At 49.3% G+C, this 461,373-nt stretch carries 393 protein-coding genes, 5 tRNA genes and 2 pseudogenes (2 of these 400 running past the window's edge); 181 read left to right on the forward strand and 219 right to left on the reverse strand.

Annotated features, from left to right (window positions below; all coding sequences use genetic code 11):
- The 4 genes in view from SAR116_RS04470 to SAR116_RS04485 are tightly spaced (at most 44 nt apart) and all read right to left on the reverse strand, a layout consistent with a single transcriptional unit that may run on beyond the window.
- Nucleotides 1-915 carry the 5' portion of a CaiB/BaiF CoA transferase family protein gene (locus SAR116_RS04470; protein ID WP_013045746.1) on the reverse strand. 225 nt of this gene lie to the left of the window's left edge, so 915 of the gene's 1,140 nt are visible here — the first part of the coding sequence; it begins with the start codon at nucleotides 913-915; its stop codon lies off the left edge, out of view.
- A 22-nt stretch (nucleotides 916-937) separates the two neighbouring features.
- Nucleotides 938-1,759 (reverse strand): HpcH/HpaI aldolase/citrate lyase family protein, encoded by an 822-nt coding sequence (locus SAR116_RS04475; protein WP_013045747.1) that lies wholly within the window; start codon nucleotides 1,757-1,759, stop codon nucleotides 938-940.
- Nucleotides 1,756-2,574 carry an HTD2 family dehydratase gene (locus tag SAR116_RS04480; protein ID WP_013045748.1) on the reverse strand — a complete coding sequence of 273 codons (819 nt, stop codon included), beginning with the start codon at nucleotides 2,572-2,574 and terminating at the stop codon, nucleotides 1,756-1,758. The genes SAR116_RS04475 and SAR116_RS04480 overlap by 4 nt, the downstream gene beginning before the upstream one ends.
- Before the next feature lie 44 nt (nucleotides 2,575-2,618).
- Entirely contained in the window at nucleotides 2,619-3,809 is a 1,191-nt protein-coding gene (locus tag SAR116_RS04485) for an acyl-CoA dehydrogenase family protein (protein WP_013045749.1), read from the reverse strand.
- A 277-nt stretch (nucleotides 3,810-4,086) separates the two neighbouring features.
- Between SAR116_RS04485 and SAR116_RS04490 the strand changes: the two genes are divergently transcribed.
- Complete coding sequence (locus SAR116_RS04490; protein ID WP_238531192.1) at nucleotides 4,087-5,619, forward strand: SulP family inorganic anion transporter; 1,533 nt, start codon at nucleotides 4,087-4,089, stop codon at nucleotides 5,617-5,619.
- 136 nt (nucleotides 5,620-5,755) lie between these two features.
- Entirely contained in the window at nucleotides 5,756-6,226 is a 471-nt protein-coding gene (locus tag SAR116_RS13215; protein ID WP_049757484.1) for a phosphatase domain-containing protein, read from the forward strand.
- A gap of 17 nt (nucleotides 6,227-6,243) precedes the next feature.
- Here SAR116_RS13215 and SAR116_RS04500 read toward each other — a convergent pair whose 3' ends face one another.
- The 11 genes from SAR116_RS04500 to SAR116_RS04550 all read right to left on the reverse strand — a co-directional run bounded on the left by SAR116_RS04500 (nucleotide 6,244) and on the right by SAR116_RS04550 (nucleotide 17,450).
- Nucleotides 6,244-6,990: a GNAT family N-acetyltransferase gene (locus tag SAR116_RS04500; RefSeq protein ID WP_013045752.1), complete on the reverse strand. Its 747-nt coding sequence runs from the start codon at nucleotides 6,988-6,990 to the stop codon at nucleotides 6,244-6,246.
- A 180-nt stretch (nucleotides 6,991-7,170) separates the two neighbouring features.
- Nucleotides 7,171-8,316 (reverse strand): M56 family metallopeptidase, encoded by a 1,146-nt coding sequence (locus tag SAR116_RS04505; RefSeq protein ID WP_013045753.1) that lies wholly within the window; start codon nucleotides 8,314-8,316, stop codon nucleotides 7,171-7,173.
- Nucleotides 8,306-8,701, reverse strand: coding sequence for a BlaI/MecI/CopY family transcriptional regulator (locus SAR116_RS04510; RefSeq protein ID WP_013045754.1), 396 nt, complete (start codon nucleotides 8,699-8,701; stop codon nucleotides 8,306-8,308). Before SAR116_RS04510 ends, SAR116_RS04505 begins: the two co-directional genes overlap by 11 nt.
- A 75-nt stretch (nucleotides 8,702-8,776) precedes the next feature.
- Nucleotides 8,777-9,778, reverse strand: a complete 1,002-nt coding sequence (gene gap, locus SAR116_RS04515) for a type I glyceraldehyde-3-phosphate dehydrogenase (RefSeq protein WP_013045755.1) — start codon at nucleotides 9,776-9,778, stop codon at nucleotides 8,777-8,779.
- Between the two features lie 36 nt (nucleotides 9,779-9,814).
- Nucleotides 9,815-11,317 (reverse strand): glycerol kinase GlpK, encoded by a 1,503-nt coding sequence (gene glpK / locus SAR116_RS04520; protein ID WP_013045756.1) that lies wholly within the window; start codon nucleotides 11,315-11,317, stop codon nucleotides 9,815-9,817.
- 24 nt (nucleotides 11,318-11,341) lie between these two features.
- Nucleotides 11,342-11,620, reverse strand: a complete 279-nt coding sequence (locus tag SAR116_RS04525) for a DUF2160 domain-containing protein (RefSeq protein ID WP_013045757.1) — start codon at nucleotides 11,618-11,620, stop codon at nucleotides 11,342-11,344.
- On the reverse strand, nucleotides 11,620-12,417 hold the full coding sequence (locus SAR116_RS04530) for a carbohydrate ABC transporter permease (RefSeq protein ID WP_013045758.1): 798 nt from the start codon (nucleotides 12,415-12,417) through the stop codon (nucleotides 11,620-11,622). The genes SAR116_RS04525 and SAR116_RS04530 overlap by 1 nt, the downstream gene beginning before the upstream one ends.
- 10 nt (nucleotides 12,418-12,427) lie before the next feature.
- Complete coding sequence (locus SAR116_RS04535; protein WP_013045759.1) at nucleotides 12,428-13,291, reverse strand: carbohydrate ABC transporter permease; 864 nt, start codon at nucleotides 13,289-13,291, stop codon at nucleotides 12,428-12,430.
- 9 nt (nucleotides 13,292-13,300) lie between these two features.
- Nucleotides 13,301-14,371, reverse strand: coding sequence for an ABC transporter ATP-binding protein (locus SAR116_RS04540; protein ID WP_013045760.1), 1,071 nt, complete (start codon nucleotides 14,369-14,371; stop codon nucleotides 13,301-13,303).
- A gap of 8 nt (nucleotides 14,372-14,379) precedes the next feature.
- Nucleotides 14,380-15,447 carry an ABC transporter ATP-binding protein gene (locus SAR116_RS04545; RefSeq protein WP_013045761.1) on the reverse strand — a complete coding sequence of 356 codons (1,068 nt, stop codon included), beginning with the start codon at nucleotides 15,445-15,447 and terminating at the stop codon, nucleotides 14,380-14,382.
- A gap of 266 nt (nucleotides 15,448-15,713) precedes the next feature.
- Nucleotides 15,714-17,450 (reverse strand): ABC transporter substrate-binding protein, encoded by a 1,737-nt coding sequence (locus SAR116_RS04550; RefSeq protein WP_013045762.1) that lies wholly within the window; start codon nucleotides 17,448-17,450, stop codon nucleotides 15,714-15,716.
- 243 nt (nucleotides 17,451-17,693) lie between these two features.
- Between SAR116_RS04550 and SAR116_RS04555 the strand changes: the two genes are divergently transcribed.
- The 5 genes from SAR116_RS04555 to SAR116_RS04575 all read left to right on the forward strand — a co-directional run bounded on the left by SAR116_RS04555 (nucleotide 17,694) and on the right by SAR116_RS04575 (nucleotide 22,878).
- Nucleotides 17,694-18,464, forward strand: a complete 771-nt coding sequence (locus SAR116_RS04555; RefSeq protein ID WP_041861151.1) for a DeoR/GlpR family DNA-binding transcription regulator — start codon at nucleotides 17,694-17,696, stop codon at nucleotides 18,462-18,464.
- Between the two features lie 29 nt (nucleotides 18,465-18,493).
- Nucleotides 18,494-20,134 carry a glycerol-3-phosphate dehydrogenase gene (gene glpD, locus SAR116_RS04560; protein WP_013045764.1) on the forward strand — a complete coding sequence of 547 codons (1,641 nt, stop codon included), beginning with the start codon at nucleotides 18,494-18,496 and terminating at the stop codon, nucleotides 20,132-20,134.
- Between the two features lie 92 nt (nucleotides 20,135-20,226).
- Nucleotides 20,227-21,132 carry a TauD/TfdA dioxygenase family protein gene (locus SAR116_RS04565; RefSeq protein WP_013045765.1) on the forward strand — a complete coding sequence of 302 codons (906 nt, stop codon included), beginning with the start codon at nucleotides 20,227-20,229 and terminating at the stop codon, nucleotides 21,130-21,132.
- A gap of 59 nt (nucleotides 21,133-21,191) precedes the next feature.
- A complete protein-coding gene (locus SAR116_RS04570) occupies nucleotides 21,192-22,112 on the forward strand; it encodes an ABC transporter ATP-binding protein (RefSeq protein WP_238531193.1) in 921 nt (306 codons plus the stop codon).
- Nucleotides 22,113-22,116: 4 nt separating this feature from the next.
- The gene (locus SAR116_RS04575; RefSeq protein ID WP_013045767.1) at nucleotides 22,117-22,878 is read left to right on the forward strand and encodes an ABC transporter permease; all 762 of its coding nucleotides are present in this window, start codon (nucleotides 22,117-22,119) and stop codon (nucleotides 22,876-22,878) included.
- A 24-nt stretch (nucleotides 22,879-22,902) separates the two neighbouring features.
- Here SAR116_RS04575 and SAR116_RS04580 read toward each other — a convergent pair whose 3' ends face one another.
- The gene (locus SAR116_RS04580) at nucleotides 22,903-23,349 is read right to left on the reverse strand and encodes a hypothetical protein (protein ID WP_013045768.1); all 447 of its coding nucleotides are present in this window, start codon (nucleotides 23,347-23,349) and stop codon (nucleotides 22,903-22,905) included.
- Nucleotides 23,350-23,509: 160 nt separating this feature from the next.
- Between SAR116_RS04580 and SAR116_RS04585 the strand changes: the two genes are divergently transcribed.
- Nucleotides 23,510-23,959, forward strand: a complete 450-nt coding sequence (locus tag SAR116_RS04585; protein ID WP_013045769.1) for an RrF2 family transcriptional regulator — start codon at nucleotides 23,510-23,512, stop codon at nucleotides 23,957-23,959.
- Between the two features lie 76 nt (nucleotides 23,960-24,035).
- Here the strand turns inward: SAR116_RS04585 and SAR116_RS04590 are convergent, their stop codons facing one another.
- The 4 genes and pseudogenes from SAR116_RS04590 to SAR116_RS04605 form a co-directional block, all read right to left on the reverse strand.
- Nucleotides 24,036-24,875: a ferredoxin--NADP reductase gene (locus SAR116_RS04590; RefSeq protein ID WP_013045770.1), complete on the reverse strand. Its 840-nt coding sequence runs from the start codon at nucleotides 24,873-24,875 to the stop codon at nucleotides 24,036-24,038.
- A 149-nt stretch (nucleotides 24,876-25,024) separates the two neighbouring features.
- A complete protein-coding gene (locus SAR116_RS04595) occupies nucleotides 25,025-25,786 on the reverse strand; it encodes a hydroxypyruvate isomerase family protein (protein WP_013045771.1) in 762 nt (253 codons plus the stop codon).
- An 86-nt stretch (nucleotides 25,787-25,872) separates the two neighbouring features.
- Nucleotides 25,873-25,956: pseudogene (locus SAR116_RS13955) on the reverse strand (aldolase); the annotation flags it as partial.
- Nucleotides 25,957-26,098: 142 nt separating this feature from the next.
- The gene (locus tag SAR116_RS04605) at nucleotides 26,099-26,701 is read right to left on the reverse strand and encodes a LysE family translocator (RefSeq protein ID WP_013045773.1); all 603 of its coding nucleotides are present in this window, start codon (nucleotides 26,699-26,701) and stop codon (nucleotides 26,099-26,101) included.
- A gap of 148 nt (nucleotides 26,702-26,849) precedes the next feature.
- Here SAR116_RS04605 and uxaC point away from each other — a divergent pair, with 148 nt between their 5' ends.
- From uxaC to SAR116_RS04635, 6 genes are all read left to right on the forward strand, one after another.
- A complete protein-coding gene (gene uxaC / locus SAR116_RS04610) occupies nucleotides 26,850-28,277 on the forward strand; it encodes a glucuronate isomerase (RefSeq protein ID WP_013045774.1) in 1,428 nt (475 codons plus the stop codon).
- Entirely contained in the window at nucleotides 28,274-29,713 is a 1,440-nt protein-coding gene (locus SAR116_RS04615) for a mannitol dehydrogenase family protein (RefSeq protein WP_013045775.1), read from the forward strand. Before uxaC ends, SAR116_RS04615 begins: the two co-directional genes overlap by 4 nt.
- The gene (uxuA, locus tag SAR116_RS04620; RefSeq protein ID WP_013045776.1) at nucleotides 29,710-30,894 is read left to right on the forward strand and encodes a mannonate dehydratase; all 1,185 of its coding nucleotides are present in this window, start codon (nucleotides 29,710-29,712) and stop codon (nucleotides 30,892-30,894) included. The genes SAR116_RS04615 and uxuA overlap by 4 nt, the downstream gene beginning before the upstream one ends.
- Nucleotides 30,895-30,900: 6 nt before the next feature.
- Nucleotides 30,901-31,821 carry a sugar kinase gene (locus tag SAR116_RS04625; protein WP_013045777.1) on the forward strand — a complete coding sequence of 307 codons (921 nt, stop codon included), beginning with the start codon at nucleotides 30,901-30,903 and terminating at the stop codon, nucleotides 31,819-31,821.
- 89 nt (nucleotides 31,822-31,910) lie between these two features.
- On the forward strand, nucleotides 31,911-32,759 hold the full coding sequence (locus SAR116_RS04630; RefSeq protein ID WP_013045778.1) for a fumarylacetoacetate hydrolase family protein: 849 nt from the start codon (nucleotides 31,911-31,913) through the stop codon (nucleotides 32,757-32,759).
- 37 nt (nucleotides 32,760-32,796) lie between these two features.
- Nucleotides 32,797-33,774 (forward strand): 2-hydroxyacid dehydrogenase, encoded by a 978-nt coding sequence (locus SAR116_RS04635; protein WP_041860761.1) that lies wholly within the window; start codon nucleotides 32,797-32,799, stop codon nucleotides 33,772-33,774.
- An 80-nt stretch (nucleotides 33,775-33,854) separates the two neighbouring features.
- Here the strand turns inward: SAR116_RS04635 and SAR116_RS04640 are convergent, their stop codons facing one another.
- From SAR116_RS04640 to SAR116_RS04650, 3 genes are read right to left on the reverse strand one after another with little or no spacing between them, the layout of a single operon-like run.
- A complete protein-coding gene (locus SAR116_RS04640; RefSeq protein WP_013045780.1) occupies nucleotides 33,855-34,367 on the reverse strand; it encodes a gluconokinase in 513 nt (170 codons plus the stop codon).
- A 41-nt stretch (nucleotides 34,368-34,408) separates the two neighbouring features.
- Nucleotides 34,409-36,085, reverse strand: a complete 1,677-nt coding sequence (locus SAR116_RS04645; RefSeq protein WP_041860762.1) for an ABC transporter permease — start codon at nucleotides 36,083-36,085, stop codon at nucleotides 34,409-34,411.
- A 42-nt stretch (nucleotides 36,086-36,127) separates the two neighbouring features.
- Complete coding sequence (locus SAR116_RS04650; RefSeq protein ID WP_041861156.1) at nucleotides 36,128-37,336, reverse strand: ABC transporter substrate-binding protein; 1,209 nt, start codon at nucleotides 37,334-37,336, stop codon at nucleotides 36,128-36,130.
- 143 nt (nucleotides 37,337-37,479) lie between these two features.
- Here SAR116_RS04650 and SAR116_RS04655 point away from each other — a divergent pair, with 143 nt between their 5' ends.
- A complete protein-coding gene (locus tag SAR116_RS04655) occupies nucleotides 37,480-38,112 on the forward strand; it encodes an ABC transporter ATP-binding protein (RefSeq protein ID WP_013045783.1) in 633 nt (210 codons plus the stop codon).
- A 190-nt stretch (nucleotides 38,113-38,302) separates the two neighbouring features.
- Nucleotides 38,303-41,071, forward strand: a complete 2,769-nt coding sequence (locus SAR116_RS04660; protein ID WP_013045784.1) for a phosphoenolpyruvate carboxylase — start codon at nucleotides 38,303-38,305, stop codon at nucleotides 41,069-41,071.
- Here the strand turns inward: SAR116_RS04660 and SAR116_RS04665 are convergent, their stop codons facing one another.
- Nucleotides 41,072-42,409 carry an aspartate aminotransferase family protein gene (locus tag SAR116_RS04665; protein ID WP_013045785.1) on the reverse strand — a complete coding sequence of 446 codons (1,338 nt, stop codon included), beginning with the start codon at nucleotides 42,407-42,409 and terminating at the stop codon, nucleotides 41,072-41,074.
- Nucleotides 42,410-42,571: 162 nt separating this feature from the next.
- On the opposite strand from SAR116_RS04665, the gene SAR116_RS04670 reads away from it, so the two are divergent.
- Nucleotides 42,572-43,369: a MurR/RpiR family transcriptional regulator gene (locus tag SAR116_RS04670; protein ID WP_013045786.1), complete on the forward strand. Its 798-nt coding sequence runs from the start codon at nucleotides 42,572-42,574 to the stop codon at nucleotides 43,367-43,369.
- Between the two features lie 26 nt (nucleotides 43,370-43,395).
- Here the strand turns inward: SAR116_RS04670 and SAR116_RS04675 are convergent, their stop codons facing one another.
- Together SAR116_RS04675 and SAR116_RS04680 are read right to left on the reverse strand one after the other, a co-directional pair.
- The gene (locus SAR116_RS04675) at nucleotides 43,396-44,205 is read right to left on the reverse strand and encodes an enoyl-CoA hydratase (RefSeq protein WP_013045787.1); all 810 of its coding nucleotides are present in this window, start codon (nucleotides 44,203-44,205) and stop codon (nucleotides 43,396-43,398) included.
- Between the two features lie 66 nt (nucleotides 44,206-44,271).
- Nucleotides 44,272-45,426: a glycine cleavage T C-terminal barrel domain-containing protein gene (locus SAR116_RS04680; protein WP_013045788.1), complete on the reverse strand. Its 1,155-nt coding sequence runs from the start codon at nucleotides 45,424-45,426 to the stop codon at nucleotides 44,272-44,274.
- A 199-nt stretch (nucleotides 45,427-45,625) separates the two neighbouring features.
- On the opposite strand from SAR116_RS04680, the gene SAR116_RS13220 reads away from it, so the two are divergent.
- From SAR116_RS13220 to SAR116_RS04765, 17 genes are all read left to right on the forward strand, one after another.
- Complete coding sequence (locus tag SAR116_RS13220; protein ID WP_190275470.1) at nucleotides 45,626-46,696, forward strand: LacI family DNA-binding transcriptional regulator; 1,071 nt, start codon at nucleotides 45,626-45,628, stop codon at nucleotides 46,694-46,696.
- Between the two features lie 400 nt (nucleotides 46,697-47,096).
- Nucleotides 47,097-47,891, forward strand: coding sequence for a 2-keto-4-pentenoate hydratase (locus tag SAR116_RS04690; RefSeq protein WP_013045790.1), 795 nt, complete (start codon nucleotides 47,097-47,099; stop codon nucleotides 47,889-47,891).
- Nucleotides 47,892-47,918: 27 nt separating this feature from the next.
- Nucleotides 47,919-48,368, forward strand: coding sequence for a type II 3-dehydroquinate dehydratase (aroQ, locus tag SAR116_RS04695; RefSeq protein WP_013045791.1), 450 nt, complete (start codon nucleotides 47,919-47,921; stop codon nucleotides 48,366-48,368).
- Nucleotides 48,369-48,370: 2 nt separating this feature from the next.
- Nucleotides 48,371-49,315, forward strand: a complete 945-nt coding sequence (locus SAR116_RS04700) for a ketopantoate reductase family protein (protein WP_013045792.1) — start codon at nucleotides 48,371-48,373, stop codon at nucleotides 49,313-49,315.
- Nucleotides 49,316-49,321: 6 nt separating this feature from the next.
- Nucleotides 49,322-50,125: an SDR family oxidoreductase gene (locus SAR116_RS04705; protein ID WP_013045793.1), complete on the forward strand. Its 804-nt coding sequence runs from the start codon at nucleotides 49,322-49,324 to the stop codon at nucleotides 50,123-50,125.
- Nucleotides 50,125-51,294: an acyl-CoA dehydrogenase family protein gene (locus SAR116_RS04710; protein ID WP_013045794.1), complete on the forward strand. Its 1,170-nt coding sequence runs from the start codon at nucleotides 50,125-50,127 to the stop codon at nucleotides 51,292-51,294. Before SAR116_RS04705 ends, SAR116_RS04710 begins: the two co-directional genes overlap by 1 nt.
- Nucleotides 51,295-51,336: 42 nt before the next feature.
- Nucleotides 51,337-52,872, forward strand: coding sequence for an acyl CoA:acetate/3-ketoacid CoA transferase (locus SAR116_RS04715; RefSeq protein ID WP_013045795.1), 1,536 nt, complete (start codon nucleotides 51,337-51,339; stop codon nucleotides 52,870-52,872).
- Entirely contained in the window at nucleotides 52,872-53,912 is a 1,041-nt protein-coding gene (locus SAR116_RS04720) for a Gfo/Idh/MocA family protein (RefSeq protein ID WP_013045796.1), read from the forward strand. Before SAR116_RS04715 ends, SAR116_RS04720 begins: the two co-directional genes overlap by 1 nt.
- Before the next feature lie 42 nt (nucleotides 53,913-53,954).
- The gene (locus SAR116_RS04725; protein ID WP_013045797.1) at nucleotides 53,955-54,386 is read left to right on the forward strand and encodes a MaoC family dehydratase; all 432 of its coding nucleotides are present in this window, start codon (nucleotides 53,955-53,957) and stop codon (nucleotides 54,384-54,386) included.
- Between the two features lie 22 nt (nucleotides 54,387-54,408).
- Nucleotides 54,409-55,146 (forward strand): SDR family oxidoreductase, encoded by a 738-nt coding sequence (locus tag SAR116_RS04730; protein ID WP_013045798.1) that lies wholly within the window; start codon nucleotides 54,409-54,411, stop codon nucleotides 55,144-55,146.
- Between the two features lie 4 nt (nucleotides 55,147-55,150).
- Entirely contained in the window at nucleotides 55,151-55,957 is an 807-nt protein-coding gene (locus SAR116_RS04735; protein WP_041860764.1) for a sugar phosphate isomerase/epimerase family protein, read from the forward strand.
- 129 nt (nucleotides 55,958-56,086) lie between these two features.
- A complete protein-coding gene (locus SAR116_RS04740; RefSeq protein ID WP_013045800.1) occupies nucleotides 56,087-56,824 on the forward strand; it encodes an ABC transporter ATP-binding protein in 738 nt (245 codons plus the stop codon).
- A 20-nt stretch (nucleotides 56,825-56,844) separates the two neighbouring features.
- Nucleotides 56,845-57,756 (forward strand): branched-chain amino acid ABC transporter permease, encoded by a 912-nt coding sequence (locus SAR116_RS04745; protein ID WP_013045801.1) that lies wholly within the window; start codon nucleotides 56,845-56,847, stop codon nucleotides 57,754-57,756.
- Nucleotides 57,757-57,827: 71 nt separating this feature from the next.
- Complete coding sequence (locus SAR116_RS04750; RefSeq protein WP_013045802.1) at nucleotides 57,828-59,033, forward strand: ABC transporter substrate-binding protein; 1,206 nt, start codon at nucleotides 57,828-57,830, stop codon at nucleotides 59,031-59,033.
- A gap of 80 nt (nucleotides 59,034-59,113) precedes the next feature.
- Nucleotides 59,114-60,202: a branched-chain amino acid ABC transporter permease gene (locus tag SAR116_RS04755; protein ID WP_013045803.1), complete on the forward strand. Its 1,089-nt coding sequence runs from the start codon at nucleotides 59,114-59,116 to the stop codon at nucleotides 60,200-60,202.
- Nucleotides 60,189-60,986: an ABC transporter ATP-binding protein gene (locus tag SAR116_RS04760; protein WP_013045804.1), complete on the forward strand. Its 798-nt coding sequence runs from the start codon at nucleotides 60,189-60,191 to the stop codon at nucleotides 60,984-60,986. Before SAR116_RS04755 ends, SAR116_RS04760 begins: the two co-directional genes overlap by 14 nt.
- A 349-nt stretch (nucleotides 60,987-61,335) precedes the next feature.
- The gene (locus SAR116_RS04765) at nucleotides 61,336-62,562 is read left to right on the forward strand and encodes an MFS transporter (protein WP_013045805.1); all 1,227 of its coding nucleotides are present in this window, start codon (nucleotides 61,336-61,338) and stop codon (nucleotides 62,560-62,562) included.
- 3 nt (nucleotides 62,563-62,565) lie between these two features.
- On the opposite strand, the gene SAR116_RS04770 is transcribed toward SAR116_RS04765, so the two are convergent.
- Nucleotides 62,566-63,471: a LysR family transcriptional regulator gene (locus tag SAR116_RS04770; protein ID WP_013045806.1), complete on the reverse strand. Its 906-nt coding sequence runs from the start codon at nucleotides 63,469-63,471 to the stop codon at nucleotides 62,566-62,568.
- An 84-nt stretch (nucleotides 63,472-63,555) separates the two neighbouring features.
- Here SAR116_RS04770 and ligA point away from each other — a divergent pair, with 84 nt between their 5' ends.
- The 8 genes from ligA (at nucleotide 63,556) to ppk2 (ending at nucleotide 70,315) form a co-directional block, all read left to right on the forward strand.
- Nucleotides 63,556-63,969, forward strand: a complete 414-nt coding sequence (ligA, locus tag SAR116_RS04775) for a protocatechuate 4,5-dioxygenase subunit alpha (RefSeq protein WP_013045807.1) — start codon at nucleotides 63,556-63,558, stop codon at nucleotides 63,967-63,969.
- Nucleotides 63,962-64,804: a class III extradiol dioxygenase subunit beta gene (locus tag SAR116_RS04780; protein WP_013045808.1), complete on the forward strand. Its 843-nt coding sequence runs from the start codon at nucleotides 63,962-63,964 to the stop codon at nucleotides 64,802-64,804. The genes ligA and SAR116_RS04780 overlap by 8 nt, the downstream gene beginning before the upstream one ends.
- 24 nt (nucleotides 64,805-64,828) lie before the next feature.
- A complete protein-coding gene (locus SAR116_RS04785) occupies nucleotides 64,829-65,785 on the forward strand; it encodes a Gfo/Idh/MocA family oxidoreductase (RefSeq protein ID WP_013045809.1) in 957 nt (318 codons plus the stop codon).
- Nucleotides 65,731-66,909, forward strand: coding sequence for a PrpF domain-containing protein (locus tag SAR116_RS04790; protein WP_013045810.1), 1,179 nt, complete (start codon nucleotides 65,731-65,733; stop codon nucleotides 66,907-66,909). Before SAR116_RS04785 ends, SAR116_RS04790 begins: the two co-directional genes overlap by 55 nt.
- Before the next feature lies 1 nt (nucleotide 66,910).
- On the forward strand, nucleotides 66,911-67,816 hold the full coding sequence (locus SAR116_RS13465; protein WP_238531175.1) for an amidohydrolase family protein: 906 nt from the start codon (nucleotides 66,911-66,913) through the stop codon (nucleotides 67,814-67,816).
- A gap of 26 nt (nucleotides 67,817-67,842) precedes the next feature.
- A complete protein-coding gene (locus SAR116_RS04800) occupies nucleotides 67,843-68,853 on the forward strand; it encodes an amidohydrolase family protein (protein WP_013045812.1) in 1,011 nt (336 codons plus the stop codon).
- Between the two features lie 73 nt (nucleotides 68,854-68,926).
- Nucleotides 68,927-69,310 (forward strand): hypothetical protein, encoded by a 384-nt coding sequence (locus tag SAR116_RS04805; protein ID WP_013045813.1) that lies wholly within the window; start codon nucleotides 68,927-68,929, stop codon nucleotides 69,308-69,310.
- Nucleotides 69,311-69,400: 90 nt separating this feature from the next.
- The gene (gene ppk2, locus SAR116_RS04810; protein ID WP_013045814.1) at nucleotides 69,401-70,315 is read left to right on the forward strand and encodes a polyphosphate kinase 2; all 915 of its coding nucleotides are present in this window, start codon (nucleotides 69,401-69,403) and stop codon (nucleotides 70,313-70,315) included.
- Between the two features lie 5 nt (nucleotides 70,316-70,320).
- Here the strand turns inward: ppk2 and SAR116_RS04815 are convergent, their stop codons facing one another.
- From SAR116_RS04815 to SAR116_RS04855, 10 genes are all read right to left on the reverse strand, one after another.
- Nucleotides 70,321-70,824 carry a succinate-semialdehyde dehydrogenase gene (locus tag SAR116_RS04815; protein ID WP_013045815.1) on the reverse strand — a complete coding sequence of 168 codons (504 nt, stop codon included), beginning with the start codon at nucleotides 70,822-70,824 and terminating at the stop codon, nucleotides 70,321-70,323.
- 186 nt (nucleotides 70,825-71,010) lie between these two features.
- Nucleotides 71,011-72,552, reverse strand: a complete 1,542-nt coding sequence (locus SAR116_RS04820; protein ID WP_013045816.1) for a trimethylamine methyltransferase family protein — start codon at nucleotides 72,550-72,552, stop codon at nucleotides 71,011-71,013.
- 108 nt (nucleotides 72,553-72,660) lie between these two features.
- Nucleotides 72,661-74,205, reverse strand: a complete 1,545-nt coding sequence (locus tag SAR116_RS04825) for a trimethylamine methyltransferase family protein (RefSeq protein ID WP_013045817.1) — start codon at nucleotides 74,203-74,205, stop codon at nucleotides 72,661-72,663.
- Between the two features lie 310 nt (nucleotides 74,206-74,515).
- Complete coding sequence (locus SAR116_RS13695) at nucleotides 74,516-74,692, reverse strand: hypothetical protein (RefSeq protein WP_013045818.1); 177 nt, start codon at nucleotides 74,690-74,692, stop codon at nucleotides 74,516-74,518.
- Nucleotides 74,693-74,696: 4 nt separating this feature from the next.
- Entirely contained in the window at nucleotides 74,697-75,566 is an 870-nt protein-coding gene (locus SAR116_RS04830; protein ID WP_013045819.1) for an SDH family Clp fold serine proteinase, read from the reverse strand.
- A gap of 218 nt (nucleotides 75,567-75,784) precedes the next feature.
- Nucleotides 75,785-76,600: an ATP-binding cassette domain-containing protein gene (locus tag SAR116_RS04835; protein WP_013045820.1), complete on the reverse strand. Its 816-nt coding sequence runs from the start codon at nucleotides 76,598-76,600 to the stop codon at nucleotides 75,785-75,787.
- Nucleotides 76,597-77,544, reverse strand: a complete 948-nt coding sequence (locus tag SAR116_RS04840) for an ABC transporter ATP-binding protein (RefSeq protein WP_013045821.1) — start codon at nucleotides 77,542-77,544, stop codon at nucleotides 76,597-76,599. Before SAR116_RS04840 ends, SAR116_RS04835 begins: the two co-directional genes overlap by 4 nt.
- Nucleotides 77,544-78,521 carry an ABC transporter permease gene (locus tag SAR116_RS04845; protein ID WP_013045822.1) on the reverse strand — a complete coding sequence of 326 codons (978 nt, stop codon included), beginning with the start codon at nucleotides 78,519-78,521 and terminating at the stop codon, nucleotides 77,544-77,546. Before SAR116_RS04845 ends, SAR116_RS04840 begins: the two co-directional genes overlap by 1 nt.
- Entirely contained in the window at nucleotides 78,518-79,504 is a 987-nt protein-coding gene (locus SAR116_RS04850) for an ABC transporter permease (RefSeq protein ID WP_013045823.1), read from the reverse strand. Before SAR116_RS04850 ends, SAR116_RS04845 begins: the two co-directional genes overlap by 4 nt.
- A 52-nt stretch (nucleotides 79,505-79,556) precedes the next feature.
- A complete protein-coding gene (locus SAR116_RS04855; RefSeq protein WP_013045824.1) occupies nucleotides 79,557-81,140 on the reverse strand; it encodes an ABC transporter substrate-binding protein in 1,584 nt (527 codons plus the stop codon).
- Between the two features lie 377 nt (nucleotides 81,141-81,517).
- Here SAR116_RS04855 and SAR116_RS04860 point away from each other — a divergent pair, with 377 nt between their 5' ends.
- A complete protein-coding gene (locus SAR116_RS04860) occupies nucleotides 81,518-82,060 on the forward strand; it encodes a 2OG-Fe(II) oxygenase (RefSeq protein WP_013045826.1) in 543 nt (180 codons plus the stop codon).
- A 27-nt stretch (nucleotides 82,061-82,087) separates the two neighbouring features.
- On the opposite strand, the gene SAR116_RS04865 is transcribed toward SAR116_RS04860, so the two are convergent.
- The gene (locus tag SAR116_RS04865; protein ID WP_013045827.1) at nucleotides 82,088-82,486 is read right to left on the reverse strand and encodes a phosphate-starvation-inducible protein PsiE; all 399 of its coding nucleotides are present in this window, start codon (nucleotides 82,484-82,486) and stop codon (nucleotides 82,088-82,090) included.
- A gap of 276 nt (nucleotides 82,487-82,762) precedes the next feature.
- On the opposite strand from SAR116_RS04865, the gene SAR116_RS04870 reads away from it, so the two are divergent.
- Nucleotides 82,763-83,893, forward strand: a complete 1,131-nt coding sequence (locus SAR116_RS04870) for an acyltransferase family protein (RefSeq protein WP_013045828.1) — start codon at nucleotides 82,763-82,765, stop codon at nucleotides 83,891-83,893.
- A 73-nt stretch (nucleotides 83,894-83,966) separates the two neighbouring features.
- Here the strand turns inward: SAR116_RS04870 and SAR116_RS04875 are convergent, their stop codons facing one another.
- The 7 genes from SAR116_RS04875 to SAR116_RS04905 form a co-directional block, all read right to left on the reverse strand.
- Nucleotides 83,967-84,650 (reverse strand): GntR family transcriptional regulator, encoded by a 684-nt coding sequence (locus SAR116_RS04875; RefSeq protein WP_013045829.1) that lies wholly within the window; start codon nucleotides 84,648-84,650, stop codon nucleotides 83,967-83,969.
- A 3-nt stretch (nucleotides 84,651-84,653) separates the two neighbouring features.
- Nucleotides 84,654-85,577, reverse strand: a complete 924-nt coding sequence (locus SAR116_RS04880; protein ID WP_013045830.1) for an aminotransferase class IV — start codon at nucleotides 85,575-85,577, stop codon at nucleotides 84,654-84,656.
- An 11-nt stretch (nucleotides 85,578-85,588) separates the two neighbouring features.
- Nucleotides 85,589-86,359, reverse strand: a complete 771-nt coding sequence (locus SAR116_RS04885) for an amino acid ABC transporter ATP-binding protein (protein ID WP_013045831.1) — start codon at nucleotides 86,357-86,359, stop codon at nucleotides 85,589-85,591.
- A gap of 2 nt (nucleotides 86,360-86,361) precedes the next feature.
- Nucleotides 86,362-87,027 (reverse strand): amino acid ABC transporter permease, encoded by a 666-nt coding sequence (locus tag SAR116_RS04890; RefSeq protein ID WP_013045832.1) that lies wholly within the window; start codon nucleotides 87,025-87,027, stop codon nucleotides 86,362-86,364.
- Complete coding sequence (locus tag SAR116_RS04895; RefSeq protein WP_013045833.1) at nucleotides 87,024-87,698, reverse strand: amino acid ABC transporter permease; 675 nt, start codon at nucleotides 87,696-87,698, stop codon at nucleotides 87,024-87,026. The genes SAR116_RS04890 and SAR116_RS04895 overlap by 4 nt, the downstream gene beginning before the upstream one ends.
- A gap of 15 nt (nucleotides 87,699-87,713) precedes the next feature.
- The gene (locus SAR116_RS04900; protein WP_013045834.1) at nucleotides 87,714-88,550 is read right to left on the reverse strand and encodes a transporter substrate-binding domain-containing protein; all 837 of its coding nucleotides are present in this window, start codon (nucleotides 88,548-88,550) and stop codon (nucleotides 87,714-87,716) included.
- Nucleotides 88,551-88,746: 196 nt separating this feature from the next.
- Complete coding sequence (locus SAR116_RS04905; RefSeq protein ID WP_013045835.1) at nucleotides 88,747-92,028, reverse strand: L-glutamate gamma-semialdehyde dehydrogenase; 3,282 nt, start codon at nucleotides 92,026-92,028, stop codon at nucleotides 88,747-88,749.
- 154 nt (nucleotides 92,029-92,182) lie between these two features.
- Here SAR116_RS04905 and SAR116_RS04910 point away from each other — a divergent pair, with 154 nt between their 5' ends.
- A complete protein-coding gene (locus tag SAR116_RS04910) occupies nucleotides 92,183-92,617 on the forward strand; it encodes an Lrp/AsnC family transcriptional regulator (protein WP_013045836.1) in 435 nt (144 codons plus the stop codon).
- A gap of 24 nt (nucleotides 92,618-92,641) precedes the next feature.
- On the opposite strand, the gene SAR116_RS04915 is transcribed toward SAR116_RS04910, so the two are convergent.
- From SAR116_RS04915 to SAR116_RS04945, 7 genes are all read right to left on the reverse strand, one after another.
- The gene (locus tag SAR116_RS04915) at nucleotides 92,642-94,156 is read right to left on the reverse strand and encodes a mannitol dehydrogenase family protein (protein ID WP_013045837.1); all 1,515 of its coding nucleotides are present in this window, start codon (nucleotides 94,154-94,156) and stop codon (nucleotides 92,642-92,644) included.
- Nucleotides 94,144-94,917, reverse strand: coding sequence for an L-iditol 2-dehydrogenase (locus SAR116_RS04920; RefSeq protein WP_013045838.1), 774 nt, complete (start codon nucleotides 94,915-94,917; stop codon nucleotides 94,144-94,146). Before SAR116_RS04920 ends, SAR116_RS04915 begins: the two co-directional genes overlap by 13 nt.
- Nucleotides 94,914-95,918 carry an ABC transporter ATP-binding protein gene (locus tag SAR116_RS04925; RefSeq protein ID WP_013045839.1) on the reverse strand — a complete coding sequence of 335 codons (1,005 nt, stop codon included), beginning with the start codon at nucleotides 95,916-95,918 and terminating at the stop codon, nucleotides 94,914-94,916. Before SAR116_RS04925 ends, SAR116_RS04920 begins: the two co-directional genes overlap by 4 nt.
- 9 nt (nucleotides 95,919-95,927) lie before the next feature.
- Nucleotides 95,928-96,758, reverse strand: coding sequence for a carbohydrate ABC transporter permease (locus SAR116_RS04930; protein ID WP_013045840.1), 831 nt, complete (start codon nucleotides 96,756-96,758; stop codon nucleotides 95,928-95,930).
- Nucleotides 96,759-96,768: 10 nt separating this feature from the next.
- Nucleotides 96,769-97,635: a carbohydrate ABC transporter permease gene (locus SAR116_RS04935; protein WP_041860769.1), complete on the reverse strand. Its 867-nt coding sequence runs from the start codon at nucleotides 97,633-97,635 to the stop codon at nucleotides 96,769-96,771.
- Between the two features lie 110 nt (nucleotides 97,636-97,745).
- Entirely contained in the window at nucleotides 97,746-99,050 is a 1,305-nt protein-coding gene (locus SAR116_RS04940) for an ABC transporter substrate-binding protein (protein ID WP_013045842.1), read from the reverse strand.
- Between the two features lie 121 nt (nucleotides 99,051-99,171).
- Nucleotides 99,172-100,203, reverse strand: coding sequence for a LacI family DNA-binding transcriptional regulator (locus SAR116_RS04945; protein WP_013045843.1), 1,032 nt, complete (start codon nucleotides 100,201-100,203; stop codon nucleotides 99,172-99,174).
- Nucleotides 100,204-100,375: 172 nt separating this feature from the next.
- Between SAR116_RS04945 and SAR116_RS04950 the strand changes: the two genes are divergently transcribed.
- The 6 genes from SAR116_RS04950 (at nucleotide 100,376) to SAR116_RS04965 (ending at nucleotide 105,463) form a co-directional block, all read left to right on the forward strand.
- A complete protein-coding gene (locus SAR116_RS04950; RefSeq protein WP_013045844.1) occupies nucleotides 100,376-101,008 on the forward strand; it encodes a nucleoside/nucleotide kinase family protein in 633 nt (210 codons plus the stop codon).
- A gap of 105 nt (nucleotides 101,009-101,113) precedes the next feature.
- Nucleotides 101,114-102,055, forward strand: coding sequence for a carbohydrate kinase family protein (locus tag SAR116_RS04955; protein WP_013045845.1), 942 nt, complete (start codon nucleotides 101,114-101,116; stop codon nucleotides 102,053-102,055).
- Nucleotides 102,056-102,476: 421 nt separating this feature from the next.
- Nucleotides 102,477-102,713: a DDE-type integrase/transposase/recombinase gene (locus SAR116_RS13935; protein ID WP_148212363.1), complete on the forward strand. Its 237-nt coding sequence runs from the start codon at nucleotides 102,477-102,479 to the stop codon at nucleotides 102,711-102,713.
- Nucleotides 102,668-102,841 carry an integrase core domain-containing protein gene (locus SAR116_RS13940; RefSeq protein WP_407921262.1) on the forward strand — a complete coding sequence of 58 codons (174 nt, stop codon included), beginning with the start codon at nucleotides 102,668-102,670 and terminating at the stop codon, nucleotides 102,839-102,841. The genes SAR116_RS13935 and SAR116_RS13940 overlap by 46 nt, the downstream gene beginning before the upstream one ends.
- Nucleotides 102,842-103,641: 800 nt before the next feature.
- On the forward strand, nucleotides 103,642-104,811 hold the full coding sequence (locus SAR116_RS04960; RefSeq protein ID WP_013045846.1) for a pyridoxal phosphate-dependent aminotransferase: 1,170 nt from the start codon (nucleotides 103,642-103,644) through the stop codon (nucleotides 104,809-104,811).
- Between the two features lie 472 nt (nucleotides 104,812-105,283).
- Complete coding sequence (locus SAR116_RS04965) at nucleotides 105,284-105,463, forward strand: hypothetical protein (protein ID WP_041860770.1); 180 nt, start codon at nucleotides 105,284-105,286, stop codon at nucleotides 105,461-105,463.
- Nucleotides 105,464-105,467: 4 nt separating this feature from the next.
- Here the strand turns inward: SAR116_RS04965 and SAR116_RS04970 are convergent, their stop codons facing one another.
- Complete coding sequence (locus tag SAR116_RS04970) at nucleotides 105,468-106,193, reverse strand: NTP transferase domain-containing protein (protein WP_013045847.1); 726 nt, start codon at nucleotides 106,191-106,193, stop codon at nucleotides 105,468-105,470.
- A 142-nt stretch (nucleotides 106,194-106,335) separates the two neighbouring features.
- Between SAR116_RS04970 and SAR116_RS04975 the strand changes: the two genes are divergently transcribed.
- The gene (locus tag SAR116_RS04975; protein WP_049757485.1) at nucleotides 106,336-107,469 is read left to right on the forward strand and encodes a glycosyltransferase; all 1,134 of its coding nucleotides are present in this window, start codon (nucleotides 106,336-106,338) and stop codon (nucleotides 107,467-107,469) included.
- A 54-nt stretch (nucleotides 107,470-107,523) separates the two neighbouring features.
- Here the strand turns inward: SAR116_RS04975 and SAR116_RS04980 are convergent, their stop codons facing one another.
- Genes SAR116_RS04980 through SAR116_RS05080 form a run of 21 tightly spaced genes read right to left on the reverse strand, consistent with a single transcriptional unit; the run spans nucleotide 107,524 to nucleotide 132,089 of the window.
- Nucleotides 107,524-108,735: a lipopolysaccharide biosynthesis protein gene (locus SAR116_RS04980; RefSeq protein WP_013045849.1), complete on the reverse strand. Its 1,212-nt coding sequence runs from the start codon at nucleotides 108,733-108,735 to the stop codon at nucleotides 107,524-107,526.
- Nucleotides 108,735-109,847 carry a glycosyltransferase family 4 protein gene (locus SAR116_RS04985; protein WP_013045850.1) on the reverse strand — a complete coding sequence of 371 codons (1,113 nt, stop codon included), beginning with the start codon at nucleotides 109,845-109,847 and terminating at the stop codon, nucleotides 108,735-108,737. The genes SAR116_RS04980 and SAR116_RS04985 overlap by 1 nt, the downstream gene beginning before the upstream one ends.
- A 53-nt stretch (nucleotides 109,848-109,900) precedes the next feature.
- Entirely contained in the window at nucleotides 109,901-110,941 is a 1,041-nt protein-coding gene (locus SAR116_RS04990; protein WP_013045851.1) for an NAD-dependent epimerase/dehydratase family protein, read from the reverse strand.
- A gap of 4 nt (nucleotides 110,942-110,945) precedes the next feature.
- Nucleotides 110,946-112,259, reverse strand: coding sequence for a lipopolysaccharide biosynthesis protein RfbH (gene rfbH, locus SAR116_RS04995; RefSeq protein WP_013045852.1), 1,314 nt, complete (start codon nucleotides 112,257-112,259; stop codon nucleotides 110,946-110,948).
- Between the two features lie 13 nt (nucleotides 112,260-112,272).
- Nucleotides 112,273-113,340: a CDP-glucose 4,6-dehydratase gene (gene rfbG / locus SAR116_RS05000; RefSeq protein WP_013045853.1), complete on the reverse strand. Its 1,068-nt coding sequence runs from the start codon at nucleotides 113,338-113,340 to the stop codon at nucleotides 112,273-112,275.
- Nucleotides 113,325-114,095, reverse strand: a complete 771-nt coding sequence (gene rfbF / locus SAR116_RS05005) for a glucose-1-phosphate cytidylyltransferase (protein ID WP_013045854.1) — start codon at nucleotides 114,093-114,095, stop codon at nucleotides 113,325-113,327. The genes rfbG and rfbF overlap by 16 nt, the downstream gene beginning before the upstream one ends.
- Before the next feature lie 19 nt (nucleotides 114,096-114,114).
- Nucleotides 114,115-115,749, reverse strand: a complete 1,635-nt coding sequence (locus SAR116_RS05010) for a DUF2079 domain-containing protein (RefSeq protein WP_013045855.1) — start codon at nucleotides 115,747-115,749, stop codon at nucleotides 114,115-114,117.
- Nucleotides 115,749-116,957: a hypothetical protein gene (locus tag SAR116_RS05015; RefSeq protein ID WP_013045856.1), complete on the reverse strand. Its 1,209-nt coding sequence runs from the start codon at nucleotides 116,955-116,957 to the stop codon at nucleotides 115,749-115,751. The genes SAR116_RS05010 and SAR116_RS05015 overlap by 1 nt, the downstream gene beginning before the upstream one ends.
- A gap of 15 nt (nucleotides 116,958-116,972) precedes the next feature.
- A complete protein-coding gene (locus SAR116_RS05020; protein ID WP_013045857.1) occupies nucleotides 116,973-117,959 on the reverse strand; it encodes a GHMP family kinase ATP-binding protein in 987 nt (328 codons plus the stop codon).
- A gap of 14 nt (nucleotides 117,960-117,973) precedes the next feature.
- Nucleotides 117,974-118,909: an NAD-dependent epimerase/dehydratase family protein gene (locus SAR116_RS05025; protein WP_148212256.1), complete on the reverse strand. Its 936-nt coding sequence runs from the start codon at nucleotides 118,907-118,909 to the stop codon at nucleotides 117,974-117,976.
- A 1-nt stretch (nucleotide 118,910) separates the two neighbouring features.
- Nucleotides 118,911-120,686 carry a carbamoyltransferase C-terminal domain-containing protein gene (locus SAR116_RS05030; RefSeq protein ID WP_013045859.1) on the reverse strand — a complete coding sequence of 592 codons (1,776 nt, stop codon included), beginning with the start codon at nucleotides 120,684-120,686 and terminating at the stop codon, nucleotides 118,911-118,913.
- The gene (locus tag SAR116_RS05035) at nucleotides 120,683-121,447 is read right to left on the reverse strand and encodes an NAD-dependent epimerase/dehydratase family protein (protein ID WP_013045860.1); all 765 of its coding nucleotides are present in this window, start codon (nucleotides 121,445-121,447) and stop codon (nucleotides 120,683-120,685) included. The genes SAR116_RS05030 and SAR116_RS05035 overlap by 4 nt, the downstream gene beginning before the upstream one ends.
- Entirely contained in the window at nucleotides 121,444-122,388 is a 945-nt protein-coding gene (locus SAR116_RS05040; RefSeq protein WP_013045861.1) for an NAD-dependent epimerase/dehydratase family protein, read from the reverse strand. Before SAR116_RS05040 ends, SAR116_RS05035 begins: the two co-directional genes overlap by 4 nt.
- Before the next feature lie 5 nt (nucleotides 122,389-122,393).
- A complete protein-coding gene (locus SAR116_RS05045) occupies nucleotides 122,394-123,413 on the reverse strand; it encodes a glycosyltransferase family 2 protein (RefSeq protein ID WP_013045862.1) in 1,020 nt (339 codons plus the stop codon).
- On the reverse strand, nucleotides 123,406-124,545 hold the full coding sequence (locus SAR116_RS05050; protein ID WP_013045863.1) for a glycosyltransferase family 4 protein: 1,140 nt from the start codon (nucleotides 124,543-124,545) through the stop codon (nucleotides 123,406-123,408). The genes SAR116_RS05045 and SAR116_RS05050 overlap by 8 nt, the downstream gene beginning before the upstream one ends.
- Complete coding sequence (locus SAR116_RS05055) at nucleotides 124,520-125,671, reverse strand: MATE family efflux transporter (RefSeq protein WP_041860772.1); 1,152 nt, start codon at nucleotides 125,669-125,671, stop codon at nucleotides 124,520-124,522. The genes SAR116_RS05050 and SAR116_RS05055 overlap by 26 nt, the downstream gene beginning before the upstream one ends.
- 57 nt (nucleotides 125,672-125,728) lie before the next feature.
- Nucleotides 125,729-126,673, reverse strand: coding sequence for a glycosyltransferase family 2 protein (locus tag SAR116_RS05060; RefSeq protein ID WP_013045865.1), 945 nt, complete (start codon nucleotides 126,671-126,673; stop codon nucleotides 125,729-125,731).
- Nucleotides 126,674-126,718: 45 nt separating this feature from the next.
- Complete coding sequence (locus SAR116_RS05065; protein ID WP_013045866.1) at nucleotides 126,719-128,326, reverse strand: hypothetical protein; 1,608 nt, start codon at nucleotides 128,324-128,326, stop codon at nucleotides 126,719-126,721.
- Nucleotides 128,310-129,404 carry an MFS transporter gene (locus SAR116_RS05070; RefSeq protein WP_013045867.1) on the reverse strand — a complete coding sequence of 365 codons (1,095 nt, stop codon included), beginning with the start codon at nucleotides 129,402-129,404 and terminating at the stop codon, nucleotides 128,310-128,312. Before SAR116_RS05070 ends, SAR116_RS05065 begins: the two co-directional genes overlap by 17 nt.
- Nucleotides 129,401-130,204 carry a class I SAM-dependent methyltransferase gene (locus tag SAR116_RS05075; RefSeq protein ID WP_013045868.1) on the reverse strand — a complete coding sequence of 268 codons (804 nt, stop codon included), beginning with the start codon at nucleotides 130,202-130,204 and terminating at the stop codon, nucleotides 129,401-129,403. The genes SAR116_RS05070 and SAR116_RS05075 overlap by 4 nt, the downstream gene beginning before the upstream one ends.
- 28 nt (nucleotides 130,205-130,232) lie before the next feature.
- Nucleotides 130,233-132,089: a thiamine pyrophosphate-binding protein gene (locus SAR116_RS05080; protein WP_013045869.1), complete on the reverse strand. Its 1,857-nt coding sequence runs from the start codon at nucleotides 132,087-132,089 to the stop codon at nucleotides 130,233-130,235.
- Between the two features lie 1,023 nt (nucleotides 132,090-133,112).
- Between SAR116_RS05080 and SAR116_RS05085 the strand changes: the two genes are divergently transcribed.
- Nucleotides 133,113-134,525 carry a tyrosine-type recombinase/integrase gene (locus tag SAR116_RS05085; RefSeq protein ID WP_013045870.1) on the forward strand — a complete coding sequence of 471 codons (1,413 nt, stop codon included), beginning with the start codon at nucleotides 133,113-133,115 and terminating at the stop codon, nucleotides 134,523-134,525.
- A gap of 133 nt (nucleotides 134,526-134,658) precedes the next feature.
- Here the strand turns inward: SAR116_RS05085 and SAR116_RS05090 are convergent, their stop codons facing one another.
- Nucleotides 134,659-135,114: a MerR family transcriptional regulator gene (locus SAR116_RS05090; protein ID WP_041860775.1), complete on the reverse strand. Its 456-nt coding sequence runs from the start codon at nucleotides 135,112-135,114 to the stop codon at nucleotides 134,659-134,661.
- Nucleotides 135,115-135,230: 116 nt separating this feature from the next.
- On the opposite strand from SAR116_RS05090, the gene SAR116_RS05095 reads away from it, so the two are divergent.
- From SAR116_RS05095 to lnt, 11 genes are all read left to right on the forward strand, one after another.
- The gene (locus SAR116_RS05095; protein ID WP_013045871.1) at nucleotides 135,231-135,866 is read left to right on the forward strand and encodes a cation efflux transmembrane domain-containing protein; all 636 of its coding nucleotides are present in this window, start codon (nucleotides 135,231-135,233) and stop codon (nucleotides 135,864-135,866) included.
- A gap of 14 nt (nucleotides 135,867-135,880) precedes the next feature.
- Nucleotides 135,881-136,306, forward strand: a complete 426-nt coding sequence (locus SAR116_RS05100; RefSeq protein ID WP_041860776.1) for a disulfide bond formation protein B — start codon at nucleotides 135,881-135,883, stop codon at nucleotides 136,304-136,306.
- Entirely contained in the window at nucleotides 136,306-136,980 is a 675-nt protein-coding gene (locus SAR116_RS05105; RefSeq protein WP_041860777.1) for a DsbA family protein, read from the forward strand. The genes SAR116_RS05100 and SAR116_RS05105 overlap by 1 nt, the downstream gene beginning before the upstream one ends.
- 78 nt (nucleotides 136,981-137,058) lie before the next feature.
- Nucleotides 137,059-137,751 (forward strand): SCO family protein, encoded by a 693-nt coding sequence (locus tag SAR116_RS05110; protein ID WP_013045873.1) that lies wholly within the window; start codon nucleotides 137,059-137,061, stop codon nucleotides 137,749-137,751.
- A complete protein-coding gene (locus tag SAR116_RS05115) occupies nucleotides 137,729-138,229 on the forward strand; it encodes a copper chaperone PCu(A)C (RefSeq protein ID WP_013045874.1) in 501 nt (166 codons plus the stop codon). The genes SAR116_RS05110 and SAR116_RS05115 overlap by 23 nt, the downstream gene beginning before the upstream one ends.
- On the forward strand, nucleotides 138,226-138,876 hold the full coding sequence (locus tag SAR116_RS05120) for an SCO family protein (protein ID WP_013045875.1): 651 nt from the start codon (nucleotides 138,226-138,228) through the stop codon (nucleotides 138,874-138,876). The genes SAR116_RS05115 and SAR116_RS05120 overlap by 4 nt, the downstream gene beginning before the upstream one ends.
- Complete coding sequence (locus tag SAR116_RS05125) at nucleotides 138,873-140,246, forward strand: M23 family metallopeptidase (RefSeq protein WP_013045876.1); 1,374 nt, start codon at nucleotides 138,873-138,875, stop codon at nucleotides 140,244-140,246. Before SAR116_RS05120 ends, SAR116_RS05125 begins: the two co-directional genes overlap by 4 nt.
- Nucleotides 140,247-140,249: 3 nt before the next feature.
- Nucleotides 140,250-140,705: a DUF411 domain-containing protein gene (locus SAR116_RS05130; RefSeq protein WP_013045877.1), complete on the forward strand. Its 456-nt coding sequence runs from the start codon at nucleotides 140,250-140,252 to the stop codon at nucleotides 140,703-140,705.
- A gap of 12 nt (nucleotides 140,706-140,717) precedes the next feature.
- Entirely contained in the window at nucleotides 140,718-141,500 is a 783-nt protein-coding gene (locus SAR116_RS05135) for a ZIP family metal transporter (protein ID WP_041860778.1), read from the forward strand.
- A 28-nt stretch (nucleotides 141,501-141,528) separates the two neighbouring features.
- Complete coding sequence (lspA, locus tag SAR116_RS05140; RefSeq protein ID WP_041860779.1) at nucleotides 141,529-141,987, forward strand: signal peptidase II; 459 nt, start codon at nucleotides 141,529-141,531, stop codon at nucleotides 141,985-141,987.
- On the forward strand, nucleotides 141,954-143,561 hold the full coding sequence (gene lnt, locus SAR116_RS05145; protein WP_013045881.1) for an apolipoprotein N-acyltransferase: 1,608 nt from the start codon (nucleotides 141,954-141,956) through the stop codon (nucleotides 143,559-143,561). Before lspA (SAR116_RS05140) ends, lnt begins: the two co-directional genes overlap by 34 nt.
- On the opposite strand, the pseudogene SAR116_RS13475 reads toward lnt, so the two are convergent.
- Nucleotides 143,542-143,766, reverse strand: a pseudogene (locus SAR116_RS13475) (L,D-transpeptidase family protein); the annotation flags it as partial. The gene lnt and the pseudogene SAR116_RS13475 overlap by 20 nt on opposite strands.
- Between SAR116_RS13475 and SAR116_RS05150 the strand changes: the two are divergent.
- The gene (locus tag SAR116_RS05150; protein ID WP_013045882.1) at nucleotides 143,753-144,742 is read left to right on the forward strand and encodes an autotransporter outer membrane beta-barrel domain-containing protein; all 990 of its coding nucleotides are present in this window, start codon (nucleotides 143,753-143,755) and stop codon (nucleotides 144,740-144,742) included. The pseudogene SAR116_RS13475 and the gene SAR116_RS05150 overlap by 14 nt on opposite strands.
- Before the next feature lie 11 nt (nucleotides 144,743-144,753).
- Here SAR116_RS05150 and SAR116_RS05155 read toward each other — a convergent pair whose 3' ends face one another.
- Both SAR116_RS05155 and SAR116_RS05160 read right to left on the reverse strand, forming a co-directional pair.
- Nucleotides 144,754-145,008 carry a hypothetical protein gene (locus SAR116_RS05155; protein ID WP_013045883.1) on the reverse strand — a complete coding sequence of 85 codons (255 nt, stop codon included), beginning with the start codon at nucleotides 145,006-145,008 and terminating at the stop codon, nucleotides 144,754-144,756.
- Nucleotides 145,009-145,057: 49 nt separating this feature from the next.
- Complete coding sequence (locus tag SAR116_RS05160; RefSeq protein WP_041860780.1) at nucleotides 145,058-145,519, reverse strand: hypothetical protein; 462 nt, start codon at nucleotides 145,517-145,519, stop codon at nucleotides 145,058-145,060.
- A 118-nt stretch (nucleotides 145,520-145,637) separates the two neighbouring features.
- Here SAR116_RS05160 and SAR116_RS05165 point away from each other — a divergent pair, with 118 nt between their 5' ends.
- Entirely contained in the window at nucleotides 145,638-146,108 is a 471-nt protein-coding gene (locus tag SAR116_RS05165; protein WP_041860781.1) for a hypothetical protein, read from the forward strand.
- 3 nt (nucleotides 146,109-146,111) lie between these two features.
- The gene (locus SAR116_RS05170) at nucleotides 146,112-146,441 is read left to right on the forward strand and encodes a hypothetical protein (protein ID WP_041860782.1); all 330 of its coding nucleotides are present in this window, start codon (nucleotides 146,112-146,114) and stop codon (nucleotides 146,439-146,441) included.
- Between the two features lie 123 nt (nucleotides 146,442-146,564).
- Here SAR116_RS05170 and SAR116_RS05175 read toward each other — a convergent pair whose 3' ends face one another.
- The 3 genes from SAR116_RS05175 to SAR116_RS05185 form a co-directional block, all read right to left on the reverse strand.
- Nucleotides 146,565-146,954: a hypothetical protein gene (locus SAR116_RS05175; RefSeq protein WP_041860783.1), complete on the reverse strand. Its 390-nt coding sequence runs from the start codon at nucleotides 146,952-146,954 to the stop codon at nucleotides 146,565-146,567.
- A 4-nt stretch (nucleotides 146,955-146,958) separates the two neighbouring features.
- Nucleotides 146,959-147,279, reverse strand: coding sequence for a DUF6626 family protein (locus SAR116_RS05180; protein ID WP_013045885.1), 321 nt, complete (start codon nucleotides 147,277-147,279; stop codon nucleotides 146,959-146,961).
- Nucleotides 147,280-147,903: 624 nt separating this feature from the next.
- The gene (locus SAR116_RS05185) at nucleotides 147,904-148,941 is read right to left on the reverse strand and encodes a hypothetical protein (RefSeq protein WP_013045886.1); all 1,038 of its coding nucleotides are present in this window, start codon (nucleotides 148,939-148,941) and stop codon (nucleotides 147,904-147,906) included.
- Between the two features lie 77 nt (nucleotides 148,942-149,018).
- Here SAR116_RS05185 and SAR116_RS05190 point away from each other — a divergent pair, with 77 nt between their 5' ends.
- Together SAR116_RS05190 and SAR116_RS05195 are read left to right on the forward strand one after the other, a co-directional pair.
- Nucleotides 149,019-149,375 (forward strand): hypothetical protein, encoded by a 357-nt coding sequence (locus tag SAR116_RS05190; RefSeq protein ID WP_013045887.1) that lies wholly within the window; start codon nucleotides 149,019-149,021, stop codon nucleotides 149,373-149,375.
- Between the two features lie 155 nt (nucleotides 149,376-149,530).
- The gene (locus SAR116_RS05195; RefSeq protein WP_013045888.1) at nucleotides 149,531-150,097 is read left to right on the forward strand and encodes a tyrosine-type recombinase/integrase; all 567 of its coding nucleotides are present in this window, start codon (nucleotides 149,531-149,533) and stop codon (nucleotides 150,095-150,097) included.
- Nucleotides 150,098-150,624: 527 nt separating this feature from the next.
- Here the strand turns inward: SAR116_RS05195 and SAR116_RS05200 are convergent.
- The 3 genes from SAR116_RS05200 to SAR116_RS05210 all read right to left on the reverse strand — a co-directional run bounded on the left by SAR116_RS05200 (nucleotide 150,625) and on the right by SAR116_RS05210 (nucleotide 152,841).
- Nucleotides 150,625-151,362 carry a hypothetical protein gene (locus tag SAR116_RS05200; protein ID WP_013045889.1) on the reverse strand — a complete coding sequence of 246 codons (738 nt, stop codon included), beginning with the start codon at nucleotides 151,360-151,362 and terminating at the stop codon, nucleotides 150,625-150,627.
- Between the two features lie 24 nt (nucleotides 151,363-151,386).
- The gene (locus SAR116_RS05205; RefSeq protein ID WP_041860784.1) at nucleotides 151,387-152,622 is read right to left on the reverse strand and encodes a tyrosine-type recombinase/integrase; all 1,236 of its coding nucleotides are present in this window, start codon (nucleotides 152,620-152,622) and stop codon (nucleotides 151,387-151,389) included.
- A 142-nt stretch (nucleotides 152,623-152,764) separates the two neighbouring features.
- Nucleotides 152,765-152,841: transfer RNA gene (locus tag SAR116_RS05210), tRNA-Met, on the reverse strand.
- A gap of 174 nt (nucleotides 152,842-153,015) precedes the next feature.
- Between SAR116_RS05210 and SAR116_RS05215 the strand changes: the two genes are divergently transcribed.
- Complete coding sequence (locus SAR116_RS05215) at nucleotides 153,016-153,648, forward strand: MarC family protein (protein ID WP_013045891.1); 633 nt, start codon at nucleotides 153,016-153,018, stop codon at nucleotides 153,646-153,648.
- A 91-nt stretch (nucleotides 153,649-153,739) separates the two neighbouring features.
- Complete coding sequence (locus tag SAR116_RS05220) at nucleotides 153,740-154,258, forward strand: DUF2721 domain-containing protein (protein WP_013045892.1); 519 nt, start codon at nucleotides 153,740-153,742, stop codon at nucleotides 154,256-154,258.
- Between the two features lie 63 nt (nucleotides 154,259-154,321).
- Here SAR116_RS05220 and mnmA read toward each other — a convergent pair whose 3' ends face one another.
- The 4 genes from mnmA to cysE all read right to left on the reverse strand — a co-directional run bounded on the left by mnmA (nucleotide 154,322) and on the right by cysE (nucleotide 157,856).
- Complete coding sequence (gene mnmA, locus SAR116_RS05225) at nucleotides 154,322-155,581, reverse strand: tRNA 2-thiouridine(34) synthase MnmA (protein WP_013045893.1); 1,260 nt, start codon at nucleotides 155,579-155,581, stop codon at nucleotides 154,322-154,324.
- A 10-nt stretch (nucleotides 155,582-155,591) separates the two neighbouring features.
- Nucleotides 155,592-155,906, reverse strand: a complete 315-nt coding sequence (locus SAR116_RS05230; RefSeq protein WP_013045894.1) for a 2Fe-2S iron-sulfur cluster-binding protein — start codon at nucleotides 155,904-155,906, stop codon at nucleotides 155,592-155,594.
- A 65-nt stretch (nucleotides 155,907-155,971) separates the two neighbouring features.
- Nucleotides 155,972-157,072, reverse strand: a complete 1,101-nt coding sequence (locus SAR116_RS05235; RefSeq protein WP_148212365.1) for a cysteine desulfurase family protein — start codon at nucleotides 157,070-157,072, stop codon at nucleotides 155,972-155,974.
- Between the two features lie 34 nt (nucleotides 157,073-157,106).
- Nucleotides 157,107-157,856, reverse strand: a complete 750-nt coding sequence (gene cysE, locus SAR116_RS05240) for a serine O-acetyltransferase (protein ID WP_148212257.1) — start codon at nucleotides 157,854-157,856, stop codon at nucleotides 157,107-157,109.
- A 110-nt stretch (nucleotides 157,857-157,966) separates the two neighbouring features.
- Here cysE and SAR116_RS05245 point away from each other — a divergent pair, with 110 nt between their 5' ends.
- Both SAR116_RS05245 and tyrS read left to right on the forward strand, forming a co-directional pair.
- Nucleotides 157,967-158,629 (forward strand): alpha/beta hydrolase, encoded by a 663-nt coding sequence (locus SAR116_RS05245; protein WP_013045897.1) that lies wholly within the window; start codon nucleotides 157,967-157,969, stop codon nucleotides 158,627-158,629.
- A gap of 52 nt (nucleotides 158,630-158,681) precedes the next feature.
- Nucleotides 158,682-159,926, forward strand: a complete 1,245-nt coding sequence (tyrS, locus tag SAR116_RS05250) for a tyrosine--tRNA ligase (RefSeq protein ID WP_013045898.1) — start codon at nucleotides 158,682-158,684, stop codon at nucleotides 159,924-159,926.
- Here tyrS and SAR116_RS05255 read toward each other — a convergent pair.
- Nucleotides 159,923-163,606 (reverse strand): YhdP family protein, encoded by a 3,684-nt coding sequence (locus SAR116_RS05255; RefSeq protein WP_013045899.1) that lies wholly within the window; start codon nucleotides 163,604-163,606, stop codon nucleotides 159,923-159,925. The genes tyrS and SAR116_RS05255 overlap by 4 nt on opposite strands.
- Before the next feature lie 155 nt (nucleotides 163,607-163,761).
- Here SAR116_RS05255 and SAR116_RS05260 point away from each other — a divergent pair, with 155 nt between their 5' ends.
- Both SAR116_RS05260 and SAR116_RS05265 read left to right on the forward strand, forming a co-directional pair.
- Nucleotides 163,762-164,220, forward strand: a complete 459-nt coding sequence (locus SAR116_RS05260; RefSeq protein WP_013045900.1) for a peroxiredoxin — start codon at nucleotides 163,762-163,764, stop codon at nucleotides 164,218-164,220.
- A 36-nt stretch (nucleotides 164,221-164,256) separates the two neighbouring features.
- The gene (locus SAR116_RS05265) at nucleotides 164,257-165,093 is read left to right on the forward strand and encodes a ferritin-like domain-containing protein (RefSeq protein WP_013045901.1); all 837 of its coding nucleotides are present in this window, start codon (nucleotides 164,257-164,259) and stop codon (nucleotides 165,091-165,093) included.
- Nucleotides 165,094-165,122: 29 nt separating this feature from the next.
- Here SAR116_RS05265 and prfB read toward each other — a convergent pair whose 3' ends face one another.
- The 3 genes from prfB to SAR116_RS05280 form a co-directional block, all read right to left on the reverse strand.
- Complete coding sequence (prfB, locus tag SAR116_RS05270; RefSeq protein ID WP_013045902.1) at nucleotides 165,123-166,232, reverse strand: peptide chain release factor 2; 1,110 nt, start codon at nucleotides 166,230-166,232, stop codon at nucleotides 165,123-165,125.
- Between the two features lie 69 nt (nucleotides 166,233-166,301).
- Complete coding sequence (locus tag SAR116_RS05275) at nucleotides 166,302-168,848, reverse strand: penicillin-binding protein 1A (RefSeq protein ID WP_013045903.1); 2,547 nt, start codon at nucleotides 168,846-168,848, stop codon at nucleotides 166,302-166,304.
- A 115-nt stretch (nucleotides 168,849-168,963) separates the two neighbouring features.
- Nucleotides 168,964-170,304, reverse strand: coding sequence for an N-acetylmuramoyl-L-alanine amidase (locus SAR116_RS05280; RefSeq protein WP_238531176.1), 1,341 nt, complete (start codon nucleotides 170,302-170,304; stop codon nucleotides 168,964-168,966).
- Between the two features lie 590 nt (nucleotides 170,305-170,894).
- Here SAR116_RS05280 and SAR116_RS05285 point away from each other — a divergent pair.
- Nucleotides 170,895-173,435 (forward strand): Rne/Rng family ribonuclease, encoded by a 2,541-nt coding sequence (locus tag SAR116_RS05285; protein WP_013045906.1) that lies wholly within the window; start codon nucleotides 170,895-170,897, stop codon nucleotides 173,433-173,435.
- Between the two features lie 64 nt (nucleotides 173,436-173,499).
- Here SAR116_RS05285 and SAR116_RS05290 read toward each other — a convergent pair whose 3' ends face one another.
- Nucleotides 173,500-174,669, reverse strand: coding sequence for a pyridoxal phosphate-dependent aminotransferase (locus SAR116_RS05290; protein WP_041860785.1), 1,170 nt, complete (start codon nucleotides 174,667-174,669; stop codon nucleotides 173,500-173,502).
- A 248-nt stretch (nucleotides 174,670-174,917) separates the two neighbouring features.
- Here SAR116_RS05290 and SAR116_RS05295 point away from each other — a divergent pair, with 248 nt between their 5' ends.
- The 6 genes from SAR116_RS05295 to aat all read left to right on the forward strand — a co-directional run bounded on the left by SAR116_RS05295 (nucleotide 174,918) and on the right by aat (nucleotide 180,319).
- The gene (locus SAR116_RS05295) at nucleotides 174,918-176,312 is read left to right on the forward strand and encodes a M48 family metalloprotease (protein WP_013045908.1); all 1,395 of its coding nucleotides are present in this window, start codon (nucleotides 174,918-174,920) and stop codon (nucleotides 176,310-176,312) included.
- A gap of 81 nt (nucleotides 176,313-176,393) precedes the next feature.
- Complete coding sequence (locus SAR116_RS05300; RefSeq protein WP_013045909.1) at nucleotides 176,394-177,134, forward strand: DsbA family protein; 741 nt, start codon at nucleotides 176,394-176,396, stop codon at nucleotides 177,132-177,134.
- 181 nt (nucleotides 177,135-177,315) lie between these two features.
- A complete protein-coding gene (aroQ, locus tag SAR116_RS05305; RefSeq protein WP_013045910.1) occupies nucleotides 177,316-177,765 on the forward strand; it encodes a type II 3-dehydroquinate dehydratase in 450 nt (149 codons plus the stop codon).
- Nucleotide 177,766: 1 nt separating this feature from the next.
- Nucleotides 177,767-178,252 (forward strand): acetyl-CoA carboxylase biotin carboxyl carrier protein, encoded by a 486-nt coding sequence (gene accB, locus SAR116_RS05310; RefSeq protein WP_013045911.1) that lies wholly within the window; start codon nucleotides 177,767-177,769, stop codon nucleotides 178,250-178,252.
- A 5-nt stretch (nucleotides 178,253-178,257) separates the two neighbouring features.
- A complete protein-coding gene (gene accC, locus SAR116_RS05315) occupies nucleotides 178,258-179,598 on the forward strand; it encodes an acetyl-CoA carboxylase biotin carboxylase subunit (RefSeq protein WP_013045912.1) in 1,341 nt (446 codons plus the stop codon).
- A gap of 37 nt (nucleotides 179,599-179,635) precedes the next feature.
- Entirely contained in the window at nucleotides 179,636-180,319 is a 684-nt protein-coding gene (gene aat / locus SAR116_RS05320) for a leucyl/phenylalanyl-tRNA--protein transferase (protein ID WP_013045913.1), read from the forward strand.
- A gap of 1 nt (nucleotide 180,320) precedes the next feature.
- Here the strand turns inward: aat and SAR116_RS05325 are convergent, their stop codons facing one another.
- The 3 genes from SAR116_RS05325 to SAR116_RS05335 form a co-directional block, all read right to left on the reverse strand.
- Complete coding sequence (locus tag SAR116_RS05325; protein WP_041860786.1) at nucleotides 180,321-180,704, reverse strand: DUF2155 domain-containing protein; 384 nt, start codon at nucleotides 180,702-180,704, stop codon at nucleotides 180,321-180,323.
- A 22-nt stretch (nucleotides 180,705-180,726) separates the two neighbouring features.
- Nucleotides 180,727-181,182: an outer membrane lipid asymmetry maintenance protein MlaD gene (mlaD, locus tag SAR116_RS05330; protein ID WP_013045915.1), complete on the reverse strand. Its 456-nt coding sequence runs from the start codon at nucleotides 181,180-181,182 to the stop codon at nucleotides 180,727-180,729.
- An 80-nt stretch (nucleotides 181,183-181,262) separates the two neighbouring features.
- Nucleotides 181,263-181,619, reverse strand: a complete 357-nt coding sequence (locus tag SAR116_RS05335; protein ID WP_013045916.1) for an NADH:ubiquinone oxidoreductase subunit NDUFA12 — start codon at nucleotides 181,617-181,619, stop codon at nucleotides 181,263-181,265.
- Between the two features lie 487 nt (nucleotides 181,620-182,106).
- Here SAR116_RS05335 and SAR116_RS05340 point away from each other — a divergent pair, with 487 nt between their 5' ends.
- From SAR116_RS05340 to SAR116_RS05350, 3 genes are all read left to right on the forward strand, one after another.
- Entirely contained in the window at nucleotides 182,107-185,754 is a 3,648-nt protein-coding gene (locus SAR116_RS05340; protein WP_013045917.1) for a vitamin B12-dependent ribonucleotide reductase, read from the forward strand.
- A 171-nt stretch (nucleotides 185,755-185,925) separates the two neighbouring features.
- Nucleotides 185,926-186,393 carry a RidA family protein gene (locus SAR116_RS05345; RefSeq protein WP_013045918.1) on the forward strand — a complete coding sequence of 156 codons (468 nt, stop codon included), beginning with the start codon at nucleotides 185,926-185,928 and terminating at the stop codon, nucleotides 186,391-186,393.
- A gap of 131 nt (nucleotides 186,394-186,524) precedes the next feature.
- Nucleotides 186,525-187,673 (forward strand): GNAT family N-acetyltransferase, encoded by a 1,149-nt coding sequence (locus tag SAR116_RS05350; protein ID WP_013045919.1) that lies wholly within the window; start codon nucleotides 186,525-186,527, stop codon nucleotides 187,671-187,673.
- 12 nt (nucleotides 187,674-187,685) lie between these two features.
- On the opposite strand, the gene clpA is transcribed toward SAR116_RS05350, so the two are convergent.
- Both clpA and clpS read right to left on the reverse strand, forming a co-directional pair.
- On the reverse strand, nucleotides 187,686-189,980 hold the full coding sequence (gene clpA, locus SAR116_RS05355) for an ATP-dependent Clp protease ATP-binding subunit ClpA (protein WP_013045920.1): 2,295 nt from the start codon (nucleotides 189,978-189,980) through the stop codon (nucleotides 187,686-187,688).
- Nucleotides 189,981-189,985: 5 nt separating this feature from the next.
- Nucleotides 189,986-190,309: an ATP-dependent Clp protease adapter ClpS gene (gene clpS, locus SAR116_RS05360; protein ID WP_041860787.1), complete on the reverse strand. Its 324-nt coding sequence runs from the start codon at nucleotides 190,307-190,309 to the stop codon at nucleotides 189,986-189,988.
- A gap of 299 nt (nucleotides 190,310-190,608) precedes the next feature.
- Between clpS and SAR116_RS05365 the strand changes: the two genes are divergently transcribed.
- The gene (locus SAR116_RS05365; RefSeq protein WP_013045922.1) at nucleotides 190,609-191,922 is read left to right on the forward strand and encodes a D-alanyl-D-alanine carboxypeptidase family protein; all 1,314 of its coding nucleotides are present in this window, start codon (nucleotides 190,609-190,611) and stop codon (nucleotides 191,920-191,922) included.
- A gap of 46 nt (nucleotides 191,923-191,968) precedes the next feature.
- On the opposite strand, the gene SAR116_RS05370 is transcribed toward SAR116_RS05365, so the two are convergent.
- The 3 genes from SAR116_RS05370 to SAR116_RS05380 form a co-directional block, all read right to left on the reverse strand.
- Complete coding sequence (locus SAR116_RS05370; protein ID WP_013045923.1) at nucleotides 191,969-192,397, reverse strand: GFA family protein; 429 nt, start codon at nucleotides 192,395-192,397, stop codon at nucleotides 191,969-191,971.
- 225 nt (nucleotides 192,398-192,622) lie between these two features.
- Entirely contained in the window at nucleotides 192,623-200,878 is an 8,256-nt protein-coding gene (locus tag SAR116_RS05375; RefSeq protein WP_013045924.1) for a triple tyrosine motif-containing protein, read from the reverse strand.
- 136 nt (nucleotides 200,879-201,014) lie between these two features.
- Nucleotides 201,015-202,184, reverse strand: a complete 1,170-nt coding sequence (locus SAR116_RS05380) for a M20 aminoacylase family protein (protein WP_013045925.1) — start codon at nucleotides 202,182-202,184, stop codon at nucleotides 201,015-201,017.
- Between the two features lie 412 nt (nucleotides 202,185-202,596).
- Between SAR116_RS05380 and SAR116_RS05385 the strand changes: the two genes are divergently transcribed.
- From SAR116_RS05385 to SAR116_RS05400, 4 genes are read left to right on the forward strand one after another with little or no spacing between them, the layout of a single operon-like run.
- The gene (locus tag SAR116_RS05385) at nucleotides 202,597-203,895 is read left to right on the forward strand and encodes a sarcosine oxidase subunit beta family protein (protein WP_013045926.1); all 1,299 of its coding nucleotides are present in this window, start codon (nucleotides 202,597-202,599) and stop codon (nucleotides 203,893-203,895) included.
- 17 nt (nucleotides 203,896-203,912) lie between these two features.
- A complete protein-coding gene (locus SAR116_RS05390; protein WP_013045927.1) occupies nucleotides 203,913-204,299 on the forward strand; it encodes a sarcosine oxidase subunit delta in 387 nt (128 codons plus the stop codon).
- The gene (locus SAR116_RS05395) at nucleotides 204,299-207,340 is read left to right on the forward strand and encodes a sarcosine oxidase subunit alpha (RefSeq protein ID WP_013045928.1); all 3,042 of its coding nucleotides are present in this window, start codon (nucleotides 204,299-204,301) and stop codon (nucleotides 207,338-207,340) included. Before SAR116_RS05390 ends, SAR116_RS05395 begins: the two co-directional genes overlap by 1 nt.
- Nucleotides 207,333-207,941, forward strand: a complete 609-nt coding sequence (locus tag SAR116_RS05400; RefSeq protein WP_013045929.1) for a sarcosine oxidase subunit gamma — start codon at nucleotides 207,333-207,335, stop codon at nucleotides 207,939-207,941. The genes SAR116_RS05395 and SAR116_RS05400 overlap by 8 nt, the downstream gene beginning before the upstream one ends.
- Nucleotides 207,942-207,950: 9 nt before the next feature.
- Here the strand turns inward: SAR116_RS05400 and SAR116_RS05405 are convergent, their stop codons facing one another.
- From SAR116_RS05405 to pdxH, 3 genes are all read right to left on the reverse strand, one after another.
- On the reverse strand, nucleotides 207,951-209,504 hold the full coding sequence (locus SAR116_RS05405) for a trimethylamine methyltransferase family protein (protein ID WP_013045930.1): 1,554 nt from the start codon (nucleotides 209,502-209,504) through the stop codon (nucleotides 207,951-207,953).
- A 39-nt stretch (nucleotides 209,505-209,543) separates the two neighbouring features.
- Complete coding sequence (locus SAR116_RS05410) at nucleotides 209,544-211,982, reverse strand: GcvT family protein (RefSeq protein ID WP_013045931.1); 2,439 nt, start codon at nucleotides 211,980-211,982, stop codon at nucleotides 209,544-209,546.
- A 226-nt stretch (nucleotides 211,983-212,208) separates the two neighbouring features.
- Complete coding sequence (gene pdxH / locus SAR116_RS05415; RefSeq protein ID WP_013045932.1) at nucleotides 212,209-212,799, reverse strand: pyridoxamine 5'-phosphate oxidase; 591 nt, start codon at nucleotides 212,797-212,799, stop codon at nucleotides 212,209-212,211.
- A 223-nt stretch (nucleotides 212,800-213,022) separates the two neighbouring features.
- Here pdxH and SAR116_RS05420 point away from each other — a divergent pair, with 223 nt between their 5' ends.
- From SAR116_RS05420 to aroC, 3 genes are all read left to right on the forward strand, one after another.
- The gene (locus tag SAR116_RS05420; RefSeq protein ID WP_013045933.1) at nucleotides 213,023-213,610 is read left to right on the forward strand and encodes a hypothetical protein; all 588 of its coding nucleotides are present in this window, start codon (nucleotides 213,023-213,025) and stop codon (nucleotides 213,608-213,610) included.
- Between the two features lie 280 nt (nucleotides 213,611-213,890).
- Entirely contained in the window at nucleotides 213,891-214,709 is an 819-nt protein-coding gene (fabI, locus tag SAR116_RS05425) for an enoyl-ACP reductase FabI (protein WP_013045934.1), read from the forward strand.
- Between the two features lies 1 nt (nucleotide 214,710).
- Entirely contained in the window at nucleotides 214,711-215,805 is a 1,095-nt protein-coding gene (gene aroC, locus SAR116_RS05430; RefSeq protein ID WP_013045935.1) for a chorismate synthase, read from the forward strand.
- Here aroC and SAR116_RS05435 read toward each other — a convergent pair.
- The 12 genes from SAR116_RS05435 to acnA form a co-directional block, all read right to left on the reverse strand.
- On the reverse strand, nucleotides 215,802-216,599 hold the full coding sequence (locus tag SAR116_RS05435) for a TlyA family RNA methyltransferase (protein ID WP_238531177.1): 798 nt from the start codon (nucleotides 216,597-216,599) through the stop codon (nucleotides 215,802-215,804). The two genes, aroC and SAR116_RS05435, sit on opposite strands and share 4 nt — an antisense overlap.
- A 71-nt stretch (nucleotides 216,600-216,670) precedes the next feature.
- Complete coding sequence (gene dxs / locus SAR116_RS05440) at nucleotides 216,671-218,593, reverse strand: 1-deoxy-D-xylulose-5-phosphate synthase (RefSeq protein ID WP_013045937.1); 1,923 nt, start codon at nucleotides 218,591-218,593, stop codon at nucleotides 216,671-216,673.
- A gap of 152 nt (nucleotides 218,594-218,745) precedes the next feature.
- Nucleotides 218,746-219,654 (reverse strand): polyprenyl synthetase family protein, encoded by a 909-nt coding sequence (locus SAR116_RS05445; protein WP_013045938.1) that lies wholly within the window; start codon nucleotides 219,652-219,654, stop codon nucleotides 218,746-218,748.
- 8 nt (nucleotides 219,655-219,662) lie between these two features.
- Nucleotides 219,663-219,929 carry an exodeoxyribonuclease VII small subunit gene (locus tag SAR116_RS05450; protein WP_013045939.1) on the reverse strand — a complete coding sequence of 89 codons (267 nt, stop codon included), beginning with the start codon at nucleotides 219,927-219,929 and terminating at the stop codon, nucleotides 219,663-219,665.
- A gap of 27 nt (nucleotides 219,930-219,956) precedes the next feature.
- Nucleotides 219,957-220,424: a helix-turn-helix domain-containing protein gene (locus SAR116_RS05455; protein WP_013045940.1), complete on the reverse strand. Its 468-nt coding sequence runs from the start codon at nucleotides 220,422-220,424 to the stop codon at nucleotides 219,957-219,959.
- A 142-nt stretch (nucleotides 220,425-220,566) separates the two neighbouring features.
- Nucleotides 220,567-221,511 carry a prolyl aminopeptidase gene (gene pip, locus SAR116_RS05460; RefSeq protein ID WP_013045941.1) on the reverse strand — a complete coding sequence of 315 codons (945 nt, stop codon included), beginning with the start codon at nucleotides 221,509-221,511 and terminating at the stop codon, nucleotides 220,567-220,569.
- Between the two features lie 74 nt (nucleotides 221,512-221,585).
- Nucleotides 221,586-222,092: a CarD family transcriptional regulator gene (locus tag SAR116_RS05465; protein WP_013045942.1), complete on the reverse strand. Its 507-nt coding sequence runs from the start codon at nucleotides 222,090-222,092 to the stop codon at nucleotides 221,586-221,588.
- Nucleotides 222,093-222,417: 325 nt separating this feature from the next.
- Nucleotides 222,418-222,756, reverse strand: coding sequence for a ferredoxin FdxA (gene fdxA, locus SAR116_RS05470; RefSeq protein WP_013045943.1), 339 nt, complete (start codon nucleotides 222,754-222,756; stop codon nucleotides 222,418-222,420).
- A 74-nt stretch (nucleotides 222,757-222,830) separates the two neighbouring features.
- Nucleotides 222,831-223,292 carry a tellurite resistance TerB family protein gene (locus SAR116_RS13225; protein WP_013045944.1) on the reverse strand — a complete coding sequence of 154 codons (462 nt, stop codon included), beginning with the start codon at nucleotides 223,290-223,292 and terminating at the stop codon, nucleotides 222,831-222,833.
- A complete protein-coding gene (locus SAR116_RS05480; protein ID WP_013045945.1) occupies nucleotides 223,293-223,715 on the reverse strand; it encodes an Hsp15 family ribosome-associated heat shock protein in 423 nt (140 codons plus the stop codon).
- Nucleotides 223,716-223,722: 7 nt separating this feature from the next.
- Nucleotides 223,723-226,698, reverse strand: coding sequence for a helicase-related protein (locus SAR116_RS05485; RefSeq protein WP_013045946.1), 2,976 nt, complete (start codon nucleotides 226,696-226,698; stop codon nucleotides 223,723-223,725).
- 181 nt (nucleotides 226,699-226,879) lie between these two features.
- Nucleotides 226,880-229,555, reverse strand: a complete 2,676-nt coding sequence (acnA, locus tag SAR116_RS05490; protein WP_013045947.1) for an aconitate hydratase AcnA — start codon at nucleotides 229,553-229,555, stop codon at nucleotides 226,880-226,882.
- Between the two features lie 165 nt (nucleotides 229,556-229,720).
- Here acnA and ccmA point away from each other — a divergent pair, with 165 nt between their 5' ends.
- From ccmA to ccmD, 4 genes are read left to right on the forward strand one after another with little or no spacing between them, the layout of a single operon-like run.
- On the forward strand, nucleotides 229,721-230,404 hold the full coding sequence (ccmA, locus tag SAR116_RS05495) for a heme ABC exporter ATP-binding protein CcmA (RefSeq protein WP_013045948.1): 684 nt from the start codon (nucleotides 229,721-229,723) through the stop codon (nucleotides 230,402-230,404).
- Nucleotides 230,397-231,125 carry a heme exporter protein CcmB gene (ccmB, locus tag SAR116_RS05500; RefSeq protein WP_013045949.1) on the forward strand — a complete coding sequence of 243 codons (729 nt, stop codon included), beginning with the start codon at nucleotides 230,397-230,399 and terminating at the stop codon, nucleotides 231,123-231,125. The genes ccmA and ccmB overlap by 8 nt, the downstream gene beginning before the upstream one ends.
- 45 nt (nucleotides 231,126-231,170) lie before the next feature.
- A complete protein-coding gene (locus SAR116_RS05505) occupies nucleotides 231,171-231,908 on the forward strand; it encodes a heme ABC transporter permease (protein ID WP_013045950.1) in 738 nt (245 codons plus the stop codon).
- Entirely contained in the window at nucleotides 231,905-232,090 is a 186-nt protein-coding gene (ccmD, locus tag SAR116_RS05510) for a heme exporter protein CcmD (protein WP_013045951.1), read from the forward strand. Before SAR116_RS05505 ends, ccmD begins: the two co-directional genes overlap by 4 nt.
- An 18-nt stretch (nucleotides 232,091-232,108) precedes the next feature.
- Here ccmD and SAR116_RS05515 read toward each other — a convergent pair whose 3' ends face one another.
- The 3 genes from SAR116_RS05515 to SAR116_RS05525 form a co-directional block, all read right to left on the reverse strand.
- Nucleotides 232,109-234,178, reverse strand: coding sequence for an ASKHA domain-containing protein (locus SAR116_RS05515; protein ID WP_013045952.1), 2,070 nt, complete (start codon nucleotides 234,176-234,178; stop codon nucleotides 232,109-232,111).
- A 30-nt stretch (nucleotides 234,179-234,208) separates the two neighbouring features.
- Nucleotides 234,209-235,111 (reverse strand): methyltetrahydrofolate cobalamin methyltransferase, encoded by a 903-nt coding sequence (locus tag SAR116_RS05520; protein ID WP_013045953.1) that lies wholly within the window; start codon nucleotides 235,109-235,111, stop codon nucleotides 234,209-234,211.
- Between the two features lie 203 nt (nucleotides 235,112-235,314).
- The gene (locus SAR116_RS05525) at nucleotides 235,315-236,235 is read right to left on the reverse strand and encodes a methylenetetrahydrofolate reductase (protein WP_013045954.1); all 921 of its coding nucleotides are present in this window, start codon (nucleotides 236,233-236,235) and stop codon (nucleotides 235,315-235,317) included.
- 102 nt (nucleotides 236,236-236,337) lie between these two features.
- On the opposite strand from SAR116_RS05525, the gene SAR116_RS05530 reads away from it, so the two are divergent.
- Entirely contained in the window at nucleotides 236,338-237,276 is a 939-nt protein-coding gene (locus SAR116_RS05530) for a LysR family transcriptional regulator (protein ID WP_013045955.1), read from the forward strand.
- Nucleotides 237,277-237,278: 2 nt separating this feature from the next.
- Here the strand turns inward: SAR116_RS05530 and SAR116_RS05535 are convergent, their stop codons facing one another.
- From SAR116_RS05535 to SAR116_RS13480, 8 genes are all read right to left on the reverse strand, one after another.
- Nucleotides 237,279-238,178, reverse strand: a complete 900-nt coding sequence (locus SAR116_RS05535; RefSeq protein WP_013045956.1) for a methylenetetrahydrofolate reductase — start codon at nucleotides 238,176-238,178, stop codon at nucleotides 237,279-237,281.
- 197 nt (nucleotides 238,179-238,375) lie between these two features.
- The gene (locus tag SAR116_RS05540; RefSeq protein ID WP_013045957.1) at nucleotides 238,376-238,693 is read right to left on the reverse strand and encodes a virulence factor; all 318 of its coding nucleotides are present in this window, start codon (nucleotides 238,691-238,693) and stop codon (nucleotides 238,376-238,378) included.
- 16 nt (nucleotides 238,694-238,709) lie between these two features.
- Nucleotides 238,710-239,366: a DUF1638 domain-containing protein gene (locus tag SAR116_RS05545; protein ID WP_013045958.1), complete on the reverse strand. Its 657-nt coding sequence runs from the start codon at nucleotides 239,364-239,366 to the stop codon at nucleotides 238,710-238,712.
- The gene (locus tag SAR116_RS05550) at nucleotides 239,341-240,045 is read right to left on the reverse strand and encodes a cobalamin B12-binding domain-containing protein (protein ID WP_013045959.1); all 705 of its coding nucleotides are present in this window, start codon (nucleotides 240,043-240,045) and stop codon (nucleotides 239,341-239,343) included. Before SAR116_RS05550 ends, SAR116_RS05545 begins: the two co-directional genes overlap by 26 nt.
- Nucleotides 240,046-240,262: 217 nt before the next feature.
- Nucleotides 240,263-240,850 (reverse strand): inner membrane-spanning protein YciB, encoded by a 588-nt coding sequence (locus SAR116_RS05555; RefSeq protein ID WP_013045960.1) that lies wholly within the window; start codon nucleotides 240,848-240,850, stop codon nucleotides 240,263-240,265.
- Nucleotides 240,851-240,891: 41 nt separating this feature from the next.
- Complete coding sequence (gene dusA, locus SAR116_RS05560; protein WP_013045961.1) at nucleotides 240,892-241,905, reverse strand: tRNA dihydrouridine(20/20a) synthase DusA; 1,014 nt, start codon at nucleotides 241,903-241,905, stop codon at nucleotides 240,892-240,894.
- Nucleotides 241,906-241,967: 62 nt separating this feature from the next.
- Nucleotides 241,968-242,294 carry a DUF1491 family protein gene (locus SAR116_RS05565; protein WP_013045962.1) on the reverse strand — a complete coding sequence of 109 codons (327 nt, stop codon included), beginning with the start codon at nucleotides 242,292-242,294 and terminating at the stop codon, nucleotides 241,968-241,970.
- Nucleotides 242,295-242,338: 44 nt separating this feature from the next.
- The gene (locus tag SAR116_RS13480; RefSeq protein ID WP_083775261.1) at nucleotides 242,339-242,512 is read right to left on the reverse strand and encodes a DUF1674 domain-containing protein; all 174 of its coding nucleotides are present in this window, start codon (nucleotides 242,510-242,512) and stop codon (nucleotides 242,339-242,341) included.
- 134 nt (nucleotides 242,513-242,646) lie between these two features.
- Between SAR116_RS13480 and SAR116_RS05570 the strand changes: the two genes are divergently transcribed.
- The 5 genes from SAR116_RS05570 to purH all read left to right on the forward strand — a co-directional run bounded on the left by SAR116_RS05570 (nucleotide 242,647) and on the right by purH (nucleotide 249,821).
- Nucleotides 242,647-244,110 carry an RsmB/NOP family class I SAM-dependent RNA methyltransferase gene (locus tag SAR116_RS05570; RefSeq protein ID WP_049757487.1) on the forward strand — a complete coding sequence of 488 codons (1,464 nt, stop codon included), beginning with the start codon at nucleotides 242,647-242,649 and terminating at the stop codon, nucleotides 244,108-244,110.
- 160 nt (nucleotides 244,111-244,270) lie between these two features.
- Entirely contained in the window at nucleotides 244,271-245,872 is a 1,602-nt protein-coding gene (locus tag SAR116_RS05575; protein WP_013045964.1) for a heparinase II/III family protein, read from the forward strand.
- Between the two features lie 136 nt (nucleotides 245,873-246,008).
- A complete protein-coding gene (locus SAR116_RS05580; RefSeq protein ID WP_013045965.1) occupies nucleotides 246,009-246,818 on the forward strand; it encodes a chromate resistance protein ChrB domain-containing protein in 810 nt (269 codons plus the stop codon).
- Complete coding sequence (gene chrA / locus SAR116_RS05585; RefSeq protein WP_013045966.1) at nucleotides 246,784-248,112, forward strand: chromate efflux transporter; 1,329 nt, start codon at nucleotides 246,784-246,786, stop codon at nucleotides 248,110-248,112. The genes SAR116_RS05580 and chrA overlap by 35 nt, the downstream gene beginning before the upstream one ends.
- A gap of 134 nt (nucleotides 248,113-248,246) precedes the next feature.
- Nucleotides 248,247-249,821, forward strand: coding sequence for a bifunctional phosphoribosylaminoimidazolecarboxamide formyltransferase/IMP cyclohydrolase (gene purH, locus SAR116_RS05590; protein ID WP_041860790.1), 1,575 nt, complete (start codon nucleotides 248,247-248,249; stop codon nucleotides 249,819-249,821).
- Here the strand turns inward: purH and mutY are convergent.
- Nucleotides 249,818-250,936, reverse strand: coding sequence for an A/G-specific adenine glycosylase (gene mutY, locus SAR116_RS05595; RefSeq protein WP_013045968.1), 1,119 nt, complete (start codon nucleotides 250,934-250,936; stop codon nucleotides 249,818-249,820). The genes purH and mutY overlap by 4 nt on opposite strands.
- Before the next feature lie 170 nt (nucleotides 250,937-251,106).
- Between mutY and SAR116_RS05600 the strand changes: the two genes are divergently transcribed.
- From SAR116_RS05600 to atpF, 8 genes are all read left to right on the forward strand, one after another.
- Nucleotides 251,107-251,598: a DUF721 domain-containing protein gene (locus SAR116_RS05600; RefSeq protein WP_041860791.1), complete on the forward strand. Its 492-nt coding sequence runs from the start codon at nucleotides 251,107-251,109 to the stop codon at nucleotides 251,596-251,598.
- A gap of 108 nt (nucleotides 251,599-251,706) precedes the next feature.
- The gene (locus SAR116_RS05605) at nucleotides 251,707-252,378 is read left to right on the forward strand and encodes a DsbA family protein (RefSeq protein ID WP_013045970.1); all 672 of its coding nucleotides are present in this window, start codon (nucleotides 251,707-251,709) and stop codon (nucleotides 252,376-252,378) included.
- A 52-nt stretch (nucleotides 252,379-252,430) separates the two neighbouring features.
- On the forward strand, nucleotides 252,431-255,829 hold the full coding sequence (locus SAR116_RS05610) for an AAA family ATPase (protein WP_013045971.1): 3,399 nt from the start codon (nucleotides 252,431-252,433) through the stop codon (nucleotides 255,827-255,829).
- 294 nt (nucleotides 255,830-256,123) lie between these two features.
- Nucleotides 256,124-256,498: an AtpZ/AtpI family protein gene (locus SAR116_RS05615; RefSeq protein ID WP_013045972.1), complete on the forward strand. Its 375-nt coding sequence runs from the start codon at nucleotides 256,124-256,126 to the stop codon at nucleotides 256,496-256,498.
- Entirely contained in the window at nucleotides 256,491-257,252 is a 762-nt protein-coding gene (locus SAR116_RS05620) for a F0F1 ATP synthase subunit A (RefSeq protein WP_013045973.1), read from the forward strand. The genes SAR116_RS05615 and SAR116_RS05620 overlap by 8 nt, the downstream gene beginning before the upstream one ends.
- Before the next feature lie 84 nt (nucleotides 257,253-257,336).
- Nucleotides 257,337-257,564 carry a F0F1 ATP synthase subunit C gene (locus SAR116_RS05625; protein WP_013045974.1) on the forward strand — a complete coding sequence of 76 codons (228 nt, stop codon included), beginning with the start codon at nucleotides 257,337-257,339 and terminating at the stop codon, nucleotides 257,562-257,564.
- A gap of 64 nt (nucleotides 257,565-257,628) precedes the next feature.
- Nucleotides 257,629-258,234 (forward strand): F0F1 ATP synthase subunit B family protein, encoded by a 606-nt coding sequence (locus SAR116_RS05630; protein ID WP_013045975.1) that lies wholly within the window; start codon nucleotides 257,629-257,631, stop codon nucleotides 258,232-258,234.
- A complete protein-coding gene (atpF, locus tag SAR116_RS05635) occupies nucleotides 258,234-258,722 on the forward strand; it encodes a F0F1 ATP synthase subunit B (RefSeq protein WP_013045976.1) in 489 nt (162 codons plus the stop codon). The genes SAR116_RS05630 and atpF overlap by 1 nt, the downstream gene beginning before the upstream one ends.
- A gap of 66 nt (nucleotides 258,723-258,788) precedes the next feature.
- Here the strand turns inward: atpF and SAR116_RS05640 are convergent, their stop codons facing one another.
- A complete protein-coding gene (locus tag SAR116_RS05640; RefSeq protein WP_013045977.1) occupies nucleotides 258,789-259,274 on the reverse strand; it encodes a hypothetical protein in 486 nt (161 codons plus the stop codon).
- Between the two features lie 70 nt (nucleotides 259,275-259,344).
- Here SAR116_RS05640 and ispH point away from each other — a divergent pair, with 70 nt between their 5' ends.
- Genes ispH through rnhA form a run of 3 tightly spaced genes read left to right on the forward strand, consistent with a single transcriptional unit; the run spans nucleotide 259,345 to nucleotide 261,724 of the window.
- Nucleotides 259,345-260,301, forward strand: a complete 957-nt coding sequence (gene ispH, locus SAR116_RS05645) for a 4-hydroxy-3-methylbut-2-enyl diphosphate reductase (protein ID WP_013045978.1) — start codon at nucleotides 259,345-259,347, stop codon at nucleotides 260,299-260,301.
- Nucleotides 260,302-260,324: 23 nt separating this feature from the next.
- Complete coding sequence (locus tag SAR116_RS05650; protein ID WP_013045979.1) at nucleotides 260,325-261,290, forward strand: homoserine kinase; 966 nt, start codon at nucleotides 260,325-260,327, stop codon at nucleotides 261,288-261,290.
- The gene (rnhA, locus tag SAR116_RS05655; RefSeq protein WP_013045980.1) at nucleotides 261,287-261,724 is read left to right on the forward strand and encodes a ribonuclease HI; all 438 of its coding nucleotides are present in this window, start codon (nucleotides 261,287-261,289) and stop codon (nucleotides 261,722-261,724) included. The genes SAR116_RS05650 and rnhA overlap by 4 nt, the downstream gene beginning before the upstream one ends.
- 8 nt (nucleotides 261,725-261,732) lie before the next feature.
- Here rnhA and SAR116_RS05660 read toward each other — a convergent pair whose 3' ends face one another.
- Nucleotides 261,733-262,218, reverse strand: a complete 486-nt coding sequence (locus SAR116_RS05660; RefSeq protein ID WP_013045981.1) for a peroxiredoxin — start codon at nucleotides 262,216-262,218, stop codon at nucleotides 261,733-261,735.
- 72 nt (nucleotides 262,219-262,290) lie between these two features.
- The gene (locus SAR116_RS05665; protein WP_013045982.1) at nucleotides 262,291-264,471 is read right to left on the reverse strand and encodes a protein-disulfide reductase DsbD family protein; all 2,181 of its coding nucleotides are present in this window, start codon (nucleotides 264,469-264,471) and stop codon (nucleotides 262,291-262,293) included.
- Between the two features lie 112 nt (nucleotides 264,472-264,583).
- Here SAR116_RS05665 and SAR116_RS05670 point away from each other — a divergent pair, with 112 nt between their 5' ends.
- Nucleotides 264,584-265,180 (forward strand): YqgE/AlgH family protein, encoded by a 597-nt coding sequence (locus SAR116_RS05670; protein WP_013045983.1) that lies wholly within the window; start codon nucleotides 264,584-264,586, stop codon nucleotides 265,178-265,180.
- A 22-nt stretch (nucleotides 265,181-265,202) separates the two neighbouring features.
- Here the strand turns inward: SAR116_RS05670 and SAR116_RS05675 are convergent, their stop codons facing one another.
- The 9 genes from SAR116_RS05675 to coxB form a co-directional block, all read right to left on the reverse strand.
- A complete protein-coding gene (locus SAR116_RS05675; protein WP_013045984.1) occupies nucleotides 265,203-266,468 on the reverse strand; it encodes a M16 family metallopeptidase in 1,266 nt (421 codons plus the stop codon).
- On the reverse strand, nucleotides 266,465-267,874 hold the full coding sequence (thrC, locus tag SAR116_RS05680; protein WP_013045985.1) for a threonine synthase: 1,410 nt from the start codon (nucleotides 267,872-267,874) through the stop codon (nucleotides 266,465-266,467). The genes SAR116_RS05675 and thrC overlap by 4 nt, the downstream gene beginning before the upstream one ends.
- Nucleotides 267,874-268,626, reverse strand: coding sequence for an SURF1 family protein (locus SAR116_RS05685; protein WP_013045986.1), 753 nt, complete (start codon nucleotides 268,624-268,626; stop codon nucleotides 267,874-267,876). Before SAR116_RS05685 ends, thrC begins: the two co-directional genes overlap by 1 nt.
- Nucleotides 268,627-268,757: 131 nt before the next feature.
- Nucleotides 268,758-269,543 (reverse strand): cytochrome c oxidase subunit 3, encoded by a 786-nt coding sequence (locus tag SAR116_RS05690; RefSeq protein WP_013045987.1) that lies wholly within the window; start codon nucleotides 269,541-269,543, stop codon nucleotides 268,758-268,760.
- 76 nt (nucleotides 269,544-269,619) lie between these two features.
- Nucleotides 269,620-270,180 carry a cytochrome c oxidase assembly protein gene (locus SAR116_RS05695; RefSeq protein ID WP_049757489.1) on the reverse strand — a complete coding sequence of 187 codons (561 nt, stop codon included), beginning with the start codon at nucleotides 270,178-270,180 and terminating at the stop codon, nucleotides 269,620-269,622.
- On the reverse strand, nucleotides 270,177-270,332 hold the full coding sequence (locus SAR116_RS13705; protein WP_013045989.1) for a cytochrome c oxidase system small membrane protein: 156 nt from the start codon (nucleotides 270,330-270,332) through the stop codon (nucleotides 270,177-270,179). The genes SAR116_RS05695 and SAR116_RS13705 overlap by 4 nt, the downstream gene beginning before the upstream one ends.
- Complete coding sequence (locus SAR116_RS05700; protein WP_013045990.1) at nucleotides 270,329-271,249, reverse strand: heme o synthase; 921 nt, start codon at nucleotides 271,247-271,249, stop codon at nucleotides 270,329-270,331. Before SAR116_RS05700 ends, SAR116_RS13705 begins: the two co-directional genes overlap by 4 nt.
- Nucleotides 271,250-271,298: 49 nt before the next feature.
- The gene (ctaD, locus tag SAR116_RS05705) at nucleotides 271,299-272,888 is read right to left on the reverse strand and encodes a cytochrome c oxidase subunit I (RefSeq protein ID WP_013045991.1); all 1,590 of its coding nucleotides are present in this window, start codon (nucleotides 272,886-272,888) and stop codon (nucleotides 271,299-271,301) included.
- Between the two features lie 22 nt (nucleotides 272,889-272,910).
- Nucleotides 272,911-273,819, reverse strand: a complete 909-nt coding sequence (gene coxB, locus SAR116_RS05710; RefSeq protein ID WP_013045992.1) for a cytochrome c oxidase subunit II — start codon at nucleotides 273,817-273,819, stop codon at nucleotides 272,911-272,913.
- Nucleotides 273,820-274,121: 302 nt separating this feature from the next.
- Between coxB and tldD the strand changes: the two genes are divergently transcribed.
- On the forward strand, nucleotides 274,122-275,561 hold the full coding sequence (gene tldD / locus SAR116_RS05715; RefSeq protein WP_041860795.1) for a metalloprotease TldD: 1,440 nt from the start codon (nucleotides 274,122-274,124) through the stop codon (nucleotides 275,559-275,561).
- On the opposite strand, the gene SAR116_RS05720 is transcribed toward tldD, so the two are convergent.
- The 3 genes from SAR116_RS05720 to SAR116_RS05730 all read right to left on the reverse strand — a co-directional run bounded on the left by SAR116_RS05720 (nucleotide 275,558) and on the right by SAR116_RS05730 (nucleotide 279,009).
- Nucleotides 275,558-276,757 carry an MFS transporter gene (locus tag SAR116_RS05720; protein WP_013045994.1) on the reverse strand — a complete coding sequence of 400 codons (1,200 nt, stop codon included), beginning with the start codon at nucleotides 276,755-276,757 and terminating at the stop codon, nucleotides 275,558-275,560. The two genes, tldD and SAR116_RS05720, sit on opposite strands and share 4 nt — an antisense overlap.
- Before the next feature lie 79 nt (nucleotides 276,758-276,836).
- Nucleotides 276,837-278,201, reverse strand: coding sequence for a glutamate--cysteine ligase (locus SAR116_RS05725; protein ID WP_013045995.1), 1,365 nt, complete (start codon nucleotides 278,199-278,201; stop codon nucleotides 276,837-276,839).
- A gap of 46 nt (nucleotides 278,202-278,247) precedes the next feature.
- Nucleotides 278,248-279,009 (reverse strand): 16S rRNA (uracil(1498)-N(3))-methyltransferase, encoded by a 762-nt coding sequence (locus SAR116_RS05730; protein ID WP_013045996.1) that lies wholly within the window; start codon nucleotides 279,007-279,009, stop codon nucleotides 278,248-278,250.
- A gap of 104 nt (nucleotides 279,010-279,113) precedes the next feature.
- Between SAR116_RS05730 and ubiA the strand changes: the two genes are divergently transcribed.
- The gene (ubiA, locus tag SAR116_RS05735; protein ID WP_013045997.1) at nucleotides 279,114-280,055 is read left to right on the forward strand and encodes a 4-hydroxybenzoate octaprenyltransferase; all 942 of its coding nucleotides are present in this window, start codon (nucleotides 279,114-279,116) and stop codon (nucleotides 280,053-280,055) included.
- Here the strand turns inward: ubiA and SAR116_RS13230 are convergent.
- Nucleotides 280,050-280,892 carry a hypothetical protein gene (locus SAR116_RS13230; protein WP_049757490.1) on the reverse strand — a complete coding sequence of 281 codons (843 nt, stop codon included), beginning with the start codon at nucleotides 280,890-280,892 and terminating at the stop codon, nucleotides 280,050-280,052. The genes ubiA and SAR116_RS13230 overlap by 6 nt on opposite strands.
- Entirely contained in the window at nucleotides 280,885-281,841 is a 957-nt protein-coding gene (gene argC, locus SAR116_RS05745) for an N-acetyl-gamma-glutamyl-phosphate reductase (RefSeq protein WP_013045999.1), read from the reverse strand. The genes SAR116_RS13230 and argC overlap by 8 nt, the downstream gene beginning before the upstream one ends.
- A gap of 108 nt (nucleotides 281,842-281,949) precedes the next feature.
- Here argC and SAR116_RS05750 point away from each other — a divergent pair, with 108 nt between their 5' ends.
- Together SAR116_RS05750 and SAR116_RS05755 are read left to right on the forward strand one after the other, a co-directional pair.
- Nucleotides 281,950-283,287, forward strand: a complete 1,338-nt coding sequence (locus SAR116_RS05750) for a TldD/PmbA family protein (protein ID WP_013046000.1) — start codon at nucleotides 281,950-281,952, stop codon at nucleotides 283,285-283,287.
- Nucleotides 283,284-283,943, forward strand: a complete 660-nt coding sequence (locus SAR116_RS05755; protein ID WP_013046001.1) for a fused DSP-PTPase phosphatase/NAD kinase-like protein — start codon at nucleotides 283,284-283,286, stop codon at nucleotides 283,941-283,943. The genes SAR116_RS05750 and SAR116_RS05755 overlap by 4 nt, the downstream gene beginning before the upstream one ends.
- A gap of 15 nt (nucleotides 283,944-283,958) precedes the next feature.
- On the opposite strand, the gene SAR116_RS05760 is transcribed toward SAR116_RS05755, so the two are convergent.
- Together SAR116_RS05760 and SAR116_RS05765 are read right to left on the reverse strand one after the other, a co-directional pair.
- A complete protein-coding gene (locus tag SAR116_RS05760; protein ID WP_013046002.1) occupies nucleotides 283,959-285,728 on the reverse strand; it encodes an ABC transporter ATP-binding protein in 1,770 nt (589 codons plus the stop codon).
- Nucleotides 285,729-285,733: 5 nt separating this feature from the next.
- Nucleotides 285,734-286,804, reverse strand: a complete 1,071-nt coding sequence (locus SAR116_RS05765; RefSeq protein WP_013046003.1) for a glycosyltransferase family 9 protein — start codon at nucleotides 286,802-286,804, stop codon at nucleotides 285,734-285,736.
- 179 nt (nucleotides 286,805-286,983) lie between these two features.
- Between SAR116_RS05765 and SAR116_RS05770 the strand changes: the two genes are divergently transcribed.
- From SAR116_RS05770 to SAR116_RS05785, 4 genes are read left to right on the forward strand one after another with little or no spacing between them, the layout of a single operon-like run.
- A complete protein-coding gene (locus SAR116_RS05770; RefSeq protein WP_013046004.1) occupies nucleotides 286,984-287,664 on the forward strand; it encodes a lysophospholipid acyltransferase family protein in 681 nt (226 codons plus the stop codon).
- Nucleotides 287,661-288,947 carry a 3-deoxy-D-manno-octulosonic acid transferase gene (locus tag SAR116_RS05775; RefSeq protein ID WP_013046005.1) on the forward strand — a complete coding sequence of 429 codons (1,287 nt, stop codon included), beginning with the start codon at nucleotides 287,661-287,663 and terminating at the stop codon, nucleotides 288,945-288,947. The genes SAR116_RS05770 and SAR116_RS05775 overlap by 4 nt, the downstream gene beginning before the upstream one ends.
- Nucleotides 288,944-289,948: a tetraacyldisaccharide 4'-kinase gene (gene lpxK / locus SAR116_RS05780; RefSeq protein WP_013046006.1), complete on the forward strand. Its 1,005-nt coding sequence runs from the start codon at nucleotides 288,944-288,946 to the stop codon at nucleotides 289,946-289,948. The genes SAR116_RS05775 and lpxK overlap by 4 nt, the downstream gene beginning before the upstream one ends.
- On the forward strand, nucleotides 289,941-290,837 hold the full coding sequence (locus tag SAR116_RS05785) for a lysophospholipid acyltransferase family protein (RefSeq protein WP_013046007.1): 897 nt from the start codon (nucleotides 289,941-289,943) through the stop codon (nucleotides 290,835-290,837). The genes lpxK and SAR116_RS05785 overlap by 8 nt, the downstream gene beginning before the upstream one ends.
- An 11-nt stretch (nucleotides 290,838-290,848) precedes the next feature.
- Here SAR116_RS05785 and xseA read toward each other — a convergent pair whose 3' ends face one another.
- Nucleotides 290,849-292,327, reverse strand: a complete 1,479-nt coding sequence (xseA, locus tag SAR116_RS05790) for an exodeoxyribonuclease VII large subunit (RefSeq protein ID WP_148212260.1) — start codon at nucleotides 292,325-292,327, stop codon at nucleotides 290,849-290,851.
- A 73-nt stretch (nucleotides 292,328-292,400) separates the two neighbouring features.
- Here xseA and purD point away from each other — a divergent pair, with 73 nt between their 5' ends.
- Nucleotides 292,401-293,657 carry a phosphoribosylamine--glycine ligase gene (gene purD, locus SAR116_RS05795; RefSeq protein ID WP_013046009.1) on the forward strand — a complete coding sequence of 419 codons (1,257 nt, stop codon included), beginning with the start codon at nucleotides 292,401-292,403 and terminating at the stop codon, nucleotides 293,655-293,657.
- Here purD and SAR116_RS05800 read toward each other — a convergent pair.
- Nucleotides 293,654-294,103, reverse strand: coding sequence for a nucleoside deaminase (locus SAR116_RS05800; RefSeq protein WP_013046010.1), 450 nt, complete (start codon nucleotides 294,101-294,103; stop codon nucleotides 293,654-293,656). The two genes, purD and SAR116_RS05800, sit on opposite strands and share 4 nt — an antisense overlap.
- Nucleotides 294,104-294,166: 63 nt before the next feature.
- Between SAR116_RS05800 and SAR116_RS05805 the strand changes: the two genes are divergently transcribed.
- Nucleotides 294,167-295,105 (forward strand): pseudouridine synthase, encoded by a 939-nt coding sequence (locus SAR116_RS05805; protein WP_013046011.1) that lies wholly within the window; start codon nucleotides 294,167-294,169, stop codon nucleotides 295,103-295,105.
- Nucleotides 295,047-295,616: a 16S rRNA (guanine(966)-N(2))-methyltransferase RsmD gene (gene rsmD, locus SAR116_RS05810; RefSeq protein ID WP_013046012.1), complete on the forward strand. Its 570-nt coding sequence runs from the start codon at nucleotides 295,047-295,049 to the stop codon at nucleotides 295,614-295,616. Before SAR116_RS05805 ends, rsmD begins: the two co-directional genes overlap by 59 nt.
- A 1-nt stretch (nucleotide 295,617) precedes the next feature.
- On the opposite strand, the gene mutL is transcribed toward rsmD, so the two are convergent.
- The 5 genes from mutL to ribF are packed head-to-tail and all read right to left on the reverse strand — an operon-like array spanning nucleotide 295,618 to nucleotide 302,401.
- Nucleotides 295,618-297,459, reverse strand: coding sequence for a DNA mismatch repair endonuclease MutL (gene mutL / locus SAR116_RS05815; protein ID WP_013046013.1), 1,842 nt, complete (start codon nucleotides 297,457-297,459; stop codon nucleotides 295,618-295,620).
- Nucleotides 297,460-297,466: 7 nt separating this feature from the next.
- Nucleotides 297,467-298,009, reverse strand: a complete 543-nt coding sequence (locus tag SAR116_RS13235; RefSeq protein WP_013046014.1) for a DUF3035 domain-containing protein — start codon at nucleotides 298,007-298,009, stop codon at nucleotides 297,467-297,469.
- Complete coding sequence (gene lspA / locus SAR116_RS05825) at nucleotides 298,006-298,509, reverse strand: signal peptidase II (RefSeq protein WP_013046015.1); 504 nt, start codon at nucleotides 298,507-298,509, stop codon at nucleotides 298,006-298,008. The genes SAR116_RS13235 and lspA (SAR116_RS05825) overlap by 4 nt, the downstream gene beginning before the upstream one ends.
- Before the next feature lie 46 nt (nucleotides 298,510-298,555).
- On the reverse strand, nucleotides 298,556-301,357 hold the full coding sequence (gene ileS / locus SAR116_RS05830; protein ID WP_013046016.1) for an isoleucine--tRNA ligase: 2,802 nt from the start codon (nucleotides 301,355-301,357) through the stop codon (nucleotides 298,556-298,558).
- A 60-nt stretch (nucleotides 301,358-301,417) separates the two neighbouring features.
- Nucleotides 301,418-302,401 (reverse strand): riboflavin biosynthesis protein RibF, encoded by a 984-nt coding sequence (ribF, locus tag SAR116_RS05835; protein WP_013046017.1) that lies wholly within the window; start codon nucleotides 302,399-302,401, stop codon nucleotides 301,418-301,420.
- Between the two features lie 211 nt (nucleotides 302,402-302,612).
- Here ribF and SAR116_RS05840 point away from each other — a divergent pair, with 211 nt between their 5' ends.
- The 6 genes from SAR116_RS05840 to SAR116_RS05865 all read left to right on the forward strand — a co-directional run bounded on the left by SAR116_RS05840 (nucleotide 302,613) and on the right by SAR116_RS05865 (nucleotide 305,990).
- On the forward strand, nucleotides 302,613-303,515 hold the full coding sequence (locus tag SAR116_RS05840; RefSeq protein WP_013046018.1) for a mechanosensitive ion channel family protein: 903 nt from the start codon (nucleotides 302,613-302,615) through the stop codon (nucleotides 303,513-303,515).
- A complete protein-coding gene (locus tag SAR116_RS05845) occupies nucleotides 303,496-304,209 on the forward strand; it encodes a gamma-glutamylcyclotransferase (protein WP_013046019.1) in 714 nt (237 codons plus the stop codon). The genes SAR116_RS05840 and SAR116_RS05845 overlap by 20 nt, the downstream gene beginning before the upstream one ends.
- A gap of 20 nt (nucleotides 304,210-304,229) precedes the next feature.
- A tRNA-Leu gene (locus SAR116_RS05850) sits at nucleotides 304,230-304,315 on the forward strand.
- Nucleotides 304,316-304,335: 20 nt separating this feature from the next.
- On the forward strand, nucleotides 304,336-304,935 hold the full coding sequence (locus SAR116_RS05855) for a YqaA family protein (protein ID WP_013046020.1): 600 nt from the start codon (nucleotides 304,336-304,338) through the stop codon (nucleotides 304,933-304,935).
- A gap of 29 nt (nucleotides 304,936-304,964) precedes the next feature.
- On the forward strand, nucleotides 304,965-305,459 hold the full coding sequence (locus SAR116_RS05860) for a disulfide bond formation protein B (protein WP_049757491.1): 495 nt from the start codon (nucleotides 304,965-304,967) through the stop codon (nucleotides 305,457-305,459).
- Between the two features lie 3 nt (nucleotides 305,460-305,462).
- Nucleotides 305,463-305,990 carry a demethoxyubiquinone hydroxylase family protein gene (locus SAR116_RS05865; RefSeq protein ID WP_013046022.1) on the forward strand — a complete coding sequence of 176 codons (528 nt, stop codon included), beginning with the start codon at nucleotides 305,463-305,465 and terminating at the stop codon, nucleotides 305,988-305,990.
- On the opposite strand, the gene SAR116_RS05870 is transcribed toward SAR116_RS05865, so the two are convergent.
- On the reverse strand, nucleotides 305,987-306,553 hold the full coding sequence (locus SAR116_RS05870; protein WP_013046023.1) for an HNH endonuclease: 567 nt from the start codon (nucleotides 306,551-306,553) through the stop codon (nucleotides 305,987-305,989). The genes SAR116_RS05865 and SAR116_RS05870 overlap by 4 nt on opposite strands.
- 148 nt (nucleotides 306,554-306,701) lie before the next feature.
- Nucleotides 306,702-307,367, reverse strand: coding sequence for an alpha/beta hydrolase (locus tag SAR116_RS05875; protein ID WP_013046024.1), 666 nt, complete (start codon nucleotides 307,365-307,367; stop codon nucleotides 306,702-306,704).
- Nucleotides 307,368-307,458: 91 nt separating this feature from the next.
- Between SAR116_RS05875 and gluQRS the strand changes: the two genes are divergently transcribed.
- A complete protein-coding gene (gene gluQRS / locus SAR116_RS05880; RefSeq protein ID WP_013046025.1) occupies nucleotides 307,459-308,349 on the forward strand; it encodes a tRNA glutamyl-Q(34) synthetase GluQRS in 891 nt (296 codons plus the stop codon).
- Between the two features lie 328 nt (nucleotides 308,350-308,677).
- Here the strand turns inward: gluQRS and SAR116_RS05885 are convergent, their stop codons facing one another.
- The 5 genes from SAR116_RS05885 to SAR116_RS05905 all read right to left on the reverse strand — a co-directional run bounded on the left by SAR116_RS05885 (nucleotide 308,678) and on the right by SAR116_RS05905 (nucleotide 313,296).
- Entirely contained in the window at nucleotides 308,678-309,802 is a 1,125-nt protein-coding gene (locus SAR116_RS05885) for an MFS transporter (RefSeq protein WP_238531179.1), read from the reverse strand.
- 137 nt (nucleotides 309,803-309,939) lie between these two features.
- Entirely contained in the window at nucleotides 309,940-310,302 is a 363-nt protein-coding gene (locus tag SAR116_RS05890) for a Fur family transcriptional regulator (RefSeq protein ID WP_013046027.1), read from the reverse strand.
- Between the two features lie 123 nt (nucleotides 310,303-310,425).
- A complete protein-coding gene (locus tag SAR116_RS05895) occupies nucleotides 310,426-311,232 on the reverse strand; it encodes a CDP-alcohol phosphatidyltransferase family protein (RefSeq protein WP_013046028.1) in 807 nt (268 codons plus the stop codon).
- A complete protein-coding gene (locus SAR116_RS05900) occupies nucleotides 311,229-311,936 on the reverse strand; it encodes a phosphatidylserine decarboxylase (protein ID WP_013046029.1) in 708 nt (235 codons plus the stop codon). The genes SAR116_RS05895 and SAR116_RS05900 overlap by 4 nt, the downstream gene beginning before the upstream one ends.
- Before the next feature lie 169 nt (nucleotides 311,937-312,105).
- Nucleotides 312,106-313,296: a hypothetical protein gene (locus SAR116_RS05905; RefSeq protein ID WP_013046030.1), complete on the reverse strand. Its 1,191-nt coding sequence runs from the start codon at nucleotides 313,294-313,296 to the stop codon at nucleotides 312,106-312,108.
- Between the two features lie 301 nt (nucleotides 313,297-313,597).
- Here SAR116_RS05905 and SAR116_RS05910 point away from each other — a divergent pair, with 301 nt between their 5' ends.
- From SAR116_RS05910 to SAR116_RS05920, 3 genes are all read left to right on the forward strand, one after another.
- Nucleotides 313,598-313,981, forward strand: a complete 384-nt coding sequence (locus SAR116_RS05910; RefSeq protein ID WP_013046031.1) for a carboxymuconolactone decarboxylase family protein — start codon at nucleotides 313,598-313,600, stop codon at nucleotides 313,979-313,981.
- A gap of 236 nt (nucleotides 313,982-314,217) precedes the next feature.
- Entirely contained in the window at nucleotides 314,218-315,414 is a 1,197-nt protein-coding gene (locus SAR116_RS05915; protein ID WP_013046032.1) for a hypothetical protein, read from the forward strand.
- 304 nt (nucleotides 315,415-315,718) lie between these two features.
- On the forward strand, nucleotides 315,719-316,003 hold the full coding sequence (locus tag SAR116_RS05920; protein ID WP_013046033.1) for a hypothetical protein: 285 nt from the start codon (nucleotides 315,719-315,721) through the stop codon (nucleotides 316,001-316,003).
- A gap of 43 nt (nucleotides 316,004-316,046) precedes the next feature.
- On the opposite strand, the gene SAR116_RS05925 is transcribed toward SAR116_RS05920, so the two are convergent.
- Both SAR116_RS05925 and SAR116_RS05930 read right to left on the reverse strand, forming a co-directional pair.
- The gene (locus SAR116_RS05925; protein ID WP_041860797.1) at nucleotides 316,047-316,976 is read right to left on the reverse strand and encodes an AEC family transporter; all 930 of its coding nucleotides are present in this window, start codon (nucleotides 316,974-316,976) and stop codon (nucleotides 316,047-316,049) included.
- A gap of 26 nt (nucleotides 316,977-317,002) precedes the next feature.
- A complete protein-coding gene (locus SAR116_RS05930) occupies nucleotides 317,003-317,635 on the reverse strand; it encodes a biotin transporter BioY (protein ID WP_013046035.1) in 633 nt (210 codons plus the stop codon).
- Nucleotides 317,636-317,849: 214 nt separating this feature from the next.
- Between SAR116_RS05930 and SAR116_RS05935 the strand changes: the two genes are divergently transcribed.
- Entirely contained in the window at nucleotides 317,850-319,139 is a 1,290-nt protein-coding gene (locus tag SAR116_RS05935; RefSeq protein WP_013046036.1) for an NCS2 family permease, read from the forward strand.
- Here SAR116_RS05935 and SAR116_RS05940 read toward each other — a convergent pair.
- Nucleotides 319,136-319,807, reverse strand: coding sequence for a thiamine diphosphokinase (locus SAR116_RS05940; protein ID WP_013046037.1), 672 nt, complete (start codon nucleotides 319,805-319,807; stop codon nucleotides 319,136-319,138). The genes SAR116_RS05935 and SAR116_RS05940 overlap by 4 nt on opposite strands.
- Before the next feature lie 149 nt (nucleotides 319,808-319,956).
- On the opposite strand from SAR116_RS05940, the gene SAR116_RS05945 reads away from it, so the two are divergent.
- A complete protein-coding gene (locus SAR116_RS05945) occupies nucleotides 319,957-321,153 on the forward strand; it encodes a putative manganese transporter (protein WP_013046038.1) in 1,197 nt (398 codons plus the stop codon).
- Between the two features lie 35 nt (nucleotides 321,154-321,188).
- On the opposite strand, the gene SAR116_RS05950 is transcribed toward SAR116_RS05945, so the two are convergent.
- Genes SAR116_RS05950 through SAR116_RS05960 form a run of 3 tightly spaced genes read right to left on the reverse strand, consistent with a single transcriptional unit; the run spans nucleotide 321,189 to nucleotide 325,856 of the window.
- The gene (locus tag SAR116_RS05950) at nucleotides 321,189-322,643 is read right to left on the reverse strand and encodes an HlyD family type I secretion periplasmic adaptor subunit (RefSeq protein ID WP_013046039.1); all 1,455 of its coding nucleotides are present in this window, start codon (nucleotides 322,641-322,643) and stop codon (nucleotides 321,189-321,191) included.
- A gap of 1 nt (nucleotide 322,644) precedes the next feature.
- Nucleotides 322,645-324,354: an ATP-binding cassette domain-containing protein gene (locus SAR116_RS05955; protein WP_013046040.1), complete on the reverse strand. Its 1,710-nt coding sequence runs from the start codon at nucleotides 324,352-324,354 to the stop codon at nucleotides 322,645-322,647.
- A complete protein-coding gene (locus tag SAR116_RS05960; RefSeq protein ID WP_013046041.1) occupies nucleotides 324,348-325,856 on the reverse strand; it encodes a TolC family protein in 1,509 nt (502 codons plus the stop codon). Before SAR116_RS05960 ends, SAR116_RS05955 begins: the two co-directional genes overlap by 7 nt.
- Before the next feature lie 374 nt (nucleotides 325,857-326,230).
- Here SAR116_RS05960 and hmgA point away from each other — a divergent pair, with 374 nt between their 5' ends.
- The 10 genes from hmgA (at nucleotide 326,231) to SAR116_RS06010 (ending at nucleotide 337,509) form a co-directional block, all read left to right on the forward strand.
- Nucleotides 326,231-327,529, forward strand: coding sequence for a homogentisate 1,2-dioxygenase (gene hmgA, locus SAR116_RS05965; RefSeq protein WP_013046042.1), 1,299 nt, complete (start codon nucleotides 326,231-326,233; stop codon nucleotides 327,527-327,529).
- A gap of 25 nt (nucleotides 327,530-327,554) precedes the next feature.
- On the forward strand, nucleotides 327,555-328,571 hold the full coding sequence (locus SAR116_RS05970; protein ID WP_013046043.1) for a fumarylacetoacetate hydrolase family protein: 1,017 nt from the start codon (nucleotides 327,555-327,557) through the stop codon (nucleotides 328,569-328,571).
- Nucleotides 328,564-329,514, forward strand: a complete 951-nt coding sequence (locus SAR116_RS05975; RefSeq protein WP_013046044.1) for an MBL fold metallo-hydrolase — start codon at nucleotides 328,564-328,566, stop codon at nucleotides 329,512-329,514. Before SAR116_RS05970 ends, SAR116_RS05975 begins: the two co-directional genes overlap by 8 nt.
- A gap of 28 nt (nucleotides 329,515-329,542) precedes the next feature.
- A complete protein-coding gene (locus SAR116_RS05980) occupies nucleotides 329,543-331,150 on the forward strand; it encodes an FAD-dependent oxidoreductase (protein ID WP_041861219.1) in 1,608 nt (535 codons plus the stop codon).
- Between the two features lie 9 nt (nucleotides 331,151-331,159).
- The gene (locus tag SAR116_RS05985) at nucleotides 331,160-331,360 is read left to right on the forward strand and encodes a DUF2783 domain-containing protein (RefSeq protein ID WP_013046046.1); all 201 of its coding nucleotides are present in this window, start codon (nucleotides 331,160-331,162) and stop codon (nucleotides 331,358-331,360) included.
- 28 nt (nucleotides 331,361-331,388) lie between these two features.
- Nucleotides 331,389-331,880 carry a tRNA (cytidine(34)-2'-O)-methyltransferase gene (locus SAR116_RS05990; protein ID WP_013046047.1) on the forward strand — a complete coding sequence of 164 codons (492 nt, stop codon included), beginning with the start codon at nucleotides 331,389-331,391 and terminating at the stop codon, nucleotides 331,878-331,880.
- The gene (locus SAR116_RS05995) at nucleotides 331,877-332,911 is read left to right on the forward strand and encodes an MBL fold metallo-hydrolase (RefSeq protein ID WP_041860799.1); all 1,035 of its coding nucleotides are present in this window, start codon (nucleotides 331,877-331,879) and stop codon (nucleotides 332,909-332,911) included. Before SAR116_RS05990 ends, SAR116_RS05995 begins: the two co-directional genes overlap by 4 nt.
- A gap of 90 nt (nucleotides 332,912-333,001) precedes the next feature.
- A complete protein-coding gene (locus SAR116_RS06000) occupies nucleotides 333,002-334,300 on the forward strand; it encodes an O-acetylhomoserine aminocarboxypropyltransferase (RefSeq protein WP_013046049.1) in 1,299 nt (432 codons plus the stop codon).
- Nucleotides 334,301-334,324: 24 nt separating this feature from the next.
- Entirely contained in the window at nucleotides 334,325-335,122 is a 798-nt protein-coding gene (locus SAR116_RS06005; protein WP_013046050.1) for an alpha/beta fold hydrolase, read from the forward strand.
- Nucleotides 335,123-335,166: 44 nt separating this feature from the next.
- Nucleotides 335,167-337,509: a 3-hydroxyacyl-CoA dehydrogenase/enoyl-CoA hydratase family protein gene (locus SAR116_RS06010; protein WP_013046051.1), complete on the forward strand. Its 2,343-nt coding sequence runs from the start codon at nucleotides 335,167-335,169 to the stop codon at nucleotides 337,507-337,509.
- On the opposite strand, the gene SAR116_RS06015 is transcribed toward SAR116_RS06010, so the two are convergent.
- The 9 genes from SAR116_RS06015 to SAR116_RS06055 form a co-directional block, all read right to left on the reverse strand.
- Complete coding sequence (locus SAR116_RS06015) at nucleotides 337,506-339,278, reverse strand: acyl-CoA dehydrogenase (RefSeq protein WP_013046052.1); 1,773 nt, start codon at nucleotides 339,276-339,278, stop codon at nucleotides 337,506-337,508. The genes SAR116_RS06010 and SAR116_RS06015 overlap by 4 nt on opposite strands.
- 109 nt (nucleotides 339,279-339,387) lie before the next feature.
- Nucleotides 339,388-339,999 carry a LysE family translocator gene (locus SAR116_RS06020; protein ID WP_013046053.1) on the reverse strand — a complete coding sequence of 204 codons (612 nt, stop codon included), beginning with the start codon at nucleotides 339,997-339,999 and terminating at the stop codon, nucleotides 339,388-339,390.
- 46 nt (nucleotides 340,000-340,045) lie between these two features.
- Entirely contained in the window at nucleotides 340,046-341,593 is a 1,548-nt protein-coding gene (locus SAR116_RS06025; RefSeq protein ID WP_013046054.1) for a trimethylamine methyltransferase family protein, read from the reverse strand.
- Between the two features lie 36 nt (nucleotides 341,594-341,629).
- Nucleotides 341,630-344,101, reverse strand: coding sequence for a GcvT family protein (locus SAR116_RS06030; protein WP_013046055.1), 2,472 nt, complete (start codon nucleotides 344,099-344,101; stop codon nucleotides 341,630-341,632).
- A gap of 2 nt (nucleotides 344,102-344,103) precedes the next feature.
- Nucleotides 344,104-346,596: a GcvT family protein gene (locus SAR116_RS06035; RefSeq protein ID WP_013046056.1), complete on the reverse strand. Its 2,493-nt coding sequence runs from the start codon at nucleotides 346,594-346,596 to the stop codon at nucleotides 344,104-344,106.
- A gap of 38 nt (nucleotides 346,597-346,634) precedes the next feature.
- Entirely contained in the window at nucleotides 346,635-347,261 is a 627-nt protein-coding gene (locus tag SAR116_RS06040; protein ID WP_320410303.1) for a helix-turn-helix domain-containing protein, read from the reverse strand.
- Nucleotides 347,262-347,397: 136 nt separating this feature from the next.
- Nucleotides 347,398-347,817, reverse strand: coding sequence for a DUF983 domain-containing protein (locus SAR116_RS06045; protein ID WP_013046058.1), 420 nt, complete (start codon nucleotides 347,815-347,817; stop codon nucleotides 347,398-347,400).
- A gap of 213 nt (nucleotides 347,818-348,030) precedes the next feature.
- On the reverse strand, nucleotides 348,031-350,706 hold the full coding sequence (locus SAR116_RS06050) for a S8 family peptidase (RefSeq protein ID WP_013046059.1): 2,676 nt from the start codon (nucleotides 350,704-350,706) through the stop codon (nucleotides 348,031-348,033).
- Between the two features lie 177 nt (nucleotides 350,707-350,883).
- On the reverse strand, nucleotides 350,884-351,210 hold the full coding sequence (locus SAR116_RS06055; RefSeq protein ID WP_013046060.1) for a TraR/DksA family transcriptional regulator: 327 nt from the start codon (nucleotides 351,208-351,210) through the stop codon (nucleotides 350,884-350,886).
- Between the two features lie 176 nt (nucleotides 351,211-351,386).
- Here SAR116_RS06055 and SAR116_RS06060 point away from each other — a divergent pair, with 176 nt between their 5' ends.
- Nucleotides 351,387-352,280, forward strand: coding sequence for a DMT family transporter (locus SAR116_RS06060; protein ID WP_013046061.1), 894 nt, complete (start codon nucleotides 351,387-351,389; stop codon nucleotides 352,278-352,280).
- 27 nt (nucleotides 352,281-352,307) lie between these two features.
- Here the strand turns inward: SAR116_RS06060 and SAR116_RS06065 are convergent, their stop codons facing one another.
- Both SAR116_RS06065 and SAR116_RS06070 read right to left on the reverse strand, forming a co-directional pair.
- Complete coding sequence (locus SAR116_RS06065; RefSeq protein ID WP_013046062.1) at nucleotides 352,308-352,517, reverse strand: hypothetical protein; 210 nt, start codon at nucleotides 352,515-352,517, stop codon at nucleotides 352,308-352,310.
- A 33-nt stretch (nucleotides 352,518-352,550) separates the two neighbouring features.
- A complete protein-coding gene (locus SAR116_RS06070; RefSeq protein WP_013046063.1) occupies nucleotides 352,551-353,606 on the reverse strand; it encodes a dipeptidase in 1,056 nt (351 codons plus the stop codon).
- Between the two features lie 200 nt (nucleotides 353,607-353,806).
- Here SAR116_RS06070 and SAR116_RS06075 point away from each other — a divergent pair, with 200 nt between their 5' ends.
- Entirely contained in the window at nucleotides 353,807-354,841 is a 1,035-nt protein-coding gene (locus tag SAR116_RS06075) for an ABC transporter ATP-binding protein (protein WP_041860800.1), read from the forward strand.
- Nucleotides 354,841-356,835, forward strand: a complete 1,995-nt coding sequence (locus tag SAR116_RS06080) for a beta-galactosidase (protein ID WP_013046065.1) — start codon at nucleotides 354,841-354,843, stop codon at nucleotides 356,833-356,835. The genes SAR116_RS06075 and SAR116_RS06080 overlap by 1 nt, the downstream gene beginning before the upstream one ends.
- Here the strand turns inward: SAR116_RS06080 and galK are convergent.
- From galK to SAR116_RS06110, 6 genes are all read right to left on the reverse strand, one after another.
- The gene (gene galK / locus SAR116_RS06085) at nucleotides 356,830-357,924 is read right to left on the reverse strand and encodes a galactokinase (RefSeq protein ID WP_013046066.1); all 1,095 of its coding nucleotides are present in this window, start codon (nucleotides 357,922-357,924) and stop codon (nucleotides 356,830-356,832) included. The genes SAR116_RS06080 and galK overlap by 6 nt on opposite strands.
- A complete protein-coding gene (galT, locus tag SAR116_RS06090) occupies nucleotides 357,917-358,975 on the reverse strand; it encodes a galactose-1-phosphate uridylyltransferase (protein WP_013046067.1) in 1,059 nt (352 codons plus the stop codon). Before galT ends, galK begins: the two co-directional genes overlap by 8 nt.
- Nucleotides 358,975-360,303, reverse strand: a complete 1,329-nt coding sequence (gene melA / locus SAR116_RS06095) for an alpha-glucosidase/alpha-galactosidase (protein WP_013046068.1) — start codon at nucleotides 360,301-360,303, stop codon at nucleotides 358,975-358,977. Before melA ends, galT begins: the two co-directional genes overlap by 1 nt.
- Nucleotides 360,304-360,321: 18 nt before the next feature.
- The gene (locus SAR116_RS06100) at nucleotides 360,322-361,173 is read right to left on the reverse strand and encodes a carbohydrate ABC transporter permease (protein WP_013046069.1); all 852 of its coding nucleotides are present in this window, start codon (nucleotides 361,171-361,173) and stop codon (nucleotides 360,322-360,324) included.
- 2 nt (nucleotides 361,174-361,175) lie between these two features.
- Nucleotides 361,176-362,108, reverse strand: coding sequence for a carbohydrate ABC transporter permease (locus SAR116_RS06105; RefSeq protein WP_013046070.1), 933 nt, complete (start codon nucleotides 362,106-362,108; stop codon nucleotides 361,176-361,178).
- A gap of 94 nt (nucleotides 362,109-362,202) precedes the next feature.
- Nucleotides 362,203-363,444, reverse strand: a complete 1,242-nt coding sequence (locus tag SAR116_RS06110; protein ID WP_013046071.1) for an ABC transporter substrate-binding protein — start codon at nucleotides 363,442-363,444, stop codon at nucleotides 362,203-362,205.
- Between the two features lie 210 nt (nucleotides 363,445-363,654).
- Here SAR116_RS06110 and SAR116_RS06115 point away from each other — a divergent pair, with 210 nt between their 5' ends.
- Nucleotides 363,655-364,512 (forward strand): helix-turn-helix domain-containing protein, encoded by an 858-nt coding sequence (locus SAR116_RS06115; RefSeq protein ID WP_190275472.1) that lies wholly within the window; start codon nucleotides 363,655-363,657, stop codon nucleotides 364,510-364,512.
- Between the two features lie 21 nt (nucleotides 364,513-364,533).
- Here SAR116_RS06115 and SAR116_RS06120 read toward each other — a convergent pair whose 3' ends face one another.
- The 7 genes from SAR116_RS06120 to SAR116_RS06150 all read right to left on the reverse strand — a co-directional run bounded on the left by SAR116_RS06120 (nucleotide 364,534) and on the right by SAR116_RS06150 (nucleotide 371,851).
- Entirely contained in the window at nucleotides 364,534-365,238 is a 705-nt protein-coding gene (locus SAR116_RS06120; protein WP_041861225.1) for a response regulator, read from the reverse strand.
- A gap of 26 nt (nucleotides 365,239-365,264) precedes the next feature.
- On the reverse strand, nucleotides 365,265-365,969 hold the full coding sequence (phoU, locus tag SAR116_RS06125) for a phosphate signaling complex protein PhoU (protein WP_013046074.1): 705 nt from the start codon (nucleotides 365,967-365,969) through the stop codon (nucleotides 365,265-365,267).
- Between the two features lie 7 nt (nucleotides 365,970-365,976).
- Nucleotides 365,977-366,783, reverse strand: coding sequence for a phosphate ABC transporter ATP-binding protein PstB (gene pstB / locus SAR116_RS06130; RefSeq protein WP_148212382.1), 807 nt, complete (start codon nucleotides 366,781-366,783; stop codon nucleotides 365,977-365,979).
- 67 nt (nucleotides 366,784-366,850) lie between these two features.
- Nucleotides 366,851-368,155: a phosphate ABC transporter permease PstA gene (gene pstA, locus SAR116_RS06135; RefSeq protein ID WP_013046076.1), complete on the reverse strand. Its 1,305-nt coding sequence runs from the start codon at nucleotides 368,153-368,155 to the stop codon at nucleotides 366,851-366,853.
- Nucleotides 368,148-369,533: a phosphate ABC transporter permease subunit PstC gene (pstC, locus tag SAR116_RS06140; protein ID WP_013046077.1), complete on the reverse strand. Its 1,386-nt coding sequence runs from the start codon at nucleotides 369,531-369,533 to the stop codon at nucleotides 368,148-368,150. Before pstC ends, pstA begins: the two co-directional genes overlap by 8 nt.
- Before the next feature lie 65 nt (nucleotides 369,534-369,598).
- Nucleotides 369,599-370,651, reverse strand: a complete 1,053-nt coding sequence (locus SAR116_RS06145; RefSeq protein WP_013046078.1) for a substrate-binding domain-containing protein — start codon at nucleotides 370,649-370,651, stop codon at nucleotides 369,599-369,601.
- A gap of 159 nt (nucleotides 370,652-370,810) precedes the next feature.
- Entirely contained in the window at nucleotides 370,811-371,851 is a 1,041-nt protein-coding gene (locus tag SAR116_RS06150; protein ID WP_013046079.1) for an ATP-binding protein, read from the reverse strand.
- 427 nt (nucleotides 371,852-372,278) lie between these two features.
- Between SAR116_RS06150 and SAR116_RS06155 the strand changes: the two genes are divergently transcribed.
- The 5 genes from SAR116_RS06155 (at nucleotide 372,279) to SAR116_RS06175 (ending at nucleotide 377,928) form a co-directional block, all read left to right on the forward strand.
- Nucleotides 372,279-373,247 (forward strand): Bug family tripartite tricarboxylate transporter substrate binding protein, encoded by a 969-nt coding sequence (locus SAR116_RS06155; protein ID WP_013046080.1) that lies wholly within the window; start codon nucleotides 372,279-372,281, stop codon nucleotides 373,245-373,247.
- Between the two features lie 87 nt (nucleotides 373,248-373,334).
- Complete coding sequence (locus tag SAR116_RS06160; RefSeq protein WP_013046081.1) at nucleotides 373,335-373,835, forward strand: tripartite tricarboxylate transporter TctB family protein; 501 nt, start codon at nucleotides 373,335-373,337, stop codon at nucleotides 373,833-373,835.
- An 11-nt stretch (nucleotides 373,836-373,846) separates the two neighbouring features.
- On the forward strand, nucleotides 373,847-375,367 hold the full coding sequence (locus SAR116_RS06165) for a tripartite tricarboxylate transporter permease (RefSeq protein WP_013046082.1): 1,521 nt from the start codon (nucleotides 373,847-373,849) through the stop codon (nucleotides 375,365-375,367).
- 12 nt (nucleotides 375,368-375,379) lie between these two features.
- Nucleotides 375,380-376,930 (forward strand): acyl--CoA ligase, encoded by a 1,551-nt coding sequence (locus SAR116_RS06170; protein ID WP_013046083.1) that lies wholly within the window; start codon nucleotides 375,380-375,382, stop codon nucleotides 376,928-376,930.
- 23 nt (nucleotides 376,931-376,953) lie between these two features.
- Entirely contained in the window at nucleotides 376,954-377,928 is a 975-nt protein-coding gene (locus SAR116_RS06175; RefSeq protein ID WP_013046084.1) for a 2-dehydropantoate 2-reductase, read from the forward strand.
- Between the two features lie 135 nt (nucleotides 377,929-378,063).
- Here the strand turns inward: SAR116_RS06175 and SAR116_RS06180 are convergent, their stop codons facing one another.
- Nucleotides 378,064-379,281, reverse strand: a complete 1,218-nt coding sequence (locus tag SAR116_RS06180) for an aminotransferase class V-fold PLP-dependent enzyme (protein ID WP_013046086.1) — start codon at nucleotides 379,279-379,281, stop codon at nucleotides 378,064-378,066.
- Nucleotides 379,282-379,428: 147 nt separating this feature from the next.
- Here SAR116_RS06180 and SAR116_RS06185 point away from each other — a divergent pair, with 147 nt between their 5' ends.
- Entirely contained in the window at nucleotides 379,429-380,835 is a 1,407-nt protein-coding gene (locus SAR116_RS06185) for a helix-turn-helix domain-containing protein (protein ID WP_013046087.1), read from the forward strand.
- A gap of 403 nt (nucleotides 380,836-381,238) precedes the next feature.
- On the opposite strand, the gene SAR116_RS06190 is transcribed toward SAR116_RS06185, so the two are convergent.
- From SAR116_RS06190 to nfsA, 4 genes are all read right to left on the reverse strand, one after another.
- Nucleotides 381,239-382,300 carry a D-alanine--D-alanine ligase family protein gene (locus SAR116_RS06190; RefSeq protein WP_049757494.1) on the reverse strand — a complete coding sequence of 354 codons (1,062 nt, stop codon included), beginning with the start codon at nucleotides 382,298-382,300 and terminating at the stop codon, nucleotides 381,239-381,241.
- A 102-nt stretch (nucleotides 382,301-382,402) separates the two neighbouring features.
- Complete coding sequence (locus tag SAR116_RS13710; protein ID WP_190275473.1) at nucleotides 382,403-382,573, reverse strand: hypothetical protein; 171 nt, start codon at nucleotides 382,571-382,573, stop codon at nucleotides 382,403-382,405.
- Nucleotides 382,574-382,880: 307 nt separating this feature from the next.
- On the reverse strand, nucleotides 382,881-383,015 hold the full coding sequence (locus SAR116_RS13860; protein WP_013046089.1) for a hypothetical protein: 135 nt from the start codon (nucleotides 383,013-383,015) through the stop codon (nucleotides 382,881-382,883).
- A gap of 638 nt (nucleotides 383,016-383,653) precedes the next feature.
- Nucleotides 383,654-384,391 (reverse strand): oxygen-insensitive NADPH nitroreductase, encoded by a 738-nt coding sequence (gene nfsA, locus SAR116_RS06200; protein WP_013046090.1) that lies wholly within the window; start codon nucleotides 384,389-384,391, stop codon nucleotides 383,654-383,656.
- A 164-nt stretch (nucleotides 384,392-384,555) separates the two neighbouring features.
- Between nfsA and SAR116_RS13240 the strand changes: the two genes are divergently transcribed.
- Nucleotides 384,556-385,434 (forward strand): DUF3108 domain-containing protein, encoded by an 879-nt coding sequence (locus SAR116_RS13240; RefSeq protein WP_190275474.1) that lies wholly within the window; start codon nucleotides 384,556-384,558, stop codon nucleotides 385,432-385,434.
- A 204-nt stretch (nucleotides 385,435-385,638) separates the two neighbouring features.
- Here SAR116_RS13240 and SAR116_RS06210 read toward each other — a convergent pair whose 3' ends face one another.
- Together SAR116_RS06210 and SAR116_RS06215 are read right to left on the reverse strand one after the other, a co-directional pair.
- On the reverse strand, nucleotides 385,639-386,523 hold the full coding sequence (locus tag SAR116_RS06210; RefSeq protein ID WP_013046092.1) for an NAD-dependent epimerase/dehydratase family protein: 885 nt from the start codon (nucleotides 386,521-386,523) through the stop codon (nucleotides 385,639-385,641).
- 261 nt (nucleotides 386,524-386,784) lie between these two features.
- Nucleotides 386,785-386,874: transfer RNA gene (locus SAR116_RS06215), tRNA-Ser, on the reverse strand.
- Nucleotides 386,875-387,026: 152 nt separating this feature from the next.
- Between SAR116_RS06215 and SAR116_RS06220 the strand changes: the two genes are divergently transcribed.
- Nucleotides 387,027-387,398 carry a hypothetical protein gene (locus SAR116_RS06220; RefSeq protein ID WP_013046093.1) on the forward strand — a complete coding sequence of 124 codons (372 nt, stop codon included), beginning with the start codon at nucleotides 387,027-387,029 and terminating at the stop codon, nucleotides 387,396-387,398.
- Between the two features lie 52 nt (nucleotides 387,399-387,450).
- Here the strand turns inward: SAR116_RS06220 and lepA are convergent, their stop codons facing one another.
- Nucleotides 387,451-389,253, reverse strand: coding sequence for a translation elongation factor 4 (lepA, locus tag SAR116_RS06225; RefSeq protein ID WP_013046094.1), 1,803 nt, complete (start codon nucleotides 389,251-389,253; stop codon nucleotides 387,451-387,453).
- 271 nt (nucleotides 389,254-389,524) lie between these two features.
- On the opposite strand from lepA, the gene leuA reads away from it, so the two are divergent.
- Together leuA and SAR116_RS06240 are read left to right on the forward strand one after the other, a co-directional pair.
- The gene (leuA, locus tag SAR116_RS06235; RefSeq protein ID WP_013046095.1) at nucleotides 389,525-391,198 is read left to right on the forward strand and encodes a 2-isopropylmalate synthase; all 1,674 of its coding nucleotides are present in this window, start codon (nucleotides 389,525-389,527) and stop codon (nucleotides 391,196-391,198) included.
- 20 nt (nucleotides 391,199-391,218) lie between these two features.
- Complete coding sequence (locus tag SAR116_RS06240) at nucleotides 391,219-392,322, forward strand: PQQ-dependent sugar dehydrogenase (RefSeq protein ID WP_190275475.1); 1,104 nt, start codon at nucleotides 391,219-391,221, stop codon at nucleotides 392,320-392,322.
- Nucleotides 392,323-392,378: 56 nt separating this feature from the next.
- Here SAR116_RS06240 and SAR116_RS06245 read toward each other — a convergent pair whose 3' ends face one another.
- From SAR116_RS06245 to rpmI, 6 genes are all read right to left on the reverse strand, one after another.
- Complete coding sequence (locus tag SAR116_RS06245) at nucleotides 392,379-396,659, reverse strand: VCBS domain-containing protein (RefSeq protein ID WP_013046097.1); 4,281 nt, start codon at nucleotides 396,657-396,659, stop codon at nucleotides 392,379-392,381.
- Nucleotides 396,660-397,315: 656 nt separating this feature from the next.
- Nucleotides 397,316-422,056, reverse strand: coding sequence for a VCBS domain-containing protein (locus SAR116_RS06250; protein WP_041860804.1), 24,741 nt, complete (start codon nucleotides 422,054-422,056; stop codon nucleotides 397,316-397,318).
- 377 nt (nucleotides 422,057-422,433) lie between these two features.
- Nucleotides 422,434-424,833: a phenylalanine--tRNA ligase subunit beta gene (gene pheT / locus SAR116_RS06255; protein WP_013046099.1), complete on the reverse strand. Its 2,400-nt coding sequence runs from the start codon at nucleotides 424,831-424,833 to the stop codon at nucleotides 422,434-422,436.
- On the reverse strand, nucleotides 424,833-425,918 hold the full coding sequence (pheS, locus tag SAR116_RS06260) for a phenylalanine--tRNA ligase subunit alpha (protein WP_013046100.1): 1,086 nt from the start codon (nucleotides 425,916-425,918) through the stop codon (nucleotides 424,833-424,835). The genes pheT and pheS overlap by 1 nt, the downstream gene beginning before the upstream one ends.
- Before the next feature lie 145 nt (nucleotides 425,919-426,063).
- Nucleotides 426,064-426,417 (reverse strand): 50S ribosomal protein L20, encoded by a 354-nt coding sequence (gene rplT / locus SAR116_RS06265; protein WP_013046101.1) that lies wholly within the window; start codon nucleotides 426,415-426,417, stop codon nucleotides 426,064-426,066.
- A 12-nt stretch (nucleotides 426,418-426,429) separates the two neighbouring features.
- Complete coding sequence (rpmI, locus tag SAR116_RS06270) at nucleotides 426,430-426,627, reverse strand: 50S ribosomal protein L35 (protein ID WP_013046102.1); 198 nt, start codon at nucleotides 426,625-426,627, stop codon at nucleotides 426,430-426,432.
- Nucleotides 426,628-426,940: 313 nt separating this feature from the next.
- Here rpmI and SAR116_RS13485 point away from each other — a divergent pair, with 313 nt between their 5' ends.
- Nucleotides 426,941-427,078: a superinfection immunity protein gene (locus SAR116_RS13485; protein ID WP_238531194.1), complete on the forward strand. Its 138-nt coding sequence runs from the start codon at nucleotides 426,941-426,943 to the stop codon at nucleotides 427,076-427,078.
- A gap of 32 nt (nucleotides 427,079-427,110) precedes the next feature.
- Here the strand turns inward: SAR116_RS13485 and SAR116_RS06280 are convergent, their stop codons facing one another.
- The 4 genes from SAR116_RS06280 to SAR116_RS06295 all read right to left on the reverse strand — a co-directional run bounded on the left by SAR116_RS06280 (nucleotide 427,111) and on the right by SAR116_RS06295 (nucleotide 432,046).
- Complete coding sequence (locus tag SAR116_RS06280; protein ID WP_013046103.1) at nucleotides 427,111-427,914, reverse strand: NYN domain-containing protein; 804 nt, start codon at nucleotides 427,912-427,914, stop codon at nucleotides 427,111-427,113.
- A gap of 163 nt (nucleotides 427,915-428,077) precedes the next feature.
- Complete coding sequence (gene infC / locus SAR116_RS06285; RefSeq protein WP_013046104.1) at nucleotides 428,078-428,593, reverse strand: translation initiation factor IF-3; 516 nt, start codon at nucleotides 428,591-428,593, stop codon at nucleotides 428,078-428,080.
- A gap of 203 nt (nucleotides 428,594-428,796) precedes the next feature.
- The gene (thrS, locus tag SAR116_RS06290) at nucleotides 428,797-430,722 is read right to left on the reverse strand and encodes a threonine--tRNA ligase (RefSeq protein WP_013046105.1); all 1,926 of its coding nucleotides are present in this window, start codon (nucleotides 430,720-430,722) and stop codon (nucleotides 428,797-428,799) included.
- A 127-nt stretch (nucleotides 430,723-430,849) separates the two neighbouring features.
- On the reverse strand, nucleotides 430,850-432,046 hold the full coding sequence (locus tag SAR116_RS06295; protein ID WP_013046106.1) for a glycosyltransferase family 4 protein: 1,197 nt from the start codon (nucleotides 432,044-432,046) through the stop codon (nucleotides 430,850-430,852).
- A gap of 66 nt (nucleotides 432,047-432,112) precedes the next feature.
- Between SAR116_RS06295 and SAR116_RS06300 the strand changes: the two genes are divergently transcribed.
- Nucleotides 432,113-432,883 carry an alpha/beta fold hydrolase gene (locus SAR116_RS06300; protein WP_013046107.1) on the forward strand — a complete coding sequence of 257 codons (771 nt, stop codon included), beginning with the start codon at nucleotides 432,113-432,115 and terminating at the stop codon, nucleotides 432,881-432,883.
- A 37-nt stretch (nucleotides 432,884-432,920) separates the two neighbouring features.
- Here the strand turns inward: SAR116_RS06300 and SAR116_RS06305 are convergent, their stop codons facing one another.
- The 4 genes from SAR116_RS06305 to SAR116_RS06320 form a co-directional block, all read right to left on the reverse strand.
- A complete protein-coding gene (locus SAR116_RS06305; protein WP_013046108.1) occupies nucleotides 432,921-433,586 on the reverse strand; it encodes a glutathione S-transferase family protein in 666 nt (221 codons plus the stop codon).
- Between the two features lie 139 nt (nucleotides 433,587-433,725).
- Complete coding sequence (locus SAR116_RS06310) at nucleotides 433,726-434,220, reverse strand: GNAT family N-acetyltransferase (protein WP_013046109.1); 495 nt, start codon at nucleotides 434,218-434,220, stop codon at nucleotides 433,726-433,728.
- A 71-nt stretch (nucleotides 434,221-434,291) separates the two neighbouring features.
- Nucleotides 434,292-438,839, reverse strand: a complete 4,548-nt coding sequence (gene gltB / locus SAR116_RS06315) for a glutamate synthase large subunit (protein ID WP_013046110.1) — start codon at nucleotides 438,837-438,839, stop codon at nucleotides 434,292-434,294.
- A gap of 2 nt (nucleotides 438,840-438,841) precedes the next feature.
- The gene (locus SAR116_RS06320; protein ID WP_013046111.1) at nucleotides 438,842-440,293 is read right to left on the reverse strand and encodes an NAD(P)-dependent oxidoreductase; all 1,452 of its coding nucleotides are present in this window, start codon (nucleotides 440,291-440,293) and stop codon (nucleotides 438,842-438,844) included.
- Between the two features lie 320 nt (nucleotides 440,294-440,613).
- Between SAR116_RS06320 and SAR116_RS06325 the strand changes: the two genes are divergently transcribed.
- Nucleotides 440,614-441,420, forward strand: coding sequence for an undecaprenyl-diphosphate phosphatase (locus SAR116_RS06325; RefSeq protein WP_013046112.1), 807 nt, complete (start codon nucleotides 440,614-440,616; stop codon nucleotides 441,418-441,420).
- Nucleotides 441,421-441,453: 33 nt separating this feature from the next.
- On the opposite strand, the gene SAR116_RS06330 is transcribed toward SAR116_RS06325, so the two are convergent.
- A complete protein-coding gene (locus tag SAR116_RS06330) occupies nucleotides 441,454-442,434 on the reverse strand; it encodes a complex I NDUFA9 subunit family protein (protein ID WP_013046113.1) in 981 nt (326 codons plus the stop codon).
- A 242-nt stretch (nucleotides 442,435-442,676) separates the two neighbouring features.
- Here SAR116_RS06330 and SAR116_RS06335 point away from each other — a divergent pair.
- The 6 genes from SAR116_RS06335 to SAR116_RS06360 all read left to right on the forward strand — a co-directional run bounded on the left by SAR116_RS06335 (nucleotide 442,677) and on the right by SAR116_RS06360 (nucleotide 446,474).
- Nucleotides 442,677-442,763 (forward strand) — tRNA-Leu (locus SAR116_RS06335).
- 83 nt (nucleotides 442,764-442,846) lie between these two features.
- Nucleotides 442,847-443,458 (forward strand): ribonuclease D, encoded by a 612-nt coding sequence (locus tag SAR116_RS06340; RefSeq protein ID WP_013046114.1) that lies wholly within the window; start codon nucleotides 442,847-442,849, stop codon nucleotides 443,456-443,458.
- A gap of 51 nt (nucleotides 443,459-443,509) precedes the next feature.
- Nucleotides 443,510-444,172, forward strand: coding sequence for an LPS export ABC transporter periplasmic protein LptC (gene lptC, locus SAR116_RS06345; protein ID WP_013046115.1), 663 nt, complete (start codon nucleotides 443,510-443,512; stop codon nucleotides 444,170-444,172).
- Between the two features lie 39 nt (nucleotides 444,173-444,211).
- On the forward strand, nucleotides 444,212-445,018 hold the full coding sequence (locus SAR116_RS13245) for an LptA/OstA family protein (RefSeq protein ID WP_013046116.1): 807 nt from the start codon (nucleotides 444,212-444,214) through the stop codon (nucleotides 445,016-445,018).
- A 38-nt stretch (nucleotides 445,019-445,056) separates the two neighbouring features.
- On the forward strand, nucleotides 445,057-445,839 hold the full coding sequence (lptB, locus tag SAR116_RS06355; protein ID WP_013046117.1) for an LPS export ABC transporter ATP-binding protein: 783 nt from the start codon (nucleotides 445,057-445,059) through the stop codon (nucleotides 445,837-445,839).
- A gap of 170 nt (nucleotides 445,840-446,009) precedes the next feature.
- A complete protein-coding gene (locus SAR116_RS06360; protein ID WP_013046118.1) occupies nucleotides 446,010-446,474 on the forward strand; it encodes a PTS sugar transporter subunit IIA in 465 nt (154 codons plus the stop codon).
- An 87-nt stretch (nucleotides 446,475-446,561) separates the two neighbouring features.
- On the opposite strand, the gene SAR116_RS06365 is transcribed toward SAR116_RS06360, so the two are convergent.
- Nucleotides 446,562-446,637: transfer RNA gene (locus SAR116_RS06365), tRNA-Ala, on the reverse strand.
- A 123-nt stretch (nucleotides 446,638-446,760) separates the two neighbouring features.
- On the reverse strand, nucleotides 446,761-447,171 hold the full coding sequence (locus tag SAR116_RS06370) for a TIGR02300 family protein (RefSeq protein WP_013046119.1): 411 nt from the start codon (nucleotides 447,169-447,171) through the stop codon (nucleotides 446,761-446,763).
- Between the two features lie 330 nt (nucleotides 447,172-447,501).
- Here SAR116_RS06370 and aroA point away from each other — a divergent pair, with 330 nt between their 5' ends.
- The 10 genes from aroA to SAR116_RS06420 all read left to right on the forward strand — a co-directional run bounded on the left by aroA (nucleotide 447,502) and on the right by SAR116_RS06420 (nucleotide 457,297).
- The gene (gene aroA / locus SAR116_RS06375; RefSeq protein ID WP_013046120.1) at nucleotides 447,502-448,842 is read left to right on the forward strand and encodes a 3-phosphoshikimate 1-carboxyvinyltransferase; all 1,341 of its coding nucleotides are present in this window, start codon (nucleotides 447,502-447,504) and stop codon (nucleotides 448,840-448,842) included.
- A complete protein-coding gene (cmk, locus tag SAR116_RS06380; protein WP_013046121.1) occupies nucleotides 448,839-449,468 on the forward strand; it encodes a (d)CMP kinase in 630 nt (209 codons plus the stop codon). The genes aroA and cmk overlap by 4 nt, the downstream gene beginning before the upstream one ends.
- 268 nt (nucleotides 449,469-449,736) lie before the next feature.
- Nucleotides 449,737-451,434, forward strand: a complete 1,698-nt coding sequence (rpsA, locus tag SAR116_RS06385) for a 30S ribosomal protein S1 (protein WP_013046122.1) — start codon at nucleotides 449,737-449,739, stop codon at nucleotides 451,432-451,434.
- A 147-nt stretch (nucleotides 451,435-451,581) separates the two neighbouring features.
- A complete protein-coding gene (locus SAR116_RS06390) occupies nucleotides 451,582-451,860 on the forward strand; it encodes an integration host factor subunit beta (RefSeq protein ID WP_013046123.1) in 279 nt (92 codons plus the stop codon).
- 13 nt (nucleotides 451,861-451,873) lie between these two features.
- Nucleotides 451,874-452,224: a LapA family protein gene (locus SAR116_RS06395; protein ID WP_013046124.1), complete on the forward strand. Its 351-nt coding sequence runs from the start codon at nucleotides 451,874-451,876 to the stop codon at nucleotides 452,222-452,224.
- A 24-nt stretch (nucleotides 452,225-452,248) separates the two neighbouring features.
- Nucleotides 452,249-452,902 carry a phosphoribosylanthranilate isomerase gene (locus SAR116_RS06400; RefSeq protein ID WP_013046125.1) on the forward strand — a complete coding sequence of 218 codons (654 nt, stop codon included), beginning with the start codon at nucleotides 452,249-452,251 and terminating at the stop codon, nucleotides 452,900-452,902.
- A gap of 46 nt (nucleotides 452,903-452,948) precedes the next feature.
- Nucleotides 452,949-454,172 carry a tryptophan synthase subunit beta gene (trpB, locus tag SAR116_RS06405; protein ID WP_041860805.1) on the forward strand — a complete coding sequence of 408 codons (1,224 nt, stop codon included), beginning with the start codon at nucleotides 452,949-452,951 and terminating at the stop codon, nucleotides 454,170-454,172.
- A 51-nt stretch (nucleotides 454,173-454,223) separates the two neighbouring features.
- The gene (gene trpA / locus SAR116_RS06410; protein ID WP_013046127.1) at nucleotides 454,224-455,045 is read left to right on the forward strand and encodes a tryptophan synthase subunit alpha; all 822 of its coding nucleotides are present in this window, start codon (nucleotides 454,224-454,226) and stop codon (nucleotides 455,043-455,045) included.
- Nucleotides 455,046-455,069: 24 nt separating this feature from the next.
- Entirely contained in the window at nucleotides 455,070-455,930 is an 861-nt protein-coding gene (gene accD / locus SAR116_RS06415; protein WP_013046128.1) for an acetyl-CoA carboxylase, carboxyltransferase subunit beta, read from the forward strand.
- On the forward strand, nucleotides 455,930-457,297 hold the full coding sequence (locus SAR116_RS06420; protein ID WP_013046129.1) for a bifunctional folylpolyglutamate synthase/dihydrofolate synthase: 1,368 nt from the start codon (nucleotides 455,930-455,932) through the stop codon (nucleotides 457,295-457,297). The genes accD and SAR116_RS06420 overlap by 1 nt, the downstream gene beginning before the upstream one ends.
- A gap of 65 nt (nucleotides 457,298-457,362) precedes the next feature.
- Here the strand turns inward: SAR116_RS06420 and trxA are convergent, their stop codons facing one another.
- The 3 genes in view from trxA to addB are tightly spaced (at most 25 nt apart) and all read right to left on the reverse strand, a layout consistent with a single transcriptional unit that may run on beyond the window.
- Nucleotides 457,363-457,683, reverse strand: a complete 321-nt coding sequence (gene trxA / locus SAR116_RS06425; protein WP_013046130.1) for a thioredoxin — start codon at nucleotides 457,681-457,683, stop codon at nucleotides 457,363-457,365.
- Nucleotides 457,684-457,708: 25 nt separating this feature from the next.
- A complete protein-coding gene (gene addA, locus SAR116_RS06430) occupies nucleotides 457,709-461,200 on the reverse strand; it encodes a double-strand break repair helicase AddA (protein ID WP_083775267.1) in 3,492 nt (1,163 codons plus the stop codon).
- Nucleotides 461,190-461,373, reverse strand: the final stretch of a protein-coding gene (addB, locus tag SAR116_RS06435) for a double-strand break repair protein AddB (RefSeq protein ID WP_013046132.1). 2,825 nt of this gene lie beyond the right edge of the window; only the last 184 of its 3,009 coding nucleotides appear in the window; its start codon lies beyond the right edge, outside the window — the gene reads right to left on this strand; its stop codon occupies nucleotides 461,190-461,192. The genes addA and addB overlap by 11 nt, the downstream gene beginning before the upstream one ends.

The raw sequence follows: 461,373 nt of genomic DNA on the forward strand, positions 1-461,373 counted from the left end.
CAAATCAATCACCGCATCACTGTCATGACGGGCGAACACCGACAGGATCATCGCATCAAGCGCTGGCCTGTTTTCAACACGGGCGATATTGCTGTGAAAGCGAGGGTCGCTGGCGATGGCTGTATCACCCAGTACACCAGTACATAAATGTTTCCATTCGCGTTCATTCTGGATCGAGATCAGAATGACCTGCCCGTCACCACATTGATAAGCACCATAAGGGGCGATAGACGGATGATGCAGCCCCGGTCGTGCAATGGTCTTGCCGCCATAATGATGCTGGAGATAAGGCACATTCATCCAGTCAGCCAAGGCCCCGAACAATGAAACCTCAATGCCACGCCCAAGGCCCGTTTTATAGCGTGCTATGATGGCCTGTAGTATAGCCTGATAGGCTGTCATGCCGGCGGCAATGTCACATATAGACACGCCCACCCGGCCAGGTGCTTGCGGGGCACCGGTAATCTGTGCCAGCCCGACTTCGGCCTGTACCAGAAAATCATAGGCTTTCATCTGGCTCAATTCACCTGTCGATCCATAACCGCTGATGTCACAGGTGATAAGACGCGGATATGTATCGCGCAGGCTTTGTGAGGAAAAACCAAGTCGTTCAATTGCACCTGGCATCAAGTTCTGGATAAAGATATCCGCCTTGGCAATCATCCGATGGAGCATGGCCAGATCATTGGCATCTTTCAAATCAAGACGCAATGATTCCTTGCCCCGATTGAGCCAGACAAAATACGAGCTATTGCCACGGGCATCAGCATCATATTTACGCGCAAAATCACCCTCGGCGCGTTCTATCTTTACGACGCGCGCGCCCGCATCGGCAAGTTTACATGACGCATAGGGGGCAGCAACCGCCTGTTCGATACTGACAACAAACAACCCATCAAGTTCTTTTTCCGACATTGGTCACTCTCCATCAAACAGGCTATGAATTTGTTTTATTATGGTTTTCATAGTCCCGGATTATCTGTTTTGCCTTTTTTATGACGGGCAAATCAAGCATCTGGCCATCCATCTTGACGGCGGCACCAGATTGCGACTGTTCAAGTGCAGCGCATGCCCATTCATAGGCCTGCTGATCCGGCACAAAGGCCGCCATAGCGGGAGCCACATGGTTTGGATGAATAAGAAGCTTGCCACCAAAGCCCATGGCACGGGCTCGCTTTGCCGCGTGGCTGACCGCATCGATATCATCAATTTCGACACTGACGCCATCAAGCGGCTTTGGCTTATTGGCCAGACGTGATTGCAAGACAAGCTGATGACGCGCATATAATAGCGGTTCCCAATCCGGACTGGTGCCAAGATCAAGCGCAAAATCCAGATGACCAAAGGCACATACCGCCACCCCCGGATGTGCCAGAATATCAGCAAGATTGGCTATGCCACGCGCTGTTTCGACAAGCGCAATGATAAAGGCATCGGGGCCAAGAACAGCCTGTACCGCCTCTATCTGATCGGGGGTTTCTGATTTTGGGACAATCACACCCGCGGCGACCGAGTCACGTATGGCACGCAGATCATCGGCACACCATTGACTGTCAGTAGCATTACAACGCACGAATAGCGGCACATCAAAAGCAGATAGCGTTGCAAGGACTTTGCGCGCGCTGGCCTTATTATCGGGGATAACGGCATCTTCAAGATCCATAACAATGGCGTCGGCACCTGATGCCGCGGCCTTTGCCAGCCGGTCAGACCGATCTCCCGGCACAAATAGCATCGCTGTGGGAATGATATATGTCATGTGATCTTTGCCTTTGTCGTTACGGTACCGTCTGCAGCTCTGACAGATCCGGCGAGATGATCGTTAGCATCGCGGGTCAATGTAACATCGATTGTTCCACCCAGCACAAGCGGTGCCACACCGCGATAGGAAAAGGTTGCTGGCGACTGGCCTAAATGGGTGGCGGCAAGATTGAGCAGCAACGTGGCCTGCATCGGCCCATGCACAAGCAAGCCATCATAACCTTCAACACCGGTGGCATAGGGCTGGTCGTAATGAATCCGGTGGCCGTTAAAGGTCAAGGCCGAATAGCGAAACATCATCAGCGTGGTGGGGGTGACCTGCCATCTGGCAAGCGTGGTATCAGCATCGGGTGTGACAGGCGGCAGCATGGCAGCATTGTCGGTGGTTTCGCGATAGACAACATCCTGACGCTCGGACAGGATCAGATCATCAGCAACATGATAATCATGCCCGATAGTGACAAAGCAGAGATTGCCGCTTTGGCCGCGTTTGAACTGAACATCGCGGATGGTCGTGGTTTTGGTGACATTGTCGCCGGTTTTGAAACTGCCAGAAAAGGTCAGGCTGCCGCCTGCCCACATGCGCCGTTCATAGCCGATCTCGGGCAAAAAGATGCCAAGGCGGGGATGACCATCAGCACCAGCATCCGAAGCTGGCACCGTATCCGGACATAAGCACCAGAACACACCCAGCGGCACATCAGAATGAGCATAAATATGCGGCGTGAAGGTGTCGGTAAAATGCGCCACAAGACGCGGGGTGATAATATCGGTGCGGCTAAAGCTATGGCCAATCCAGTCATCAACATTCATCTTAGCCCCCTTTCATATGATGGCACGGCGTGATGTGGCCGTGGCTAGTAGGATTTTGGCAGACCCAGCACGCGCTCGGCAATATAGGACAGAATCAAATTGGTCGAAATCGGCGCAATCTGGTACAGCCGCGTTTCGCGGAATTTGCGCTCGATGTCATATTCCTCGGCAAAGGCAAAGCCGCCATGCGTCTGCATACAGGCCTCGGCTGCTTCCCAAGACGCATCAGCCGCCAGCAATTTCGCCATATTCGCATCTGCCCCGGGATCCTCGCCAGCGTCATAACAGGCAGCGGCGCGATAGACGATGGCCTCGGCCGCGATCATATGCGCATAGGCTTTGGCAAGCGGAAACTGGACGCCCTGATTCTTGCCGATCGGCTGGCCAAAGACCGAACGTTCACTGGCATAGGCGCTGGCCTTGTCGATGAACCATTTGGCATCGCCAATACATTCAGCCGCGATCAAGATGCGCTCGGCATTCATGCCTGAGAGAATATAGCGAAAGCCCTTGCCTTCGTCGCCAATCAGCGCGTCTGCCGGAATTGACACATTGTCAAAAAACACCTCGGTGGTGGCGTGATTGATCATCGTGCGGATCGGCCGGATCGTGACCCCCTTATCCAGCAGGCTGTTCAAATCGAGCAGAAAAACCGAGAGGCCATCGGTGCGTTTGGTCACCGCATCGCGCGGCGTGGTGCGGGCCAGCAACAGCATCAAATCGGAATGTTCAGCGCGTGAGGTCCAGATTTTCTGGCCATTGATAATATAGCGATCACCTTCACGGCGGGCGGTGGTTTGCAAAGCCAGCGTATCGGTGCCCGACGTCGGCTCGGTAACGCCAAAGGCCTGTAGCCGCAAAGAACCATCGGCAATGCGTGGCAGATAGGCACGTTTCTGCGCATCGCTACCATGGCGTAATACTGTTCCCATCGTATAGATCTGCGCATGACAGGCCGCCGCATTGGCACCCTGTTTGTGGATTTCTTCAAGAATAACCGCCGCCGCCGTTAGATCAAGTCCCGAACCACCATAGGCTTCGGGGATCAGACATCCCAGATATCCCGCCTTGGTCAAGGCCGCGACAAACGCCTCGGGATAGGCCCGGTCAGCATCAAGCGCGCGCCAGTAGCTACCCGGAAAGTCTGCGCATATCTTGGCAATGCCAGCGCGTATATCGGCATAAAGCCCCGCATTCAATCCAGCTGGCCTATTGGCATTTTGTGTGGGCGTCATTGGCTTCATTCCTCTAACAATAGACTGCACCCGTCGTGACAATCTCAGTCATAGCATATTTTGTCAGCGACGGCATCTAGTTCGCGGTGACGGGTTGTCAAAGCGCGTGATACAGGGCATATCTCTGGAATATTCTAGTCACTGCAACATTCTAGCCCCACCAACCCGAAATCGAGATATTATGCCCAACCCCTTTTTCCATGGCATCGCCAAAATGATCGGCATGCCATCGTCGCCTGCATCCGACAGCAATACAGCCAAGACAGCTATCACCCCGATGCAGGCCAAGACCGAAATATTATCGGGTCTGACCGTCGCTCTGGCGCTGGTTCCCGAAGCGATCGCCTTTGCCTTTGTTGCTGGCGTGGCACCGCTTGTAGGGCTATATGCGGCCTTTATCGTCGGTTTGATCACCGCCGTATTTGGTGGCCGCCCGGGGATGATTTCAGGTGCGACTGGCGCGCTGGCCGTGGTGATGGTCGCATTGGTCATGGATCATGGGGCGGAATATCTGTTTGCTACGGTCGTGCTGATGGGCATTTTGCAGTTGCTGGCAGGTGTTTTCCGGCTGGGTAAATTCATCCGTATGGTGCCGCATCCGGTAATGCTGGGCTTTGTCAACGGGCTGGCGATTGTGATCGGGCTGGCGCAGCTGCAACAATTCCAGATCGTCAATGCCGATGGTACATCAAGCTGGATGGCTGGACCCATGCTCTATATGACGCTGGCGCTGGTAGCGGTGACCATGGTGATGATCTGGGTCACACCGAAGATTACAAAAGCCATTCCAGCACCGCTGGTAGCGATTGCATCGGTCACATTGATCGTGATTGTTGGCGATCTGAATGTGTTTCGGGTTGGCGATATGGCCAGCGTCGCAGGCGGCTTGCCACAATTTGCCTTGCCAGATGTGCCGATGAATATGGAGACGCTGAAGATTATTTTCCCCTATGCCTTTATTCTGGCGGCGATTGGCCTGATTGAAAGTCTGCTGACGCTGAATCTGGTTGGTGATCTGACTAATCAGCGTGGTGGGGCATCGCGCGAATGCGTCGCCCAGGGCGCGGCCAATTTTGTTACCGGTTTTTTTGGTGGCATGGGCGGTTGTGCGATGATCGGCCAGTCAATGATCAATGTGAAATCAGGCGGGCGGACGCGTCTGGCTGGCATTGCCGCCGCGCTGTTCCTGCTTGCCTTTATTCTGTTTACGTCGGATCTGATTGAAATGATTCCGCTTGCCGCCTTGGTCGGGGTGATGTTCATGGTGGTAATCGGCACCTTTGCGTGGAATTCACTGATGATAATGCGGCGGGTACCGCGCGCAGATGCCTTTGTTATTATTCTGGTGACAGCGGTGACTGTGTATAAGGATCTGGCGATCGCGGTGATTGTCGGGGTTATCATTTCGGCGCTGGTCTATGCGTGGAATGCGGCCAAGCGGATTCAGGCCTCGACACGCCCTTCGGTGCGTGAAACAGGCGCGCTGGTCTATGATATCAGGGGCCCGCTTTTCTTTGGTTCAACCGCCAGTTTCATCGAATTGTTCGATATTGCTAATGACCCGAAGCTGGTGATCCTCGATTTTGCCGAGTCCCGCATTGTCGATCAATCAGGCTTGCAGGCAATTGAAGATATTGCCGGTAAATATGCCGCCGCCAATAAGCAGATCATGCTACGGCATCTGTCGCGTGACTGTCATAAGTTGCTGTCACGCGCGGGGCAGATCATTATCGATAGTGATGATGATCCGGACTATGGTGTTGCGGTCGATTATTCGGTTAAGATCGGTGCTATGGGCGGCGGGCATTAAGCTGAGTCAGGTTGATTGCCCATCATAGTCACCTTTAAAGTGTCTTTGGGAGGATAGGCATATCGACAACGCATTCTGGAATCAGCTGGATATAGGCGCGCTGACGCCTTCTGACAGGCATGCCAAAACTGGTCATTTGGGTGCCATTTTGCTGGCGTCCTGTCCGGGGTTGCGGGGGCATGGCATCGCCAATGATGATGATATTAAAACCGATATTGAAACACTGGCGGCGGCAGGTGCGGGCGTTATTCTGACATTGCTGGAAGCGGGTGACCGCGTGCGGCTGGGGGTGACAGCGCTTGACGAGATTATTGCCAAGGCCGGACTTGAAGGAGCCAGCTTTCCGATCCGCGATCATGACATTCCGCATAGTGACCAGAGCGCAGCACTTGGCCAGTTGCTTGATGATCTGGAAGCGCGTATCCGCACCGGCCAGAACATAGCGATTCATTGTCAGGCCGGACTGGGTCGCACCGGCATGATGGCAGCTATTTTGCTGGGGCGTTTTGGCATTGATACGGCGGCGGCGATCACGGCGATCAGGCAGGTGCGACCGGGCAGTATCGAAACAGAAGCACAGGAAGATTTTGTCAGGGGATGGGGTTAGACCTATAACAAGCCTAGTTAGTCCAAAGCCGGATCGCGCGCCACAAGGATGGGTGCGGTCAGGGTGGATAGGGATTTATACTGGCATCCTTCGGCGTCAAAATTAGTCATATCAAGCCACGTCGTAAACGCCAGTTTCAGCGCTGGCCATTCGGCGTCAATGGCTGCAAACCATGCGGTATCGCGATTATGCCCTTTGGCAACTAATGCCTGACGGAACACGCCTTCATAGGAAAAGCCTAGCCGCTGCGCCGCGCGGCGCGAGCGCAGATTACGCGCATTACATTTCCATTCATAACGGCGATAGCCAGCCTCAAACGCCCATTGCATCATCATGAACATCGCTTCGGTCGCACCAATGGTCGATTGCAAGGCCGGTGCAAAACAAAGATGCCCAACCTCAATCGATCCGGCAGTTGGATTGATACGCAAATAGGATGCAACACCAACAAAACGGCCTGTTGCATTATCCTGAATGGCGAAAAAGAACACATCCTTTGATGCTGTCATGACCCGCACATAATCGCTGTAATCGGCCAGCGTTGCAAAGGGACCATAGGGCAAATAGTGCCAGATGGCGCCTTTTTCATCTTCGGCAAAGCTGGCAAAAAGTCCGTCAGCGTGAAGATCGGCATCAAGCGGCACAAGCGTAACGTGATCACCTATCAGACCGGTATTTTCAAATCCTGCGTCAAAGGGCGATGGCGGCGGTTGCCAATTAGGTACTTTTGGCCCCAAGATAGATGTAAGATCAATGTCGGACATGATGCCCCCTGTTACTCTGGCTAGATGAACCGAAATCATCCTGTTACAGCCATAACACATTTATAGCATAAGCAGAATTAACCACTGTGATATACCAGCCAGCCATAGACGTATGGTCTGATGAGTTTCTGTCTGCTGTTATTACCGACAGCTGTTAAATTGCCACGTTCGAGGCATGATTTATTGTTGTGGCCTGACCATCATAAGATTATTGCTGTTACGTGTTTCAAGACGTTCCAGATTCACAATGGTCGAGAGCATGAGACGATCATGACTCCAGTCAGCCGGACTGCGCATCATCACCGCGCTCATCATGGTAAATGTAACCAAAGGCACCAAGATCAGCATATATATCAGGCGCGAGCCATGCTTGCGGCCATCATAGCCAGTGAGCGCCAGAATCCGCTGGCGTAACATGCTGTTGCTAATCGCCGGACGCAAGGCATCGATATCAACAAAAGCGACTGACATGCGCATTGTTGACACCGGATTACCCACCATCATTGAACGACGACCCGCGCGCAACAAACATTCGCAATAAGCACGAATATCATAGCGCCGACGCGTGATAAGGGACTGGTCACAAGCCATTTCCCGGAGCCGCCCTACATTTTTTCTGAGCAGATAAAAGGCCGGATTCCAGAAGAATAACGGTTGTAAAAAGGCCAGTGCCATATCCCATTCAACATCACGCTGGCGGAAATGCTGAAGCTCGTGGCTGATCGCCATTCTGACATCAGCCATATCTTCAAGCATGACCTCAGGCAACACAATATAACGCCGCCGCAGACCGCGTGTTGAAAACGGCACCAGAACCGTATCACTAATCAGAAAGGTGACCGAGCCTATGGTACGTAGCGGATGACATGCCTGCAACACCCGGCGCAATGCCAGCAGATTGATAATGGCTTTGAGCAGAAAACCGACTGTGCCAGCAGTGATAAGCATGGCAAGAGTCACCATGAAGGTACCCGATTGACCAACAAAATCACGGACAAAATGGCTAGGCGCATCAATCAGCAACTGCATTGTCGATGGTTTGATTTCATAATCACCGTCAAGATAATGCGCAACGATGAGATCAAAGACATTCAACGAATATTGGGAAATGATACCATCAGCAAGATAGATCACCACAGGACATAAAGCCCCTGCCAGCATGACGCCATTGAGTAAGCGCAATTGCGCATCATAAGCCCCCGCAAGCCCGGTTCTGGACAAGATACGCACGGCAAGCCACCATAAGGCAAAAATCACAAATAGTAGCAAATTTGCATCAATATAGGCGTTCACCACCAGTTCATTTAACAACAGATCATTTAGCATTTTTTTCAAGCCTCCGATCCAACAGTTCACGCATTTCAGAAAGCATGTCTTCGGTCAGGTTCTCATCATCGACAAGACGCGCCACCATAGCTGATGGTGTATTGTCAAAAAGCTTTTGCGACACATTCATTAAATAGGTTGATTGATAGTCCTCTTTTTCAATAAGCGGTTTATAGATGAAAGACTTTTCCGAGCGTTCACTCACTAAAAAATTCTTTTGTTCAAGGATACGCAAAATCGTTGATGCCGAAGTATAGGCAAGATCACGGTCAGCATCCAGCTGTGCCATAACCTGGCGTACAGTACCCCCATTGATCTGCCAAACAGCACTCATAAATTCCAACTCGACTTCGGTTAAAATCATGCTGTTTTTCTTCTGCCGCATCAAACATTCCTCATATACCCATTAACATATTCGCTTAGTAAACACGAAAAATCCGGCTTTGCAAAGCCTTGGGCATCAGGCCAATTTGCCAAGCCATGCTGCCGTATCAAGCATCCGGTTTGAAAAACCCCATTCATTGTCATACCACGTCAGGATACGAACAAAATTGCCATCCATCACCCGGGTCTGTTCACCGGCAAAGATCGATGAATGCGGGTCATGGTTCATGTCCATCGAGACAACCTTATCCATGGTGAAATCAAGCACATTTGCCATAGCGCCTTTTGCCGCCGCCGCAATGGCATCATTGATTTCTTCACTGGTGGTATCGCGGCCAGCCTCGAAGGTCAGATCGACAACCGATACATTCGGTGTTGGCACGCGCACGGCAACACCATCAAGCTTGCCCGACAATTCAGGCAGAACCAGACCAACCGCCTTGGCCGCCCCGGTTGAGGTCGGGATCATATTGACCGCCGCCGCCCGCGCCCGATAAAGATCATTATGGAACGCATCCAAGGTCGGCTGGTCGCCCGTATAGCTGTGAATTGTGGTCATGAAACCACGTTTGATACCAACCGTGTCATGCAACACTTTGGCTACAGGTGCCAGACAGTTTGTCGTGCAAGACGCGTTGGAGATAATACGATCATCGGCGGTCAATGTATGATGATTGACGCCATAGACGATGGTTTTATCCGCATCAGCGCCCGGTGCCGAAATAAGCACGCGCGATGCCCCACTTTGCAGATGAATTGCAGCCTTGTCACGCGCGGTAAAGACACCTGTGCATTCCAGCACAACATCAACATCGCCCCACGGCAAGGCGGCGGGATCACGCTCAGCCGAAACAGCAATTTTGCCCAGACCAAAATCAAGGCTATTGCCATCTACGGTGATGTCGCCTTTGAAACGACCATGAGCGCTATCATAACGTAGCAAATGCGCGCCCGTTTCGATAGGGCCCAGATCATTGATGGCAACAAGTTGAATGTCATCTCGTCCAGATTCGACAAGCGCACGCACGATGTTCCGGCCAATGCGACCGAAACCGTTAATAGCAACCTTGGTAGTCAATTTAAAGTCTCCTGAGATAGGGGTGGGGGATTTGCTTTAGGATTCCGGATCGTGCAACAAGCGGGCAACCGCCTGTTTCCATCCAGCATATAGGGTATCAGAATAGTCACGATCAAGGTTTGGTTCAAACCGTTTTTCCAGTTTCCAGCTGGCGGCAAATTCATCTGGTGGCGCGCAGATACCGGCTGCCAGTCCAGCCAGATAGGCCGCACCAAGCGCCGTGGTTTCGGTTATAACCGGACGATCCACCGGCGCGCCAAGCTGGTTCGATAGCATCTGCATCGCCCAGTTATTGGCAACCATACCGCCATCGATACGCAAAACCGTTTCGCCTGTATTATGCCAGTCGGCGCTCATCGCTTCGGTTAGATCGCGGGTCTGATAGGCAACGCTTTCCAGCGCGGCCTTGGCAATTTCGGCAGGCCCTGTATTGCGGGTCAGGCCAAATATGGCACCGCGGCAATCGGCATTCCAGTATGGCGCGCCCAGACCGGTAAAGGCCGGCACCAGATAGACCTGTTCGGTATCGCTGGCACTTTCGGCCAGGGCTTGGGTTTCGGAGGCAGAGGAAATGATCTTCAGACCATCGCGCAGCCATTGCACAACAGCACCAGCGATGAAGATCGAACCTTCAAGCGCATAGGTTGGTTTGCCATCAAGCTGATAGGCGATTGTGGTCAAAAGACGGTTTGAGGAATAGACGATTTTATCGCCTGTGTTCATCAAGGCAAAGCAACCCGTGCCATAGGTCGATTTAATCATGCCTGGCTGAAAACAGGCCTGACCAACGGTGGCTGCCTGTTGATCACCCGCGACGCCAAGAATGGGAATGGCCGCGCCGTCAAACAAATCATCATGTGTGGTGCCAAAATGGCCTGAACTGTCTTTGACCTCGGGCAGCATATGCGCGGGGATCTCAAATAAATCCAGCAACTCCTGATCCCAGCAGCCTTCGGCGATATTATACAGCATCGTGCGTGCCGCATTGGTGGCATCGGTGACATGCGCCGCCTGCCCGGTAAGACGCCAGATGATATAGCTATCGACCGTGCCAAACAGCAAATCGCCTGCCTTGGCGCGCGCCATCGCCCCATCAACATGGGTCAAAATCCAGTGTAGCTTGGTCGCCGAAAAATACGGATCAAGCAATAAGCCAGTTTTGCCCGCGACCATATCTTCATGGCCGGCGGCCTTGAGATCGCGGCAATAATCGGCGGTGCGGCGGTCCTGCCAGACAATCGCCGGATAGATCGCCTTGCCAGTATGTTTATCCCATACAAGGGTGGTCTCGCGCTGGTTGGTGATGCCGATGGCGGCAATAGCGCCGGCGTTGATATCCAGAGCTTTGAGCGCCTGCTGGCACATATCAATGGTTGTTGACCAAAGGTCTTCGGGGTCATGCTCGACCCAGCCAGATTGCGGAAAATGCTGGGTGAATTCAGCCTGGGCGGTGGTAAGCGGCTTTAGATCACGATCAAAGATAATCGCACGGCTTGAAGTCGTGCCCTGATCAATGGCAAGGATATAATCCTTTTGCATCTATTTCCCCCTTATACATGTCGCCTAGACTTTCCAGAAACACAGAATACTGGCAACAATCGATATGGCAAGTGGCCACCATAGAGGTGTACCAACAAATCCAAGCCATGCCAAAAAGATATATGAACTACCCAGTAAAGAAATGAATAGCCGATCCCCGCGGGTGGTGGTCAGACCCAGCACGCCTTTGCGTTCCTGTCCGCCAGGATATTTGATTTCCAGCACAATCAGCACTGCCATCGCCGAGAAAATGCCAACAAAGACCAATGCGGTCGGTAATGTCCATGCCATCCAGCTCAGCATTATACCCTCCCCATCGCAAAACCCTTGGCGATATAATTGCGGACAAAATAAATCACAATCGCCCCCGGAATGATGGTCAAGGTGCCAGCCGCCGCCAGCAAGCCAAGTTCATATCCAGCACTTGACGCGGTCTTGGTCATGGTCGCGGCAATCGGCTTGGCCGCCACCGCCGTCAGGGTTTTGGCCAGCAACAGTTCAACCCATGAAAACATGAAACAGAAAAATGCCGCCACACCAACGCCCGCCTTGATCGTCGGAATGAAGACGGTGACAAAAAAGCGCGGAAAGGAATAGCCGTCAACATAGGCGGTTTCATCAAGCTCTTTGGGAATGGATTGCATAAAGCCTTCGAGAATCCAAACCGCCAGAGGAATGTTGAACAGGCAATGCGCCAACGCCACCGCCAGATGCGTATCAAACAAGCCAACCGCCGAATATAGCTGGAAAAACGGCAAGGCAAACACCGCCGCCGGTGCCATACGGTTGGTCAAGAGCCAGAAAAACAGATGCTTGTCACCAAGGAAGCTAAACCGCGAGAAAGCATAAGCCGCCGGTAACGCCACAATCACCGAAATGACCGTATTGATCGATACATAGGTGATCGAATTGATATAACCCCAATACCAGGTCGGATCAGTAAAGATCACCCGGTAATTATCCAGCGTCCAGGTCTGGGGGAATAGCGAAAATCCCGATAGGATTTCGCCTGTTGTCTTGAAGCTCATCGCCACCAACCAATAGATTGGCAACATCAGAAACAGGATGTAGAGCAGTGGAACGATATGGCGTTTTTGCATCTTGATCCCCCTAGTTCGGATTGTCTTTGGTCATCAGCGTGTAGAACAGCCAGCTGACCAGCAAGGTAATAGCAAAATAGATCAACGACATCGCCGCCGCAGGCCCCAGATCGAACTGACCAAGCGCAATCTTGACCAGATCAATCGATAATAAGGTGGTCGAATTACCCGGCCCGCCACCTGTCAGAACGAAAGGTTCGGTATAGATATTAAAGCTGTCCATAAAGCGCAGAAGAATAGCGATGGTCAGAACCGTCTTCATTTTAGGCAACTGAATGAACCGGAAAATAGCCCAGTTACTGGCGCCATCAATCTTGGCAGCCTGATAATAAGCCTCGGGGATCGATACCAGCCCCGCATAAGCCAGCAACACAACCAGCGACGTCCAGTGCCACGCATCCATAACGATGATGGTAATCCAGGCGGCAAGCGGGTCTTGCGTCATATTGTAATTGATCCCCAGCACGTCATTCATGAAATAGCCAACCAGACCTATGTCAGGCAAGGTGAAGATATTCCACATAGCACCAACGACATTCCACGGAATCAACATCGGCAAGGCCATCGTCACCAGACAGACCGAAACCCAGATGCCCTTGCGCGGCATTGATAAGGCAATGGCGACCCCAAGTGGCACCTCAATCACCAGAATAAGACCGGTGAACAGAAACTGGCGTCCCAAGGCCGCATGAAAACGTTCAGACCGCAGAATATTTTCAAACCAGTCCAGCCCCTGCCAGAAAAACAGATTATTGCCAAAAGTTTCCTGCACCGAATAATTGACCACCGTCATCATCGGTATCAAGGCATTGAAAGCCACCAGAAGCAGAACCGGCAGAACAAAAAACCACGCTTTTTGATTTTGTGTTTTCATAAGCTATTCCTAGACCTCGCTTGCCAGCCAGCCGTCACAATAAAGGCGTGTCTGATCCTGTTGGAAGGCAAGCTTTACGACATCACCCTGATTGGGAGTATCGCTTTCAATGATCGCCGATAATCTCGTGTCGCCAACCATCGCCTGAATAACGCTGTGACGCCCGACATCGGACACTTTGACAACGGTCGCTTCAAGACCCTTTTTGCCTATGGAGACAAATTCGGGACGAATGCCAATTTCAGTGCGACCCGATATGCCAGCGCGTACCTTGCCTTCAAGCGGCAAAGAATGCCCCTCAAAAAAAGCACCTTTGTCACGGATTTCACAAGGCAAGACATTCATGCCCGGAGAGCCAATGAAATGCCCGACAAAGGTGTGCGCCGGACGGGAAAACAATTCAACAGGGGTGCCAATCTGGACAATTTCGCCTTCATCCATAACCACAACCTGATCAGCAAAGGTCAAGGCCTCGGTCTGGTCATGGGTGACATAAATCATGGTGAGTTTGACACGCTGATGCAGTTCTTTGAGCTTGGACCGTAATTTCCATTTCAGATGCGGATCAATCACCGTCAATGGTTCGTCAAACATCACAACATTTACATTGTCGCGCACCAAACCACGCCCCATCGACAGCTTTTGCTTATTATCAGGTGACAAGCCTGACGCGCGACGGCCAAGCAAGTCCTGTACCTCAAGCAGAGTGGCGATTTCCTGAACACGCTGGTCGATTTTTGCCGCATCAACACCGCGGTTGCGCAACGGAAAGGCCAGATTATCATATACTGACATGGTGTCGTAGATTACCGGAAACTGGAAAACCTGGGCGATATTACGCTGATCAGGTGACAGGTCGGTAACATCCACGCCATCAAACAGAATACGCCCTTCAGACGGTGTCAGAAGACCCGAGATAATATTCAGCAAGGTTGATTTACCACAACCAGATGGCCCAAGCAGGGCGTAAGCACCCCCATCGTTCCAATCAAGATCGATATGTTTGAGCGCATAATCATCGCGCGAGGCCGGATCAGGTGAATAGCTATGCCGAAGATTTGAGAGGGTTATCTTTGCCATACTATCTCCTATGCCACCAGCTGGCCATCGGGTGAAAAGAAAAAGCAATGTGCCGGATCCATGTAAAAGGTCCGATCCGCGCCAATTTCATAAGGGTGGATGCCATGCGCCAGCGAGACCCAGTTCTGACCTGCGAAACTGAAATGCGCACTGCTTTCAGACCCACTGAGTTCGGTCACCGTAATCATGCCTGTCACCGCGACAGTCGCCGCCTTGGTTTTAACAGGTAAAACATTATTAGGACGGATCGCCATAATATAGCTGCCATCAGACAGTGATGCGGTGGTGCCGTTGGCCGTCCATTCAACAGATGCCGCATCAAGCTTAAATGTGGCGCCCTTTTTGGTAACAGTGATCTGGTTGATAGGCGGGTCAGAAAAGACGCTGGCCGATACAATATCCATCGGCTGGCGATAAATATCCGCCGTATTGCCAAACTGCGTCACATGGCCATCATGCACCAAACCGGTTTTACCACCAAGCAAAAGGGCTTCTTCAGGCTCGGAGGTCGCATAGACAACAACGGTACCCCGACCAGCAAATAATTCAGGTAATTGTTCGCGTAATTCTTCGCGCAATTTATAATCCAGATTGGCTAGCGGCTCATCAAGAAACACTGCATTGCTTTGCTTGGCAATCGCCCGGGCTAGCGCGGTACGCTGTTGCTGACCGCCAGAGAGTTCATGCGGATAACGTGACAGCATCGGGCGCAGTTGCAGAATATCTGCCGCATCCTCGACACGTCCTTGGATTTCGGATTTAGCCATGCCAGCCACCTTGAGTGGTGAGGCAATATTATCAAACACAGTCATATGCGGATAATTCACAAAGAACTGATGTACCAAGCTGATATTACGTTTTTGCGTGCTGAGACGCGTTACATCCTGTCCGTCCATGATAATCGAACCAGACGCACAGCGATCCAAACCTGCCATCAATTTGATAAGCGATGTCTTACCTGCACCCGTTTTGCCAAGCAAAACATTAAAATAGCCAGTCTCAAGAACCAGACTGGTATCTTTTATATGTATCTGCCCACCCACCTTTTTGGTGATATTTTTTAATTCGAGGGCCATAGACCTACCTTTAAAACAACATGATCCGGCAAACAACCTGATCCGGCAACAAACCATCCGAAACTGGCGCCATTTCACTATGATCAGCATTCTAGCACTTTAAATCTATCAGGAATAAGCACCGAATATGCGCGTCATATAAGCTTGAAAAGCTGGGGCTACGCGAGCCCCAGCCCAGTTATGGTTCATGCTCGCTAGAACATGATTTTGCTACAAGTCAGACTAGCCTAGTTACTGGCTTAGTTACTGGCTTAGTTACTGGCCCCCTAATTACTGGCCCAGCGTGCAACAAGCTGATCGTAATTGACAGTCTTACCTGCTGGCTTTTCATTCGCAAGCGGTGGCTTAGCACCACCATTCTTATACCAATAGGCCGCGTCTTTTTCTTCGTTCAGACGAGGACCACAACCACCATATACATTGGCGGCTTCGTCAGCTGCCTGCATACGTGCCATTGTGATGTCCATTTCTTCGGCCAGACGATCCATAGCTTGCTGTGGAGTAAAGGCACCAGAGTTCACGTCACCGATCTGTTGCCACCAGATTTGAGCCAGCTTTGGATAATCAGGAACGTTAATACCTGTTGGTGACCAGCGTACACGGTCAGGTGAACGATAGAATTCTACCAGACCACCAAGATTTTCTGCACGCTCTGAGAATGACTGGTGATTAACAGTACTGTCACGAATGAAGGTCAGACCAACATGTGACTTCTTCACGTCAACTGTCTTTGAGACAACAAACTGAGCGTATAGCCATGCCGCCTTGGCACGATCCAAAGGTGTTGACTTGAGGATAGTCCAAGAACCTACGTCCTGATAACCAACCTTCTGGCCTTCTTCCCAATATGGACCGTGCGGGCTAGGTGCCATGCGCCATAGTGGCTTGCCGTCACCGTCAACAGTGTTATTGCCTTCTGACTTTGGCTTTACCATATCGGCGGTAAAGGCTGTGTACCAGAAGATCTGCTGGGCAACGTTACCCTGGCTCAGAGCTGGCAATGACTGATAGAAGTCAAATGATGCTGCACCTGGAGGGGCATAGTTGCGAAGCCATTCGTCCCATTTACGGATCGCGTAAACAGCGGCGGGGCCGTTCGCAGCACCACCACGGGCAACAGATGCACCTGATGGGTTACATGAACCAGCTTCCATACGGATACCCCATTCATCAATCGGAATGCCGTTTGGCTCACCTTTTGAACCGGTACCTGCCATTGATAGCCACGCATCAGTCATACGCCAGCCCAAGTCAGGCGCACGCTTGCCGTAATCCATGTGTCCAAAGATTTCAACGCCATCGATATTCTTGACGTCCTTTGAGAAAAACTCAGCAATGTCTTCGTAAGCAGACCAGTTTACCGGTACGCCTAGATCATAGCCATATTTTGCCTTAAACGCCTTTTGCAGATCAGGACGATCAAACCAGTCTTTACGGAACCAGTACAGATTCGCGAATTGCTGATCAGGAAGCTGATACAGATCGCCATCAGGACCCGTGGTAAACTGGGTACCCATGAAATCGCCTAGATCAAGATCAGGATTGGTTACGTCTTTACCGTCACCTGCCATGAAGTCAGTCAGGTTATAGGCCAGCTGCAAACGTGAATGCGTACCGATCAAATCGGAGTCATTAACATAGGCATCATAAAGATTACGCTTTGTTTGCATCTGTGTCTGCACAGCCTGCACAACTTCACCCTCACCAAGAATCTGGTGATTCACCTTAATACCGGTGATGTCTTCAAATGCCTTTGTCAGCACTTCAGATTCATATGAGTGCGTTGGAATGCCTTCAGACAGAACATTGATTTCCATGCCATTAAATGGCGAAGCGGCGTCAATGAACCACTGCATCTCGGCAGCCTGTTCGGCTTTTGATAGGGTCGATGGCTGAAATTCATCATCGATCCATTTTTTCGCTGCGGCCATGTCGGCCATAGCTGAAGATGCCCCGGCTATTGCAACAGCTGCAGCAACCGCGGACAAAAGATATGTACGCATTTTATATCCTCCCTAACATTTTTAGCGCCATCAATTCGGCTTATTCCAATCTTCATACGAACATGAAGCGAATGTCAAACTAAAAATTTAGTCGTTAAAATACTAAATTTTGGCATTTTACCGGTAAAATTGAGTGATTTGATGCGCGTTATATGTTCGCTATCGATTAAACGCGCACAAAACGAAAATATTTCGTGCGTTTTTAATATAGGTGCGCTACATGATTATTGTCTGGAGATTTTGATGACGCTTAACATAAGACAAAATGAAATTATCGACTTACTCCGCGATAATAGCAAAGTTGACGTTGATGAATTAGTGGCGCGTTTTGATGTAACGGCGCAAACAGTCCGGCGTGATCTGGGCGATTTATGCGACCGTGGATTAGCGATGCGTACACATGGTGGTGCCCGCCGTGTGGTATCAACATCAAGCCGGGGTTATGAAGAAAGACGGTTGTCCTATGCTGTCGAGAAAGCCGCGATCGGCAAACAAGCGGCGCATTTGATCCCCGATAATTGTTCGGTATTTCTGAATATCGGCACCACAACCGAACAGGTGGCCAAGGCATTGACCACGCATAATGATCTAACGGTCATTTCAAATAATATTAACGTGATCCAAATTTTCCTGACTGCGCAGCTTCGCGAACTGGTTCTGGTCGGGGGCGCAGTGCGCAAGAGCGATGGCGCCATCGTTGGTAATCAGGCGGTTGAGTTCATCGGCCGTTATAAAGCCGATTTTGCCGTTATCGGCGCGTCATCGCTGGATAGTGACGGATCAGTGCTGGATTTTGATGATCGTGAGGTGGCGGTGGCGCGCGCCATTATCCGTAATGCCCGTATCAAAGTGCTGGTGGCTGATATTTCGAAATTCGAAAGTGACGCACCGGTGCGAATCTGTGATGTGTCGGAACTTGATTATGTCATTACCGATGCGCGGCCACCAGACGCATTCTGTGCTGCTGCCGAGGCCGCCAATACATCGATAATTATCGTCAATGACACAAACTAGGCAGAGCGCTTTACCCGTAATGGATCCCTATGATGACTGACATGCCAGAACAGCACCGCACCGATAAAACAGTGGATTTCGACCTATTTGTCATAGGTGGCGGAATCAATGGATGCGGCATTGCCCGGGATGCCGCAGGACGCGGCATGGCGGTCGGTCTGGCCGAAATGAACGATCTGGCCTCGGCGACATCTTCGGCATCGACGAAATTGTTTCATGGCGGGCTTCGCTATCTGGAATTTTTCGAATTCAGGCTGGTGCGCGAAGCCTTGATCGAACGCGAAGTGCTGTTGGCGGCGATGCCACATATCAGCTGGCCGATGCGCTTTGTACTGCCCTATCACGCCGAAATGCGCTTTGAAGGAAATACGCCACTATCAACGCTATTGGGTGGGATCATGCCCTGGATGAAAGGACGCCGGCCAGCCTGGCTGATCCGGCTGGGACTGTTCATCTATGATCATCTTGGCGGGCGCAAGATTCTGCCGCCGACAAGAACTGTTAATCTGACCCAAGATCCGGCGGGAGCACCGCTGGATGATAAATTTTCCAAAGCCTTTGAATATTCGGATTGCTGGGTCGAGGATTCGCGGCTGGTGGTGCTGAATGCCCGTGATGCCGAACAACGTGGCGCACAGATCATGACACGTACCAAGGTCACGCTGGCCGAACGCGGCATTGATGGCTGGATCATCCATACCGAAGATCGCGATAGTGGTACCCGTCAGCGCTTTACCGCGAAAGCGCTGGTCAATGCGGGGGGGGCGTGGGTGGAACATATCATCAATAATACCGCACGGATCAATTCAACCGACGGGTTGCGGCTGGTTCGTGGTAGCCATATTGTCACCCGCAAGCTGTATGATCATGACCGCTGCTATTTCTTTCAAGGCACCGATGGGCGCATCTGTTTTGCGATTCCCTATGAAGATGATTTCACGCTGATCGGCACAACCGATGTCGATCATGACGATCCTGACGAACTGCCCGTTTGCACCCCCGCAGAACAAACCTATCTGCTGGACTTTGTCAGTGGCTTTTTCAACCGAACAATCAGCGATGATGACGTTGTCTGGAGCTATGCTGGCGTGCGCCCGCTTTATAATGATGGCGCGGCCTCGGCAACAGCGGCAACGCGGGATTATGTTTTGCGGATCGATGCCGCAGATAAGATACCGCTGTTGAATGTATTTGGCGGCAAGATCACCACCTATCGCAAGCTGGCGGAATCGGCGATGGCCGAACTGACCGCATATCTGCCCGGGTTGAACGGGACAGCGGGCAACTGGACCGCGCGGGTGACTTTGCCTGGTGGCGATTTTCCAGTTGATGGGTTTGATGATCTATGCGCCATGATCGGGACAAAATATGGCTTTCTGGGTGATAAGCATGTGCGGCGGCTGGCGCGAGCCTATGGCACCGACGTATTTGATATGCTGGCTAGCTGTGGCACTCGCGCCGATCTGGGGACACATTTCGGGGCGGATATATATGCTGTCGAACTGGCCTGGAGCGTCGCGCATGAATGGGTTCGATCAGCCGAGGATTTTGTCTGGCGGCGCACAAGGCTGGGTCTCAAACTCGATGATGCACAGATCAAAGCGATAGATCGCTTTATCACCAAGACATGCAAGAATGCCCGCAGGCCTAAAATCTATGCTGACAGCTAATATAATCACTGGCTGATAGCTAAAACGCTGCCAAAGGGCTTCCATGCAACCCGTTACCCTGCTAGCCTTGATTATAGATAGAGGATCATGCCATGCCAGATAGCAATCACCCAACTAGCAATCACCCAACTAGCAATCACCCAGACAGCGATCAATCAAACAGCGATCAACGTTACAGCCATATTGACGTAACGCCCTTTGCCCCGAATCTGGGCGCAGAGATCCGCGGCATCCAGATCGCCGATGGGGTGAATGACGAAGAATTTGCCGAAATTCACCACGCCTTTCTGGCGCATCAGGTGCTGTTTTTCAAAGACCAGAGGGAAATCACCCCTGAAGCGCATATCGATTTTGGCAAACGCTTTGGCCCCTTGCATGCGCATCCAGCCGCCCCGACCATGGCAGGCTATCCCGAAATTTTCGAAATTCATGCGCATAAAGATTCTAAAGTTGCCAATGGAGAACATTGGCATTCGGACGTATCATGCGATACCGAGCCACCGCTTGGCACCTTGTTGCAATTGCATATCCTGCCACCTTGTGGTGGCGACACGATGTTCAGCGATATGTATGCGGCCTTTGACGATCTGTCGCCGACGCTGCGAGCGATGCTGGACGGGTTAACCGCAACGCATGAATCCGAGCATTTCTATCGTGGGCGTTATGCTGATCGCGGGCGCAAGGATGCGGATATATCCTATCCAGTCGCCACGCATCCAGTTGTACGCACCCATCCCGAGACCGGACGCAAGGCGCTTTATATCAACCGTACCTTTACCACAGGGATCAATGAACTGAGCGCCGCAGAAAGCGATGCTATGCTGGGCTTTCTGTTTTCCCATATCGAGCATGTCAATTACCAGATCCGATTCCGCTGGGCGCTAAATGATATGGCATTCTGGGATAATCGTTGCTGTATGCATAGGGCGATCTGGGACTACTGGCCAGAAGAAAGAAAAGGCCGACGGGTGACTGTAAAAGGTGATATACCAGCCTAGTTAACAGGCATAATTATAGCCATATACGTCTTAGATTATATCATTAAAGGAGATCGATGTTGGATCCTATCATTTCGGTAGCCCAGCTTAACAAGACCTATGATTCAGGCACAATCGCGCTTGATTCAGTTGATCTTGATATCAAGGCCGGCGAGATTTTGGCCCTGTTGGGGCCAAATGGTGCCGGAAAAACAACACTGATTTCAATGATTTGTGGCTTGCTATCGCATACAAGCGGTCATGTGAAGGTTGGTGGATATGACGTCGTGGCCGACTATCGCAAGGCGCGGACTCTGATCGGGCTGGTGCCACAAGAAGTCATGCTTGAGCCGTTTGAAACTGTCGATAGTACGGTGCGTTTTTCACGTGGCCTGTTTGGCTATCCGCCCGATGCCGGGTTCGTAGAAACGGTATTGCGGCAATTATCACTTTGGGATAAGCGCGATACGCAGATAAAGGAGCTATCCGGCGGCATGAAACGCCGTGTGTTGATTGCCAAGGCACTGAGCCATCATCCAAAGGTGCTGTTTCTGGATGAACCCACCGCCGGCGTCGATGTCGAATTGCGCAAAGATATGTGGAATGTCGTTGCCGATCTGAAAGCGCAAGGCGTCACAATTCTGCTGACAACGCATTATATCGAGGAAGCCGAGGCGATTGCCGATCGTGTGGCGGTGATTGCCAAAGGCCAGATTTTGCTGGTTGAAGATAAAGATGCCCTGATGAAGCGGATGGGCACCAAGGAACTTCACATTCAGCTTCAGGACACGATCACCGCGATACCTGATAGCCTGCATGCCTATGATCTTAGCATCAATGACGATAAAACCGGTTTGATCTATAGTTATGACACCAAGGCAGAACGCACCGGTATCACCAGCCTGCTCTCGGATATTTCAGCCGCTGGCCTTGTTTTGCGCGACTTGCAAACAGCACAAAGCTCGCTTGAAGATATCTTCGTTGATCTGGTAAAGGATTAGAGGCATGAATTTCCAAGCTGTAAAAGCCATCTATTTTTTCGAAATGGCGCGCACATTCAGGACATTGGTGCAAAGCATCATCTCGCCAGTGATTTCGACGGTGTTATATTTTGTCGTGTTTGGCACGGCGATAGGCACACGGATGGAATCGATCGACGGTGTCGAATATGGGGCTTTTATTGTACCCGGTCTGATCATGCTGTCCGTATTGATGCAAAGCATATCGAATGCGTCATTCGGCATCTATTTTCCCAAATTCATCGGCACCATTTACGAACCGCTATCGGCGCCTGTATCATTTTTGGAAATCACCACCGGCTTTGTCGGGGCGGCGGCGACTAAATCCCTGATGATCGGTATCATCATTCTGGGCACTTCATTTCTGTTTGTGCCGGTAAAAATTCTGCATCCAGTATGGATGATGAGTTTTCTGGTGATCACCTGTATTTCATTCAGCCTGCTGGGTTTTATTCTGGGCATATGGGCACGCAGTTTTGAACAATTGAATCTGGTGCCGATGCTGATCATCACGCCTTTGGTGTTTCTGGGCGGTAGCTTCTATTCAATCGATATGCTGCCTGTGTTCTGGCAAAAAGTGACGCTGTTCAATCCGGTTGTTTATCTGGTATCGGGGTTCCGCTGGTCATTCTTTGGCGTTGCGGATGTACCTGTGGCACAAAGCCTGATTGCCATCGGGCTATTCAGCGTGCTGTGTATCGGTATTATTTCATGGATGTTCCGCACCGGATACCGGCTGAAGAACTAGCCTGTATCCGCATTTATCTAGTATCTAGGGGCGCAACATCACCAGCGTCACACAGATCAAGATGGTACATAGGCATAACATAAACGGGATTAAGCAGACCTGAAGCACCATATCCATGCCCGTGACATCGCCATAACATATTTTGATCCGGCGGCGTAGAAATGCCCTTATGGTCTGACTTTTTTCATGTTCAAACCGCAACATCAAAAGTGGCAAGGCTATGTAAATCAGTAGAAAGCCTATTGCGATCACCAGCATGAATCGCACTTCTGTATTCGCCCAAAATGTCATGACATAGGTCAGCATCATAACGATTAAACAAGCCGCAAATGACTGGATGATGATGGCGTGAAAGCTGTGTTTCATAGCCGTAGCACGGGCACCTGCTTTTCTGGCAATATCATTGCCGTCATCATCATACTGGCTGGTCAAGAATGCCGCAGCACGGCGGCGCGCCTTTTGTTCTGCCATCGCTACCTCCTTTAGCAATGTTTGATACGCCCTTGGTCTTAAGGCTAGGGGGTTCGGTTTCTTATAGCGTTATTGACATTAACCATTTTTACCAAATAAAATGTATTTAAAATACATTAAATAATGACAACCCTATCCGAAAACGGCCAGAGGTGAAAAGATGCGACTCAGGTTACAAACAGATTATGCCTTGCGTGCCTTAATGTGCCTTGCCGTCAATACAGAACGGCGGGTCATGATTTCCGAAATCGCAGAACAGCAATCAATTTCTAAAAACCACCTGATAAAGGTCATTCACCGGTTAACTGGACTTGGCTTTATCAATAGCCAACCTGGGCGGTCTGGTGGTTTATGGCTCAGCCGTCCAGCCGCGCAGATCAATATTGGTGATCTGATACGGCAACTCGAAGCCGATAGCGTTTTTCTGGATTGTTTTGAGGGTGGTGCGGGTAGATGCCGTCTGATCCCGCAATGCCAGCTCAAAGCCGTGCTGGCGGATGCGCTGGATGCCTTTTACGCTGTTCTTGACCGCTTTACATTGGCACAGGTTACATCGAGGCCAGACGAATTACGCGCATTATTGGCATTTGCCGGAACCGATAAGCGCTAGCTATCAGCCATCGCCAAAGCCGGATATGCGTGTTTCACCGGATGTCAAACCAGAAGCCTGTGGCATTATCAGAATGCTAGCCAACAAAGGCACGTTCGACGACAAAGCTGCCTGGTTTATTGTTTGCGCCTTCGACAAAACCTGCGGCCTCAACCAATTTGCGCACATCCTTTAGCATCGCCATGGATCCACAAATCATCACGCGGTCATGTTCGGGATCAAGCGCGGTAATATCAAGATGCCGGTAAAGCGAACCATCTTGTAAAAGTGTAGTGATACGTCCAGTCAAAGGATGATCATCACGTGTCGTGCTGGTTATCAGATGTAATCTGTTAGCTGCCAGTTCGCCCACAAGCGGATCATCCAATGTTGCGGCCACGGTGTCCTGACTGTAACGGAGTTCGTCATTATAACGACAGGTATGCGTGGCGAATAATGTATCAAATTTTTCATAGGCTTCGGGATCGCGGATCAGTGATGCAAAGGGCGCGAACCCCGTACCAGTTGAAATCATCCATAAGCGTTGGCCCGGAAGCAAGGCATCTAGCACCAATGTGCCGGTAGATTTCTTGCGCATCAGGATGGTATCACCAGGCACGATATTCTGCAGATGTTCGGTCAATGGGCCACCAGGCACCTTGATCGAAAAGAATTCAATCGTTTCATCCCAAGATGGGCTGGCTATCGAATAGGCACGAAACACGGACTTTGCACCAGTTACTGCCTCGGGCAAGCCAATCATGACAAATTCGCCAGACCGGAAACGGAAACTGGCAGGCCGTGTGATGCGGAAACGAAACAGATGATCAGTATAATGTTCGACTTCGGTAACGGTCTCGGCAAACATATTATCGGGTATCGGCGTCGGTGCCTGCACATCTGACTTCACATCTGCCGAAAAGCTGTTCTCTGTCATAAGTTCATCTCGTATATTGGGCTGTCAATCTGGCTTATGTATAGGGCTAGCTTATCACGTGCAATGTAATATCAAAACTTTGCAAAAATTTTGTCATATCCAGATATAAACAAAAAAATCACGCGCCATGAGCCAGCTAAAGAAAATGACTAGGCGTTATGCAGCCATGCAAGCGAGGTGTCTGTCGCCCCATCCGGCTTATATTCAGCACCTAGCGGTGCCGTATAACCAATCGAGGCCAGATGCGCATAGATATGCGGGTAATGTATCTCACCATGATCAGGGGCACCACGATCCGGAACAGCGGCAAACTGGATATGGCCAATAATCGGCAACAGATCGCTGAGTTTAGTGGTGAGATTCCCTTCAAGACGCTGAATATGATAGCAATCAAACATCAGTTTGAGATTAGGCGCGCCAACCTCGGCAATGATGGATGCGGCCTGCGTCGTTGAGTCCAGAAAATAACCTGGCGCGTCATAGTGATTAAGCGGTTCTATCAAAATGGTGATGTCATGTGGGGCGGCGGCTGTGCACGCATAATTAAGATTGGCAATGAAGCAGTCATGCGCGGCCTGACCGGTGGCAAAACCAGCCATGACATGAATGTTCGCGGCCTTGATCGCAACCGCATAGGTGATTGCCTCGTCGATGAAAGCGCGTGCATCATGTTCGCGGTTGGGGAGTGCCGCAACGCCATTTTCACCAGCATCCAGATCACCACGCCGCGTGTTCAGCCCCAGCATCGATAGTCCGGTTTCAGCCAAGGCGGCGGCAACATCTTTGGCAGGCACATCATAGGGCCAGTGACATTCAACAGCATCAAATCCAGCCGCGGCGGCAGCGCGGATCGCGTCGGGCAAGGGCACATCATGCCATAGAAACCCAAGATTGGCGGAAAACCGCGCCATCAATCCCACGCAACATCAGAATGTGTGACGATATCAGTGATCTGGGCAGGGTTCAGCATACGGACATTTACCCCGCGCATAAGACAGGCAAGACGCGCCGGATCAAGACGGCAAAAGCTGGTGCCGGTCGGGGATAAACGCAAACCACCATCACTGGTGCGTGCCGAAATATACTTAGAGTCAGCCATATGCCTACCCATGTGGTCATTTATCAAAGCAATCGTAACAAGCCTGTTTTAGCCTAGCCCGCGGCAAATGACGATCCCAAAACGCCAGCCTTTGGACATTAGGGCTTTAGGTGCGCCGCCATCATTATATCGAATACCCCAAAATCGATATCAGCGACAAGCCAACCACACCAATCAAACATACGGCCATAAACAGATTGATCCGGCGCTGGGCTGTGCCGGTGATATCAAGACTGCGCAGACGATGGCCTGCATAAAGCCAGCCAATATGAACCGGAATCCAGATCGCATTCAAAATCAGCAATTTGATAATGGTCTCGGTCAGAAAGGAATCCGGATAAAAAGCAAACCCCGAGAAAAAGGTCGTGTTCACCGCATAGGCTTTGGGGTTTATCAACTGTAACATGATGCCGGCAAAAATTGCTGGCGGTTTGGTCGGATTGATGATCGCAATGCGGGCACCGGAAAAAGCGATCTTGGCCGCCAGATAGGATAAATACCCCGCCGAAAGAACTGCCAAAGCGATGCGGATAACCGGAATATCCAGCATGATTGCCGCCAGTCCCGAAATGACAAGAAGGCCAACCAGATTGCTGCCCAGAAACAGCCCTGTCACATAACTTATGCCAGCACGCATACCATAGGCGGTGCCAACACCTGCTGTACTCAACACACCGGGCCCGGGCGTAATCAAAAGCAGAAAGACAGCGATCACAAAGCTAAGCACAGGGTTTCCAATTCAGGCAATTCATTCACACTGTGAACATCAGAGGATCGAAGAGAGATATTTAGCCAATATACCTATTCAAAAGTAGTAATAATTGAAAGCTTGGTTACATTAGATTATCGGCAAAAGTTAAGTCAGGATAGTTATTATGACGCTTTTAGATGAAAATCGGTTGCTGCCGCATGACCCTGCGGGGCGGAGCATAGCCAGACGGTTATATGACAGCGTCAAAGATACACCCATCATCAGCCCGCATGGGCATGTCGAACCGGCATGGTTTGCCACGAATGAGTGCTTTTCAAACCCTACCGCGTTGTTCATCACGCCAGATCATTACATTGTCCGGATGCTGGTTTCGCAAGGTATAACCCTTGATCAACTGGACATTCCCCGCAAAGACGATACAGGCAATACCGAACAGGCTGACCCTCGCGCGGTCTGGCGTATTTTTGCTGCGCATTATCACTGTTTTCGGGCAACGCCCAGCCGCATGTGGCTGGATCATGTTTTTGAGACATTATTCGGTCTTGATGAGGTTTTAAGCACGGATAATGCCGATGCTTATTATGACCAGATTGCCGCCTGTCTGAGCCAAGACGCATTCCGCCCGCGCGCGCTGTTTGACCAGTTCAATATCGAGGTGATCGCCACCACAGAAAGCCCGCTTGACCCGCTGGAATCGCATCAGGTGATAGCCGCGTCAGACTGGAACGGACGGGTTATCACAACCTATCGGCCCGATGCCATTATCAACCCGCATGCTTCGGGCGTGAATGACGGTAGCTTTGCCGCCGCCATTGAAGCGCTTGGCGAACTTTCCGGCCTGCCCGCAACCACATGGGATGGCTATCTGGGTGCGCATCGTGACCGGCGTGCCTATTTCCGTAGCTTTGGCGCGACCGCAACCGATCATGGACATCCAACCGCCTATAGCACGGTGCTGGATCAAGCCACGGCGGCAGCGCTGTTCGACAAGGCATTACAAAGCAAGATCAGCGCAGACGAAGCCGAAACATTCCGTGGGCATATGCTGGTTGAAATGGCGCGAATGAGCTGTGATGATGGCATGGTCATGCAGCTTCATGCCGGATCGCATCGCAATCACGCGCAGCAGATATTTGATGATTTCGGCGCTGACAAAGGCTTTGATATCCCGATGCGTACAGATTATGTGAACGGGCTGAAACCGCTATTGAACGAGATGGGACATAATCCAGCCTTCAAGATGATCCTGTTCACGCTTGATGAAACAACCTTGTCACGCGAGTTGGCCCCGCTTGCTGGTGCCTATCCAGCTTTATTACTGGGGCCCGCATGGTGGTTCTATGACAGTCCGGACGGCATGCGGCGCTATCGCGAATTAACCACCGAGACTGCCGGTTTCTATAACACTGCCGGTTTCAATGACGATACGCGTGCCTTCTGTTCGATTCCGGCACGCCATGATGTTTCACGGCGGGTTGATTGCGCCTATCTGGCCGATCTGGTGATGCGCGGACGGCTAGGCGAAGATGAAGCCGCCATTGTGGCGCATGATCTGGCCTATGGGCTGGCGAAAAAGGCCTATAAATTATGAGCCAAACAGCAAAAGATTCACGCATAAAGCCACCTATTCGTATTGTGCATCTTGGCATTGGCGCGTTTTTTCGTGCCTTTGGTCTTGCCTATCTTGAAAGGCTGAATGCAACGATAGCGTCACCAGAACAGCGTTATGGCGTGATGGGTGTCAGCTTTCGATCGGCGGCTGTGCGCGACGCCCTTGCGGCGCAGGATTTTACCTATACAGCACTGGAACGCGGCAAGGATGGTGATATAGCGCGGTACATTACCAGCCTATGTGATGTGGCGCTCAGCACCGAAGAACAGGCGCGTATTCTGGCGCAAATGGCCGATGAGGCGGTGAGCATTGTGTCACTGACCATAACCGAAAAAGGCTATTGCCATCATAATGGTGCGCTTGATCTGACGCATCCGGCGATCGCGCATGATATCGCCAATCCGGAAGACCCAATATCGGCACCAGGCTATATCGTTGCGGCATTAATGATGCGGCGTGATGCAGGCATTGCGCCCTTTACATGCCTGTCATGTGATAACCTTTCGGATAATGGGCGGTTACTGGCGCATGTGGTGATCGAACTAGCCGAACGGATTGATCCCGAACTGGCGGCATGGATCAAGGCTGAAGTGCGCTTTCCAGTCACCATGATCGACCGGATTGTGCCCGCAACGACAGATGCTGACCGGGCGCATGTCGCCACAATCATCGGGCATGAAGATCACGCCCCCGTTATCCATGAAGCGTTCAGCCAATGGGTTATCGAGGATGATTTCGGGGTTCTTGGGCGACCCGATTTTGGTGCCGTCGGGGCGCAGATGGTTGCTGATGTCGCCCCGTTTGAAAGTATGAAGCTACGCTGTCTGAATGGCAGCCATACGGCATTGGCCATTCTTGGCAGCCTGCATGGCAAGGCAACAGTAAGCGACGCGATCAGTGATCCGGCGTTGTCTGATTTCATCGATAGTTTATGGCATCATGAAATATGCCCCTCGGTTGATGTGCCAGACGGGGTTGAAATTGCCGACTATTGTCAGGCTCTGCGTGATCGTTACCGTAATTCAGCTATCGTGCATCATACGGCGCAAATCGCAAATGATACGTCCAAGAAATTGCCGCCGCGCATTCTGGCACCGATAACGGATAATCTGCGGGCAGACCGGCCTATCTCAAGCCTGTGCCTGATACTTGCTGGCTGGATGTTTTTTGTAGAATCTGAATATTTGTCAGGGCATATAATCAATGACCCGATGGCTGATAGGTTTATTGCGATCATTGAGGCGGCGATAGATGACGATGCCTATGTGACAGCAATGCTAAAAATAGACAGTATTTTCAACGCGGATTTAATCCGCCATGATGTAGTTGTTAAGACCATCAAGAGCTGGTACCGGCAAATTGAGGCAGATGGCATTGACGCATGTCTGCGCATTGCGGCAAAGGAGGCACAATGATCGAGTCATGGCGCTGGTTCGGCCCGTTGGATAAAATCAGCCTACCTGAAATCACGCAAACAGGCGCATCGGGAATTGTGACAGCGTTACATGATATTCCCTATGGTGAAGTCTGGCCGGTTGAGGCGATTGCCGCACGCCAGAAGATGATTGCCGATATTGGCTTGCTGGACTGGATGGTTGTGGAAAGCTTGCCTATTCATGAACGCATCAAGCGTGGTGAAGGTGATCTGAGCCCGCTATTTGCCACTTACCGACAATCGATGGCCAATCTGGCTACCTGCGGTATCACTACGATCTGCTATAATTTCATGCCGCTACTTGATTGGACGCGCACAACATTGAATGCGCCCGTACAAGGGGGTGGCACCGCCTTGCGTTTTGACCGTCAAGACATGGCCGTATTCGAGATATTCATGCTAGAACGCATTGATGCCGAAGCCGATTATACGCCAGATATCATTGATGCGGCCAAGCGTCATTTTGACCAGATGCAACCGCATGATAAAGACCATTTGCTGGCCAGTATCATGGCCGGATTGCCCGGTGCCTATGATCGGTATTCAATCAGCCAGCTTCGCGATGAGCTAGTCAAATATAAAGATATCGACCATGCCAGCTTGCGGGCAAATTATAGCCGCTTTCTGCATGAAGTCATTCCCACAGCCGCCGAGCTGGGCATGCGGCTATGCGTGCATCCCGATGATCCGCCGCGCGATATTCTGGGGCTGCCACGCATCGTATCCACCCATGCCGATATTGCATGGATACTCGATGAGGTCGATGACATGGCAAACGGGCTGACCCTATGCAGTGGATCACTGGGGGCTAATCCCGATAATGACGTGCCACAGATTGCCGCCGCATTTGCCGAACGGATACATTTTGCGCATCTGCGGAATGTCAGCATTGATGATGACGGATCATTCCAGGAAGCCGCCCATCTGGATGGTGATGTCGATATGGTGGCACTGGTCAAAATATTAATGGCAGAAGAACAACGTCGCTGGCAAAATGGACGCGCCGATCACGAGATTGTTTTTCGCCCCGATCATGGACATGAATTGCTGTCAGATATCGGACGCGGCACGCATCCCGGCTACCCCTTGATCGGGCGTATGCGCGGGCTGGCCGAATTACGCGGCATTGTGCGTGCATTGGCGCATGGGCAAAAGGATTAGGCCATAATGAAATTATGTCTTGGCATTGGTGAATTAATGGTCGAAATGGCACCCACCCAGACGCCGGATTTATGGCAACGTGGTTATGCCGGTGATGTGTTTAACAGCCTGTATTATGCACGCATGATGATGCCCAATGACTGGCAGGTGGCGTTTCATACCGGCCTTGGCACCGACCAGCTTTCAGATGACATGATCGACTTCATGGTCAGCCATAATATCATCTGTGATAATATCCCCCGGATTGAACACCGAACCGCCGGACTCTATATGATCCAGCTACAAGATGGTGAAAGACATTTCAGCTATTGGCGCAATGACTCTGCCGCCCGCCTGATGATGCGTGATCCCAAACAACTCGCCGATAAGCTGGCAAAGGCACAATATATCTATCTGTCAGGAATTAGTCTGGCGATCCTGACAGCCGATGAGCGCACTGACTTGCTGGATTTGATCAGATCCACCAAAAACGCCGATAGGACAGTGTTTTTCGACAGTAATATCCGGCCAAAATTATGGGCAAGCCCAGATGAAATGCGCGCGGCTATCACCGAGGCCGGACGGATTGCCGATATTGTTCTGCCAAGTCTGGAGGACGAGCAAGCCACCTTTGGCGATACTGATGATACCGAGGTGGCCGCCCGCTATCTGGCATGGGGAGCACAAGTGGTGATTGTCAAAAATGGCACCGCGCCAGCCTTGTTTGCCACCACATCAGGACATAAGCATATTGCACCCATGCCTGTTGACAATATGCGTGACAGTACCGCCGCAGGCGATGCCTTTAACGGCGCCTTCATGGCGCGGCTGGCAGCAGGCGACAAAATGGATGATGCGATCGTGGCCGCGCATAAATGCGCCGCCATCGTGGTTACACATATCGGCGCTCTGGCACCAAAAGATTTATTTACTAATGCAGATGGCTAGTTCAGGCTATGTGTAGTCAGTGATCAGCAAACTCTAAGCAAAATCAGTCATTCAACATTGGATATTCTTTACAGGTAGTGAGGCGAAACATGAAACTTGTACGTTATGGCGAGATCGGTAGCGAAAAACCCGGGCTGATTGATGATGAAGGCAAGATCCGCGATCTGTCAGCGCATATAGACGATATTAATGGTCATATGCTGTCGGATGCCAGCCTTGCTAGATTGCGTTCACTTGATCCGGCATCCCTGCCACTGATCGAGGACGATCAGCGCTTTGGTGCCTGTGTAAATGGAGTTGGAAAATTCATGTGTATCGGGCTGAATTATTCGGATCATGCCGCCGAAACCGGCGCCGAGATTCCAGCGCATCCGATATTATTCATGAAAGCAACATCTGCCATCACCGGCCCCGATGACAAGGTGATGATTCCGCGTAATTCACAAGCTACCGACTGGGAAGTCGAACTGGGCGTGGTGATCGGCACGGCGTGTAAATATGTCACGCCAGATCAGGCGCTCGATTATGTTGCTGGCTATTGTGTGGTTAATGATGTTTCGGAACGTGATTTTCAGGCCAAGCTGACTGGTCAGTGGACCAAGGGCAAGTCATGCGACACGTTTGGCCCGATTGGCCCCTGGCTGGTAACACGTGATGAAATAGACGATCCGCAAAATCTTGATATGACGCTGGATGTGAATGGCGAACGCCGCCAGACTGGCAATACCAAAACCATGATTTTCAGCATTGCCGAATGTATTTCGCATCTTTCGCAGTTGATGACCCTGCATCCGGGTGATGTAATTTCAACAGGCACCCCGCCAGGCGTCGGGCTGGGCATGAAGCCTGAGCCTGTTTATCTGAAAGAAGGGGATGTTATGGATGTCTGGATTGATGGGCTAGGCCAGCAACGCCAAACCGTTGGACAGGATGCCTGATAATCTGACCTTTGATGCAAATGATTGAAAGACGACAATGACCGCTATGCTGCTGATCGGTGGGGCAACCCCCATCATGATGGATGAATTTCATCGCCATTTCACCGTGCATGTCTGGGATGACATTGCCGATAAGGACGGTTTTCTGGCCAGTCATGGCGCCGATATTGCCGCTGTGGCTACGAATGGCCATGATGGTGTCGCGCCAGATATCATGGCCGGGCTTGGCAATCTGAAGATCATATCCTGCTATGGTGTCGGCTATGACGCGATTGATACCAGCGTCGCCACTGCGCGCGGGATCATGGTCACGCATACGCCCATTGTGCTGAATAATGATGTCGCCAATACAGCGATCATGCTGATGCTGGCGGTCAGCCGCCGCTTGGTTCATGACCATGATTGGGTCTGTTCGGGACGCTGGCAAGAGCAAGGCAACGCGCCGCTAACCCGATCAATCGAAGGCGCAAAGGTCGGTATCTTCGGGCTTGGCCGGATTGGCCAGACGATTGCCCGCAAGCTGGGCGCATTTGCATGCGACATTGCCTATCATACGCGCACCGAAAAACCCGATTTGCCCTATCGCTTTTATGATGATCTGACAGCCATGGCAAAAGATGTCGATTATCTGATTGCAATCACGCCGGGAGATGCCTCTACCTATCAGAAAATCAACCGTGAGGTCATTGACGCGCTGGGGCCTGACGGCACTTTGATTAATGTCGGGCGCGGTTCGGTTGTCGATGAGGACGCGCTGGTGGCAGCCCTCGAAGACGGGCGGCTTGGCGGTGCCGGTCTTGATGTGTTTGCCAATGAACCGCATGTGCCGCCTGCCCTATGCAAGATGGATAACGTAACGTTGACGCCGCATGTGGCTAGTGCCACGGTTGAAACGCGGCGCGCGATGGGCGATCTGACAATCGAAAATCTGCTACGTTTTTTCAATGATGGTAGCGTCACAACGCCCGTACCCGAATGTGCGCATATGAAAGTGGCACCCCTTAGGCCACAATAGCCCTAGGCCGCACAAGCCCCAGGTTTCAATAGCTTCATAAGCCGCAAGCCCCATACCCAAAGCCCGCATGATAACCACATCTAAATGAGCGGGGTGATCGCGGCAAGTATCCGGTCAATGACAGCGTGTTTGCTGGCATTTATGTCGATATGACTGGCAGCTTCGTGACCATCCGGCACCTCAAGAGCGGCGAACTGGCTATCGATCAAATGCAGTGGCATGAAATGACCATCGCGGGCGGCCATACGCGCAGCGATCAACAAGCGGTCAGCATCAAGATAGATGAAATGTAACGGCATCCCTGCCCGGCTGGTCAGATATTCCCGATAGCATCTGCGCAAAGCCGAACAGCTGATAAAGACAAGACCCGAAGGGATAATCATCTGCGTCGCCAGCGCATCCAGCCATGGCCAGCGATCTGCATCGGTTAAGGGGATGCCTGCGGCCATTTTGCCGATATTGGCAGGAGGATGATAATCATCGGCATCGATATAGGTCGCATCCATGCGATCAGCCAGCATGGCGGCATAGGTTGACTTGCCACTAGCCGTGACACCCATCAAGATGAAAAGCCGAACCGGAATTTGTAGCATCGCTAGGCTTTCGTCCTTTCCAACAGCAGGTCACAAAATAGTCAAGCCATCATATCTTGCATCGCTGAAAACTTGCGAAATCGAATATATAGCCAGACTTGAACGGTTATATAAACAATCATCGGGATAAGCATTTGTAAAATCGCGGCAATGCCAGCCTGTGATCGACTGCCACCTGTAGCGCGAATCACCGCCTCTAGCGTCACCGTGTTCACCCGGCCAGCCCCAATAAGTAGGGTTGGTACATAAAGCGCAATAGAAACAGAAACACCTATAAAAATTGAAATTGCCAAAGGATAAGCCAGAAGTGGCAATTTTATATGAAAGAAACGATAGTACGCATTTTTTCCAAGGGTCGCCGCCACCTGATCAAATCGTGGATCACAAAAATCAAAGGCAGGTCGTAGAATCAACCATATATAAGGCAAAATAAACAAGGCATGAACCCAGATCAGCGCTACCCATGTCCCATCAAGGCGTTGCCAGCTAAATAAAATCTGCAAGCCAAATAGAAAGCTGATCTGCGGTACCAACAAAGGTAGGTAAAGGGGTAAATGAAGCCAGCCTGAAAGACGATTTTTGTGATGAAATTGTCGAGGTGTAAGTTCGCACACCGCCATGACAACAATCAATGCAAGACCAGTTGCCGAAAAGGCCAGTAGCACACTGTTTCCCAGCAGTGGAATCATGTCAACAGCGCTAACCCAATGTTGCATTGTAAAAGAATTCGGCATAGCCGCGGGAAAAAACCACGAACCAGCAATCGACCAAAGAAGAATTGCTAAAAACCCAAGAACCGCAAGTACCATTGGCAATAATCCAATAGCAGCCAAAATCGGCAGCAAGCGGTCTGCAATCAACAATCGATAGCCGCTATTTCGAAAATGCCGGAACAAGTGGCTTATAATAATTTCACCCATTTGCCACAGTAAAATGGCCAAAATCACCACAGCTAGTTGAAGACAGGCACCAAATGACACCGACAAACGTGTTAATAAGTCACTATGGTCAATAGTCTGGAAAATTAGAACGGCCAGCGGTGGAGGCAAGGTTGGTGCCAATAACAGCGCCATGTCAACAACCGATAAGCCGTAAACCAGAACCGCTGCCAAAGGTAATCGAATATGTCGATAGACGAGTGGTAAAATTAAAAATAGCCAGCATGCTGCTCGTCCATATCCAAGGCTGACACCTGCCCGAATTAATCGCGTTGTCGGCAAGGTAGCCAAAGTCGTCATCCCAACAATAATCAAAAATGGAATTTCCTTGGCAAGCAAACCTAATATTAAGCTCATCCCATAGGGATCGGGGAACCACGCAAAAAGGGGCGGTCTATCAAAGCCTGTTAGATTTGGCGAAACAAGCCGCATCAACCAGCCTGATGGCGTAAGTAAAAAAAGCATGCCAATAGCGACGGTGCTGTGTGGAACAGATATGAGGGGGCCAAGTAGGCGACGAAGATATCGCATCAACCGATTTTCGGCACAGGTCGCTAACACAACAAAGCTGAAAAAAAGCGCCAGAACAGTCGCCGTAATACCTGTAAAAAAAGATAGTAAAATGGCAGACGATAGGCCAGGCGTTGAAATAAAACGTCTTGCTGGAGCCCATGAAAACCCACCCTCACCAAAGGCTGGAAAAAATCCAACACTCGGCAGGATAACACCAATTAGGCCAACTAAAACCGGGCTGCAAAACAGAAAAAGACACCCAGCCATCAAATAAGGCCTATTATGCGTTATAGTAGAAACGGCCATGGGCTAAAACCCAGAAGCGTAACGGCTTTTCCATGCCTCCTCTAGTCGAGACACCCAAGAGGGATGAGGCTCGGCAAGAGTATTTGCAAGATCCGACTCACTCAATGTCGCCACCCCTCGCGGCACTGCAGCTAAGGCTGTCATATCTGCAGTTGATAATTTATTAGGGGATAATACCATTGGATCACCCCATATACGGGGGTCTGATTTACGGATTTGTGCCTCAGGTGATAACATAAAATCGGCAACAACACGCGCCGCCTGAGGTGCCGAAGCGTTAAACGGAATAGCCAGGAAATGCACGTTTGCTAGCGTGCCGACATCATGAATATATGTGCTCACTGTTGCTGGCAACTCACCCTTTTCAATTGCGGCAGATGCATCTGCTGGATTAAAAGACAGGGCAATGTCAATTTCACCATCACCAAGGAGTTGGCGCAAAGCTGTATAATTTGCCGGATATGTAGAGCCTGAGCGCCATAAATGCGGCACGGCATTATCAAGCCAATCCCATAACGGTGCGGTGACGCTTTCAAAATTAGCTGTATCAACTGGAGCATATAGCGGTGTTTTATCGACTGTCAGTTCAAGTAAAATTTGCTTTAAAAAGGACATCCCAACAAAATCGGTTGGGTTAGGAAACGTAAAACGTCCAGGGTTGGCTCGAATATAAGCCAATAGCTCTTGTGCCGACCGGGGTGGCGTTAATAAACGTGCTGTATCATAAGCAAAAACCAACTGAGCCCGCCCCCAAGGAGACTCCTTGCCTTCGGTCGGTTCGGCAAAATCATATTTAATGGCGGGTAACGATTCTGCATCGGTAAACTTCCAGCTTGGCAGCGTTTCCACCCACGGCATAGGTTGCAAAAGTCCAGAACGTTTCATGACAGCAAAATTGGCACCATTAATCCAGATGATATCAATGGTGCCATCATTGACTCTGCCAGCGGCCTTTTCAGCTAGGATGCGTGAAACAGCAGTCGCAGTATCGGCAAGTTTCACATGCTTTAGAGTAATATCATATCGGCTCTTCACCTGTTGTCCGGCCCACGCGATATAGGCATTAATCTTATCATCACCACCCCACGCGTTGAAATAAACTGTTTGTCCTTTTGCCGCGCGAATGGTTGTAGTAAAATCTTCACCCAATACAGGTATAGTGGTCGATACAAGTAGAATGAAAAGTCCAGCAAGAGAAATAATCAAACGCATGAAAAGTTGCTGAAAACGGCATATTAATGTCATAAATTTCTGTATCATTCCTATGTTTTCTCTTGAAAGGGTATGGATTACTATATTGACAAAAGCCCCATCTAATTAACAGCGTAGTCTTTAGACACTGCCCAGACGCCAAGGTGATCACAATACTCAAACTAGCAGATATTTCAATAAGCTATAGCGTTGATGTACCCTTGATCACTGGTTTTTCATGTGTAATCAAACCTGGTCAGTTACGGCTATTGCGGGGGGCAAGTGGAAGTGGCAAATCCAGCCTTTTGTCATTGATATGCGGAACGCCTGACCCAGCTTTAATCTGGTCGGGAGATATGTATCTAAATGATATATCGCTATATCCTATACCTGCTGAGCAACGTAATATTGGCTTGCTATTCCAGGATCCATTATTATTTCCACATATGACAGTAGCCGAAAACCTAGCTTTTGGTCTTGCCGAAACAAGCCGCAAGAACCGACATGAGGCCGTACTTACAGCGTTGAACCAAGCTGGGCTAGATGGCTTTGGCGACCGTGATCCTGCAAGCTTGTCAGGTGGACAAGCCGCACGAATTGGCCTGATGCGGTCATTACTAGCCAAGCCAGATGCCTTATTGATGGATGAAGCTTTTTCTTCACTTGACCCAGATTTACGAGAGCAATTCGGCGGTTTCGTCCTATCACAAATCAAGCAAAGGCATATTCCAGCCTTACTAGTCAGTCATGATGCTGGTGACGCTCTTTTCGCAAGCGACGAGATCATCCAACTCTAACATCGCAATTTTCATTTACTTCGCCATTGTTTAAAATAGACATGCCATTGCCCTATTCATAACTTTTGAATGAATAGGCCTGTATCATTTTGACATCTAATCTGATAGTTTCGCGTCAATATATGGCATAAGCCATGATTGACAAAGCTGGGGAGCACACCGGTAGATACCAATCTGGCGGGTAAGAATTATGACTGTAAAGCACCTAAAAGCCGACCTTCTGGACAGACTTGACGCCTTTCGCAAGCAAGGTAAGCATGTTTCGGATATCAATCCCATTCTGGCGCTGGCTGACGAGATCAGCGAGAAGCTGTATAAAGGCCAGATCAGCCAGGATGAAGTCAATGACTTCCTTGCGCATATGGGAAGCGAGCTGTGGGATCAGCAAACAACCCGCCTGCATGTCAAAACTGGCCGCGATAACGATGATATCAATGTTTTAGATGGTGTTGACATTAATGCGCTTGATGTGGGCAAGCCGGTCTATCATGCGGTATTTACCGCGCATCCGGTCTTTGCGCTGGAAAAGGATATATCCGCGATCCTGTCACAAGCCGCCAGCGATAATAAAATGGGTACGATGCCAGATGATGCCTATCGGCCGCGCAGTAGCATTACGTTGCAAGATGAGCATAGCGAGGCCATGCAGGCATTGGGGCATGCGCGCACCGCGATCCGGTCATTACATCATACCATTCTGACGGCAAAACGTGCGGCTGGAGATGCCGGCTGGCGCGATGTTTTACCCGTAATGTGCGCGGTATCGACATGGGTTGGTTATGATCTTGACGGGCGCTCGGATATCACATGGCTTGACAGTTTTGCCCTGCGGCTTGTCGAAAAACAGATGGCGCTTGATCTGTATCATGCCGAACTGTCAGCGCATGGTGAAGCGCATCCGGATGTGGCCGGGCTGCTGGCTGAACTTGCAGCCGAAAATGAGGCGACACAAGCTGATATCAAACGCTTTTCCGATTTGACCGAAGCCAGCTTTGCCCATGCTGTTGACAGTTTAAGCGAGCGCACCAACAAATTGATCAGTAGCCGCGATGTCGCCACCCGTCTGCATGATATTGCCAGGACAATCGACGATTATGACACCGCAACCGCACTAATGGTCATTGCCGGCGATATTGCCAGTCATGGTTTTGGCATGGGCGAAATCCACCTGCGGATCAATGCCGTGCAATTGCGTAACGCGATGCGTGCGGTAGATGGCCGCGGCATTTCATTATCGGGCGATAATGTGCAAAACCGTTTGTTAATGGAACGCTTGGCCACACGCATCAAGACCGAAGCCGCATGGCACATAAATTTCCAGAATCTTGATGAAGAAAGTGCCACCGCACGGCGTCAGCTGATGCTGGCAACACAGTTTCTAAAGCATGTTGATTGTGACCAACCAATCCGCCTGTTAATTGCCGAATGCGAGAAGCCAATCACCATCATGAATGCGCTGTATCTGGCGCATAAATTCGGCATTGCTGACCGGCTGGATATTTCCCCTTTGTTCGAGACCACTTTCGGGCTGGAACATGGGGTACAATTGATCGAACAATTGCTGGGGCATGATGTGTTCTGCGACTATGTGCGCCGCCGCGGTCGGCTGGCCATGCAAACCGGCTTTTCGGATGCGGGACGCTTTATCGGACAGATCGCCGCCAATCTGGCAATTGAACGGCTACAGCTGAAAATTGCACAGCTGATCAAAGACCGGCTTGATGGCGATGTTGACCTGTTGATGTTCAATACACATGGCGAATCATTTGGCCGTGGATGCGCTGGCCCGCGCATTGCTGACCGGCAGAATTTCATTCTGACACCGCATACAAGAGCACGATGCAACGAGATGGGTGTACGCATTCATCATCAATCTAGTTTTCAGGGCGGTGATGGCTATCGGATGTTCGGTTCGCCAGCCTTGGCGCAATCGACTATCAATCATCTGTTTGCCGCCGAAACCGCACAACCAAGTAGCGCCTGGCAGCATGACAGTTTCTATCAGAATAACGACTTTGCGCTGGATATGTTTCTGGCGCTCAAAGCGTGGCATGAAAAGCTGTTTTCCGACCCAAGCTATGTCACCTTGCTGGATATTTTTGGTATCAATCTGTTGCCAAAAACCGGCTCGCGGCCTGCCAAACGGGTTGTTCAGGTAGGTATGGGCCGTCAGGATCCGTCAAAGATGCGTGCCATTCCGCATAATGCGATTCTGCAACAGCTTGGGTTTCTGGCGAATGTCATTTCGGGATTTGGTAGCGCGGCGCAGATCGATGCTGATCAATTTGCCGAACTATATGAAAGTTCGCCGCGCCTGCAGCAATTGCTAGCGCATGTGCTGGCAGCAAAGGAGCTGGGATCGCTGAATACGGTTCTGGCCTATGCCAAATTACTGGACAATGGTTTCTGGATCGATCGCGGCTATCATGGCTATCAACCGCGTAACTTGCGCGCCTATCGGAAGCTTGGGTTTATGCTGAATGATGACCGGCGTACCCGCGCCGCGCGGCAGATCGTCTGGCGTTTGCGTGATGATCTGATTGACCTGTATCGCCTGTCAAAATTAGTTGGCGTTGACGATGTTCGGATTAGCGGTGATGAGCGCGTCAGTCTGGATATGATTCACGCCGTCCGTATTGCGCTGATCATCGACTCGCTGGCGTTGATTTGCCGGGTGCCACGTTTTGCCGAATCAACACGGCATAGTAATGAAGATGTCCTGCGGCAAGCTTTGAGTCTTGATTTTGATGAAGCACAAGCCATCATCCGGCAGGAATTTTCACTTGATAAAACCACGCATAGCCAGAGCGACGTTGCCGAAACGCAAAATTACCGCGACGAAAGCTATTCCGATTATCAAGCCATCGCCGAACAGATTCTGGCACCGCTGGAACGCAACAACCAGATGATCAAACGGATTACGCAGATGATTAGCGGCCATTACGGCGCGCATGGCTAATCAAGCCGAGCTGGCAATGCTGAGATCAATGGCGGTGCCCAGAAGATCGACAAGCTGGTCAATCTCGGCATCGGCAATGATGAAAGGCGGCGCGATCAGTACATGGTCGCCTTGCTTGCCATTTATCGTGCCCTGCATCGGATAGCAGATCAACCCCAGATCAAGCGCCTTTTTCTTGATCGTGCCCGCAATATTGCGTTCCCGCGCAAACGGCGTTTTAGCCGCTCGGTCATGAACCAGTTCAATGCCGCGGAACAGACCCCGCCCCCGAATATCACCAACAAAAGGATGCTGGCCAAGGCGGGCATGAAGCCGGTCATTCAATAGATCGCCTTGCTGGCGAACACGCGCGCATAAATCATCATCCAGAATACGGTGCATTACCGCCAGTGACGCCGCACAGGCAACCGGATGCCCAAGATAGGTATGGCCATGCTGGAAAAACCCAGAGCCAGCAGCGATTGCATCATAGATAGCATCGGTACAAAGCGCCGCACCGATCGGCTGATAGCCCGCACCTAGCCCTTTGGCGATGGTGACAATATCGGGAGTGATGTGATCCTGTTCACAAGCAAAAAACGATCCGGTGCGCCCCATGCCACACATCACTTCATCAAGAATCAACAGCACACCATATTTATCGCAAATCTCACGGATGCGGGTGAAATAGCCCGGCACCGATGCCAATGCCCCTGCAGTAGCCCCAACGACAGGTTCAGCCAGAAAGGCCATCACCTTATCTGCACCAACCGCTAGAATTTCAGTTTCAAGTTCATTGGCAACACGCTGGCCATAGTCATATTCGCTTTCGCCAGCCTGTTGATCACGATAGGCATAGCACGGCGCAATCAAGCTGGTCTCGGCAAGCATTGACTCAAAGAAGGTGCGCCGCCAGACATTGCCGCCCGCCGCCAACGCGCCTAACGTGTTGCCATGATAGCTTTGCCGCCGCGAGATAATCCGGTGACGTTCAGGTTGGCCGATTTCAACATAATATTGCTTGGCCAGCTTCAAGGCCGCTTCGACGGCCTCGGAGCCACTCGACACAAAATAGGCACGTGTCACGCCTTTGGGGGCATTGGCAATAAGCAGATCGGCCAAGGCCTCGGCAGGCTCGCTGGTAAAGAAAGACGTATGCGCAAAAGCAAGGGTTTCGGTTTGCTTGATCATCGCTCGGCGCACGCTATCATCCGAATGTCCAAGACAGGACACCGCCGCCCCACCCGAAGCATCCAGATAACGCTTGCCTGCTTTATCAACAATGAAACAACCGTCACCATGTGAGGCAACAGCTAGATCGGCTTTGCTATGACGCGGAAATACTGACTTACTAATCATGAAAACACCCTTGGCAAACCTATATAGATAATTTTTCTTAATTCCATAACTAGTAGCATATTCGGATGCGATGTAAAACGTTTGTTATATTTCTAATATATATGTTACAAATGTAACAATTTAGACTTGCAGTATATTTTGGCCTTGCATAGGATCATTGATATGGGACTACATGACGATCTAAAGCAGCAACATGCCGGCTTGAGCCGCACCCTTCAAAAAGCCAGCGCGGTGATCATAAGGGGGCTGGCTGATATTCCGTTCCAAAGCATCCGCGAGCTTGCCGCCCTGACCGATGTATCGCCCTTATCAATTATTCGGCTGACGCGTAAATGGGGCTATTCGGGCTATCCCGAATTTCAAACTGCGGTTCGCAAGAATTTGTATCCAGAAGCGGTAAAATCGCCAGCCGCCGATGATGCCGTTTCCAGCGCCGACCCGAAAATGCTATGGACTGCCAAGACACAGGTGCAGATTGCCAAGGTGGCCGCGCGCATCCACACATCACGCCGGGTTCATATTGCTGGCTTTCGCAGTGCGCAAGCCTTTGCAAGCTATATGAATTATATGGGCCGGATGGTGTTTGATAATTTTCATTTAATGACCGAGTCGGGGCTGGGCTCGGCGCAGGATCTGGCACAGATGTCGTCTGCCGATACCTTGATTGCCTTTTCGACAACGCCCTATTCAAGTGAAACTGTCCGCCTTGTTCAGGCGGCGCAATCACTGAACATTCCGACGGTTGCGATTACCGATGATATATTATCCCCCTTTGGTGATTATGCCGATCTGGTGATTGATGTGCCGATTTCAAAAACCAAACGGCTGTTTGAAATGGCGCCCATGATTTCAACGATTGAACATATATTAGAAACCAGCTTTGACATGCTGGGCGATGATGCCGATGCACGCATCGCCTATTTCGGATCACGTATAACGGCGATCAAAGGCTATTGGTAACGTTCCACAGCAGCCGGTCAAAAGGCCTATTCGTCAATCCAGACAGCATGGCGTTTTTCAAGAAAAGCGTTAACGCCTTCTTCGGCATCGCGCTTGAGCATATTATCAACCATAATGCCAGCGGCATAATCATAGGCGTCTGATAAAGACATTTCCGCCTGCTGATAAAATGCGCGTTTGCCGGTTTTAAGTGTCATGCTTGATTTGCTGGCAATTCTGGTCGCTACCGCCGTCACCGTTTCGGTCAGTTCATCTTCGGCAACCGCCGCATTCAGCAAGCCGATTTCAGCCGCCCGTGCGGCGCTGGTCATATCGCCCGTAAGCAGCATTTCCATAGCATGTTTTGGCGCGACATTGCGCGACAAAGCCACCATTGGCGTCGAACAGAATAGACCAATATGAACGCCCGGGGTGCTGAAACCTGCATCATCGGCGGCATAGGCAAGATCGCAACTGGCCACAAGCTGGCATCCGGCAGCGGTAGCGATACCACGTATTTCGGCAATGACCGGCTTTGGATGACGCACAATCGTCTGCATCATGGTCGAACATTGCGTCATGATGGTGGCAAAATAAGCCTTGCCCGCATCAGCAGCAGCGCGGCCAGCGGTCAGTTCTTTCAAATCATGGCCAGCGCAAAAGGCCGGGCCATTCGAGGCCAGCACAATGACGCGGACAGCCGCATCATCTGCCGCCGCATCAAAAGTCGATTGAATGGCACTCAGCATTTTTTCAGACAGGGCATTCCGGCGCGCCGAATCATTTAGGGTCAGTCGCAAAATACCCGTATCAGACAGTTCAGATAACAGGATCGAGTCCCCGCCAGCATCCATCATGTCATTATCCCCCCTATGGTGACGCCATGCCCATGACGTATGACGCCCTTATATCATATCCAAGCCCTATGATGACGCCAGCTGTTTTTTTGGATCATAAAACGGCTTTGGCACCACCGTGACCGGCAAACGGCCAACCGAGGTTTCGGCAAAAGCCTGGGTGCCATTGTCAGCATAAGCTATATCAAGCATTGCTAGGGCAATATTCTGCTCGAGGCGAGGTGAATAGATGGCTGATGTGACCTTGCCGATCACCTTGCCATCGCTTTCTACGGGCCAGAAGGTCGTATTTGAAGCTGCAAGCGGCGCACCATCGATGACCAGACCCACCTGTTTCCGGGTGACGCCGTGCTGGCGAATTTTGGTCAGTGCCGCTTTACCGATAAAATCAGCATCCATATCTAAGTCAATCAAACGGTCAAGGCCCAGTTCGAATGGATTGGTATTGATATCCATATCGGCATGATAGGACAGCATACCCCCTTCGATCCGGCGAATTGACGATGTATGCCCCGGCTTGAGCCCAAATGGCGCCCCAGCTTTCATGATCGCTTCCCAGAGCTGATCGCCCTTTGACCCGTCACGCAGATAGATTTCATAACCCAGTTCGCTTGACCAGCCAGTCCGTGACACGACTAGCGGGATACCCTCAAATTCAAGCTCAGCCAGCCAGTAATAGCGCAAATCAGATACCACATCGCCAAAAAGCGCATGCGCTATCTCGCCAGATCTTGGCCCCTGCAACTGTAGTGGCGATACATCAGGCTCGGTGATCGTTACATCCATGCCGGCATTGACCGCGACGCCCTGTGCCCAGAACAGAATGTCGCTATCAGCCAACGAAAACCAGAAATGATTTTCACCAAGGCGCAACATCACCGGATCATTCAGCACGCCGCCTTTTTCATTGGTCAGGATCACATATTTACACTGACCAACAGCGCATTTGGAAATATCACGCGGGCTGAGCATCTGGACAAAACGTGATGCATCCGGCCCGGTGATTTCGACCTGACGTTCGACCGCAACATCACACAAGATCGCGTCATTGACCAGATTCCAGAAATTCTGCACCGGATCACCAAAATCACGCGGAATATACATATGATTATAAACCGAATAGCCCGCCGCGCCCCAGCGCATCGTCGCGTCAAAATAAGGTGATTTGCGGATCTGAGTTCCGAATCCTACCGCGTCAGTATTCTGGGTATCTTTCGCCATGGTTTACCATCCTTGTCACGACCCGCATAGAGGTCAAAATCTAACTTACATCACACCGATTATAGAGATGGTATGTTCTGTTCATGTGATAAACCCCGACGTGCGACAAAAATAGCGTATGGGCGTCCTTTTTCGTCTCAAAATGCCAATAATGGTCTGAATGCTATCAGCATCACAATATATCAAAATCAGGCAGAAAATGATTGTTTTTGATCAGGCTATTGGTAATGATCAAACCATGGGACAAAAACCAAAACATAATCGGTTTGAAGATATCGCCCGACATGCGGGTGTTGGCACCGCAACCGTTGACCGCGTATTGAACGAACGCGGCGGCGTTAGCGTCAAAACCATGAAAAAGGTGCTGTATAGCGCCCGCACATTGGGAACACGGCGCGTTTTACCCGAAATTGACCAGCGTACATTGCGGATCGAAGCGGTGCTGGCACGCAAACATTCGGCCTATTATGACCGGCTGGCAAAAGCCTTTCAGATGGCGGCTAGCTTTGCGAATGTTCCGGTGACTGTCTATCGGACGCATATCGATGATGATGCCCCCGACAAGCTGGCGGCGCATGTGCGTGATGTTGCCAGCTATCGGGACGGGATCATCATCTATGGCAACAACCACCCCAATGTGGCCGCGCAGATCAGTGCGCTGGCACATCAGGTGCCTGTTCTGACCATCAGCACCGACATTCTGCACAGCAACCGGCATTCGCATGTTGGCATTAATGACATTGGCGCAGGTCAGTCAGCCGCCAAATTATGCGAGGCCATTTGCCGCGGCGGTGGGCAGGTGCTGGTCATTGCCCCAGAAAAGCACGCCCAGTCCTTGCAAGACCGGTTTGGCGGCTTTACCGAGTTTTTCAACGTTATGGGAAAGCGCGATCAATTGGTCATTATCAAACGCGAACCAATTCTTGATCACACCTTGTCGAAAATACGTAACATCGTGCGTCAAAACCCGAATATCAGAGCACTCTATTCGACAACAAATGACGATATGCTGGAAATGCTATTCAAAAGCCTGCAAAGCGATACGCAGAATTTTGACTTTGTGAAAATCGTCCATGATCTTGATAAGGAAACCATCACCCATTTGCGATCAGGTCTGATTGATATCGTAATCGATTCAAATCCGGCGCGTCAGGTTCTGCGCGCTATTGAAATCATCTCGGCGCATCATGGCATGGCAACCGAAAGCATAAGTGAGCTGGTTGATTTCCAGATTTTCACTTCGGACAACATTCCCGAAAGTTATTTTTAAGCATCATCCGGCTAGAGTGACGCGAAAGCCGAAAGATGATCACGGGATTAAAGCATCATCCGGCTAGAGCGACGCGAAAGCCGAAAGATGACCGCGGGATTTAAGCATCATCCGGCTAGAGCGGCGCGAAAGCCGAAAGATGATCGCGGAATTTAAGCATCATCCGGCTAGAGCGACGCGAAAGCCGAAAGATGACCGCGGGATTAAAGCATCATCCGGCTAGAGCGACGCGAAAGCCGAAAGATGATCGCGGGATTAAAGCATCATCCGGCTAGAGCGACGCGAAAGCCGAAAGATGATCGCGGCAAACAAGCCTTATCATATGATGTTTTTTGATCAATTTTTGACTGTCTTATTCGCCCTAGTTATTGCTTTGCTGATCGCTATGGGGAGTAACGATATGAGACCTGACAAAACCGAACTTGCGGCGCTGGCAGACCTGCTTGCCAACACATGGCCAGACCCGTCAAAGCCCGTAGCATTAAAGCCGCACCAGTTTCCGCAAAACCGCTTTGAGGCCTATTTTGTGCAGGATCGCATGTTCGACGCGCTGAATGAAAGTCTGGCCGGGTGGAAAGTGGGGGCGACCAGCGCCCAGATGCGGGCATTGGATGGACATGATGATATCATTCCCGGGCGCATTGCGTCATCAACATGCTATGTCGGCACGCATATGACATTACCGATTGCCCGCTTTCCAAATGCACGTGTTGAAACCGAATTTGCATTCCGCCTGACGGAAACGCCAGAGCTGCGCAAAACACCATGGCGCGCCGAGGATATGGCCGAGATCATGACATTGCATCCCGCCATTGAAATTATCGGCAACCGCTATCAGGTCGAAGGCGCCAGCAAAGCACAAAATTCACTGCTGACAATCGCTGATAATGGCGGCGGCATGGCGTTTGTGTTTGGCGACCCGGTTGATGACTGGCAGGATCTGGATTTTCAGCATCATAACATCACCTTGCGCGTTGACGACAAGGCAGCTGCGGAAAATTTCCTTGGTGATATGCGCTGTGTGCCAGCACAAGCCGCCGCCGATCTGGTCAATCATCTGGCAAGCCGTAATATTTCAATGCAGGCAGACGACTTTCTTTCAACCGGTGCGGCAACCGTGCCGCAACCTTTTGTGGCTGGCAGCACAGTGCATGCTGATTTTGGCACGCTGGGCGTGATCGAGTTGACATTTTAGAAAGTGCATAACGTGACTGATACGGTAATGGCAGATATTCTGGTTCTGAACGGTCCCAATCTTAATATGCTGGGCACGCGTGAGCCGCATATCTATGGCCACATGACATTGGACGAAATCGAAACCGCAAGTCGCAAAAAAGCCGATAGTCTGGGGCTTTCATTGGATTGGTTTCAGTCAAATAGCGAAAGCGCCCTGATCACCCGACTACAACAGGCCAGCCAGAATAGACGTGCCATTATCATTAATGCTGCCGCCTATACACATACATCCTATGCGGTGCGCGACGCGCTGGCCTTATTTGACGGCCCCAAGGTCGAAGTGCATTTATCAAAGAATTTCAATCGCGAGTCCTTTCGCCAGATCAGCACCATCTCGCCTATATGCGATGGCACGATCGTGGGCTTTGGCTTCCATTCGTATCTGCTAGGCATTCAGGCGATAGAATCATTACTTAACCCAGAATCAAAGAGGTAAACATGACTCCAGTATATTCAAACATAATGGTGATGGGTGCAGGTGGCATGGGCGCCTTGTTCGGCATGATTCTGGATGAAGGCGGCATGAATGTAACGCTGGTCGATAGTGATACAGCACATGTGGCGGCGATCCAGAAAGACGGATTGAAGGTTTCGGGCCTTGGCGGCGAACGGAGCCGCATTATGGATGCCGTGACCTCACCCGACGACATTACCGATATCGATATCGTGCTGGTGCAATGCAAAGGCACAGCCACCAGAGCCGCCGCCGAAAGCATGAAACATCTGGCAAAGCAGAACGCCATATTCATCAGCTTCCAGAATGGGCTGGGAAATGAGGATATTCTTGCTGAGGTTCTGGGGCCTGAAAATGTGCTTGGCGGTCTGACATCAATGGCTGGTGCAAAGCTGGGCTTAGGCCATATTCAGGATTTTGACCGCGTGCCAACATATATCGGCGAAATGGAGGGCGGCATATCGGCACGGGTCGAAGCGATTGCCAAAGCTTTGAGTGCCGCCGGACTGGAAACCAAACCAAGCGCAGATATCACTGCCGATATCTGGAAAAAACTGATTGGCAATCTGTCCATGAGCGCAGTCTCGGGTATCACCAATCTGACCAGTACCGAGATTCTCTCTGTCGAAAGCTTAAAGAATCTATGCTACCGTGCGCTTGACGAAGCGATTAGCATCGCCAAATCGCAGAATGTAAATCTGGATAAGGATGAAGTCATCGCAGGGTTGCAAATAATGACCCAGCCAGGGGGAACCGGCGACAATAAATCGTCGTTATGTCTCGACATTCTTGCCCAACGGCAAAGCGAGATTGAATTTATTTATGGTCGTCCGTTGGCGCTGGCCAAACAAGCCAATCTGAATGTACCAACCTTGCAGACATTATATGGCCTAGTTAAAGGCATCGAAACACATTACGTGAAGGGATAGAATATTATGCAATCTGATAACGGACAGCCAGCTTCCGATACATCACTGGCAGGCAAGACAGCTATCATCACAGGCGGGTCACGCGGCATCGGGATGGCGATTGCCAAGAGACTGGCCGCCAGTGGTGCCCATATCATGATTCTGGGATCAAACGCCGAACATCTGGCACAGGCTAAGGCCAGCATAGCGGGAACGGTGGCGACGCACGCCGCCGATCTGCGGACATTGGCAGGATGTGAAAGCGCCTTTGCCGCCTTTCAATCGCATTATGAAAAATGTGATATTTTCGTGCATAGTGCTGGCGCGACCAAAGGCGGGGTGTTTCCCGCCCAGCCTGATGACGATTTCATCGACGGGTTTGCGCTGAAATTCCATGCTGGCGTGCGCTTGTCACGGCTGTTCTGGCCGATGCTGAAAGCGGCGCATGGCACCGCCATCATGATTATTGGGGGGGCATCAAGAACGCCTGATGCCAGCTTTATGGTTGGCGGTGCGGTCAATGCGGCACTGGCCAACTATACCAAGGCGCTTGCCGGACAAGGCAATATGGATGATGTCAATGTCAACTGGATCAATCCGGGGCAGACCGAAACCGAGCGCTTGCAAATGTTGCTGGAAACACGCGCCCGCGACGAAGGCAAAACAGTCGATGATGTACGCGCCGAACGGATGCAGGGCGAAGGTATCCGCCGACTTGGCCAGCCTGATGATGTCGCCAGTCTGGTGCATTATCTGTGTCAGGACGAAGCCCGCCATATTCAAGGTACGGGCATTAGTGTCGATGGTGGTGCCACGAAGGGTTACTTCTGATGCAATTTGCGCTGGATGATCAGCAACGGCTTCTGGTGCGGACAATCCGCGATTTTGTGAAACGCGAATTGATGCCGCTTGAAGATAGGGTCGAGGCAGATGGGTTTCTGGCTGATGATATTGCCGCCGAGATACAGCAGAAATCGCGCGATCTGGGGCTATATGCGGTCAATATACCAACCGCATATGGCGGCGGTGGTTTGTCGGTTTTTGACTGGATGCTGGCCGAAGAACAATATGGCTATACCAGCGATATTCTGATCCGGCGCGCCTTTGGTAATGTCTATGAAATCCTGCTTGAAGGGAATGCCGAACAGATCGAGACCTATCTTTTGCCGACTGTGCGTGGCGAGCGCACCTGTTCGGTCGCCTTTACCGAACCTGCCGCCGGGTCGGACGCCGCCAGTATCAAGACACGCGCTGTGCGTGATGGCGATGACTGGATTTTGAACGGAGCCAAACATTTCATTTCAGACGGGCTTTATTCGGACTTTTTTGTCGTGACGGCGGTGACTGACCCCGATGCCGGATATAACGGCATTTCCACCTTTATCGTCGAAAAAGGCATGTCCGGATTCAATGTTGGCCGCGATCAGCCAATGATGGGATTGCGTGGCACCTCGCATGTTGAAATGAGCTTTGACGATGTACGGTTATCGCAAGCTCATCTGCTGGGCCCCGAAGGCAAAGGGTTGAAAATGGCTTTGTCGACTTTAGGGCGGGTCAGGCTGGCACAGGTGGCTGCACGCGCAACCGGCAAGGCCACGCATATCATGGATTTGATGCTGGAACATGCCCGCGAGCGCAAACAATTTGGCGCCCAGATCGGCACCTTTCAGATGGTTCAGCAGATGCTGGCAGACTCGGCTATGGACATTAACGCGACTCGGCTGGCCTTATGGCAGACCGCCAGCCGGATTGATAATGGTGAAGATCCACGCGCCAATATTTCGATGCTGAAAGTGCAGGCCGCCGAAATGCTGGGGCATGTGGTAGATCGCGCCGTACAGATTTTTGGCGGCATGGGCTATTGCCGCGATCTGCCGATTGAACGCTATTACCGTGATGCCCGTATTTACCGGATTTATGACGGCGCATCGGAAATTCATCGGGTGGTCATGGCCAAGAGCCTGATGAAAGGCGACACATCCCTTTACAGCGTTGAATAGGCAGACAGCACTATATGATGAAAGCTAGAACGGAATTGAATAATGAGTGATGATAAATTCATTTCGGCAGATCAGGCCGCTGATCTGATCTCCGACAATGCCACAATCGGTCTGATTGGCGGCGGCGGCGGGCTGGTCGAAGCAACAAGCCTGCACGCGGCAGTCGAGAGACGTTTTCTGGACTCAGGCCATCCACGCGGGCTGACCTGTATTCATGCGCTTGGCATCGGTGATCGCGACAGCCGCGGTATGAACCGCTTTGCGCATAAGGACATGACCCGCCGCGTGATTGGCGGCCATTGGGTCTGGTCGCCACGAATGCAGGAGATGGCGCGGCATAACGAGATTGAAGCCTATGTTCTGCCTGGTGGCGTGATGATGCAATTAATGCGGGAAGTGGCCGCCGGACGCCCGGGATTGATTACGCATGTCGGGCTTGGCACCTTTGTTGACCCCCGGCTTGATGGCGGGCGCATGAATAGCGCTGCCACAGATAAACTGGTCGAAGTCATGACTATCGACGGCAAAGATTATCTGCGCTATCTGCCAATACCCGTTGATGTGGCATTGTTGCGCGGGTCTGTCGCCGATGAAGATGGCAATATCTCGCTAGAAGAAGAACCTGCCAATCTGGATATCTATGCGATGGCAGCCGCCGCACATAATAGTGGCGGCAAGGTCATTTTTCAGGTCAAACGCAAAGTCGTCCGCGGCAGTCTGCCAGCGCGTGAAGTGCGGATTCCGTCAGCGCTGGTCGATGCGGTGGTGATCGATTCCGGACAAAGACAGGGCTATGAGCTGGTCTATGACGCGGCTGTATCAGGCCAGAAAGTCAACCCCAACGTTCCCCGCGATATGCCCGCCTTTTCGGCACGCATGGTGATTGCACGGCGCGCGCGCACCGAACTGCATGATGGGGCGGTGGTAAATTACGGTTTCGGCATTCCCGATCAGGTGGCCAAAATTGTTGCCGCCGAACATGCCGAAGGACGCTATTATCAGACCATCGAGCATGGCACCTATGGCGGTACCTTGTTGGATGGTGATCTGTTTGGCTATGCGCTTAATCCCAGCTCTATGATTGATGGCCCGTCACAATTTGATTTCTATTCGGGTGGGGGGCTGGATATCGCCTTTCTTGGCTTTGGTGAAATTGATGCGCATGGCAATGTTAATGTATCGAAACTGGCTGGTAATACGGTGGGGCCAGGCGGCTTTATCGATATCGCGCAAAATGCGGCAAAGGTCGTGTTCTGCGGTACCTTTGATACAGGTGGTGCCAAACTGGCCGTTGGCGATGGCACTTTATCGGTGATCACTCCGGGCAGGATCGGCAAATTCAAACAGGATGTTGACCAGATCACCTTTTCCGGATCACAGGCTTTGCGCCAGAAACAGGATATCCTGTATGTCACCGAACGGGCGGTTTTCAAACTGACCGCAGCTGGCATATGCCTGATTGAGATTGCGCCCGGTATCGATCTGCAAGAAAATATTCTGGACAAAATGGCATTCACACCACTTATCGCCGATGATCTAAAAATCATGGATTCATCATTTTTTACGGAGACTTTGTAATGCGTCCTGTCAAAATCGGCCTCGTCGGTGCAGGCGTTATCGGCAAACGCCATGTTGAAGCGCTTGGCCAGATAACAGAAGGTGAACTGGTTGCCATCGCCGACCCGTTGCCAGCGGCGGCTGAATATGCGGTTTCACTTGACGTGCCTATCTATAAAAGCGCAGGCGAAATGGCCGCAAAAAGTGGTGCCGAAGCGATTATCATAGCCACGCCAACCGAACGGCATCTTGACGATGCGATGGCCTGTATGGAAGCCGGTGCGCATTTGCTAATCGAAAAGCCCATTACCGCTACGGTGGCAGAGGCAAACCAGATCATCGCCTATTCAACAGAGCATAATCTGCATGTACTGGTCGGGCATCAGCGGCGATATTATCCTTGTGCACATAAAGCCAAGCAGATGATCGCCGACGGCGCATTAGGCCAGCTTATCGGCATGACTGGCCAGTGGAATGCCAAAAAGGACACCCCCTATTACGAGCCGGACTGGCGCAAGGATGCCAAGGCCGGACCGGTATTGACCAATCTGATCCATGAGATGGATCTGCTTCGCTATATTTGCGGCGATGTCGTGTCGGTATCTGCCGAAGTCACCAACCATAACCAGAATTTTGACAAGGAAGATGCCGTTGCCATCAGCCTGCGCTTTGCCAATCAGGCGGTTGGCACGTTTCTGTTGTCTGATCGCACACCATCACCCTGGACATGGGAATTTGGTATTGGCGAAAGTGACCGGTTTCCGAAAAGCGGCCAGAACAGCATCCGGTTTCTGGGCGCGGATGCGGCACTGGAATTTCCAAATTTAGTATTATGGCGGCACGACGCAGTACCTGGCGACTGGGGTAATGTCATCAGCGACACGCCGATTGCAACTGATTTTATTGATGCCTATCAGGCGCAATGCAGGCATCTTTGCGCGGTTGTGCGGGGCGAAGAACAGCCGCGCATTACCGCAAGCGACGCTACCAAATCATTAATGGCCACATTGGCCGTGATGGAATCAGCGCGCAGCGGGCAGCGCGTTACCATGTCACAATAGCGATCAATGAAGGATAATGACCATGCGAGGGGAAAGATAGCAATGGATGATTTCTATGTAAAAATTGGTGATGAGTCACGCTTTACCAAAACGGTATCTGAAAGCGATGTCTATATGTTTGCTGGTATCACAGGTGATTTTTCACCTAACCATGTCAATAAATCCTATATGGAAAAATCATCCTATGGCCGGTTGATGGCGCATGGTGCCTTGATGGTTGGCTTCATGTCCACCGTATCGACGATGGTCATTGCCCATTGCCGCGACGCCGATGAAACACCAGTGTCGGTCGGCTATGACAAGATACGCTTTCTTAAGCCGGTTTTCCTTGGCGATACAGTGTCGCTGGTTTACCGTATTTCATCGATCGACACGACCCGCCGACGGTCAGTCGGTGATATCGAAATCACCAATCAGGATGACGAGCTGGTTGCTGTTGGCAATCATATTTTGCAATGGGTACCAAATAGCTAGGCACTATGCCGGGGAGTGAATCATGGAACGCCTGCTTGACCTATCAGGACAGACATTCATCGTGACGGGTGCTGCCCGTGGAATCGGGCTGGCGATCAGCACTTATTTTCACAGCCTAGGCGCCCGGGTCTGTGGCTGGGATCTGGATGATGCCGGTATGCAAGGCAATCCGGTTTTTGCCGACTACCAGATTGCCGATGTCAGCAATGAAGCCAGTGTCGCCACTGCCTTTGCCGCCAGCATGGCCGCGATGGGTGATGTTGACGGTATCGTCGCTAATGCCGGTATCAACGGGCCAACCAAGCCGTTATGGGACTATTCGCTGGATGAATGGCAACAGGTGATCGATATCGACCTGACCGGCGTGTTTTTGTCGGTACAACCGGTACTCAGGCACCTGCTGGCCAAAGGCAAAGGCCGGATTATTGTGATGTCATCAGTCGCTGGCAAAGAGGGCAATCCGGGGGCGGTCCCCTATGGCGCGGCAAAAGCCGGCCTGGTCGGCTATGTCAAAGGGCTGGCTCGTGAAGTCTTGCCCTCTGAAATCACGGTAAATTGTATCGCACCAGTGATCACCGAAACCGATTTGCTGACTGGCATGTCGGCTGATTATATCAGTGACAAGAAAAGCCGGATTCCGATGGGCCGGTTTTGCACACCGCAAGAAGTCGCCACGATGGCCGCCTGGATTGCCTCGCCGCAATGTAGCTTCACCACCGGCCAGATTTTCGATGTCACCGGCGGGCGGGCAACATGGTAATGCTATGCGCACGCTGACAAAGGCTGATCTCTGTATTCATCAGGTCTGTCTGGTTGAGCAATGTGACTTTGCCTCATCACTGGATGTGCTGGCACGTAATCAGATTGGCAAGACCGCTGTGTGGCGGCCGATGCTCGAGGCTGTTGGCACGAAGACCGCCAGAAAAATGCTTGATGATAGTGGTGTGCAGGCGCACGCCCTATGCGCGTTGGAACTTTTGAAAGGTATTGAGGATGGCACCCGCATGCTGGATATCGCCGCCAGCATCGGTGCCAAAAGCGTGGTCGCCATCACCGGTGGCTTTGATGCCGATAACACAACATTGGCAGATGCGCGTCACAATGCCATAGATATGCTGGCCAAGCTGTTGCCGATTGCCCAATCTTACAACATCACCATCGCGCTGGAACCTCTGCATCCAATGGTCTGTGGTTTGCGATCGGTGATTAGCAGCCTGCGTGAGGCTAATGATATACTCGATCAGCTAGACAGCTCAGATAATGTTGGAATCGCGCTGGATAGCTATGCGGTCTGGTGGGAGCCCGACCTAATGACGCAGATCAGCCGCGCCGGTAATCGCATCGTCAATTATCATGTTGCCGACTGGTTAGCCGAAACCAGAGATATAAGACTGGATCGGGGTATGCCAGGTGAAGGAATCATTGCATTACCTGCATTAAGAGACGCTGTGGAAGCGACTGGCTTTACCGGCCCTGTCGAAGTTGAAATTTTTTCAACCCTCACATGGTGGCAAGCCGAACCACAACACGTCGTTGACGAAATTCTGGCGCGCATAAACAGGTACTTCTGATTAGATCAACAAAGATCAATTCGTAAAATGATGGTTTTCAATCAATTTTGACATTTAGATTGGCACATAAGCTATGTCGCGCCAAAATAAAAATGATAAGATTTTTGAGTGATAATTAGGGAGTAAACCGTGCTTGAACTAAAAAACGTTCATGCTGGCTACGGCAAGCTAAAGATATTGCGCGGCATTGATATGACTGTCGAGCGCGGGTCTATAGTTGCCTTGCTTGGCGGTAATGGTACTGGCAAATCAACTTTGTTAAAAACAGTGTCTGGTCTATTGCCTTTAATGGAAGGCAGTATGACTTTTGACGGCGTTGATATTGGCGCACTCAAACCTCATGAACGGATGCGCTTAGGGTTGGTTCAGGTGACCCAATCTAAAGAAGCCTATCCGGCGATGACGGTTGAAGAAAATCTGGTTCTTGGCGCCTATACGCGTAATGACCGGGTTGGCACCCTCGCCGATCTTGAAAAAGTATATGACTTTTTCCCGGTTCTGCGCGAACGCCGCAAACAGCTATCAGGCACATTATCGGGTGGTGAAGTGCAGATGCTGGTGATTGGACGCGGCTTGATGGCCAATCCGAAAATGCTGATGCTTGATGAGCCAAGCGCCGCACTGGCACCGAAAGTGGTGCTGGAAATTTTTGCCAACATCAATAAGATTGCCAAATCAGGCGTTACCATTCTTGTGGTCGAGCAGAATGTGCGCATGGCGCTGATCCTGGCCCAATATGGCTATATCATTCGTGATGGCATCATCATGATGGAAGGTGAAGCCAAGAAACTCATAAGCGATCCGGCGGTCAAGGAATCATTCCTCGGCGGTTCTGTTGCCAACACATCAAAAAAGCTGAACGCATAAAGCTAGGGAACATAAATATCATGGACTTCGATTATAATTCTCTGATGGCTTTCATCATTTTTGGCGTGACGATAGGTGTTGTTTACGGCATCGTCGCATTAGGTATATCCCTGATTTATTCAGGTCTGGACATTGTACATTTTGCGCATGGTGAAATGTATATGTTCGGAGCGTTTTTTGGCCTGGTGTTGGCAAATAATGTCGGGCTTCCCTATCCAGTTGCGTTAATCGGCGCGATGATAATGACGGCGTGTCTGGGCATGTTTGTCGAACGCGTGTTCTATCGACGCCTGACAAGTGCTGGCGGCGGCTATACCGTGGCCGGCATGGGCATGATTATCTGTGGTTTTGGCATGTCTGTCGCCTTGGTCAATGTCGCTTATTTCATCTGGGGTGCCGAGGCTGAGCCATTCCGTGCCAATCTTGATTATATCCCACGTCTGCAATTTGCCGGTGATATCGAAGTTCCCGAAAGCTATGTTTTAACCGCGATCATTTCGGTTGTTCTGATGGCGGCGCTGCATTACTTCCTGCGCCACACCAAGACAGGTCTGGCGGTGCGGGCTGTCGCACATAATAAAGACATCGCTTATCTGATGGGCATCAATGTACCGTTGATGATTTCACTGATCTTTGGTCTGTCATGCGCATTGGCAGCTGCGGCCGGGGTGTTGATCGGGCCGATGCAGTCAGTTCAGGTCGAGATGGGCTATCTGATGTTGATGAAGGCTTTTGCCGCGGCGGTTGTTGGCGGCTTTGGGTCACTGCCGGGGGCAATCCTTGGCGGTATCATGGTTGGTATTTTCGAAAATCTTGGGGCGGCATATATATCGCCAAGCCATAAAGATATTTACGCATTTTTGCTTTTAATTCTTGTACTTATGTTCCGCCCGTCGGGACTGTTTGGAATTGAAGCAAAAGTAAAGGCATAGCGAACGGTAAAAATTTCGCGCTACGCTACTAAAGAAGGCAAAATGTAATAATTGCTAAAATGGAGGAGAAGATGAATATCATGAAATCAACCTTTGCTAGCTTACTTGTCGGGGGTGTAGCCCTTGCCAGTACGGCAGCATTTGCAGGTGACATCCGCGTTGGTATCACAATGCGTATGGTCAGTGAAAATGGTCAGAAATACGGCCAGATGATGATGGATGAAATCAAATCCATCAATGATTCTGGTGGTATCAATGGCAATATGATTAAAGCCACTTTGATGAATGACGAATGTAAGTCAGACAAAGGTGTCGCCAACGCCAACAAGCTTATTTTCCAGGAAAAGGTTCATATGCTTATCGGTTCGACCTGTTCGTCAGTGTCTTTGCCGATTGTTGACGTAACCGCCAAAGCCGGCGTTGCCCAGCTGATCCCGCATTCAACAAATGCAAAAATCACCCAGAAGGGCAGTGAGTGGGTCTTCCGCATTCCTGTATCTGGTCGTTATTACGGTGGTGTGAACGCCAAATATGTTGGTGACAACATTGGTAAAAAGATCGCCTATATCTGTGCGGCTGATGCGGCTTCGGTCAATGACTGTGCTGCCATGCAGGGTCAGATCAAAAAGCAGTTTGGTGCCGATCCAGCCTATATTGCCAATGTGCAGGAAAAAGAAGTCGATTTCCGTTCACATATGCAGAAAATCAAGTCAATGAATGTTGACGGTATCATGGTTGCGGCTTTGGCTGAGACAATGGCACGTGCGCTTATGCAGTCATATGAAGCAGGTATCGGCGATGATGTTCGCCGTATCGGTTCATCATCAGCATCTAACGCACCTGTGCCACGGATTGCTGGCGATGCTGTCAAAGGCGTGTTCTTTACAGCGGCCTATGCCGCAGCTGATCAGCGCCCAATTGCCAAGCTGTTCAACGCAATGGTTAAAGACAAATATGGCATCCACGCACCTGACCATGATTTCTCGCAGGCATATGACCTCGTGCGGATCATGGAACAGGCTCTGAACAGTGCGGATTTGAACCTGGACAGTGCCTCACTTGAAGCTGACCGTACAGCCATTCGTGATGCGATTGCTGGCGTGAAGAACTATGAAGGTCTGGCATCAGGCCCAATCAGCTTCTGTGCGGCCGCAACACCTCAGTGCCGTGACGGTAACAGAACAGCCGTTCTGATCGGTTACACAAAGGGTGGCGAAAACTTTGAAACCGAAGTTCTTGCCCGTGTGACCATGCCTATCGATTTTGGCCTTGAATAGGTCATAGCCCACCTTTTGAAGCTGGGGCAGATTTCCCTGCTCCAGCTTTTCTTCCCCCTGAGATATGGACAATTAAACAGATGAATATCTTTGTTTTAATTATTGAAAAATTTGTTGCATTGGGTGAGTCATTAGCTCGCAAACACCGGCTTTTGCCGTGGCTACTTGCCTATATTGCGCTCCTGCCCTTGCCCTTTATTTTATCATTTTTATTTAGTGAGTATCTGATTAATCTGGCTAATCGTGCCTGTCTGTTCATTCTGCTGGCGGTTGGTCTGAATATCGTTAAAGGCTTTTGTGGTCAGGTAACGGTTGGCCATATCGGTCTTTATGCGATTGGTGCCGTGACCTCGGCGATTTTGGCCTTAGAGCCTGGTAGCTTTGGCGACACATGGGGCTTTGGCCTGTCAGTATGGGTCGCTATCCCGATTGCGGTTCTGGTCACGGCGCTGGCTGGCGTTATCGTTGGTCTGCCATCGGTACGGCTTGAAGGAGCGTATCTGGCACTGGCCACGCTTGGCCTTGGCGAGTCTGTGCGGATCATGATTGCGGTCACACCACAATTGGGATCTAGCACCGGATTGATGATGATCCCGCCACCATCTGTTGGCGGCTTCGCTTTCGAAAGCTTCACCAGCTATTATTATCTGGTAATGACCGCCGCCGTTATCGGCATCTATTTTTCTTTTGCCATTTTGCGTTCGGCAACTGGCCGCGCCTTTCAGGCGATACGCGAAGATACCATCGCCGCGTCAGTCAATGGTATCAATGTGGTGAAATATAAGCTACTTGCCTTTGTGCTGAGCGCGGTTTATGCCGGTCTGGCTGGAGCCTTATTTGCGCATATGCCACCAGGCTATCTGCACCATAATAATTTCACCATCATCGAAATGGTCACGCTGTTGTTGATGGTCGTGCTTGGCGGTATTGGCAATGTATGGGGCGGCGTCATTGGTGCAATCGTCGTCACCATTGCCTATGATCAGACCAAGGATCTGGTGTTCTATTTCATGGATCGTCCGATCATCATCCAGCCGATTGTGTTTGGCCTGAGCATGGTGCTGCTGGTTCTGTTCATGCCACGCGGTATTGGTGGCTGGATCGAAGGTTTCCAGCGCAACCGTCGCTTTATCAAACAAAGTGAGGAGCGCTTAGATGGCACTGCTTGAAACGCGTAATCTGAGCAAAAGTTTTGGCGGCTTGCAGGCAATCAATGATGTCAGCCTGAAAGTAGAGCCCAATACGGTGCATGGTCTGATCGGGCCGAATGGCTCGGGCAAATCGACCTTTTTCAATCTGCTGACAGGTGTGTATCAGCCAGATGCCGGAAGCTATATCGAATTTAATGGTATCGATATCACCAATAAACCCGCGCATTATATTGCCGAACAGGGGCTGTCACGTACGTTTCAGCTTTTGCGTCTTTATGGCGAATTGAGCGTGCTTGATAATGTTATGGTTGGCTATCATCCACATACCAAATACAGCCCGCTAGCGCCCTTTTTCAAAGGGGCCGAAGTGCGCCGTCAGGATGCCATTGTCCGCGATGAAATGATGGAATTGCTGGAATTTATCGGACTGGCAGAACATGCGGAAATTCCGGCAGCCGAACTATCTGGTGGCCAGCGTCGTTTGCTGGCTCTGGGGCGGGCGATTGCCACCCGGCCTAAATTGCTGTTGCTGGACGAACCAGGCGCGGGCCTGTCACCCGTCAATGTCGATAATCTGATGGCGACGATCATGACGCTGAAAGAACGCTATAACCTGACTATTGTCGTGGTTGAGCATATTCTGAAAGTTGTGATGAATACCTGTGAAACGGTAAGCGTCCTTGACCATGGCCAGAAAATCTCGGAAGGCACGCCTGAATTCGTGAAGAATGATCCGGCGGTGGTCGAAGCCTATCTGGGACGTGAAATGGCCGACGAGGAAATCCGCGCCGCGATGGGGTGATTCTGGCTATCCGGCAAGGTATGACCCCCGCGCCACAATTCAACATTGTCCCATCTCAAGAAAGATACAGGTTGTGACAACGTCAAACTTCGGTTTGAGGCCTTTTGTGCGCCCTAATCACGCCCCGCGATCAGGTACATCTCACGCCCCCGCGATCAGGTACATCTCATGCCCCGCGATCAGGTACATCTAATGACCATTACGCCAAAATTCAAGTCGCCATGGTAACAATGGCGTTTGCTTAATGCCTAGCATGGTTTGACATGAATAAGGTTCTGTATGGATTAGTTCTTTTTAAAATAATGTGTCTATTGGCCATATGACCGCCATTCACTTTTTGGAGGACGTCATGGAAAAATTAACAGGTATCATGTTCTTTGCAACCTTGTTGTGTTTTACTGCCTTTATCGGGGTTACATACGGTTTTGGGGTATATTTGTTTCCCGCACTCGCGCCTGAAATGATGCGCGATATTGAGTTTACATATCGTGACATGGGGTTAGCGACGGGATTAGCACAGGCTGGTTTTCTATGCTGTGCTTTGCTTAGCGGATTGCTGACCAAACGTTATGGCGGTTTTACCATTATCCGCATATCCCTTTTGACATGCCTGTTGAGCCTGGCTGGCATAGTCATAACAGACAGCTTTATGGTGATATCTGCGATGCTTGTGCTTCTTGGTGGCAGTGCCGCAGCGGTCTGGACACCAATGGCCGAACTGTCACAACGTTTCTTTGCATCGCGGCATCAAGGCAAGTCACTTGGTTTAATGTCATCAGGTACGGCTTACGGGGTTTTTATCAATAGCTTGCTCATTGCTGTAGTTTTTCAAACATATGGCTGGCGCGCTATATGGCTTATATCCTGTGTGTTGGTAGTGCTGTTATGCGCTGGCTCATTCATTCTGCTTGGCACATTAGAGAGATTGGATCAGCCACCTAAGCCCCAAGCTGAAACGCAGATGAGGACAGAGCCAACGGTTGCGTCGCAAATCAAATCCCTGCCATTGGGAAACACGTCGCTCATTCTATGTCTTATGTTGCTTAATGGTTTTGCATGTATTCCGTTCCAGACCTATCTGACATCATTTCTGGTCGATGAACATATGTTCAACCTGCAAAATAGCGCTAACGCATGGCGTCTGATCGGTTTGATCGGAATGTTTAGCGGGTTTGCCATGGGGGCGTTAGGTGACCGGATCACTATTCGCTGGTCGTTGTTGATAACCTATGGTGCACTTGGTCTTGCCACGTCAATGTTGCTGATAGGACAAGTCGAAACCTTTCACCTCTATATTATCGCATCCGCATTCGGACTTGCCTTTTATGCGATCTTTGGACTTTTGCCAGCCTATATCAGCCACAATTATCAGGGTAATAAAGCCTCGATTGTTTTTGCCTTTGGTAATATTGCGCTGGGCTTGGGTGGCATTATTGGCAATGCAGCGGGCGGCATGATCAAACAGCAAACCGGATCATTCGCTGGACTCTATAGTGCCATTTTGATCGTCACATGTGTATCGATTGGTCTGTGTTTCCGGCTTAAACCAGAATCCAGCTTGCGCAAGATAGGCTGAATGCTATTTCGCCGTGGCCACACACGTCTTGGCAAAATCGATAAAGACACGGATTTTCTGCGGAACGAAACGGTGCCGCAAATAAAGAGCCGAGACGGTAGCATCCATATCGAGCTTGACCGTGGGTAAAATCTGTAACAATGCACCCGTAGCCAAGGCTGACTTGCAATAGATATCAGGCATGAAACTGATACCACCACCCTGCTTGATGGTTTCCCTTAACAATACCGGATCATTGACTGGCATCGCACCAAGACAATTCAGAAAGCGACGCGATGCGGGTGCAGGATCATCAAACAGAACCGGCATTTTGCGCAAAAGATAGCGCTGTTCACAAAAGCGCATATGCGCGGTGATGGACTCTATATCAGCCGTTACCTTGGCAAGTTCCAGATAGTCAGGGCTGGCCACCCAGATCAGCTTGGTACGCATCAAGGTCTGGCAATAAAGATCCGAATCTTCCTGCACATCCGGCGAGATAGACAGATCAATATGATCCGTCATCAGATTAACCGGATGGCCAACAACGCGGATATCCAGATTTATGTCAGGATAGACTGCCGTGAATTCTGCCAGACGCCCACCAATGATCTCGCGGCTAAAGGCCATCGGAACCGCCACCGTCAGATTACCCGAAGGGCGTTTCTGGATACCGGCCAGCGCGGCACTGGCCGCTTCAGCCTGTTCGACGATCAGGCTGGCATGCGAGAGGAATACCTGCCCTTCATCAGTCAGGCGCACATTGCGCGTATTGCGGTCAAACAGGCTAAGGCCAAGCGCCGCTTCAAGCCGGGTAATCGCGCGGGATACGGATGATTTCGGCATACCAAGCTTACGCGCGGCGAGGCTGATGCCTGCATGTTCGGCAACCGCAACAAAGACAGGAATGTCATTTATGTTCCATTTCATGAACAATCCGTTCTATTTTTGATTATTGTTCTTAAATTCAATCTAATTTACTGTCAGATATTATGCTAATTGTCAAAAGGCAAGATGATGACCGAAGTAGCACCTGAAAATGATTTCGAGTCGATCCCCGGCACCTATGTGCAAGACGCCGCGCATTACCAGAATGGTTATGGGTTGAACATGTTCTGTATGTCGCTGAATAATGCCGAAAACCGTGCCAAATTCAAAGCGGATGAAGCCGCATATATCGATCAATTTGACATGAGCCCTGCCCAGCGCAGCGCCGTTCTCGAGCGTGACTGGCTGGGCATGTTACAGCTTGGCGGCAATATCTATTACACGTTCAAGATTGCCGCCTTTGACGGGCTGAATATGCAGCAGGTTGGTGCCAAGATGTCCGGCACCGGCATGCGTTTTGAAGACTTCCAGCAGATGATGCTGAATGGTGGCCGCCCGATTGACGGCAACCGCTATAAGGGGGAAAGCGACAATGGCTAAAGTTTTTTCAGGTATGGGTACGTCGCATATTCCGGCAGTTGGCGCCGCCATTGACCATGGCAAGCAAGGCGAGGATTACTGGCAAGGCTATTTCAAGGGGCTGGAGCCTGCCCGCGCATGGCATGCCCAGAACAGACCTGATGTGGTTATCATTGTCTATAATGACCATGCGTCGGCCTTTTCGCTGGAACAGATTTCGACCTTTACCATTGGCGTGTCGGACAAGTTCCTGCCTGCCGATGAAGGCTATGGCCCGCGTAAAGTGCCTGTTGTTCAGGGGCATCCGGCATTGGCATGGCATCTGGTGGAAAGTCTGGTGCTTGATGAATTCGACATGGCGATCAGCAATAATATGCCGGTTGACCATGGTCTGACCGTGCCACTATCCGTGGCCTATGACGCGCCAGCAGAATGGCCGGTAAAGGTCATTCCGCTTTGTGTGAATGTGATTCAATATCCGCAGCCAACGGCAAAAAGATGTCATGATCTGGGCGTGGCAATCCGCAAGGCCATTCACAGTTATGGTGAAGATATCAATGTTTCAATCTGGGGCACAGGCGGGCTTTCGCATCAACTTCAGGGTGAGCGCGCCGGCGTCATCAATTCCGACTTTGACACTGTATTCATGGATAATCTGGTCAATGACCCGATCGCCAACACCAAACTCACCCATGCTGATTTTATCCGTGAGGCCGGATCAGAAGGGATCGAGATGATCATGTGGAATATCATGCGCGGTGCCATGGCGCCAAAAGTCGAAGAACTGTATCGTTTCTATCATGTGCCCGTTTCCAATACGGCTTATGGACTTCAGATTTTAAAAGACAGCGAATAGACGCATATTTTCAGGGAGTGGTTTATGGGTAAGGTACGAGTTGGCATTGCAGGCGCGAATGGCGCCTTTGGTTCCAAACATATGGATGCTATCAGCGCCATTGAAGATGCCCAGATTTCAGCCGTTATGGCGACGTCAATGGCCAAGGCAGATAAGGCGGCTGATCGGCTTGATGTGCCGCATCGTTTTGATAATTTCGACGCCTTTCTGGCCTGTGATGATCTGGATGCCGTTATTCTGGCAACGCCAACGCAACTACATGCAACGCAAGGGCTTGCCGCAATGGATGCGGGCAAGCATGTATTGATCGAGATTCCGATGGCCGATACGCTGGCTGACTCGCAAAGGCTGGTTGCCCGCCAAGCCGAAACCGGCGTGACCGCAATGGCCGGGCATGTGCGCCGTTTTAACCCCTCGCATCAATATGTGCATAATGAATTAAGCGCTGGCAAGCTATCTATTCAGCAGATGGATGTACAGACCTATTTCTTTCGCCGTAGCAATATGAACGCCAAGGGCGAACCGCGGTCATGGACTGATCATCTGCTATGGCACCACGCTTGTCATACGATTGATCTGTTCATGTATCAGACCGGTGAAATGGTTACTGAAGCCCATGCTGTGCAAGGGCCTATTCATCCTGAACTTGGCATTGCCATGGATATGTCGATCATCATGAAAACGCCTAGTGGCAAAATCTGTACACTTTCACTGTCCTTTAATAATGACGGGCCTTTGGGGACTTTCTTCCGCTATATCTGCGATAACGGCACCTATGTAGCGCGTTATGACGACCTATTTGACGGGCATGATGCGCCAATCGACGTGTCAAAAGTCGATGTGTCGATGAATGGTATCGAACTGATTGACCGCGAATTTATCAGCGCCATCAAAGAAGGACGTGAGCCTAACGGCAGTCTGGCACAATGTCTGCCAGCGATGCAGGTGATGCACATGATCGAAGAAAAGATGAGCGCATAGTGAGCAACCAGACCGCCATTCCCTATATGCAGATGCGCGGCGGCAGTTCCAAAGGTGTTTATTTTCTGGCCACTGACCTGCCTGCCGACCCGATCACGCGTGACAATGTATTGAAATGGGTGATGGGGGCATATGGTGACCCGCGCCAGATTGACGGACTTGGCGGCGCCGATCCACTGACGTCGAAAATTGCGATTATTGAAGCGTCATCGCATGATGGCTGTGATATCGATTACAGCTTTGTGCAGGCACTTGTTGGCGAGGATCGTCTTGATGATACGCCCAATTGCGGCAATTTGCTGTCGGCGGTGGGTGCCTTTGCGCTGGAAAGCGGCCTGCTTTCGCGCAATGGAAGCGACGCCGATATTGATGTCTTTATGACCAATAGTGGCAAAAGATGCCGCCTTCGCTTTCCCATCAAGAACGGCCTGCCTGTCTATGATGGGGCGGCGCGCATAGATGGCGTGTTTGGCACGTCAGCCCCGGTGGTCTGTCATTATGCCGATCTCGCCGGTTCTGCCTGCGGTTCTTTATGGCCAACAGGCGCAGTCCGTGATGAATTTCTGGGCTATAGCGCCAGCTGTGTTGATAATGGCATGCCCGTTGTCGCTTTGCGTGCCGAAGAATTTGGTATTAGCGGTCTGGAAACACCAGATGCGTTGAATGCGAATGATGATTTAAAACAAAAGCTGGAGGCGGTGCGATTGCTGGCAGGTGAAGCCATGGGGCTTGGCGACGTTGCGGGCAAGGCCGTGCCAAAGATGTGCCTGATTTCAGCGCCCATCAATGGCGGCACGATCCATACACGCACCTTTATCCCAAAGACATGCCACAAGGCCATTGGCGTGCTTGGTGCAGTCTCGGCGGCTACAGCAGCGATACATCCCGATAGCGCCGTATATGATCTTGCCATCATGCCACAGATACAGATAGAGCCACAGACAGATACGCAAGAGACACTGACAGATGTGACAATAGAGCATCCGTCAGGTGTTTTTGATGTCACGCTGCGGTTGTCGGCAGGTCATGATTTTGAAATCATGGGCGCAGGCTTGCTGCGGACTGCACGCTTGCTGGCGCGTGGTGAGGTTTTTGTCCCCATGTCAGTCTGGAAAGGTGCGTAAAATGACGGATATATCAGATGCGAAAATGGTAGATAAAAAAAGCTGTATGCCGCCCGATCCCGATACACGCACCCCCGTTTTCAAGGCACCGGCCAAAGCGTGCGACGCGCATTGCCATGTATTTGGCCCGCATGATCTGTTTCCCTATCACCCAAGCTCGACCTATCATCCCCCCGATGGCCCTCGCGAGAAACTGGCCGAACTGCATGGTAAGCTGGGCATTGAGCGCGCCGTCATCGTGCAGGCCAGTTGTCATGGCCCTGATAATCGGGCGATGCTAGATGCGATCAAGCATAATCCAGATAATTACCGCGGTGTATGTATCGCGAATGACAGCTTTTCAGATGAAGATTTTGCCGATCTGGATGCAGGCGGTGTTCGCGGTGTGCGTTTTAACTTTGTCACGCATCTAGGCGGCACCCCCGATCTGGAGATGATGAAGCGTGTGCTTGAGCGTGTACAGCCGCTGGGCTGGCATCTGGTGATTCATGTAAATGCCGAAGATATCATCAGCTTTCAGGATTTCTTTCTGCAATTCGATATGGATATCATCGTCGATCATATGGGGCGTGTGCCGACCAGTGCCGGCGTGCATCAAGACGCCTTTCAGATTCTGAAACGGTTTATGGAACGCGAAAACTGGTGGGTAAAAATATGTGGGTCGGAACGTATTTCAGCCGCGGGGCCACCCTTTTATGACGCGGTGCCCTATGCACAGGAATTGGTAGAGATTGCGCCAGACCGCACGCTATGGGGTACTGACTGGCCACATCCGAATATCAAAAAATTCATGCCCAATGATGGTGATCTGCTTGATCTGGTACCGCTGCTGGCGCGTGATGAAACTTTGCAACGCAAAATTCTGGTTGATAATCCGGCGCGGCTTTATGGGTTTGACGACGCATAATACCCGCGGGGGTGAAAGGAAAGATAATGATTATTGATTGCCACGGCCATTACACGACAACACCGCCAGGTGTCGAAGCCTATCGCAATGCGCAGAAAGAGGCTTTGGCGCAAAATCCCGATCATCTTTTTGAAAAAGGCACAATGGCGGTATCAGATGATCAAATCCGCGACTCTATTGCCAATAACCAGCTCAAACTGCAACAGGAACGCGGCACCGATCTGACAATCTTTTCACCGCGCGCAAGCTGGATGGGGCACCATGTCGGCAATGCCAGCACATCGGCCGCATGGACAGCGCATTGCAATGATCTGATCAAACGTGTCTGTACATTGTTTCCAGACAATTTTGCCCCGGTCTGTCAGTTGCCGCAAAGCCCGGGCACCAGCATCGATAACAGCATTGCCGAATTGACCCGCTGTGTAGAGGAAATGGGCTTTATCGGTTGTAATCTGAATCCTGATCCGTCGGGTGGGTTCTGGCAGGATGCGCGCTTGAGTGACCGCTACTGGTATCCGTTTTATGAAAAAATGGTTGAATATGATGTGCCCGCCATGATCCATGTATCAGGCGCATGCCAGCATTCACTGGATACGACATCAAGCTATTATCTGGGTGCCGACACCACCGCCTTTGTGCATTTCATGTTTTCAGATGTTTTTGTCGATTTTCCCGAGCTGAAATTCATCATCCCGCATGGTGGTGGCGCGGTACCGTATCATTGGGGACGGTTTCGCGGCATTGCCCAGGATAAGGGGCTTGGCGATCTAAATGAACGGGTGCTGAATAATATCTTTTTTGACACATGCGTCTATCACCAGCGTGGTATTGATCTGTTGCTGGATGTGATACCAGTCAAGAATATACTGTTTGCTTCGGAAATGATTGGCGCGGTGCGCGGCATTGATCCGCATAGCGGGCATTATTATGACGATACAAAGCGCTATATCGATGGTAATAAGGCGCTGGATGACGCGCAGAAGAAAATGATCTTTGAGGGTAATGCCCGTGCGGTATTTAGCCGGTTGACGCTATAGAAAGCGCTTTTTTGCAACAAAAATGTAACATTATGTGGTTACACTTTTTATTTTAATAAGAGGGTTTATTAGTTTGCTTATGTTTCGTGCTTTTGTGGGTTGGATTATCTTTATCGCTGTTATCGCTTTGGCTATCATAAGCAATGACTCGGCGCGTCATTTCATCGATCTACCATCATTACTGGTTGTCGCGCTTGGCATGATTGCCTTTATGATCGCCGCACCATCGGGCCTGATCAACCGGCTGGAATATGCCGCAAGCGGCGCGGTCACATCTGGCTGGCTTGGCTTTGTCATAGGGCTTGTCATTACTCTGCGGAATGCTGAATCTTTCGAAGCTACTGCGATTGCACCAGCATTATCGATCATGGTTCTGCCGGTTTTCTATGGCTATATGATCTCGGTTTTGATGAGCTTTATGGTCAATGCGTTAGACGATACGTCAGACGAGTTGTAGCCTAGGCTCCGACATGAAAGTGGTATAAAAACATGAAACGGCGTATCATTACGTCAGACGACATGCGCGCTGCGTATGGGGATAATACTAATGGCCAAAGACAACTATAATGAAAAAGACTGGCTGGCGTTAGAAATCGAAGAAACGCTGGAAGAAATGTTTGAGACTGAATTCAGCGAACCCATGCTGTCGCCTGAACTTCGGGAGGCTCTACGCACGCGCAACGCCAATCATCTTGATAATCAGACCTATTACCGGAACCTGTTGCGCCTGCAATCGGAAATGATCAAGTTACAGGATTGGGTGGTTGCAAATAACGCCAAGATACTGATCATTTGCGAAGGCCGTGATAGCGCTGGCAAAGGCGGCGTGATCAAACGGATCACCCAGCGTATGGACCCCCGTGTTGCGCGTGTGGTGGCGCTGCCCAAACCATCCGAGCGCGAATTAAGCCAATGGTATTTTCAGCGCTATGTGCCGCATCTGCCAGCCGGGGGTGAAATCGTGCTGTTTGACCGGTCCTGGTATAACCGCGCTGGTGTCGAACGCGTCATGGGCTTTGCCAGTGACGAACAGGTTGAACAGTTTTTTCAGGATGTAACCGAATTTGAACGGATGCTGATCCGTTCGGGTGTTATCGTACTTAAATACTGGTTTTCAATTACCGATGAAGAACAGCAATTACGGTTCCAGATGCGCATCGAAGATCCGATGAAACAATGGAAATTATCACCTATTGATCTGGAAGCGCGTATCCGCTGGGAACAATATACCACCGCCAAGGAAGAAATGTTCGAACGCACATCCTTTCCCGAAGCGCCATGGTATATTGTCGAAGGGAATGACAAAAAGCGTGAGCGGCTGAATTGTATGGAACATATTCTGTCAAAAATTAACTATCATGAAATCCCGCATGAAAAGGTCACCCTGCCCAAGCGCGTATTCAAGCCAAATTACGAAAGGCGCGTGCTACCCGATGATCTATATGTGCCGAAAGTATATTAATCTATCTAGACAACAACCATGACATGCGGGCGTCTGGCCGATATATCAGTAAAGCCCTGGCGGGTAGATGCCGAAAAATGATTGCCTTCAACGCATATCATAGTGAGGTTTTTGGCACGGTTAGCCCAGTCAAGAATGGCTTTGCCACTCTCGTCACCTAGATCACAGCTTACCAGCCCAAGCTCAGTCAGCGTTGATGGTAAAACACGCGCAAGCGCGATTATACCCGGGTCAGTGATGCCTGTGTTATAGCTGAGGCTGAAAGATCGTAAGACAGGATCGGCATTAGCGCTTTCCGACATGGCTCCTGACATGGCTTCGGCAATCAGCAAGGTATTCTGATATGAAAGGCCTGCATCGCGCAGATGCAGATCATAAAATCCATAGCGTGGTGGTGACGTTGTAAACCGGTTGGCAAGGCGGATACAGGCTGCATTTCCGGTCACATGTAGAGCCATTACCATAGCATCAAAAGACGGTGTACCAGCCATGGCTTTGTCAATCCGCATCAGGCCCCCTGCGCTAGCAAGCGTTATTAGCAACCCATTATATAGAAGTTCGCGCCGGTTCATTTGATCTGGACAAACAAGGCCTGATGTCGGCAGGTGCTATCGCAGGGCATGAGACCTCCAATCATCAAGAACATTTATCAAGTAGCATAGACCAGATTAGGGAAAACCGAGCTTAAACGCCACTCAATACCATGCGTCGGGCATTGAGTCCTTGCGTCGGGCGATGAATTCAGACAAGGCCGCATCAATATCCGGATTCATCGCGGGCTCCTCATAGTTTGCCAGCATATCTTTCCAGCGCTGATTAGCGCGCTGTTCGGCTGTTAGCGCCCCTTTTTCAAGCCAGATTTCATAGGCCCCTGCTTCGGCAATCTCTGGCTGATAATTGCATGTCGCAAAATGCTTGATTGTGTGGGTTGTCGATAGAAAATTCTCACCAACATCAACCTCATGATAGGGCGCTTCGGGCAATGCCTCGTCATGCACCGCCATCCCGCCAAGAAGCCGCAACATCATACCGCAATGATCACAATCCATGATGAATTTCTCATAGGACATCGTTAAGCCACCTTCTAGCCAGCCAGCCGCGTGCCAGACCTGATTTGTCCCTGATAAAAGAGTTGCCCACATGGCATCGCTGCTATCCTGCATGGCCTGACCATCGGCGCTATTGGCGGCGGTGATTTGACCGCCACCAGAACGCACCGGCACACCAAGCCGCGCGCCAAGCTGGGATAGCACCATCGTCACCAAATTGGCTTCGGGCGTACCAAAAGTGAGCGCACCGCTTTTCAGATTCATCGTCGAATGGAAACTGCCAAACACCACCGGACAGCCTGGCCGAACAAGCTGAGATAAAGCAATGCCTGCCATCGCTTCGGCCAGAGTCTGGGCAGCTATCGCCGCAGGTGACACCGGCCCCATTGCGCCACCAAAAATCGCTGGTGAAATGGCAACGCATTGATTGGCGGCGGCATAGACACGCAACGCCCCCGACATGGTGGCATCATAGATGAACGGCGAATTGACATTGATATTGCCCTGCATAACGCAATTATGGTCCATGAAATGCTGACCAAATACAAGCTGGGCCATGGTGATCGAGTCAGCCGCCCGTTCTGGTGATGTTACCGCCCCCATAAACGGCTTGGCCGATAGCCGCAAATGCGCATAGACCATGTCAAGATGCCGCTTATTAACAGGAATATCGACCGGTTCGCATATAGTGCCGCCCGAATGATGAAGCCATGGCGTCATATAGGTCAGCTTGACGAAATTATGGAAATCTTCGCGCGTCGAATAACGCCGCCCCCGATCAAGATCGGTAACAAAGGGCGACCCGTAGCCCGGCATCAAAACCAGATGATCGCCGCCAAGCTGTACCGTATAACGTGGGTCGCGCGCATGTAAGGTAAATTGCGCTGGGGCGGTGGCACAAAGTTGGCGCGCCATACCGCTTTCAAAGCGCACCCGCGCGCCTTGCACATCAGCCCCAGCAGCGCGGAACAGATCACAAGCAACATCGTCACCGCGAAATTCAACGCCAATGTCGCGCAACAACCAATCAGCTTGCGCTTCAATGCGCACAAGCGACTCTTCATCCAGCAGGTTATAGGCACCAATACGCCGTGGCCCCAGAAAGGCACTGTTTTGGGGTGCATTAGCGGCGATGCCTAAACGGCGGCTGCGGCCTTTGCGCGATGGTTTGCGGGCGTCAGACTGCATAATGCTCTCAATTCACGAAGATATCCGGTAATTGACAATAATACATAAATAACAGTGAGTTCAGGATAGAAGTAAATTGCAAAACTGCCAAGCAAATAATCTATCGCCTCAATACCATGCGTCAGGCAGTTCCACCTTGCGTTTGGCGACAAAGGCTTCCAGCGCTTCTTTGGTGGCCGGGTCGATCGGCGGCGGCACATAGGCCTCTAGCATACCCGTCCAGCGGTCATAAGCGCGACGGCGCATATCTTTTGCCCCGGTTTCTTCCCAGCTTTCGACATTTTCGCTATTGCTGAGTTGGGGTTCGTAAAACGCATCACGATAATTGCGCATCGTATGATCGCACCCCAGAAAATGGCCGCCTGGTGCCACCTCGTCATAGGCATCACGCGCCAGAGCATCGTCAGACACATCAAGGCCTTGCGCCAGAACTTTCTGGTAACTACCAAGCCGGTCAGCATCCATCACCAGCTTTTCAAAACCCGTACATAGCCCACCTTCAAGCCAGCCTGCCGCATGAAGCACGTAATTGGCCCCCGCCAGCATCGTCGAATGCATCGCGTCGGCTGATTCATAGGCCGCCTGCGCATCCTCGATCTTGGATGCGGTCAAAGACCCGCCACATCGCAAAGGCAAGCCTGCCCGCCGCGCCAGCTGGCCAATCACATAATTCGAAATCACCGGTTCGGGCATACCAAAGGTCGGCGCCCCCGATTTCAATGACATGGAGGATAGGAAATTACCCAGCACAAATGGCGCGCCCGGACGGATCAACTGGGCATAGGCACAAGCCATCATCGCTTCGGCCATTGCCTGTGCGGCGCTGGCGGCGGTGGTGACAGGCCCCATCGCACCCGACAGGATAAAGGGCACCACAACAATCCCCTGCCCGCGCCCGCAATAGACACGGATCGCCTGCGTCACGACCTTATCGATCAGCAAGGGCGAGTTGGTGTTTACATTGCCCATGATGACGCAATTATCCGCCATCACATCGCGGCCAAAAACAATTTCGGCCATATCGACGCTGTCCTGGGCACGGCTCATCTCGGTGATCGCGCCCAGATGCGGTTTGTCGCTCAGCGTCATATGCGCCAGCAGCATATCCAGATGCCGTTTGCTGACCGGCACATCGCACGGCTCGCAAGTGACAAAGCCGCCATGATGCAGATGCGGCAACATATAGGTCAGCCGCACCAAATCGTTAAAAGCGGCAATATCGCCATAACGCCGCCCGTTTTCCAGATCGCGGACAAAAGGCGCCCCATAGATCGGGGCAAAGACCTGATTTTTGCCCCCAATGACGACGGAACGTTCGGGATTACGCGCCAGCTGGGTAAATTCACGCGGTGCCTTGCGGCATAGATCACGAATCCAAGCCGCCGAGGCGCGTACGATATTGCCATCCTCGCCGCCAATGGTCGCGCCTTCGCGCCGCCATAGATCTAGCGCTTGCGTGTCGTCAAAAAAGGCGATGCCTTTATCCTCTAGAAGCCAGTCAACCTGCGCTTCAAGGCGCGCGACCTGCTCGGCATCCAGAATGTCATAAAAGGGGATGCAGCGCTTTATATGCGGCGAAGCGGGCGCATGGCTTGGCGCACTTCCCCTGCCCTTGGATGCTGATCCTCTAGCCCTAGATGATCTACGCGCCATAATGTCCCTCAGACCGATATGCCAATGTGTCTATCTGTCTATATGGCTGGATTTTGAAAGATGTTCCGGCTAACGCCAGACCCTGTCACGCCATATATCTATTCATTAAAGGTATGACGCACATGAATGGCAATTAAACCGCGCCCGCTATATTTTGTCGTGCGTTCGACATATGAGGGGGAAATTTTCTCGTTTCAGTGGTGTGACAAATGAGGCCACAATAGCTATTCCAGCAAATCCGTTTGGTTTCTGAAATATATCAAGGAAACCTATCTAGACATAATGTTTTATCAGAAAAAATCACCGTAACTCATTTAGTAAAAGCAGGAAGTCCGATTGCTTGCTCAATAGAATATCTAAATGGGTCAGGCTCTACATTCTCAAATTTTTCATCTAAACGTTCTGCTTCATCCAAGTTGTCCTGTTTTGACTTGTTTTCATGCATTTTCAAAACATCTTCAACTTTTCTAGCAAGTTTTTGTTCCATATCGTCAATCTCCCATTAGATGATTATGCATATAGAAATTTTGTCCTGTTCTATCAATATATCCAGTCAAAGGATCATTATATTCGCGGATAGCACTTTTCAAGTCTTCATTGTCAGAGTAGTCATCAATTATTAATCTCATTTCTTGTAGCTTAATTATGTCAATATTACGACCATGTGTTCTCCATTTCCTATGATTGGCGAGTTCAGTTGCAATTTCCTCCGCTCTTTTTGTTTTTTCCTGCAAAGTTACAGGTTGTCCTTTCTTTGTTTTTTGGTGTTCATTCCAATCTTTAAATTTATATTTAACCAACCATTTTTTCAGCAAATCAATAGATAAATCCCTAGATTGCTCATATAAAGCAAGCATTCCCAAATCTAATCGCCTCAAAAAAACTACATCTGCTGGGGCTAACTCGTTTTTGTCGGTTATTACCTCAACTTTATCTAAATAGCCCATTGCTGGTAAATATTCCCCCGTATCAGGGGATAATACTTGTGGGTCAACAGGTCCAAGACTAGAGGCATAATCCATATAAATTTTATCGCCAGACATACAAAGAATAGTGCTTGCAGACATGGCCACATCAGGCACTACAAAGTAAACATCCTTATAGTGCTTTCTGAGAACTGAAACCATTCTTTCAGCAGCTTCAACTGCCCCACCCGGCGTTCTCAAAAACATAGCTATCGCGTTGGTCTCAATTTCAGAGCGCTTTTTAACTTCCTCAATAAAGTCTCGAAATGTCCTGAAGTAAGCAGGATGTATTTGCCCACTGTAAAACACAACATCGGCTCCCAAGAGTTTTTCAACTCGGCGCGCTCTATCATGTATTAAGTCAATAATTGACCGATCTAATAGATCAGACTCCATTTATTCCCTCATGATTATGCTTTGATTGAAGAAAACCAAGCAACTTCAATGTCAAAGCATAGTACAAAAAGGTTAAAAATAAGTTAGCGGATCAAATTTTAGAGGTGCTTTATTGCGCCACGGCGATATATGTAAAGAGTCTTGAAAATAGTTGTTACGAAGGTTTAAGCAATATGTGGATTATATGTGATCCCACCATCCCCTAAACCATAACCTCCCTAAACCATAACCTTTGGCGTGGCGTCGATCAGGGTCTTTGTATAGCTCTCTTGCGGGTTACGAAACAGCGTTTCCGCTACATTCGCTTCCACCAGACGGCCATGTTTCAGCACGCCAATATGATGCGCCATCACCCGCACCACCGCCATATCATGCGAAATGAACAGATAGGTCAGCCCCAATTCGCGCTGTAGCTCTTTGAGCAGATTTAGCACCTGTGCCTGTACCGACACATCGAGTGCCGAGGTCGGTTCATCGCACACCATGAAAGCCGGATCTGATGCCAGCCCGCGGGCAATCGAAATGCGTTGCCGCTGGCCGCCGGAAAATTCATGCGGATATTTGGCCGCGTCAGACGGTGACAGACCCACCTGATCGAGCAATTCGCGCACGCGCCGGTTCTGGCCCTGTTCATCGCTGATCAAATCAAACGCGCGGATCGGTTCAAGCAGAATGTCATTTACCCGCCAGCGTGGATTGAGTGACGAATAAGGCGACTGGAACACCATCTGCAAAGTCTGCCGCACGGCCTGCAACGAGACCGCATCCTGGCTGGTATTCAGATTATGACCATTGATCGTCACACCGCCTGCATCCGGCCGCATCAAACCCACAACCATGCGGGCTATGGTTGATTTGCCCGAGCCGCTTTCACCAACCAGCGCATAGGTTTTACCGCGTGGAATTTCAAAGCTGACCGCATCAACCGCAACCAGTTCGCGCTTTGGCATACCGGTCAGCTTGCGCACCAGCCATGGATCAGACAGATCAAAGCGTTTGGTCAGATGTTCGCAGACTACCATGGGCGTGGTCATGCGCTGGCTCCTGTGAATAGATGACATGCTATTTGATCTTCAAAGACAGGTATTATAGTGCGGCATCGGGGTTTGCAATCACCGCAACGCGGATGAAACCGGCATCCGTCTGGCAAGGCATCGAGCGACGGCATCGCGCCCGGTATCTGTGGCAAGGTGCTGTCAACGCTGACATGATCCAAAACCGGTGTTGAGGCAATCAGGCCTTTGGTATAGGGATGGCGTGGCTGCTTTATAACATCACTGGTACTGCCAATTTCCATCATCCGGCCAGCATATAGAACCGCGACACGGTCAGTGGTTTGCGAAATGACGCCCATATCATGGGTGATGAGAATAACCGAGGCGCGGCGCTTTTGACATACCGAGCGCAAGAGATCGAGTACCTGTGCCTGAATCGAAACATCAAGCGCGGTGGTGGGCTCATCAGCGATGATCAGATCGGGTTCTGCCGCCAGCGCCAGCGCAATCACCACACGTTGGCGCATACCGCCTGAAAACTCATGCGGATAGGAATGAAACCGGTCAGGGTCGATACCGACTTCGCCTAGGCCAGCAACCGCCTTGTTGCGCGCTTCGGTCGGGCTGAGATCAAGATTATGCTGGATCGTTTCGGTAAGCTGATCGCCAATGGTGCGCAACGGGTTGAGGCTGGTTAGCGGGTCTTGAAAGATCATGCCCACTTCCTTGCCACGCAGATTGGAGCCATAGTCGGCTACCGGTCGGCCTTTCAGCTTGATCTCGCCACTGGCTATATAACCAGGCGGATCAATCAGCCCCATGATCGCGGCACCGGTAACCGATTTACCAGCACCGGATTCACCTACAAAGCCCAGAATCTCGCCCGCCTCCATCGAGACCGACAGATTATCAATGGCTTTCAGCGCTTTACGGCGGGTCTGAAACACGACGTTAAGATCAGTAATTTCAAGTAATGGCGCCATTATTTCAACCTCGGATTCAGGGTGTCTTTCAGCCAATCGCCAAGCAAATTGACCGATAGCGCCAAAGCCAGCAATGTCGCCGCCGGAAATAGCAAAATCCACCATTCACCGGAAAACAGGAAATCCTGACCAATACGGATCAAGGTGCCAAGGCTTGGCTCGGTTGGCGGCGCACCAACACCCAGAAAAGACAATGTGGCCTCGGCAATAATCGCCAAAGCCAGCGTGATCGTCGAAATGACAAAGACCGGCCCCAGCACATTTGGCAGAATATGACGCCACATGATCTGAATGCGGTTCAGGCCGATGATACGCGCCGCCTGCACATATTCCTTTTCCTTTTCAACCAGCGTTGTCGCCCGCACAGTTCGGGCAAATGGCACCCATTCGGACAGGCCGATTGCCAGTATCAGCACAATGACCGCCATTTCATCGCGCAGATCAGGTGGAATAACCCCGCGCATGACGCCAAAAATCAGCATCGCAATCAGGATTGACGGAAAGGTCATCTGGATATCGGCACAGCGCATGATAACATTATCAATCCAGCCACCAACATAGCCTGCTAGTAAGCCAAGGCTGACGCCAATGCCCATCGCCAGCAATACCGACATTAGCCCGACAAACAGCGAAATTCTGAGGCCATAGATAATCGCCGAAAGCAGATCCCGCCCCTGATCATCGGTGCCTAGCAGAAACACCTCGCCGGTAAAGGCATTCGGATCCATCGGCGGGGTAAAGCCGTTCATCAAATTTATCGATGTCGGATCAAAAGGATTACTTGGCGCAACAAATGGCGCCATCACCGCAACGAAAATCAACAGCGCGACAACAACCGATGCAATGATCGTGACAGGCGCACGGCGATAATCAAAGAAAAAGTCACTATCCAGAAAGCGTGAAAGCCGTGATGTTTCTTGGCGAGATGTTTCTTGGCGAGATGTTTTTTGGCGAGATGTTTTTTGGGTTCCGCTCATGATCCACCTCTGTTCAGCGGATCCTGTTTGATGCGCGGATCAATAAGGAAATACAGCATATCGACAATAAAATTAATGATAACAAATAGGGTGCCAACAAGAAGCAGATAGGCCGACATAACCGGCACATCGACAAAATATACAGCATTGATAAACATCAGACCTACCCCCGGCCATTGAAAGACCGTTTCGGTGATGATGGCAAAGGCAACGATCGAACCAATCTGCAGACCCGCTACCGTGGTCACCGGAACAAGTGTGTTTTTCAGCGCATGACGGAACAGGATCATTCTTTCAGTAAGGCCGCGGGCGCGCGCAAATTTAATGAAATCCTGCCGCAGAACCTCAAGCATCTCCGAACGGACAAGCCGCATGATTAATGTCATCTGGTAAAGCCCCAGCGTCACCGCCGGTAGAATGATCGATTTCAGTCCGGATATGGTGAAAAGTCCAGTTTCCCATGCACCGATCATGATGGTATCGCCGCGACCAAATGAAGGCAGCCAGCCAAGCTCGACCGCGAATAGCCAGATCAATAACACCCCGATCAGAAAGGTCGGCAAGGACACGCCAACAAGCGAAGCTGTCATGATAAAATGCGCCGAAAAACCCTGTCGTCGGACGGCGGTATAGACGCCAAGAATGACACCAAAAAACAAAGCAAAGAAAGCCGATACAAAGGCCAGCTCCAAGGTTGCTGGCAAGCGTTCGGCAATCAGTGCCGATACCGGTTCTGCCGTACGATAGGAAATACCAAATTCACCACGCACGGCATTCCAGATAAAGCGCCCATATTGAACGATCACCGGATCATCTAGCCCCATCCGGTCAATCAATTCATTACGGTCTTCAACGGTCGCTTCCTGGCCAAGGATATTGTCAACAGGGTTGCCAACAAAACGAAAGATACAGAACGAAATCAATGCCACAAGCAATAGCACAAAAATCGCCTGATAAAGTCGGCGGAGCAGAATAATCAACATGACGGGAACCGGTACATAAAAGGAGGCGGATTTCCGCCTCCTTTAAATGATCTTAGTTGAAAGACAAATATTTGAAATGCGGCTGGTCTTCTGGCTGCACATCAAATGTGATGCCGTCTTTCATGCCCCAGTTCAACACCTGATTGTGGATCGGAAGATATATCTGGTCTTCCTGAATCTGCGCCCATATTTTACCGATAGTGGCATCACGCACAGCAAGATCAGTTTCAGATTCCAAGCTGACAATCATGTCATTCACCGCGGCATTATCATAGCCGGTGTTGTTCCATGACCCACGCTTGTCGGTGGTGCCATGCACAAGGAAGTTGAAAATGTAATGCGAGTCAAATGTTGGCACACCCCATCCCAGCATATAGAACTCAGTCGTCTTGTTCTGGATAAGCGGGAAATGCTGGGCTTTTGGTTTGGCGTCAAGATTTACCTTGATACCAATCTGGCCAAACATACCAACCGCAGCCAGACAGATTGCTTCGTCATTGATGTAGCGGTCATTCGGGCAATTCAATGTGACCGAAAACCCATCGGCATATCCAGCATCAGCCAATAGCTTTTTTGCTGCAGCTACATCATGAGCCGGAATCTTGTCAAGCGCGGCTGTCCAGCCATTGACGAAAGGTGGCATGATAACATTTGTCGGTGATGATTGGTCACGCATGACGACTTGCTTGATCGCATCACGATTGATCGCGATGTTCATGGCGCGGCGCACACGCACATCGGCAAACGGGTTCTTGCCTTCGACATTATCTGTCTTCAGATCAGCAAGGCCACTATTCATGCCAAAGAAGATCACGCGGTTTTGCGCCGCTGTCACAACTTTCAGACCTGACTGGCTACCAACACGCTTTAGATCCTGTACCGGTACGTCCTGAATGAAATCGACTTCACCTGATAGCAATGCAGCAACACGGGTCGCCGCCGACTGGATAGGTGTAAAGATGATCTCGCTAACCTCTAGCGGGAATGTACCTTTACCCCAGTAATTCGGATTGGCTTTCAACACGGTCTTCTGGTCAGGCGTACGGCTTGTCAGAACAAACGCGCCCGTTCCATTGGTGTTCTGAGACGCAAATGTGGTTTCGCCAGCTGCCACATCCTGTGGGGTAGATGCACCATTCGCTTCGGTCCAGCCACTATCCATCATGAACAGATTGGTCAGGTTATTGATCAGCAGCGGGTTTGCCCCATTGGTTTCCATATCAATCGTATGATCGTCAATCTTTCGGACATCCTTGACGCTGGTCAGCAGTTCTTTCATGGCCGAAGTTGGCATCATCGCGCGCTTGAAGCTGTAAACAGCATCATCGGCGGTGAAATCAGAACCGTCATGGAATTTTACACCTTTGCGCAGGTTAAAACGCCACACATTCGGATTATCTGCCAGTGCTTTCCAGGATGTAGCAAGACCCTGTGTGATCTGACCAGCCATGTCACGCTGTAAAAGCGGTTCATAAATCTGGTGTGCAAGTGTATGTGTCGGGCCTTCATTCTGGGCATGTGGATCAAGCGTAAGCGAGTCACCAGACCGCGCCCAGCGAAGCGTTTGTGCATTGGCAGCCGAAATCGCCATGCCAGTAATGGCCGCGACAACGATGCCTGTTTTTAGAAATTTCATTGTTATCTCCCAAAGTCTTTGATGCAAATTTTACTCACTACTTTTGCGCTTTGGGGGATGCTTTACAAGCGGTTTATTATTTAGGTCTTATTTTCCGATAGATAGCGTCGTAAAAGTACAGCCTGTAGAGGCCATGCACCCCATAGTGACCCTATATTAGCCCAGTTCAGGTTAGCTGAGTTCTGACATATCTTGGAAATAACCAGTCTTGAAAATGACCAGTCTTGGAAAAGACCAGTCTTGGAAATGACCAGTCTTGGAAATGACCAGTCTTGGAAATGACCAGTGAAAGCGATATTGTGCCTCACCATATGAACAAGACGCTGTCATAGATGAAGGAAGTGCCGTAATGCCACGTTTAAAAATGAACCCCATCAATGCGTGAGTTGTACCAGCTGTGGCCAGCGGCGCTGACCCACGAACAGATCGATAGCATCACCACTGCCGCCCTGTGCCAGCCCGCCCGCGATGCGACCATCTTTTCGACTGCCGAATCCATGCAAGATATGCGAAGCAGCACAATCCGCTGGATGCCAGACCAATGGGTGCAAGATCTGCTGTGGGACTATGTCCAGCAGGCCAATGCCAAGGCCTTTGACGTTGATGTGCAGAATGATGCCGAGATACAATTCACCGAATATCATGCCGCCAAGGCTGGGCATTATGACTGGCACCATGATGTGCAATGGAACGGATCAAGCCAGTCAGACAGGAAACTGTCGATTACGGTTCAACTTAGTGACCCGTCAGAATATGAAGGCGGCCTATTTGAGTTTGATGACGTCAAAACCAATGCCGATTTTGCATCCAAAGGCACTATTCTGATTTTCCCGTCTTATCTTCGACACCGAATTTGCCCCGTTACCATGGGGACAAGACGGTCATTGGTCGCCTGGTTTAAGGGCCCCCGATGGCGATAGATGGCGATAGTCTGGCAATAGACACCCCTAATCATCGCCCTCGTCATTCTGGTATCGATATTGATTTGCTGGCCGGTAACGCACAACCAGACAGCCAAGCGCAATAATCAGAATGGCACCTGCTTCATAAACCAGCGTGATCGGTTCCATTTCCTTGCCCTGAAGGATAATCAAACGCGCAAGTGCAGTCATCGCAATGAACAATGGCAAGGTGATTGGAATGCGGTTGCTGGCAAAGAAAATCCCGATCATGCCCAATACCTCTGTATAGATAAACAGAAGCAGCAAATCGGCAAGATTAACTTTACCTGCTTGGAAGATGATGTTTATTTCCTGAAACGTGGCAATGACCGTCAGGATGGCGATCAAGGTCAACAGACCTTTTTCAATATACTTGATTCCAATTGATATCTTCTTTTCAAACATAAGTACCACCTTTGAAACTTTTTGAAATTGATATGTCCTGCGGTCAGATGTGTCTAGCGCGCACAAACTGTTCCCTATGGTTGATGACTCTAACGCCAAGGTCAACCCTCAGATCAAGTTGCATCTTGATAAGTGATCATCGATCACGTCCCGCCCAGACCAGGCGCGCGTTACCGATTTTCATAACCGTGCGCCAGAATACCGCTTGCCTTGGTACAAAGAGATTTTATGATAAAGCATATAAGATAGTATTTACTTTATGAGTGGGAATGGTTCATGACAACCGAGACAACACGCTATCATGGGCTTGATCTATTACGCGCGGTGGCGATGCTGTTGGGGATCGTTTTTCACGCGCCTATTATCTATTACATTCCCGAAATGGCTGACGGATTCAGGGAATTCGGCATTTCGACCGATATGATCCCTAAGATGGAATTATGGCTGCAAATTCTGACACAATGGACACATAACTGGCGGATGCCAGTGTTTTTCATGATCTCGGGTTTTTTTGCTTTGATGGTGTTTGAGCGCCGCGGGCCTGGCTATCTGTTCAAAGACAGGTTTGTGCGGCTTGGATTAACGATGATTATATTTGCCAGCCTGATGGATATGCTAGATGGTCACTTCGCGGGTCAATTGAATCATTTCTGGTTCCTTTACTATCTTATCATCATAACCTTTCTGGCCTCGATTATCTGGGCTATGATGCGGCCAGCATCTGAAGGCGTAGCCGCATGGCGTGTTAGCAATGGTCTATTTACAGCTCTGTTATTAGCGCTGATTCCTGTGCGGATGCTCTGTGACCAGTTAGATGGTGGTGCAATCCGCATTGCCGAAACCTATATCGATATCAAATTTGGTGGCTTGATCTATTTTGCCCGCTGCTTTCTGGTGGGTGCCGCGCTCTATATCCGGCGTGATCTGCTGGCACCGCTAAGCCGCCGGTCTAACCTGATGATAGTCGGGCTATTCGCGGTTGGCGCCTTTATACTGACATTCCAATATGTCGATGGTTTTTTCGGACATCGGCGATCCCCCGATATCAGCCTCACTGATACGCTTCTGGGGTCGGTCTTTGCCGCCAGTAGCGCTGTGCTGTGGTGTATGTTCATGCTAGGCGCAAGTCACGCGCTGGTTACACATAGCACCGCCCTGATCCGGTGGCTGGTTGAGCTATCATATCCAGTTTATATACTGCATCTGGTGCCCGCCATGCTGGTCAGCGCGATCCTGATCGGTCAGGGTTTTAGCCAGCTAATGGTCGTATCGGGCACTATCATCGCAACCTTTGTTATCAGCATGATCGGCTATTATGTCTTGATCAAATTCACACCGCTGAGCTGGATCATAAATGGGTACCGTAAATCCTGGCTGAAACTGCCTTTTGGCCAGCACACTAGATAGCGTTCAATCATGTAAAGTTGCTGACTTTGATGACTATTTGCTGATCGTTACAGCCAGTCACCCGTCATAGGCTCTAGAGAGCGACATAATTTTCCAACTGGTTAACACCTCGGCGCATATGGCTTTCAATTTCTTTGCGCATCAATTCAAAATCATCACACATAGCTAGCGTTAGATAGTTTTCGTGCGCGTCCTCTATGGGGCCTGTCCGGCCATGCGCACGTTGATGAAGCGCAAGATAGAGTTGTAGGCGACCCGCCACACGTTGCCAGCTTTCCAAAAGCAATTTATGACCACAACGCTCATATACAAGCGAATGAAGCCCTACCTCGGCCTCGCTTGACGCCACATGATCATCTATCTTGAGCGTGTCCATCAACCGCGAATGGCGGGATTCCAGTTCTTCGGCAAAAGCGTGATCGCGCTTGTCCCAAATTTCCTGAAATGCAAGGGTTTCGAGTGCCGTTCTAAGAGAATAAATCTCGCGTACATCCATCACAGATAACTTAATGACGCGGGTTCCCGTAAAGGGCACTGAATGAATGAGACCTTCGGTTGCCAATTGCGCCATAGCCTCGCGCAATGGACCACGACTCACCCCAAACCTAGATGCCAGCTGGGTTTCGGTGATTTGCGAACCGCCTTCGATCTCACCACTTAAAATTGCGCGCTTGAGATTGGAGACAATCTGATCACCAAAAGTTTCCCGCCGAACTGGCAAAAGCATGTCTGCATCTTTTTTAACTATACCATGCATAAGCTATGTATCCTGTTCACGTTGCATCAACCAGTCATGATAAGCCGCGCTTACAGACGCTGTAACTGGCCCTGGAGCGCCTACCCCAATCACCCTACCATCCATTTTAACAACCGGGGTCACGCCGCCAAGTGTACCTGTAACAAACATCTCATCAGCGGAATAACATTCAGCAAGTGTAAAGTCTTTTTCCTTCGCTGTCTCACCTTGCGCTTGCCAGCTATCAATGACAGCGCGTTGTGTCAGACCCTTAAATGAAAACTGACCGGTCGATGTCCATATTTCCCGACCACGTACAATAAATAAATTGGTAGAATTGCAACTGGCGACAAAGCCACGCGGGTCAAGCATAACAGCTTCATCGGCACCCGCATTAATCGCCTGAATCAAAGCCTGAATCAAATTAAGCCGGCTATGCGAATTCAGCCGTAAATCGAACACATCAGGGCCACTGGTTCGAAACGTAGAGGTGAATAGTATCAGACCCTTTTGCTTTGATTCTGGGCGCGGCGTCTTGAACTCGGCCACAATGATCAGCGTTGCTTTGCCAATGACAAATCTTGGATCCTGATTAGGGGTGCTTTTCAGCCCCCGTGAAATCATAAGACGGATATGAACGCCATCATGCATATCATTGGCTTTTAGCGTTTCATTTAAAGCCTGTTTCAATTCTTCACGACTACGCCCGATATCGAGCGCAATTGATGTCGCCCCTTCAAACAACCGGTCAAGATGCGCCTCAAGCTGCAAAATACGCCCATTCTTCAGGCGTAGCCCCTCCCATATGCCATCGCCCAACACAAAGCCGCTGTCAAAGACCGATATGCTGGCCTCATGTCTGGGGACAAGGTCCCCATTAACATAGACAAGCACGTTTTCATTTCGCGGATCAGGAAGATAACCTTGGGCACTGGATTGATTAGACATGATGGGCCTTGTCAAAATTGAAAACGTTGGTGATCGGCTAAAAACTGCTGGGTTAGGTGGCCTTTCGGGTTTTTCAGCACCTCATCAGGTGTTCCGGTTTCATAGATGCCTCCATCTGCCAGAAATACGATACGATTGGCTACATGATAGGCAAACCCAATTTCATGGGTAACAAGAAGCATCGTTCTACCCTCATTCGCCAACTGTTCGATAACACCCAGAACTTCGCCAACCAGATTAGGGTCAAGCGCTGATGTTGGTTCGTCAAAAAGCAAAATTTCCGGACTCATCGCCAAGGCGCGTGCGATTGCAACACGCTGCTTCTGACCTCCAGATAGATGTGATGGATAGGCGTCTGCCTTATCCTCCAGACCAACGCGCCGTAGCTCACCTATGGCCAAGGCTTTTGCTTCTGGCTTGCTCATCCCACGAACCGTCACAAGACCTTCACTCACATTGCCAACAACAGTCATATGTGGAAATAAATTAAATTGTTGAAAAACCATGCCGACGCGCTGGCGTAACGCGCATAGATCCTTTTCTTTATATGCTTGTCCATTGGCCTGACCCGTTGCCAAGCTAATATTGCCAAATTCAATCAAGCCCTGATCAGGTTTTTCCAGCGCATTTATGCAACGCAGAAGCGTGCTTTTTCCAGACCCGGAAGCACCTATTATTGCGATACGGTCTCCTGCCTCAACTTGCAGATCAATCCCAGAAAAGACTCTGTTTTCGCTGAATGATTTTCCAAGACCGGACAGTTTGAGTAATGGTTGCGTCATACCTAGTCACTCCTCGAAAGATGACGCTCGACAGCGTAGGTTACACGAACCAAAGGATACAATATTATCATAAACAGCGCGGCCACAACAGTGTAGACCTCAAGGGGGTTGAAGTTGAGCGATGCAATCAACTTACCTTGCTGAAGCATTTCGACATATGCCACAACCGAAGCCAATGTTGACATCTTGAAAATTTCTATCCCCCTGTTGGTAAGTGCGGGCACGATGCGCCGGATAGCTTGAGGTAAGACAATTCTGCGTAGAACTTGTAATCCGTTCATGCCGATGGCTTTTGCCGCCTCCCACTGGCCTGGTTCAATCGACTGAATACCGCCACGGTAAATTTCTGCCGAATATGCCGCCGAATTCAATGAAATGCCTAAAATAGCGGCAATAAAGGGACTGATCTCAACAGGTGCGAGGATTGGCAAGGCATAATAGAACCACAATATCTGTACAAGCACGGGCGTATTGCGAAAAAACTCGACAAAGGCTGTTGATGCCCAACGCACAGCTTTGGTTCGTGACCGCCGTCCAAGCGCTACAAATAAGCCAAGACTCATACCCAAGATCAGACAGACTATGAAAAGCCGAAGCGTGCCACCAAGCCCCACTGCCAAAGCCCACCAATTGTCAAAAACACTCTGAAAATTCCAATAATATGTCATAGTGAAAATTCCCCCGAACGGGTAAGGCGCCGTTCGAAGCGTGAAGCTAGGAAGCTGAAAATAGAAATGGTCACAAAGTAAATCAGCGCCACCACTGTAAAGACTTCAAGTGGGCGGAATGTTTTCTGCGCGAGTTCATTGGCCTGAAACAACAGATCAGCGTATGACACAGTCGCCACAAGCGTTGTGGTTTTCATCAATTCGATCGAACGTTCCATCATCGAGGGGAACATGCGTTTGACAGCCTGCGGCAGAATGATGCGGCGCATAGCCTGATTATATCTCATGCCAATTGCTTTGGCGGCTTCCCATTGACCATGTTCAATCGATACGATTCCAGCGCGAAATATTTCAGCAAAAAACGCACCACTTTGAATGGTGAATGTAAGTGCAGCGGCAAGAAAGGGTGTCATCTCTACCGCCAGTACAATAGGCAAGCCAAAGAAGAACCAGAATAACTGAACCAGAGGCGGCGTGGTGCGAAACACCTCAATAATTACATCTGCGGGAAACCTTACCCAACGGCGGGATGACAAACGCGCGAATGCCAAGACAAGACCGACCACAAGCCCCCCTGACAAGGCCGTCGCCGTCAACACCAAGGTGTTACGGAAACCGGCAAGTAAAAAACCAGTTTCCGTTAATACAGGTATAAAGTCCCATTCATACATAGAATTTAAACAGGGCTACAGAAGTTCTTTGACGATGGCGGGAGCCGCTTTTGGATCCAACCCGAAACCACTTAGAAAATCTTCATACCAAGTCTGAATTTGTCGTGACTCATACCAACTCTTCAATTGGCCATCGACAAAATTTACAAATTCGGTATCGCCCTTACGAACCGCGGCACTGGTTGGATTCGACTTTGTCGGTGTTGGCACAATAATCTTGCCGCGACCCAAACGTTTGCGCGCGGCAATCAATGGCGGATGGAACAAGCAGACAGCGTCAACGCGGCCTGACTGGAAAGCGGCAATAGCTTCGGTATTGCCCGGATAACGCTGAATATCTGCATTACCAGTATTTTCGGTCAGAAATGCATCCATGCTGGTGGCCTGAGGCACGGAAATCTTGATGCCTGCCTTATTTAGATCCTGCCAGCTTGACACGTCCAGATCTTCTCTTGCCATAACGGCAAGTGAATAGAACAACAATGGTGATACCGGAAAGTCAGCCGCTTCCTTTCGTTTTGCCGTGGCATCCAACACAAACATAATATCGATCTTGTTACTCTGCAACGCGGCAACAGCCGTGCCCCAGGTAACCTCGACAGGCTCAAACTCAACACCAAGCGCGGCCGCCATGGCCATACCTGCTGAGACACCAACTCCAGATGTCCATTTGCCAGTGGCTGGATCTTTCGAATACCAAGGCGGTGCCTGCGTAACCCCTACTCTTAAAGAGCCGCGTGATTTGATTGACGACATTGATCCTGCAGCGAATGCTGGCATTACTCCTGATAATCCAATTGTTGCAACAGTTGCACTGGCAACCATTGTAAATGATCGACGGTTGAGCTTCATGAGTTGTCTCCTTTCCCCCTGATTATTTCGTTTCGAACTTAATGATCTAGCTAATCATAGGTATTTGATGATTGTCAACAATCATCAAATAAGAAATTCTAATGTCAATGAGCAGTATGAAGTATTTGCGGCGCATCAATACCGGACGCAGCATATCAATATAGCATCGGCAAAACCCCAGATGTAATTCAAAACCCTAGCGCATCAGCAAATCGATATTGCCACCTGACGCGGTCATATCACGGCAGATATGCTTTTCCTGTTGCAGCCATACATGGCCGCCCTGATCGGTGATGAAAGGGATCACCCGCTGGCTAGAACGATGCAGCGCCTTGCGCAATGCCGCCAGATCGACATGATGATCGACATGCGTTATCACCACGTCGAAATTGTCATGATCCGGTATCGCCGTAACTTCCTGCACGCTATTGCCATGGTCACGTGCGATCTGTGATAGGCGGCCACGGGTTTGTGCATCCGGATGACAGACAAGCACCGTACCATGGCGCGGCATGATGCTATAGCTATTACGCTCACCTGACGGCCCCGGCAGTAGCACCGGAGACAACATTGCATCACCACTATGGCTCGTTTCCGGCATCGTCATGAAAGCCCGCAGATAGGCACCCCCACCAGCCTTTGGCCCGGTTCCTGATAACCCATGTCCGCCGAAAGGCTGTGCGCCAACAACGGCTCCAATCTGATTACGGTTTATATAGACATTACCGACATTGATCATGTCGCTGACAGCTTTGATATTGGCGTCAATGCGGCTGTGCATGGCAAAGGTTAACCCGTAACCAGATTTGTTTATCGCCTCAACGACATTGGCCTCGTCGCCAGCCTTATAGGTGGCGACATGCAGAACCGGACCAAAAATTTCGCTTTCCAGACTCTCGATACCGGCAAGCTTGATAATCGATGGCGCGCAAAAACACCCCAAAGTAGGCGCTGTGCCTTGCCAGACCAGACGACCATCATGCCGTGCCGCGGCCACATGCTGATCGATCCGCGTTTTGGCATCCTGATCAATGATCGGGCCAATGTCGGTGTCCATATCGGCAGCATCACCAACCTTTAGCATCGCCGCCGCCGCGCTGATCATGCTGATTAAATCAGCGGCAATATCGTCCTGAATATAAAGTATCCGCAACGCAGAACATCGTTGTCCTGCCGAGCGAAAAGCCGAGGTCAAAATATCATCAACCGCGCGTTCAAGTAGAGCTGAAGCATCAACAATCATTGCGTTGAGTCCGCCTGTCTCGGCAATAAGCGGCGCATGTGGCTTGCCAGACTGGGCGATAGCCCCCTCGATAATCTTGGCGGTCGCGGTTGAACCGGTAAAGACCACCATATCGGCCTGTCCCGCCTTGGTCAGCATGTCCCCAACCGCACCGCCACCGCATAACAGGTGCAAGGCATCGTCTGGCACCCCGGCTTTATACATCAGCGAGATGGCCAAGGCCGCAATCCGCGGGGTTTGTGCGGCCGGTTTTGCCAACACCGCATTACCAGCCGCCAAGGCCGCCACGACCTGTCCGGTAAAAATAGCCAGTGGGAAATTCCAAGGCGAAATAGCAACAACCGTACCCCGCGCCCGGGAATTGGCACCTAACTGCCGCGTCTGCACAGCATAATAGCGACAGAAATCAACCGCCTCACGCACTTCACCTACGGCATCATCAATGGTTTTGCCCGCTTCATGCACAAGCAGATGATAAAGCCTGTCTGCTGCCTGTTCATAATGGTCAGCAATATGATCAACTATGTCAGCGCGCTGTGGTGCTGACAAATGTTGCCATGACGCATTATCCGCCTGATCAAATGCGATAGCAACATCTTCACGGCTTGCTTGATCTGGTCGGGAGGGCATATCAGGTGACGCAATAGCTTTGGCAAAGCCACGCACAGACTCGACATCTTCTTCATCAAATCCACGACTGTTTTGGCGCCATGGTGCAAACATCTGCACGCCCGTTGCCAGTAAAGCCTTAGCGTTATCGATCTTGGTATAGGGATCAGTTACTAAATCCTCGATACCAACCTGAACATCCGCCAGCTTGTTCATAAAGGAAGAACTCGCGCCATTCTCCAGAATCCGGCGAACAAGATAGGCAAGCAAATCTTGATGACAGCCCACCGGCGCATATACACGAAGCGGTGCCGAGGTAATCTTGCTGAGCTCATTATGTACCGCATCACCCATGCCGTGAAGCTTTTGTAACTCATAGGAAGCTGGCTTGATGCTATGAGCCAGATGGGTTACCGCCGCCAGCGTATAGGCATTATGGCTGGCAAATTGTGGCAGGAAATGCTGCGACGCTGTCATCAGGCGTTTAGCATGTGCCAGATAGGCCAGATCGGTGTGATTCTTTGACGTATAGACAGGGAAATCAGCGAGCCCCTTTTCCTGGGCAATCTTGATTTCCGTATCCCAATAGGCGCCTTTGACCAACCTTACAGGTATGCGGACAGCATGACGTTGTGCCTGTTGTTCCAGCCAATCGATCACGGCGCCAGCATGGCGGGCATAGGCCTGAACCACAATGCCTATACCAGACCAGCCACGTAATTGCGGATGCGCCAACAGGCGTTCATAAACATATAGGCTGGGTTTCAGCCTGCTATATTCTTCAGCATCGATGGTCAGTGGGATATTATGCTGACGCGCCGCTAGTGCCAATTGCACCACCCTATCGATTAGCGCATTACAGCTGGCTGACCAGTAACGAGTCTGCAACCGGCACGATAGCGCAGACAACTTGACCGACACACCGCTATTGTGATTGACATCATCTGCCTTGGCTTTGGCACCAGCACAGGCAATAGCATGCGCATAAGCGGCAAAATAGCGATCGCAATCATCTGCCGAGCGCGCAGCTTCACCCAGCATGTCGAAGGAGTATAGTTTATCACCATCATTAAGATGCGTAACAGCCGCTTCGATGGTTTCAGCAAAAACAAACTGTCCACCCATCTGCCGCATGGCGGTTTCAATCGCGCGGCGCACAGCCGGAACACCCAGCTTTGACACCATGGCTTTGAGCCCCTTGTCACGTTGTCCGCGGACAATACCACTGGCCAGTTCTAGTGCCGTCTCCAGACCCCGAACAAAGCCGGTGGCATCTGCATCAAGCCAATGTCCCGAAGCCAGCTTGTCAAAAATCAGAAAGTCACGCGTTGCGGCATCGGGAACACGAAGCAGAGCTTCGGCCATTTCCATGATCATGCGTCCCTCGGCGGTAGATAATTTATACACAGCCATTATCTTTTCTGCCGAAAACAGGCTGCCAGCATCGCGCGCCACAGCGACAATCTGTCGGGCCTGTTCGAGCACAGTATCGCGGCTTGCGTTGTCCAGAACCGGATTTCGACAAAAGCCAGACACAAGCGCATCCTCATCGGGTACCGGCGCCACTGCCGGAAAGACGCCCGCGCCCCATGATACATCGTCTGATACAGAATGTACGCCGTGCATATCTATCCCTTATAGCTTTGGTTTATCTCCTATCTTACCAAGAAGAGTGTTTTTCTTTATCCTGTATTTATGTATAATACAGTTTATTATTCTTATTTTTATGTATTTATTTTTTTAATATTCTTTATTTTAACAAAATACAGGATAAATTACCGTGGATCTGATTGACCGTAAAATTCTCGACAAGCTTGCCATCGACAGCAAAACAACGTTGAAAGCCTTATCCGATGAAGTGGGCCTATCTCCATCGCCATTACAGGCACGGATCAAAAAACTCGAAAAGGAAGGCTTTATCCGTGGCTATGTTGCGCAGTTGGATTTTGCCAAGATCGATCAGGATCATGTCGCCTTTATCCAGGTCACGTTATCCGACACGCGCGCCGAAGCGCTGGCGGCCTTCAATGGCGCCGTCCGGCAACTCAAAACCGTCGAACAATGCCATATGATTGCTGGTAATTTTGATTATCTGTTGAAAGTCCGCACCCGCGATATCCGTAGCTATCGCATCGAATTGGCCGAAAAGATTTCATCTCTGCCGCATGTCGCGTCAACATCAACCTTTGTATCGATGGAGACGGTCTGCGAGTAACGACTGGCGAGGGTGGCCAGGATGTTAATTCTGTTCCACATAAAGCTGGATCGCGGATTCAACGCCATTTTCATAGATATGTTTCAGCCATTTCGCAAAGGCATCCGCAAAGCGTGCATGCTGACCAAGGTCACCATATATCTGTTGCATTTCAAGCCAGACTGATGGGCTTTGCCGCGCCGCCGCCGCCGTAGCGGTGAGCATATCCCATATCGGGTCATTAGCCTCTATCTGGCTACCATCTTCACGCATGCCTTCACACATGCGTGCCCATAAGGCTTCGACAAGCGCCAGCCCTTCGATCGGGTGCCCTGATGCCAAGCCATCACGAATTGTCGGCAGGATAAAACCGACATGACGCGCCGAGCCGTCAAAGGCAACGCGCCGCACTGTATCAATAATGGCATCATTAGCGAACCGCCTATCGATCAGATCCAGATATTCGATTACCGGACTACCAGGCAAAGGATCGACATGGGGGATTATCTCGTCGGTGAGCACCTTCCTGAACAACGCATGAATAAAAGGCTGCATCATCGCATCAGAGATATTTTCAACGCCTAGAATCTCGGCCGCATTGGCCAGCACCTGATGACCAGCATTCAGAACACGTATTTTCCGGGCCTCATACTGATGCACATGATCTGAAAATTCCGCACCCACAAGGCTCCAGTCAGGGCGACCCGCACAAAATGTATCTTCAATAACCCATTGCCGGAAATTTTCATGCGTCACTGGCACATCATCATCTATGCCAAAAGCGCGTACACGTTGAAGTTCGGCAGGGCCTGTCGCCGGCACAATGCAATCGACCATCGAGTTTGGAAAAGAACAATGGCGGTCAATCCAGTCGGCAAGATCCGCATCGCTAAGTCGCGCCAGACCAACAACGGCCTGTCTAAATATCGTGCCATTCGCCTGTAGGTTATCACAGCTCAAACCCGTGAAAGGACCAACGCCACTGTCACGCCGCAGACGCAGTGCGGCAACTATAGCGCCAAACGCCGTGCGGGGACGATCTGGATTTTCGGCGTCATAGATAATGTCAGGATGCGTAAGATCCAATCCCTGATTAGCTGGATCAAGGTAATAACCACCTTCGGTTATTGTTGTTGTTACGATCCTTATTCGGGGATCAGCCATGGCCTGAATAAGCGACTTATTATCGGCATCAACAGGCAAAAAGTCCAGCATCGCCCCCGTGACCTCAGTGGCCTGCGCGCCTAATGGGTCAAGCTCAATCAATGTAGTCAGGCAATCTTGCCCCAACAGCTTTTCACGCATAACCGCATCATGTTCACGCACACCAGCCCCAATGATCGCCCAATCCAAAGCCTGGCCTTGCTGCATGAGGCGATGAACATACCATGCAAGATGGGCGCGGTGAAAATTACCAACACCTATATGCACGATACCTGGCGTCATCTTGGTACGGTCATAATGCGGGCGCACGACATGCGATGGCAACGCATCTAGGGTATTGTTATTCAGGCTCGTCACACTGGTTTTACGGGAAGAAAGATCCATTAACTCATCCATTGTCCACCATCTACATTATAGGTTTGCGCCACAATGTAGTCAGCTTCATTACTTGCTAGAAAGATTGCCATGCCAGCCAGATCCGCGGGACGCCCCATTCTGCCAAAGGGCACAGCGGCGCCAACTTCCTGCTTCTTCTGGCCTGGCTGTTTGTTCTCATATTTTGCAAAAAAGGCGTCAACACCATCCCAATGTTCTCCATCGACCACACCTGGTGAGATCGCATTCACATTGATTCCATGCTCAATCAGATTCATGCCAGCAGATTGCGTCAATGAGATTATCGCGGCCTTAGTCGCACAATAGACCGCAACCAGCGGCTCGCCACGCCGTCCTGCCTGGCTGGCCATATTGATAATTTTCCCGCCCTTTCCGCGTGCAATCATATGCCGGGCAACAGCTTGCATTGTAAAAAGTGTCCCAGCAACATTGATATCAAATACCTGCTGGTAATCATCACGCGTGATGTCGGTAATTGGGGCCGCGGTGAAAATTGCCGCATTATTGATAAGAATATCAATACCGTCAAATGCCGTTACAGCCATCTTCACACCAGCGTCAATACTCGCCTGATCGGTCACATCCATCTCGATAGCAATCACCTGATCACCAAGACGCTTTGCGGCTTCATGAGCGCGCGCGCTATTGATGTCAGCTATGGCAACCCGCGCACCTTCATTGACATAGGCCTCAGCAAAATGAAGCCCAATCCCCCGCGCCGCGCCCGTAATCAGCGCTGATTTTCCAGCCAGCCGCTTCATGTCACCCGCAACCCCTGTTCGTCAAATCTATGCAGATGCGTGAAGTCGGGTGAAAGGTAAACCTTGGCACCATAGGACAGTTGCAACTCACCACTGGCACGTACCGTCAACATTTCCGAAAAAGCCGGGCATTGCACATGAACGAATGTATCAGACCCCAAATGTTCAGTTACACCAACAACGCCTTCCCAATCACCTGACGTGGATGAAATGGCGACATGCTCAGGCCGAATCCCGATGGTATGCGCCTTATGTTTCAAAGCCTCTTTACCACCAAGAAGATTCATCTTGGGCGACCCAATAAAGCCAGCAACGAATGTATTGCATGGAGAATGATATAGCTCTAACGGGCTTCCCACCTGTTCGATCACGCCAGCCTGCAACACCACAATCTTGTCAGCCATGGTCATCGCCTCAACCTGATCATGCGTCACATAGATCATCGTGGTCGCCAGCCGTTTATGAAGCTCGCTTATCTCAAGCCGCATCCCAACCCGAAGCGCGGCATCAAGATTCGATAAAGGTTCATCAAACAGGAATGCTGTTGGTTCGCGCACAATGGCACGGCCAATGGCAACACGCTGACGCTGGCCGCCTGATAATTGGCCAGGACGGCGATCAAGATAATCGGTAAGGTTCAGTACTTTTGCCGCATCTTCGACCCGGCGCGCCTGTTCGGCCTTGTCCATACCAGCCATGCGCAGGGGAAAGCTAATATTCTTGCGCACAGACATATGCGGATAAAGCGCATAGGACTGAAAGACCATGGCCAGACCACGCTTGGATGGCGGGTTTATCGTTGCATCCTGACCGTTAATCAGTATCTGACCCGCTGTCACATCTTCAAGCCCAGCAATCAAACGCAAAAGTGTGGATTTACCACAGCCAGACGGACCGACAAATACGACGAACTCGCCTTCATCAATCTGCAAATCGAGCGGCGGAATAACTTCGACATTACCAAAATGTTTTGAAACCTGTTTGAGTTGTATCTGTTTCATATCTGTTTCCTATTTTACCGCCCCAAAGGTCAGGCCGCGCACAAGCTGTTTCTGGCTAAACCAGCCCATGATCAAGATTGGTGCGATGGCCATAACCGAGGCCGCACTTAGCTTTGCATAAAAAAGTCCCTCTGGACTCGAATAGCTGGCTATGAAGGCCGTTAGCGGTGCCGCTTTGGCGGCAGTTAGATTCAAGGTCCAGAACGCCTCATTCCAGGCCAGAATGATGTTCAATAGCATTGTCGAGGCAATGCCGGGTATGGCCATTGGCGTGAGAACATAAAGCAGTTCTGAGCGTAAAGTTGCCCCATCCATTCGCGCCGCCTCAAGTATCTCATTTGGGATTTCTTTGAAGTAGGTATAGAGCATCCAGATGATTATCGGCAGGTTGATCAGCATCAGAATAACGACCAGACCAATACGGCTATCAAGAATACCAAACTCAATGAACAATAGATAAATCGGGTATAGAACACCAACTGCTGGCAACATTTTTGTCGATAGCATCCACATCAGAATACCGCGCGTCCGACGTGAGGGTACAAAGGCCATAGACCAGGCGGCGGGCACAGCAACAAGAATACCAACAAGCGTTGAACCAACAGCGATAATCACTGAATTGTTGAAATGCTTTAAATAGTCAGATCGCACCTGCACCACAGCATAGCTTTCAAGCGTCCATGCCGAGGTTAGCACTTCGATGGGTGTTCTGATTGCATCACCTTCGGTCTTGAAGGACAGAACAATAATCCAGAGAATAGGAAAGAAAATCAGAATACCAATGGTCCATGCGATAATGGTCGTGATCAGTTTTCGATTAGTGGTGACGGTGCGGGCCATGTTTATCTCCTCACCTGTCCAGGTTCTTGCCAACGATGCGCATCAAGAAGATGGCAACAATATTGGCTAAAATAATGGCATAAACACCACCTGCCGAACCAAGCCCGACATTCTGGCTTTCAAGAACCCGCTGAAAAATCAGATAGGTCAGTGTTTTGGTGCCAAAGGCACCTGCAGTTGTAACGAAAATTTCAGCAAAAATGGATAAAAGAAAAATTGTCTTAATCAACACCACGACGGTGATGGCACGCGAAAGATGCGGCAAGGTTAGAAAACAGAACCGGTTAAACGGTCCCGCGCCATCCATTTCTGCAGCCTCGCGTTGCTCTGAATCGAGAGATTGAACAGCCGTTAATAATATCAATGTCGCAAAGGGCAACCATTGCCAGCTGATGATCATAATGAGCGAGGGTAATGATGCCTGGCTGAGCCATTGTATCGGTTCAGCGCCAAAGGCCCGCCAGAGATGGGCAAAAAAACCATTCACCGGATCCATAAACATATTCTTCCAGACAAGCCCCGATACCGTCGGCATCACGAAAAATGGCGCGATCACAAGAATTCGAACAATGCCCTGACCCCACATAGGCTGATCGAGAAGCAAGGCCAATAAAATGCCAAGGGTGATTGTTATGATCAGAACCCAACCAACAATGATCAAGGTCGTTGCCACAGCCGGCCAGAACGAGCTGGAAGACACAAAACGCACATAATTGTCGAAGCCAACCCAGCCTAGATCACCGCCACGTAAAGGCAGATATTTCTTGAATGAGAAATACAGCGTCATAACCAGGGGAACAAGCATCCAGCCCAAAAGCAATATCGTCGCTGGCGCTATCATCAATCTGGCAGCTGATCGAGAATGTTGGGTAGCCAAGGTGCGCCTCCTAATTTGATGGGATCACTTCCCCGGGCGAGGTGTAAATGGCACCATAATCAAAGTAGGTGCGCAAGGGGCGACATGCACCGCCCCTTGCAGATATAAGCCTAGCGGTAGCCAGCAGCTTCCATTGCGTCATTGGTCAAAGCCTGCGCTTTGGCCAATGCCTCAGCAACACTCTGCTGACCAGCATAGGCCGCGGAGAATTCCTGACTGACTTCAGTTGCAATGCCCGCAAATTCAGGAATAGCCGCAAACTGAATGCCAACATAAGGGCTCGGATCGACGGTCGAGTTATTCGGATCGGCCGACAGGATTGAGTCCAATGTCATCTTGGCAAACGGAACATCCATGTAGTTTGCATTCTTATATAGTGATGTCCGCGCGCCTGGAGGTACATTTGCCCAGCCTTCTTTTGACGCAACCAACTCAATGTAACCGTTTGAGGTGGCCCATTCGATGAACTGCTTTGCAGCATCAACCTTTTGCGTGCCAGCCGGAATGGCCAACGCCCATGCCCACAACCAGTTAGAGCGAACGCCCATACCATTGTCAGGTGCCAACGCGAAGCCAACTTTGTCAGCTACGGTTGAATCCTTTGGGTTGGTCACGAAAGATGCCGCAACAGTGGCGTCAATCCACATGCCACATTTGCCTTGCTGGAACAAAGACAGGTTCTCGTTAAAGCCATTTGTGGCAAAGCCTGCAGGACCTGAATCATTCATCATGTTGACGTAGAAGTTCAATGTGTCTGACCATTCACGTGTATCAAACTGAGCATTCCAGTTTTCATCAAACCAGCGTGCGCCAAATGAATTTGACATTGCTGTGATGAAAGCACCGCCCTCACCCCAACCGGCCTTACCACGAAGGCAAATGCCGTTGATGCCGTTGTCACGATCTGTCATTTCACGTGCCGCTTTGGCGATGAACGACCATGACGGTGCTTTTGGCATTGTCAGACCGGCTTTTTCCATCAGATCGGTACGGTACATGATCATTGAGCTTTCACCATAGAATGGTGCCGCATAAAGTGTGCCATCATAGCTCAAGCCACCAGCCATGGCAGGCAGGATATCACCAGCGTTATATTCAGCACTTAGATCATCAAGAGGAACCAACCAACCACTCTTGCCCCAAATTGGGGTTTCATACATGCCGATAGTCATGATGTCGAACGCACCACCCTTGGTGGTGATGTCAGTTGTTACGCGCTGACGTAGCACGTTTTCTTCCAAAGTCACCCACTCAACAGAGTGACCTGTCTTAGCTGTAAAATCATCAGTAAGGCCCTGCATACGAATCATGTCACCATTGTTCACTGTTGCAATGGTAAGTGTATCTGCATACGCAACGCCTGACGCCATAAGCGATGCCGCCGCTGCCGTACAAATTAGTTGTTTCAATCGCATTGTCTTCCTCCTAGGTATATTACTCACCAAAAGTGAACACTATAATATTTGCCCGCGTCAATATAAATTTAACGCGCGTAAATAAATGTTTTTTCTGTTACTGATATTTGGCGCGGCTTTTCTAGGCAGAACCACGCATTATGAGGCGCGCGGCAAATAATGTTTCTTCACGATTATTCAGCTTGCCACCAGCTTCAATCAGCTGAAATAACGTTTTGACAGCATGATCCGCCACCGATTCATAATCATGTGCCGCCGTTGTCAAAGACGGACAGGTAAAGCGTGAATAGGGATGATCATCATGCGACGCCACCCGAATATCACAAGCGTCGTCGCGGCCGACAGTGACGCCTAATTCATGACAGGCAGACAGGAATCCAATTGCCAGACGATCATTGCTACATAGGACGGTACTGGTTGGCAGTAATTTATCGCGCAGAACCTTCAAAGCACCCTGACGACCTATTTCTTCAAACCCCCACCCCATACCATCAATTTTGACAATATGTGGCTCTAGATCGAGGCGCCGCATCATTTCAAGATAGGCATGTCGCCGCTTATTGGCGTTTGGATTGGCTGGATCGCGCATTTCGAAGAAACAGGGGACGTTCCCCGTTCTGCTGAGATACTCGACAGTCTGGGACACAAAACTAAAATTATCCGAACCAACAAAGGCGGCGCCAACACCCTCAATATTACTGTCAAATAATATGGTTGGCACATCACGACAGAATTGCTCGACATATTTTCGATCAGACGCACGACCCAAAGGTGCCAGCAACACGCCAGCAGGCTTTAGGGATCGCAATGTATCAAGAATTGCATTTTCCAATCCCTGTTCACCATGCGAAGAAAACAAGGTTGGCGTAAAGCCAGCGTCAATACAGCGGCGCTCCAACACCCGGGCGATCTCGGCAAAAAACGGGTCTGCAAGATATGGAACAACGATGCCAATATTCTTGGTCAGACGCCGATTCTGATTCATCGCATAGATATTTGGACGATAATCATATTCCTTCAAAGCGGCTTCAATCTTGTTGCGCGTCGAGGATCTTACGCTGTCAGGGTCATTAAAATACTTAGAAATTGTGGGGCGCGAAATGCCGCTTAACGTGGCAAACTCCTCCATATTTCTAATTTTTTGATGGCTCATCAAATCATTCCATTTCAATATTGGTCGCAGAGACACTTGACAAATATGCAACCCTTACCGCATCCAATATTAACGCGTGTAAAGTTTGGTGCAAGTTAAGTTTGCACCTCTTGGTAAATTTTGCATCCTAATATGAAGGTTAGGCATAAGCGGAAAGGATGAATATAGTACGATGTTAATTGATACAAATCCACACATCACCGATATCAATAAAGTGGTGGCAGATATTTCGGCACAGGCATCCAATTCGTCATTGCTGACAGTGGCAATCGCGGGCGCCCCCGGTAGTGGCAAGTCCACCCTTGCCGCAAAAGTGGCAACAAAGCTTGGGGACACATGCTGTATCATTCCAATGGATGGCTTTCATCTGGATAATGTGACATTGACAAAGCGCGGCCTACTGTCTGTTAAGGGCGCGCCTGAAACATTCGATCTGGCTGGCTTTTCGCATTTGATCGAGGCGTTGAAAGATGGCAGCGCACAGCAGTTTCCCACTTTTGACCGCGATCAGGACAGCGTCATCGACAATGGCGGCACGGTGCCTGACACAGCGTCAATTTTGCTTTTTGAAGGTAATTACCTGTTATTTGACGAGCCAGGCTGGGTTGAGCTGGCGGATAAATGGGACGCCAGCATCTGGCTTGATGTATCAGAGGCTGTTCTGGAGGAACGTCTGATCCAACGCTGGCTTGATCAAGGCATGTCCCCCGAAGCCGCCAAAGCCCGCGTGCAGATGAATGATCTGGCCAATGCAAGACGGGTGCTAGAAAAGGCATTGCCCGCAGCATGGGTCATATCGAATTGAGCTGGTAACCTCAAGTGATGTTTCCAGCTTGCGGGGGCGGCTCGAAAAAACCAGTTTAGCCAGAGATGTTGTTGTAAGGGCAAACGCCCATTAAGGAGCTTAAAAATGATTACTGTTGGCGGAGAAAACCTGATTGATCTTGTGTCGGGAAAGCAGACTGATAATGAACAGCCGCATTATCTGGCAAAACCAGGGGGTGGCCCGTTTAACGTCGCTATGGCCATTGGCCGGCAAGGCTGTGACGTGACCTATGTAACGCCTATCTCGACAGACGCGTTCGGTGATCTTCTGGCAACTCGCCTGTTTGAAAGCAATGTAGTGGTCGCCGTGCCGCGTGTGCAACAACCCACATCACTGGCTGTTGTTTCCCTTACAGCTGATGGTGTGGCATCCTATAGCTTTCATCGTAATGGCACAGCTGAGCGTCAGGTCACGCGCGAAACACTCGCCAGCTATGTGCCGCCAGAGACGAATATCTTTCATGTTGGGGGCTTGGCGTTGATTGAAGGCGATGATGCAGAGGCCTGGAAAACAGAATTTCAACGCTGTAAAGATGCTGGGATTCTGACCTCGCTTGATCCCAATGTACGACCTGCCCTTATCCATGACCGGAACCAATATGTTGCGCGTTTGCATGAATTGATGAAGATTGCCGACATCGTCAAACTCAGCGATGAAGATTTAGAATGGTTATATCCAGACCGGCCACTCGAACAAGCGCTGGCTGATTGCCGCGCTGATTGCAATGCGGCTTTATTTATCCTGACCCTTGGTAGCGCGGGCGCACGTGGCTTTGTTGAGGCCGGTGACGTGCATGTGCCAGCCGCCACAATCGACATAATGGTTGATACTGTCGGTGCAGGCGATACCTTTATGGCCACAATACTTAGGTGGATTATTGAAACTGGTCGCATCACCCCAGAGACGCTAGGCAACACTGATATTGCCGCTTTGAAAATGGCCTTGTCAGCGGCGGCAAACGCCGCTGCATTGAATTGCGCGCAAAGTGGCTGTAACCCGCCCTGGCGCGATCAATTGACGGATTGAATATGAAAGGTTTTGATCAAAAATGGCGCATTCGGGTAACCGTAAAGTACATCTGAGCTGAACAGATTTTAAAACAGTATAAATAAGTAAACCACTTCATCGGCAAATCGATATTACGCCCTGATGGACCATATAATACCTGATGGACCATATAATAGCAGACATGTTCTTTGAACAAAGCCAACCAAAACTTGTATCAAATTATAACAACATATCATGAAAAGAAGTTTTTTATTGATTATGATCCGATTGGCCAAAAAGTAAGGGCGATACGGTTACAAGTAGGTGACCGCGCTGTTGCTTATGGAAGGCTGGCGGGTCAATCACAAGAAGATCGAACGTTTATGAGGCAAAAAAGCTCTGCAACTCCCCCCAACGGTACAAGAAGAAACGGTAGATTTATCACTAAGACAACTCCGTCATCAGGCTATGCCCCACACACCGAAACCATATCTGGGCGACAGACTTTGTTCATGACAAGCTCAGCAATGGGCGCAGCAATAAGATACGGACGGTACTAGATGATTATACCCACGAGGCGCTCTGCATGGCGGTGCGCCCCAGAATGAACGCAGAGGATGTTTTGGACGCATTGCACAAGCTTCTCATGAAGTGTGCGGCCAAGGGTTTGCAGCCAGGCATCTGCAGGACTGGTTGAAAAATATTGGTGTCTGGTCGATACCGATCTACCCTGAGATCCCTTGGGAGAACGGATACAATGAACGCTTCAACAGAACATTGAGACGGGAGGCTCTGAATGCAGAGTGGCTCCACAGCACAATATAGGCGCTGATCGCGATCAATGTTTAGCTCAAGCAATACAATCGGATCAGGCCCCATCACGCTTTAAGTATGCGAACTCCGGTGCCAGAAACCCTGTTAGAGAACAGCAAAATAGTGGTACTTAAAGCAGGGATTAGACATGTTGACCCCAAATTTGTCAGGTATTATTCCACAAGTTCAAGCTTAATAAGTGTAAATTCTAAGATAGTGAAAGCGCCAAAAATCAAACCAGCCATAACGTCTAGAACACTCTATAACTCACAGCCTTTGGTGATAAGGAATTTAGCTTGATAGGCACTGTCTCGACTCATAATGTCTGTTATGAAAGCGGTCCTTTTCATTGATTTCACTCAATAGTAGCGTTATGTGTTAGTCAGTAACATCAATCTTTATGGACCTGATAAATCACAAGACAAATTTAATAATTGATTGCATACTATACCCCATAGAACTCCTCTTCGCTCTAATGTTTTCGAAAGAGTGTTTTATTCAATTTACTCAAAAAATTTCAAATCCAACTTTCAGACTGAAAGACAAACTGGATCTGCATACAAATACAGTTTGCATGTGTTTTTTGTCATCCAAATGCTGGGTTAGACAAAGACGTATTCTCCCACCCTTACGCACTTAGATAGATGCGATAAAAGGAGCGCTTGCAACCAAAATTTTGGTTTGCTCATACGACGATTAAAATGATATGTTTTTAAAAATAATCTAACTTTATCTATGAGATAGCGTCTATATCAATTTTCTAATGCTATATCCAAGCCATTAAAATTTTTAAAGAATTGGAACATAAGAAGATGATTGCCTTTTCGAAAATAAGTGCAGAAATAACTAGCCAGCCAATGTTTGAAATATTATCTGAAGTCCAAAAAATAGAACGTTCTGGGCTACAGGTTTTACATTTTGAATTGGGTGAACCAGATTTCCCAACGCCTGAAAACATCAAACATGCTGCGCGGCAGGCAATCACTGATAATTTTACTAAATATGCACCATCTTCTGGACTTCATGAATTCAAGGAAGTTGTTCAAGAAGCCACATTTCAGTCTAGAGGTTTTAAGCCAAATTTAAATCAAGTGTTAGTGACTCCGGGCGCAAACGCAATAATATACCTTGCTCTTAAATGTGTTCTTGATGTTGGTGACGAGGTCATCGTCCCGGATCCGGGATTCCCAACATATTTTTCAGCGATTAAATCTTTGGGTGGGACGATAAGGCCATTGAACTTAAATGAAAAAACACAATTCAGCTTCACGATTGCTGATTTGGAAAAGCTTATAAATAAAAAAACTAAAGCAATAATTGTAAATACTCCAAGCAACCCAACCGGCCAAACTCTCAGCGCTGATATTCTTCATCAGCTATATGAGATGGCAAATAAGAACAATATTCTTCTCATCAGTGATGAAATATACTCACGGCTGATATTTGAAGATGAAAGTTTTTATTCACCGTCACAGTGCGATAATTGCCAGAGCAATACGCTAATATTAAATGGCTTCAGTAAAGCATTTTCAATGACAGGTTGGCGACTTGGAGTTGCAGTAGGACCTGAACCTTTGATAAAGATAATGGAAAACCTAACCTCAACAATTGTATCTTGTGTCCCCCCATTTATCCAGAAAGCGGGGATAGAAGCAATTATTGGTGATCAGAGTACAGTGAAAACTATGGTTTCGACTTATCATAAGCGTGCACAATTAATTGTTGATGGCTTAAATAGTATTCAAGGGATTGAATGTATAATGCCAAAAGGATCTATTTATGCGTTTCCAAATATTACTGGCACAGGCTTTTCTAGTGATGAATTTTGTCAAATGATTTTACATAAATGCAATATTGCTGCGACACCTGGTAATTGTTTTGGGAATAATGGTGAAGGGTATGTGAGATTCAGTACTGTAAACAATGAAGCAGTGATACAACTGGCAATTAGTCGGCTACAAACTCTTTTTGGTAAAAAATAACCTGCTGACAAAAAGAAAAATTAAAATAAATAAGTACAACAATTTGAGAGTTAATGTAGCTGACTATATTACCGAATTTTTAAATAAAATGGGATTAAGACAGTACCTAGCTTAATGGGTGGGGATGCATCAGGCCTAAATTTTGGGTTCATTCGTAACTCTGAGGTTGAATATTTACGCTACCATCACGAGTAGGCCGCAGGCTGTGCTACCTTAGGTGAAATACGACTAACCAAACGTTGGGGCGTATTAAATCCGAGGTGAGTTGCGTAGGAGTAAACGCTTTCACTCATCTGCTAAACGCATTACAGACTCATTACCGTTAGTTATAATTTCAGGTAACGTTAGATGAAACATATTAGCTTATAGCTTCGATAAAAACCATGACATAAAATAAATTAAACTATTTACAATCGCATTTCTAGCGCTGTTAATCAGGTGCAAGAACGGCTAGATACCTTTGATCCCTAGTATGAATGATAAAACAGATTCTGCAGATTTTAAGGCTAAATTCATCCAATTATCTTGGCCGATTCTATTGGTGGGAGGTGGTGATCCACACCAAACCACTTTTGAGGCAATATTTAAGAAAAGGAATGTTTGCTATCTATCAGTCATTACAGGGGAGTTTTTACAAAAAACTTTCAAATGATAAATTACTCATCTTTGATTTTATCAAATGATAGTAAATAATCATTCGGGTTTAAATATTCGGCTGGCGTTCCAAAATCGATAAACTCAGCGCCTGACTGATGCATCCCAAAGGAAAGACCACATTTATGGGCGTTCGATAATAGCACCCCTTCAATACTCTTCTCCTTCTCAAGGGTCTGATCTTGCAACCATCTCACAGCATTACCACCAAGATAAATGACACCGTTCGTCACATGCCCCTTTGTGTCATCTTTCCCCATATCATCTTTCTTAAAATCAAAGCCGCCAGCTTTAGTATCAGGGAAAATTTGCGTGGCTCTTCCTATTGATTGAAAAGATGTAGAGAAACAAACATCATAATTAGCATTCGCTTTGGGCAATAGTGCATCATAATTGCTAAAAAGCGTATCGCCATTCATCACGCAAAAATCCCCGTCTAGACCGCAGGTGTGAAGTTGGACGGCGTGCGCAGTTCCTTTTTGAAACTGGTCTTGAACAAGCGTTATTTTTTCAAGTTTTGAGCCCGTAATTTCACCGCTCAAAATATCATTATAATATGGCTTACCATCTGCATGGGATATAATTACTTTAGCGCAATAATCAGACAGCTCATTGATAAGCGTACCTAAAATTGATGTGCCTTGAGCTTTTAAAAGGCATTTTGGGACATCATTATTCACACCCTGTAATCGGGAAGCTTTACCACCACATAAAATTAGCAAATACATTATGGAATAGGAACCTTTAGCTTTACGACTTTAGTCTTTAAATCTAGAGTATCTATTAAGCGTAGAACAAAACCTAGGAGGATTTCAATATTTAGTGATTCTGTAGCCGCTTTGAATTAATCTCTTTTCTAGAAACCATATTATGATTAATCAAGAAACCCACAAAATACACGTAATCCATTTGTTCAAATCCTATTTTCCTGAGACTTTTGGGGGGATTGAGAAGGTGATTGAATTGATATGTCGCCTTTTACGAAAGGACGGTGTTCAATCAGACATCCATGTTTTAAGCGACAACACAAAACAAAAATTGATAGAGGTGGATGGCACGCCTGTCACACGGTCGATAAGAATCGGCTATATTGCAACCACACCATTTTCACTTAATGCTTTTCGAGACTTTAGAGCGCTGAGAACGCCAAACTCCCTTATTCACATTCACTCTCCATACCCCCTTGGAGAAATTCTGTTTCTCTTATTTGGCAGAAAAATGAAGTCAGTTGTAACCTACCATTCCGACATTGTTGGTTATGAATTTCTGTACTTCTTCTACAAACCATTACAATATCTGTTTTTGAAAAAAGTAGATGTGATCGTTGCAACTTCCGAAAAATACAAAGAATCTAGCGCTGTCTTAAAAAAGTTTGCGCCAAAGGTAAAAGTTATTCCGCTCGGCATTTCCGATGATTGGGACAAAGTGGCCGAAACCGAACTTGCGCCTAAAGTGACTGAGGTTCTGATGTCTGATTACATGCTGTTTTTAGGTGCGTTGCGAGGGTATAAAGGCTTAAAAGTACTTCTAGAGGCAGCAAAAAAGACAAAGAGCCAAATTATCATTGCAGGTGACGGCCCTTTAAAAGAAGACCTTGAAAGAATAATTAAAACACAATCAATAAAGAACGTAACTCTGTTAGGCGCGGTTACAGAGCAAGAAAAAAATGCGCTACTATCAAACTGCTCTGCGTTAGTATTGCCTTCTACCATGCGTTCAGAAGCTTTTGGCATTGTATTGCTAGAAGCAAGTGCGCATTCAAAACCAATGATCTCCACAAAACTGGGAACAGGCACTGACCTCATTAACCAGCATATGGAAACCGGACTTGTTGTATCCAAAAAGTCAGCTAATGATTTAGCGAGCGCAATGAACTTCTTGATAGATAATCAACATGTAAGATTAGAAATGGGTCAAAAAGCGCGTCTTTTGTTTGAACAAAAATACACCGCGAAAGTCATGAGCCAGCATTACTTAGACCTATATAAAGAGCTTCAGAATTAAGTTTGAAAAACACCCAATAGCCTATGATTTAACTTGTGCTCAAAAACACTTCAATCAGCTTGGTTTTGAGGTAAATGGCTTTGTTAGGATAATCGATATAATAAACAGCGCTAAAATGCCATATTCAACAATGACGCGTGAATATAGTGCGCCATATAACCCATAAGTCACTGTCAATGACAGGTTGGCCGCTAGGGAAATAACGCATCCCAATACCATGCAAATTAACAAGGTCTTGGTCTCCCCCATAAAGATCATTTTTTGAAAAATGAATATATTCAATGTGCTTGCTATTAGTACTAACGCTAGCTTTTCGTATAAAGCGCTAGAAAGAGCATATTCATCACCAAAAAAAGAGCTGATTAAGCTAGGCATCACTAATAAGCTCGCAAAATAGCCAAGCACGCCAAGCAACCCAACAAGCCCTAAAAAAGATAGTAAGCTTAAACGTCTGACAAACTCAAAGTGTAAATTACCTTTTAAGATATTGAAATAAATGACAGCGCACGGGAATATAACCGTGTGTTGTGCATCAATAATCCGCGTGGCGACGCCATATTGACCAATTTGAACGGGGTCTACTGATAGAAATGATAACATCAATACTTCTAGTTTTGTGTAGATTGAAATCATGAGTTCAAGTGTGAAAAAAGGCACTGTTGAGGACAATAACACTTTTTCAGCAGAGGTAATTTTTATGCCTAATTTTACATATGAATACCAAATCATTAAACAGGCGCTTATTGTCATGGCAAAGAAAATGAAGACAAGCCTATCGGAGAATTGCAAGACTGCCAGAATAACGCAAAACGATAAAAGCCTGTAAAAAAACTGTAGCCATGCCTCACTTCCTAATGCGCCAGTCCCCTTTAGGGCACTGAAAAATAATTGTAGCGAGCTAATTGACGCGAACGCCATCAGCATCATAAAATAGTCTGCGAAAGAAAAAAGATGTCTTGGCAAAAAGAAAAAAATAAACAAAGCCAATACCATTACAACAACAAATTGATAACAAAAATTCACCAATGCCCCAGTTAAAGGATCATGTGTTTTGTTATTATTTTTGTAGATAAATGTCTTCAAACCCAAGTCAAAGAAATGGGCAAAATATCCGCCATAGGTAAATAGAACAAGATAAATCCCAAATTTTGCGGGCCCTAATTCTTTTGCAATGATTAGACCAAGCGCAAAGGAAATAAATCCACAGACGATGAGGGACAGATATTGTAGAAATATTTTTGGAAAAATGTGACCCGAACGAGTCATCAAACCAACTTTTCATAAACGAATGCTGTGCTAGCTTGCATTGCAGAAATTGAAAAATTCTTTACGTAGTCGCGCGCTTGTATCTTCATATCTCTGATGTTTTCCGACCCGTAAATTGCCTGCTTCAAAGCTTCAACAATCTCAGATGTTTGTTCAGGATTCACAAGATAAGCGTAATCTCTCGCAATCTCTTTATTTGCAGTGACATTAGATGTGATTACGGGGCAACATTGCGCAAATGCCTCTATGATAGGATAGCCAAACCCCTCAGCAAGGGTCGGGAAAACTAATGTTTTTGCGGCTCTATAAAAACACCTAAGAGCTTCATCAGAGGCGTCTTCTATATGAATGATATTCTCATTAGATGTGATTAAACCTCTTACGGAATTGCGCCAACCGCCTCCTCCAACAATGACGAGTTTGCAATATTTTTGTTCTGTTATACTTAGTCGATTATAGGCATCTATTATTCTTGCGTAATTTTTTCTAGGCTGAAATGTCCCTACGCAGAGAAAAAAATCATTGTCAATTCGATAGCTTTTAAGCGTTTTTTGAACCTGCTTATCTGCAACCTCTTCAAACCAAAAATCATCTATACCATTATAGACAACTGAAACCATTTCTTCCTTGAACGGAAAATACTTAATAATTTGTTCCTTAGAATACTCAGAGACTGTAATCACATGGTCTAATGGTCTGATGCTACCTGCTAAAATTGGCTTGCCGAAATAATTAAACCTGCGCCGCATAAATTCAGGGTTGGCAAAGGGGAATACATCATGAATAGTGCCAATAATTGGTATCCCCAACCCCATAGGAGCCCGATGGTCTGGGCTATGAAACAGATCAAGATTTGTTGTATCAAAACGCAGCGGGTTAATCAGGCCATGGCTTAATTGGCTAACAAAAGAGCCTATCGAGTATTTTGACGCCAAATGCAGCTCATTTTTTTGAGGCGTCCTTTTAGACCCAAAAAAGATTTTTTGAAACGCAATACCGCATTCCTTTGGCGTTGAAAGCAGACCTTCGGTGTATTTTGTAATACCATCTCGCCTTGCATTATAAAGTGCGCTACAACCAAGTCCAACCGTTATGTTTCGATTATGAGCCATTTGATACTATAAAGTTCCTACAAAGACGCGGTGTAAGCATAGTATGATTATTATTATTTATTTTCATCACTTATGTCGAACCAAGGACGTGTTTTTATAATAGCGTCTTCAAAAGTTGTATATTGCCTCAACCCCAGCTGTGACCCGGCCTTATCGGTATTTGGTAAATAGGATGTCGCTGTTGCGTTTTGACTCATGGTCGCTTTGACTATCCTTGATTTACTTCCCAGTACCTCAACTACTTTTGATGCTAAATCACCTATCGCAATGGCTGAATTAGACCCCAAATTAATAACCGCACCATTTTCACTTCGCATAAAGATGACAAGAAGCCAAACGACAAAATCAGCACAATATAAGTACGACCTTTGAGTTAATTCATTACCTGATAATATGATATCTTCGTCAGCTAACGCATTTTGCATAAATTCACTTATAGCAAATTGTTTTGTACGCGGTATAAAAGCACCAACAAATGTGAAGCAACGGGCAACAGAACAACGAAACTGCCCACCAGCAGAAGCCACTAATAATGTCTCTTCACTGCTAATTTTCTGAGCCGTATAAGCGTTCAAGCTCGCCAGAGCATGATCTCTTGGCCCGTCAGTCTCTTTGCACCACACATCAGGCGCATTAGCGCCATAAACAGCACCACTGCTAAGATATACCACCCGACAATTAGGGTTAAGTTTGGCAATAGATATAATCGATTGCGTGCCAATTGCTGCACAATTGAAGCTATCATCATCTGAAACAGCCTTTTGCACATCAGTTGCGCCATGGATGATAAGATCGAAAGACGTATCACTCTCCAAGGGAACGGCAAGGTCATGTTCTATTATCGTCACAAGCTGATTGTTTCGGCATTCAGGCATATTGGACAAAAATCGTGATTTGTCTCTTGTCACAATCGAAATGTGATTATTGTCACCGTGAACGTCATTGGCCCATAAAAGATACGCTACAAGCCAGCTTCCAAGGAAGCCTGTCCCACCAGTGATCAAAATCCTTTTGTCTTTTATGACCACATCATGCGATGCCAGACAGCTCTTTATAAAGTCAAAATCTGTATCAATGCCATATTGCTCTTTCATGAATTTACTTCTTAGCAAATTGTCTCAACTGCTCAGCAGAAAATTCCAACATCTCTTGTGTCAATGCAGGCTGGATGCCAACCCAAAATGTGTCTCTCATCACACGATCAGTCTGTTCCAAACTTCCTGCCACTCTAAATGTCTCATTCTTCATGTAAGGCTGCTTTGTGAGATTCCCAGAAAATAGCAAACGCGTTCCTATGTTCTTGCTATCTAAAAACTTTAGCAATTCAACCCTTGGCGTTGAATGTCCATCTCTTAAAGTTATAGGAAAGCCAAACCAAGATGGGTTTGAATTTGCTGTCGCACTAGGTAAAATATAATGTTGTTCGAGATCTGATAAAGCAGAATGAAGAAATGCAAAATTCTCGCGGCGCTTTGCAATGAAGCTATCCACCTTTTCCAGCTGGGCTAGACCACAAGCTGCCTGCATATCAGTTATCTTTAGGTTAAACCCTCTATGGCTATAGATATATTTATGGTCATAACCCTTCGGCAAGTCCCCAAGTTCCCAGCTAAATCGCTTGCCGCACGTATTATCACAGCCAGGTTTGCAATAACAATCGCGTCCCCAATCTCTATATGATTCAGCAATCATTTGAAGCTTTTTGCTATTGGTGAAGACAAGTCCGCCTTCACCCATCGTTATGTGGTGCGCAGGATAGAAACTTAAAGTTGCAATATCGCCAAAGGTTCCCACATTCTTGCCATTATATGTTGTGCCTAGCGCATCGCAGCAATCTTCAATGAGCCATAGGTCATATTTTTTACAAATCTTCACAATAGCGTCTAAGTCAAAGGGATTACCCAATGAGTGCGCCAAGAATATAGCCTTTGTTTTGCTCGTAATGGCATCTTCTACAAGAGCAGGATTGATGTTGTAATTTCCTAACACAACATCAACAAACACAGGTACAGCGCCCACCTGTAATATTGGGTTGACGGTCGTCGGAAAACCCGCAGCAACTGAGATGACTTCATCACCTGCTTTAATCGCACGTTCACCCAAACGTGGGCTTGTTAACGAAGAAAAGGCAACCAAATTAGCAGACGAGCCTGAATTTACGGTCAAAGCGAACTTTACGTTCATTTTCTCAGCAATTTTCTGCTCAAATTCATCGTTGAATCTGCCAGTTGTTAACCAACCGTCAAGAGAGGCCTCTACCATATTAGAGATCTCTTTTTCATCTATCAGCTTTCCTGATGGCGGGATAGGCGTAACACTAGGAACAAATTTTTCTGCCTTGAACCTGATATCAGCGTATTTTTTTGTTAATTTAACAATCTCTTCTCTTAAGGCAATCTCTTCGTTAATCATCTTTATTTACTTTCTATTTTAAAGAATATTCGATTTGTGATTTACACATTTCTTCCAAGTTTTGGCCGTTATTTGCAGCAAGATGCCATTCCACCGTTAAGCGCACAATCTCTTCAAATGGTATGGATGTACTCCAACCTAATTCATTCTTCGACTTTGTGGAGTCAATCGACAGAAAATTAGATTCAAGCGCCCTCGAGGTTCCCTTTGACATATGACAGCTAAAATCAAGACGCGCCTTTAGGTGTTCAACTAATGTGCCAACAGAAGAATGCGCGTTATTGCTGGGTCCAAAATTCCAAGATTGGCTAAAATAACGAGGCTGATTATAAAGATTTTGTGCCAAAATAATATAGCCACGTAGCGGGTCTAAAACATGCTGCCAGGGACGAACCGCATTTGGGTTTCTTATCTCAATCACTTTTTGACTATCAGCCGCAGATAGAATATCTGGGACAATTCTATCGCAAGATATATCACCACCCCCAAGAACGTTTCCAGCGCGCACATTGGCAATGCCAATGTGATCCGATTTATTGGCTGCTTCTACAAGATGCATATAGCAGCTTGAGACTAAATCAGCGCAGGCCTTGCTATTGCTATAAGGGTCTTTTCCCCCAAGCTTATCGCTCTCAGTAAATGATGTTTGTCTTTCATCATTTTCATAACATTTGTCAGAGGTCACATTAATCAGTGCAATTTTTTTTGTGCTTTCACAAACAGCATTTAGCACATTTAGTGTGCCCATAATATTAGTATCGAACGTTGTAAGAGGGTCTTCATAAGATGCCAAAACCAGTGGTTGGGCAGCAAGATGGAATACAATATCAGGCTGAAACTCATTTATGACTTTTAGCAAGCTTTCACGGGAGCGAATATCACCATTTTCCTCGGCAATCTTACCCCTCGTCACATCTGTGTAAAAACGACTTTCAAGCAAGCCAGCTTGAGAGAACCCCAATAAATCAGCACCAAGTTGTTTTAACCAAAAAGATAACCATGCCCCTTTGAAACCTGTATGCCCTGTAAGAAGGATTTTTTTGCCTTCCCAAAAATTTTTATCCACTACCAAACTTGCCATGGTGCTTGGCCTTCATTCCATAAAGCTTCTAAATATCTTTGTTCTCGAAGAGTATCCATCGGTTGCCAAAATCCATGATGCTTATAGGCAGATAACTCATTCTGGCTAGCCAGCTTTACCAACGGCTCTTGTTCCCAAACAGTCGTATCATCTTCAATTAAATTAATAACATCTCTATGGAGCACAAAGAACCCACCACTGACAAAAGATGATGTATCTGGCTTTTCCACAAATTGTCTAACCCTATTAGCCTGAGCGATTTCTAGATTGCCAAACCGTGTTGGGGGTTGCACAGCTGTCACCGTAGCAAGCACCTTATCTTCCATATGCTGTTTTATTAAATCTCTGATATTCACGTCACCTAGGCCATCGCCATACGTTAGCAGAAATCTCTCATCGCTTCCTAAATACGGCTCGATACGCTTTATGCGCCCGCCTGTCATTGTGTTCAGACCAGTATCAATCACAGTCACTTTCCAATTTTCTGCCTGCGTATGCATCGTTTCGATTTTGCCATCTTTCAAGCTCACAACAAGGTCAGAATTATGGAGATGATAATTGAAAAAATATTCCTTGATTTGATAGGCTCTATATCCCGCACAAATTATGAACTCTTCAACACCAAAGTTTGAAAAATATTTCATGATATGCCATAGGATAGGCTTTTGACCAATTTCAATCATCGGCTTTGGTTTGCTCTCACTTTCTTCGGAAATTCTTGTCCCAAAACCGCCAGCAAGTATTACTAATTTCATGTTATAGCCCTAAGTTTATTTAGTCCATATGAGCCTGAACTCGTGAAAAGATAGTATAATAGTCGTCTGTATAAATGGTCTTATACCCTACCAATGGCAAGTTTTCCTGCCACTTCTTGAGCCATAACCTGTTATGCGTCTCATCCAGTTTACTTCCGAATGTTTGATTAGCTTTTTTTGATAATATAATGACGTCAAAATCCTCATTTTTATTTATCAGGCCATAATGAAGCCGATGAGCAAATTTTGGAACGAAAGCGTCATTAGTGACGCCTATTGAAAGCGCACTATTCTGACTAATCCAATCGTTCATTTTTGACATTTGAAACATACTACTATTCGCCAAGTATTTGCTATAATTAAATGTTGAGGCGCTAAACTTTGAATGGAAATTTACACTATATGGCATTGACCCGTGCCCTATGCCCTGACCTAAAAAATAAAAAGGTAGTATGCAGAGACATATTTGGCATAGGGCTCTCATCTTTTTTGCTAGTTGTTTTATATCAACAGTTGCAACGATCAAAAACAATATGGCCATAATATCATAGGTGTAATGCCCTTCCACCGAAACATGATATTCCTCAGACACTATAAGTATCTTTGCAATGGCTGGTATGAGCGCAATGGACAATCTTGCATTCATCACAACAAAAGGCAAAAAGGCAGCGCCTATCCAAAATCCAAAGAATAGTTTCTTTATCCAAATGGCTGGGTCAGAATAAATAGATACGGCATCGGCAGGCTGATGGAAAACAGAATAAACTTGGCTGTTAGTCAGTTTAAACCAAAGATAAAAAATAAAGATGCTAAACACTGCAAATGCCATGATGCGGGCATGCCTCACAATGCCTCTATCGGCTTTGTAAACAAGTAACAAAGCGCACAAACTTGGCATCCATTGCTCGCCCGCAGTCACCGCTGTGGCAGTAAAAATAAAGAACCCAACTTTGTTATTTTTAGTCATGAAATACGAAAGCCATAGAATTGATGGCAAAAACACATGATCGGGATGAAACCCTAATATGTCTAGAAAATGAATAACAGGAGATATCAAAAACGCTAACATCACTAGCATTTGTAATTTTACGTTTTCGAAATGAATTTCTGCCAACTTATATAAGGGGTAAAGTGACGAAACCAAAAACAGAGTCTGAAAAACTAATATAGACGAAAACCCAAAGGCTTGTTCAATAACTGAAAAAATAACAAGATTGGGGTGAAAATGTCCTTTTAACGAAAACAGCAATTTATCAAACAGATTAGGGGCAAGTTTGATAGATTGAATTTGATGATAATACAGGCCTAAATCAAAAAGCTCATAGTTTAAGTTAATATATTTCAGAAGCTTGAGACTTATCATCAAGCTCACAAGAACCAGACTTATAACCATAAACAGCCGCTTTTCATAAGTGCTGATTTTGGGCATTTCAAAATTGCTCAACTTAAAAAATAACACCCCAATAAATGAAAAAACAATTGGAATAGCGACCAAGCGAAGAACTAATGACGCGGCTTTGTTATTAAGGAAAAATTGCTCAAAGGTGATAACGCTTAAAACCACAGAGGCACCAAACACCAGAGTAGCCACAAAAAGCATCACATGATGAAACACTCTTATGCTATTCTGCTGAATGTCCGCTGACTGAGACATTAAACTTCCTTTAAGAAAGGTAGAACATCGCGTATTTCATGCGCAAACCCATCAACACAGTGAAAATCTCTATAATGTTTAGACATGTTTCGCAATTTTTCTAAGGTTGATGGCATCTCAGCATGTCGTAAACTCTCAACCATACCGTCAACTGAGGCATCAAAAATCAATTCTGGCAAACCGAACTTTTCATATTCATAAGCCATCCATGTTTCATTTGGAACCAACGCGGGTCTTTCGGCAAAAATACATTCAACAAACACGCCTGAAGTTGACTCATTATAAACATCTTTTGAATAGGGAAGCAAAATGACATCCATTTTGGAAAATAATAAATTATATTCGTCCACATCTAAATTGGGGGATAATTCTTCAATTTGGATATGCGCTGCCTCAGTCTGCACGAGGTCAGATTTTGACAGACTCAATTGAAATTTCGCAAGGTACTCATCTTTTCTGCTGATGAATTCCGAAATCACTTCAGATCCTTTATCCAAACGAGGATGCCCTGGCCACCAGAGTTGTGTGTGTGTCTTTGTCTTTTTTGGTAGCTCTGGCAACACATCTGGCGTATGAGGAATGGGAAGTACTGTGACAGGCCTTCGGTAATACTCTCTCAGACGAATGGCGACCTTCTCACTATCAGAGGTCAAAACCACATTCGGGACTATTTTAAAAATATCATTGACCCAAAAGAGCAACTTAAAGGCTCTGTGAAATCCTTTGGATTGAAGCCAATATAACCCATTGCCCCACTTATCGCTTCCTCTGAGGAGCAAAATTATGTGCCAGTCTTTTTTATTTTTGAACATAAAAAACGAGACAAATAACGCAGCAAGTTGGAAAGGGTTGAAGGATTCAAAAAAGACGTTTTTATATATGTAACTTTTATCAAGCGATTTGAAAATTTTTCGTAAATCTAGACCAAGCTTCATTGTGTCCAAAAACAAAAACACAAATCGCCAAGACAGAACGAGCTTCATCATATCTTGGCGTTCAAGTTCAAGACTTCTGTGCGGGGCAAAAAAACTAATCACCTTTGACGCAGGTGCAAAAAATTTAGATGTCTCATCTGGCAATATGAAAATATGTTCTATTTTCAGCACCTCAGATACTTTTGCTAATGATTTGTGGTAAGGAAGCACATGCCCCTTGCCATCTCTGAGGTGATGGATAATCGATACAAGACAAGAGGTGGTTTTTGACATTGAAATTTTTTCTTATCAGCCAACTGGTTTTGAGGCATCCCAGCAGAATTCAAAATTGACTCTTTTGCGAGGTGATAGAGCCATTTCTAATGTTTTATGTTGATCTGGCTTGGCCAAGAATAACATCATTCCCGTTTTTCCAGCCCCCAAAAGCTTTCCTGCAAAGGCACCATAATCCATCGCTTTTGTATATATTTCATCAACAAAATCATTTGATACTTGAGAAGATAATTTTTTCTTCAATGCCCAACTTTCACACAGTAATTTGCCAATCTCATGCACTGGTTCACTCGCGTCACTATCTGTGAGTATTCTCTTAGCTTCTAAAGCTATGTCAGTCATCTCACGCAATGTGGAATCATTTTTCTTGTTTAAGTTACGCGCAATCTGCTCATCTAATATTTGCGGCGCAGATCTTTGGCTTCCAAGATAGAACATCACCATGTTTCGCTCGAGGCTAGCTATGGTTTTTTGGTTAAGCCCCTCATTAGATAAAGTAAAGCTTCCGTCTTTGAATTCAACGATGTTGAATCCACCTAGTGAGGTTAGAATCTGGTCTTGCAGACCAACATTTTCACCGATTTTTTCGATTTCGATCACATGCGCAAGTTCTGTAATCTTCTTCGCATCTAGCCTCTCTCCTTTATAAAGTGAAAGGGCATTTATCAGTCCCACCGTAAAGGCAGATGAAGAACCTAGCCCCGTTCTTGCTGGAAGCTCAGCTAATGAGTGCAACTCAAATGGTGGTTCAATCTCAAAAAACCGAAAGCATTCTCTGATAGAGTTATGCTTTATATCCGATATATTGGGCACACTCTCTCTTATGGAATAATTCAAACGGTATTCTGAATCATTATTTAAAGGATTGCCGTTCACATAAACATAATTGAACTTATTGATGGCAGAGCCTATCACAATGCCGTCATTATTCTCGAGGTAAGAGGGATAATCCGTGCCACCACCAAATAAACTCACGCGCAAGGGTGTCTTGACTATTATCATTACAGCAATCTTCCCTAAAGATTAGTATATTGATGCTTTGAAATCATAGAGTAGCCCTTGATGAGTTCTTCTATACCAAAGTCAAGGGAATGCGTTGGCATAAAGCCTGTTTTCTCCAACTTTTCATTAGACACGATATAATTTCTTTGGTCTGGGTCTTTTTGATTATCGGCAATCGGGAAAATGAATTTCGGTAGCTGTTGCTGAATTCTTTCACACAATTCAAATTTGGAAATATTCGCATCTGAAAGGCCGACATTATAGACATTGCCAACCATGCTATCAACGTTTTTGATAGCATACACAAAAGCGCGTGTTACATCGCGGATATGAATATAATTTCGCTTAAAATGAGGCTCGTACAACACAACAAATCCATCTGTTTTTGCTCTGTAAACAAAGTCATTTACCAACAGGTCTAGTCTCATTCTTTGAGACATCCCAAATACAGTTGCCAATCTATAACTGATTGAATTCGCGCGTTCCATCAGGCGCGCTTCAACAGCTACCTTTTCTTTGGCATATTGGGAAATAGGGTTCAAAGGGCTTTCTTCGTTACAGAAATTATTTTCGTCCCCTGTGCCATAGGCACTATTTGTTGTTGGCATAATGATAAGCTGGCTCTTGGCCGTCATATCAAACAGATCATAAACAGCGGCTTCATTTATTGTTGCAGCATCTTTTGGCTTACTCGCACATGCAGGCGCGCCGACAATTGCTGCCAGTGGAATGATGATATCTGCTTTTGCCACCAAATGCTTGTAATTATCCACATCACGAACATCTGATTTTATGACACTGAAATTCTCATTCGCGCAATATTGATTGAGTGTTTGACGGTCATATAAGAAATTGTCGACCACAACAACTTTATAGCCAGCCTTTAAAAGATAACCCGTTAGAAGCGAGCCAATATACCCAGCTCCGCCAGTTAAAAGTACTGTTTCCATCTTATGAATCCATTCCATTTTTTGAGATTAGAAGGTTCCTAATTACCAGATATTCAAGGCCAGACCGTTCGAATGTTGAAAAAGCATCTTCTGCTGAGCACACAAGAGGCTCTCCATGCAAATTAAGTGAGGTATTCAAGAAACCCCCCATACCTGTTAATTCATGATACCGTGACAAAATAGCGTGGTACTTCTGATTTTGTTCTTTTTTAACAATTTGAGGGCGTGCAGACCCATCATATTGGTGAATGCCCGCGGCCAGATGTTTTTTTGCTAACGGCTTTGTATTAGCCCCAACTGCCATATATTCAAGGGATTCATATGTATCAACATCCAAATACATGTCTGCCTTCTCTTCCAACATGCTACAGGCAAACGGCATCCAAAAATCACGTCCTTTAATCTGTTTGTTAATGGTTCTAACACTGGCTGTATTTGACGCATTAGCTAAAATAGAACGGTTACCAAGCGCTCTTGCGCCAAATTCCATTCGGCCATCCACATGCGCTACAATTTTATTATCGGCTAAAAGTTGTGCTACCACATCTACAATATCTGACTTAAACTCAGCTTTGTATTTGCCATCAGCTTTTATCCTCTCATAGAGAGCCTCACATTCCACTTTATGAATGGCTGTTCCGAGATACAGGCTTTTCGCTTCATGCGCCTCACCAGGCTCAATGCCATTCAATTTAAGACCGTAATAGGCCGCACCTAAAGCGATGGATTCATCACCGCCACTAGGGCAAACAATCATCTTATCAACTGCCTTTAATGTGCGGATATGTTGATTCACTTTGATGTTCATGAAAAAGCCTCCGCTTAAAACGACGTTTGAAATGCCATATTTATGTATGGTTAGCTGTATCCATTCCGCTGCAATTTCTTCGACAAACAATTGTGCAGCCGCAGCCACCAAATCAAAGCGCTTATGCTTTAATTTTGCAGGAAGCCACCTGTCAAAATAATTTCCGCCCCCAATGGCAGAGAAGCTTAAGTCTGGATTGATGGTAAATTGCGAACGGAACAAATTCGCCAAATCTTGTATTTCTGGACTTGTGCAATAAGGTGCTAACCCCATCACCTTATATTCATGTTCATTTATCTTCATGCCCAAGAATTTCGTAATAGAGCCATAAAAGCTTGCAATAGAATTCCCTGCTTTTGTCTTTGATACCAAGCGCCATTCACCATCTGCAACCGTTGAAATAGTCGCACATAATCCATCGCCTTCACCGTCTAATGTGAATACAAGAAATGGTTTTTTCCTTTCTTGATGCGGCACAAATCCGTAAAAGGCTGTGTAGGCGTGGCATAGATGATGGTCTGCATACACCACATCCAATGTTTCACATTTCAACTCACGTTTAATTCGTTCTGTTACCAAACGTTGGTAACCGCTTGACATCAGATAGCGATAATTCAGCTGATAAAGAGCGCTAAAAATTGGCTTTAGGAACGGCATCCTATAGTGAATTTCATTTAAAATTAGCTTTACTCTAGATTGCCAAGACGTCCCAACACCAACGCGCTCTTCATTATAAATTTCTATATTTTTTTCCTTAACAAAAGGGATTGCGCGTGACGCAACAACAACGCAGTCCAATTCATCAGCTGTTATTGAGGTTTCGCCCAAAAGCGCAAATGATGATTCTCTTGGAAAATCAGTCGAGTTTTTCGATCTAGTTAGACGCTCTTCTGAGATCGCCCCCACCAGTGTTTGCGAAATGAGAGCACATGATGAATTATGACCAAATAGTAAACCTAATATTTTCATTTGTTTGTCTCCAAAAATTCCATAACAGTGACCGTCGTAGCTGGCACTTCAAGAATTTCACATGCTTTTTTCACGCTTAGATTATATTTTACTAATGGCGTATCAGGAGAAATTTCACTCTTGGATGAAACGGCATTGATAAGATCAGATAATATTAAATGCCCTTTACCAGTTAAATTATAAATTCCTGAATGAGACTTGTCTAACAGTTCGCTAATAAATTTTGCTGCAAACGCAACGTTAACATATTGCATTTCACTATCGGCTGATACCCATAGTTTTTCGTTATGAGAGATATCATAAATCGGATTCTTCGATAGCCCTTTTCCTACCAAGCCACCAAGCCTCAGAATAATAGCATTAGAACAAGCCTGTTGCACTTCTCGCTCAGCCATCCGTTTGTTTTTACCATAATTTGATAGGTTATCTTCGTTAATCTCTTCATCTTCTTCACAGAGCCTACCCGTGCTGACATCTGGGTAAACTTCACCTGAGGAAAGTAAAACATATTTCTTAAAGTAAAAGTCTTTTAATGATTTACGAACGCTTTCAACTGAAAGTTGATATTCTAACTCTGGGTCTTTATCTGCCAAATATTTTTTTGAATTACCATTGGCGTTGATAAATATATCGCAACTCTCGCCTATTAGGCTTTGGTAATTTTTTCTGGTTATGACTTGGACGTCAGCGTTCTGCCTCTCAAAGTGACTAACTATCGCCCTGCCAATAAACCCTTCTCCGCCTAAAACAAAATACCTCAAAGCCTTATAGCTCCCTCAACCTCATAATTAGTGGAGAACCAATCGTAACTTTTCCTCAGCCCTTGCATCAAATTCGTGTCGCATTTGAAGCCCCAACTTTCCATCAACGCAACATCAAAAACCTTCTCTTTTTGACCATCTGGTTTGCTAGTGTCCCATTCAAGAACACCTTTATAATCAACAACTGATGCGACAAGCTCAGAGAGCTCTTTAATTGAAATGCCATTGCCAGATGAAAGATTCATTGGCGTCTCGATATGTTTAAAGTCAATTAAATCAACAATAATTGACGCGACATCTTCCGCGTATACGAAATCACGAATTGGAGAGCCCGTTCCCCAAAGATTTACCTTTGGCGAATTTGAGATTTTTGCCTCATGGAATTTTCTAATTAAGGCTGGAATAACATGTGAGTTGTCTAAATTATAATTATCATATTTCCCATATAGATTTCCAGGCACTAGCACTTTTGTTTTTAAACCATATTGTTTTTCATAAGCCTGGCCAGCGATTATGCCCATCTTCTTGGCAACCGAATAAGCTGAGCTGTTACCCTGCGGCATACCTTCCCACATTTCACCTTCAGATATCGGAGATGATGCAGAATTTGGATAGCTGCACCCCCCCATTGTATAAATCATGTCTTTTACACCAAGCGAACCACATGCTTGAAATACATTTGTGACCAAAAGAGAATTTTCAAAAAAGAAGTCGGCAGGGCGCTCGGTATTCGCGCCAATTCCACCAGATAAGGCAGCGAGATGAATCACAACATCTGGCCTATGCTCTTTCACCATTTTGGAGGCTTGTGATAATTCTGTTAAGTCATAGTCGGATGAATTTAAAAAAATACAATCGAATTTTTTATCACTTTTTTCGAGTGCGACACGTAAATTGGACCCAAGAAAGCCACTTGCACCTGTAATCAAAACTCTTTTCATTTTAATCAATTTAACCTTAATTTCTCTTTACATTTTTTGAGACCCATTTTGAATGCGAACGAGCTGTAACCAACCGTAAATGCAAAACAAATGATAGGGTGTAAGAACCAAGCTATATCCTGCTTTGAAAAGTAGCCCTTTATAGCTCTCAAGATAGGAAAAATAAAGGTAATTGAATAGATCGCAAAAACAATGCACCAGAAAGCCGAATGACTATCAAAAATTTTATATAATCTTTTTTCTGCGAATTGGTAATCACCAGCGTATTGAACACGCCTTTTAACAAAGGCAATGACTGAGGTATCAATACAATGATGAATTGTTTCACCCTCAACAAAGGCAAACCCGCCTTTTGACTTTCTGCTGGCCTCATATGCCATGTCTATATGCAAACCATCGCTTGCGTAATGTGAATTCTTGTACATATTAGTCGGGTACAGAAATCCATTAGCACCGATTGTCGGAAAATTGCGAAATGATGAGAAATTTGCCAATAAGCCAAACTCATATTGGTCAGCGTCAAACGCGATTCCCCAAATTTTCTCATCATAAGCCAACCTATCATTAAGCCTCAAAAACACCACAAGCGGATCAGTTCCACCATTTAACGCAAAATAGCGAGAGATGGGTCTATCATCTCTCACATGTGCGTATCGTAGCGTTGAAACCCCAAGAGACTTTGTTTCAAGATAGGCAGCAACCATTTTCGACAATGTTAAAGGAGAGCCAAACCGATTATCAGCTGAGAAAAACAAGCTTAGCTCTGTTGAAGGTGTCGTTAGCGCAAGGCCCCCTCTTCGTGAGGCATAATTTTTCAATTCTGGCATTGATTTGAATATAGCGCCATATTTTTCGGCTATATCAGCCGTTCTATCCGTAGAACCACCATCGATTAATTGTATAACCACTTTGTCTTGCGGATAGTCTTGTTCTCTAATGGACTGTAAGCAAGTCTCAATTATTGTTTCGTCTTGATAGCTGATCATTGTGACCGTAACTGATGGCAAAAAATCACTTTTATTCATTGGTAAAAATACCTAATTCGAACAGAGCTTGTTTAAAACTCTTATTTGTATTGTCTAAATTATTCTCAAAGCTATATTCCCAAGCGTTATAGGCTAATGTCTTAATGCTTTTGCTATCCTGTGCTAATTTCACAATCTCACTAGCCATTTCCCTTGGCGAATTATCCTTACAAATAACGCCTGAAACCCCGTCTTTAACCGCATCTCTTAAACCATCTGCATCATAAGCAATGGTTGTAACGCCTTGCGTAGCGGCTTCTGTTATCGTAAGCCCCCACCCCTCTTTAACAGAGGTCATCAATAAAATATCAAAAAGCTGCAATGTGCTAGCTTTTTGACCCTCGGCCATATGCCCTCTATAAGTTATTTTGTCCTTATGACGAGATATTTCTAGACAGTTCATAAATCTCTCAAAATACGAACCTGAACCAGACCCAAAGACATCCAAAGTAAGCGTAGGGCACTTATCTGCTGCTAACTCAAACGCCTCAAGCTGTTCTATTGTTCTTTTCATAGGACGAATGGACCCAAAACTTAAAATCCGACCTTTGAATGTCGTCTTATTAAATGCCTCGCGTGGGGTAATTTCCACCCCTTCAATAACAGGGGAAGATATTTTTTGAAATCCATGTTTTTGCAAATCATGTCTTGTGCTGTTTGACATAGGTACAGCTGATTTTCCTGAGAGCAAAAATAGCCAAATTTTTTCAAGCAAAAATCCAAAGGCGCCAACTGTGCGAGGAAGTTGGTAGAACCACACTTCTTTGCAAAGCTGATGAAAAAATAAGACAGTTGGCTTGGAGGTAAACAGCGATATGAAAAAAGGAACAGTGTTTACCTCTTCAACAATCAAATCAGCGTTCATTTTACCTCGTAAATATTTTAACACACAAAGCGGGTAGCACGTTATTGCATTGCCTTGCCTATATACAGAATAACCGTCTTTTCCTTCAAAAGCAGGAAGGCCTTTTGGCCTTGATGTGAAAAGAACAACATTGTTTCCCTCGGCCACAAGCCATTTCATTATAGAAGATGATATAACCTCAGCGCCCCCTGCTTTGGGGTGGTCGCTATCCTTCCAGCTGAACCAAATGATTGTTTTAATTTTATGTGAATCTTCGATACCAGACATATCCCACCAACATAAAAGCCACAGAAAAATTGACCACTAAAAAGGCAACGCTAAAGTCACTTGGCTGAGATACAAACCAAATAGATGCCGCCAGTTGAAACAAAACCAACAGTCCCTGGAACACCAAAATATGAGTTTCCCCTTTTGCAAAGCCAATATGTTCGATAATTGAAAATATCCCAATGGGAATTAGTGCAAATCCATAAATTTTTAGAACTTCAACAGTTAACGAACTAATGTTGCCGTAAAGCGTTGTCAAAACGAATTCAGAAAAGGCGTAAAACATCACAGCACATATAGTGCCTATCGCTATTGTTCCCAATATAAGGATCAAAAACCCTCGCTGCGACAAACTTATGCGGCTTAGAATGGGATATGCGACCATGCCGAGGGAAGAAGTTATAAAGAAAACTGCTTTAGATAAAACAAGAGCTGTTACAACCTGCCCTGCAATTTCTTCGGAGAATACTGTTTTCGCAATAATGACATCAGACTGAATAATGAGCGCTGAAAAAATAACGACACCAAAAAAGCGTCCTTCATCACGTAAAAACTGAATGATGCGTTTCAATTTGAACGATTTAAGCTTTGTGATGTTTAAATATTTATTTAAAAAAAGTGTCAAGATTACTATCAAAGCATGGGCGAGAAGTATGGCCATCATGACTTGATAAATATCTTCATGCCAAATCCAAATAAATAGTATCTTCAACAATGCTATCGATAATCCACAAAGCGAGAGTATTGGGATACGATTTTCTCCCCATAAAATGGCAAAGACTTTTGTTTGAATGGTAAGCAATGTGCAAAAGGAAAAGAAAAACACTAAAGATAGCGTATCAAAAGGAAACTCTGAATTGAAAATGCCGAATCGCGAAACCGCAAAGAATAGGGCTACAAACAATAATTGAGAACCGAACGAAAGATATAAATAATTTGAAAACAAACAATTAATTTCAAAATATTTTCGAAAATTATTCTTATTGCTTACCAGTCGCGCAATACTGAAAGACGCAGCAGAGCAAGGGGCAACAACAATGAGGCAAAGAGACATAAGAAACGCCAAGTCACCGAAATCTTTTGGGTTTAAGTAAGCCACCAGGAGCAACTGTAGCGCATAATTCATGCCGCCATTCAAAAGGTTCGCGCCAGATGCGAGAAAAAAATTAAGTAAAACCAATTTTTACAGAATCTTTCTTCTAATGATATAGATAGGCTTGCCTGCCACTTCGGTCGCGATTTTTGATAGGTAGAGTGAAATAACGCCTAAAACCAAAAGAATAAGGCCTAAATTACTGAATGTAAGAACCAACACAAACGCCGCTGGCGAGGCATTAAGAAAATCAAAAAACAGCTTATCAACCATCATGACAAAGAACATTGACAAACCAATCACCAAATTCAAAACTCCTAATATAAACGTGAATTTCAGAGGTGCGGTGGTTAAAGAGGTTATGGAACTTAAAGCAAGGTCGATTAGTTTGAAGGCTGAAAATTTTGTTTGCCCTTTACTTCTCTCGTCAACATCAAAAAAGACAAAGGTTCTATTGAAACCAACCCAATCAACAATGCCTCGGAAAATACGATCCTTTTCGCCTATCTGCCTGATTGCCTCAACAACACTTTGGTCTAACAGCCTGAAATCCGTACTATTTGGTATGGGGCTTATCTCACTAAATTTTCTGACAAATGCGTAATATATACCCCCAAAATATTTACGGAACATATTCGTCGTCGTAGCCGTATTTCTGACCCCGATTACGACCTCATGCCCCTCCTGCCATCGCGATATAAATTCTGGAATTAATTTAGGGGGGTGCTGCAAGTCACTATCAATAAAGATAACGGCATCTGCGTCATTATGGTGGTCAAGACCAGCTGTAAGAGCGCGCTCTTTTCCAAAATTTCTAGATAGATCTATCGCTTTAAGGAAAGAATATTTCTGACACAACGCTTCGATACACTGCCATGTGCCATCTTCACTGCCATCATTGACTAGTATCGCCGAGAAATCAATGTCATGCGTCCCACTCACCACTTTATCCAGTTCAGAAACAAATAAAGAGATTGAATTCTCTTCATTATACACGGGTGATATTACAACAATTGTTTTCCTAGATTTGTCCATGACAACCGCGATATTGAAGGGATTATATAGATTTAGTTAACACATTTAGTACTTTGTTTGATAAATAAAAATTGGGAAAAATTTTTCTGCTAATAATAGGCAATCATAATGATCTAATTCTACATGTCGGTCTGTGATAACATCGCTGCGGTTGATTACATGCGTAATACCTATTTCCTTGAGCGACGCACAGAATGTTCCCTGAGATATTGCCCTCTCTAAATCGTCAATAATTCTATTATTGGGATGCGCCAACGTTTTGAATAAAACTTGTCCATTTGGAGTGAAGGGTACGCCATATCGATAGCCATTATATGCCCCCCAATGGAAGTGAGAATTAAAAGAAAATGGTGTAAGCAAAATTGTAGCATCGTCACTCTTGTTGACATAATTCTCGACAGAAGCCCAATAGGGCGGTACCTTTTCTGCCTTCAGAATGGGTGATACAACTCCCACACCGACTAATAACAAGACACAAAAACCTGTATAAATCAACATGAGCCACAAATGCGTTTTTGTGCCCCTTAATAACAAAGTGAGAAGCAGGAACATTATGACTAAGGTGAAAAACTTTATAGTGTTTCTGAAAATCAAAACAGGCGACAACATGTCACCTAAAATATGAATGAGATACGCAACAGGTGAAAACAAGTTCGCGCTCATAGTTGCAAACCAGAAAAAGGCTGTTGCCATAATGAGCTTTCTAGACACATTATCATCTGGATGTGCGCGTGTCAGGCAAACAGATACAAACACAAAGAAGATAAGCGACGATAATAATGAGGTAAACGGTACATCATCTAAGGCAGCGCCGAAATGGCTAGAACCTGTCACGGTGGCCCAATTACCCGATAATTGCGCCACCAAATGAGGAAGCGAATAGCGAGCATAAAATTGAAAATCTTCAGCTTGCACAAAATAATTTGCAAAGCTAGTATCTTGAAAAACACTAAAAAGCGTAAGAAAGACAAACCAAGAATTGCATAATAGTGTTAATGACAAAGTTTTAAGAACGTCTTGCCAACGAATAAAAATCATACCCAACACAAACGCGCCAATCAGGCCGATAGCATAATAGGTTATTTGTGTCGTTATGAATTGGGCGCCTATTACCAGCCATAAAAACGCAAATATATTTAACGATTTTGATTGCAGTGAATGTGCAAAATGAATGACCGCAAAACAATAGAATATAACGCCAAAATAATGGAGGTTTGCATAGCCGCTTTCCATTTGCGTTAGCGTGAAAAAATTTATTACCCCAGCGACGGATAGCAAAACGATGCCCGCTTCACTAAATTGCGATGGATGGTCTGCCATAGAGCTTATTTTATGAAATAATTTATAAAAGGCAAAAAAACCGAAATTTAAGAGGCAAACAAACCAGACACCGGTTCTATACTCAAAAGGAACATCTAAGACATCTATTGCTAAGAAGAAAGCAATGGGTAGCAAATGAAAATAAAATAAGACGGTCTCAACGCCATATATTTTTGTATCTTCGCGCTCTAATAATAGCTCAAAATACATCCAAGGGTCAGACATCAAACTAAGGTCTAGATAAGATAGATTATATCCAAAGAACCCAAAACAAAGCGCCGTGATAAAGAGGTGGCCATATATGATGGCTGGCACTCTAAATGTTCCTTTCATCAGACTGCCCCCAAAAAGAAATCAAAAAGCAATAGATACTAGTGATAGCCAATGAATTAAGCGCAAAAGACACAAAAGAATAATGCGAGAAGAAAAACTCCGTTAAAATAGCGCATAAAATGATGCTCACCATGATGATACTAATATTTTGTCGCTTTGAAAGATAAGAGCATATTATGACGCCCAAGGTGACAAAAAAGAGCGAAGCCAATGCGCTAAGAGAGCCTTGGTTTAGGAAAAAATACATTGAATTAAGACTGTACATAGCAACAAATGCGACACTCTTAGAAAACAACATAAGCACTAACATCAATGCACCTGATAACAATAACGGCCCTTGGCTTACCTTGTAGTAACCTTTTTGGATGATAGAGTTCTCATTTGAAATTGCTTTCAAATTTAGCATCAATGCCCCTATCCAACTGCGTCTTAGCTCCCCTTCAAGTTGTTGAATTTTTGCCAAACGGAAATCCTCATCTATAGATGAGCTTTCAGCATCTAGTTCAATAGTTCTATTGCATGAGTTCGTATCATGAAGCTTCACATAGGCAGAGCCAACTTCACTGATATCTATGATAGACACCGTCTGACTTTCAAGAATTGAAATCCAAGTTCCGATATGTTGCAATGACGTAAAATCCAATATCGAAAAATGATTTATGTCATGTACGATTTGCTTCAAATGGTTACCAGAAATAGTCATATCGCCAATTCTCGCCTCAGAGAATGTTAACTTTGACAATATATCAGGTTGAATTTCACCGTTCACATATTTGAAAGAAATGTCAGTAATGAACGAGTTGATATCCAACGAAGATTTTTCATTGAAATAAATTGTAGCGTCACACACGCCATTTAGTTTAATGGCGTTATAAAATCCGAAACCCAAACTTTGGTTTTCATTTTGAACAACCAGCGGTAACGCAGACACATCTTCTTCGGGGATTGGTAGATTTTCACTTGTGAAAAAAAGCAAAACAGAAACACAAATAACTAAGGACAGAATGGCTGAAATGATTTTCTGTTTCCTGCCAAAAAATGCAGAGCTGTTGATATTTCCTTTTATTCTCCAAATCATTTTTTGTTCTTAGCTAAAAAAATGAGGTTGTTTGCGGCCGCCCTATGACGCATCGTGATACTGTCTTTAAACCAAGGTGATACAACTAAATTATGAAGGCGCTTCATCCAATTATATTTAAGAACGCCCCCATATCTTACGATCTTTGAGCATTGGAATATAACATCTGCTGGATAGACAAAAGTAGAGCCTGGAAAGTGCTTTTCTAGCGCAAAAAAGTTAGCAATTCTCTCGATATATTTATCATATGGCTCTAGGCCCACATGCCCCCAAGGGTCAATCCAATTCTCTTCATAAACGTTGTTTTTGATAAGCACACGGGTCAGCCAGTTATCGCCTGCCGTCTCAATACTGCCAAGGAAGTGACCTGACGGCTTTAACACCCTCTGACATTCTTCAAAAATGAAGTCTTTATGCTCATTAAAAATATGCCCAAATACTTCTGAGGAAAAAATCACATCAAACGAATTATCATCAAATGGCAAGCCCTTTGATACGTCTAATACAAACGCCTCATCATATATCTTCTGCGCGTTATCAACGCTTGCCCTGGATACATCAACACCCACAACATGGCCATGCTGCGGCAATAGCTGGTTGCCACGGCCACAGCCTAAATCCAATATTTTAGCGTTCTTTGGATTTATTGCCCCAAATAAATCAACTAAACTCTTTTGCGTAAAAGTGCTCGGGGAATGTTTGAAATAGAAATTTTCAAGCGCAGATTTTTTCTGATACTGAAGCGTATCAACAAATCTTCCTTCAAACATCTCTGAATATTTAGAATTTGAACTAGTCATAAGGTTACTTTGCAAAAATTGAATTTAATTAACTTTTATCTCTAACAAATTCAAGGTCGACACTCGACAGTGACTTTAGCTCTTCAATTGACAGATGCGGAGCCATGTCATGCATGCCAGCTTGTTTTCCATCTATTCGATTTTGGAACGGCGCAATGACTTCATCTTCAACACAGCAGACTTCTACTATCACAGGACCATTCAAGGTCCTGAGTGACGGCAAGTCAGCTACGGTATCAACTTTCACATATTGCAACCCAAAGCTAGATGCTAATATTTCAAAGTCAGGGAACATAATGCCCCTACCTTCATGCTCACCCCAAATGCTGTTTCCGTAGTTATTTTTTTGTGTATTCGATATACTCATATAGCCTTTATTTTGAAGTAAGATCACAACAACATCTGCTTTATGGTAAGATAAGGTCGCCAATTCTTGTAAGTTGGACATGAAACTGCCATCGCCCGTAATTGTGATCGTTTTGGCGTCAGATGATAACGCCGTTCCAATTGCAGATGGCAAAGCGCAGCCCATATCAGCTTGAGCAGGTGAGAAAACAAAATTGCGCGTTTGTCTGTAATGAAGGCCAACAGGCCCAGCATAACTTATACTACCAGCATCTATGACAAAATTACACGCGTCATATGCTTCGGATTTGAACTCATCAAGAACATGGTAGATGCTAATTCCATCATAGTCATAATGAGATAAATTAGAAGCAATAACGTCCCACTTTTGGGCAGAGGTAACGCATTTTTGATACCAATCCGGTTCTACCTCTATAGCTGGATTAGATAAGTTTACGGCCTCTAAAAAATTGATGATGCTTGCATGACATTGAGATATGTTTTGCGTAAAATTAAGTTCATTTTTCTGCAATTCATTATTGTCAACATCGACAACAAATATGTTTGCTTGCTTTGCAAAGCTTGCAACATCATATCCGATAACCGCAAAAGGAAGTCTTGAGCCTAACACAATAAGCAAATCACAATTTTGAACGGCAAAGTTGCCTGCACGACTGCCTTTGATACCAACGCAACCTAAATAATGTTCAATGTCATGGCTGATGATATTGGTTCCCGCATAGGACGCCACGACTGGTAGTCTATGTCTTTCCACGAACTCTTGGACTGTTTTTTTTGTTTCCTTATCGCTGCTTGCACCGCCACCTAATAAAACAAGAGGTCGTCTCGAAGATTGTAGCAACGCTTCAAAATGAGATAGACTGTCAGCGTTTACTTGAAACTCGTTTGAAACTTTCGCAAAGATACATGCCTGTAATTTTTCTGCAACGATTTTGAGTTTATCACGTGTTTGAGCAGATACAAGCTGATGCTGTACGTCTTGAGGCACATCCAACCATACCGGCCCTTTCCTGCCCGTATTCGCAATAACGAACGCGTCAAGGAAACTATCAAACAGTTCGGCTTCGCTCTTTACGGTCTTCGCAAACTTGGTCACAGATGACATGTTTTCAATGATGTCATGCTCTTGAATGCCATAACATCTGACATAAATGTCGTTAACTTCATTTAGATGTTCGCTACATGTCGCTATTGGCACATTTCCAGATATGACCACCAAAGGAACAGAATCTTGCCAAGCGTTTACGACAGGCGTCAAACAGTTCGTTCCGCCACATCCTGTTGTGGGATTTACCACTGCAAAAAATTTCGTTAAGCGGCTTTCCGCAAGCGCGCCATAGGCTGCCCCTTGCTCATGATGGTAGCTAATGTATTTAATCTCAGAATTTCTGATAAAGGCATCATTTAAGCCTGCGGCCCCGCCGCCCATCAAGCCGTGAACATTTTTAATGCTTATCGCATGCAGAAATGCGGCAATCCAATCTGCGACGTTCATGTTGGAATTAGCATCTTCATACATTTCTTTTTCTTCCAGCACGAACTAAAAAAAACAAATCATAATAAAATTTTACCTGTTTTAACCACGAATGCAGTCAGGAAAAAGACGAATTGATTTTAATTGCATCCTAAAGATTTCCCCTAAATTGGTCAAGACAGACAAGAAGAGTAGTTCTATTTTATCAAAGGCGTCAATTAGATGTGTTATACGCCTTGTAAAAGGATCTGCTCTTCGCTTTTTACTCTATTTTACAAAACTTGTTGTATCTTTTCTGTGCTACCTTAGTAAAACCAGAAACAACAATCCTACATCGTGCTATTTTCTTGACGCACAATGGGTTAGTTTCCTGGCTCATATTCATATTTGGCAGATCCTCTCTCATTACAATCAACACCCAAACAGGGACATAACTGACATAAAATATGCTATCTTTGAGGCTATGTTCAGATTGAGAAAAGCGCAACACATTCAGCAGTGATTAACAATAAATATTCTTGAATGCTAAAAACACCTCAAAGTAATTTCGAGACACTATAATATATTGATAATATTGAGATAAATGGTAGCGGAGGAGGGACTCGAACCCCCGACACGCGGATTATGATAAAACTACTTCAACTTTTCATATTTTATTTGAGTTGTTTACAAGCACATAAATTAGGTGTGTTAAAAAGTGTGTAATGGAAAATGGTTGCGGGGCAGGATTTGAACCTGCGACCTTCAGGCTATGAGTTGAACCCGACCCATTGTTTTTGTGGTACTTCCAAACACTAAAACCCCCTCACCTTTTCGCTAACCTTTTGATATCTGGCCGCAATCCGAATCCAGAAAGCAAATCCTGTCACTCTTGGTTTCGCCAGCTTTCGCAGGAACATTCGCTTCATTTAGTGCATTTTTAGTGCACGGTATTTATCGCCATACGCAGCAGTTCTCATTAGCCATTTTGTTTGCGCACCACTACACCAACGCATTGATATTACTTGATAATATACGGATTCCACGCAACCCTACGCGCACTGCAATTCTAGCCCGTGTAGGTCGCCCATGCCCAAATTAACAAAAACCGTCATCGAAAAAGCCACCGCAAAAGATAAGCCTTATTTTCTTTTCGATGACCAACTGGCGGGATTTTGCGCTCGTATCACACCCGGTGGCAAAAAGACCTATTACGTCCAATACATGGTCTACAAAAAGATTAAACGCGTTGCCATCGGCGCGCATGGCATTTTCACAACTGAGCGGGCTCGTAATCAAGCGACCATCATGCTTGGTGAAATCAAGGCTGGCGCAGATCCCCAAAAAGAGAAATCAACCAAACGCAAAGAGCTCTTCGTCAGGGACTTGGCAGAGCGCTACATGGAAGAACACGTCATCCCTCATTGCAAGCCTTCCACTGCTAAGGGCTACAGGCGTTACCTAGATAAACACCTGATTCCGTTTTTCGGAGATATGAAAATCAAAGACGTGCAACGATCCGACGTGGCCGAGTTTCACCATTCATTACGGCGAACGCCGTATGAAGCAAACCATGGCCTTGAGATTATATCCAAGATGTTCAATCTCGCTGAAATGTGGGGCTTGCGTGACGACCACACCAATCCACGGCGTCATATCAAAAAATATCCATCAAAGGCCAGAGAGCGCTATCTGAGTGAGGAAGAGGTAAAACGCCTCAGCGCCGTCCTGGATGAAATCAAACAGTACCCAGACGAAAACCTTGCTGCCGTCTATTGCATTCAGTTGCTTCTGCTCACCGGCTGCCGCCTTGGTGAAATCCGCTCCCTCAAGTGGGATTATGTCGACCGCAAAATGCAGGTGCTGAAATTGCCGGATTCAAAGACAGGAGCAAAATACGTCTATGTGGGCAACACCGTTATGAACCTACTCGATGAAGTCCATGCGCACCCAGCACGACCAGTAGACAACCCTTATGTAATTTGGGGGCTAATAGAAGGTAGCCACCTGGACAATGTCCAAAAGCCGTGGCGGCGGTTCAGAAAGATGGCCGGAATTGAAGATGTCCGCATCCATGACCTGCGGCACAGCTTTGCCTCCTTCGCCGTCAGTAAGGGGATGAGCCTCGCAGTGATCGGTCGGCTTCTAGGCCATACTCAGGTTCAAACCACCGCACGCTACGCTCACTTGATGGCAGCCCCTATGACGGAAGCAGCAAGCTCCGTCACTGACGTGCTTGGTGACCTCATGAATATAAACACCAAGCCAATGTCGTCACAAAAGCCAGAACGCCAAGCAGGCAATACCATCCCTGGCACCAAGGTGACGGCTCCGACATACCTAACCTCTAATCAGGCAGCAAAGTATCTGAATGTGGCTCCTCGCCTGATGGAAAACTGGCGCTGGCGCAAAGTCGGGCCCAAATTCGTCAAGGTCGGTAACCGGGTACGTTATGACATGGTTGATTTGAAGTCCTTCATCTCATCAAGCGCGCCATGCTGATGGTCGCCAGTTTCCTGCGGACATCAAAAAATGTAACCGCTGTTGAAGCCGGCCAACTGGACGAAGCGATTGCCTGCCAAAAGTCGCGGTGCATTCGGTGTGAACTCTAGGCCAATCGTATCATATCACAATATCATTTCGACCTAGACGTTTTGGCCTTTGGGTGGCTCTCGGTCAGGCATTTCGAGTGGTCCGTCAATACATCAATAATACGGCACTCGGCGACCTTACCGCCGCAGCATTCATGGACCATTCTCTTCAACTCCCGCTCCATAGAGCGCAGGCGGCCCAATCTTTCCTGAACACCTTTGAGGTGCGCCTGTGCAATGGCGTCCACCTGTTCACACGACTGGTTGGGTTTGTCGGAAAATGACAGCAACTGGCGGATATCGCCCAGGCTGAACCCCAATTCGCGGCTGTGTCGGATGAAAATCAGGCGCGAGGCCTGACCTTCGGAGTAGATGCGGCGATTGCCGCTGGTGCGTCTGGTTTCAGGTAGAAGACCGATTTTCTCGTAATGCCGAATGATTTGAACCGTGCACCCAGCCCGCTCAGCTAATTCACCTATAGAGATGTCTTTTGCGGCCATCAAACTTTTCCTCTTGCACCTACAATGATTGTAGGTGGTAGCATATAAAAGCTGGCGTTTGCAAATCGTTATTTAGATTGGCAAGGGTCGTTATCGACCAATTTAAGGAACACACTATGAGCTCTGGTTGCTGTGGACACGACGCCCAATTCGACGGCGTTTCAGATGCATTCAAACGTGCGTTGTGGATTGTCATCGCCATAAACGGGGCGATGTTCATTATTGAAATGACAGCAGGGGCGTTTGCCGGTTCCAAGGCGTTACAAGCGGATGCTCTCGATTTTCTGGGAGACACAACGACGTACGCGCTTAGTCTTTACGTCATCGGTATGTCCATGAGGGTTCGCGCAACGGCGGCACTTTTGAAGGGTTTCAGTCTTGCGGCTATGGGACTCTGGGTACTCGGATCAACCGTCTATCAAGTTCTCATCCTCGGCATTCCATCCGCGACGGTCATGGGAGCCGTTGGCGTCCTGGCGCTCACGGCCAACTTGATTAGTGTCTTCTTGTTGATGCGATTTAAGGATGGTGATGCGAACGTCCGGTCCGTGTGGCTCTGCAGCCGAAACGACGCCATCGGCAATGTTGCCGTCATGGGGGCAGCGGCAGGAGTGTACTTCACGGGAACCGCATGGCCCGACCTTATCGTCGCTGGATTGATGGCGGGATTGTTCTTTTGGTCGTCGGCTCAAATCATCACTCAGGCCATGAGGGAAAGGCAGCACGATCTTGTACATGCTCCGGGGAAGTGAGGAATTAGGAATTTATGGAGACGGCAAAAATTCAAACAAATACCCTCTATATGGCTTGGCTGGTCGCGTTAGTGTCGACCCTCGGTGCATTATTTATTGGGGAAATTATGGGACGGGTTCCTTGCGTATTGTGCTGGTATCAACGAATCGCAATGTTTCCCTTGGCGTTGATTCTGGGAATCGCCTGTCTCCGAACCGATATATCTGTACGTCTTTACGTTCTGCCCCTAGCATCCATCGGCGGGCTGATCGCTGTCTGGCATAGTCTGCTCTTCGCTGGTGTTATTCCTACGCCGCTTCAACCGTGTGAGCGCGGCGGGCCATCATGCTCGGGTGCGGATCAGGTGTTATTTGGCGTCCTGCCGTTGCCATACCTATCACTCGCTGCCTTCGCCGCCATCATATTGTTGCTGACCATTCCATACAGAAAGAAAATCTAATGAACCGTAAATCTGTTATTATCACGACCATTATTGCCGCGCTTGGCATGTTTGCAGTCGGAGCATTTCTTTATTCTCCCACACCTGAAAAAACGGCAACGGCAACGGCGATGCCTGCCTCAAATGAGGTACCGTTAATACGACCTCACTCGCCGGTGATTGGCTCAAGTGATGCGCCAGTGACTATTGTAGAATTTTTCGATCCTGCCTGCGAATCTTGCCGGGCCTTCCATCCTATCGTTAAAGAGATATTGTCCAAGTTTCAGGGGAAGGTCCGTGTTGTACTCCGTTACGCAGCCTTTCATCCGCCATCTGAAGAGGCAATTCGGGTATTGGAAACCGCCCGCATCCAAGGAAAATTTGAAGCGGTTCTGGAGCGGCTGCTCGAAACACAGCCAAAGTGGGCACCGCATGGCCGAGAGCCTGTAAGCATATGGGAACTCATAAAGGAAACAGGAATTGATGTCGAACGAGCCCGCCGAGACGCTAAACTACCAGGTATCGTTGCCGTTCTGAACCAGGACGCCGCCGATGTTAAAACCGTCGGAATACGAGGGACACCCACGTTTTTCGTGAACGGTAAGCCGCTACCAGAATTCGGAGCCCAACAACTGCATGATCTTGTCAAAAGCGAGGTTGAGTTGTCAGAACGTTCATCAGAAGAAAAATCCTGACCTGAGAATTAAAGCAAAAATTGTGCAGCACTCTAACAGCACTCTAATTGTGCGCAACTTGAGAAAAATGGCCCGCTTTTGGAAGATTTAAATAAAAATACCGGCACAGATGAGAGTGCAAAAGCGCCTGTGGCAGCGACCGAAGGGGTCGTTGTGCAAAGATTACGAGCGATCCGTTACGCCAGTTGGGCGGTCGTACTCGTTATGACGCTCGCGTTCGCTGGGTACGCGGGTTGGCGCACATTGGGCCCCCAACCAGAGCCGCCAACAATTAATCAAGTCGGACAATCATTGATCAAAAGTGAGTTCGATCTGGTTGACCACCGTGGGGACCAAGTCTCGGCAGCAGACTACCGAGGGAAATGGCTGCTGGTGTTTTTTGGTTTCACAACCTGTCCTGATGTCTGCCCGACAGCACTGAACGAGATCGCCGAGGTAATGGAGAAGCTCGGCGCAAAAGCCGCGAAGGTGCAGCCACTTTTCATCACCGTCGACCCCGAACGGGACACGCCAGAGCGAATGGCTGAATTCGTGGGTGCCTTCGATCCCCGAATTACCGGTTTGACGGGCACGCTTGACCAGATCAAGGCGTCAACGAAGTCGTTCAAAGTGTATTACGCGAAAGCTGTTCAGAAGGAAGCCCCAGATGGTTACACGATGGAACACACGACTTACCTCTATCTCATTGATCCGAAAGGCCGCTTCGTAAGGCCCTACTCTTATAACGCGACAGTCAACGAGATTGCAGATGATTTACAGGCCAGATTATGAGGACAAAACAATCGTGAAGTATTTTGCCATTTTCACCTTGGTGATAGCGACTATTGCCGGATCAGGTGCGAGTTTTGCTCAGGAAATATCGCGACTTGATGATCTGGTGATCGAGCGCCAGTGGGCGCGGGCATCGATCGGGACAAGACGCCCTGCAGCCGCCTATCTTTCAATCCGCAACAAGGGAACAGAGAATGACACCCTGCTTGAAGTGAGCACCCCATTGTCGGGAATGGCCGAGGTTCACACCATGAAAATGAAAAATGGCGTTATGAAAATGGGCCCTGCCGGCTCGGTTGAAATACCCGCCGGTGGCAAGGTGGTGCTGGCTCCTGGCGGGTTGCACATCATGATGATGAAGCTCAAAAAGGCTCTTATCAAAGGCAAAACCGTCGAAATTACGCTTTCGTTCGAACGTAGTGGCAAGATCACGGTAACAGCGCCCATTTACGGGCCTGGCGCGACTCGGCCCGAATGATTCTTCACGCCACATATGGTCGGAAAATCGTGCTGTCCACGATAACCATTATTGTCGGCCTGTCGGCTGCCATCGGCGTTGGTTGGTGGCAGGTTGACGGGCCAGGCGCGGTTCGCCCATTGAGTAAAATCAAGACGGTCATACCTTCAATCACAAGTATGTCGTTCAGTTTGACTGATCACGAAGGCAACGCGGTCGGGCCGGAAACCCTGATCGGCCGCCCGACGATGGCGTTCTTCGGCTTCACCTACTGTCCCGATGTCTGCCCGACCACGCTCGCGGACATTTCGGGATGGCTCGACGATCTGGGAGACGAGGCCGACGAGATGAACGTGGTTTTCATCACGGTCGATCCCGAGCGCGACACTGTCGAAACGATGGCCGAATATGTCGGCTACTTCCATCCTGCGATCCGTGGCTGGACGGGACCGGAAGAGCAGATCGCGCGCGTCGCGGACGGCTTCCGCGCCACCTACGAGCGGGTGCCGACGGGGAGCGGCGATTACACGATGAACCACACCGCGAGCGTCTTCTTGTTCGCAGCCTCTGGGCGGTTCGTCACCATGATCGACTATCACGAACCCAGAGAATTCGCGGTGCCGAAAATTCGCCGCGCGATGGAAGAAGAAACGGAGGGGGCGACATGAGGCTCAGAACTATGGCGGCTTGTGTCGTAATTGCGGGGATGGTTTCGGGAGCGGCTATCGCCCTCTCTGATTTCATGTCGAAAGAACCCGTGCCGCCGGAACTTGCCTCGGCAGGTAAATGGATGCCCCAAGGTCCTGAAGCTCCCCAAAACGTTGACATCCTCGTGACGCTGCCCGCGACGGCATGGGCAGAAGATGCACCCGACCTCGACCCCCTGCCCCTTCTGCAGGTCGCGTTTGCCGACAGGCCCGTGCAGGCGATCGAGCCACCCCTGTCGACATGGTCGCGCGACATTGCACCTGGCGAGACGCTCGATTTCTTGCTGTCCGAAGCTGGACTTGCGGCACCTGACAGAGCCAAAGTTGCCCTCGCGCTTGGCGCGGAATACGATCTGCGACGGCTGCGGCCGGGGCACTCGGTCACTGTCGCTTCGACCGTGGACGGCAGCCCCCGCACCGTCTCACTCGCCGTCGAGGACGGAGTGCGGATCGAGGTGGTTTTCGGCGAGCAGTTGTCCACACAGGTCGTGGCTCCGGATCCGGAGATCGTAACCCTTGCCGGCGAAGCCGTGATCGACAGCTCGATCTTCGCGGCACTCGACGAAGCCGGCATACCCGCCCGTTTTTCCGTGGACCTTGCGCAGATGCTGGGTGGGACCGTGGATTTCCGCCGCGAGATGGCCAGCGGCGAAACACTAAGGCTTCTCTGGCGTGAGGCGCGGGTCGGCGAGGACAGGATCGGACAGCCCGAACTCGCCTTCGCCGCACTGGAGATCGGCGGTTCGCTCTACGAGATCGTATGGCCTGACGACGGCAGCGGTCAGGCGACGATCTACGTCGATGGCGAGGTGCTGCGCGTCTTCGCACAGCCGGTCGAGGGTGCGCGCCTCAGCTCGGTGTTCGGGCGCCGCACGCATCCGGTCTTTGGCAACATCCGGATGCACACCGGCGTCGATTTCGCAGCGGCACGTGGGACACCGGTTCAAGCGACGGCACCGGGGCGGGTCAATTTCATCGGCTGGCGCGGCGGATATAGTCGAGTGGTCGAAATCGCCCACGGCTCCGACACCATGACGCGCTACGCGCATCTGAGCGCCGTGCCGGAAGACCTAGCACAAGGCCACCGCGTGGCGGCGGGAGATGTGATCGGCCGCGTCGGCGCGACTGGTACGGCGACAGGTCCGAACCTGCACTACGAAGTCCTCGTGGATGGGCGCCCGACTGACCCCCTCTCTGACGACCGGCTCGCCGAAGCAGCCGAGAGCGATGCGGATGATACGGCCGCGCTCTCGCGTCTGGCCGAGGCGCGGGCGCTTCTGAATCAAAACCTCGGCAGCGAGATTGCCGAAACGACAACCGAAAGGCTCTGACCCATGAAACGCATGACCCAAGCTCTGGCAATCACCCTCGCCCTGTTACCAGCGGCCCAGGTCCTCGCAGAGGCAACGGCGATCGAGGTCCGCAAGACGAACGGTTGCGGCTGTTGCCTCTCGTGGATGAATCATCTCGAAGAAAACGGGTTTGCGCCGACGGGCGAGAACATGTTCGGTGGGTCGCTGGTTCGCTTCAAGCTCGACAACGGCGTGCCGCAGCGCATGGTCTCCTGCCACACCGCGCTCATTGATGGCTACGTGATCGAAGGCCATGTAGCGGCCGCTGACATCCGCCGCCTTCTCGAGGAGCGCCCGGACGCCGTCGGCCTCGCTGTTCCGGGGATGCCCTATGGCTCGCCCGGCATGGGGCCAGAAGACGACCGCGAGGCCTATGATGTCTTCCTCATCCGCAAGGACGGGTCGACGGAAGTCTTTTCGAGCTACGCCGAAGGATAATCTGGCCCGCCCATGGAAAATCTGTCTCCAATAATGCTCGGCTTTCTCGGAAGTCTTGCCGCCGGATCGCTCACAGCAGTCGGAGCAGTTCCCGTGCTGTTCGGGCGCATCCCGTCTCGGGCCACACGCGATCTGTCGCTCGGCTTCGCTGCCGGTGTGATGCTCGCCGCTTCTTTCTTTTCGCTGATCATCCCGGCATTGGATGCGGCGGAGCCGATGTTCGAAAACGGCGCGATGCCTGCGGCCATCGTATGCGTTTCGATTCTTCTGGGCATGGGGGCTGTCGCCCTGATGAACGAAAAGCTGCCGCACGAGCACTTCAAGACGGGACGCGAAGGGCCCGAAGCGGCGTCTTTGCGGCGGGTCTGGTTGTTCATCATTGCGATCACGATCCACAACTTCCCCGAAGGCCTTGCCGTGGGGGTCGGCTTCGGATCCGGAGGTATGGAGGGCGGTCTGCCGCTCGCCATCGGCATCGGGCTTCAGAATGCGCCCGAAGGATTGGCCGTCGCGGTGTCGCTGCTGGGCGAGGGATATCCGAAGCTGCGCGCCTGGGGCATCGCGGCGCTGACGGGCATGGTCGAGCCGATTGGCGGTTTGCTCGGGGCCGGCATCATCACACTGTCGGAACCGCTGCTTCCATGGGGTCTGGCCTTTGCCGCGGGTGCAATGCTCTACGTTATCAGCCACGAAATCATCCCCGAAACCCATCGCAGCGGCCAACAGAACAGGGCGACGCTCGGTCTCGCAGTCGGGCTCGTTCTGATGCTGTTCCTTGATGTCTGGTTGGGATGAGGCAATGTCACTAAACAAGGTATCTCCGATGATCGGCGTCTTCGCAGCACTTGCTGCGTTCGCGATCGATCAGATCACCAAAGCCATTGTCGTTGCGAATGCCGTCACTTTAAGCGCCGGGATTCCCGTGTTTCCGGGATTCAACCTCGTCTTTTATCGTAATGACGGCGTGGCTTTCGGGATGTTGGGCGGCGCGCCGTGGTGGAGCCTCATCGCTCTCGCTCTTGCCATCTGTGTTTGGCTGGGGGTTATGCTGTTTCGCGCCGATAATGCGGTCGAAACACTTGCCTATGGCGCGATCATTGGCGGAGCCTTGGGCAATGTTATCGATCGTGTGCGGTATCGGGCTGTAACAGACTTTCTCGATTTCTACATTGTCACAACACATTGGCCTGCCTTCAACATGGCCGATATATTTGTTGTCAGTGGCGTGGGGCTCTTGCTCGCCGCGCCATGGATCAGCGTGCGGCGTCCGATCAAATCGTGAAGCCGGAAATTCTGAACCGCATAGCACTGCGCCACCGTTTGCTTTCGCGGATGACGCTTGGTTTCGTCGCCGGGGCGCTGACCGTTCTGACTTTCCCGCCTTTCTCGCTTCTCCTGCTTGTTCCCGTTGCCTATTCCGCGTTGTTTGTCGGTCTTCGCGATCTCTCCTTCGGGCGCGCTTTCCTCGTCGGCTGGGCGTTTGGTCTTGGCCAGTTCGGTTTCGGGATTTCGTGGATCGCGGAAAGTTTTTACGTCGAGGACAGGCGGTTCGGGACGATGGCGATCCCGGCCGTCACGGGATTGTCCGCAGGTCTCGCGATTTTCCCGGCCATTGCCGCCGCGCTTTTCGCCGAAATCACGCGGCGCGGAGCCATGGGCAGTCTCTTGGCCTGCCTCGCGTTCGCGACCTCCTGGACCGTGGCAGAGTGGTTGCGTGGTCACGTTCTGACAGGGTTTCCATGGAACCTCGCCGGCTACGCACTTTTAGACTACGCCGCCCTTCGCCAGACCGCCGCCTGGGTCGGAAGCTATGGGCTAAGCTTTCTCACCGTGTTCGTCGCGGTACTCCCCGGCGCGGCTGTCATGGCGTCCGGGCGGCAACGATTGACCGTTTCGCTCATGGCGCTGGCCGGCATCGCGGCTATTTGGGCCGTCGGGACGCTTCACCTCCAGTCGGATACACAACAGCCACCCGGTGTCGACCTGCGCATCGTTCAGGGCAACATTCCCCAAGGGGAGAAATGGGCGCCCGAGAACCGCGAGGCGACCTTCGCGCGCTATCTTGAGCTTTCAACCTGGCCCGGCGATTTCGACGTTCTTCTCTGGCCGGAAACCGCCTTTCCGGGTTTCCTCGATGAGGATACGGAGGCGCGGGCCCGCATTGCCGCTGCGCTGCAAGACGGCAGGGTGCTGCTCACAGGTGTGCCGGACCGTGTACCGAGCGAGGATGGCACCCGATATTTCAACACGGTTCAGGCATTTGACGAGACCGGCAGAATCCTGACCGGATACGCGAAACACCATCTCGTGCCCTTCGGCGAATACGTGCCATTCCGCGGCTGGTTGCCGATCGAGCGGCTGACAGCGGGGCTGGGCGACTTTACGCCCGGTCCGGGCCCGCGAACGCTTGCGCTTCCGGGTCTGCCGCTGGTCGCCGTGGCGATCTGCTATGAGATCATCTTCCCAGGCCATGTGGTCGACGACCTGTTCCGACCTGACTGGGTTTTCAACGCGACGAACGACGCCTGGTTCGGCACCAGCATCGGACCCGAGCAGCATCTGGCTTCCGCACGGATACGCGCCGTAGAGGAAGGCCTTCCTGTCATTCGAGCCGCGAATACGGGCATTTCCGCGGTCATCGACGCGAACGGAGAGATCGTTGCGCGGCTCGATACCGGTGAAACGGGCATCATCGACGCTAGCCTGCCCTCCGCGCGGCCGCCGACACTCTACGCGAGCTTCGGGGACTGGATGCTGTTGGCGCTCATCTTGGCTTCGTGGAGCTGGGCTCTGACGGCCAATGCGACGGCTCATTACCGCCGCATGAGAAAAACCGTCATGCAAAGATCTGGATAGGTGTTCCGTCCTTCACCATTGCATAGATGTCCTCGATCTGCCGATCTGTGACCCCGATGCAGCCAGCTGTCCAGTCGCGGACGTCCGTTGGGTCGATGCCCGGGCGTGGACCACCATGGATGAAGATGTCGCCGCCGGGGGAAAGGCCCTGCGCTTCGGCAAAGGCGATGTCGGCCTCATTCGGATAAGAGATGCCAACTGAAACCGAATTAGCCCAGCTTGCCTCAAGTATTGGAAATAACCCCGAACTTTATCAAGAGATCCTCAAGGCCCAGGCAATATCACTAGTCATTGCAGAGTTAAAAGCGGAGACTGGTTTTAATCCCAATCCTGAGTTTGATAACTCAGACAATGACTGGAGCATCTGGAGTGACGGGGAAGTATTCGTTGGTTCAATTAGTGCTTCATCTTCATCACCGTCGCGCAAATTTAATAATTCCAGGATCACAATTGGAATTGATAAAGAGTACAAACAAGACAAACTGATTGGCTTTGCGGTATCAGCAGGAAGAGACGACGCTGACATCGGCACAGATGGTAGCAAAATTGAGTCAGATAATTTTGGTGCGACCTTATACACAACATATAAATTAGAGGGATTACCGCAGATCGAAGCATCTCTTGGTTATTCTGACCTAACCTATGAGACCAAGCGCATTGATGGAAGTGAGACACTTACCGGAGAGAGAAATGGACATACCTACTCTGGCTCAGTGAGATTACGGCAATTTATAAATTATGCTGACTTGGATTACTCGTATTATGGGGGATTTAATCTCGCCGATATCAAACTAGAAACATTTGATGAGACCGGAGGCACAAGGGCTCTGAGATATTTTGATCAGGACATTGATTATCAAGAGTTGGATTTAGGTGCTGAAATGTCAAAGATCATTGACTGGAATGGCTTCAAAATCCGCACATACGGCAATGTTCAGTATTCCAATTTCTTAAATAAAAGCTTCCCAGCATCAATGCGCTATCTCAGTCAATCCAACATATATAGCACGAATGTTTCAACTGAGCTCAAAGAGAGTGGCACTGTGAAATTTGGTGTAAATATTTGGAAATCAGATGATCTTAAAATTGATTTTGCTGTGTCAAGAATGGAGAGTATCCATAGCAATGGCAATGACCATTACGTCAACTCTGGGAGTTTTGGTTTAAATTACAGGTTCTGATTTGACCTGAATTATCGCCCTTCTCTTTTCGGAAACTCTCCCAAGGCAACATGCTCTATATATTGCTCTGCGATCCTGAGATGCCGCTGAACAGCCAACTGTTTACGGCGCTTGATCACACGCTCTAAGTCTCTGGTTGGCAGGTCTTCTGCTCTAAGCTCAGCTATGGTTTCACCATTCACAACTTCGTTCACTGATATGCCTGCAATATCAGCAAGCTCACTGTCATGTGCAGTTGGGTTCTGCTGTTTTGCATCCCAAACCAACAAATGCTCTTGAAGCGTTCTCAACACAGGCTTTGTAGCTATGGGATACTTAGCTTGGCTCTGTGTTTTTTTTGCGAGCGGCTTTTTGAACCTGAGGCTCTAACAAACGCCTAATCTGCTTCATTGAGACAGATAGTTTGTTCTCCAATGGAACAATCAATGCAAGCGTGTTTTGGTCTGTTGAAACACTGTGTTCAACCGACACATGTCTTATGGGTGGTTCTGCAAATAACTCTGCATGTTCTGTCCACCAACTCCAAAAATCACCTTTATGAACATTGCCAAAATCAGCGTAGAGGTCGGCAAATTTACCCCTGCCCGCGCTCTCACAGGTTTGTCTGTATCCTTCATGACGGCGCAGATACTCCCACCAGTAATAGTAGACTGAGCATTTCCAAGCAGGCGCGCCCTTATATGGCGGCTCAACAGCACGGCGATTGCTTGGCCTCTTTCCCTTCAAGGGCGGTGCATAGACAAAGAACAATGGACGGTTGGCACGAGACTTTTTCATGACAATATGATGCCATATTTATTTAATTATATGAAAAACAAATTGGCGTCATTTTTTGTGCGATATTCACTACATCGATGCAATCACGCATCACAACAAAACACGAAAGGTGAATATCATGACTAAAACAAAACACGCTCAACTAACAGAAGTCTATCAGGCAAAACCTCAACAAAAATCAATCAAGATGCATTCGAATGTCATTCTAACTTTCAATACTGATATGAATGAATTTGATGACTTTCAGGAAGTTTTTAACTTGAATCTTCGGGTCAGTCCTATGGAGAAAAGTAGCTTTGATTTCCTTAATAGAGAGCTATTTCCTAGAATTGTTGAAAAGTGCTCCACCCTTTCGAGGGACCCAAAAGATTTAATAAAAATTAGCACTGCTAGCGACTGGGACTTATTCAGTCAAACTACTGGGCTACCAGCCCTTTGTGACCTCTGCCACCCTTGCAAGTGGTTCTTTGGATATGACCGACTGGATTTGGATTTCTGGGAACGCAACCTGATGGTGCGCTTTGGTTTCGGACTAAATGCATCTTTCTATGAGCTCTTTACAACTCAACTTCTACATGGAGGAAAGTAAGACATGAGTTTTCTTGTTTGGAACTTAAATGAAGAAGCTTTACGCAAAACATGCATAGACGCAGCTTATTACCAATGTGGATGGGATTTCGATGGGACGTCTGATGATTTGCTTGATACTCTCCAGCAGGATCTCAAGGAATTTAATCCGTGTTCATACGATGATTTGCTTGCAGAGATAGACAATTCTCCTAGTTGTGTTCAATTAGCAAAATTTGCTAACCACAGGCTTCTCCAAATATATGACGGCGTTTTACCAGTTGGAATCAACTCAAAACCTATTTCAACAAAGGAAGTTATTGAACATATGTACGATTTAGAAAGTCTCTTCTAATTTGGCGAACATGAACATTTTAGACACGCATAGCATTACCTAAATGCCGTATGGCAAATTAAAATAAAATTAAAAAAATCGTGAATTTTCAGCCAATAAATTCACAATTGATTGAAAAAAGCGTTAGTTTGCTAACGGCGGTGACGGCTTAATTGGCGCAAGAGCGTTTTGCTTGGAAGTGAAATCCTGCCTTATGCGCTCATAGTCGCCAGCACTGATAGCTGAAGCCGCAACAGGATTGGCAGTCGGAAGAGCCTTTTGTGGCGGTGAAGGTGGCGGTGTAACCCAAGGAAATGGTCTCACCTTTAGCTGTTTTGCTTTCTTGGGCTTCTTTGATTTTGGTTTATCTGCTGGCTGAAGGCTTTTTCTTACACGCATTTCTATACGGTCGGTTAGGTCATGCGTGGCCGTGGACAGAGTTTTGAGATCATCCAGTGTTTGCTCAAGTGGCGCTTCGAAACTGAGTTTCTTCACAATATCTATTAGTCGCCTCATGTCATCTTTGTATTCCATGCGATTAAGCCGCCATCACTCGTTGCCATCGATCTACGCAACGCTCATTGATCTTGCTGTGACAGATTTGGCTATATGACAGAAACTTCTCGCCCAACGCACGATGCTGCTCAGTGTGCTGACCTAAAAGCCTCTCGCCATAATATTGAAGCTTGCTTGCCAACAGTGCCATGGTTGCAATGCTTGGCTCTGCATCATGGAATCTTAAGCCTCTTGCATAGCTCTCGCTTCGTGCCAGCCAGTCTTTGCTGAATTCATTTTCTGTTGAGACCAATCCCTGTGATTTCAGCAGTTCAAAAACTTCAAATAAAACCGTTTTTGACATGGTTTTCTCCTCAAGTTGATAAATAACAATGTCGACAGATTGCTAATCACTACAAAGTTATTTAGCCAATCCTGTCGCCAACAAATGAGATCAAGGCTGGCACGCCAACTGATATGTGCTGCTAATCCGTTCTGATGTGAGACGGTATGCAATCGAACTGCTCATTGTTTGCTTCTTCGCACTACCCTGTGCAATGCGCAGGATGCCTTAAATGCAATCCCACTGGAGAGACATCCTTTTATCCTGAAAGATCGGAAGAGATTTGACGTTTGCGAAGTCGGAATGGTTGAGACGGAACGCCGTCTAAAAGTGAAGCGGATGACAACCTCGTAAGAGACCCGCTATCGTGTAGGAGTGCCTGGCTATTTGGGTCCTATGCGTGCGTGAACGCTGGTAATAGAGATGATAGCAAAACCTGCTCTTCCAATTTGGTTCAGTAAAATAGCCTGACAAGCGACTTGCAATATCGACAAGACGCATTTCAGATCGACGCCAGATTGGCGTTGATCTGACTGCTCTTTGCAATCTCGAATAAAAAATAATCAATCAAAAAGAAAACATGCGATGCGCAAGCAGAGCATTCGTAGATGCGAAGCAGATGCGACGTATCGATACCCAATAAGTCTAGCTATCAAGTTCTTCATCAAGTGATCTATCAAATGCCAATAGTTTTTCTGAAACACCTTGGCTTTGGTAGAAATCAAGAAGATCACGCTGTGTAAGAACGCCAGATTCTAGATAGCGCTCCAAATAAGTGCCTGTGTGTTCCACTAACTGTCGTGTCTTCTCTGATTGATGGATGATCTTGCGGGTACTCTTGATGATGTTTTCTGCTTGTGTGCGTGTATCGGAATAGTCATTGAGCACTCGCATCAATCGTTCAACAATGAATGACAATACCTTTGGGTCAACCTCACCTTGCTTGGGCTCACTCAGTGCAAAATCCCTTGCTAGAGCATAGGCCATAGCCAGTGTTGCATAGTCATTGCGCCTTGTGCTCACGACCACTACAAAACCGATGCCGCCAAGATAGGCCACACCATCTGCACAGCGTTTCTGCACAGACCCATCCACACTGTCTTCGTCAAAAACGATGATGTTGGCTCTGCTGTTACGATTAGCAGCTGTTTCGATCAGTTGGCTTGCGGCAGTATCCGTTTTGGCAGTTGGGTCTCTGTCTGCAAGCTCACCAAGCCTTACGCCTTTGTCCAGCTTGACTTCAATGCCAATCACACAGTCTGGGTCACCATCTACGCGAACCAGCACATCACCAGTTTTGTTGTTGCGGATTGCGCCAGAAGTTGTGCTGGCATCGATCACTTCATCATTGTCAAATCCAGCAGACGTAGCAAATTCACGCACCACTTCCAGGACTTGGCCTTCTGCGACAGCACCTTTGCCGCTGGTTTCTCTGAACCTAAGTTCACGCAGATCATAGAGCGCTTTGAGTGATGAGAGATGCTTGCCAAGCTCACCTTCAGTTTCTCTTAGGAAGTGACTGATCTCGCCTTTCATCTCAGCCATGATGCCAATACCAAGTGCTCTGATAACAGCAGATTCACGCTCTGATGCTGGCAGGCTGCTCAAATATTCAGCTACCAGCTCATTTTCAATAACGATGTCTTTTATTGAGAGTTGTTTGTTTTTTAATTGAACAGGCATAATCAAAAATCTTCAAATTTTCTATTAAACAAAAATGCGCTAAATTCTATAAATATGCAAATAACATGGAGAGTAAGATGTCGAATAATGAATCAAATAAAGAGCTAGAAGATTTAGCGGGTTGGCTTATTCACGAAATGAGTGAAGCCATCGACAACACTATCAACGCCAAATATATGGAAATGGACACTGACGAAGATGATGAAGAATTTGAAACTGGATTAGATGATGATGAATTTGAACAGTTCAAAGAAGACCTAGCTGAGTCTATATCAATGGACGCAATAGTTTCGTCAGATACATTTGGAACAGTTGAGTTAGTGAAAGCTGCACTCTCATATTTTGAAAAAGAAAATCGTACTGATGAGTGGCATTATGAAGTGCTAGAAAACGCGCTTGAAAAGGCGATTAAATGGGATGAGGAAAACGAGTAGGCTTCAACAATCTCATAAAACACGCTTTTTATGACATTATTGCATAACCAAATGTATTTATTGAGATAATCGTCAACGCCATTTTCGGTAGGAAAGCCGATATCTCAGAAAATATAATAGTGGAACATAAACTATTAGATTTTCGGAGGTCCTAAATGAAACAGGCTATGACACTCACAGACGCTCAGCAAAAGCGTGTTCTGCAGTATTGCGCCACAAGGCGTCATCCCACAAGAGACAAGACAATCGTGCTGTTTTCACTGCACACTGGGCTTCGTGCTATGGAACTGGCAGCGCTAAAGCTTGGCGATGTGTTTGATGAAGATGGAAGCGTTAAATCCCAATTCCAACTTGCTCAGCGCAATACAAAAGGCAGCAATGCCAGAACAGTGTTCGTCAACACAAAGCTTCGAAAAGCGCTAAAAGACTATGGTGAACAGAGTAATCTAACTCAGCCAGAACGCGCCCTTTTCCCTAGTCAAAAAGGTGGGCACTTTTCTGCCAACACCATGTGTCAGCTGTTCTTAGACATCTATAAAGCTTGTGGCTTTGAGCATGCAAGCTCACACAGTGGCCGCAGGACATTTATTACTAAACTTGCCAACTCAGGCGTAAATGTGCGCTTGCTAGCTACTCTAGCTGGGCATCAACATATCTCCGTAACGCAACGCTACATAGATGTGAATGATACACAGCTCGCAAACGCTGTAGAGTTGCTGTAATGGCCAAGCAAAAAGCCAGAGCTGTTGAAAAGCAGCTTCATAGAGCACTTAAACAACGCGAATGGCTCAAGAAGAATTTGCCAAACTCAAAGCAGTTAAGAGCTTGTGAAAAGGAGATACTCGTCAAGCGCACAACTTTATTGGTAAACTACAGATCTTTGACCTCCTAAAGGCAAAATCTTACGAACGTGGTTTATGTGAAGTTTAAAAAATATCAATTTTTGTGCTGTAAAGTGATATTTAACTAGCAATTAGAGGTTTAACAAAGAAAACGATTACAACATCAATTATTAGGTTTCTTGAGGGTTAAACGCCTGACCATCGTAGCCCCGTCCTCGCCATGCTTTTGCAACAAACCGACCTGGCGTTAGGTTAACAAGCTTTTGGATGGCTGACCAAACTCCGGCTGAATATGTATTTTGCTCGAAATAATGCCAGCTTCCTCTTGGGAAAATGCCAATTTCGCCACGATTAGCAAATTCAAGAATCCCACAATTTATAGGCTTTTATCCTTTTAAGAAGCACTCTCAATCTTCGTCGTAGTTTCGAATGCAGTAGGAGAAGACTTTGTTTTCACGCATCATTACTTGTGAAAACCCACTTTCGATTTCAGTAAAAAATTTACCAGTAGCAACACACATTATTTTTACAGACCAGTTATCGTAATTTGAACGTTCGTCGAAATTTTCGATTAAATCTGTTTCATACCATTCATTATTGGTAAGGCTGCATGATCCATCCAATATATAATCAGCAAGCTTGAATGCGAATTCGATTGGTTTTTCTTCTTTGCAACGCTGGATAAATGATATGCCTTGGTCAAGACTGTCAGAGTTATATTCGACTAACCAATCTCCTTCAGCATCAGATACCCAATATTCGGGCAATTCGTCGCCATTCCAAGACTGTGGTTCGTCATTGTCAAAATTCTCATATAGATCTCGTGCTATGGATGATCCATCAACCTTATTAATGACGTAATATACAAAGAAATTACTAGCATGCAGGAGCTGCCATGCAACGAATTCACGTACTGAAACAGTAGCCTCAGATTTATCGTCTTTAAAAATCAGATCGATATGATTGCTTGTTGGGACAAATATGCCCCCCCATTCTGAGCGCTCAAATAAATGTTCCCAGCCTTCAACTGGATCACCATCTTCTGTTTCGTGCATTAGTGGGTTATCAAAAATCTCAGCAAAATGTGTCACATGCGAGAATTCTGCGCCACGCTCCATCGCTTTAGACATAATATCAAAATTCATAACTATTCCCTTCTTGATCTGGATTTATCTATCAGCAAGCTTCTCAAACTCATCCCGCGACAACTCATACCTTTTGCCTGTGAGCATGTCTTTCTTCAATCGCGGCGTCAAATGACTATAGTGACGCTCTATCATCTGTATTGAAGTGCCCATCTGAATAGCGAGTGTATGGATGTCCATGCCATCTTTCAGCAGAGCAAATGTCGCATATGTGTGTCTGAGGCTGTAGAGCGTGCGAGCCTGGCCTGTCCTCGGACAAATCAACAGTTCGTTCTCTTTGAGAAAATTTCTAAATGTTTGGTGAAGAGCATTAGTGACTGTTCCATCTCTTAAACGGAACACAGGCAGATCTAATCGCTGCTTTAGTAATTCTTCAAACTCAAGATGCTTTATGTCCTCTGAACGCTCATGGATGCGCTTGAGATAATTGATAGTGCCAGACCTACAGATGATATCTCTGCGGCCTGTCTTGCCACTCACACTCATCTCAAGATAGCTCTGCCCATTGTCTTCAAACTGGGTGATGTGCTGCCATTTTAGGTTTTGCGCTTCTGTGCCATGCCTCATGCCTGTATTGGCCATGATCAGCACATAGTCTCTCAGTAGCTCACGCATGTGGACTGACTTTGGGTGTTGGGTCTTGTTGATCCAGTGTGGCAATTTACGGATCATTGAAGCATATTCTTCTTGGGTGAAATCTGGTCTTCGCTCGCTGTCCCTGCCCTTGTTTATCAGCGTTGGCACATGTGTCTTGTTCATAAAACCACGCGCAACACTCTCATCAAACACTCTGTTAAGAGCCGAGTTATGTGTGTTCAGCGTTGACGCTTTGGGCTCCCTGCCCATCTGCTGTTCACGCCAACGAGCAAATTTCTGGAGTGTTTCATAGGTGATGCTGGTGACATGCATCTTGCCAAAGAAAGGAATTAGATATTTCTCAAGCACAATCACATAGTCGCGATAGACCTTCTTACCAACGCCACTTTCTAGCTGCTTGTTCATTTCTGTGATGCACAGTTTAGCGACATCTGAGAAGCGTTTGGATACAACTGGGACGCCATTCTTTTGGCGAAACTTGTATTCCAAATAGCTGTCAGAGGCAGCCTGTTTAGCTTCGTCCAAATCACTCTTGCCAGTTGAAATGCGAATATATTGGCCGTCTATTTGGAAGGCTGCCTGCCATTTGCGGCTTCTCTCACGCCTGTAGAGCTTGACTGCTCCATCCATAATCAACACAGAATCTTCACTCAAAACAGGCATCTGACACATCCAATCACTATAAAAACGATATAGTCTTGCGTGACTGGAAGCCAACCAAAAAGTGTGTAAGAGGTGTGTAACGCAAAAATCACCTCAAACTGATTTTTGAGACGCTACAATGCATTGATATTATTAAGAGAAATGGTAGCGGAGGAGGGACTCGAACCCCCGACACGCGGATTATGATTCCGCTGCTCTAACCAGCTGAGCTACTCCGCCACATGGCTATGGTGAAAAATCATTGTTTCGACCTTGCGTGGGGAGTTTTAATGCGATAGGCGTGGCTAGGTCAAGTGCTGTTATGTCATACTTATAACTTAATTACCGCTTTCATGATTACCACTTTCATGTCGGGGCCTATGTCCCGCCATATAAGCCATCAGGAAAACCATCATGCTGGAAAGTTTCATCACCGCTTTTATCGTCTATTTCGTGGTTATCGACCCGATTGGCAATGCGCCGATTTTTCTGGCTGTGACCCAGCATCTTGATCGCGCCAGCAAAACCCGGACAGCGCTCGAATGTTCGCTGGTCGCCTTTGGCATCATGCTGTTCTTTGCGCTCTGCGGCACCTGGATTCTTGGCTATCTCAGCATTTCGATCACCGCTTTCAAGATCGCCGGTGGCATCATCCTGTTGCTGGTTTCGCTCGATATGCTGTCGGCCAAACGGCAAAAGCGCAAAAAGCAGGGTAGTGACAAAGCCACCGAATCTGCCGAAAATGTCGCTGTCTTTCCTTTGGCGATCCCGCTTCTAGCGGGTCCTGCGGCGATCACATCGGTTATGGTGGTATCAGCCGACCTAGCGGGCAATGCGGCACAAAGCATGATTGGCTATGGCGCCTTGGGCGCAGTGATGGCGACAACGGCAGCGATTTTGGTGCTTACCGGCCTGGCACAGAATTTCATCGATACGCGCATTGCCTCGGTGTTTTCGCGTGTCACGGCGATTATTCTAGCAGCGCTTTCGGTGCAATATATTATCGATGGTCTGCTTGAACTAAGGCTAGTGGGCATCGGCGGATGAATTTTAGCCAATAGCTTTCTCATCAGTACGCTAACAGGCTGGAACCAGCCTATCAAAGCGGTTATGCTGGGCCAGCTTTATTGAGGTAGCTATGCAACAGGATATTCTGATTATCGGCGTGTTATTTCCCGCCATCCCCCTGATGATGATCAATTTTGGCAACCGTTATTCGGTGCTGGCCACCTTGATCCGCAATCTGCATGACAATGCGGTGCGTGACAACACAACGCCCGATGACGCCGCGCGGTTTTTGCGCCAGATCGCCAGCCTGCGCAAACGCCTGCAACTGATTGGTATTGTCCAGACCTGTGCCGCAACAGCCTTTGTAGCGGCGCTGGCAGCGATGATTGCCATGTATCTGGATCATGTGTCCTTTGGCAGCTGGCTGTTCTTTACCAGCATCGTCCTGCTGATGGTCGCCATGTCGTTATTCATGCTCGAAATTCAGATCGCTAACCGCGCCCTGGATGTGCATCTGTCGGATCTTGAAGATCGTCAGGAATGGGAAGCCTATCTTCACCCGCCCCGCATATCGCGCCGTAGCAAAGCCGCTGCAAAACGCGCCGAACTAGCTGCTACAAAATCTAACGACGATAGCTCGTTGCTATAGATTATGGCCTAAAGAACAGCATGGATGTCTGCTGATTGTGCTAAAGAAACTATCGGGTGGGCTCTAGGATAGCTGACCATCTGCACCCGCAAGCGGGGCGGCCGAAATCCACCCCCCACCAAGCAGATTTTCAGGATCAGCCGCATCATAGATTGCCGCCGCTTGCCCCACGGCAATGCCAAATTGCGGATCGTCCAGCCGCACAATTGCACAGCCACCCTCACCTGCCTCGAGCACGGCAGGCATCGCCGGGGCGGTATTGCGCAACCGTGCAAGCACAGGATGTCCGGCAACAGGCGCACCGCCACCAGCAACCCAGCTGGTCTCGCTCAGATGCACCTCATAACAGGCAAGTGCGCTTTGCGGGCCAACAATGACACGATGCGCGGCCGCATCAATACCGACAACATATAACGGGCCGTCAGCTTCGTCAGCATCCTTGCGCCCGCCAATGCCAAGTCCGCGACGCTGGCCAATGGTATAATCGATCACGCCCTTATGCTGACCCAGAACGGTACCATCAAGATGCACAATATCACCAGCCTCAACAGCACCTGGCCGCAAGCGCCGCACAACATCGCCATACCGGCCATTTGGCACAAAGCAGATATCCTGGCTGTCAGGTTTTTCGGATACCGCCAAACCATATTTGCGCGCCAGATCGCGCGTTTCATCCTTGGTCAGCCCGCCCAGCGGAAAGCGCAGATAGTCCATCTGCTCTGCCGTGGTCGCAAACAGGAAATAGGATTGATCCTTGGACGCATCAATACCGCGCCGTAATACTGGTCCGGCTGGCGTTTCAAGACGCTGGACATAATGGCCAGTGGCCAGACAATCCGCACCAAGTTCCTGCGCAGTTGTCAGCAAATCGGTAAATTTGACTGTCTGGTTACAGCGCACGCAGGGGATAGGCGTTTCGCCGCGCAAATAACTATCGGCGAAATCTTCCATCACCTGATCACGGAACTTAGACTCATAATCCAGCACATAATGCGGAATGCCCAGCCGCGCCGAAACTGTCCGTGCATCGTGGATATCAATGCCCGCACAACAGGCACCCTTGGTCTGAACCGCCACACCATGGTCATACAACTGCAAGGTGATACCAATGACTTCATAGCCTTCATCATGCAGCATCGCCGCCGTGACCGATGAATCAACGCCGCCTGACATTGCCACGACAACCCGTGTATCGGCAGGCGCTTTGGCAAAGCCAAGCGAGTTTATGGCTGATAGATCAGCAGTCGGCCTATCAGTAGCCTGCACCGACGCAGATGTGGTCGCGGCATGCACATTGTTGCTGGCTGTTTTGGCCACAGACATTGTTTAGTCCCTACATATCATCCGGAATTGTAAGACGGATGCCATCAAGTTCAGCCGACATTGTCAACTGACACCCAAGCCGTGAGGTTTCGGTCAGGCCAAAAGCGAGATCGAGCATATCTTCTTCATCCTCGCTAGGCGCGCCGGTTTTGGCAAACCAGTCGGCATCAACAATCACATGACAGGTTGCACAAGACAAACAGCCCCCACAGGTACCTTCAATACCAAGATTGGCATCGCGGCCAGCTTCCATCACACTCACGCCCTCATTGACGTTGACATTCAACTCGGTGCCATCTGGCTTTACAAAGATGATGTTTGGCATCGCAGTCACCACTCCTATTTCATTTGGTTATGTTGTCGGCTTGCACGCAGTTACCGTCCGCAATTCTAACGCTTGTACAGCCCAAGAAAGACATCTGCAAGCCTTTCAAAGTCGGTTTTCTTGGTTTGCCAGCCTCCCGAAATACGCACAGCCTGACCAGCCAGATCACCAGCCCCCATAGCGGCCAGCACATGACTTGTTTTGACCTTGCCTGACGAACAGGCTGATCCGGCACTGATCGCGGCACCCGCAATATCAAGCGCCATAACCATGGTTTCGGCGGACTTGCCCGCAATCGCAAGACAGCTGGTATTTCCAAGGCGCGGCACCTGCTGGCCAAAAACATGCGCATCTGGCACATGCGCAAGCATCATATCTTCAAACTGATCGCGCCATTTTGACATCGCTTCATAATGCGCAACATCCCCAAAGGCAGCCGATGCGGCGGCACCAAAACCGGCAATGCCAATAAAGTTTTCTGTGCCTGAGCGACGTCCCTGTTCCTGACCGCCGCCCCGTAGCAAACTTTGCAACGCATTGCCCGGCTTGACCAGCACAGCACCGACACCCGCCGGCCCGCCAATTTTATGCGCCGACAGGCTGGCGTAATCCAGATCTAGCGCGGCAAAGCTGAAATGATCCTTAGCCAGTAATTGCACCATATCGCTATGCACGGCAATGTTGTTTTCACGCGCCAGCGCAACAAGTTCAGCCACTGGCTGAATAACGCCTGTTTCGTTATTGGCTGCCATTACCGACAAGATGGTTGATGGCCTTTGCTCGTCAGGCAATCCGGCAAGCACAGCACGCGCATGCTCCAGATCAATCACGCCATCTGATGTCACATTGATGACACTGGCACTCACAGCACATGCACGCACCGAATCATGCTCAATTGCCGAGGTGACAATATGCGCAAAGCCGGCCAAAGCCAGATTGTTGGATTCGGTACCGCCGCTGGTAAACACCACATCTGCGGCTCTTGACCCCGCCAGCAAAGCAACTGATTCACGCGCCGCCTCGACGGTCAAACGTGCCGTACGGCCAAAAGAATGTACCGATGACGGATTCGCTGGTGCGCCCATCGCCTTATGTATCGCCGCCGACGCTTCAGGGCGAAGCGGTGCTGTGGCATTGTTGTCAAAATAAAGCGGCGTCATTCCCATCACGCATGGTTCCAGCTAAAAACTAAAAAGATAATCAAGATTTATTGCTACGCCTACTTGGCTGGCTGGTTTTTCCTGCCTTGTTGTGAAGCTGGGTTGCCGAAACACGATCTTCCATATCATTAAGACGGGCACGCAAGCTTTGCACTTCATCAACAAGCGCGGTGATAATGCGCTCGCGTGGATCGGCATTAGCCATATCATGAACGCCGTAGGGCTGAAAGCTCTCATCAACGGTTTTCGGCGTTGTCTTATTTGTCATCTGGCGAGCCGGAACACCGACAACGGTTGCGCCCTCAGGCACATCTTTGGTGACCACCGAATTACCACCGACACGCGCACAACGATTAACGGTGATATTACCCAGAATCTGCGCACCTGATCCGACGATCACATCATCGCCCAAAGTTGGGTGGCGTTTGACCGAACGTTGCGATTCAGCATCTACCGCCGGCAACACACCACCAAGCGTGACCCCCTGATACAACGTTACATTATCGCCGATTATGGCTGTTTCACCAATCACGACGCCTGACCCATGATCGACAAAAAAACCACCGCCGATGGTCGCACCGGGATGAATTTCGATGCCTGTGAGCCAGCGGGCAATCTGCATGATCCAACGCGCAATAAAGCGTAGCCCGATATTCCACAATGGATTCGACAAGCGATAGGCCACCATGACATGAAAACTTGGATATAGAATCACCGCGGCAAAACGATTGCTAGCCGCGGGGTCACGCGTCATAATTGCCTTTAGATCACGGTTCAAATTTGCAAACATGATTGCAGTTTCTCTCATCTGATTAACGATCTGCACAAAGCTGGCTTGGCGATCGCGCCTTATTAAGATATAAGCCGTTCATTAAATAGCACAAGTGGAGCAAAAAAAATATGCCTGAGGTCATCATTAACGGCCCTGAAGGTCGCCTTGAATGTCGCTATATGCCTGCCGAAGCAAGTGACGCCCCGACGGCGCTTATTTTGCATCCGGAGCCAGATAAAGGCGGCACCATGAATAACCGGGTGACCTATGCTCTTTATAAATTATTCCAAGCGCGCGGATTTTCCGTCATGCGGTTCAATTTCCGCGGCGTTGGCCGAAGCCAGGGTGTATATGATAATGGCGAAGGCGAATTATCCGATGCGGCAACAGCCATGGATTGGTTGCAAGCGCAGAATCCATCATCGCGGCAATGCTGGATCGCCGGCTTTTCGTTTGGATCATGGATTGGTATGCAGCTTATGATGCGCCGCCCTGAAATTCAGGGATTCATCTCGGTTACGCCGCCTGCTGTTACGCATGATTTCTCGTTTCTGGCACCTTGTCCGGCATCTGGACTCATCATGCATGGCGAGCTGGACGAACAGGTGCCACCTGAAAGTGTCGAAAAGCTGGTTGAACGCCTATCAATTCAGAAAGGCGTCAATATTACCGTTGACGTTCTGCCTGGGGCAAATCACTTCTTTACCGAGCATCTTGACCCGATGATCGAACGTGTCGAAGCTTATCTGAACGACTCGATTAACGAAGATGATTTCGACCCGCTTGCCTGATTGAGACAAGTGCATTGTAACGACTTTTGCACTCTATATTGAGTTGAATGACATGACCTATAAATCAGATCTTATCCAGCACTATACTGACCGCGGCTATATTCATCAGGCCACCAATATCGAAGCGCTGGACGATGCTGCCAGCACCAAGGTTTTGCCAGCCTATATTGGTTTTGACTGTACGGCCGATAGCCTGCATGTCGGGTCGCTGGTGCAGATCATGATGCTACGTATTTTACAGAAAACCGGCCATAAGCCGATTGTTCTGATGGGCGGCGGCACAACCAAGGTTGGAGATCCGTCAGGTAAGGATACAGCCCGCCCGTTGCTATCAGATCAGGATATCGAAGCGAATAAGAACGGCATCAAAAAGGTATTTGAAAAATATCTGAAATTTGGCGATGGCCCGACCGATGCAATTATGGTTGATAATGCCGACTGGTTGGACACGCTTGGCTATATCCGGTTTTTGCGTGACTTTGGCCCGCATTTTTCAATTAACCGCATGATGGGCATGGATTCGGTCAAATTGCGACTTGACCGCGAACAACCGCTTTCATTTCTGGAATTCAACTATGCGATTCTTCAGGCTTATGATTTTCTCGAGCTACGCCGCCGCTATGGATGTCTGCTCCAGATGGGGGGATCGGATCAGTGGGGCAATATCGTTACCGGCATTGATCTGACCCGCCGCGTCGATGCGCAGGAAATTTTTGGTCTTACGTCACCCCTTATCACCACGGCATCGGGTGCCAAAATGGGCAAATCTGCCGATGGTGCGGTATGGTTGAATGACGATAAATTATCAGCTTTTGATTTCTGGCAGTTCTGGCGTAACACCGAAGATGCCGATGTTGCCCGTTTTCTGGCGCTATTTACCGAATTGCCCATGGATGAGGTGAACCGGCTAGGTGCGCTGGAAGGTGCCGACATCAATGAAGCCAAAATTATTCTGGCTAATGAAGCGACAAGCCTGTGTCATGGCACAGAGGCGGCCGCGCATGCCATGCAAACAGCCCAGCAGACCTTTGCCGGATCGGGCGTTTCAGACGGTTTGCCACAATTTGATCTTGCGGCGGGACGGGCTGAAGCGCTGGACATGGTCGAGGCGCTAAAAATTGTCGGCTTTGCCGCATCAAATGGCGAAGCGCGGCGCTTGATACGCGGCGGTGGTGCGCGGGTGAATGATGTGGCTATCAATGACGAAAACATGCAACTGACATTATCTGATTTTATTGATGGCAAGGCCAAGATATCAGCAGGCAAAAAACGTCATGCCATGCTTGTCGCTGGCTAGTCGGCCTGCGCGCCAAACAGGCGGTCGCTTTCGCGCTTTAGCCATTCCGGACTGAATATATCGCGCAAAACTCCTGGTGCCAATGACGCCGCATTGATCGAGGTTTCAGGATCATCCATTTTGCCGATCATGCTGAACTGGGTTGTAAAAATACCCGACTTGTCAATGCCGGTCAGGACGTTCCCAAGAAGCGGCACCGCCCCTATTATTTTACTGAGCTGGTTAGCTGGTACAAGATTCCCCGAAATATCCATTTGACGTGTTTTGTTGTTAAAGCGCCCCACAACAGCCACGCTGACAGCTCCACCGCTGGCTTCCATGCGCGAGATAGAAATATCCGATCCGCGTTTTTCAAACCTTGCAACGCCGTTGCTAAAGGCCGTGCCTTCGCCTTCAACCAGACCGATGATACCTGCTGGCCCCAAAAGCGAGAATATGCGGACTGCCCGTGGGGCTTTGACCACATTAAAATCTGAAAGTGTGATGTTGGTATTGAAGGAAGAAAAATCAGTGCTGATAAAGTTATTCTCTAGCCGGACAGATCCCGCACGTATTGCATCGGTAATCCCGAGCCCGGACAGCATACGCCCCGCATTTTTGGAGGTCAGAACAAGAACCGCTTGCTCGCCGCCATTGCCATTAAATGTAATCTGCGTTTCGGCACCGCCAATAAGGCCCGCCCCACTAAGGTGATCACCTCTTGGACCAAAATTCACTGTCATCTGGCCTTCGCTGACCAATGGTTTGCCTTTGGTCAATAACGTACCGGAAAACACAGCCTTACCATTACCCGCTTCATCACGCGAACCCTGAATATGGCCGGATAATGCGTTTTGTGCGTCGATGTAAATCGTGTCAGCGGTCACATCAAAGGTAATGGGCGCGCCCCCGCCAACACCCTTATTGCGTCGCAATGGCACCAGATCAATCGTGCGGGCAGACGCGCTAACGCTCCAGCCGCCCTTGGCGCTTGTTTCGACTATCAGATCACGGATATCATTACCCGGCATTGTCAGCTTGTTAAAAAAGGCCGCCTGCAAACTGCCATCAACACCAAGCGCTAATTGCCCTTTGGCCGCCAGCGTGCCTAGTGACAGGTCAATATCCTGTATGGCTGTTACCACGCCGTTACGAAGCACAAAGCTGGCATTCACAACGCCGTTTTCAGCCGGAAATTTCGCCCAGTTCAATGCTGGCACATTGATCGAAGCGTTGGTCAGGTCTGTTGATAGGTTAATCTGTGCGTTATTCCATCCGGTCGATGAACTAAAGCCAATTTTAGCGCTGGCTTTACCCTCAATATCAAGTCCGGACATTTTGGCAAAAATACCCGTCATAATCGGCGATGATTCAAACTGCCCTACAAAATCAACTTCTCGGGTCGCTTTGTTGGTTTGAAAGGTAAATCTGGCGGGCATATCAAAAACTTCTGCATCACCGGTAATATCAACCTTGTTCTTTTCAAATGAGGCAATCATTGCCGCCGATTCCAGATTGATGCCAAACGGCAGACCCCTGATTGTGGCATTGCGCGTAGTGGCATTTACAGCGGTGTCGGCATTGGCAAATTTAGCCCCCTTACGTAACGGAAAACGTGATGTCAGTGACAGTTCGGTGGTTCCAGATACGGTAAGTTTTTCGAGATCGATCGCGCCTACCTTGCTGCGTCCGGTGCGTTTGAAAATATCCAGCGCCGTCGTCATTCCGCCTTGCGCCTTTAGCGACAAATCGATCATTCTTTGGTCATTGGTCAGGATCGGACCGATCGTCACCCGCCCAGTTTCAAGAACAAAGTCTTCGAGTTGCCCCGAAGATGAGGTGATATTAAAGGCATCATTATTAAGCACAAGATTAGCATCAATACCGGTTATAAGCGGCATGTCAGGCGCCCACCTTACCGTCGCCTCCCGATATGACCCTGTGGCTGAAATATCACTAAGTACCGGCTTTTGTGTTGCCGGCACATAAGCACCAGTCATCGACATACGGGCGTTTTCAATATGTCCTGCCAGAAGGTTGGCCTGCATCCAGCTACGGGTCTTTGCCAGCGCCCATCTTGGCCATAAGGCCTGAAAAAAGCGCGTATCAAGATTATCAACTTCCAGACTCACGTTGAAATCCCGCGGCATCCAGTCTGCCGCAACTGTCACATTACCATTCAGCGTGATCGCACCATCACCTGCAAAATCAGCAGTAAAGCTCTCAACCGTCAGATCACCATTGCGAAACGCCATCTGTAATGCGGCCTTTTGCACCGGCATCGACTTTGTAAAATCTTCCAGCAATATCGAACCATTGCTCAGATCAAGTGCCAGATTGGCACTTTTTATCACGCCACCAACACCGACATTTATATCCATGGCACCACCAACAGTACCCACAACACGTCGGATCTGACCCTTGGATAAATTGGCCCTTACACTGTCAAATTTTGTTGCCAGATCAAGCTTTGATAATTTTAAAACAAACGTGTCCCGATTGAAGGCTCCAATAAATTCGGCACCAAGATTGCTAACGATTCCACCTGAAAATTGGCTTTGAAGCTGCGCCTTTAATGCGGGGGCAAGGTCATCTGGCCAATCATTGAAAATTGACTGTAACCGTAAGCTATTAGCATCGATTTTACCTGACAGGACTGACGTGGGCGCGCTGAGTTTTTCAACATCACCAGAAAAGGTGAAAGACCGATTATCATCCAGCAGGATTTGCGCCTTGGCCACAGTCGCAACATCAATATGGCTGAGATAGTCAAACGCAATCTCGGCTGACTTAAACGCGCCACGTTTTTGATTGGCCGTTTGTGACAGATATCCATCGGTTACAATAACATCACCGAATATGGATGTGACAGCCTGACGCCGCATCTGCACTTTCAAAAAACCAGACAATGTACCAAAATGGCTTTGCCTGGCCATTTCAAGATCAAGATATTCGGCAATATCTGCCAGATTGAGTTCATCTGCGGTTATGTCGGTAATGAAATCTTCACCAGTCGGCAAACCGGAAAATGTAATCGCTAGTCGCCCCGCATCGACGCCATCGATCAGTCTTTGTCCGCGAATGCCACCAACAATCTGGCCGGACTCTTCAAGCTGGGCGTCAATATAAATGCTGGTAAGCTGAACCGGTGCTAACGCGCCTGTGGCGTCGGTAATCGTAACAAGATCAGTCTCGATACTAATTTGTTTCAAGCCTGCAAAATTAACCCGGTTATCATCTGTCACTGGGTCAGTTGCCAGCTTTGCAACATTGTCTGCTGGGGATCCCAACAAGGCGTTAAGCAAAGCCGTAGATTCCGAACCTGACCAACCTGTTGCCGATTTGACAAGCTTAATTTCGATGCCCCGCAAATTGAGCGCCACCGGCATACCTGTCCACAGGCTTTTAAAACCGAATTTGACCTCGCCTTCAGGCACGATGACAGTCTCATCACCAAAGCTGAAGGTGATATCTTCTGCCTTTACGGATAATGGTGTTGGTGAAACGGAAAATGCTAATCGCGCCGCGCCAACCTCGGCAGCCACCTCGGCAGACACTTTGGACAGCTCATATTCCAGAAGCTGGCGCAAACCACCTGCCTGCACGATCACAAAGCCAACGATGCCCGCAATCAAAATAAAAATAAGCAGTAATGTTGTGAATAGGAGCTTCACCTTGTCTGCGCCTGATGTATGGCCCATTAAAGACACCCGTATGACTCCTGTTATTCTATCTTTCTAGATAGTCTGAATGCTACTGACAAGATAGCATTGTCTTGCAGACATCACTATCGTTCCTATTTAATAATTTAGAGTGCTAACATTAATCCGATCCAAGAAAAACCGGAGAATTTAATATGCTTGAAACTGGAATGGCTGTTCCTCAATTCGTCGTACCTACTGATAAGGATGATTTCAATATTGCAGATCATCATGGCAAAAAAATGGTGGTATTTTTCTTTCCACGCGCAGACACCTCTGGCTGTACAAAAGAAGCTATCGCCTTTTCCGAATTAATCGATGATTTTACCGCCGCAAATTGTGTGGTGATAGGTATCTCGAAAGACAAACCCGCCAAGCAAGCCAAGTTTCGGGAAAAATATGGCCTGACCTGTGTCTTGGGCGCCGATCATGAAACCGATATTTGTGAGCAATTTGGCGTGTGGGTCGAAAAATCAATGTATGGCAAAAAATATATGGGTATCCAGCGCGCCAGCTTCCTGATTGACGCCGATGGCACCGTGGCTGCAACTTGGCCAAAGGTGAAAGTTGACGGACATGCCGAAGCTGTCCTTGAAGCGGCACGCGCCTTATAAATGAATATGAGCCAAGGCAGATATGATTAAACAGATATGAGCCACGCTACGCTGACTGACGGCATTGTCGATTGCATTGCCACCAAAGATGCTATTGCAAAAGCCCTCAATACCCGGGCATTGGTTGCACAATGGCGTGCTGATGATATTACCGCTATTGGCACATGCGCCCCGCCTGAGCGTCCCGGACGCCCGCCTCTGCCTGCATTGCGGCCACCACGCGATGTACCAAAGCGCCGTATTACCGGTGGCGTCGCTGGCCGCGTTGCCCTGATCCATGCCATCGCCCATATCGAGCTTAATGCGATTGATCTGGCACTTGATATGGCCTGCCGGTTCACTGATCAGCATCTGCCACGCGACTTTTACCATGACTGGCTATCCGTTGCCGATGATGAAGCACGCCATTTTCTGATGCTCAATGACCGATTGGCTTTACTTGACGCGCATTATGGTGATCTGCCTGCTCATGACGGGCTATGGCAAGCGGCCCAGGAAACTGCCCATGACTTGCTAGGGCGTCTGGCAATTGCCCCTCTGGTGCTGGAAGCGCGCGGACTTGATGTCACACCAGCCATGATCGACAAACTGAATGCTGTCGGGGACAGTGAAACGGCCGCCGCACTTGGTATTATCATGCGTGACGAAGTGGGGCATGTTCTGATTGGCAAGCGCTGGTTTGACTATGTATGCGGCTTGCATCGCCGCGATCCGGTCAGCAGCTGGCATATGCTGGTAAAACGCTATTTCAAAGGCCCGCTTAAGCCGCCTTTTAATATAGAAGCCCGTGAAGCAGCCCATTTCTCGGCCGCCTTTTATGGCCCGCTTTCCTATCGCGAGGACCTTGTCTCAACGCCCACATATTCCAAATAGAATATAACCGCCATCATAGCTTTGCTTGGCTATTCGCGTTGCATACCGACCCGGGCGGCAAGGCTGGCCTCGATGAAACTATCAAGATCACCATCAAGCACACCTTGGGCATTACCTTTTTCCACATTTGTGCGCAAATCCTTGACCATCTGATAAGGATGTAGAACGTAAGACCGGATCTGATTGCCCCAGCCTATATCAGTTTTGCTGGCGGCAGCATCAGACGCGGCTTCTTCGCGTTTTTGCAATTCCAGCTCGTATAAGCGCGCTTTCAGCATATTAAAAGCCGTTGCCCGGTTGCGGTGCTGTGATCGGTCATTCTGGCATTGCACAACAATATTGGTTGGTAAATGGGTGATACGGATCGCCGAGTCGGTTTTATTCACATGCTGTCCACCAGCCCCCGAAGCGCGGTAGGTATCAATGCGAAGATCCTTATCCTCGACCTCAATTTCAATATTATCATCGACCACTGGATAAACCCATGCACTGGCAAAGCTGGTATGCCGCCGTGCCGAGCTATCATAAGGCGAAATGCGCACAAGACGATGCACACCGGATTCGGTTTTCAACCATCCATAGGCATTTTCACCGTCAATGCGCATGGTCACTGATTTGATGCCCGCCTCTTCACCAGCACTTTCTTCGATTAAATGCACCTTATAGCCGCGCTGTTCGCACCAGCGTCCATACATGCGAACCAGCATTTGCGCCCAGTCCTGTGCCTCGGTACCACCAGCACCAGCATGAATTTCCAGAAAACAATCATTCGCATCAGCTTCGCCGGATAACAGGCTTTCAAGCTGGCGTTTATCCGCCTCGGTCACAAGCTTTGTCAGCACCGCTTCGGCTTCGGCGACAACATCATCATCGCCTTCGGCAATGCCAAGCTCGATCAACGCCACACAATCATCCATTTCGGCTTGCATGTCCTTGATCAGATTGATCTGACGCTCAAGCCGGTTTTTTTCCCGCATGACATCCTGTGCCACGGCCTGGTCATTCCAGAAATCGGGCATGGTTGTTTGCGCTTCCAGATCATTTAGACGCGCAACCGCCACCTCGAAATTGACATGTTTGCGTAATAATTCCAGCGTTGATGAAATGACATCGATTTTGGCTTGGGTTTCGGCCTGCATCGTCTCTCTCTGTTTATAAAGCTTGCACGTACCTAACCCGACAACGCCACGCTGACAAGTTTATATGATCTAGAAAAATTCCTGTGTCGCCAGTCCATTGTCTGCCCCATTGGTGTTTACGCCACTTGGCGCATCGATTAACTGACCACCTGGCCGCTGACCCGGTTTAAACACCTCAAGGATGGCTTTTTCATGGGTTGGCAACACCCGTTCACCCGTTTCGGCATGTACGGGAATAATAGAAATACCATTCGGACGACGGAACGGTATCACCGGCTTATCGGCAAGTGCCTTGACCATGAAATTGCCAAAGATGGGGACTGCCACTGTCGAACCTGTTTCCCGTTTGCCAAGCGGGCGCGGCTTGTCATAGCCAACAAATACGCCCACCACCATATCCGGCGCAAAGCCAATGAACCAGCCATTCGTATTGTCATTGGTGGTTCCTGTCTTGCCAGCAAGCACAAGATCAAGCCGTGATAATAAACGACCTGTTCCACGCTGAATAACACCTTCAAGCATCGATACCATCTGGAATGCCGACGCTGGCGAGGTTAATTGTGATCGCGTGTCAGGCAGATCGGGAATAGGTTGATTATCCCATAAAGCGTTTTCACAGCCATCACATTGCCGTTCATCATGCCGGTAAATGGTTTTACCATGCCGATCCTGGATCCTGTCGATCAGACTTGGCGTGACCTGCTTGCCGCCATTGACCAGCATGCCATAGGCCGAGGTCAGCCGCATCAGATTGGTCTCCCCCGCGCCAAGCGACATCGACAGTAACGGCGGCAAATTGTCATTAATCCCGAAACGGCGCGCATAGTCCTGAATCTCGGGCATGCCCAGCTTCATCGCCAGACGCGCGGTCATCAGGTTGCGCGACTTTTCAATGCCAACGCGCATGATCGACGGACCATAAAACCGCTTGGTATAGTTAGCCGGCTTCCATTTCGGCTTGCCAACACCCTGATCGACGACTAGCGGCGCATCTAGAATACGGGTCGTTGGCGCATAGCCATTATCGAGGGCTGCTAGATAGACAAAGGGCTTGAATGCCGAACCAGGCTGGCGCATCGCCTGAACCGCCCGGTTAAATTCGGAATCAGCATAATTATACCCACCACTCATTGCCAATAGCCGGCCTGTATGCGGATCCATCACCACAATCGCGCCTTCCACCGCTGGCCGCTGGCCAAGGGCATAATGATGCGCTTCGGGTTTAAATCCATCACGGATCAGATCAGGCGTTTCTGACGGTGGCTGGACAATGACAATATCGCCTGCCGAAATAGCATCGCGCAGATCCTTTAGCGGTTGCGGGCGCACCCCGTCATCGTCGCGCGGCGGATAGGCCCAGAAAGCCAGCTTGAACGGAATTGTCGCGGCTTTGCCATTTACATAAATCTGGGCTTCACGGCGCGCTACATCGGTAACTAGGGCGGCATAATGTTTTGGGCGTAGCTGTTTCTGATAGCGCGCCAAGGTCGCGGCAACATCCTCGCCAGCTTCAAGACGGCCAAGCGGCCCGCGCCAACCCTGACGACGATCAAGCGCTTCAAGGCCACGTTCCAGCGCGGTATCGGCAAGCGATTGCAAATTAGGATCAAGGGTCGTGCGAATTGATAGCCCCCCTCCATAAAGTGCATCTTCACCATAATTTTTCATGATCTGACGGCGCACAGACTCGGTGAAATAGGGCGCATCAGCGCCATCAGCACCTGTATCCGGCACAATCACCAGCGGTTTGCTTTTGGCCGCTTCGGCCTGTTCAACCGAAATATAGCCATTTTCCTGCATCTGGTTCAGCACCCAGTTACGCCGGATGACCGCCGCCTTGGTTTTGCGGATCGGATGATAATTGCTAGGCGCCTTTGGCAAGGCCGCAAGATAGGCCATTTCATCCAGATCAAGCTGGTTCAGCGCCTTGTCAAAATAGTTAAGCGCAGCCGCCGCCACGCCATAACTGCCCATGCCAAGATAGATTTCATTCAGATATAGCGCCAGAATCTGATCTTTGGTAAAGGCGCGCTCCATGCGCAATGACAGTATCGCTTCCTTGATTTTACGGTCGATTGACACTTCATTGGTCAATAGAAAATTCTTTGTTACCTGCTGGGTAATGGTCGAAGCCCCGATCAGGCGTTTTCCACGTCCATAATTGACAACATTTGTCGCCATTGCCCGCGTCAGGGCTTTCACATCAAGGCCAAAATGGCTGTAAAAGGCTTTGTCTTCGGCAGATATAAACGCATGAATGAGCTGCGGCGGTATCGCATCAATAGGCACAAAAAGTCGCTTTTCATTGGCATATTCAGCCAGTAGCGCGCCATTACCAGCATGAATGCGGGTCACCACAGGCGGTTCATATTGTGCCAGCTGGCGATAATCTGGAAGCCCTTTTCCATATGTCCAGAAAACCCACAGCACAGCCCCAACGCCAATAACACCGACGATAATTATTAATGAAATAATGATTGAGAATGCTTTTGCCATACCGCGAATGATAGACCATGAATTAGGCGATGATATGGCATGCCTTACTGGTGGCGCATATCCATCACCAGCGTCATATCCGGTGCTGTCATCATTATTATTTTGCGTATTATCAGACACGGAACTGGTCACAATTTTCTTGAAATTTACACACTGATTTACCCATTAATATCCCGATCATGAGATATGGCCTCAATGATGTCAATTATTCCGCCCCCAGAAGAGAACCACTGGCTCATTTGGGGCCATGTTTTTGTAAATAGCTAATGATAGCCTTGGTCAGACGCTGGCATAGCAGGCGGCGGTATTTTGCCGACTGCAAGTTCGCCTCATCCTTGCGATTTGACAGGAACCCCATCTCCACCAGAACCGATGGCATATCAGGTGCCTTTAACACAGCAAAGCCGGCAAAACGATGTCCACGGCGGTCACCGCCACGCAAATCACGTATCTGGCTTAGAATATCACTGGCAAAATGTGTTGATTGGTTCATCGACTCGCGCTGAAACATGCGTAATAGCTCACTTGCCACATCGGAATCTTCAACCCCCAGGTCAGGGCCACCAATCAAGTCCGCCTTATTTTCCTTACGCGCTAAGGCGGCGGCTTCTTTATCTGATGCGGTTTCCGACAAGGTGAATACGGACATGCCATGCGCCGATTTATTCGCCGCTGAGTCCGCATGCAGTGATATGAACAGGTCAGACTTTTTCGCCCGCGCCAGCCTTATGCGTTCGCGTAATTTCAAGAACCGGTCATCTTTGCGCGCCAAAATGGCCTTCACACGGCCAGTTGCATTCAATTGCCGCGCCAATTCGATGGCGGCGGCTAGTGTAATATCCTTTTCCTTTGTCCCTGCCAGCCCGATGGCGCCCGGATCCTTGCCCCCATGGCCAGCATCAATAAAGACAACCCACTTCTTGGGGGGGCGTTTTGGGACCGCCATGGCAACAATCTGTTCACCAGGGGCGAGCTGACCCGCATTATCTGGCTTGGCCTTGGGCAAGGTCACGGTTCTTTTGATAGGCACTGTACTTACGCCATTTGCGGGTGATGTTTCTTTGGCCAGAGCCTTGGCCGCCATGTCCGGACGCGCGGCAAGCGCCCGCGCCGCCAGCGTAAAGGCTGTTGGGCCATTATCAATCATATCGATAACCAGCCGATGTCCGCCAGCTGTTGGCGGCAACCGAAAGATGCGTTGCGGGGCAGCAGGCGCGGTAAGTTCGATCACCAATCTGCCGGTATCAGGCTTTGGCATGCCAAAGCGGTAAGCACGGGCAGGTGGCTTGGACAAAGCCCCTTTACGCGGCAAATTTGATGCCTGCCAGTCGGTTTGATCAAGATCAACCACCAGCCGGTAGGGCTGTTCCAACAGTAGCATTGACGCTTTTGCCGGATTTTTGGTTTCGATGACAAGCCGCAGACCCTTAACCCCATCGATAGATATATCGCCAAGCCGGATGGCGGTGACATTATTCCCGGCCGCATATGCTGGTGACACCAGCACTATGGCAAGCGCGAGAACACCGCCCAGAACCGATCGCAGAATGGGAATCAGACCGTGCAGATACTGCACGAAACGGCCCAGAAACGGCCTAATAAATGATAATATCGCATGTGATGAACAGATTTCAAAATCAGATGCCAGCATATATCAAAGGGTCTTTCGCGTTGAAAATCACTATTCTGCCCCACAAGTGAGCATGGGCACAGCTTTTCATATCAAAATAACATATCGCAATTAGTCTATATATGTACCCTAAAAACAGCGCGTGATAATTGCCCTATTGGCAAAAACGTTATCACGGGTGTATAACGTATTTAGGTAAGTATCAATGACGCACTTTGCGCCATATGAAATATACCAAAACAATGAATTTCCGCCACTGGTGGATGACCAGCGCAGTTATGCCAGACCTTCTTCAAGCGTCCCGCGACTGAAACAGACCGGTCAATCACCAACGGCGTCATGCCTAATAACACAAACTTTGGACTGCATCATGCTAACACCAACAACATCAAAATACTTTAAAAGAGCCTCTTGCTCGGATGTTGTGCTGTTTGAAGCTGATGATAGCAGTCTGAATCAACATTACCTGCCTTCAACACTCAGATTTTCAAGCCCTAGCGGGATAACAGTGTCGAACGCCGGGGAAAGACAAACGAATGACCAAGCGCCTATTGATAGATGCACGACAATCCGAAGAAACGCGGGTTGTGCTTCTAAGTGGAACACGCATTGAAGATTTTGACTATGAGACCGAAAATCGCAAGCAACTAAAAGGCAATGTATATCTGGCACGTGTAACGCGTGTTGAACCGTCCTTGCAGGCGGCCTTTGTCGAATATGGCGGCAACCGCCAAGGTTTTCTTGCCTTTAGCGAAATCCATCCGGACTATTACCGCATCCCCATCGAAGATCGTGAAGCCTTGCTGGCGGCCGATAAAGCCGAAGCACAAGATGAGGATAACGAGAAAGACGCCGAAGACGGTCTGGAAACTGTTGGTGGCGGCGATGGTGACGAAGATGATATCCGTCCAGCACGTAAAGTCCGCAAATATAAAATTCAGGAAGTCATTTCCCGCAAGCAAATCATGCTTGTTCAGGTTGTAAAGGAAGAACGTGGCAACAAAGGCGCAGCGCTGACCACCTATCTGTCTCTTGCAGGACGGTATTGTGTGCTGATGCCAAATAACAGCCGCGGTGGCGGTGTTAGCCGCAAAATCACTAATGTTGCTGATCGCAAACGGCTAAAGACTGTTGTTGGTGGGCTGGATATTCCCGATGGTATGGCGGTGATTGTCCGTACCGCCGGCTCCAAGCGCACCAAAACCGAAATTGCCCGTGATTACGCCTATCTCTCCAAATTATGGAATGATATTCGCGAGCGTACGCTTGAGTCCCAAGCCCCCTGCATCATTCATGAAGAAGGCAATCTGATCAAACGATCAATCCGTGATATCTATACCAGCGAAGTCGAAGAAATTCTGGTTGAAGGTGAAGAGGCCTATAAAGCCGCACGCAATCACATCAAAATGCTGATTCCAAGCCATGTGAAAAAGGTCAAGAAGCACGAAGATGCGATCCCACTATTTCAGCATTATCGCGTCGAAAGCCAGATGGACACGATCCATAGCCCGCAGGTAACGCTGAAATCAGGTGGTTATCTTGTGATCAATCAGACCGAAGCATTGGTGGCTGTCGATGTCAATTCGGGGCGGTCAACACGCGAACGTAATATCGAAGAAACCGCCCTCAAAACCAATCTTGAAGCGGCTGATGAGTTGGCCCGCCAGTTACGCTTGCGTGATCTGTCAGGACTTATTGTCGTCGATTTCATCGATATGGAAGAAAATCGCAATCAAAATGCGGTTGAACGCCGTATGAAGGACGCCATGCGCAATGACCGGGCGCGGATCCAGATAGGCTCTATAAGCCATTTCGGACTGCTCGAAATGTCACGCCAGCGTCTGCGTCTCAGTATTAATGAATCAACCAGTGATCTATGCCCGCATTGTGAAGGCACTGGACGGGTTCGTTCGGTTGATACAGCCGCCTTGCAAACATTACGCTCGATTGAGGATGAAGCGCAGAAAGGCAAAATGGACGAAATGCACATTACCGTGCATCGGGACATTGCCCTGTTTATCCTCAATCATAAGCGCGATGCGCTGGCCGAATTGGAAAGCCGTTACGGCATTACCATTATGCTGTTGTCAGATGACACATTGATCTCGCCAGAATATCGGATCGAACGCGTCGGATGGCAAGGCAAAGCCCCGCAACAGCAAAACCGTCGGTCGCCAAAACCAGCCAATAATAATAACAATAATAATAGTAATAGTAATCGCGCCGATAACAAAGACGCCAAAAATGATAATGCTAGCGATACAGCGGACGCGTCAGATTCAGATGATGACGCACAGACGGCTAGTGAGGCTGGTGACAATGACGCCACGTCAGATGAAGATCAACCAAAACGGCGGCGGCGTGGACGTCGTGGTGGCAGGCGGCGGCGGCGGCGCAACGGCAATGAAAATGGCACGAATGCCGAAAATGAAGGCCAGACCGCAACATCGGACGCTGGAAGCGATAATGTAGCATCTGCCGAAGCCGCTACTGATGCCGTTAGCACTGCCGACGAAGCGCCTGCCAAGAAAAGCCGCGGACGGGGACGTAAAGCCACATCGGTGGCTACCGAAGCAGCATCAGCTGAAACGGCAGAAGCCCAAAGCAACGATAACGCTGATACAACTGCCAGCGATACTGAAGGTGAGACTAAGCCAAAGCGTCAGGCACGTAAAAAAGCTGCGCCAAAGGCAAAGGCTGATATTGATGTAACAGCCGCAGATGATGCACCTGCCAAAGCCGCGCCAAAGAAAGCTGCAACCAAGAAAACCGCGCCGAAGAAAGCAACAAAAGCATCGAAGAAAGCCAGTGCGGCTGATGCCGATGCTGTTAGCGAGACCAAAGTTGTGGCAAAGAAAAAGCCCCGCACAGCGGCCGCCAAGAAAGGCACGACAAAGGCCGCCAGCAAGGCCGCCGCGTCAGCTGACGCAGCCACAGCTATCAGCAATGGTTCCGATCATGAGGCTACCGCCGCAGATGCACGGGCACCGATCAGCTCAGCACCGCAGGATGTGGTCGATGTTGATGGAGACAAGCCAGCTGGCAAAACCCGCCGCGGCTGGTGGTCACGCGGCTAGTATCGGATAAGATTTTAAACGCCGCTGGCTCATGCTGGCGGCGTTTTTGGTATATTGGATAGCCCTATGCGGTTTTGGCCAGACGCGGAAGCCAGTCATTGATCCGCTGGCAGGCATTACGGATATCATCAGTGCTACCGGCATAGGATAAGCGCAGGAATTTCTGCCCCTCATCGGGATCAAAATCGACCCCCGCCGTACAAGCAACGCCTGTGTCTTCAAGCAGACGATTGGCAAAGACAATCGAGTCAGACGTGAGGGCGCTGATATCAGCATAGAGATAGAATGCCCCATCAGAGGGTGCCGCATTCCCCAGAAATTCCGGGGGCAATTGACGCAGAAGAATATCGCGATTTTCCTGATAACGTTCAATATGCCCGTTCAGCTCGTCATAGCAATCAAACGCCGCTTGCGCGCCATGCTGATTCAGCGTTGTAGCCGAAATATAGAGATTCTGGGCTAGCCGTTCGGCGGTTTCGCGTAAATCGTCAGGCAGAATCATCCAGCCCAGCCGCCAGCCTGTCATGCAGAAATATTTGGAAAATGAATTAATGATGATGGCGTTCTTATTATGCACGAATGCCGAGGTGCTTGGCCCTTTAAAAGACAGCCCATGATAAATTTCGTCCATAATCAGACGTACCTGATGCTTATCGCACCAGGCGCAGACCGCTTTGATCTCGGCATCGCTCATCACCACACCTGTTGGGTTGGCTGGGCTGGCCAAAAGTAGCCCATCAGGCAGATCACCTGTTTCGGCAAGCGCATCAAGATCAGCAATCCAGTTCTGTTCTGCCCGCGCTGGCAGTAAAACAGGCTCCAATCCCAGTGAAATCATGATATTGCGATAGGCAGGATAGCCCGGTGTGGTGATGGCAATCTTGTCACCGCGATCAAACGCCGACAGGAACGCAATCACAAACCCCATCGATGATCCGGGTGTTATCGCAATATTTTCCCAGTCTGGACGTGCGCCATACCAATCTTGATAATGCGCCGCGATACGCTGACGCAGGATCTTCTGACCAAAGGCAACCGAATAACCATGCGAAGATAGTGTGGATAGTGACCTTGTCAGAGCGTCACAAACCGCGACCGGCGCAGGCGTCGAGGGCTGTCCCACCTCCAGATGAAGCACATCATGACCGGCGGCTTCCATGGTTTGGGTACGTTGCATCATGGACATGGCCAGAAAAGGGGGCAGCTGATTGCTGGTTGTTGATTTCAGTGTCATTGATTTTCTTTGAATATCTCTGCTTTAAGCAATTAAAATTAATTTTACATAAGATTTAAGACATAAAATTGTGTTTGTGGTGTCATATCTAGCCCTAAATGATTTTTTATGCAAACTTTAAGCCAGTTTCAGAAGGGATTATTTTTGCCACATATTTAGATGATGATGCTTTTAAACATTGATCGACTTAATACTGTATCATTATTTTGCAAAATCGCATTACCGCAGGACATAACAGGCACTATTTCATGCAGCGCGTAGAGACATTGATAACGAACAGATCCACCGCGACAGACCCCATTACGCGGCGTTTGCTTATGGTTCGGTCAATCACGATCATCACCGCGATGCTGTTGTGTCTGATCACCAGCATCACATCGGCTAACGCCTATCTTATTCGGGACACCGAGCTGGAAGCGGGACTCGAAGACATCATAAGCCCACTTGCCATAGCCGCTGGATTTAAAGCTGATGAGATCAAGGTGCGTGTTGTCATTGCCCCCGAATTTAATGCGTTTGTTGCGGGGGGACGAACGGTTTACATAAATTCTGGGCTTATTTTGAAAGCCAAAAGCCCGGACGAGGTTATTGGCGTTCTAGCACATGAGCTTGGCCATATCGTCGCGGGGCATGTGCCGCGCCGTGGAGAGGCGATGGCCGACGCCAAGGCGGCTTCGGCTCTGGCCGCTTTGGCGGCAATCGCGCTGGCGGCTGGCACCGGATCAAATGATGCCGCCGTTGGTGTGATGATTGGCGGTCAGGATCGGGCACAACGCAATTTGCTGGCCTCGGTGCGCCGTGATGAGTCGGTTGCTGATGAGTTAGGCTTGCAGATTCTGGATGATGCCGGATACTCGGCTTTGGGATTGCGTGACATGATGCAGCGCATGGCCAGCCAGCGCGCTTTGCCTGAAAGCCGTCAATCCTCTTATTACACGACGCATCCGGGCGCCGAAACACGGCTCACCACATATCAGGATCACGTCAATCAATCAGCGGTCAGTGATAATATCCTGCCAGGGCGAATAAACCGGCTGATGGCTCGCCTTGCCGCAAAAATGCGCGCCTGGACTGAAAACCCGCAAGATGTGTTGCGCTATGAAGAACCCGATCCGGTCAATACCCGCTATGGCCATGCGATCGCATCCTATCGGCGCGGTGATCTGGGTACAGCCCTGAATGACATTGACGCGCTGATCGCAGGCGCGCCAGACGATGCCTTTTTTTACGAATTTCGCGGCGATATATTATTGTCAATGGGGCGTGCCAGCGATGCCGCCAGCGCCTATGAAACAGCCGTAGCCGCGCGCCCCGACAGCCCGCAAATCCTTTTGAATCTGGGGCGTGCCCTGATTGCAACCAACCAGAAACCCCGACTTGAGCGCGCTATTGAAGCCATCGAAAAAGCTGCCAGCCATGAACCGGAATGGGCTTTTGTGCGGCGACAGCTTGCGATTGCCTATGGCCGGTCGGGGCGAATTTCCTATGCTGATATGAGCCTAGCTGAAGAAGCCTTGCTGACTGGCGACACCAACCGCGCCGTACATTTGTCAAAACGGGTTCTGGCCCGCAAGGATCTCGACAATATCATCCGAAACCGTGCCAATGACATTTTGTTTCGCTATGGCACCAAAGACCCATGATAACGGTTCACTTATATCACACCTTGTTGTAAGCAGATGCGTCTCAGCATTGCTATGGCACAATTTTCGCAGGAGCCTTGAATGTCCAAAATCTATCACTTTGTCATACTGACTGTCTTGTCCATGGCCGCTATGGCTTTGACTCAAGGATTAACATCGCCAGCGCATGCGGATGTTAAAGATAGCGACAAGGCCGCCTTTGAAGCCATCGTCAAGGACTATATCTTGGCGAATCCAGAAGTCCTGCGCGATGCGCTGATGAATCTGGCTAAGCGCGAAGATCTGGCGCGCCAAGCTATGGCCATGCAGATATTGTTTGATGATGCAGGTGACCCAAGCATGGGTAATCCGGATGGTGGTTTAGTGATCTATGAATTTTCGGACTATAATTGCGGCTATTGCAAACGTGTTTTCGAACCGATCCAGCAAGTGTTGCGCGACGATGGTGATATCCGTCTCGTGGTCAAGGAATTTCCGATCCTCAGCCAGTCCTCTCTGGTCGCGGCTCAGGCCGGCATTGCCGCCGAAAAACAAGGTAAATTTACCGATTTTCATATCAATATGATGACCTATCGCGGCAAAGTCACCACCCAGAGCATCATGGATGCCGCCAACGAGGCCGGTATCGATACTGAGCAGCTGAAAACCGATATGGAAAGCGATGCCGTCGCGACGATCATCGCGCGCACAAGGCAAGCCGCCGAAGCCTTGAAACTGACCGGAACGCCAGCCTTGGTTATTGGTGAGACTGTGGTGCGGGGCGCGGTAGATATTGATGAATTCCGGCGTTTAATCGCAGCCGAACGCGCCAAACAGGGCTAAACGCCCTGTAATTTCAATAGACTTCACGCAAATTTGAAAAAATTTCAAATAAATTTGATGTAAAATGCAAATCCGTGCAGGCAAAACCAAAAGCAGGTAACATAACATTCTGTCCCTTGGTTAGAACGGATTTAGTTCTAGGGCTTTCCCTACTGGCTCATTTAAGTGTATTGTGACGCTCATGACAAAATCGAAACACATTCTGGTCTTGAACGGCCCCAACATAAATATGCTTGGCACACGTGAACCCGATATTTACGGGCATGTGACGATGGCTGATATTGTGGCGGGCTGTGCTGAACGATGCGCCAAAGCTGGCATGAGCATGGATAGCTTCCATTCAAATTGCGAAGGCGAACTCATCACCACCATTCAGCAAGCATCCGGAACCTATGACTGGATCGTGATCAATGCCGCCGGCCTGACACATACGTCGGTTGCCTTGCGTGACGCGCTGGCTTTATTTACTGGTGACGTGATCGAAGTACATATATCGAACATCCATGCCCGCGAGTCTTTCCGGCATGTTTCTCTTATTTCCGCCATTGCAAAAGGCGTTGTTGCCGGATTTGGCGCACAATCCTATTACATGGCTATTAATTTTATCGCTGATACGCTTACGGAGAGCTAAAATGGCATCTGCACCAAAATCAACGTCATCCAAATCCGAAACCAAACTGGTCAAGGAACTGGCTGACATTCTTGATGCGTCAGGACTGGCGGAAATCGAATATGAAACCGAAGCTGTGTCGATCCGTTTGTCACGTGTAACAGGGGCGATGCCCGTCGCCGCCGTGGCGCCTGCCGCACCTGCACCCGTAGCGCCTGCCGCACCTGCACCCGTGACGCCTGCCGCCAACGCGCCCGCCAATCCAGCCAGCCATCCCGGCGCGGTCACATCGCCAATGGTTGGCACCGTCTATACATCACCCGAACCTGATGCCCCTGCCTTTATTTCCGAAGGCGACACTGTCAAGGCTGGTCAGACATTATTCATCGTCGAGGCAATGAAAGTGATGAATCCCATCACCGCGCCAAAAGCAGGCAAAATCTCGACTATCCTTGTGCAGAACGCCCAGCCAGTAGAATTTGGTGAAGCTCTAGTAATTATAGAATAAGTATCATGTTCAAAAAAATTCTTATTACCAATCGTGGTGACGTTGCTTTACGGGTACTCCGTGCCTGTAAGGAAATGAATATACCCAGTGTTATTGTCCATTCAACCGCTGATGCTGATTCCATGCCTGTCCGTTTGGCAGATGAGTCAGTCTGTATCGGCCCGCCAAGCAGTGCCGAATCCTATCTGAACATTCCGGCAATTCTGTCAGCGGCCGCCATTACCGGTGCTGATGCTGTGCATCCCGGTGTTGGCTTTCTGTCGGAAAATGCCGATTTCGCCGAGATTGTTGCGGCGCATGGGCTGACCTTTATCGGGCCTGAACCACATCATATCCGCGCGATGGGTGACAAGGTTGAAGCCAAGATCACCGCCGAAGCCGCTGGCTTGCCTTTGGTGCCAGGCTCCCCTGGTGCGGTCCATACAATAGATGACGCGCGCAAAGTTGCCGCCGATGTTGGCTATCCGCTTTTGGTCAAAGCTGCATCTGGTGGCGGTGGCCGCGGCATGAAGGTTGCCGAAACTGCCGATAATCTTGCCGAAGCTTTCAGCGCTGCCCGCGCCGAAGCCAAGGCTGCCTTTGGCGATGATACGGTTTATCTGGAACGCTATCTTGGCCTGCCCCGTCATATCGAGGTTCAGGTCATTGCCGACGCGCATGGCAATGTTGTGCATCTCGGCGAGCGCGAATGTTCGATCCAGCGCCGCCATCAAAAACTTTTCGAAGAAGCCCCCTCACCAGCTTTGACCGCCGATGAACGCCATAAAATCGGTACAGTTGCCGCCGAAGCCACACGCAAGCTTGGCTATCTTGGCGTCGGCACAATGGAATTTCTTTATGAGAATGGCGAATTCTTCTTTATCGAGATGAACACACGCCTGCAGGTCGAACATCCGATTACCGAAGCCATTACCGGCATTGATCTTGTGCGCGAACAAATCCGTATCGCGGCAGGCAAGCCCTTATCCTTTAGCCAGAAAGATGTCACATTCACTGGCCATGCGATCGAATGTCGGATCAATGCCGAACATCCCGAAACATTTATGCCGACTCCCGGCAAGGTCACGGCCTTTCATGCGGCGGGGGGGCCAGGCGTGCGGGTCGATTCCTGTCTCTATTCGGGCTATTCGGTACCGCCCTATTATGACAGCTTAATTGCCAAGCTGATCGTCTATGGTGATGACCGCGATCATTGCCTAGCGCGTTTGAAGCGCGCTTTGCAGGAATTTGTTGTCGAGCCAATTCCGACCACTTTGCCGCTTCATCTGCGTCTGGTTGACGCCGATGGCATTAAAGACGGAAGCTATAATATCCGCTGGCTGGAAGAAGTTTTTCTAGCAGACTAACCAATGGGATATAGGGCTTTATTCGGGGAATAGCCGGATGTCACAGACCTATGCTTTTGCACCGGAAACACTAATCAAGGCTTATGCACTTGGAGTGTTTCCTATGGCTGACGCGCATGACAGCGATGATATCCGCTTTTATGATCCCGAAGTGCGCGCCTTGATCCCGCTGGATGACGCTGTTGGTACGGGCATTCACATTCCCCGCCGCCTGCGCCGCACTGTGCGCAATACCCCCTTTAACGTCACCATCGATCATGATTTTCCTGCCATTATCAAAGGCTGCGCCGAACTGGCAGATGATCGGACTGACACCTGGATCAATAAGGATATTCAGGCGCTTTACATCGCTTTACACAAGATGGGTTTTGCGCATTCGATCGAGGTCTGGGATGGCGACAGGCTTGTTGGCGGCCTCTATGGTGTGGCTTTGCGCGCGGCATTCTTTGGCGAGTCCATGTTTTCACGCGCCACCGACGCCTCGAAAATAGCCCTTGTGCATCTGATGGCCCGATTAAAGGCTGGCGGCTTTCAGTTACTTGATGCGCAATTCACCAATCCGCATCTGGTGCAATTTGGCATCACTGAAATATCGCGTGACACCTTTCAGGATAAGCTGGCACAGGCGATGGCATCATCGGCTGACCTGCGGCTTGGCACCGCATCAGATGAATTGACTATCGGGTTTCTGGATACGCTGTCAAAGCCGGTGGACAGCTAGCCTATTGCGCACGACATGACAGCAAGGTGATGTCATATACCGGATGCTCCATAGCTGACACCGCAGGACTCGAAGAGAACATCCAGCCCGTAAAGACAGACTTTGGTGCTAGTGACAGATCATGACCACGATCAAGTATCGTTAAAAAAGCGACATTTTCAGGCGGTTCTTCAGGGGGACGAAACGCACAACGATTGACGGTCAATTGCAATGTGCCAAACCGCAAAGGCGTATCAATAGCTGTCGTCAATGTGGTGATCCGGGCGGTGATTTTATCTAGCCCTTGCAGAACAACTATTTTGCCATCTATCCATTCAGCCGCAACAGGCATGGCGTAACTGACATACAGCACCATAGCCGCAAATATGATTTTGGGGTTTGTCATGTTAAGCGTACGCCACACGGGGTTAGTTCGTGCCACCATCTGCCCCTGCAAAAACGGCTTTGCCCAAAAGATCGGTAAGGCTCACCGGATCGCGTGTGTCATAGATGATGGCGCCTGGTGCCAGCATGTCTATGTCGGCACCTGGCATAAGCTCCAGATAATTTCCACCCAGCAATGACGCCGCGGTAATCCGTGCCGAACTGTCAGCCGGAATCAAGATGTCGGGATTGATCGCCATGGCAATGCGCGCGCTATAGGTATCCGGATCAAGCGTCTGGGACGTAATACGGCCAATCTTGATGCCAGATATACGCACATCATCACCCACTGACAAGCCGCCAGTGGCACCGAATTCAGCCTGTATTTCATACCCGTTAGTGCCTTGAATATCAGCCGCCTCATAGGCAAGCGTGACAAAGCCAGCAGCGGCAAGAAGCACCACAGCACCCATAATCATTTCAAGTGTATTACGCTGCATTTACCATCTCCCTGCTTTGCTAGGGTTATCCATCCGCACCAGCACAGCACACGCGCTATGTAAATTGCAAGACAGCATTATCAGACCGGTGTCCATGGCTCATAATCACCAGTCGCTGCCTGACGTTTGCCGCTTTTGAGCACATGACCTTCTGGACGATGCGCAAATTTTGTACCAGTCAGATTTGGCATATGATCAATCTGCCAGTCATGACGCTTATAGCCACCGTTCGGGGGCGGGGTATCTTCGGTATGATGTAACCAGCCATGCCAGTCAGCCGGCACCTTTGATGCTTCTGGCATACCGCTATAACGCACATAACGCCGCGGCGGCTTGCCTGGGCGCGCCTTACGCTCTTCGAAATAGCGATTACCATGCTCGTCACCACCGATTTCGCGGGCGGTAAGCTTTAGCATCAACAAAGTTACAATATCCATAAGCACGGTTCCTCTAACTGCGGGCTGAATATAGTCTAGAAGTTACTTCGGCGTCCATAGGCGTGCCGACACAGGCAGATAATTTTTTAATTTCCAGATATTTTTTCACGTGATCGTCAGTTTTTTGCCAAAACATGCTCCGACAAGATCAAAAGTAAAAAAATTCTTCTAAAAAAATCACATCACGCCAGCCAGTGATACTTAATATAGCAAAACATAAAACTCTTTGTCTCTCATATAGTTGTGACGAATCGTTGAATCAAATGCTCAAAACCTATGTGGATATTATGAAAAAAAAATGGCCTCAAACGCATATTTTTAACATTTATCTATTTACCATTTAGGTCAACATAATGTAGTTTAATCATTCGCTGGCCGCTATATGTAGTGATAAGCGCTAAATTATTGCTTAGATTTCTTAACATATAGAAATCACAAGAAAAATTGCCATAGCGCACTAACTCAGACCCCATTAGAGGACGAATACATGCATTTTGAAAGACGATTCACCCAGGACGGAACCAATCCTTACGACAAACTAGCTTTCAGGTTCGCCACCAGTGAAATTCGTAATCCAGACGGCACAATTGTGTTTCGGGCTGAGAACGTAGAAATTCCAGAGCAATTTTCACAAGTTGCCACCGATATCCTTGCGCAGAAATATTTCCGCAAGGCCGGCGTGCCTGCGGCTTTGAAGCGCGTTGAAGAAAGCGCTGTACCATCATGGCTTTGGCGTTCGATTCCTGATGAAGCGGCTTTGGCGAAACTGCCTGAAGATGAGCGCTTTACCGGCGAAACATCCGCCAAGCAGGTTTATGACCGGCTTGCGGGCACCTGGACCTATTGGGGCTGGAAAGGTGACTATTTTTCTACCGAAGAGGATGCCAAGGTTTATTTTGATGAAATGCGCTTCATGCTGGCCAACCAGATGGCCGCGCCAAATTCGCCGCAATGGTTCAACACGGGCATGCATTGGGCTTATGGTATCGATGGCCCAAGCCAGGGACATTATTATGTCGATTTCAAAACCGGCAAGCTAACCCGTTCGGCAAGCGCTTATGAGCATCCGCAGCCGCATGCCTGTTTCATCCAGTCTGTCAGCGACGATCTGGTCAATGAAGGCGGCATCATGGATCTGTGGGTACGTGAAGCCCGCCTGTTCAAATATGGTTCGGGCACCGGATCAAACTTCAGCCGCTTGCGCGGTTCGGGTGAAAACCTATCCGGCGGTGGTAAATCATCTGGCTTGATGAGCTTTTTGCGCATTGGTGACCGGGCTGCCGGTGCCATCAAGTCTGGCGGCACAACCCGCCGCGCCGCAAAAATGGTGACTGTCGATATCGACCATCCTGATATCGAAGAATATGTCGATTGGAAAGTTGTCGAAGAACAAAAGGTTGCCGCGCTTGTTGCGGGATCGAAACTGGCGCAAAAGCATATGGGCGAAGTCATGGCTGCCTGTCAGATCACTGACGGGTTGGATGACGATGAGCGCTTTGATCCCAAGGTCAATAAGGTGCTGCGCAAAGCTATTATTTCTGCGCGTAAATCCATGATCCCTGAAAATTATGTTCAGCGCGTGATTCAATTTGCCCAGCAAGGCTATAACGAAATTGAATTCAAAACCTATGATACCGACTGGGACTCAGACGCCTATCTGACCGTTGCTGGCCAGAATTCAAACAATTCGGTGCGCGTCAGCAATGACTATCTTCAGGCGGTGCTTGACGGCGGCGACTGGAATTTGATCAAACGCCGCGATGATGGCGTTGCCAAAACCATCAAAGCCAAGGATCTTTGGGAAAAGATTGCGCATGCCGCATGGGCCTGTGCTGATCCGGGTCTGCAATATGACACCACCATCAATGAGTGGCATACCTGCCCTGAAGGGGGGCGGATCAACGCGTCTAATCCATGTTCGGAATATATGTTCCTTGATGATACTGCCTGTAATCTGGCGTCATTGAACCTAATGCAGTTCCGCAAACAAGACGGCACATTCGATATCGAGATGTTTGAACATGGCTGTCGTTTCTGGACGCTAACGCTGGAAATTTCGGTTTTGATGGCGCAGTTCCCCTCAAAGGAAATTGCCCAGCTATCATATGAGTATCGCACATTGGGTCTGGGTTTTGCCAATATCGGTGGCTTGCTGATGGCACAAGGCCATTCATATGACAGTGATGAAGGCCGTGCGATCTGTGGTGCTATTTCGGCGATCATGACCGGCACATCCTATGCCACATCAGCTGAAATCGCTGGTGAAGTAGGTCCCTTCCCGCAATATAAGAAAAACGCCAAACATATGTTGCGGGTGATGAAGAACCATCGTCTGGCCGCGCACAGCAAGGCGTCAGGCTATAAAGGTCTGTCAATCCTGCCCGTACCACTTGACGCAAAATCATGTCCAGATCAGGATCTGGTCAATGCGGCAAAGGCAGCATGGGACAAGGCTGTCGATCTTGGCACCAAGAATGGTTACCGCAACGCCCAGTCAACCGTCATCGCGCCAACAGGCACCATCGGTCTGGTTATGGATTGTGACACCACCGGAATCGAGCCAGACTTTGCCATCGTAAAGTTCAAAAAGCTGGCCGGCGGTGGTTACTTCAAGATCATCAACCGGGTTGTTCCCGAAGCCTTGGATAAGCTTGGCTATGGTAAGGATCAGGTCAAAGACATTATCAATTATGCCGTTGGTGCGGGATCATTGAAAAACTGTCAGTCGATTTCGGTCAATGCGCTTAAAGACAAAGGCTTTGGTGATGCCGAACTGGCAAAAGTCGAAGCCGCTATGGAAAGCGCCTTTGATGTGAAATTCGTCTTCAACCGCTTCACCCTTGGTGACGAATTCTGCAAGGACAAGCTGGGCTTTTCGGATGAACAGCTGAATGATTTCGAATTCAACATGCTCGAAGCGCTTGGCTTTGACAAAGACGCGGTCGAAGCGGCCAACATACATGTTTGTGGATCAATGACACTCGAAGGTGCACCGCATCTAAAAGACGAACATCTACCTATCTTTGACTGTGCCAATGTATGTGGACGTATCGGCAAACGCTTCCTGTCGGTTGATAGCCACATCACCATGATGGCTGCATCCCAGCCCTTCATTTCGGGCGCGATTTCCAAGACTATCAATATGCCGAATGCGGCAACAGTTGAAGAATGCGGGGCGGCCTATATGCTGTCATGGCGTCTTGGCCTGAAAGCCAATGCGCTATACCGTGACGGATCAAAGCTGAGCCAGCCTTTGTCATCTGGCCTTGTTGAAGATATCGAAGACGATGATGAGGCTATGGCCGCGCTGGAAACACCGGTGGCTGCTGCCGCGCCGCAGGTGATTGAGAAAATCGTCGAGCGTATCGTCCGTGCCGAACGTGACCGTCTGCCTGACCGCCGTAAAGGCTATACGCAGAAAGCCAGCGTTGGTGGACATAAGGTCTATCTACGGACAGGTGAATATGAAGATGGCCGCATTGGCGAGGTCTTTATCGATATGCATAAAGAAGGTGCTGCCTTCCGTTCATTGATGAATAACTTTGCTATCGCTGTATCGATTGGTCTGCAATATGGCGTTCCACTCGAAGAGTTTGTCGAAGCCTTTACCTTCACCCGTTTCGAGCCACAAGGCATCGTGACTGGCAATGATGCGATCAAGATGTCAACCTCGATTCTTGATTATACATTCCGCGAACTGGCAATTTCATATCTTGACCGCCACGATCTTGGACATGTCAATCGCGACGATCTTGACGTCACCACAACTGGCAGCGGTGAAAATCAGTCTGAGCTTATGAACAAGGTCACCAGCCGTGGCTTTATCCGTAAGCAAGGTCTTGTTGTGTACTCGAATGAAGGTACCGCCGCCCTTGCCGAGCCTGTCGCCAACACGGCATCAGAAACAGCCAGTATAGCGACCATGCGCACAGCCGAAGCGCCAGTTGCCAGGGCTGACGCAGGGACTGTGGCAAGTGCAGATACAGCACCGAACATTGCCATTGAACGTGTGCAACAGGCACGGATTCAAGGCTATGAAGGTGAAGCCTGTCCTGAATGTCAGAACTTTACCCTTGTTCGCAATGGAACCTGTCTAAAATGTAATACCTGTGGTGGCACTACAGGATGTAGCTAGGCTCTCCCTGCAGAGTAACCTGCAGAACTGGCCTCATACCTCCGGGTATGAGGCTTTTTTCTGATCTAAAACGGGCGGAAAGTGACACCGGAATCGCTTGTCCTCACCAGAGGTTTATGCGACCTTCCATATATTCTTATAGCCACAGCAAAATTAAGGGAACTTGAAATCATGACAAGCAAGGTCGAAACACGTTTGAACGAAATGGGCATAACAATTCCCGATGCACCAGCACCGGCAGCAAATTATGTCCCCTATGTTGTCAGCGGCAATCTGGTTTTCGTATCGGGTCAGGTACCTTTTGTTGATGGTAAACTGACCGCCACCGGCACCGTTGGTAAAGACGCCACCCCCGAAGATGCCACTGAACAGGCGCGTATCTGTGCGATTAATTTGATCGCCCAGGTCAAAGTTGCCTGTGATGGGGATCTCGATCGGGTCACACGCGTTGTCAAACTTGGTGCCTTTGTCGCCTCGGCTGATGATTTCAATGGCCAGCCTGGCATCGTCAATGGTGCTTCCGATCTGATGGTCGAAGCTTTTGGCGACGCTGGTCGTCATGCACGTTTTGCGGTTGGAACAAATGCCCTGCCGCTGAACTGTCTTGTCGAAATTGATGGTGTTTTCGAAATCAAATAGCCGTTAATTATGGCCACGCATACAGGCCATCATCCGGTATTACCAGCCGGGCTATGGCCAATCTTAAAATCATCCAACAATATGCGCCGACCCCCTTGTAGGGTCGGCTTTTTATTGCCACTTTCTTATATATGGACGGTCTCGATTTTACCCTGGAACAATCCCGCGACATAAGCGCAATCAGCGCTGATGAATGGAATCGGCTGGCGGGCGATGGCAACCCCTTTGTCCGGCATGAATTTCTGCAAGCCATGGAAACTGGCGGCGGCGTCGGCAATGATAGTGGCTGGGATCCCCTGCATCTTCTTCTGCGTGATAGTGAGGGCAGTTTGCTGGGCGTGGTGCCGCATTACATAAAGCATCATTCCTATGGTGAGTATATTTTTGATCATAGCTGGGCAGATGGCTTTATGCGCGCAGGTGGACAATATTATCCAAAATTGCTGGGGGCGGTGCCTTTTACACCTGCCACTGGGCCGCGTTTGCTAGCCTACGACAATCGTGACGATATCAAGGTTGCACTTGCCTATGGCATCACCCAAATGGTTGATAAATACGGCCTGTCTTCGGCGCATCTGAATTTTCTGCCCGAAGATGATCTGCCCGCTTTAGAGGCGGCAGGATGGCTAATCCGTTCGGGTTTGCAATTTCACTGGCATAATAATGGCTATAAGGATTTTGACGATTTTCTCTCTGGCCTGTCGTCACGCAAGCGCAAAAACATCAAAAAAGAACGCCAGTCGATTCGCGATGCCGGTGTCCACATGATCGCCCTGACAGGTGAAGACATCACCCCGGCACATATCGACATTTTTTTCCGTTTCTATATGTCAACAATCGATCGCAAATGGGGCGGTGCCTATCTAACGCATGACGTATTCAGACATTTACAACAGATGATGGCTGACAAAATTTTGCTGGTCATGGCTGAATATCAGGGTCGGATTATTGCCGGTGCGATCAATTTTATCGGTGATGATTGTCTGTATGGACGTAATTGGGGTGCCGATCTGGATATTCCGAATCTGCATTTCGAAGCCTGCTATTATCAGGCTATCGATTTTGCCATCGCCCACGGCCTTGCCCGCGTCGAAGCTGGCGCACAAGGCTTTCATAAAGTTCAACGCGGTTATTTGCCTGCCAAAACCTATTCGGCGCACTGGATCGCGCATGACGGATTCAAGGATGCCATTGCCCGGTTTCTAGTAGCCGAAAGCCGGGGCATCGAAGCCGAAAAGAACCATATTGATTTTGTCAGCCCATTTAAGAAAGATAACTAGCAAAAAAGACAGCTAGCCATCCTGTGGTGCGGGTAAGGCCGTGCGCTTGCTGCTAGGCAAGGCACGTTGCGGTGGGGCTTTCACCTCGACCACAAGCTCACCATCCTTAACATCGACAAAGGCAAGGCCGCCACCAGCAAGCTCGCCAAATAGCAACGCATCGGCAAGTGGCTTTTTGATGCTTTCCTGCACAACGCGGGCCAGCGGGCGGGCACCGTAATTACGGTCATAACCGCGCACGGCCAACCAGTCACGCGCCGCCTCACTCAACTCAATCTCGACATTACGATCTGCCAGCTGGGCATCAAGCTGCATCATGAATTTATCAACAACAAGCCGGATCACATCACTTTCCAATGGCGCAAACGGTATCATCGCATCAAGACGGTTACGGAATTCAGGCGTAAACATTTTCTCGATCGCTTCGATATCGGCACCATCATTCATGTCTCGGCCAAAACCGATCGCCTTTTTCGATAGCTCTTGGGCGCCTGCATTCGTTGTCATAATCAGAATGACATTGCGGAAATCAACTGATTTACCGTTATTATCCGTCAACTTGCCATGATCCATCACTTGCAACAGAATATTGAACAGATCTGGATGCGCTTTTTCAATTTCATCCAGCAGCAGTACCGCATGCGGTGTTTGATCGACAGCATCGGTCAACAGCCCGCCCTGATCAAAGCCAACATAACCCGGAGGCGCCCCGATCAGACGCGATACGGTATGCCGTTCCATATATTCGGACATATCAAACCGGATCAACTTAATGCCAAGCGCTTCGGCTAATTGCCGCGCAACTTCGGTCTTGCCAACGCCAGTAGGGCCCGAAAACAGATAATTACCAACTGGCTTTTCAACTTCACGTAAACCAGCACGCGATAGTTTGATGGCCGAAGACAGCGCCGATATCGCCGCATCCTGTCCAAAGACCAGACGTTTTAGATCATCTTCAAGCGTTGCCAGAACCGCCTTATCATCACGGCTCACATGCTTTGACGGGATACGCGCCATCGTTGCAATTGTCGCTTCGATTTCCTTTTGCCCCACCGTGGCCTTGCGACGTGATGGTGGCAGCAGATTTTGGGCGGCGGCAGCCTCGTCAATAACGTCAATCGCTTTGTCAGGCAATTTGCGGTCATTAATATAGCGTGCTGCCAGATCAACCGCTGTCTTTAGGGCGGCACCGGTATAACGGATCTTGTGATGCGCTTCATAGCGGCTTTTCAGACCATTCAGAATTTTGATGGTATCGGCCACAGTTGGCTCGGCAACATCAATTTTCTGGAAGCGGCGCACCAGTGCCCGGTCTTTTTCGAAATGACCGCGATATTCCTTATAGGTTGTTGAGCCAATACAGCGCAGATTGCCTTCCTGCAATGCCGGCTTTAACAGGTTAGAGGCGTCCATAGCCCCACCCGATGTGGCGCCAGCACCAATCACTGTATGGATTTCATCAATGAACAGAATGGCATTTTCATCATCTTCAACCGCTTTCATAACGGCTTTGAGACGTTCTTCAAAATCACCACGATAGCGCGTACCTGCCAGCAACTGCCCCATATCAAGCGCATAGATGACAGCATTTGTCAGTACTTCCGGCACCTCACCATTATAAATCCGCAAGGCCAGTCCTTCGGCAATCGCGGTCTTACCAACGCCCGGATCACCAACATAAAGCGGGTTATTCTTGGTACGGCGACATAGCACCTGAATCGTGCGATCAACTTCGCGGTCCCGCCCGATTAGTGGGTCGATGCGGCCATTTGCGGCCTTGGCAATCAGGTTGACTGCATATTGGCTAAGCGGATCACTGCCAGCATCGTCAATAGGCTCGCCTTCAGTCTGATCTTCGGTGCCACGCGCGATATTGCCATCCTTGCCGTGGCTTAGGAATGATACGGCGTCAAGCCGGGTCATATTGAGCGACTTTAGAAACCAGACAGCATGGCTTTCACGCTCGGAAAAGATCGAGACCAGTACATTGGCACCTGTGGCAACTTCACGGCCTGATGACTGGGTATGGATAATGGCACGTTGAATCACACGCTGGAAAGACGCTGTTGGCTGGACATCAAGCCCATCTTTGGTGCTCACAATCGATTCAAGCTCGACTTCGATATATTCCTGTAACTTGCGCGCTAGCTCCTGAATATCAACATTACAGGCATTCAAGACCTCAAGCGCATCACTATCTTCGGTCAGGGCAAGTAACAGATGTTCAAGCGTTGCAAATTCATGCGCACGTGTTGTCGCATTCGACATGGCACGGCGTAGGGACTCTTCCAGTTCACGAGACAGCATTTACCCTATTCCTTTTCCAATTGAAGTTGCAACGGATGCTCTTTTTGACGTGCATATTCCATAGTCTTGCTAGCTTTTGTTTCGGCAATTTCAAAACTGTAAATGCCACAGATACCAACACCACGTTGATGGACATTCAGCATGATCTGTGTTGCTTCATCAGCCGTCCGGCCAAAGAAATGTTGCAAAACATGCACAACAAATTCCATCGGCGTATAGTCGTCATTCATCATCACGACCTTATACATTGAGGGCTTTTTTGTCTGAGTTCGGCTTTCCAGAATAATCTGGCCCGAACCTCCATCCTGTTTTTTGTCTTTATCTGTCATAATCTGCTCGCTGGCATGAACGAATGCCGCACCTATATCTTAACGTATTTAACATTATACCTAAATTACCCGATATCGCTACATAACGCTTATCACAATTATGATATCGGCATTAAATGCTGTTGGAAAAGGGGTTGAAATAAAAAAAATCATCTCTAGGCGCTTTAAAAAAAGCATCTATTAAGAAAAAGGTAAAAAATTGGGTAAGATTCTTGATTGAAAGCTTAATTCCGGTATGATTCCTGCACAAGTGGATTGGGTTAACGCGCCGGTTGCGGTGCTTGTCAGGAACGCATTTTATGGCTGTTAAAAATATCTGCTTAACTGCTGTTGCCGATGTCAAAAGACTGCGGGCTTTTTTCATATTTATGATGCTGTCTTGTGGTGCCCTGATCTGGCCACAACAAGCGATGGCTTCCAAATATGCCTCAATCGTGATCAATGCTGAGAGTGGCCGGGTCATGTATGCACGTAATGCCGATGCCATGCGCTATCCGGCATCTTTGACCAAAATCATGACGCTGTATCTATTGTTCGAAGAAATAAAATCTGGCCGCATGGATATGAATTCGCGGATTGGCGTGTCCAAACTTGCTGCCAGCCGTTCACCATCAAAGCTATATCTCAAACCTGGGCAGTCAATCAGCGCCGAACAGGCTATCTATGCGCTGGTGACCAAGTCAGCCAACGATGTAGCAACCGCCGTTGCCGAGGCCATTTCAGGTACCGAACGAAACTTTGCCAAGCGCATGACACGTAAAGCGCGCGCGCTGGGCATGCGTAAAACCGTATTTAAAAACGCTTCGGGCTTGCCACATAGCCAGCAAAAGACAACCGCACGTGATATGGCGCGGCTGGCTGTTGCCATGCGGCGTGATTTCCCACGCCTATACCGTTATTTCAGCACGCAGAACTTTAACTGGAAAGGCCGTAAATTTGGCAACCATAACAAGTTGTTGGCGCATTATTCAGGCACCGATGGCATCAAGACAGGCTATATCAATGCTTCCGGTTTCAATCTTGTGGCCTCGGTCAAGCGGCATGGTGTACGGCTGATTGGTGTGATCTTTGGCGGCAAAACATCACGGTCACGCGATGCGCATATGATGAAAATTCTGGACGCACAATTCAAGCGGGCAAAGCCTGCAGAGATCAGCGCGCAAGTGGCCGCCGTCGATATGCCACAAAAATTGCCCAAATCGCCCCCCAAGCGTAGCAATCTTGTGAAAGTCAGGCGGCTTGCCAAGCTACCTTTGCCGAAAGAGGAATTTCTGGACACGCCACAAACTTTCAGCCTATCCAGTTCTGGGGCAAGAAGATCACCCGAGGAAATGCCTGATGCGGCCATTGACGAGGTCTGGAGCGTTCAGATTGGCAGTTTTGCCCGCCGCGTCAATGCCCATCGGGCGGCTGCCAAAGCGCGGCGTATGGTCGATAATGTGCTTGGCATGACACCAGCACGCCTGACATTGGTGACAAGTGGCAATATGCCATTGTGGCGCGTTCGCTTTCATGATCTTGACGAAACCCAGGCCCGATCTGCCTGTGCCGCCCTATTCGCCGAAGGAAGCCCCTGTATTGCCGTGCGCGAGAAAATTCGCAATACAAGTTAGTCTGGCACCATCAGCATAAATTTCCAGACTTTCAAAACGAACGTCATCACGGTTTGAAAAAATCATCCAGATGTGGCACATCCGGATCAGGTTTGCACCATAAGGGATGGCTGATGGCGAATATCTGGCCGCGTACACGCAGCATATCATTATCATCAAGTACGCCCGGGGCAATGGATATACGCCCCTCGCCATTCATAGAATAGAACATACATGACCCGCAGACATTACAAAAGCCGCGTTTGGCCCAACTGGAGCTGTCATACCAGCGCAAAGCATCCGATGATGAGGTGATTTTGAAACAATGATCAGGCACCGAGGTCGCTGCCCAGCTAGTCCCCGAAATCCGGCGACAATCATCACAATGGCAAATCAAAAGTGGCGTCAAAGGCCCGATCAGGCGAAAACGCACCGCCCCGCAATGACAGCCACCATCAAAATATTTATTTTCGGTTCCGGTAATCGTCTCGTACATGCGCCTCTGCCTCTGCCTTTTCCATCTGACATCAATAATGCCTGATAATGGTTAAGAAAAAGTGTGCAGGAAGATAGTTTTGACGAAATTTCAAAAATGTTTCACGTGAAACATTTCGTGAACAAACATGCGTTGCGCGGCAATAGAATTCCAAGAAACAGGCAAATAGTCAGGAACACCCAGCTAAAATCAACAACTCAAACAAGACAGGTCAGCGATAGAGGATCAGAGAAAATCGTTCTGAACCGTGCCAATTTCTTCCGTCCCCGCATCGGGCACAAAATCATCATCCGGTTGCACGACCTCTGTCATCGCCCTGCCACTGCCACCGCTCTGGCCAGATGTCGACTGTCCAGATGCTGCCGAAATGTTAATGGTCAGTGTTAATTGACCGTTTATAGCAGTTCCTTCGCCTTCGTAAACCGTGATTATCAGAGTTATCGTTTCACCGGGGTTGAGTTGCGCATCACTCTTAACCTTAAGACGATAATGAACCCCCTCAAGATGCCCGGGTACGATCTTGTTAAGATAACTGGGCTCATATTTCACCAGTTCAAACCTAGTATCATCGCTCAACTCATACCTTAAATCCGTTGGCTCGCCCTCTCCCTTAAGGTCGTCTGGATCATAGATGGCAATATTCTTCAGATATTCGCGGGAGCCAGGCGTAAAGTTAAAGGTTGCAGAATCATTTTGCCTCAACGTCACAATGGGGTTTTCAGGCACGTCATTCACATTGAGATAGAAGATTTTGTCGGCAGAAGGATTCATGGCTGAACTATCACGTAGCACGACCTTAATCACGGCCTGACTAGGCCTTGTTGAGCCTTCTTCATAAGTCACATGCTTTTCAAAATCAAATGTGGCATCGGGTTTCACCCATAGCTCATGCTGGTTCCGCACCTCAAACTTAATTTCACTGCGGTCTCGGATGAGATCAGACACCAGATCATCATTAATCTTATAGAGGAAAAACGCCGGTGCAAACGAAGGAGTAATGGTCGCGACGGCGGCGGTTGAATAGGTCATATTCTCCCCGAGGACGACCGCTGTGTTGTCAAGTATTATATCATCGTCCCTATAGAAGAAGAATACTTTCTCCATTCTCAACACATTGGTGCCATCACTCACATCCAGCTCAAGCTTGTAACTTCCGGCTCTCGGCGGGGTGAAGCTTGTGCTCGTAACCGGAGTACCGAGTGTCACTGTACCTCGCGGATCCCTGCTCCAAGTCATCCATTTGTATGTGAAGGTAAGCTCAACACCCTCAGGATCTTTGAAATTTTCCTCATTAATTGAATATTCAACCCCTGAAGGCAACAGTAAATCTGTATCAACCGGTACGCTGCTTCTGCCGGTTCCTGTCATAAGTTCAAGACTGCCAAATGGAATTTCATTCGCCACATCAGTCAACTGGATCGGGACATGAAGCTTTGCCGTGTTACCTTCTCTGTCCCTAACGGTGATTCGCAATTCAATCAGGCCATTCGGATTATGCTCGCTCTCGAAATCCAGGCTTTTATTAGCCTTGACCGAAAGCTTGCCATTACTTCTAACCGAAAATCGCGTATCTATGGCGAAAGAGCCATCCGCCTGACGACTTTCAATCGTCATCACATACCCGACATATTCGGTGCCACGCAAGGCCGTAAACAGATTGGAAACGCTCGATGTTAGGTAAAAACCTGTACCCTTTCCACTGGCATTTCCATGTGTTTCCTGGATTTCTTTCTGGGTAGCGTCCGGGTCACTAAAACCAAGGGTCAGATCGCTTTGCAACGCGGTGTCGACGGTGAATTCCCCGCTAAAGTACCGTGACGAGCTACCTGATGCAGTCTCTGTGACGCGCAAACGGTAGGTTCCTGCCTCTGTCGGTGTGAAACGCACACTGGTTGCATTCGGCACATCCTGCCAAACATTGTTCACCTTCTGCTCCCATCCATAAGTACGCTGTGTCGGGTTAGTGCTAGAACCAGCAGATTTCAATGGAGCTGTTAGTGTTTCACCAGTATACGCTCTGTTATTTTCAACACCAAACACGGACAGGATTTCCTGTCCGACTGGCATTTCCTGTCCGACTGGCGGATCACCGATGTCAGGTGTAGACTGTTCCACCACCACATTGATCCGCATGGTATATTCGGCGCTGAGGAGGCTGTCATTATAATAATCATTGTACCTAAATTTGAACCCAAAATCGTAGCTCGCAGTCGGTTGATAGGTCAGACTAGGCAGGTCATTAATCGCGATCACCTGCCCCTTTGTCACATCACTATTGTTCAGCAACAGCCTTGCATTATTTGTTGGCAGACGGCTGATTATTACAGCCGTGACAGTCAAATCAGAATTCGTCATACGCGTGCCAGCCGTGAAATCGACCAGAGTGAAGCTCGTCACCTCATTCCCCTGAACGCTGGATTTCACCTTTGCGACCTGAAATTCTATCTCTTCTTGTATGACTGTATCTGATTTGTCAGTGGCCTTAATGATCAGGGTGATCGGATCGTAGGACGTGATAGTATTACCCTGTTTCAAAAACAGGGAATAGGACTGTTTGGGCGGTTCACCATTGAAATTAAATCCCGTTGGTCTGTTAATGCTAAAAGGAGCAATTCCAAAACGGTCATCACTCAGTTCAACTTTAACACCGAATTTTTCTATGTTATCGTGAATGCTCCGGATGTTGTCCGGATCGTAAATTTCCAGACGAATCCCGGTATAGAAATTCTGAGCCGCTTCGGTGGTGGTTGGCAACACGAGTTGGTTTCCATTAATATTGATAACCGGATCTTCTAGAACGTTGTCCACATTCAGCGTGAATGTAATATCTGTAGAGCTCTCATCATTAATCTGGTGACGTAACACAATCTCGTAGCTATCTGCTACCGTGCTGTCATCACCTTGACTTTGAGGTTGGGGTCTTAGCCGATCGTACTCTAACTCGGCATCCTTCTTCAACCACAACTCATTACCGTTGCGGATTTCAAAAAGGCTCTGCAACACAGGATAATCGAGATATCTCAATCCATCGACGCTGAGAATTTCAACCGATCTGTTCGAAGAAATGGGGAGCTCAATGATTGCCAGACGCTTTGCCTCTGACACCACACCTTCATCCATTCTGTGATTATTCGGATTAGCCTGCAATGAGGAGGACGGTTCTTCTGGCACGTCATTGACCGTAATGGTCAGCGTGGCCGTATTTGTGCCACCATCACCGTCTATAACGCGGTAGGTAAAGACATCCGTAACCGTACTAGATACAGTGCGCGCAACATAGCCATAGCTGCCATCATTATTCAGCGTCAGGGTGCCGTGGACGGTTCGCACGATAAATTGACCATCGGCATTAGGGAGCAATCCAGTTGTGGCTGTGCCATCACCTGTCCAGATATGTGTAATCCGCAGAGCCGACCTGGCGGTTTCGGCATCGCTGTCATTGCTGATGACATTGCCACTTATACTCGTCCCTTCATTCACCGCGTTGCTATCATCGTTGGCATCTGGCAAATCATTAACGGCGGTGATCTGAACCTGCAATGTTTTGGGTGTCGATGTTTGCCCAGCAACAGTAACCGTTACAATAAAATAATAATTATAGTCTGTCGGTGCCGCGCTGTTAATCGCCGCGGCATCATAAGTGATTTTATAAGCCCCGCTGGTTTCATGAAACCATAAGGTGGCAAGGGGCATTGTGACTTTATGCGTGAATTCCAGATCCGTAACGGCCTCTGGGTATCTATCAACCTGATTATTAGCACTCGCATATATAGAAAAAATTTTGTTACCCGCAACAGTGGATGTGAAAATGCCGGTAACGTCATCAAAACTACCTTCACCGTTAGGCGGGTCTGTCAAAGCGGTGGGTTGGTCAATGTTGTCCAGTGCATTTGTCCGGGTGGCTTCTTGAAAGGTTACATTAGGTTGTGGAGCAAAAATATTTTTGTGCCTAAAGTCATCCCCAAAAATATTATCAAAAACGAGCAGAATGTTATTTGAACCTACATGAGCCCCTAGATAAACAGTGACCTTATGCGCACGACCGTCATATTCGTAGCTAATGATGGTGTCTGCTGGAAGGGCGCTGCCATCGGCAGATCTGAAGATGATTTTTTCATATGTATTAAAGCCACTCTCATGACCCTGACGCTTGAATCCAGTGATTATATCCGCCTGTTCCAACGTGCCGGGCGTTGCATCAATAATATAGGTTTCGCGAACGCCATCTGTGCCTGTTAGCGTATCCCTGCCAGCATTCGTAACACCATCATGCACGAAAGTCGGTGTGACACGGCCTTCAGTGAAAGCATAATTAGCACCTGGTTTAAGGTTTTCAGCGGTTAATTGAACGCCTTGAAGAATAGCAAAGACACCTTGCCTGCCGCCACCGGCAAGCGCATTTTCCAATGAATTATAGATAAGGGTATCATTCCCCTCTACCCGCACCCAGATATTGTAATGTTCTGGCACGGCACTATTAAAACGAGTGTCTCTGGCAGGGTCACCAATTCGGATTTTGTCATGCCTAATTTCAAAACCGACAATTTTATCAGCTCCGGTTTTGGGCGACACATAATTATCAACCTTGAATGTATCGGCTATAGATGCCTGTCCCAAAAGAGTTTGAGGGCCAGTGTCCACCGAACCATCGCGTGGATCACCAACGACAAAGGTTAAATTTTTTTCGATTCTGGTGTTATCGCTAGATCTAGTTACCCTAACAGTAAGTCTAATGGTGTCGCCATCCGAGAATGCATTGGTCTGACTGGTTACGACTTTATAAAGATTACCCTCAATATGCTGAACAGCGAATGTATATCTATAATCACTTGTTATATTAAAAGGACTAGCCCCACCTGATACGGTGAATCTAATGCCGGTATCTGTACCATGTTGCACCGTGCCCGCCATCAGGGTCGAATGTGCGGTAAACGCTATCTCAACGGCTTCTTGTGGCTGTGGCTGTGGTTGTGTGGGGGCATCATTTACCTCAATGCTCAGTCGGGCCGTAGCCGTGCCGCCAGTACCGTCTGACACGCGGTAGGTAAAGTGATCATAAACCAAAGGAATTAATCTGGCGAAATCTATATCGTCGTTCGCTTGATAACTATAGGCGCCCTTATCATTCAGTGTCAGGGTGCCATATTGACCTTGTAAGCTATTGCCAATGGTGCCCGCCGTCCCGCCTGTGCCATTACCTGTCCAGATATGTGTAATCCGCAGAGCCGACCTGGCGGTTTCGGCATCGCTGTCATTGCTGATGACATTGCCACTTATACTCGTCCCTTCATTGACCGCGTTGCTATCATCGTTGGCATCTGGCAAATCATTAACGGCGGTGATCTGAACCTGCAATGTTTTGGGTGTCGATGTTTGCCCAGCAACAGTAACCGTTACAATAAAATAATAATTATAGTCTGTCGGTGCCGCGCTGTTAATCGCCGCGGCATCATAAGTGATTTTATAAGCCCCGCTGGTTTCATGAAACCATAAGGTGGCAAGGGGCATTGTGACTTTATGCGTGAAAGTTGGATTACTGGTTCTTTCGGCTCCGGTTAGGCGCACTTCGTTAGCAACGCTGTAGGTTTTGGTACCCGAATCGGGGGATGTGAACGTGCCGGTAACGTCAGCAAAATTATCAGTCTCAGATGTGTCAACAATAGGTCTTGGATTGGCAATGGTGTTCAATGTTGGCACTTGCAGTGGCGGGGTGGTAACGGTGAACGGATCCGAATGAAAGGGGGCGCTGGTGGCGCTGAACACACTATCACGCGCCGTCACCTCTAGCCGATAGGTGCCTGCCTCACTCGGGGTGAAATTTGCGCTGGTTGCATTCGGCACATATTGCCATTGGCCATTCACCTGCTGCTTCTGCCATTTATAGTCAAAGTCCAATGAACTGTCATCAGGGTCAGTTAGCCCATCCGTCTGCGCCGTGACCCCCTCGCCGCCTATCTCCACATTACCATTTGTCAGACCGCTAACCGAAACCGTACCTGTCGTCGGACGATCCTGTGGCGGGGTGGTAACGGTGAATGTCGCCGAATAAAAGGGGGCGCTGGTGGCGTTGAACACACTATCACGCGCCGTCACCTCTAGCCGATAGGTGCCTGCCTCACTCGGGGTGAAATTTGCGCTGGTTGCATTCGGCACATATTGCCATTGGCCATCCGCCTGCCGCTTCTGCCATTTATAGTCAAAGTCCAATGAACTGTCATCAGGGTCAGTTAGGTTAGTAACCGCCGTGACCGCGGTGCCTGTATCCACATTGCTACCTGCCAGATTGCTACTGCTAACCGAAACCGTACCTGTCGTCGGACGATCCTGTGGCGGGGTGGTAACGGTGAACGGATCCGAATGAAAGGGGGCGCTGGTGGCGTTGAACACACTATCACGCGCCGTCACCTCTAGCCGATAGGTGCCCTCCTCACTCGGGGTGAAACGCACACTGGTTTCATTCGGCACATATTGCCATTGGCCATTCACCTGCTTCTGCCATTTATAGTCAAAGTCCAATTCATCGTCATCAGGGTCAGTTAGCCCATCCGTCTGCGCCGTGACCGCGGTGCCTGTCTCCACATTGCTACCTGCCACATTGCTCCTTGCCAGATTGCTAACCGAAACCGTACCTGTCGTCGGACGATCCTGTGGCGGGGTGGTAACGGTGAATGTCGCCGAATAAAAGGGGGCGCTGGTGGCGTTGAACACATCATCATCCACCGCCGTCACCTCTAGCCGATAGGTGCCCTCCTCACTCGGGGTGAAATTTGCGCTGGTTGCATTCGGCACATATTGCCATTGGCCATCCGCCTGCCGCTTCTGCCATTTATAGTCAAAGTCCAATGAACTGTCATCAGGGTCAGTTAGCCCATCCGTCTGCGCCGTGACCCCCTCGCCGCCTATCTCCACATTACCATTTGTCAGACCGCTAACCGAAACCGTACCTGTCGTCGGATCGTTTTGGTTCGTGATGTGAACAGTGACTGTTTTTGACACAGAACGTGTGGGATCGCTTGCCGTAATGCGCAATGTGATGACACCATTCGGGTTGTCAGCATGTTCATAATCGAATTGCTGACCAGCCTTGACATAAAGCTTGTTATTTTTAACTTCAAACCGCGTGTCACGGACAAAGCGATTACCCACCTGCCGCTCAATAACAATGGGCTGTAAATTCCCATCAGCATCATCTGCCCGCACATCTATGTTCAAATTAATCTCTGAAGGGGTGCGTGCATTGCCGATGGTTTCGTTCAGTGCGGCCTGCGGACGTGCCTGCGAGACAGTCAAAGTTGGCGGATATTCAATATCACCAACGGTGAAGCTGACATCCTTGGTAATGCGGTTGCTGGTGTTGCCGTCAATGACGGTGATCCTTAAGTCAATCGTCTCACCCGAGGTAAAGGTAGCGCGCGCGTTGGCGACGATTTGGTAGCCGCTAGCCAGATCACCCGTAAGCTTGAAACGATTATCACCGGATATAGCGACCCTAGGCGTACGGTAGCCCGACTCACCACTGTCAGCGTCAGTCACACTAAAGCTAACACCAATATTGGTGTCGCCCGCGAGCGTGCCTTCATCCAAATTGGCGTTATTCGTTACGGCCACCACAGGATCATATTCGATTGCCTCTACTTGACGCGCAACCTCCTGCTTCAACGCAGTAAGTGCAGCTTTAAGTTCAGCTCTTAATCGGTCTATTTCTTGTGCGTTCTGCTGAATATCATTCTGATTCCGTGCAATATTATCCTCATTCTGCTTAATTTGAGAGGAAATACGGGGCAATATTTTTTCGACAGCCTTGCGGACGGCTTTCCTGATAGGGTCATTGGTTTCTTCATAGATGTTTTGCTGTAAAGGATTGTATTGCTCAGGCAAATCTTCCCGATTTATGCTTTTCCTAGCAAGGCCATGTGTGATCGGTGAAACAATGTTGGCATTAGGCACAGACAAAAGGGTGTCTGGTAATTGACCTGCATATTTAGTGTTTCTTGTATCGACCATCACGGCTTTGTTTTGATGCTCGGCTGGCACTTGACCGCTATACCTACCTTGTTCGTTGGTCTGGCCAGGGATGCGATAATCATCTTCATCAATTCTTTGGTTGTTGTTCACATCCAGCCACGCAACGCCACCGCTGAATGGTTTGTTATGTACAAAGCCTGATTTTTGCACCATAGCCGGTGCGGCCGGTGCGGCCGGTGCGGCCGGTGTGGATGGCGTACCGCTGGTCGCTGGCCCACCGCCACCGCCACCACCGCCGCCGCCACAGGCTGCCAGCATCAGCACCAATGGCCAGAAACCGGGGGATAAAGAAGGTGCCACACGAGACGCCAGAGGATAAGATGTGGAAGCGGAAACAGCAGACAGGCTGGAACCCGATAAAAGCGCACGCGAAATCACAGATAATGATGCCGCATCGTGACGGCGCATATCCGCGTTATTCTTATCAACGTTATTTAGGCGATAATCATCAGGCATCTACGACTCCAAACACAACTTCCAAGAATCAAACTTCGATTCTGAAAATTATATTCGGGGTCGGTTAATTATACGTTAATTAGCAGCAATTAATTTTGATGATTTATATGTGGTGTAACAAACTGGCAAATGGGGGCTATTTGGCCAATTCGGTTTCAACAAGGCACGCCCAGTAGCTGGCACCCAAGGGCAGAAGCTCGTCGTTAAAATCATAGCGCGCATTATGCAGATTGCCATCGGCCTCAGGTTGACCCGCACCAAGCCAGATATAAGCACCGGGCTTTTCTTCAAGCATGAAGGCAAAATCCTCGGACGCCATTGATGGTTCGATATCGGTAACGATTTTATCAGCACCCAAAACAGACGCGGCAACAGACGCAGCGCGATCAGCCTCAGCCAGATGATTGACTGTTGGTGGATAACCCGCGATCCAGTCAAGCTCAAGCTCACATCCATGCGCCGCGGCGGTGGTGGCGGCAATTTCGCGAATGGACGCTTCCAATAAAGCCCGCACATCTGCCGAAAAGGCGCGTGCCGTCCCCGCCAGACGCGCGGTGCCCGGAATAACATTCATCGCACTGCCCGCTTCGAAAATTGTTACCGACACAACCGCCGGTGACAAAGGTGACACCCGGCGTGAAACAATGCTTTGCAATGATTGCACCAAGGCAGAACCGCAAATAATCGGATCAACCCCCTGATGCGGCATAGCACCATGCGCACCAACGCCATTCAGGCGAATGTCGAACATATCAGCCGCCGCCATACAAGCACCCCGATGCACCCCGACAGTCCCCACATCAACCCCCGGCCAATTATGCATACCCCAGACGGTTTGCATGTCGAACTGGGTGAACAGACCATCATCGGCCATGGCTTTGGCACCGGCGCCTTCTTCTTCGGCAGGCTGAAAAATGAAATAGACAGTGCCGTCAAAATTCCGTGTTTCAGCCAGATATTGCGCCGCCCCCAATAACATTGTCGAATGGCCATCATGCCCACAGGCATGCATGCGTCCATCTATCTGCGAGGCATGTTCGAATTCGTTCAATTCCTGCATCGGCAAGGCATCCATATCGGCGCGCAATCCTATCGCCGCATTGCTGTTTCCATTACCACGCAAAACACCCACAACACCGGTTTTACCCATGCCACGATGCACCTCGATACCAAAGGATGCGAGCTTGTCAGCGATAAAATCCGACGTCCAGACTTCCTCATAGGCGATTTCAGGATGCGCATGCAGAAGATGTCGCCAGCCACGCATATCATCATGTCGGTCAGCGATCGAATTTATAACAGCCATAGGGCGCTCCTCATATCATTTACCATTACATCATTGAATGCATCATAGGACGACGGGGTGATGCTGGCCATGCCCAATAATGGCATAATCGCAACCAGCGTCAAGCACGAGCAACTTTACGCATAGCGGCAGCTTGAATTTATATTCTGCTTGCGGGGATTTTAAGTTTTTGGTGTCAATTTCATAACGGATTTTACTATTCTTCGGGTGTGGAAATTGGTATTGACTGTGAGATTGCGCCAAAATCTAGGCTATTAGAGCTACGTTTGGTGCGCATGTCGAAAGAAACAAAACCCGCGTCGCTGACAAGACAGGGATCGACCTGACCAAAGCGCAGTGTGTGACGCTACATTTAGCATCGAATGTTCCGGCTCAATATCGGGGCAGAGATGGTTATTTAGGAGTAGATGACATGGCCGGAAACCAGCCTGATCGGGGCAATCGCGGACTGCCTGGCGGCAAACCAAGATATTCTGCCTTTGCCCTTGCGCGGCAATCGATGAGTTACCACCAAGACTGGCAACGCGCCTGGCGCGACGCCGAACCCAAAGCCGAATATGATGCGGTGATTATCGGTGGCGGTGGGCATGGCCTAGCTACAGCCTATTATCTGGCGGCTGTGCATGGCATGACCAATATCGCGGTCATCGAAAAAGGCTGGCTTGGGGGTGGTAATACAGGTCGTAACACCACCATCATCCGGTCGAATTACCTGTGGGATGAGTCAGCTGCGATCTATGAACATTCTATGAAACTGTGGGAAGGCATGTCGCAGGATCTCAATTTCAATGTGATGTTTTCCCAACGTGGCGTTCTGACCATCGCGCATAGCGAACATGAAGTCCGCGAAATGTCACGCCGGGTGCATGCAATCCGTCTGAACGGTATTGATTCAGATATTCTAGGTCCTGACGAAATCAAGGCATTTGTCCCCTGCATCAATATTGACCAGTCAATCCGCTATCCGGTTATGGGTGGGTTTTTACAGAAACGTGGCGGTACCGCACGACATGACGCGGTGGCGTGGGGATATGCCCGCGCGGCAGATGATCTGGGCGTTGATATCATCCAGAAATGCGAAGTTACCGGATTGCGTCGCCAGGGACGCAAGATTGTCGGTGTCGAAACAACGCGTGGCTATATCAAAACCGGCAAGGTTGGCTGTGTTGTCGCTGGCCATTCAAGCGTTGTTGCCGAAATGGCCGGCATCCGTCTGCCATTGGCAAGCCGTCCTTTGCAAGCATTGGTATCCGAGCCGATCAAGCCGATACTCGATACCGTAATAATGTCAAACGCGGTGCATATGTATATCAGTCAGTCTGATAAAGGCGAAATGGTGCTAGGTGCGGGTGTCGATAAATATAATTCATATGCCCAGCGGGGATCATTTCCAGTACCCGAGCATATGCTGGCCGCCGCCGTTGAGCTGTTTCCGGTATTGTCGCGTCTGCGTATGCTCCGGCATTGGGGTGGCATCGTCGATACCTGCCCTGATGCGTCGCCAATCATTTCAAAAACCGATATTGACGGACTTTACTTTGATTGTGGTTGGGGTACTGGCGGCTTTAAGGCCACACCCGGATCAGGCCATGTTTTTGCCGACCTGATTGCCAATGACCGTCCCAACAAGATTGCAGCACCCTATTCGCTTGACCGCTTCCAGACCGGATTGCTGATTGACGAACATGGCGCAGCTGGCGTGGCGCATTAGGGAACAGGAGACCAACGATGCTGATTATTGATTGTCCCCATTGCGGCCCTCGCGAAGAAGCCGAATTTGCCTGTGGCGGTGAAGCGCATATTGCCCGCCCGCTGGCCGAAAACAGCATCACCGATGCCGAATTCGCTGATTATCTGTTTCTGCGCGATAATCCCAAAGGATTGTTTCTGGAACGCTGGCGCCATACTGCCGGATGCCGACGCTGGTTCAATGTTGCGCGCGATACGGTAAGCCACGAGATCGTTGAAATCTATCCAATGGGTGCCTTACCCAAAAGCAAGCCTGCGGCTAGTGTCTTTAAAAATAGCTGGCGGCGGCAAAGCCCAGCCGAAAAAGCGGCATCACCAAATGCTACGTCATCAAAGGCATTAGGCAGCAAAGGGAGAGTCCGGTAATGGCGTTTGGAAAATCAAAGTCCCCTGCGGCGCAAACAAGCCGTAACGCCACTATGGGGCGTGTCAACCGCGCCAAACCCATCAGCTTTACCTTTGATGGCAGGCTTTATCAGGGTTATGAAGGCGATACGCTTGCTTCGGCCTTGCTAGCAAATAATGTGCATCTTGTTGGGCGTTCGTTCAAATATCACCGTCCACGTGGCATTCTGTCTGCCGGATCGGAAGAGCCGAACGCGCTGATCCGCCTTGGCAAAGGTGCCTATGCCGAACCAAATCTGCGCGCGACGCAGATCGAATTATTCGATGGGCTTTACGCCGAAAGCCAGAATCGCTTTCCATCTCTGGATGTTGATGTGGGCGCGGTGAATTCGCTTCTTGCCCGGTTTTTTCCAGCTGGCTTTTACTATAAGACCTTTATGTGGCCTGCTTCATTATGGATGACCTATGAGCATGTGATCCGCAATGCCGCTGGCCTTGGCAAGGTTGCCGATGACCATAATGACCCTGATCGCTATGAAAAAACCAACGCCCATTGCGATGTGCTGATCGCTGGTGGTGGCGCCAGCGGCCTGATGGCAGCGCTGCAAGCTGGACGCAGCGGCGCCCGTGTTATTCTGGCCGATGAACAGAATGAATTTGGTGGTTGGTTGCTTAGCGAGAATGATGTTGAGATTGATGGCGACCCAGCCAGCACATGGATTGCCAAGACAGTGGCCACATTAACCACTATGCCCGAAGTGACTTTGCTTCCGCGGACAACGGTTTTTGGCTATATGGACAGCAACTATCTGACGCTGAATGAACGTGTGACCGATCATCTGGAAGAACGACCAGCGCATTTGCCGCGCCAGCGCCTGTGGAAAGTTCGTGCCAAGCAGGTGGTTCTGGCACAAGGTGCGCATGAGCGTCCATTGGTCTTTAGCGGTAATGATCTGCCAGGCGTGATGATGGCGGGTGCCGTGCGTAGCTATATCAACCGTTACGGTGTTGTGCCAGGGAACCGCACAGCTGTCTTTACCAACAATGACGATGCCTATAGGACCGCGCTGGCACTGCATGAAGCAGGTGCCTATGTGACCGTGGTCGATCTGCGGCCTGAGCCACGTGGTGCCTTGATAACAGCCGTAAAACGTGCTGGCATTGATGTGCTGACAGGACATGCCGTGACAATCGCACATGGCGGCAAGCGGATCGCCCGCATTGAAGTCGCACCGGTCAATAAAGATGCCACCAAAGTGGTTGGCGATCAGGACTATTTTGATGTCGATCTGCTGGCGATGTCTGGGGGGTTGTCGCCGGCTGTGCATCTGCATTCGCAGGCGCGCGGCAAATTACAGTGGGATGATACAAAACTGTGTTTCAAGCCATCAAGCGTACATGAAGCCTGTTTCAATGCCGGTGCCTGTAATGGCAATTTTGATCTGGTCACGGCGATGAAAGACGGTATGCGTAACGGCACCAAGGCGGCACTTGCTGCCGGTTTCAAATGTAAAGACGCCGACATGCCGGATGTTGCAACATTCAAACAAAGCTGGCGGCCTCTGGCCGCATGGAAAATCACCAATGGCAGTGATGCCGGAAAAGGCCCTAAAGCCTTTGTTGATTTTCAGAATGATGTCACCGCGACCGATATCGGTATTGCCGCGCGCGAAGGCTATCAGTCAGTCGAGCATCTGAAGCGTTACACCACAATGGGTATGGGCACTGATCAGGGCAAAACATCAAATATCAATGCGCTGGCCATTCTGGCCGATGCGTTGGAAAGTGAAATTCCCGAAGTTGGCACCACAACATTCAGAATGCCCTATACGCCAACGAATATCGGTGCCATTGCCGGCCGCGATATCGGCGCGCTGTTTGACCCGGTCAGATTGACCCGCATGGATGATTGGCACCGCAACGCCGGTGCCAGATTCGAGCATGTCGGGCAATGGATGCGCGCCTGGTATTATCCGAAAGATGGTGAGAGCATGTCTGACGCGGTCAACCGCGAAGTGCGTGCCGCCCGGGTGAGTGCGGGCCTACTAGACGCATCGACGCTTGGCAAGATTGATATCCAGGGCAAGGATGCTGCCGAATTTCTGAACCGTATTTATACCAATAGCTGGTCAAAGCTGGCGGTTGGCAAATGCCGCTATGGGCTAATGCTCAAGGATGATGGCATGGTCATGGATGATGGCGTGACCACGCGACTTGGCGAGAACCATTTTCATATGACCACAACAACCGGCGGTGCAGCTGGTGTTCTGGACTGGATGGAAGAATGGTTGCAGACCGAATGGCCGGAACTGGATGTGTATCTGACCTCGGTCACCGAGCAATGGGCCGTGGCAACATTATCAGGCCCAAAGGCAGCTAAAATTCTCAAAGATGCGCAGATCGATATTGACCTTTCGGCAAGCAATTTCCCGTTTATGTCGATGCAGGATTGTCATATTGGCGGCATTCCGGCGCGGATTTTCCGTATTTCCTTTACCGGTGAATTATCGTTTGAAATCAATGTTCATGCCCGCCATGGTCTGGCACTGTGGACGCATCTGATGAAGGCTGGCAAAGCGCATGATATAACCCCCTATGGCACCGAAGCGATGCATGTGCTGCGCGCCGAAAAGGGCTTTATCATTGTCGGACAGGAAACTGACGGGTCGGTGACACCAACCGATCTGAATATGGACTGGATCGTTTCCAAACAGAAACCCGACTTCATCGGCAAACGCGCATTGGCGCGGCAATCAATGGCGCTGGAAAACCGCAAACAGCTTGTCGGGCTGCAAACAAAGGATCCAAAACGGGTGATCGTTGAGGGTGCGCATGTCGTGGTCGATCCTGATCAACCTATGCCTATGGAAATGCTGGGTCAGGTTACTTCGTCCTATTATTCGCCAAATGTAAACCGGTCGATCGCCATGGCGATGCTGAAAGGCGGTCATAAGATGATGGGACAGACGGTCTATCTGCCTATGCTGGACGGAGACGTTATCGAGGCCGAAATAACCGATACCGTGTTTTTTGATCCGAAAGGAGAACGCATCGATGGCTAATAATGCTGTGCAAATTCCCGGACGTACACCAATGTCCGGCCGCGATGACATAACGATACCCAACCCCGATGGGGGTAAAATCGGGCTTCAGATGCGTGAATTAAAGCATCTTGGTAAATTGAATATGCGCGGTGGCAAGGGGATCAACCCCATTGTCAATACAGCGACTGGTTGCAATCTGCCACGTAAAGCCAATAGCTATGTGTCGGCTGGCGAACGCCATGTTATGTGGCTGGGACCAGATGAATTCCTGATCCTTTGCGAAGCTGGCAAGGAAAGTGATCTGCACGGCATTATTTCAGCAGAAATCAAGAACGGCCAGCGTGCTGCTGTCACCAATGTCACCGATAGCCTTTGTGCGTTTCGCCTATCCGGGCCCGCCTTGTTAAAGGTGCTGGCCAAGGGCTGTGCGCTTGATCTGCATCCAAGCCAGTTCACCGCAGGCCAGACAGCGCAAACCATGCTGTCACATGCCGCGGTCACGATGATGGCGATGCCGGATGGCAGTATGACCATTTTGTGCCGGACAAGTTTTGCCGCCTATCTGCTCGACTGGATAGCAGATGCGTCGCTGGAATATGGTTTTAATTTCAAAGCCTAGATAAATGCCCTAGAAGTCGCTGTCGGGCAGGCCTTCCATGCGGGTGGCGATATAGGCGCGCAATTCTTCATCCTTGGCTGGATCAAGCACTGGTGCCTGATAGGACTCCAGCATTTCGGCAACACGTTTGCGCGCGCGTTCGTTGCTTTCGGCCGCGCCTTCGGCAGACCATTGTTCAAAGGTCGTATTATCAGCCAGCTCGGAACGCCAGAAAGCGGTTTCAAAATTAGCCTGTGTATGGCTGGATCCCAGAAAATGCTGACCAGGGCCAGTTTCGCGCAAAGCATCCATGGCCTGACCATTTTCACTGACATCAATAGCACTTACAAGATCCTGCATCATGGTGAGCTGGTCGGCATCAAGCAATAGCTTGGCATAATCAGCAACCAGACCACCTTCCATCCAGCCAGCCGCATGCAGGACAAAATTCACCCCACCCATAACGGTTGGAATAATCGTATGTGTTGATTCATAAGCCGCTTGTGCATCAGCTGTCTTTGATCCAGTCAACGAGCCACCAGACCGGAATGGTACATTCAGCCGCCGCGCCAGCTTGGCACAGGCATAAAGAACCTTGGCCGGTTCCGGTGTGCCAAAGGTTGGCGCACCTGTTTGCATCGACATCGAGCTGGCAAAGCTACCAAAGATTACCGGTGCCCCCGGATTAACCGCCTGGGTAAAGGCAATACCGCTCATCGCTTCGGCCAGTGTCTGAGTCAAGGTTCCCGCAACCGAGACTGGCGACATCGCCCCCGCCAGAATAAACGGCGCGGTAATCACTGCCTGATTATTGCGCGCATAAACTTTAAGCGCGCCCAGCATCGTATCATCCCATGTCATCGGTGAATTGGCATTGATTAGGCTGGTCACAACGGTATTTTTTGCAACAAAATCAGCCCCAAATAATATTTTCGACATCTCGACCGTATCGGCAGCGCGGCTTGGCGCGGTGACCGACCCCATATAGGGCTTATCCGACAGGCTTTGATGCGCATAAATCATTTCCAAGTGACGCTTGGTAATCGGCAAATCAACAGGTTCGCAGACAGTGCCACCCGAATGATGGAATCCCGGGTGCATATAAACCAGCTTCACAAAATTACGGAAATCTTCCATCGTCGCATAACGACGCTCGCCTGCGAGGTCGCGAACAAAGGGTGGGCCATAGACCGGCGCAAAGACCGTCTTATTGCCGCCAATTTCAACCGAACGTTCGGGATTGCGCGCATGCTGTGTAAAGCTGGCTGGCGCGGTCGCACATAGCTGACGGGCAAGCCCGCGTGGAAAGCGTACACGTTCACCTTTGACGTCAGCACCTGCATTGCGCAGAATATCAAGTGCCTCTGGATCATCACGAAAATCAATGCCAATTTCTTCAAGGATGGTTTCGGCATTATATTCGATAATTTCAGTAGCTTCCTCGCTGAGAATATCTACCGGAGCAATCTCGCGTGTGATAAAGGGAGCCGACAAGCCTGCAGCCCCTGCCGCGCGCATCTGACGGCGTGCATCACGACCACCACCACGGCGGCTTTTTCTTTCACTGGTCTGTGTTTCAGACATTGTCTATCCTCGGTCTTAATAAATTACCAACACTATAATCTAGGCGCGCAATTTTTCATTATTCGGATCGTATGGCGACTCATCAATTACAGTTGCTTTCAGGCGTTGATCCAGCACATCAATGAGTAATTTCGTACCCACAGCCGCCAGATCAGGTCGCACCATAGCAATTGCAAGTGATTTATCAAGGCGGAAGCCATAACCACCACTTGTAGCGCGCCCAATAACGGTGCCATCGGGCGTCATAATCGGGTTATTGCCAATCGCATCGGCGTCCGTTGTGTCATGCACCTGTAATGTAACAAGCGCGTTGCTAAAGCCATCAGCCTGCCAAGCGGCCAGATTTTTCTGACCTTTGAAATCGCCTTTGTTGAGATGAACAAAGCGCTGTAAACCACTTTCAAGTGCCGCATATTCAATCGACAATTCAGTGCCAACAAGACGGTATGATTTTTCCAGACGCATCGCATCCATCGCGCGAATGCCAAACGGCTTGATGCCAAATTCAGCACCAGCTTTCATGATCGCATCAAAGATGTGATTTTGATATTCGATCGGATGATGCAATTCCCAACCAAGTTCGCCAACAAAATTCATCCGGAAAGCCATTGCCGGTGCCAGCCCGACATCGATCATCCGTGCTGACAGCCACGGAAACGCTTCGTTGCTGAGATCGGAACGGGTGATTTTGGCAAGAAGATCGCGTGATTTTGGCCCGGCAAGAACCAGAACGCCAACCGCATTGGTGATATTTTCAAAACGCACCGACCCATCGTCAGGCATATGCTTTTTAAGCCAGTCATGATCAAGACGCTGGTTTGCACCCGCCGAAACAAGATAGAAGCTGTCGGCACTCTCACGCTGGATGGTGAATTCAGAATGAACGCCGCCACGGTCAGTGAGCGCATGGCACAAAGCAACACGACCAACTTTCTTGGGCAATTTATTGGCAATCATGTAATCGAGAAAGGCTTCGGCACCAGGCCCAGAAACGCGCGCCTTGGCAAAGGCACTCATATCAAGAACACCGACATTTTCAGCTACATTTCTGACTTCATTACCAACATGCTCAAACCATTTGGAACGGCGGAATGACCAGTCATCAACGGCCTCGACCCCTTCGGGTGCAAACCAGTTCGCACGTTCCCAGCCAAATTTCTGACCAAATACGCCACCAAGCGCCTTTAGCCGGTCATAGCATGGCGCGGTGCGTAATGGACGCCCCTCTTCACGCTCTTCATCCGGATAATGGGTGGTAAAGACATTCGCATAGGCTTCTTCATTCTTAACCTTGAGGTAGGATTGCGTTGTGTAACTGCCATAACGGCGCGGATCAACGCCAAGCATATCGATAGTAGGCTCACCCTCGACAATCCATTCGGCAAGCTGCCAACCCGCCCCACCAGCGGCGGTGATACCAAAGCTGTGGCCTTCATTGAGCCAGAAATTCGGCACATCCCATGCAGGGCCAATGATCGGATTACCATCAGGTGTATAGGCAATCGCGCCATTATAGACCTTTTTGACACCAAGCTCGCCAAAAATAGGCACGCGATGCATTGCCCATTCAATATGCGGTTCAAGCCGTTCCAAATCTTCTTGAAACAGTTCATATTCGGAATCATCACTTGGCCCATCGACGTAACAGGCAGGCGCATTTTTTTCATATGGTCCCAAAATCAGACCACCAGCCTCTTCACGCATATACCATTGCCCATCGGAATCACGCAGGACGCCCATCTCTGGCTCACCAGCGTCATGCCGTGCTTTGATGTCTGGATGCGCTTCGGTCACGATATATTGATGTTCAACCGGAATCACAGGGATATTCAAGCCAACCATCTGGCCTGTTTTGCGCGCAAAATTACCTGTTGCCGATACAATATGTTCGCAGGTGATCTCGCCTTTATCAGTGGTGACTTTCCATTCGCCAGAAGCTGTCCGCGAAATAGCCGTTACCGTTGTATTGCGGTATATTTCTGCACCACGGTCACGGGCACCACGCGCCAGCGCCTGGGTCAAATCGGCAGGCTGGATATAGCCATCTTCGGGATGACGGATCGCGCCAATCAGACCTTCGGGGTTACATAACGGCCAATATTTGACAATGTCTTCCGGGGTCAGAAAATCAACATCAATACCTATTGTACTAGCAACTCCAGCATATTGCCGATATTCATCCATCCGGTCACGCGTTGTGGCCAGGCGGATATTCGACACTTTGCGGAAGCCGACATTCATGCCGGTTTCTTCCTGTAACTGCTGATAAAACGCGACAGAATATTTATGAATCTGACCGACTGAATAGGACATGTTGAAAAGAGGCAGCAAACCGGCTGCATGCCATGTCGATCCGGAAGTCAGTTCCTTGCGCTCAATCAGAGCCACATCAGTCCAGCCTTTTTTGGCCAGATGATAAAGCGTGCTGACACCGACAACACCACCACCAATTACAACAACACGAGCATGTGATTTCATGCCGTTCCTCCTAAAAACCGGTAAATCTTTTATCAAAACCGCCTGCCATGCGGCTTAGAATATCACCCATGTATGTTATGCATAGGCTGGGCGAAAAGCATTTTTCATCCGACAGAATTTACCCAAATTTAGGCTAAAATCGAAAAAACAGACATCCAATACACGTAATGAGGCTATCAAGTTCGTGATCGGGTGTCTGTTGCTGTCACAAAAGTGTTTCAGATGGCTATGGATTTAAGCGCTGAATATCCCAGCCAGCTTTACCATTGGCGGTGAATCTGAAACGGTCATGCAGACGATGTTCGCCATCTGCCCAAAATTCGATTTCCTGTGGATCAATCGAAAATCCACCCCAATGCGGCGGGCGCGTCACAATATCCGGAAAACGGTCTTCAACAACGCGCACCTGGGCGGCCAAATCATCACGACTGGTAAGTGGGCGTGACTGGGCTGATGCCCAAGCACCAATCTGGCTACCTCGTCCACGAGATGCAAAATAGGCATCCGACTGTACCGGGTCAGCCTTGGAAACAGAACCAACTACACGTACCTGACGCCGCAGGCTTTTCCAATGAATGCAAAAGGCGGCCTTGCCCGTTGCCAGCAACTCATCGGCCTTACGGCTTTCGTAATTTGTATAAATCACAAAACCGGCAGGTGACCATTCCTTGAGCAGAACAATTCGAACCGACGGCATGCCATTAGCATCAACCGAGGCCAGCGCGACAGCATCTGGGTCGTTGATTTCGGCTTTTACCGCCTCGTCAAACCACGTTTGAAACAAGCCAAACGGATCAGTTCCAGCAACAATTTCCATCTATATGCACTCCTTAAAAGGGTCTTTATTAACCAGTAAATAAATCACTATATAAATAGTATGTTAGCGTCGGGACAACAATAGGTGCGGCGCATTGCCACCTGTCACGCATCAAGGTCAACAATTAGCTATTAAAAATTTGGCCAAAACATATAATTGCCATATTTTAATATCATACATAATTATAGCATATTGACGTGGGCTAACAGATCAGGATCGTAAAATGTTTAAGCTAGTAACACAAAAACGCCGCCACAATGTTTTGTTCATGTCGGCCGTTTTTTCTCTTTTAGTGGCTGGTTCGCTTGTCGCACCGACAGCATCTGCCGAGACACGGATCGAAACCGCCATTGGCACGGTGACACAATCGGATGCGCTAACCACAAGCTATATAAGAGAAACACCAACCGACCAACGCACTTGCCGCAATGAAAATGTGCCAATCTATGGTGAAGCGCAGGGTGAAAGCTCGGATCTGGGTGCCATGATTATTGGCGGTCTGATAGGATCAGCCGTCGGTAACAAAATGTCGGATAATGATGGCGCAGGTGCCGCTGGTACCGTTGCCGGGGCTATACTTGGCCGAGAACATGCCAAAAAGAACAAAAAAGGCCAAAAGATTGTTGGCTATAACCAACAGGAAGTCTGTTCAGTGCAAACCGTGATGATTAAGGAAAATATCGAAAAGGTAACCGGTTATCGCAACACAATAGAAGTGGACGGACGTATTATTACGCTAGAAACAAGCACCCCTTTGACAACTGGGGCTCGTGTCGAAATCCGCAAAAGCATTACCTATTCTATTCGCTAGATATGATGCTTTGCTAGGCACGATGCGGTAACGCACGCGATAATTATAATAATATCAAGGGTGGAAACTGTGTTTCTGCCCTTTATTTATGTCTAGAAGATATGCTGATGCACCGAAGCGCATAGCCTAGGGATGTTTTTAAAGCCTTGCTATTGCGCTTGTTTCGCAAGGCTTTACAATAGCGGTCTGACCCAAAATATGCTATGAACTGGCACAAATCATTATAAAGGCACTAGGGGCACCCGGAGCCGCACGAATTTTAGTCAGAGGGATAAGGGTAATGAACAATCAAACCACAACAGGTTTCATGCAGGGAAAACGTGGCCTGATTATGGGCGTGGCTAACGAACGTTCAATTGCATGGGGGATTGCCTCCAAGCTGGCTGAACAAGGCGCAGAACTTGCCTTCACCTTTCAGGGTGAGGCCTTGCAAAAGCGCGTGGTACCGCTGGCCGCCTCGGTTGGCAGTGATATTGTTCTGCCATGTGATGTTACCGATGAAGCCAGTATGGACGCGTTATTCGCGACACTTGCCGACAAATGGGGCAAGTTTGATTTTGTGCTGCATGCAATTGCCTATTCGGATAAGGAAGAGCTGAAAGGTGGCTATGTTGATACCAGCCGCGATAATTTCAGCCGGACGATGGATATTTCAGTCTATTCCTTTACCGACGTTGCGCGCCGCGCTACCGATATGATGAATGATGGTGGGGCATTGCTGACACTGACCTATTATGGCGCCGAACGCGTGATGCCACATTATAATGTCATGGGTGTTGCCAAAGCCGCACTGGAAGCATCTATCCGCTATCTGGCTGTTGATCTGGGCGGACGAAATATCCGCGTCAATGGCCTGTCTGCCGGCCCAATGAAAACGCTGGCCGCATCCGGAATTGGCGATTTCCGCTATATTCTGAAATGGAATGAATATAATTCACCATTGAAGCGCAATGTAACGCTTGATGATGTTGGCGGTGCCGGTGCCTATCTGTTGTCAGACTTATCGTCTGGTGTGACCGGTGAAACGCATCATGTAGATTGCGGCTATCATGTCGTCGGCATGAAGGCGGTTGACGCGCCAGATATTTCTGTAGTGTGACATGAGCGATAATAGCTTCGGCAAACTTTTCAATTTTACCAGCTTTGGCGAAAGTCATGGCCCAGGTATAGGTTGTGTTGTTGATGGCGTGCCGCCAAATCTGACATTGTCTGAGGCTGACATTCAACCCTATCTTGACCGACGCAAACCAGGGCAAAACCGCTTTGTTACCCAGCGCAAGGAAGATGATATAGTTGAAATTCTATCTGGCGTTTTCGAAGGCAAGACCACCGGCACGCCAATCGGGCTTTTGATCCGAAACAAAGATCAGCGGTCAAAGGATTATGGCGATATCGCCACCCAATTCCGCCCAGGCCATGCTGATTACACCTATCAGGCAAAATACGGTATCCGTGATTATCGTGGCGGCGGCCGGTCATCAGCCCGCGAAACCGCCGTTCGCGTTGCGGCTGGTGCAATTGCTGATATATTTCTGAAACAGGCGCTAGGCGCTGATTTCCGCGTTAAAGGCGGGGTTGTGCAGATTGGCCCGCACAAAATTGACCGCGGGAATCTTGACTGGGATGAATGCGATAATAACCCGTTTTTCTGTCCCGATGCTACGGCAGCTGTTGCATGGGAAACCTATCTTGATGATGTTCGCAAAGCCGGATCATCAGCAGGGGCGATTCTGGAAATTGTCGCTGATGGCATTCCAGCCGGATTAGGACAGCCTGTTTATGGCAAGCTTGATACTGAGATTGCCGCGGCGATGATGAGCATCAATGCGGTCAAAGGTGTTGAAATTGGCACTGGCTTTGATCTGGCTTCAATGGATGGTAGCCATGCTGGCGATCAAATGCATATGGAAGATGGCAGCCCTGCTTTTGACAGTAATCACGCTGGCGGTATATTGGGTGGCATTTCGTCAGGTGCGCAAATCGTTGCACGCGTGGCGATCAAACCAACATCATCGATACTAACACCTCGCAAATCAGTCGATAAGGATGGCAAGGATGTTGAAATCACAACCAAGGGTCGGCATGACCCCTGTGTTGGTATTCGCGGGGTGCCCGTTGCCGAAGCGATGATGACGCTGGTGCTGGCCGATATGCTGATGCGCCACCATGCACAATGCGCGATTCTGCCGCGCTAGGTCGGTTTTTGCGCCGCTATCAGAAATTCCTTATTCCCGTCAGGCCCGTCTATTGGTGAATGTGTAACCCCAATTAGCCGCCAGCCCATATCGACACAAAGCCAAGCTTTAACAGCGGTGACAACTTTGTCATGCAAGGCGCCGTCTCGCACGATACCGCCTTTGCCAACCAACCCCTTACCAACTTCGAATTGTGGCTTAATCAGCGCAATCAACACGGCATCGGGGGCAGCTAGTGCCAGTGCTGCGGGCAAGACCTTGATCAGCGAAATGAATGACGCATCACAGGTGATCATATCAGGTGCGAAAGGCAAATCAGCCGCTTTCAGATGGCGGGCATTGGTAGCATCCATTACTGTGACGCGGGGATCGTTTGCCAGTGTGTCATGAAGTTGGTCGCTACCAACATCAAGCGCAACAACATGCGCCGCCCCATGCGCCAACATGACCTCGGTAAAACCGCCGGTGCTGGCACCAATATCTAGTGCCTTTTTATCCGCCAGCGAAATAGCGGTAAAGTGATCAAGTGCACCAACAAGTTTCAACCCCGCGCGGCTGACCCATTTTATGCCAGTCGAGCGCACGTCAAAGACGCAATCAGGCGAGAGGAGCTTGGCGGCTTTGGAAACCAATAGCCCGTCGGCAAAAACGCCACCTTCGTCAATCAGACTCTGGGCACGCTCACGCGAAGTGGCGTAGCCAGCCTCAACCAACAGCGCATCAGCACGGCGTTTTGACGATTTCTGCTGGATGGGGCGGCTGGCCGCATAATGTTTAGACTTGGCTTTGGACACAAAAACAAACTGTAACAATAAAAGTAAACAAACATGGCTAAGACAGCCAAAATCTAAATCGAATAAGCCTTTTACAGCGTGCTAGCCTTGCCCGAGGCCGATGCGCTGGACAGAGATGTTAGCATCCGTTCGATACCTGCCGCATCTATGCCCGCAAGCGCGAGTTGGCCTGCCTGGCTGTCATGTTCAATATATATATCCGGCAAGGTCATAAGCCGCACCTGCAACCCTGTATCAAGCAAGCCGTGATTGGCCAGATATGTCATCACATGCGCCGAAAAACCACCCGGGCTGTTTTCTTCGACGATTACAAGTTTGCGATAATTTGTTGCCAGATGCGCCAGCAAATCAGTATCAAGCGGCTTGGCAAAACGGGCATCAGCGACCGCAACGTTCACCCCTTGTACCGCCATTGCATCAGCTGCCGCCAGACAATCAGTTAGCCGCGTTCCCAATGACAGGATAGCAATATCGTCGCCTTCACGAATCATCCGCCCTTTGCCAATCGGCAAAATTTCGGCTTCATCAGGCAATTCACAGCCGACACCCTCACCACGTGGATAGCGTAACGCTGATGGCCCATCATCATAGGCAACCGAGGTTGCCACCATATGTATTAATTCAGCCTCATCCGACGGACACATGATCACCATATTCGGCAAACAGGACAGATAGGCTACATCATAGATACCTGCATGCGTTGCGCCATCAGCGCCAACAACACCTGCCCGATCAATCGCAAATCGTACCGGCAGATTTTGCAAACATACATCATGGATCAACTGATCATAGCCACGTTGCAGAAAGGTCGAATAGAGCGCACAGAAAGGCTTCATGCCTTCGCTTGCCATACCGGCGGCAAAGGTCACCGCATGTTGTTCGGCGATACCAACATCAAAAACACGACTAGGGAATTTTGCCTTGAGCTTATCAAGCCCGGTACCTGACGGCATCGCCGCTGTTATCGCCACAATTTTACTATCGGCTTCGGCCGCCTTAATAAGGCTATTAGCAAAAACCGAGGTATAGTTTGGTACATTGCCAGCCGACTTTTGCTGGGTACCGGTGATGATGTCAAATTTTGGAACCGCATGATATTTTTCATGTGATTGATCTTTGAAAGGGTGTCCATGCCCCTTTTCCGTAACCACGTGCAAAAGAACAGGTCCGTTTGTATGGGTATCACGCAAATTTTTCAAAATCGGTAGCAGCTGGTTCACATCATGCCCGTCAAGCGGCCCGATATGCATAAACCCAAGCTGGCTGAAAACCGAATTGACGCCAATAAGATCGCGGGCAACATCTTTTGCACGGCGCGCTGTACGCTCTATTTCGGCTGGAAACTTGCTGGTCACTTCGCGGACAAGATCACGAATGGAATGGAAAGGTTCAGATGTAATCAGACGGGACAGATAACTGCTCATCGCGCCCACTGGCTGTGAAATCGACATATCATTATCATTCAGAATGACGATCAGGCGGCTTTCGGACGCACCCGCATTATTCATCGCTTCATATGCCATGCCCGCGCTCATCGCACCATCGCCAATAACCGCAATGACATTGCGCGGTGTTGATTGCAGATCACTGGCAACAGCCATGCCCAGACCGGCCGAAATGGACGTTGACGAGTGCCCAGCTCCAAAGGGATCAAATTCAGATTCATCGCGCTTGGTAAAGCCCGACAGACCATCGCGCTGGCGCAAGGTTTCAATACGATCCCGCCGACCTGTCAGTATCTTGTGCGGATAGGCCTGATGCCCGACATCCCAGATCAGGCGATCATCAGGCGTGTTAAACACATAATGCAAGGCAACAGTCAGTTCGACAACACCAAGGCCCGCGCCAAGATGCCCCCCTGTTTTGGCAACCGCGCGGATCGTTTCATGACGTAATTCAGCAGCTAGACGTTGTAGATCCGATTCAGGGATACGCCGTAAATCCTTGATGGCCGAAATCTTATCAAGCAAAGGTGTCTTATTATCATCGGTCATCTATATCAGTCCATTCATGTCAGGCAGCTTACATGCTTGCATTACTATATTGGGTTGCCGCCAGCTTTTGAAGACTAGACATTATTATCTTTACCGCATTTTTGGCCGGAGTCAAATTTTCGACATTCATCAGATTATCAGATCATCAGACCCTAGGATCGGCGGGCGACAGCAAAGCCAGCCAAAGCCCGAAGATAGGCCGCAGCATCCTGCCATGGTGCCAATGCCATCTGCGCATTATCAACCAAGCTGGTAGCTTCGGTTTTGGCCTTGGCCACACCCATAAGCGTTACAAAGCTGGCTTTGCCTTTGATCGCATCTTGTCCCACCGGCTTGCCCATTCCATCAGAATCACCGTCATAATCAAGCAGATCATCGGCAATCTGAAATGCCAAACCCAATTTATCAGCATAAGCCACTATCGCATTGACCAAGGTCGATGACGCCTCCCCAACAAGCGCACCACAACTAGCCGCACAGACAATAAGCGCACCTGTTTTCATCATCTGCATCTGTTCTGTTTCGGCCAGCGTCAGGGTGCGCGTTTCAGCCTGCAGATCAAGCATCTGCCCCCCCGCCATACCTGCCAGACCAGAGGCGCGCGCAAGCGTTGTAACAAGCGCAACACGCACGGCTGGATCAGGATGCGTCGCGTCATCTGCCAGAATTTCAAAAGCAAGTGTTTGCAAGGCATCACCAGCCAGTATCGCCGTCGCTTCGTCATAGGCTATATGACAGCTAGACTTACCACGTCTTGTATCGGCATCATCCATGGCCGGTAAATCGTCATGAATCAGTGAATAAGCATGCAAACATTCCAGTGCCGCCGCCACGCGCAAAGCGCGGCTATCGATATATGTGCTGGCATCACTTTCAGTTGCGGCAAGCCGCGCCGCACCCAGCACAAGCCCAGCACGCATTCGTTTACCACCATTCAGCACGGCATAACGCATGGCATCGACAAGACGGGGTGCCTGCATGGATTGCGCATTAAAAATCATATCCAGCATGTCGGCGCACTGATCCGCATCAGTGGCAAGCTGCGCTGTAAAATCAGTCATTAAGAAGGTCACCCTTCGCCAGATGCGAACGGTGTCGTTTCAGTGGGCACCGCGCCATCAGCAGGCAATTTAATCTGCTCTACCTTCATCCGCGCTTCTTCAAGACGCGCCTGACAATGCGCCTTTAGCTGTGTGCCACGTTCAAAAGCCTTGATCGCATCATCAAGCGACACATCACCACGTTCCAGAGATGTCACAATCGTCTCTAACTCTCGCAGTGCGTCTTCAAAACTTATTGTTTCAAAATTGGCGGTTTTGGTTTCGTTCTGGCTCATTCACCTACCCCTTGCTATGACGGTATGTTACTCGCCAGCAAGGGTTGTGGCAATGGATTTGACCATTTCCGAAATGCGTTTTCGCACAAGTGGTTTTTCAATTGAATAATAGCTACGCACTAGCTCCAGCGTCTCACGACGTGCCATGGGATCCTTGATTTGTTCATCCACCAGATCCAGAATTTCGCCACCACGCGATATCCGCCGCGGCGAACTTTGCATTGTATTTTCTGTCATGTCGTCAAAGAAATAATTAATCGGCACATCCAGAATCTGTCCAATATCCCATAGGCGTGATGCACTGATCCGGTTCGCGCCTCGCTCATATTTCTGAACCTGTTGAAAGGTTATATTCAGCTCGGTGCCAAGTTGTTCCTGGCTCATGCCAAGCAAGGTTCGGCGCAGACGAACACGTTTGCCTACATGCATATCAACAGCGTTATTGTTCGTTATACGAAAATTTCGTTCTGTGCGTTCTTCATCTAGATTGGCCATGGACAATAATCTCCTAGGATGATTCCGTTTACACCTGATGAATTAAATTTGTTACTCGCGGTTGTATCGGGCAGGTGCCAATGTTCAAAACTATTAAAGTTTATACTAATTTACTTTTTTGACTGCCTGGAAAATAACCCTTTTAAATATACGCGTCCAAGGCAGATAAAAGTGCCTGAGCAATACCCGACTCGAATGTCGAGTGTCCGGCGTTATCAACAAGTTGCAACTTAGCCTTTTTGCCCCAATGATGCGCCAAACTAGCAGCTGTCATCGGCGGGCAAATCACATCATGTCGGCCTTGTATTATATCGATTGGTAAATGCTGCACAAGCTTGATGTGATTCATGATATGCCCATCAGGCATAAAACAACGATTCATAAAGTAATACGCCTCAAGCCGCGCCATGGTCAATGCCGATTTTCCACTGACATAACGTTGTTCGGCGCGCAAGGTCGAACAGGATGTTTCGTAGGATGACCAGCTATTCGCTGCCGGTTGATGGACCATATTATCATCACTCATCAGGCGATGATAATAATTCTCTAACAGGTTGCCACGTTCATTCAGCGGCAGAAAATTGACAAAACGTGCATGCGCTTCGGGAAAAAAACGTCCCATTTCGTAGAGAAACCAATCCACTTCGGCGTCACTACCCAGAAAAATGCCCCGCAGAATCAACCCCTGAACATGTTCCGGATAGGCGATGGCATAAGCCAATGCCAAGGTGCTGCCCCATGACCCACCAAACAATAGAAACTGATCAATGCCAAGCTGTTTGCGCAGTGTTTCAATATCTTCAATTAAATGCAGGGTTGTATTATCGGCAGTTTCGCCCAATGGGGTTGATCGGCCTGATCCACGTTGGTCAAACAAAATTGTCCGAAACTTATTTGGATTAAACAGCCGCCGGTGAACTGGCGAAATGCCGGCACCTGGCCCCCCATGCAAAAACAGAACCGGAATGCCATCAGCATTGCCACATTGTTCAAAATAGATTCGATGCTGTTGCTGTTCCAGCCAGCCTGTTTGAAAAGGCATAACCGGATCGAAAAGGTCAATGTCCTGAATAAACGCGTTTGTCATCACTTGATGTTGATCATTCTCACCATTTACATAGCTAACAGCAGGGCGGAATAATACGCCACAACCAAAGGACGTTACGCGGCCTCAGCCATCATATCTTCGAGTTTTAATGCCGCCGCATCCTGATCAATCTTTTCAATCGCAGCATATTCACGCGCCAGACGCTCTAGCGCGGCCTGATACATCTGTCGCTCCGAATAGGATTGTTCAGATTGATTTGTTCGCCGGTGCAAATCACGGACAACCTCGGCAATCGAAACTGGATCACCTGATTTGATTTTTGTTTCATATTCAGCCGCCCGACGCGACCACATGGTCCGGCGCACGCGCGCTTTGCCCTGCAAAGTGGTGATAGCCTGATCCATTTGCTTGCTTGAGCTAAGCGTCCGCAGTCCAAGTGTCTTGGCTTTTTCCATCGGCACACGTAATGTCATGCGATCCTGTTCAAAGCGTACCACAAGCATTTCCAGTTCAATGCCCGCAACTTCACGTGTTTCGGTTCCAAGAATTCTGCCAACACCATGGGTTGGATATACAACAAAATCGCCTTCTTCGAAGGCGGCGTCTGATTTACGTGCCATTTTGTTTCCCTAATGTCTGCCATGAGACAATTGTAGCCATGAGCCACTAAGTTATATCGATATACAAAATCCATATGCTGTCCGGCGATGTGCAAACCAACCCTCTAGGGCCAGTCAAACCAACATTGCCAAGACAACATTAAAATTTATCCTGTATGTGCAGACGGTATTATACACAAATCTGGCTCATATGACAATTGCATCTATATACGACGTCCGCCGCATCAATCGCCGCATCCAGAAATCAATATATTTGTTATTAACTGGATCATGCCACAATGACTGGTACTGGAAGATTAACTAGCTTTTGGGTTGTCAGCTGTTACTAGTTACCTTTTCCCGGCGCTTTGGTAAAATATTTATCAAATTTACCAGTTTCGCTTTCGGCCGCTTTGGCATTCGGCATTTCATCAATCTTTTGACCGATATTTGGCCAGATTTCAGACATGTCACGATTTAGATCAAGCCATTTTGTGGCTTCTGGCTCACTATCAGGCAAAATAGCTTCGGGCGGACATTCAGGCTCACAAACACCGCAATCGATACATTCATCTGGATGAATGACCAGCATATTTTCACCTTCATAAAAACAATCGACCGGACATACTTCGACGCAGTCGGTATATTTACAATTGATACAGTTTTCATTGACGATATAAGTCATGTCGGTCAATCCCGTAGGCTTAGTGCTATTCTGCTGTGGTGTTTACAAGTGGCTAAGATGTAGCCTAGATAAGATTAGGCTTCAAGACCCAGACGCGCGCGGGCGCTATTTGCCGCATGTGCAGAGGCGACATCATCAATATAGAGCAAACCGGCAAGCCGCCGCATGAGTTGGGCTTCGTAATCATGCAACACGCCATCAGCCAGCACCACCATCCAGATCATTTCCATGATAATAGCGCGTTCTTCGGCATCGGTATCATTGCGGATCTGGCGGGTAATGCCAGAAATCTCAACACGATCATCATAGTCTTGACGTGCTTTCTCGATCATTTCGTCAATGACATCCGGTGTCATCGATAGCTGGTGTTCAAGCGCGGTGGCAATTGCCATACGCTCGGCATCACCAAGTGTACCATCGGCCATTGCCGCTTCGATCAAAAGTCCGGCAACCGTTGCCGCCCATTCGGAATCATCATCCGGCGTTTCGGCAATTTCATTATAGGTTTTTACCCAGCTTGTTAGTTTATTCAGCATCTAATCCTCGTCTGCCAGATGAATGGCTTTTAATTGATCGGTTTCGCGGCGCAGTCTTTTGGTGGGGCGGCCGCTACCCCTTGTCCGGTTTTCAAAATCGCGTCCGGTTTTATCAACAGTCTTGGCTGTGACAACAGGCGGCGACAGATCATTATAAAGCGTAACCGCTTCGCTTGCTGGCCCACGGCGTTGTCCCAGCGCCACAATCTCGATAACCCGCACATCATTCTGTTGCACAAAGGTCAATATCTGTCCCACCACCACCGCGCGATGCGGCTTGTTCATGACTTCGCCATTCAAGCGCAATTTGCCGCTGGCAATGAGCCGTGTCGCCAAACTGCGGGTTTTGAAAAAACGCGCATACCAAAGCCATTTATCTAGCCGAAGGGCCTTTGTATCATCCGCCAATGGATTGTCTTTCAATCAGCCATCAGTCCTTTAGTTTCAGATTTGCAAGCACCGCAAAGGGCGAATTCGGATCTGCCTGTTTTTCGGCTGGACGCCGGTTTTGCGGTTGATTTCGAGATTGCTTTGGTGGCCGTTTTTTGGCCCCGCCCCTGTCAGATTTGCTGCGCCCTTGCTGCGCTTTTGCGTTTTTGGGCTGGCCGTTACCGCGATCTGCATCGGCTTTGGTATCCGCATGCGCACCATTTGATGTCTGTTTGGCACGGCTAGGTGTGCGTTGAGGGCGGGCTTTGCGTTTACGCTCAAATAACTGGATCGCCGGTTTTTCCGGATCTTCCGATGCTTCTTCACCCACAATGACACAACCAAGATCAAGCAACATCGCGCCCATCTGTTCACGCGTTGCCCCGGCCAGCGACAGCATGTCCTCAGTCAGTTTGAAGCTACCAACACGCGCGGCGGTGCGCACCAGCATTGCCACACGCTCAACCATATCAACCCGCATCACACGACCACCAAGCCGGCGATAACCGACCGCCAGCCAGAAATTATCATCAACGCCTTCAGGTGCATCAATGGCAACGCGGCCTGCGGGCGGCTCGGCGGCAAAATCATTGCTGGACAGAAACCCCTGATCCAGATTCCAGAGCAAAGCACGTAAAGCAATCGGCGCTGGCTTCAGCATTTCCGGCATATAAAGGCTTTCAACGCCAAAGCGGATGCCTAGACGCGCCAAACGTGGCTTGTCAGCCTCATGCATTGCCCGCGTCAGATGCCCCACTTCGGCTGTCGGTAGCGAACCCAAACGCTCGAACAGCATATAGGCAATGCCTCTGGCCGCACCAGTCAGACCTGTGGGCGCTGACGGCGTTGCGTCAGCAGCTTCAGAAACATGCGCAGAAACGGGCGCAGAAACGGGCGCAGAAACGGGCGTAGAAACGGGCGCAGACGCAGAGTCTGATACGGCTTCTGCTTTCAAATCCGAATCGGCTGAAGCCTCGCCTGCCGAAGCCGAAGGCACTGCTTCAGATGACGGCGGTGCTTCATTGTGTTTTTCTGCTGGCTCAGCAATTGTCATTGACGGCGCTGCATCTGGTGTCGCCAGAATGGTCAATCGGCCAAGCACTGTATCAATATGTGCATTAATAAAATCGGTCAGGCGCGCCACAAGACGTGTTGTCTGGTCAATCGAAAGAAGGTCACTGCTCAGCAGTTCAGTACGCGGACTATACAGGCTGTCGCCCTTGACCAGTCGCGCCACTATGGATTCACGCCAGCTGATATTGCCCTTTTCATCCAATTTGAATGCCAGATCAGCCGATCCGGTAAAGGCACGAACACGGCGCTCTATTTCATCGGGAAGTCCCCGGCGGGCGGCGGCCAGAATTGTTGCCTTTTCTTCGCCCTCGGACAAGGTCGGCATGAAGACAAACCCATCAAGCTGTCCTACATTTTCACCTTCGACAAGAACCGTACCGTCGGCCTTAACTGATGCCATCAAATTCTTAGTTTCCTTCAGTCTTCTACTCAAATGGGCCGCGCGTTTATCAACAAATCGCTCAGATAGTCTTGAATGCAGACAATCAGACAAGCGATCCTCAATTTTACGAGCACGATCCTGCCATTCTGCGGGGTCATCTGTCCAGTCAGAACGGTGCGTAATGTAAGTCCAGGTACGAATATAAGCAAGCCGCGTCATCAAAGTGTCAATATCGCCATCAAGCCGATCAAGCTGGGTCATCGCTTTGGCCACCATATCCGTGCCAAGCACACCATCCTCGACCAGCGCCAGATAGATCGATGCGAGCATTTCATAATGATTTTCATTCAGGCTCTGGCGAAAATCGGGAATGCAGGCGACCTCCCATAACAGACGTACCTGCCGCGCACCCGACACGGCGTCTTTGATCTCGGGACGACCCGCCAGCGCCAGAAGCGCGCGATGATCCAGCGCATCACCTTTACGGAACAAAAACGGTAATGGCGGCGGCGCTTCGAGTGATCCAAGCAGCATATCAACCGAGGCAAAATTGAGATCACGGCTTCGCCAGTAAAAGGCTCGCAAAGGCGGAAAACGGTGCTGTTCAATCGCTTCGATCAATTCAGGTTCCAGCGCGTGACATCCATCGGTGACGCCAAATGTACCATCATTTATATGCCGTCCGGCACGTCCAGCGATCTGTGCCATTTCCGAGGCAGTCAGCTTGCGCATCTTGCGGCCATCATATTTGACATCAGCCGCCAGCGAGACATGCGACAGGTCAAGATTGAGCCCCATGCCAATGGCATCAGTCGCAATCAGGAAGTCAACCTCGCCATTCTGGTATAATTCGACCTGTGCATTGCGCGTACGCGGGCTAAGACGCCCCATGACAATGGCCGCACCACCGCGCTGACGCCGGATGAATTCAGCAATCTGATAGACATCAGCCGCCGAAAAAGCCACCACCGCCGCACGCCGTGGCAAACGGGTGAGCTTTTTGGGGCCACTATAGGATAGTTTCGACATACGCTGGCGGTAATCGATCTTGGCATCGGGCAATAATTGCCGCAACAGGGGTGCCGCCGTTTCTGCGCCCATGAACATCGTTTCAAACAGACCGCGCGCATGAATGATCCGGTCGGTAAAGACATGACCCCGTTCACGGTCGCCAGCAAGCTGTATTTCGTCAACACCCACAAATTCAAAACGCCGGTCAGGCAGTTCCCCTGCTCCATCGCCAAGTGCCGACAAAGTCAGAGATTCTGGCATCGATTCAACGGTCGCGCAGATATAGCGCGCTGATGCCGGAATGATACGTTCTTCGCCTGTTATCAAGCCAACTTTGGCCGCACCAAGCCGCGCCACCAAGCGGTCATAATTTTCACGCGCCAAAAGCCGCAGAGGAAAGCCAATGATACCACTGGCGTAACCTGTCATCCGTTCAAGCGCGAGATGCGTCTTGCCCGTATTGGTTGGCCCAAGAACCAAAGTTACATTTTCGGCTGAACGACGCGCCATGGAAATATCGACAGAAACTAAGTTAGGAACAGATTAGACATATTCAAACAGGCAAAGCCTACAGGGGTTTAAGCATTTGTACATGTGAAATCGGTTATAGCCCTGAACAAAACCCCGCCGGAAATGCCAGCGGGGTTTGATAGCTTGTCTCAAATGTAAGACTTTTGGTTATGATGCTGGTTTAGGCCGCGGCCAGTTGACGAAGAACGTAATGCAAAATACCACCATTTTTGAAATAGGTGGCTTCGCCATCGGTATCGATTCGTGCCAGAAGCGTTACAGACTGACTTTTGCCATCAGCACTTGTAAAGCTCGCCTGCACTTCCATGCCTGCCGAAATGCCGCCAGCAAGGCCAGTCAAAGACACACTTTCAGTTCCATCAAGACCAAGGCTTTCGCGGCCGACGCCTTCAGGGAACTGCAACGGCAGAACACCCATGCCAATCAGGTTGGAACGGTGAATACGCTCAAAGCTTTCGGCAATCACGGCCTTTACGCCCAATAGGCGCGTGCCTTTGGCCGCCCAATCACGGCTAGAGCCCGTACCATATTCCTTGCCGCCAATGACAATCAGCGCCGTGCCTTCATCAGCGTAACGCATTGCCACATCATAAAGCGGTGCCACATCACCCGACGGCACATGCTGGGCAAAACCGCCGGTAGTGCCTGTTGCCGCCATGTTTTTCAGCCGGATATTGGGAAAAGTGCCCCGCATCATGACCTTGTGATTGCCCCGACGCGAGCCAAAGGAATTGAAATCAACCGGACGCACCTGATGCTCGGTCAGGAAGTCTGCCGCTGGCGTATCACGGGCAATCGAACCTGCCGGCGAAATATGATCGGTGGTGATCGAGTCGCCCAGCAAGGCCAATATACGGCCATTTTCAATATCGCTGGCACCAGCTGGTACATCGCGGCTCATGCCTTCAAAATAAGGCGGATTCTGCACATAGGTCGAACTATCATCCCAGTCAAAGGTGAGGCCAGCCGAGGTCTTGATCGCCTGCCATTCGGCGGTACCCTTGAACACGTCTGCATAGCGTTCACGGAACATTTCAGCCGAAATGACCTGATCAACAACCGTACGGATATCGTCATTTGATGGCCATAGATCGCGCAGATAGACATCATTGCCATCTTTGTCCTGACCTAATGGATCATCATTCATCACCTTGCTGACCGATCCGGCAAGCGCATAGGCAACAACCAAAGGCGGCGAGGCCAGATAGTTTGCCGCAACATGCGGGCTGATCCGGCCTTCAAAATTCCGGTTGCCCGACAATACCGACGTAACCGTCAGGCCACCCTCTTCAACCGCTTTGGCAAGCGGCGCGGCAATGGGGCCCGAATTACCGATGCAGGTTGTGCATCCATAGCCGACCGTGTGAAAGCCAAGCGCATCAAGATGCGAGGTCAGACCCGCCTTATCAAGATAGGCCGACACCACCTGACTGCCAGGTGCCAGTGAGGTCTTAACCCACGGCTGAACTGTCAACCCGCGTTCATGTGCCGCCTTGGCCACCAGGCCGGCGGCAACCAGAACCGACGGGTTCGAGGTATTGGTGCAAGACGTGATCGCCGCAATGACGACATCACCATCGCTGAGGCTGTAATCTGTACCGTCAATGGCAACTGATTTAGGCGCTGTCCGCCCTGTGGATTCGGCAAGCGTAGCCGCAAAAGAGGCCGCCACATCCGGCAAAGCCACACGATCCTGCGGCCGTTTTGGGCCTGCCATTGATGGCACAACCGTGGCAAGATCAAGCGACAATATGTCGGTGAAATGCGGATCAGCTGCATCGCTGGCACGCCACATGCCCTGCGCTTTGGCGTAAGCCTCGACAAGCGCTACACGGTCATCATCACGACCTGTCAGACGCAGATAGTTCAGAGCCTCATCATCGATTGGGAAAAAGCCACAAGTCGCACCATATTCAGGTGCCATATTGGCAATTGTCGCACGATCCGCCAAAGATAGCTGATCCAGACCAGGGCCAAAGAATTCGACAAATTTGCCAACAACGCCGCGCTTGCGCAGGGCTTCGACAATCATCAGCACCAGATCCGTCGCTGTCGCGCCTTCGGGGAGTTTGCCATCAAGACGGAAGCCGATCACATCAGGCACCAGCATCGAAATAGGCTGGCCAAGCATGGCGGCCTCGGCTTCGATACCACCAACACCCCAGCCCAATACGGCCAGACCATTGACCATGGTCGTGTGGCTGTCAGTGCCAACAACCGAATCCGGATAGGCAACCGTTTCGCCATCTTCATCGCGTGTCCAGATTGTCTGCGCCAGATATTCAAGATTGACCTGATGACAGATACCTGTTCCCGGCGGCACAACGCGGAAATTATCAAAAGCACCCGCGCCCCAGCGCAAAAATTCATAGCGTTCCTTGTTACGGGTGAATTCTAGCGCGGTGTTTTTGGCCGCCGCGTCAGCCCCGCCTGCATGATCAACCATGACCGAATGATCAATCACCAGATCAACAGGTGATAGCGGATTGATTTTTTCAGGATTACCGCCAATCGTTCCCATCGCATCGCGCATGGCTGCCAGATCGACAACTGCCGGAACGCCGGTAAAATCCTGCATCAGAACGCGCGATGGACGAAAGGCAATCTCGCCGCCCTCGCCGCTTTCAGCCCAGTTTGCCAGCGCGCCGATATCGGCGGCCGTGACCGAACTTTCGTCCTGATTACGAAGCAGGTTTTCCAGCAAAACCTTGAGTGAAAATGGCAGACGTGCCAATGACGGATAAGTCTCGGCAAGGCTGGCAAGCGAGTAATAGCGGTATGTTTTGCTGCCGACAGTCAGATTAGCACGGCACGCGTCACGCAATGTCTTTGACATGGCGGTTTCCCCTTTACGGTTGAACTTCACAAATAACAGAGCTGGCCAGCATGAGGAGCGCCTCAACGCGGTCACCCATCTTATAGCGCGTTTCACTTAATTTTTCCAGATGGAATTTTGGAAAACCTCTAGACCAAAGGCTGGTTTGACAGGTAAACATGCGGCATGGCTAGTGATGCGGCATCTATGAACGGGCAACCGGGGAACGTACAACCGGGGCTTTGGCTTGACGCGGTGACGGTTCTGCGTGGCATCAGGCCGGTCATTCATGAATTCAGCAACCATCTTGATTGTGGCCAGCTTGGCCTTGTGCATGGCGCCAATGGCGCGGGTAAAACAACCTTGCTACGCGCGATTGCTGGACGGCTTCCTCTGGCAAGCGGTGCAATCACATGCACAGCAGGTTCGGGCAGGCTAGTTAACGGCGAAGAGGCGCGGCTTTATGTGGGGCATCAGGATGGCCTATCCAGCCAGATGAGCGGGCGTGAAAATCTGCATAGCTGGGCGGCGATGACTGGCTATGGTGATGCACAGCGGATCGAGGCAGCTCTTGCGGCGCTTGGCTGTCTGGGATTTGCCGACAGCATGGTGCGGCTGTTGTCACGCGGACAAAGGCGACGGCTGGCACTGGCGCGGTTGAGGCTGGGCCCGAAAACGGCCTTATGGCTTCTGGATGAGCCGAATGTAGGGCTTGATGATGATGCACGCACAGCGCTGGATCGCATCATTTGCGCGCATATAGACAATGGCGGCATGGTGCTGGCAGCAACGCATCTTGATCTGGGTGCAACGCTTGGCAAGACACGGCAGATATGGACGCTAGGACACAAGGCGCATAAAGATGCATAGTGTTTACGCGCAGATAAAACGTGACCTTACCATCGCCTGGCGTAGCCGACAGGATGTCGCTGTCATGCTGATTTTCTTTGTTATCATTATCGCCTTGTTTCCGCTGGCTTTTGGCCCGTCGGCGGCAACGCTAGAGCCACTGGCCGTACCGATCATCTGGATCGCGGCACTGTTGTCGATTCTGGCCGGATTTGACGGGCTGTTTGCCGATGATGTGCGTGAGGGCTGGCTTGATCAGATCAGCATGCCAGTCATCAATGAAACACCTGGCGACCCTCCAACTGGCGGGTTTTACCAATTAGGGCTTTATGCGCTGGCCAAGGCGGTAGCGCATTGGGTAAAAACCGGCGTGCCTTTATTGCTGACAACACCTTTGATGGCGATCATGCTTGCCATGCCACTGCATCAACTGGGCGCGTTACTGGTGGCACTGGCTGTGGGAAGCTGTTGCCTGACCTTGCTGGGGATCATAGGCGCGGCATTGGCGCAAGGCGCACGGCGCGGCGGCGGGTTGATGGCCTTGCTGGTTCTGCCTCTGGCCGTACCCGTTCTGATTTTCGGGGTGATGGCATCACAACCTGATATGACCATGCCCGGTACCTATATAATCGTAACCCCGCATCTGATGTTATTGGCGGCACTGGCGTTGCTGTTGCTGGCACTGGCACCGCCGGTGGCGGCGATGGCGCTGATCGAAAGCGACGGGGGTAGCGGATCATGAGGCTAGACATTGCGATTTCAACAAAAAGGGCTATATCACACGGGCATGTTTGATTTTCTGGCAAATCCGACGCGTTTTATGCGCATCGCCGACTGGCTGTTTCGCCCGCTGTTATTGATAACAGCGGTGACGATGGCCTATGGGCTGTATCTGGGATTATTTGCCTCGCCGCCCGATTACCAGCAAGGCGAAACCGTGCGGATCATCTATATCCATGTGCCCGCTGCATGGCTGGCTTTGTTTGGCTATGTTGGGCTGGGATTATGCGGCCTGTTCTATATCGTCTGGCGGCATCCACTGGCAGATATTGCGGCGCGTGCGATAGCGCCTGTTGGGGCGATGTTTGCCTTTCTGACACTGGTTACCGGTGCCTTATGGGGTAAGCCCATGTGGGGCGCATGGTGGGTCTGGGATGCACGATTGACCTCGATGCTGATTCTGTTTTTCTTCTATCTGGGCGTGATCGCATTGGCGAATGGCTTTGACCGCCCTGAGCGCGGTAGTCGCCCCGCCGCCTTGCTGGCGCTGGTTGGGTTGATCAATGTGCCGATTGTTAAATTTTCGGTTGATTGGTGGCATACATTGCATCAACCTGCCAGCATCCTGCGCAGTGGTGGCCCCGCCATTGATCCGTCAATGCTGACGCCGCTTATTCTGATGCTGATTGCCTGTCATGGCTATTTTGCTCTGGTCGTTATTATGCGGATGCGGGCGCTGATCACCGCACGGCGTATCGCCACGCTTGCCTTAAAGCGCCTTGGCAATAATGGTGGCATATCATGAACAGCCTATTCGAAATGGTACAATTTGGCGGGTTTATCTGGGCCAGCTATGCGATTGCCGCGCTGGCACTTATGTGGATGTTTGTGGCAAGCTGGGCAAGGGCAAGAACGCTTGCTAAAAAACTGCGCGCAATGATGCAAGAAGATGCCAGTGATAACAACGATAATGACAAGATCACATAAGATATTGCTTACAGCAATCTAGCTGGAACGCCGACGGCCACCCCGCCGACGGCCGCCTTCAAGCGCAGGGGCATCTTGTGCTGTCAGAATGCGTTCAGGCAATGGAACCATTGCCGACAGTTTGGCATAGGGATCGCTTTTGTGCGGGATCGCCATCGCCTTGACGAAATGATCCTGAAATGAGGGCTCAATCGCGGTTTCGATTTTTTCGATATTGCGCACGGTCTGTTCAATTTCAGCGCGAGCACCTTTATTCAGCAAGGCCATGCGCGCACCTGCACCTGCCGAATTACCTGCCGCCCTCACATTTTCAAGCTCGCAATCGGGGATCATACCAAGCACCATGGCATATTTAGGGTCAATATGCGTACCAAAGGCCCCCGCCAGCACAACCTTGTCGATATGGTTGATATTGATCTTATCCATCAATAAACGGAAACCAGCATATAGCGCGGCTTTGGCCAGCTGGATCGCGCGTACATCATTCTGGGTGACGGTTACATTGTCGCTGACACGATAGCGGAATGTACGGTCATCAGCCTCAATGCGCGGGCTGATCAAAGCTTTGCCACCATCAATCACACCATCCATCGTGATGATGCCGGATAAATACATTTCACCCAGAATTTCAATGATTCCCGATCCGCATATGCCGGTAATGCCAGTGGATTTTACCGCTTCGTCAAAGCCATCTTCATCCGACCATTGGTCAACGCCGATAACGCAAAAGCGCGGCTCCAGCGTTACCGGATCAATACGCACCCGCTCGATCGCCCCGGGAGCCGCACGCTGGCCAGATGAAATCTGCGCCCCTTCAAAGGCAGGCCCTGTTGGCGAGGATGCGGCCAGAAGCCGGTCACGATTACCAACGACAATCTCGGCATTGGTGCCCACATCAATAAGCAATGTCATTTTATCGGTTTTCTGCGGCGCTTCGGCAAGCACGACACCGGCGGCATCAGCCCCAACATGCCCAGCAATACATGGCAGGATATAGGCGCGTGCGCCCTGGTTCAAAGCAAGGCCAAGGTCGCTGGCTTTCAGACTGAGGGCGCTATCAACAGCCAGTGCAAAGGGGGCACCGCCAAGCTCTAGCGGATCAATGCCCAAAAGCAGGTGGTGCATAACCGGATTACCGACCAGAACAATTTCGATCACGTCATCACTCGACATGCCAGCCTGTTCGGCGGCACCATCAATCAGCTGCTGCAAGCCTGCGATGACAGCCTTGGTCATTTCAGCAGGCCCATCAGGATTCATAATGCCATAAGACACCCGACTCATAAGATCTTCGCCAAACCGAATTTGCGGATTCATCGCGCCCGTTGAGGCAAGTACCGCGCCCGTTGCCATATCGCAAAGATGCGCCGACATGGTTGTCGAGCCCACATCGATAGCGACGCCAACGACATTTTCTTTCAGCCCCGGCCAGATGCCTGTTATGTGACAGCCATCACGCAAGGCAACGGTCACATGCCATTTGCCCTCGCGCAGAACAGGCTGTAACTGCTGAAGGATATGTAAATCACAGGTGATTTCACCTGATACACGATCTGGCCATTGCTTTGCCAAAGCTTCGGCCAGACGACGAAAATCACCAGATGGTTCATGCATATCGGGTTCGCGCACCTCGACAAGGCATAGCCGCACAACTGGATCCATTTCGATCTGACGTTCATCCGCCGCCTTGCGAACAAGCTGGTTATGCACCTGGCTTTCAGGTGGCACATCGATCACCGCATCGGCAAGCAGGACAGACTGACATGATAGCCGCCGACCATCAGCCAGACCGCGTTTATCCGCATAACGGGTTTCAACCGCCGTTACCGCACCAAGACTTCCAGCCCCTGAGACGATACCATGTTTCGCAAATTCACCAGTACCAACATTAATCTGGCACCGTCCACACATCGCCCGGCCACCACAAACAGAGTCTATATCAACACCAAGTTCGCGCGCGGCCTGCAGCACAGTTGTTCCCTGCGCGACTTTAGCCTGACGGCCTGATGGCGTGAAAACAACTTTGATATCAGTTTTGCCGTTCAGGTTTGCATCGGGGACATCGGCGACGGTTGGATCTGTGCTCATATAGCTTGCCTAACATAATTGGGCATACCCTTAGGCACTCCGGCTACGACGTGTCTGACGACGTTCGCGACCACCAGATCCTGCGGCAACCGGTTCACGAAAACGCTTGATCCAATTACGACATTCAGGGTCATTACCATTCATAACATTTGCACCCATTATACCCGTCATTTCTTCAGAATGAAGCGGATTCATGATCGCCGATGTCATGCCTGCACCTGCTGCCATCGATAAAAAGGCAGCATTCATGCCATGCCGGTTTGGCAAACCAAAGGAAATGTTGGAAGCCCCGCAGGTTGTGTTCACCTTAAGCTCATTACGCAACCGAATAATCAGGTCTAGTGCCGAACGCCCCGCCATATTGATGGCGCCAACCGGCATGATCAGCGGATCAACAATGACATCTTCGCGCGGGATACCGTAATCCTCGGCGCGCTCTACAATCATTTTGGCAACCTCATAACGAACATTCGGATCTTCGGAAATGCCGGTTTCGTCATTCGAAATTGCAACAACAGCCGCACCATATTTCTTGACTAGCGGTAAAACAACTTCAAGACGCTCTTCTTCGCCTGTTACCGAATTTACCAACGGCTTACCTTTATAAACAGATAGGCCAGCTTCAAGCGCGGCAACAATCGAACTATCAATCGCCAGCGGCACATCGACAACATCCTGAACCAGCTTGATTGACTCAGCCAGAATGGCCGGTTCGTCAGCCATAGGGATACCCGCATTCACATCAAGCATCGTTGCGCCAGCTTCAACCTGTGCCACGGCATCTGCAATAACCCGCGAATAGTCACCAGCCGCCATTTCGGCTGCTAGTAATTTACGACCTGTTGGATTGATCCGCTCGCCAATGACGCAAAAGGGCGCCTCAAAACCAATGGTAATTTCCTGTTTATCGGATGAAATAAGTGTTTTGGTCATGTGCCTAACTTTCTAAATATGGCTTACCAATTCTAGTGTTAAATTTTTGTAGCGTTGGAGTGTTTCTAGCTTTTGTTTTTTTTCGACAGTAAATGATATTAGGACACACAAAAGAAAGCCGAAGACAATCAGCTGTATCAAATCAAGCAACAATTCTTCCGTCATCAGATTGTCGCATTCATCAGAACATCTAGATTCGTTTATTAGGCTGATTTACGCGCATCACTGGTAATATTGTCTGACCTGAAGTTTGCATGAATCAAATTGTCTTTCAAAGGTTGAATACCAAGTGCCAAACAGACATCGCGTGTTATAAATGGCTTGTTCAAAGTGTAGAAATGAAACTGATCGACACCTTCATCCATTAAATCGACACAAATATCAGTTGCCACGACAACCGATAATATATCCTCTACGTTGTTTCGCTTTGCCATATCAAATTCATGCGCCAGACTATCTGGAATGCTGGCACCACATCGGGCAGCAAATAGTTTGGTCTTTTCCCAGTTTTCGATGGGAAGAATACCTGGCACAATCGGTGTATCAATGCCCGCCTTAACAGCGCGGTCACGAAATCGCAAAAACATGTCAGAGTCAAAAAAGAACTGCGTAATAGCCCCTGTTGCCCCTGCATCAATCTTGCGTTTCAGCCAATCAATATCAGCCCCATCATAAGCGGCATCAGGATGCGGTTCCGGATAAGCGCCAACCCATATCTTGTCAAAATTACGTTTTGCCAGTGCGGCAACAAGCTCAACCGCGTCTGCAAAGCCATCAGGCGTGGGGGTAAATCGACTGGCACCCCCGGGGGCATCGCCACGAAGTGCCACGATCTGTTTTACCCCCACGTCAAGATAGCCTTTTGCAACATTCATCACCGCATGACGCGTGGCATCAACGCATGTTAAATGTGCCGCCACATCCACATGCCATGTCTGCGCAATCGTTTTTGTCATATCCCTTGTCAAATCGCGCGTACTGCCATTAGCCCCATATGTGACCGACACAAATTCAGGATGCAACGGAAGTAGCATATGCAGGGTTTCCCATATGGCAAAACTTGCGCTCAGCGATTTTGGCGGGAAAAATTCAAATGATATTTTAGGTTTTTTGTTATCCACCATGTGCTTGTCCAATTGATAAATCAGTTTCAACAGACGCGATTGTCACATAGTCAAAAAAATGACACAATCTCATAATAATCATATTAATTATGAGGAATAATCATGAATATTGAATTACGTCACTTGCGAAGCATAATGGCCATTCACAATACCGGATCGCTTCAGGCGGCGGCAACGCAGTTGCATGTGACACAATCGGCATTATCGCATCAGATAAAAGCGATACAGGATCAGGTTGGTGTTGATCTGTTTATCAAGAACGTAAAACCAATGCGGCTATCGCCAGAAGGTATGCGCTTTCTTCATGCCGCCGAAAAGATACTGCCCGAGATTGAAGCTCTGAAAGCTAAATTTACAGATATGCAAGACGGAAAGTCTGGTCGGCTTCATATCGCGATTGAATGTCATGCCTGTTTTGAATGGCTGTTTCCGGTGATAAATATATTCCGCGAGGATTTCCCCGACATAGATGTAGATATTCGCCCCGGCTTTGCATTTCGCGCCCTACCCGCATTACATGAAGGTGAGATAGACGTTGTCATTTCATCGGATCCCGAGACCATCAATAATATCGAATTTCTTGATCTTTTTTCATACGCCCCTACCTTCATCGCCGCAAAAAGCAATCCGCTTGCCAAAAAACGATACATCGAAGCAAGTGATTTTGCCGATCAGGTGCTTATCAGCTATCCGGTAGAACGCAACAAACTTGATATTTTCAGTCAGCTTTTGATTCCTGCAAAGGTTGAACCAAAAGCAATAAGACAGGTCGAGCTAACCGCAATCATTTTGTTGCTGGTGGATGCCAATAAGGGGGTTTCGGTGCTTCCCGATTGGGTTATTAGATCAGCCGAAATGAGCAAAGGCACCGTCACCAAGAAGATCACGAAACAAGGCCTTAGACGTAAACTTTATGCTGCTACCCGCAAAAGCGACCTTGATAAAGCATTTATTCAGCGATTCATTGAGCTAAGCCGTAACGGCAAGGCATTCATCAAACCTAGCCAGAGCGGACAATCAGCACTTATTCATGCCGACTGAAATCACGCAACAAGCGCTTCAAAGCCACCTTTAGGCAAGCTTTTGATCTGGCCATCAGCGATAGCCTGTGCGTAAGCCGCCGTTTTGGCAAAACCACCAAACGGATAAAAATGGAAATGCTTGATCATGCAATCTTTGTCAGCCGCCATACCTTCGGCAAGGTCATCAAGAAGGATATGCGGTGATTGTACAGTCATCAATTTAGCTACATTCTTGGCCTGTTTGGCGATAAAGCGCATTGATGGGCCAATGCCCGATACCTGGGCAAAACGGAACAAGGTCTTGATTGTGGCAGGCCCCGGAATACCGACGCGGATTGGCAGATTATTGCCAGCGTCGCGGATCGATTTTTCCCAAGCCAGAACAATATCGGCTTCGAAACAAAACTGGGTTTCGATATAAAGGTTCAAGCCATCGCGCTTGGCCAGCTCATTTTTAAGCATAAGCGCTTCGACGATTTCTTCGTCGCTTATGTCAGGACTACCTTCAGGATGGCCAGCTACACCGATATCAGTGATGCCATATTTCTGAATCAAGCCAGTGTTGAGCACTTCGATGCTAGAGGCAAACTGGCCAACCGGACTGTCAACACCACCGCCAATGACCAGAACTTCGCTAACACCTGCTTTCTGGGTGAACGCCGACAACAATGCGTCAAGCTGGTCAGTATCTTTCAAAGACCGGGCAGCCAGATGGGGTACCGGATTCATGCCATCATTATGCAAACGTTGGGCAACCGCAACCGTATCCATTGGATCACTGCCAGGCAGGAACGTAACATTGACTGTCGTGCCGGGTGCCAGACAATCAGCAAAGCTGTCGATTTTTGACGCTCCATTAGGCGTCACTTCGATTGACCAGTCAGACGCGGCGGCTTGGATTTGTTCGATAGTTGCGGACATTGGTAACCCTCAAAACTCATATATTATTGAAACTACATACGACAATTATTGATCGCATGAACAGTTAAGCAGAATGACAATCGTCTTTTAGCATCAATCAGGATGGCTTGGCGACGCCTTTCTATTTTCCATTTGCGACATCTAAAACAAGTAAGGTTTAGGTGATACGCCACGTAAGCTTAGTCCGTTTACCGTGCCTAATTATTGGGCTGAAAACCGCCATTTTCAACCAGAAGCTTGACCCTTTCGGATGGATAATCATGTTCGAGCTTTTCAGCATGCATGCGGGCTTCTGCATCAAGATCCTCGCCGCATGTAACTGGGTCAGCCCGACGCCATTCGGCCAGATAATCATCAGTCCCATCAGCCCCATCGCGCATCGCCGCCGCGTCAATCGCAATCGAAAACCGCTTGGGAAGTTCAATTTTTGCCTGTTCACGATTCCGGCCACGTCCACGTTCGGCAATGACCTGTGCAGGAATATCGCGCCAATACAGCGTGATTAGATTAGCCATGTTAGCTCCCGTCGAGTTAACTATTTACCGCATTAGCCGTCTGGCTGGCGGTCGAAATGAAATCTGTAAATGCACCATATCCAGCAAAACGATAGTCAAAATCAAGTGCTAACATCGCTGCCGCTGCGCGCGCCTTGGCCAGCAAGGCCGGATCCTCAGTCTGGGCAATATACAATACACGTTTGTAATTACCAAAATACATATCTCGTAACTGCGGGTGCTGGCGCAATCCCATACCCTTCATAACCAGACGTTCAAAATGGCGCACCATATAATCAGTCAGGAAAAAGGTGCCAAGCTCGGCTTCCATTTCGGCGTCAAAATCAGATTTACCTAAAAACATTTCATAGCAGTGTGGCCCCGGAACACGCGGAATTGATTCAGATTCCAGATAGGCGTCAATAGCACCACCTGTTCCACAATCACCATATATCACAACGATATTACGACCAGTTTTCTTGGCGGCATCAATTTTCCGCTTCAGACCTGGCACTATTTTTTCTGGATGGTTATGCCATATCGCTGGCAAGCATGTGAGTTCGACGGCACCAGTCGGTAACTGTTTGGTGATATCAAGAATTTCACGCGCCAACGCACCGCAGGCAATCATCAAAACGCCTGCCGGTGCCTCCACATGCGTTGATGGGCTAGCCAGCCGCCTGTTCTTTCGCACGACGCGCCGCAATCATTTCTTTAGCCGTTTCGACAGCCACCGCCGCATCACGGCAATAGGCGTCAGCACCAACCGAGTCGGCAAAGGCTTCGTTCAAAGGTGCACCGCCAACAAGCACGATATAATCATCGCGAATGCCTTTTTCGATCATCGCATCAACGACAACTTTCATATATGGCATGGTTGTTGTGAGCAAAGCCGACATGCCAAGAATGTCAGGCTTATGTTCTTCAAGCGCTTCAAGATAATTTTCAACCGGATTGTTAATACCAAGATCAATCACGTCAAAACCGGCACCTTCAAGCATCATCGATACAAGGTTTTTACCAATGTCGTGAATGTCACCCTTGACCGTGCCAATAACCATTGTGCCGACACGTGGCGCACCGGTTTCAGCCAGAAGCGGGCGTAGCACAACCATGCCAGCCTTCATGGCGTTTGCCGCCATCAAAACTTCGGGCACAAACAAGATACCATCCCGGAAATCAATGCCGACAATAGTCATGCCTTCGACAAGCGCCTTGGTCAGAACTTCATATGGTGTCCATTTGCGCGCCAGCAGAATGTTAACACCTTCAACGATTTCGTCCTGCAGACCATCATAAAGATCATCATGCATCTGTTGGACAAGTTCGTCATCATCTAGGTCAGCAAGGATAATTTCGTCTTCGTCAGCCATTACGTGACTCCTGCATCAGGCTTTCGCCTCTGATTGATCAAATGTCGTATGATACAAAGCATATTATGCGCTTTTACACCGCATCACTCTGAATTCTTGCGATATTCATGTGTTATAGTTTGAAGCTAACACGACTTTTTATGCTGTTTTTACGACATCATGTCTGAATCAGCTTCACATTTAGATTTTTTGTCCAGCAAACAGCCGGATATCATGTCTAATCTTCGATCTGATGTTTCTGCAAAAGCGGCACACTGATAATAACAAAAATCAATGAAATGCCAGTGATGCCAAAAACTTTAAAGGTAATCCAGTCATCCGTACTAAGAACACGCCATGCAATTTCATTTGCCAGCCCCGTGGTCAAGAACATGAGCGCCCATAACCAGGTAATCAGCCCCCAGCCTTTGTCGGTCAGCTTCATCTGCCCGCCCATAATGGCCGCTAGAGGGTTGCGCCCCATAAGCCGGCCTCCGGCAATCGCCGCCGCCAGGAGGAACGTTACCACCGTTGGCTTGATCTTGATAAACAGCTCATTATCAAAATAAAGTGACAAGCCACCAAAAAAGACCAGCGCCAGACAGCCAAAGGCTGCCATCATCGGAATCCGGCGTTCAAGCCGCCAACTTATGGCCAGTGCAACAAGCGTCGCGCCAACCAGAACTTTGATGCTGAACATCAGATCATGATAAAGATAATTCGCACCAAAGAATAATAGCAATGGCCCCATATCAAGCATAAAGCGGCGGCCAGAATGCGCTGGCTTTTCATCGTGGCTGTCGGTGGATAGTTTGGGTTCGGTCACAATTTTTTCCTATTGAGTCAGTGGATAAGGCACGGGATAGATCACGCGGCAAGTTGCGTAGCAAGCGCTTCGCAGGCGGTTACAGTTTCACGGATAAGCTGGCCACCATCAGCTGAACGCGAACGCGCATCTTCGCCTAGGCTCCGACGCCAAAGCTTGGCACCGCGCTGCCCATTATAAAGCCCAAGCATATGTCGGGTAATAGCATGAAGGGGAACATCTGCCGCGGTTTTAATATCCGCATAATCAGCCATGCTAGCGGCAATATCAGCGCGACTAGGCGGCTTAGTACCGTATAATTCATAGGCAATCTGCGGCAAAATCATCGGCGTTTTATAAGCCGCACGCCCCAGCATCATGCCCGCGAAATCTGGCGCTAATTCCCGCGCTGTATCAAGCGCTACTATGCCACCATTGATATGGATATCAATCGCAGGAAAGGCGCCAACAAGGCGTTTGACGCGGGCATAATCCAAAGGCGGAATATCCCGGTTTTCCTTGGGGCTAAGACCTTTTAGCCAGGCTTTACGGGCATGAACATATAACAATGTGACACCAGCATCAGCCACCGCATGGGTAAAGGCATCAAGCCCAGTTTCAGAATCCATATCATCAATGCCAATCCGGCATTTAACCGAAACAGGCACGTCAAAAGCTGTCGTCACCGATGCCATGGCACTACAACATTCGGCAACCAAGGCTGGCTCGGCCATAAGACAAGCACCAAAGCGGCCAGATTGCACACGATCCGACGGACAGCCAACATTGAGATTAATTTCGGCAAACCCGTAATCCATCGCAATTCTTGATGCTTTTGCCAGTTTTTCTGGATCACTTCCGCCAAGTTGCAAAGCCAAGGGATGCTCAGCCAGATCATGCCCTAGCAAACGTTCACAATCGCCATGGATGATGGCATCCGCTGTCACCATTTCAGTGAATAGCAATGCGTCAGGCGCAACAAGACGGAGGAAAAAACGGCAATGCCGGTCCGTCCAATCCATCATCGGCGCCACCGACAGGCGGCGATCAATATGCTGTCGGTTATGGTTCGTCATGTTTGCCTTATACGACAAAAAATCGAAAAAATCTAACCTTGAGAGGGCGCGGGGCTAGGGCTCTAAATAACGTCAAACGGATTGCGGCCTTTGGGGTCATCCACTGCTAGCACAAAAGCGTCAGGATCACGGCTAATTTCCTTATCAAGACGTGCGCGTGCCGTATCAGCATCAACCCAACCGGTACCCGTGATCGCCTGCCAATTATAGGCACCGTCAAAATCGAGAATACGTGCCAGAATTTTATGCTGATCACGACCTGCATTTACATGAATGTATATGGCACCTGCATCCGCATCACCGCGGCGCACCAGAACGCAATCAATCAGTTCCTGGCTGGCATAGCGCAATGCCGCCGCAACCAGCATGCCCGACTTCAGCCGCGCCATATCAACCAGCCCTTGGCCACGCAAAACGAAAATCGGAAGATAGCCTAAAAGTCACTACAGCGGCCTTTTTGTTCCCAATCGCCATATCGGGTGGGTTCGGGGCCTTTGGGACCATTGCGTTCAACTGGCACCAAAGTTTCGGCCGCCACATCAGGCGGGATGGGCTTTTTATCATCCGGAGATGGCGCGCTAGACGTGTTTTTCTTGTCTCGTGTCATATTAAAGTATATGCCCCTTATCACTGCCAAAAACAAGGCGGCTCGGTACATTGCCGGGGATACCGCATCACATACGGTGATGCAGGCTGTTTGACCGACAGTTCGTGAAGCACCTTTTGAAGATGGAACACCCAATGAGTGATGACGCAACCAAGCCTGAAGCACCAGCATTGCCCACCTTAAAACTAAAGCCAAAAGCACCCAAGCCAGTAGCAAGAGCGCAAAAGCCAACCAGCAAACGGGGGGCAAAACCAGATATGGGAAAGGCAAACGCCAAACCCAAAACGGCAAACCAACCCAAACCTGACACACAATCGATTCTAAAAAGCCGGCAAATCTGCTATGAATTGTTGTGCGCTGTCGAAGCGGGTAGCCAGCTTGACCATGCGCTTAAAGCCCAAGAAGATATCAGCAAACTCGATGATCGTGACCGCCGCTTTGTTCGTTTGCTGGCAACCACATGCCTGCGTCGCCGTGGACAAATTGAGAAGGTCATCGCGCCGATGATATCGCGGCGACCTTTTGGCGCACAAGCCAATGCAAATTTGATTCTTCTGATGGGCGCAGTGCAGTTGCTTATTCTAAAAACGGGGGCACATGCCGCCGTCGATAGCACCGTTGAGCTTATGCGCCAATCAGGTTTTGATCGGCTATGTGGTATGGCCAATGCGGTTATGCGGCGGCTAACACGCGAGGGCGATACCCGTTTTGAAACGACGACGCCTATTGACAATCTTCCTGACTGGCTCTTGCAAAGCTGGAACGAACATTGGGGGCAGGATGCCACCAGCAAACTTGCCGAAATAGCGATGAATCCACCACCGCTTGATATTTCAGCAAAGGCCAATCCCGAAGCCATGGCAAGCACGCTAGAAGGTACATTGATCGATAATTACACGATCCGCCGTGCCTTTGATGGCGACCCATCGCGCCTAGCCGGATTTGCCGATGGCGAATGGTGGGTTCAGGACGCCGCCGCCGCCCTGCCGGCAAGGCTTCTTGGTGATGTCAAGAGCAAGGACGTTATTGATCTATGCGCGGCACCAGGGGGAAAAACAGCCCAGTTGATCGCCGCTGGCGCCACTGTCACCGCGATTGACAGCGGTCGCAAACGCATTGACCGATTACGGCGCAATCTAGGGCGATTGGGTATGAAAGCTAGCTTAAAACAGGTTGACGGACGACAGTTCGTACCTGATATGCCGGTTGATGCCATTCTTCTTGATGCGCCTTGCTCGGCAACCGGCACCTTGCGTCGTCGCCCCGATATTCTGGGACGACGCCAACCTGAAGACATCGAGTCCTTGCAAAATCTGCAATGGGAGCTGGCAACAACCGCGTTGGGCTGGTTAAAGGCTGGTGGGCAACTTGTCTATGCGACATGTTCACTGCAACCCGAAGAAGGCGAGGAGATGATCAGTGCCATTATCGACGCTGGTGAGGACAAGGTAGTTATTGACCCCATCACCCCTGATCAAGCCGGTATTTTTGCGCGGTCGCTGACCAAAGAAGGCACTTTGCGTATCCTGCCACATCAGTATGATGATATCGGTGGGGTGGATGGATTTTTTGCGGCACGTCTTATTGCGCTGGTGTAACCGGATTTTAACGGTCATGTGTTAAGCTTAGGTTGATCTTGTGATTAGGACATGACCCAACCCAAATGATCTCAATACAATTTGCTGAATGACAGCTCTCTGCATTAAGGTTCTCAAAGGCAATCTAAGGCAATCTCTGGATAGAGCGTAAATTTACTGAATGGCATCGCATGAAAACCATATAAAGCCGGGGCAAAGTAAGGCATGGAAGGTGGGCAGGCTGGAACAGCTGTTTCGCCGCAGCGGTCTGTTCCGGTGGCCATTAGCACGTCATGAGCGTGCTATAATCAATGGCGGTTTGCAGGATAACTGGCGTGGCAATGCGGCTGATGGTGCGGTGTTTTTAGGCGCGGCACATGCTGATAGCGTTCAAAGCCACTCATTTCACAATTTCAACTGGCTACGCGATTTGCGCGCACGCGGCGGTAATGACGCCCGCACAGCCGCCCGCAGGCTTATTGAAAGCTGGTTGGATAAAAATCACAACTGGCATCCAGAATACTGGCAACCCGATATCATGGGCACGCGTATATCCAACCTGTTGTTCTGTTATGGCTGGTATGGCGAATCTGCTACTGAAGAATTTCAGAACAAACTGGCCGCATCGGTTGCCCGGCAAGCACATTGTCTGGCCTTGGACTGGCGGCGGCTTAACAGTAACGATAGAAAAATCACCGCGCTAAAGGGGCTGGCTATTGCCGAGGCTGCGCTTGGCTGTTCGCAAGATGAGATGCAAGCGTTATTAAACATCGCAATGCCACGAATCGAAGCCCAGATTTTTGATGATGGCGGCCATAAAAGCCGGATGCCGGAAACACATTTCTATATGTTACGCGACCTGATAGAATTAAGAAGTGCATCAGCCTTTGCCGGATTGGGCGAAGATAAGACGCTGGATCGTATTATTGCCAAAATGGGCACCATCTGTCGTATGTGGCGACATGGGAGTGGTTCATTTACGCATATGAATGGTGCGGGCATCGTACCGGCTGATCTTATCGACGAAACTTTAGCCCGCGCCGGATCACGCGGCAAGGTTCTGCAACATGCCCCCTATTCCGGTTTCATGCGCTTTTCATCGGGTCGTTCAACCATCATCATGGATATTGGCACCCCATGTAATGAGGCCAACATCACCGGATTTGGCACATTGGGGTTTGAATTTAGTTTCGGGTCAAATTTATTGATTGTTAATCCGGGGCAACCGCCTGTTGCTGAAAATCTTCATCGATTGCTTTGTTCAACATCGGCGCATTCAACGCTGAGTCTTGATGGACAAAATTCGTCGTCACCTGCCGATAATCGCACGGCCAGTACAAGTGATATTGAATTTGGTCAGGTTGATGGCGGCTTTATGACAACAGCCAGTCATAGCGGTTATGAAAAATCACATGGCATTGTGCATCAGCGGACATTATATCTGGCTACAAATGGCGGCAATCTGCGCGGAGCTGACCGGCTGGAATATACTGGCGCGCCTGGCGAATTACCGCGTCAGGCGATTATCCGCTTTCACCTACATCCAAAGGTAAGCGCCGCCATTTTGGGTAATGGCCGTGTGCTGATGAAAATCCGGGGCAACCGGATAGGTTGGATCTTCAAAGCTGGACAATGTAGCGTTTCGATTGACACATCTATCTATTTTGACGCTGGCGTGCGCCAGGCAGCACAGCAGATTGTTCTGACCGCGCCGATGACGAATATCCGCTCGGTTGGCAGTCAAGACATCAAGTGGGCGTTCCAGCGTAACGATACGGTTTGAGTTCGATTACCATTACGTCTTTACGCAAATTATTAACACCCCTATTTTGCTTTTAAGAGGTTTTGCAGACACCTCGTGAGGCGCCAGCCAAAGCTTGCATCCACTTGTTTCATTTTTAATAATGGAGGGATGTATTATGGCGTCACCAGCTGAAATAACTATTCAACAATTGAACCGATTAATTGGCACCCCAGCGGCACCAATGATAATTGATGCGCGTATAGAAGCGGATTTTGATGAAGACCCGCGCGTCATTCCCAGTGCAATTCGTCACCCGCATGACTCGACTGAAACACTGTTAAACCAGATTAATGACCGTTCTGTAGTCGTTTACTGCCAGAAAGGGCACAAAATCAGTCAGGGAATGGCTGCATTGCTAAGGTCATATGGCGTCAAAGCCGAATTTCTTCAGGGAGGACAGATGGGATGGGCTAGCAATAATTCACCGTTAGTAGAATGGACAAAAATTCCGTTAAATGCCAACGGGCATAGTTTATGGGTCACACGACATCGCCCAAAGATTGACCGTATCGCTTGTCCATGGCTTATTCGCCGTTTTGTTGATGCAAAGGCACAATTCCTTTTTGTAGCCCCAGACGAAGTTATGAATGTCGCCACAAAATTTAATGCAACACCATTCGATATAGAGGATGTGTTCTGGAGCCATCGTGACGAATTCTGCACATTTGACGTCATGGTCAAGGAGTTTGGACTTAATATCGAAGCCCTGAAAGAATTAGCAAACGTTATCCGAAGTGCCGATACTAACCGTCATGATCTTGCACCTCAGGCGGCTGGTTTATTAGCTTTTTCTGTTGGAATGTCACGAATGTTTCGCGAAGATATTGTACAGCTTGATAAAAGCATGCTTCTTTATGACGCCCTGTTTCGCTGGGCACGGGATGGCATGAATGAAAGTCATGACTGGCCTACAAGCAAGGGATAGTATCGTGAAACAAGCAAGCCCAACGATTACAGATAGCTTCTGGCTCTGGCTAAAAATCGGACTATTATCCTTTGGTGGCCCTGCAGGGCAAATGGCATTGATGCATCGCGAAATTGTCGAGCGCAAAGGCTGGTTAAGCGAAAAACAATATCTCAATGCGCTAGGATTTTGCATGCTGTTGCCTGGCCCCGAAGCGATGCAGCTAGCCACCTATGCCGGATGGCGTCTGCATGGTGTTATGGGCGGGTTGATTGCCGGATTATTGTTCGTCATTCCGGGGGCGCTGGTAATACTGGCACTGGCAACCGGATATGTGATGTTTGGAACGAACAGCCTTGTTGCGGCGTTGTTTCTGGGTATCAAATCAGCTGTTGTCGTCATTGTCATTCAGGCCTTGATAAAGGTCGGGCGGCGCGCTTTATCAGGCTGGCATCACTGGCTGATCGCACTGGGTGCGTTTCTTGGTATTTTTGCCCTTAATCTGCCCTTTCCCCTGATTGTCGGCATTGCCGCCATCATCGGCTTCATACAGGGGCAATCATTGCCAAACACGGCCACCATAGAGCATCGCGCTAGAGTGGCATCAATGCGGCCAAAATTGACAGAAGCCGCGCGTCCGGCGGTGTTATGGCTTTTCATCTGGCTGTTACCTCTGGTGCTGGTCGGGTTGATCGATGACCGTGAGATACTGGCAGCGATAGGTGTGTTTTTCTCGAAATTGTCGGTGGTGACATTTGGCGGTGCCTATGCTGGCCTTGCCTATCTTGGTCAAGATGTAGTTGATAAATTTCACTGGCTGACCACAACCGAAATGATGGATGGCTTGGGGCTGGCTGAAACCACACCAGGCCCACTGATTCTGGTCACTGAATTTGTTGGTTTTATTGCCGGATATCGCAGTGGCGGCGAAACCAACTTTGCCTATGGTGTGGCAGGCGCGATGGTTGCGCTATGGGCGACATTTGCTCCCTGTTTCTTATGGATATTCGTTGGCGCCCCCTATATCGAATGGATCACCGCACAACCGCGATTGCAATCAGCACTAGCCGCGATAACGGCGGCTGTTGTCGGGGTGATTGCCAATCTGTCAATCTGGTTTGCCGCCCATGTGTTTTTTGCCGATGTGGTCACCCAGTCCTTTGGCTTTGTGCGCATCATTGTGCCATCAACGCCCGATGTCATAGCCATAATTATGGCTGGCGCCTCGGCATTGATGCTGTTCCGGCTGAAATGGGATGTCTGGTATATTGTGTTGGCGGCGGCGATCATGGGCTGGGCCACGAGCTTTATCTAGCGCATGATGAGGGAGCATAGTCCGGATAATTCCAGTGGTCAGGTAATTGCCTTTTTGGCTGGCTTGGGTCATAACCTAGCCTTGCTGGATCTTTGATCCAGAATTCGTCTATCCCCTGTTTCATTGCTGGACATGTGACTATGATACGCCCTATCCGCCGCGCCCTTTTATCGGTTTCAGACAAGACCGGCCTTGCCGCCTTTGCCGCCACTTTGGCAGCAGCAGGAATCGAGCTATTATCGACCGGAGGCACGGCAAAAATGCTACGCGAAGCCGGACTAGATGTGACCGACGTTTCGGCTGTTACCGGCTTTCCCGAAATTATGGATGGACGTGTCAAAACCTTGCATCCGAAAATCCATGGCGGATTGCTTGCACGGCGCGATAATGACGCCGATCTTGCCGCGATGAAAGCCGAATCCATCGACAATATCGATTTGCTGGTGGTGAATCTATATCCTTTTGAAGCCACTTTAAAACGCACCGATGACCGCAGCGAACTAATCGAAAATATTGATATTGGTGGACCCGCGATGATCCGTGCAGCCGCAAAAAACCATGATTTTGTGACTGTGATCTGCGATCCGGCTGATTATGAGGTAGCAGGATCAGAAATCATAACCCATGGTGGCACCAGCCTTGCGCTACGCCAGAAGCTAGCGATGACTGCCTTTGCCCGTACCGCCGCCTATGATAGCGCAATTGCTAACTGGATGGCATCAGATGAAGCTAATCTGCCCAAGAGTGCGAGTCTTGCTGGTACCCGTGTCAACGCGCTACGTTATGGCGAAAACCCGCATCAGCAAGCCGCCCTCTATAGCCATGGCGACGACCGTCCGGGCGTGACCAACGCACGCCAGCTTCAGGGCAAGCCTCTATCCTATAACAATATCAATGACACGAATGCCGCCTTTGAACTTGTCGCCGAATTTGATGCGCCAACAGTGGCGATTATCAAGCACGCCAATCCGTGCGGAGTGGCCAGTGCCGGCAGCATGACCGACGCATGGCAACACGCGCTGGCTGCCGATCCAGTAAGTGCCTTTGGCGGGATCGTTGCGTTGAACCGGCCACTTGACGAAGCGCTTGCCCATGCCATCACCAGCATTTTCACCGAAGTTGTGATTGCGCCAGACGCGTCGGATGCAGCAATCGCCGTAATGCAGGCCAAACCCAATCTGCGGCTTTTGCTGACCGGGGCGATGCCTGATCCGGCGGTCTCTGCGCCTGTTTTCAAATCAGTGGCAGGCGGATTTCTGGTGCAAACACGCGATAATGGCATCATCACCCGCAATGATCTGAAGATCGTGACGCGACGAATCCCGTCTGACGCCGAGATTGACGATATGCTGTTTGCGTGGAAAGTCACCAAGCATGTCAAATCCAACGCGATCGTATTTGTCAAAGACGCGATCACTGCCGGTGTCGGGGCTGGCCAGATGAGCCGGATCGATTCGGCGCGTATCGCCGTGCAAAAGGCGGCAGATATGGCCAAGTTGAACGGCTGGGACACCCCGCGCACCACAGGGTCGGTAGCCGCATCGGACGCATTTTTCCCGTTTGCCGACGGGCTGGAAGCGATTGCCAAGGCCGGTAGCACGGCGATTATCCAGCCTGGCGGATCAATGAAAGATGACGAGGTCATCGCGGCGGCGGATGAGGTCGGTCTGGCGATGGTCTTTACCGGCATGCGGCATTTTAATCATTAGGGGTAGTGGGGCTGAACCGCCTTTAGCACCTTGCGCATCAGGCTAGGCAGGTCGGCAGCGCGCGGGGTGACCCAGTTGGCATCAATCCCGTCAGGCAGATCAGGACTTATGCCTGTATCAAGGCGTGTCACGGCAACCTGCATATCGAGGGCAAAATGCGTGAAAACATGCTGTACCGGATCATCCAGAATCACCCAGTCAGCCGCAAAAGGTGCATCATCAAGACTAGCGACACTGTCGGGGGCACGGTGATCCCATCCGACTGAGGGAAACGCCAGCATCCCGCCAAGCAACCCTTTATCCGGACGTTTGACCAGCAGACAACGCCCCTCGGCATCAAACGCGACAAAGGCAATGCCGCGACGTGCCGGCTTTGGCTTTTTAGCGGTCTTTACCGGAAAGCTGGCGGCGGTACCTTGCCGCCCCGCAATGCAGGATGTGGCTAGCGGACAGCTACTGCATCCGGGGGCTTTGACCGTGCAGACGGCATTGGCAAAATCCATCAATGCCTGTGGAAAATCGGACGGGCGCTGATCTGGACGGATAGCTGCATAAATTGCGCTGATTTCCACCTTGGCCGCTGGTAACGGCGTGGTAACAGCATATTGGCGCGCCAGCACACGTTCGATATTACCATCAACAACGGTTGAGTGCTGACCAAAGGCAATGGCACTGATGGCCCCGGCGGTATAGGGGCCGATGCCGGGTAAATCACGCAAACCGCCTACATCGGCTGGAAATATACCGCCAAGCTCAAACGCGACTTTGTTAGCCGCTTTATGCAAATTGCGCGCCCGCGCGTAATAGCCAAGCCCCGCCCATGCCGCCAGCACATCATCAAGCGGCGCGCTGGCAAGGGCTGTCACGTCAGGCCAGCGGCGCGTGAAATCAAGAAAATAGGGAATCACAGTTGCCACAACGGTCTGCTGTAGCATGATTTCGGATAGCCAGACATGATAGGCAGGTGCCAAGGCTGGCCAGCGGTGGCGCCATGGCAAATCGCGTCCATGACGATCATACCATGCAAACAAAGCCACCGGGTCAAAGGCACTATCATTTACACTTATGTCACTATTGTGGGTAACCATTTGTGTATCGGCATGATTATTAGGCATAATGACCTTGTTGCCCTCTGTTAAGGGGTTACATACACCGCCCACCTGTTAGTGATTGGCATTTATTTAACTACATTATTGTGGTTAAGCATGCCAGACTGTTAAAGATTCATATGACATCTGATCGATAGATCATAAAACCCATAGTCCAAATATAAGCCAGTATGCCAATGAGCGAACCGAAGCAACCACACCGCAAAAACCGTATGTCCAGACTGTCAACGATGGTCGAAGATATGGTAGCACCAAGCGCACAGGCACGCGGGTTTGTTATCAGCCGCCTGATTTCGCATTGGCCAGACATTGTCGGGGATATTGCCGAATGGTGCCAGCCTGCCAGCTTATCCTTTGATCGTGGCAAACAAAATGACGGAGTGCTAAAACTGGCGATCACTTATGGGCGGGGCCCCCAAGCGCAAGCCATGAGTGCGCAGATCATAGACCGTGTAAATGCGGCCTTTGGTTATAATGCGGTTGGCCGGATCACGCTGGTACAAAGCCTATCGCCGCCAGCAAAGACCGAATCGAGCGAGCAAGGCATATCTTCGGACGATGCCAATGCGCCTGATATATGGTCGCTGGATGAAAAGCTGAAGAAGGTGGCCTCGCCCGAATTACGCGCAGCCTTGCGCCGACTTGGGACACCGCTTGATAAATCCTGAATTCAGGCATGTCTTTGTCCTTAATCATGCCATATTCTTGCGAAATATATAGCCCATAGCTAGATTCATCGATTGCTCACCTTTAACCCTTGGATTACAATCAGACCCATGACAAAGACTGACATCACATACAAATCTATTACAACCAGCATCTCGCGGCGGCATTTTTCCTCAGGCCTGTTTGGTGCCGCTATCACCGTGGCAAGTCCGTTTGTGGCAAGCATGCAAGCATTGGCAGCTGACGATGATATTATTGCCCATATCAGTGCCCCACGTATTATGGGCAATGCCAAGGCACCGATCAAAGTTGTCGAATATTTCTCGATGACTTGTGGGCATTGTGCCAATTTTCACAATGTCACCTTTCCAAAGGTCAAAAGCGATATGATCGAACGTGGGCTTATTCAGTTTGAAATGCGCCCTTTCCCGCTTGACGGGCTTGCTTTGCGCGGACATGCGCTAGCACGATCATTGCCAGCAACCAGATATTTTCCGATGGTTAAGGCGTTGATGTCACAACATAAACAATGGGTGCGCGCCGAAGATCCATTGGCTGCACTTATGAAAATTGCCCGCCTTGCTGGTATCAGCGGCGCCGAATTCAACAAAATTATGAGTAATCGGGCTTTGCTGGAAAAGCTTGTCGAAATGCGTCAAGCAGCGCTGGATGACTGGAATGTCAGTTCAACGCCAAGTTTTGTTATCAATGATGACAAGCTGTTATCAGGCAATATGAATTATGAAACATTTGCCGAAGAAATAAACGCTTATGGCGCTTAAGTTCCTATAGACATTTGATGAGCGCAAACACGTGATTTTCCGCACCCTGAAAATGGCAGGTTTCAAATCTTTTGCCGAAGTGGCCGAAGTTGAAATCGAATCCGGGTTGACTGGCATTGTCGGGCCGAATGGCTGTGGCAAATCCAATGTCGTCGAGGGTTTGCGCTGGGTAATGGGTGAAAGTTCGGCACGGCAGATGCGTGGCGGCGAAATGGATGATGTGATTTTTGCCGGCACCGACCAGCGGCCAGCCCGTAACCTTGCTGAAATCACCTTGAAGCTGGATAACAGCAAGCGTCGCGCGCCCGCCGAATTCAACAATGACGATGAATTGGAAATCACCCGTAAAATCGAGCGTGGCAAAGGCAGTAGCTATTATGTCAACGCCAAACCAGCCCGCGCTCGTGATGTGCAACTGCTATTTGCCGATACCGCGACAGGCGCACGTTCATCTGGCATTGTCAGTCAGGGACGTATTGGGGCGATTGTGGGGGCGAAACCGGTGGATCGACGTGCCTTGCTGGAAGAAGCGGCCAATATCCGCGGCTTGCATGCCCGCCGTCATGAAGCCGAATTACGTCTGCGGGCTGCCGAAACCAATCTTGAGCGGCTCGATGACGTTATTGCCGGCCTTATCGAACAACGCGATTCATTAAAGAAACAGGCGCGTCAGGCGGCGCGTTACCGTTCGGTTGCCGATCGCATCCGACAAGCCGAAGCACAATTGCTTTTTGCCCGTTGGACAAGCGCCCAGAATGATCTGGCCGGCGCCGAAGCCGATCTAAATCAGGCAAAATTGTTAGTCGCAAGCAGAACCTCAGAGGCAGCCACTATTGCCACAACACGCAGTGAGCTTGCGGCGCAATTGCCCCCACTTCGGAATGCCGAAGCCGCGCGTGCTGCTGAATATCAACGCCTCGCCATCGGCCATGACGAACTTGACCGCGAAGAAGCCCGCCTGAAAGAGGCGCTGCATCAGCTAGACGCCCAGCAGGCACAGATTAACGCCGACATCAATCGTGAAAATGGTTTACGCGAAGACGCCAAGATTGCCATTGAAGCCCTCACCAGCGAAACCGAAACGCTTCAGCAACAGATTGATGACGCCGCGCCGCGCCGTGAAGCCGCGCGCACCGGACTGGAAGCCGCCCGCGCCCATGCAAACACTGCCGAAGTAGCGCTTGCCGATGCTAGCGCTTTATTGAGATCAGCGGCAACATCACGCAATGGCCTGACAACACGGCTAAATGATCTACTTGCCAGACGGCAAAAAGCGACACAAAGTCTTGCCGATCTGTCACTGGACGCGCTTGGGGCTCAAACCAAAGTATCAAGTGCCGGACTTGTTGAGGCCGAGGCCAATTTTGCCAACGCACAAAAAGCGTTGGAAAAAGTCGAAGCCACTCTTGGAGATGCACAGACGCTTGCTGATACGACCAAAGCTGATGAACGTGAAACCGAAGCGCAAATCACCCGCATTCAGGCTGAAATCGACGCGCTTGAATATCTGCTTGCCGATAATGGCGAAAATCAAGATACGCCAATTGTTGATCAACTTTCGGTTAAAGATGATATGGAAACAGCCTTGGCCGCCTATCTGGCTGATGAATTGACCGCCCCAGCCGATACAGGCACGCATAGCTATTGGCGTGATGGCATGGCACATAGCGATCTAACACCGCCTGAAGGTACTTTGCCGCTAGCTGATTTTGTCAGCGGGTCAAATGCACTGAACAGTGCCCTTGCCGGTGTTGGCGTTGTCGAGGATGAAGCCACAGCCGAATCCATACAGTCATCGCTTCGCCCAGGACAGGCGGTTACCACCAAAAGCGGACATCTATGGCGATGGGACGGATTTGTCCGGCATGCCAACCAGAATGACCGAAGTGCCGAACGAATCCGCCAGCGCCGTCGTCTTGAAACGTTGCAGACAGATGCCATAAAACTGGGTAAAGATGCCGAAGCGATGGCCGAAAAAACCGCATCTGCACAGCAGGCTCTCGATACAAACCGCGCGGCTGTTCAACATGCCCGTCAGGCATCTATTGCCAGTGAACAGTCTTTTGGTGAAGCACGCCGTCGTGCCGAATCAGATGCCCTCAAACTATCTGCTGGTAAGGAACGCGCAACCGAACTGGCCGCAAATCTTGATACGCTTATTGCCGATATAAAGGTCTGCGAAACACAACTGGCCGAACTTGGTGACGAAACCATGCTTGCCGATCAAGAGACATCATGCCGCAATATGGCCGAACAGGCCCGACAGACGCTAAACCAAGCGATGCAGGCAGATACACGACTTGAAGAAATTCTGCGCACTGCTGACGAACGATTGACATCATCCAGCACCGAGCAGACCGCATGGCAACGCCGACTTGATGGCGCCGCAAGCCGTGTCGCCGAATTAGAAACACGGTTTGAAAATGGCAAGCAGGAACAGCAACGCCTTGAGCAGATGCCCGCCGATATTGAAAAGCGCCGTCTGGAAATGGGGGATCGGCTGGAAGCTGCCAATACCGCCCGTCAGGAAGCCAGCGACCTGCTGATCAAAGCCGAAACCCAACTTGGCGAGGTCGAAACCGCCCAGCGGATCGCCGAAGGGGCACTTGGCGAAGCCCGGGAAAGCCAAATTCGTGCCGAGGGCGCGCAAGAGCGTGGCAAAGCGCTGTTGCATGATATTAAAGACCGTATTCATGAAAAACTAGACTGCACACCCGATCAGATTGCCGAGATTGCCAATGTAGAATCAGCTGATGCCTTGCCACCAGTGGCCACATTGGATGATAAGGTGCAGCGGCTTTTGCGCGAGCGTGACAATATTGGCCCCGTTAATTTGCGCGCCGAAGTCGAAATGGAAGAAGTCGCCAGTCGCATCGCCAACATGGAAGCGGAAAGTGAAGATTTGCTAGCCGCCATAGCAAAATTACGCGCCGCGATCAGCCAGTTGAACCGTGAAGGCCGTGAACGATTACTGGCCAGTTTTGCCGAAGTGAATGGCCATTTCAAAGAATTATTCAAAAAGCTATTTGGCGGTGGCACTGCCGAATTACAGCTTACCGAAGCCGACGACCCCCTTGAAGCTGGGCTGGAAATTATGGCTAGCCCGCCAGGCAAACGCCTGCAATCACTGTCGTTACTATCTGGCGGCGAACAGGCTTTGACAGCATTAGCCATCATTTTTGCTGTATTTTTGACCAATCCAGCGCCAATTTGTGTGCTTGATGAGGTTGATGCCCCGCTTGACGATTCGAATGTAGCGCGTTTCTGCGACTTGCTTCGTGATATTGTCGGCAAAACCGAGACCCGATTCCTTGTAATCACTCATCACCGTATGACCATGGCCCGTATGGATCGTCTATTCGGAATTACGATGGAACAGCGTGGGCTGTCAAAACTGGTATCTGTCGATCTTCAAGCTGCCGAAAGAATGCGTGATACGGCGGTAGCTTAGCCTGATTTTGGTGTCTGAAAGACTGGTTAAGTTAGCAACTTTTGCACCCCCCACAACACCCCCAGAAGCTGCGTCAATTTTGGCTCTATTGAATGCTTGACAAAAGCCGATGCAGTCCCCTATTTTGAGCGCGTTTTAAGCGTGGCTGAACCATGTGCGTAATTGCATGAATTTGGCTACTCCCAAGCGAAAAGGTGCATTAGACAAACGACAGGAAACCTTCCTTATCCAAGTTGGATAACGGTACAAACCCGCCTCTGTAATAGTGATGAGTCGGGGATCTGGAACTGCTGAATGAGCGTTGATGATAATGAAGGCGGTGATAAGCGCCTAAAAGATATCGAACGCCGCATCAATGCGATGCAACAGGAGACTCAGAAAGGTGACCAACCAAGCCGGTCTGCCCTTCCGAAAGGAATGGGGGCAATTATGGGCCGGGTAGCAACCGAACTGGTTGCTGGTGTCATAGTCGGGGCTTTTATCGGATGGGCACTGGATAAATGGCTGGATACATCACCATTATTTCTATTGGTGTTGTTTTTCTTAGGCGCCATTGCCGGCATGCTTAATGTGTGGCGTATTTTTACCGGTCGCGGTCTAGCGGCAGGTTATTTCGACGAGCATAAGCAGACGTCGGATACAGATAAGGAGCGAGAGAGGAATGAGTAACTCTCAAGGAATGCATTCACCGGTCGCGCAATTTGAGATCAAGCCTATTTTTGATCTTTCAATTGGTGGTCAAGACGTCTCCTTTACCAATTCAAGCCTTTTCATGTTGCTCGCAATTGTGGTGAGCTCGGTTTTTCTGATTTCGGCGATGCGTAAGCGTGAACTGATCCCTGGCCGTATGCAGGGACTGGCCGAGATGATGTATGAGTTTGTCGCTGATATGGTGCGCAGCAATGTCGGTAATGAAGGCCGTCCTTACTTTCCATTTATTTTTACGCTGTTTGTGTTTTTGCTGTTCGGCAATTTGCTTGGTCTGATTCCCTATTCATACACATTCACATCACAGATAGTTGTGACATTCGTTATGGCAGCCTTCGTTTTCCTGGCGTTGACTGTACTCGCGCTGTTTAAGCATGGTCTGCATTTCTTCAGCTTCTTTGTACCTGCAGGTGCACCAAAGGCGCTGATACCGTTTCTGATTATTATTGAGGTGATCTCGTATTTTGTGCGCCCTGTCAGCCTTTCGGTTCGACTGTTCGCTAATATGCTTGCTGGTCACACTATGCTGAAGGTATTTGCCGGTCTGGCAGTGATGATTTCAGGTGTTGGTGGCGCTGCTATGGCAGGGTCTATCTTCCCGTTTATCGCCCTGATTGGCCTGACCGGACTTGAAGTATTGGTGGCCGTGCTACAAGCCTATGTATTCACCATTTTGACATGTATGTATTTGAATGACGCTTTGCATCTTCACTAGAAGATGAGGCGCAACGCATTCCGCTAGCGTAATCAATAGCGGTGTTGATTAATCGAACTGTTTAAACATGGAAGGACTATTAAAATGGACGCAGAAGCTGCAAAAATGATCGGTGCCGGTTTGGCCGTTATCGCTCTTCATGGTGTTGCCCTTGGTATTGGCAACATCTTTTCGGCACTTGTAACCTCTATTGCACGCAATCCTGCGGCACGTAGCGAAGTATTTGGCATCGGTATTCTTGGTTTTGCCTTGACCGAAGCTATTGCGCTGTTTGCTCTTGTTGTTGCGCTATTGCTATTGTTTGCTCTTTAAAGGCAGGCCATTTCATTCCATGACTTGTCTGTCGGGATACTGGCAGACAAGCAAGGGGATATTAATGAAGAACCAATTTAAAATATTGAAGTGCATGTCAGTTGTTTCGACGATAACACTTGTCAGCCATTCTGCATTTGCCGCCGATGCTGGTAAGCCAGGTTTGCCGCAACTTGACGTCACAACATGGCCATCTCAGATTTTCTGGCTTATTGTGCTGTTCGCGATTGGCTATGTCATCATGTCCCGTATCGTAACACCACGCATTGGCACTGTGCTTGAAGAACGTCGTAAACGGCTTGATGATGATCTGGCTAAAGCCCGTGAATCAAGCGAAGATGCTGCCAAGATCCGTGCTGGCTACGAAGAAACACTGGAAACGGCCAGAGCAGAGGCCGCCGCATATGCCAAAGACGCCGCTGTCAAAGCGACACAAAGCGCAGAAGCTGCCAATGCCAAACTCAGCAAGAAGCTGGCAACCAAAGCGCAGGCGGCTGAAGCCAAGCTGGCAAAGGCGCGGTCTGAAGCTATGGAAAGTCTCAATGCTGTTGCTGTTGATGCCGCTATTGCCGCTACCCAGCATTTAACAGGCATCAAGGCCACCAAAGCGCAAGCCGAAAAAACGGTCAAGTCACTGGCTAAAACGATGACCCCGCAGGAGAGTAACTGATGGAAGACGGTATCGTAATGGAGTCAGTCTGGGTTGCAGTTGCCTTTGTGTTTTTTGTTATACTGGTATGGAAAAAAGCGGGTGCGGTACTAGCCACTATGCTGGATGAACGTTCTGAAAAAATCAGAGCTGATCTTGCAGAGGCAAAAGATCTGCGTGACGCAGCCATCACCGAATTGCATAATTATCAACGGCTTCATCGCGAAGCTGCCGATGAAGCAAAGGTAATCATCAAAAATGCCGAAATCACGGCTGAACGTATTCGCGAAACTGCTGAAAAGAACGCTAATGATGCCGTAAAACGGCGGGAAGCGCAGGCCACCGCTAAGATCAAGGCGGCTGAAGCCAATATGGTTGCCGAACTTCGGGAACGTGCAGCCAGTCTGGCTGTCGCCACCGCCACTGAAATTATCAGTAGCAAGCTGGACAAAGATGCCAGCCTGGCGATGATTGACGAAGCTGCGGCAGAAATCGAAAAGCTGAACTAGACCAGATCAAAACCCATATATAAAAGGCGCCGCGCAGCGCCTTTTTATTTGTCTTTGATTTATGATTTAGTGATTTGGTTGCAAACTAAGAACGATACGGCCACCAACAGGCACCTCGAAGTCCATCTCAGCAACCGGATAGAGTTTAGCAACATCTTTATCAAAACCGTTGCGGTACCCAAACACATCGTTAGAGATCACGACATCATTAGCATCGAGAATAGCGGTCATCATGGGCACCGCCACGATATCTGCTAACGCATTCTGATTAAGATTACGTGATAATTTCAATCCTGCCTTAATTTCCATTTTAATTGTACCATCATTCTGCGCTTTGCAACTCGACCGTACACCGTTAAAGCGGACATCAACGATCTGCTTGCTTTCATCAGCCTGAACAAAGACACGGGCGCCTTCTTCTGGTGCAGTTACCGATGGGCACACAACCACAGTATCTGATTTGGAACATGCCGCCATTGCCACGAACGAACATCCGAGCAAATAGCCAAACAGCCGCGAAGAGGAAAATAAAGAGGATTTTAAGTGTTTCATATGTGCATTCTAACGTCTTTTTCACCTAACAGCAATTGACCTAATCGCCCTAATCGCGCATGAACAGTCTATGGATATTAATGAAAAAGTAGCTACGAAAAAAATCATCCTTGCCGCACCTCGTGGATTTTGTGCCGGGGTAGATCGCGCGGTGCGTATTGTCGAGGTTGCGCTAGAGAAATATGGTGCGCCCGTCTATGTACGACACGAGATTGTGCATAATAAAACCGTGGTTGATGATCTGGCCAATAAAGGCGCTGTATTTGTGCAGGAACTTGATGAGGTGCCTACAGGGGCGCCAGTGGTGTTTTCCGCGCATGGCGTTGCCAAAGCCGTTGTTGCCGAAGCCAAAGAGCATAATATGATTGCTGTTGATGCCACCTGCCCGCTGGTAACAAAAGTACATATCGAAGCCCAGCGCCATGCCGCCCAGAAACGGCATATTTTGCTGATCGGACATGCAGGCCACCCTGAAGTCGAAGGCACAATGGGACAGGTTGCCGCCGATGAAATTACCCTGATTGAAACTGTTGAAGATGCCCAAAAGGTGATGCCACCAGATGATGCGGCGCTAGCTTTTGCAACCCAGACCACATTGTCAGTTGATGATACAGCAGCCATCATTTCCGTTTTACAATTCCGCTTTCCTGACATCACAGGCCCTCGTGGCGAAGATATCTGCTATGCCACAACAAATCGCCAGAATGCTGTCAAGGATATGGCCAAAGGGTTGGATCTGATGCTGGTGATTGGTGCTGAGAATTCTTCAAACTCACAACGCCTTGTCGAAGTTGCGTTACGAAGCGGTGCCAAACAGGCACGGTTGGTTGCCGATAAACATGCTGTTGATTGGGATATGGTCAAAAAAGCCACACATATCGGCATTTCAGCAGGGGCATCTGCGCCTGAAATTCTGGTCAGCGATTTACTAGAGGCGATAAAATCACGATACGATATTGATGTTGTCGAGCATGGACATGTAAAAGAGAATATGACCTTTAAATTACCGTCCATTTTACAAAACTAATATCCAGGCAACAGAAGCATATCATGGCCGTTTACACCGAAGTTGACGACACCACATTGACAGAATTTCTGTCAAATTATGATATTGGCAGCGTTATCAGCTTTGCTGGCATTGCCGAAGGTGTTGAAAATTCCAATTATCTGTTACGCACGACGAAAGCGCATTTTATCCTGACGCTGTATGAAAAGCGTGTGCAAGCAGATGATTTACCATTTTTTGTCGAATTGATGGAACATCTGGCAGGCAAAGGGATGAATTGCCCGCTGCCAGTTGCGGCCAAGGACGGTTCGGTTCTGTCGGAGATAATGGGGCGTCCCTGCGCAATTTTCACATTTCTTGATGGTACATCGTCGCGTTTCCCTAACCGGACTAAATGCCGTAATCTTGGCACCGCGCTTGCCCAATTACATATCAATGCTGAGGGTATTTCCAAAACACGCCCCAACGCGCTTGGACCCGAATCATGGAAGTCCCTGCTTGACTCTGTCGGTAGCCGAACCAATGAACTTGGTGATGATATGTTAATGCAGGTTGAAAAGCGGCTAGCGCATATTACCAGCAACTGGCCAAATGATCTGCCCCGCGGCATTATCCATGCTGATCTTTTCCCCAATAATGTATTGTTTATGGGTGATGATCTAACCGGATTGATCGATTTCTATTTTGCCTGTGAAGATATTCTTGCCTATGACATAGGCATCTGTCTGAATTCATGGTGTTTTGAGGCTGATGGCAGTTTTAACATGACCAAGTCGCGGGCGTTGATTAACGGCTATCAGTCAGTTCGGAAACTGAGTGATGACGAAATTAACAATATTCCTGTTCTGGCCGCCGGATCGGCAATGCGTTTCTTTCTAACCCGGCTATATGACTGGATGAACACGCCAAAAGATGCGCTGGTCAGCCCAAAGGATCCAATGGAATATTGGTCTATATTGCGATTTCATCAATCAGTTTCGGGGCCTAGCGCCTATGGATTCTATCAATGAGCACTAGTGTGACGATCCATACCGACGGGTCATGCCTGAGCAATCCTGGCCCCGGCGGCTGGGCAGCGATTCTGAATTGGCGGGGCACGGAAAAAGAATTATCAGGTAGTGTGGCCGATACGACCAACAATCGCATGGAATTGCAAGCCGCCATTGAAGGACTGAATGCGCTAAGCCGTCCAATGCAGGTCGAACTTCATACTGACAGCAAATATGTCATGAATGGCGTCACTGACTGGATGGCACGCTGGAAAGCAAATGGCTGGCGTACGGCGGCCAAGAAACCTGTCGCCAATCAGGATTTATGGGAACAGCTTGATGCGGCCACCCAACGTCATCAGATCACCTGGCATTGGGTTAAAGGTCATGCAGGTAACGAACTCAATGAACGTTGTGACGTGCTGGCACGAAGCGCCGCCGAAAGCCTGAAGTGAACTGGCGACTAAGCGTTTAATGTTGCCAGAACATTCTCGGCACTTGAAACTACAAATTCGCCCGGTTCTTCCATCAGCACATGCGTGACAAGCCCATTATCGACAATCATGGCACAACGTGTAGCGCGCTTGCCTAGGATCGCGCCCATATTGACCTCAATACCAAGCGCGCGTGAAAATGACCCGTCCATATCCGCTATCATGTCTATGATACCATCGGCCTGATTAGTTTCGCCCCACGCATGCATCACATGGGCGTCATTTATCGAAAGACAGGCGATTTTATCAATGCCAGCCTGCTTTAGCGCGTCAGCATGTTCAAGGTAACTAGGCATATGTCTGGCCGAACAAGTGGGCGTAAAAGCCCCTGGCACAGCAAACATAACAACACGGCAATCCTTGAAATAATCATCCGTTGAAAACGCATTTATACCCTCATCAGATTTGATCTGAAAGTTTGCAGAAGGCATGTTCTGTCCGGCTACAATGGTCATTATATAAGTCTTTCATATGTATATATTGATATACAGTCACACTAGTACAACGAACATGACCATAAATCAAACCTAGTTGACACCTAATCCGGCTAAATCAAGATGTCTATCCACAATATCCGTCGTCAGCAATTCAGGCAGGATGATACCAGAAGGATGCGACGGGCTGAATATAGCATTAAAGGGGATACCAAAGCGGCCATATTGTGCCAAAAACCGCGATATATCACGATCAGGGCGTGTCCAATCGGCTTGCAACATGACCAGCTTACCCTGCTGTCGCGCTGTGCCTAGGCGTGCGGCAATCGCCGGATCATTTATAACAAACCGCTTATTTACCTTGCAGGTGATACACCAGTCAGCGGTTACATCAACAAAAACCACCTGCCCCTTGGCCAGATACATATCTATGCCTTTGACATGCCATGGTTGCCACGCCACATCAACGCCAAGTATCGCCTCAGGTAATGGCTGTTCCGGCAAGTCTGGCGACATCATAATGGGCACAGCCAGTGCCGCAACCACCGTAAAGGACATGATCAGACGGGCGATTCGAACCGTAAACCCGCGAAAGGCAACCAAGCCGAAGCCTAACACCAAAATAACCACGACAGCACGTGTTGCGTCAGACCCACCTAGCGTATGAAAAATAGTTAAAAGCCAAATCACTGTGCCGCCTAGGAATAAGGCCAGCACATATTTCATCGACACCATCCAACGGCCAGGCTTAGGCAAAAATGCAACCGCTTGCGGCCATAGCGCTAGCAACAGCCACGGCAATGCAAGGCCAAACCCCATAGCGGCAAAAATACCAACAAGCATGATATCATTACCTGTCAAGGCCGCCGTGATTGCGGTGCCAACAAAGGGCGCCGAACAGGGTGTAGCCAGTAAGGTTGCCAGCATGCCAGCCAGAAAATCTCCCGCGTAACCTGAGCCTGCACCAGCCGATAATCGCGAAACAAAAGCCGGTATCGGAACAGTCACCCGGTCAAGCATAATCAAAGCAAACAGGCTTATGACCAATGCCATGGCAATCAAAAATACCGGATTCTGGAATTGAATGCCCCAGCCAATTTGTGCCCCAGCATAGCGCAAGGTACCAAGGCCTGCCGCCAAGATCATAAAGCTGACCAAGATGCCCGCGGCAGATGCTAGAAAACGTCGCCTTACATGACCTGCCGACATACCAGCCACCGATAATATCGATGTCACCTTGATCGCCAGAACAGGTAACACACATGGCATCAGATTCAGAATAAGACCACCCAGAAACGCCGTAAACAAGATCGCGCCAAGTGCAAGTGAAGCGGTAGTCTGTGAGTCAGAATGTGTAACCTCAGACGCCGTACCAATGAATAATCGCGCCTCGGCAAGTTCAATATCACCTTTGCCAAGCCCCGCGCGTGATGGCTGGCCAACAACGGTCAATGTTACCGGCATGCCGATCATATTTTCAGGCAATGTGCCCTGCATGGCGATTCGGGCTGTCTGGCCATTCATCTCGGGTTTTTTAAATGCGACGCCATCAATGCCTTCGACAAAAATATCCTCTATAGGTGCCGTTAGTGCCGCGAACCGGACATAGAGATTTTCCCTATCATGCCATATCGCCTGGGCGTTGATATTGGGGGCTGAACCCGGCCGCGGAACTGCCGACGCATATTCGGCGATCATCTGCGTATGTATGGTCGGCATGGCGACGCCATTGGCTATATCAAGATCCAGCGTACCAGCAAGCGGAACACAGATATCCGCACAGACAAGCGCTTCAACATCAGCGGTTAGCTGTAGCGGTGTGCCGCTTATATGTCCAGCAAGCGAAATCGGCAGAACAACATGTTCGGCATAGCCGAAATTATCAAAGCCAAAAGCATTAAATCTTTTGGGAGCTGGCCATGCGACCTGCGCCGACAAGGCTTTGTTAAAATTCTGATCCAGATTGATCGAGGGGGGAAGTCCTGCCTCACCCGGCGTGCGCCAATAAATCTTCCAGCCTGGTGCCATCCGGAATTCGAGCCCTAGTGGAATATTTTCCAAGCGCCCAGTACCGTCAACTGCCGAAATCAGCCGCATTTCAGCCATGGACGGATCGCCTATCCATATGCTATCCGCCGCATTGGCAGATGACGGCATAAAAATAGATGGAATCAGAGTGATAAGCGCCATCAACAGATAGGTGACTTCGCGCTGGCATATATGCCAAACCGACAGGCTATATCTGTCTGATTTCAATGAAAGGCTGTTTTTCATTAGCTGATCCACATGACCGACGCTTTAGGTAAAACTAGAATAGCTCTTTACCAATTATCCGATTAGCTGTCTAATCTAGATAAGACATAAAACAAAGGAAACAAGCTGAACCGTGTCATCATCAAGCCCAGCTTCACCAAACACGATACACGCGCCTAAAGGATTACAAGGGCATTTACTGATTGCTGTACCGCAAATGCTTGATCCACGGTTTCAAAAAGCGGTTATTCTGATGTGCCAACATGACGATCAGTCAGCCATGGGATTTGTGATCAACCAGCAATCAGAAAAGCTTAATTTGGGTAGCCTATATGAAACACTTGAAATAGGCACCCCGCGCTTCTGCGCTGAACAACCTGTTTTCATTGGTGGCCCCGTTGATGGAAATCGCGGCTTTGTTGTGCATTCACAAGATCATATGCTGCCCGAAAGTAACCCCATTACACATGAAATCGGCCTGACCACAAGCCTGGATATTCTGGAAGATATCAGCAATGGAACCGGACCATCGCAGTCGATTATCTCACTTGGCTATGCCGGATGGGGTGGCGGCCAGCTAGATGCCGAAATCGCCGCCAATGCATGGCTTACCCTGCCCGCATCACATGAGCTTGTGTTTGAGTGCAACACTGACGACATATGGGATGAAACCTATGCCGCGCTTGGCATTAACCCCGCGCATTATACGGGCACGGCTGGTAACGCCTGAAACACTAAATCTATCCGTTATATTAAGCTGACAACGCCGCACTAAGCTGGCTATTGGACATGATATTGTCCGTTGGCCCAACCAGCGCTACAGCCGGGTCACCCGCCGCGATCAAATCGGCTGCCACTTTGCTAACCGCATCTGATGTGATCGCATCAATAGCATCAAGCAGATCACCATCATCCTGTGGCTCACCAAATAAAGTGATCTGGCGCGCTAGCGCATCACCACATGCCGCGACCGACTCACGGCTCATCAACAGATTGGCACGGATTTGGGCTTTGGCGCGGGCAACTTCCTCATCCGTCACTTTTGCTGCGATAGCTGCCAGTTCGCCTGCTGAAACGCGAAGCATTTCATCAACCTTGTCAGCTGATGTGCCTGCATAAACGCCAAACACACCACAGTCGGAATAAAGCGTTGGAAAGGAAAAAATCGAATAACATAGTCCACGTTTTTCACGCACTTGCTGAAACAGACGCGATGACATGCCACCACCGTAAAGCGTTGATAATGCCATTAAGGAAAAACGATCTGATGCGGTCGCTGATGGCGCTGGCAACCCAAAGATAACATGCGCCTGTTCAAGCTCACGTGTCAAAATACTGCGGCCAGCCTGCCAAGCCGGTCTATTCCGGGTGGCATGTTCGGCTGTTTTGATCGTCCCTATCGCATCTGTAATACGGCCAACAAGATCGTCATGATCAATTTTCCCTGCCGCGCAGACAAGCATCTGTCCGGCACCGTAATGCCGCTTCATGAAACCTGCCAGATCGCCCTGGGTGAAGGCCGAAACACTATCCACTGTACCTAATATAGGTCGGCCCAGCGTATGGCCACCATGCGTTGATTCAGCAAATAAATCAAAAACCATATCATCCGGCGTATCAGCTGACTGGCCAATTTCCTGAATAATAACGCCGCGTTCACGTTCGATTTCATCTTCGGGCAAAGTCGAGCAGGTGAGAATATCAGCCAGAATATCGATGCCTAGATCAAGATGTTCAGGCAGTATCCTTACATAATAGGCTGTTTCTTCACGGCTGGTATGCGCATTCATGAAGCCGCCAACATCTTCAACCTCGGTGGCAATCGCCAGCGCATCACGGCTACTGGTGCCTTTGAAGGCCATATGTTCCAACATATGAGCGATGCCCTGTTCATTGTCCCGTTCATCACGCGCACCAACCTGTACCCAGATACCAATCGAAATGGTTTGGGCATGTGGCATGGTCCGGGTTGCAACGCCTAAACCATTGGCGAGCGTGGTCAGCTTTGCGGCACTCATATGCTGCGTTTTTCCTGTAACACCAGCGCTTTTACAGCATCTGGTGTGGCATCGGCGAATAGCTGTTTTTCAGACCGTGACATCAGATCGGACAGATGCGTCGGCAAAGCTGGTGTTTCGCCTGTTGCCGAGGCGACAGCATCCTGAAATTTTGCCGGATGCGCGCAGGCCAGCGATATAACCGGTACACCCGCCGGAATTGTGCCATCGGCCAGCGCCATTCGCGCCGCACCAACTCCAACCGCACTATGCGGATCAAGCACCATGTGATCAATAGTTGCGCTATGGCGTATTTCAGCAATCGTAGCTGCATCATCAAGCCGGTATCCAGCAAATATATTATGCGCCTCTTCTAGCACCGATGCGTCAACATCAAAGCGTCCGGTCTTGGCAAATGTAGCCATAGCCTCATTCACCGCATTACCATCACGCCCCAGCAATTCGAATAACAGCCGCTCAAAATTGCTTGATACCTGAATATCCATCGACGGGCTATGTGATGGGGCAACAGCTTCGCGCTGCATCGTACCGCTTTCAAAAAAGCGCGTTAGAATATCATTCTGATTCGACGCCACGATCAAGCGTTCAACTGGCAAACCCATCTGCGCGGCTACATAGCCGGCAAACACATTGCCGAAGTTACCTGTTGGTACCGAAAAGGCGACTTTTATATCTGGCGCGCCTAGGCTAAGTGCCGATGAAAAATAATAGACTATCTGCGGCATCAAACGCGCCCAATTGATCGAATTAACCGCCGACAGATTTACCTGATCGCGGAATTCATGCGCGTTGAACAGCGTTTTAACAATATCCTGGCACGCATCAAAATCACTTGGCACAGCAACCGCATGCACACCTGGCGCATCCACCGATGTCATCTGACGTTGCTGAACTGGTGAAACACGGCCTTCAGGAAACAGAATGAATACGTCAACCGCATCACGTCCCTGAAAAGCCTCTAGCGCCGCCGAACCTGTATCGCCACTGGTAGCACCCAAAATAACAGCCTGCTTGCCATGTGCCTGCAAGGCGCGGTCAAAAGCGCGCGCCAGAAACTGCATCGCATAATCTTTAAAGGCAATGGTTGGGCCATGAAACAGCTCTAATACATGGATGTTATCATTCAGCTTTACCAAAGGGGCGATCGCCGGATCGTCAAACCCAGCATAGGCGTCACGCGCCATGCTTGTGAGTTCAGCCTGATCAATTTCACCCTCACAGAAAGGTGCCATGATCCGACCCGCTAGCTCGGTATAGGACAACCCCTGCATTGACCGGATTTCGTCGATAGAAAAGCGTGGCCATTCCGTTGGCAGATATAGCCCACCATCACGCGCAAGCCCACTCAGAAGCGCATCTTCAAAGCCTAACGGCCCGTCATTGCCCCGGGTGCTGATATACTGCATTATGCGTCTCCGTCATCTTGCTTTGCCGCTGGGTTTGCGAATGTAAGACGCCCGGCCTGATGATGAAATGCCAGATATACAGCTAGCAAACCAAGCGCGATACCATACCATGTCATAGCATAGCTAAGATGTGCATTACGCAAATTCAGTTCGGTCTTCGCCGCGATTGGCAAGGTTACGACATCGCTTGTACGCAAGCTATCCGCATAAAAGGCGGTGATACCACTATCAGCCAGTCCCAGATGCGTGATCATCTGTTGCGGGTTCACAGTAAACCAAAAGCCGTTGTCAGGCTCATTTTCAGGAACAAAATAGCCCTTTTGGCCAGGCATGCGTAAAATGGCATCAACCGTTACCTGACCTGATACTAGCGAAAAGGTTCGTTTCGCTGGATCACGATAATCCTCGGATACCCACCCCCGATTGACCATAATGATGCGGCCATCGGTCAATGTCATGGGCGTCACCACATGAAAACCAGCATTACCTTCATAGGTCTTGCCTGTCATATATAATTCTTGGTCATGCGCAAAACTGCCGACAAGTTCAAGACGACGAAATTCATAGTCGTCGGTCAGCATATCAACCGCAGGCGGGGCTATGGCCGGCGCCAGTGACCGGGCTTCAAAGCTGCTGATAAGATCATTTTTCCATTGCAGGCGTTGCAACTGCCACGTGCCAAGCATCAGCAAAACAGCAAAAGCTGGAATTGCCACAACACTCATCCAGAGAAAGGGACGGAATTTGATCATGTAATACCTGTTACCATTCTATGCACATATCTATAGATGCCTCATTATAAAGGCCGCTTTAGCATAAGTCGTGCAATAAAAAAGGAGCGCTATTGCGTAAGCGCTCCTCAAGACTTTTCAAGACATGGGGATCACCCACCCCACCAATATATAGCAGCAAACAGAAACAGCCATACGACGTCAACAAAATGCCAATACCAAGCTGCTGCCTCGAAACCGAAATGCTGCTTTGGTGAGAAATGCCCCGCTGCACCACGGAACCAGCAAACCGCCAAGAACAAGGTGCCAACAATCACGTGAAAACCGTGAAAGCCTGTCGCCATATAGAACACAGATGGATAAACACCATCGGTAAATCCAAATGGCGCATGCGAATATTCCAGCGCCTGCAAAGCGGTAAAGCTAATACCAAGCAATACTGTAAGGCCAAGACCATTCATGAAATCCTTGCGGTTGCCATGCTGCATGGCGTGATGCGCCCACGTGACCGTACAACCCGACAGAAGCAGGATCAGCGTATTGATAAGCGGCAGATCAAACGGATCAAAAGTTGTGATCCCTTCTGGCGGCCAAATACCATCATTCGGAAACAGCGCGCGATCAAAGAACGCCCAAAAGAAAGCCACAAAAAACATGATTTCAGACGCAATAAACAGCATCATGCCATAACGCATACCGATTTGAACAATTGGGGTATGGTGCCCCTGATATTCAGCTTCACGAATTATATCGCGCCACCACATGAACATGGTCAGTAACACCAAACCAAAGCCTACGCCCAATAGCGCTGTGCCATATGCAACTTCATGCATATACATCACGGCACCCATTGCCATCGTAAAGGCCGCTGCCGACCCCACTGCTGGCCACGGGCTAGCTTCTACAAGATGATACGGGTGTTTGTTTGCACCGCTCATTTTAGTCTCCTTATAATCTGGCATCTACCATTTTAAGTAGCGCCACCTCACCACGACTATTTTAGTCTCTAATCAGTTAACCGTCTATCGCCGGAAAGAAAGTGTATGATAAAATGATTTCATTCACATCCAGCGTATTCTCATCTTTTGCAATTTCGGGATCGACAAAGAACCGGACTGGCATATCAACCGACTCACCAGGCTGTAATGTCTGTTCAATGAAGCAAAAGCAATCAAGCTTCATAAAATACTGTCCGGCTTTGACCGGCGTTACATTAAATGTAGAAGTGCCAGTAGTCGGCACATCAGCCAGATTAGTTGCCCGGTAGTTGATTACAATCTCTTCGCCAGGATTCAACGTGACCGGCTTATCAACAGGCACAAATGACCAATTCAGCGCCGGTATCACATTCGCATCAAAGCGGACTTTTACAGGATGGTCATAAATTATATCGTCATTCACATTTTCGGCTATCTGCGTTGTGCCGCCATAGCCAGTTACCCTGCAAAACAGATCGTAAAGTGGCACCGACGCATAAGCCAGCCCAACCATTGCCGCGACCAGCGCACCAAGGATAATGAGCATGCGCTTGTTACCCTTAGCTGGCGATGGTGCTGGAATCGTCCGCACAGTCATGACGCACCGCCAATTTTAACCAGTGTCAATACATAGAACAACACAACCAAACCGACGATAATGCCAAGCACGGCCAGATTACGATCTCTGCGCATACGCTGCATCTCTTTGGCCGTTTTGGGTGTCGGGGCTTGTTGATCTAGCTTGTTCATAGCACCGAACCTGTCACAAAGTGATCAAGCACCAAACCAAGGAAAATCAGAAACAGATAGATGATTGAATAGGCAAACAGGCGCATCGCAAGAACATTGCTTTTGCTGGCCCAGATACGCCATGACATGGCAATAAATATAGCGCCAGCCACGGCAGCAAACGCACCATAAACCCATGACGCCATACCAATAAAGGACGGGATCACTGCCAAAGGCGCCAGTAGCACCGCATAGATCAGTATCTGTTTACGGGTTTCGTCTTCACCCGCCACAACCGGTAACATCGGCACGCCAGCCGCTTTATAATCATCGTTTTTAACCAGCGCCAAAGCCCAGAAATGAGGCGGCGTCCAGATAAAGATAATGGCAAAAAGCAGGATTGGCTCGATTGAAACACCACCCGTAACCGCGGCCCACCCAATGACGGGGGGCAAAGCACCAGCCGCACCGCCAATGACAATATTCTGCGGGGTGCTTCGTTTCAGCCATACCGTATAGATAACGGCATAAAAAAAGATCGTGAAGGCAAGCAACCCCGCCGCAAGCCAGTTTGCCGCAAGGCCAAGCAACAAGACCGAAAACGCTGATACAACAAGGCCTAATGTCAAGGCTTCAGCAGGGATCATAACCCCTGCCGGAATTGGACGGCTTTTTGTACGCGACATAACCGCATCAATGTCACGGTCATACCATTGGTTGATAGCACCAGAGGCACCAGCACCCGCAGCAATGGCAAATAAAGAGATCCCAAAAACAAGTGGGTGCAATGTTCCAGGTGCCAGATACATACCCGCAAAGCCGGTAAAAATCACCAGGCTCATAACCCGGGGCTTTAACAACGCCCAGAAGTCGCCAACCGACGGCCCGCTAAAGCCGTCGGCAGGTGACGCAATTTGATGATCCGATGTGACTGACATCACGTTTCCTTTTTTACCATGACTAGCTTATGAGCCTGTCATGACAGGGTTATTTGACCTTTGGTAGCTCGTCAAAGGTATGGTAAGGCGGCGGTGACGCAACCTGCCATTCCAGCGTTGTAGCGCCTTCGCCATATGGATTATCTGCAGAACGACGCTTAACATAAAAGGCTTCGGCAATGACGTACAGGAACAACAAGGCACCAAACGCACCCACAAACGAACCAATCGACGCAACCATGTTCCAGCCTGCAAAGGCGTCAGGATAATCAATATAACGACGTGGCATACCTGCCAGCCCCAGAAAATGCATCGGGAAAAAGGTCAAGTTCACACCAATAAAGGTAATCCAGAAATGGAGCTTGCCAAGTGTTTCCGAATATTCATAACCGGTCATTTTCGGGAACCAGTAATAGAAGCCTGCAAACAGACCAAACACCGCACCAAGCGACAAGACATAATGGAAATGCGCAATAACGTAATAAGTATTGTGCAGAACCACATCAAGACCCGCATTAGACAGTACCACACCTGTCACACCACCAAGGGTAAACAGGAAGATAAAACCTATTGCCCACAGCATTGGCGTGCGGAAGGTAATTGATCCGCCCCACATTGTCGCAATCCATGAAAAGATTTTAACACCTGTCGGCACTGCGATCACCATGGTGGCCGCAGTGAAATAGGCACGGGTATCAACACTCATGCCAACGGTATACATATGGTGTGCCCAGACGATGAAGCCGACAAAGCCAATCGACACCATGGCATAGGCCATGCCTAGATATCCAAATACGGGCTTCTTCGAGAAGGTCGATACAATATGGCTGACAATACCAAAGGCTGGCAAAATCATGATATACACTTCGGGGTGACCAAAGAACCAGAATAAATGCAAGAACAGGATTGGATCACCACCGCCTTCAGGGATGAAGAAGGTCGTGCCGAAATTACGATCTGTCAACAGCATGGTGATTGCACCTGCCAGAACCGGCACTGCCAGCAACAGCAAAAATGCAGTAATCAGCATTGACCACGCAAACAAAGGCATCTTGTGCAATGTCATGCCAGGCGTACGCATATTAAAGATCGTTGTGATGAAGTTTGCTGCACCAAGAATTGATGAAGCACCAGCAAGGTGAAGTGAGAAGATAGCCAGATCCATCGACATGCCTGGCGTACCAGAAGATGATGATAAAGGTGGATATATAGTCCAGCCAACACCAGCACCACCATCCATCACAGCCGATAACAGCAACAGAATAAATGACGGTGGCAATAACCAGAAGCTGATATTATTCATCCGCGGAAAGGCCATGTCCGGCGCGCCAATCATGATGGGCACAAACCAGTTACCAAAACCACCAATCAATCCAGGCATGACCACAAAGAACACCATGATAAGACCATGGGCCGTGGTGAACACATTCCATACATGGCCATCAGCCATATATTGAACACCTGGCTCCATCAGTTCCATACGCATATAGACTGATAGGCCGCCACCGATAAAGGCGGCAAGGATAGAAAACACCAGATACATGGTGCCGATGTCTTTATGGTTTGTTGAATAAAGCCAACGGCGCACAAAACTTGAAGGGGCACCGTGATCAGCGTGGGCGTGGGCTTGCGCACTCATATTAATTTCCTCTTCGTTTGCGTTATTTGGCTAACGCTAAAACAGTTGTTTCAGGTGTGATGTTTTCGATGGCAGGCGCGACCGCGTCAGCGCTTGCAAATTCTTGCTTGGCATTCGCTAGCCATGCCGCATATTCGTCTTTTGGCAATGACTTCACTTCGATCGGCATATAGGCATGGTTGATGCCACAAATCTGGTTGCACTGGCCATAATAGGTGTTGGCACCAGTTGGCACATCAATCCATGCTTCGTTGGTCCGGCCAATAAAAGCATAAATCTGAACAGCCAATGAAGGCACGAAGAACGAATGCATAACATCATTTCCGGTGATAAGCAGTTTGATACGGGTGTTTTCCGGCACCACCATCGGGTTATCAACCGATAGCAGGCGAATCTGACCAGGCTGAAGATCGGCTTCTTCAACCATATAGCTGTCAAAGGCGACACCATCATCCGGATATTCATAATTCCAGTACCATTGGTTGCCCGTTACCTTGATCACCATATCGGTTTCATTTGTACGGTCCATATAATAAAGCAGGCGGAACGACGGAATAGCGATGCCCACAAGAATAAGCACCGGAATAACTGTCCACAAAACTTCAATCACCGCGTTGTGCGATGTCCGTGACGGCACTGGATTGGCCGCAGCGCGAAACTTGACACCAACATAAATCAGCAGACCAAGGACAAAAAGTGTAATGGCCGTGATCACTACCAACAGAAGATTATGAAGATCCGTGGCCATTTCGGCGATGCTACCTGCAGGAGGTTGCAAGTCCATTTGCCATGGCTGTGGCACCGCGGCAAATGCCATGTTGCTAGCAAAAACAAACCCAATAAAGCTACTCAGCGCAACAGTAATGGTCGCGACGCCAGTGCGGCGCGAACCAGTTTTCAGATCCAACAAGATGTTAGCCAAAGACGGCATGGATTTTTCTCCCAAAATATCGAGATCCGCAAAAGATCAATAAGCATGCTCATAAATCATAATTCAATCTTTGAGCCCAGAATATTTAGACTGTTTCAACACAAGATGATAGCCCCGTGCGGCAGCCTGTCGCTATAATTTTTTATCTTTTTTTCAGTTTTTGGCTTTTAAACCAAATTATGTGGGCACATACAATAATATGGTACATGGCTTTCCCTTGAAATTTAGCGCCTTCTGCCCCATTCTCTTGACACATACTCAGATCACCGATTCGTCAACATATAGCAATGCTTGGACACAAAATGGATATGCTCGCTCAAACCAATGACATCTTTTTTACCCGCACCGGACTTGATCCGGATCTTGCCGAGGCCATTGTGCGTGATGCCCTGGCTGGTGCTGATGATGGCGAGCTATTCATGGAAATGCGGCACTCTGAGTCATTAGTATTTGATGATGGTCGTTTGAAATCTGCCAGTTATGATCAGTCTAGCGGCTTTGGTCTGCGCGCGATTGCTGGTGAGGCACATGGCTATGCCCATGCAGGTGAGCTAAGCGAAGATGCGCTACGCCGAGCCGCCGCCAGTGTCAAAGCGGTGACCAGCGGTTATAATGGTAGCCTGTCTGTTGGCCCAGCGGCTGGTGCGAACCAGCCCCTCTATTCAGATGCGAATCCGCTTAACCATACGCCTTTCGAACATAAAGTAACGCTTCTACAGGAAATGGATGCCTATGCGCGCAGTGCCGACCCACGCGTTGTTCAGGTAAGCGCCAGCCTTGCTGGTTCATGGCAAGCTGTTCAAATCATGCGCAGCGACGGTGTACGTGTTGCCGATATTCGTCCGCTTGTCCGGCTAGGCGTTTCAGTCGTTGTTGAACAGAATGGCCGCATGGAATCAGGCGGTACTGGCGCCGGTGGGCGGGTAATGTTTACCGATTATATGCAACCAGAGGTCTGGAAAGCGCAAATTGATGAAGCCTTGCGCATGGCGGTGCTGAATCTTGATTCGATTGCCGCACCAGCTGGCGAAATGGAAGTCGTTCTGGGATCTGGCTGGCCAGGCGTGATGTTGCATGAAGCCGTCGGTCATGGCCTGGAAGGTGACTTTAATCGCAAAGGCACATCTGTATTTAGTGGTCGTGTTGGCGAACAGGTTGCCTCAAAAGGTGTTACCGTTATCGATGATGGCACCATTAGCGATCGCCGGGGGTCTATCACCGTCGATGATGAAGGCACGCCCAGCAAACGCAATGTTCTGATCGAAGACGGTGTTCTAAAAGGCTATATGCAAGACAGGCAGAATGCCCGCCTTATGGGCGTTGAAGCAACCGGTAACGGCCGCCGGCAGTCCTATGAACATGCCCCCATGCCGCGGATGACTAATACCTATATGGAAAACGGTAAGGATGACCCTCAGGAAATCGTCGCCTCAATCAAAAAGGGTATTTATGCGGTGAATTTTGGCGGTGGTCAGGTCGATATCACCTCAGGCAAATTTGTTTTCTCGGCCGCGGAAGCTTATCTGGTTGAAAATGGAAAAATTGGTGCGCCTGTTAAAGGCGCAACCCTTATTGGCAATGGTCCAGACGCTATGTCAAAGATCAGCATGATCGGCAATGATACCGCCCTTGATAGCGGCATCGGCACATGCGGCAAGTCAGGCCAGAGCGTGCCTGTCGGCGTTGGTCAGCCAACCGTGAAAATGGGCGGTATTACTGTAGGTGGTACCGAAGCTGCCTAATTGACTGCTGACGGTTGTGGACGTGCCAATTGCGTGACAATAACAAGCAAACAGACTGTCACGATTGTGCCAACACCAAAGGAATAATGTGCCCCACCAAGCTCGTATAACGGGCCTGCAATGATCAGCCCCAGAACCTGCCCTAATGAGCCAAACCCCTGGACCGTACCAAGTGATCCGCCCATCACGTTTCTGCCTGCAATATTGCTGACAGCAGCGGTCAAAGACGGATTGCTAAGCGCATAGCCAAAACAGACGGCGGTTGTTGCGAGTAACATCTGGGCAAGTGGAAACGCATTTCCAAAAAACATGTCCAGCGAGATCAGCACGGTCATGGCTTGCCCTGTACCCAGCAAAATAACGCCAATCGCAATTGTGCCAACCTCGCCAAATTTGCGAACAACCGGGTTAATCAGCCCCGCCTGCACCAGCACGATACAGACACCAACATAGGTGAATAACCAGCCGGTGGCCCTTGCGTCAAAATCAAGATAGTCTTTCAGCAAAAGAACAAAAGACGCTTCAACCTGTGCAAAAGCCAAATTAAGGCAAAAATAGGCAATCGCATAAAGTGCCAGTGGGCTTGTCAGAATATCATGAATACGACGCATCAAAGGCGTGGTGATCTGATCTGTGTTTTTTATAGGTGCGGCAATCGAGGTCTCGCTGAGGCGTAATGCCAACCCAAAGGCAATTATCGAAAACATAGCCGCCACAAGGAAAGGGGCCTGATGTAACGGCCCGTCACCTAGGCCACTCAGGAGACCGCCAAGCGCTGGCCCCGCAACAAACCCTGTGCCAATGGCCGCCCCAAGAAGCCCCATATATTTGGCACGTTCCTCTGCTTTCACACGATCAGCAATAATGGCCTGAATAACCCCGGTATTACCCGCAGCAAGACCAGCCAGAATTCGCGCGGCAAACATATGAAAAATTTCATTCGAAAAAGCGAACCAGATATGTGCCAAAGCACCAACTATCAACGATACAACCAGAACTGAACGCCGGCCAATTCTGTCTGACAACCAACCCAGAATAGGGTTGGCAACAAACATCGCCAAAGCAAAGGAGGCAAGCAGGGCTGTCATCACCGTTGCCGACTGGCCAAGCGTATCAACAACGGTATAGGGCAGTATAGGTATCAATGCGCCTATACCGACAAAATTGATAAAAACAACAAGCAGAAGCGCAAACATATTTGTCCGTAATCTTTCTGGCTAGATATATAGGGCCGGCTTATGAAGGCGGTCTGCTATCAAGCGGGCTATCTGGCGATTAATAGATATGCTCGATGAAGGCCGGGTCAACCGATTGATTCCATGCACCATCATAGCGGATCAACATTTCATCTGCATAGGTCTTTCGTGAACGCAAAATATTCTGTAACGGGCTCAAAAAGCCAGTTTCGTCATTACCACCACCATCCAGAATGGCACGACGATGCAGGCCAGCGCGTGCAATATCAACAAGTTGGGTCGCCAGGTCATAAACATCATAATGTGCCAGCTTTCCCTTCAAACCGTCACGCGCCACCGAAAGTCTGGCTTCCATCACATCATTGGCGGTGATTGGTGCCGCAAGCGCCTCGGCAGCAGCCAATGATTCCGTATCATATAACAACCCTACCCAGAAAGCTGGCAAAGCACAGATATTGCCCCATGAGCCACCATCAGCACCACGCATTTCAAGAAACTGTTTCAGTCGCACTTCGGGAAACGCAGTGGTGATATGATCTTCAAAATCACCCATCGTTGGGGTTTGTCCCTCAAAACCTTCAAGTTTTCCCGCCATGAAATCACGGAAAGATTTACCTGCAACATCCAGGTAATCATCGTCACGATGCAGAAAATACATCGGCACATCGAGAATATAATCAACCCACTGTTCATAGCCGAACGCTGGATCAAACACACAAGCTGGCACGCCGCACCGATCATTATCCGTATCAGTCCAGACATGCGCGCGCGTCGAAACCAGCCCGGATGGCGCACCATCTTTGAATGGTGAATTGGCAAATAATGCTGTCGCCACAGGCTGAAGCGCCAGCGAGGTGCGAAATTTGCGCCGCATATCTTCTTCATCTGCATAGTCCAGATTGACCTGAACTGTACATGATCGCAGCATCATATCGAGGCCAAGCGAGCCGACTTTTGGCATATAGTCGCGCATGATTTTATAACGGCCTTTTGGCATCCATTCGATATCATCACGCCCCCATTTGGGATTGAAACCAAGGCTGAGCATACCAATGCCAAGCGCATCACACACCGCGCGCATATGTTTCAGATGACGCCCTGTTTCGGCGCATGTCTGATGGAGATTCTCCAATGGCGCGCCTGAAAGCTCAAGCTGACCACCAGGTTCCAGCGTCACCGAGCCCCCTGCACCATCCTGAATGCCTATGATATTGCCATGCTCCATGATTGGACGTGCTTTTTCACCAAGGCGCGCGCGCAGATTATTCAGCATGACGCGAACACCATTTTCACCATCATAGGTAACTGGACGCAAATCATTGCGGTAAAACAGAAATTTTTCATGCTCGGTGCCAATACGCCATGTATCAACGGATTTAGCACCTTCGGCAATCCAGTCAATCATCTGTTGTTTGTCTGCAAGCGGCACACCGTTATCGGTCATGATTTTATCCTTGGCTAGTCTTATAAGTTGGTGGGTTGTTATATGTTTAACGCCAGTCACCACAAATTGCCTGATAGCAGGCCAGTGCCGCAATAGCTGCTGTGTCCGCACGTAAAATACGCGGTCCAAGTGAAGTTGTTAGACAATTATCAACTTGCGTCAAGACTTTACGCTCGGCTGGTGAAAAACCACCTTCGGGCCCAATCAGAATAGCGGCCTTTTTTGGGGGGTCAATGGCCGCGAGGGCCGTTGTTATATTATGGTTTGCCGCGCCCGCACTGGCTTCGTCACACCAGATCAGCAAACGGTCATCTTCACGCTCGGCAAGCGCTGTTGCTAATTTTTCAAACTTCATGATTCGGGCAACATCAAGACGCTCGGTCTGTTCAGCCGCTTCGATGGCATTGGCCGCGAGGCGCTCATCCTTGACCCGTGAAATCTGACAAAATTCAGTACGCACCGGCCAAATTCGGCTGGCACCAAGCTCGCTTGCTTTCTGCGCGATAAAATCAAGTCGTGCCTTTTTGACTGGCGCAAACAGCAACCATAAATCCGGACTGTTGGTTTGTGGCCGCGTCTGATCGGTCAGGGCAATCTGCCCACCTTGCTTGTCAAGCGCGTCAATGACGCCATGCCATTCACCATCCTGTCCATTAAACAGGGCAATGACTGTACCCAGTGGCAAACGCATGACATTGCCTAGATAATGCGCCTGTTCCTTGGTGACAGTCACAAAACCGCTAGCCTGTAATGGTGCGTCAACATAAAGGCGTGCTTTGGCTGGATGATTTTCCCGGATTACGTCCATTGGGTTTAAGTAGCCACCTTGAAAGAACAATTCAATATAGCAATTACGAAATATGCACAAAGTAGTGACTTGATAAGTCTGCACGAAGCCAATAATGGTAAATTATGAACATGCATGAAACAGATACGCCGCAAGGTCATACCGACATACAATTACTTGGCTGGTGGCAAAACCTGCCAAAAGGCTGGCACCCTTATGTCTATCTGGCGCGGTTAGATCGTCCGATTGGCTGGTGGCTTTTGCTATTGCCAGCATGGTGGGTGATTCCCGTTGCCAGCGCTGACAGCGGACAAATGGGTTTGCTGATGCTGTTATTCATGATTGGCGCCATTACCATGCGCGCTGCCGGTTGTGTGATCAATGATATGTGGGACAGAGATATCGACATAAAAATTCAACGGACACAATCGCGTCCGCTTGCGTCTGGCGCAATAAGTATGGGCATGGCATTCATATTTCTTGTTTGCCTTGGCATTATCGGACTTGCTGTACTTGTTCAATTGCCACCAATGGCCATTTTCATCGGTATAGGATCCCTGCCATTGGTTGCATTATACCCGCTGGCCAAGCGGGTCACATGGTTTCCCCAATTTGTTCTCGGCCTGACCTTTGCATGGGGGGTGCCACTTGGTGTTGCCGCCGCTACGAATCAGGCACCATCGCTATCATTCTGGTTGATATATGCCGGCAGCGTCGCCTGGGTTTTTGGCTATGATACGATTTATGCCGTTCAGGATATGGTTGATGATCGCCAAAGCGGGGTCAAATCATCTGCCCTTGGCCTAGGAAAGAATTTGCATAAAGGCGTTGGTATTGCCTATGCGATTGCCATTTTACTATTATCAGCCGGTTTCTATATGACTATGGGTTTTGGCCTATGGTTTGTGGGTGTCAGCTTGATGGGGTTACATCTGGCACAACAGTTGCGCCAGCTTGACGCCGGTGATCCAGCCATGGCCTTGCGCCTGTTCAAATCAAACCGCAATGCCGGACTCATCCTGACCATCTTTGCTGTTGCCGACCATATGCTTCGTGTGGGTCTATAGAAACGCGTCCAGATTATCACATTCGATATCAATAACTGTCCAAGGCGCATTTGTTGCAAAAAGCGCATGTGCGGACAATATTTCACGAATGGTATCGCGCGCCGCTTTGTCGTTCCGCATGTCGGTCACAAAGGCGGCATGATCACGATCGTCATTATGCTGACATAGACGGCGCACAAAAGTGGTTGCTTCGGCTTGGGTGAAAGCAGAAAACTGGCGACCTGTAGCGTCAATCATAGGTAATGACGCTGGCATAGCTCCACCAATATCAAGCACACCCGCACGGGCGTTATAACCATATAGCGGGGTGATGGCGGGTACAACATGACCATCCGCTTCGGGGATATCCAGATGTGTGACAGCCCCTTCGTTAAAGCGGACATAATCATAGGCAACACCGACTGCCTCGGTTCGGTGCATTTCAGCCAGTTGGCTGGCATCAAGCCACGCCACATTCAGACGAACATCACATCCCTTGGATGGAAAAGCCGTACAAGGCACCGCACCATAATAGCCCAGCATCGCAACATGAACGATATCGCAATCATGCAGGATGGCAGGCGTCACCGGCACAACTGCATCTTTGCCAAATTTGCGCTGAAGCTGAACTGGCGCCCGGTTTGAGCCAACCGATAAAACAGCCGTACGCCCATTCAAAATTCCAGCGTCCCTTAAAGGATGCAAACGCCCAGCATCAAGGACAAAGGCACAAGATGGTGCATAATATGGATAGCGTAATGCACGATCAATCTCAGTTTGGTTGGGAAGATAAACCTCAACATCAAACTGCGGCGTATTATGTACTCGCTGATCAGATAGTGTTGGATTATCAGACAAGGGCCGTATCTTCTGCAATGCCAAGCGCGATATTCATATTCTGGACAGCCGCACCCGACGCCCCTTTGCCCAGATTATCAAGCCGTGCTGTTAACCAGAACTGGCTTTCATCCTTATTAGCGAAAACAAACAGCTCCATATCGTTGCGACCTGCCAGTGCATCGGCAGCCATGGTGGTCTGGCCAGCTAGGTCATTGGCACCAGCCGCACCCATAGCAATAAGGGCACTATCTGCATACCAGTCCCGTAGCAGATCATAAATTGCCGAGGCGGAAACGGGCACAGCTAACTGACTTGCATGAAGGGGTACATGCACCAGCATGCCCGCATAGAAATTACCAACAGATGGCATGAATAATGGCGCTTTATCGAGACCTGAATATAGCTGCATTTCGGGAACATGCTTGTGTTTCAAGTCCGTTGCATAAGCCAAATGCGGTGCCAGATCCCCCGCATCATGGAGCGCGATCATGGCGTTCCCACCACCGCTATAGCCACTGACTGCGGGAACCGTAATATCTGCATCAGCTGGAATTATTCCGGATTTTATCAAAGGCCGAAGCAAGGCAATCGCCCCTGTTGGATAACATCCGGGGTTTGAAATCCGCTTTGATGATGCCAATAAACGACGTTGCGCTGCGTCCATTTCGGCAAAGCCATATGCCCATTCAGGGTCAGTCCGGTGCGCTGTTGACGCATCAATCAGACATATATCTATAGCATTGGCATCCATGCCATTGGCCGCAGTTGCCACTTCGATTGCGGCCACATCAGGCAGGCACAGAATTGTCACGTCTGCCTTGGCTATCATGTCGAGACGTGCTGACATATCCTTGCGCACCGCATCATCAAGATGCAGAATTTGCACATGCGGATGCAGCGCCAATCTTGACGCCACTTTCAAGCCGGTTGTACCAGCTTCACCGTCGATGAAAACATTATAGCTCATCGTGCATTAATAAACGGAAAAACAAAAAGCTTCAACCAATTCAATTTTTCAGACCCGCTTGGCCCTGGACAGTTGAAAACTTAACACGGGCGGGTTATCTGATAAGACATGAAAACACATGAACAAAATCTAATTTCCGAACTTCTTGATGCTGCCAAAGCCGCAGGTGCCGATGGCGCCGACGCGACATTAGCTCGCGGAGAAGGTAATAGCGTCGATATCCGCCTTGGCAAAGTCGAGGCGGCTGAACGATCCGAAGATTATGACGTCGGCATGCGCGTCTTTGTCGGGCAACGTACAGCATCGATCTCAACCAGCCAGCTTGATAGCGAAAATATCAAACAACTGGCAGAACGTGCTGTTGCCATGGCCAAGCTAGCACCCGAAGATCCCTATGTGCGGCTTGCCAACCTTGATGAACTGGCATCGGAAATCCCCGAACTCGATATGTATGACGCAACGGAAACCAGCGTTGAGACATTAACAGAACGTGCCAAACAGGCGGAAGACGCCGCCCTGTCACATAAAGGCATTACAAATTCTGATGGCGCATCTGCCAGCTATGGTGTGGTCAATGTTCTGATCGCAACCAGTAACGGATTTTCAGCAAGCTATAAGCGGTCTTCATCTGGCGTTTCAGCCGTGGTCATCGCCGAACAAGACGGTCAGATGGAACGCGATTACGATTACAGTGCCGCTGTGTTTGCCGAAGATCTGGATGCGCCAGATGCCATCGGTCATAGTGCCGCGACCCGGACATTGTCACGGCTAGGCGCCAGCAAACCAAATACGGGACAATTTCCTGTGATTTACGACCAGCGTGTCTCATCATCGATTGTCAGCACATTAGCCGGTGCCATTAATGGGGCGGCAATCGCCCGCGGCACCAGCTTTCTAAAGGATAGCCTTGGTCAACAGATAGCCAGTAAAGGGTTGAATTTCATTGATGACCCGTTACGGCCACGCGGAATGGGGTCCCGCTTGTTTGATGGTGAAGGCCTGCCTGTAAGCCGGCGATTGATGGTCGAAGATGGCGTTTTGACAGGCTGGTTTCTTGATCTTGCATCCGCAGCCAAGCTGGATATGACGCCTACTGGTAATGCGCGCCGGTCAATGGGGGGGGCGCCCTCACCGTCTGCCAGCAATTTTTACCTCGAAAATGGTTCCCTGTCGCGTGCCGCTATGATTGCCGATATCAAAGAAGGGTTTCTGGTAACCGAAATGATGGGTAGTTCGGTTGATATGATCACGGGCGACTATAGCCGTGGTGCTGGTGGATTCTGGATTGTTGACGGTGCCATCACCGGCCCCGTTACCGAAGCCACCATCGCTGGCAATCTTAAAGATATGCTGATGGCCATAACGACAGCTAATGACATCGATATGCGTGACAGCATCGCCGCGCCGTCGCTGCGGATTGATGGTATGATGGTTGCCGGATCATGAAGTGGCTAGCCCCGCCGGTAAAGCGGCGCGGTGCCGCTGACTGGATTGACCTCATCCTGAAAGATCATGGTTTTTTGCGGCTGTTCTGGCATAACCGGCATGAAATAGCCCCAGGCATGTGGCGCGCCAATCAGCCTGGCCCTGTCGAGGTCAGCAGAATCGCCGCCAGCGGCATCAAAACAATCATAAATTTACGCGGACCACGAGATGATGGTGTCTGGCAGTTAGAGGCCGAGGCATGTGCCAAAGCTGGCATTACCCTGCTTGATTTTACCGCACGTTCGCGCGCCGCGCCGGACAAGGCCATGCTTCATGACGCCAAAGCCATTTTCAAAGCCATCGAAAAACCAGCATTGATGCATTGCAAATCAGGTGCCGACCGCGCCGGATTAATGTCTGCCCTATATATGCTGGTTGCCGAGGAGCGCCCCGCGCGCGAAGCAGCCAAGCAATTGGCCTGGAAATACGGGCATGTCAAGCAAGCCAAAACCGGTCTGCTTGATGTTTTTTTCAAAGCCTATTTCCCCTATGAAGATCAGGGTATGGCATTTTATGACTGGGTCGATAATATCTATGATCCCGAAGCCATGCTGGCCGAATTCCGATCACAAGGCTGGGCAGACCGCCTTATCGACAGCGTTCTGCGCCGCGAATAGGGCTAGCTGTATAATTTACTTATCAGAAAAGAACTGAAGCGCGCATAAACGTGCATAAAGGCCATCTTTGGCGATCAGATCATCATGCGTGCCAGTTTCGGTAATACCGCCATCTTCCATCACCAGAATCATATCGGCATTGCGTACGGTCGCCAACCGGTGCGCGACCACTAATGTGGTGCGTCCTTTTTGCAAACGTTCAAGCGCGGTTTGCACCTGTTTCTCCGAGGCGGCGTCCAGCGCGGCGGTGGCTTCATCAAGTAACAGAATGGGCGCGTCTTTTAGCATCGCTCTGGCGATCGAGATACGTTGCCGTTGGCCACCTGACAGGCGGTTACCCATAGCCCCAACCTGCGTTTGATAAGCATCTGGTAGCGCCATTATGAAATCATGTGCGGCGGCATCTTTGGCGGCAATGATAATGTCTTCGTCGGTGGCATCAGGTCGGCCAAAAGCTATATTTGCCGCTACGGTGTCTTCAAACAGAACCGCTTCTTGGCTGACCAACGCTATATTGGCCCGCAGGCTTTCGAGTGTCAGATTGCGGATATCCTGGCCATTCACCGTAATCACACCCGCGCTGACATCATAAAAACGCGGCAACAAATTGATAATCGTTGTCTTGCCAGCCCCGCTGGGCCCGACCAAGGCAACAGTCTGGCCTGCTGACGCGGTGAAACTCACATCACGTAATGCGGTTTCTTTTCCATAGGTGAAATCAACCTTGTCAAAACTGATGACTCCCTTATCGCCTTTACCAGCCTGAATGGTTTTGGCATTAGGCGCATCGGTTATCAATTTGGGAATATCAAGCAATGACAGAATGCGCTCGGCGGCGGCCAGCGCTTCCTGCGTCACCGCATTCAAGGTGCCAATGCCGCGCACAGGTTGTACCAGCATGATCAGGGTGGTGATAAAGGCGATGACATCACCAACCTGCATATCGCCATTGGCAACACGCCAACCAGCCAACGCAACAACACCACCAACAGCAAGACCACCGATGACCTCAAGAATGGGGTCAATCATCGCGCGTCCGGTTAACAAGGCAACAAGCCGGGCAAACAGACCATCAAAAGCAACTGAAGTCCGTTTGATTTCGGCATTTTCCATCTGATAGGCTTTGACCATACGCACACCTTGCAATGTTTCGGCCAGCAGTGAGGTCACGCCTTCCATATGTGATTGCAGATTGCCCGAAGCTTTACGCTGGCGATTACCAATGCGGATGATAGGCTGGATAGCGATTGGATAGACCGCCATGACTATGAGTGTCATCAGCCAGTCAAGATAGATCATCGCCCCAATCAGCACGATCACGGTCAACGCATCTCGTACCAGATTGTTGGCCAGCCGGACAAAGGCTTCACGCACCAGATTAAGGTCATTCATGATCCGTGACATGAAGGTACCAGCCGGTTCGCGTGTCACCACCGATAGGTCGGCCTCGATCAGACTTTTTGCCATATCCTTTTGCAAATCGGTTGTCACCCGCAAAGCCAGTTTATTGACCTGAACCGTTTGCGCGAACAGCGCGCCACCTTTTAACAAGGCCAGCAGGATAATAATGGGAGGGGCATACAGGATCACTTCTCCAGCGCGGCCATCAGCCAATGCGTTGAAAATATATTTGGTCAAAAGCGGATAAGCTGCCGCCGTCGCTGCGACAAAGGCCATCAAGACCACTGTGCCTGCCAGTTGGCCGCGATAGCGCCGCACCCAGCCTTGCCATATGCGGTTAAATATCTTGCGGTTTAGCCCTCGCTTTTGGTTGGTCTCAGACATTAAATCTATCCACCATGCTGTGGCGGCAAAAGTTCCGAAATTGCCGTCGCCACCCTTTCAGGCGTAATCGTATCAATTTGTCCCGGAATGCCAATTTTTTCCTCTTCAACACAAACAGCTAGAATATTGGGACTGTATGTCAAAGGCTCCGACTGTGCAAACAGGCCAATTGATGGCGTGCCCGCCACCGCCGATAGATTCAGCAGACTGGTGTCATTGCCGGCATAGCAAATGGCACGGACAAACAGGGCAATGGCAACATCCAGCTTATTGGTACAGCTAATCACGCCGGTTGTATCGCTAAGATGAGACAACACCGCATCAATGATTGGCTGTTCCGACGGGGCACCCATCAAGCCTATATGAATATCAGGCCGGTTATGCCGCATCTGCGATACAAGCTTGGCAAAGTTTTCAACTGACCAGCGCCGGTCAGGATGCATCGCCCCCACACCTAGGATTATGAACGGGCTTTTCCCTTTCTTGTCGATCCCAACATGATGTGCCGCCAGAAATTTGTCTGCTTCGTTAAAGGCATAATCGGTTGGCGTGATCTGCCAGCTGGTTGTAACCGGTGCAAATCCATTTATATCAGCAAAGATCGCCATCTTGCGGGTCGGATGCTGATGGCGTGCTGACTTTGGCAGAAAATATCCCCGATTCAGCCAACGTGACTGGCCACCAATGCCGTAACCAAAACGGGCGGGGATTCCTGCCAGCCACGCGGCAAGGGCATAGGTGGGGCTATGATGCATGATAACAACCTGATCAACGCCCACTTGGCGAAAGCGCTGTGCCAGCCGCCACAGACCCATAATGCCGTCATGCTGACCGCGTGTCCCGCGCTGTGATCTGTCAATATCCAGAATTTCGACAACACCGGGGGTTTTGGCGAATAACACCGATGCCTGAACTGTTGGTTTGGTGGCCAGAATGACATCATAAAATTCGGCTAGGTGATCAATCCACGGCTTGTGCCAGACCATATCACCTATGCCAACAAGTGGCTGTATCACAAGCAATCGGCGGCGGGGCATCCCCTCTTCGGGAGTTTCAAGTCGCAATAAAGACGTCATAGATATATAAAACCAATCCCAATTCGGTGGCGGCGATAACTGTAATGTCAAAGTTTCGCAAATTTGCTATAAATAACAGTACCGCAGACAGGTCTTAATAGGCTATTTCTATATTTATTCCTAGCTATTTGCCATCTGGCCTATGCTTGTTACACATCTTAACCGAACCCGGCATACTTATGTTCAAACGCTTTATCCGAAATAAATTTGTCATATGGTGCCTAAGCTGGGTTGTTGCCGGCATTATTGCGTCGATCATGATCACCACACGCTGGAAAACGGTCAATCGTCAACTTGCCGACCAGATATTGAATAACCATAATGGCTTTGTTTTGGTTTTATGGCACGAGCGCATTTTTGCCGTGCCATGGCTATGGCCGAGACGGCACCCGATGTATGTTCTGCAATCACCACATGCTGATGGACAGCTCATGTCCTATACTGTCAACCGCATGGGAATCCGCACAGTGTGGGGCAGTTCAAACCGCAACGCCATTTCCGGTTTACGCGGGTTAAAGCGTGTTCTTGATCGGGGTCAAATTGCTACCATTACACCCGATGGCCCGCGTGGCCCAGCCCGCAAGCTAGCAATCGGGCCTGTTGCGCTGGCCGCAATGGCAGGCAAGCCTGTGGTGCCTATATGCTGGGCTGTTGATCGTTATTGGCGCGCACCAGGTTGGGATGGTACGATCATTCCCAAGCCATTTGCCCGTGGGCGCTTTATCTGGGGTGATCCAATCGATGTGCCAAAAGGTGATCGTGATACGATGGAAACTAGCCGGGTAGAGATTGAGACCGCCATGAATGACCTTGCCGATAGAGCCGATCGCCTGTTCGCCGAGGAGGATGGCCTGCGTTGATATCATTGCGTCTATATAATTTTTTATGGACATGCCTGTATCCTGTTATCGGATTGCTACTGGCACGGCGCGCGCGGGCTGGCAAGGAAGACATAACCCGCCTTGGTGAGCGCTATGGGCGCTATACCAAAACATATCAGCGTGGAAGTATATGGCTACATGCTGTCAGCGTCGGGGAAACGATTGCCGCCTTGGCACTGGCTGATGCCCTTCATGATGAACATAATGACCACCCCCCGATTATCATCACCACCAATACCCTTTCAGCGGCGCAGATGATCGCCCGTGCCAAGACGCGCGCCCCGATCACGCATATCTATCAGCCGCTTGATCATGCTGCCTTTATTGATCGCTTCCTGGATATGTTTTCCCCACAGGTTGCCATTTTTATGGAATCAGACTTTTGGCCCAACCTTGTTACCCGCACTGCCGCCCGTCATATCCCAGTCATATTTGCATCAGCGCAATTATCACAAAAAGCCGTCATATCATGGCGGCGCCAGACCAGCATCGCGCGCCAGATATTTGGATGCGCTGATTTAATATTGGCCGTTGATGAAGATCAGCAACAGCATTTTATCACTCTAGGCGCAACAGCGTCTAAAGTGCATGTCGGCGGATCGCTAAAAATGACGCCGGCAAACCTGTCTATTGATGCTGATCTGCAAAAACTCATCCTTAACGCCAGCGGTAAACGCGCCATATTTCTGGCCGCTTCAACACATGAAGGCGAGGACGAAGCCGCCATTGCTGTTGCCCAACAACATGCTGATAAAATACTGACAATCATCGCACCGCGACATCCCGAACGCGGTGATGCGATCGCCGCTATGGCACATGCGTCGCTGGGGCAAGCCATGCCACAACGAAGCAAAGGGCAAACGCCAGACAGCCAAACAGCACTTTATGTGCTAGATAGTCTGGGCGAAATGGGGAGCGTTTTTGACCTTGCCGATGTTGTGTTTCTGGGTGGGTCACTGGTGCCAAATGGCGGGCATAACCCGCTGGAACCTGCCAGCTTTGGCGTACCTATCATCACTGGCACACATATTTTTAAAAATGAAGCCGAATTTAATGCACTTTTCCGTTGTGATATTATTCACATGATTGATCAGCCAGATGATCTGGGCGCGATGGTTACTTCTGTGCTATCGTGTGATTCACGCAAAAAGCAACAGCAAGCCGCGGCGGCAAAAAACTATGTTGAAAGCGCCCGCCAACGCCCGCTTAAAGTTGCACGAATGATTTTTGCAGTGGTCAATGCCAAGGCAGTGGATAGATGATTAAAACACCTGAATTCTGGAATAATAAGGGGATCGTATCTACCGCCCTGTTGCCGTTTGCCGCCGTCTGGGCGACAGCAACGTATCTGCGTGATCGTCTTGCAAAGCAGGTCAGCGCCGCTTTACCAGTGATCTGTATCGGCAATCTAAGCGCAGGCGGCACGGGCAAAACCCCACTTGTATCACTTTTATATGACCGCCTCATCGAAGCTGGGATGCACCCCGTTATTTTAAGCCGGGGATATGGCGGGTCGCAAAAAGGGCCATTATGGGTGGATGGCACCATTCATACAGCCGCCGATTGTGGCGACGAGCCGCTAATGCTTGCTGAAGGGCGTGACGTGATCATTGGGCGCGATCGGGTTGTGGCGGCCCAGGCCATTTCAAATCGTGGTATTCACGATATAATCCTGATGGATGACGGCTTACAGCATCCTTATGTGAAGAAAGATATGACTATTGGCGTTTTTGACGGTTCCGTCGGTATAGGTAATGGCAGGCTTTTACCTGCCGGCCCGATGCGCGTCGGCTTTGAAAATGGCCTAGCCAGTCTTGATATTGTTTTTATCAACGGTAATGATGAGCATGAGTTAACTGCGGCAATAGATGGCCGCGTGCCCATCATGACCGGAACGGTTGTTGCCGACCAGACAATCATCACCGATCTTGACGAGACACCCTTATTGGCATTTGCCGGCATTGCCCGCCCTCAGCGTTTTTTCCGCACCCTTGAAAAAGTCGGAGGTGTTGTTGTGCAAAGTCTGGCATTTGCCGATCATCACCCTTACACGCAAAGTGACCTCACCCGTTTACAGGAAGATTCAATCCGGCTTGGTGCCAGCTTGATCACCACGCAAAAAGACTGGATTCGTCTGCCTGCCGAATGGCGTGAACGGATTTCATTTATGCCAATCACCATGCAGACTGACAGCATTGACGACTTGCTGGGGCGCATCAAGGCAGTTGCCGCCTCAAAAATGCGTGACAATATAAATGTCTGATCCATTACCCAAGGTCATTTTGCGTTTGATACGTCAGATAATCTTCTGGCCGTTAGAAGCGTTGCTGGTCTTTATTCTGTTCGGAACAGCGCGCATTCTGCCCGTAGCCATTGCTAGTGTCTGTATGGGGCTGGTTATGTCACTATTGGGGCCATTAACCCCATGGCATAAGCGCGCACGGCGTAACCTTGTCTATGCCATGCCGCATTTATCATACGCCAAACAAAGCCAGATTTTACGAGGCATGTGGATGAATCTGGGGCGTGTTATTGGCGAATATCCGCATATCAACAAACTTGTCGATAAAGGCTATGTCGAATTTATCGGACAGGAACATATCCGCGATGTTGAAACGGGTGGTTTTCTGATCAGCGCCCATATGAGCAACTGGGAGTTAGGTCCCTTTGCCGCGCGCAGCGTCGGTAAAAAAGTGGCGGCCATTTATCGCCCACTCAACAATCCGTTTCTGGCTGGGTTGCTCGCGCGGCGCCAGCGCACCTTTGGCGGCGAAATGTTCCCAAAGGGCCGTGAAGCCGCATTAGGCATGATAAGCGCCATTCGTAAAAAACAGTTCATGTGTTTGCTTATTGATCAGAAGTTACGCGAGGGCATGGCGGTTCCCTTTTTCGGGCATCCGGCAAACACGCCGATTGGCCACATCAAAGTCGCCATCAAAAAAAAGGTGCCTATTTTCTATGTGCAAATGGTGCGGATATCTGGTTGCCATTTCCGGCTGACGATTTCACCTGTCATCGATTTGCCAGATCATGACGATGATGACAGCGTTCTTGAGGCCGCAACCGCAATCAACAAGACCATCGAAGACTGGATTACCCAACATCCTGAACAATGGTTCTGGCCGCATCGCCGCTGGACTAAAGATATTTAGATCGGGGATGCCTAGAACAAGCTGTCCTGTTTGGTATCTTTTGTAGCGGAAGGTTTGGCGGTAGCTTTTTTTGCCGGTTTAGCCGGCTTATGCACCACATGGTCAACACCGTCCGGGTCAAGCAATGCCTGACGGCTAGCATCGGCAAAACGTAAGGTAACTTCGGCGCCTTGCGGCGCGTCAATAGCACGTTTTAGCGGCGTGCCTTCGGCATCGATGACCAGCGCAAACCCGCGATCCAGAACACGTTCAAATGAATGCGCATCCAGCAGTTTTCCGGCAGAATTAACAGCTTGTTCATGTCGCTCGATCATCTGCCCAAACCTATTGGCAAGACGGTCTGATAACCGGGTGAAATGCCCACTCATTTCGGCAAGTCTTGTCTCTGGTGGGCGTAATCGTCCAGCCAGGCCGGATAAATCAAGCCGTCGGGCGGCTAGCGCCCGTTCCAGCGCGGTGTTAAGACCAGCTAGCGCATAATCAAGCATCTGCCCACGACGGGCAATCATCTCAGCTGGATCAAGCAACCCACGGGCAGCCATGCGCACAAGCTGGTTCGCTGTTTCCAGCCGCTGGCTGATACCTCGTTTCAATCGGGCTTCGGTCTCACTTATATAAGCCGCAAGGTCAGCATGTACAGGCACCGCCAGTTCGGCTGCTGCGGTTGGCGTTGGGGCGCGCAAATCAGCGACAAAATCAATCAATGTTGTATCGGTTTCATGCCCGATTGCCGAAATCACCGGCAAGGAACAATCGGCAACCGCGCGGACAACTTCTTCTTCATTGAATGCCCATAAATCTTCCAGCGCGCCACCACCACGCGCAACGATCAATATATCAGGGCGCGGGATCGCTCCATTGGCTGGCATCGCATCAAATCCACGAATGGCCGCGGCGACCTGCCCTGCTGCGTTTTTGCCCTGAACAAGCGTGCCCCAGACCAGAACATGCACGCCGAAACGTGCGTTGAGGCGATGAAGAATATCCCGGATAACCGCACCTGTTGGGCTGGTAATCACGCCAATAGTCGTTGGCATCTCGGGAATTGGTCGCTTGCGGTCTGCATCGAAAAGCCCTTCGGCCGCCAGCATACGGCGGCGTTCCTCGAGCATTTTCAACATCGCACCTTCGCCAGCTATTTCCATCTGATTGACAACAATCTGATATTTGGATTGACCGGGATAGGTGGTCAACTTGCCCGAACAGATAACCTCGAGCCCCTCTTCAGGCTGAACCTGCAAATTTCCAGCTACCGTTTTCCAGCATACCGCCGCCAAGGTAGATCGGTCATCTTTCAAGGTAAAATAGATATGGCCAGATGGTGCCCGCGTCGGTCGTGAAATTTCCGCCCGCACCCGCACATAGTCAAATGCCCCTTCAACCGTAGCCTTGACGCGTTTGGATAATTCACCAATCGTCATATAGGGTGCGTTATCGCCTGCAGAGGCGGCATTATTCTGGCTGGTGTAAATATCGTTAGATTCGGTCATCGGGGTCTCTTCCATATAATGCCCATTCTATGGCATATTGGCGCGTCCGCAACTCCAAAGGAAACAAAGCAAGATGAAAATTCTACTGATCGGTGGTGGTGGACGCGAACATGCGCTTGCCCGATCAATTGCCGACTCACCACTCGTCACCGATTTACGTATCGCACCTGGCAATCCTGGCATGGAAGGGCTTGGCACACTTATTCAGATCAAAGCAGACGATTATGACGCCTTGTTCGATTACGCCGTAAACGAAGCCGTTGATCTGGTTGTTATCGGCCCTGAAGCTCCGCTTGTGGCCGGACTGGCTGACCGTCTGCAAGATGCCGGTATTCGTGCCTTTGGTCCATCGGCGGCGGCGGCGCAACTCGAAGGGTCAAAAGAATTTGCGCGTGATTTCTGCACGCGTCATAACATTCCGCAACCGGCCTTTTTTGCTGCGCAGGATAAAGACTCTGCATATCGGCATATTGATGCTATGAACGGATTTTGCGTGGTCAAGGCCGATGGGCTTGCGGCTGGAAAAGGCGTTGTTGTCGCCGATACAGCCGATGAGGCAAAGGCCGCCGTCGATGCCATGCTAGGCGGCCAGTTTGGCGATGCCAGCAAAACCATTCTGATCGAAGAACGGATAACCGGCCCCGAAGCCTCGCTTTTTGCATTGCTTGATGGTGGCGATGCCCTTTATATGGCCAGCGCCCAAGATCATAAGCGCGCCTATGACGGCGATAAAGGCCCGAACACCGGTGGCATGGGGGCAATATCACCATCACCGCGGCTTGATGACGCGCTGATTGAACAGGTGATGGATCAGGTTGTTCGCCCGCTTGCACGTGGTATGGCAGATGAAGGCATTCCCTATCAGGGTGTTCTTTATGTCGGTTTGATGCTGACGGCAACAGGTCCGCAAGTGATCGAATTCAACTGCCGCTTTGGCGATCCCGAAGCACAGGTTATTCTGCCACGCCTTAAAACCGATATCATCACCGCCATGCTGGCGGCGACCGATGGCGGGCTTGGCCATTTTGATATGCGCTGGGACGACGCCAATGCCGTGACGGTGGTCATGGCAACTAAGGGCTATCCGGGGGCTTATGACAAAGGCAGCGCTATCAATAATAGTGAAAGTGACGACCCAGATTGTATAATCTTTCATGCGGGAACCGCCCGCGATGAGCATGGCCAGCTTATTGCCACAGGTGGCCGCGTACTGGCTGTAACCGGCATGGGTGATAATGCCGCAATAGCCCGCCAAAAGGCCTATGAGGCCGTTGCCAAAATAGACTGGCCAGAAGGATTTTATCGCAGCGATATTGCCGCTGATAGCTAGCGTTTCGCAGCAAAAAAGTCGGATAGCATGATACTGGCCGCCTGTTCGGACAGGCCGCCATAGACTTCTGGACGATGGTTGCAACTTGGATGGTCGAAATAGCGGATGCCTGATTCAACCGCCCCAGCCTTTGCGTCATAGGCGGCAAAATAGACCCGCCTTAATCGCGCATGCGCAATCGCGCCTGCACACATCGCGCAAGGTTCCAGTGTGACCCATAGATCATAGCCATCAAGCCGCGATCCACCGGTTTTGGCCAGGGCCGCATTGATCGCCAGAATTTCAGCATGATGCAGGGCATTGCCGTCACGCACCATACGGTTTGACTCAAGCGCAACCACAGTTCCATCAGGCGCAACAATGGCTGCCGCAACAGGCACATCACCGGCCTTGGCCGCATCATGCGCCGCCGCCAGCAAATCATCCATTAGGCTTTTTTTCATCATCAAACAGTCCTGACACAGAAGATAATTGTTTCCAAGCCTCGTTTTTAAGATTATGTCATCGATATGGCTAGTAACGAAACATTTACGCTTGATAAAAAAAGCGACAGCGAACGCATTGCCAAGCGCATTGCCCGGGCGGGGGTCTGCTCGCGCCGCGAAGCCGAGGCGCGTATCAATGAAGGCCGTGTCAAAGTAAATGGCAAGGTCATCACCAGCCCCGTGTTGAATGTATCTGACACTGACCGGATCAATGTTGATGGACAGGCATTGCCACATCGTGAACCAGCTAAATTATGGCGCTATTATAAACCACGTGGACTGGTAGTCAGCGACCGCGACGAAAAAGACCGTGAAACGATTTTTGATCATCTGCCAGCCTCACTGCCACGCGTGATGACCGTTGGCCGGCTGGACATTGATTCTGAAGGATTGCTGTTATTGACCAATGATGGTGATCTTGCGCGTCATCTTGAGCTACCAGCAACCGGCTGGAGTCGCAAATACCGGGTGCGGGTTCAAGGCCATGTGAATGAAGCTGCACTGGCACCGCTTGAAAAAGGCATCACCATTGACGGTGTGCGCTATGGACGTATTGTCGCAAATCTTGACCGGCAGATGCAAAGCAATGCGTGGTTAACTGTTGCCATCCGCGAAGGCAAAAACCGCGAAGTACGCCGTATCATGGAACATCTTGGTCATAAGGTTAGCCGCCTTATCCGGGTATCCTATGGACCGTTTCAGCTAGGTGATATGAGTGACGGCGATGTCGAGCAAATACGAGCCCGTGTTTTATCAGATCAACTTGGCTTGACCGATCCTGAAGATGATGGTCATGCGACCGCCAAACCGCGTCTGCGCGCAAAACCAAGCATGAAACGATCAGGTGGCGGACGCTATAAAGGGAAAACGAGTTCATCACAACAAGACGATAAACGAGGCAAGGATGCGCATAATCGGGGGCCGTCATCGCGGCACAAAACTGGCCAATCTGGGCGGCGATAAAACCCGCCCCACTGCCGATCGTGTGCGTGAGAATCTGTTCAATATTTTGGCTGGTGGTAACTATGGTGAACAGCTGAAAGATGCCCATGTGCTTGATCTTTTTTCTGGTACTGGTGCTTTGGGGCTTGAAGCTTTGTCACGTGGCGCGCGCACTGCCTGCTTTGTCGAAAAAGACCATAATGCCCTGTCTGTATTACGTGCCAACATCGCCCGCCTGAAACAACAAAACAGCTGTATGGTTATTGCCGGAAACGCCTTGTCATTAACAGGAATTCGTGGCGATAAAGCCAGCTTGGTTTTGGCCGATGCCCCCTATGGCACTGGTGACGGTTTGCTGGCAGTCGTACATATGATGACTGTCGGGGCGGTGGCAACAGATGCCTTGATCGTCGTTGAAACGGCAAAAGCTGAAACACTCGACGCGGATGTGATGCAGACGCACCAACTTACATGCCATGAAAGCCGCACCTATGGAAAGGCCGCGCTTCATTTCCTAACCAAAGTCGGTTAACTTATTTGCGGCCAAATAGGGTTTCAATTTCGGTCAAGCTAAGGCTTACCCATGTTGGGCGGCCATGATTGCATTGCCCCGAACGTGGCGTGACTTCCATTTCGCGCAAAAGCGCATTCATCTCGTCACCATTCAAAATACGCCCTGCGCGTACCGAACCGTGACAGGATACCGTAGCCAGCACATGATTTATTCGATCCTCAAGGCTGGTACTATCGCCCAGTTCGATCAATTCTTCAGCAATATCCTGAACCAGCTGAACAACATTCGGATTGCCAAGCATGGCTGGCACATCACGAACCACCACCGCGCCAACACCGAAATTTTCAACTGTTAGCCCCATTTTCCCCAACATGTCGGCAGCATCTAGGACGGCTTCGCAATGATGCTCTTGCATATTGATGACTTCAGGCAGTAACAACGCCTGCGATGGCACACCGGTTTCGGCCATGGCCGCTTTCATCCGTTCCATCACCAGCCGTTCATGTGCTGCATGCTGGTCGATAATGGCAATGCCATCTTCAGTTTCAGCTACGATATAGGTTTTGTGCAACTGGGCTTTGGCTGCGCCAAGTAAATTATGGCGGGCCGATTCATCTGCTTCATTTATGTCTATCTGGCGTGCGGCTGGCGGCGCTTCGACAGGCGATTGCCACATATGCGCTGATGCTGGTGGAGCAGGCTGATAATGCGCACGCGGCCCTGAAGCAACATGACTGATGCCGCGCGCCCCGCTACCACCCGCGGTAAACCCAGAAAATGACGACGACGACGACGACGACGATGATGATGATGACAGCCGCGCCAATGCCTGTTGTCCGCCTTCGGATGTTGCCTGTATGCCGGCATCTTCGAGCCGTGCCCTGATACCGCCAACAAGCAGGCCACGCACCGCCGCCGCGTCCTTGAAACGAACTTCGGCCTTGGCCGGATGCACATTCACATCAACATCTTCAGGTGGGAGGCTAATAAATAATGCGCACATTGGGTGGCGACCACGCGGCAAGGTATCGCCATAGCCAGCCCGCACCGCACCAAGAAGTGAGCGGTCATTGATCGGACGGCCATTCACAAACAAAAAGACATGTCCGGTTGTCGGACGATTCATTGTTGGCAGGCCAACCAGCCCGGTCAGGGTAATTCGGTCTCGTACCGCATCCATTTCAGCCGCTTCATCTGCAAATGACTGTCCCATGATCGCTGACAGGCGTCGTTTTAATCCAGCGGCGCCCGGCAAACACGCATCAAGCCTTATCAAGCTTCGACCATCATTACTAAGGTCAAAAGCAACTGTTGGCCATGCCATCGCCAAACGCTTGACCATGTCAACGCATTGGCCTTGTTCGGTTCGTTCCGTTTTGAGAAATTTCAGACGCGCAGGGACAGCTTTGAAAAGCTGGTTGACTGCAATCATGCTGCCCTGTTTCAGGGCTGCCGGTTCGGGGTCATGCACATGACCAGCATCAACTACAAGGCGCCAGGCATGATCCATATCGGCCATAATTGACGTAAGGGATAGACGCGATACAGCACCAATTGACGGCAAGGCTTCACCCCTGAAGCCTAGTGCTTTGATATGCACCAGATTGTCATCTGGCAGTTTTGATGTCGCATGGCGCTGGACAGCGAGTTTTATATCGTCAAGCGACATGCCTGAACCATCATCCGTGACGATGATTTCGTCAATGCCGCCGCGCTTGAGTGTGATACTGATTTTGCCAGCACCCGCATCAAGCGCATTTTCAACCAGCTCTTTGAGCGCACTTGCTGGTCGTTCGACAACTTCACCCGCAGCTATCTGATTAACGAGCCGATCCGGCAATTGCCTGATACGGGTCATCATCACCTCGCTACTTGATCAGAACAGGCGTGTCACTTAGCGGATCAATGCCCATCGTTTCGCCATCAGTTGGCAATTGGTTATTGCGCATGGTTTCGCGCAGGCGTGAATCTTCAGCCATTTTGTCAAGCACGGGCCCAATATCAGGCACACCGCCGAACAAGGTCTGGATTGGCAACCGCTTTTCCAGCTGGATGCCATAAGTTTCTTCATCAATTTTGGTGCGAATATCAGGTATAATCGACGCAAAATCAAATATGGCTTCATAACCAGTCGTTTGCTGATCCGGCGCACCAAATATCGAAGCGGCGGCTTGGGTGGCACTCAAACCAGCCAGATTATTTTCTTCCTGTTCTTTAATATCTTTCGGGCGATCAGCAAATCCGGGCGGTAAAGACAAAGGCGGACGAACAACAACCTGAAATTCATCTGGGGTTGATTTTTCCGTGCCAATAGCACGGCGGACATCCGAACATCCGGCAACACCCAATAACATCGAGGCGGCAATCATAAGTCCGAAAAAGTGGCTCGCTCGACCTAACATAAAAGTCATGTCTCTTTGTTCTCCTGTTCAAAAAATAGGCTGACTATCCACAAAACCGCGCCTATCGAAATTGTAATATCTGCCACATTAAAAGCGGGCCAATGCCAACCAGCCACATGCAGATCTATAAAATCAACAACTTGCCCAAAACGCAACCTGTCAATTGCATTTCCTATCGCGCCGCCAACTATGGCACCGCCAGCATATCTCTGGATCCGCGTCAGTGACGTTGCTGACCATAAAAACCAGATGGCCACCAGCAACGCAAGCACCGCCAGACCAAAGCGTACAATCATGCCGCCATCAGCCAGCAATCCAAAGCTCATGCCACTGTTCCATACTGGCACCATATTCAGAAATGGCAAAATAACAATCCGGACAGGCGGGAAAAAAATCCAATCAAGCATGAATTGCTTTGACCATTGATCGGCCACAATAATGACAAAGGCAATAGTCAAAATCGTCATTGCCTGGCGCGTCATAAGTCGTGCATGAATCAATGCTAGCATTCTAACCTCGGCTTCGCTTTACACCAGGCTGGGTTACACATAAGGATCAAGACACCACATCGCTACAGCGACCACAGATACCACCGTCTGTCGTTACATCAGGCAAGATTTTCCAACACCGCGCACATTTGCCACCATCTGCCTTGGCAAAGACAACAGCCACATCGTCAATCCCCTCCATACGAAACGCCCCAGCCGGTGCTGGCGCGTCAGTTACTTTGGCATCCGAGGTAATAAATAATGCCGCAGAATCCATATCGGCAAAAATGGCTGCGTTATCAGTAGATATATGAACAATCGGTGCCGCCTGAAGCGACGAGCCTATTTCGCCATCATTTCGCGCCGCTTCAAGCGCACTCATGACCACCTGACGTGTTTTGCGGATAGCTGACCAGCGGGTTGCAACGTCCGCATTGCGCCATTCGGCAGGCACTGCATCATAGCTACGCAGATGTACCGAATTTTCCGGATCGCCAACCCGCGACTGCCAGGCTTCTTCAGCCGTGAAACACAGGATAGGTGCCAGCCACGCCGTAAGCCGGTCAAAAATCTCGGCCATAACCGTACGGCAGGCGCGGCGCGCGATCGAATCTGGATCATCGCAATAGAGCCGGTCTTTTCGAATTTCAAAATAGAACGCCGATAAATCGCTGTTACAGAGCGTATGAAGCTCGGTGAAAATGCCGTGAAAATCGTAATTTTCCGTCATTTTGCGGATGTTGGCATCAATTTCGGCAAGGCGGTTCAGAACCCAGCGTTCAAGGTCTGGCATATCGGCATAATCAACACGTTCGGCATCGTCAAACCCATCAAGCGCGCCAAGCAGATAGCGCAAGGTGTTACGGAACCGGCGATAATTGTCAGTCATGCGCTGGATGATTTCATTACCGATTCGCAGGTCGTTATAATAATCAGAGCTGACCACCCAAAGACGCAGAATATCAGCACCATTCTGTTCCATTATTTTTTGCGGTGTTATGACATTGCCCAGCGATTTGGACATTTTACGGCCTTGCTCATCCAGCACAAAGCCATGCGTCAGTACGCCTTTATAGGGTGCCTTGCCACGCGTACTGCATGATTGAAGCAATGATGAATGAAACCAGCCGCGATGCTGATCCGACCCTTCGAGATATAGATCTGCCGGACTTTCCAGATCGTCACGGTTTTCCAGCACAAAGGCATGCGTCGATCCAGAATCAAACCAGACATCCAGAATGTCTGTTACTTTTTCGTAATCTTCAACCGCATAATCTTGACCTAAAAAACGCTCATCAGGCGAGGAGAACCAGCAATCTGCCCCTTCATCACGCATGGCCTCGACAATCCGGTCATGCACCTTTTGATCACGTAAGGGTTCGCCAGTGGTTTTATTCACATAGATTGTCAGTGGCACACCCCATGCGCGCTGGCGACTAAGGCACCAGTCAGGGCGCTGGGCAATCATCGCGGTTAACCGGTTCTGGCCAGCTGGCGGATAAAAGGCGGTCTTAGACAAGGCATCAAGCGCTGTTGCGCGTAACCCATGCGATTCCATCGACACAAACCATTGCGCCGTATTCCGATACACCAAAGGTGCCTTTGACCGCCATGAATGAGGATAGGAATGGGTTTGCTTGCCAATCGCAATGACACCACCTCGTTCAGCCATCATATCGGCAATTTTCTGATTATCACGAAGCACATGCATACCTGCAAATAGCGGCAGATGTGGCATGATTTTGCCATCTTCGGCAACCGTATCAGGTACCGGAATACCATGCTCAAGATGCGCTAATTCATAATCTTCAACACCATGCCCAGGCGCCGTATGGACAAAACCCGTGCCTTGCTCGGTAGTGACAAACTCACCAGCAAACATCGGCACGTCATGATCATAGCCATCATCAGCAAGCGGATGGGCACAAATGGTACCAGCAAGGCTGGCACCGTCAATTTCGGCTATAATGTCATGTGCTGTCACCCCAACTTCAGCAACAAAATTATCCAGAAGATCCGCCGCAACACAGACAAGATCGTCCGTCTTGGCAATCGATCCCGCGGCCAGCTCGGTCAGTTTAATCACCAGATATCTGATATCATTTCCATAGGCGAGGGCGCGGTTACCCGGCATTGTCCATGGTGTCGTTGTCCAGATGATGATACTGGCACCTTCGATGGCAGGCGTTGATGCTGTTTTAACTGGAAACCGTGCATGAATTGTAACCGATGTATGATCCTCATATTCGATTTCGGCTTCGGCAAGTGCCGTTTTTTCAACTGGCGACCACATGACCGGCTTGGTCCCCCGATAGAGGCTTCCATCCATCAAGATTTTGCCCAGTTCAGCCGCGATCGTTGCTTCAGATTCATAGGCCATCGTCGTATAGGGGTTATCCCAGTCACCAAGCACACCAAGGCGCTGAAACTCTTCAGACTGAACGCCAAGCCAATGCGCGGCAAAGTCACGACATTCCTGACGGAACTCGGCAACGGGCACTTCATCCTTATCTTTGCCTTTTTTGCGATATTGCTCTTCAATCTTCCATTCGATTGGCAGGCCATGACAATCCCAACCCGGAACGTAATTGGCATCCTTGCCAAGCATCGATTGTGAACGATTGACAACATCTTTCAAAATCTTGTTCAGCGCATGGCCAATATGAAGCTGGCCATTTGCATATGGCGGGCCATCATGCAGAACAAATTTTTCAGCACCCTGACGAGCTGCGCGCAATTTATTATACAGGTCTATTTTCTGCCAGCTTTCCAGAATAGCCGGTTCACGTTTTGGTAATCCGGCACGCATCGGAAATTCAGTACGTGGTAAAAATACTGTATCTTTATAATTTATCTTTTGCTCAGTCATTCGATATAGCTTTCACTTCGAGGCTTTGAATTTGGATAATCAGGCAATGCCTGGAATACATTAGGCGATCTTTTGGGTGGCTGGTAAGATTTGCCGTGCATCGGCAGCGTCTTTGGCAATTTGTACTTTCAATTCTTCAAGACCGGAGAATTTACGCTCGGCACGCAAAAAGGATTTCAACCGGACTGACAGCCGGCGCCCATAAATGTCGCCATCATAGTCAAATAAATGCGTTTCGCATAACACGTCACGCGTCTCGAAAGTAGGTCGAATGCCAATATTGGCAACACCATTTGCGATAAATTGTCCGTCTGATGTTCCGTTATCTTCAAAAACCTGAACGGCATAAACACCAAACGCCGGATGAAGCAGATTGCCAAGCGAAATATTAGCTGTCGGGAAACCGATTGTGCGTCCACGTTTGTCGCCTGTCTGCACAATCCCCGAGATAGCCCAGTCATGTCCGAGCATGGCCGCCGCATGTTCAGGGGCACCTGCCTGTAAAGCCGCACGTATCCGGCTTGATGAAATAATGATCGAATTATCATCAACAAGAAGTGGCACGGTAGTAGCCGAAATATGCGCCATACGGCCAATCTCATTGATCGTATCAATGTCGCCGCCACGCCCATGACCAAAGGCAAAATCACTTCCGGCAAACAGCTGGACAACGCCCAAAGCCGGCAGAATATCGGTAACAAAGACTTTAGCGTCGGTACGGCGAAGCGCGTCATCAAAAGTCACATGGATGATTTGATCGACAGCGAGTTGCCCCAGCAAACGATCCTTTTCATGACGGTCAGCCAGATGAAACGGGATATCATCCTGACGGAAAAACTCACGCGGATGCGGATCAAAAGTGATCACAGCTGGCGTTAAGTCATGCGTGGCTGCATGGATACAGGCGGCCTGAATCACTTTCTGGTGGCCACGATGCACACCATCAAAATTGCCAATAGCGGCACTCAGGCGCATGTCACGCAATGCCGGGTCGCCAACAGCCCAGTCGATAACATTTACAAAAGTGGAATCATCTTGTTTCATAGGGCGGCACTATATCGCTTAACGCACCGAAATTTCAACGGTTTTAGCAAGTTTTTGCCCTGTCAGGCCAATCCAACATATTATTCAGATATTATCCGGAAAATAACGAACAATATCGCATGGTAACGGGGTTTGCACATGTATCATAATTCTGTAACCTGTTCAGCAGATATGGATATATTGTGCTTTTCATTTTGAAATAGTGCAGAACATGGCAGACATTTCAAATATGACAGATATTTCGATTGATAGTATAAGCGCGTCACTTGGTATTGCTTCATTTTTAAATGAGCAGGCAATTTCAGTCGCTGTAGCCTATTCGGTTCAGTTAACAGCTGGTATTTTGACGCTGATTATTGGCATCTGGCTCTCAGGTAAAGCCGGACGCATGACACGCACCTACCTATCGCGTTTTGATAAGCTCGATAAAACCATTGTGCCTTTGCTGGGGGCGCTGGTTCGTTATACGGGACTGACCCTTACATTGGTTGTGTCACTGGGTAAATTTGGCGTTGAAACAACATCCATTATCGCGGTTCTTGGTGCGGCTGGCCTGGCGATTGGCCTGGCCTTGCAAGGCACTTTGTCTAACGTCGCCTCTGGTTTAATGCTGTTGTTTCTGCGGCCGTTCAAAACAGGTGACTGGATTGAAGTTGCTGGCGTATCGGGCACAGTGCGCGAGATAGGGCTGTTCACAACGGTAATCGATACGTTCGATAATGTTTATAACAGTGTTCCTAATTCAGCCATCTGGTCATCAAATATCATCAATCATGCCCGTTATGGCACGCGCCGCCTCGATCTTGATATCGGAATCAGCTATGAAAGTTCGCTTGATGATGCCGAAACCGCGATGATGGAACTGGCAAAGGATCCACGGGTTTTGCAAGACCCTCCTCCGCGTTTCATCGTTGTGTCCTATGGAGATAGCGCGATCATTGTGCGTTTGCGCACTTACGCAACATATGATGATTTTTTCGATCTTAACTGGGATTTACATCGGCGGCTCAAAGATGCGCTCACTGAATATGATATCGAAATTCCGTTCCCACAACGTGTTGTAAGACATATCTATGATGACCGAGATATAAACCGTGACGAAGATTCCGCCTAATCAGGAAAAATCACATAAGATTACCCGTGCATCGCTGGCCGATGGCGCCGTTGCACGCATGGCAGCCGAACGTGACGGTGACAAGACGATCGTTGTTAGTGATGACGATCTGATAAAGTCACGCCAGCAATTTATTCCCGATAATTATGATTGCGATGATATCTGGGTTTTCGGGTATGGCAGCCTTATTTTCAACCCAGTCATGGAACATTCCAAGCGTCTTTTTGCCCGTGTCTATGGGCATCATCGCCGCTTTTGCTTATGGACGCAGATTGGCCGGGGATCCCCCGATTTTCCGGGACTGGTTCTGGCGCTAGATAGAGGTGGATCATGTCCGGGGGTAGCTTTCAAATTACCGTGCGACATTGCCATTGCTGAGCTTGATCTATTGTGGAAGCGCGAAATGATTACGCTAGCTTATCGCCCAAGATGGTTAAAATTGCATACGGAAGATGGCATCAAACATGGCATCGGCTTTGTCGTCGATCCTGATCGTCCGGTTTTTGCCCCCCGCATGACCTTTGATGAAACAGCGCATGTCATTGCCAATGCCGAAGGCTTTCTTGGCCCATGCCATGATTACCTGTTTAACACGCTTCATGGGCTTCATGAGCTTGGCATATCGGACCCCACAATGGAAAAACTTGCAGCCAAAGTTGAACATAAGCTTGCTTCGCCGGATCATATTCGCTAGGAAAGCGATGTCGGGATTGTGCGGCTGTGGCGGAATGGTAGACGCGGCGGATTCAAAATCCGCTCCTGGTGACAGGGTGGGGGTTCAAGTCCCTTCAGCCGTACCACCTCGACAAAGGCATTTTTAATGATATCCACATCTATATTTTCATCATCAATAGCATGGGCAAAGGCTGCCTATGACCGTGGATTGAAGACCGCAGGCACCCCTTTTGCCACACGCTTTATGCTGGCGTTTGCTGTTCTGGAATCAATCATCATCCCTATACCTGTCGATCCGCTTTTGGTAGCGGTGGTTCTGGCCAAACCGATGAAGTGGCTACGCATGGCCTTGGCATGTACATTGGCATCGGTGATCGGCGGCGGCGGTGGATGGGCATTAGGTGCCATTCTTGGCCTTGGGATACACGATATTCTGGCGATGTTTCCCGAAAAGCTGGCTGCGCCAACCGCTTTTGCCGCGGTCGAAGCGGGGTTTGCCAGCTGGGGACTAATTCTTGTTTTTATTGGCGCTTTTTCCCCCCTTCCCTATAAAGTGATCGCCGTGAGTGCAGGCCTATTGGGATTTGGGCTTTTACCTTTCCTACTTGTATCACTTGTCGGACGGGGTTTACGATTCATCATTGTTGCGGCTATTGCCCGCCATCATGGTGACCCTAAGACTGTTATTGGCCTTCTCTCGCTTCTTATTGGACTGATTGTTGGTGGAATATGGTTAACGCATTAAAGACCAGAATAATGATATTAAGTGCATGGATGACAATCAATCGTGGGCTTGGTTTTACCTGTGCCATAGCGACCTGTTTGCTGGCAGGTGCATTTGCTTTTGAATATCTGGGTGGGTTGAGGCCTTGCAATATGTGTATCTGGCAACGGTGGCCACATGCTATCGTCATTCTAATGTCATTGTTTGGTTTGCGTGGCTTTGCCCCTAGCGCGATGATGGGGCTTATTGCCATCACCGCCGCCATTAGCGTTGGGTTAGGCGGGTTCCATGCTGGTGTCGAATGGCAGCTGTGGCAAGGGCCAAGTGGATGCACGGCCGCTTTGCAAAGCAATATGGCAGTGACCGATCTGGTTGATCAGCTACTGGCGACACCCGTTGTCAGGTGCGACGAAGTAGCATGGTCATTTTTGGGTATTTCAATGGCAGGATGGAATGCGATCTTTAGTTTAGATATGTTCTTGATCGCACTGCTCGCCATGCTTGGGCGAGACAATATCAAAAACCAGAATCCAGGAACCCGTTAAAACATGACAAAAACACATACAAGCCGATCAGATATTGACCGTTATCTTCGAGTTGACCATGCTGGCGAGCGCGCGGCTCAGCAAATTTATAAAGGCCAGCTGGCGATCATGAAAAATCACGCGATGGGGCCCGAGATCCAGCATATGATGGAACAGGAAGTCGAACATCTTGAAGCCTTTGAAACACTCTTGAACGAACGCCAAGTCCGGCCATCATTGCTTGACCCTTTGTGGGGTGCGGCTGGCTTTGCACTTGGTGTCGCTACCGCGGCTATGGGACCTAAAGCTGCCATGGCATGCACCATCGCTGTTGAGGAGGTTATCGGCGAGCATTATCAGAAGCAGGCCGAGAATCTGGGTGAAGATGAAGCAAGCTTGAAAAAGATTGTTGAAAAATTTCGTGATGACGAACTCGAGCATCGTGATATTGCCATCGATCATGACGGTGAAAATGCTAAACATTACGACATGCTACGTGCCGTTATTCAGCGCGGATGTCGTACCGCCATCAAGGTCGCCGAAAAAATCTAGCTCTCATCCTGCTGTAATTCGCTATCCCAATATAGATAGTCACGCCATGACTCATGCAGATAGTTAGGCGGAAACCCGCGCCCATTTTCCTGTAGCTGCCAGACATTCGGTGCTGTTGGCGCTGATAATGGATACATATTGCATTGCTTGGGTAATTTATTTGCTTTACGCAGATTGCACGGACTGCATGCAGCCACCACATTTGCCCATGTTGTCCGCCCGCCTTTTGATCGCGGAATCACATGATCAAATGTAAGCTCTGAAGCGGGCAAGCCTGTTCCACAATATTGACAGCTAAACCGGTCACGCAGGAATACGTTAAAGCGGGTAAAAGCTGGATTACGCATCTGCGGCACATACTCTTTTAAGGCAATCACCGAAGGCAGGTTTATTTGCATGCTGGGCGAACTGATCTGCTGATCATATTCGGATATTATAGTCACGCGCTCTAGGCAGACCGCTTTTACTGCATCCTGCCATGACCACAGGGAAAGCGGAAAATAGTTTAAAGGTCGAAAATCTGCATTCAGAACCAAAGCTGGTGCGAAACTGCCTGCATTCATAATCTCATCCTCAATATTACCAGATATCAAAACAGTAGTTGGTGATTATGAGAACACGTCCATGCGGATATGACAACCCCGTGATACCATATGTAGAAGCTATAACCGCAAAGATATCTAAATATTGTGATTATGTCACAAAACGCAACTAAGCAGGTAGATGCAAAGCGAGAAAATCTATCGCCGCTGTCAAAGCATCGGCGTCAATTCCATGGCCAAGACCTTCGCGGGGCACACGTGTAACTGCCACGCCAATATCTTTCAGTATATCTGCCGAAACATCCATCATTTCGAACGGCACAACCAGATCCTGTGTGCCATGAATAAGCTGTATTGGAGGCAAGCTTTGCCGATCATCTTCGGTCAAAGCCATCAGATCATCATATACCAGAAGCGCCCCAGAAAAACTGACTATAGCTCTCGGTTTTGCTTCCATTCGAAGCCCACAATGCAGGCTCATCATCCCACCTTGTGAAAAACCGGTCAGCGCAATGGCATTAAATTCAAGCTCCAACTCGTTTGCCGCCGCTGTAATGGCCGCCTCGATCACTGGCGCCGCAACAACCGGACCCGTGACTCTATCTTCAATGTCAAACCATTGGCGTCCCGCAGGGTTCATACTACAAAGTTCGGGTGCATGCGGCACAAAGAAGGCCGCCCCCGGAAACCGTAACGAAAATGGATAGGCAAGATCAGCAAGGTCATTGCCATCTGCACCCCAGCCATGAAGCATGACGATCAAGCTTGACGGTTTACCCCCGCGTGCGGGATCGACAAAAGGCCCTGATAGCTCTCCAAAGCGGCGATCTGCCATGCTATACTCCTATATTAGATACAATGATCTATCTATATATTAACGCCAAGAACAAGCCAACAAGTACCCTCTACTGCAAGGATTGATGCATATGATTACCCGATTTGCACCAAGCCCGACTGGCGCCCTACATCTTGGTCATATATATGCGGCTAAGGTTGCCCATGATATAGCCAAAGCGCATGGCGGCCATTTTCATCTACGGATCGACGATCTTGACACTACACGATGCCGCCCTGACTTTGTCGATGCCATTTATGATGATCTTCGCTGGGCTGGGTTGGGCTGGCGTGGCACAGTGTCATTTCAGTCTGACAGGCACACGCATTATGCCAAAGCCATATCCCAATTACGCGACATGAATCTGTTATATCCCTGTTATCTGACGCGTCGTGAACTTGCCAGCATGACGCAGGCACCACATGGCACAGCAGACATCACCAACCCTATCATGCCAATCAACACCGACAGACTGATCACGGACAGCGAACAGAAACGCCGAGCTACTGATGGCCAGCAGGCCGCCTGGCGATTACGCATGGATGCCGCGATAAAATACGCAAATGCGCATACAGGCATCCATTCGCCGCTAATCTGGCGGGAATATGCGCTTTCTGCCGATGCTGGCCCAAAGCAAGCGACGCCCGAAATATTTGGTGATGTCATAATCGCCCGCAAGGACTTGGGCAGTTCATATCACTTGGCCGTTGTCATCGATGATATGCTTGATAATGTGAGCTTGGTTACGCGCGGCGTTGACCTACAATCGTCAACGCATCTGCACCGCCTTCTGCAAGCCCTGCTGGACATACCAACACCCAACTATCTGCATCACCCGCTTGTCACAGATTCCAGCGATAAACGACTTGCCAAACGAGATAAGGCACAGGCCGTTGCAGCCTTGCGAAACAGTGGTATGAGTGCCGAATCAATGATGTCTATTTTACCAGCTCTGCCGGATTACGAATCTGTCGGCATTTAAGCGCATATCGACGTCGTTCAAAATAATATCATGTAAAAATTTGCTTAAAATATAAGTAAATAGGACAAAAAATCACATTGATAATTAAAATAAGAGAAAATAGATGAAATTCCATATGGAGGGGTTGACTAGTACGTTTAACTCCACCATATCTGCGGTGCACAACGATTGTTTGTGCATTTCCTCCCTAAACTTGGTCGTGAGCTTGCTCACGACTTTTTTTTGTCCAAAATCTATAGGTACAGCCTCACTGTTTTGCCTAATCCATTTATATTTCAACAGGGGGCCGTCAGATCATCAAGAATAATCGTGATAGTTAAATTTGGTGCTACGCCTGTGTGTTTTGATATCTATGGCTAACCAGCCATACAACTGAACACATAAGCAAGAAAACTGGCAAAGATGCGGCCAGAACCATCACTTCCCAGCCCAATTGACTATGCACCACACCAGCGATAAGCGAGGCTGAAGCAACAAGAATTGTCATTGTGAGGTCAGCAACACCCTGGACACGCCCACGCTCTTCCGGATTGGCAACCTGTGCCACCAAAGAACTGCCACCGATATATAAGAAATTCCAGCCTATACCCAGTAAAAATAAGGCCCCAAAATAATGCCAGAAATCATCTCCCATCAGAGCCAGTATGATCACAGCAACATAGGCCAAAACACCAGATCCCAGAATTCGGCTGACACCATAACGGGCAATGAGGTTGCCGGTAAAAAATGAGGGCGCAAACATCGCTACAACATGCCATTGAATAATCGACGCATTAGCCGACGTGCCAAGCTGGCTTACATTGACCACCTGTAATGGCGTTGCTGTCATCAGATAGCTCATCAGGGCATAACCAAGTGCCGCACAGAACATGCCAATCAGAAATATCGGCATCCGCAAAAAGATACTAATTGGGCGCCCTGCATATAACCGTTGTTCAGGCTTGGGAATCTTAACACCAAAAATGAAAAGAAGGGACACAAGCTGAACAAGCGAGGCGGTAAAGAAACAACCTGCATATAGTGCGTCAGGCACCAAATCGACTGTATTGCGGGCAATTTCAGGCCCTAAAAAAGCCGCAACCAACCCCCCAGTCAGCACCCATGATATGGCTCGTGGTTTATCTTCAGGCGCGGCACTATCCGCAGCGGCATAACGATAGAACCCCGCACAAGCCAATGAAAATCCAAGCCCCATCGATGCCACGCAGAAGAATATATAGTGATGCAAAACAATAGCCACGGCTTGCGATAAGGTCGATAGAACCGCCACACAAACGCCCAACATAAATAGCGGGCGTCGGCCATATCGTGACATCAGCAAAGAAACCGGCAATGTTGACAACATCGACATTACAAACATCAAAGATAATGGCAAAGTTGACAGCCATGCAACAGGCGCCAATATGCTACCGACCAATGCTGTATTGATCATATTCACATTCATGGTTGTCATTGAGAGTGCCTGCGCACAAGTCAGTCTGAGTACATTCTTGTGATTATGCGTCAGATTTACCATTGCACAGACGGCTCAGGCTTATCTAGGTCAGTGGCCGTGAATCCAGACCAGAAAAACTGTGAAAACAACCCCACCTAGGACTTCAACTTCCGACCAAAAAGTTCAAGTCGGTGGTCAACTAGCTCGTAACCCATTTCACGGGCAACCTGTTCTTTGAGCGCTTCTAATTCAGCATGGTAAAATTCAATTACATCACCTGTTTCCACATCAACCAGATGCTCATGATGTTCGCCTGATTCTTCATAGCGTGCGCGGCCATCGCCAAATTCAATACGGTCAATGACACCAGCTTCTTCAAGTAATTTGACGGTTCTATAAACGGTAGCAATCGAAATCGTGTCGTCGTCTTGCACAGCACGACGATAGAGTTGATCGACATCGGGATGATCTTCGGACTCTTCAATAACGCCAACAATAATTTGGCGTTGGCTTGTCATGCGTATTCCCTTCGCCAGGCATTTTTCCATCAATGTAGTTGACATATGCGTCTCATTTTCTAGCAGGTTATTGATACTATAGGCGTTTACAACACCGTTATCCACCCCCAATTAGATCGGCTATTATGCGTCATCCTCAAGCGCATCCTCATCATCAGATTCGCCGTTTGCTTCATAAGCACGCCGATCTTGCTGAAATTTTACTGCGGCTATTGGCATGCTGATAATATAAACAAGCGCCAATCCCAGATACGTAATCCAGGGCTGTGTTACAATGCCGGCGCCTAGTAACCCAACTACAGCTAGAATCGGCAAGACACTTCCAACGGGAAGTTTAACACGTTTACCGGCAAAGGTAGGGAGCGCGGTAACAGCACCTACACCAATGAGGATCAGCCAGCCAGATACATAGACCGCGTCACGTACCCAAGGCAGATTTAATTCGAGATCAAGACAAATCGGAACCAAGACAAGGAATGCCGCCGCCGGAGCAGGAATGCCTGTGAAATAATTCTTTGCATATATCGGCGGGTTAGGTAATTCCGAGTCAAAGCGCGCCAACCGTAACGCAATCGAGATCGCATAAAATAAGGTCGCGCCCCATGCCAGATTGCCATAATCTTGCAACGCCCATAAATATAGCGACAAAGCAGGCACCACACCAAAGACAACAAGATCTGACAGGCTATCAAGAGCCGCACCAAATGCGCTAGATGTCTGAAATTTACGCGCTGCGCGTCCATCGAGGGCATCAAAAACAGCGGCCAAGGCGATAAGCACAATTACGCCAGCCCAACGGCCATCCAAAGCAAAACGAAGAGCTGTTAACCCCGATACAAAACCACCAATCGTGAGCATGTTCGGAAGCAGCCAATAGATCGATACTGACCGAAAGCGACGCTTATGCGGGCCTGTATTGGCAGCACTCACCTAACTGTCCCCGCATCAGGCTCATTATAATGTCCAGCCAGATCGGCAATAACGGTTTCACCAGCTATGGTGCGTTGGCCTGCCAGAACAGTCACTGGCGTTGAGGAGGGAAGCCACACATCGACACGGCTACCAAAGCGAATGATTCCATATTGCTGTCCCACATTCAGGTGATCGCCCACAGCGGCTTCCAGAATGATTCGGCGCGCCACCAGTCCAGCAATTTGCACAACGCCAATCTGTTGTCCGCTTTCGGTTTCCATAACCATATTCTGGCGTTCATTCTGTTCGGATGCCTTATCAAGACTAGCATTCAAAAACGCCCCTTCATGATAGGCTGTTTCAATAACCTTACCTGCTACCGGCGCGCGGTTCACATGCACATCAAATACATTCATGAAAATTGAAACACGCCGCCACTCACCCGCAGGAAGTGCCAAGTCAGCAGGCACATTTTCAATACCTGTAGATAGAACACGGCCATCAGCCGGAGATATAACCAGATTATCCGTAATCGGTGTCACACGGCGCGGATTTCGGAAGAAATAGACGCACCAGAGTGAAAGCAGGCACCCCGGCAAGACAAATAACGTCCAGAAATAAGTGATAATGCCACTTGCCAGCACAAACAGAAAAATAAAGGGCCAGCCAGCCGGATGAATCGGAACCAGCAATGCCTCTTTCGTGCTTTTTATAATATTCATATCTTTGGTGCACTCTTATGGGTAAAGGACAAATGTCCAGTTAAAATAGGATACCAGCATAGACAAATGTCTTGCGACAGTCACCCGCCAATCAATGGCTATGGCGATAAACTGAATAACAGTCATAGCACATATTAGCCCAGAATTTCGTCAGTTTGTTTTCATGCGTTTAGTCGTCAGTTGACGTCAACGATGTTTGCGCGGCCTTGGCATCTTCTGGTGCAATCAAACCACGTGCCAATAAATCATCGAGTTTACTGTTCAGCGCACCACGACTTAACAATCGAGGTGCCGCAAGCCCATCAACACGTATTTGAATAGCCGTGTTTTCACCATCATTTGACGCCTCATGCGCAGTACCGTTCAGATATCTATGCGCATCGCCATTCAGGGTTTTCCCATGGTGGCCAGTTTGATGGCCAGTTTGATGCCCATTTATCATGCTACCACCCACCGTATAGATAGGAGGTGACGTTTCTATCACTTTGTCATTTGCGTTATCAATTGGGGCATTTGAAACAGGCTCCCCATCACCAGTAGATAATTCATCAGCTATTGGGGCGTTGTCTTTATGTTTATGATCACTGGCTTCAGATGGTTGGACATCAGACCCTGTTATGTCTTCATCTGTTTCATTGCCTATCGATGTGGCATTTTCTTTAGGTACGGACACTGATTCTTTTGACGCAGACACTGATGGCGTACGCTCAATAATTGGCAGCACCGTCTCTGCTATGGCTGTTGCTGACGACAAAGACGGTGATTGCGGTGGTGCTTTGATGGCAGATGGACGCACATTTAACAGCGCAAGCTGATTATTGTGGCCACGTTGGGTTACAATTTGGGGGTTTGCGCCTGTCATACGTGCAATAAATTCGTTCACCAGTATCGTTTGCCACTGACAAGCCTCTATCTCCCAAGGGCGCAAATGCCAGGGAAATTCATCCAGCAATGGAAATTTGTCACCAAGCCAGCTGACCGAATGTGACATATGCCTGACTTTATCAGATTTCACCGTGCAGGTGCGCATCCTGAGGCGCCGATTCAATACCTGCGAAAGATGCACAATTTCATGCGCGATCACTTCAAGTGCGTCTTTGACCCCAGCCGCAGTTGAAACCGACATTTCAAAGGCTGATGGCAAAGTTGCGCCAAAGACACCTGGTCTTTCCGACAACATATCCCGCGTCAATGGCATACGGATAGGACGGTTAGCAACGTCAATGAGTAAGGTGATCGCTTTCTGCTGCTTTGGTGTAAGCAACCGGTCAGCAAAATAGTGCGCGGCGGCAATAATCAACTCTTCTTCACCAGCTGGCAAATTTATTGCAATAATTTCAATATTTTTTTGCTTTGCCATCACTTTGTAAACCTATTCTTTAATAATTCGAGATTATCACAGCATAATCAGGAGTACAGTTATTTGCTTATTACCCACTTGTATATGGGTTTACCTTAACTTTAAAGTGATTACGGGAAAGCACTTTATGTGGGTCTAGCTTTTGTAATCACTAATGAATTTTGCGAACGAGTGCCCAAAATGATTTTTCAACCAGCGTCGTCCAGCAGACACAAACATCACAATAATGTCTTAACAGTATCTTAAAAATTGGAATTTTGTTAACAATCTAATGACTGTTTATTAACCGGAAGGGTGCCACATGGACAACAACATGTTTGAAAAGGGTCTAGCGCAACGCAAAGCAACGCTGGGCGCAGAATATGTCGAAAATGTAATGGCCAATGCTGATGATTTCATGAAACCGTTTCAGGAAGCCATGACGGCTTGGTGCTGGGGCTTTGGTTGGGGTGATGATGCGATTGACGCCAAAACCCGATCCATGATGAATCTTGCCATGATTGGCGCGCTTGGGAAAATGCATGAATGGGAACTTCATTGCCGCGGGGCCATGCGCAATGGCGTATCGAAAGAAGAAATTCGGGCGATTATTCATGTCATCGGTATTTATTGTGGCGTTCCACAGGCTCTTGAATGTTTTCGCGCTGCTAATAAAGCCATCGCCGACTATGAAAATGAAAAATAGTCGAAAAATCTGTAATAATTATGTAAACAATCATTTGAAATGTTGATAAAAACGTAAAAAACATAATAAAAACACCGTATATACTATCTAGCGCATATAATTTATGGACTTATGCGTTAATATAAGAGACTTTGTTACTGACTATGAAATTATACCTGTCATTAAGGAACCATGTTAAAACATTGATTGACGTGAAAAGATTGTGTAAAAAATGTCAGGTAAAGGAGCATAAACTTATGCAACAGATTAAGAGCCTTTTAGTTGCCAGTGTGTTCGCTATCGGCGCGCAAAGCGCTATGGCTGGCGGTTTGCCCGAGACAAAATCGACTGATTCAACAAGTGCAGGTTCAGGCAATACGCAAGCAGCAACCACATCGGCCACCACTACAGCCGCAAGTGAAAGCGCAACTTCAGCGTCAACAAGTTCCAGTAGCACATCTGGATCTAGCGCCAATACTGCACAAACAGACGTCGCAAACACAAGCACACAAGCTACCGAAACATCGGATTACGATGAGACAGAAAACGGTACCGTGTTTGTCGCAATCGAAGATGACCCACTGATTGTTGATGCGTCTGCTATTATGGATGATGATGGCATGGGCAACGTCCAGGTTCAGTGGCAGATTTCTAAAGATGGTAAAGCATGGATGAATTTGACAGGTGCTGTTCACCAGTCATTCACTCCACGAGAGATCCATGTTGGCAAACGCTTGCGGGTGCAAATTTCATATGTTGACGGTCAAGGCAATCTGGAAACGCTTATCAGCCCGCCTTCAACCAAGGTTCAGAATGTAAATGACAAACCTATTGGTTCGCCGCAACTGGCTGGCAATGCTCGCGAAGAAGATGCACTGGTTGTTGATACCAGTCTGATTGCTGATGAAGATGGTGTCGGCACATATGCCATTATCTGGCAGCGCTCAAGCACAAAGACCGAATGGCAGGCCTTTCCTGAGTCTGTAGGTGAGGTGCTTCAGCTAACTCAGGCACATGTTGGCTATTCTTATCGCGCCGTTGTATCCTATATTGATAGCCACGGCACCCGCGAACTATTGATTACCAACCCATCTGAAACGGTTGTTAATGTTGATGATCCGGTCGAAGGCGAAGTCCTGTTGGCTGGTGAAGCGTCTGAAGGTGCGGTTCTAACCGCCAACACAGCGCGCGTATCCGATGAAGACGGCATTGCCAGTATGACTGTTGGGTGGGAAGCATCTAAAGATGGCCGAAATTGGCGGGCGATTGAAACAGGTGGCGCCAGTCAACTACGCTTATCGCAAGCCCTTGTCGACAAGCAGGTTCGTGCCCGCGTTAGTGTTGTTGACATATTCGGCATTGAAACGGTTATCTTCAGCCAGGCAACCAACACGGTTAAAAACGTGAATAATAAGCCAGCTGGAACGATTTTTGTCAAAAGGGTTGGCGGCTAAAGCCATATAAATTCTGATATCAAATGCCAAACTGTCCATATCATTATATGGGCAGTTTTCTTTTGCACTACCATCTGACTGTGCTGCTATTGATGATTCACTTCATGGCATTTACAGAAATATGCCTAAAATAGCGAATTTTTGATTTTTTGCTTTGACTATTTTTATAATGGGTACACACTATATACAGTATGAAGCATGTTAATTCACATCTAGGTGTTGATTACAAGCGTCTTAAACGCCTCTGGGCTTCTGCTATCGTCACAACCTCACATATGACTGCTATCGCTAATGGAGCTTTGCCATGCGACTGACTGACCGCGACCCTCGGACGGAATGTGCCATCATTCCCTTTCAACGTCCACATCAGGACACTGACAGCGTCACCATCAGCAATATTGCTGCCGTCATTGCGGTAACGGTTTTGCATAATTGCGATATGTCCCCAGAAGAAAAATTAATAAGCATTATTGAGGCCAGCGGTGAAGCTGAAATACTCGATGCTGTTGATGGTATTGAGGCCTTTTCCGAATGTGATGAAGCTTTTAATGGTGCCGTAAACGACAATGAACGGATAAGCATCGTCTAGGTCTGGTTCACATTCATCACATAGGCCAATCTAGCCGCTTAACCTATAGAAAATGGGTCATCATCAATACCCATAAAGGTATCCCAATTGCCGCCACCAGTGTCTGTACGGTAATAATTTCTGCCATCAACGGTGCATCACCGCCAAGTTCCTGCGCGAGGGTGAATGATGACGTTGCCGTAGGGGCCACGGCCAAAACAACCAACACCAGCAAAACATCTTTATCCAGCCCAAGAGCCATACCCACAAGCATCATCACCACCGGCAAAACCAGCAGTTTGGCAAGCACCGCAAGAACCAACGCCGCAGAATGCGCCCGCAAAGCCGAGATACGGATTGAGGCACCAACACATAATAATAGCATCGGCAAGGCCGCACTGCCGAGAATGTCCGCCGCGCCAAAAATGAAACTAGGAACCGGAATTGATAAGACATTAACGATACCACCAAGAATAATTGCGCCCATAAGGGGATTGCGGGCTAATTCAGATGTGATAGCCCGGCCAAGATGCGCATCCTGAGCACCATCTCTAAGCAGGAAAATAATAATCACGGCAAAAATATTGGATATAGGCACCAGTACCGCCACCGCGATAGCCCCAATTTCAAGCGCGGCAACGCCAAAAGCACCTTGAACAAATGCCAGCATCAAAAACCCATTATGGCGCAAACCAGCCTGTACCAGAGAAGATGTTGCGGGGCCATTCGCGCCGATTAACCGGCCTGCTAGAAAACCGTAAACAACCATGACAGACGCCGCAATGAGCAGCGTCAGACTAAAAGGCAGAATAAAGGCGGCCGACAGGCTCGCCGTTGAGGTCAGATTAAACAACAATCCTGGAAATAATATCCAGTAGCAAATTTTAGACAAACCATCCCAAAAAGAAACGGGCACAAATGCCCGCATCTTGATTAAATGTCCTACCACAACCAAAAGCAGTACTGATAGGATTGTCGAAATCATGGCGCTCATTCAATTATGCCCGCCAAAAAGGGAAACTAGGCATTATCACCTGAATCATTACCAAGCTTTTTAATGGCTTTCCAGGCAAATGGCATTAGGCCAGCCGCAATAACAGCTTTCAGCACATCGCCATAAAGAAACGGCACTACACCATGAATGACAGCTTTTTCAAAACCAATCATCATGCTTAGCCAGGCAACACCAAACACATAGATAACAGCCGTACCTATCAACATTGCAACTGCTGTTGAAAGGATGCTTCTACCCATGCCACGTTCGGCCAGAAAACCAAGCGTGACAGCCGCCATCAGAAAGCCTGCCAGATAACCACCGGTTGGCCCAAACATATACAGCGCTCCCGCGGCACCATTAGCAAATACAGGCAAGCCCATTGCGCCTTCAAAAAGATAAAGAGCAACCGCGCTTCCAGCCATCCGGGGGCCATAGGTCATACCAATCAAAAGAATGGCAAGCGTTTGTCCTGTTACCGGAACCGGATACATGGGAACGGCAATTTGTGCGGCCAAGGCAATGAAAAGGCTGCCAACAATGACCATCACTAGCTTGGTAAAACCTGTCCGCATGGTATCATCTGCAAACCGATCACCTAAAAGGGCCGTAGCCAATGTCTCAAAACGTGCGGTCTGTAATTGCGTTGGCGCAGTCATATTCATCTCCTTAACGGCGTTGATCTGGCGCTAGTATAGAGTCAAACAATTAGAAAACAAGCCACTGACGCACCTGCATATATTCTGCCATATTCGCATATAACCGTTTCATCTGGAAACTAAGTTGCGCACATCAAGGCAACAAGCTACATAACTCTCTAGAATCACATTTCATTATCAAACTAAGCACGACTAAATTTTAGGAATTATTGCAATGCTCGAAACATTATTTGGCCTGAAAGCCGCCGCGACTTCAGTTCGCACCGAAGTTCTAGCTGGCCTAAGCACTTTTTTAACTATGTCTTTCATCATTGCCGTCAATCCGATGATTCTTGCCGATGCAGGCATTCCTTTTGAAGCTGGCTTCGTAGCGACGATTATCGCTACAACGGTTGGCACGGCCATTATGGCATTCTGGGCTAAGTGGCCAGTCGCGGTGGCACCCGGTATGGGTTTGAATGCCTATTTTGCCTATGGGTTGGTGCTCGGCCAGCAGTTTTCTTGGCAGCAGGCACTCACCGCCGTGTTTGTTGCCTCGTTACTATTTTTCCTATTTTCACTTAGCAAAGCCCGAAGCTGGCTTATTGGTGCCATTCCCACATCGATGCAGGTTGGTATCACCGCCGGTATTGGCCTGTTTCTGGCCATGATTGGACTGCAAAGCATGGGGCTGGTTGCGGCTGATCCTGATACCATCGTGCGGCTTGGCGCGGTAAATGCGCCTGAACTCCTGTTGGCACTTGCCGGACTTGTTCTGATGGCTGGTTTGCAAGCCCGAGGAATAGCTGGTTCAATTCTGATCAGCATTATAGTGCTGAGTGTCATTGGTTGGGTCAGTGGCCTTGCCGAATTTGGCGGCATCATCTCTACCTCAGTGCCAACAGCTAGCGCAGCGTTCCAGCTCGATTTTTCAGTACTAACGTCATTTGCATTCCTGTCAGTTGTCTTTGTCCTGTTCTTTCTCGACTTTTTTGATACCACTGGCACCTTGACTGCCATCGCTGACCTTAGCGGAAAACGCAAGGCTGATGGTTCCATTGATAATCTGGACCGTGCCGTGCTTGCTGATACGGGGGCAAGTATTGTGGGTAGTCTTATGGGCACATCAAGCATGACCACCTACATGGAAAGCGCAACTGGCATAAAGGCGGGTGGACGCACTGGTCTCACAGCATTGGTTGTCGCCATCCTGTTTCTTTTCTGCTTGTTATTACAACCCCTGTTCGCCTCAATTCCGGGCTTTGCAACGGCACCGGCGCTCGTGTTTGTCGCGGCGGCTTTCCTGCAACCGCTACGAAACATTGACTGGGATGATGCTGTTGTTGGCATACCCGTATTACTTACCACATTGATCATGCCTTTGACATTTTCGATTGCGGCTGGCATTGCCATTGGGTTTCTCGCCTATATCGCCATCCATGTGATTGCCGGGCGGTCCCGAAATCTGAATGCTGGCATTATCATTATTGGTCTGTTCGGGGCATTGTGGTTGATCGCCAATTAGCTGTTAGTTAGCTGGCCGAGAATACTTTTAAGGCAATCAAATGGCGCAATCACCGCATAGCCATCTCCGGCACCCGCGGTGATTGTAATATCTTCATCCAAGACACGGTTTGAAATACCAATCGCTTGGCCAAATTCCATATGCAACCCATCAAGTGGCCAGGCCAAGCCGCTTGAGGCAACAAAGCTTTGCTTGGCTAGTGGTATAATCGAGACGCGTATGCCAACTGGCAAGCGCAAGGCAATATCCCCCCTGACCCGCAAAATAATATCATCTGCACCTACCAAAAGCAGATCTGATTGATTTGACGTTGCCGCCAAAGCATGTATGGCACCAAGCGAATGATCAAAACGACTGCCGATAAACCCAATGCCCACAATCAGGGGGGCAACAATCAAATTCAGACATTTTTCAAAATCTGTATCGTCCTGTCCAAATAGTTTTATCTGACGGATATCTGCTGGCAAGGATGCCAGATCATCGACTGAATCCATGTCACCAATGATTGACAACGGCTTTCGGCCAGCCTTCAAGGCCGCATGAATACCGCTATCAGCTGCAATTGTTGGCCATTCGGATAACATAGCAGACAATCCAACAGGATCAGGAGCACCACCCACAAGCACAACCGGACTGTCAAACGTCAAAGCTGTATGTGATTCTGTCATTTCGCCTCCCATTACCCCTATATATATAAAGCAATATCTATCAGTTGTTATAAACAACAATGTTCCCTAGCCCTAGCCATAGATGAATAATGATGCACATTCACTCATTAGCTCTTGTGTTTAAAGTTAGTCTGTACTAACTTTAAGAGATGAAACGAAATCAAACGCAGGCTGAAATATTAATGCCACATCCTGTGGCACCGGATAAACCGTATGTGCTTTCGCTTGCGTTACAGACATTACTGATCTGCGTTCCTGTTTTTATGGCCGCGATTGCTCTGTCCGTCTGGACAACCGAATTAGCGGATATCATATTCACTTCGATCGCCGACGCCTATCTACAGGTCAGCACCTTTGTGGCAGCTACATTTCTGATCTTTTATAGCATTGAAAAAACCCTGAAAATTGATGCTACAGAAATGCTCCGCCGCGATACCGTATGGCAGGTTCCAGCTGCTGCCGGACTTGGGGCTTTGCCTGGCTGTGGCGGCGCCATCATCGTAATCACGCAATATGTCACTGGACGACTGAGTTTTGGAAGTGTTGTTGCTGTATTGACAGCAACCATGGGCGATGCAGCCTTTCTGCTGATTGCACAAGAACCGCTAACTGGCCTTGCCATTATGGCGATGGGGTTTGTTGTTGGCACCATCAGCGGCTGGATTGTAAACCACATACATGGCACTGGCTTTATGCGCCAAAAGGGATCTGTCGGAGAGTTTGACGAACCACAGCATTATGATGCCAGCAGTAACTGGCTTGACCGCATGTGGTATCTAATTTTGATTCCTGGTGTCGTTCTGGCTGGTCTGGTCGCTTTTCAGGTCGATGTAGATGCAATGTTTGCCTCGTCATTCCATCAAAAGCCTGCCACCTTGATTGGCGTTGTCGGTGGCACGCTGGCACTAGCCATGCGTTTGGCACCTTATTTTGGCATGGCAGGTGATGTTGGCTTTTCAAAAAGTGGGGGCATGCTGCGCCGGACAGTCGCCGACACAAATTTTGTCACTGTCTGGGTGATCGCGGCCTATCTGCTATTTGAATTGACGATCTATTTTACTGGTGTCGATCTGCAAGCATTATTTGATGGCTGGGCATTATTTACACCTTTGGTGGCTATCATCATCGGATTCCTGCCCGGATGTGGACCTCAGGTTCTGGTTACGACAATGTATCTGGCAGGATATGTGCCACTGTCGGCGCAAATCGGAAATGCTATCAGCAACGATGGAGATGCGCTATTCCCGGCGATTGCGATTGCCCCACGTGTGGCAGTGGTCGCAACACTATATTCTGCCGTCCCTGCCCTTATCATTTCCTATGGCTGGTTCTTCATAATGGAATAGGCTGCCCCAAAGGGACAGCCTCTATGATGCGAACCCTATTTTTCACGGAATGCCGTTTTCAGTGACTTCTGAATTGGCGTCATGATGTAATTCATCACTGTCCGCTTATCACCAAGGATATCCACTGTCAGCGGCATACCAGCTGTAATTTCCGGACGGATTGGTGACTTGGTCAGTTCGATTTTCGGAATTTCGATCATCGTTTCATAAAAAGGCATCTGATTTTCCGGCTGGGTCGTATTATTAGCCACACGTTGCACCACCCCCATTAACACGCCATAACGCGATGGATCATAAGCCGCTAGTGATATACGGGCAATTTGCCCAGGCTGGACAGCTGCCACATTTTGTGGTGGCACCTGTGCCCTGACAAGATAGCCTGACTCGGATGGCACAATATCAACCAGCACCGTACCAGCCTGTACAACCGCGCCAATTGTTTTGACGTGAACGGCCGAAACAATCCCCGATAAAGGAGCCCGAATATCCGCATGGCGTACCTTGCCTTCAAGAGCGTCCTGACGCGCTTTATATTGCATGGTCTTGATTTGTGTTTCAGCCAGTTTGCCTGCAGCATCAGCTTTGAAGTTTGAAACGATTGATTCTATCTCGCGTTTCTTGCCAGCTAGGTCAGACCGTCGCGCATTTGCGCTTAATGTTGACAGTTCAATTGTGCCTATTGCCTGCTGATACTTGGTGCGTGCCGCCAACAATATTGCCTGCGGCTCGTGACCGGCTTTAACCAGCGGCTCAAGCAGTGACAATTCCTCGGCGTATAATTCAGCTTGCTTTGTGGCTATTCGGGCTTCGGCTTCCTTTTCAAGGATTGTGCGTTCGAGCGTCTCTACGGCGTTGGCAAGTACTTCCAGACGGCTCCGCATCGCGTTCTTACGACTCTGAAAATGTTGTAATTCCTGCGCTACCACATCTGGTGATGAGAGGATGAGTTCTTCTGGAAAGACCAGGGAATCAGCTCCTGAGATTTCTGCCTTTAGCCGTATTTCGGTTGCATAGGCCGCCTGATAATTGATCTCGTTATCCTGAAAATTCGCCAGAACATCTTCATCTTCGAGCCGAAATAGCACATCGCCCTTTTCAACCTCGGCACCTAACTGGACATTGATTTTGACAAGCGAGCCAGGCAACCGGCTTTGAACATGCTGCACATCAGAAGGCGTGACAATAATACCTTCAGCCCGCACCTGTTCATTGACTTCGGCATAGATCGCCCAGACCACGGCAATTGTTGTAAATAAGGCAATCAATACATATAGGAACTGACCTTTGACACGCCCACGCTCCGGATCACTCATATCGGGGGCAGAATGATCAACCGGCGCGCCGCCCATCGTCATTGGCATAGGTCCGTACCATTTTTCATAGAGTCCCGAGAATGGCAGGAACAGTATTTTCAAAATTTTTGATAAAAATTTGAAAACAATCTTGAACGGCCAGAAGATAATCTGGAAAAGCATGGTAAATATACGCATTTTACGCCCCTTTGTTACTTGCTGCTAAAACATCATCTTTTGGACCAAAGGCAGCAATGCGCCCTTTTTCTAATGCCAGAACCGTATCGGCAAGTTGCAGCATGGCACCGCGATGCGTTACAAAAATTGTAGTTATGCCTTTGGTGGCTGTGTCCAGATGCTCAACCATCTGCTGTTCGGCGCTGCTATCAAGTGGCGCGGTTGGTTCATCCATCAACAGGATATTAGGCTTGCCAATCAACGCTCTGGCAATGGCCACTGACTGCCGCATCCCAACCGATAATTCGCGGCCACGCTCAGACATTGGAAAGTCAAATCCGCCTGGTAACATGCCTATAAAAGCTTCGGCACCCGAAAGGCGTGCCGCCTCGATCAGATCTTCATCGCTGGCACTGGGATTACCCATCAGGATATTGTCGCGGATCGAACCCGAGAAAAGCACAGGGTTTTGTAAAACCACACCAATATTGCGCCGCACATCATCTGGCCTGATTTGGCGGATATCCGCATTATCGATAAGCACCGCACCCCGATCAGGTGGATTCAAACCACATAGAAGCCGTAACAAAGTCGTTTTTCCGGATCCAATACGCCCGACAATAGCCATCCTTTGGCCAGCTTTTATATCAAAACTGATATCGGTAAGAACAGGCTCAGGTTGGTCTTCATAGGTGAAGCTTACATTCTTGAAACTGATATCACCCTTGATAACTTGACGTTCGACCTGCGCCGCGGCGGCTTCTTCTTCAGATTGCGTGCCTAAAATTTCGTCAAGGCTTTTATAGGCGGCAAAGGCCGAGTTCATTTTACCAAGCAAGCCCGTTATTTGACCTAAGGGTGCCATCGTCCGCCCCGACAGAATGACACAAGCGATAAGCTGTCCCATTGTCAGATTTCCATCGGCAATCAGAAACACACCATAGACCACGATTCCAATCTGACTGACCTGCTGACCAAACTGGGCAAATTGTGCGGCAAGCTGACTGGTAATTTTGGTCTTGGTTGATGACTTGCTTTGATGCAAAACCGAATTCAGCCAGCGGTTACGAAGCATCGAAATGCCCTGTGTCGTTTTGACTGTTTCCAGCGCCGAAATCATTTCGACCATGACCGCTTGCTTTGACTTACCTTGTGACTGGCTGAGTTCTGTCATCCGGCGGATGATTGGTTGCAATAAAAAGGCAAACAGAATTACCAATGGGACAATGACCGCAGGTACTGCCGCAACCGGACCACCGATAAGATACAGCACAACCAGGAATAAGAAGATAAAAGGCAAGTCGGCAAAAACCGTAAAGCTTGCCGACCCGATGACCTCTTTCAGAATGTCAAAATTGCGAACGGTGCCAGCCAGCGATCCTGTCGCAGTACGCGACAGATTGGCATCATGACGTGATATCCGGTCAAAAAGCGCCGTTGACACCTGTTTATCGACACGCGCACCGGCGGTATCGACAAAAACACCGCGCAGGATTTTCATCGCCAGATCAAAAAAGATGACGACAACAATGATCGCGGTAAGCCACCACATGGAATGAATCGCGTTATTCGGCACCACACGATCATAGATCGTCATGATGTAAAGTGATGAAGCTAGTGCAAAAATATTAATCAGCACCGACCCGAAAATGACCTGCACATATACCGATTTACACGATAATACTGGGCCAAAGAACCAATGGTCGTTACCGACCGCCATAGGCTTTAACATCCGTTTTCTCCAAGGTTAATAAGTAATACATCGTCAAGTTTTTCGGCGATAAACAGGGCGCTGGAACGCACCCCTTCCTGTTCCATTCGTGCCTGGATCAAAGCGGTTTTGACCTGATTTATTTCGACCATCACACCTGCCACTTCCAATGGCGAAGTCACGGTGCGGCCTTGGCGCGCCTCTAGGGAACGAAGGCGTGCTTCAAGCTCAACCAGCCGGGCAGATTGCTCGCCAATTTCCTTGTCCAACTCCTGAAACCGCAATAAATTACGGCTGGTTTCATTGCCATGCCCCCGTTGAAGTTTGTCGAGGCTGGCCTTGATCTCACTTTGCCGCCAGGTGGCTTCGCGCAGACGCGCCCGCGCCGCACCACCATCATAAAGCGGCATTTTGAATTCCAGCTTGCCAACCAGCTCATACTCATCTTCATAGTCGCGCAGATCAAAAACGGTGGCGTCCAACACCCCATCAATACGCATATATTTTGATGTTCTGATCTGCTTCTGTTCAAAATCAACAGCCTCAATTTGCAAACGAAGCGCATGCGCCTTTTCGGTTTGTGTCGCCTCAATAGTGGCAAGTGACACTGGGCGGCGTTCCATATAGGTGTTATAGAGATGTTTGGCATCACCAGGCGATAGACCAAGATCAATATCGAGTGACTCAATCACCTGTTCACGTTGAGATTCCAGACGGCTAGCGGCGATTTCCAGATCAAGCCCAATCAGCTTGGCCGCGCGTAAATCAGATACGCGTCCGACACCCGACTCAACGCGTGCCTGTACTGACGCAATCTGCTTGGCAACCTGTGTTTGTGCCCGTTGATGTTCAGCCAGCAATTCATCATACATCGCCAGCCTGATTGATGTGGTTAGAAGTTGAAAGCTACGCTCGGATAAGGTGCCCTTGGCGTCGATCTGACTGACCTTATGCTGTAGCCTTTTGGCTTCGATATCGCTTTTGCTCGATCCCCAATCGATCAGATTATAACGCAACGACACGGTGGCATCATAAACACCTTCTTTCTCAAGGCGGTCAAACTGACGATGTTTTGCCGCCGCCGTGCGGTCTTTTTTGCTACGTTCATAAACTGGTGTTCCCTGAAAAAATCTATTCCCACCCTTATATCCTATGGGTTTATCCTCGCGGACACGGTCAAAGAGCTGCTGGCTACCCGAGACGGTAAGATTGACCTGTGGGCGCCGTAAAGCCCGGCCAAGACCCAGCCGGTGAATCGCCTGACAGACACGGGCATTGGCTTCGGATACTTCGGGATGATTGAATAAGGCCAGCCGGACAGATTCACTTAATACACCGGTAACTTGTGGTGTCGCCGTATCATCTGTCTGCGCTTGAGCCGATGCACCATGCAACAGACATGATAGTGCCGCAATCATGAGCGCGGTTTTGGAATAGGCGAATATAGGCTGTTTAAGATGCCGATTTGGAAAAGAATGATTTGAAAATCTAATTCGCTTATCTTGTACCTTATATATCTGCATCTGCAGTCCCCGATACTGATTTGAGTGATCAAAGTGTCAGGGATGAGAATAAGAGACAGATGCCTAATATTTCGTAAATGCAAACTAAATAATTTACGATTTATGCAAAAATAATGCAGTTAGTTAGCTGAATTTATTAATTTTTAATTAATTGCTAATAAATTTAATTGTTTCTTAACGCGAATAGGTGGCGGTTGTCGCTTATATGTCCGACGCAAACCAGCTATGGCGAATCATAACCAACCTGTAGATGCCATATCTTTAGATGTCATATCCGGCCAAACGCTAGCTTTTAAAAGTCACATAGGCGGTGTAGCATAATTCAAATTTTAAAGTGGGCGCACCAAACGCACCTACCAATAGGGATTAACCATATGAACAGCAAAATGATGCCGGGTTTTGGCAATGATTTTGAAAGCGAAGCGTTACCAGATGCCTTGCCGCAAGGCCGCAATTCACCACAGCAATGCCCCTATGGTCTTTATGCCGAACAGCTCAGCGGATCACCCTTTACGGCACCGCGCGCAACCAACGAACGTTCATGGCTATATAGAATCCGTCCTTCGGTACGCCATTCGGGAAGATTTACGAAAACTGACTACGCGCTTTGGAAAACAGCCCCAACCGGCGAGACGCATGATTTGCCATTGGGGCAATATCGATGGGATCCGATAGATATTCCGGATGATGCGACCGATTTTGTAGATGGCATGCGCACGATCACCAGTACTGGAGACTGTACCCAACATGCGGGCATGGCCACACATATATATGTATGTAACCGCGACATGGACAAATCGGTATTTCTGAATGCCGATGCCGAAATGCTGTTTGTACCCCAGCTAGGCAGTTTGATTCTGCATACCGAACTTGGCCAGATGACAATCGACCCGGGGCATATCGCTGTTCTGCCACGGGGCATGATGGTCAAAATCCAGCTTGGCAACAATGAAGCACGTGGTTATGTCTGCGAAAATTATGGGGCAAAATTCACTTTGCCGGATCGTGGCCCTATCGGGGCGAACTGTCTTGCCAATCCACGCGATTTCAAAACCCCTGTTGCCGCCTATGAAGATAGTGATGAACCACATGAGCTTATTGTGAAATGGTGCGGTGGCTTTCATAAGACATCACTCGATCATAGCCCGCTTGATGTGGTGGCATGGCATGGCAATTATGTGCCCTATTGTTATGACCTTGCCACTTTCTCACCTGTCGGCGCCATCAGCTTTGATCACCCCGATCCCTCAATTTTCACGGTTTTGACCGCGCCATCGGAAACCACAGGTACGGCGAATATCGATTTCGTCATTTTCCCTGAGCGCTGGTCAGTTGCCGAAAATACGTTTCGTCCACCTTGGTATCATCGCAACATCATGTCTGAATTTATGGGGCTGATTAAGGGAAAGTATGACGCCAAAGAGGCAGGCTTTCTTCCCGGCGGCATAAGCCTGCATAATATGATGTTACCGCATGGCCCCGATCTGGACGCATTTGAAAAAGCATCGACGAGCGAACTCAAACCCGTCAGGATGACCGATACACTGGCCTTTATGTTTGAAAGCCGATTGCCCCAGCATGTATCATGTTTTGCCGCCGAAACATCGATGTTACAAGATGACTATATCGATTGCTGGCAGGGACTAGAAAAAAAATTTACCGGCAAAAAGTAACAGTAACCAAGATATGAGGTAGATAATGAAACTTGCCAGCCTGAATGACGGCACCCGCGACGGAAGTCTGATTGTCGTATCACGCGATTTGACCCGCTATTGCCATGCCACCGAAATTGCGCCAACAATGCAGGCGGCGCTTGACGAATGGGATAGATGTGCGCCTTTGTTGGAAACGCTTTTTAATGCGGTTCAATCCGGATCAGCGGCCTGTCAGACTTTTAACCCTACCGACGCCCATTCTCCTCTACCACGTGCCTATCAATGGGCGGACGGATCAGCCTATGTCAATCATGTTCAGCTTGTGCGTAAAGCACGTGGTGCCGAAGTGCCCGAAAGTTTCTGGACTGATCCATTGATGTATCAGGGCGGCTCAGATGATTTCACCCCGCCATATGCGCCGATCGTCATTCCTGATGAGGCCTGGGGCATCGATATGGAAGCCGAGGTTGCAATTGTTACCGATGATGTGCCAATGGGCGTATCAGTTACCGATGCCAGCGCACATATAAAGCTTATCATGTTGGTCAATGATGTGTCGTTACGTCATCTTATCAAAGGTGAACTGGCAAAAGGCTTTGGGTTCTTCCAGTCCAAACCGGCAACCACATTTTCACCGGTTGCCGTGACGCCAGACGAGCTTGGTACGGCCTGGGTCGATAGCAAACTTCACCGGATCATGGAAGTTGACCTGAACGACGCCCCGCTTGGCCGGGCAGATGCGGGTACCGATATGACCTTTTCCTTTGCCGAATTAATTGCTCATGCCACCAAATCACGCAATTTGCGTGCAGGTGCTATTATCGGATCAGGAACGATATCAAATCGTGACGCAGACGGCGGCCCAGGCCGGCCAGTTGCCGATGGTGGGCGCGGCTATTCCTGTCTTGCCGAAATTCGGATGGTCGAAACGATCAGAGATGGTGCCCCAACCACCTCATTCATGCATTTTGGTGACAAGGTCGGTATTGAAATGCATGATGATGATGGTGCCAGCATCTTTGGCCGGATCGAACAGATAGTAGAGGTCTATAATGGCTAAGGCATTTGCATCACAAGGCGATATGGCCGAAAAGAATATCAGCTTTACCGAAATCGGACGTGACCTATGGGCGTTTACTGCCGAAGGTGATCCGAATACTGGTGTTATCATCGGTGATGACAGCGTCATGATTATTGATGCACAGGCAACCCCGCGCCTTGCCAATAAAGTTGTCGAGAAAATACGCGGTGTCACTGACAAGCCGATTAAGCATGTGGTGCTGTCGCATTATCATGCGGTTCGTGTATTGGGGGCGTCAGCCTATGACGCCTCGGAAATCATCGCCTCGGATACATGCCGGGCGATGATACATGAGCGTGGACAAGAAGACTGGGATAGCGAGTTTGGCCGCTTTCCCCGTCTGTTCGAAGGGCATGAGTCAATTCCTGGCCTGACCTGGCCTAGCCAGACCTTCGCCAAAAAAATGACCGTTCATCTTGGCAACCGGCAAATTGATCTGATGCATCTTGGCCGTGCCCATACAGCAGGTGATATTGTTGCTTTTGTACCAGACGAACAGGTGATGTTTACCGGCGATATCGTCGAATATCATTCCGCTTGCTATTGCGGTGATGGTCACTTCAATGATTGGGGCAATACATTGGATAAGATTGCCGATTTTGCCCCAAGTGCCATTGCACCAGGACGCGGTGACGCGCTGGTTGGCGACAACATGGTCACGGCCGCGATTGAAAACACCCGCGACTTTGTGATGAGCACCTATCGGCCAGCAGCCATGGTGGCGGCCAGAGGCGGCACATTGAAAGATGCGTGGGACGCCGTGCGTGAAGTCTGTGACCCTAAATTCGCTGATTATGCAATTTACGAACATTGCCTGCCCTTTAATGTAGCGCGTGCTTTTGACGAGGCAAAAGGTATCGACACCCCGCGCATCTGGACAGCCGAACGTGATCTGGATATGTGGAACGCCTTACAAGGTTGATGTGGCAGACGTAGAATGTGAGATTGTTATGGCACGCTATGCTTATGAATCATTTCCATACCATACCCCGCCTGAATTATCAGGCGAAGCGGCATCTGATGCGCCTGTTTTAATCGTGGGCGCAGGCCCAATTGGACTAGCCTCAGCGGTTGATCTTGCGACTAGGGGAATCGCCAGCATCGTACTGGATGACAATAATGTTGTTTCGGTTGGAAGCCGGGCCATTTGCTGGGCCAAACGGTCGCTGGAAATTTTTGACCGGCTTGGTGTGGCTGATCGAATGCTGGCCAAAGGCGTGACATGGAAATTGGGGCGGGTTTATCGCGGTGACGATGAAATTTATTCCTTCGATCTATTACCCGAAGATGGGCATAAATTTCCAGCTTTCATCAATCTTCAGCAATATTATGTCGAACAGTTTCTGGTCGAACGCTGTGCTGATTTCCCTGAACTGATTGATTTGCGCTTCAAGAACAAAGTCATGTCGGTCACACAGGATGATGATAATGTCACAGCATCGATTCAAACGCCTGATGGTATCTATGATATTTGTGGTGCCTATCTTCTGGCCTGTGATGGGGCGAACAGCCGACTGCGCAAACAATTCGGTCTTGATTTTGATGGCCGGCATTTTGACGAACGCTTTCTGATTGCCGATGTCGAAATGGAGGCTGACTTCCCATCCGAACGGTGGTTCTGGTTTACCCCTACTTTTCATAAAGGCCAGTCAGCCTTGCTTCATAAACAGCCGGATAATATCTACCGGATTGACCTACAGCTTGGCCCTGATGCAGATCCGGATGAAGAAAAGAAACCCGAAAATGTCATTCCACGCATCGAAAAGATCGTTGGTGGCCGTCCCTTCAAGCTTGATTGGGTCAGCATCTATGATTTCAACTGCCGACGGATTGACCGATTCATTCATAACCGTGTCATTTTTGTAGGTGACTCGGCGCATGTCGTATCCCCCTTTGGGGCGCGAGGCGGTAATGGCGGCATCCATGATATCGATAATCTGGGCTGGAAGCTGGCGGCGGTAATCACCGGACAGGCAAATCCAAACCTGCTTGAAAGCTATAATGAAGAACGCGTTTTTGGCGCTGATGAAAATATCCGCAATTCCAGCTGGACATCACGTTTCATGTCACCTGATGGAGAGGTCGAAATGGCCTTTCGCAATGCTGTTCTGGGATTGAGCGTAAACGCGCCTTTTGCCCGCAGGCTTGTGAATGCGGGACGCCTGTCATTACCATGCCAGCTTGGCCATAGCAGCCTGACATATAAGGCTGATGACGAATTTGATGTCCAGATGACGTTAGGCGCCCCCTGTATGGATGCACCACTTACTAATAAAGATGGTGATCATGTCTGGTTGATGAACCAGCTTGGAAACGGATTTACGCTGTTGGTGATTGGCGTGCCTTTATGTGATGTGCCAGATAATCTTGACTGCATCCATATTGATGCGAATGGCGATTTTATTGACATTGAGGGGCTGGTGACCAAAAGATATGGCGCGGGCGTCTATCTGATCCGGCCGGATCAGCATGTCACCGCACGCTGGCTGTCAGACAAAGTGAGTGCCACAGATATTACCGCCGCATTGGCACGCGCTTATGCACGCACAACAGCATAGGAGAGGCGAATGACAATCAATACAGATTTTAATCTGGGTGTCGAAAGTGACGCGCTCTATAACGATTTACTTGACGCTCATACCGGCTTGTCTGCAGACAAAAGTAGCCAGCTCAATGCTGCGCTTATTCTGGTGATGATGAATCATATTGGCGATGCCGCTATCATCCGCGACGCCATCCGCACAGCCCGCACATCCATTGATAACTAGCTTCTGGCGCAACGGATAATAATTCTTCATGTTTGACATCATCCTGTTCACGCCGCAGATACCACCCAATACAGGGAATATCATCCGGCTATGTGCGAATACGGGCGCGCGCCTGCATCTGGTAAAGCCACTTGGCTTTTCACTTGATGAAAAATCATGCCGACGCGCGGGGCTTGATTATCATGAAATGGCGCGGGTACAGCAACATGACAATCTGGATGCGTGCCTTGATGTTCTGGGCATGTCGATAAATACGCAACGGCTGTTTGCCATCACCAAATTTGGCACGCAGATTGTGCATGACACCACCTTTGTGGCGGGGGATGTGTTTCTGTTTGGTGCGGAAACAACAGGCCTGCCTGACAGCATTCACGCGGCGCTTGGTGATCATCAGAAATTATCTCTGCCAATGCTACCGGCCAATCGAAGCTTGAATCTTAGTAATGCTGTGTCTGTTACCTTGTATGAAGCATGGCGGCAAACCGGCTTTCAGACACCCGAAGCACAAGAGATATCATGACCAAACAACTAACTGCCATGCAACCGCTGGATATCGATGTGCCTCAGCCCGGCCATATGGTCGCGCTTGCTGATGATCTATACTGGTTTCGTTTCAGCCTGCCCTTCCGCCTGAACCACATCAATCTATATGCCCTTGATACTGCCGATGGCTGGCTTTTGATCGATTGTGGCATAAAGGCTGATAGCAATGCGGTGCAATGGCCGCCGATGCTTGATGGGCCCCTTGCTGGCAAGCCGATTGCCGGTATTCTGGTCACCCATTACCATGCCGATCATGTCGGCTATGCGGGGCAATTATCCAACCTGACAGGTGCGCCTATCATGACCGGCGCCATCGAGCATGAGATGATGCGCTGGGCATTGGATATGACCAATGCTGATTATGAAACATTGGCTGGCAAAATTTATTCTGAATTTGGACTGCCCGAAGCTGTCATTGACCGCACCAAGAAATCTGGCAATTTTTATCGTTCCCTTGTAGGTGAACTGCCAGATGTCACCATTTTAGAGGCTGGACATGAAATAAAAACCGTCGCCGGTAACTGGCAGATACGCTTTGACGGTGGCCATTCACCAGGCCATATGAGCTTTAGCGATCATGCGCGTAAATTATATCTTGGCATAGATTTCCTGCTACCGCGCATCTCGCCAAATATATCGGCACCTCTGCGCAACATTAATGCTGATGTGCTGGCAGACTATTTCACCTATCTGCATGATATGTGTTCACTGGATAATGACTGGCTGGTTATTTCTGGACATGACTGGCCGTACTATGGAGGCGGCATACGCGCCGCCGCCCTGAAAGCGCATCATCAGCAACGATTGGCGCAGTTAATGGACGCTGCCAGAACCTCGCCCCTATCGACCAAAATGGCCAGTGACCATCTGTTTCCGTTTGAACTGACCGACCATGAAGTGTTTTTCGCCAGTTGCGAGGCGCGTGCGCATCTCAATCACCTGTTCCATAGCGGTAAAATGAATTATGCGCGTGGCAAAGACAATATCGGTTATTTTGCTCTGACGTAGAGTTACGCATCTAGGCTGGCTCTCGGATTGATTGACTTGGCCTAGCGAACAGGGCAAAAAGAAACCTGTGTTTTAGCCAAAGGTGATCCTATGAGTGGCGACTATAAATTCGATACTTTGAGCCTGCATGCCGGACATGTACCCGATGAAACATATGGGTCGCGTGCTGTTCCTATTCATCAGACCACATCCTATGTTTTCAAGGACAGCGATCATGCTGCCGCGCTCTATAATATGGAAATTGGCGGGCATCTTTATAGTCGTATTTCCAACCCGACTGTTGCGGTTCTTGAACAACGTGTTGCCGCCCTTGACGGGGCTGTTGCTGCCACCGCGACGGCCTCTGGCATGGCGGCGCTTTCAACAACTTTGCTGACCATTTGTTCACAGGGCGATCACATCGTTTCATCATCACGCATGTATGGCGCGAACATCAATCTGATGGAAAACACCCTGCCACGTTTTGGTATCACCACCAGCTTTGTTGATCCATGCGATCCCGACGCCATAAAAGCCGCCATTCAGGACAATACCAAGCTGATTTTTGGTGAAGTCATAGGTAACCCTGGACTCGATATCATGGATGTCGAAAAGGTCGCCAAGATCGCTGATGAAGCCGGTATTCCGCTGATCCTTGACTGTACATTCAATACACCCTGGCTGTTAAAACCAATTGATCTAGGTGCCAATATCATCATTCATTCATTAACCAAATGGATGGGCGGCCACGGCATTGCCATTGGCGGTATTGCTGTTGATGCAGGTAACTTTGACTGGGGACGCAACGATAAATTCCCAACGATTGCCGGCCCACATTATTCGATGAACGGCATTAATTTCTATGAAGAATTTGGGCCTGCCGCCTTTACCGCACGGTTCCGCGCCGAAGGCATGTATAATCTGGGGCCAAGCCTGTCACCAACCAATGCCTTTCATATTCTCCAAGGTCTGGAAACCTTGCCATTACGCATGCAACGGCATATGGAAAATACGGAAAAAATGCTTACGTTTCTCAGCGATCATGAAGGTGTGGCGTGGGTGCGCCACCCCAATCTGCCTGATCATCCGGGGCATGCGTTGGCCAAGAAAATGTTGCCGCGAGGCGCAGGCTCGATCATTGTTTTCGGTCTGAAAGGGGGACGCGAAGCGGGACGTGCCTTTATCGAGTCAGTCGATCTGGCATCCCATCTGGCAAATGTTGGTGATGCCAAAACATTGGTGATCCATCCAGCCAGTACGACACATTCGCATATTTCCGCCGAAGCCATGATCGAAGGGGGACTCTCAGATGATATGATTCGCCTGTCGGTGGGGCTGGAAGATATCGATGATATTATTGCCGACTTCAAACAAGGGCTGAAAGCGGCTAGCCGTGCGGTCAAAGCCTGATCTGCCAGCATAGCGGAGACAAAGATGAAACATAATCTGCATGGCACCCAAATCCATCTTGCAACAGGCGGGCGTGATTTCGATCCGGCAGGTGACGTTCTGGTCATGTTGCACGGAAGCGGACAGAACCATTTAAGCTGGATTTTACAAAGCCGTCATTTTGCCCATCACGGCTACAGCGTATTGGTGCCCGATTTCCCCGGACATGGCCTATCTGAGGGTGCGCCGCTTGAGACGATTGAGGATATGGCAGCATGGGTCATAGATTTACTTAATAGCCTCGGCGTTAAAACCGCCTGCCTTGTTGGACATTCACAAGGTTGTCTTGTCACAATCGAAGCGGCCGCCAGCCATCCAGACCGTATCACGCATCTGGTGCTGATTGCGGGGGCAATGGCAATTCCGGTCAATGAGGTCTTGCTGGACATGTCTGATCAAGCCCTGGAAAAAGCCATTGCCATGCTGACAAGCTTCGGGCATGGCCCCGATGCGCATAAATATGATCATTCACTGCCGGGGCATTCTTTTATCGACTTTGGAAAAAGGGTGATGGCGATAAATAACCGCGCGGCGTTAAAAGCCGATTTCACCGCCTGTAATAAATATAGTCATGGCAGCACCGCCGCCGCATCGATCCGTCAGCCAACCTTATGCCTGCTGGCCCAGAAAGACCGAAACACACCATTAAAGTTCGGCAAGATGATGGCCGAAGCTATTAATGACTGTACCCTTGAGATCATCAACAATGCTGGCCATATGTTACCTGTTGAACGCCCGCTTGCGGTTAATGCCGCCATGCGTGATTTTCTTGGGAACCGGTGAATAGATTACGCGGGAATTGCCTGCCGAAGGTAAAGGTTTAAGTTATGACACAATCTGGTTTTTCGAAAATTGCTGTTATCGGTGCTGGCACGATGGGAAGCGGCATAGCCGCCCAGATTGCCAATGCTGGACATGATGTTTTACTGCTTGATCTTGATGCGCGTAACCCGGGTGATAAAACCCCGGCTGAAATGTCTATAGATCGCTTGCTGGCATCAGACCCCCCGCAATTGATGGATAGAAAATTCATCAACCGTATCAGCACTGGCACGATTGATGGTGATCTGGAAAAACTGGCTGATTATGACTGGGTGATCGAAGCTGTGGTCGAACGGCTTGATATCAAGAAAGCTCTATATAAACGGCTGGATGACATTATTCCGGCACATTGCATTATCAGTTCGAACACATCAACAATTCCGATCCGGCTTCTTGTCGAAGATATGCCGACCGCCTTTAAAAAGCGGTTTGCGATTACACATTATTTCAATCCGGTACGTTATATGCGCCTGCTCGAATTGGTGCGCGGAAGCGAAACCGAAGCCCGTATCATTGAAAAACTGGCTGATTTCAATGACCGTGTTCTGGGTAAAGGTGTTGTCCGCTGTGCGGATACGCCCGGCTTTCTGGGCAACCGTGTTGGTGTGTTTGCGCTGCAAGTCGGCATTGACGAGGCCTTCAAATGCGGCCTGTCGGTCGAAGATGCCGATGCGCTAATGGGACGCCCCATGGGCATTCCCAAAACGGGTGTGTTTGGCCTTTATGATCTAATCGGTATTGACCTTATGGTTGATGTGGTTGCATCACTTGCGAGTATCCTGCCGGAAAATGATGCCTTTCACGACGTTGGGGGCACAAACCCCATGATTGATGCGATGATTGCCGAAGGCTATACCGGCGACAAAGGCAAAGGTGGTTTTTACGTCACCGATGATAATGACAATATATTTGTCAGACCTCTTGGGGGCGCCGAACTACTTCCGCTAAAGCCTGTGAAAACAACCTTGCCGGTATCAGCAATCAAAGCGGCCGAAGCCACGGCACAGCGTGCAGAGCCTTTGGATATGATACTAGCTGGTGATGACATATATGCGCATTTCTGTCGCCGCGTTCTGGGACGGGTACTTGCCTATGCCGCCAGTCTTATCCCTGCTGTTACAAGTAACCCGCAAGATATCGACGACGCTATGAAGCTGGGCTTTAACTGGACCCGTGGGCCATTTGAATTGATCGACGCTATTGGATATGAGCGCATGCAATCATTAATGTCTGAAGCCGGTGTTACAGTGCCTGAGGTTTTGAAAACCGAAAGCCCCTTCTACCAGTTGCGGGGCAGTAGCCTGATGGTGCGCGACGCTTCCCAAAAATATAATCCAGTCATGTTGCCGACAGGCGTCATTCGGTTTCATATGACGCGCCGGTCGATGACGCCCATTATAAGCAATAATTCTGCTAGCCTTTTTGTTCTTGATGGCTTCGCACAAAGCGTTAACGATCTCAGACTTATCGAATTTCATTCAAAAGCAAATGCGCTGAATGATGAGTCTATGGAAATTGTAGCCGCCGCCGCCGAAGATCACGGCAGTGGTATAATCGTTCATAATGACGCCCAGCATTTTTCGGCTGGTGTCGATCTGAACGCATTTCGCGCCTTTATCGAAGCCGAAGACTGGGACGGTATAGATAAATTTCTGGCACGATTCCAAGACGCTGTTTGCGCGCTGAAATACACACCTGTGCCTGTTATTGGTGCGCCATCAGGTTTGGCCGTGGGTGGTGGTTTTGAGGTGCTAGCACATTGTGACAAACTAGCGGTTCATTCAAATTCTGTGCTTGGCCTTGTTGAGGCTGGCGTTGGTGTTGTGCCTGGCGGTGGCGGTATCAAGGAAACCTTTTTACGGTGGCAAGAAGCTGGTAAAAATGTTGATGATGCCGCTTGGAAAACATGGATGAATATTGGCTATGGCGCCACCGGTTCATCGCCTGACCTATCGGCCAAGATGCAGTATTTCCGCCCAGATCATGATGCAGCGGTTATGAATCGTGACCGGCTTCTTACAAAAGCAATAAGCATGATTGGCAAAATGCAGGATAGTTACCGCACACCAGACATACCATCGTCAAAACCGGCAGACGCCAATCTGGCTGACAAGATGGCTAGCTTTATGCAGGATGGTATTGATCGGGGCGATTTCATGCCACATGACAAGACCGTCGCCATGGCGATTGCCAGCGTTATGTTGCAACGCGCCGGTGATGGTGACGAAATTGACGAACAGGGGCTTTATGATCGCGAACGGGAAGCCTTCATTTCCCTGGCCAAGACAAAAGAAACCTATCTTCGCATTTCTTCAATGCTTGATCATGGCGCGCCTGTCAGGAATTAAAGCCAGTTAACGTCCATTTTGGCAAGCGCATCAGGGCCAGCCATCATTTTGCTGGCCAGCTTTCCAACCTCAGGCAAGCTATAGGCCATATAGGCAGTAGCGCTTACCTGTTTGGCTTTCATAAAGTCAGGGTTGCCAGCTTGTTCGGCTTCGGCCTTTGATGCCGCCGCCGCCGCGCGCGCCATCTGCCACCCCCCCGTCAGATAGCCAATAAGCATAATAAAATCGACACCTGCTGCTGCTGCATCACGCGGATTATTGGCGCGTGCCAGCAACGAGTCCAGCGCCTGCCGGCCTGTATCAACAGCCTGTTTGACCTGTTTCGCCAAAGCCATGGTGCTGTCATTTTGGGTGGTGATAATCGCATTCATATCAGTATCGATATCGGCAAACAGGCTGGTTACAGCCGCGCCGCCATCACGCAGGGTTTTACGGAAAACAAGATCATTGGCTTGGATCGCCGTAGTGCCTTCATAAATCGGCAAAATCCGAGCATCACGATAATGCTGGGCAACACCGGTTTCCTCGATGAACCCCATGCCACCATGAATTTGAACGGCATCGGATGTAAGCGCCTGTGACCGTTCGGTCATCCAACCCTTGATCACCGGAATCAGCAGACTTGCACGCTCATGCCAGAAAGCCGCATTCTCATCGCCATGTGATTTATCAAGACAGGCACCACCTACCACCATCAAGGCGCGCATCGCTTCGATCTCGGCTTTCATAATGGTCAGCATGCGCAAGACATCTGGATGATGGATGATACTGTCACCCTTATTGCCTGCTATTGGTGTTCCCTGCACACGGTCATGCGCATAATGGACAGCCTGTTGATAGGCGCGCTCCGAAATGGCAACACCCTGCATACCAACAGCAAAGCGGGCGTTATTCATCATCAGGAACATATATTCAAGTCCCTTATTTTCCTCGCCGATCAGATAGCCAACCGCACCATTATTATCGCCATATTGCAAAACCGCTGTCGGTGACGCCTTAATACCCAGCTTTTTCTCGATCGAAACGCAGAAAACATCATTCGCTTCACCCAGAGAACCATCATCATTGACCAGAATTTTGGGCACAGCAAACAGCGAGATACCCTTGACTCCATCCGGGGCATCAGGCGTCCGCGCCAGCACAAGATGGATGATATTCTTGCTCATATCATGCTGGCCATAGGTGATATATATCTTCTGACCCTTGATCAGATAATGATCGCCATTCGGCGTAGCCATTGTCCGCAAAGCGCCAAGATCGGTGCCAGCTTGCGGTTCGGTCAGATTCATCGTGCCAGACCATTCACCACTAATCAGATTGGGAAGAAACGTGGCTTTTTGTTCAGGGCTGGCAACCTGTTCCAACGCGTCAATTGCCCCTTGCGTCAGCAAATGACACAGCGCAAAGCTCATATTGGCGCTATTCCACATTTCACTGACGACTGACCCCAGACATAAGGGCAAACCTTGCCCCCCATGATCGGGATCCGCTTCAAAACCGATCCAGCCACCTGTCGCCAGAGCCTGCCACGCCGCACCAAATCCATCCGGCAAAGATACCGAACCATCGTCATGACGTGTGGCACCCAAGACATCACCATCATGGTTCAAAGGCGCAATGATATCGCCTGCCACCTTGCCAGCTTCTTCAAGCACAGCCTCGACCAGATCGTCAGAAACCATATCCATGCCGGGTAGGCTGGCGATGTCATCAATACCGACCAGATGCGCAAGGGCAAATTTCATATCATCGACAGGGGCTTTATACATAGGTCACTCACAAACAATAAAGCGGGGGCATAATCATTAACAATCTATTAGATAACTGACAATAAGCTTGTCGCTTTGGCATTACAACGGGGATAGGCAAGACATACTTCTATTTTTCAGCAATGGCCAACCTAGCACCAAGCGCCACAAAAGTGCTGGCAAATACATAACGGACCAACCTCATAATCCGAGGTTGAGACGTCATGTGATCGCGAACTGACGATGCAAAAACACCATAGCCAACAAAAACCACAAAGGTCATTAACATGAATACTATACTCAACATCAGCATATGAAATATAGGGTATGGATCATCTGCCTGAATAAATTGTGGCAAAAAGGCCAAAAAGAAAATCGATAATTTGGGATTCAAAATATTAATCAAAATTGCGTGAGTGATGATCTGTTTTCTAGTATGCCTCTGATCGTCACTATTAATATTTAAGGCACCTGTCTCGCGAAAGGTCATCCATGCCATATATAACAGGTAAACGACGCCAATAAATTTGAAGGCATTAAAAATAACCGCACTAGTATGTAGAATTGCGGCTAATCCAAAAATGGCGGCTAAAAGATGTGGGACAATACCTAGAGTGCATCCAAAGGCCGCTAAAACACTTGGCTTTGTTCCACGTGCAATACCTGTTGCAATCGTATAAATTACACCTGTGCCGGGTGCTAAAACGATGATTAGGGATGTTAGAATAAACTCTAAGCTCATAATGAAGTTCCCCTTTCGTCGCCGCTGATGAACGCCTGATGTTTATCTATAACAATACATTAAAATTGCTACGGATTTTGGCATCAAGCGCGTCTGGAATATGCGTCGGGTTAAAGCTGGCAAGTATTTCATCTTTGCGCTGGCTTGCTACTTCGACAAGGTTTGGCTTGCCAAGCTCTTCCCATTCCTTTGGACTCGACCGATCACCTATTGCTGGATAGACATATTCGGTCTGCATCAGCCCTATCGTCTGATCATGTCCCAGATAGTGCCCTGCGCCGCCCATACAGACATCTTTCATCACCGCAACGCCCAACGTCGCTTCATTGACTTCGACACCGCGCACACAGCGCAAACATTGCCCGATCATGTCATTATCGATGATCAGACTTTCCAGACAAAAGCCAAGTAATGACGCATGCATGCCTGCCGCTTCATAAACCATATTCAGCCCTGATAGGCCTGCCATGACCAATGTGCTGCCTTTTTCATAGCCTGATTGTGCATCAGGCATTTTAGCGTCAGCCATGCCCGATGCAGCGCCACCAGGCAGATCGAAATGCTGAAGCATCTGCGAACAGGCAGCGGTCAAAAGCCCTTGTTCGCCTGATCCTCCCGACATCGCACCCGTGCGCAAGTCAGACACAAATGGCCAGGTGCCAACGATACAGGGATGCCCCGGCACCATCGCATTGACATAGACCAAACCCGCAATCACTTCGGCAAGTGCTTGAGCCACAGCACCTGCTATGCTGGCGGGGGCTGTCGCACCGGCCTGGCCTGCCGATAACAGCAATACCGGCATACCTGCATGAACCGCTTCTTCCATCACCAGACAGGACTCGGTCGCAAACCGCAAAGGCGGCACGACAAAACAGTTACTGTTAGACACAAACGGCCGTGCACGCCATTTATCTTCGCCGCCTGCAACCATATGCAGCATATCAATTGCCGGCTTCATGAACGGCGCTTCGGTAAAGCTACAGCCAACATGCTTGGTGGTGCCCTTAATCGCCGCATAGACCGTATTAAAATCCAGATCAGCCGGATCGGGGATATCGCGTGCCACCATCGGACGCTGAAAGAAATGAATATTATCCATTTGCTCGACTATACGCGCCGCGTCATAGATATCGGCTAGATACGACTCTCGATAGCAATTATTCTGCACATCAACGACATGAACAGCGGCACCAGCAGTACCAAAATGCACGCGTGATCCCGATAACAGCATGTCATGCTTTTCATCCTGTCCATGGATCGTGATATGGCGGGCGGCTTTGGCAAGCGTATCTTCGACAAGCGCCCGCGGAAAGCGGATACGACCATCGTCGCCTTCTATAGCCCCTGCATCTGTCATATATTTCACACCACTTTCAGGTGCCTGACTCAGACCGATTTCATCAAGTATCTGATAAACAGTGTCTTCAATTGCTTTAACTGAGGCATCGTTTAAGGGTTTGAAGGTGCCCCCAGACAGGCCCGGGCGAACTGGGCGTAATTCGTCTGCCAGCGGTGCGGCTCGAACCGAGCGTCGTGCCTCACGACCGCCGCTTCGGCGATTTGAATGTGGAATAAGTCTATTCTGCCGCATCGATTCTTCCTTTCTGTCTGTCTGAATGTCTTTCAACTATAAGCGTACCTGTTCAGCTTTCGGGTCATACATCGGTTTAAAGCTGACATCGGCGTCGACCATCTGGCCAGCAACATCGATTTGATAATGTGATTGCAACTGGGATTCAGCCGTTTCGCCAGCCTTGGCGCAGCCGACATATCCAAGGCCAATCGCCCCGCCAAGATGATGCCCGTAATTTCCGCTGGTCAAAAAGCCAACAATCTCGCCATCGCGCAAAATGGCTTCATTATGATATAAAAGCGGGTCTGGATCTTTCAGACGGAATTGCATCAATCGCTGATCCAGCCCGTCATTCCGTTTTGCCTTCACCGCATCAGCCCCAATCATGCCGCCAAATTTTGATGCTGGCTTGGTTTCCTTAACAGCAAAGCCGAGTCCTGCTTCAAGCACATGATCCTCATTCGAAATATCATGCCCAAAATGCCGGAATGCCTTTTCTATCCGGCAACTATCCAGCGCATGCAGACCACATAGCTGTAATGGATGATCTTGGGCGCGTGCCATGATTGTATCAAACACATGATTCGACATATCCGCCGACACATATATCTCCCAGCCAAGCTCGCCTACATAGGTCACGCGATGCGCGCGGGCAATGCCATGTCCAATCTCAATATCCTGCATCGTGCCAAAGGCAAAATCGTCATTCGCCAGACTTTGCGGAATCAATGGTTGCAGAAAATCACGCGCTTGGGGTCCCATGACAACAAGGACAGATTCAGAAACCGTCACATCAATTGCAATCGCATGCGCAGTATCGGGGATATGTCCGTTAATCCAATGCAGATCACGCCGCACTGTTGCCGCTGGCGTTACAATCAGAAATTCATCCGATGAAAGTCGGGTAATCGTAACATCAGCCTCTATATGGCCAGCTTCATTGAGAAATTGTGTATAGACAATCTTACCTGGGGCGACCGCTACATCATTGGCCGCAATAGTCTGTAAAACTGCTTCGGCATCCTTGCCAATGATTTTGATTTTGCCAAAGCTCGACATATCAAACATGCCAACTTTTTCCCGAACAGCCTTATGCTCGCTGGCACTAAAGTCAAACCAGTTTTGCCGCTTCCAGCTATATTCATAAGCTGGCACTGTACCTTTAGCAATTTCCGATGATGGCAAGAACCAATTGGCGCGTTCCCATCCACTTGTTTCACCAAAACAAGCACCTGCCACCTTCAGACGGTCATGAACAGGTGATTGCCGGACATCGCGGGCACTTTCAACCTGCCGATAGGGAAAATGGTCGGCATATAACAGGCCAAGCGTTTCCGAAACCCGGGTTTTGAGATAGCTACGGTTCGCCTGAAACGGCATCATCCGGCGGATATCAACATCCCACAAATCCATCGGGGCATTGCCTGTATCCATCCATTCAGCCAGTGCCATACCGGCACCACCGGCGGACTGGATACCCACCGAATTAAATCCCGCCGCAACAAAGAAATTCTCTAATTCGGGAGCTTCGCCCAGAATATAGCGATCATCTGGGGTAAAGCTTTCTGGCCCATTGAAAAAGGTCTGGATACCTGCCGTGGCCAGCGCTGGCAACCGTTCTACAGCCCGTTCGAGAATAGGTTCGAAATGGTCAAAATCTTCGGGCAATGAGTCAAATTCAAAATCCTCAGGGATGCCATTCATACCCCATGGTTTCGAATTTGGTTCAAAAGCACCAAGCAACATCTTGCCAGCGTCTTCCTTATAATAGGCGCATTCGTCTGGCACCCGCAGAACTGGCAGATTCGGCGTTAGCCCTTCAATCGCCTCGGTCACAATATAAAAATGTTCACACGCATGAAGTGGCACAGCAACGCCTGCCATTGCGCCGATTTCGCGCGCCCACATGCCACCTGCATTAACCACATAATCAGCCGTGATAGGCCCTTCATTCGTCATCACGCCAGTCACACGTCCGTCAGCTTGGTCAATCGCGGTTACCTTGACACCCTGAATGATCTTGACGCCAAAATTACGCGCACCTTTGGCCAGTGCTTGTGTAATATTCACCGGATCGGCTTGCCCATCCTTTGGCAACCATACGCCTCCAACAACATTATCCAGCGAAAGCCCCGGATAGCGTTTAGTGACATCATCGGGCAAAATCTCATCAACCTCGACACCAAAGGCACGCGCCATGGCCGCCGAACGTCGCAACTCTTCCATTCGCTCATCGGTCAGCGCAACCGTGATTGATCCATTCCGCTTAAAGCCGGTAGCAACGCCGGTTTCCTGTTCCAGATCAAAATAAAGTTCCTGCGAATATTTCGCCAGGCGGGTCATATTCTGGGTCGCGCGAAGCTGGGCGATCAGACCTGCAGCATGCCATGTTGTTCCACAGGTAAGCTGTTTGCGTTCAAGCAAAACCACATCCTTCCAGCCAAGCTTGCCAAGGTGATAGGCAATCGAACAACCGATGACACCGCCACCAATGATGACAGCGCGTGCATGTGACGGAATAGCCATGATTACACCTTTAACTTTGCATTTGTCGGGTCATACAGAACATTGCCTTCAACAATATGCGCATCGCGTATCCGGCCAAGCACATCAACTGCCAGATTTGCCCCCTCAACCAGCGCGTCTGCATCAATCACCGCCATGGCTATCGATGCCCCTACCCGATGTCCATAGCCTGCCGATACGACCAGACCGGCAGCCACATCATTGACCAGAACCGTGCTTAGATAGACAGCCTCACCAAAGGGCTCACCATCAGCCGGATCATCAATCGTCAAAGTTACAAAGCGGCGTTTTGTACCTGCCTGATGCTCGGCCATCAAAGCTGTCTTGCCGGTAAAATCGTCCTTACCAAAATTCACCCAGCGTTCGAGACCGCTTTCCAGCATTGTATAATCCGAAGTCAGATCCGATTTCCATGACCTATAGCCTTTTTCAAGCCGCATCGAGTCGAGTGCCAACATACCGAAATGTCCAAGTTGATGCGCATCACCCTGTGCAATAATGGCGTCATAGACGCTAACAACATCCTGCATCGGACAATGTAGTTCCCATCCAGCTTCACCGGCAAAGGAGACACGAATGGCCGTTGTATCAACGCCTGCTATTTTTACCCGCTGATGTGTCAGCCACGGAAATGCACCTGACGCCACATCAATATCAACCACATCAGCAAGCAAAGCAGGTGCCTTTGGTCCAGTGACAAGCAAGGTGGCAAAATCGCGCGTTATGTCGCTGATAGAAATCGCTCCCCCTGCTGGCAAGGCAAAGAACAGCAGATCGAAATCATGCCAGTACGCGCCAGCACCTGTCATCAACATAAATTCATCTTCACCAAGACAGGTCGCGGTCATTTCGCTAAGCACGCGCCCCTTTGGCGAGGCAAAATAAATCAGGCCAATCCGCCCGGGCTTTGGCAGATTGCCAGTAACCAGCGATGATAGCCAACTGCGGGTACCTTCACCCTTTACCAGATAACGCGAAAAGCCAGTCATTTCGAGAATGCCTGCATGTTCTGCAACATGGCGGCATTCGGCACCAACCGTATCGAACCAGCCTTGACGGTCATAGCTATCTGCAGGACGCCTCTCATCGCCTGCCTTGGGGAACCAGTCGGCGCGTTCCCAGCCACCATAGGCGCCAAATTCGGCACCCGCAGCTTCGAGCCGTTCATAAAGCGGACTCACCTTTGCCTTACGGCCAGCTGGCCACTGAATTTGTGGAAAATGCATGGCATATTCATGACTATAGGTTTCAATGGCCTTAGCCGCCGTATAAGCCGTATCGACATGGTCGGTAAAGCGGCGGGGGTCAACCGCCCAACTATCGGTTTCGGCTTCGCCTTCGACAATAATATCTGCCAGTAATTTACCCGCGCCACCGCCCTGCACAATACCAAAGGTAAACACACAGGCTTCAAAGGCGTTGGGCACGCCCGGCATCTGGCCAATAAGCGGCAAACCGTCAGGCGTATAGGGAATCGGGCCATTGACCACGCGGGTGATCCCACCACTGCCCAGAATAGGCACACGCTCACAGGCATCCTCAATATACCATTCCAGCCGGTCAAGGTCGTCATTATATAGCTGGAAAGAGAAATCATCAGGCATCGGATCATCGTCGGTCAGCCAATGGGCACGGCAATTTTTTTCATATGGCCCAAGCAATAATCCGTCTTTTTCCTGGCGCAGATAATACGAGCTGTCTGGATCGCGTAGCAATGGTAACTTGCTGTCGCGTGCGGTCAGTTCGGGAATAGCTTCGGTAATCAGATATTGATGCGCCAGTGATACACAGGGCACATCTCGGCCAAACATCTTGCCAAGTTCATTGGCACGGTAACCAGCTGCATTGACAACAAATTCAGCCTGAATATCACCTTGCGACGTCGAAATCGTCCATTCACCCTTGTCCCATTTGACACCGGTTACTGGACAGAAACGAATGATGGTCGCACCAAGATCACGCGCACCCTTGGCCAATGCCTGCGTTAATTGCGCTGGATCAATATCGCCATCATAGGGATCCCACTGGCCACCATATAGGTCATGCGTTTCAAGAAACGGATAGACATCCTGCATGTCCTTATTCGACATTTCCTGCAATTCGACACCCATCTGCCGGCCCATACGCTCAACATGGCGAAACTCCTCCATACGCTGACGACTATGGGCAAGGCGTATCGCACCTGTCACATGATAATTCATAGGATAATCAACCAACGCGCCAAGCTCGCGATATAGGCGCGTCGAATAGGACTGGATCTTCATCATTGTCCATGACCCGACAAAGTTCGGGCAATTGCCAGCCGCGTGCCAAGTGGATCCCGAAGTCAGCTCGTTTTTTTCGAGCAGAACAACATCTGTCCAACCCAATTTAGCAAGATGATACAGTACAGATGTACCAACTGCTCCACCACCAATCACGACAACACGGGCACTTTTTGGCAATGGTGTTGTGGATTGCAGGGTCTCAGTCTGTTTTGTTTGCTGTTCGTTCATTTTATGTACTCAGTCACATTCAGTCTGCATTATATTTACTAATAAATTGGTGGGGCGATCACCCAGATCAGGATGGCTGGCACAGTGCCTTCATTCACCCATGACACGGTTTCGCCAGCAAACCGGAAGCTGTCACCAGCCCGCAACTCAAAACGGTCACCATCAATAAACAACACAAGGCTACCTTCAATAACATAGCCTGCTTCTTCGCTTTGCCTGACAAACGGTTCCGGGCAGCGAGCGCCTGGGGCAAATACCGAATGGACAATCTCAAACGCACCGCCCAGATCAGGCGATAACAGGCTTTCAACCAGACCTTTGGTATCGTCACTCATCGACCGGCGCGAATCTCCACGCACGACAAATTGGCTTTCCGGATCATCGCTACTTGATGAAAAAAAGAAACTGACGGGCAGATTAAACAAGCCGGCAATACGGCGGATATCTTCTAATGCGGGTTCTGACACGCCGCGTTCAACCTGTGACAGCCAGCCAACCGAGCGTTCAAGATGATCGGCAAGATCGCTTAGCGTCCAGTTACGTGATCGGCGCAAGGCGCGAATGTCACTGCCGATCTGCCCTGTTGAACGCAGTGGCGCACTGGCACTGGCACTCGAACTGGCACTCGAACTGGCATTTGGTTGTTTTTCCATCTTCACAAGCATCTGAAACACTCTCTTTCCCCCTAACATTGCGAGGAGAAAATGAAAAAATCAAACAAATTTTCATGTAAAAACGGATTTAGGTGATTATTTTCATTTTGCTACTATGGTTGCCCTGAATGCCAGCGTCAAACACCGATCACTGACGGTTATGCGTTTCGTCACTTTGATCTAGGGAATTGGGTGCCATATCCTCACCTGTTGCGCCCGTCATCCAGATCAGCGCGATAAATAATCCCTTCGCACGCGGCAAAATCACATAGACGCCAATCAGCATGATCACCGACAGAATAGCGCAGGCAATCCATAGCGGTATCGAATCATCGCGCCCGAAATAGAGCATCAGCGGCACAACCACATGCCCAAGTACCAATATGGTGACCCAGGCCGGGCCATCATCAGCACTGATATGGCTAAAATCACTTTTGCAGGCTTCACATTCTGTGACTGGTTTAAGATAGCCACACAACAACGTGCCAATCCCGCATTGCGGACAGCGCCGCCTTAAACCGCGTGTCAAAGCGGTACCATATGAAAGCGAAGAAGATGGGGTCTGCATTCGTCTGATCCTGCTAGCTGTAAGGCCAAATTGTTACCACTACAGCTAGCATGATTTGGTCTGTCTGCCTATCGATCCGGCATGCGCCACAGCGCCACAGGCTGATCTGAGAGGTGATACTTATTCCAACGCTAGAAACTGGCGATAAGCCCGGCATTTATGTGGCGATTTGCTGGCCTGTCCTATATTTGGTTTGGTGATACTGTTCCAACGCTAGAAACTGGCGATAAGCCCGGCATTTATATGGCGATTTGTCTTGCCTGCCATATTGCCCCAGTTCTGATGCGATGCGGCTTCGACAAACCAGCGAAATGCGGCATCCCCATATGATCGCGCTTTGAGTTGCCGCACATAGGATATATGCGCGATCCGGTGCCGCTTTGGCACGGCAAAATCAATCTGGTCAACCGCCACATTATATTTACCTGTCATATCATACCCTTTGACGCTATGTTGCGTCATCGCGCCCTGACGCACCGCCAAGGGCAGTCGATAGCCAATCGCGATATAATCTTTATCTGCAATCACGTCGGTGACGGTCAGCCGCACATCGGCACTATCGGCATCCAGCGACATATCATCGACATAGGCATTGTGACGAAAATCAACCTTTGTTTTGAGCGTCATATAATCAGCCGACATCCTCATGCGCGCGGACAGTGCGGCCGCCGCACCAAGATGCAGATAATTTGTTCTGGTAGCCTTATCAAGCTGGAACGCCCCTTCGCCACGACTTGCCAGAAACCGTCCATGTTCAAAAAACTGACCTGCCGACAAGCTGATCTTTGAGGATTTGTCGCGATGCGCCAGCGATATACCAACATCGTCAAAGCGATATGAACCATCATCATCAGCCCGATCAGTACGCGTCGAAGTACCTGTACCACCTAACTGTCCGCGCCCAGTATAAATGCCCAGCCATAGATTTTCATTCAACGCGGTATCAAACCGGCCTTGCATATGATCGCGACTATGGCTTCCCAGCCCAGCCCACATGCTTTTATTCGTCGATGACGGCATCATGCTATCGGCGGTCTGTGCCTTGGCAAAGGCAAGATGCGTGCGGTAATGCGTGCCTTGAATGTCACCAAACATATCAAAGGACACACCCTTTCCGCGCTGGCCAAAGCGGTCATCCGACAGGCTGTAAAACAGGCTACCATCGCCATCAAGCGCCACCGTGCGCGATGCCGCACTGACCTTGCCATGATGAAACTGCATCAAGGAATCAAGGCTGGGGGCTTTACGTATCGGTGCCTGTAGCGGCGTTTTCATCTGATAGGAACGGTTATATTTGTCAAACACGCCCGAGGTCAGCGACTGCCCCGCCCCGCCATTGCCAAAAGCGGTGGAAAAGGCCACCGCATTCTGCCGAGGGTCAAAACCGGATAGCGGGCTGGCATGCCGCCCCGCGGCCCTTGTCGCACCTATCGGCTCTAACGCTCTGGCCAGATTCAACAAGCCATGACCATAAACATCGTCAACTCCGGGCGCACCCAGGTCAGTCGCCGTATCAAGCACAATCCGCACAGCCGCTTCGGCGGTTAGTTGCGGGTCTTTGCCTTTCAGAACCGCCAGCGCCCCCGATACCATCGGCGCCGCCATTGATGTGCCGGAATAAACACCATAGCCATGAAACGCACCCACACCTGTCTCACGGCGATCAAAAGTTGACAAAATACGTGTTCCCGGCGCGGCAAGACAATAGGCCTTGGCAATACCACATCCATTACTGAACGGGGCAATTCTATTATTCCGATCCGTCGCCACTACAGCCAGCCATTTACCAACCGCATCACCATTGGCCACAAAATAAGCTGATAAAAGTGACGGGATATTGGCAGGTGTATTTGTCTTGGCAATCTGGCTATCCGTTGGCTTTAAAAAACCAATCAGGGTGCGTTCACCCTCGTTCAGATAGTTATGAATATCTTCACCTGCGAATTTTTCTTTATAAATATCTATTTCACCTGTTTCGGCGTTCCAGCCATCATTACCTGCGGCGAACACAGTCACGAATTTATTCAGCTTCACCTGTTCCCGTAAATCCTGATGGTTAAATTTGTTAATGAACGCGCGATAGTCAGCTGCCCCACGCGGTTGCAAGAAATATCCCTTTTTACCCCCAGCCAAAGCCACTTCCTTTACCCTTGGACGCAAAGTATATCCCCAGCTATTATTCATGACAAAGGCACCTGTGTCATCATTGATGTACTTCATAATGTTTTTTAGCTTGGTGGCTGAATTTGCAGCATATTCATGATCAGGATCTATATCAGCAGAAAATTTATATCTGTTTGGAATACCGCTTAGTACATATCTTACAGGAATGATTTTGGCACCTGGTGCCACGCCTCTTACGCCGCGCCCATTATCGGCGGCGGCAATAATACCCGCAACATGCGTGCCATGCGAAATACTTTCACGCCCACGATCAAGCGTTGGCCCATGATCTGATGAGGGCCGTCTATCAAGAAAACTGCGCCCTACAATTTGGCCATCGGGGCGCTTGAGAATATTATCCTGCAATTCAGGATGATCTACATCAACGCCGTCATCAACAACGGCAACCTGAACATTCGCGCCGGTATTTCTGGCCTGAATCGCGCTACCCAGCCCAATCCGGCCATGCGCATAAGATAGTCGTTGATGATTGGAAGGCCCCCAACCAGTGTATATACCTGCAACAGGGTCATATATGATGGTACTACTATCTCCCAACCAAGGTTTGCCGCTGGTTTGCAAGCTGGCAAGGCTTGTGGTTGCCCCACTCCCACCGCCACCGCCGCCACCGCAGGCGGCAAGCGTGCCTAAAAGCAGAGCAGGCAGAATGTAACGAGGGAAAAAACGACGTGAACCGGATGTATATGCAGTCTGGCGCGGTATCATCAGCAACCCCTTTGATTCGATAAATTGAACCAAAAGGGTACGCAAGACGGGTTAAATAAACGTTAGCATGACTGATATTCTTTATTTAATTACAATATGTTACATTATTTAACACTAATATACTGAGCTGGCCTACCCCGCCAGATCGGGGCGAATATCCCAAGGCAGATATAAATGTCAAACCGCGCATGACACGCAGGTTGTAACGGCCGGATCAATTTGTAGCCGTGCGGGCTTGATCGGCTCATCGCATCCAAGGCAATATCCGTAATCGTCCGCCTCGATACGTTGCAAGGCCGCCGCCAGAATGATTAGACGCTGTTGCCGTCTTTCTTCACGTGCCAGATCCATGGATTGCTGTTGCATCGCATCCATACGCGACAGACGGCCAACCGATTGCTGATCAAGCGTGACAGGATCACGGCCCGATTTACTGCTTTTACTCAAGCCCTCAAGCTCGGCTATTTCGGCCAGAATCAGCTTTCTAAATACCGTAACATCCATTCGGACACCATTTTACCAGTCGTTCTGATCGCCCATCAGTACAGCATATATAACGCCTGATGAAAATGATTGACCTGACCCGCTTGCAACATCACAGTGATGCCACACCTTACCAATACGATCATACACATACACATACACATACACATACACATACACTAGGGAGATACCATCATATGTTAGCACGATGTCTGCCCTGGATATTTATGCTGTGTATGGGGATGTTATGGGGGGGATCCTTTTCGGTTGCCAAGATTGCGATCAATGCGGGCGGCACCCCGATGGGCGTCGCCTTCTGGCAAGCGGTCATCGCAAGCGCTCTTTTACTAACATATACGCTGTTGCGGCGCCGACCAATGTCGCTGGGCGTCGAACAATTACGGTTTTATATCGTCGTTGGCTTGATGGGTATTGCAATACCGGGCGTATGTTTCTATCTGGCCACGCCGCATCTGCCCGCGGGCATATTGGCCATCACCGTAACCTTGGTACCTATTCTGACCTACTGTCTTGCCCTGTCACTCAGGCTTGAGCAGATATCATGGCGGCGTGTAACCGGCATTATCTTTGGTGCCTGTGCGATCCTGCTGCTGGTGGCGCCCGAGAGCAGTCTGCCAAACCGAAGCGATGTACCGTGGCTATTGCTGGCCTGCGTTAGTCCGCTATGCCTTGCAGCCCAAAACATTCTGCTAGCACGTTGGCATATTGCCGGTCTGGGGCCAATAAGGACTGCCTGCGGCATGAATCTCGCGGCCGCGGTGATCTTGCTACCTGTCACAGCGGTCAATGGTGACCTGTTCCTGCCAGCATTTCCGTTTGGCACCATTGAATGGGGGGTTGTCGGTCTAGCACTGATAGCAACGATTGCCTATACGATGTTCGTTATGACAATTGATCGCGCCGGACCGCTTTTTGCCAGTCAGGTTGGCTATGTTGTCACTTTGGCAGGTGTGTTTTGGGGTATGCTTTTATTTGGCGAAAGCCATTCGGCATGGGTCTGGGTATCTTTGGCAACAATGCTGGCGGGTCTGGCGCTGGTGACACCCCGCAAAACTGGCGAGACAGGCTAGACTTTAATTTGGGGCTAGAATTTGGCGCTAGAATTTGGCAAACGCCCATAGCGCAACAAAAAGCACAATCGGCACGACCATCAAAGCACTGCCTATATGCTTTAAAAATTTCGGCATAATGCTGATCTGCTCTTTGATAGCATAACGTTTTTCCAGCGATTCGGCGCCGATATAAATCCCGTAACCGATACCTGCCACAATAATAGCGATCAGCGCATGCGGGTTAATCTGCTCCATATCACATTCCTTTATCTTTTAAAGGCAGTCTGATCACCCCATGTTATGGGCAAGTAACCGCATCCAGTTTGCATGACAAAGTTTTGTCATAAGAGCGTCATTATAACCATGCGCATACATCGCATTGCGAAAAGACGTAAGTCCAGCACAATCACCCATATCTTCGGGAATAACGGCACCATCAAAATCTGATCCCAAGCCAACACGGTCTTCACCCAGATGTTCAATCAAATGGTCAAGATGCCGAAGCAGAACATCATAATGAACATCGGCCAGCATCTTGCCATCGGCGCGTAAAAAGGCGACGGCGAAATTCAACCCAACCATACCATCACTTTCGGCAATCGCCGCCAGCTGTCTGTCGGTGAGATTGCGGGCATGCGGCGACAGCACGTGGCTATTGGAATGCGTCGCTACAAGCGGTTTGGTACTGTGTTTGGCGATATCCCAGAAACCGGCTTCGTTCAAATGCGACATATCCAGCATGATACCCAATTCATCACAGCGTTTAACAAGCCGGATACCATGTTCGCTCAAACCCCCACCAATATCACCTGTGCTGGGGAACCGAAACGGGACGCCTTCGCCGAAAATGGTTGGGCGGCTCCAGACCAGCCCCAGCGAGCGCAACCCTGCCCGATAAAAGATATCCAGATTATACAGATCGGCATCGATCGCCTCTGCCCCTTCCATATGCATGATGGCAGCCATGATTCCGCTTTGCATACAGCTACGAATATCATTTACGCTAGTACAGATTTTCAGCGCGCCCAGCGTCTCAAGCTCGACAAGTATCACTGCCTGTTGCAAGGCAATCGGCAAGGCGTCACTCAAATCAACTGCCGGTGGTAATGGCAGATCATAACTATCCTGAGTCATCAATTCGAATTTGAGAGCAAGATCAACTGGCGACGGGACATATATGGCAAAAAACCCACCAGCCAAACCGCCTGACGTGGCCTTTATCAGATCAATATGACCATCACGACCGGTAACAAAGCTAGTGGCGTGATCGCGTCCACCAGCCTGAAACAGGCGGAACAAGACATCGTTATGCCCGTCAAAAATCGGGATCTCGGCTTTATTCATCACGACTCCAAGTGATCAAAATCATACATTGAACAGATTATTATCCATTCAACACCTTTGGCTAATCCGGTGCCATAAAAACCTGTGCTTGATTACAAATTAGTTGGTAAAGCCAAAAACTGACTGTTAGGATTTAAATACTTAGACCAACCGAATTGGGGATCGTCAACGGCATATGACCAATGACGAAGCAAAGAAATATGGCTGATTTAAACCTAACAAATATTCAAAAATCTTATGACAAGACTGAAGTCATCACCAATCTCAACCTGAGCATAAAGTCAGGTGAGTTTGTGGTATTTGTCGGGCCATCTGGATGTGGAAAATCGACCCTATTACGTATGATCGCCGGGCTTGAGGATATTTCTGGTGGCACCCTTACGATCAATGACGAAATCGTCAATGATGTAGTGCCTGCCGAGCGCGGCGTGGCCATGGTGTTCCAGTCTTATGCGCTATATCCGCATATGACCGTATTCGACAACATGGCCTTTGGTCTGCGACAAAGCAAAACCCCCAAACCAGAAATTAACCGCCGCGTAAATGGTGCCGCGGCCATATTGCAAATCACCGATTATCTGAAACGCTTGCCCAAGCATCTATCAGGTGGCCAGCGCCAGCGTGTGGCTATCGGACGTGCGATTGTACGCGACCCAAAGGTATTCCTGTTTGATGAACCCCTGTCAAATTTGGATGCGGCCTTACGCGTGCAAACCCGGATTGAAATCGCCAAACTGCATAATGACCTTGATGCCACTATGGTCTATGTGACCCATGATCAGGTTGAAGCCATGACATTGGCGGATCGGATCGTGGTTCTGAATGCCGGTAATATCGAACAGGTGGGAACCCCGCTTGAACTCTATAATGCCCCTGCCAATAAATTTGTTGCTGGCTTTATCGGTAGTCCAAAGATGAACTTCATTCCGACAGGTCACAAGACATTAAAATCAGCATCACATAATGCGGCCGAAATTGGCATTCGTCCAGAACATCTGGTCCTTACCACCAAAGCCAAAGCCAAACTGTATGGCAGCTTGCGGCATATCGAACAGCTTGGTGAGTATGCGCTAGCCTATATTGATCTGGGTGACGGTATTGAAATCACCGCCAAACTTGAAGGCGAATCTGGCTTGCAAAATGGCGCCAAAATGCCTCTGACCTTTGATACCAGCAAACTTCATCACTTTGACGCTAATGGTGTTTCGCTAGCCGCTGGCACGGCATCCGCTTAATGTCGTCAGCATCTGAATCACATGCACAATTTCCCGCGCTTGGCGTTTGTTATTATCCTGAACATTGGCCAGAAGATATGTGGGAAGCTGATGCTAAAGCCATGGTCGCGGCAGGCATCTCATGGGTGCGTATTGCCGAATTTGCATGGTCACGGATCGAGCCGCAACGCGATAATTTTACATGGGACTGGCTTGACCGTGCGGTAAAAACGCTGGGTGATGCGGGTCTGAAAATTACCATGTGCACGCCAACAGCCACCCCGCCAAAATGGCTAATTGATGAAATGCCGGACATGATTGCCATCGAAGCTGACGGTACCCCACGACGTTTCGGATCGCGGCGTCATTATTGCTTTTCGCATCTTGGTTATCGCGCAGAATCACGGCGGATCACCCAAGCCATTGCCGCGCGTTATGGCCAAATGGATGCTGTTGCCGCATGGCAAACTGACAATGAATATGGCTGTCATGACACTATTTATTCCTATTCGGCGGCGGCAAAGGCCGGGTTTCAGGCATGGCTGGCTGACCATTACGGCACAGTTGCAGAACTGAACAAAGCATGGGGCAATGTGTTCTGGTCGATGGAAGTCGGTGATTTTAGTGAGGTTGAACTCCCAAACCTGACTGTGACCGAAGCCAACCCTGCGCACAATCTTGATTTCAGACGCTATAGCACGGCGGCCGTTGTCACCTTTAACCGTGAACAGACCGATATTCTGCGCCGCTTATCACCAGACCGACCGATAGCCCATAACTATATGGGTGAATTTGCCCAGTTTGATCATCGACCCGTTGCCGCCGATCTTGATATTGCGTCATGGGACAGCTATCCGCTTGGTATGTTGCAGAATATGCAAAGCTATCCAAGCGCCAATACCGAACGTGATCAGAAAACCTATGCTGATTGTATGCGGACAGGCGAACCCGACTTTCAGGCTTTTCATCATGATCTATATCGCGGCATGGGGCGATTATGGATCATGGAACAACAACCGGGGCCGGTAAATTGGGCAAAATACAACCCTGTGCCACGGGCTGGCGCGGTGCGTATGTGGAGTTGGGAAGCCATCGCGCATGGCGCTGAACTGGTCAGCTATTTCCGCTGGCGACAGGCCCCCTTTGCTCAGGAACAGATGCATGCTGGCCTGATGTTGCGCAATAATGAACCGGCTGTCGGCCTTGCCGAGGCAAAACAATTTGCCAGCGAACTTGATCTGCTGGACGGCGCTGACACAATACAAGCGCCGATCGCGCTGATACATGATTATGAAGCTGACTGGATTAGCGCACTTGATGGCCAAAGTGATGATTTTGCCTATCTGCCTTTGATGTTGGATTTTTACCGTGCCATTCGCCGGCATGGTGGCTCGGTTGATATCATTGGGCCGCATGATGATATTAGCGGTTATGCGCTGGTTATTGTGCCCTGTCTTATGCATGTGCCAGATAGCCTAGCGCATCAGATAGAACATTTTGACGGACAGCTTTTGATAGGTCCACGCACTGGTGCGAAGACAATCGACTTTCAACTGCCTAAAAATTTAGCACCTGGTCCGCTAGCCAGTGTCACTGGCGTTACCATAACCCGCGTTGATGCTGTGCCTGCAAGCCAGACAATATCCGTGTCAGATGATGAAATATTAGGCAATTTCAAAATCTGGCGTGAACATGTAACAGCGCAAGGCACCGTCCTAGCAATGGGCGAAGATGGCTATCCAGCAGTTATAAAAAGCAACCGTACATCCTATCTGGCGGGATGGCCTGATGCCGCGTTAGCCAATAATGTTATCAGCCAAGCCATGCAACAAGCTGGCATCACAACACATGAAATGCCCGGTTATTTGCGTGTCCGCCAACGTGGCAACAAACTGATTTTTGTCAATTACGGTGACCAGATGATGACCATTCCCAATAGTTTTTCAGGCACATTCATTCTGGGCATGCAAGATGTTCCCCCCGCTGGGGTCAGCATCATGCATGTTGATTCATAGCCCCTCGATACGATCTACCAACCAGGCATTAGGGTTCGGTGATCTGAAAGTCTCGAGGATATGATCGCCTTGTTCCCGCGCACATAAAGCAACAACACAACCGCCAAAGCCTGCGCCAGTCAGCCGCGCACCGATCGCCCCTGCGCTTTTCAAATTAGCCACAAGATCATTCAATATAGGTGACGACACATCAAAATCAGCATCAAGTGACGTATGGCATTCATCCATAAGCTGACCAAATTCATCTGCCTTGCCTGCTTCCAATGCAATGGCCGCTTTCTGAACGCGTATATTTTCCGAAATTACATGGCGGGCGCGTTTTTTTAATAACGGATCGGCAAGCCTATCACACGAGATCAGATCAGCATCTCGAAGTGATGCCACGCCCATTTCACTGGCTGCCTTTTGGCATTGGGCCAGCCGTTCATTATAGGCACCTTCGGATAGTTTGCGATCCGCACCCGAATGGATAATCAGAAAATCATAACCGGGAAAAAGAGGTATGCAGCGCGTGTTCATAGACCTCACATCAAACAGCATCGCCTGGCCTACAGGTGCCACAGCCGCGACCATCTGATCCATAATCCCACATGCAGTGCCCACAAAATCATGTTCTATCTGCTGTCCCATCCGCGCTAAATCGGCTGGGCTAAGCTTATCAAATCTGGCTGGGGTCAAAGCACCTATTGCCCGTAAAAGCGCAATTTCAAAAGCTGCTGATGATGACAACCCAGCCCCAGCAGGCACTTGTGATGATACGGCGATATTGATACCGCATTTACCATCATGCCCCACCGCAAATCCATTCAGGCGCGCCATCGTCAAGGCTCCTGTTACAAAATCCAGCCAACTTCCATCACAGGGGCTATCAACCAAGCGATCAAGCGCATCAAATCTGTCAGATATACCGCAGATCATATTGTCTTGGCGGGGCGATAACGCAACAACCGTATGATGGCGTAGTAATACCGGCATTACCAATCCCTCATTATAATCGGTATGTTCACCAATAAGATTAGCCCGGCCATGCCCGATAGCGACAGCTTCCGGCACCGCTGAAAAATGGCTTTCGAATAAGGCGCTAGACATTTAGCTTCGCCTTGCCTGCCAATAGCTCGGCTGCCTGTTCAGGGGGTATGTCAACCAGAAATGTACCCGTAATTTGTTCAACCGATGCCAGATATTTCAACTTGTCAGCACTTCGGCGTAATGGTCGGAAAGCACAATAAAAATGAAATGTGTCCTGCATTCCACGCGGGGCCGTGTGCCAGCCCAAAGTATATGGCATTGGCATACCATGCACGGCATCAAGGCGCGAAACGGCATCATGCATCAAGGCAGCGAACTGAACTCGTTCATCAGCAGTAAATTCAGCCGGTGATGCCATCTGTCGATGTGGCACAACCCATGTTTCAAATGGATAACGCCCCCATTCCGGCACCATAACAATACCACACTCATTTTGCGCCAGAATAAGCGCCGGATTGATATGTGCAACTATATCACCAAGCGGGTTGCTATGCACAAAACTATCAGCCTCGCGCGCGATAAGAGCCGGAATATGCGACAGGGCATAAATCTGGCCATGCGGGTGATCAAGCGTTACACCAATTTCCCGCCCCCTATTTTCAAAGGGAAGCACATATTGAACGCGTTCATCCTGCATCAAGGTGTCCCAGCGATGACCAATTGCCGCTACCAACAAGCTGATCCGATCAACGCCAATCGTGGCAAAAGATGAATGATGATCTGCACTATAGCAAACCACATCACAAAATCCGATTCCTGGCGCGGTCTCAACCCCCAATTCAGGTGGCGTCCCTGCTTCGGCTGATAAAGCGGAAAAGCGGTTTGTAAAGATCGCAATCTCATAATCGGTAGCCGGCATATCGGTAAGCTTGCCACCTTTAACAGCCGGACAAAGCGGGCAATCGGCAGCATCTGGTAAAAAGGTACGACCCTGGCGTGTACTGGCGTGACACACCCATTCGCGTAGTAACGGATGCCAGCGCATATGTGCGTCTGCACCTTGCACCGCTGGCAAACTTTCTAGTAGCTCATAATCACGCGCGGTTTCGGAAAACAGCCACAAGCTTCGACCATGACCACGATCAACATATTTTGTGTGAAAGTCTGTCATTAGCGCAAAGCTGGCAACCAACCAGCATGTGCATCAAGAAGCTCATCAACCATCTGCCATATCTGATCAAGGTTGAGCTCGGCACCGGTATGCGGATCCATCATCACCGCGTGATAGACATGCTCCTTTTTACCGGTGATGATCGCTTCAACAGTTAGCGACTGAACATTTATACTGCTTTGCATGATTGCGGCAAGATGCGGCGGCAGATCATCAACACTCTGCGGTGTGATACCCCGTTTATCAACAATACACGGTACCTCGACACAAGCATTGGCGGGTAAATTGCCAATCAATCCGTCATTCAACACATTGCCATTTATGGTATCAGGCACGTCATTCACCACCGCATTTATGATACGTGCGGCATATTCAACCGACTTTTCACATATAATGGGGCTATCCGATAATAGTGCCTGTTCCTGCGCATCCCATTTTTCGATCTGGTCTTCACAACGACGAATATATTCATTGATGGGAATATCAAATTGTTTGATCAGTTCCGGCTGGTCATTCTTGATAAACCATGGCGTATATTCGGCAAAATGCTCGGATGACTCGGTTACAAAATAGCCAAGCCGCCTTAGCATTTCATAGCGTACATGATTGGTACAACCATCGTAATTCGCCCCATAATTTCGGCCATCAATCAATTTATGCAGACGTGGATAGAGATCCTCGACCCTGCCATCAGCATGGCGCTTGGCAAATTTGGTATAGAAGGCAACATGGTTTATTCCAGCGCATTCAAATTCAATATCATCAATGGACTCACCTAGGTCGCGCGCCAGATCAATCGCAGTGCCCTGAACCGAATGGCATAGACCGACATAACGCAAATCAGGCACCATCCGCGACAAAGCCAGACAGTTGATCGCCATTGGATTGACATATTGCAACATCAGCGCATCAGGGCATATATCCATCATATCACGCGCAATTTCGGCTAGAACCGGCACTGTTCGCAACCCCCGCATCACCCCGCCAACGCCCAATGTATCGGCGATAGTCTGCGTCAGACCGTATGTGGCCGGAATTTCAAAATCAATAACCGTGGATGGTTTATAGCCACCGACCTGAATCATGATGATAACAAAATCCGCACCTTGCAGCGCTGTGCGGCGATCCGTTGTCGCGGTTATCGTTGGCTTGGCATTGACCGTGGCGCTGATTTTTTCAGCCACTAATTGCGAGGTTTTCAACCGTTTTTCATCAATGTCCTGAAGCGCCACATGGCAGTTTTTAAAACAGTCTTCCAGCAACACATCCGTCAGGATATTCTGCATGAAAACGGTGCTACCAGCACCTATCATCGTAATTTTTATCATCTATTTACCCTGCACCAATCAGCCTTTACTGGCGCCAAAAGTGAGGCCTGCAATGAAATGCTTTTGCATAAGAAAGAAAATAATCACTGGCGGCAATGCCGCCATAATCGACCCTGCAGAAATAAGGTGATAGGCAGAAATCCATTGCCCGTTCAGTGACTTCAGACCCGCCGTAACAGGCATCGCATGCTGTCCCTGGATCAGAACAGTTGCCCAGAAATAATCATTCCAGATAAAGGTGAAAACAAGCACACAAAGCGCGGCGATTGCCGGACGGATCAAGGGCAAAACCACTGCCCAAAAAATCTTGAATTCAGACGCACCATCAATCCGCGCTGCCTCGACAAGCTCATAAGGCAAAGCACGGATGAAATTACGCATAAACAGCGTACAAAATCCGGTCTGGAAGGCAATATGGAACATGGCAAGACCAGTAACGGTATCATAAAGCCCTATCTGAAAAGTCAGATCACGCACCGGAATCATCAAAATTTGAAAGGGAATGAAATTGCCCGCGACAAACAGAAAGAAGATCAGAAGGTTACCCTTGAACCGGTAAATCGCGAGGGCAAAACCAGTCATACAGCTCAGAGCCACAGCGCCAATCACCGTCGGGATAGTGATTTTAAAGCTGTTCATGATGAACATGAACATGGGTGTATTGGTAAAAACATCTGTCAGATTCTGGATCGCCTGCCATTCGCTTGGAACGCCCCACAAATTACCCGACGTAATATCCGCAGACCCGCGAACCGCCGTCATCACCACCCCAAGCAAAGGCACCAGCCATATAAGCAAAGCCACTGGCAATGCTATTTTATAAAGCATCTGATTAGTCGGATGCGTTTTTTCAATGGGCGTCGGGAACATACCTATAGCCCCCGCTTTTCATCGCGATACATGCGATAAATGAAAAATAAAATATAGATCATCATGATCGAAAAAAGTATCGTGGCGATCGCCGAGCCATACCCCATGCGATAGCCATATTCGCTCAAGGCCTGCTCAAACATGAAATAAGCCAACACATTGGTCGATCCCCACGGACCACCCTGCGTCATGATAGCAATCATATCAAAACTTCGCAGTGATCCGATAATCGTCACCACAACAGCGATAAAGGTAGCTGGCCGTAATTGCGGCAGAATAATATTCCAGAATAACGAAAATCCGGTTGCCCCATCCATCCGCCCTGCTTCAATCTGATCGGCGCTTACATTGTTAAGTCCGGTAAGATAGAGGATCATGCAATAGGCAATTTGCGGATATAACCCAGCAAAGATAATGCCATAAGTAGCGTAATCTTCATCTGCCAGAATCGCCCAACCTTCAAGCCCTACCAGATTGAGCAACGGTGCGATAATACCGTAATTTGGCTCGTAGAACCACGTAAAGACCAGACCAATGACAACTTGTGAAATAACAAATGGAAAAAAGAAAAGTGACTTTATAACCCGAATACCAAAAACAACTTGGTTGAGAAACAAAGCGAGCGCGAGACCAATAGGCACCGCGGCCATAAAACAGACAAGCCAGCGGACATTGTTCCACAGCGCCGTATAGAACTCTTCGTCATCCATCAATTCTATATAATTTTCCAACCCAACATAGGTGGCTGGAGACAGCCCGTCCCACTGATACAGGCTGATCGAAATTGATGACATGATTGGCCACAAAACATAGACAGCAAACAATAAAATACCCGGCATAAGGAATAGCCACGGCATAAATGTTTGCTGGTTACGCTTCCACCAACCCGACTGACGAAGCGTCACATTTGTTTGTGCGTCCTGTGCTATTGTCATCAGTCTAACCAAATTAGAAATTGAAATCAGAAACTATAAACAAATGAATAATAAAATGGGAAGGCCAGCGATAGCTAACCTTCCCTGATATATATTACTTATAGACGCGCTGACGCGCTTTTTCCAAACGCTTGAGAATAGCGTCCCGACGTTCAGGCTTCACCATATATTCCTGGAAACCCTTCATGCCGGCAGATGCCATTTCAGCCGGGGCATCGCGGTCATAGAACTGTGCCATCGCATAGGCATTGTTCAGCATGTCGTTACCTGCCTTGAGAAATTTATCATCCTTGACGGTTGATTTATTATTGATCGGCAACTGGCCAAGAATGGCGTTGATTTCGGTCTGTACATCGGCGCGCGCCATAAAGATCAAGAAACGCTTGGCGTCAGTCTTGTTCTTGGCATTTGCTGGAATGTGGATCGTATCAGTTGGCGCTTCTTCAGCCATTGGAATACCTGGGGTGATTTCCGGAAACTGGAAAAAGCCAAGTTGATCGTCAGTCAGACCAGCCTCACGCAAAGGTGCAACAGCAAAGTTACCCATCACATACATGGCGGCTTCACCCTTAACCATAGGTGTCAATGCTTCCTGCCAGCTATAGGCCGCATGGTTCTCAAGGAAATAGCCTGGCTTGACCAGCTCGTCCCACTTGTCAAAAGTGGCTTGCACGCGTGGGTCAGTATAAGGCACCTTGCCAAGCGCAAGATCCATATGGAACTCATAACCATTCGTCCGCAGGTTCAGATAGTCAAACACACCGGCTGTTGTCCAGAGATATTTAGACCCAATAGTAATTGGTGTGATGCCACCCGCCTTTAACGTGGCACAGGCCGCGACAAAATCTGCCCATGTGGTTGGGACAGCAATGCCCATCTTTTCAAAGATGTCTTTGCGATAGTAAACGCCCCACTGATAGTAAGTATAAGGCACGCCCCACTGACGACCAGCGATGGTCATGGACTTTTTGGCATGCGCCATTGAACCGGTCAGCTCACCATCTTGCCAGCCTGTATCATCCCAGATGTCGGATACGTCTTCGAAAAGACCGGCCTTGACAAAGGGACGCATGCGGTTACCTGCATACCAGTTGGCAACATCAGGCGCGTCCGTTGTCAAAAAGTTACGGATAGACTGCTTATAGCCTTCATGGTCAAACAAATTCAGTTCGACAGTCACATCTGGATTTTCAGCTTCAAATTTCTTGATCATCTTTTCGAACGCTTCTTTTGGCGCTGGATCAGATGTATCAGTGTTGATAACAAGCGTGCCAGCGCTTGCGGCTGTTGCGGCCATTGCTGTAGCGGCAATCATCCCCATCAAAAATTTTTTCATTAGTCCCTCCCAAGAATTTTATGCATGTCATGACAGCAATGCCCACAGGCAGAGTGCTATTACCTACCTTGGAACGGAATTAGTATGCAAACATCCTAAAAAGTCATAAAATATTCTGGTATTATCATAAAAACGAGTTTATTTACGTATATGGAAACAATTCGGTCACGAATCCATAGCCCCAGTGAACAGCCAGTGCGGCAAATTTATATGCAACCGCAAACGCATCTGCATGTACCAGAAGGTTTCTTTGTCGAACATCATATTCCTGATGTCATGGCGCAAACCCATATGCATGGTCATATCGAGATCAACTACCTATCCAGAGGCAGCATGATCTATCAATTACCAACCGGCAATGTCCATATTCCGGCAAAACGGCTGGTACTGTTTTGGGGGCAGGTGCCGCATCGCGTGATCAAGGTGAATGATCCTGATTCCATCCATATTGCCTATTTACCCTTGTCGCAGGTTGTGACTTGGCCATTACCTGATCAGCTGATGCAATATCTGTTTGATGGTACGTTTGTAGCCAGTGACAATATAAATAATCTGGACAGTCCGTTGATGACACGCTGGCTTGACGATTTTCAGACCGATGATCCGCATCGGGCATCTTTGGCCATTGCTGAAATTCAACTCAGATTACGGCGCATGGCTATTGATGGATGGCATGCACTAGAGCTATGCAACGATGCGTATATGAGTACAGCATCGGCAAATCGAAAATTTAAACGTAAGGCTGCGGCCCGCAAAGTGCAGATGATGGTGGCCTTTATGGCACAAAATTACACTCAGACATTACATGTGGCCGATATTGCAGCCGTAGCTGGCATCTCAAAAGGCTATGCCATGGCTATTTTTACCGCTTTTATGCGACGGTCACTCACACAATATGTGAATGAATTACGCTTGAATCACGCGCGCGCATTATTGATGGACACGAATGACAAGATTGTCAGCATTGCGCTGGATTCGGGCTTTGGATCACTATCGCAATTTTACAGTCTGTTTCATAAGCAATTTGGCGTTGCCCCCTCGGCCTATCGCGATAGTACACGGCGGTAAGGCTGGTTACGGCGACAAAGATTAGCTAATTGTACCTAGGGCATACCCGCCGCCCCGCACTGTACGGATCAAATTTGGGCGCTTGTCATTGTCCGATGCCGCGCCATTAATCGCTTTACGCAGACGACTGAAATGCACATCGACTGTTCGCTCTTCGACAAACACGCCATGTCCCCAGACCCGATCAAGCAACAGCGGGCGGCTGAACACCTGACCAGGACGTTCAAACAATGTCAAAAGCAATTGATATTCCTTGGGGCCTAGCGGCACAGTTTTACCAGCTCTGCGCACTTCCATTCGGCTAGGGAAAATCTGCAAATCTTCAAATTCCATCATATCGCTTGCCAAAGCAGGACGCGCGCGGCGCAGCAGGGCTTTAACACGCGATACCAATTCGCGCGGGGAAAAGGGCTTGGTAATATAGTCATCTGCACCCGTATCTAGCCCCAAAGTCCGGTCACCTTCTTCTCCTCGGGCACTCAGAATGATAACAGGCAGGTCTTTGGTTTCAGTCCGTGAGCGGAACAGCCGACAAACCTCAATCCCCGACATATGCGGCATCATCCAATCCAGAATAATCAGATCAGGTTGCAAATCCTCAACCATATTGACCGCTTGCCTGCCGTCAGCAGCCTCGAAAACGGTAAAGCCTGCCTGCCGTAAATTGAACGAAAGCAACTCAAGCTGGTTTGGTTCATCATCAGCAATCAGGATTTTTGCATTCATCATTACGGTTACCCATTCACGCTATACTAGGATAATTTTGAGCTGCTTTTATCAGCCTTGGGTCTTTCATCATCAAGCTGTACACCTTCGACGAGGAAATATATTTCTTCGGCAATACCGGTCATATAGTCACCGATACGCTCAATGTTTTTGCCTATAAATAGCAAATGCACACCACTACCAACCATTTTACTATTATCCGTCATCATTGCGATGACCTCATTGTAAAAGGCTGTATGCATGTGGTCTAACTCAACATCACTGTTACGAAGGTCAATCGCAACTTTGGTATCAAGGTTATGATAAGCTTCCATGGCATCATTCATCATTCCCTCGGCCATGTGACCCATGCGCCCAATATTCACATCTGGAATGGTTTCATGTCCTGACGCTGCCATGGCTTTGGTTCGCCTTGCGATATTCTTGGAAAAATCACCAACACGCTCAAAAATGGATGCAATTTTAGAAGCCACCACAACCCGGCGCAGATCAGACGCTCGCGGTGAACGCAGGGCAATAATCTCAAAGGCATTCTGGATAATTTTAGCCTCCAGAACATCAAGTTCTTTATCACCCTTGATAATCTGATCAAGTATCTTTTCATCCTGCGTGGCAATCGCATCAAGCGCCATGACAAACCGCTCCTTGGCCAAATTGCCGAGCTGTTCAATACGCATGTTCAAATTATTCAAATCATCATCAAATGCTGAAACAATATGCGAGTTTTCCATGTTTCTATTATCCAATCTTGCCGGAAATATAGGCTTCTGTTTGCTGGTTCAACGGGTTAGTGAATACATCTTTGGTTTGTCCAACTTCGATGAGCTTGCCTAGGTGAAAATAAGCTGTGCGTTGTGAAATACGTGCCGCCTGCTGCATCGAGTGCGTGACGATCACAATCGAATATTCTGCACTAAGTTCATTTATCAGTTCTTCAATTTTCGCTGTGGCAATAGGGTCCAGTGCTGAACAGGGCTCATCCATCAGAATCACTTCGGGGCTGACTGCTATTGCCCGCGCAATACAAAGGCGCTGTTGCTGACCGCCTGACAAACCAGTGCCTGACTGGGTTAGCCTGTCATGCACTTCGGCCCATAGGCCAGCCCGCTGCAAAGCTTCTTCGACAATAGCATCCAGATGCGCTTTGTCGGCCGCCAGCCCATGAATACGGGGGCCATAGGCGACATTATCATAAATTGACTTTGGAAAGGGGTTTGGCTTCTGAAACACCATGCCCACACGGGCGCGCAACGGCACAACATCAATGGAAGGGTCATATATATTCTGACCATCCAGCGCGATTGTGCCCATAACACGGCATGAATCGATAGTGTCATTCATACGGTTTAAACAGCGCAGAAATGTTGACTTTCCACAACCTGACGGGCCAATAAGCGAAACAACCTCTTTGCTGGCAATATCAAGCGATACGTCATCAATGGCTTTCTTATCGCCATAAAAAACATCTACTTTGCGCGCCGTCATACGCGCATCATCAACATAAATATCACCTACTGTATCGGTGTGAACCTCTGCCTTGCTCATAGTGTCACTCTCAATCTCTTCATTAGATATATGTATCCCTAAATGCTTTTGCATATGCTCATCCTGACTACCAACGACGTTCTAGACGTTTCCTGAGCACAATTGCAAATGCGTTCATACCTACAAGAAATGCCAGCAACACAATAATGGCAGCGCTTGTTTTTTGAATAAACATACGCTCGGCAAAATCCGCCCACATGAAAATCTGTACCGGCAAAACCGTACCTGGATCCATCACACTGTTAGGAATGTCGACGATAAAGGCAACCATACCAATCATCAATAGCGGCGCGGTTTCCCCAAGCGCCTGCGCCATTCCGATAATCGTACCTGTCAGCATGCCGGGCAAGGCTAGCGGTATGACATGGTGAAAAATGGTCTGCATACGTGACGCACCAACTCCATAAGCTGCATCGCGTACACTTGGCGGCACCGCACGTATTGCGGCACGTGACGAAATGATAATTGTCGGCAAGGTCATCAATGCCAGTACGACACCACCAATAAGCGGTATTGATCGCGGTAGCCCAAATATACCAATAAATATAGCCAGACCAAGAATACCAAATACCACCGAAGGCACCGCCGCCAGATTATTGATATTGATCTCGATAAATTCGGTTATGCGATTTTTCTTGGCTATTTCTTCAAGATAGACCGCCGTAGCCACACCAATGGGAAAAGACAGCACAAGACAGACAGCCAGCGTCATCAGAGAACCGACAAAGGCACCCTTAATGCCCGCCATTTCAGCATCACGCGAAGCACTGCCAAAGAACAGATAGTCGCTGACATTATAACTAATGCGCCCCCGGGCATTTAAATCATCAACATAGCCAATCACCCGATCATTAATCCGGCGATCAGCTTCAGGCGTTTCGCGCTTGATAAATCCACGCAGGAAGCTGTCAATATCATCATCTAGAGCAAAGCGCATTGGCTGAATAGTGCCAAATAGATCGGGGTTTTCTTGTACGAATTTACGAATACGTTCTTCGCTTCCAGATGAAATCATCTTACCCGCTGCACGCTTTCCAGACCGGCCTTCGGGTTTTACAGCCGCAAACAGGGCGTCACGAACAACACCACGCGCATCGCCGCTATAAAGCGAACCGGTGGACAAATCACCTTTCGGGTCAAGCCGCTCACGATCAAGCTCAACGTCAAGCGTGACATAATATTGGAAAAATCCAGGTATGCCTTTTGACAAAATTGTCGCAAACAAGGTCACCAGAAAAATCAATGCAATGGCAATCGCTATCCGTCCGTAAAAGCGGAAGCGCTTTTCTTGTTTATTTCGGCGTTTAATGGTTTCCTGAACTTGCTTAGTTGCCTGTTCTGGCGACAACAACCCTTGCTTTGATCTATTCATATTGCTCTCGGTATTTCTTTACAATTTGAAGCGCAAAGAAATTCAATCCAAGCGTGATCACAATCAACGTCAATGCCAGAGCAAAGGCTGAAAGCGTCTTGGCTGATTCAAATTCCTGATCGCCAACCAGAATGGTTACAATCTGGGAAGTTACTGTGGTAACAGCGTCAAGCGGGTTAAACGATAGATTTGCCGCAAGACCCGCCGCCATCACAACAATCATTGTTTCACCAACCGCCCGTGAGACAGCCAGCAAAACCGACGCAACAACACCAGGTAAAGCGGCTGGTAAAACAACATTACGTACCGCTTCATTCTTGGTTGAGCCTAACCCATAGGCGGCGTCCCGAAGGGCTTGTGGAACCGCATTAATCACATCATCCGACAAAGATGACACAAACGGGATAATCATGATCCCCATCACCAAACCAGCCGCCAAGGCTGATTCAGACGCCACATCCAGCCCAATCAACGATCCCCCTGTACGAAGCAATGGTGCCACGGTCAGCGCTGCGAAAAATCCATAAACCACTGTCGGCACACCAGCCAGAATCTCCATCAACGGCTTGATAATAGCGCGTTCACGGCTAGTGGCATATTCGGATAGATATATGGCGCTGAAAAGCCCGACAGGTACCGCTACACTTAAAGCGACTAATGAAATAAGGAATGTACCTACAAATAATGGTACTGAACCATATAGCGCCGTGCCACCACCCGAACCAGCGCGTTCAGCACCTTCAAATTGCGGATTCCAGACGGTGCCAAATAAAAAGTCCTGAATTGGTACCAGTGCAAAAAACCGCATCGACTCAAAAACAACCGAAAACACGATCCCGATGGTTGTCAGGATGGCAATCACTGAACTGGTAGCTAAAAGCCCCATGATGATACGTTCAACTGCATTGCGCGACCGAAATGACGGGTTGATTTTAAGATAGCCAACCAGACCCCCGCCAAGCACCAATGCTAGCACCAGAATGCTTGTCAGCATCTGCGAAAAATCTGCCCATTTCGTCCATGCCTCGCCGGCGGCTGTTACCCATTCGGGCGGGGTGCCAAATTGAATGCCATCAACCACATTCTGGATCTGGGCAAGAACTATAATTTTATTGAAGTCTTCGGCCTGCTGAACGTCAAGCGGCACATAGTCAATTATCAGATTTGAAAAGACAAGATCATCGCCAATCGCCATAACAAAAAGCAGGGCATAAGCTGGCAACATAGCCGTTAAGGCAACAAAGAAACCATAATAATGCGGTAATGAATGAAGTTTGGTCGCTTCGCGTGTGCGCAATAAAAGCGCTGCGCGACGACCAAGATAAAACCAGGCAGCCCCGATCACCAGAACGATAATGGCAAGATATAGCAGAGGCACCGCAGTTTTTTACCTTTCTTAAAAAAGGGAACCAGCACTTTTGCCGGTTCCCTCTATTAGCATATTTACTTCAGCATATCTGCTGTCAAAAGCGGCAGATCTTTCATTGCTGCGGCATAAGAAGCACGCTCAGCTGCTGGCATTGGAATCATGCCTGACTCAGCTAGGATACCATCTTCGTCCCAATGCTTTGTCCACTCATTCATGTAATCAGCTACACCCGGAATAACACCCATATGCTGATGCTTCACATAAAAGTAAAGCGCACGTGATACTGAATAATTATCAGTCGCGATATTATCAAAAGTCGGTGCTGTTCCTGAAATAACCGCACCCTGAAGTGTATCGGCATTCTGGTCAAGATATGAGAAGCCAAAGATACCGTATGAGGTTGGATCTTCCTGAAGCTTCTGTACGATCAAATTATCCTGCTCACCGGCTTCAACATAAACGCCGTCAGTACGCATGGCGCGACAAATTTTTGCTTTTTCACCCATGATTTTCAGAACCCGCTTGGCTTCATCATCTTTACCGCAATAGCCTTTTTCATTAACCATTTCGGCAAATGAAGCACGTGTACCAGATGTTGTTGGCGGGCCATAAACACGAATCGCAATGTCTGGAAGATCTGGGTTGATCTCTGACCATTTTGTGAAAGGATTTGGAACCATTACGTCAGTTTTATAATTTCTGACTTCCGAAGCTGGCACCATAGCTGTCAGCGCCTTGCCAAGATCAGCCTTCGAAATTGTCAGAAGCTCACCGGCTTTTGATCCAGCAACAACAATACCGTCATAACCGACTTTGATTTCTGTCAGCTTGACACCATTGGTGCCACAATAAGCTAGTTCTTTTTCTTTCATGCGCGACGACGCATTACCGATATCGGTGAATTCGGTGCCTACACCATCACAAACACTTTTCTTGCCGACAGATGATCCGCCTGATTCGACAACAGGTGTTTTGAAGTCAGGGTTACGGCCAAGACGCTCAGCAACAATGGTTGCAAACGGCAGAACGGTTGAAGACCCGGAAATACTAATGTAGTCACGGGCTTGCGCAGTGCCAGCTAGCATCATGCCAGCCAGTACGCCTGAAATAATAATTGATTTACGCATTCTAAGCTCCCAATTCGGTGAAACAACCTCCCTTATTGGAGGCCAGCGCATACTCAACCGATTAGGTTACTTATTTATTAAAGAAATATTACAGTTTTATGACAGCGTGGCACGCAAATGAGACCAGCCGACTTTAAGTATAGGGCACTAGCGAGCGAGCTATATTAGCGGCAACGTTACGGTAAAGATTGTTGACTCGCCTGGTACTGATGCCACATCCATACTCCCGCGATGCCGGTTAAGAATATGCTTTACGATGGCCAGGCCAAGTCCGGTACCACCAATTTGACGCGATCGCGCCTTATCAACGCGATAGAATCTCTCAGTAATGCGCGAAAGATGCTGTTTAGCTATGCCTTCGCCTTGATTAATGACATCAATTTGAAGCTGGCCTGGCATCGGTTCCGTCAGCTCAATCACAATGTGCGAACCTTCAAACCCATATTTAACGGCATTCTCGACCAGATTGACAAAAACTTCTGTCAGTTCATCATAACTGCCAAGGATTCGCGCGGGTTTGGCTTTATCCAGCCTATTATCGCGGACAATTATCTGCATATTGCGGGCTTCGGCTTTGCCAACCAATGTATCGCGCACAGCATTGATCGTTGCCAGAAGTGATACCTCATTTTCCGGAATGATATGCTCATAGACCTCGACCCGCGACAATGATAACAGATCGTCAATCAGGCGCGTCATGCGTTTTGACTCTTCATCCATGATTTTCAAAAAGCGCAGTTTCATCGCATCATCAGTTACATCACCATTAATCATGGTTTCAATGAAACCAGACAGGCTTGTCAAAGGCGAGCGCAATTCATGACTGACATTGGCAACAAAGTCGCGGCGCACATTTTCAAGGTTGCGCTGCAAGGTCATATCAAGAAACAGCAACGCAACCATGTTATCGTCCAGCGGTTTGATCCGCAGGGCAAACTCGGTCGAGACCATATCAGTTGGCTGATATACCACTTCTTGTACGATGCGCCCTTCGGCGACATGGGCAAAAATACGGGTAATATCATCATGTGTCACCACATCGACAATATATTTCCCTACCAGATTCTGCCCTAAAAGCCTGACAGCTGCATCATTAACGGACAGAATCATACCGTTGTTATCAGCTATGATCAGACCATCATCAAGCATTTCGGCAATCTGGCTTATCATGGGTGCAGATGCGTAATCAGGTAAATTCATTTCAGTTCCAAAACCCTCACAAATAATCATCTTTACATACTGAATATTACAAACAGATTACCCTTAAAAAGAAAACTTTGTTTCATATGACCGTGACCAACAAAACCAGGTGAAATTTGTCTGTAAATATTCAATTTTGTAAGGTCTGAAAATCTTAAAAAAGACGCCTCAATATTACAATTTTCTGTGGCGATAATTTTGAGAGAATATAGCGTTAAAGTTTTGTGTTTATAATCAGGTGTTTATCTATATTTTAATGAGTAATAGAAAAAATCTATGAGTTGTAAAGTGATTCAAAGTAAGTTTGTAAAATGTTAATAAATAGTTTGTAAAAGATTACAAATTAACATTTTTTTGGTTTATTAATCATTTTTCCCTGCCTACCAATTTATCAACGGAAATGAAAAAAATGAGGGGAAAATAAAAAATGATTACCAAAACTTCAAAAATGCTTACCAAATGCGCCCTGGGTGGTTTGGCTATTTTAATGGCTTCAATGCCATCCTATGCATCGGACTGGAAGCCTATTAAACCGGTCGAAATGGTCATTATGGCTGGACAGGGTGGTGGCGCTGATCGCCTCGCACGTCTGTTTCAATCTATTATTCAAAAAGAAAGTCTCGCATCAATGCCTGTATTGCCAATCAATAAAGGTGGCGGCTCAGGTGCCGAGGCCATGCGGTATCTGAAAGACAAGTCAGGTGATCCCCATGTGCTGATGGCGACGCTGAATAGCTATTACACAACGCCTTTGCGTACTGATATTGGCGTTGATATCGAAGAATTCACACCAATCGCCCGTATGGCTGTTGATACTTTTGTACTTTGGGTTAACGCTGATAGCGACATCAAAACACTTGATGATTATGTTGCTGCGGTTAAGGCGGCTGGTGGCACATGGAAAATGGGCGGTACCGGCACCGGTCAGGAAGACAGCTTAATCACGGCCATGCTGGAAAAGGAATTTGGCATAAAGCATATCTATGTACCATTCAAAGGTGGCGGCACTGTTGCCAAAAACCTTGTCGGTGGTCATATCGACAGCACTGTAAATAATCCGTCAGAACAAATGGGCTTTTTCGAGGCTGGTAAATCTCGTCCGATTGCCGCCTTCACACCAGAGCGCCTTGCGGTATTCCCAGATGTGCCAACTATGGCTGAACTTGGTCATCCGATGACATATTATATGCAACGCAGCTTTGTTGCGCCGGCTTCAATGCCTGATGCGGCTGTCGCCTATTATGTGGAAATGTTCAAGAAACTGTCTCAGACAGAAGAATGGCAGACCTATGCCTCCAAAAAGGCTCTGATGACTGATTTCCTCAGCGGTGACGAATTGCAGGCATATTTCTTGGCAGAACGTGCGGCGCATGCCGATATTCTAAAAAACATGTAAGATCATTTAATCAGATAGACATCATTCAAGTTATTGAGAGGGCGTGCCCTCTCAATAATGCTATCGGATTAATAGGGGGAATGCCTTATGAATCGCGCCGATAAAACTATAGCTTTGGCTCTCATGGGCTTGTCGATCTACTTTATGTGGCATGCCAAAGAGTTGCCTATCGGCTGGGTGCCTAGTGATGGGCCTGGTGGGGGTGCATTTCCCTTTTGGCTTTCAGCAATTCTATTTTTGAGTGCATTAGGCGTACTGATAAGTGCGCTCCGAGCATCCAAAGAAAATACCGAAAATATAAAGAAACCTTTCTTTGAGCCCGAAACTGTCTCAGCTGTCATAAAAGTCAGCTGTGCTGTTTTTGTTACTGTCGCCATCATGGCAACGCTTGGAACTTATGTAGCGCTCTTATTATTCCTGTTTTGGTATTTACGCATCTTCGGCAAGCACAGTCTGAAGTTGACCGCAATCATCACATTGGTAACGCCGGTCTTTGTGTTCTTCTTCTTTGAGGTAACGCTGAAAATCCTATTGCCAAAGGGGATAACCGAACCGCTTTTCTTCCCCCTCTATAATTTGTTTTTTTAAGGATCAGATGAATGGAAACGCTAGGCTTACTGTTAGACGGTTTTTCAACATCACTGTCTCTATTTAACATCATGATTGTTGTTGCTGGTGTCACAGCTGGTCTGTTTATTGGCGCCATGCCCGGCTTGGGATCGGTGAATGGCGTTGCAATCGTTTTGCCGCTGACCTTTCTGGTGCCACCCGAATCTGCCATCATTTTGCTGGCCGCTATCTATTATGGCGCTATGTATGGTGGGGCGGTAAGCTCTATATTGCTTGGTATTCCGGGGGCTTCAACCGCCGTTGCCACGACCTTTGATGGCCGGCCAATGGCGCAACAGGGCAAAGCTGGACTGGCCTTGATCACATCGGCTGTTGCGTCTTTTGTTGGCGGTACTGTATCCGTTATCTTGTTCACCATTTTTGCTGTGCCGCTTGCCGATGTCGCGCTTGCCTTTGGTCCCGCAGAAGAATTTGCTCTGGTTTTACTTGCTTTCACGACCTTTGTTGGTCTGGGCAATGACAATGTCTATAAAACCATGGTGATGATCATGCTTGGCCTGGTTCTATCGACTGTTGGCCTTGATCTAATATCTGGACAACCACGCCTGATTTTCTTTGATATGCCGGGCTTCTATTCAGGAATAAGCTTTCTTGTTCTGGCCATTGGCGTCTATGGCGTTGGTGAAGTTCTCTACACCATCGAAACATCAAAGAAGAACACCGAGGTCACCAATGCCCGCATCACCTTTGCTGAATTGGGCGCAGGTTTGCGTGAGCTTGCAAAATTATGGAAAACCATGACGCTGGGCTCTTTCGTTGGGTTTTTTGTTGGCATGTTACCCGCCGCTGGGGCGACACCTGCCTCGCTTATGGCTTATGGTATGGCCAAGTCCTCATCAAAGAACCCTGACAGCTTTGGCAAAGGGAATATTGAGGGTGTCGCCGCACCGGAAACAGCGAATAATGCGGCCTCAACGGGGTCATTATTGCCGATGCTTACCTTGGGCATTCCGGGATCACCAACCACCGCACTTTTGCTTGGGGGCATGGTTATTTGGGGATTGGTACCTGGCCCCATGCTATTCATCGAACAGCCTGATTTTGTGTGGGGGCTGATCAGCTCGCTCTATACGGCCAATTTTGCATCGGTCATTATCAATATTGCTTTGATACCTTTGTTTGTATGGGCTTTGCGGATGCCGGCGACCGTTCTATGCGCTCTTGTGCTGGTGCTATGTATCATTGGTGGGTTTGCCCCAAGCCAGAAAATGCATGATGTATGGCTTATTATTGCCTTTGGTGGTGCTGGCTATATTTTGCGCAAAGCAGACTATCCTCTGGCACCTTTAGTATTGGCGATTGTACTGGGCCCGCTGATGGAAAAAAGCTTTCGGCAAACTTTGATTGCCGAACAGGGCAATGTTTTGGCATTCTTCGAACGCCCTTTATCGGGAACATTCATGTGTTTGGCTTTGTTTTTCTTTCTATTACCACTGATTAAATATCTACGCCTATCTCAATTCGATCAAAAATCCACAACCAGTTCTTAACGGATAGATGTCATGACAACGCTTTCTTCTCTCATTTCGCTGCACCCCAAAGACGCACCAGCTATTGGCGCCCCGGGGCGTCCCTGGCTAAGCTATGGCGGGCTTCAAGATTTGGCACAGAATGTGGCAAACACGCTTCATGATTGCCATATCGGGCGCGGCGATAGAGTTGCCATTGTTATGCCAAATGGACCTGAAATGGCGACCGCCTTTATCACTGTTATGCAGACCGCTGTAACCGCCCCACTTAACCCGTCATATCGTCAGGATGAATATGAATTCTATCTTCAGGATTTAGGGGCAAAGGCCATTATCCTGCCGCATGATTATACAGGCCCTGCCCTTGATGCGGCGATAGCTGTTAATTTGAGAATATTGCGCGCGCATAGCGGCACCGATGCAAACGCTGGATATTTTGACCTGACCCCGGATAGTGTGGGGGCTAGCTCTATTGAAACGAATGATCAGCAATGCGACAAAAGCGCAACAAATGAAAATGATGTTGGTTTAATTCTGCATACATCAGGCACCACATCACGTCCAAAGATCGTACCTTTGCTACAATCAAATCTGGCAGCATCAGCTACCAATATTAAAAATACACTGGCACTAACCCCCGCAGATCGCTGTCTGAACATAATGCCTTTATTCCATATTCACGGCTTATTGGCGGCGGTGTCGGCCTCGCTTGTGGCTGGGGCATCTGTCTGTTGTACAGGCGGTTTTGACGCTCTACGGTTCTTTTCGGTGATAAAGGAGGTCAATCCCAGCTGGTATACAGCAGTTCCGACAATGCATCAGGCCATCTTAAGCCGTGCAGACCGCAACAAGGATGTCATCACAAATTTGAACTTACGGTTCCTGCGCTCATCATCAGCATCGCTTCCTTCACAAGTCATGCACGAACTTGTGGACACCTTTAGCGCACCTGTTATTGAAAGCTATGGCATGACCGAGGCTGCGCATCAGATGGCGTCAAACCCTCTGCCACCAAGACCGCAAAAGCCAGGTGCTGTCGGAGTTGAGGCTGGACCACTTGTACGCATTGCCAATGAAGTCAAAAATGAATTGCTGGGCGCTGACGCGGTTGGTGAAGTTGTGATTTCGGGCGACAATGTAACCCCGGGCTATGAAAATAACCCTACCGCTAATGAAGCCAGCTTTTTCATCGCTGATGGATCACGTTGGTTTCGCACCGGCGATCAGGGTACCTTTGACAAGGATGGTTATCTCAGTCTGACCGGACGGTTAAAGGAAATCATCAATCGTGGTGGTGAAAAAGTCAGTCCGCTTGAAGTTGATGAAGTTTTGATGGATCATCCCGCCGTGGCGCAGGTTGTCACATTCGCAATGCCGCATGATAAATTGGGCGAGGAAGTCGCTTGCGCGCTTGTTTTAAAAGCTGACCAAGAGGCAACTGCACAGGATATTCGCGCGTTTGCCGCAACCCGTATGGCTGATTTTAAAGTGCCACGCAAAGTTGTTATTCTTGATGAAATACCAAAAGGCGCTACGGGCAAGATGCAACGTATTGGACTGGCCGAAAAGCTAGGCCTCGTCTAACAGCGCGACAGAAAGGAATAATCATGAAAATTTGTATCTTTGGTGCAGGAGCCATCGGTGGGTATCTTGGCGCCAAGCTGGCTGCCCATGGCACCGATGTCAGCCTTGTTGCACGCGGGCCGCATCTGGACGCCATGCGCACGAATGGCTTGCGCCTTATAGACGAAACAGGTGAAACAAATGTGCGCGTCAACGCGTCAAGTGATCCAGCAGATTTAGGTGAGCAAGATTATCTGGTTATCACCTTGAAAGCGCATTCCGTGCCGCCGATGGTTGAAAAAATGGCGCCTCTCATTGGCAAACATACAACGATCTTAAGCTGTGTGAACGGTGTCCCATGGTGGTATTTTTACAAGCTTGGCGGCGATCTTGAAGGCACCCAGCTTGCATCTGTTGATCCTGCTGGTGCTCAATGGAATGGATTTGGCCCAGAAAAAGTTCTTGGCTGTGTTGTCTATCCGGCCGCAGAGGTCGTCGAACCTGGTGTAATTAAACATATTGAAGGTAACCGGTTTTCGCTTGGCGAGCCTGACGGGCAAAAATCTGACCGGATCGTCACTTTATCCAAGATATTTTCCGAGGCAGGCCTGAAGGCGCCTGTGCGCCCGCGTATCAGAGACGAAATATGGGTTAAATTATGGGGCAATCTTTCCTTTAACCCGATATCGGCACTTACCCATGCAACGCTTGATATTTTATGCACTGACCCAAGCACAAGAATAGTTGCGCGTAATATGATGCTTGAAGCACAGGAAATCGCCGAAAAATTGGGTGTCAAATTCCCGATTGATGTGGATAGACGCATCGAAGGCGGTGCGGCTGTTGGCGCGCACAGAACCTCGATGTGGCAGGATCTGGATATGGGACGCCCTATGGAGATCGACGCCTTGGTCGGTTCAGTTAAAGAGCTTGGCCGCATTACGGATACACCAACACCTACGATAGATGTAGTTCTTGGCCTGATTCAAATGCGGGGTAAAGTTGCAGGCGTATATTAAATAAGCCCTGCCCATAGCTCATGCTCACCTGACCATTTTATAACGGCATAATCATATAGGAACCCAGCCAAAAAAATGAACAGACTGGCATAATTTGCCAACCTGCTCACAAGTCTAGGGAGTTCTATAATAGGATTATTCAGCAGCTAGTAACTTTGCTTTCTCGGCATGTGTATCGGTAAAATAGGTTACCGCGGCACCAACACCTGATCCGGCGTCAAATTGAATGCCAGCATCACGCATAGCCATTTCCGCACCACCCAGCATCTGTAGCACCATAGCTTCATTAAGCCAGCCCAAATGCCCGATCCGGAACACTTTGCCTGCCACTTTGCTAAGACCGCCACCAAGCGAGACACCATAATTATGATAGGCTGCCTTGATCACATCATTGGCATCACAATCTTCATTCACTAGGATCGCCGTTACCGTATCTGAAAAATTAGCTTGATCCACGGCACAGTTACGCAATCCCCATGCTGTGATCGCTTGGCGCACACCTTCGGCCAAACGATGATGACGTGCAAAGACGTTATCCAGACCTTCTTCCAACAGCATATCAACCGATGCCCGTAATCCACGCATCAGCGTCATGGCTGGTGTATAGGGAAAATAGCCTGTTCGGTTGGTCTCGGCCATGTAATGGAAATCAAAATAACCACAGCCCAAATAGGTATCCGCATCACGCGTTGACACATTCTTTATTTCATAAAGCACCCGCTCGCTGACCCCGACGATCGCCAGACCCGTTGGCAGCATGAACCCTTTTTGTGATCCGGATACAGCGACATCAACGCCCCATTCGTCCATGTTAAATTCAATCGAACCAATCGAACTCACACCATCAACAAAAAGCATGGCAGGGTGATTAAGATCATCCATCACGCGTCGCACCGCGGCTACATCACTGGTCACACCTGTGGCGGTTTCGTTATGACATACAAGTACCGCCTTAATAGAATGGTTTTTATCAGCCGCAAGCGCATCACGATAAGCATCGATTGGCGTCGCTTTACCCCATTCTTGATCAATACACGTCACGTTCAGATTGAGCTGGCGGCACATCTGCACCCACAGATCAGAAAACTGACCAAATGAAGAGGCCAGGACGCCATCGCCTGCGCTTAGTGTGTTACGTAAAGCTGCTTCCCATCCGCCTGTACCAGAACCGGGAAACACGAACACTGTTCCTGTTTCGGTGCGGAAAACTTTTTTAAGATCGGCAAATAATGGCAATGTAAAATCAGGAAGATCAGGCGCACGGTGATCCTCTAATGCAACGTCCATAGCCTGACGTACGCGAAAAGGCATATTTGTTGGTCCGGGAACAGCAAGCGTTCTATTTCCAATCATTTCCACTCTCCATTTGGTTATCTCCTATAATGAGCCTTAACCAAAACCTGATCGCTTGCACGTATTTTAGTGTGAATGTGTATAAGGTGTATATAACTAAAAAAATTTATGTTAATTTGTAAATATTCTACTATTCAAGAGGTCGTCATGCGCAAAACATTCATCGGACCCAGACTTCGTCAATTACGCCGTGACAGCGGGCAAACGCAGGCGCAAATGGCTGAAAAACTTGGCATCAGCCCTGCCTATGTAAATTTGCTGGAAAAAAACCAACGGAGCCTGTCAGTTCAGGTTTTGATGGCCTTATCCGATGAATATAATGTTGATTGGCGCGATGTCGTTCTGGAAAAAAACACGACAGTTCTTTCCGATCTTCGCAATATTTTGCAAGACCCTCTCTTTACAGGCACACCGCCCGATCTTGATGAATTACGTTCTGCCATCGATCATGCCCCGCGTTTGATAGATAATTTTATAAAGCTTTATCACAGTCATCGCACATCGATGGAAAAGATCATGCAGCTTGGCAGCGAGCGCATGCCCAAAGAAATACTCGATACATCACCAGAAACCATGATTCATGATTTCTTCCGTGACAATCTGAACCATTTTGACACTTTGGAAAGGGCAGCAGAGACATTAGCCGCCGAAGAGAACTATGACTCAGACGATGCCTATGCGATGCTCAAGGCTCGTCTTAAAAACAAACATGGTATTTCGATCAGCATTATCCCTGTTGAATCGATGAATGGCGCTTTGCGTGTTTTTGACACCGCATCAAATGAGATTCAGCTTTCCGAAGCGCTAGATCACAAGAACCGCACCTTTCAGCTGGCACATACTTTATGTTTTGTCGAATTTAGCGATATCTTGGACAAAATAACAGCCAATAGCAATTTTGGGACGCCAACGAATATAGCGCGCTGTCAGGTGGAACTGGCCAATTATTTTGCCGCCGCCTTTCTGATGCCATATGAAAAATTCATCTCTTTGGCCGAAAAAAGTCGCTATGACATTGATCGTCTTGCTTCTGGATTTCTGGTGTCCTTTGAACAAGTCTGTCACCGGCTTACAACCCTGCAACGGCATGGACGCCGCGGTGTGCCTTTCTTCTTTCTGCGTGTCGATAAGGCAGGCAATGTCACCAAGCGATTTAACGCGACGAGCTTTAACATCGCTGAACATGGGGGATCTTGTCCTGTATGGAATATCCATACTGCCTTTCGCATGCCTGGCGTGATTCTGCCCCAATTTGTCGAGCTTCCAGATGGTGAACAATTCTTTACGCTAAGCTGTACAACTGAGCGACCGGTTTACAGTCATGATACGCAGGATCGCCGGCTATCAATATCTCTTGGATGCGAGATTAAACATGCTGACAAATTGATTTACACCTCGGGCCTTGCCAATTCAGCCGAGCGATCTTTCAGCCAGATTGGTATTAACTGCCATCTTTGCCTTAGAAAAGCCTGCTCACAGCGCGCCCATGCTCCGCTATTCACCGAACTGACAACCGATACAAGTCGGCGCGGCGAAACGCGCTATGAAAGCTAGACCCACACAACCAGATTTAATGATTTAGGTATATGGCAGTGGTACAGGCTTCAAGGCGTCTGTAAGCCGGCGAACTAAAGTATGAATTCTAGCCACCCAATCCGGACTTCATATTGAACTCCACATTCGATCACGGTTACTGATCCCGTAGCCTGTTTCAAAACGACTTGCTCAACGGGGTGGGGCTTGGATCTGTGACCTTGGCACTCGGGCCTCGCAGTTTACTTGATTGTTTGGTGGAACGGCGGGCTGGTGGGCTATTATGAAATGATGAGTTTATAGGTTAAAGTGAGTGCCAACATTCTATTTTCTGACACCCACTATACACTTAATCATCCCTAGCTGGTCTGCATTGGCGAACAATAGCAGGACGATTTTGTATTTGAGGGAATTTATCCCTTAATCAACTATTTAGTCGATTGCTGCATAGTAATAAAATCATGTCATCGTAAGTCATGTTTAGGTTTAGGGCACAAGATCGATAGAAATAGCCTTTGGACAAGCCAGGCATTAAATTAGCTTCAACAAAATGTGGCAATCCCTTTGCGCATAACCTTATGTCTATTCTGCCAAAGGACCGACCACCAAGAGCTTTAAACGCAGATTTTCCTACCTCTGATAGTTTCTTATGAAGAGTTTTGTTTTTAACTTTTCTGACAGTCTCTTGATCTAATCTTTTGATCTCATGGTCTAATACTCTATGACCACGTTCGTTTTTAGGGGCTATTATCTCAATCGGCATAGCGGTTAGTAAGTTGGTTCTTTCGTCTTCAAGGATTCCAACACTAAACTCTCTACCGGTTAAATAACTTTCTACTAGAGCGTCACAATTTAGGACGTTACAAATTTGATCGACTTTAGCGTCAAGTTGTTTTCGGTCGAAAACAAGTGATAAATCGTCAATCCCAATGCTATCCCCACCCCTTACAGGTTTTACGAAAACCGGATAAGGAATGTTCATATTGTTATCTACAGAGACTTTGTTGGTATTTATTATGACATAATCTGCAGTGAGAATCCCGGCTTGTTTTACAATTGATTTTGCAAAGCCTTTATGGTGCTCACGATCTAAAGCGGCATGGTTCGATCCGATATAACGAATATGATTTAGTTCAAGAAAATCATTCAGCCAAATTTGATTTTCTTCAAATTCGAAATACTTTACACCCGAAAAAACCAAATCTGGTTTTCTTTTTGCCAATTTAGTTAAGCATTCAAGTGTACTAATTTCTGTGATGCTAACTTTTGAATATTTTTTCGAGAGAATGCTATGAATTAATTTTGCATTAATTGTGATCGCAACATTTTTTTGGTTTTTACGTCCATCAGGGTTGGGTACTGTTATTATCTCAATTATCTGGTTTGTCTTTAGCTTTCTTTGATTTTGAGAGTTGGTAAAGTCTATCTTTATTATGTTTTCTGAGCCACTCACTGTTGAGGGTACAGGATGAAGTTGTTTTATCACAATTTCAGGTCTCCTTTCGTCATGAGAACATCCCAGAAGTGCCCAAGGCCGCTTTGATTTCTCCAGAATTAAAAACTACCAAACGCTTAGAGCAATATTCTATCATTGCGAGGTTGAACTATTTTTCTTCTCACTAGCTCGCTTTGCTTCCGCTAGGGCATCATCTAGCCTTAAATATTTATATGTGCCTACGTGATAGCTATCTGACGAAACCCGTTTAACACCAAGTTTTTTTAGCGCAGCATCGTTCATATTTTTACGTTCATTAGACATACTTTATCCCATCTCGATTTTCAGGTTATACACATCAATTATGTAAGGAATTTCTTATTCAATTAGCTCACCTATCAACTCGCAATCAAATGTTTGCTCTTTGTTAAAAGACATGTCGTAGACACTGTTGTTATAAATAAAAACCTCTCCATCTCCTTTTAAAAGTCTGGTGCCCTTTGATAAGGCATAGAGGCACTCGCTTAAGGAAACGTAGCTATCATTTGATTTGCTAAAATTAAATTGTTCCGCTTGCGCGGCGACTGAAAGAAATAGTGAGACGATTGAAAATATGAGGATATTCTTCATTTCATTTACCTTTTTTTGAACCAAGTTCCAGCAGTGCTGATTTAGTCATCGTGTTGGATGTTGCCAAAACTTTCGGTTTTTCTTTTTTTGTTTTTTTGGTTTCTCGATTGCCTTTGCGACTGTTGCCCTTTGACATTTCATTTATCTCCAAATGGTAATTTTGATTGGCAAAAGATATTCCCTTGACCCACAGTCAAAAAGTGGTTCAGGGAAATTGGCTATCTCTGATGCGTGACAAATCATCATCAAAATTCCAAACAACACAAAGGGTTGCTTGTAAAAGCTTGATAGTGATTAAACTGTATCTAATGCACGATAGTTTGCTTATGTTGATTTTTACTAAGCAATCAGTTGCAACGGTTTGCATTGCACTGCTTTAATTTTCTGCGCTAAGACACATACTAATTAAATCTCAGATTACACTGGGCCTTTTCATGAACTAAAGCAAGGTTATTGTTTCAGCAAGAAACAAACAAACCTTTAGTTTCGTTTTGAAGTCGTCAAATTTCGATGAGGATGGTGGCCTAGATCGGCTGGCGACCCTGCCGTACCATTGGCTCGTGCAAAGGCTCCGGAGCCAAGAACCACATACTATAGCCCTAAAGCTGGGTAATTTGGGGCAGGGTTACTGATCCCGTAGCCTATTTCGGAAAGACTTGCTCAACGTTGTGGGGGCTTGGAGGACAATATAATTTCTGGCAATCAGTGAGGACTCATAAAACATCACACCTGATTAAGCCTAAGCCGAAGGGCTCACGGTTCCCAGACAAGGGACTACTTCATCTCAAAACCCTGATCAGCAAGAAATTGTTTCATGTGAGGCCGTGACTCTTTCTCAAGAAGACCCGCCATTTGTTCGCTCCAACTTTGAGATTTTTTATTGCCACTCCGAGTCGCATAATACTCTCGTGCGATACTGTCATAAGCGTCAATCTGCTCTGCCTCTTCTGAAGCATCATAAATATTGTCTTTTAATATAACTGAAAGGGGCAATCGCGGCTTAACTTCAGGGTTTTCAGCCGGATGACCAATGCACAAACCAAACACTGGATACACATTTAATGGTAACTTTAGCAGGGCGCTAGTTTCTGACGGATCATTGCGAATAGCGCCAATATAGCAAATGCCCAATCCGAGTGCTTCCGCCGCAACAACAACATTCTGAGCATAAAGCGCTGTATCGACAGTTGAGATTATAAACTGCTCAGTAAAACCTTTTGTGGGCGTACCACCATGTGCCTCACAACACTTTATTGGACGGTTAAGATCAGCACAAAAGACCAAAAATTCCGGCGCGGACATAACTTGAGCTTGATTTCCTGCGACTGCCGCCAATTGCTTGCGTTTGGTCATATCTGTTACTCTAATAATCGTAACACCTTGCAGAAAGCTTGAACTAGCGGCAGCTTGACCTGCTTTAACGATAGTTTGCAGAACGTCATTTCCTATGGGTTCATCAGTAAATTTTCTAATTGATTTATGCGCCATCAAAATATCGATTGTTTGGTTCATTCTTAACTCCTGACTATACAACACCTCAATATTCAGTAACGTTTGTAATTCAAAAGTAAAGCTGATTAAGTATCATTATAATTGCAGTGCCTTTAGTTTGTATATGTTACCTGATGACATGTTGGGCCCCACATTTTAGCCCTGATGGAATGGATTGCAGCACCATGTTTTATTTTGGCTCCTCACCTTTTACCCTTGCACCAATTTTGAATGTGCCAATTTTGAAGGTGGGCTCAATCAGGTTCGCCTGCCTATTTGTAGTCGCGGGTCTACTCGCCCCTTTTGGCGCATTTGCCACCGGAACGCAGATTGATCTTCGCCACGAAGTACAATGGGGAAATGTGAATGTTGGTGAAGTCGAGACCAGTTGGCTCTTTGACCAGACGACGTTCGAGATGGTTGGTAAATCGAGGACAGTTGGCATCTCAGAAAAGTTGCGAAAATATCGAGGTAACAGCACAGCTAAAGGCCACATACATGACAACCGTCACATGCCCGTACAAATCGACATTAATGGGATTTACAAAGGTATGGAAAGGAATGCCACTGCAATCTGGAACCCCAAAAATGGCCGCATACGTACCGTCAGAACACCATCACTGAATCTTAAAAAGGTTCATCCTTTGGATGATAAAGTCATCCAAGGATCGATAGATCCCTATACTGCCATGCTGCGTGCGCTTCATACGATAAAACAGACAGGATCATGTAACAGTAGCCACAATATCTATGACGGCCTTAGGACTGCCGAATTGACGCTACACGATCTTGAAGATGATCTCAGGCCTAATTTCCTGACCGCAGATAGGCCAGACGCCTATGATGGTGCCGTGATAGCGTGCGGCTTGACCAGCAAGCCGACAGGCGGGCATCAGCTAAAATCGCGCTGGAACAAGAAAAAGCGTAACATTGATGACACAATCATTTTCATTGCCGAAATTGAACCCGACATCTTTCTGCCAGTACGTATCGAGATCAAAACATTCCTTGGCACAATCACCACAAGGCTTGTCATGACCAGCTTATCAATAAAGAATAGCTGATGATATTGCTGACCAAATTTGGCTGGCATCTCCATGACAAGCCAAAGATAAAAGGTGCCCCAATGTTGCGGCATGATGGTGACCCTAACAAAAGGTCAGATTATCAGGGGTGAAAACACTCACGGTACCTAGGCCAGCGACTATTGGGCCTTTTGCCGCCCCGATATGGCCTAATTTTTGTTGATGTCGCACTTCATAATAGCCTTACACTTCACCGCGCCAATCATGAACAGGCCTAAATCCGAGCATGTCTTTCATTTTCTGATTTGAAAAAAGACATTCATCATCTGCCAGTGGTCGCTTTACAGGAACATCGGAATAGAATTGTTTGATTATCTCGGCATTGCCAAGATCGACAGAGTTTTGATCATTTGAAACATTGAAAATTTCAAACCCAAGATCATCCTTTAACAGGCAACATTCAACTGCCTGACCAAGGTCACGACCATCGATATAGTTAAAAGCGTTTGGTAAGCGGACTTCAGGATCTTTGCAGAAATCGGCAAACAGGCCATATTCATCGGGTTCAATCACGTTGCCAATCCGCAACCCGTAAATGTCAAAATCAGTACGAAGCTGGAACGCGCGTGCTGTTTCCTCATTAACGACCTTTGAGGTGGCATAGGCGTCCATCGGACGAGGTTGATCGTCTTCATCGACCGGCAAGGCCAGCGGCTTTGGCACGCCATGCGAGAAGCATAACCCGTAAACAGTTTCAGAGGATGCAAAAATGACTTTGCGGATATTCAATTTTGCGGCGGCTTCAAGAATATTATAAGTGCCCATCACATTGGTCTTGTATGTCTCAACATCAGTCGTCTGCATAATTCGTGGCACCGCAGCAAAATGCACAATGGCATCAAAGCCAAGCGGCCATTGCCTTTCACGGATTTCATCGCGATTCATATGACCCGATAGCGCCGAGAAAACTTGCCCTGTATCAGTAATGTCAACTTGCAGATAATCAACCCCGTCCTGATGCAGGTTAACAAGGTCAGCATTCAATACCCGATGCCCCTTATCAGCAAGATAACGAACAGCATGGCGACCAGCCTTACCACTACCACCGGTAAAAAATACGCGCTTCATCAAAATTTTCACCCCAAAACTATTGTAAAATATGTTTGGGATTATGTTCGATAACATTGTCACGGGGCAAGAGTTTAAAATCCCATTACCCGATTTAAATTACTGACATGTTGGACCCCACATTCGATCCCACATTTTAGCCCTGATTGGTATGGATTGCAGCAGCCAACAAATAACTTATATACCAAGAAATATCCCATATAATCAGAGACCAACGGGGATAAATTTAGCGAATTACAAGATAAAGATAAGGGGGGGGGCTGGCGGAGGGACGGGGATTCGAACCCCGGTGAAGTGTTACCCTCAACACGCTTTCCAAGCGTGCGCCTTAAGCCACTCGGCCACCCCTCCGCAATAGCGGCAAATTAACAGGGTCACCCCCGCATGTAAACCAGTCGTCATTCTCTAAATCATGCTCTCTGATCAATTTTGCAACTTTTGCACTTTTGGCTTGTGACTAGTGCCTGCAACCGCCACTATGAGGAAATGATAAGGATAAGTGAATGATAAGGATTTTCTTTAAAATCATTGCCGCTTTGTTCGGCCTATTGGCATTATATGTTATTTGGCTAGATGTAACCAACGACATCAGCCCCAGCATCGTGCTAGGCCAGTTTTGGTTCGAACATCACAGCGTATCCTTGCAGGTTGGGGAAGCCATCATTAGCCGCTATATCGACCCATGTGGTTTGATCGTCGCGCTTAATTGTGAACCGTTTCTATGGCACCCAATGATCGCCAGCCTGCTTGGCTGGCCTGCGGCCTTGGTTTTTGTTATATGTACGCTGGTCTTTGGTGGCCTTGCAGGCCTTGCTGGCAGACGTTCATCTCGCCGCGCATCTAAACGCGTCTTGCATCGTGACGGGGCATCGTGACGGGGCATCGTGACGGGGTAGCCTAGCTGTGGCCAGCCCATTCATATAGTTTTTAATTATCACCCATTTTCAGCGCTTCAAAAAAGGCCGTTTGCGGGATATCGACCTTGCCGAACTGCCGCATTTTCTTTTTGCCTTCTTTCTGCTTTTCCAACAGCTTTTTCTTACGCGTGATATCACCACCATAGCATTTGGCCGTCACGTCTTTGCGTAAGGCAGCAATCGTTTCACGGGCGATTACCTTGCCCCCGATCGCCGCCTGCAATGCCACCTTGAACATCTGACGCGGCACCAGATCTTTCAACCGGATACAAATCGCCCGGCCTTTGCCTTCGGCTTGATCGCGATGCACAATCATCGACAAGGCGTCAACCGGATCACCATTGACAAGTATCGACACTTTTACCAGCTCACCAGGGCGATAGCAATCAATGGCATAATCAAAGCTAGCATAGCCTTTGGTGATAGATTTAAGCCTGTCATAAAAATCAAACACAACTTCGTTTAGCGGCAAGCGATATACCGCCATTGCGCGATTGCCCGCATAGGTCAGATCAATCTGCTCACCTCGACGTTCAGTACATAAGGTCAGAACCGGTCCCAGAAATTCATCGGGGGTCATAATTGTTGCCTTGATCCACGGCTCTTCAATCTCGCTGATCCGGGTTACCTCGGGCATATCAGCCGGATTGTGCAGATCAAAGCGTTTTCCGTCAGTCAAATGCATCTGATAGACCACCGAAGGTGCAGTGGAAATCAGATCAAGATTAAATTCACGTGTCAAACGGTCGCGGATCACCTCCATATGCAGCAGACCCAAAAATCCACAGCGGAAACCAAAACCCAGCGCGGCAGATGTTTCCGCCTCAAACGAAAAAGATGCATCGTTCAATGACAGTTTTTCCAGCGCCTCGCGTAGGCCTGTAAAATCATTCGTATCAACCGGAAACAGGCCACAGAACACAACAGGCACCGATGGGGCAAAGCCTGGCAAGGCCTCGTCACATAGGCGTCGTTCCTCGGTGATCGTATCACCTACCTTGGCATCCGAAACGGTTTTTACACCCGCATTGATAAAACCAATTTCGCCAGGGCCAAGCTCGTCAACCGATGTTGGTTTTGGTAAAAAGGTACCAACACGTTCAACCACATGCGTTGCGCCTGATGCCATCATGCGGATTTTCATACCCTTTTTCAGAACGCCATCATGCACCCGCACCAATGTCATCACGCCCAGATAGGCATCGTACCAGCTATCTACCAGCAATGCCTTTAGCGGCGCCGTACGATCACCTTTTGGTGCTGGCAAAGACGTGACTAACGCTTCGAGAATTTCGTTAATACCTTCACCGGTCTTGGCACTGGCGGCAATCGCGTCGTCAGCTGGCAGGCCAATGACCTCTTCAATCTGTGCTTTGACACGATCAGGCTCAGCCGCCGGCAAATCGATCTTATTCAACACCGGCACAATTTCATGATCGGCTTCTATTGCCTGATATACATTGGCCAATGTTTGCGCCTCAACCCCTTGGCTGGCATCAACCACCAATAGCGATCCTTCACAGGCCGAAAGCGAACGTGACACCTCATATCCAAAATCGACATGGCCTGGCGTATCCATCAAATTAAGCACATAATCCTTGCCATCTTTGGCCTGATAATTAAGCCGCACCGTCTGCGCCTTGATGGTAATACCCCGTTCACGCTCAATATCCATATTATCAAGCACCTGATCTTTCATCTCGCGATCAGACAGGCCACCACAGGCCTGAATCAAACGGTCGGCGATGGTCGATTTACCATGGTCGATATGCGCGATGATTGAAAAGTTACGGATCTGATCTATGTCTGTCATATGTCACTTGCCTATGGGGCGCTGGTTGTGTGCTTGATTGCTATACACCAATTTTGCCGTTAATACCGCCCTAATATGACCTAAATTACCAATCTGTGACGATATGGCCAAAATCAATGTTGAAAATGTGCCCAAAAATGTGCCAGAAAATTGTCTGTTGTGGCCTTTGACATGGTAATATAATAACATAAATAGAATTATTGAAATTCATTATGAATGGTTTAATCCGTTATAATGAAAAGAGAAAACCAATTAAGGATAGGAAACAACAATGCCTGGCATGGGTTTTGAAAAATACCGTCCGTTCGAGGGACCCGATCTTAGCGATCGGACATGGCCTTCGACGCGTATAAACACCGCACCTGTATGGTGTTCGGTTGACCTACGCGACGGTAATCAGGCACTCATTGAACCGATGGACGCTGCCCGTAAAATGCGCATGTTCAAGATCCTTGTCCAGATGGGTTTCAAGGAAATTGAAGTTGGTTTTCCGTCTGCCTCGGACACCGATTTTAATTTCCTGCGCGAATTGATCGAAGGCGGCCATGTGCCTGATGATGTAACAATTCAGGTTCTGACGCAGGCGCGTGAACACCTGATTGATCGCACAATTGAAAGTCTGGATGGCGCCCCCAATGCCATTCTGCATCTGTATAATTCGACATCAACCTTGCAACGCCGTGTTGTGTTCAAAGCTGATCGCGATGGCGTTAAACAAATCGCTGTTGACGGCGCCAGAATGGTCGCTGATCGCATTTCCAAATGCGGGGCGGATAATCTGCGCCTGCAATACAGCCCCGAAAGCTTCACCGGCACCGAGCTGGATTATGCGCTGGATGTGTGCGAAGCCGTTATGGATATCTGGCAACCAACAGCCGAAAACCCGACAATTATCAATCTGCCCGCCACCGTCGAAATGTCAACGCCAAATATCTATGCTGACCAGATCGAATGGATGAGCCGTCATTTTTCCAATCGTGATGCTGTTATTCTGTCATTGCATCCGCATAATGACCGGGGCTGTGCTGTCGCCGCTACCGAACTGGGATTGATGGCCGGGGCTGACCGTGTCGAAGGCACCTTATTTGGCAATGGCGAACGCACCGGCAATGTTGACATTATTACCTTAGGTTTGAATATGTTTACCCAAGGCGTCGATCCGACCCTCGATTTTTCCGATATTAACGAGCTTGTTGAAACCGCCGAATTCTGCAATCAGCTGGCTGTACCGGAACGTCATCCCTATGCCGGAAAGCTGGTGCATACGGCCTTTTCCGGCAGTCATCAGGACGCGATCCGCAAAGGCATGGATGCCCTTATGAACGCCAATGAAAACACCTGGGAAGTGCCTTATCTGCCGATCGATCCGGGCGATATTGGTCGCACCTTTGAGGCGATCATCCGCGTCAATTCGCAATCTGGAAAAGCCGGCGCGGCCTATTTGCTTGAGGCGGACCATCATGTGCGCCTGCCGCGCGCTGCCGAGGTTGAATTTTCCGGCATTGTCCAGCGTGAAGCCGACACCACCGGCAAGGAAATCACCAGCCAGCGCATCTGGGAACTGGCCGAGGCACATTATATCATTCCGGCGGGGCGGTTCGAACTGGTCAGCTTTGATGTTGCCAAAGCCAGCCGTTCGGGCGATGGCGAACGTGTCACAGCCACGATCCGGCATGATGGTATAGACGTCGCTATCAGCGCGGTTGGAAATGGTCCTATTTCAGCCTTTGTCGAGGCCATGCGAAACGGTTTTGACCTATCATTCCGGCTTGCCGATTTTGGCCAGAACACGCGCTCGGCTACATCGAAAGCCGAAGCTGCCGCCTATGTCGAATTGGTCGTTGGCAAGGGCGATAACGCCAAGTCAATCTTTGGTGTTGGCATTGATACTTCAATCACTATGGCACCAATCCGCGCTGTTATTAGCGCACTGAACAAGCTGTAGAGCCGGTTATGATGCGTTTTATGAAACGGGTCGCGCTGTTGGGTGCGACCCTTTTTATTTGGACAATGGTCATTGCTGGTAACGGTGCTGCCGATCAACCTACCCTCAGCAAAATTGGTCCCGCATTGCATCATCCGTGGGGCATGGATTTTTTGCGTGATGACGAATTATTAGTGACCGAGCGTCGCGGCAATCTGTTGCAGATCAATCTGACCACCGGCAACGCCCACCAGATTGGTAATGTGCCTGATGTATATCACAAGCGCCAGGGCGGCTTGCTTGATGTAATGGTGTACGAAGACTGGGTCTATCTTTGCTATTCGGCGGTGCTGGCGGGCGGGTCATCAACGGCGATTGATCGGGCACGGCTGAATGCAGACAGCAAAACTCTGACTGACCGCATAACAATCTTTACCGCCAATAACCCCAGTCGTTCAGGTCATCATTTTGGCTGTCGCATGGCCATTCCCCGAACTGGATCACAGGCCGGTTATCTGTTTACCAGCTTGGGTGATCGCGGTGACCGCGATAATGCCCAGGATCCCGCACATCATGCGGGATCAATCATCCGGCTACATCCAGACGGGCGTGTGCCAGATGACAATCCGAGGCATGATGGCTGGGCACCTGAAATCTGGTCGATCGGCCATCGCAACCCCCAAGGCATGACAACCGACCCGCTGACCGGCACCATATGGACGCATGAACACGGGCCGCGTGGCGGCGATGAAATCAACCATATTATTAGTGGCAAGAATTACGGCTGGCCGACCGTCAGCCACGGACGCGAATATGCCACTGGTGTAAGGGTCAGCAAGCATGAAAGCCTGGCTGGCTATGTTGATCCTGAATGGATATGGGATCCGTCCATCGCGCCTTCGGGATTGGCATTCTACCCGCATGACGCCACAATGTTTCCCGCTTTTCAGGGGCAGTTGCTTGTCGGGTCATTGAAATTCAGGCAATTATATCTGGTGCGCATGGCAAATGGCACGCCGGTTGATGAACAGATTGTGATGGATCGCGCTATTGGCCGTGTGCGCGATGTTACCGTCGCACCTGATGGAAGCATTTTGCTACTTAATGACGAGGTCACCGGCGGGGTGTGGCGCATTAGTCGGTAAACCCACATCAAGTGATTGGCAAAAGGCGATGCTCCAGGGCATATATTTTCATTGCCTTAGACGAAATCCATCTGTGCCATTGCAAGGTCATTACTAGGCACCGGTAAGATGTCGCCTAGCATTATCATGTCATCCCCGACATATTGCCCAACATGCCCTTGGCTGGCAGATGTGCCAGAGGATTCAGTAGGGGGTTCATCAGGGGATGAAGCAGAAAATATAAATACAGTTTGATATTCAGCACTCTCAAGTCCATAACGATCTACAAGTTTGTATTTCATCCGAACTTCAGTTCTAGACTCAACAGCATCAGACATGCTCATATTAGAAGCAAATGAAAAGCTAACCTTTTCATATATTTCGCTTGCAGGCTCTAAATCAGAAACAGAAATAAAAAGAGGGTTTTCAAGAGTTGGGCTTGTCGTTACATGGGTCAGAGCATTCACGCCCGGGATAGGAATAAAGAAAAAAAGATTACCCTGCTCTTCCTGTAAAGTCGTTTCCTGCGAAGATGTCACAAAAGTCATTGAGGTGATTTTCACCCAGGTGATCATGTCATTTTCTTGATCGATGCCAAGCATGTCACTCGTAAGTTGAGCATTCGGTCGATAATTTGGGCGGTCTTCTCCAACAAATTCCATAGTTTTCGTCTGAACCGCCGTTCCTCCTGTCCGGGTTGGCACTTCATGACCACCAATCACATCTATTTCCAGATCATCACTATCACTTGAATTAGTATTGTCGGTAACCGCGACTCGGAAAATATCTTTGGCCGCTTCATCATGCGCCAACGCCAGTGTGTCAGCATCATTAACATCAAGTTCGTATGTCCAACTGCCATTCGCTTTCATATAGAGCGTACCAAACTTGCCAATAAACGCTTTTCCCTTGCCCCCGTTCAGCACATCAGTTACCGCCGCATTACGATCTAGAGTCTGTGTATCCGTTTCATTCGAAATTGATGTGACCGAAAGCGGCACGGAATCTTGGTCATAGGCACGATTGTCATGGGATATAAAATATAACGTTCCCGACGCTACTAGATCACCTTCACTGGCGGTTTGTAATGCGGTTTGTCCATTCTGCGACAATATAGTTGGTGCGCGCACATCCTTATCAATAACACTGCGGTTAACGCGAATACTGAGTGCTACCGCCGTAACATTCAACGTGAATGTGACAGGTTCAGGCAGATCACCTACACCCGTGACTTCGGAACGGATAGTAACTTCATGTATCCCAGCGGTCAGCGATGCGCCCGCCTTCACCCACAACACCTGTCCAGTTTGGTCTTGGCTGGGACGAATTTCAAAAATGTCTGATTGATCAATAAACGCTTGATTATTACCCAAAGCATCATCAATAAATCTAATTTTCGTTAATCTAAGTCCATTAGACAAATTTTCTTGGACATTAACATCCTGACTTGATTTACCAAGGCGCATTCGGGATGGCGTTTCATCGACATCTGTGATGTTTATGGTTATCTCTTCCCTATCTTCAATTTGGCCACTGGCGGTGCTGGCAATTAGAACAAATGAATAGCTTTTCTTCGCGCTTTCATAGTTTGGCGACACCCGGAACCAAATTTCACCCAGCGCATTGATGCCAAAATCGTCGGCGTCCGTGCCTTCAAGGCGCCACCTGACAGTTTGACCCTCAATCCTCAGCCTTGCCGCCGCCTGATATATCACAGCAGCATCGCCGCGGTCTGATGCATTGTTATGCGCTGCAACCCTTTCCGCCACAGGTTTTGTGTCCAGGCTGGTAATATCTAATAGACCAGATGGATCAGTAACGGTGAATGATATTGTGTAGTCATCCTTTAGCTTCGATGGACTGTTATCTTTTGCTCTTACTAACAGGTTAGTGACAGGCCCATTCTCATGATTGAATGTCTGGCCTTTCTTGATCCATATCTCATTATTATTCCTAATCATGAAACGGTTATTACTAAGTATGTGGAAAGTCACATTGTCACCATCTTCATCGGTGGCCGATAGTCGGTAGCCCGTATCAATTCGTTTGAAAGCGGATGTTGTACCCGAATAGATAATGAATGGCTGTGGCGGTGACTGCACGCTCAGTTCGGGTGCTTCGGGTACATCATCAACTGTAATCGTGATCTCACCTGCGCCCTGCCAGCCAGCGTCATCCGCCTGACCATCCTTTTTGTAACGTGCCTCAACCCGAAAGGTGATGGATGGCATCGTCTCATGATTGGGGGCTTGATGCAGGCTGATAACGCCTTTCTCGTTCACCTGCACATAATCATGGCGGCGACCACCCGCCAACCGATATTCAACCTGACCGCTAAGATCACCACGCTCAACCGTCCTCACCCCCAACTGCGTGGTACCCCCCAACTGCGTGGTACCCGATAAAGCCGTACTGTTCTCATCAACCCTCAGGCCCGTGATCGTAGCAACCGTCAACACCTCATCCAGCTGGTTGCTTACCGTCACCTGCACGTCATGTGATATATCCGTCACCGTCGCACCGGCTTTGTTTGGATGATTGCCTGCACCCAGATTATGACCTGATGGTGCCACCGCCACCTCGCGCGCATGGATCCTCACGTCATAGATATTGTTACGATCATCATCGCGCGGGTCTTCATGATTTGCCTTGTCAGTGAAACGCAGATTGCCGTCACCATCAATCCTAAACGACCGCGCATCATCGCCGCTCAGATAAAAATAAATGTGATGACCAACCACATCCGGGGTCGGCACCGTCACCTTATATAAAACCTTGCTGGCAAGCGTGTTTTCCTGAACGCTGGCAATGCCATCACCGACACTTGTCAGCCCGTTACCCGCATCAGCCACCAGGCTTGTGTCGCGCGCCAAAGCCAACATCTCATCGGCTATATCCGTAACAGTGATGGTCACCTGCTGTTCGGCTGATTGGCCGCCCACCGTCGCTATTACGGTAAAGCTGTAGCTGGTCTTGCCCTCATCACCATCAGCATCTGGTGTCTTGATAAACCAGACCGCACCACTAACCTCATCAATACCAAAGAAGCTGTGATCGCCTGTACCGTCTTTCAGGCTATAGACAACCTTATACCCAGCCACATCCGGCGTGGCGCTGGCGTCATAGACAATCTTGCCGTCGCCCCTAATGCTGGCATCGGTCCCCAGCGCCACATCTTCACCCACCGGATCAGGCGCATCATGATTAAACACCGGCGCCGTGTCATTCACATCACCGACATTCAGCGTGAAGGTCTGCGTCAGATCGGTGCCGTCCAGCGTCACCGTAACACTATGGCTGATGGCAGTCTCATGATTCAGCACCACACCGGCTTTTAGATACAGAACCCCGTCTTCAATCTCGAACCTGTCTGTATCCGACCAGCTGAAGCTATGGGAGTCACTCTGATCCGGATCAGTCACAGTCAGATCGGCCAGCTTGATGCGCTCTGTAGTATTAGTGTTTTCATCAAGGCTGGTAACAACCGGCTCAAGTCCAAACTCCAATTGTGGCGTACCGGGTGCACTGGGTGCGGGTGCTTGCTCAACAACATCTCTCACATGTTTGTCATACATTCTGATAAGTTCGATAATTCTTGGTGCCAAGGTCTGGGGGGCACTATATTCGATAATCAACTCTGTTAGCTCTATCAGAAACGCTTTAATCTGCGTTTCATAAGCAAAAGTGGTTGGGCTATTCGGATCATAAACATTGTGGATCAGCGGCTTGTAGCTTGCAAAGGTAATGCTGTTTTTCAACACCTCTGGATTTAACGCACCAATGAAAATAACGTGGGTTAATGGCGAAATAACATCTGAGCCCGCTGGTGCCATAAAATAAACGGGTAACGGCGCATCACTACCAACATGTTCGGCACCTCTAGTGTCGGCGATAAGCGGCTTATCCTGATGCGCAACGGGTATCGTCCCCTCAAACCGCCCCTGATTATCAGTGCTGTCATCAACAAGAATATCGCCACTATCAACCTGCTGGTTGCGATTCACGTCAATATAGACCCTTGCGCCTTCAATCGGGGGGTCGTAAAGCTCTCCGTCAATTCTGGTTTTTTTGACTGGTGGTATCGCTGCCACGATAACTGGTTTACTGGCAGATCCACCGCCACCACCACCGCCGCCGCCGCCACATGCCGCCAGCAATAACACCAGAGGCCATACGCCAGAAGAAGAAGAAGCTATTTTATATGATGCGGCACTAGCAGGTGGCGTAATACTCTGGAATAACGTGATGCTGGGGGATGATATGACCGTCCCCCTGAATTTAACGCGCACGAAGCCTTTACCCGTTTTATGGGGTTGATAAGCGCGTACCGCGATAGCTTTCTTTTCATGCTCAAACATGACTGCACCATCGTCAAAAACGGCAAACCGACAGCCACGCCCAATGAATGACACTCAATAGGTGGCGCTCAATGCAATGAAATGTTTTTTAAAACTCAAACCTGCATTTGCACCCACTGTCACAATGCCAAAAGGATTGAACATATTGCGGCGCATCACTGCATCAACCCCTTTGGGATCGGGCTGTGCATATATCACAAGAGAGTCTGTTCAGTTCCTGCCTATTTACCCGAGAGCTGTTATATTCAACAGGCAACCCGACAGATGTTCTCTTTGATGTATGCAATTCAAGATTGCAGTGCGTTAACCATTAAACGCAACTATATTCATAATAAGCAGTAAGTTAGGTTATATATCTATAGTGCAGGATCAAATTAATATAAAAGTTATAATACTTTTTCACGTAACCGGCCTGACAGAATTCGGGTATAGCCCCTACGGGGCATGCATATCACAGTGATCGGCAATTATGACGCCAAAACACATAGCCGGCATTCATCGAAAAATGTAGATTTGGTTTTGTTCACGAAATGTTTCACGTGAAACATTTTGGCTTCATGCTCGCGCGCCAAAGATAAACCCCCGCCAGAGATGACCAGGCGGGGGGCAGAGATCGTGCACCCCGCCCCCCTAAAGTAAGTTTCGAGAGCAAATTTCTATAGAACCGTGGGCGTGAAGTCTTCGATCGTGGCATCTTCCCAGACATCATCATCTGTCAGCACAAAGTCGGTGCCGACATCCCGTAACACAGCAAGGGCTGAACTGGTGTCTCCTTGTCTATCGTAAATTGCGAGATCGTTCACACCACTACCAAACCGTTCTATCAGCCTTACATAAAGTGTTATCTCGGTGCTATCTGCTACAGCACCATCTTGTTTGAAGCGTAGCATGTCACCGTCGCTACGTGAAAAATTGCGGGGCATATCAACGGCGCCATTTTCAGCTGTTGGCCTATCATCAATCAGAAACAGATCCTTACTTGACGTGCCAGTTAAATCTTGCGGGTAGGGTAGCGTAGAATCAGTGGCACCATCTATCTGATTGAATTCTCCAATGGCTGTGAATAACCGAATCGTCGCGTTCTCCCAGACATCGTCATCTGTCAGCACGAAGTCGGTGCCGACATCCTGCAGGATGGCAAGAACCGAGTTGGGGTTACCCTGCTCCGCAAATATGTACAGATCGTTATTGGTGGATCCCTCATCCATATTCTGCAATTGCGTAAAGAGGGTTTTGGCTGTCGTGTCGGCCGCCGCGTCATCATGAATGAAGCGCAGCATGTCACCAAGGACCGCCGGATTACCCCCTTGCGCGGCTTTGCTTTGTGTGAAGTTCGTCACAACATCAGCAGTAATTTCGACGGTTCCATCATCGTCGATCAGGAACAATTCACGGCTCCCGGTTCCAGTTAGAAATTGTGGGCTAGGAACTCCGGGAATAGAACCATCTGTACTCTTGCCATCGACCGGAGTGAAGTCACTCAGTTGCGGGCCCGCCGGGGGCTGAGAACCGCCGGGGGCAGGCGATTGTTGGGCGGGGGCAAAGGTCACGCCGGTCAGCGTTTCAAAGTCATTCGCATCAAAGTTACCGTCAAAATTCTCGATCACAGCGAGGATCTTGTTCGCATCCTCCGCATTGCCGGCATAGATTGTGATGTCGTTCTTTGTTGGATCGGTTGTATCGGCAACGGACTTCCACGAAACCGTATTACTGTTGCTGGCAATGTCGCCGTCGGCGGTAGAGAATTTCACCTTGTCGCGCCCATCCTCGAATTTGGTGATCACGTCGGCCTGCTCCCTGTTACCGGCGGTCGTGTCAACGGTGAAGATGTCGGAAATCAGATCATATCCTTGCATCTCTGCCTTGTCAGTGGGGGAGGATGGCGCTGTATCGACAAACCCGTCATGCGTTAGCACCAGAGGTACAAAATTACCATTTCCGCCCGTGGCAATAGTGGCGGTCATCACTTGTGACCAGCTCTTTCCATTATCAAAGGTTATGTTGAACGACATATTTGTTCCGTCGTTGACCTGCCTTTGTCTGCTTGTTTCTGGGTAATCGGCCGACCATTCCTTCAATCCGGAGCTACTGCCCCAGTTTGAAGCCGGCGCAGTATGGACGTAAATATGGGTGATCTCCTGAGCGGGCGCGTCCCTGAAATCAAGGAACGTACCTTTGCTATCCTGAATTTTAAATCGCTCCCAAAAACCTCCAAAATCAGTGCTTGTTGCCCTGAAGTTAGGGCGCACGGCCGCCGGCGTCCCCACCCCGTCGACCGCGACGGTCAGGGTCTGAGGCTGCAACTCGTCACCCGCCCCCGTCGTCGATGGCGTCAGGGTGATCTCGAATTTCTGATCGCTGTCAACCCCACCGACATTGACACCCCGCATCTGGATTTCGTTGCCCTGGATACGCACCTCGGCCGTGCCTAACTGGCCTGATGGCGAGCTGGCAATCCTCGCCGCCATATTATTTGTTCCCTGCGCCGGATTGTCGGGGTCGGTGAAAGCAAAGGTCGCCACCGTCACCCAACCGGCGTCATCAAAAGTCTCGTCAAAGCGGACATCTGCGGTGGTGCCGGCCTTGTCCTTGGCACCGGTCGTGGTCGGCGTGACGGTGAACGCCGTCGGACGTTCATCCTCGTTGGTGATGTTCACCGTCAGCACCATTTCGCTGTGCGTGTTGTCTTCCTCGCTGTCCGTCGCGCGGATCGTCAGTTCGAGGCTGCTGTCCGGGTTAGAGGTGTCCTGGTTCGCAAAAGTGCCACCAGTCTTGGTGATCCGGCCAGTCGCCGCATCAATCGTGAAATTGACGCCCTCAACCTGTATCGTTGTCGCCGTCGTGCCACTGTCCGTCACGAAGGCGTAGCGGATATTGGTGTCCACCGGTTTCTGGTTAGCCGAAGTCGATCCCGACTGACGCGCATTGGCGGTGTAGATTTCCTGACCGTCGGCAAGCAGTTCGCCCTTATTGACGATCGCGGTGGTGATCACCGTATCGTCGCTGGTGGCGGGGGTACCTTGGTTGTTGACAAATTCGGGCTTTGAAACTTGCACATTCACAGTCAGCGTGTAATTCGGCGCACCGGTGATATTAACTGTCAGATCATATTGATTATTCCCGTTATCGTTGAAGTTCGGCTTCTGGTTGGCTGCCCATTTCACGGTAACAACATAGGTGTTGTTTTGCTCCCCCCGCGCCACCTCATGCGTGAAGCGCGTGCTGTCGGAGAGTGAAATCAGGGAGGCATTCGTAGTATAGTCAGTGTCAACATCGGTGATCACGAATGTGGCAAGCACCTCATCCTGATTGAGCGCCTGGGTATTCTTGGTCAAAGAAGTGGCCGAGAGCGTGCCGGGATCATCCACCACCGTTACATTGATGGTCATGGTGTGTTCTTCGGCACTGAGATTGTTATCAGTACCGCTATCTTTCAGCTGATAGGTAAATGTCGCATAACCATTACCATTTTCATTTGCCACAGGTTTGAAAATCAGGGTGGCAAGTTCCGTAAGTGTCAATGTCATGCCGTTGGTCACAACTGTATCAGAACCATTGCGCGTGAATGACAATGTGCCTTTAGTTGGAAGGCCAGTGATTTTAATACCATCAAAGCTATGCCCATCCACATCGCTAAATGGTGCGCCACTACCACCAGTAAAATCAGCTTCGGTAAAGAACACGGATGTCCCGCCAACGGCACCGTTATCCTCGGCAACAGTCTTTGTCTTGTCACCACCCGTTGGTTTGTCATTCGCGCCATTGATGGTGATGGTGAAATTGACCGGCGCGCTGTCATCGGTGCCATCATTCACCACAAGGGTGATAGTCTTGACGATGGACTGGCCAGCGTCAAGGCCGTTTACCTCGGCGTTGTCATCCTTAATGTCGAAGCGATAGCTGCCATCCTGATAGATAAAGAGGGTGCCATGCGTTAAGTCGTACTCACGATAGTCCATTCTCCCCTTGCCATCATGCAGACTTCCTACAGCTGGATTTGCCACAACAGTCCCAGAGGTGCCAGTTCCTTTATCCCCGTCGGTGCCGCCAGCCAAAGCAGTGCCTGTGGTTGAACTAACCACCGACGCCTTTACGCTGAAGCCATTATCAAACAGGTTTGAGGGATCATCATCACCATCGACATCGCTGATTCTGATCCGGCCATTAATGTGGGCGGCGGGCGTAGCATCAGCCCCTTCGGTGTCGACACCATTATCAATGGATTGAATGACAGGCGCGTCATTCGCGCCGTTGATGGTGACGGTGATGTAGACTTCATCCGACAGCGCCTCGCCATCCCAGACCCGCACGGCAAAACGTTCGGAAAGGGTATCGCCCACATCCAGCCACTGCACATATTGATTGGCTTGATCAACGGTATATGTCCAGGTGCCATCTGCACGGATTTGCAAGGTACCGAATTGACCAGCAACCGAATAATTGTCCTTGTCAGCATTGGCGGTGAACGCATTATCAGCCGGATTGTCATCTGCCGCGGTAACATTATTATCCGCCACGGAGCCATTAACAGTTGTGGCACTGGCCGCGGTAAAGGTGAAATCACGTGCCATCTGCGATGGGTCATCACCAGCGTCATCATCGGTCACGGTCAGGCGGCCAGTTGCGGTCAGGCCATCATCGGTGCCATTGGATGCATTAGCAATACCGCCTTTTTCGCTGACCACCGAACCACCGACGCCATCAGCATGCGTCACAGCGCTGATCACCGGCCGGTCATTGGTGCCGGTGATGTTGATGGTGACCGGAACATTAACTTGAGCCCCGCGTGCATCGGTGAAGGTGAAGGTGAAGACATCGGTGACGGGCTGGTTCGCATTAAGTTCCTTTACACTGTCCCAGCTATTTTCCAGCACATATGACCAGCTGTGATCGCTCAGATTATAGGTCAAAGTACCATAGAGGCCTTTAATCTCTAACCCTTCGGCGACATCGGCGTTAGCGCTATCCGGCTGGTTATCGGCATTGTCGGCAGCGTTAGGTGCCACCTTTTTGGCATAGCGCGCCACCACGGTGCGAACATCATTGCCGCCGCCATCAGCATCGGTTACGCCATCAGCCGTACGCGTTGTTGACACGATAGAGACACCCAGATTTGCAGCGTCATTTTCGGCATCGTCATCACCTATGGTAAAGGTACCCGCGGCGGCATTATCACCAGCATTCACCGTCGATGGCGCCGCACCAATGGCGGCATTAACATGGCCAGCCTCGGTTACTGAATTATTATCAGCACCGCTTTCCTGTTCAAAATTATTCACCGCTGTCGGGTTATCATTATCACCCGTGATGGTGATTTTGATATAGGCGGTTTTTGACACGCCGCCCTCGTCATCGCGGATGCGGATGGCGAATTTCTCATAGGCTTTTTCGTCATCATTCAGCGCCTGCGTCGCCGCACGACCCTGTTCCAGCGTGTAGGTCCAGGCGCCTGTTGCCTCATTGATACTGAAATAGCCATAGACGCCAGACAGCTCGTTGCCAGTGGGATTCACGACAAAGCCTACATCACTTCCGTTTAACTTCTCGCTAGCCGGATCAGCCTTGCTGCCCTTGCCGTTTGACCTTCCGTCATTGTTGCTGAGAAGACTTCTGACAAGGAAGTCGAAATCGGCACTCTTGTCGCCAGCGGTTGCGTCATGCTCGGCATCGTCGTCGGTGAAGGACAGGGTGCCTGTCGCGGTCGTGCCCTTGTCGGAAGCAACATCATCCCCAGTGCCATCGATACCGTCCACACCCTTTCCGTTGTTCAGCCCGCCAGCCTCAGTCACACCGACACCTGCCAGATCGCCCTGATCGGCGGTGGCGTCATAGGCGGCGTTCGTGGTCGTGTCGGAGATCACCGGCGCGTCATTCGACCCGCGAACCTTGATGGTGACACTCTGTTCCCTGGTCGCACCTTCGGAATCGGTAACGATAAATTTGAATACCTCATTCGCCTTCGAATTGGCGTCGGCAATGTTATAGCCGTTCAGCTCACGCAGCGCGGTGATCATCGCCTGGGTTATGTTACCCGATGGGGTTGGCCCATTCGCCAACACATAAGTCCATTTCCAGCGCCCGCCGCCATCGGTGGAATCGTCACCGGTATAGCCAGCGTCCCATGCCAGCGTGATGACACCATATTTACCCGCGATGAACAGCGTGTTGTTGGTGGGATCGGAGTCCGGGCTCAATACCTTCGGGTTTCCGCCGCTTGCGGCAGTAACAAGCGTAGCCGGATCACGCATGACAGCGGCATTAGCAACGCTTCCGCCAGCCGTTACCGACCATCCCTTTAGCCCCAGATTGGCTGTGTTATCGACGGAATCACCATCCACCACCACAAAATAGCCATAGGCGTTGACTTTAGTGCCCGAGTCGGGCGAACCAGAACTGTGACCGGCAAAGTCATTCACGAAGGCCAAATCACCCTCATTGACAACTGACACCTGCTGGCCGGGAAAGCCATCACCAGCGCTGTTGACACCCTTTGTGTCGCCAGACTCGGTTGCTTCTGTATCCTCACGAACATTCGAAAACGGACCGTCTGCAGGCAAGAAACCCTCAATCCGGCCTTCGACAAACTGACCAGCATCAAAAGCATCTGCTCCCGCAACATCCCTAATGAAAACAAATGCCCGCAATTTCGATATGTCGGTTGATAGAGGCTTCATACCTTTCGGGATGACGAGAGGGTCTTCATTTTTGCGAACAATCAACGCAACATTAATGTTAGCCACCGAATAATCATCGGCATTCAAAATCACCTCCAGCACTATGCTGTATCTAGGATGATCATCCATCACCGAAGCTTGCGTCCCTAAAAATTTACCAAGATAATTAAACTTGCCCGTGTAAAGTGAGTTGTAATTATAACTCTTGTTGAACGACATTGTCCGAACCGTGCCATCCAGCATCTCCAGATCAAATCTCACTTCGTTCTGTAGTGTAACAGTAACTGGGGTATCAGCACCGTTTTGTTGACTGAATGACAGGCCGGACTTTACGTCATTGGTCAGTACCCCCGTATAGAAAGATGGTGGGATAAGGATGTCGGGCTGATCGTTGGTGCCTGAAATATTAATCGTCAGATGGATGATATTCGACTTAAGACCAGTTTGATCATATACGCGGATCGCAAAATGGTCTTGGCGTGTTACATCCTGGCTGATCTTATTGACACGATCAACCTCGGTCTGGGTGACGCCATTATTGCCCAGCTGGCTGTCACCTTCATGCGCGCCAAACAAATAATAATCCCAGGTGCCATTACTTTGGATAACAAGAACACCATATTTGCCCCTGAAAGCAAGGTTATTTCCTGTGCCTGTTTCACCCTTGAGCCATTGTAGATCCGAGACCGCAAGCTGCTCACCAGCCGACTCGCCAGCGGCAGCGGCTGCATTTTCTGGGTTCTCGTCTGCATCCCCACCAATAATATCATCTAGAGGAATTCTACTCGCTATCTCAAAGGTAAAGTGTTTATTTATGTCTGTTTTTTGATGCGGTTGACCCAATGCCGACACACGGTAGTTTGTCAGCTGTGCACCATCGACACCATCATGATCATAGAAACCAAACTTTCCTGAGGCTGTTTGTGCCAGAACGGCGGCATTGCCTCTAGCGATACCCGCCTCGAGAGCCGTCCGGTCATCATCACCTAGGCCGTCATGCTCGTGATACATTACTGGCGCATCATTTTCACCTGTGACGCGGACACGAACCTTTTTCTCGACAGCCGCGCCCTCTTCATCGGTCACGATGATGGTGAATTCATCATAGACGACATCGGCCTCACGCGCAGCCCATTCATTCCCATCCTCGGTGTCACCATCCCTATTTGAATCACGTGCAGCAAGCGCCCCATCAAGTGCCTGGGTATCAATATCGGCATTATCCAGAACATATTCCCATTCCCCCGAATGCTTGTTGAGGTAAAGCCAGCCATAGACACCCTTTTTCACCGTTTTGACATCGGCATCTTTAAGCGGGTTATTGTTACCGTTCGCATCATTACTGACGCGATCCGGATGCGGTAACGTGCCGCCCGGATCCCTCACCAGCGGCAACAACCCATCAGCTTCGGCATCTCTTGCCAGCACGGTAATATAGGCTTCAAACGCAGCGATGCGCGTCAGAATTTGAGCTTTAATGCGGGCAAAATCATTACCGAATTTGTTCATTCTGAAGGTCTTGCTGACAACTGTATTAGCTAGCTTATTAGCCGTGTCCCAACCGCTCTGGGCGGTATCCAGTGCGGTGACCAGAGTTTCAATATCCGTGATATATTGAAGCAGATTCTGGTGCAAAGCCCGGTTTCCGGCAGTATCGACCGGCAAGGCAGCCTTGGCATCTGTCAGTTTTGCCGCATAATCGCCTGTCAGATCGATATCGGCGTCAGGATTGCCCGCCATTGCAACCCTGACAGCAGCATTATAGCCGAAAAGAGGAATGATCGACGTAGGAGCCAGCCGGTCTGAATTTTTGATGACGAAGGTGTGCAGGTCGGCGGCGGCTGTTCCACCATCTGTGTCGACAAGATCAACATCCATACCATCAAAGGTTCCCCGCACCGTGTTGATGCCATCAAGTGCCTTGTTTGCCGATGCCGCAGACGGATCGGTTTCGTCACGCAATCGCCCATCATCACGGTAGCGGGCACCCGCCTCGAGGACATTCCCGATGATGATACCCTCATTGGCCACATCATCCTCACCATTTGGTCGACCATCCGGCCCGTTGGTGTCAACTTCTGTTGTCGGTGCCCGTACAACAATGGTGACCATATCATTCGCGTCAACAGTGCCGTCACCATTAATGTCCGTAGTCGACTGGAAAGTGATTTTTACCTCGCCATTCGCCTCACGCACCAAAGTGAATTTCGGATCTGCCTGACTTTCAGCAGTGCCCGTCAGCTTATTGCTGGTGATATCGGTCAATGTCAGTTTGCCGCCATTGAAGGCAACATAAGCCGGACGAGCTACACCATCAGGTAGAGTTTCGGTGCCACCTGCGCTAGCGCCATAGGAAATTTTGTTCGGTAGAACCAAGGTACCGTCAGCGCGGACAATAATATCATCTGCGAGACTGGCGGTTCCCATCGTGATACGCAGTTCGCCAAGGCTGTCCAGCACGGTCTCGACCAATGATACGCCCGCCACCATTGGTGCATTTTCCACATGCGTCCGTGTTGAAATACCGTGCGGCGTATCATTTGATCCCACCACCTTGATTTTGATGGTTTTGGTGGCACTGCTGCCGCCATCTTCATCCTGAATACGGATATTGAGCGTTTCAGTGACAACCTCGTCTTTGGCAATTTTATCGGCCTCATGCGTCAGAACATATTTCCACTTGCCATCTTTGTAGAAAATAATGTCACCGTAATTCGCGGTATAACGGCCTAATTCGGCGGCATTACTATCATCCAGAACAGTACCACCAGGACCACCATTCACACCAGACGTTGCACCACCAGGTGCCGCCTTTGCCGGTACATTGATATCCTGATTATCAGGCAGAGTAATCTTATTATTGCCATTAACAAGGATCGTCAGCTTGGTTGCCCCCGCATCATAATTATCCGCATCGGTAACATTCCAAGTGCCCGTGACGCTGTTATTGTCGTTCTCAACCCGTCCATCTTCGCTTTTTTGGTCTTCTTGCAGGACAAACTCATCTGCCTTGGTAGTAGATATAATATTGGTTGAACCATGACGAACCGCCGTGTACGAGGTCTCGCCACTTTCTCGTTGCGGCTGACCGGTGCTGGCATGATTTATGTCAGGCGTAAAGGTCAATGTGGGGACATCATTTGTTCCAGTAATTTTGATCACAAGTTCCTTGATGACAGAGCGTGCTTGAAATTCATCCTCTACCTGCAGATAGAACTTATCGTCTTTAACCTCACCAGCACGTATCTGCTGGGTTTTGGTGGCGTCAGCCGTATATTTCCATGTGCCATCTTCATACAAGGTCAAGGTGCCGTATGTTCCATTAATATCAAATCCGCGGCTTCTATCGGCATCATTGGCGGGATTCGTATCCACCAGATTACTGTTGTTCAAATTTGCCTGATTATTAATGGTGCCTGCATAAAGATTACTGATCCGTGAACCGATATCATCATCGCTGAAATTCCAGGTACCTTCGGCAATTTCTTCTGTTGTGCGTTGAGCCACGATCAATGCTTTTTCTGCTTCTACCGTGGTGCCTTGCTTGCGAGCATTTGCCGCTTCAGCCGCAGCGGTGAATTCAGCTTCAGTCCAGGCTTCCTGAACCGCACCATGATAATCCACTACCTCGTTAACAGGTGGGATATCAACTGATGGTGCTTCGTTGACACCGGCGAAAGTGACCTTGACAAGTACATTGGTCGTGTACACAACCTGCTTGCCTGTCACTTTATCAGTCAAACCCGCTGGTTCGACATTAACCTTAATCGAATAGTCCTCGATATGTTTGTCGCCATCCTTAGCCAGAGCAATCAAATCGGGGTGGTTAGGTTTTGGCGTGAAATAGACAATAAATTTATTGCCCTCACCGCGCTCAGTACTTTTTTCAACCGTGATCGTACCCCACGGCACATCAACCGGATTAATCGCCGTGAATATATCACCTGAGAAATAGGCATATCCCTTTTCCAGAACAACGGTGAATTCGCCCACTTTCTGTCTGCCTGTCTGTTTGCCATCGGCTGGCGCATAGTCATCGGCCTGATATTCAACAGCCTTTGGCCGGTCATCATAGTCAATATCGGCAGTGCCTGTGTAATCCCAGTCATAATCAAAGTTACGAACAGCAAACTGGAATGTCTGTTCAAATACATTGTCCGCATTTGGGGTGTCTGGATCGCCAACAACTGGGAACCGGCCTGTAACCTCCTCTTCGGCTGAGCTTGCCGGGGTACTGGTATCAACCACGCGAATTTTAACTTTGTACTCTTCACCCTCACCCTTAAGCTGCAATCCCTGACTAACAATATCCTCACGTGATTTAAAGGTCATCACGCCGGTATTTTCATCTAATGTGAAGTAGACATGATCCCCAAAAGAACTATCATCCGTAACAAAGTAAAATTTATAGGTTGTAGCAACGCCAGCTTCGCTGTTTTCTTCATCGTCGCCTTTTACCCGCGTATAGATTTCTTGCCACAATAGCGCTTTTTCAGCCAAGAGATTGTTATTATTGAAGGCCGCATGAGTGCCACCACCATCTACAACAGCCTGCGCCGCTGTTTTCAGCGTGCTGGCTGGTAATGCATTTACCGCATTAGTAAAGGCCAGAAGTGCCGCTGCAAAACCGTCAGAGTCAGCTTTGCTTAAAGCCTCAAATGTGCTTTCAACGAGGGCAAATACGGCGGGTACAACATCACCGACGCTAAAGGTCACAGCCGTTTTTAGGTAACCAGACGCATCCTCAGCCGCGCCTTGTACCTTAATTGAATTCCTATCTGTCGAGATATTGCTCGGCCTGTCATTTTCCGGCGTGATGACAATGGTAGCTGTCTTGGCTATCGGCGGTGTATCAGTATCGCGACCAACACCGTCAGCGTTATCGTCAATCGTGTAGCCGAATGTCAGCGTGCCCTTATCACCAACAGCGTGTTCGCCAAGGTGACGCAGGCGGATGTTACCAGCCGCAAGGTCAGCGAGCGTGAAGCTGGCATCGGCATGGCCGATTTCAATAATCCGCCATCCAGACGGATCCGCGCCCGGCTGATCATTGCCAACATTACGCTCAAGCACCGCCTGAATGCGCCCATCCACAATAAATCCGGACAGGTCGGTAATTACATATCTGATTTCAGCGGCACCATCAGCCTTGTCATAGTCTTCGGCACCTATTAAATCCGTATTCAAAACCAGATTGTCGCCTTCAATCAATTCGTTGAGTGGCACTGAATTCGTGCCTGTTGCGTTGGGCGCGTCATTTTCCTCGGTGACAATCAGTTCAACTTCGGCTGTTTCCGCAAAGGCATCCTTTTCATTCTGTTGCGCATCAGATGCCGGTGGCGTGAAGGTTATGGTATCCTCACCATCAGTGATGCTAAGCAACCGCAGGATAATTTTTGCCTCTTCATGGCTGATTTCATGCAGGAATACAACATGGCCATCCTGAAGCTGTTTCAGCGTGAAATGGTCAGTCTGCCAAGCCTCAAGATCGGTTCCTTCGGCAGGTGTTGCGACAAGAATTTTCCAGTCAGTAGCCGCGCCTGTGCTGGTGGTTTTTACCAAAATACGACCAGCTTTTCCGTCAGATGATTTGAGTAACACTTCACCTGCTGATGGCAGGCCGGTATCAGCTTCACGCGTTACTTCGCTATTGGTTTGCGCCGTGTAATCCCGCTTTAGCAGCTGGCGCTGGTCAATATTGGCCATATCCAGTTTGATTTTAACCTGATCAGCTGGCGTATCCACATCGACGATACCGAACATTTTATGTGTCAGTGTGATGCCACCCTGGCTGGTATCATTACCGGGTACGATGCCGTTCACCGCCGCGCTTGGGTCAATATTCACCGTTTCCTGCGGCACATTTTCGGCAAAGGTACGCTCGTCATCGGTGGCGGTTTTCTGCGGCGCGTTGCCATCCAGCGCGCGCATCGCCGCCCTGATGCCGTCAATCAGGTCGGTATTCACATTGCGATCATCCGCCGCGATCACCGCCGCCTTGTCGGCAAGGCCAAGCAGACCGTTGATCTGGGCACCATGCGATTCACCTGTCGTCTTGAACAATGCATCAAGGATTTGATCAACAGATTCACCGCCCAACACATGGATCGTGATCGTCGTGCCAGCAACAACAGATTTCACCGCCGCATCATTCGCCGCATCGCCAACCACCTTTATGGTGTAATTGGTGCCACCATTGGTGAAAGTGAAGCTGTGTGATTTCACATTATCAACCATTGGCGCGTCATTGACGTTGGTGATATTCACCGTTGCGGTCTGTTCGGGGCTGATTTTGCGTTCGGCCTCGGTATCGCGGTTGTCACGTACGACATAGGTGAATGTCGCGGTGAAGGCATTGGTGCCGGGCTTCTGGTCCGCCCCCGAAGAGACAAAGCGTACATTACCCGCATTGACATCGGCCTGAGTAAAGGAGGCGTCGGTTTTAGAGGTGGCCGTGCCGATATCGAGCTTAACCCAGTTGGTGCCATCGAAACGTTCGATCCAGCCCATTTTGACATTGCGGTCATCATCGGCGGTCTGGCTGTTTGTCTGGTGGTAATTGGCATCCTGATAACCGGTGATGATATAGACGATATTGGACGGAGACGTGGGGGTATTGCTCTCAGTGTTAATACCGTCCTCATCCGAGCTACGCAGATGCGCCGCGGTCAGGATGACAGATGACAGATTGGCACTGTCGCTACTATTCTCGCTACTCTCGTCCACCGTTGCGGTGACACTGGCCACCTGCGCGGCCGGGGTAAAGGTACGAGCGGCGTTACCAGCACTATCCAGTGCTGTAGGCCCGCTGACTGTGCCGACCTGATAGTAAGCCTCCCTAACATCAGCACTGAGCGCATCCCACGCTGTTTTCGTCATGGCATGAAGGCTCCAGCCATTTTCAGGCAGGTCAGGCACGGCAGGATTAGCACCCTGTGCAACATATATTATGATAATGGCGGCATCACCCGTAGCAGCACCTGTATCAGGCAAGGCCAGCTTGCCATTTACCGGCACCATGAAGTAGAGCGGCTGGCCGACATTGGGGTTGGTATTGTCCGGATCGGTATTGGCATCACCATAACGCCAGATCACACCATCTTTCAGGCCTTCGAGGACATCATCATCAGCATCGGTATTACCGCCGATATTGATCGCCGTTGTCGGATCTGTCCAGTCCAGCGCGATTTGAGATGTCGGCTGGCCAGACGTGGCGTCCACCGTCTGGCTGAGGATACGCAGATTATCGGGTGCCTCGTTCACATCGACCGGGCGCACCTGATAGGTTTCCGAACCCACCGTGGCATCATCGGCGATGGTTTTTACCCGGCCGCCATTCACAAATTCGCCAGTGGCGCGGGTGATCGAGGTCACGGTGAATGTGGGGTTGCCTTCGCCGTCGTTCTCACCACGCGTGACTGTGACCTCGGCAAAGCGATATTGATCAGCACCAACAGCTTTGACCAACGCAATAATGTTATCGGGGAGATCATTACCGGTGTGATTATGCACCAGATATAATGTCAGCGTTTCACCGACTTCATCAAAGTCTTCATGGGCAAGGTCTGCCGCTGTCAATGTAAGTGTGGCCGTTGCCGCCGTGCCCGAAGCAGAGTTATGACCATTCACTTGCCCCGCGTGATAGAATGTACCGCCATTATGATGGATGGTAATAAGAAGGCTTGCGGGTGTTTCCACGGATTCGTCAACGTCAGGGGTCAATGGATCATCCTCGACGGCTGGAATCTTTAACTCCTCTGCCGCATAGACCGCCGTCGGCGCGTTGGTATCCGCATCCGGCTGGGCAATGCCATCCCATGTCGCCTTGGTGAAGGCGAAGCGCGCGCCACCAGCCGTACCGTCAGCATCAACAAATTGCCAGCCGGTAAAGTTGGTTTCATTCCCCATATTGGTCGGTGCGGCACTGCCATAGCCGATATCGAGATCATGGACATAACCTGCCTCAAAATTGCGGGCGTCCTCGCCGTTCTTCAGGAACAGGACGTAATATTTTTCATAATCTTGCGGTGGTGTACCGGCCGCAGGCGACAAACCTACCACCCTGATTTCAAACCTGCTGTTGATGTGGTCATCGCCATGGTCGACAAGCCAGAAATGTTCCGCGTCAGTCGTCGATTTCAGTATGCCGACAAATACCAGCATGCTGTTCGCCGGTTGTTCAGAAGACTTTGCCAATCCTCCCTGAAACCTTCCGTCCGGGAAGGCCAGAACACCTGTATGGTTCTCGTTCACGCCGACCTGGCCGGAAAATTCACCTTGCTCGACCTTGGCTTCGCTGAATACATTTTTCAGCGCGATATGGGCGAGCAGATCACCCTTGTTGCTGTCATTGTAAGTTCTGTAGGCGTCCTTGACGGTTGCATTCGCGACCAGTATCACCGTGCCGTTGACGATGGTGAAGTCGGTGTCCTTTGACAAATTGCCGCCATCACTGGTGCCAGCACCACTCAGCTGGCCGGTATCAGTCGCCGTGACCGTGACCTTGAAGCTGTCGCCACGCGCCAAGATATGCGTTGTCCCGTCGGCAAGCGTCAGTGTGCCGCCAACAAGATTGACGCCGCCTGGGGGTATGTCAGTGCCGATACCGCCCTTGAACTTTAGCGTATAGGTTACTACACCATTGTTATTGCTTGACTCGACAAAGAAAAGGTCGGCAATCGGTACCTCTGTCCCATCCGGCAGGGTCGCACTTTGCACGGCGATTTCACGGCCATCGGCAAGGGTCAGCATCACGCCGCCTGCCTTGACGGCAAAGCCAGTACCCTCGCCGTTGTCGTTTGTGGCAGTCAGCGTACCGACAGTGCCATCATTACCGATACCGGTTGAGGAAATATCGACATTCCAAGGTGCTTCATCGCTGTCATTGACATTATAGTGATAGGTCTGGGTGGCTATTTGCTCACCAGCGCGGCTGGAACGGTCAGCCGGATCATCGCCCAGCTCGGATGTCGATGCCGCCTCGACAACAAAGACATAATTGCCATCTGTACGGCCATTGCGGACGGATTCAAAATCCGGGCCACCGGTCTTGAAGACGATGGTCAATTTGCCATTCACCACCGCCAGTGTGACAAGCGCATTATCGTTTTCATCAGGTTTGGCAGGATCAATGGCTTTTAGACGATAGACAATCGCATCACCATCGGCATCCTTTGCACCCTGTACGATAATGCCTGTGCTGGCACCGTCCACATACCCGCCGCCCTTATATTTGACGGTGGCATCGGCAGAATTAACTGGCGTTTCATTGGTGCTGGAGGTGATTGTTGCATCCTCTGGCGCAGTGACCTCGGACTCACCAACCGGATTGCTGTTTTCAACGATCTTGTTGTTGCTGTCATCACGCACATATTCGTCATAATGCGTGCCGGATTCCAGTAACGGATTAAGCGCTGTGAATATTTCCTGAACAGTCTGTTTGATCTGCGTGTCATCTTGCTCGGAAGTGTTTTTGGTAAGACCCAGCCGCTCTAGCTGCGGCACAGTCAATCCATGAATGGCGGTAATCAGGCTTGTAACCGTATGACCCGCATCAGCAGGCAACGTGATGGTGAGGGTGTTAACAGCCGCCGTAGCCGGATTAGCACTTGGGTCAGCCGCTACCCCCATTATTATCGGTGCGTTACCAGTTGCGATTGTAACAGTCCATTCCACACCATTGATCGTAAGCGTGAAGATGCCATCCTTTACCTGTGCGGCATTCACTTCAGCATCTGTGGTCGCCAGCTTGAAATTCTGCAGGTCGGACACCAGCGTCACGCCATCATCAGCCTGATCAAAGGCTGGTTCCTCGTCATCCAGATTTTTCAGCGGCACGACATAGGGAAGTTTGACCTGTGACGGCAGATTTAGCGTACCGTCATCGACCGCCGTGCCACCCTCGGTGTTGCGGGTTGCGGTGCCGGTGGCAGTGGTACCGGGCGTTAACCCTTCGGTAAGTACATAGAATTCGCCACCGTCAGGTATTTGCCCCAGTTTCAGCACCCAGCCACCATTTTCGTCCTTAATGGCATAAACGACATCGCCCGCTGCGGGGACATAGGCTTCATAGCCGGTCTGACCAGTACCCAGCGTCGTGGCATTCAATTCGACCTTTTCGCCACTGGCGGTATAAAAGGTCACCGCGGCCACCGACACCGTCAATTCAGCAGAGGTGCCTGCGCCGGACTGCACCGTGTTGTCAGCAGGAGTCTTGATTGCAGTTGTGAGATCGGCCTTCGTGACTCCGCCACCAGTCAAGGGCGTTTTCTGTTGCGCGGTCAGGCCATCGATCGCATCAATCACATCAGACAGGTTCACACGATTTGCGTTGATCGTTACGGTTATCGTTGTACCCTCTTGTGGAGTGGAGTGAACTGCTGTAGCAATGGGCTGTTGGCTGGCGTCCAAAACGATAATCAAGCGAACGGCACCAACGTTGAATCCATCGGCGTCCGTAACACCGATCGTATCTGCTCCGGCCTGTGCCGCCTTACTGGTATTCACCGTCACCGCACCGCCGCTATAGCTGAATGTGCGGGCATCGGCATTTCCGGCATCACCATCGGCCTGAACCCCGGTCTGGCCGGTAAAGACAATCTTCCGGCCCCCGTCATCGACGGTGAAGGTCAGGTTCAGATCGGCCGCCAGTTTCCGCGCCTGGGCGGCGATTCCCGGCGTACCTTCCGGTGCCACATTTGGCGTGGTGGCGGCATCGTAATCCGGCGCACCAGAGCCTTTATACAGAAGCCACCACTGCCCAGTGGTGTCATCAGCAGTGAAGGTACCATTCACATCGACCCTACCCTGCATGACCTCGTAATCATTGTTAGCCGTGCCATCCGCGTTTGTGACCTCGACGCCTTTGATTTTCGAGAGTGGCACGCCCGCGAGGCTGACCGCACCAATGACGATGGGTGTTCCAGAACCATCCGCATTTTCAAACAGGCCGCCAATGGTCTGCGGCACCGGTGTTCCCCCCTGAACCACCGGTTCGTTCTGGGCTTTGGTTTCACCCGATTTCAGTTTTTCAGGCGCAGCAACAGGCACCGCTATATCAGGCCCATTACCATCGCCATCAGCCACCGCAGGCAATGCAGGCGTGGTGACGAATGCCGTCTCGTAAACGATGCTGAAATCGACTTCATGTGTTTCACCGCGCGCATCACTAACCGTGATCGGCAAGGTAAAGCGGCCACCAATGAAATCCGCCAGCCGCGGCAGACCAGCCGTACCGCCAATATAAACCAGCGTATGAATGCCCGTGCCCTCATCCGTTTCCACGGTGAACAGATCACCAAGCGGCCCGCCAATGGTGAATTCATGCGTATCACCCGCGTCAATGTCCGAAACGGTTATCGTGCCGAGGGCAAGCCTGACAGGGTTGTCTTCGTAACCCGCCTCAATGGTCAGGCGTGCCTCGCGCCCCTGCATGCCCATTACCGCGTTGGTAAAGGCCAGTTTCAGCGGGGTGATGTCATTATTCTCACCGGCGGCAATATTCAGCGCCGTCAGTTTTTCGGCAGGGGTGGCAGGCGTACCCGCAGTGACTTCAGCATTAATGTGATCCAGCAATGCCTGTGCGGCAGTGACAAGGGCATTATAATCCGCCGCCAAAACCCCCTGTAGAAGCACCGCTTTTGCCGCAGCATCACCATTATCATAGGCGTTTTTCAAAGCTGTCAGGGCATTGGTTAGCGCTGTAAGGCGGGCGGCGATATTTGCCGCATCGGTGGCTGCGACAGAACCTGCGTCATTATCGATCAGCGTTTGATAGGCGTCATTCACCGCCGTCACCAGATCAGCAAGTTCGATACCATCATCGATACGCAGATCGGTTGGTGCCTCATTCGCCTGTTGGACATAGATTTTGAATGTCTTGGTCGTGGTTTGCGGGGCACGCGCATTTGGCAAACTGGACGTTGAGGTCGCCTTGACCTGAATCAGGAAATATTTACCGCCTACATCCTCGCGCGCACGTTCATTTTCATAATCGAACACACCCGCATCAAAGGTCAGCACGCCGCTATTGCGGTCAATCGAGGCATATTCATTATCAATATTTGCCGTATCGGCAGTAAGTTCATAGGTGATAATCTCGGTCTTGGTCGCGATTGGCAGGCGCGCATTCGGATTGCGCCCCGCGACATTATCGGCATCGGTGGCGACAAGGGTAAAGCTTTTCTGTGCCGCGGTACCTGTTGCCTGTTCGTCGATTTCGGTGTTGGCAGGCAAGTCCTTGATGACAAAATCGGCGGCAGGTTCACCCGTCAGACCCTTTGCGACTTGACGCTGGCCAGGCGTTGCCACCGCTTCACCTGTTTCATTGGGGGTCAATGTTACGGTAAATGTATCATCATCCAGATCCTGATCGGTGCCATTGTCACTGCGCGTAATCGTGAAGGTAGCCAAAACAAACTGGTCAGCGGTCAAAACCGCAGTGTCAGCAATGCTTTTTACCGTATCGTCGCTCCTATCAGCTACCAGCTTAAATTTATGATCCCCAACCGCCAGCGCATCCAAAGTAGCGTGATTCAGCGTCACATCAGTATCAGCGATTGTATTTTCGGTTTTGCCATCACCGGAATAGAGTTTGCCTCCGCCAATCTCAATAACAAGCGTGAGATCATCACCAGCTACCGTGCCCGTAACCGCAGGTGTCTGTGTTGAATCAAACAGACTGGCATCATAAGCAAAGCTGTCCGTGTTTCCGGCGCCCTTATTCGTCGCGTCACCGTCCTTTTGCACGAGATGCCGACCAGTAAAGGCATCTGCCGCGCCGACATTTTTGCGGGCATCAGCGGCGTCTTGTTCATTCGGCGTGCGGAACCCGTTTTCGGCCTGGAATACGGCATCATTGTCATCGACATTGCGGGTATTGATAACATGTTTGATGGTACCCGGCATCGGGGTGGTGACAGTATAGGTTAGAACCTGCCCGTCAACATCTGCGGCAGTACCTGCACCATTCATCGTCACGGTGCCATCGGCGGCAACGGTGCCGATGACATAATATGTCGTCCCCGCCAGATCGCCAATATCCGGGGTGGCCTTGGCAGACCATGTACCGTCTTCATCCTGCGAGACATAGATGGTAAGTGCCACACGCTCGTCAGCGACCGTGCCCATATCGGCTACAGTGCCAAGCACAGTTTCGACAGCGGCGATTAATGCCGGAACCCCCGCAAAAGCGCGTGCAGCTTCTGCTGGTGTAGTTACTTCGTCATCCGTATCTACCGCTTTGAGATTGTCAATGGCCGTTTGCAGGTCGGCTCGGTTTTCACCCCTGGTTCCGAATGCAATCCAGGCTGTTTCAAGGGCGTCAAGAAGGTCTTTTGTCCCTTGTACAAGATCGGTGTAGGTTTGTCCTGCACCTCTAATTGCAGTAAGTTTGGAGCCAAATTCTGCAACGGTTCTGGCGGCGGCCAACGTTGCCATATTCTCAGGCGTGACGTCATCGTCAGTGAAGGTGAAATTGGTGAAGGTTTTCGCCGCAAAGGTAATGCGCACGTCAGTGGACACAACCGTCCCATCCTTGGTGATCGCAGGCAGATAGATCACACCCGCATCAATATTATAAACTTGCTCTGCAAGGGTTGGTTGCTGCAACGTCAATTTGGTAAATTCTTCGTCTATGGCCGCCTTGTCCAACGCTGTTTTAAGGTTGGGAAGTGTATCGCCCGGAGATGTAATAGTTATAACAACATTGCCGTCTGCATCGGTTGCGGCCACGGCGTTGGCATTATTGATGTCAGCATCAATTTCCGAGACAAAACTCAACTTGGCAATATCGACCAGTGCAACAACATCCGTGTTTTCCTTGAATGCTCCATTCAAATAGGTAAATACATCGGCAACCGAGGCATCAGCCGCAAATGTGACAGTGATTTCACGGCCATTTATCGAAACCACTGGATCTGTGCCATTATCACCAGTATGCGCAAAAACAAACGTAACCGGATCAGGTGCGGCGGCAGGTGTCACCGAAACGGTGATCAGATTTTTGGCATCACCGCCGTCAGTAGCCGCATAGCTGAAGGTGGCGTCATTTGTGGCGTCATCATCGCCGGAATTGTCGACACCATCGACCTGAACATCTTTAAAGCCATTGAAATTCGCTTCATGCAGGCGGGTTTCGATCGTCGTACGGGTCAATTCGACCGTACGCGTCGGGTCAGCACCTTCATAATCAGGTGTTGTCCGGCCAACATGCGTCAGCGTCTGCTTTGCAGATACGCTCTCGCCAATACCGTGCTGGCCGCCCCGTTCCAAAAGGTGAAATTCATCATTATTGTTGCTGTCGCTTTTCGGCGCCAGCGCATATTCATAGGAGATCGCAAGCGTATCATCCACCTCATTAGAGTCCGTCGGAGTGGTGTTGAAATCCTCAGGTTCCAAACCGTCCTCATGCACTGTCCAGCTGGTGGTTGGCGCGGCCATGTTCGGGCTGTAGGTGCCATCGGCGGCAACGGTGCCAATGACATAATGGGTGCCTTGAACGTTGCCGATATTGGCTGTGGCGATGGCCTTGACAACCCAGTTAGGTACCTGTGTGCCGGTGCCATCATCACGCGTGCCGTCCTGAATGACATAGATGGTCATGGCAGGGCGTTCACCGGCCTCTATCGTACCATCGCCGTTATCATCCGTGGCGATTGTCACCACGGTTTCGGCAAAAGACATTTTGGTACCATCAGCCAGCGTGATTTCACCCGCGCCGATGGTGATGGTTTCGGTGGCTTTGTCAGGGTTGCGCGCTTTAAGCAAAGCGTCCAGATTGGTTTTTGCCGCTTCAATGGCAGTAACATCATTGGCAGCAACATTTGTACCTGCCAAGGTAATGGTAATATTATCACTATCGGCACTTTCAATGCCTGCGGTTCCATTTTGGTCAACTGTAAATGTAATGCCACCATCCAACGATAAGATGGCTTTTAACGCAGCTCGCTGGGCATTTATGGTTTCGGCGGCTAGTTTGGCCGCTCCTTGATCATCAGATCCATCCGAAGCTGGAACAGGCTCATCATTAGCCCCAAAGAGTTTATCAAGTGCTGTTTTCACCTCAAGAGCAGTTGCACCAACCCATAGCGTGATCGTAATTTCCCGGCCATTTACGTCGATAATAGCGGCTGAACCTGCATCATCCTTTTCCGCAAAGACTATGGTCACTGGCGTTGCATCAACGGGCGCGTTCTCCGCCCGCGGTACCTCAATAAACGTGCCATTGACCTGCAGATCACCACCAACAGGCAGACCGCCTGTAAAGGAGAAAGTATCGCTATTCACGTCATTGGGTTGACCAGCGGCGATGTTATCCGCCTGTCGGTTAGCACCGCGATCCTGCCCTTCAGCCAGTGTCGGGCCGCCCGCATTCGGATTCAGCACATCATGCTGGCCGGAATATTCGCGCGTATTACCGCTAGTGGGCGTTAAATACAGGCCGGTTTGCGATACGTCCTGCACCAGAACGTAGGTTTCCGGATATGAGCCGCCATCGGCATCATTGTAGGTGACAATGATTTTATAGGTTGCGCCAACAGGTTTAGCATCCCCCGTCAGAACCAGTTGCCATTGATAGACATTGTCAAGCAATGTAGCGGCATCATTGTCGGCACCGTTACCTATCTTGACCAGTACCGCCCTAAACAGTGCGCCATCGGGGGTACCACCAATGGTGAAAGGCGGTATTGCCTCATTAACATCCGTTTGCGCATTAATCAGCGTTTCCAACGCATCATTGTAACCCCCCCGCGCCGTATTTGTATGCGCCGGATCAAATAATTCCTGAAGCATGGTTGTTGCCGCCGCAATAACAGCCGCCGATTGCGCGGCATTTCCATCACCCGCATCAAGTTTGCCCAGCGCATCAGCAAACGCCTTTAGCCGCGCGACAATATTTGTGGCATCGGCACTTTTCAGCATGGCAAAGGCATCATCAACATCAACAACCAGCTTCATAATGGCCGGATTGGCCGTTGCCGGGGTAGAAAAGAACGTTTTGGCGTCGGTCAATTTGGCGACAACATCTGCCCGTTCATCGGCCAGACCAGTTGCATCATAGGCTGTATCTAGTGCGGCCAGCACGGCATCGGCCTTGGCCACCAGATCATCCATATAGCCAAGATTTGTCGCCGCTTTTACCGCAGACAGCGCGTTATGAAATGCTTCAAATGCGGTCAGGGCGGCATTTGAATCAGCTAGATTTGCCGGCAAAGCATCAATCGCTTTTTTGGCCGCATTAAGTGCAGACAAACGTTCAAGACCTGCATCCTCTACATCCGTTGATGTCAAATTACCGCCCGGATTACCGCCCAGATGGACAACACCGTCAGCAACACGATATACCTCGGCGACTTTAAGCGCCCTCGTCTCAGTGGCAAGAGTGGTAAAGGCACCATCGTTTGTTATGGCCGCATCATCATCTGTACGCGCGGTTGCTGCCGCTCGGAAGACGTCATAAGCGGCTTTATCCGCGGCCTCATCACCTGCGGTGGTGCCCGCTACGATCAGCGCCTTTGTCGCGTTGATGAATTCGGCGATTTTATTCTTGTCACCCTGACCCTGGCTGACCTCACTAACCGGACGACCGCCAATATTCAGATCGATCAGCGCATCCAGCGCCTTTTGCAAGGCCGCCTGTGCCGTAGCAAAGGCACCATCTGCCAGCGCGTCGTCCAATGTATCTTTTGCGGTGATCACACCCTGAATAGCCCTTAGCACAGCAACACCTGATAATGCGGTATCTGTCGGGGTGTCATTCACCGGATTGACCGTAATGGTCATCGTCACTGGTGCGGATTGCAAATTTGTACCGGCATTGTTCGGGTCTTCATCAACAGGACTATCAGAATTATAGGCTTGGCCTTTTTCCTTGGCCTCAACCCGGTAGGTCAGTTGCGCATCACCGCTTTGGTTGTTGCTAGGGGTGTAGGTGAAGACACCACCCTTTATCCAGGCGATGTTAATTTTCTGACCTGCTACGACCGCTACATTTTCTTGCCCTGCGTTTATGGTGTTGTTATTATATGTAAATGAAGCTATGCCATCTACCACGTTGAATGTCAGAGTGCCATTCAGCGTGGTAAAAGTGATCGCGCCAAATTCCTCGTTCAATTCCGAATCAGAAAAACCCAAATCAGATAGCGAAATTTCCCGCGACGTGTCTTCATTCGTGGATAGGTTATTATTTGGCGCGGCCGATGGGCGACCACCACCATAATTTTCTGCCTGCTCTATCTGATGTTGAACTTCGGATTCGGATTTCAAACCGACAACATCATCCAGCGTCTGCTTTGGATTATTATCATTCTTGTTGTTATCGATGACCTTATTGATCTCATTTACAAGCTTTTTAATAGCCTCGCTGGCCTTTTCAGCCGATGATCTGTTAGGTGTCGAATCTTCGCTGACAAACCGTTCCAAAGTCGCCATAACGCGAATTGCTATTTTTTCAATGATATTTGATTTTGCGTCAAAACCATCCATCATAGCTTCTGGCACTAACCGATAATTCAAATGCGTCAGGATATCATTGATTGTGACACCCGAATCCGGAAACAGAAGATCAAGAACATCCTGTCGAGCGCTAGAATTCACGCTATCCAATAATGTTGTCAGAGGCGAAGAAAATGTAGCTGACTGACCTGGTATAGAACGTACGGAGCCACCCGTATAAATCTCGCCTGTCATCGCATCAACTGAGCCTGTCAAATCAGCCTCATAGCCATAGGTCGCAAGTTGCACACGCTGTGCCGGAGTCAGGTTGGAAATATTAAACTGACCATTCACATCGGTGACAATCTGGTTGCCATCGCTATCAAGCAAAGGCACACGGTTTCCATCCTTATCCAACAAATAGATTTTTGCTCCACGCGGCAGACCCTTTGATACCTGACCCGTATTGCCAAGCACATTTGCAAGCGCTTTTTGCGTTTCGGTAAGCGTGCTCTTGACTTCAGCTAGCTCTGCGGGGTCCGCTGAGCCACTAGCACCTTTTGTACCAGGCAAGTTCGTAGGATCGCCCACAGGATCACCCGGCACTTCCTTAGTTACCGGCCTATCGACATAGGACGTGCCACCCGCACAGGCGGCAAGGCCAATACCCAGCAATGTCCAGACAATGCCGGTACCCGCCGCTTCAGCACCTTTTTTCGCGGCATCTTTTTTCAACGGCGCGCCTTTTGATGACATGCCTTTAAGCGCTTCACGCCGTGCGGAGCTATTTGCGACCAGTTCCTGTTGCGCCAGCGCCTTCATCACTGTTTCCTTCGACAAAGCGGTTTTACCAACACGGTTTGTCTGGGCACGGTTTGTCTGGGCACGGTTTGTCTGGGCACGGTTTGTCTGGGCACGGTTTGTCTGGGCACGGTTTGTCGTGGCGCGGTTGGTTGCGGTTTTTTTAGCTGCCACCTTAACGGCAGGCTTTTTTACGGCAGTCTTTGCCTTAACAGATTTAGCCGTGGTGTTTGCCCCGGCTTTCTGTCTGTCCTGCTTGCTATCCGTATCGCTATCCATCCGCCTTGCGCGGGCGGCGACAGTGCCAGACGAGGACGCCTTTGGCTTGCGCTTAGCCGCGTTAGGCGATTTACGCTTGCCAGCTACGGGCTTGGTTCCCGCCTTGGTTTTTTTGGCCTTGGCTTTTACTGTGCCCTGATGCTCGACGATATCTTCGTCAATCTGATCAGTATTATAATCATCAGGTGAATAGCGATCTGAATTCGTCATAAATAACTCCGTTGGACAATCCGAGTTTGAGTTTCACACACTCCCTCAGTTCTGAAGTTACGGGACACCTCGTTAAAAAAAAGTTAATGGCCGCAAAAAAATTGATATTTTTTCTTTTTTTTAAATTAGAAAAATGCAATATATACAGGTATTTAATCTTAATTACACCGTTGCAATCTGATCTGGCCATACGCCTATGCGTATATGTATGACGACCCCATAACAGCAAATCCGATGATAGAATCATCGGATTTAAACTAGTCTAAACTATATGAAAAATAATGATTTTTTGACGCAGAATGCCTATGGCGTATGGTGCCGGAATGGCACCCAGAATAAAGCCATTAAGAGACATTGTGGCACGGTTAAAACGATAATTAACCGCGCAATACAGCACCGCAATTTTTGGCCGCCAGGGCGATGACAGATGCAGAAATTTTTTCAATCTCTTCATCGGTCAGCGTTGCCTTGGTCGGGCTTAGCGTAATCGTTATAGCGACTGATTTTTTGCCAGCTTCGATATTGTCGCCCTGATAGACGTCAAAGACACGCATATCAGCCAGCAAAGAACCAGCCCCCGATTTCACCGCACGAAGCAGATCACCGGCCGACACATCGGCATTGACGATAAAGGCAAAGTCACGTGAAACAGGCTGAAATACCGACATGGACAGCAATGATTTGGCAGGCCCTTTTGATTTTGGCATCGGCACATCATCGACATGGATTTCAAAACCAACGGCAGTACCGCGTAACCCGAACATATCGGCAATACGCGGATGGAATTCGCCAAAGCTGGCTAGTTTTGTGCGTCCCTGAATCAAGCTGCCGGAACGGCCAGGATGAAAATAGTCCAGTGCTTCAGTACTCGTCTGGATGCCTGCGGCGCGGATACCAAGAGCCGCAAGAGCCGCTTCGGCATCGGCCTTGGCATCAAACACATCAATTTTGCGCATAGTGCCATGCCATTCCCGCGGCGCACTTGCCCCATGCCGGATACCGCTACAGGCTGTCCGTTGTTCATCCGGCTTGTCACCCAGAAATACGGGGCCGATCTCAAACATGGCCACATCAGCCTCGCCACGATCCTGATTACGTGCGGCGGCGGCAAGCAAATTCGGCAAAATAGACGGCCGCATATCGGACAGATCAGCACTGATCGGATTCACCAGTTTCAGGTGATCCGCACCACCGCCAAAAGCCTGTGCGTGCGATTCGGACAGGAAGGAAAATGTCACCGCTTCCATCAGACCACGGCCAGCAAGCGCACGGCGCGCCCGGAACAGACGTGCCTGAGCTGGCGATAATGATGGTTGTGCCACCACATGTTCACGCGGCAAATGTGCCATCGTCAAATTATCATAGCCATGAATGCGGCCGATTTCCTCGACCAGATCGGCAGCACCATCAATGTCGCCGCGCCATGGTGGCGGGCTGACTGTCCAGCCGCCTTCTTTGGCATCAACAGTAAAGCCGAGGATTTCCAGAATCTGCTGCTGTCTGGCCACGGGAACATCCATGCCGGTCAGCTTTTCTACCTTGTCATGGCTCAGGAAAATCTGACGTTGCCAGTTGGCACCATCACCAGCGCTGACCATATGACTGGCTTCGCCGCCACAGATTGACAGCACTAGCCGCGCCACATGCCCCTGTACCCAGTCAGGCGAGGTCACATCCAACCCACGCTCAAAGCGATAGCGGGCGTCCGAATTAATATTCAGCTTGCGCGCCGTGGTCGCCACCGAAATCGGATCAAAAATAGCTGATTCGAGGAACATCTCGGTTGTTTCGTCACTAACGCCGGTACGTTCGCCGCCCATAATGCCTGCCAAATCATCAGCACCGTGGCTATCGGCGATGATGCCCATGCTGCTGTCTAATTTGTATTCTTTCTCATTAAGCGCTGTCAGCGTCTCGCCATCCTTGGCCGGACGAATGGTCAAAGTGTCACCATTAATCTTGGCTACATCATAGGCATGTAACGGGCGACCAAGATCGATCATCACATAATTGGTGATATCAACCAGTGCATTGATCGGGCGCTGGCCAACAGCGTTCAGACGACCAGCCATCCAGCTTGGGCTGGGACCATTTTTCAGGCCACGAAAACCGCGTCCGGTAATACGCGGGCAAAGCGCACTCGCCGCCGGATCGATCGCCCAGTTAACCGGACTGTCATAACTGCCGTCATGCGCCGCAAAATCAACATCTTTCAAACGGCCATATCCCGCCGCCGCCAGATCACGGGCAACACCGCGCACGCCAAGGCAATCGGCACGGTTTGGCGTGATAGCAATCTCGATGACCGGATCATCAAGACCCGCATAAGGCGCAAAGGCCGCGCCAACCGGCGCATCAGCAGGCAGATCGATAATGCCATCATGTTCATCGGATAACTGCATTTCGCGTTCCGAACAGAGCATGCCATTTGACGCCTCGCCGCGGATTTCACCCACTTTGAGCGTCAGATCAATACCTGGCACATAGGCACCAGCCGGTGCAAATACGCCCTTCATACCTGCGCGCGCATTGGGCGCACCGCACACCACCTGAATCGGGTCGCCAGATCCGGTATTGACCATACAAACACGCAATTTATCGGCATTCGGATGCTGTTCTGCCGATATCACCTCGGCAATGGTAAAAGGTGCCAGTGCCGCCGCACGGTCAGTTACCGATTCAACCTCAAGGCCAAGCATGGGCAGAATGTCGAGAATCTCATCAAGGCTACGATCCGTATCAAGATGGTCAAATAACCAGTCACGGGTAAATTTCATCAGACACTACCCCCTACCAGACCAGCGTGTATCGACGGCGCATCAAACGGCAAAAATCCATAATGCCGCATCCAGCGCAGATCACTGTCATAAAATGTCCGCAAATCGGGAATGCCATATTTCAACATCGCAATGCGTTCGATTCCCATGCCAAAGGCAAAGCCCTGATATTTGTCAGGGTCATAGCCACAGTTTTCCAGCACCCGCGGATTGACCATGCCAGAGCCAAGAATTTCCAGCCAGTCATCACCAGCGCCAATTTTCAGGCCACCCCCATCGCGCGTACAGCCAATATCAACTTCGGCAGATGGCTCAGTGAACGGGAAATAACTGGGGCGGAAACGTACCGGCAGATCATCAACACCAAAGAATGCGCGGCAGAAATCGATCAGACAACCTTTGAGATGCCCCATATGGATGCCATCCCCAATCACCAGACCTTCGCATTGATGGAACATCGGCGAATGGGTGGCGTCATGATCCGAACGATAGGTGCGGCCCGGTACGATAATCCGGATGGGTGGTTCGCTGGTTTCCATAGTTCGCACCTGCACCGGCGAGGTATGTGTCCGCAAGACCTTGCGTTTGCCATCAGCATCAGGCGGCAGATAGAAGGTATCATGTTCCTGACGCGCGGGATGTTCTTCGGGAATATTCAGCGCGGTGAAATTATAATAATCCGACTCGATATCGGGGCCTTCGGCAACCGTGAAACCCATTTCGGCAAAGATGGCGACAACTTCTTCGATTGTGCGCGAAAGCGGGTGCAGGCTTGCGTCACTATGCGGACGCGATGGCAAACTCACATCAACACGCTGGGCAGACAGCTTTTCGGCAAGCGCCGCATCAGCCAGAATTGTCTGGCGCGTCTCAATCGCATGGGCGATCGTGTCCTTGAGGACGTTCAGATCCTGTCCGGCCTGTTTGCGCGCTTCGGGTTCCATCCCGCCAAGATCACGCATCATCAATGACACACGGCCTTTTTTACCCAATGCCTCAATGCGCACATTGTCCAGCGCTTCGAGTGTTTCAGCCGCATCTATAGCTGCCAGAATTTCCGATGATAGAGGTTCCAGATTTTGCATAATATCCGTTCCAGCAAGGTTAGTATCATCACAGAGGGGCGATAAATAATCAGTTCAAAATAGAACAGGCCGCCGCCTTGAACCACCAAATAACGATCTGGCGCCGTTCAAAGCTGCGGCCTGAATATTCAGGTATGAAGCGTGTTTAGCTTGCCGCGCGTGAACGTTCCACCAGCGCGGTAAAGGCTGCTGGTTCATTCACAGCAAGATCAGCAAGCATCTTGCGGTCAATTTCGATCCCAGCCTTGATCAAACCACCCATCATCTGTGAATAGGTGATGCCATGGATGCGAGCAGCCGCATTGATCCGCTGAATCCACAAAGCGCGGAATTCCCGCTTGCGAACACGGCGGTCACGATACGCGTATTGACGGGCTTTATCGACCGCCTGCGTAGCTGTCCGGAAAGTATTTTTACGACGTCCATAATAGCCTTTGGCAGCCTTGATGACTTTGCCGTGACGTGCATGGGTTGTAGTGCCTCTTTTAACGCGTGCCATCTATCAGCTCCCTTATGCGTATGGAATGAAACGTTTTACAATACGAGCATCGGCATCACTAAGAATCATGGTGCCACGCGCTTTGCGTTTCATTTTCTGGGAACGACGGCGGAGATTGTGGCTGAGAAACGCGGCTGAGCCACGAACCTTGCCACTTGCGGTCAGGCGAAAGCGTTTTTTCGCACCGCTTTTGGTCTTCATCTTGGGCATTTTGACCTCTTTCTTCATAAAGGTGACCTGCATATCCCAAACCCCTCATATCACGAAGCGAGGGTCGGTCAGTCAGGCGATAAGCCGGCCGGGCATGCCCTGTTATTTCAGGCCCGGACGCGACAAATAACGCGAAGCGCCGTTTATAGGCGCATTACGCTGGGGAATCAACCCAAGAAACAACCGAATTATCGTTAACGCTAATTTAATCACTATAAATTATAGTTTCTAAAATCAAAGAATTATTTTGGAGTTTCAATTGGATGAGTCACATTTTACAGGATTACTACTCACTTTAGCTTTTATCTATTTTTTGCCATCGATAATTGGCATTACCAGAGGAGTTCGTAACCTAGGGTCAATTATAGTCATTAATCTTTTCCTTGGCTGGTCACTGATCGGATGGGTATTCGCTCTTGCAATGGCTTTTGCTACTGTCGATAAAAATTAACGAGAATCACAAATTACAGCTAATCACGAAGGCTATGATAGTGGAAGTTTTTGTTCCAAACTCAATGCAGTTTGAAATTCCTGAAAAGAAATTTGCATTGACCAGTCCGTAACTTCATTTAGTTTTCGGGCTCCGCCAGGTAATAGTCCACCATCTATTTTTTGAAAACTGACATTGATTACATGTTTACCAAGGTTTTTCACTTGCTGAACCGCAGGAACATAGTCTTGGTCGCCAGAAACTATGATTGCTGTATCGTATATTGGAGCTTTCAACACCATGCCCAAAGATAAATTGACATCAACAGTTTTTTCTTTTCCATATTGTCTTTTTAGAAGGTTATATTGAATTTCACCTGAACGGCAGAACTCAATTGCGTTATTGTCTTTAGCGATCAAGTCTTGTTTATGTCTGATACTTTTATGCGTACTGTCCACGCTACCTTTTAAACCAATCAAATCAGAACTTAGCTTATCCAACTTTGTTTCTTTTTCGTCAGCGTTAGAACAAGCTTGCAATGCTTCAACGAATGATTTTTTTGTTTTATTCAAGTATGTCTCGTTTTTTGCAAACCAATTAATTTTTTCAGATTGTTTCATATTTTGGTGGATTAGAGGAGGGTAAAATCCAACTTTATCAATAACATACCAATAGGTTCTGATGCGCTTAACTCTGTAGTCAGGCAATGCCTTAATAGCAATGTTATCAAAGAACTGATCCCAGTTGGTATCAATCGGCATATATTCTTTATGATTGAAAAATTTTGGTGAAAACAAATTTTTGATTGTAAATCTAAGATTTTCTCCATCAACGAAAATACAAACTCTGTTTTCCATGACAACATCTCTGAATTTATTATTCACAAATAAAAAAGGTGAGCCCCTATTTATAAAAACAAGAACTCACCTTACAAATTTGCAGAGAGGTTAAAAACCTAACCGCTTATAAATTTATTCAAATATGAATGTAAAACTCTAAATGTCAACCCTTCTATTATGTTTATTTCGGGGCGATGACCATAATCATCTGGCGGCCTTCCATCTTGGGATGCGATTCAACCTTTGCCACATCTTCGGTTTCATCACGCACGCGTTTGAGCACATTAGCGCCTAATTCCTGATGCGCCATTTCACGGCCACGGAAGCGCAAGGTAACCTTTACCTTGTCACCGGAACCCAGAAACTTGTTCACAGCCCGCATTTTGACCTGATAATCATGCTCATCGATATTCGGCCGGAGTTTGATTTCTTTAACTTCAATTATTTTCTGTTTTTTACGGGTCTCGTTAGCACGCTTCTGCGCTTCATATTTATATTTGCCATAATCGAGAATTTTACATACGGGAGGATCAACATTTGGTTGAACCTCGACCAGATCAAGACCAAAATCTTCGGCCTTATTGATGGCATCACGGGTATCGAGAACCCCTAGCTGACCCCCATCGGGATCAATGCAGCGTACTTGTGGTGCTCTGATAGCGCCATTCACGCGCGGGCCATCTTGTGCGGGCGGCACATTACTGTGTGGACGTACTATCTAAACTTCTCCTGTTTTTGTCAAAAGGTTACGACTTTTGCCGTTTTATAAACCATATGGATGTTCTGTTAACATCAAATCATGCGGTATTACAGGCTTTTATTAACAAAACCAGCGTAATTAAGCCAGTTTTTTTAATTTTGTTATTTTTGCTTCGCTTTTGGCTATTGCGTCTTGCTGGATCATCCAGCCTTTAGGTCAGGTGCCACACTTTCATCGCGCAACATCGCCAAGGCTTCTTTCATGTCCAGTACGGTCTGGTCATTCGAGCCAAGACGACGCAAGGCAACGGTTCCGGCCTCAGCTTCACGGCCACCAACAGCCAGAATGAAAGGCACTTTCATGACGCTATGCTCACGCACCTTGTAACTGATTTTCTCGTTACGAAAATCACGCTCGACCCGTAGCCCCATCGCTTCGGCAGTGCGAGCAACCTGTTCGGCATAGTCATTCGCGCTATCAGTAATAGATGCGACAACAATCTGCACAGGCGCAAGCCAGTTTGGCATCCGCCCTGAATATTGTTCGATCAGAATACCAATCCATCTTTCCATCGAACCAAGAATGGCGCGGTGTAGCATAACTGGCCGATGACGATTGCCATCTTCGCCGACATATTCGGCATCCAGACGCTCAGGTAACACAAAATCCACCTGCAAAGTGCCGCACTGCCAGTCACGACCAATCGCGTCACGCAGAACAAATTCCAGCTTTGGCCCATAAAAGGCGCCTTCACCAGGGTTTAGAGTGGTCTCAAGCTTGGCCGCGCTACAGGCATCAGTAAGTGCGCTTTCGGCCTTGTCCCAAGTTGCATCATCTCCTGCGCGTACTTCTGGTCGGTCAGAAAATTTCACCCGTACGTCGGTAAATCCAAAATCGGCATATATTGATTGCAAGAGTGCACAGAATTGAACCGATTCTTCGGTAATCTGATCTTCAGTACAAAAAATATGGGCATCATCCTGCGTAAAGGCACGCACCCGCATGATACCATGCAAGGCTCCTGAAGGTTCATTCCGGTGACAGGATCCAAATTCAGCCATACGCAATGGCAAATCACGATATGATTTTATGCCTTGGCGGAAAATCTGAACGTGACAGGGGCAATTCATTGGCTTTAACGCCAGAGTGCGCTCATCTTCAGATTGCGCAGTGAACATATTCTCGCGGAATTTATCCCAATGGCCTGATTCTTCCCACAAGGTACGATCGACAAGCTGGGGGGTTTTAACCTCGCCGTAACCAGCCTGTTCAAGCCGACGGCGGACATAGGATTCAATCTCACGATAGATGAACCAGCCTTTTTGATGCCAGAATACCGATCCAGCCGCTTCTTCTTGGAGATGAAACATATCCAGTTGCTTGCCAAGCTTGCGATGATCGCGCTTCTCGGCTTCTTCAAGCATATGCAGATAAGCGTTGAGTTCTTTTTCCGTCCGCCAAGCCGTTCCATAGATACGCTGTAGCATTGGCCGGTCTGAGTCACCGCGCCAGTAGGCGCCAGCCACCTTCATCAGTTTGAAGGCGTGTCCAAGCTTGCCAGTTGATGGCAAATGAGGCCCGCGGCACAAATCGATAAAATTACCCTGCTTATAAAAAGTAACGGTTTCTTCAGCCGGAATGGCGGCAACAAGTTCAACCTTGAAAGGCTCATTATTCTTTTCGTAGAAGGCAACCGCCTCATCGCGTGTCCAGACATCGCGTGTAATGGCTTCATCACGATCAACAATCTCATGCATGCGTTTTTCAATCAATGCCAGATCATCTTCGGAAAATGCCTTTTCACGGTGAAAGTCGTAATAGAACCCGTTTTCGATAGCCGGACCGATTGTGACCTGTGTTTCCGGATATAGTTCAAGTACGGCTTCAGCCATAACATGCGCGCAATCATGCCGAAGCAAAGCCAGTGCGGCATCATCCTTGGCCGTTATCAGCGCCATATTAACGTCAGTATCAACAGCACGCGTCAAATCCCACTCTTCGCCATCGACAACAGCAAGCAAAGCCGCCTTGGCAAGACCGGGGCCAATATCGGCCGCCACATCTGCCGGTGTTACCGGCGCGTCAAAGGAACGAACAGATCCGTCAGGAAGGGTAATATTTGGCATGTAACCTTTTCACAATCTTTAGTCTGGGGCGCATTTATTAGGACACACTTAACAATTTTTACGAGCGAGATGCTACCTGTTGATGTTAGCAAACTCAAGCCAAGAGCGACAATTAGCCATTGGACATTTAGCCAGTGTTAGCAAGCTGTGATTTTTGCAGGATTCGACGATATATCTTAACCGTTTCATTACACATTCGCGTTGTTGAAAAGTTGCGCTCGATATGCGTGCGTGACTTGTCTGCTAGCACTTGGCGATTGGAACCTTGCAATTCCAATGCCTGACGGATGCAGTCAGCCAAACTTTCCGCATCCCCCGGTGTTGCCAGCCAGCCGGTCTGGCCATGCTTGATCGATTCAACGGCACCGCCATGATCAAAAGCGACAACGGGTCGTCCCATCGCCTGGGCTTCAAGTGAAATGCGGCCAAAGGGCTCGGGGGTTATTGAGGGCATCACAACCACATCAGCAACCATCAAAGCAGCGGGCATATCATCAACCGCGTGCGATAGACGAAACCGTCCTTCAAGTCCCAGATCAGTGCCGTGTCTGGAAATTCTATCAATAAAGGCCTGCTTGCCATCAGCAGCGCCGACAAACAGACAAATAAAGGGCATATCCTTGATCAAGGCCAAGGCATCAAGCAAAATTTCATGCCCTTTCCACAATGTTGGTCGGGCTGGCAACATCACCACTGGCATTTCTTCGGGCAACGCAACTGAATCTGCGAAATTAATGATCCGCGTCTGATTAACCGCCTGTGGATCGAAAACATCAACATCAACACCACGATGAATAACAGTCATACGCTCTTCCACGCCAACAAACTGACTGGTAATCAACTGCTTTACATATTTAGAGATGGCGATGACATGATCTACTTTGATGATCTTTCCATTATAAATTCGTTTGAAAATGGAATGTGCCTGAAACCGGCCATGAACAGTGCTGACGGTAGGAATACGGAGCGTCTTGGCCACTGGCAAAGCGATCCAGGCTGGTGCGCGCGAACGGACATGAACGATATCAGCATCCTCATCCTGTAAAATCTTTTGCAAGCGCCGACGGATCGAACCCCATTTCAGAGGATTCTTTACATTCACAGGCAATGTATGATGCGTTGCCCCACAACGCACAATATGTCGTTCAAGCGGCCCACCAGCCGAAATCACCACAGCACGGCCACCAGCTTTTTCGATAGCTTGCGCCATTTCGATTGTGCCGCGTTCGACTCCTCCGCGACCAAGAGCTGGCAGTATCTGCACAATCACGGGCCGTTGATCCTGAGGCGTATTCGTTTTGCTTAAGCGAGGCGTATTAGCCATAAATTCAATGAACTTTTCGATCAAAATGTCTAAGATACTTCAAATTCATAACGACGATTAGAGCCAATGACAATGGATGAACCTGATTTTCTTGATATAAATGACACCCAGCGCATAGCTTATCACAAGATAGATGGACAAAAACCAGGCATCATATTTCTATGTGGACATGGGTCTGACATGCAGGGCACTAAGTCTATTTATATGGAAAACTGGGCACGCGCACAGGGGCATGCGTTTATCCGGTTCGACTATCGCGGGCATGGCGCGTCGGATGGCAACTTTCTTGACCTAGCGATTTCCGATTGGACTGCAGATGCGCTAGCGGTCATAGATCAACTGACTGCGGGACCACAAATCCTTGTTGGCTCATCGCTTGGTGGCTGGATCATGTTGAACGCGGCCTGTAGCCGGCCGGAGCGCATTGCGGGTCTGATTGGCATTGCCGCCGCCCCCGATTTCACCAAAGAATTGATATGGGACAAGCTGGATAAGGATGCACAATCAGCCATGAAGCAAACCGGCTTTCTGTCGGTTCCCAACCCTTATGCTGATGAGCCTGTCATCTATCCCTATCATCTGGTTGAAGATGGCGCAGGGCATTTGCACCTGCAAGGTGACATGATCAAGATCAATGCGCCGGTGCGCCTGTTACATGGTATGCAGGATGAGGAGGTGCCATGGCAGGTTGCCAGCCGGATTATGGAAAAGCTTGTTTCCGATGATGTGCTTCTGCATCTCGACAAAACCGCAACGCATCGGTTTTCAGAACCAGCTCAGCTTGATTTGCTAGGGCAAACGATCGCCAATCTAGTGCGCTGCATCCAACATAACTAAACTAAATAGATGCGTCCATAAAGCTAGCTAAAGCGGCCTAAAAATCGGTGTTGCTGTAATAGGCTGGGGGTTTCAGACCAATCACCTGATCCGCCAGCAATTCGCGGAATGACGGTCGTGACTTCATTTTAGCATACCATGTTTTGGCTTCTGGATGCTTTTCCCAATTTATGTCACCAAGATAATCCAGAACCGACAAATGCGCCGACGCTGCCAGATCTGCCAGCGATAGTTGCTTGCCAGCCAGCCAGCTTCCCTGTTCGGCAAGCCAATCAATATATTGCATATGGATGTTCAGATTGCTTAGCGCTGCCCGAATAACAGCTGAAGATGGCTGCCCTTCGCCAGAAAATCGTTTTATCACCCGCTCAGACAATAAGGGGGTACCAACCTCGTTAGCAAACTTGACTTCAAACCAATGCACAAGACGCCGAATATCTGCCCGCGCCGCAATATCACCCCACAGCAAGGCTGGGCTTTCGCTTTCTTCGATATATTCAGCGATCACCATTGCCCCCGCAATCACGCCATGATTATCGGAAACCATAACAGGTACGTCACCAGCAGGATTGAGGCGCAGAAAATCTTCATTACGCTCCCATGGTATTTCCAGCTTTGGCAAATAAACCACATCCCTCTCGGCCAGAACCAAACGGATGAAACGCGATGCGGCGGATAGCTGATAGTGATGCAGTACATGCATGAAATTCAGGACACCTTCATAGTCTGCAACCCGAATGGGTATGTAGCGCTGTTGGTTATAGTTTACATATCGTGATGGATTTCACCAGTTCAAAACCACCTTATAGACCACTCTGGCAGATAGTTTATTACGGATGGCATTACCCAACAGGGCGGACAGGTAAATTCTGCCCCACCAGACTAGCCAAAAAACCATTCTTGAGCTCAAAGAACTGAAGCCGTTCTGGCTCTATGAAACCCGGCCATTGAACATCGTATGGCGCGGCTGGAACAAATCCGAATTTCGGATAGTAATCAACTTCCCCAGATACCAAAATGGCTGGCCAATTGAAGGATTTGGCATGGGTAAGACCAGCAGACACCAATGCCTTGCCATAGCCTTTTCCTCGCAAATCAGGCCGCACAGCAAGCGGGCCAAGCAACAGAATGGGGTGCGTTCCCAGCATCACTTCCCAGAACCGCAAGGATCCCACCGCAATGCCGTTATCCCGAAGCACAAAGCACATCTCAGCAACAGGCGCACCCGGACGCAAATTCCATACTGAGCGCGCATGCCGATTGAGGCCAAAGGCCTCATCCATCAACGCATCAACAATCTTGGTGTCGGCGTCGGTCTGTAGCGCAATTTCATACATAGCGACGCTCGATACATAAAACCGCAACAGAATGCAACAACGTTTGGGACAAGCGCGGCCTAAATCACCATTTAGGCGGTTTGCTCGAGCGTCAGCTCATGATCTATGGGCTTGCCTAGCGAAGGAATAATTTCGGTTGGCACAACCTGCCAGAAATTTCCAATCTCGGAATCCCACTCATTCAGCAAGCGCAAAGCAAGAGCCGATTCAGTCTGTTTGGCATGATCTTCAACCAAGCCACGAAGCTTATCCGCCCAATGGGCATTGGAAATACGAACAATTTCAAGGGTTGCCGGATTAACCCGGTCGCGGAAGCTACCTGCCTTGTCATAGATAAAGGCCATACCGCCTGTCATGCCCGCCCCGAAATTATTGCCAACTTCACCAAGGATAACAACATCACCGCCTGTCATATATTCACAAGCATTCGAGCCGCTACCTTCAACAATGGCTGTGGCACCCGAATTACGGACACATAGGCGTTCGCCAGCCCGGCCGGCGGCATAAAGCTGCCCCGAGGTCGCGCCGTAAAGAACCGTGTTACCAATAATTGTGTTCTCGCTGGCATTATAGGTAACCGATCCAGCTGGCCGGACCACGATCATACCACCAGACAGACCCTTACCAACATAGTCATTCGCATCACCAATCACATCAAGGCGCAGTCCCTGGGTGGCAAAAGCACCAATCGATTGCCCCGCCGACCCACGAAGCCGGACTGAAATATGCCCAGGCTTTAGACCCGTCATGCCGAACCGGCGCACGATATGCGATGACAAGCGTGTGCCAATCGCGCGTTGGGTATTTTCGATATTGTAGGAAAGCTGCATTTTTGACCCATATTCAAGTGCCCGGCTGGCATCTTTTACCATCAAGGCATCGAGTGTGTCCGGCACTTCGGTACGCGGTTTGTCACGCGCACTAATTTCGTCCTTATCCGCATCAGCACGGACAAGAATTGGATTCAAATCCAGATCGTCAAGCGCCGCATCGCCCCGGCTTACCTGGCTTAGCAAATCTGTTCTGCCAATAACATCTTCAAGCGAGGTAAAGCCAAGTGACGCCAAAATTTCGCGCACTTCTTCGGCTAGATGTGTGAAGAGCTGGACAACTTTTTCTGGCGTGCCTTCAAATTTAGCACGCAGATCATCACGTTGCGTACATACCCCGACCGGACAGGTGTTTGAATGGCACTGCCGTACCATGATACAGCCCATGGCGATCAGTGATGACGTACCAATGCCATATTCATCAGCACCCAGCATTGCCGCCATAACAATATCACGACCTGTTTTCAAACCACCATCGGTACGCAAAACAACCTTGTTGCGCAAATCATTCATCGACAGCACCTGATGCACCTCGGACAGACCCATTTCCCATGGCAAACCAGCATATTTGATCGAAGATTGCGGGCTGGCACCAGTGCCACCGCCATGACCCGATACCAGAATGGCATCAGCCTTGGCCTTGGCAACACCAGCGGCAATCGTACCGATACCTGTTGACGCCACCAGCTTGACGCATACTTTTGCATCAGGATTAATCTGTTTGAGGTCATAGATAAGCTGTGCCAGATCCTCAATCGAATAGATATCATGATGCGGTGGCGGTGAAATCAAAGTTACACCTGGCGTTGCATGACGCAAACGGGCAATCAAGCTATCAACTTTAATGCCTGGCAATTGCCCGCCTTCACCCGGTTTTGCACCCTGTGCGACCTTGATTTCGATTTCCTGACAATTATTCAGATACTCAGCGGTGACCCCAAATCGGCCTGATGCAATCTGTTTGATCGCACTTGACGGATTGTCACCATTGTCACGAAGTTTGAAGCGTGCAGGATCTTCGCCACCTTCGCCGGAGTCCGACTTTGCCCCAATGCGGTTCATCGCAATCGACAGGGTTTCATGCGCTTCAGGGCTTAGGGCACCAAGCGAAATACCAGGTGACACCAACCTTTTGCGGATATTGGTGATTGATTCGACACTTTCGATCCCAACGGCTTCACCACCCGGTTTGAAATCCATCAAATCGCGCAAATTCACTGGCCCCTGACCATCAACAAGGCTGGAATATTTCTTCCAACTTGCAAAGGAACCCGTATCACAAGCATGCTGCATCGCATGGATCATCTGGCCATCAAAAGCATGCCGTTCACCAGATTTACGGAACCGGAAAAATCCACCAACAGGTAGCGTTACATTATCATGCGCAAAGGCTTTTTGGTGCATATCCAGAATGCGGGTACGAATACCAGTCAATCCAAGACCGGACACGCGTGACGTCATGGTAGGAAAATATTTGGCTACCAACGCACGCGACAGACCGAGTGCCTCAAAATTATAGCCACCGCGATAGGAGGCAATAATAGAGATGCCCATCTTCGACATGATTTTCAGCAAGCCGTCTTCAACAGCTTTACGGTAATTACCAACCGCATCATTAACGGTTAAATTCGGCAGCAGGCCACGTTCATGACGTTCGGCGATCGCTTCTTCAGCGATATACGCATTGACCGTTGTGGCACCAACACCGATCAAAACGGCAAAATGATGCACATCAAGACATTCACCCGAAGCCACATTAACCGAGGCGAACGTCCGTAATTGCTGGCGTACCAGATGCGAATGAACAGCACCTGTTGCCAGTATCATAGGAATAGCAATGCGCGTTTCAGAGGCCGCACGGTCCGTTAGCATGACATGTTCACAGCCTGACCGAACCGCTTCTTCGGCTTCTGCCTGAATACGTTCTATAGCCGTGGTGAAATTATCTGCTTCGCCTTCTGCATCAAAGGTACAATCAATATGCGTTGCCTTCTTTCCAAGATGCAGACATAGAGCATCCCATTCAGGAATCGTCAGTACCGGAGAATTAAGCAACAGATGATCACATTGTGTTGGTGACTCATCAAGAATATTACCAAGATTACCCAACCGGGTGCGCAAGCTCATCACATGGCGTTCACGAAGCGAATCGATCGGCGGGTTTGTGACCTGAGAAAAATTCTGCCGGAAGAAATGATGCAAACCACGATAGCGACTCGATAGCACCGCAAGCGGCGTATCATCACCCATGGATCCAATGGCTTCTTTGCCCGTTTCGGCCATGGGTTGGAGGACAAGTTCCATGTCTTCCATAGTCCAGCCAGCCATCATCTGGCGGCGGCGGGCATCCATCACTGGCAAGCGTTCTGAGCTCTTACCATTAGCCTTTGCCAGCACCATATCCATCTGCTCGGCGCGGCCAATCCACTTGCCATAATCATTCTGGTTAGCCATCACGTCTTTTAATTCATCATCACGATACAGCTTGCCTTCGGCTAGATTGATTCCGATCATCTCGCCTGGTCCAAGACCACCGCGCTCAAGAATGTTGGCGTCAGGCACAACGACCATACCTGTTTCAGACCCTGCAATCACCAGACCGTCATTGGTTACGACATAGCGCATTGGGCGCAAACCATTTCGATCCAGACCTGCGATAACCCAGTTATTAGCATAAGCGGCGATTGCCGCCGGACCATCCCATGGCTCCATAACAGAATTACAATAGGCATAGAGTTGGGCACGTTTACTGGTGCCACTGACATCAATGGCTTCAGGGATCATCATGGTTTTCACCATCGGCAAAGCACGACCCGCATGACCCATGAGCTCGAATACAGCATCCAGTGCCGATGAATCCGAACTGCCTTTGGCAATCACCGGTTTCAGATCTCCGATCATATCGCCAAACAGATCAGATTCCATGCGGTCTTCATGGCACGTCATCCAGTTCTGGTTACCCCGGATCGTATTGATCTCGCCATTATGCGCAAGCACCCGAAATGGTTGTGCCAATTTCCATGTTGGCATGGTGTTTGTCGAATAGCGCTGATGATAAATCGCAAAAGATGAAATAAAGCGTGTGTCCAGCAAATCAGGGAAGAAGGCCGTGACCTGTTCGGCTAGGAACATACCCTTATAGATGATCGAACGGCTTGAAAGCGAACAGATGTAAAAGTCACTGATCAATTCATTCAATGCGGCCTTTTCAATACGGCGGCGGACAAGATAAAGCTGAATTTCAGCTTCTTCTTCGGACATATCGGCTGGCATAGAGAACATAATCTGTTCAATTTCAGGACGCGTTGCATTGGCTTTGTCACCAAGCGCCTGAATATCAACCGGCACTTGACGCCAGCCATAGATAGAATGGCCAAACGCCAGAATTTCCTGTTCAACAATACAGCGGCATCGTTCCTGAGCCGCAAGATCTGTACGGGGTAAAAACACCATACCTACGGCTAGCCGACCACCATCATCGTCATGTCCCGTACGGGCGATATGTTCAATAAAGAAATCGCGCGGAATTTCGATATGAATACCAGCACCATCACCTGTCATACCATCAGCATCAACGGCACCACGATGCCAGATTGCCTGTAAAGCTTCGATAGCGGCATCAACAACAGCACGATTTGGCTTGCCATCACGGGTTGCAACAAAACCAACACCGCAAGCATCATGCTCCATCTCAGGGGCATAAACACCAGCTTCGGTGAGTTTGGCCTCATTTGCCTTGCGACGGGCAATGAAGGCGTCTGCATCAAAGTTTTTGTTATATTGTGACATTATTAGCTCCCTGATCCAGCGCGGCGTGGCGCATTGGCCTCTGCCTGCTGCATGATCCACGCATCAATCTGTTCAGCTGCATCGCGCCCATCGCGGACACCCCAGACAACCAAAGACGCGCCACGCACAATGTCACCAGCGGCAAATACACCCTGCTGACTGGTCATCATGGTTTTCCAATCAATGCTGATCGTGCCCCATTTAGACACGCTCAATCCATCATCACCAAACATCTTTGGCATATCCTCTGGATCAAAACCAAGCGCTTTGACGACCAGATCAGCCGGCATGTCATGCGAAGATCCGTCAATGACTTGTGGCACCTGGCGTCCGGTTGCGTCTGGTTGACCCAAATGGATTGACTGGGCTTGTACTGCCGAAACCTTATCATCACCTAAAAAGGCCTGTGGCGCTGAAAGCCATTTGAAAACAACACCCTCTTCTTCAGCATTCTGCACTTCACGCTGTGACCCCGGCATATTCGCCTTGTCACGACGATACAGGCAACTGACCGATTTGGCTTTCTGGCGAATGGCGGTACGTACACAATCCATCGCCGTATCACCGCCACCGATTACAACGACATTTTTGCCTTCAGCATTGAGGCGGCCATCATCAAAAGCAGGCACTTCGTCACCAAGGCTTTTGCGATTTGAGGCGGTCAGATAATCAAGCGCTGGCACAATGCCATCAAGTCCACTTCCCGGCGTGCTGATGTCACGGGCTTTATAAACCCCCGTTGCCACCAGAACTGCATCATGCTTTTTGCGGATATCGCTGAAGGTTATGTCAGACCCAATATCAACATTAAGATGAAAATGCACGCCACCATCACGAAGTAATTGACCACGGCGCTCAACAACTGATTTTTCCAGCTTGAAACCGGGGATTCCGTAAATCAGCAGGCCGCCGATTCTGTCGTAACGATCATAGACATGCACCTGATAGCCACGGTGGCGCAACATTTCGGCTGCCGCCAGACCGGCTGGTCCGGCACCGATGATACCAACCGATTCGTCAAGCTCAACGCGCGGCGCGGCGGGCTTGACCCACCCCTCGGCAAAGGCTGTTTCGGTTATATGTTTTTCAACCGCACCAATGGTGACTGATTCGAAACCCTTTTCAATGACACAACTACCTTCACACAAACGATCCTGCGGGCAAATACGACCACAGATTTCGGGAAAATTATTGGTTTGCGAGGATAATTCATAGGCCTCCTGCATCCGCCCTTCGGCAGTCATCATCAACCAATCCGGTATGTTATTATGCAAAGGGCAGTTCGTTTGGCAGAATGGCACACCACATTGTGAACAGCGTGATGCTTGGGTTTCAGCTGCCTCTACATTGAAATCGTCATAGATTTCGTCAAAATCGGCAACCCGGGCATCGGCCTTGCGCTTTGACGGCATGGCTTTTTCAGTTACCACAAATTTCAACATTTTTGATGACATCTCTGCCTCCTGTAATTCCGACACAATCGGGCGCCACGCTGTGACAGCGTACGCCGCAGAATAAAAAGTCAATGATTGTTACCTTTTTATACCTAGTATTTGACAAATCGTCAAGCAATGTAGGTAATTAGCCTTGATATTCTTTAATTTAGTCTCAATACGGTACTATTATGATAACAGCGGTGGTGAGTTGCGAAATAAAGGCAAATTCGATAAGAACAAACATGAAAGTCCGGTGCGGCCGGGTCGATTACTCTGCAATTGCGTTTCAGACCGCCATTATGAGCAGATATGGCCATAAAATAGAGAAGCCTTAACCAATGCCCATTTTTATGATCATTCTTGTAGCACTTGTACAGGGCGTAACTGAATTTCTGCCCATATCATCTTCCGGGCATCTGGTTTTGATTCCGGTTCTAACCGACCAGCCCTATCAAGGACGAACAATCGATGTCGCCGCGCATGTTGGCACCTTCTTTGCGGTTCTGTTTTTTTTGCGCGCTGACATTACACGCATCATCATCGGCATCCTTAGTTTTGGTAAACATAACCCAAATGATGCCCGTTTTGGTCTGATGCTGATGGCAGCCACAATACCTGTTATTGGTGCGGGGTTTTATGTCAATTATGCCAACTGGAACTGGCTAACAATGATTGAAACGCTGGCATGGTCAAATCTGCTCTTTGCGATGCTGTTGTGGGGTGCGGATCGCTATGGAGTGGCGCTAAAGAATATGGATGATGTGCGTTTTTCATCTGCCATATTCATTGGCCTGACACAGATTTGCGCGCTGATTCCCGGTGCATCGCGTTCAGGTGTCACCATGACAGCGGCGCGGATGTTAGGCTTTGACCGCATTACCGCGGCACGGTTTTCATTATTGTTGTCTTTGCCAACGATCGCTGGCGCAGGCATTCTTAAAACCCATGATCTGATCAAAGATGGCGATCTCGCGCTGGGAAGCGACGCGGCGCTGGTGGCTTTGCTTTCGGGTCTGATGGCGTTCCTTGCCATGCGGGCAATGATGGCGTGGCTAGCGCGCGCCAATTTCAATATTTTTGTATATTACCGGCTGATTCTTGGTGCCGTTTTGCTATGGGCAATCCAGAATCATATGATCGCATAGCCAGTCATTGTCTGGTATCACTTCACATTAAAATCAGCGCGAAAACTGGCCACCCGGACGAAACCGTGCAAGATAGCTTGGCAAAATCGCATCCATGCTGGTCGGCGTGATACCCATAGCCGCCAAACCAAGAGCATTCTTGGCAACAATATTGTCGATCTTCAATAGCTTGACCTGATCGACCGTAATGGGCGGTGATGGCAATAACCCAGCAAAGATAGCGCCAAAAGACATCAAGCTCAGTGGCACAGGTATCAGCAAACGCCGACGGCGAATTTGCAGTAAGGTGATTTCCATCAACTGCCGAAATGAATAGATATCAGGGCCGCCTAGTTCAAAAAACTTGCCACGCGGATTTATCTTTGTCTTGCCTATACCAATGCTGGCTTCAATGGCGGCGACAACATCCCCAACATAAACCGGCTGCATCCGCATCGTACCACCCCCAGGCAATGGCAAGGCTGGTGCCGTCAACGCCATATTAGCAAAGCGGTTAAAGAAACCGTCACGGGGGCCAAAAACAATTGACGGGCGCAGAATAACGGCATCTGGAAATTCGTTATGCAAGCCTGCTTCGCCAGCTGCTTTAGTACGCGCATACAGACTAGGGGAGTCCGCATCCGCACCGATGGCCGAAATATGTACAACATCAGCTACATCATTTTGACGCGCCAGCATGCCAATCTTGCCTGGCAATTCACCCTGCAGGGCCTCAAAGCGCTGGCTACCTGTTTCCGCAAGAATACCCACAAAATTAATGACCGCATCAGCTGGCTTTATAACCGAGGCCAGTGTTTCATCATTTAATGCATCGCCTGATACCAGTGTGATCTGACCAACATCACCCATCGGCTTTAGATATTTGGCGCGCTCAGCATTCCGGCATAAAACAATGACACGCATTTTAGCACGCGCCAGCATTTCAACCGTAGCGCGCCCGATAAAGCCTGAACCACCAATTACTGTCACTGTCTTTTGCATATCATCACTCTTGAATTTAATCACTTTAGCCATTTTGACAGGCTAGTGCTCTGCTATATTATAAACCCATGCGCGCTGAAAATGGTCTATCCCCCATATGTACAATGGCGAGAGCCAAAGCAACAAGCAAAAACCGGTGCAGAAAAGCAATGAAAAACAAAAGCTGTCATTATACCGTCAAAATCCAGCCTATCCTCGGGGAAATTGTTTGACAGTTAGGCTTTTAAGACTATTCTCTCGCACTTATTCGCAGCAGAATAATGATGTTGATAAATGCCCAGGTGGCGGAATTGGTAGACGCGCTGGCTTCAGGTGCCAGTGGCCGCAAGGTCGTGGAAGTTCGAGTCTTCTCCTGGGCACCATTTACAGTTGGTATCTGTATCCGCATACTGATTCAGAAATATCCAGCCGGAATAATTAATGCAGAACGAGGCAGGTAATAGCGATGGCCGTTAACATCTATAAAGACGATCTACCTGCCGATATTGACCTCGGTTCGATTGTCGCTATAGATACCGAAACAATGGGTTTGAAAACCCAGCGTGATCGCTTGTGTCTGGTGCAATTATCTAGTGGTGACGGCAATGCGCATCTGGTTCAGATTGCTCAGCCAGCCAAGCCAAGCCCTGTTCTAGCGGCTTTACTTGCTGACCCTGCGGTAACCAAATTATTCCATTTTGCGCGTTTTGATCTCGCCGCTCTGATCCATTATATCGGCGCTGTCGAAGGCGATATTTACTGCACTAAAATCGCCTCAAAACTAGCCCGCACCTATACTGACCGACATGGGCTCAAAGAATTATGCCGCGAGCTGTTGCAGATTGATATTTCCAAACAGCAACAATCATCAGATTGGGGTGCTGAAACCCTGACCATTGATCAGCAGAATTATGCGGCTGGCGATGTTTTATATCTTCATGCGATCCGCGAAAAACTCTCATATATGCTTGAGCGTGAAAACCGCATGGCGCTGGCCAATGCCTGTTTTGGCTTTTTGCCTGAGCGTGCACAACTTGATCTAATTGGCTTTGGTGATGTGGATATCTTCCACCATTAAGTAATTTTACTAAGTCATCTTATGGTCATTAGGGAATTCAGAGGACTTTGAATGGCATCTGATAATAATGATACATACGACAAGAAGCTTACGCGCTTTACGCCAAAAAAGCGCGCTTCGTCTGCTAAAAAATCCACCCTCTTGCGCCCTAGCGTTCTTTTAACCGGCGCCGGATTAACGACGCTTGCTGCCGCTGTAGGATGGTTGGGTCTTTATACCAAAACCAGTGATGTCCGCGTCAGTATTGCCAATATCGAAGTGGCTGATGATGGCGGCACACAATTGACTGGCGCACGTTATAAAGGCACGACAAAAACAGGCAAGACCTATGAAATCAACGCCACAAACGCTGTTGAACAAAATAATGGCAGTGGCATTATCCAACTATCTGAACCCACAGGCTTTATTACCCAGTCTGACGGGGGTCGTATAAATATTTCAGCATTGAATGGTGCGTTTTCGCAAACTGATAATCTAGTCGATCTCACAGGCATGGTTGTTCTTAAGCAAACAAAACAAAACGTGATTATGACAACCGAGGCGTTAAGCGCCAATATCGATGCTGGTGAAATGCAATCCGATTTGCCTGTCGAAGTTGTTTCACCTGACGCGCACATAACGGGACAGAATATTCGCGTCACCGATCATGGAAACGTCATGATGTTTGGTGGTACAAGTAAAATGGTTTTGCATAATGTGAAGACAATCAACTAATCTGGCAAAGCCCCAGTCAGTGCATGAACAGGATATGTTATGAAGGTTTTAAATTTTTTATTGCGACATTTTGCGCTATTTGCGTTGCTGCTTGTCATGAGTCCCGGACTGTTATCAATAGCCAATGCACAAGACAAACAAGCCGAGACCCAAACCGCACCGGTCACGATTGAAGCCTCAGATTTTCTGGAATGGGATCAGAATAAAGGGCTTTATCTAGCCGAGGGCGATGCCATAGCCGTGCAACGTGATATGCGTATCTCGGCAGATCGTCTAGAAGCAAATTATGATCCGGAACAAGCTGGGCGCGAAATCAATTTGATGACCGCAACGGGTAATGTTTTTTTTATTGATGGTGAAAATACCGCAACTGGCGCACGGCTTGTCTATGATCTCGTATCCAGCACTTATTCGGTGTTTGGCAAAAATGCAAAAGTCACCAGCCCACGTGGCGTCATGACAGCAACTAAAAAGATTATCTATGACGAGTCCAACCCCACAAAAGCAAAAATCAATGGCATTGGCAAAGCTAATTATACAGCCGATGATGGGCGTGTCATTTCTGGTGATGAAATTATCGCCTTTACCAATGAAAACGGCGACCTGCAAACGCTTGATGCCATCGGCAATGCCTATGTACGTACTGTCGATAACCAGACAGCTACTGGCGACAAGGTTAATTACGATTTCAACACCTCCATTGCCATACTGACAGGTAATGTTGAACTGATCGAAGGCCAGAATGTCATGCGTGGGTCGCGGGCTGAAGTTGATTTTAATAGTGGTGTCAGTCGGCTTCTATCTGATGGTCAGGGTGGACGCGTGACCGGCATTATGGTTCAATAACAAAATGATTTTGGGTATGTGCTTAAAGGTTCCACATAATGGATAAATGGTCTAACCAAGATGGGTTTCCCCCATCAGCACCACGGCTGGTAAATCAGAATGCTGGTTTGCAGGCAACGGGTATAGGCAAAAGCTTTGATCAGCGGCGCGTTGTTCGCAATGTTACACTTAGCTTACAGCGTGGTGAGGCTGTTGGCCTGTTAGGGCCAAATGGTGCTGGCAAAACCACAACCTTTTATATTCTGGCAGGGTTGCTGGCAGCGGACGAAGGTAGCGTTCAAATTGACGGCCAGAATGTGACGAATATGCCGGTCTTTCAACGGGCCCGGCTCGGCATTGGTTATCTGCCACAAGAATCAAGCATATTTCGTGGTCTAACCGTCGAACAGAATATTCTAGCCGTGCTTGAAACACTGGATGAACCAGAAACTGATCGTGCATCAATGCTTGATGATCTGATGGCTGAATTTGGCATTACGCATCTTCGCAACACCCCGTCTATCAATCTATCCGGCGGCGAGCGGCGACGGCTTGAAATTGCTCGTGCTTTAGCCGCACGTCCAACATTTCTGCTGCTTGACGAGCCACTTGCTGGCATTGACCCCATAGCGTTGGGAGAAATCCGCGGCCTTATCCGCCAGCTTCAGGACCATGGGCTCGGTGTCCTGATTACCGACCATAATGTCCGTGAGACGCTCGATGTTGTTGACCGTGCCTACATCATCCATGATGGCGCTGTCATGATGGAAGGCAGTCCTGAAGAAGTTGTTCAGCATAGCGGTGTCCGTGAAGTCTATCTTGGCGAACGCTTTAGCCGCTAGCATTAAGATCAATTATCCTTCTTGTGTGAAGATTTCAAAACATAGTCTTGACAGGAAACTTTGGCACTACTAGGTTGCGCGACTTCTGGCACCCCTGACGATCCAGATAAACAAATTTTTATATGTTTTTGACAGGCTCATAGCCGCTTTGCACCTAGACAGGTTTTTAAATGACAGACGGTAGTTTTATCGAGCAGCAACAGATACTTGTTGGTCTCAAAGTGAACAGCAAGAAACACCTGATCGAAGCGTTATGTGCCGAGGCTGCCAAAGCGCATAAAATCGAATCACGCGATTTATGTGCGGCGGTGATGAAGCGTGAACGACTTGGTAGTACGGGTGTGGGTAATGGCGTGGCTATCCCGCATGCCGCGATCAATTCTGTTGATGAGCCAATCGCTGTGATGGCTATTCTTGATAGCCCCGTCGCCTTCGACGCCGCTGATGGGCGAGATGTTGACATTGCCTGCCTGGTGATTGGCCCAGAAGCTAGTGATCAAGCTCAACTTCAGATGCTATCATCCGTTTCACAGGTGCTTCGTAAGGCGACAAACTGTTCCAAACTGCGTGCAGCGCAGACCGCAGCTGAAGCGTTGATGGCCATTCAAAACATCACGCAATCCAAAGCAGCATAATCCATATTCATTTAAAGACAGCATGTTGCCAAAACAAAACCCCGAATCAGCTTATAAGGGCTGAGACGGGGTTTTGTTTAGGTGATTTGGTGGAGCTAAGCGGGATCGAACCGCTGACCTCTACAATGCCATTGTAGCGCTCTCCCAGCTGAGCTATAGCCCCTAATCCAAATCATGTTTGCCGCAACTGCTTGCGGCCGCGCATGTGTATCGCAGGCGCCGGTGTTGGCGCAAGCAAAATTTAGCAAACACACGTAATTCATCTGATAAATCAGAAAAAAAGGTGCTAGTTCTCATCTCCATCGTCAAGATTTGGAAGCAACTCATCATCTTCGGTGATTTCATCCTGAATGATGCCTGGCCCATCAGCGTCTTCGGCGGCGTTATCTTCCTCTTCATAATCAAGAGTTTCGTCATCTACACCAATGCCAGTAGCTTGCCCAGTATTGGCTTCATCACCATCTTCATCATCATCATGGATGTTTTCATCCTGATCTTCCACATCATCCAGCTTTGCTGTTTGCACTCTGCTAGCAGCCGACTTTACAGCGCTTCGCCCTTTGCGGCTGGTAAGTAAATTTTCAATACTGAATTCAGTGGAACAACCAGGGCAAATAATAGGTGTTCTTTTGAAATCATAGAATTTCATACCGCATGACAAACAAGCACGCTTTATTCCAAGATCTGCTTTAGCCATTCCTACTTACCCTTTGCATATTTTATTACAGGTGGTCACACAAATTTTGAACTACGGATTTGATACAATTTACTGAGCCTGTCAAAACAAATTTTTAATCATCCGGCATTTTTATTACTTCTTGCCTAAACAGCGTGAACTGAAACGTTCACATGTTTCTAAACACAATTTCCATGCTGATCAGAAATTTATATTTTTGTCGTGATCTATGCGGCCATATTTGCGTCACACGTAAACATGATGCTATATGATGCTTTGCTTAACACTGAGATGGCAAACTGTGCCATGAAAGCACATTATCAACCCCTTATTTGGCCGCAGGATAAAGACATGTCGATGCAGACAAATCTTAGTTTATCATCACAAAGAACAGACAATCTTGCTGGCATAATTGATGTGCCTGGCGATAAATCGATGTCACATCGATCTTTGATACTTGGTAGCTTGGCTATCGGCACGACCAAGGTAACTGGCTTGCTAGAAGGTGCTGATGTGCTGGCAACCGCCGATGCCATGCGCGCTCTTGGCGTCGATATAACCCGCCATGATGATGGTACCTGGGTGATTGTAGGGCAAGGGCTGCATGGCCTTGTTGCACCTGAAACGGCGCTGGATCTTGGCAATTCTGGTACCGGTGTTCGTCTGCTTATGGGCGTCGTTGCGGGACAGGCCATCACCGCAACATTTACCGGTGACGCCTCGCTTAGCGTTCGCCCGATGGCGCGCATCACCGATCCGTTGCAGCAAATGGGAACCCATGTCGCGAGCCGTGATGGTGGCCTGCTTCCGGTGACAATTACCGGTCAAAGCGAGCCAATGGCAATCAGCTATGAAAGCCCGGTAGCATCAGCCCAGATTAAATCAGCTATTTTGCTTGCTGGTTTGACAGCGCGCGGTGACACCGAAGTCATCGAGCCACATGCGTCACGCGACCACACTGAAAGCATGCTTCGTCACTTTGGCGCCACCGTCGAACAGACAGTTCGGGATGATGGCACACACCATGTCCAGCTTCATGGCGGCGCGCAACTGATTGCAGCAGATATTGCGGTACCGCGCGATCCCTCATCCGCCGCCTTTCCCATGGTTGCTGCATTACTGACCAAGGGTAGCGATATCACCCTGCCCTCGATCGGCATGAACCCGCTTCGTACTGGTTTGATTACGACTTTGATCGAAATGGGTGGCGATATCAGCATACTCAACCCCCGTGATGAAGGCGGCGAACCCGTGGCAGATTTGAGAGTCCGCCACAGTGATTTGCATGGCATTAATATACCAGCTGAACGGGCTGCGTCGATGATTGATGAATTCCCGATCCTGTCGGTCGCCGCAACACAGGCATATGGCACGACGATTATGAATGGCGTTGCCGAACTTAGGGTAAAGGAAACTGACCGGATCAAGGTTATGGCTGATGGCCTCATTGCCGCTGGTGCCATTGTTAGTTATGACGATGACACAATGACCGTGACAGGCGGCCCAATTGCAGGCGGGATGACTGTCAACTCACAACATGATCACCGAATCGCAATGTCATTTCTGACTCTAGGTCTGATTTCAAACGCTCCAGTTAGCGTTGAAGGATGCGAAACCATCCATACAAGCTTCCCTGATTTTGCCAAGATCATGCAGAATGCAGGCGCTAACATCGCCGAAACTGGTTCATGATTATCGCTGTTGATGGATCCGCCGCCAGCGGCAAAGGCACGCTTGCCAAACGCCTTGCGGCATATTTTGACCTTGCTCATCTCGATACTGGCGCATTGTACCGCATGGTGGGACTTGCCGCACTGGAACAGGGGCTAGATGATAAAAATATCAATGAACTTCAAGCTGTTGCTATAACAAGCGCCCTTGATCTTTCGGTCACACCTGATGATAGAATTCGCAATGATACGGTTGCAGAGATGGCGTCAATTGTTGCTGCTATGCCACCTGTACGTGCCTGCTTGCTTGACCTGCAACGCCACTTTGTCGCGCATCCCACTGCCGCAGGTGGTGCCGTTCTTGATGGCCGTGATATAGGCAGTGTCGTTCTGCCAGATGCGGATTATAAATTCTTTGTAGATGCCGATATTGATGTGCGCGCAGAACGCCGCACCAAAGAGTTGCATGATAACGGACAATCCGTTATGTTCCGCCACGTTCTAGAGGATATGAAGGCACGGGATCAGCGAGATCGCAATCGCGATATCGCCCCGCTGGTGGCAACATCCGACGCTATTGTCATTGATACGTCTGACAAAGACGCAGATATGGTGCTGGCATTGGCATTGGCACATATAGCTGGATAATCTGGAACATCGTCAGACAGGATGGCATCCGAACGCCACCTGTTTGTAAAAATGGCTTTAACTTTTGCTGGTACGGATCAACTGATCGCCACAAAAACCCGGTTAGAGTTTCATCGCATATCATGCCCCTAAAGCATGGCTAAACGATGGAATTGTTCGGCTAATTCGGCCCTCAAACCAGCTGAGGCATTATACCGGCGTAATTTGTTTCGTGTGTCGAAACACCGGTAGGCGATGGACGGAGATATTTTTGACACCTACAAATGTAATGGCAGCAGACGCTGCAACTGAAAACTTTGCCGACCTTCTAGCTGAAAGTTTTGGCAAAGACACCAATATTGAGGGCTCTGTAGTCCGCGGTTTCGTAGTAGAAATCGAAGGCGACGCGGTGCTTATTGATGTTGGATTGAAATCCGAAGGCCGCATCCCACTAAAAGAACTTGTTAGCCCCGGACAGGAAGCCGATGTAAAAATTGGCGACGAAATTGAAGTTTACGTTGAGCGTATGGAAGACCGTAATGGTCAGGCCGTGCTCAGCCGTGACAAGGCACGCCGCGAAGAAGCCTGGAGCGTACTCGAAGCATCATTTGAGAAGCAAGAGCGTGTTACCGGTATTATCTTTGGCAAGGTCAAAGGCGGCTTTACCGTCGATCTTTCAGGCGCGACCGCCTTTTTGCCAGGTAGTCAGGTTGATATTCGCCCGGTGCGCGATCTTGGCCCATTGATGGGTTCACCACAGCCATTCCAGATTCTGAAAATTGACCGTCGCCGTGGCAACATCGTTGTATCGCGTCGGGCGGTTCTGGAAGAGTCTCGCGCCGAAGCCCGCACCGAATTGGTATCCAACCTTCAAGAAGGTCAGGTGTTACAAGGTGTGGTCAAGAATATCACTGATTATGGTGCGTTCGTTGATCTTGGCGGCGTTGACGGTCTGCTGCATGTTACCGATATAGCATGGCAGCGTATCAGCCATCCTTCGGAAGCCTTGCAGATTGGTGAAACCGTTGAAGTACAGGTTATCCGCTTTAATGCAGAAACCCAGCGTATCTCGCTTGGTATGAAGCAGCTTCTGTCTGATCCTTGGGAAAATGTCGAAGGCAAATTCCCGATCGGTGCCAAGATGGAAGGCCGCGTTACCAACATCACCGATTATGGTGCCTTTGTTGAGCTTGAAGCTGGCGTCGAAGGTCTTGTCCATGTCTCCGAAATGAGTTGGACCAAGAAGAATGTTCATCCTGGCAAGATTGTATCAACCAGTCAGCAAGTCGAAGTTATGGTTCTGGACGTTGATCTGTCTAAGCGCCGTATTTCACTTGGCCTCAAGCAGTGCACAGGCAACCCGTGGGAAGACCTGAGTACCGCACATCCTGCTGGTTCAGAGATCGAAGGCGAGATCCGCAACATCACCGAATTTGGTCTGTTTGTTGGTCTTACTGAAGAAATCGACGGCCTTGTGCATCTATCTGATATCAGCTGGGACGTTACGGGTGAAGCTGCACTTGAAGGCTTCAACAAAGGTGACATGGTCAAAGCCAAGGTTCTGGATATTGATACTGATAAAGAGCGTATCTCGCTTGGAATCAAGCAACTTACGGATGATCCATTTGCTGGTCAGGCTGACAATTACCGCAAAGGTGAAGTTGTCACATGTATCGTGTCGGCTGTATCCGAAAATGGCCTCGATGTGACAGTTGGTGATGCCATGACTGGCTTTATCCGCCGGGCTGATCTTAGCCGTGAGCGTAACGAACAGCGTGCTGACCGTTTTGCCGTTGGCGAGAAGGTCGATGCTGTCGTTACCAATCTTGATAAGAAGTCACGCAAACTGACATTATCGATCAAAGCACGCGAATCTGCCGAAGAAAAACAGGCAATGGCTGACTTTGGTTCATCAGATAGCGGCGCAAGCCTTGGTGATATTCTGGGTGCCGCGCTGGCAAAGCGTGATACCACAGACGATAAGTAAAATATGTGCGCAGGCGACCCCGGTTGCCTGCGCGCTGACTATAATTCCCAATTACAAATTTTGTTTCAAACATGAGTTGACCCCGCGTGAGTGAACAGGCATCCTAACTTAGTTAAAAATGTATGTATTAACAATGGAGTGGGTGGCGTGACACGGTCTGAACTAATTGCCCGTATGGCAGCAAAAAATCCTGCCTTGTATCACAGAGACATTGAACGTTTAGTCGGAACAATCCTAGATGAAATAAGTGGCGCTTTGGAACGTGGAGATCGCGTTGAACTTCGTGGCTTTGGCGCCTTTTCGGTTCGTCATCGTAAAGCGCGGATAGGCCGAAACCCAAGAACAGGTACAAGCGTACAAGTGGCTGAAAAGAAAGTACCTTTTTTCAAAATGGGCAAGGGAATGCGTGAGCGTCTAAACCGCTAATTGGAAGAAGTTCATGAAAATGATTACCCGTTTTCTGTGGGTTGTAATCACCGTCGCAATAGGTTTGTTCGCGGTATCATTTTCAACGTCCAACGCTTCGCCTGTTGAGCTGGCTTTATGGCCCTTTGATATAACCTTAACCGCGCCAATATGGCTTGTATGTCTCATAAGCCTTGGTATTGGCTTGGCATTGGGCAGTGCGGTGATCTGGCTTCAGCTTCTTACGATTCGCGCCCGCAAATGGCGTTTACAACAAAATTTCAACAAACTTGAAAAAAAATACGCAGCACTTGTTGAAACCCAGACTTCTGAAGCCACATCAGAAATAGCTAACAAAACACCGTTGATGAAAATGGTTGAATAACCCGAACGACCCAAGGATAGTTTGATGCCGCGTGCTGATGTAAAAATTTGCGGGATTGCAACAGCCGCTGATTATGATGTCTGCGCCAGAGCTGGCGCGCGCTGGATCGGCATGGTGTTTTTTCCGAAATCATCAAGGCATCTTTCCCTTGAAGTGGCGGCCGCTCTAGCCAATCACGCAGATAGCTATACAGGTGACCGCCCAGAACGCGTAGCCCTGACCGTGGACATGGCAGATGATGCGCTAGACGCCGTCATTCAGGCCAGCCGACCTGACTATATCCAGTTACATGGCAATGAAACACCCGATCGTGCCAAAGCCATCAAGGCACGTTTCAATGTCTCCATCATCAAGGCCTTGCGAATTGGCACGGCATCCGATCTGGATGTCTGTTCCACATGGGACACTATTGCTGACTGGCTGCTTCTTGATGCCAAATCTGCTAGCAGTGATATGCCAGGTGGCACCGGCCACAGTTTTGACTGGCGTTTGCTGTCCAGCTATAAAGGCATGTCCAACTGGATGCTGGCGGGTGGGCTGAAACCAGACAATGTTACCGAGGCTATCAGCATGACTGGCGCCCGGGCACTTGATGTATCTTCAGGCGTTGAGTCGGCGCTAGGTAAAAAAGACCATGGCCTAATTCGTAGCTTTATTCGCGCAGCAGAAATGGGCTAAAATAGCTGACCACTCAGGAGGCTGGCCATATGTGCCGGAAAATAAAATGAACGAAGCAAGTAAGAATTCTTTTCGTAACCAGCCCGATGATGGTGGCCGTTTTGGCATCCATGGTGGACGCTTTGTTGCCGAAACGCTGATGCCGCTGATTTTAGAGGTTGAAAAGTCATACAATGAATCACGGCAGGATGATTCATTTGCCCGCGAATTACTTTATTATCAGCAACATTATGTTGGCCGTCCAAGTCCACTATATTTTGCCGAGCGGCTGACCGCGCATTTTGGTGGCGCAAAACTATATCTAAAGCGCGATGAGCTTAACCATACAGGTGCCCATAAAATCAATAATGTTCTGGGGCAAGCCTTGCTGGCCAAGCGTATGGGCAAAAAGAAAATTATTGCCGAAACTGGTGCTGGTCAACATGGCGTAGCCACAGCAACTGCCTGCGCACTATTTGATATGGAATGCGAAGTCTTTATGGGTGAGGAAGATGTTCGCCGTCAAAAGCCTAATGTTGACCGGATGCGTCTGCTGGGCGCTAAAATTCATCCTGTCACATCTGGTACCGGCACATTAAAAGACGCCATGAATGAAGCTTTGCGGTTTTGGGTGACCAATGCGGAAACACATTTCTATATTATTGGCACGGTTGCAGGTCCGCATCCCTATCCCCAAATGGTTCGTGATTTTCAGTCTGTTATCGGCATTGAGGCTCGTACCCAAATTCAGGAAGCCGAAGGGCGGCTACCTGACGCACTGATTGCCTGTATTGGCGGCGGATCAAACGCGTTGGGCTTGTTTCATCCGTTTCTGGATGATGAAGATGTAGATATTTATGGTGTGGAAGCGGCTGGCAAAGGTATTTCATCTGGCCTGCATGCGGCGTCACTAACCGGTGGCACACCAGGTATTCTGCATGGCAACCGCACCTATCTTCTGCAAAATGATGATGGCCAAATTATTGATGCGCATTCGATTTCTGCTGGCCTCGATTATCCAGGCATTGGGCCTGAACATTCATGGTTGCATGATATAAAACGCGTTAATTATGTCAGCGCTACCGATGATGAAGCGCTGATAGCATTCCAGCTTTGTTCACGGCTTGAAGGTATTATTCCCGCGCTGGAACCATCACATGCGCTTGCTTTCACAGGCACAATGATTGGCGACATGGATAAGGACTCAATCGTAATTCTGAATATGTGTGGACGCGGCGACAAGGATCTTGGTGCCGTACTTCCTATTCTTGAAGAGCTTGGCAGGCTGTAAAGCAATCACCACACATTGCATCGAAGACATAATACGAACAAAGGAATTATAATGACACGTCGTATCGAGACAGCTTTTGCCAAAGCAAAGTCAGCAGACCGAGGCGTTTTAGGCGTCTTTATCACGGCTGGCGACCCCGACCTTGAAACATCTGAAAAAATATTGCATGCCCTTGCAGATACGGGCGTTGATTTTATCGAGTTAGGCATGCCTTTTTCTGATCCGATGGCGGATGGTCCGGCCATTCAGGCGGCGTCACTACGGGCTTTGAAAGCTGGTATGAGCTTGCAAAAGACATTGGCCATGGCCAAACGGTTTCGTGCAAAGAATGCTGACATTCCAATCATTCTGATGGGCTATTACAATCCTATTTATATTTATGGCAATGATGTCTTTTTGAAGGATGCTGTCGATGCAGGTGTAGATGGTTTAATTCTGGTTGATCTGCCGCCCGAAGAAGATGAAGAGTTGTGCATTCCCGCAAAACAGGCTGGTCTTAGCTTTATCCGACTTGTAACACCAACGACGAATGATAAACGTCTGCCAACGGTTCTGGCCGAGGCCAATGGCTTTGTCTATTATGTATCAGTGACAGGCATAACAGGCACCAAAAGTGCCGCTGCTGACTCTATAGACACCGCCTATAAGCGGATTAGCAACCACACAGATTTGCCGATTGTCACAGGTTTTGGTATCAAGACAGCTAAACAGGCAGCGGAAGTTGCAAAATTGAGTGATGGTGCGGTTGTTGGATCAGCCGTTGTTGATATTATTGCCAGCAATCTTTCGCAAGATGGTAGCGGTAATGATGATATCGTCCGTAAAGTTGCCGCATTTGTGAGGGAACTTGCAAATGCTGTTAGCGGTAAGTAGTCAGACGACGAAGGGATGTAAGCGATGAACTGGATTACAAATTCTGTACTCCCCAAAATCAAGGCATGGGTTCAATCAGATGATGTACCCGATAATTTATGGGTAAAATGTAAAGCCTGCGGGCAGATGATTTTCCATCGCGAATTTGAGCAGGCCTATAATTGTTGCTCTACCTGCGGTTCACACGCGCCTTTACCACCGGAAAGCCGCTTTGCCATGACTTTTGATGATGGCAAATTCGATATCATCCCCCTACCGCAAATCGTTGATGATCCCCTTAAATTCCGCGATACAAAGAAATACGCTGATCGTTTGCGTGATACACGTAACCGTACTGGCCTTGATGATGCTATCGCTGTGGGTGTTGGTAAAATCGGGGGCTGTGACACGGTGATGGCTGCCTTTGATTTCCGCTTCATGGGTGGATCAATGGGGCGCATGGTTGGTAACGGGATTGTGTTGGCCGCGCAAGAAGCTGTAAAACGCAAAGCCGCATTGATCACTGTGCCATCAACTGGTGGTGCCCGTATGCAGGAAGGCGTGTTATCACTGATGCAGTTACCGCGTACGATTTCTGCCGTTGATCAGGTGCGTGATGCCAATTTGCCCTATATTGTTTTGCTGGCGCATCCAACAACTGGTGGTGTGACGGCCTCTTTTGCTATGCTTGGTGACATTCAGATTGCCGAGCCCGGTGCCATTATCGGTTTTGCCGGACGCCGCGTCATTGAGGAAACGGTGCGTGAAAAACTGCCTGACGATTTCCAGACTGCGGAATATCTGCAAGAACATGGCATGGTTGACAGTGTCGTTGCCCGTAGCGAGCAAAGCGCCTATATCGGCCGCATTCTTGGCTTCCTAATGGGAAATAGCAAGGCGGCCTGATGACCGATATTGATTCTGTTGATCTTGCGTCCAGCTCAACTGATGGCGAGGATGCACATGATGCTATGCGCGCGCAACATGCGCTTGATCGTCTTGCCGCGCTTCATCCCAAGCTTATTGATCTAGGGCTTGATCGTACCTTTGCGCTATTAAACCGGTTAGGTAATCCACATCATGCATTGCCTCCAACAATTCATGTGTCAGGTACAAATGGCAAAGGATCCGTCATTGCCCATATGCGCGCCATGGCCGAGGGGTGCGGGTTACGCGTTCATGTCTATAGCTCGCCTCACCTATGCCGGTTTAACGAGCGCATCCGGTTAGCCGGGACATTGATTAGCGATGGCGCATTGGCTGACCTTCTTGAAGAGGTTGAAAATATTAATGGTACTGATGAAGTCACCTTCTTTGAAGTGACCACAGCCGCCGCGATGCTGGCCTTTTCACAATGTGAAGCAGATTTGTTATTATTGGAAACGGGACTTGGCGGCACTCTGGATTCGACCAATGTTCTGGATAGGCCGCTAGCCACAATAATCACGCCTATTGCCCGTGATCATGAGCATTTTCTGGGCAATGATGTGGCAACCATTGCATCGCAAAAGGCCGGTATCATGCGGCATAACGTGCCTTGTTTCAGTGCGCAACAAGATAACGTTGTTGCACAGCAACTGAACGCGCATGCAGAGGAAATTGGCGCCAAGCTTTTTACGGCCAGCATTGATTTTAACGGGTATAAGGCCGCAGATGGGCGCATTGCCATTACCTATAGCAACACTGATCTGAATGACGGTGCGGTAACCTTGCCCACACCCGGCCTTGCTGGTGAACATCAGGTTGATAATGCCAGCCTTGCCGCGACGGCGCTTATCCATGCGCTTGGGACAAGCCGCAAATTAGCACCTGTTAAAATTGTTGCCGGCCTGGGTAATGCCATATGGCCGGGCCGCATACAGAAGCTGGACAAAGGTGATCTGACAACCCTTATGCCAGACCAATCAATATGGCTGGATGGGGCACATAATGCACATGGGGCGCAGGCACTGGTGGCCGCGCTTCCCGACCTTCATGATGGGCAATGGACAGTGATTTGCGGCGCGTTGAACACACGTGATCCTGCTGAATTTCTAGCCCCCATAAGCAAAATTGCAGGACAAGTCCTGACCTTGACGATCCCGGGTCAACCTGCCTCATTAACGGCCGGTGAGCTTGCCGCCTCGGCAACATCAATTGGGCTATCAGCTTCACCTGCCCGCTCGATACAGGACGCCTTGACAATCGCTGATAACAACCACCCTGTGATTATATGTGGTTCACTTTATCTAGCCGGGCATATTCTAAACGAAAACAAAACGCTACCTGTCTAAACAAGTAGCGTTCATCTGTCTGGAAACGACCAGACATTTATTATTCTTGGGTGTAAGCGTGATTGTTAAATCGACTGCTCAATCCAATTTTCCAATTGTGACTTAGGTAACGCGCCAACTTTTTCGGCCACGACCGCGCCATCTTTAAAAATGAGCAACGTTGGAATACCACGCACATTATACTGCTGAGGGGTAAGCGGGTTTTCATCAATATTCAATTTGACGATTGAAAGGCTGTCACCTTTATCTTCAGAAATTTCTTCAAGAGCCGGGCCAATCGCCTTGCATGGGCCACACCATTCTGCCCAGAAATCGACAAGAACCGGCTTGTCAGATTGCAAAACCTGCGTCGAGAAATCACTATCAGTCGTCTTTGTTGTCGCCATTGGGTGTTCCTACCTGTGTAACGTGCTATGTGAATGAGTTATAAACTGTCTTAATGTCACCAAATATTCGCGCAAGCGCCAAAGCGCGCATTGACGCTGTTATTTCCTGAAGCCTAGCTGTTTCCGTCCAAATGAGCCAGCACACAATTGGCTTATTAGGAAAAATTTCTCCTATCAAAGCCGCATAAAGTGCCATTTGGCGTTGATATGTTTCGGGAGGGGAATCTTCATTCGCAATACCGGTTTTGAAATCTGCAATAATGACGCTGTCATCACCGACAAACAGGCGATCAATCTGTCCAGACACACCGCGATCACGCACCATACCAGTCACTGGTACTTCGGCAAGCGCATCAGGGGTAAACAAATTGCCAAAGCGTGGATCATTCAAAATTGTGAAAACCTCATTTTTAAGCTGCGCACCCTGAGCAGGCGATAGCATATCAACCGTTGCAATCATGCGATCTGCAACAGTGTTGCGCTGATCCTGAGGTACTGTCGGCAACATCTCAAATAGACGGTGCGCCAGACGTCCCCGGGTCAATGCCATAGCTTGTGTTCGGCTATCTGTTACGCCAAATCCCAATGGATGCGGCGCATAAAGATTGGCAGGCTCTGATGGTCGCAACGGACGAGCATCAGGTGGTAAATCGGGTGCAGGATGATGAAGCCAGCTTGTGTCAGCCGGTTCACTGGCTATATCTGGAACGCGCATAGCTGCGTCATCATCAGGCATTGAAGGGAAAACAGAATCAGCCTCTGAAACAGTCTTGGCGATATGACGCAACACGCCATCCACGTCTTCGACAACGTCTTTATGTTCTGTAAAATATGCCTTTATCCGGCTGTAGGGACTGTTTTCAAGCCAGCGCGAATTGCGTTTTTCCCAGCCGCCTATTACCAACCCATCACGGGCTCGCGTTAATGCCACATAAAGGAGGCGGTTATCTTCTTCGGCACGCAGGTCGCTTGCTTTCTGACGCGCCGTTTCAAGAAATGGTGGCCGCAAATGACTGCCAGCTTCCCAATAGATAAAGCGTTGATCTTCGCCTGTTATCAGCGGGGAATGGGGCACGCTATGCCGCAACATATCTGGCAGGATAACGATTGGGGCTTCAAGTCCCTTGGCACCGTGAATGGTCATGACACGCACCTCATCCACATTACCAGCATCCATATCGCGCTTTACATCACCGCCACCAGCACGAACCGCTGCCAAAAAGGCTGTTAGCGAAACACCTCCAGACTCTCCATAGCTTTGGGCGACTGCCAGAAAATGGTCAAGCGCCTCATCAACCGACGAACCAAGACGGGCGCGGAATTTATCGCGGCCACCATCAACAAGAACCTTGCTGAAGAAAGAAAAAACCGACCCCCCATCAACCAATCTGCACCACTCTTCCAAACGGTCGGCAATACGACCAAGCGGATCATTGCTTCCCAGATAGCGCATAAGCTGTCGGAATAGACTGTGCGATCCACGGTCATGGGCAAGATCAAACAACTGCGCTTCACTGATGCCAAATAAAGGCGATTTCAATAAGGCGGCAAGCTGTAAATCATCGTCAGGCAAAAGCGCAACGTCACCCAATGCCAGCAAATCCTGAATTTCAATCTGATCCACAAGCCGCATCCTGTCAGCACCTGCAACGGCAACACCTTGTTCTTGAAGCGCAACCAGCACCTGCTCAAAGAAAACATCGCGTTTGCGAAGCAGGATGAGGATATCACCAGCCATAATCTTTCTTGGCATATGATCATTGTCCGACGATGGCAAAGGTCGTTTGCCAATCCAGGATTTTAACGTGCGCGCAAGATGGCTTGCTGCCACAGCAGAGGCGCCTTGCATCGACGCAATATTTGCAGGGGTGAAACCTTCTGTCTTTTCCTCATCAACCGGCGCGTCAATGATAGGCCAGACTTCGACAAAACCACCTTTATGACGACGCGCGAGATCATGGCTTACAAAATCCTCAATACCGTCAAGGTCAGGGATCAAATCATTGACCAAACCAAGAATGGGTGCCGTTGACCGGAACGACACCGATAAAGATAAAGCCCGAAAATCAATCTCAGCCGCCATCGCCTTATTGCGAAGCAATGTACGGTTCTCGCCAAGCACCTTTGGATCAGCGCCCTGAAATGAATAGATCGATTGTTTAAAGTCACCAACAGCAAAAACACTGCGCGGTGCGATGTCCATATCTGCAGTGTCCGAAGCAATAGAGCTGGCCGCAACAGGCATATCACTGCCGTCAAAGAATGACTCAACAAGGCGAAGTAACAAAGTCCATTGCGCGGGACTTGTATCTTGTGCTTCATCGACCAGAACATGACCTATACCATTGTCAAGTTTCCACGCCACCCATTGTGCAGCTTCGCTTCGGGCAAGCAGACGGTTGGTCACAGCGATCAAATCATCATAATCGAGCAGACCACGACTTTCTTTCAGGCTTTGATAATGACGCTGGAACGCTGCCCCAAAAATATATAATGCCGTGGTCAACTCGCGGCACCGATCCGTTGCCATCATATGTAAAATGGGGGTCAGAATATCAATGACCGCACGCTGGACATCGACAATGGGAGGATATTCAGCACGGATGTCAGCATTGGACAGGTTCCGGTCAGCACGTGGGCCCTTTGTCGTGAACAGCGCATCAACCAGCAAATTCAACCTCGCAATGCGCATTTCGTCATCAAGTGCCAACCACGCAAAAAACGCGGCACCACGATCGCGCTGGGTTTCGGTTTTAGCATTCTGTAAAGCCACTGCCACCGCACGTAAGGCCTCATCATCGATTTTTGCCAATGCCTCTGCAATATGCTGGGTTACAAAATCCGCCTCAGGCATATCAAGATCATCACGGAAATGTGCCTGTAAGCGGGATAAGGTGTCGATATCGTCAAGCGCAGGCACACGCCGCAAGAACTCGGTGAGAATTTCAGTCGCTTGTCCTTCGGAACTCTGGTTAGCAATAGTTGCCACGGCTATCTGTATTGCAGGATCTAGGCTGTTCATCACCGCAACTTTGGCAATTGACTTAAGACGATCCTGTTCGGCATCGTCTGCCAGCTTTGCATTTGGCGCAATGCCGGCTTCAATCGGAAAGCGGCGCAAAATGGACTGGCAAAATGAGTGCACTGTCTCAACACGTGGGCCATTGTCATTATCAAGTATCTTGGCAAACAGCATGCGCGCCAGACGAATATTTCCCTGTGATGGTGCAACAATTCCCATTGCTTGCAGATCTTTGGTCAGATCAGCTGTTGAAATAACAGCCCACCGAGCCAGACGCGCATAAATACGGTTGCGCATTTCTGCCGCCGCCGCGCGTGTATAGGTAACACATAAAATACCGTCGGCTTCTGCACCTGACAAAAGCAGACGCAGAACCCGGTCAGTCAATAATTTGGTTTTGCCTGTTCCGGCATTGGCCGAGACAAAGACCGATGCCATCGGATCAGATGCGCGCGCCTGTTCTATGCTGGCACGCTGAATAAGATCATTCATCATGCCCCTCCTGTTGCCATTCGCTTATCCGCGCCAGATGCCGGTAAGGATTATAGGATAGCTTGAATTTGATGTTTGGCTCAGCTGGATAGGTGGCTTCGGGATCATCAAACAGCGTGATCAGCGACTGCATCATGTCGCGGGTGTTTTCCGGCGACCCATCATCAGGCAACACA

The sequence above is a fragment of the Candidatus Puniceispirillum marinum IMCC1322 genome (genome assembly GCF_000024465.1).
Lineage (GTDB): Bacteria > Pseudomonadota > Alphaproteobacteria > Puniceispirillales > Puniceispirillaceae > Puniceispirillum > Puniceispirillum marinum.

What these genes read in the sequence shown, in the direction of transcription:
- SAR116_RS04475 (WP_013045747.1), bottom strand. Translation starts at nt 1,759, where the DNA reads ATGACATATATCATTCCCACAGCGATGCTATTTGTGCCGGGAGATCGG.
- SAR116_RS04480 (WP_013045748.1), bottom strand. Translation starts at nt 2,574, where the DNA reads ATGAATGTTGATGACTGGATTGGCCATAGCTTTAGCCGCACCGATATT.
- SAR116_RS04485 (WP_013045749.1), bottom strand. Translation starts at nt 3,809, where the DNA reads ATGACGCCCACACAAAATGCCAATAGGCCAGCTGGATTGAATGCGGGG.
- SAR116_RS04490 (WP_238531192.1), top strand. Translation starts at nt 4,087, where the DNA reads ATGCAGGCCAAGACCGAAATATTATCGGGTCTGACCGTCGCTCTGGCG.
- SAR116_RS04500 (WP_013045752.1), bottom strand. Translation starts at nt 6,990, where the DNA reads ATGTCCGACATTGATCTTACATCTATCTTGGGGCCAAAAGTACCTAAT.
- SAR116_RS04505 (WP_013045753.1), bottom strand. Translation starts at nt 8,316, where the DNA reads ATGCTAAATGATCTGTTGTTAAATGAACTGGTGGTGAACGCCTATATT.
- SAR116_RS04510 (WP_013045754.1), bottom strand. Translation starts at nt 8,701, where the DNA reads ATGCGGCAGAAGAAAAACAGCATGATTTTAACCGAAGTCGAGTTGGAA.
- glpK (WP_013045756.1), bottom strand. Translation starts at nt 11,317, where the DNA reads ATGCAAAAGGATTATATCCTTGCCATTGATCAGGGCACGACTTCAAGC.
- SAR116_RS04525 (WP_013045757.1), bottom strand. Translation starts at nt 11,620, where the DNA reads ATGCTGAGCTGGATGGCATGGACATTACCGACCGCATTGGTCTTTGTT.
- SAR116_RS04530 (WP_013045758.1), bottom strand. Translation starts at nt 12,417, where the DNA reads ATGCAAAAACGCCATATCGTTCCACTGCTCTACATCCTGTTTCTGATG.
- SAR116_RS04535 (WP_013045759.1), bottom strand. Translation starts at nt 13,291, where the DNA reads ATGAAAACACAAAATCAAAAAGCGTGGTTTTTTGTTCTGCCGGTTCTG.
- SAR116_RS04540 (WP_013045760.1), bottom strand. Translation starts at nt 14,371, where the DNA reads ATGGCAAAGATAACCCTCTCAAATCTTCGGCATAGCTATTCACCTGAT.
- SAR116_RS04545 (WP_013045761.1), bottom strand. Translation starts at nt 15,447, where the DNA reads ATGGCCCTCGAATTAAAAAATATCACCAAAAAGGTGGGTGGGCAGATA.
- SAR116_RS04550 (WP_013045762.1), bottom strand. Translation starts at nt 17,450, where the DNA reads ATGCGTACATATCTTTTGTCCGCGGTTGCTGCAGCTGTTGCAATAGCC.
- SAR116_RS04555 (WP_041861151.1), top strand. Translation starts at nt 17,694, where the DNA reads ATGACGCTTAACATAAGACAAAATGAAATTATCGACTTACTCCGCGAT.
- glpD (WP_013045764.1), top strand. Translation starts at nt 18,494, where the DNA reads ATGATGACTGACATGCCAGAACAGCACCGCACCGATAAAACAGTGGAT.
- SAR116_RS04565 (WP_013045765.1), top strand. Translation starts at nt 20,227, where the DNA reads ATGCCAGATAGCAATCACCCAACTAGCAATCACCCAACTAGCAATCAC.
- SAR116_RS04575 (WP_013045767.1), top strand. Translation starts at nt 22,117, where the DNA reads ATGAATTTCCAAGCTGTAAAAGCCATCTATTTTTTCGAAATGGCGCGC.
- SAR116_RS04580 (WP_013045768.1), bottom strand. Translation starts at nt 23,349, where the DNA reads ATGGCAGAACAAAAGGCGCGCCGCCGTGCTGCGGCATTCTTGACCAGC.
- SAR116_RS04585 (WP_013045769.1), top strand. Translation starts at nt 23,510, where the DNA reads ATGCGACTCAGGTTACAAACAGATTATGCCTTGCGTGCCTTAATGTGC.
- SAR116_RS04590 (WP_013045770.1), bottom strand. Translation starts at nt 24,875, where the DNA reads ATGACAGAGAACAGCTTTTCGGCAGATGTGAAGTCAGATGTGCAGGCA.
- SAR116_RS04595 (WP_013045771.1), bottom strand. Translation starts at nt 25,786, where the DNA reads ATGGCGCGGTTTTCCGCCAATCTTGGGTTTCTATGGCATGATGTGCCC.
- uxaC (WP_013045774.1), top strand. Translation starts at nt 26,850, where the DNA reads ATGACGCTTTTAGATGAAAATCGGTTGCTGCCGCATGACCCTGCGGGG.
- SAR116_RS04615 (WP_013045775.1), top strand. Translation starts at nt 28,274, where the DNA reads ATGAGCCAAACAGCAAAAGATTCACGCATAAAGCCACCTATTCGTATT.
- uxuA (WP_013045776.1), top strand. Translation starts at nt 29,710, where the DNA reads ATGATCGAGTCATGGCGCTGGTTCGGCCCGTTGGATAAAATCAGCCTA.
- SAR116_RS04625 (WP_013045777.1), top strand. Translation starts at nt 30,901, where the DNA reads ATGAAATTATGTCTTGGCATTGGTGAATTAATGGTCGAAATGGCACCC.
- SAR116_RS04630 (WP_013045778.1), top strand. Translation starts at nt 31,911, where the DNA reads ATGAAACTTGTACGTTATGGCGAGATCGGTAGCGAAAAACCCGGGCTG.
- SAR116_RS04635 (WP_041860761.1), top strand. Translation starts at nt 32,797, where the DNA reads ATGACCGCTATGCTGCTGATCGGTGGGGCAACCCCCATCATGATGGAT.
- SAR116_RS04640 (WP_013045780.1), bottom strand. Translation starts at nt 34,367, where the DNA reads ATGCTACAAATTCCGGTTCGGCTTTTCATCTTGATGGGTGTCACGGCT.
- SAR116_RS04645 (WP_041860762.1), bottom strand. Translation starts at nt 36,085, where the DNA reads ATGGCTGGGTGTCTTTTTCTGTTTTGCAGCCCGGTTTTAGTTGGCCTA.
- SAR116_RS04650 (WP_041861156.1), bottom strand. Translation starts at nt 37,336, where the DNA reads ATGCGTTTGATTATTTCTCTTGCTGGACTTTTCATTCTACTTGTATCG.
- SAR116_RS04660 (WP_013045784.1), top strand. Translation starts at nt 38,303, where the DNA reads ATGACTGTAAAGCACCTAAAAGCCGACCTTCTGGACAGACTTGACGCC.
- SAR116_RS04665 (WP_013045785.1), bottom strand. Translation starts at nt 42,409, where the DNA reads ATGATTAGTAAGTCAGTATTTCCGCGTCATAGCAAAGCCGATCTAGCT.
- SAR116_RS04670 (WP_013045786.1), top strand. Translation starts at nt 42,572, where the DNA reads ATGGGACTACATGACGATCTAAAGCAGCAACATGCCGGCTTGAGCCGC.
- SAR116_RS04675 (WP_013045787.1), bottom strand. Translation starts at nt 44,205, where the DNA reads ATGATGGATGCTGGCGGGGACTCGATCCTGTTATCTGAACTGTCTGAT.
- SAR116_RS04680 (WP_013045788.1), bottom strand. Translation starts at nt 45,426, where the DNA reads ATGGCGAAAGATACCCAGAATACTGACGCGGTAGGATTCGGAACTCAG.
- SAR116_RS13220 (WP_190275470.1), top strand. Translation starts at nt 45,626, where the DNA reads ATGATTGTTTTTGATCAGGCTATTGGTAATGATCAAACCATGGGACAA.
- SAR116_RS04690 (WP_013045790.1), top strand. Translation starts at nt 47,097, where the DNA reads ATGAGACCTGACAAAACCGAACTTGCGGCGCTGGCAGACCTGCTTGCC.
- aroQ (WP_013045791.1), top strand. Translation starts at nt 47,919, where the DNA reads ATGGCAGATATTCTGGTTCTGAACGGTCCCAATCTTAATATGCTGGGC.
- SAR116_RS04700 (WP_013045792.1), top strand. Translation starts at nt 48,371, where the DNA reads ATGACTCCAGTATATTCAAACATAATGGTGATGGGTGCAGGTGGCATG.
- SAR116_RS04705 (WP_013045793.1), top strand. Translation starts at nt 49,322, where the DNA reads ATGCAATCTGATAACGGACAGCCAGCTTCCGATACATCACTGGCAGGC.
- SAR116_RS04710 (WP_013045794.1), top strand. Translation starts at nt 50,125, where the DNA reads ATGCAATTTGCGCTGGATGATCAGCAACGGCTTCTGGTGCGGACAATC.
- SAR116_RS04715 (WP_013045795.1), top strand. Translation starts at nt 51,337, where the DNA reads ATGAGTGATGATAAATTCATTTCGGCAGATCAGGCCGCTGATCTGATC.
- SAR116_RS04720 (WP_013045796.1), top strand. Translation starts at nt 52,872, where the DNA reads ATGCGTCCTGTCAAAATCGGCCTCGTCGGTGCAGGCGTTATCGGCAAA.
- SAR116_RS04725 (WP_013045797.1), top strand. Translation starts at nt 53,955, where the DNA reads ATGGATGATTTCTATGTAAAAATTGGTGATGAGTCACGCTTTACCAAA.
- SAR116_RS04730 (WP_013045798.1), top strand. Translation starts at nt 54,409, where the DNA reads ATGGAACGCCTGCTTGACCTATCAGGACAGACATTCATCGTGACGGGT.
- SAR116_RS04735 (WP_041860764.1), top strand. Translation starts at nt 55,151, where the DNA reads ATGCGCACGCTGACAAAGGCTGATCTCTGTATTCATCAGGTCTGTCTG.
- SAR116_RS04745 (WP_013045801.1), top strand. Translation starts at nt 56,845, where the DNA reads ATGGACTTCGATTATAATTCTCTGATGGCTTTCATCATTTTTGGCGTG.
- SAR116_RS04750 (WP_013045802.1), top strand. Translation starts at nt 57,828, where the DNA reads ATGAATATCATGAAATCAACCTTTGCTAGCTTACTTGTCGGGGGTGTA.
- SAR116_RS04755 (WP_013045803.1), top strand. Translation starts at nt 59,114, where the DNA reads ATGAATATCTTTGTTTTAATTATTGAAAAATTTGTTGCATTGGGTGAG.
- SAR116_RS04760 (WP_013045804.1), top strand. Translation starts at nt 60,189, where the DNA reads ATGGCACTGCTTGAAACGCGTAATCTGAGCAAAAGTTTTGGCGGCTTG.
- SAR116_RS04765 (WP_013045805.1), top strand. Translation starts at nt 61,336, where the DNA reads ATGGAAAAATTAACAGGTATCATGTTCTTTGCAACCTTGTTGTGTTTT.
- SAR116_RS04770 (WP_013045806.1), bottom strand. Translation starts at nt 63,471, where the DNA reads ATGAAATGGAACATAAATGACATTCCTGTCTTTGTTGCGGTTGCCGAA.
- ligA (WP_013045807.1), top strand. Translation starts at nt 63,556, where the DNA reads ATGATGACCGAAGTAGCACCTGAAAATGATTTCGAGTCGATCCCCGGC.
- SAR116_RS04780 (WP_013045808.1), top strand. Translation starts at nt 63,962, where the DNA reads ATGGCTAAAGTTTTTTCAGGTATGGGTACGTCGCATATTCCGGCAGTT.
- SAR116_RS04785 (WP_013045809.1), top strand. Translation starts at nt 64,829, where the DNA reads ATGGGTAAGGTACGAGTTGGCATTGCAGGCGCGAATGGCGCCTTTGGT.
- SAR116_RS04790 (WP_013045810.1), top strand. Translation starts at nt 65,731, where the DNA reads ATGTCTGCCAGCGATGCAGGTGATGCACATGATCGAAGAAAAGATGAG.
- SAR116_RS13465 (WP_238531175.1), top strand. Translation starts at nt 66,911, where the DNA reads ATGACGGATATATCAGATGCGAAAATGGTAGATAAAAAAAGCTGTATG.
- SAR116_RS04800 (WP_013045812.1), top strand. Translation starts at nt 67,843, where the DNA reads ATGATTATTGATTGCCACGGCCATTACACGACAACACCGCCAGGTGTC.
- ppk2 (WP_013045814.1), top strand. Translation starts at nt 69,401, where the DNA reads ATGGCCAAAGACAACTATAATGAAAAAGACTGGCTGGCGTTAGAAATC.
- SAR116_RS04815 (WP_013045815.1), bottom strand. Translation starts at nt 70,824, where the DNA reads ATGCGGATTGACAAAGCCATGGCTGGTACACCGTCTTTTGATGCTATG.
- SAR116_RS04820 (WP_013045816.1), bottom strand. Translation starts at nt 72,552, where the DNA reads ATGCAGTCTGACGCCCGCAAACCATCGCGCAAAGGCCGCAGCCGCCGT.
- SAR116_RS04825 (WP_013045817.1), bottom strand. Translation starts at nt 74,205, where the DNA reads ATGGCGCGTAGATCATCTAGGGCTAGAGGATCAGCATCCAAGGGCAGG.
- SAR116_RS13695 (WP_013045818.1), bottom strand. Translation starts at nt 74,692, where the DNA reads ATGGAACAAAAACTTGCTAGAAAAGTTGAAGATGTTTTGAAAATGCAT.
- SAR116_RS04830 (WP_013045819.1), bottom strand. Translation starts at nt 75,566, where the DNA reads ATGGAGTCTGATCTATTAGATCGGTCAATTATTGACTTAATACATGAT.
- SAR116_RS04835 (WP_013045820.1), bottom strand. Translation starts at nt 76,600, where the DNA reads ATGACCACGCCCATGGTAGTCTGCGAACATCTGACCAAACGCTTTGAT.
- SAR116_RS04840 (WP_013045821.1), bottom strand. Translation starts at nt 77,544, where the DNA reads ATGGCGCCATTACTTGAAATTACTGATCTTAACGTCGTGTTTCAGACC.
- SAR116_RS04845 (WP_013045822.1), bottom strand. Translation starts at nt 78,521, where the DNA reads ATGAGCGGAACCCAAAAAACATCTCGCCAAAAAACATCTCGCCAAGAA.
- SAR116_RS04850 (WP_013045823.1), bottom strand. Translation starts at nt 79,504, where the DNA reads ATGTTGATTATTCTGCTCCGCCGACTTTATCAGGCGATTTTTGTGCTA.
- SAR116_RS04855 (WP_013045824.1), bottom strand. Translation starts at nt 81,140, where the DNA reads ATGAAATTTCTAAAAACAGGCATCGTTGTCGCGGCCATTACTGGCATG.
- SAR116_RS04860 (WP_013045826.1), top strand. Translation starts at nt 81,518, where the DNA reads ATGCGTGAGTTGTACCAGCTGTGGCCAGCGGCGCTGACCCACGAACAG.
- SAR116_RS04865 (WP_013045827.1), bottom strand. Translation starts at nt 82,486, where the DNA reads ATGTTTGAAAAGAAGATATCAATTGGAATCAAGTATATTGAAAAAGGT.
- SAR116_RS04870 (WP_013045828.1), top strand. Translation starts at nt 82,763, where the DNA reads ATGACAACCGAGACAACACGCTATCATGGGCTTGATCTATTACGCGCG.
- SAR116_RS04875 (WP_013045829.1), bottom strand. Translation starts at nt 84,650, where the DNA reads ATGCATGGTATAGTTAAAAAAGATGCAGACATGCTTTTGCCAGTTCGG.
- SAR116_RS04880 (WP_013045830.1), bottom strand. Translation starts at nt 85,577, where the DNA reads ATGTCTAATCAATCCAGTGCCCAAGGTTATCTTCCTGATCCGCGAAAT.
- SAR116_RS04885 (WP_013045831.1), bottom strand. Translation starts at nt 86,359, where the DNA reads ATGACGCAACCATTACTCAAACTGTCCGGTCTTGGAAAATCATTCAGC.
- SAR116_RS04890 (WP_013045832.1), bottom strand. Translation starts at nt 87,027, where the DNA reads ATGACATATTATTGGAATTTTCAGAGTGTTTTTGACAATTGGTGGGCT.
- SAR116_RS04895 (WP_013045833.1), bottom strand. Translation starts at nt 87,698, where the DNA reads ATGTATGAATGGGACTTTATACCTGTATTAACGGAAACTGGTTTTTTA.
- SAR116_RS04900 (WP_013045834.1), bottom strand. Translation starts at nt 88,550, where the DNA reads ATGAAGCTCAACCGTCGATCATTTACAATGGTTGCCAGTGCAACTGTT.
- SAR116_RS04905 (WP_013045835.1), bottom strand. Translation starts at nt 92,028, where the DNA reads ATGCACGGCGTACATTCTGTATCAGACGATGTATCATGGGGCGCGGGC.
- SAR116_RS04915 (WP_013045837.1), bottom strand. Translation starts at nt 94,156, where the DNA reads ATGGATGAGTTAATGGATCTTTCTTCCCGTAAAACCAGTGTGACGAGC.
- SAR116_RS04920 (WP_013045838.1), bottom strand. Translation starts at nt 94,917, where the DNA reads ATGAAGCGGCTGGCTGGAAAATCAGCGCTGATTACGGGCGCGGCGCGG.
- SAR116_RS04925 (WP_013045839.1), bottom strand. Translation starts at nt 95,918, where the DNA reads ATGAAACAGATACAACTCAAACAGGTTTCAAAACATTTTGGTAATGTC.
- SAR116_RS04930 (WP_013045840.1), bottom strand. Translation starts at nt 96,758, where the DNA reads ATGGCCCGCACCGTCACCACTAATCGAAAACTGATCACGACCATTATC.
- SAR116_RS04940 (WP_013045842.1), bottom strand. Translation starts at nt 99,050, where the DNA reads ATGCGATTGAAACAACTAATTTGTACGGCAGCGGCGGCATCGCTTATG.
- SAR116_RS04945 (WP_013045843.1), bottom strand. Translation starts at nt 100,203, where the DNA reads ATGAGCCATCAAAAAATTAGAAATATGGAGGAGTTTGCCACGTTAAGC.
- SAR116_RS04950 (WP_013045844.1), top strand. Translation starts at nt 100,376, where the DNA reads ATGTTAATTGATACAAATCCACACATCACCGATATCAATAAAGTGGTG.
- SAR116_RS04955 (WP_013045845.1), top strand. Translation starts at nt 101,114, where the DNA reads ATGATTACTGTTGGCGGAGAAAACCTGATTGATCTTGTGTCGGGAAAG.
- SAR116_RS04960 (WP_013045846.1), top strand. Translation starts at nt 103,642, where the DNA reads ATGATTGCCTTTTCGAAAATAAGTGCAGAAATAACTAGCCAGCCAATG.
- SAR116_RS04965 (WP_041860770.1), top strand. Translation starts at nt 105,284, where the DNA reads ATGAATGATAAAACAGATTCTGCAGATTTTAAGGCTAAATTCATCCAA.
- SAR116_RS04970 (WP_013045847.1), bottom strand. Translation starts at nt 106,193, where the DNA reads ATGTATTTGCTAATTTTATGTGGTGGTAAAGCTTCCCGATTACAGGGT.
- SAR116_RS04975 (WP_049757485.1), top strand. Translation starts at nt 106,336, where the DNA reads ATGATTAATCAAGAAACCCACAAAATACACGTAATCCATTTGTTCAAA.
- SAR116_RS04980 (WP_013045849.1), bottom strand. Translation starts at nt 108,735, where the DNA reads ATGACTCGTTCGGGTCACATTTTTCCAAAAATATTTCTACAATATCTG.
- SAR116_RS04985 (WP_013045850.1), bottom strand. Translation starts at nt 109,847, where the DNA reads ATGGCTCATAATCGAAACATAACGGTTGGACTTGGTTGTAGCGCACTT.
- SAR116_RS04990 (WP_013045851.1), bottom strand. Translation starts at nt 110,941, where the DNA reads ATGAAAGAGCAATATGGCATTGATACAGATTTTGACTTTATAAAGAGC.
- rfbH (WP_013045852.1), bottom strand. Translation starts at nt 112,259, where the DNA reads ATGATTAACGAAGAGATTGCCTTAAGAGAAGAGATTGTTAAATTAACA.
- rfbG (WP_013045853.1), bottom strand. Translation starts at nt 113,340, where the DNA reads ATGGCAAGTTTGGTAGTGGATAAAAATTTTTGGGAAGGCAAAAAAATC.
- rfbF (WP_013045854.1), bottom strand. Translation starts at nt 114,095, where the DNA reads ATGAAATTAGTAATACTTGCTGGCGGTTTTGGGACAAGAATTTCCGAA.
- SAR116_RS05010 (WP_013045855.1), bottom strand. Translation starts at nt 115,749, where the DNA reads ATGTCTCAGTCAGCGGACATTCAGCAGAATAGCATAAGAGTGTTTCAT.
- SAR116_RS05015 (WP_013045856.1), bottom strand. Translation starts at nt 116,957, where the DNA reads ATGTCAAAAACCACCTCTTGTCTTGTATCGATTATCCATCACCTCAGA.
- SAR116_RS05020 (WP_013045857.1), bottom strand. Translation starts at nt 117,959, where the DNA reads ATGATAATAGTCAAGACACCCTTGCGCGTGAGTTTATTTGGTGGTGGC.
- SAR116_RS05025 (WP_148212256.1), bottom strand. Translation starts at nt 118,909, where the DNA reads ATGGAAACAGTACTTTTAACTGGCGGAGCTGGGTATATTGGCTCGCTT.
- SAR116_RS05030 (WP_013045859.1), bottom strand. Translation starts at nt 120,686, where the DNA reads ATGAAAATATTAGGTTTACTATTTGGTCATAATTCATCATGTGCTCTC.
- SAR116_RS05040 (WP_013045861.1), bottom strand. Translation starts at nt 122,388, where the DNA reads ATGAAAAGAGTTTTGATTACAGGTGCAAGTGGCTTTCTTGGGTCCAAT.
- SAR116_RS05045 (WP_013045862.1), bottom strand. Translation starts at nt 123,413, where the DNA reads ATGAATAAAAGTGATTTTTTGCCATCAGTTACGGTCACAATGATCAGC.
- SAR116_RS05050 (WP_013045863.1), bottom strand. Translation starts at nt 124,545, where the DNA reads ATGTCTGGTATCGAAGATTCACATAAAATTAAAACAATCATTTGGTTC.
- SAR116_RS05055 (WP_041860772.1), bottom strand. Translation starts at nt 125,671, where the DNA reads ATGAATTATGCGCTACAGTTGCTCCTGGTGGCTTACTTAAACCCAAAA.
- SAR116_RS05060 (WP_013045865.1), bottom strand. Translation starts at nt 126,673, where the DNA reads ATGGACAAATCTAGGAAAACAATTGTTGTAATATCACCCGTGTATAAT.
- SAR116_RS05065 (WP_013045866.1), bottom strand. Translation starts at nt 128,326, where the DNA reads ATGAAAGGAACATTTAGAGTGCCAGCCATCATATATGGCCACCTCTTT.
- SAR116_RS05070 (WP_013045867.1), bottom strand. Translation starts at nt 129,404, where the DNA reads ATGATTTGGAGAATAAAAGGAAATATCAACAGCTCTGCATTTTTTGGC.
- SAR116_RS05075 (WP_013045868.1), bottom strand. Translation starts at nt 130,204, where the DNA reads ATGACTAGTTCAAATTCTAAATATTCAGAGATGTTTGAAGGAAGATTT.
- SAR116_RS05080 (WP_013045869.1), bottom strand. Translation starts at nt 132,089, where the DNA reads ATGTATGAAGATGCTAATTCCAACATGAACGTCGCAGATTGGATTGCC.
- SAR116_RS05085 (WP_013045870.1), top strand. Translation starts at nt 133,113, where the DNA reads ATGCCCAAATTAACAAAAACCGTCATCGAAAAAGCCACCGCAAAAGAT.
- SAR116_RS05090 (WP_041860775.1), bottom strand. Translation starts at nt 135,114, where the DNA reads ATGGCCGCAAAAGACATCTCTATAGGTGAATTAGCTGAGCGGGCTGGG.
- SAR116_RS05095 (WP_013045871.1), top strand. Translation starts at nt 135,231, where the DNA reads ATGAGCTCTGGTTGCTGTGGACACGACGCCCAATTCGACGGCGTTTCA.
- SAR116_RS05100 (WP_041860776.1), top strand. Translation starts at nt 135,881, where the DNA reads ATGGAGACGGCAAAAATTCAAACAAATACCCTCTATATGGCTTGGCTG.
- SAR116_RS05105 (WP_041860777.1), top strand. Translation starts at nt 136,306, where the DNA reads ATGAACCGTAAATCTGTTATTATCACGACCATTATTGCCGCGCTTGGC.
- SAR116_RS05115 (WP_013045874.1), top strand. Translation starts at nt 137,729, where the DNA reads ATGATTTACAGGCCAGATTATGAGGACAAAACAATCGTGAAGTATTTT.
- SAR116_RS05120 (WP_013045875.1), top strand. Translation starts at nt 138,226, where the DNA reads ATGATTCTTCACGCCACATATGGTCGGAAAATCGTGCTGTCCACGATA.
- SAR116_RS05125 (WP_013045876.1), top strand. Translation starts at nt 138,873, where the DNA reads ATGAGGCTCAGAACTATGGCGGCTTGTGTCGTAATTGCGGGGATGGTT.
- SAR116_RS05130 (WP_013045877.1), top strand. Translation starts at nt 140,250, where the DNA reads ATGAAACGCATGACCCAAGCTCTGGCAATCACCCTCGCCCTGTTACCA.
- SAR116_RS05135 (WP_041860778.1), top strand. Translation starts at nt 140,718, where the DNA reads ATGGAAAATCTGTCTCCAATAATGCTCGGCTTTCTCGGAAGTCTTGCC.
- lspA (WP_041860779.1), top strand. Translation starts at nt 141,529, where the DNA reads ATGATCGGCGTCTTCGCAGCACTTGCTGCGTTCGCGATCGATCAGATC.
- lnt (WP_013045881.1), top strand. Translation starts at nt 141,954, where the DNA reads ATGGATCAGCGTGCGGCGTCCGATCAAATCGTGAAGCCGGAAATTCTG.
- SAR116_RS05150 (WP_013045882.1), top strand. Translation starts at nt 143,753, where the DNA reads ATGCCAACTGAAACCGAATTAGCCCAGCTTGCCTCAAGTATTGGAAAT.
- SAR116_RS05160 (WP_041860780.1), bottom strand. Translation starts at nt 145,519, where the DNA reads ATGAAAAAGTCTCGTGCCAACCGTCCATTGTTCTTTGTCTATGCACCG.
- SAR116_RS05165 (WP_041860781.1), top strand. Translation starts at nt 145,638, where the DNA reads ATGACTAAAACAAAACACGCTCAACTAACAGAAGTCTATCAGGCAAAA.
- SAR116_RS05170 (WP_041860782.1), top strand. Translation starts at nt 146,112, where the DNA reads ATGAGTTTTCTTGTTTGGAACTTAAATGAAGAAGCTTTACGCAAAACA.
- SAR116_RS05175 (WP_041860783.1), bottom strand. Translation starts at nt 146,954, where the DNA reads ATGGAATACAAAGATGACATGAGGCGACTAATAGATATTGTGAAGAAA.
- SAR116_RS05180 (WP_013045885.1), bottom strand. Translation starts at nt 147,279, where the DNA reads ATGTCAAAAACGGTTTTATTTGAAGTTTTTGAACTGCTGAAATCACAG.
- SAR116_RS05185 (WP_013045886.1), bottom strand. Translation starts at nt 148,941, where the DNA reads ATGCCTGTTCAATTAAAAAACAAACAACTCTCAATAAAAGACATCGTT.
- SAR116_RS05190 (WP_013045887.1), top strand. Translation starts at nt 149,019, where the DNA reads ATGTCGAATAATGAATCAAATAAAGAGCTAGAAGATTTAGCGGGTTGG.
- SAR116_RS05195 (WP_013045888.1), top strand. Translation starts at nt 149,531, where the DNA reads ATGAAACAGGCTATGACACTCACAGACGCTCAGCAAAAGCGTGTTCTG.
- SAR116_RS05200 (WP_013045889.1), bottom strand. Translation starts at nt 151,362, where the DNA reads ATGAATTTTGATATTATGTCTAAAGCGATGGAGCGTGGCGCAGAATTC.
- SAR116_RS05205 (WP_041860784.1), bottom strand. Translation starts at nt 152,622, where the DNA reads ATGCCTGTTTTGAGTGAAGATTCTGTGTTGATTATGGATGGAGCAGTC.
- SAR116_RS05215 (WP_013045891.1), top strand. Translation starts at nt 153,016, where the DNA reads ATGCTGGAAAGTTTCATCACCGCTTTTATCGTCTATTTCGTGGTTATC.
- SAR116_RS05220 (WP_013045892.1), top strand. Translation starts at nt 153,740, where the DNA reads ATGCAACAGGATATTCTGATTATCGGCGTGTTATTTCCCGCCATCCCC.
- mnmA (WP_013045893.1), bottom strand. Translation starts at nt 155,581, where the DNA reads ATGTCTGTGGCCAAAACAGCCAGCAACAATGTGCATGCCGCGACCACA.
- SAR116_RS05230 (WP_013045894.1), bottom strand. Translation starts at nt 155,906, where the DNA reads ATGCCAAACATCATCTTTGTAAAGCCAGATGGCACCGAGTTGAATGTC.
- SAR116_RS05235 (WP_148212365.1), bottom strand. Translation starts at nt 157,072, where the DNA reads ATGGGAATGACGCCGCTTTATTTTGACAACAATGCCACAGCACCGCTT.
- cysE (WP_148212257.1), bottom strand. Translation starts at nt 157,856, where the DNA reads ATGTTTGCAAATTTGAACCGTGATCTAAAGGCAATTATGACGCGTGAC.
- SAR116_RS05245 (WP_013045897.1), top strand. Translation starts at nt 157,967, where the DNA reads ATGCCTGAGGTCATCATTAACGGCCCTGAAGGTCGCCTTGAATGTCGC.
- tyrS (WP_013045898.1), top strand. Translation starts at nt 158,682, where the DNA reads ATGACCTATAAATCAGATCTTATCCAGCACTATACTGACCGCGGCTAT.
- SAR116_RS05255 (WP_013045899.1), bottom strand. Translation starts at nt 163,606, where the DNA reads ATGGGCCATACATCAGGCGCAGACAAGGTGAAGCTCCTATTCACAACA.
- SAR116_RS05260 (WP_013045900.1), top strand. Translation starts at nt 163,762, where the DNA reads ATGCTTGAAACTGGAATGGCTGTTCCTCAATTCGTCGTACCTACTGAT.
- SAR116_RS05265 (WP_013045901.1), top strand. Translation starts at nt 164,257, where the DNA reads ATGAGCCACGCTACGCTGACTGACGGCATTGTCGATTGCATTGCCACC.
- prfB (WP_013045902.1), bottom strand. Translation starts at nt 166,232, where the DNA reads ATGCAGGCCGAAACCCAAGCCAAAATCGATGTCATTTCATCAACGCTG.
- SAR116_RS05285 (WP_013045906.1), top strand. Translation starts at nt 170,895, where the DNA reads ATGACCAAGCGCCTATTGATAGATGCACGACAATCCGAAGAAACGCGG.
- SAR116_RS05290 (WP_041860785.1), bottom strand. Translation starts at nt 174,669, where the DNA reads ATGACACTGAAATCAACAACCAGCAATCAGCTGCCCCCTTTTCTGGCC.
- SAR116_RS05295 (WP_013045908.1), top strand. Translation starts at nt 174,918, where the DNA reads ATGCAGCGCGTAGAGACATTGATAACGAACAGATCCACCGCGACAGAC.
- SAR116_RS05300 (WP_013045909.1), top strand. Translation starts at nt 176,394, where the DNA reads ATGTCCAAAATCTATCACTTTGTCATACTGACTGTCTTGTCCATGGCC.
- aroQ (WP_013045910.1), top strand. Translation starts at nt 177,316, where the DNA reads ATGACAAAATCGAAACACATTCTGGTCTTGAACGGCCCCAACATAAAT.
- accB (WP_013045911.1), top strand. Translation starts at nt 177,767, where the DNA reads ATGGCATCTGCACCAAAATCAACGTCATCCAAATCCGAAACCAAACTG.
- accC (WP_013045912.1), top strand. Translation starts at nt 178,258, where the DNA reads ATGTTCAAAAAAATTCTTATTACCAATCGTGGTGACGTTGCTTTACGG.
- aat (WP_013045913.1), top strand. Translation starts at nt 179,636, where the DNA reads ATGTCACAGACCTATGCTTTTGCACCGGAAACACTAATCAAGGCTTAT.
- SAR116_RS05325 (WP_041860786.1), bottom strand. Translation starts at nt 180,704, where the DNA reads ATGACAAACCCCAAAATCATATTTGCGGCTATGGTGCTGTATGTCAGT.
- mlaD (WP_013045915.1), bottom strand. Translation starts at nt 181,182, where the DNA reads ATGCAGCGTAATACACTTGAAATGATTATGGGTGCTGTGGTGCTTCTT.
- SAR116_RS05335 (WP_013045916.1), bottom strand. Translation starts at nt 181,619, where the DNA reads ATGGATATTGTAACTTTGTTGATGCTAAAGCTTACCGCCCGCGAAATC.
- SAR116_RS05340 (WP_013045917.1), top strand. Translation starts at nt 182,107, where the DNA reads ATGCATTTTGAAAGACGATTCACCCAGGACGGAACCAATCCTTACGAC.
- SAR116_RS05345 (WP_013045918.1), top strand. Translation starts at nt 185,926, where the DNA reads ATGACAAGCAAGGTCGAAACACGTTTGAACGAAATGGGCATAACAATT.
- SAR116_RS05350 (WP_013045919.1), top strand. Translation starts at nt 186,525, where the DNA reads ATGGACGGTCTCGATTTTACCCTGGAACAATCCCGCGACATAAGCGCA.
- clpA (WP_013045920.1), bottom strand. Translation starts at nt 189,980, where the DNA reads ATGCTGTCTCGTGAACTGGAAGAGTCCCTACGCCGTGCCATGTCGAAT.
- clpS (WP_041860787.1), bottom strand. Translation starts at nt 190,309, where the DNA reads ATGACAGATAAAGACAAAAAACAGGATGGAGGTTCGGGCCAGATTATT.
- SAR116_RS05365 (WP_013045922.1), top strand. Translation starts at nt 190,609, where the DNA reads ATGGCTGTTAAAAATATCTGCTTAACTGCTGTTGCCGATGTCAAAAGA.
- SAR116_RS05370 (WP_013045923.1), bottom strand. Translation starts at nt 192,397, where the DNA reads ATGTACGAGACGATTACCGGAACCGAAAATAAATATTTTGATGGTGGC.
- SAR116_RS05375 (WP_013045924.1), bottom strand. Translation starts at nt 200,878, where the DNA reads ATGCCTGATGATTATCGCCTAAATAACGTTGATAAGAATAACGCGGAT.
- SAR116_RS05380 (WP_013045925.1), bottom strand. Translation starts at nt 202,184, where the DNA reads ATGGCTGTTATAAATTCGATCGCTGACCGACATGATGATATGCGTGGC.
- SAR116_RS05385 (WP_013045926.1), top strand. Translation starts at nt 202,597, where the DNA reads ATGGCCGGAAACCAGCCTGATCGGGGCAATCGCGGACTGCCTGGCGGC.
- SAR116_RS05390 (WP_013045927.1), top strand. Translation starts at nt 203,913, where the DNA reads ATGCTGATTATTGATTGTCCCCATTGCGGCCCTCGCGAAGAAGCCGAA.
- SAR116_RS05395 (WP_013045928.1), top strand. Translation starts at nt 204,299, where the DNA reads ATGGCGTTTGGAAAATCAAAGTCCCCTGCGGCGCAAACAAGCCGTAAC.
- SAR116_RS05400 (WP_013045929.1), top strand. Translation starts at nt 207,333, where the DNA reads ATGGCTAATAATGCTGTGCAAATTCCCGGACGTACACCAATGTCCGGC.
- SAR116_RS05405 (WP_013045930.1), bottom strand. Translation starts at nt 209,504, where the DNA reads ATGTCTGAAACACAGACCAGTGAAAGAAAAAGCCGCCGTGGTGGTGGT.
- SAR116_RS05410 (WP_013045931.1), bottom strand. Translation starts at nt 211,982, where the DNA reads ATGAAATCACATGCTCGTGTTGTTGTAATTGGTGGTGGTGTTGTCGGT.
- pdxH (WP_013045932.1), bottom strand. Translation starts at nt 212,799, where the DNA reads ATGGAAATTGTTGCTGGAACTGATCCGTTTGGCTTGTTTCAAACGTGG.
- SAR116_RS05420 (WP_013045933.1), top strand. Translation starts at nt 213,023, where the DNA reads ATGTTTAAGCTAGTAACACAAAAACGCCGCCACAATGTTTTGTTCATG.
- fabI (WP_013045934.1), top strand. Translation starts at nt 213,891, where the DNA reads ATGAACAATCAAACCACAACAGGTTTCATGCAGGGAAAACGTGGCCTG.
- aroC (WP_013045935.1), top strand. Translation starts at nt 214,711, where the DNA reads ATGAGCGATAATAGCTTCGGCAAACTTTTCAATTTTACCAGCTTTGGC.
- dxs (WP_013045937.1), bottom strand. Translation starts at nt 218,593, where the DNA reads ATGACCGATGATAATAAGACACCTTTGCTTGATAAGATTTCGGCCATC.
- SAR116_RS05445 (WP_013045938.1), bottom strand. Translation starts at nt 219,654, where the DNA reads ATGACTGATTTTACAGCGCAGCTTGCCACTGATGCGGATCAGTGCGCC.
- SAR116_RS05450 (WP_013045939.1), bottom strand. Translation starts at nt 219,929, where the DNA reads ATGAGCCAGAACGAAACCAAAACCGCCAATTTTGAAACAATAAGTTTT.
- SAR116_RS05455 (WP_013045940.1), bottom strand. Translation starts at nt 220,424, where the DNA reads ATGGCCAATCTAGATGAAGAACGCACAGAACGAAATTTTCGTATAACG.
- pip (WP_013045941.1), bottom strand. Translation starts at nt 221,511, where the DNA reads ATGACAAACGCGTTTATTCAGGACATTGACCTTTTCGATCCGGTTATG.
- SAR116_RS05465 (WP_013045942.1), bottom strand. Translation starts at nt 222,092, where the DNA reads ATGGCACGTAAATCAGACGCCGCCTTCGAAGAAGGCGATTTTGTTGTA.
- fdxA (WP_013045943.1), bottom strand. Translation starts at nt 222,756, where the DNA reads ATGACTTATATCGTCAATGAAAACTGTATCAATTGTAAATATACCGAC.
- SAR116_RS13225 (WP_013045944.1), bottom strand. Translation starts at nt 223,292, where the DNA reads ATGCTGAATAAACTAACAAGCTGGGTAAAAACCTATAATGAAATTGCC.
- SAR116_RS05485 (WP_013045946.1), bottom strand. Translation starts at nt 226,698, where the DNA reads ATGGCGCGTCGTTCAGCCGAAAATGTAACTTTGGTTCTTGGGCCAACC.
- acnA (WP_013045947.1), bottom strand. Translation starts at nt 229,555, where the DNA reads ATGTCAAAGACATTGCGTGACGCGTGCCGTGCTAATCTGACTGTCGGC.
- ccmA (WP_013045948.1), top strand. Translation starts at nt 229,721, where the DNA reads ATGGCTAGTGATGCGGCATCTATGAACGGGCAACCGGGGAACGTACAA.
- ccmB (WP_013045949.1), top strand. Translation starts at nt 230,397, where the DNA reads ATGCATAGTGTTTACGCGCAGATAAAACGTGACCTTACCATCGCCTGG.
- SAR116_RS05505 (WP_013045950.1), top strand. Translation starts at nt 231,171, where the DNA reads ATGTTTGATTTTCTGGCAAATCCGACGCGTTTTATGCGCATCGCCGAC.
- ccmD (WP_013045951.1), top strand. Translation starts at nt 231,905, where the DNA reads ATGAACAGCCTATTCGAAATGGTACAATTTGGCGGGTTTATCTGGGCC.
- SAR116_RS05515 (WP_013045952.1), bottom strand. Translation starts at nt 234,178, where the DNA reads ATGAGCACAGATCCAACCGTCGCCGATGTCCCCGATGCAAACCTGAAC.
- SAR116_RS05520 (WP_013045953.1), bottom strand. Translation starts at nt 235,111, where the DNA reads ATGACCAAAACACTTATTTCATCCGATAAACAGGAAATTACCATTGGT.
- SAR116_RS05525 (WP_013045954.1), bottom strand. Translation starts at nt 236,235, where the DNA reads ATGGTGGATAACAAAAAACCTAAAATATCATTTGAATTTTTCCCGCCA.
- SAR116_RS05530 (WP_013045955.1), top strand. Translation starts at nt 236,338, where the DNA reads ATGAATATTGAATTACGTCACTTGCGAAGCATAATGGCCATTCACAAT.
- SAR116_RS05535 (WP_013045956.1), bottom strand. Translation starts at nt 238,178, where the DNA reads ATGTCCGCAACTATCGAACAAATCCAAGCCGCCGCGTCTGACTGGTCA.
- SAR116_RS05540 (WP_013045957.1), bottom strand. Translation starts at nt 238,693, where the DNA reads ATGGCTAATCTAATCACGCTGTATTGGCGCGATATTCCTGCACAGGTC.
- SAR116_RS05550 (WP_013045959.1), bottom strand. Translation starts at nt 240,045, where the DNA reads ATGGCTGACGAAGACGAAATTATCCTTGCTGACCTAGATGATGACGAA.
- dusA (WP_013045961.1), bottom strand. Translation starts at nt 241,905, where the DNA reads ATGACGAACCATAACCGACAGCATATTGATCGCCGCCTGTCGGTGGCG.
- SAR116_RS05565 (WP_013045962.1), bottom strand. Translation starts at nt 242,294, where the DNA reads ATGGCGCGGCTGAAGTCGGGCATGCTGGTTGCGGCGGCATTGCGCTAT.
- SAR116_RS13480 (WP_083775261.1), bottom strand. Translation starts at nt 242,512, where the DNA reads ATGACACGAGACAAGAAAAACACGTCTAGCGCGCCATCTCCGGATGAT.
- SAR116_RS05570 (WP_049757487.1), top strand. Translation starts at nt 242,647, where the DNA reads ATGAGTGATGACGCAACCAAGCCTGAAGCACCAGCATTGCCCACCTTA.
- SAR116_RS05575 (WP_013045964.1), top strand. Translation starts at nt 244,271, where the DNA reads ATGGCATCGCATGAAAACCATATAAAGCCGGGGCAAAGTAAGGCATGG.
- SAR116_RS05580 (WP_013045965.1), top strand. Translation starts at nt 246,009, where the DNA reads ATGGCGTCACCAGCTGAAATAACTATTCAACAATTGAACCGATTAATT.
- chrA (WP_013045966.1), top strand. Translation starts at nt 246,784, where the DNA reads ATGAAAGTCATGACTGGCCTACAAGCAAGGGATAGTATCGTGAAACAA.
- mutY (WP_013045968.1), bottom strand. Translation starts at nt 250,936, where the DNA reads ATGCCTAATAATCATGCCGATACACAAATGGTTACCCACAATAGTGAC.
- SAR116_RS05600 (WP_041860791.1), top strand. Translation starts at nt 251,107, where the DNA reads ATGAGCGAACCGAAGCAACCACACCGCAAAAACCGTATGTCCAGACTG.
- SAR116_RS05605 (WP_013045970.1), top strand. Translation starts at nt 251,707, where the DNA reads ATGACAAAGACTGACATCACATACAAATCTATTACAACCAGCATCTCG.
- SAR116_RS05610 (WP_013045971.1), top strand. Translation starts at nt 252,431, where the DNA reads ATGGCAGGTTTCAAATCTTTTGCCGAAGTGGCCGAAGTTGAAATCGAA.
- SAR116_RS05615 (WP_013045972.1), top strand. Translation starts at nt 256,124, where the DNA reads ATGAGCGTTGATGATAATGAAGGCGGTGATAAGCGCCTAAAAGATATC.
- SAR116_RS05620 (WP_013045973.1), top strand. Translation starts at nt 256,491, where the DNA reads ATGAGTAACTCTCAAGGAATGCATTCACCGGTCGCGCAATTTGAGATC.
- SAR116_RS05625 (WP_013045974.1), top strand. Translation starts at nt 257,337, where the DNA reads ATGGACGCAGAAGCTGCAAAAATGATCGGTGCCGGTTTGGCCGTTATC.
- SAR116_RS05630 (WP_013045975.1), top strand. Translation starts at nt 257,629, where the DNA reads ATGAAGAACCAATTTAAAATATTGAAGTGCATGTCAGTTGTTTCGACG.
- atpF (WP_013045976.1), top strand. Translation starts at nt 258,234, where the DNA reads ATGGAAGACGGTATCGTAATGGAGTCAGTCTGGGTTGCAGTTGCCTTT.
- SAR116_RS05640 (WP_013045977.1), bottom strand. Translation starts at nt 259,274, where the DNA reads ATGAAACACTTAAAATCCTCTTTATTTTCCTCTTCGCGGCTGTTTGGC.
- ispH (WP_013045978.1), top strand. Translation starts at nt 259,345, where the DNA reads ATGGATATTAATGAAAAAGTAGCTACGAAAAAAATCATCCTTGCCGCA.
- SAR116_RS05650 (WP_013045979.1), top strand. Translation starts at nt 260,325, where the DNA reads ATGGCCGTTTACACCGAAGTTGACGACACCACATTGACAGAATTTCTG.
- rnhA (WP_013045980.1), top strand. Translation starts at nt 261,287, where the DNA reads ATGAGCACTAGTGTGACGATCCATACCGACGGGTCATGCCTGAGCAAT.
- SAR116_RS05660 (WP_013045981.1), bottom strand. Translation starts at nt 262,218, where the DNA reads ATGACCATTGTAGCCGGACAGAACATGCCTTCTGCAAACTTTCAGATC.
- SAR116_RS05665 (WP_013045982.1), bottom strand. Translation starts at nt 264,471, where the DNA reads ATGAAAAACAGCCTTTCATTGAAATCAGACAGATATAGCCTGTCGGTT.
- SAR116_RS05675 (WP_013045984.1), bottom strand. Translation starts at nt 266,468, where the DNA reads ATGAGTGCCGCAAAGCTGACCACGCTCGCCAATGGTTTAGGCGTTGCA.
- thrC (WP_013045985.1), bottom strand. Translation starts at nt 267,874, where the DNA reads ATGCAGTATATCAGCACCCGGGGCAATGACGGGCCGTTAGGCTTTGAA.
- SAR116_RS05685 (WP_013045986.1), bottom strand. Translation starts at nt 268,626, where the DNA reads ATGATCAAATTCCGTCCCTTTCTCTGGATGAGTGTTGTGGCAATTCCA.
- SAR116_RS05690 (WP_013045987.1), bottom strand. Translation starts at nt 269,543, where the DNA reads ATGAGCGGTGCAAACAAACACCCGTATCATCTTGTAGAAGCTAGCCCG.
- SAR116_RS05695 (WP_049757489.1), bottom strand. Translation starts at nt 270,180, where the DNA reads ATGACTGTGCGGACGATTCCAGCACCATCGCCAGCTAAGGGTAACAAG.
- SAR116_RS13705 (WP_013045989.1), bottom strand. Translation starts at nt 270,332, where the DNA reads ATGAACAAGCTAGATCAACAAGCCCCGACACCCAAAACGGCCAAAGAG.
- SAR116_RS05700 (WP_013045990.1), bottom strand. Translation starts at nt 271,249, where the DNA reads ATGTCAGTCACATCGGATCATCAAATTGCGTCACCTGCCGACGGCTTT.
- ctaD (WP_013045991.1), bottom strand. Translation starts at nt 272,888, where the DNA reads ATGAGTGCGCAAGCCCACGCCCACGCTGATCACGGTGCCCCTTCAAGT.
- coxB (WP_013045992.1), bottom strand. Translation starts at nt 273,819, where the DNA reads ATGCCGTCTTTGGCTAACATCTTGTTGGATCTGAAAACTGGTTCGCGC.
- tldD (WP_041860795.1), top strand. Translation starts at nt 274,122, where the DNA reads ATGGATATGCTCGCTCAAACCAATGACATCTTTTTTACCCGCACCGGA.
- SAR116_RS05720 (WP_013045994.1), bottom strand. Translation starts at nt 276,757, where the DNA reads ATGTTTGCGCTTCTGCTTGTTGTTTTTATCAATTTTGTCGGTATAGGC.
- SAR116_RS05725 (WP_013045995.1), bottom strand. Translation starts at nt 278,201, where the DNA reads ATGACCGATAACGGTGTGCCGCTTGCAGACAAACAACAGATGATTGAC.
- SAR116_RS05730 (WP_013045996.1), bottom strand. Translation starts at nt 279,009, where the DNA reads ATGGACGTAATCCGGGAAAATCATCCAGCCAAAGCACGCCTTTATGTT.
- ubiA (WP_013045997.1), top strand. Translation starts at nt 279,114, where the DNA reads ATGAACATGCATGAAACAGATACGCCGCAAGGTCATACCGACATACAA.
- argC (WP_013045999.1), bottom strand. Translation starts at nt 281,841, where the DNA reads ATGAGCTATAATGTTTTCATCGACGGTGAAGCTGGTACAACCGGCTTG.
- SAR116_RS05750 (WP_013046000.1), top strand. Translation starts at nt 281,950, where the DNA reads ATGAAAACACATGAACAAAATCTAATTTCCGAACTTCTTGATGCTGCC.
- SAR116_RS05755 (WP_013046001.1), top strand. Translation starts at nt 283,284, where the DNA reads ATGAAGTGGCTAGCCCCGCCGGTAAAGCGGCGCGGTGCCGCTGACTGG.
- SAR116_RS05760 (WP_013046002.1), bottom strand. Translation starts at nt 285,728, where the DNA reads ATGTCTGAGACCAACCAAAAGCGAGGGCTAAACCGCAAGATATTTAAC.
- SAR116_RS05765 (WP_013046003.1), bottom strand. Translation starts at nt 286,804, where the DNA reads ATGACGTCTTTATTGCGACTTGAAACTCCCGAAGAGGGGATGCCCCGC.
- SAR116_RS05770 (WP_013046004.1), top strand. Translation starts at nt 286,984, where the DNA reads ATGTTCAAACGCTTTATCCGAAATAAATTTGTCATATGGTGCCTAAGC.
- lpxK (WP_013046006.1), top strand. Translation starts at nt 288,944, where the DNA reads ATGATTAAAACACCTGAATTCTGGAATAATAAGGGGATCGTATCTACC.
- SAR116_RS05785 (WP_013046007.1), top strand. Translation starts at nt 289,941, where the DNA reads ATGTCTGATCCATTACCCAAGGTCATTTTGCGTTTGATACGTCAGATA.
- xseA (WP_148212260.1), bottom strand. Translation starts at nt 292,327, where the DNA reads ATGACCGAATCTAACGATATTTACACCAGCCAGAATAATGCCGCCTCT.
- purD (WP_013046009.1), top strand. Translation starts at nt 292,401, where the DNA reads ATGAAAATTCTACTGATCGGTGGTGGTGGACGCGAACATGCGCTTGCC.
- SAR116_RS05800 (WP_013046010.1), bottom strand. Translation starts at nt 294,103, where the DNA reads ATGATGAAAAAAAGCCTAATGGATGATTTGCTGGCGGCGGCGCATGAT.
- SAR116_RS05805 (WP_013046011.1), top strand. Translation starts at nt 294,167, where the DNA reads ATGGCTAGTAACGAAACATTTACGCTTGATAAAAAAAGCGACAGCGAA.
- rsmD (WP_013046012.1), top strand. Translation starts at nt 295,047, where the DNA reads ATGCGCATAATCGGGGGCCGTCATCGCGGCACAAAACTGGCCAATCTG.
- mutL (WP_013046013.1), bottom strand. Translation starts at nt 297,459, where the DNA reads ATGATGACCCGTATCAGGCAATTGCCGGATCGGCTCGTTAATCAGATA.
- SAR116_RS13235 (WP_013046014.1), bottom strand. Translation starts at nt 298,009, where the DNA reads ATGACTTTTATGTTAGGTCGAGCGAGCCACTTTTTCGGACTTATGATT.
- lspA (WP_013046015.1), bottom strand. Translation starts at nt 298,509, where the DNA reads ATGCTAGCATTGATTCATGCACGACTTATGACGCGCCAGGCAATGACG.
- ileS (WP_013046016.1), bottom strand. Translation starts at nt 301,357, where the DNA reads ATGACTGAGCAAAAGATAAATTATAAAGATACAGTATTTTTACCACGT.
- ribF (WP_013046017.1), bottom strand. Translation starts at nt 302,401, where the DNA reads ATGAAACAAGATGATTCCACTTTTGTAAATGTTATCGACTGGGCTGTT.
- SAR116_RS05840 (WP_013046018.1), top strand. Translation starts at nt 302,613, where the DNA reads ATGGCAGACATTTCAAATATGACAGATATTTCGATTGATAGTATAAGC.
- SAR116_RS05855 (WP_013046020.1), top strand. Translation starts at nt 304,336, where the DNA reads ATGATATCCACATCTATATTTTCATCATCAATAGCATGGGCAAAGGCT.
- SAR116_RS05860 (WP_049757491.1), top strand. Translation starts at nt 304,965, where the DNA reads ATGACAATCAATCGTGGGCTTGGTTTTACCTGTGCCATAGCGACCTGT.
- SAR116_RS05865 (WP_013046022.1), top strand. Translation starts at nt 305,463, where the DNA reads ATGACAAAAACACATACAAGCCGATCAGATATTGACCGTTATCTTCGA.
- SAR116_RS05870 (WP_013046023.1), bottom strand. Translation starts at nt 306,553, where the DNA reads ATGAATGCAGGCAGTTTCGCACCAGCTTTGGTTCTGAATGCAGATTTT.
- SAR116_RS05875 (WP_013046024.1), bottom strand. Translation starts at nt 307,367, where the DNA reads ATGGCAGATCGCCGCTTTGGAGAGCTATCAGGGCCTTTTGTCGATCCC.
- gluQRS (WP_013046025.1), top strand. Translation starts at nt 307,459, where the DNA reads ATGATTACCCGATTTGCACCAAGCCCGACTGGCGCCCTACATCTTGGT.
- SAR116_RS05885 (WP_238531179.1), bottom strand. Translation starts at nt 309,802, where the DNA reads ATGACAACCATGAATGTGAATATGATCAATACAGCATTGGTCGGTAGC.
- SAR116_RS05890 (WP_013046027.1), bottom strand. Translation starts at nt 310,302, where the DNA reads ATGACAAGCCAACGCCAAATTATTGTTGGCGTTATTGAAGAGTCCGAA.
- SAR116_RS05900 (WP_013046029.1), bottom strand. Translation starts at nt 311,936, where the DNA reads ATGAATATTATAAAAAGCACGAAAGAGGCATTGCTGGTTCCGATTCAT.
- SAR116_RS05905 (WP_013046030.1), bottom strand. Translation starts at nt 313,296, where the DNA reads ATGGCAAAGCAAAAAAATATTGAAATTATTGCAATAAATTTGCCAGCT.
- SAR116_RS05910 (WP_013046031.1), top strand. Translation starts at nt 313,598, where the DNA reads ATGGACAACAACATGTTTGAAAAGGGTCTAGCGCAACGCAAAGCAACG.
- SAR116_RS05915 (WP_013046032.1), top strand. Translation starts at nt 314,218, where the DNA reads ATGCAACAGATTAAGAGCCTTTTAGTTGCCAGTGTGTTCGCTATCGGC.
- SAR116_RS05920 (WP_013046033.1), top strand. Translation starts at nt 315,719, where the DNA reads ATGCGACTGACTGACCGCGACCCTCGGACGGAATGTGCCATCATTCCC.
- SAR116_RS05925 (WP_041860797.1), bottom strand. Translation starts at nt 316,976, where the DNA reads ATGAGCGCCATGATTTCGACAATCCTATCAGTACTGCTTTTGGTTGTG.
- SAR116_RS05930 (WP_013046035.1), bottom strand. Translation starts at nt 317,635, where the DNA reads ATGACTGCGCCAACGCAATTACAGACCGCACGTTTTGAGACATTGGCT.
- SAR116_RS05935 (WP_013046036.1), top strand. Translation starts at nt 317,850, where the DNA reads ATGCTCGAAACATTATTTGGCCTGAAAGCCGCCGCGACTTCAGTTCGC.
- SAR116_RS05940 (WP_013046037.1), bottom strand. Translation starts at nt 319,807, where the DNA reads ATGACAGAATCACATACAGCTTTGACGTTTGACAGTCCGGTTGTGCTT.
- SAR116_RS05945 (WP_013046038.1), top strand. Translation starts at nt 319,957, where the DNA reads ATGAAACGAAATCAAACGCAGGCTGAAATATTAATGCCACATCCTGTG.
- SAR116_RS05950 (WP_013046039.1), bottom strand. Translation starts at nt 322,643, where the DNA reads ATGCGTATATTTACCATGCTTTTCCAGATTATCTTCTGGCCGTTCAAG.
- SAR116_RS05955 (WP_013046040.1), bottom strand. Translation starts at nt 324,354, where the DNA reads ATGTTAAAGCCTATGGCGGTCGGTAACGACCATTGGTTCTTTGGCCCA.
- SAR116_RS05960 (WP_013046041.1), bottom strand. Translation starts at nt 325,856, where the DNA reads ATGCAGATATATAAGGTACAAGATAAGCGAATTAGATTTTCAAATCAT.
- hmgA (WP_013046042.1), top strand. Translation starts at nt 326,231, where the DNA reads ATGAACAGCAAAATGATGCCGGGTTTTGGCAATGATTTTGAAAGCGAA.
- SAR116_RS05970 (WP_013046043.1), top strand. Translation starts at nt 327,555, where the DNA reads ATGAAACTTGCCAGCCTGAATGACGGCACCCGCGACGGAAGTCTGATT.
- SAR116_RS05975 (WP_013046044.1), top strand. Translation starts at nt 328,564, where the DNA reads ATGGCTAAGGCATTTGCATCACAAGGCGATATGGCCGAAAAGAATATC.
- SAR116_RS05980 (WP_041861219.1), top strand. Translation starts at nt 329,543, where the DNA reads ATGGCACGCTATGCTTATGAATCATTTCCATACCATACCCCGCCTGAA.
- SAR116_RS05985 (WP_013046046.1), top strand. Translation starts at nt 331,160, where the DNA reads ATGACAATCAATACAGATTTTAATCTGGGTGTCGAAAGTGACGCGCTC.
- SAR116_RS05990 (WP_013046047.1), top strand. Translation starts at nt 331,389, where the DNA reads ATGTTTGACATCATCCTGTTCACGCCGCAGATACCACCCAATACAGGG.
- SAR116_RS05995 (WP_041860799.1), top strand. Translation starts at nt 331,877, where the DNA reads ATGACCAAACAACTAACTGCCATGCAACCGCTGGATATCGATGTGCCT.
- SAR116_RS06000 (WP_013046049.1), top strand. Translation starts at nt 333,002, where the DNA reads ATGAGTGGCGACTATAAATTCGATACTTTGAGCCTGCATGCCGGACAT.
- SAR116_RS06005 (WP_013046050.1), top strand. Translation starts at nt 334,325, where the DNA reads ATGAAACATAATCTGCATGGCACCCAAATCCATCTTGCAACAGGCGGG.
- SAR116_RS06010 (WP_013046051.1), top strand. Translation starts at nt 335,167, where the DNA reads ATGACACAATCTGGTTTTTCGAAAATTGCTGTTATCGGTGCTGGCACG.
- SAR116_RS06015 (WP_013046052.1), bottom strand. Translation starts at nt 339,278, where the DNA reads ATGTATAAAGCCCCTGTCGATGATATGAAATTTGCCCTTGCGCATCTG.
- SAR116_RS06020 (WP_013046053.1), bottom strand. Translation starts at nt 339,999, where the DNA reads ATGAGCTTAGAGTTTATTCTAACATCCCTAATCATCGTTTTAGCACCC.
- SAR116_RS06025 (WP_013046054.1), bottom strand. Translation starts at nt 341,593, where the DNA reads ATGCGGCAGAATAGACTTATTCCACATTCAAATCGCCGAAGCGGCGGT.
- SAR116_RS06030 (WP_013046055.1), bottom strand. Translation starts at nt 344,101, where the DNA reads ATGGCTATTCCGTCACATGCACGCGCTGTCATCATTGGTGGCGGTGTC.
- SAR116_RS06035 (WP_013046056.1), bottom strand. Translation starts at nt 346,596, where the DNA reads ATGAACGAACAGCAAACAAAACAGACTGAGACCCTGCAATCCACAACA.
- SAR116_RS06040 (WP_320410303.1), bottom strand. Translation starts at nt 347,261, where the DNA reads ATGCTTGTGAAGATGGAAAAACAACCAAATGCCAGTTCGAGTGCCAGT.
- SAR116_RS06045 (WP_013046058.1), bottom strand. Translation starts at nt 347,817, where the DNA reads ATGCAGACCCCATCTTCTTCGCTTTCATATGGTACCGCTTTGACACGC.
- SAR116_RS06050 (WP_013046059.1), bottom strand. Translation starts at nt 350,706, where the DNA reads ATGATACCGCGCCAGACTGCATATACATCCGGTTCACGTCGTTTTTTC.
- SAR116_RS06055 (WP_013046060.1), bottom strand. Translation starts at nt 351,210, where the DNA reads ATGGATGTTACGGTATTTAGAAAGCTGATTCTGGCCGAAATAGCCGAG.
- SAR116_RS06060 (WP_013046061.1), top strand. Translation starts at nt 351,387, where the DNA reads ATGTTAGCACGATGTCTGCCCTGGATATTTATGCTGTGTATGGGGATG.
- SAR116_RS06065 (WP_013046062.1), bottom strand. Translation starts at nt 352,517, where the DNA reads ATGGAGCAGATTAACCCGCATGCGCTGATCGCTATTATTGTGGCAGGT.
- SAR116_RS06070 (WP_013046063.1), bottom strand. Translation starts at nt 353,606, where the DNA reads ATGAATAAAGCCGAGATCCCGATTTTTGACGGGCATAACGATGTCTTG.
- SAR116_RS06075 (WP_041860800.1), top strand. Translation starts at nt 353,807, where the DNA reads ATGGCTGATTTAAACCTAACAAATATTCAAAAATCTTATGACAAGACT.
- SAR116_RS06080 (WP_013046065.1), top strand. Translation starts at nt 354,841, where the DNA reads ATGTCGTCAGCATCTGAATCACATGCACAATTTCCCGCGCTTGGCGTT.
- galK (WP_013046066.1), bottom strand. Translation starts at nt 357,924, where the DNA reads ATGTCTAGCGCCTTATTCGAAAGCCATTTTTCAGCGGTGCCGGAAGCT.
- galT (WP_013046067.1), bottom strand. Translation starts at nt 358,975, where the DNA reads ATGACAGACTTTCACACAAAATATGTTGATCGTGGTCATGGTCGAAGC.
- melA (WP_013046068.1), bottom strand. Translation starts at nt 360,303, where the DNA reads ATGATAAAAATTACGATGATAGGTGCTGGTAGCACCGTTTTCATGCAG.
- SAR116_RS06100 (WP_013046069.1), bottom strand. Translation starts at nt 361,173, where the DNA reads ATGTTCCCGACGCCCATTGAAAAAACGCATCCGACTAATCAGATGCTT.
- SAR116_RS06105 (WP_013046070.1), bottom strand. Translation starts at nt 362,108, where the DNA reads ATGACAATAGCACAGGACGCACAAACAAATGTGACGCTTCGTCAGTCG.
- SAR116_RS06110 (WP_013046071.1), bottom strand. Translation starts at nt 363,444, where the DNA reads ATGAAAAAATTTTTGATGGGGATGATTGCCGCTACAGCAATGGCCGCA.
- SAR116_RS06115 (WP_190275472.1), top strand. Translation starts at nt 363,655, where the DNA reads ATGCAACCGCAAACGCATCTGCATGTACCAGAAGGTTTCTTTGTCGAA.
- SAR116_RS06120 (WP_041861225.1), bottom strand. Translation starts at nt 365,238, where the DNA reads ATGAATGCAAAAATCCTGATTGCTGATGATGAACCAAACCAGCTTGAG.
- phoU (WP_013046074.1), bottom strand. Translation starts at nt 365,969, where the DNA reads ATGGAAAACTCGCATATTGTTTCAGCATTTGATGATGATTTGAATAAT.
- pstB (WP_148212382.1), bottom strand. Translation starts at nt 366,783, where the DNA reads ATGAGCAAGGCAGAGGTTCACACCGATACAGTAGGTGATATTTATGTT.
- pstA (WP_013046076.1), bottom strand. Translation starts at nt 368,155, where the DNA reads ATGAATAGATCAAAGCAAGGGTTGTTGTCGCCAGAACAGGCAACTAAG.
- SAR116_RS06145 (WP_013046078.1), bottom strand. Translation starts at nt 370,651, where the DNA reads ATGCGTAAATCAATTATTATTTCAGGCGTACTGGCTGGCATGATGCTA.
- SAR116_RS06150 (WP_013046079.1), bottom strand. Translation starts at nt 371,851, where the DNA reads ATGAATTTACCTGATTACGCATCTGCACCCATGATAAGCCAGATTGCC.
- SAR116_RS06155 (WP_013046080.1), top strand. Translation starts at nt 372,279, where the DNA reads ATGATTACCAAAACTTCAAAAATGCTTACCAAATGCGCCCTGGGTGGT.
- SAR116_RS06160 (WP_013046081.1), top strand. Translation starts at nt 373,335, where the DNA reads ATGAATCGCGCCGATAAAACTATAGCTTTGGCTCTCATGGGCTTGTCG.
- SAR116_RS06165 (WP_013046082.1), top strand. Translation starts at nt 373,847, where the DNA reads ATGGAAACGCTAGGCTTACTGTTAGACGGTTTTTCAACATCACTGTCT.
- SAR116_RS06170 (WP_013046083.1), top strand. Translation starts at nt 375,380, where the DNA reads ATGACAACGCTTTCTTCTCTCATTTCGCTGCACCCCAAAGACGCACCA.
- SAR116_RS06175 (WP_013046084.1), top strand. Translation starts at nt 376,954, where the DNA reads ATGAAAATTTGTATCTTTGGTGCAGGAGCCATCGGTGGGTATCTTGGC.
- SAR116_RS06180 (WP_013046086.1), bottom strand. Translation starts at nt 379,281, where the DNA reads ATGATTGGAAATAGAACGCTTGCTGTTCCCGGACCAACAAATATGCCT.
- SAR116_RS06185 (WP_013046087.1), top strand. Translation starts at nt 379,429, where the DNA reads ATGCGCAAAACATTCATCGGACCCAGACTTCGTCAATTACGCCGTGAC.
- SAR116_RS13710 (WP_190275473.1), bottom strand. Translation starts at nt 382,573, where the DNA reads ATGTCTAATGAACGTAAAAATATGAACGATGCTGCGCTAAAAAAACTT.
- SAR116_RS13860 (WP_013046089.1), bottom strand. Translation starts at nt 383,015, where the DNA reads ATGTCAAAGGGCAACAGTCGCAAAGGCAATCGAGAAACCAAAAAAACA.
- nfsA (WP_013046090.1), bottom strand. Translation starts at nt 384,391, where the DNA reads ATGAACCAAACAATCGATATTTTGATGGCGCATAAATCAATTAGAAAA.
- SAR116_RS13240 (WP_190275474.1), top strand. Translation starts at nt 384,556, where the DNA reads ATGTTTTATTTTGGCTCCTCACCTTTTACCCTTGCACCAATTTTGAAT.
- SAR116_RS06210 (WP_013046092.1), bottom strand. Translation starts at nt 386,523, where the DNA reads ATGAAGCGCGTATTTTTTACCGGTGGTAGTGGTAAGGCTGGTCGCCAT.
- SAR116_RS06220 (WP_013046093.1), top strand. Translation starts at nt 387,027, where the DNA reads ATGATAAGGATTTTCTTTAAAATCATTGCCGCTTTGTTCGGCCTATTG.
- lepA (WP_013046094.1), bottom strand. Translation starts at nt 389,253, where the DNA reads ATGACAGACATAGATCAGATCCGTAACTTTTCAATCATCGCGCATATC.
- leuA (WP_013046095.1), top strand. Translation starts at nt 389,525, where the DNA reads ATGCCTGGCATGGGTTTTGAAAAATACCGTCCGTTCGAGGGACCCGAT.
- SAR116_RS06240 (WP_190275475.1), top strand. Translation starts at nt 391,219, where the DNA reads ATGAAACGGGTCGCGCTGTTGGGTGCGACCCTTTTTATTTGGACAATG.
- SAR116_RS06245 (WP_013046097.1), bottom strand. Translation starts at nt 396,659, where the DNA reads ATGTTTGAGCATGAAAAGAAAGCTATCGCGGTACGCGCTTATCAACCC.
- SAR116_RS06250 (WP_041860804.1), bottom strand. Translation starts at nt 422,056, where the DNA reads ATGACGAATTCAGATCGCTATTCACCTGATGATTATAATACTGATCAG.
- pheT (WP_013046099.1), bottom strand. Translation starts at nt 424,833, where the DNA reads ATGAAATTTACCCGTGACTGGTTATTTGACCATCTTGATACGGATCGT.
- pheS (WP_013046100.1), bottom strand. Translation starts at nt 425,918, where the DNA reads ATGCAAAATCTGGAACCTCTATCATCGGAAATTCTGGCAGCTATAGAT.
- rplT (WP_013046101.1), bottom strand. Translation starts at nt 426,417, where the DNA reads ATGGCACGCGTTAAAAGAGGCACTACAACCCATGCACGTCACGGCAAA.
- rpmI (WP_013046102.1), bottom strand. Translation starts at nt 426,627, where the DNA reads ATGCCCAAGATGAAGACCAAAAGCGGTGCGAAAAAACGCTTTCGCCTG.
- SAR116_RS06280 (WP_013046103.1), bottom strand. Translation starts at nt 427,914, where the DNA reads ATGGAAAACAGAGTTTGTATTTTCGTTGATGGAGAAAATCTTAGATTT.
- thrS (WP_013046105.1), bottom strand. Translation starts at nt 430,722, where the DNA reads ATGCCAAATATTACCCTTCCTGACGGATCTGTTCGTTCCTTTGACGCG.
- SAR116_RS06295 (WP_013046106.1), bottom strand. Translation starts at nt 432,046, where the DNA reads ATGGCTAATACGCCTCGCTTAAGCAAAACGAATACGCCTCAGGATCAA.
- SAR116_RS06300 (WP_013046107.1), top strand. Translation starts at nt 432,113, where the DNA reads ATGACAATGGATGAACCTGATTTTCTTGATATAAATGACACCCAGCGC.
- SAR116_RS06305 (WP_013046108.1), bottom strand. Translation starts at nt 433,586, where the DNA reads ATGCATGTACTGCATCACTATCAGCTATCCGCCGCATCGCGTTTCATC.
- SAR116_RS06310 (WP_013046109.1), bottom strand. Translation starts at nt 434,220, where the DNA reads ATGTATGAAATTGCGCTACAGACCGACGCCGACACCAAGATTGTTGAT.
- gltB (WP_013046110.1), bottom strand. Translation starts at nt 438,839, where the DNA reads ATGTCACAATATAACAAAAACTTTGATGCAGACGCCTTCATTGCCCGT.
- SAR116_RS06320 (WP_013046111.1), bottom strand. Translation starts at nt 440,293, where the DNA reads ATGTCATCAAAAATGTTGAAATTTGTGGTAACTGAAAAAGCCATGCCG.
- SAR116_RS06325 (WP_013046112.1), top strand. Translation starts at nt 440,614, where the DNA reads ATGCCCATTTTTATGATCATTCTTGTAGCACTTGTACAGGGCGTAACT.
- SAR116_RS06330 (WP_013046113.1), bottom strand. Translation starts at nt 442,434, where the DNA reads ATGGCTAAAGTGATTAAATTCAAGAGTGATGATATGCAAAAGACAGTG.
- SAR116_RS06340 (WP_013046114.1), top strand. Translation starts at nt 442,847, where the DNA reads ATGGCCGTTAACATCTATAAAGACGATCTACCTGCCGATATTGACCTC.
- lptC (WP_013046115.1), top strand. Translation starts at nt 443,510, where the DNA reads ATGGCATCTGATAATAATGATACATACGACAAGAAGCTTACGCGCTTT.
- SAR116_RS13245 (WP_013046116.1), top strand. Translation starts at nt 444,212, where the DNA reads ATGAAGGTTTTAAATTTTTTATTGCGACATTTTGCGCTATTTGCGTTG.
- lptB (WP_013046117.1), top strand. Translation starts at nt 445,057, where the DNA reads ATGGATAAATGGTCTAACCAAGATGGGTTTCCCCCATCAGCACCACGG.
- SAR116_RS06360 (WP_013046118.1), top strand. Translation starts at nt 446,010, where the DNA reads ATGACAGACGGTAGTTTTATCGAGCAGCAACAGATACTTGTTGGTCTC.
- SAR116_RS06370 (WP_013046119.1), bottom strand. Translation starts at nt 447,171, where the DNA reads ATGGCTAAAGCAGATCTTGGAATAAAGCGTGCTTGTTTGTCATGCGGT.
- aroA (WP_013046120.1), top strand. Translation starts at nt 447,502, where the DNA reads ATGTCGATGCAGACAAATCTTAGTTTATCATCACAAAGAACAGACAAT.
- cmk (WP_013046121.1), top strand. Translation starts at nt 448,839, where the DNA reads ATGATTATCGCTGTTGATGGATCCGCCGCCAGCGGCAAAGGCACGCTT.
- rpsA (WP_013046122.1), top strand. Translation starts at nt 449,737, where the DNA reads ATGGCAGCAGACGCTGCAACTGAAAACTTTGCCGACCTTCTAGCTGAA.
- SAR116_RS06395 (WP_013046124.1), top strand. Translation starts at nt 451,874, where the DNA reads ATGAAAATGATTACCCGTTTTCTGTGGGTTGTAATCACCGTCGCAATA.
- SAR116_RS06400 (WP_013046125.1), top strand. Translation starts at nt 452,249, where the DNA reads ATGCCGCGTGCTGATGTAAAAATTTGCGGGATTGCAACAGCCGCTGAT.
- trpB (WP_041860805.1), top strand. Translation starts at nt 452,949, where the DNA reads ATGAACGAAGCAAGTAAGAATTCTTTTCGTAACCAGCCCGATGATGGT.
- trpA (WP_013046127.1), top strand. Translation starts at nt 454,224, where the DNA reads ATGACACGTCGTATCGAGACAGCTTTTGCCAAAGCAAAGTCAGCAGAC.
- accD (WP_013046128.1), top strand. Translation starts at nt 455,070, where the DNA reads ATGAACTGGATTACAAATTCTGTACTCCCCAAAATCAAGGCATGGGTT.
- SAR116_RS06420 (WP_013046129.1), top strand. Translation starts at nt 455,930, where the DNA reads ATGACCGATATTGATTCTGTTGATCTTGCGTCCAGCTCAACTGATGGC.
- trxA (WP_013046130.1), bottom strand. Translation starts at nt 457,683, where the DNA reads ATGGCGACAACAAAGACGACTGATAGTGATTTCTCGACGCAGGTTTTG.
- addA (WP_083775267.1), bottom strand. Translation starts at nt 461,200, where the DNA reads ATGATGAATGATCTTATTCAGCGTGCCAGCATAGAACAGGCGCGCGCA.